412 protein-coding genes, 2 tRNA genes, 3 rRNA genes, 4 pseudogenes and 1 riboswitch (2 of these 422 cut by a window edge) are annotated in these 461373 nt (G+C 69.7%); of the genes and pseudogenes, 276 read left to right on the forward strand and 145 right to left on the reverse strand.

All coding sequences use genetic code 11. From position 1 onward, the window contains the following. Together OHT76_RS23405 and OHT76_RS23410 are read left to right on the forward strand one after the other, a co-directional pair. Positions 1–1094, forward strand: partial view of a sensor histidine kinase gene (locus OHT76_RS23405; protein ID WP_328872817.1) — the 3' portion only. It extends 169 nt beyond the left edge of the window; only the last 1094 of its 1263 coding nucleotides appear in the window; its start codon lies beyond the left edge, outside the window; its stop codon occupies positions 1092–1094. Next, positions 1091–1768, forward strand: a complete 678-nt coding sequence (locus tag OHT76_RS23410) for a response regulator transcription factor (RefSeq protein ID WP_328872818.1) — start codon at positions 1091–1093, stop codon at positions 1766–1768. The genes OHT76_RS23405 and OHT76_RS23410 overlap by 4 nt, the downstream gene beginning before the upstream one ends. Here the strand turns inward: OHT76_RS23410 and OHT76_RS23415 are convergent. Beyond that, positions 1743–2516, reverse strand: a complete 774-nt coding sequence (locus tag OHT76_RS23415; protein ID WP_328872819.1) for an SDR family oxidoreductase — start codon at positions 2514–2516, stop codon at positions 1743–1745. The genes OHT76_RS23410 and OHT76_RS23415 overlap by 26 nt on opposite strands. A 69-nt stretch (positions 2517–2585) precedes the next feature. On the opposite strand from OHT76_RS23415, the gene OHT76_RS23420 reads away from it, so the two are divergent. From OHT76_RS23420 to OHT76_RS23435, 4 genes are all read left to right on the forward strand, one after another. Beyond that, positions 2586–3449, forward strand: coding sequence for a sigma-70 family RNA polymerase sigma factor (locus OHT76_RS23420; protein ID WP_328872820.1), 864 nt, complete (start codon positions 2586–2588; stop codon positions 3447–3449). 73 nt (positions 3450–3522) lie between these two features. Then, positions 3523–3906, forward strand: a complete 384-nt coding sequence (locus tag OHT76_RS23425; protein WP_328872821.1) for a hypothetical protein — start codon at positions 3523–3525, stop codon at positions 3904–3906. Between the two features lie 16 nt (positions 3907–3922). Continuing rightward, a complete protein-coding gene (locus tag OHT76_RS23430) occupies positions 3923–7363 on the forward strand; it encodes an NACHT domain-containing protein (protein ID WP_328872822.1) in 3441 nt (1146 codons plus the stop codon). A gap of 89 nt (positions 7364–7452) precedes the next feature. Next, entirely contained in the window at positions 7453–7752 is a 300-nt protein-coding gene (locus tag OHT76_RS23435; RefSeq protein WP_328872823.1) for a DUF3303 family protein, read from the forward strand. Between the two features lie 33 nt (positions 7753–7785). On the opposite strand, the gene OHT76_RS23440 is transcribed toward OHT76_RS23435, so the two are convergent. From OHT76_RS23440 to OHT76_RS23450, 3 genes are all read right to left on the reverse strand, one after another. Continuing rightward, positions 7786–8436, reverse strand: coding sequence for a hypothetical protein (locus OHT76_RS23440; RefSeq protein WP_328872824.1), 651 nt, complete (start codon positions 8434–8436; stop codon positions 7786–7788). Positions 8437–8559: 123 nt separating this feature from the next. Next, positions 8560–9258: a GntR family transcriptional regulator gene (locus tag OHT76_RS23445; RefSeq protein ID WP_328872825.1), complete on the reverse strand. Its 699-nt coding sequence runs from the start codon at positions 9256–9258 to the stop codon at positions 8560–8562. Positions 9259–9384: 126 nt separating this feature from the next. Beyond that, complete coding sequence (locus OHT76_RS23450) at positions 9385–10740, reverse strand: aspartate aminotransferase family protein (RefSeq protein ID WP_328872826.1); 1356 nt, start codon at positions 10738–10740, stop codon at positions 9385–9387. Positions 10741–10893: 153 nt separating this feature from the next. Here OHT76_RS23450 and OHT76_RS23455 point away from each other — a divergent pair, with 153 nt between their 5' ends. The 4 genes from OHT76_RS23455 (at position 10894) to OHT76_RS23470 (ending at position 15528) form a co-directional block, all read left to right on the forward strand. Then, on the forward strand, positions 10894–11493 hold the full coding sequence (locus tag OHT76_RS23455) for a type 1 glutamine amidotransferase family protein (protein ID WP_328872827.1): 600 nt from the start codon (positions 10894–10896) through the stop codon (positions 11491–11493). Next, positions 11490–11936 (forward strand): MarR family winged helix-turn-helix transcriptional regulator, encoded by a 447-nt coding sequence (locus OHT76_RS23460; RefSeq protein ID WP_328872828.1) that lies wholly within the window; start codon positions 11490–11492, stop codon positions 11934–11936. Before OHT76_RS23455 ends, OHT76_RS23460 begins: the two co-directional genes overlap by 4 nt. Before the next feature lie 80 nt (positions 11937–12016). Beyond that, positions 12017–13837, forward strand: a complete 1821-nt coding sequence (locus OHT76_RS23465) for a serine/threonine-protein kinase (protein WP_328872829.1) — start codon at positions 12017–12019, stop codon at positions 13835–13837. Between the two features lie 140 nt (positions 13838–13977). Further along, positions 13978–15528, forward strand: coding sequence for a PstS family phosphate ABC transporter substrate-binding protein (locus OHT76_RS23470; protein ID WP_328872830.1), 1551 nt, complete (start codon positions 13978–13980; stop codon positions 15526–15528). Between the two features lies 1 nt (position 15529). Here OHT76_RS23470 and OHT76_RS23475 read toward each other — a convergent pair whose 3' ends face one another. Next, positions 15530–16288, reverse strand: a complete 759-nt coding sequence (locus tag OHT76_RS23475; RefSeq protein ID WP_328872831.1) for an SLATT domain-containing protein — start codon at positions 16286–16288, stop codon at positions 15530–15532. A 244-nt stretch (positions 16289–16532) separates the two neighbouring features. Here OHT76_RS23475 and OHT76_RS23480 point away from each other — a divergent pair, with 244 nt between their 5' ends. Genes OHT76_RS23480 through OHT76_RS23495 form a run of 4 tightly spaced genes read left to right on the forward strand, consistent with a single transcriptional unit; the run spans position 16533 to position 18647 of the window. Beyond that, positions 16533–16871 carry a YbaB/EbfC family nucleoid-associated protein gene (locus OHT76_RS23480; RefSeq protein WP_328876602.1) on the forward strand — a complete coding sequence of 113 codons (339 nt, stop codon included), beginning with the start codon at positions 16533–16535 and terminating at the stop codon, positions 16869–16871. Positions 16872–16931: 60 nt separating this feature from the next. Next, positions 16932–17531: a recombination mediator RecR gene (recR, locus tag OHT76_RS23485; protein WP_328872832.1), complete on the forward strand. Its 600-nt coding sequence runs from the start codon at positions 16932–16934 to the stop codon at positions 17529–17531. Continuing rightward, a complete protein-coding gene (locus OHT76_RS23490) occupies positions 17524–18183 on the forward strand; it encodes a DUF5063 domain-containing protein (RefSeq protein ID WP_328872833.1) in 660 nt (219 codons plus the stop codon). Before recR ends, OHT76_RS23490 begins: the two co-directional genes overlap by 8 nt. 59 nt (positions 18184–18242) lie before the next feature. Next, the gene (locus OHT76_RS23495; protein WP_328872834.1) at positions 18243–18647 is read left to right on the forward strand and encodes a hypothetical protein; all 405 of its coding nucleotides are present in this window, start codon (positions 18243–18245) and stop codon (positions 18645–18647) included. Positions 18648–18745: 98 nt separating this feature from the next. Here OHT76_RS23495 and OHT76_RS23500 read toward each other — a convergent pair whose 3' ends face one another. Beyond that, complete coding sequence (locus OHT76_RS23500) at positions 18746–19480, reverse strand: sulfite exporter TauE/SafE family protein (RefSeq protein ID WP_328872835.1); 735 nt, start codon at positions 19478–19480, stop codon at positions 18746–18748. Positions 19481–19792: 312 nt separating this feature from the next. On the opposite strand from OHT76_RS23500, the gene OHT76_RS23505 reads away from it, so the two are divergent. After that, entirely contained in the window at positions 19793–20293 is a 501-nt protein-coding gene (locus OHT76_RS23505; RefSeq protein ID WP_328872836.1) for an SgcJ/EcaC family oxidoreductase, read from the forward strand. Here OHT76_RS23505 and OHT76_RS23510 read toward each other — a convergent pair. Both OHT76_RS23510 and OHT76_RS23515 read right to left on the reverse strand, forming a co-directional pair. After that, positions 20259–21557, reverse strand: coding sequence for a HAMP domain-containing sensor histidine kinase (locus OHT76_RS23510; protein ID WP_328872837.1), 1299 nt, complete (start codon positions 21555–21557; stop codon positions 20259–20261). The two genes, OHT76_RS23505 and OHT76_RS23510, sit on opposite strands and share 35 nt — an antisense overlap. Then, positions 21557–22225, reverse strand: a complete 669-nt coding sequence (locus OHT76_RS23515) for a response regulator transcription factor (RefSeq protein ID WP_328872838.1) — start codon at positions 22223–22225, stop codon at positions 21557–21559. Before OHT76_RS23515 ends, OHT76_RS23510 begins: the two co-directional genes overlap by 1 nt. Before the next feature lie 187 nt (positions 22226–22412). On the opposite strand from OHT76_RS23515, the gene OHT76_RS23520 reads away from it, so the two are divergent. The 4 genes from OHT76_RS23520 to OHT76_RS23535 all read left to right on the forward strand — a co-directional run bounded on the left by OHT76_RS23520 (position 22413) and on the right by OHT76_RS23535 (position 27036). Beyond that, positions 22413–23690 carry an aspartate kinase gene (locus OHT76_RS23520; RefSeq protein WP_328872839.1) on the forward strand — a complete coding sequence of 426 codons (1278 nt, stop codon included), beginning with the start codon at positions 22413–22415 and terminating at the stop codon, positions 23688–23690. Then, a complete protein-coding gene (locus OHT76_RS23525; RefSeq protein ID WP_328872840.1) occupies positions 23687–24739 on the forward strand; it encodes an aspartate-semialdehyde dehydrogenase in 1053 nt (350 codons plus the stop codon). Before OHT76_RS23520 ends, OHT76_RS23525 begins: the two co-directional genes overlap by 4 nt. Positions 24740–25153: 414 nt before the next feature. After that, positions 25154–25825 carry a SigE family RNA polymerase sigma factor gene (locus OHT76_RS23530; protein ID WP_443049825.1) on the forward strand — a complete coding sequence of 224 codons (672 nt, stop codon included), beginning with the start codon at positions 25154–25156 and terminating at the stop codon, positions 25823–25825. An 86-nt stretch (positions 25826–25911) separates the two neighbouring features. Beyond that, positions 25912–27036, forward strand: a complete 1125-nt coding sequence (locus tag OHT76_RS23535; protein WP_328872841.1) for a hypothetical protein — start codon at positions 25912–25914, stop codon at positions 27034–27036. A 66-nt stretch (positions 27037–27102) separates the two neighbouring features. On the opposite strand, the gene OHT76_RS23540 is transcribed toward OHT76_RS23535, so the two are convergent. Together OHT76_RS23540 and OHT76_RS23545 are read right to left on the reverse strand one after the other, a co-directional pair. After that, positions 27103–27888 carry an SURF1 family protein gene (locus OHT76_RS23540; RefSeq protein WP_328872842.1) on the reverse strand — a complete coding sequence of 262 codons (786 nt, stop codon included), beginning with the start codon at positions 27886–27888 and terminating at the stop codon, positions 27103–27105. Between the two features lie 43 nt (positions 27889–27931). After that, positions 27932–28306, reverse strand: a complete 375-nt coding sequence (locus OHT76_RS23545) for a nuclear transport factor 2 family protein (RefSeq protein ID WP_328872843.1) — start codon at positions 28304–28306, stop codon at positions 27932–27934. Between the two features lie 120 nt (positions 28307–28426). Between OHT76_RS23545 and OHT76_RS23550 the strand changes: the two genes are divergently transcribed. Beyond that, the gene (locus tag OHT76_RS23550) at positions 28427–30253 is read left to right on the forward strand and encodes a S9 family peptidase (RefSeq protein ID WP_328872844.1); all 1827 of its coding nucleotides are present in this window, start codon (positions 28427–28429) and stop codon (positions 30251–30253) included. Positions 30254–30925: 672 nt separating this feature from the next. Here the strand turns inward: OHT76_RS23550 and OHT76_RS23555 are convergent. Next, a complete protein-coding gene (locus OHT76_RS23555; RefSeq protein ID WP_328876604.1) occupies positions 30926–32824 on the reverse strand; it encodes an NAD-binding protein in 1899 nt (632 codons plus the stop codon). Positions 32825–32997: 173 nt separating this feature from the next. Here OHT76_RS23555 and OHT76_RS23560 point away from each other — a divergent pair, with 173 nt between their 5' ends. Then, positions 32998–33990 (forward strand): permease, encoded by a 993-nt coding sequence (locus OHT76_RS23560; RefSeq protein ID WP_328872845.1) that lies wholly within the window; start codon positions 32998–33000, stop codon positions 33988–33990. After that, positions 33987–34688, forward strand: a complete 702-nt coding sequence (locus tag OHT76_RS23565) for a TIGR03943 family putative permease subunit (protein ID WP_328872846.1) — start codon at positions 33987–33989, stop codon at positions 34686–34688. The genes OHT76_RS23560 and OHT76_RS23565 overlap by 4 nt, the downstream gene beginning before the upstream one ends. On the opposite strand, the gene OHT76_RS23570 is transcribed toward OHT76_RS23565, so the two are convergent. Next, positions 34685–34891, reverse strand: a complete 207-nt coding sequence (locus OHT76_RS23570; RefSeq protein ID WP_328872847.1) for a DUF4287 domain-containing protein — start codon at positions 34889–34891, stop codon at positions 34685–34687. The genes OHT76_RS23565 and OHT76_RS23570 overlap by 4 nt on opposite strands. A gap of 161 nt (positions 34892–35052) precedes the next feature. On the opposite strand from OHT76_RS23570, the gene OHT76_RS23575 reads away from it, so the two are divergent. Together OHT76_RS23575 and OHT76_RS23580 are read left to right on the forward strand one after the other, a co-directional pair. Beyond that, entirely contained in the window at positions 35053–36195 is a 1143-nt protein-coding gene (locus OHT76_RS23575; RefSeq protein WP_328872848.1) for a hypothetical protein, read from the forward strand. Between the two features lie 70 nt (positions 36196–36265). Beyond that, positions 36266–36555 (forward strand): annotated as a pseudogene (locus OHT76_RS23580) (tyrosine-type recombinase/integrase); the annotation flags it as partial. A 70-nt stretch (positions 36556–36625) separates the two neighbouring features. On the opposite strand, the gene OHT76_RS23585 reads toward OHT76_RS23580, so the two are convergent. Together OHT76_RS23585 and OHT76_RS23590 are read right to left on the reverse strand one after the other, a co-directional pair. Continuing rightward, positions 36626–37000: a hypothetical protein gene (locus tag OHT76_RS23585; protein WP_328872849.1), complete on the reverse strand. Its 375-nt coding sequence runs from the start codon at positions 36998–37000 to the stop codon at positions 36626–36628. A gap of 509 nt (positions 37001–37509) precedes the next feature. Then, positions 37510–38409: a YDG/SRA domain-containing protein gene (locus OHT76_RS23590; protein WP_328872850.1), complete on the reverse strand. Its 900-nt coding sequence runs from the start codon at positions 38407–38409 to the stop codon at positions 37510–37512. Between the two features lie 109 nt (positions 38410–38518). On the opposite strand from OHT76_RS23590, the gene OHT76_RS23595 reads away from it, so the two are divergent. The 4 genes from OHT76_RS23595 (at position 38519) to OHT76_RS23610 (ending at position 41982) form a co-directional block, all read left to right on the forward strand. Continuing rightward, positions 38519–39493 carry a DNA cytosine methyltransferase gene (locus OHT76_RS23595; protein ID WP_328872851.1) on the forward strand — a complete coding sequence of 325 codons (975 nt, stop codon included), beginning with the start codon at positions 38519–38521 and terminating at the stop codon, positions 39491–39493. A 41-nt stretch (positions 39494–39534) separates the two neighbouring features. Continuing rightward, entirely contained in the window at positions 39535–39972 is a 438-nt protein-coding gene (locus OHT76_RS23600; protein WP_328872852.1) for a very short patch repair endonuclease, read from the forward strand. Positions 39973–40559: 587 nt separating this feature from the next. Beyond that, positions 40560–41372, forward strand: coding sequence for a ParB/RepB/Spo0J family partition protein (locus OHT76_RS23605; RefSeq protein ID WP_328872853.1), 813 nt, complete (start codon positions 40560–40562; stop codon positions 41370–41372). Between the two features lie 289 nt (positions 41373–41661). Next, positions 41662–41982 (forward strand): hypothetical protein, encoded by a 321-nt coding sequence (locus tag OHT76_RS23610; RefSeq protein WP_328872854.1) that lies wholly within the window; start codon positions 41662–41664, stop codon positions 41980–41982. A 222-nt stretch (positions 41983–42204) separates the two neighbouring features. Here the strand turns inward: OHT76_RS23610 and OHT76_RS23615 are convergent, their stop codons facing one another. Further along, positions 42205–43125: a hypothetical protein gene (locus OHT76_RS23615; protein WP_328872855.1), complete on the reverse strand. Its 921-nt coding sequence runs from the start codon at positions 43123–43125 to the stop codon at positions 42205–42207. 290 nt (positions 43126–43415) lie between these two features. Between OHT76_RS23615 and OHT76_RS23620 the strand changes: the two genes are divergently transcribed. Further along, positions 43416–44048 carry a hypothetical protein gene (locus OHT76_RS23620; RefSeq protein ID WP_274817991.1) on the forward strand — a complete coding sequence of 211 codons (633 nt, stop codon included), beginning with the start codon at positions 43416–43418 and terminating at the stop codon, positions 44046–44048. Continuing rightward, positions 44041–45189 (forward strand): helix-turn-helix domain-containing protein, encoded by a 1149-nt coding sequence (locus tag OHT76_RS23625; RefSeq protein WP_328876605.1) that lies wholly within the window; start codon positions 44041–44043, stop codon positions 45187–45189. The genes OHT76_RS23620 and OHT76_RS23625 overlap by 8 nt, the downstream gene beginning before the upstream one ends. A 62-nt stretch (positions 45190–45251) precedes the next feature. Here OHT76_RS23625 and OHT76_RS23630 read toward each other — a convergent pair whose 3' ends face one another. Beyond that, a complete protein-coding gene (locus tag OHT76_RS23630) occupies positions 45252–46499 on the reverse strand; it encodes an XRE family transcriptional regulator (RefSeq protein WP_328872856.1) in 1248 nt (415 codons plus the stop codon). A gap of 158 nt (positions 46500–46657) precedes the next feature. Next, complete coding sequence (locus tag OHT76_RS23635) at positions 46658–46993, reverse strand: winged helix-turn-helix domain-containing protein (RefSeq protein WP_328872857.1); 336 nt, start codon at positions 46991–46993, stop codon at positions 46658–46660. A gap of 540 nt (positions 46994–47533) precedes the next feature. Between OHT76_RS23635 and OHT76_RS23640 the strand changes: the two genes are divergently transcribed. The 16 genes from OHT76_RS23640 to OHT76_RS23715 all read left to right on the forward strand — a co-directional run bounded on the left by OHT76_RS23640 (position 47534) and on the right by OHT76_RS23715 (position 59486). Beyond that, positions 47534–47902 (forward strand): hypothetical protein, encoded by a 369-nt coding sequence (locus OHT76_RS23640; RefSeq protein ID WP_328872858.1) that lies wholly within the window; start codon positions 47534–47536, stop codon positions 47900–47902. 91 nt (positions 47903–47993) lie between these two features. Next, positions 47994–48284 (forward strand): hypothetical protein, encoded by a 291-nt coding sequence (locus tag OHT76_RS23645; RefSeq protein WP_328872859.1) that lies wholly within the window; start codon positions 47994–47996, stop codon positions 48282–48284. Next, positions 48281–49285, forward strand: coding sequence for a DUF2637 domain-containing protein (locus OHT76_RS23650; protein ID WP_328872860.1), 1005 nt, complete (start codon positions 48281–48283; stop codon positions 49283–49285). Before OHT76_RS23645 ends, OHT76_RS23650 begins: the two co-directional genes overlap by 4 nt. Beyond that, the gene (locus OHT76_RS23655; protein ID WP_328872861.1) at positions 49285–49665 is read left to right on the forward strand and encodes an RRQRL motif-containing zinc-binding protein; all 381 of its coding nucleotides are present in this window, start codon (positions 49285–49287) and stop codon (positions 49663–49665) included. The genes OHT76_RS23650 and OHT76_RS23655 overlap by 1 nt, the downstream gene beginning before the upstream one ends. Before the next feature lie 22 nt (positions 49666–49687). Then, positions 49688–50005, forward strand: a complete 318-nt coding sequence (locus OHT76_RS23660; RefSeq protein WP_328872862.1) for a hypothetical protein — start codon at positions 49688–49690, stop codon at positions 50003–50005. A gap of 126 nt (positions 50006–50131) precedes the next feature. After that, entirely contained in the window at positions 50132–52357 is a 2226-nt protein-coding gene (locus OHT76_RS23665) for a cell division protein FtsK (RefSeq protein WP_328872863.1), read from the forward strand. A gap of 141 nt (positions 52358–52498) precedes the next feature. Beyond that, positions 52499–52774 carry a hypothetical protein gene (locus OHT76_RS23670; RefSeq protein WP_328872864.1) on the forward strand — a complete coding sequence of 92 codons (276 nt, stop codon included), beginning with the start codon at positions 52499–52501 and terminating at the stop codon, positions 52772–52774. After that, on the forward strand, positions 52771–52962 hold the full coding sequence (locus OHT76_RS23675) for a hypothetical protein (RefSeq protein ID WP_328872865.1): 192 nt from the start codon (positions 52771–52773) through the stop codon (positions 52960–52962). The genes OHT76_RS23670 and OHT76_RS23675 overlap by 4 nt, the downstream gene beginning before the upstream one ends. Before the next feature lie 13 nt (positions 52963–52975). Beyond that, positions 52976–53569, forward strand: a complete 594-nt coding sequence (locus OHT76_RS23680; RefSeq protein WP_328872866.1) for a hypothetical protein — start codon at positions 52976–52978, stop codon at positions 53567–53569. Continuing rightward, complete coding sequence (locus tag OHT76_RS23685; RefSeq protein WP_328872867.1) at positions 53566–54360, forward strand: deazapurine DNA modification protein DpdA family protein; 795 nt, start codon at positions 53566–53568, stop codon at positions 54358–54360. The genes OHT76_RS23680 and OHT76_RS23685 overlap by 4 nt, the downstream gene beginning before the upstream one ends. Before the next feature lie 12 nt (positions 54361–54372). Continuing rightward, positions 54373–54825 carry a hypothetical protein gene (locus tag OHT76_RS23690; protein WP_328872868.1) on the forward strand — a complete coding sequence of 151 codons (453 nt, stop codon included), beginning with the start codon at positions 54373–54375 and terminating at the stop codon, positions 54823–54825. Positions 54826–54983: 158 nt separating this feature from the next. Continuing rightward, positions 54984–55874 (forward strand): bifunctional DNA primase/polymerase, encoded by an 891-nt coding sequence (locus OHT76_RS23695; RefSeq protein ID WP_328872869.1) that lies wholly within the window; start codon positions 54984–54986, stop codon positions 55872–55874. Further along, a complete protein-coding gene (locus OHT76_RS23700) occupies positions 55871–56227 on the forward strand; it encodes a hypothetical protein (protein ID WP_328872870.1) in 357 nt (118 codons plus the stop codon). The genes OHT76_RS23695 and OHT76_RS23700 overlap by 4 nt, the downstream gene beginning before the upstream one ends. Then, positions 56224–57390, forward strand: a complete 1167-nt coding sequence (locus tag OHT76_RS23705) for a DUF3631 domain-containing protein (protein WP_328872871.1) — start codon at positions 56224–56226, stop codon at positions 57388–57390. Before OHT76_RS23700 ends, OHT76_RS23705 begins: the two co-directional genes overlap by 4 nt. Before the next feature lie 190 nt (positions 57391–57580). Then, complete coding sequence (locus OHT76_RS23710; RefSeq protein WP_328872872.1) at positions 57581–57901, forward strand: helix-turn-helix domain-containing protein; 321 nt, start codon at positions 57581–57583, stop codon at positions 57899–57901. Between the two features lie 70 nt (positions 57902–57971). Next, a complete protein-coding gene (locus OHT76_RS23715) occupies positions 57972–59486 on the forward strand; it encodes a LacI family DNA-binding transcriptional regulator (protein ID WP_328872873.1) in 1515 nt (504 codons plus the stop codon). Between the two features lie 1127 nt (positions 59487–60613). Here the strand turns inward: OHT76_RS23715 and OHT76_RS23720 are convergent. The 5 genes and pseudogenes from OHT76_RS23720 to OHT76_RS23740 all read right to left on the reverse strand — a co-directional run bounded on the left by OHT76_RS23720 (position 60614) and on the right by OHT76_RS23740 (position 65351). Continuing rightward, positions 60614–61906: a hypothetical protein gene (locus OHT76_RS23720; protein ID WP_328872874.1), complete on the reverse strand. Its 1293-nt coding sequence runs from the start codon at positions 61904–61906 to the stop codon at positions 60614–60616. A gap of 392 nt (positions 61907–62298) precedes the next feature. Next, positions 62299–62931 (reverse strand): annotated as a pseudogene (gene rplD / locus OHT76_RS23725) (50S ribosomal protein L4); the annotation flags it as partial. A 502-nt stretch (positions 62932–63433) separates the two neighbouring features. Beyond that, positions 63434–63507, reverse strand: a tRNA-Pro gene (locus OHT76_RS23730). A 33-nt stretch (positions 63508–63540) separates the two neighbouring features. Then, positions 63541–64338, reverse strand: a complete 798-nt coding sequence (locus OHT76_RS23735) for a Pr6Pr family membrane protein (protein ID WP_328872875.1) — start codon at positions 64336–64338, stop codon at positions 63541–63543. An 83-nt stretch (positions 64339–64421) separates the two neighbouring features. Beyond that, positions 64422–65351: a metallophosphoesterase gene (locus OHT76_RS23740; RefSeq protein ID WP_328872876.1), complete on the reverse strand. Its 930-nt coding sequence runs from the start codon at positions 65349–65351 to the stop codon at positions 64422–64424. Between the two features lie 220 nt (positions 65352–65571). Here OHT76_RS23740 and OHT76_RS23745 point away from each other — a divergent pair, with 220 nt between their 5' ends. Next, the gene (locus tag OHT76_RS23745) at positions 65572–66036 is read left to right on the forward strand and encodes a GatB/YqeY domain-containing protein (RefSeq protein WP_328872877.1); all 465 of its coding nucleotides are present in this window, start codon (positions 65572–65574) and stop codon (positions 66034–66036) included. Positions 66037–66111: 75 nt separating this feature from the next. Here OHT76_RS23745 and OHT76_RS23750 read toward each other — a convergent pair whose 3' ends face one another. Continuing rightward, positions 66112–68406: a transglycosylase domain-containing protein gene (locus OHT76_RS23750; RefSeq protein WP_328872878.1), complete on the reverse strand. Its 2295-nt coding sequence runs from the start codon at positions 68404–68406 to the stop codon at positions 66112–66114. 407 nt (positions 68407–68813) lie between these two features. Between OHT76_RS23750 and wblA the strand changes: the two genes are divergently transcribed. After that, positions 68814–69152 (forward strand): transcriptional regulator WblA, encoded by a 339-nt coding sequence (wblA, locus tag OHT76_RS23755; RefSeq protein WP_067033339.1) that lies wholly within the window; start codon positions 68814–68816, stop codon positions 69150–69152. Positions 69153–69179: 27 nt separating this feature from the next. Here wblA and OHT76_RS23760 read toward each other — a convergent pair whose 3' ends face one another. Both OHT76_RS23760 and OHT76_RS23765 read right to left on the reverse strand, forming a co-directional pair. Next, positions 69180–70550: an ArsA family ATPase gene (locus tag OHT76_RS23760; RefSeq protein WP_328872879.1), complete on the reverse strand. Its 1371-nt coding sequence runs from the start codon at positions 70548–70550 to the stop codon at positions 69180–69182. Beyond that, on the reverse strand, positions 70547–71524 hold the full coding sequence (locus OHT76_RS23765) for an ArsA-related P-loop ATPase (protein ID WP_328872880.1): 978 nt from the start codon (positions 71522–71524) through the stop codon (positions 70547–70549). Before OHT76_RS23765 ends, OHT76_RS23760 begins: the two co-directional genes overlap by 4 nt. Positions 71525–71619: 95 nt before the next feature. Between OHT76_RS23765 and OHT76_RS23770 the strand changes: the two genes are divergently transcribed. The 4 genes from OHT76_RS23770 to OHT76_RS23785 all read left to right on the forward strand — a co-directional run bounded on the left by OHT76_RS23770 (position 71620) and on the right by OHT76_RS23785 (position 74388). Then, entirely contained in the window at positions 71620–71790 is a 171-nt protein-coding gene (locus OHT76_RS23770; RefSeq protein ID WP_328872881.1) for a DUF4177 domain-containing protein, read from the forward strand. Further along, positions 71787–72254 carry a RidA family protein gene (locus tag OHT76_RS23775; RefSeq protein ID WP_328872882.1) on the forward strand — a complete coding sequence of 156 codons (468 nt, stop codon included), beginning with the start codon at positions 71787–71789 and terminating at the stop codon, positions 72252–72254. The genes OHT76_RS23770 and OHT76_RS23775 overlap by 4 nt, the downstream gene beginning before the upstream one ends. 428 nt (positions 72255–72682) lie before the next feature. Beyond that, positions 72683–73561: an NUDIX hydrolase gene (locus OHT76_RS23780; RefSeq protein ID WP_328872883.1), complete on the forward strand. Its 879-nt coding sequence runs from the start codon at positions 72683–72685 to the stop codon at positions 73559–73561. Next, positions 73558–74388, forward strand: a complete 831-nt coding sequence (locus OHT76_RS23785; protein ID WP_328872884.1) for an MBL fold metallo-hydrolase — start codon at positions 73558–73560, stop codon at positions 74386–74388. The genes OHT76_RS23780 and OHT76_RS23785 overlap by 4 nt, the downstream gene beginning before the upstream one ends. Here OHT76_RS23785 and OHT76_RS23790 read toward each other — a convergent pair. Together OHT76_RS23790 and OHT76_RS23795 are read right to left on the reverse strand one after the other, a co-directional pair. Next, positions 74385–75203 carry a nucleotidyltransferase domain-containing protein gene (locus tag OHT76_RS23790; RefSeq protein WP_328872885.1) on the reverse strand — a complete coding sequence of 273 codons (819 nt, stop codon included), beginning with the start codon at positions 75201–75203 and terminating at the stop codon, positions 74385–74387. The genes OHT76_RS23785 and OHT76_RS23790 overlap by 4 nt on opposite strands. A gap of 125 nt (positions 75204–75328) precedes the next feature. Then, on the reverse strand, positions 75329–76003 hold the full coding sequence (locus tag OHT76_RS23795; RefSeq protein WP_015658871.1) for a Crp/Fnr family transcriptional regulator: 675 nt from the start codon (positions 76001–76003) through the stop codon (positions 75329–75331). A 276-nt stretch (positions 76004–76279) separates the two neighbouring features. Here OHT76_RS23795 and nth point away from each other — a divergent pair, with 276 nt between their 5' ends. The 3 genes from nth to OHT76_RS23810 all read left to right on the forward strand — a co-directional run bounded on the left by nth (position 76280) and on the right by OHT76_RS23810 (position 79232). Beyond that, entirely contained in the window at positions 76280–77143 is an 864-nt protein-coding gene (gene nth / locus OHT76_RS23800; protein WP_443049826.1) for an endonuclease III, read from the forward strand. A gap of 130 nt (positions 77144–77273) precedes the next feature. Beyond that, positions 77274–77969: an NUDIX hydrolase gene (locus OHT76_RS23805; protein WP_328872887.1), complete on the forward strand. Its 696-nt coding sequence runs from the start codon at positions 77274–77276 to the stop codon at positions 77967–77969. 63 nt (positions 77970–78032) lie between these two features. Next, positions 78033–79232, forward strand: coding sequence for a MarP family serine protease (locus tag OHT76_RS23810; protein ID WP_328872888.1), 1200 nt, complete (start codon positions 78033–78035; stop codon positions 79230–79232). Positions 79233–79245: 13 nt separating this feature from the next. On the opposite strand, the gene OHT76_RS23815 is transcribed toward OHT76_RS23810, so the two are convergent. The 6 genes from OHT76_RS23815 to OHT76_RS23840 form a co-directional block, all read right to left on the reverse strand. Continuing rightward, positions 79246–79428, reverse strand: coding sequence for a hypothetical protein (locus OHT76_RS23815; RefSeq protein WP_328872889.1), 183 nt, complete (start codon positions 79426–79428; stop codon positions 79246–79248). A 127-nt stretch (positions 79429–79555) separates the two neighbouring features. Further along, positions 79556–80497, reverse strand: a complete 942-nt coding sequence (locus OHT76_RS23820; RefSeq protein ID WP_328872890.1) for an alpha/beta fold hydrolase — start codon at positions 80495–80497, stop codon at positions 79556–79558. Then, the gene (locus OHT76_RS23825; protein ID WP_328872891.1) at positions 80494–80985 is read right to left on the reverse strand and encodes a phage holin family protein; all 492 of its coding nucleotides are present in this window, start codon (positions 80983–80985) and stop codon (positions 80494–80496) included. Before OHT76_RS23825 ends, OHT76_RS23820 begins: the two co-directional genes overlap by 4 nt. A 70-nt stretch (positions 80986–81055) precedes the next feature. Further along, positions 81056–82486: a Na+/H+ antiporter NhaA gene (gene nhaA / locus OHT76_RS23830; protein ID WP_328872892.1), complete on the reverse strand. Its 1431-nt coding sequence runs from the start codon at positions 82484–82486 to the stop codon at positions 81056–81058. Positions 82487–82662: 176 nt separating this feature from the next. After that, positions 82663–84618 (reverse strand): acetate--CoA ligase, encoded by a 1956-nt coding sequence (gene acs, locus OHT76_RS23835; protein WP_328872893.1) that lies wholly within the window; start codon positions 84616–84618, stop codon positions 82663–82665. Positions 84619–84828: 210 nt separating this feature from the next. Beyond that, positions 84829–87276: a bifunctional SulP family inorganic anion transporter/carbonic anhydrase gene (locus OHT76_RS23840; RefSeq protein WP_328872894.1), complete on the reverse strand. Its 2448-nt coding sequence runs from the start codon at positions 87274–87276 to the stop codon at positions 84829–84831. A 341-nt stretch (positions 87277–87617) separates the two neighbouring features. Here OHT76_RS23840 and OHT76_RS23845 point away from each other — a divergent pair, with 341 nt between their 5' ends. Next, positions 87618–88892, forward strand: a complete 1275-nt coding sequence (locus OHT76_RS23845) for a hypothetical protein (RefSeq protein ID WP_328872895.1) — start codon at positions 87618–87620, stop codon at positions 88890–88892. Positions 88893–88898: 6 nt separating this feature from the next. Here the strand turns inward: OHT76_RS23845 and OHT76_RS23850 are convergent, their stop codons facing one another. Then, positions 88899–89879 (reverse strand): ATP-binding protein, encoded by a 981-nt coding sequence (locus OHT76_RS23850; RefSeq protein WP_328872896.1) that lies wholly within the window; start codon positions 89877–89879, stop codon positions 88899–88901. A 101-nt stretch (positions 89880–89980) separates the two neighbouring features. Between OHT76_RS23850 and OHT76_RS23855 the strand changes: the two genes are divergently transcribed. Beyond that, positions 89981–90817, forward strand: a complete 837-nt coding sequence (locus OHT76_RS23855; protein WP_328872897.1) for an oxidoreductase — start codon at positions 89981–89983, stop codon at positions 90815–90817. 368 nt (positions 90818–91185) lie between these two features. Here the strand turns inward: OHT76_RS23855 and OHT76_RS23860 are convergent, their stop codons facing one another. After that, complete coding sequence (locus OHT76_RS23860; protein WP_328872898.1) at positions 91186–92019, reverse strand: HAD family hydrolase; 834 nt, start codon at positions 92017–92019, stop codon at positions 91186–91188. A 578-nt stretch (positions 92020–92597) separates the two neighbouring features. On the opposite strand from OHT76_RS23860, the gene ssd reads away from it, so the two are divergent. The 7 genes and pseudogenes from ssd (at position 92598) to OHT76_RS23895 (ending at position 97869) form a co-directional block, all read left to right on the forward strand. Further along, positions 92598–93701 (forward strand): septum site-determining protein Ssd, encoded by a 1104-nt coding sequence (gene ssd / locus OHT76_RS23865; protein ID WP_328872899.1) that lies wholly within the window; start codon positions 92598–92600, stop codon positions 93699–93701. 115 nt (positions 93702–93816) lie between these two features. After that, positions 93817–94995, forward strand: coding sequence for a TadA family conjugal transfer-associated ATPase (locus tag OHT76_RS23870; RefSeq protein ID WP_328876606.1), 1179 nt, complete (start codon positions 93817–93819; stop codon positions 94993–94995). Beyond that, positions 94988–95863 carry a type II secretion system F family protein gene (locus OHT76_RS23875; RefSeq protein ID WP_328872900.1) on the forward strand — a complete coding sequence of 292 codons (876 nt, stop codon included), beginning with the start codon at positions 94988–94990 and terminating at the stop codon, positions 95861–95863. Before OHT76_RS23870 ends, OHT76_RS23875 begins: the two co-directional genes overlap by 8 nt. An 82-nt stretch (positions 95864–95945) precedes the next feature. Continuing rightward, positions 95946–96731, forward strand: a complete 786-nt coding sequence (locus OHT76_RS23880) for a type II secretion system F family protein (RefSeq protein ID WP_328872901.1) — start codon at positions 95946–95948, stop codon at positions 96729–96731. 58 nt (positions 96732–96789) lie between these two features. Further along, positions 96790–97005 carry a DUF4244 domain-containing protein gene (locus OHT76_RS23885; RefSeq protein WP_328872902.1) on the forward strand — a complete coding sequence of 72 codons (216 nt, stop codon included), beginning with the start codon at positions 96790–96792 and terminating at the stop codon, positions 97003–97005. After that, a pseudogene (locus tag OHT76_RS23890) lies at positions 96992–97354 on the forward strand (TadE family type IV pilus minor pilin); the annotation flags it as partial. The gene OHT76_RS23885 and the pseudogene OHT76_RS23890, both read left to right, overlap by 14 nt. 131 nt (positions 97355–97485) lie before the next feature. Next, positions 97486–97869: an Rv3654c family TadE-like protein gene (locus OHT76_RS23895; RefSeq protein WP_328872903.1), complete on the forward strand. Its 384-nt coding sequence runs from the start codon at positions 97486–97488 to the stop codon at positions 97867–97869. Here OHT76_RS23895 and OHT76_RS23900 read toward each other — a convergent pair. Continuing rightward, entirely contained in the window at positions 97799–100288 is a 2490-nt protein-coding gene (locus OHT76_RS23900; RefSeq protein WP_328872904.1) for a DEAD/DEAH box helicase, read from the reverse strand. The genes OHT76_RS23895 and OHT76_RS23900 overlap by 71 nt on opposite strands. Before the next feature lie 83 nt (positions 100289–100371). On the opposite strand from OHT76_RS23900, the gene bldG reads away from it, so the two are divergent. The 11 genes from bldG to OHT76_RS23955 all read left to right on the forward strand — a co-directional run bounded on the left by bldG (position 100372) and on the right by OHT76_RS23955 (position 116383). Further along, positions 100372–100713 carry an anti-sigma factor antagonist BldG gene (bldG, locus tag OHT76_RS23905; RefSeq protein ID WP_003975386.1) on the forward strand — a complete coding sequence of 114 codons (342 nt, stop codon included), beginning with the start codon at positions 100372–100374 and terminating at the stop codon, positions 100711–100713. A gap of 120 nt (positions 100714–100833) precedes the next feature. Beyond that, entirely contained in the window at positions 100834–101271 is a 438-nt protein-coding gene (locus OHT76_RS23910) for an ATP-binding protein (protein WP_328872905.1), read from the forward strand. Between the two features lie 294 nt (positions 101272–101565). Further along, positions 101566–103977 carry a sodium-translocating pyrophosphatase gene (locus OHT76_RS23915; protein WP_328872906.1) on the forward strand — a complete coding sequence of 804 codons (2412 nt, stop codon included), beginning with the start codon at positions 101566–101568 and terminating at the stop codon, positions 103975–103977. Between the two features lie 186 nt (positions 103978–104163). Then, on the forward strand, positions 104164–104766 hold the full coding sequence (locus OHT76_RS23920) for a small secreted protein (RefSeq protein WP_328872907.1): 603 nt from the start codon (positions 104164–104166) through the stop codon (positions 104764–104766). Between the two features lie 46 nt (positions 104767–104812). Beyond that, positions 104813–106330, forward strand: a complete 1518-nt coding sequence (locus tag OHT76_RS23925; protein ID WP_328872908.1) for a class I SAM-dependent methyltransferase — start codon at positions 104813–104815, stop codon at positions 106328–106330. Positions 106331–106467: 137 nt separating this feature from the next. After that, positions 106468–106665, forward strand: a complete 198-nt coding sequence (locus OHT76_RS23930) for a hypothetical protein (RefSeq protein WP_328872909.1) — start codon at positions 106468–106470, stop codon at positions 106663–106665. Positions 106666–106924: 259 nt separating this feature from the next. Next, complete coding sequence (gene topA, locus OHT76_RS23935) at positions 106925–109747, forward strand: type I DNA topoisomerase (RefSeq protein ID WP_328872910.1); 2823 nt, start codon at positions 106925–106927, stop codon at positions 109745–109747. Positions 109748–109856: 109 nt separating this feature from the next. Further along, entirely contained in the window at positions 109857–113102 is a 3246-nt protein-coding gene (gene tmk / locus OHT76_RS23940; RefSeq protein ID WP_328872911.1) for a dTMP kinase, read from the forward strand. Between the two features lie 108 nt (positions 113103–113210). Then, the gene (locus tag OHT76_RS23945) at positions 113211–114416 is read left to right on the forward strand and encodes a DNA polymerase III subunit delta' (RefSeq protein ID WP_328872912.1); all 1206 of its coding nucleotides are present in this window, start codon (positions 113211–113213) and stop codon (positions 114414–114416) included. A 163-nt stretch (positions 114417–114579) separates the two neighbouring features. After that, positions 114580–116202, forward strand: coding sequence for an alpha/beta hydrolase (locus tag OHT76_RS23950; protein ID WP_328872913.1), 1623 nt, complete (start codon positions 114580–114582; stop codon positions 116200–116202). Positions 116203–116309: 107 nt separating this feature from the next. Beyond that, positions 116310–116383: transfer RNA gene (locus OHT76_RS23955), tRNA-Thr, on the forward strand. Between the two features lie 108 nt (positions 116384–116491). Here OHT76_RS23955 and OHT76_RS23960 read toward each other — a convergent pair. Continuing rightward, positions 116492–117163: an LmbU family transcriptional regulator gene (locus tag OHT76_RS23960; protein ID WP_328872914.1), complete on the reverse strand. Its 672-nt coding sequence runs from the start codon at positions 117161–117163 to the stop codon at positions 116492–116494. Positions 117164–117558: 395 nt separating this feature from the next. On the opposite strand from OHT76_RS23960, the gene OHT76_RS23965 reads away from it, so the two are divergent. Genes OHT76_RS23965 through OHT76_RS24005 form a run of 9 tightly spaced genes read left to right on the forward strand, consistent with a single transcriptional unit; the run spans position 117559 to position 141224 of the window. Next, a complete protein-coding gene (locus OHT76_RS23965; RefSeq protein WP_443049827.1) occupies positions 117559–120816 on the forward strand; it encodes a non-ribosomal peptide synthetase in 3258 nt (1085 codons plus the stop codon). Positions 120817–120839: 23 nt separating this feature from the next. Further along, a complete protein-coding gene (locus tag OHT76_RS23970) occupies positions 120840–122195 on the forward strand; it encodes a class I adenylate-forming enzyme family protein (protein ID WP_328872915.1) in 1356 nt (451 codons plus the stop codon). Continuing rightward, positions 122192–122938: an SDR family NAD(P)-dependent oxidoreductase gene (locus OHT76_RS23975; protein ID WP_328872916.1), complete on the forward strand. Its 747-nt coding sequence runs from the start codon at positions 122192–122194 to the stop codon at positions 122936–122938. Before OHT76_RS23970 ends, OHT76_RS23975 begins: the two co-directional genes overlap by 4 nt. 48 nt (positions 122939–122986) lie before the next feature. Further along, a complete protein-coding gene (locus OHT76_RS23980) occupies positions 122987–123274 on the forward strand; it encodes a hypothetical protein (RefSeq protein ID WP_328872917.1) in 288 nt (95 codons plus the stop codon). Beyond that, a complete protein-coding gene (locus OHT76_RS23985) occupies positions 123271–128730 on the forward strand; it encodes a type I polyketide synthase (protein WP_328872918.1) in 5460 nt (1819 codons plus the stop codon). Before OHT76_RS23980 ends, OHT76_RS23985 begins: the two co-directional genes overlap by 4 nt. After that, positions 128727–132095, forward strand: a complete 3369-nt coding sequence (locus OHT76_RS23990; protein WP_328872919.1) for a non-ribosomal peptide synthetase — start codon at positions 128727–128729, stop codon at positions 132093–132095. The genes OHT76_RS23985 and OHT76_RS23990 overlap by 4 nt, the downstream gene beginning before the upstream one ends. Then, positions 132088–136230 carry an SDR family oxidoreductase gene (locus OHT76_RS23995; protein ID WP_328872920.1) on the forward strand — a complete coding sequence of 1381 codons (4143 nt, stop codon included), beginning with the start codon at positions 132088–132090 and terminating at the stop codon, positions 136228–136230. Before OHT76_RS23990 ends, OHT76_RS23995 begins: the two co-directional genes overlap by 8 nt. Before the next feature lie 22 nt (positions 136231–136252). Further along, a complete protein-coding gene (locus tag OHT76_RS24000; RefSeq protein ID WP_328872921.1) occupies positions 136253–139483 on the forward strand; it encodes an aminotransferase class III-fold pyridoxal phosphate-dependent enzyme in 3231 nt (1076 codons plus the stop codon). Between the two features lie 28 nt (positions 139484–139511). After that, positions 139512–141224 carry a carbamoyltransferase N-terminal domain-containing protein gene (locus OHT76_RS24005; protein WP_328872922.1) on the forward strand — a complete coding sequence of 571 codons (1713 nt, stop codon included), beginning with the start codon at positions 139512–139514 and terminating at the stop codon, positions 141222–141224. Positions 141225–141342: 118 nt separating this feature from the next. Here OHT76_RS24005 and OHT76_RS24010 read toward each other — a convergent pair whose 3' ends face one another. After that, complete coding sequence (locus OHT76_RS24010; protein ID WP_328872923.1) at positions 141343–141621, reverse strand: hypothetical protein; 279 nt, start codon at positions 141619–141621, stop codon at positions 141343–141345. Here OHT76_RS24010 and OHT76_RS24015 point away from each other — a divergent pair. The 5 genes from OHT76_RS24015 (at position 141607) to OHT76_RS24035 (ending at position 157406) form a co-directional block, all read left to right on the forward strand. Then, on the forward strand, positions 141607–143220 hold the full coding sequence (locus OHT76_RS24015) for a flavin-containing monooxygenase (protein ID WP_328872924.1): 1614 nt from the start codon (positions 141607–141609) through the stop codon (positions 143218–143220). The two genes, OHT76_RS24010 and OHT76_RS24015, sit on opposite strands and share 15 nt — an antisense overlap. A gap of 40 nt (positions 143221–143260) precedes the next feature. Continuing rightward, a complete protein-coding gene (locus OHT76_RS24020) occupies positions 143261–151081 on the forward strand; it encodes a non-ribosomal peptide synthetase (RefSeq protein ID WP_328872925.1) in 7821 nt (2606 codons plus the stop codon). Positions 151082–151162: 81 nt separating this feature from the next. Then, positions 151163–152467 carry an MFS transporter gene (locus OHT76_RS24025; RefSeq protein WP_328872926.1) on the forward strand — a complete coding sequence of 435 codons (1305 nt, stop codon included), beginning with the start codon at positions 151163–151165 and terminating at the stop codon, positions 152465–152467. A gap of 19 nt (positions 152468–152486) precedes the next feature. Next, complete coding sequence (locus OHT76_RS24030; RefSeq protein ID WP_328872927.1) at positions 152487–156293, forward strand: amino acid adenylation domain-containing protein; 3807 nt, start codon at positions 152487–152489, stop codon at positions 156291–156293. A 42-nt stretch (positions 156294–156335) separates the two neighbouring features. Next, positions 156336–157406 (forward strand): TauD/TfdA family dioxygenase, encoded by a 1071-nt coding sequence (locus OHT76_RS24035; RefSeq protein ID WP_328872928.1) that lies wholly within the window; start codon positions 156336–156338, stop codon positions 157404–157406. A gap of 90 nt (positions 157407–157496) precedes the next feature. Here the strand turns inward: OHT76_RS24035 and OHT76_RS24040 are convergent, their stop codons facing one another. From OHT76_RS24040 to OHT76_RS24055, 4 genes are all read right to left on the reverse strand, one after another. Continuing rightward, positions 157497–160502, reverse strand: coding sequence for a non-ribosomal peptide synthetase (locus tag OHT76_RS24040; protein WP_328872929.1), 3006 nt, complete (start codon positions 160500–160502; stop codon positions 157497–157499). 49 nt (positions 160503–160551) lie between these two features. Next, positions 160552–161511, reverse strand: a complete 960-nt coding sequence (locus OHT76_RS24045) for a fatty acid desaturase family protein (RefSeq protein WP_328872930.1) — start codon at positions 161509–161511, stop codon at positions 160552–160554. 68 nt (positions 161512–161579) lie between these two features. Further along, entirely contained in the window at positions 161580–161837 is a 258-nt protein-coding gene (locus OHT76_RS24050; RefSeq protein ID WP_328872931.1) for a phosphopantetheine-binding protein, read from the reverse strand. Next, complete coding sequence (locus OHT76_RS24055) at positions 161821–162042, reverse strand: MbtH family protein (protein ID WP_328872932.1); 222 nt, start codon at positions 162040–162042, stop codon at positions 161821–161823. The genes OHT76_RS24050 and OHT76_RS24055 overlap by 17 nt, the downstream gene beginning before the upstream one ends. A gap of 201 nt (positions 162043–162243) precedes the next feature. Here OHT76_RS24055 and OHT76_RS24060 point away from each other — a divergent pair, with 201 nt between their 5' ends. Continuing rightward, positions 162244–163056, forward strand: a complete 813-nt coding sequence (locus OHT76_RS24060) for a thioesterase II family protein (protein ID WP_328872933.1) — start codon at positions 162244–162246, stop codon at positions 163054–163056. Here OHT76_RS24060 and OHT76_RS24065 read toward each other — a convergent pair. Then, positions 163001–163705: a 4'-phosphopantetheinyl transferase family protein gene (locus tag OHT76_RS24065; protein WP_328872934.1), complete on the reverse strand. Its 705-nt coding sequence runs from the start codon at positions 163703–163705 to the stop codon at positions 163001–163003. The genes OHT76_RS24060 and OHT76_RS24065 overlap by 56 nt on opposite strands. Before the next feature lie 391 nt (positions 163706–164096). On the opposite strand from OHT76_RS24065, the gene OHT76_RS24070 reads away from it, so the two are divergent. Further along, positions 164097–167051, forward strand: coding sequence for an AfsR/SARP family transcriptional regulator (locus OHT76_RS24070; RefSeq protein WP_328872935.1), 2955 nt, complete (start codon positions 164097–164099; stop codon positions 167049–167051). 1 nt (position 167052) lies between these two features. On the opposite strand, the gene OHT76_RS24075 is transcribed toward OHT76_RS24070, so the two are convergent. Continuing rightward, positions 167053–168738, reverse strand: a complete 1686-nt coding sequence (locus OHT76_RS24075; protein WP_328872936.1) for a bifunctional 3'-5' exonuclease/DNA polymerase — start codon at positions 168736–168738, stop codon at positions 167053–167055. Positions 168739–168874: 136 nt separating this feature from the next. Between OHT76_RS24075 and OHT76_RS24080 the strand changes: the two genes are divergently transcribed. Then, positions 168875–169978, forward strand: a complete 1104-nt coding sequence (locus OHT76_RS24080) for a DUF2786 domain-containing protein (RefSeq protein WP_328872937.1) — start codon at positions 168875–168877, stop codon at positions 169976–169978. A 7-nt stretch (positions 169979–169985) separates the two neighbouring features. On the opposite strand, the gene OHT76_RS24085 is transcribed toward OHT76_RS24080, so the two are convergent. The 4 genes from OHT76_RS24085 to rpmB form a co-directional block, all read right to left on the reverse strand. After that, positions 169986–170498: a DUF4232 domain-containing protein gene (locus OHT76_RS24085; RefSeq protein WP_328872938.1), complete on the reverse strand. Its 513-nt coding sequence runs from the start codon at positions 170496–170498 to the stop codon at positions 169986–169988. A gap of 90 nt (positions 170499–170588) precedes the next feature. Further along, complete coding sequence (locus OHT76_RS24090; RefSeq protein WP_328872939.1) at positions 170589–171086, reverse strand: hypothetical protein; 498 nt, start codon at positions 171084–171086, stop codon at positions 170589–170591. 95 nt (positions 171087–171181) lie between these two features. Beyond that, positions 171182–171487, reverse strand: a complete 306-nt coding sequence (gene rpsN / locus OHT76_RS24095; RefSeq protein WP_328872940.1) for a 30S ribosomal protein S14 — start codon at positions 171485–171487, stop codon at positions 171182–171184. Beyond that, complete coding sequence (gene rpmB, locus OHT76_RS24100; protein ID WP_328872941.1) at positions 171487–171723, reverse strand: 50S ribosomal protein L28; 237 nt, start codon at positions 171721–171723, stop codon at positions 171487–171489. The genes rpsN and rpmB overlap by 1 nt, the downstream gene beginning before the upstream one ends. 62 nt (positions 171724–171785) lie before the next feature. Here rpmB and rpmG point away from each other — a divergent pair, with 62 nt between their 5' ends. From rpmG to OHT76_RS24130, 6 genes are all read left to right on the forward strand, one after another. Further along, positions 171786–171950 (forward strand): 50S ribosomal protein L33, encoded by a 165-nt coding sequence (rpmG, locus tag OHT76_RS24105; RefSeq protein WP_046260352.1) that lies wholly within the window; start codon positions 171786–171788, stop codon positions 171948–171950. A gap of 4 nt (positions 171951–171954) precedes the next feature. Further along, the gene (locus OHT76_RS24110) at positions 171955–172203 is read left to right on the forward strand and encodes a type B 50S ribosomal protein L31 (protein WP_328872942.1); all 249 of its coding nucleotides are present in this window, start codon (positions 171955–171957) and stop codon (positions 172201–172203) included. Next, on the forward strand, positions 172203–173327 hold the full coding sequence (locus tag OHT76_RS24115) for a CobW family GTP-binding protein (RefSeq protein ID WP_328872943.1): 1125 nt from the start codon (positions 172203–172205) through the stop codon (positions 173325–173327). The genes OHT76_RS24110 and OHT76_RS24115 overlap by 1 nt, the downstream gene beginning before the upstream one ends. A 7-nt stretch (positions 173328–173334) precedes the next feature. Then, on the forward strand, positions 173335–173568 hold the full coding sequence (gene rpsR, locus OHT76_RS24120; RefSeq protein ID WP_328872944.1) for a 30S ribosomal protein S18: 234 nt from the start codon (positions 173335–173337) through the stop codon (positions 173566–173568). Positions 173569–173709: 141 nt separating this feature from the next. Further along, positions 173710–173889, forward strand: a complete 180-nt coding sequence (locus OHT76_RS24125; RefSeq protein ID WP_328872945.1) for a hypothetical protein — start codon at positions 173710–173712, stop codon at positions 173887–173889. A 375-nt stretch (positions 173890–174264) separates the two neighbouring features. Further along, entirely contained in the window at positions 174265–174483 is a 219-nt protein-coding gene (locus OHT76_RS24130) for a DUF397 domain-containing protein (RefSeq protein ID WP_229859471.1), read from the forward strand. A gap of 121 nt (positions 174484–174604) precedes the next feature. Here the strand turns inward: OHT76_RS24130 and OHT76_RS24135 are convergent, their stop codons facing one another. Continuing rightward, complete coding sequence (locus OHT76_RS24135) at positions 174605–175120, reverse strand: ATP-binding protein (RefSeq protein WP_328872946.1); 516 nt, start codon at positions 175118–175120, stop codon at positions 174605–174607. Positions 175121–175452: 332 nt separating this feature from the next. Here OHT76_RS24135 and OHT76_RS24140 point away from each other — a divergent pair, with 332 nt between their 5' ends. From OHT76_RS24140 to OHT76_RS24170, 7 genes are all read left to right on the forward strand, one after another. Beyond that, positions 175453–176277 (forward strand): helix-turn-helix domain-containing protein, encoded by an 825-nt coding sequence (locus tag OHT76_RS24140; RefSeq protein WP_328876608.1) that lies wholly within the window; start codon positions 175453–175455, stop codon positions 176275–176277. 93 nt (positions 176278–176370) lie between these two features. Further along, positions 176371–177831 (forward strand): aldehyde dehydrogenase family protein, encoded by a 1461-nt coding sequence (locus OHT76_RS24145; protein ID WP_328872947.1) that lies wholly within the window; start codon positions 176371–176373, stop codon positions 177829–177831. 125 nt (positions 177832–177956) lie between these two features. Continuing rightward, the gene (locus OHT76_RS24150; protein ID WP_328872948.1) at positions 177957–178487 is read left to right on the forward strand and encodes a DinB family protein; all 531 of its coding nucleotides are present in this window, start codon (positions 177957–177959) and stop codon (positions 178485–178487) included. Between the two features lie 24 nt (positions 178488–178511). Further along, positions 178512–179153, forward strand: coding sequence for a PadR family transcriptional regulator (locus OHT76_RS24155; protein ID WP_328872949.1), 642 nt, complete (start codon positions 178512–178514; stop codon positions 179151–179153). An 88-nt stretch (positions 179154–179241) separates the two neighbouring features. Continuing rightward, positions 179242–180240: an ATP-binding cassette domain-containing protein gene (locus tag OHT76_RS24160; RefSeq protein WP_328872950.1), complete on the forward strand. Its 999-nt coding sequence runs from the start codon at positions 179242–179244 to the stop codon at positions 180238–180240. Next, positions 180237–180998 carry an ABC transporter permease gene (locus OHT76_RS24165; protein WP_328872951.1) on the forward strand — a complete coding sequence of 254 codons (762 nt, stop codon included), beginning with the start codon at positions 180237–180239 and terminating at the stop codon, positions 180996–180998. Before OHT76_RS24160 ends, OHT76_RS24165 begins: the two co-directional genes overlap by 4 nt. 95 nt (positions 180999–181093) lie before the next feature. Then, entirely contained in the window at positions 181094–182281 is a 1188-nt protein-coding gene (locus tag OHT76_RS24170; protein WP_328872952.1) for a WD40/YVTN/BNR-like repeat-containing protein, read from the forward strand. Here OHT76_RS24170 and OHT76_RS24175 read toward each other — a convergent pair. Beyond that, a pseudogene (locus OHT76_RS24175) lies at positions 182275–183668 on the reverse strand (glutamate decarboxylase). The gene OHT76_RS24170 and the pseudogene OHT76_RS24175 overlap by 7 nt on opposite strands. A gap of 26 nt (positions 183669–183694) precedes the next feature. Next, the gene (locus tag OHT76_RS24180) at positions 183695–184969 is read right to left on the reverse strand and encodes an ion channel protein (RefSeq protein WP_328872953.1); all 1275 of its coding nucleotides are present in this window, start codon (positions 184967–184969) and stop codon (positions 183695–183697) included. A gap of 112 nt (positions 184970–185081) precedes the next feature. Here OHT76_RS24180 and OHT76_RS24185 point away from each other — a divergent pair, with 112 nt between their 5' ends. Continuing rightward, positions 185082–185852: a MerR family transcriptional regulator gene (locus OHT76_RS24185; protein ID WP_328872954.1), complete on the forward strand. Its 771-nt coding sequence runs from the start codon at positions 185082–185084 to the stop codon at positions 185850–185852. Positions 185853–185875: 23 nt separating this feature from the next. Here the strand turns inward: OHT76_RS24185 and OHT76_RS24190 are convergent, their stop codons facing one another. Further along, on the reverse strand, positions 185876–186241 hold the full coding sequence (locus OHT76_RS24190) for a YbjQ family protein (protein WP_328872955.1): 366 nt from the start codon (positions 186239–186241) through the stop codon (positions 185876–185878). A 150-nt stretch (positions 186242–186391) separates the two neighbouring features. Here OHT76_RS24190 and OHT76_RS24195 point away from each other — a divergent pair, with 150 nt between their 5' ends. Next, complete coding sequence (locus OHT76_RS24195) at positions 186392–187243, forward strand: DedA family protein (RefSeq protein WP_328872956.1); 852 nt, start codon at positions 186392–186394, stop codon at positions 187241–187243. Between the two features lie 22 nt (positions 187244–187265). Here OHT76_RS24195 and OHT76_RS24200 read toward each other — a convergent pair whose 3' ends face one another. Then, positions 187266–188933 carry a threonine/serine ThrE exporter family protein gene (locus OHT76_RS24200; RefSeq protein ID WP_328872957.1) on the reverse strand — a complete coding sequence of 556 codons (1668 nt, stop codon included), beginning with the start codon at positions 188931–188933 and terminating at the stop codon, positions 187266–187268. Positions 188934–189038: 105 nt separating this feature from the next. Beyond that, positions 189039–189530 (reverse strand): inorganic diphosphatase, encoded by a 492-nt coding sequence (locus tag OHT76_RS24205; protein ID WP_030599677.1) that lies wholly within the window; start codon positions 189528–189530, stop codon positions 189039–189041. Between the two features lie 79 nt (positions 189531–189609). Between OHT76_RS24205 and dacB the strand changes: the two genes are divergently transcribed. From dacB to folE, 6 genes are all read left to right on the forward strand, one after another. Continuing rightward, complete coding sequence (gene dacB / locus OHT76_RS24210; protein WP_328872958.1) at positions 189610–191187, forward strand: D-alanyl-D-alanine carboxypeptidase/D-alanyl-D-alanine endopeptidase; 1578 nt, start codon at positions 189610–189612, stop codon at positions 191185–191187. A 77-nt stretch (positions 191188–191264) separates the two neighbouring features. Next, on the forward strand, positions 191265–192398 hold the full coding sequence (locus OHT76_RS24215; protein ID WP_328872959.1) for a zinc-dependent metalloprotease: 1134 nt from the start codon (positions 191265–191267) through the stop codon (positions 192396–192398). Between the two features lie 193 nt (positions 192399–192591). Continuing rightward, positions 192592–193641, forward strand: coding sequence for a tRNA lysidine(34) synthetase TilS (tilS, locus tag OHT76_RS24220; RefSeq protein WP_328872960.1), 1050 nt, complete (start codon positions 192592–192594; stop codon positions 193639–193641). Positions 193642–193693: 52 nt separating this feature from the next. Next, positions 193694–194254 (forward strand): hypoxanthine phosphoribosyltransferase, encoded by a 561-nt coding sequence (hpt, locus tag OHT76_RS24225; RefSeq protein ID WP_328876609.1) that lies wholly within the window; start codon positions 193694–193696, stop codon positions 194252–194254. 208 nt (positions 194255–194462) lie between these two features. Further along, positions 194463–196496: an ATP-dependent zinc metalloprotease FtsH gene (gene ftsH / locus OHT76_RS24230; RefSeq protein ID WP_328872961.1), complete on the forward strand. Its 2034-nt coding sequence runs from the start codon at positions 194463–194465 to the stop codon at positions 196494–196496. 139 nt (positions 196497–196635) lie between these two features. Continuing rightward, a complete protein-coding gene (gene folE / locus OHT76_RS24235; RefSeq protein ID WP_328872962.1) occupies positions 196636–197241 on the forward strand; it encodes a GTP cyclohydrolase I FolE in 606 nt (201 codons plus the stop codon). 12 nt (positions 197242–197253) lie between these two features. Here the strand turns inward: folE and OHT76_RS24240 are convergent, their stop codons facing one another. The 6 genes from OHT76_RS24240 to OHT76_RS24265 all read right to left on the reverse strand — a co-directional run bounded on the left by OHT76_RS24240 (position 197254) and on the right by OHT76_RS24265 (position 202401). Beyond that, positions 197254–197742: a DUF3180 domain-containing protein gene (locus OHT76_RS24240; RefSeq protein WP_328872963.1), complete on the reverse strand. Its 489-nt coding sequence runs from the start codon at positions 197740–197742 to the stop codon at positions 197254–197256. Between the two features lie 55 nt (positions 197743–197797). Continuing rightward, positions 197798–198409, reverse strand: a complete 612-nt coding sequence (gene folK, locus OHT76_RS24245; RefSeq protein WP_328872964.1) for a 2-amino-4-hydroxy-6-hydroxymethyldihydropteridine diphosphokinase — start codon at positions 198407–198409, stop codon at positions 197798–197800. Beyond that, positions 198406–198765: a dihydroneopterin aldolase gene (gene folB, locus OHT76_RS24250; protein ID WP_186283819.1), complete on the reverse strand. Its 360-nt coding sequence runs from the start codon at positions 198763–198765 to the stop codon at positions 198406–198408. The genes folK and folB overlap by 4 nt, the downstream gene beginning before the upstream one ends. A gap of 261 nt (positions 198766–199026) precedes the next feature. Then, on the reverse strand, positions 199027–199530 hold the full coding sequence (locus OHT76_RS24255) for a nuclear transport factor 2 family protein (RefSeq protein WP_328872965.1): 504 nt from the start codon (positions 199528–199530) through the stop codon (positions 199027–199029). Next, positions 199527–200453 carry a dihydropteroate synthase gene (gene folP / locus OHT76_RS24260; RefSeq protein ID WP_328872966.1) on the reverse strand — a complete coding sequence of 309 codons (927 nt, stop codon included), beginning with the start codon at positions 200451–200453 and terminating at the stop codon, positions 199527–199529. Before folP ends, OHT76_RS24255 begins: the two co-directional genes overlap by 4 nt. A 112-nt stretch (positions 200454–200565) precedes the next feature. Then, entirely contained in the window at positions 200566–202401 is a 1836-nt protein-coding gene (locus OHT76_RS24265) for a phosphatidylglycerol lysyltransferase domain-containing protein (RefSeq protein WP_443049828.1), read from the reverse strand. 192 nt (positions 202402–202593) lie between these two features. Here OHT76_RS24265 and OHT76_RS24270 point away from each other — a divergent pair, with 192 nt between their 5' ends. Together OHT76_RS24270 and OHT76_RS24275 are read left to right on the forward strand one after the other, a co-directional pair. After that, the gene (locus OHT76_RS24270) at positions 202594–203721 is read left to right on the forward strand and encodes an alpha/beta hydrolase (protein WP_328872967.1); all 1128 of its coding nucleotides are present in this window, start codon (positions 202594–202596) and stop codon (positions 203719–203721) included. A gap of 154 nt (positions 203722–203875) precedes the next feature. Beyond that, on the forward strand, positions 203876–205240 hold the full coding sequence (locus OHT76_RS24275) for a hypothetical protein (protein ID WP_328872968.1): 1365 nt from the start codon (positions 203876–203878) through the stop codon (positions 205238–205240). A 64-nt stretch (positions 205241–205304) separates the two neighbouring features. On the opposite strand, the gene OHT76_RS24280 is transcribed toward OHT76_RS24275, so the two are convergent. Together OHT76_RS24280 and OHT76_RS24285 are read right to left on the reverse strand one after the other, a co-directional pair. Continuing rightward, positions 205305–206639, reverse strand: a complete 1335-nt coding sequence (locus tag OHT76_RS24280) for a PH domain-containing protein (RefSeq protein ID WP_328872969.1) — start codon at positions 206637–206639, stop codon at positions 205305–205307. Further along, positions 206636–207163 (reverse strand): PH domain-containing protein, encoded by a 528-nt coding sequence (locus OHT76_RS24285; protein ID WP_328872970.1) that lies wholly within the window; start codon positions 207161–207163, stop codon positions 206636–206638. The genes OHT76_RS24280 and OHT76_RS24285 overlap by 4 nt, the downstream gene beginning before the upstream one ends. Positions 207164–207194: 31 nt before the next feature. On the opposite strand from OHT76_RS24285, the gene OHT76_RS24290 reads away from it, so the two are divergent. Then, complete coding sequence (locus tag OHT76_RS24290; protein WP_328872971.1) at positions 207195–208343, forward strand: NADH-quinone oxidoreductase subunit D; 1149 nt, start codon at positions 207195–207197, stop codon at positions 208341–208343. Here OHT76_RS24290 and OHT76_RS24295 read toward each other — a convergent pair. After that, positions 208308–209402: an SAM-dependent methyltransferase gene (locus OHT76_RS24295; protein ID WP_328872972.1), complete on the reverse strand. Its 1095-nt coding sequence runs from the start codon at positions 209400–209402 to the stop codon at positions 208308–208310. The two genes, OHT76_RS24290 and OHT76_RS24295, sit on opposite strands and share 36 nt — an antisense overlap. A gap of 118 nt (positions 209403–209520) precedes the next feature. Here OHT76_RS24295 and OHT76_RS24300 point away from each other — a divergent pair, with 118 nt between their 5' ends. Together OHT76_RS24300 and OHT76_RS24305 are read left to right on the forward strand one after the other, a co-directional pair. Further along, positions 209521–210723 carry a sensor histidine kinase gene (locus tag OHT76_RS24300; protein ID WP_328872973.1) on the forward strand — a complete coding sequence of 401 codons (1203 nt, stop codon included), beginning with the start codon at positions 209521–209523 and terminating at the stop codon, positions 210721–210723. Positions 210724–210787: 64 nt separating this feature from the next. Further along, on the forward strand, positions 210788–211459 hold the full coding sequence (locus tag OHT76_RS24305) for a response regulator transcription factor (protein ID WP_328872974.1): 672 nt from the start codon (positions 210788–210790) through the stop codon (positions 211457–211459). Positions 211460–211469: 10 nt separating this feature from the next. Here OHT76_RS24305 and OHT76_RS24310 read toward each other — a convergent pair whose 3' ends face one another. Next, a complete protein-coding gene (locus OHT76_RS24310) occupies positions 211470–212576 on the reverse strand; it encodes a DUF5937 family protein (protein ID WP_328872975.1) in 1107 nt (368 codons plus the stop codon). A gap of 157 nt (positions 212577–212733) precedes the next feature. Here OHT76_RS24310 and OHT76_RS24315 point away from each other — a divergent pair, with 157 nt between their 5' ends. Further along, positions 212734–212937: a hypothetical protein gene (locus tag OHT76_RS24315; protein WP_328872976.1), complete on the forward strand. Its 204-nt coding sequence runs from the start codon at positions 212734–212736 to the stop codon at positions 212935–212937. Here OHT76_RS24315 and OHT76_RS24320 read toward each other — a convergent pair. Next, a complete protein-coding gene (locus OHT76_RS24320) occupies positions 212927–214132 on the reverse strand; it encodes a threonine aldolase family protein (protein ID WP_328872977.1) in 1206 nt (401 codons plus the stop codon). The two genes, OHT76_RS24315 and OHT76_RS24320, sit on opposite strands and share 11 nt — an antisense overlap. A gap of 186 nt (positions 214133–214318) precedes the next feature. Here OHT76_RS24320 and OHT76_RS24325 point away from each other — a divergent pair, with 186 nt between their 5' ends. The 10 genes from OHT76_RS24325 to OHT76_RS24370 all read left to right on the forward strand — a co-directional run bounded on the left by OHT76_RS24325 (position 214319) and on the right by OHT76_RS24370 (position 222729). Continuing rightward, positions 214319–215239: a Rossmann-like and DUF2520 domain-containing protein gene (locus tag OHT76_RS24325; protein WP_328872978.1), complete on the forward strand. Its 921-nt coding sequence runs from the start codon at positions 214319–214321 to the stop codon at positions 215237–215239. Next, on the forward strand, positions 215236–216237 hold the full coding sequence (gene panC, locus OHT76_RS24330; RefSeq protein ID WP_328872979.1) for a pantoate--beta-alanine ligase: 1002 nt from the start codon (positions 215236–215238) through the stop codon (positions 216235–216237). Before OHT76_RS24325 ends, panC begins: the two co-directional genes overlap by 4 nt. Further along, positions 216234–217946: an L-aspartate oxidase gene (locus OHT76_RS24335; RefSeq protein ID WP_328872980.1), complete on the forward strand. Its 1713-nt coding sequence runs from the start codon at positions 216234–216236 to the stop codon at positions 217944–217946. Before panC ends, OHT76_RS24335 begins: the two co-directional genes overlap by 4 nt. 5 nt (positions 217947–217951) lie before the next feature. Continuing rightward, positions 217952–218929: a carboxylating nicotinate-nucleotide diphosphorylase gene (nadC, locus tag OHT76_RS24340; protein WP_328872981.1), complete on the forward strand. Its 978-nt coding sequence runs from the start codon at positions 217952–217954 to the stop codon at positions 218927–218929. 16 nt (positions 218930–218945) lie between these two features. Continuing rightward, entirely contained in the window at positions 218946–219743 is a 798-nt protein-coding gene (locus tag OHT76_RS24345; RefSeq protein ID WP_328872982.1) for a type III pantothenate kinase, read from the forward strand. A gap of 359 nt (positions 219744–220102) precedes the next feature. After that, on the forward strand, positions 220103–220762 hold the full coding sequence (locus tag OHT76_RS24350) for a hypothetical protein (protein WP_328876611.1): 660 nt from the start codon (positions 220103–220105) through the stop codon (positions 220760–220762). Between the two features lie 108 nt (positions 220763–220870). Further along, positions 220871–221050, forward strand: a complete 180-nt coding sequence (locus OHT76_RS24355; protein ID WP_328872983.1) for a hypothetical protein — start codon at positions 220871–220873, stop codon at positions 221048–221050. Between the two features lie 141 nt (positions 221051–221191). Continuing rightward, positions 221192–221596: a BlaI/MecI/CopY family transcriptional regulator gene (locus OHT76_RS24360; protein ID WP_328872984.1), complete on the forward strand. Its 405-nt coding sequence runs from the start codon at positions 221192–221194 to the stop codon at positions 221594–221596. Positions 221597–221605: 9 nt separating this feature from the next. Further along, entirely contained in the window at positions 221606–222154 is a 549-nt protein-coding gene (locus OHT76_RS24365; RefSeq protein ID WP_328872985.1) for an amino-acid N-acetyltransferase, read from the forward strand. A gap of 239 nt (positions 222155–222393) precedes the next feature. Then, a complete protein-coding gene (locus OHT76_RS24370) occupies positions 222394–222729 on the forward strand; it encodes a histone-like nucleoid-structuring protein Lsr2 (protein WP_235459388.1) in 336 nt (111 codons plus the stop codon). Here the strand turns inward: OHT76_RS24370 and OHT76_RS24375 are convergent. After that, positions 222708–223304, reverse strand: coding sequence for an SCO3374 family protein (locus OHT76_RS24375; protein ID WP_328872986.1), 597 nt, complete (start codon positions 223302–223304; stop codon positions 222708–222710). The two genes, OHT76_RS24370 and OHT76_RS24375, sit on opposite strands and share 22 nt — an antisense overlap. Before the next feature lie 432 nt (positions 223305–223736). On the opposite strand from OHT76_RS24375, the gene OHT76_RS24380 reads away from it, so the two are divergent. Beyond that, a complete protein-coding gene (locus OHT76_RS24380; RefSeq protein ID WP_328872987.1) occupies positions 223737–226265 on the forward strand; it encodes an ATP-dependent Clp protease ATP-binding subunit in 2529 nt (842 codons plus the stop codon). A gap of 69 nt (positions 226266–226334) precedes the next feature. On the opposite strand, the gene OHT76_RS24385 is transcribed toward OHT76_RS24380, so the two are convergent. The 3 genes from OHT76_RS24385 to OHT76_RS24395 form a co-directional block, all read right to left on the reverse strand. Continuing rightward, the gene (locus OHT76_RS24385; RefSeq protein ID WP_328872988.1) at positions 226335–229376 is read right to left on the reverse strand and encodes an NACHT domain-containing protein; all 3042 of its coding nucleotides are present in this window, start codon (positions 229374–229376) and stop codon (positions 226335–226337) included. Between the two features lie 60 nt (positions 229377–229436). Beyond that, positions 229437–230069: an HAD family acid phosphatase gene (locus tag OHT76_RS24390; protein WP_328872989.1), complete on the reverse strand. Its 633-nt coding sequence runs from the start codon at positions 230067–230069 to the stop codon at positions 229437–229439. 112 nt (positions 230070–230181) lie between these two features. Further along, positions 230182–233319, reverse strand: coding sequence for an NACHT domain-containing protein (locus tag OHT76_RS24395; protein ID WP_328872990.1), 3138 nt, complete (start codon positions 233317–233319; stop codon positions 230182–230184). A 372-nt stretch (positions 233320–233691) separates the two neighbouring features. Between OHT76_RS24395 and OHT76_RS24400 the strand changes: the two genes are divergently transcribed. After that, on the forward strand, positions 233692–234297 hold the full coding sequence (locus tag OHT76_RS24400) for a M23 family metallopeptidase (RefSeq protein ID WP_328872991.1): 606 nt from the start codon (positions 233692–233694) through the stop codon (positions 234295–234297). Here the strand turns inward: OHT76_RS24400 and OHT76_RS24405 are convergent. Next, positions 234294–234896: a TetR/AcrR family transcriptional regulator gene (locus tag OHT76_RS24405; RefSeq protein WP_443049829.1), complete on the reverse strand. Its 603-nt coding sequence runs from the start codon at positions 234894–234896 to the stop codon at positions 234294–234296. The genes OHT76_RS24400 and OHT76_RS24405 overlap by 4 nt on opposite strands. Before the next feature lie 119 nt (positions 234897–235015). On the opposite strand from OHT76_RS24405, the gene OHT76_RS24410 reads away from it, so the two are divergent. Further along, complete coding sequence (locus OHT76_RS24410; protein WP_328872993.1) at positions 235016–236566, forward strand: MDR family MFS transporter; 1551 nt, start codon at positions 235016–235018, stop codon at positions 236564–236566. 99 nt (positions 236567–236665) lie between these two features. On the opposite strand, the gene cseC is transcribed toward OHT76_RS24410, so the two are convergent. The 5 genes from cseC to OHT76_RS24435 all read right to left on the reverse strand — a co-directional run bounded on the left by cseC (position 236666) and on the right by OHT76_RS24435 (position 241144). Then, a complete protein-coding gene (gene cseC, locus OHT76_RS24415; RefSeq protein WP_328872994.1) occupies positions 236666–238003 on the reverse strand; it encodes a two-component system sensor histidine kinase CseC in 1338 nt (445 codons plus the stop codon). A gap of 12 nt (positions 238004–238015) precedes the next feature. Next, on the reverse strand, positions 238016–238720 hold the full coding sequence (gene cseB / locus OHT76_RS24420) for a two-component system response regulator CseB (protein WP_328872995.1): 705 nt from the start codon (positions 238718–238720) through the stop codon (positions 238016–238018). Between the two features lie 83 nt (positions 238721–238803). After that, positions 238804–239478 carry a hypothetical protein gene (locus tag OHT76_RS24425; protein ID WP_443049830.1) on the reverse strand — a complete coding sequence of 225 codons (675 nt, stop codon included), beginning with the start codon at positions 239476–239478 and terminating at the stop codon, positions 238804–238806. After that, positions 239466–240005, reverse strand: coding sequence for a SigE family RNA polymerase sigma factor (locus tag OHT76_RS24430; protein WP_186283894.1), 540 nt, complete (start codon positions 240003–240005; stop codon positions 239466–239468). Before OHT76_RS24430 ends, OHT76_RS24425 begins: the two co-directional genes overlap by 13 nt. 221 nt (positions 240006–240226) lie before the next feature. Continuing rightward, positions 240227–241144 (reverse strand): A/G-specific adenine glycosylase, encoded by a 918-nt coding sequence (locus OHT76_RS24435; RefSeq protein ID WP_328872997.1) that lies wholly within the window; start codon positions 241142–241144, stop codon positions 240227–240229. A 642-nt stretch (positions 241145–241786) separates the two neighbouring features. Here OHT76_RS24435 and OHT76_RS24445 point away from each other — a divergent pair. Continuing rightward, positions 241787–242614, forward strand: coding sequence for a hypothetical protein (locus tag OHT76_RS24445; RefSeq protein WP_328872998.1), 828 nt, complete (start codon positions 241787–241789; stop codon positions 242612–242614). Positions 242615–242671: 57 nt separating this feature from the next. On the opposite strand, the gene disA is transcribed toward OHT76_RS24445, so the two are convergent. Both disA and radA read right to left on the reverse strand, forming a co-directional pair. Continuing rightward, positions 242672–243796 (reverse strand): DNA integrity scanning diadenylate cyclase DisA, encoded by a 1125-nt coding sequence (gene disA / locus OHT76_RS24450; RefSeq protein WP_328872999.1) that lies wholly within the window; start codon positions 243794–243796, stop codon positions 242672–242674. Positions 243797–243877: 81 nt separating this feature from the next. After that, positions 243878–245287 carry a DNA repair protein RadA gene (gene radA / locus OHT76_RS24455; protein ID WP_328873000.1) on the reverse strand — a complete coding sequence of 470 codons (1410 nt, stop codon included), beginning with the start codon at positions 245285–245287 and terminating at the stop codon, positions 243878–243880. A 220-nt stretch (positions 245288–245507) separates the two neighbouring features. Between radA and OHT76_RS24460 the strand changes: the two genes are divergently transcribed. Beyond that, on the forward strand, positions 245508–247250 hold the full coding sequence (locus OHT76_RS24460) for a BACON domain-containing protein (protein WP_443049831.1): 1743 nt from the start codon (positions 245508–245510) through the stop codon (positions 247248–247250). A gap of 12 nt (positions 247251–247262) precedes the next feature. Here the strand turns inward: OHT76_RS24460 and OHT76_RS24465 are convergent, their stop codons facing one another. Further along, entirely contained in the window at positions 247263–248111 is an 849-nt protein-coding gene (locus OHT76_RS24465; RefSeq protein ID WP_328873002.1) for a hypothetical protein, read from the reverse strand. 83 nt (positions 248112–248194) lie between these two features. On the opposite strand from OHT76_RS24465, the gene OHT76_RS24470 reads away from it, so the two are divergent. From OHT76_RS24470 to ilvD, 4 genes are all read left to right on the forward strand, one after another. Continuing rightward, a complete protein-coding gene (locus OHT76_RS24470; protein ID WP_328873003.1) occupies positions 248195–249127 on the forward strand; it encodes a Ppx/GppA phosphatase family protein in 933 nt (310 codons plus the stop codon). 288 nt (positions 249128–249415) lie between these two features. Continuing rightward, positions 249416–250240 carry a sugar phosphate isomerase/epimerase family protein gene (locus tag OHT76_RS24475; RefSeq protein ID WP_328873004.1) on the forward strand — a complete coding sequence of 275 codons (825 nt, stop codon included), beginning with the start codon at positions 249416–249418 and terminating at the stop codon, positions 250238–250240. Next, positions 250237–250848, forward strand: coding sequence for a TetR/AcrR family transcriptional regulator (locus OHT76_RS24480; protein ID WP_328873005.1), 612 nt, complete (start codon positions 250237–250239; stop codon positions 250846–250848). Before OHT76_RS24475 ends, OHT76_RS24480 begins: the two co-directional genes overlap by 4 nt. A gap of 116 nt (positions 250849–250964) precedes the next feature. Beyond that, positions 250965–252818, forward strand: a complete 1854-nt coding sequence (gene ilvD / locus OHT76_RS24485; protein ID WP_328873006.1) for a dihydroxy-acid dehydratase — start codon at positions 250965–250967, stop codon at positions 252816–252818. A 54-nt stretch (positions 252819–252872) separates the two neighbouring features. On the opposite strand, the gene OHT76_RS24490 is transcribed toward ilvD, so the two are convergent. Next, positions 252873–254972 (reverse strand): serine/threonine-protein kinase, encoded by a 2100-nt coding sequence (locus OHT76_RS24490; RefSeq protein WP_328873007.1) that lies wholly within the window; start codon positions 254970–254972, stop codon positions 252873–252875. Positions 254973–255154: 182 nt separating this feature from the next. Between OHT76_RS24490 and OHT76_RS24495 the strand changes: the two genes are divergently transcribed. From OHT76_RS24495 to OHT76_RS24505, 3 genes are all read left to right on the forward strand, one after another. Beyond that, positions 255155–255487 (forward strand): SH3 domain-containing protein, encoded by a 333-nt coding sequence (locus OHT76_RS24495; protein WP_328873008.1) that lies wholly within the window; start codon positions 255155–255157, stop codon positions 255485–255487. A gap of 102 nt (positions 255488–255589) precedes the next feature. Continuing rightward, positions 255590–256084, forward strand: coding sequence for an EamA/RhaT family transporter (locus tag OHT76_RS24500; protein WP_328873009.1), 495 nt, complete (start codon positions 255590–255592; stop codon positions 256082–256084). Positions 256085–256157: 73 nt separating this feature from the next. Continuing rightward, positions 256158–256922, forward strand: a complete 765-nt coding sequence (locus tag OHT76_RS24505) for a class I SAM-dependent methyltransferase (RefSeq protein ID WP_328873010.1) — start codon at positions 256158–256160, stop codon at positions 256920–256922. A 3-nt stretch (positions 256923–256925) separates the two neighbouring features. Here the strand turns inward: OHT76_RS24505 and OHT76_RS24510 are convergent, their stop codons facing one another. Continuing rightward, positions 256926–258350 carry a SulP family inorganic anion transporter gene (locus OHT76_RS24510; protein WP_328873011.1) on the reverse strand — a complete coding sequence of 475 codons (1425 nt, stop codon included), beginning with the start codon at positions 258348–258350 and terminating at the stop codon, positions 256926–256928. 284 nt (positions 258351–258634) lie between these two features. Between OHT76_RS24510 and OHT76_RS24515 the strand changes: the two genes are divergently transcribed. The 3 genes from OHT76_RS24515 (at position 258635) to proC (ending at position 261167) form a co-directional block, all read left to right on the forward strand. After that, entirely contained in the window at positions 258635–259450 is an 816-nt protein-coding gene (locus OHT76_RS24515) for an ABC transporter ATP-binding protein (RefSeq protein WP_328873012.1), read from the forward strand. Then, the gene (locus OHT76_RS24520) at positions 259447–260247 is read left to right on the forward strand and encodes an ABC transporter permease (RefSeq protein ID WP_328873013.1); all 801 of its coding nucleotides are present in this window, start codon (positions 259447–259449) and stop codon (positions 260245–260247) included. The genes OHT76_RS24515 and OHT76_RS24520 overlap by 4 nt, the downstream gene beginning before the upstream one ends. 107 nt (positions 260248–260354) lie before the next feature. Beyond that, positions 260355–261167: a pyrroline-5-carboxylate reductase gene (proC, locus tag OHT76_RS24525; protein ID WP_328873014.1), complete on the forward strand. Its 813-nt coding sequence runs from the start codon at positions 260355–260357 to the stop codon at positions 261165–261167. Between the two features lie 42 nt (positions 261168–261209). Here proC and trpS read toward each other — a convergent pair whose 3' ends face one another. Continuing rightward, positions 261210–262229, reverse strand: a complete 1020-nt coding sequence (trpS, locus tag OHT76_RS24530; RefSeq protein WP_328873015.1) for a tryptophan--tRNA ligase — start codon at positions 262227–262229, stop codon at positions 261210–261212. 825 nt (positions 262230–263054) lie between these two features. Between trpS and OHT76_RS24535 the strand changes: the two genes are divergently transcribed. The 11 genes from OHT76_RS24535 (at position 263055) to OHT76_RS24585 (ending at position 275537) form a co-directional block, all read left to right on the forward strand. After that, positions 263055–264580, forward strand: a 16S ribosomal RNA gene (locus OHT76_RS24535). 309 nt (positions 264581–264889) lie between these two features. After that, positions 264890–268012: ribosomal RNA gene (locus OHT76_RS24540) — 23S ribosomal RNA — on the forward strand. A 92-nt stretch (positions 268013–268104) separates the two neighbouring features. After that, positions 268105–268221 (forward strand): 5S ribosomal RNA (rrf, locus tag OHT76_RS24545). The 16S, 23S and 5S rRNA genes sit together here, the layout of an rRNA operon. A gap of 62 nt (positions 268222–268283) precedes the next feature. Further along, positions 268284–268928, forward strand: coding sequence for an HAD family hydrolase (locus tag OHT76_RS24550; protein WP_328873016.1), 645 nt, complete (start codon positions 268284–268286; stop codon positions 268926–268928). Positions 268929–268998: 70 nt separating this feature from the next. Continuing rightward, positions 268999–270213: an MFS transporter gene (locus OHT76_RS24555; protein WP_328873017.1), complete on the forward strand. Its 1215-nt coding sequence runs from the start codon at positions 268999–269001 to the stop codon at positions 270211–270213. After that, positions 270164–271339 (forward strand): acetoin utilization protein AcuC, encoded by a 1176-nt coding sequence (locus OHT76_RS24560; RefSeq protein ID WP_328873018.1) that lies wholly within the window; start codon positions 270164–270166, stop codon positions 271337–271339. Before OHT76_RS24555 ends, OHT76_RS24560 begins: the two co-directional genes overlap by 50 nt. Before the next feature lie 368 nt (positions 271340–271707). Further along, positions 271708–272523, forward strand: coding sequence for a phosphatase (locus tag OHT76_RS24565; protein WP_328873019.1), 816 nt, complete (start codon positions 271708–271710; stop codon positions 272521–272523). Between the two features lie 129 nt (positions 272524–272652). Beyond that, complete coding sequence (locus OHT76_RS24570) at positions 272653–272865, forward strand: helix-turn-helix domain-containing protein (RefSeq protein WP_004984898.1); 213 nt, start codon at positions 272653–272655, stop codon at positions 272863–272865. 157 nt (positions 272866–273022) lie between these two features. Further along, complete coding sequence (locus OHT76_RS24575; RefSeq protein ID WP_003948845.1) at positions 273023–273121, forward strand: 30S ribosomal protein bS22; 99 nt, start codon at positions 273023–273025, stop codon at positions 273119–273121. A gap of 287 nt (positions 273122–273408) precedes the next feature. Further along, entirely contained in the window at positions 273409–274470 is a 1062-nt protein-coding gene (locus OHT76_RS24580) for an NAD-dependent epimerase/dehydratase family protein (protein WP_328873020.1), read from the forward strand. A 14-nt stretch (positions 274471–274484) separates the two neighbouring features. Next, entirely contained in the window at positions 274485–275537 is a 1053-nt protein-coding gene (locus OHT76_RS24585; protein ID WP_328873021.1) for a lysophospholipid acyltransferase family protein, read from the forward strand. 89 nt (positions 275538–275626) lie between these two features. Here the strand turns inward: OHT76_RS24585 and OHT76_RS24590 are convergent, their stop codons facing one another. The 3 genes from OHT76_RS24590 to OHT76_RS24600 form a co-directional block, all read right to left on the reverse strand. Beyond that, on the reverse strand, positions 275627–276859 hold the full coding sequence (locus tag OHT76_RS24590) for a DUF5667 domain-containing protein (RefSeq protein WP_328873022.1): 1233 nt from the start codon (positions 276857–276859) through the stop codon (positions 275627–275629). Between the two features lie 233 nt (positions 276860–277092). Next, entirely contained in the window at positions 277093–277866 is a 774-nt protein-coding gene (locus OHT76_RS24595) for an ECF subfamily RNA polymerase sigma factor, BldN family (RefSeq protein WP_315886350.1), read from the reverse strand. Between the two features lie 483 nt (positions 277867–278349). Next, positions 278350–279276, reverse strand: coding sequence for an HAD family hydrolase (locus tag OHT76_RS24600; protein ID WP_328873023.1), 927 nt, complete (start codon positions 279274–279276; stop codon positions 278350–278352). Positions 279277–279392: 116 nt separating this feature from the next. On the opposite strand from OHT76_RS24600, the gene OHT76_RS24605 reads away from it, so the two are divergent. The 5 genes from OHT76_RS24605 (at position 279393) to OHT76_RS24625 (ending at position 285027) form a co-directional block, all read left to right on the forward strand. Further along, positions 279393–279680, forward strand: a complete 288-nt coding sequence (locus tag OHT76_RS24605; RefSeq protein ID WP_443049832.1) for a glutaredoxin family protein — start codon at positions 279393–279395, stop codon at positions 279678–279680. Between the two features lie 235 nt (positions 279681–279915). Beyond that, positions 279916–280680 (forward strand): redox-sensing transcriptional repressor Rex, encoded by a 765-nt coding sequence (locus OHT76_RS24610; RefSeq protein WP_328873025.1) that lies wholly within the window; start codon positions 279916–279918, stop codon positions 280678–280680. After that, positions 280677–282374, forward strand: coding sequence for a glutamyl-tRNA reductase (locus OHT76_RS24615; protein WP_328873026.1), 1698 nt, complete (start codon positions 280677–280679; stop codon positions 282372–282374). The genes OHT76_RS24610 and OHT76_RS24615 overlap by 4 nt, the downstream gene beginning before the upstream one ends. Then, the gene (hemC, locus tag OHT76_RS24620) at positions 282371–283330 is read left to right on the forward strand and encodes a hydroxymethylbilane synthase (protein ID WP_328873027.1); all 960 of its coding nucleotides are present in this window, start codon (positions 282371–282373) and stop codon (positions 283328–283330) included. The genes OHT76_RS24615 and hemC overlap by 4 nt, the downstream gene beginning before the upstream one ends. Continuing rightward, complete coding sequence (locus tag OHT76_RS24625; RefSeq protein WP_328873028.1) at positions 283327–285027, forward strand: uroporphyrinogen-III synthase; 1701 nt, start codon at positions 283327–283329, stop codon at positions 285025–285027. Before hemC ends, OHT76_RS24625 begins: the two co-directional genes overlap by 4 nt. 63 nt (positions 285028–285090) lie before the next feature. Here the strand turns inward: OHT76_RS24625 and OHT76_RS24630 are convergent, their stop codons facing one another. Next, positions 285091–286470 (reverse strand): FAD-binding oxidoreductase, encoded by a 1380-nt coding sequence (locus tag OHT76_RS24630; protein ID WP_328873029.1) that lies wholly within the window; start codon positions 286468–286470, stop codon positions 285091–285093. A gap of 542 nt (positions 286471–287012) precedes the next feature. Here OHT76_RS24630 and hemB point away from each other — a divergent pair. Continuing rightward, on the forward strand, positions 287013–288005 hold the full coding sequence (gene hemB / locus OHT76_RS24635; protein WP_328873030.1) for a porphobilinogen synthase: 993 nt from the start codon (positions 287013–287015) through the stop codon (positions 288003–288005). A gap of 2 nt (positions 288006–288007) precedes the next feature. On the opposite strand, the gene OHT76_RS24640 is transcribed toward hemB, so the two are convergent. Beyond that, positions 288008–288679 (reverse strand): DUF4232 domain-containing protein, encoded by a 672-nt coding sequence (locus OHT76_RS24640; protein ID WP_328873031.1) that lies wholly within the window; start codon positions 288677–288679, stop codon positions 288008–288010. 182 nt (positions 288680–288861) lie between these two features. Between OHT76_RS24640 and OHT76_RS24645 the strand changes: the two genes are divergently transcribed. Then, positions 288862–290118, forward strand: a complete 1257-nt coding sequence (locus OHT76_RS24645) for a helix-turn-helix domain-containing protein (protein ID WP_328873032.1) — start codon at positions 288862–288864, stop codon at positions 290116–290118. On the opposite strand, the gene OHT76_RS24650 is transcribed toward OHT76_RS24645, so the two are convergent. Further along, positions 290115–290258: a hypothetical protein gene (locus OHT76_RS24650; RefSeq protein WP_328873033.1), complete on the reverse strand. Its 144-nt coding sequence runs from the start codon at positions 290256–290258 to the stop codon at positions 290115–290117. The genes OHT76_RS24645 and OHT76_RS24650 overlap by 4 nt on opposite strands. Positions 290259–290531: 273 nt before the next feature. On the opposite strand from OHT76_RS24650, the gene OHT76_RS24655 reads away from it, so the two are divergent. Together OHT76_RS24655 and OHT76_RS24660 are read left to right on the forward strand one after the other, a co-directional pair. After that, positions 290532–291743: an aminotransferase-like domain-containing protein gene (locus OHT76_RS24655; protein ID WP_328873034.1), complete on the forward strand. Its 1212-nt coding sequence runs from the start codon at positions 290532–290534 to the stop codon at positions 291741–291743. A 71-nt stretch (positions 291744–291814) separates the two neighbouring features. Further along, complete coding sequence (locus OHT76_RS24660) at positions 291815–292615, forward strand: arylamine N-acetyltransferase family protein (RefSeq protein WP_328873035.1); 801 nt, start codon at positions 291815–291817, stop codon at positions 292613–292615. Here OHT76_RS24660 and OHT76_RS24665 read toward each other — a convergent pair. Both OHT76_RS24665 and OHT76_RS24670 read right to left on the reverse strand, forming a co-directional pair. Then, complete coding sequence (locus OHT76_RS24665; RefSeq protein ID WP_328873036.1) at positions 292612–293349, reverse strand: helix-turn-helix domain-containing protein; 738 nt, start codon at positions 293347–293349, stop codon at positions 292612–292614. The two genes, OHT76_RS24660 and OHT76_RS24665, sit on opposite strands and share 4 nt — an antisense overlap. Next, positions 293346–294062 carry a peptidoglycan-binding protein gene (locus OHT76_RS24670; RefSeq protein ID WP_328873037.1) on the reverse strand — a complete coding sequence of 239 codons (717 nt, stop codon included), beginning with the start codon at positions 294060–294062 and terminating at the stop codon, positions 293346–293348. Before OHT76_RS24670 ends, OHT76_RS24665 begins: the two co-directional genes overlap by 4 nt. A gap of 220 nt (positions 294063–294282) precedes the next feature. On the opposite strand from OHT76_RS24670, the gene OHT76_RS24675 reads away from it, so the two are divergent. Next, positions 294283–294732 carry a peptidoglycan-binding domain-containing protein gene (locus OHT76_RS24675; RefSeq protein ID WP_328873038.1) on the forward strand — a complete coding sequence of 150 codons (450 nt, stop codon included), beginning with the start codon at positions 294283–294285 and terminating at the stop codon, positions 294730–294732. 73 nt (positions 294733–294805) lie between these two features. Here OHT76_RS24675 and argS read toward each other — a convergent pair whose 3' ends face one another. Beyond that, on the reverse strand, positions 294806–296563 hold the full coding sequence (argS, locus tag OHT76_RS24680) for an arginine--tRNA ligase (RefSeq protein ID WP_328873039.1): 1758 nt from the start codon (positions 296561–296563) through the stop codon (positions 294806–294808). A 127-nt stretch (positions 296564–296690) separates the two neighbouring features. Here argS and lysS point away from each other — a divergent pair, with 127 nt between their 5' ends. Next, complete coding sequence (lysS, locus tag OHT76_RS24685) at positions 296691–298436, forward strand: lysine--tRNA ligase (RefSeq protein ID WP_328873040.1); 1746 nt, start codon at positions 296691–296693, stop codon at positions 298434–298436. Positions 298437–298473: 37 nt separating this feature from the next. Here the strand turns inward: lysS and OHT76_RS24690 are convergent, their stop codons facing one another. From OHT76_RS24690 to OHT76_RS24700, 3 genes are all read right to left on the reverse strand, one after another. Continuing rightward, positions 298474–299808, reverse strand: a complete 1335-nt coding sequence (locus tag OHT76_RS24690) for a DUF2637 domain-containing protein (RefSeq protein ID WP_328873041.1) — start codon at positions 299806–299808, stop codon at positions 298474–298476. An 87-nt stretch (positions 299809–299895) separates the two neighbouring features. Then, positions 299896–300747, reverse strand: a complete 852-nt coding sequence (locus OHT76_RS24695; RefSeq protein ID WP_328873042.1) for a DUF3558 family protein — start codon at positions 300745–300747, stop codon at positions 299896–299898. Between the two features lie 107 nt (positions 300748–300854). Continuing rightward, positions 300855–301691, reverse strand: coding sequence for a DUF3558 domain-containing protein (locus OHT76_RS24700; RefSeq protein WP_328873043.1), 837 nt, complete (start codon positions 301689–301691; stop codon positions 300855–300857). Positions 301692–301861: 170 nt separating this feature from the next. Here OHT76_RS24700 and OHT76_RS24705 point away from each other — a divergent pair, with 170 nt between their 5' ends. After that, positions 301862–303055, forward strand: a complete 1194-nt coding sequence (locus OHT76_RS24705; RefSeq protein ID WP_328873044.1) for an RtcB family protein — start codon at positions 301862–301864, stop codon at positions 303053–303055. Positions 303056–303096: 41 nt separating this feature from the next. On the opposite strand, the gene OHT76_RS24710 is transcribed toward OHT76_RS24705, so the two are convergent. From OHT76_RS24710 to OHT76_RS24725, 4 genes are all read right to left on the reverse strand, one after another. Then, a complete protein-coding gene (locus OHT76_RS24710) occupies positions 303097–304365 on the reverse strand; it encodes a GNAT family N-acetyltransferase (protein WP_328873045.1) in 1269 nt (422 codons plus the stop codon). Between the two features lie 41 nt (positions 304366–304406). Next, positions 304407–305342, reverse strand: coding sequence for an alpha/beta fold hydrolase (locus tag OHT76_RS24715; RefSeq protein WP_328873046.1), 936 nt, complete (start codon positions 305340–305342; stop codon positions 304407–304409). Positions 305343–305575: 233 nt separating this feature from the next. Then, a complete protein-coding gene (locus OHT76_RS24720; RefSeq protein WP_328873047.1) occupies positions 305576–305731 on the reverse strand; it encodes a hypothetical protein in 156 nt (51 codons plus the stop codon). Then, positions 305731–306507 (reverse strand): SDR family NAD(P)-dependent oxidoreductase, encoded by a 777-nt coding sequence (locus OHT76_RS24725; RefSeq protein WP_328873048.1) that lies wholly within the window; start codon positions 306505–306507, stop codon positions 305731–305733. Before OHT76_RS24725 ends, OHT76_RS24720 begins: the two co-directional genes overlap by 1 nt. A gap of 255 nt (positions 306508–306762) precedes the next feature. On the opposite strand from OHT76_RS24725, the gene OHT76_RS24730 reads away from it, so the two are divergent. Then, on the forward strand, positions 306763–307191 hold the full coding sequence (locus OHT76_RS24730) for an ester cyclase (protein WP_328873049.1): 429 nt from the start codon (positions 306763–306765) through the stop codon (positions 307189–307191). 9 nt (positions 307192–307200) lie between these two features. On the opposite strand, the gene OHT76_RS24735 is transcribed toward OHT76_RS24730, so the two are convergent. Continuing rightward, the gene (locus OHT76_RS24735; RefSeq protein ID WP_328876612.1) at positions 307201–307536 is read right to left on the reverse strand and encodes a YnfA family protein; all 336 of its coding nucleotides are present in this window, start codon (positions 307534–307536) and stop codon (positions 307201–307203) included. A 130-nt stretch (positions 307537–307666) separates the two neighbouring features. Between OHT76_RS24735 and OHT76_RS24740 the strand changes: the two genes are divergently transcribed. After that, positions 307667–308137, forward strand: coding sequence for a hypothetical protein (locus OHT76_RS24740; RefSeq protein WP_328873050.1), 471 nt, complete (start codon positions 307667–307669; stop codon positions 308135–308137). Positions 308138–308186: 49 nt separating this feature from the next. After that, positions 308187–308666 carry a MarR family winged helix-turn-helix transcriptional regulator gene (locus OHT76_RS24745; protein ID WP_328873051.1) on the forward strand — a complete coding sequence of 160 codons (480 nt, stop codon included), beginning with the start codon at positions 308187–308189 and terminating at the stop codon, positions 308664–308666. Here the strand turns inward: OHT76_RS24745 and OHT76_RS24750 are convergent. Next, on the reverse strand, positions 308663–309061 hold the full coding sequence (locus OHT76_RS24750) for a winged helix-turn-helix transcriptional regulator (protein WP_328873052.1): 399 nt from the start codon (positions 309059–309061) through the stop codon (positions 308663–308665). The genes OHT76_RS24745 and OHT76_RS24750 overlap by 4 nt on opposite strands. Before the next feature lie 125 nt (positions 309062–309186). Here OHT76_RS24750 and OHT76_RS24755 point away from each other — a divergent pair, with 125 nt between their 5' ends. Further along, positions 309187–310071 (forward strand): NADP-dependent oxidoreductase, encoded by an 885-nt coding sequence (locus OHT76_RS24755; protein WP_328873053.1) that lies wholly within the window; start codon positions 309187–309189, stop codon positions 310069–310071. Positions 310072–310130: 59 nt separating this feature from the next. Here the strand turns inward: OHT76_RS24755 and OHT76_RS24760 are convergent, their stop codons facing one another. Beyond that, positions 310131–311564, reverse strand: a complete 1434-nt coding sequence (locus tag OHT76_RS24760; RefSeq protein ID WP_328873054.1) for an MFS transporter — start codon at positions 311562–311564, stop codon at positions 310131–310133. A 127-nt stretch (positions 311565–311691) separates the two neighbouring features. Between OHT76_RS24760 and OHT76_RS24765 the strand changes: the two genes are divergently transcribed. The 5 genes from OHT76_RS24765 (at position 311692) to OHT76_RS24785 (ending at position 316934) form a co-directional block, all read left to right on the forward strand. Further along, complete coding sequence (locus OHT76_RS24765; RefSeq protein WP_328873055.1) at positions 311692–312774, forward strand: LLM class flavin-dependent oxidoreductase; 1083 nt, start codon at positions 311692–311694, stop codon at positions 312772–312774. Continuing rightward, positions 312771–313355: an FMN reductase gene (locus OHT76_RS24770; RefSeq protein WP_328873056.1), complete on the forward strand. Its 585-nt coding sequence runs from the start codon at positions 312771–312773 to the stop codon at positions 313353–313355. Before OHT76_RS24765 ends, OHT76_RS24770 begins: the two co-directional genes overlap by 4 nt. A 73-nt stretch (positions 313356–313428) precedes the next feature. After that, the gene (locus OHT76_RS24775) at positions 313429–314148 is read left to right on the forward strand and encodes a response regulator transcription factor (protein WP_328873057.1); all 720 of its coding nucleotides are present in this window, start codon (positions 313429–313431) and stop codon (positions 314146–314148) included. Beyond that, on the forward strand, positions 314149–315561 hold the full coding sequence (locus OHT76_RS24780) for a sensor histidine kinase (RefSeq protein ID WP_328873058.1): 1413 nt from the start codon (positions 314149–314151) through the stop codon (positions 315559–315561). Between the two features lie 110 nt (positions 315562–315671). Beyond that, positions 315672–316934, forward strand: coding sequence for an ArgE/DapE family deacylase (locus OHT76_RS24785; RefSeq protein WP_328873059.1), 1263 nt, complete (start codon positions 315672–315674; stop codon positions 316932–316934). 42 nt (positions 316935–316976) lie between these two features. On the opposite strand, the gene OHT76_RS24790 is transcribed toward OHT76_RS24785, so the two are convergent. Beyond that, on the reverse strand, positions 316977–318542 hold the full coding sequence (locus tag OHT76_RS24790) for a carbohydrate-binding protein (RefSeq protein WP_328873060.1): 1566 nt from the start codon (positions 318540–318542) through the stop codon (positions 316977–316979). Between the two features lie 180 nt (positions 318543–318722). On the opposite strand from OHT76_RS24790, the gene OHT76_RS24795 reads away from it, so the two are divergent. Together OHT76_RS24795 and OHT76_RS24800 are read left to right on the forward strand one after the other, a co-directional pair. Next, a complete protein-coding gene (locus tag OHT76_RS24795; RefSeq protein ID WP_328873061.1) occupies positions 318723–319346 on the forward strand; it encodes a hypothetical protein in 624 nt (207 codons plus the stop codon). A gap of 138 nt (positions 319347–319484) precedes the next feature. Beyond that, a complete protein-coding gene (locus tag OHT76_RS24800; protein WP_328873062.1) occupies positions 319485–320102 on the forward strand; it encodes a sigma-70 family RNA polymerase sigma factor in 618 nt (205 codons plus the stop codon). Between the two features lie 18 nt (positions 320103–320120). On the opposite strand, the gene OHT76_RS24805 is transcribed toward OHT76_RS24800, so the two are convergent. Both OHT76_RS24805 and OHT76_RS24810 read right to left on the reverse strand, forming a co-directional pair. Continuing rightward, a complete protein-coding gene (locus OHT76_RS24805; RefSeq protein ID WP_328873063.1) occupies positions 320121–320963 on the reverse strand; it encodes a YhjD/YihY/BrkB family envelope integrity protein in 843 nt (280 codons plus the stop codon). A gap of 35 nt (positions 320964–320998) precedes the next feature. Next, entirely contained in the window at positions 320999–321487 is a 489-nt protein-coding gene (locus tag OHT76_RS24810) for an FxLYD domain-containing protein (RefSeq protein WP_328873064.1), read from the reverse strand. A 421-nt stretch (positions 321488–321908) separates the two neighbouring features. Between OHT76_RS24810 and OHT76_RS24815 the strand changes: the two genes are divergently transcribed. Genes OHT76_RS24815 through OHT76_RS24825 form a run of 3 tightly spaced genes read left to right on the forward strand, consistent with a single transcriptional unit; the run spans position 321909 to position 324824 of the window. Then, a complete protein-coding gene (locus OHT76_RS24815; protein WP_328873065.1) occupies positions 321909–323768 on the forward strand; it encodes a glycoside hydrolase family 15 protein in 1860 nt (619 codons plus the stop codon). 28 nt (positions 323769–323796) lie between these two features. Beyond that, positions 323797–324132 (forward strand): ArsR/SmtB family transcription factor, encoded by a 336-nt coding sequence (locus OHT76_RS24820; RefSeq protein ID WP_328873066.1) that lies wholly within the window; start codon positions 323797–323799, stop codon positions 324130–324132. Then, positions 324132–324824 (forward strand): cation transporter, encoded by a 693-nt coding sequence (locus tag OHT76_RS24825; protein WP_328873067.1) that lies wholly within the window; start codon positions 324132–324134, stop codon positions 324822–324824. Before OHT76_RS24820 ends, OHT76_RS24825 begins: the two co-directional genes overlap by 1 nt. On the opposite strand, the gene OHT76_RS24830 is transcribed toward OHT76_RS24825, so the two are convergent. Beyond that, positions 324821–325429, reverse strand: a complete 609-nt coding sequence (locus OHT76_RS24830) for a hypothetical protein (RefSeq protein ID WP_315886321.1) — start codon at positions 325427–325429, stop codon at positions 324821–324823. The two genes, OHT76_RS24825 and OHT76_RS24830, sit on opposite strands and share 4 nt — an antisense overlap. A gap of 282 nt (positions 325430–325711) precedes the next feature. Between OHT76_RS24830 and hemL the strand changes: the two genes are divergently transcribed. The 10 genes from hemL (at position 325712) to OHT76_RS24880 (ending at position 335318) form a co-directional block, all read left to right on the forward strand. Next, positions 325712–327031, forward strand: a complete 1320-nt coding sequence (hemL, locus tag OHT76_RS24835; protein ID WP_328873068.1) for a glutamate-1-semialdehyde 2,1-aminomutase — start codon at positions 325712–325714, stop codon at positions 327029–327031. Next, the gene (locus tag OHT76_RS24840; protein ID WP_328873069.1) at positions 327028–327711 is read left to right on the forward strand and encodes a histidine phosphatase family protein; all 684 of its coding nucleotides are present in this window, start codon (positions 327028–327030) and stop codon (positions 327709–327711) included. The genes hemL and OHT76_RS24840 overlap by 4 nt, the downstream gene beginning before the upstream one ends. A 120-nt stretch (positions 327712–327831) precedes the next feature. Continuing rightward, positions 327832–329070, forward strand: coding sequence for a hypothetical protein (locus OHT76_RS24845; RefSeq protein ID WP_328873070.1), 1239 nt, complete (start codon positions 327832–327834; stop codon positions 329068–329070). 66 nt (positions 329071–329136) lie between these two features. Further along, entirely contained in the window at positions 329137–329727 is a 591-nt protein-coding gene (locus tag OHT76_RS24850; RefSeq protein ID WP_328873071.1) for a TlpA family protein disulfide reductase, read from the forward strand. A gap of 1 nt (position 329728) precedes the next feature. Then, a complete protein-coding gene (locus OHT76_RS24855; RefSeq protein WP_328873072.1) occupies positions 329729–330502 on the forward strand; it encodes a cytochrome c biogenesis CcdA family protein in 774 nt (257 codons plus the stop codon). A 3-nt stretch (positions 330503–330505) separates the two neighbouring features. Then, positions 330506–332194, forward strand: coding sequence for a cytochrome c biogenesis protein ResB (gene resB, locus OHT76_RS24860; protein ID WP_328873073.1), 1689 nt, complete (start codon positions 330506–330508; stop codon positions 332192–332194). After that, the gene (ccsB, locus tag OHT76_RS24865; protein WP_328873074.1) at positions 332191–333300 is read left to right on the forward strand and encodes a c-type cytochrome biogenesis protein CcsB; all 1110 of its coding nucleotides are present in this window, start codon (positions 332191–332193) and stop codon (positions 333298–333300) included. Before resB ends, ccsB begins: the two co-directional genes overlap by 4 nt. Positions 333301–333378: 78 nt before the next feature. Beyond that, positions 333379–333984 (forward strand): RNA polymerase sigma factor, encoded by a 606-nt coding sequence (locus tag OHT76_RS24870; RefSeq protein ID WP_328873075.1) that lies wholly within the window; start codon positions 333379–333381, stop codon positions 333982–333984. Further along, positions 333981–334877: a CU044_5270 family protein gene (locus tag OHT76_RS24875; RefSeq protein WP_328873076.1), complete on the forward strand. Its 897-nt coding sequence runs from the start codon at positions 333981–333983 to the stop codon at positions 334875–334877. Before OHT76_RS24870 ends, OHT76_RS24875 begins: the two co-directional genes overlap by 4 nt. A gap of 39 nt (positions 334878–334916) precedes the next feature. Further along, complete coding sequence (locus tag OHT76_RS24880; protein ID WP_328873077.1) at positions 334917–335318, forward strand: SRPBCC domain-containing protein; 402 nt, start codon at positions 334917–334919, stop codon at positions 335316–335318. Here OHT76_RS24880 and OHT76_RS24885 read toward each other — a convergent pair. Both OHT76_RS24885 and OHT76_RS24890 read right to left on the reverse strand, forming a co-directional pair. After that, positions 335315–336862, reverse strand: a complete 1548-nt coding sequence (locus OHT76_RS24885; RefSeq protein WP_328873078.1) for a hypothetical protein — start codon at positions 336860–336862, stop codon at positions 335315–335317. The two genes, OHT76_RS24880 and OHT76_RS24885, sit on opposite strands and share 4 nt — an antisense overlap. Beyond that, on the reverse strand, positions 336862–338967 hold the full coding sequence (locus OHT76_RS24890; protein WP_328873079.1) for a hypothetical protein: 2106 nt from the start codon (positions 338965–338967) through the stop codon (positions 336862–336864). Before OHT76_RS24890 ends, OHT76_RS24885 begins: the two co-directional genes overlap by 1 nt. A 183-nt stretch (positions 338968–339150) precedes the next feature. Here OHT76_RS24890 and OHT76_RS24895 point away from each other — a divergent pair, with 183 nt between their 5' ends. Beyond that, positions 339151–340146: a hypothetical protein gene (locus OHT76_RS24895; RefSeq protein WP_328873080.1), complete on the forward strand. Its 996-nt coding sequence runs from the start codon at positions 339151–339153 to the stop codon at positions 340144–340146. A gap of 4 nt (positions 340147–340150) precedes the next feature. Here the strand turns inward: OHT76_RS24895 and OHT76_RS24900 are convergent, their stop codons facing one another. Continuing rightward, a complete protein-coding gene (locus tag OHT76_RS24900; protein WP_328873081.1) occupies positions 340151–341116 on the reverse strand; it encodes an isopenicillin N synthase family dioxygenase in 966 nt (321 codons plus the stop codon). After that, the gene (locus OHT76_RS24905) at positions 341109–341558 is read right to left on the reverse strand and encodes a nucleoside deaminase (RefSeq protein ID WP_328873082.1); all 450 of its coding nucleotides are present in this window, start codon (positions 341556–341558) and stop codon (positions 341109–341111) included. The genes OHT76_RS24900 and OHT76_RS24905 overlap by 8 nt, the downstream gene beginning before the upstream one ends. 99 nt (positions 341559–341657) lie before the next feature. On the opposite strand from OHT76_RS24905, the gene OHT76_RS24910 reads away from it, so the two are divergent. Then, positions 341658–342926, forward strand: coding sequence for a PucR family transcriptional regulator (locus tag OHT76_RS24910; protein ID WP_328873083.1), 1269 nt, complete (start codon positions 341658–341660; stop codon positions 342924–342926). Here OHT76_RS24910 and OHT76_RS24915 read toward each other — a convergent pair. Continuing rightward, the gene (locus OHT76_RS24915; protein WP_328873084.1) at positions 342913–343824 is read right to left on the reverse strand and encodes a transglutaminase-like domain-containing protein; all 912 of its coding nucleotides are present in this window, start codon (positions 343822–343824) and stop codon (positions 342913–342915) included. The two genes, OHT76_RS24910 and OHT76_RS24915, sit on opposite strands and share 14 nt — an antisense overlap. A 163-nt stretch (positions 343825–343987) precedes the next feature. Here OHT76_RS24915 and OHT76_RS24920 point away from each other — a divergent pair, with 163 nt between their 5' ends. From OHT76_RS24920 to OHT76_RS24930, 3 genes are read left to right on the forward strand one after another with little or no spacing between them, the layout of a single operon-like run. Then, complete coding sequence (locus tag OHT76_RS24920) at positions 343988–344287, forward strand: SCO0607 family lipoprotein (protein ID WP_328873085.1); 300 nt, start codon at positions 343988–343990, stop codon at positions 344285–344287. 60 nt (positions 344288–344347) lie between these two features. After that, positions 344348–344740, forward strand: a complete 393-nt coding sequence (locus OHT76_RS24925) for a DUF6281 family protein (protein ID WP_328873086.1) — start codon at positions 344348–344350, stop codon at positions 344738–344740. Between the two features lie 55 nt (positions 344741–344795). Continuing rightward, positions 344796–345410 (forward strand): hypothetical protein, encoded by a 615-nt coding sequence (locus OHT76_RS24930; RefSeq protein ID WP_328873087.1) that lies wholly within the window; start codon positions 344796–344798, stop codon positions 345408–345410. Here the strand turns inward: OHT76_RS24930 and OHT76_RS24935 are convergent. Further along, positions 345373–346764 carry a purine-cytosine permease family protein gene (locus OHT76_RS24935; protein WP_328873088.1) on the reverse strand — a complete coding sequence of 464 codons (1392 nt, stop codon included), beginning with the start codon at positions 346762–346764 and terminating at the stop codon, positions 345373–345375. The genes OHT76_RS24930 and OHT76_RS24935 overlap by 38 nt on opposite strands. Positions 346765–346933: 169 nt before the next feature. On the opposite strand from OHT76_RS24935, the gene OHT76_RS24940 reads away from it, so the two are divergent. Further along, positions 346934–347881 carry a DMT family transporter gene (locus OHT76_RS24940; protein ID WP_328873089.1) on the forward strand — a complete coding sequence of 316 codons (948 nt, stop codon included), beginning with the start codon at positions 346934–346936 and terminating at the stop codon, positions 347879–347881. Here OHT76_RS24940 and OHT76_RS24945 read toward each other — a convergent pair. Continuing rightward, the gene (locus tag OHT76_RS24945; protein WP_328873090.1) at positions 347778–348650 is read right to left on the reverse strand and encodes a LysR family transcriptional regulator; all 873 of its coding nucleotides are present in this window, start codon (positions 348648–348650) and stop codon (positions 347778–347780) included. The genes OHT76_RS24940 and OHT76_RS24945 overlap by 104 nt on opposite strands. Position 348651: 1 nt before the next feature. Continuing rightward, positions 348652–348960, reverse strand: coding sequence for a PLD nuclease N-terminal domain-containing protein (locus OHT76_RS24950; protein ID WP_328873091.1), 309 nt, complete (start codon positions 348958–348960; stop codon positions 348652–348654). 87 nt (positions 348961–349047) lie between these two features. On the opposite strand from OHT76_RS24950, the gene OHT76_RS24955 reads away from it, so the two are divergent. The 9 genes from OHT76_RS24955 to OHT76_RS24995 all read left to right on the forward strand — a co-directional run bounded on the left by OHT76_RS24955 (position 349048) and on the right by OHT76_RS24995 (position 356235). Further along, positions 349048–350499, forward strand: coding sequence for a menaquinone biosynthesis decarboxylase (locus OHT76_RS24955; RefSeq protein ID WP_328873092.1), 1452 nt, complete (start codon positions 349048–349050; stop codon positions 350497–350499). Next, a complete protein-coding gene (gene mqnP, locus OHT76_RS24960; protein ID WP_328873093.1) occupies positions 350496–351398 on the forward strand; it encodes a menaquinone biosynthesis prenyltransferase MqnP in 903 nt (300 codons plus the stop codon). The genes OHT76_RS24955 and mqnP overlap by 4 nt, the downstream gene beginning before the upstream one ends. A gap of 52 nt (positions 351399–351450) precedes the next feature. Further along, entirely contained in the window at positions 351451–352098 is a 648-nt protein-coding gene (locus OHT76_RS24965; protein WP_328876613.1) for a UbiX family flavin prenyltransferase, read from the forward strand. Positions 352099–352157: 59 nt separating this feature from the next. Further along, a complete protein-coding gene (locus OHT76_RS24970; protein WP_328873094.1) occupies positions 352158–352613 on the forward strand; it encodes an Lrp/AsnC family transcriptional regulator in 456 nt (151 codons plus the stop codon). A gap of 39 nt (positions 352614–352652) precedes the next feature. Then, positions 352653–353816: an aminofutalosine synthase MqnE gene (gene mqnE, locus OHT76_RS24975; protein WP_328876614.1), complete on the forward strand. Its 1164-nt coding sequence runs from the start codon at positions 352653–352655 to the stop codon at positions 353814–353816. A gap of 184 nt (positions 353817–354000) precedes the next feature. Further along, complete coding sequence (locus tag OHT76_RS24980) at positions 354001–354639, forward strand: UdgX family uracil-DNA binding protein (RefSeq protein WP_328873095.1); 639 nt, start codon at positions 354001–354003, stop codon at positions 354637–354639. A gap of 16 nt (positions 354640–354655) precedes the next feature. Continuing rightward, positions 354656–355180 carry a GNAT family N-acetyltransferase gene (locus tag OHT76_RS24985; RefSeq protein WP_328873096.1) on the forward strand — a complete coding sequence of 175 codons (525 nt, stop codon included), beginning with the start codon at positions 354656–354658 and terminating at the stop codon, positions 355178–355180. Positions 355181–355271: 91 nt separating this feature from the next. Beyond that, positions 355272–355571 (forward strand): DUF4229 domain-containing protein, encoded by a 300-nt coding sequence (locus OHT76_RS24990; protein WP_328873097.1) that lies wholly within the window; start codon positions 355272–355274, stop codon positions 355569–355571. Between the two features lie 10 nt (positions 355572–355581). Further along, complete coding sequence (locus OHT76_RS24995; RefSeq protein ID WP_328873098.1) at positions 355582–356235, forward strand: TetR/AcrR family transcriptional regulator; 654 nt, start codon at positions 355582–355584, stop codon at positions 356233–356235. Here the strand turns inward: OHT76_RS24995 and OHT76_RS25000 are convergent. Next, complete coding sequence (locus OHT76_RS25000; protein WP_328873099.1) at positions 356209–357000, reverse strand: MaoC family dehydratase; 792 nt, start codon at positions 356998–357000, stop codon at positions 356209–356211. The genes OHT76_RS24995 and OHT76_RS25000 overlap by 27 nt on opposite strands. Before the next feature lie 243 nt (positions 357001–357243). Between OHT76_RS25000 and OHT76_RS25005 the strand changes: the two genes are divergently transcribed. From OHT76_RS25005 to OHT76_RS25015, 3 genes are all read left to right on the forward strand, one after another. Then, entirely contained in the window at positions 357244–359172 is a 1929-nt protein-coding gene (locus tag OHT76_RS25005) for an AMP-dependent synthetase/ligase (RefSeq protein ID WP_328873100.1), read from the forward strand. A gap of 82 nt (positions 359173–359254) precedes the next feature. Further along, positions 359255–360625 (forward strand): FG-GAP and VCBS repeat-containing protein, encoded by a 1371-nt coding sequence (locus tag OHT76_RS25010; protein WP_328873101.1) that lies wholly within the window; start codon positions 359255–359257, stop codon positions 360623–360625. A 107-nt stretch (positions 360626–360732) separates the two neighbouring features. Continuing rightward, the gene (locus tag OHT76_RS25015) at positions 360733–360927 is read left to right on the forward strand and encodes an antitoxin (RefSeq protein WP_328873102.1); all 195 of its coding nucleotides are present in this window, start codon (positions 360733–360735) and stop codon (positions 360925–360927) included. Here OHT76_RS25015 and OHT76_RS25020 read toward each other — a convergent pair. Then, entirely contained in the window at positions 360875–361159 is a 285-nt protein-coding gene (locus OHT76_RS25020) for a DUF397 domain-containing protein (RefSeq protein ID WP_328873103.1), read from the reverse strand. The genes OHT76_RS25015 and OHT76_RS25020 overlap by 53 nt on opposite strands. Beyond that, entirely contained in the window at positions 361156–361986 is an 831-nt protein-coding gene (locus OHT76_RS25025; RefSeq protein WP_328873104.1) for a helix-turn-helix domain-containing protein, read from the reverse strand. Before OHT76_RS25025 ends, OHT76_RS25020 begins: the two co-directional genes overlap by 4 nt. A 116-nt stretch (positions 361987–362102) precedes the next feature. On the opposite strand from OHT76_RS25025, the gene OHT76_RS25030 reads away from it, so the two are divergent. Beyond that, entirely contained in the window at positions 362103–362525 is a 423-nt protein-coding gene (locus OHT76_RS25030) for an ATP-binding protein (protein ID WP_328873105.1), read from the forward strand. On the opposite strand, the gene OHT76_RS25035 is transcribed toward OHT76_RS25030, so the two are convergent. Together OHT76_RS25035 and OHT76_RS25040 are read right to left on the reverse strand one after the other, a co-directional pair. Further along, positions 362506–363405 carry a LysR family transcriptional regulator gene (locus OHT76_RS25035; RefSeq protein ID WP_328873106.1) on the reverse strand — a complete coding sequence of 300 codons (900 nt, stop codon included), beginning with the start codon at positions 363403–363405 and terminating at the stop codon, positions 362506–362508. The genes OHT76_RS25030 and OHT76_RS25035 overlap by 20 nt on opposite strands. Before the next feature lie 10 nt (positions 363406–363415). Beyond that, positions 363416–364159 carry a helix-turn-helix domain-containing protein gene (locus OHT76_RS25040; protein ID WP_328873107.1) on the reverse strand — a complete coding sequence of 248 codons (744 nt, stop codon included), beginning with the start codon at positions 364157–364159 and terminating at the stop codon, positions 363416–363418. Between the two features lie 248 nt (positions 364160–364407). Between OHT76_RS25040 and OHT76_RS25045 the strand changes: the two genes are divergently transcribed. From OHT76_RS25045 to OHT76_RS25060, 4 genes are all read left to right on the forward strand, one after another. Beyond that, positions 364408–365073 (forward strand): DUF4097 family beta strand repeat-containing protein, encoded by a 666-nt coding sequence (locus tag OHT76_RS25045; RefSeq protein ID WP_328873108.1) that lies wholly within the window; start codon positions 364408–364410, stop codon positions 365071–365073. A gap of 11 nt (positions 365074–365084) precedes the next feature. Then, positions 365085–366044 carry an ATP-binding cassette domain-containing protein gene (locus tag OHT76_RS25050; protein ID WP_328873109.1) on the forward strand — a complete coding sequence of 320 codons (960 nt, stop codon included), beginning with the start codon at positions 365085–365087 and terminating at the stop codon, positions 366042–366044. Continuing rightward, positions 366041–366832: an ABC transporter permease gene (locus tag OHT76_RS25055; protein ID WP_328873110.1), complete on the forward strand. Its 792-nt coding sequence runs from the start codon at positions 366041–366043 to the stop codon at positions 366830–366832. Before OHT76_RS25050 ends, OHT76_RS25055 begins: the two co-directional genes overlap by 4 nt. A 188-nt stretch (positions 366833–367020) precedes the next feature. Continuing rightward, positions 367021–367575, forward strand: a complete 555-nt coding sequence (locus tag OHT76_RS25060) for a DUF6817 domain-containing protein (RefSeq protein ID WP_328873111.1) — start codon at positions 367021–367023, stop codon at positions 367573–367575. Between the two features lie 205 nt (positions 367576–367780). Here the strand turns inward: OHT76_RS25060 and OHT76_RS25065 are convergent, their stop codons facing one another. Further along, positions 367781–368095 carry an AzlD domain-containing protein gene (locus OHT76_RS25065; protein WP_328873112.1) on the reverse strand — a complete coding sequence of 105 codons (315 nt, stop codon included), beginning with the start codon at positions 368093–368095 and terminating at the stop codon, positions 367781–367783. Then, the gene (locus tag OHT76_RS25070) at positions 368092–368784 is read right to left on the reverse strand and encodes an AzlC family ABC transporter permease (protein WP_328873113.1); all 693 of its coding nucleotides are present in this window, start codon (positions 368782–368784) and stop codon (positions 368092–368094) included. Before OHT76_RS25070 ends, OHT76_RS25065 begins: the two co-directional genes overlap by 4 nt. 70 nt (positions 368785–368854) lie before the next feature. Between OHT76_RS25070 and OHT76_RS25075 the strand changes: the two genes are divergently transcribed. Further along, positions 368855–369421, forward strand: coding sequence for a helix-turn-helix domain-containing protein (locus tag OHT76_RS25075; RefSeq protein ID WP_328873114.1), 567 nt, complete (start codon positions 368855–368857; stop codon positions 369419–369421). Between the two features lie 112 nt (positions 369422–369533). Here OHT76_RS25075 and OHT76_RS25080 read toward each other — a convergent pair whose 3' ends face one another. Continuing rightward, positions 369534–369737 carry a cold-shock protein gene (locus OHT76_RS25080; protein WP_003992177.1) on the reverse strand — a complete coding sequence of 68 codons (204 nt, stop codon included), beginning with the start codon at positions 369735–369737 and terminating at the stop codon, positions 369534–369536. Between the two features lie 285 nt (positions 369738–370022). On the opposite strand from OHT76_RS25080, the gene OHT76_RS25085 reads away from it, so the two are divergent. Next, positions 370023–370871: a menaquinone biosynthetic enzyme MqnA/MqnD family protein gene (locus OHT76_RS25085; RefSeq protein WP_328873115.1), complete on the forward strand. Its 849-nt coding sequence runs from the start codon at positions 370023–370025 to the stop codon at positions 370869–370871. Positions 370872–370919: 48 nt separating this feature from the next. Further along, a complete protein-coding gene (locus OHT76_RS25090; RefSeq protein WP_328873116.1) occupies positions 370920–372581 on the forward strand; it encodes a serine/threonine-protein kinase in 1662 nt (553 codons plus the stop codon). Between the two features lie 3 nt (positions 372582–372584). On the opposite strand, the gene OHT76_RS25095 is transcribed toward OHT76_RS25090, so the two are convergent. Next, positions 372585–377249, reverse strand: a complete 4665-nt coding sequence (locus OHT76_RS25095; RefSeq protein ID WP_328873117.1) for an FtsK/SpoIIIE domain-containing protein — start codon at positions 377247–377249, stop codon at positions 372585–372587. 345 nt (positions 377250–377594) lie between these two features. On the opposite strand from OHT76_RS25095, the gene OHT76_RS25100 reads away from it, so the two are divergent. From OHT76_RS25100 to OHT76_RS25125, 6 genes are all read left to right on the forward strand, one after another. Then, complete coding sequence (locus OHT76_RS25100; protein ID WP_269660945.1) at positions 377595–377897, forward strand: WXG100 family type VII secretion target; 303 nt, start codon at positions 377595–377597, stop codon at positions 377895–377897. Positions 377898–377993: 96 nt separating this feature from the next. Beyond that, on the forward strand, positions 377994–378299 hold the full coding sequence (locus OHT76_RS25105) for a hypothetical protein (protein WP_328873118.1): 306 nt from the start codon (positions 377994–377996) through the stop codon (positions 378297–378299). A 2-nt stretch (positions 378300–378301) separates the two neighbouring features. Beyond that, positions 378302–379618, forward strand: coding sequence for a WXG100 family type VII secretion target (locus OHT76_RS25110; RefSeq protein ID WP_328873119.1), 1317 nt, complete (start codon positions 378302–378304; stop codon positions 379616–379618). Beyond that, entirely contained in the window at positions 379618–380313 is a 696-nt protein-coding gene (locus tag OHT76_RS25115; RefSeq protein ID WP_328873120.1) for a hypothetical protein, read from the forward strand. Before OHT76_RS25110 ends, OHT76_RS25115 begins: the two co-directional genes overlap by 1 nt. A gap of 5 nt (positions 380314–380318) precedes the next feature. Continuing rightward, entirely contained in the window at positions 380319–381230 is a 912-nt protein-coding gene (locus tag OHT76_RS25120; protein WP_328873121.1) for a hypothetical protein, read from the forward strand. Between the two features lie 40 nt (positions 381231–381270). Continuing rightward, entirely contained in the window at positions 381271–381759 is a 489-nt protein-coding gene (locus tag OHT76_RS25125) for a hypothetical protein (protein ID WP_328873122.1), read from the forward strand. Between the two features lie 8 nt (positions 381760–381767). Here the strand turns inward: OHT76_RS25125 and OHT76_RS25130 are convergent, their stop codons facing one another. The 3 genes from OHT76_RS25130 to OHT76_RS25140 form a co-directional block, all read right to left on the reverse strand. Continuing rightward, positions 381768–382349, reverse strand: coding sequence for a hypothetical protein (locus OHT76_RS25130; protein WP_328873123.1), 582 nt, complete (start codon positions 382347–382349; stop codon positions 381768–381770). Between the two features lie 279 nt (positions 382350–382628). Beyond that, positions 382629–383714, reverse strand: a complete 1086-nt coding sequence (locus OHT76_RS25135) for a hypothetical protein (protein WP_328873124.1) — start codon at positions 383712–383714, stop codon at positions 382629–382631. Further along, the gene (locus OHT76_RS25140) at positions 383705–384376 is read right to left on the reverse strand and encodes a hypothetical protein (protein WP_328873125.1); all 672 of its coding nucleotides are present in this window, start codon (positions 384374–384376) and stop codon (positions 383705–383707) included. The genes OHT76_RS25135 and OHT76_RS25140 overlap by 10 nt, the downstream gene beginning before the upstream one ends. Positions 384377–384653: 277 nt before the next feature. On the opposite strand from OHT76_RS25140, the gene OHT76_RS25145 reads away from it, so the two are divergent. The 3 genes from OHT76_RS25145 to OHT76_RS25155 are packed head-to-tail and all read left to right on the forward strand — an operon-like array spanning position 384654 to position 385778. Beyond that, positions 384654–385160 (forward strand): hypothetical protein, encoded by a 507-nt coding sequence (locus OHT76_RS25145; protein ID WP_328873126.1) that lies wholly within the window; start codon positions 384654–384656, stop codon positions 385158–385160. Positions 385161–385197: 37 nt separating this feature from the next. Further along, positions 385198–385389, forward strand: coding sequence for a hypothetical protein (locus OHT76_RS25150; RefSeq protein ID WP_328873127.1), 192 nt, complete (start codon positions 385198–385200; stop codon positions 385387–385389). Next, a complete protein-coding gene (locus OHT76_RS25155; protein WP_328873128.1) occupies positions 385386–385778 on the forward strand; it encodes a hypothetical protein in 393 nt (130 codons plus the stop codon). The genes OHT76_RS25150 and OHT76_RS25155 overlap by 4 nt, the downstream gene beginning before the upstream one ends. A 7-nt stretch (positions 385779–385785) precedes the next feature. Here the strand turns inward: OHT76_RS25155 and OHT76_RS25160 are convergent, their stop codons facing one another. The 5 genes from OHT76_RS25160 to OHT76_RS25180 form a co-directional block, all read right to left on the reverse strand. Continuing rightward, positions 385786–386997, reverse strand: a complete 1212-nt coding sequence (locus OHT76_RS25160) for a hypothetical protein (RefSeq protein WP_328873129.1) — start codon at positions 386995–386997, stop codon at positions 385786–385788. After that, a complete protein-coding gene (locus OHT76_RS25165; protein ID WP_328873130.1) occupies positions 386987–389059 on the reverse strand; it encodes a hypothetical protein in 2073 nt (690 codons plus the stop codon). The genes OHT76_RS25160 and OHT76_RS25165 overlap by 11 nt, the downstream gene beginning before the upstream one ends. Before the next feature lie 73 nt (positions 389060–389132). Next, positions 389133–389444, reverse strand: a complete 312-nt coding sequence (locus OHT76_RS25170; RefSeq protein WP_328873131.1) for a hypothetical protein — start codon at positions 389442–389444, stop codon at positions 389133–389135. Between the two features lie 75 nt (positions 389445–389519). After that, positions 389520–390224: a hypothetical protein gene (locus OHT76_RS25175; protein WP_328873132.1), complete on the reverse strand. Its 705-nt coding sequence runs from the start codon at positions 390222–390224 to the stop codon at positions 389520–389522. 28 nt (positions 390225–390252) lie between these two features. Beyond that, positions 390253–391101, reverse strand: coding sequence for a hypothetical protein (locus OHT76_RS25180; protein WP_328873133.1), 849 nt, complete (start codon positions 391099–391101; stop codon positions 390253–390255). A 387-nt stretch (positions 391102–391488) separates the two neighbouring features. Here OHT76_RS25180 and OHT76_RS25185 point away from each other — a divergent pair, with 387 nt between their 5' ends. Genes OHT76_RS25185 through OHT76_RS25225 form a run of 9 tightly spaced genes read left to right on the forward strand, consistent with a single transcriptional unit; the run spans position 391489 to position 397913 of the window. Continuing rightward, positions 391489–392217, forward strand: a complete 729-nt coding sequence (locus tag OHT76_RS25185) for a hypothetical protein (RefSeq protein ID WP_328873134.1) — start codon at positions 391489–391491, stop codon at positions 392215–392217. Positions 392218–392234: 17 nt separating this feature from the next. Next, on the forward strand, positions 392235–393068 hold the full coding sequence (locus tag OHT76_RS25190; protein ID WP_328873135.1) for a hypothetical protein: 834 nt from the start codon (positions 392235–392237) through the stop codon (positions 393066–393068). Further along, positions 393065–394372 (forward strand): CpaF family protein, encoded by a 1308-nt coding sequence (locus OHT76_RS25195; protein WP_328873136.1) that lies wholly within the window; start codon positions 393065–393067, stop codon positions 394370–394372. The genes OHT76_RS25190 and OHT76_RS25195 overlap by 4 nt, the downstream gene beginning before the upstream one ends. A gap of 25 nt (positions 394373–394397) precedes the next feature. Then, entirely contained in the window at positions 394398–395351 is a 954-nt protein-coding gene (locus OHT76_RS25200; protein WP_328876615.1) for a type II secretion system F family protein, read from the forward strand. A gap of 49 nt (positions 395352–395400) precedes the next feature. Further along, entirely contained in the window at positions 395401–396309 is a 909-nt protein-coding gene (locus OHT76_RS25205; RefSeq protein WP_328876616.1) for a type II secretion system F family protein, read from the forward strand. A gap of 32 nt (positions 396310–396341) precedes the next feature. Further along, a complete protein-coding gene (locus tag OHT76_RS25210) occupies positions 396342–396593 on the forward strand; it encodes a hypothetical protein (protein WP_328873137.1) in 252 nt (83 codons plus the stop codon). A gap of 26 nt (positions 396594–396619) precedes the next feature. Beyond that, positions 396620–397057: a TadE family protein gene (locus OHT76_RS25215; protein WP_328873138.1), complete on the forward strand. Its 438-nt coding sequence runs from the start codon at positions 396620–396622 to the stop codon at positions 397055–397057. After that, the gene (locus tag OHT76_RS25220) at positions 397057–397467 is read left to right on the forward strand and encodes a TadE/TadG family type IV pilus assembly protein (protein WP_328873139.1); all 411 of its coding nucleotides are present in this window, start codon (positions 397057–397059) and stop codon (positions 397465–397467) included. The genes OHT76_RS25215 and OHT76_RS25220 overlap by 1 nt, the downstream gene beginning before the upstream one ends. Continuing rightward, positions 397464–397913, forward strand: a complete 450-nt coding sequence (locus OHT76_RS25225) for a pilus assembly protein TadG-related protein (RefSeq protein ID WP_328873140.1) — start codon at positions 397464–397466, stop codon at positions 397911–397913. Before OHT76_RS25220 ends, OHT76_RS25225 begins: the two co-directional genes overlap by 4 nt. 6 nt (positions 397914–397919) lie before the next feature. On the opposite strand, the gene OHT76_RS25230 is transcribed toward OHT76_RS25225, so the two are convergent. After that, a complete protein-coding gene (locus OHT76_RS25230; protein ID WP_328873141.1) occupies positions 397920–398255 on the reverse strand; it encodes a hypothetical protein in 336 nt (111 codons plus the stop codon). Between the two features lie 72 nt (positions 398256–398327). On the opposite strand from OHT76_RS25230, the gene OHT76_RS25235 reads away from it, so the two are divergent. The 11 genes from OHT76_RS25235 to OHT76_RS25285 all read left to right on the forward strand — a co-directional run bounded on the left by OHT76_RS25235 (position 398328) and on the right by OHT76_RS25285 (position 407592). Next, complete coding sequence (locus tag OHT76_RS25235; RefSeq protein ID WP_328873142.1) at positions 398328–398975, forward strand: hypothetical protein; 648 nt, start codon at positions 398328–398330, stop codon at positions 398973–398975. A gap of 2 nt (positions 398976–398977) precedes the next feature. Continuing rightward, on the forward strand, positions 398978–399274 hold the full coding sequence (locus tag OHT76_RS25240) for a hypothetical protein (RefSeq protein WP_328873143.1): 297 nt from the start codon (positions 398978–398980) through the stop codon (positions 399272–399274). Positions 399275–399335: 61 nt separating this feature from the next. After that, the gene (locus OHT76_RS25245) at positions 399336–403916 is read left to right on the forward strand and encodes a DUF6531 domain-containing protein (protein ID WP_328873144.1); all 4581 of its coding nucleotides are present in this window, start codon (positions 399336–399338) and stop codon (positions 403914–403916) included. Then, positions 403909–404382, forward strand: coding sequence for a hypothetical protein (locus OHT76_RS25250; protein WP_328873145.1), 474 nt, complete (start codon positions 403909–403911; stop codon positions 404380–404382). The genes OHT76_RS25245 and OHT76_RS25250 overlap by 8 nt, the downstream gene beginning before the upstream one ends. A 16-nt stretch (positions 404383–404398) precedes the next feature. Then, complete coding sequence (locus OHT76_RS25255) at positions 404399–404896, forward strand: hypothetical protein (protein ID WP_328873146.1); 498 nt, start codon at positions 404399–404401, stop codon at positions 404894–404896. A gap of 46 nt (positions 404897–404942) precedes the next feature. Next, positions 404943–405386 carry an SUKH-3 domain-containing protein gene (locus OHT76_RS25260; RefSeq protein ID WP_328873147.1) on the forward strand — a complete coding sequence of 148 codons (444 nt, stop codon included), beginning with the start codon at positions 404943–404945 and terminating at the stop codon, positions 405384–405386. Between the two features lie 12 nt (positions 405387–405398). Then, complete coding sequence (locus OHT76_RS25265) at positions 405399–405866, forward strand: hypothetical protein (RefSeq protein WP_328873148.1); 468 nt, start codon at positions 405399–405401, stop codon at positions 405864–405866. Positions 405867–405895: 29 nt separating this feature from the next. After that, positions 405896–406378, forward strand: a complete 483-nt coding sequence (locus OHT76_RS25270) for a barstar family protein (RefSeq protein ID WP_328873149.1) — start codon at positions 405896–405898, stop codon at positions 406376–406378. Then, complete coding sequence (locus OHT76_RS25275) at positions 406375–406764, forward strand: contact-dependent growth inhibition system immunity protein (protein ID WP_328873150.1); 390 nt, start codon at positions 406375–406377, stop codon at positions 406762–406764. The genes OHT76_RS25270 and OHT76_RS25275 overlap by 4 nt, the downstream gene beginning before the upstream one ends. Continuing rightward, the gene (locus OHT76_RS25280; protein WP_328873151.1) at positions 406761–407102 is read left to right on the forward strand and encodes a hypothetical protein; all 342 of its coding nucleotides are present in this window, start codon (positions 406761–406763) and stop codon (positions 407100–407102) included. The genes OHT76_RS25275 and OHT76_RS25280 overlap by 4 nt, the downstream gene beginning before the upstream one ends. Before the next feature lie 4 nt (positions 407103–407106). Next, a complete protein-coding gene (locus OHT76_RS25285; protein ID WP_328873152.1) occupies positions 407107–407592 on the forward strand; it encodes a hypothetical protein in 486 nt (161 codons plus the stop codon). On the opposite strand, the gene OHT76_RS25290 is transcribed toward OHT76_RS25285, so the two are convergent. Together OHT76_RS25290 and OHT76_RS25295 are read right to left on the reverse strand one after the other, a co-directional pair. Next, positions 407564–407755, reverse strand: a complete 192-nt coding sequence (locus OHT76_RS25290) for a DUF397 domain-containing protein (protein ID WP_328873153.1) — start codon at positions 407753–407755, stop codon at positions 407564–407566. The two genes, OHT76_RS25285 and OHT76_RS25290, sit on opposite strands and share 29 nt — an antisense overlap. Positions 407756–407763: 8 nt before the next feature. After that, the gene (locus tag OHT76_RS25295; protein WP_328873154.1) at positions 407764–408615 is read right to left on the reverse strand and encodes a helix-turn-helix domain-containing protein; all 852 of its coding nucleotides are present in this window, start codon (positions 408613–408615) and stop codon (positions 407764–407766) included. A 223-nt stretch (positions 408616–408838) separates the two neighbouring features. On the opposite strand from OHT76_RS25295, the gene OHT76_RS25300 reads away from it, so the two are divergent. Both OHT76_RS25300 and OHT76_RS25305 read left to right on the forward strand, forming a co-directional pair. Continuing rightward, positions 408839–409249, forward strand: a complete 411-nt coding sequence (locus tag OHT76_RS25300) for an ATP-binding protein (protein ID WP_328873155.1) — start codon at positions 408839–408841, stop codon at positions 409247–409249. A 33-nt stretch (positions 409250–409282) separates the two neighbouring features. Next, entirely contained in the window at positions 409283–410197 is a 915-nt protein-coding gene (locus OHT76_RS25305) for a hypothetical protein (protein ID WP_328873156.1), read from the forward strand. On the opposite strand, the gene OHT76_RS25310 is transcribed toward OHT76_RS25305, so the two are convergent. Together OHT76_RS25310 and OHT76_RS25315 are read right to left on the reverse strand one after the other, a co-directional pair. Further along, on the reverse strand, positions 410187–411290 hold the full coding sequence (locus tag OHT76_RS25310) for a hypothetical protein (protein WP_328873157.1): 1104 nt from the start codon (positions 411288–411290) through the stop codon (positions 410187–410189). The genes OHT76_RS25305 and OHT76_RS25310 overlap by 11 nt on opposite strands. After that, the gene (locus tag OHT76_RS25315) at positions 411290–411940 is read right to left on the reverse strand and encodes a hypothetical protein (RefSeq protein WP_328873158.1); all 651 of its coding nucleotides are present in this window, start codon (positions 411938–411940) and stop codon (positions 411290–411292) included. Before OHT76_RS25315 ends, OHT76_RS25310 begins: the two co-directional genes overlap by 1 nt. 173 nt (positions 411941–412113) lie before the next feature. Here OHT76_RS25315 and OHT76_RS25320 point away from each other — a divergent pair, with 173 nt between their 5' ends. The 6 genes from OHT76_RS25320 to OHT76_RS25345 all read left to right on the forward strand — a co-directional run bounded on the left by OHT76_RS25320 (position 412114) and on the right by OHT76_RS25345 (position 423411). Beyond that, complete coding sequence (locus OHT76_RS25320) at positions 412114–416742, forward strand: RHS repeat-associated core domain-containing protein (protein WP_328873159.1); 4629 nt, start codon at positions 412114–412116, stop codon at positions 416740–416742. Between the two features lie 41 nt (positions 416743–416783). After that, on the forward strand, positions 416784–417515 hold the full coding sequence (locus tag OHT76_RS25325; protein WP_328873160.1) for a hypothetical protein: 732 nt from the start codon (positions 416784–416786) through the stop codon (positions 417513–417515). Between the two features lie 496 nt (positions 417516–418011). Continuing rightward, the gene (locus OHT76_RS25330; protein ID WP_328873161.1) at positions 418012–420969 is read left to right on the forward strand and encodes a BTAD domain-containing putative transcriptional regulator; all 2958 of its coding nucleotides are present in this window, start codon (positions 418012–418014) and stop codon (positions 420967–420969) included. Further along, positions 420966–421691, forward strand: a complete 726-nt coding sequence (locus OHT76_RS25335; protein ID WP_328873162.1) for a prepilin peptidase — start codon at positions 420966–420968, stop codon at positions 421689–421691. The genes OHT76_RS25330 and OHT76_RS25335 overlap by 4 nt, the downstream gene beginning before the upstream one ends. A gap of 73 nt (positions 421692–421764) precedes the next feature. Then, positions 421765–422964, forward strand: coding sequence for a cyclic dehypoxanthinyl futalosine synthase (gene mqnC, locus OHT76_RS25340; protein WP_328873163.1), 1200 nt, complete (start codon positions 421765–421767; stop codon positions 422962–422964). Beyond that, positions 422965–423411, forward strand: coding sequence for an imidazolonepropionase-like domain-containing protein (locus OHT76_RS25345; protein ID WP_328873164.1), 447 nt, complete (start codon positions 422965–422967; stop codon positions 423409–423411). A gap of 9 nt (positions 423412–423420) precedes the next feature. Here OHT76_RS25345 and OHT76_RS25350 read toward each other — a convergent pair whose 3' ends face one another. Beyond that, positions 423421–424389, reverse strand: coding sequence for a chitinase (locus tag OHT76_RS25350; protein WP_328873165.1), 969 nt, complete (start codon positions 424387–424389; stop codon positions 423421–423423). 152 nt (positions 424390–424541) lie between these two features. On the opposite strand from OHT76_RS25350, the gene OHT76_RS25355 reads away from it, so the two are divergent. From OHT76_RS25355 to OHT76_RS25370, 4 genes are read left to right on the forward strand one after another with little or no spacing between them, the layout of a single operon-like run. Continuing rightward, positions 424542–424952 (forward strand): hypothetical protein, encoded by a 411-nt coding sequence (locus OHT76_RS25355; RefSeq protein WP_328873166.1) that lies wholly within the window; start codon positions 424542–424544, stop codon positions 424950–424952. Positions 424953–424973: 21 nt separating this feature from the next. After that, the gene (locus OHT76_RS25360) at positions 424974–427190 is read left to right on the forward strand and encodes a bifunctional polysaccharide deacetylase/glycosyltransferase family 2 protein (RefSeq protein ID WP_328873167.1); all 2217 of its coding nucleotides are present in this window, start codon (positions 424974–424976) and stop codon (positions 427188–427190) included. After that, the gene (locus OHT76_RS25365) at positions 427191–428270 is read left to right on the forward strand and encodes an acyltransferase family protein (RefSeq protein ID WP_328873168.1); all 1080 of its coding nucleotides are present in this window, start codon (positions 427191–427193) and stop codon (positions 428268–428270) included. Positions 428271–428306: 36 nt separating this feature from the next. Further along, the gene (locus OHT76_RS25370; RefSeq protein ID WP_328873169.1) at positions 428307–429002 is read left to right on the forward strand and encodes a demethylmenaquinone methyltransferase; all 696 of its coding nucleotides are present in this window, start codon (positions 428307–428309) and stop codon (positions 429000–429002) included. A 12-nt stretch (positions 429003–429014) separates the two neighbouring features. Here OHT76_RS25370 and OHT76_RS25375 read toward each other — a convergent pair whose 3' ends face one another. Further along, on the reverse strand, positions 429015–429344 hold the full coding sequence (locus OHT76_RS25375) for a PASTA domain-containing protein (protein ID WP_328873170.1): 330 nt from the start codon (positions 429342–429344) through the stop codon (positions 429015–429017). Between the two features lie 133 nt (positions 429345–429477). Next, positions 429478–429999, reverse strand: a complete 522-nt coding sequence (locus OHT76_RS25380) for a GNAT family N-acetyltransferase (protein WP_328873171.1) — start codon at positions 429997–429999, stop codon at positions 429478–429480. Positions 430000–430097: 98 nt separating this feature from the next. Here OHT76_RS25380 and OHT76_RS25385 point away from each other — a divergent pair, with 98 nt between their 5' ends. Then, entirely contained in the window at positions 430098–431387 is a 1290-nt protein-coding gene (locus OHT76_RS25385) for a geranylgeranyl reductase family protein (RefSeq protein WP_328873172.1), read from the forward strand. Here OHT76_RS25385 and def read toward each other — a convergent pair whose 3' ends face one another. Continuing rightward, positions 431388–432014: a peptide deformylase gene (gene def, locus OHT76_RS25390; protein ID WP_328873173.1), complete on the reverse strand. Its 627-nt coding sequence runs from the start codon at positions 432012–432014 to the stop codon at positions 431388–431390. Between the two features lie 99 nt (positions 432015–432113). Between def and OHT76_RS25395 the strand changes: the two genes are divergently transcribed. Next, entirely contained in the window at positions 432114–433934 is a 1821-nt protein-coding gene (locus OHT76_RS25395) for a hydroxysqualene dehydroxylase (RefSeq protein WP_328873174.1), read from the forward strand. Between the two features lie 104 nt (positions 433935–434038). Here OHT76_RS25395 and OHT76_RS25400 read toward each other — a convergent pair whose 3' ends face one another. After that, positions 434039–434875: a C40 family peptidase gene (locus OHT76_RS25400; protein ID WP_328873175.1), complete on the reverse strand. Its 837-nt coding sequence runs from the start codon at positions 434873–434875 to the stop codon at positions 434039–434041. A gap of 717 nt (positions 434876–435592) precedes the next feature. On the opposite strand from OHT76_RS25400, the gene OHT76_RS25405 reads away from it, so the two are divergent. From OHT76_RS25405 to nuoN, 14 genes are read left to right on the forward strand one after another with little or no spacing between them, the layout of a single operon-like run. Next, on the forward strand, positions 435593–435952 hold the full coding sequence (locus OHT76_RS25405) for an NADH-quinone oxidoreductase subunit A (protein WP_033319564.1): 360 nt from the start codon (positions 435593–435595) through the stop codon (positions 435950–435952). Positions 435953–435966: 14 nt separating this feature from the next. Then, on the forward strand, positions 435967–436521 hold the full coding sequence (locus tag OHT76_RS25410) for a NuoB/complex I 20 kDa subunit family protein (protein WP_010041554.1): 555 nt from the start codon (positions 435967–435969) through the stop codon (positions 436519–436521). Then, positions 436518–437255, forward strand: coding sequence for an NADH-quinone oxidoreductase subunit C (locus tag OHT76_RS25415; protein WP_328873176.1), 738 nt, complete (start codon positions 436518–436520; stop codon positions 437253–437255). The genes OHT76_RS25410 and OHT76_RS25415 overlap by 4 nt, the downstream gene beginning before the upstream one ends. Continuing rightward, positions 437252–438574 (forward strand): NADH-quinone oxidoreductase subunit D, encoded by a 1323-nt coding sequence (locus tag OHT76_RS25420; RefSeq protein WP_328873177.1) that lies wholly within the window; start codon positions 437252–437254, stop codon positions 438572–438574. Before OHT76_RS25415 ends, OHT76_RS25420 begins: the two co-directional genes overlap by 4 nt. After that, positions 438571–439443 carry an NADH-quinone oxidoreductase subunit NuoE gene (nuoE, locus tag OHT76_RS25425; protein ID WP_328873178.1) on the forward strand — a complete coding sequence of 291 codons (873 nt, stop codon included), beginning with the start codon at positions 438571–438573 and terminating at the stop codon, positions 439441–439443. Before OHT76_RS25420 ends, nuoE begins: the two co-directional genes overlap by 4 nt. Continuing rightward, complete coding sequence (gene nuoF / locus OHT76_RS25430; RefSeq protein ID WP_328873179.1) at positions 439443–440792, forward strand: NADH-quinone oxidoreductase subunit NuoF; 1350 nt, start codon at positions 439443–439445, stop codon at positions 440790–440792. The genes nuoE and nuoF overlap by 1 nt, the downstream gene beginning before the upstream one ends. Then, a complete protein-coding gene (locus OHT76_RS25435) occupies positions 440789–443293 on the forward strand; it encodes an NADH-quinone oxidoreductase subunit G (RefSeq protein ID WP_328873180.1) in 2505 nt (834 codons plus the stop codon). Before nuoF ends, OHT76_RS25435 begins: the two co-directional genes overlap by 4 nt. After that, positions 443290–444651: an NADH-quinone oxidoreductase subunit NuoH gene (gene nuoH / locus OHT76_RS25440; RefSeq protein WP_328873181.1), complete on the forward strand. Its 1362-nt coding sequence runs from the start codon at positions 443290–443292 to the stop codon at positions 444649–444651. Before OHT76_RS25435 ends, nuoH begins: the two co-directional genes overlap by 4 nt. Then, the gene (nuoI, locus tag OHT76_RS25445) at positions 444644–445246 is read left to right on the forward strand and encodes an NADH-quinone oxidoreductase subunit NuoI (RefSeq protein ID WP_328873182.1); all 603 of its coding nucleotides are present in this window, start codon (positions 444644–444646) and stop codon (positions 445244–445246) included. Before nuoH ends, nuoI begins: the two co-directional genes overlap by 8 nt. Next, positions 445243–446061, forward strand: coding sequence for an NADH-quinone oxidoreductase subunit J (locus tag OHT76_RS25450; protein ID WP_328873183.1), 819 nt, complete (start codon positions 445243–445245; stop codon positions 446059–446061). Before nuoI ends, OHT76_RS25450 begins: the two co-directional genes overlap by 4 nt. Continuing rightward, complete coding sequence (nuoK, locus tag OHT76_RS25455; protein WP_328873184.1) at positions 446058–446357, forward strand: NADH-quinone oxidoreductase subunit NuoK; 300 nt, start codon at positions 446058–446060, stop codon at positions 446355–446357. Before OHT76_RS25450 ends, nuoK begins: the two co-directional genes overlap by 4 nt. A gap of 14 nt (positions 446358–446371) precedes the next feature. Continuing rightward, complete coding sequence (gene nuoL, locus OHT76_RS25460; RefSeq protein ID WP_328873185.1) at positions 446372–448285, forward strand: NADH-quinone oxidoreductase subunit L; 1914 nt, start codon at positions 446372–446374, stop codon at positions 448283–448285. A gap of 5 nt (positions 448286–448290) precedes the next feature. Beyond that, entirely contained in the window at positions 448291–449862 is a 1572-nt protein-coding gene (locus tag OHT76_RS25465; RefSeq protein WP_328873186.1) for an NADH-quinone oxidoreductase subunit M, read from the forward strand. Further along, complete coding sequence (gene nuoN / locus OHT76_RS25470; RefSeq protein ID WP_328873187.1) at positions 449859–451508, forward strand: NADH-quinone oxidoreductase subunit NuoN; 1650 nt, start codon at positions 449859–449861, stop codon at positions 451506–451508. The genes OHT76_RS25465 and nuoN overlap by 4 nt, the downstream gene beginning before the upstream one ends. A gap of 65 nt (positions 451509–451573) precedes the next feature. Here nuoN and OHT76_RS25475 read toward each other — a convergent pair whose 3' ends face one another. Next, on the reverse strand, positions 451574–451753 hold the full coding sequence (locus OHT76_RS25475; protein WP_328873188.1) for a hypothetical protein: 180 nt from the start codon (positions 451751–451753) through the stop codon (positions 451574–451576). Between the two features lie 111 nt (positions 451754–451864). On the opposite strand from OHT76_RS25475, the gene recQ reads away from it, so the two are divergent. Continuing rightward, positions 451865–453835, forward strand: coding sequence for a DNA helicase RecQ (recQ, locus tag OHT76_RS25480; RefSeq protein WP_328873189.1), 1971 nt, complete (start codon positions 451865–451867; stop codon positions 453833–453835). Between the two features lie 77 nt (positions 453836–453912). Here recQ and OHT76_RS25485 read toward each other — a convergent pair whose 3' ends face one another. Further along, positions 453913–454851 carry a M56 family metallopeptidase gene (locus tag OHT76_RS25485; protein ID WP_328873190.1) on the reverse strand — a complete coding sequence of 313 codons (939 nt, stop codon included), beginning with the start codon at positions 454849–454851 and terminating at the stop codon, positions 453913–453915. A gap of 259 nt (positions 454852–455110) precedes the next feature. Then, positions 455111–456325, reverse strand: coding sequence for a fumarylacetoacetase (gene fahA / locus OHT76_RS25490; protein WP_328873191.1), 1215 nt, complete (start codon positions 456323–456325; stop codon positions 455111–455113). Between the two features lie 318 nt (positions 456326–456643). On the opposite strand from fahA, the gene OHT76_RS25495 reads away from it, so the two are divergent. Further along, positions 456644–457450: an HAD family hydrolase gene (locus OHT76_RS25495; RefSeq protein WP_328873192.1), complete on the forward strand. Its 807-nt coding sequence runs from the start codon at positions 456644–456646 to the stop codon at positions 457448–457450. Positions 457451–457462: 12 nt separating this feature from the next. On the opposite strand, the gene OHT76_RS25500 is transcribed toward OHT76_RS25495, so the two are convergent. From OHT76_RS25500 to OHT76_RS25510, 3 genes are all read right to left on the reverse strand, one after another. Continuing rightward, complete coding sequence (locus OHT76_RS25500) at positions 457463–457936, reverse strand: transglycosylase SLT domain-containing protein (RefSeq protein ID WP_328873193.1); 474 nt, start codon at positions 457934–457936, stop codon at positions 457463–457465. 3 nt (positions 457937–457939) lie between these two features. After that, positions 457940–458122: riboswitch (cyclic di-AMP (ydaO/yuaA leader) on the reverse strand. A gap of 270 nt (positions 458123–458392) precedes the next feature. Then, entirely contained in the window at positions 458393–460435 is a 2043-nt protein-coding gene (locus tag OHT76_RS25505; protein WP_328876617.1) for a CocE/NonD family hydrolase, read from the reverse strand. A gap of 16 nt (positions 460436–460451) precedes the next feature. Continuing rightward, positions 460452–461373, reverse strand: partial view of a peptide MFS transporter gene (locus tag OHT76_RS25510; RefSeq protein ID WP_328873194.1) — the 3' portion only. The gene runs 311 nt beyond the window's last position; the window shows 922 of its 1233 coding nt (coding positions 312–1233); its start codon lies off the right edge, out of view; it ends in the stop codon at positions 460452–460454.

Below are 461373 nucleotides of genomic sequence, written 5' to 3' on the forward strand. Positions count from 1 at the left end.
CGCCGGTTCCGCGTTTCGGTGAGCCGCCGCCGCCCCTGCCCGTGCACCCGGACCCCGCGCTGGACTCGGGGGAGCTGATCCTGGCCGCGCTGACCGCGCTGCCGCTGATCGTGCGACGGCGGTATCCGCTGGCCGCGTTCTGGGCGGTGCTCGTCATGACGCTGCTGTTCGGTCAGCGCGTCGGCGAGAGCGGGACCACCGTCTACCCGTTCCTGTCCTGCGTGGTCGCCGCGTACAGCGCCGCCGTGCACAGTCCGCACCGGCTGTACGCGCTCGGCAGCGTGCTGGTCGGCGCGGTACTGATGACGGCGCTGCACGAGGAGTACTTCCCGTACTTCACCACCGGGTTCGTGCCGTTCCTGGCCCTGGTCGGCGTGGGGCTCGGGGCGAACGCGATCCACGTCTGGCAGCAGCGCGTCCGCGACCTCCAGGAACGGCAGGAGGTAGCCACCCGTCTCGCCGTCGAGCACGAACGGGCCCGGATCGCCCGGGAGTTGCACGACATCGTCACCCACAATGTGAGCGTGATGGTGATCCAGGCCGGCGCGGCCCGCAAAGTGATGGACGCCGCGCCCGACCGGGCCCGCGAGGCGCTGCTGGCGGTGGAGGCGGGCGGACGCACGGCGATGGCCGAACTGCGCCATGTCATGGGCCTGTTGACGATGGACGGCCGGTCGGATGCCGACGCGGACCTGTCCCCACAGCCCGGCCTCGCCCAACTGGCCCCCCTCATCGACCGCGTCCGCGCAACCGGCGTCCACGTCGACCTGGCCGTTACGGGAACTCCGGCCCCCCTCCCACCCGGCGCCGACCTGGCCGCGTACCGCGTGGTCCAGGAGGCGCTGACGAACGTCGTCCGGCATGCGGCGGGGGCGCGGGTACGGGTGACGGTCGAACACACCGGGGAGGAGGTGCGCGTGGAGGTGTCCGACAGTGGCGGTACTGCCCTGCCCGGCCCCGACACCACCGGCGGCCGAGGCCTGATCGGCCTCCGTGAACGACTTGCCGTCTACGGCGGCACTCTGGAAGCAAACACCCGCCCCACCGGGGGATTCCGCGTCCGTGCGGTGATTCCGGCGGAGGCGTCCCGATGACCGCGCCGCGGGTGGTGATCGCCGACGACCAGGCCCTGGTCCGCACCGGCTTCTCCATGATCCTGACCGCCGACGGCATCGACGTGGTGGCGGAGGCGGCCGACGGCGAGCAGGCGCTGGAGGCGGTCCGGCGCACCCGCCCCGACCTCGTGCTGATGGACGTACGGATGCCGGGCCTCGACGGCCTGGAGGCCACCCGCCGCATCCTCTCCGGAACCGTCGTCCCCGACCCGCCCCGAGTCCTGATCCTCACCACGTACGACCTGGACCGCTATGTCTACGCGGCCCTCACCGCCGGCGCCAGCGGCTTCCTGCTCAAGGACGTCACCCCCGAACACCTGGTCGCCGCCGTCCACATGGCCCGCTCCGGTGACGCGCTGCTCGCCCCCGCGATCACCCGGCGCCTGGTCGAGCGCTTCGTCTCGCAGGACACCCGGACCGCCGCCCTGCACCGGGACCTGTCCGTCCTCACCCCGCGCGAGGTGGAGGTCCTCCAGGCCCTCGGCACCGGGCTGAGCAACGCCGAACTCGCCGAGCGCTTCGTCCTGAGCGAGGCCACCGTGAAGACCCACGTGGCCCGGATCCTCGCCAAACTCCGCCTGCGGGACCGCGCCCAGGCCGTGGTGGTGGCCTACGAGACGGGCCTGATCACTCCGGGAGCGGCCGGCCGCTGAGAAAGTCCTCCCAGGTCCGCTTTCCCGTATCGGCTCCTACGAGGGCCAGGTTGGCCCCCGCCCGGTAGGCGCGGCCCGCCTTGCCGGGGATGCGGACGGGGAGGGTGGGCCGACGCCTGCCCCGCGCCGCCAGATGGCCGCGCAGGAGGTCGCCGATGCCGTAGACCTTCGGGCCCGCGAGATCGGGGACGCGGCCGGCCGGTGCCCCGAGGGCCAGTTCGACGAGCCGGGCCGCCACCTCGCCCGCGTCGACCGGCTGCATCCGCAGGCCGCCGGGGACGGGGACGACGGGCAGCTTGGTCATCTTCTCGACCATCGTCAGGACCAGGTCGTTGAACTGGGCCGCCCGGAGCGTGGTCCAGCCGATGCCCGACCCGGCGATGATCCGCTCCGACTCCAGCTTGGTGCGCAGCCAGGCCAGCGGGACGGTGTCGGCGCCGATCACCGAGATGTACACCAGATGCCGTACGCCCGCCGCCTGTGCGGCCCGGACCAGGTTGCCGGTGGCGATGTCGTCGCCCTTCTGTCCGCCGGCCAGGTGCAGCACGGTGTGCACGCCGGTCAGGGCCGCCTCGGGGGTCTCCTTCAGCAGGTCGCAGGCGACGTACTCGACGCCGTCCGCGCTCTCCTGCGGGTGCCGGCTGAGGACCCGCACCTCGTGTCCCGCGGCCCGCAGCAGCGGGACGACGAGACGGCCGAGGGTGCCGGTGCCGCCGGTGACGAGGACGGGGGTGTGCTGCGTGTTCATGGTCCGCTCCGTGGGGTCGTATCGGGTGATCTACTGAGGTGACCCGCCGACCGGAAGGAATGTGACACGGTGCCCGAACCCGATTTCATGGCGCGCCAGTTCGAGGAGCATCGGCCCAGGCTGCGGGCGGTGGCGTACCGGATGCTCGGCTCGGTGAGCGAGGCCGACGACGCGGTGCAGGACGCCTGGCTGCGGGTGGACCGCGCGGACACCTCGGCGGTGGAGAACCCCGGGGGCTGGCTCACGACGGTCGTGGCCCGCGTCTGCCTCAACCTGCTCCGGGCCCGGGAGACCCGCCGCGAGGAGGCGCTGGACGCCGTCGGACAGGCCCCCGTTTCCGAGGTGGACCCCGAGGAGGAGGCACTCCTCGCCGATTCCGTCGGCCTCGCTCTGCTGATCGTCCTCGACACGCTCGCGCCCGCCGAGCGGCTGGCCTTCGTGCTGCACGACATGTTCCAGGTGCCGTTCGACGAGATCGGACTGCTGCTGGAGAAGTCCCCGGCGGCCACCCGCCAGCTCGCCAGCCGGGCCCGCCGCCGCATCAAGGGCGCCCCGGCCCCCGACGCCGACCTTCCGCGCCGCCGGGAGGCGGTCGGCGCCTATCTGGCCGCCACCCGCACCGGCGACTTCGACGCGCTGCTCGCCCTGCTGCACCCCGAGGTCGTCCTGCACGCGGACCCGGCGGTCGTCCCCACTCCGGAACCGGTCTTCCTCGGCGGTGCCCGTACGGTCGCCCGGGCCGCGCTGGCCTCGGCGGACCGTGCCACGACCTCGGCGCTCGTCCTGGTCGACGGCCGCTTCGGCGTCGCGTTCACGCAGGCGGGCCGGGTGCGGGTGGTGCTCCGCTTCACCTTCGACGGTGACCTGATCACCGGCATCGACATCGTCGGGGAGCGGAAGCGGCTCGCGGAGCTGGAGTTGGCCGTTCCGTAGTGGTGGAAGTCTGCCCGAACCGGGCCCTGTTGCCCTACCCTCGACCCACGACGCACTGGGGGGAGTGGTGTTCGTGGAGATCGCACCCGAACTGTTGATGGCTCTGGCCTCGGGGACCGCGGGGGCCGCGGGGCAGCAGATCTGGGAGAAGTTGCGGAGTCTGGTCAGGCGTCGGCCGGACCCGGAAGCGCCCAGTGGCGAAGGGGAGTTGGTCGCGCTCGGTGAGGCGGCCGATGACTCGGAGCGGGCCCATGAGCTGGCCAATGTGCTCGCGCTCAGGGCCGCGCAGGATCCAGCCTTCGCCCAGGCCCTGGAGAGCTGGCGGCAGGAGGCCGAGGCCTGGGACCGGGCGCCGACCGGCTCCGGGGACGTCCACAACGAGATCACGGGCGGCGACTTCAAGGGCCCGGTCTTCCAGGGGCGGGACTTCAACGGTCCCATGAACTTCGGCCGTTAGGGCTCGGGCAGCGGCCATGCACGGGGAGCGCGACGACGGCTTCCGGACGAAGCACGAGATCGGTGGCGGCGAGTTCAGGGCGCCGGTCATCCTGGCGCGGGACTTCACCGGGCCAGTGCACTTCGACAGTCCCCGTCCCGAGGAGCAGCCGGCCGACGCCCGGTCGGCGCCACGGCGTACGGCCGGGACGGTCGTGCTGCTGGGCCTGCTCATCTTCGCCATGGCCTCGCAGGCGGGCGAGGAGATGCTGTCGCCGGATGCCCGGCGCATCCTCGCGCTGGCCGGAGTCGCGCTGGTCCTCGCCGGGGCGCTGTGGTGGACGACCGTACTGCTGGGCCTTCCGGAGTGGTTACGGGAGCGCCGGGCACCGCGCCGGAAACTGACGCCCGCCCAACTCGACGCCGCAGCCAATGCCTTGACCTCGGTCCTCGCCGACGAGTACGCCCGCGACGAGAAACAGCTGCATGTGAACGACCCGGCGCCGATCCCGGTGCGATGGTCGGCGGCGAGCCCGCAGCTCAGCGACCACGAGGCGAACATCCGCCGCGAGCCGATCACCGCACCGAGCTCCGAACCCCTCGATCTGGACGGCGACTTCGACGCGATCGGCACCTTCTTCGGCTCGGTCCCCAGCCGCCGCCTGGTGGTGCTCGGCGCCCCCGGCGCGGGCAAGTCGGCGCTGGTCCTGCGCCTGGCGCGGGCGTTGCTGAAGGACCGCACCCCCGGCGCACCCGTCCCCGTCCTCCTCCCCATCGCCTCCTGGAACTCCGCCGAGGAGGACCCCTGGCACTGGGCCGCCCGCCGTCTGTCCGCCCTGCACCCCGCGGTCCTGCGCACCCCCCAGCTCGCCCACGACCTGATCACCACCGGCCGTATCCTCCCGATCCTGGACGGCCTCGACGAACTCCCCGAACCGTCCCGCCCCAAGGCCCTGGCCCGCCTGCGCCGCAGCCTGAACGAACCCGCCCGCCTGGTCCTGACCTGCCGAATCGAGGAGTACGAGGCCGCAGTCGAGGACGCCGACACTGTGCTGCCCGCCGCCGCGGTCGTCCAGCTCGCCCCCCTCACCGTGGCCGACCTGGAGCGCTACCTCCCGCGCACCGCCCGCCTCAAGGGCCCCGCGGACACCAAGTGGGCTCCCGTACTGGCGCGTCTGGCCGACGCCGAGGACCGGGCACCGGAAGTCGTCACCCTCCGCACGGTCCTGAGCACCCCCCTCATGGTCAGCCTCGCCCGCTTCGTCTACAGCAGTAGCCGGGCGGACCCGAGCGAGCTGATCGAGGACGAGCGGTTCCGTGAACAGACGGTGGTGGAACGGCACTTGTACGACGCCTTCCTCTCCGCCGCCTACGAGGACACCGGGCGGGCCGGGTGGACGGGCGAGCAGGCGAGGGGGTGGGCGGGCTATCTCGCCGCGCATCTGCGCCGTACCGGGGAGCAGGACATCGCGTGGTGGCGGCTGGGGGAGGTGGTGCCGTGGCCGGTGCGCTGGCTGGGCACCGGCCTGTCCATGGCGGTCGCCGCGCTCGCGATCGGTGTGACGGACTACGACCATCCGTGGTGGCAGGAGTGGTTCCCGGTGCCGCCGTGGGCGGCGGTGCTGCTGCTGGGGTCGGTGGCGGCGATGGTGGACTGGGCGCTCGCCGCGCCCACGGACGCACCGCAACGCCTGTACTGGCCCGGCCTCGCGGATCTGCGGTCGCTGCGCGCGGAGGTGCGCCCGCTGCTGCTCTCCATGGTCTTCGTGGCGCTGGGGATCGGCGTTCTGGCGGTGCTGAGGTTGTTCGACTGGGTGATCAGCACGGTCGTCTTCATCGGGATCGTGCTGGTGCTCGTCGTCTTCACCCGGCTGATCGACCTGCTCGGCAGGCTCGCCGACCCGGCCGACGCTCCGGAACCCGCGGAGCTGCTGCGCGCGGACCGCCGTACCCAACTGGTGCTCGGCCTCTTCGCCCCCTTCCGGCTGCCCCCGCGCCGCAGGTTCACCGAGGGCATGCTGGTCCTCTTCTCCGTCATGGTGGTCATCTGGCAGGGCGTCGCGGACCACGGCACGGTGACCGCCGTCGACTGGGTGCTCACCGTGGGGTTGATGTTCCTGGCCTGGATGGTGCGCCGGTGGTCGGTGTCCGCTTCGGGACGGCTGTCCGTCGCCCGGCTCTATCTGTCCTGCACCGGTGCGCTGCCCTGGCGGGTGATGACCTTTCTGCGCGACGCGCACCGCAGGGGAGTCCTGCGGCAGTCGGGTGGCCTCTACCGCTTCCGCCATATCGAGCTGCGCAATCGGCTCGCCGAGGCGGCCGGGGTCATGGAGGACGGCATCAGCAGCCCCGACCGCGGTCGGCGGGAGGACGTACAACCCTCGCTCGCCACCCTGGCGATCACCGGGCCGTCCGTGATCGGCCTGGCGTTCGGCCTGTCGGCGGCCGTGCTCGTCCCCGATGCCCACTATCCCTACCGGGATCTTCCCCCGGCCTGTGCGCTGGTCAGCGAGGCCCAGGTCGGGGAGGTGATGGTGGAGCCCGTCGGGAGCGAGGTCGATGACGGGGTGTGCGTCTTCGACGAGCGCTCACCGTTCCGCCCCGATCGCCGGCTCCAGGTCATGGCGTTCGTGTGGAGCTCCTACTGGGGGAGCGGCAGTGGCACCGACGAGGCCCGTCGGGTGATGCGTGATTTCACCGTGCTCGGTGACCAGCCGCTGCCGGGATTCGGTGACGAGGCCACGCTGCTGATCGACCGTTCGGGCCCGCACGGCGAAGTGGAGGCCACGGTCAGCGTCCGGATCGGAAATCTGACGATGTGGGTCGATTACAGCGAGGAGTACGCGTCCCCCCAGCGGGTGTCCGAGGTGGCCCGCATCGTCGCCCGGGAGTCCCTGCGCAGGGCCGGTATCCCGGTCGACGCGTCCGCCGGCCGGCGCCTCGCCGACGTACCGCCCGCGAAGGCGCCGGACCGGCTGCGCATCGCCGAGTACCGGAGGGTGCCGGAGCGGTCGGTGCTCGGTCCGGTCTGGCGGGGGGACGAACACTCGGACATCCAGACCTTCGAGAAGCTGCGCGTGCCGGTACGGGTGAGGTACGACTTCACCTGTGCCGAGTCGGGGAAGCCGCTGAAACACGGAGAGTGGACCGCCCGTTGCGCAAGCGACGCCGATGAACCGCCCTGGCTGGACATGGCGGACCTGCCGTGCGGGGCGGACGGCTGCCCGGCGTCGGTGACGGACGCGTTCCGTGAACGGTGGTTCGGCGCCCCGCCGCGGGACTGGAAGCGGACGCGGGAGGGGAACGGGCGGTACCTGGAGCGGCACACGAAGAACGGCGAGTACGAACTGATCCTCTTCGTGACGGACCACCGAGACGCCGGGCACGAGTTGTGGTTCCGCGCGCTGGTCGACGACAAGGATGCCGAGCTGGCCCAGAAGATGGTCAACGCGGCGTATACGCAGGTGGTGGCGCCGTAAGCGGTGCCCTCCTGCCTCACCGCACCCCTTCTGCGAACCCCGACATAACGGGCATATCCTGAAGTAGGGCGAAGGCTAAGGAGACCGCGATGCGAGTGATGCTCAAGGCGACCCTGGACACGGAGAAGGGGAACGAGGCCATCCGCAGCGGCAGGATGCCCGAGGTGATGAAGACGGCGCTGGAGAAGCTCCGCCCGGAGGCCGCGTACTTCGGTCCGGAAGGCGGCCGCCGCACCTGCTGGCTGGTCCTGGACCTCCAGGACAGCTCCCAACTGCCGCCGACGGCCGAGCCGTTCTTCACCGAGCTCAACGCCGAGGTGACATTCACCCCGATCATGAACGCCGAGGACCTCCAGAAGGGACTCTCCCAACTGGGCGGCGGCGGCTGACCCCGCGTCGCCCTCAGCTGAAGACAATCATCCTCAGCTGAAGATGATCATCGAGCCCTGCGCCAGGCTCCGTGTCGCCGCCGCGTGCAGGCCCAGCCAGACGTGGCGTTCACGGGCGAAGGGGCTGGGATCGTACGGCGCCGGGATGGCCGGTTCCTCCAACTCCGTCGGTCCCAGGGGCGGTTGGGGCGCCGCCGGAGGGTTCGCCGGGTCGATGCCGATCGACGGGGCCACGAACTCCAGCTCCCGCAGGAGGGTCTGGGACGAGCCCAAGGGGCCGCCCCCGGCGAGGAGTTCATCGCTCGACAGGGGATGCGGGAAGTCCACCGGGACATACGCCCCGGCGTGGTCGTAGTGCCAGACCAGGTGCGACTGCTGGGCCGTGGCCTCGAACATCTCCAGGAGCTGCTCGTAATCGCCGCCGAGTTCGTCGACCGGCGTCACCGGCAGCCCGCACACCTGGAGCAGATACGCCCGGCGCAGGAAGTGCAGGGCGTCGTAGTCGAATCCGGCCACCGGAGCGACCTCGCCGGACAGGCCCGGCATGTACTGGTACACCGGCACCGGCGGCAACCCGGCCTCGGCGAGCACCTTGTTGTATTGCGCGAGTTCCTCGGCGAACGGGTTGTCGGGGGTGTGGCACAACACATCGACGAGCGGTACCAGCCACAGGTCACAGGCCAAAAGAGGACTCCTCGCGTAGCGCGGCGTAGTGCGGTGGTCAGGGAAGAGTAATCGGTACGGCCGGGGGTGAAACCCCCTAGTACCGCTCGGGGGCGTGGGCCGTGCAGGACCCATACCCATCCCTCAGGTCGCGAGTCGTTCGATCACCGAGAGGGAGTGGGTGTTGTACGCCGCGATGATCGAGCGGGCCGCCGAGGTGTCGCGCCGCGACAGGGCGTCCACGAGCTCTGTGTGGCCCGACCACAGCTCGCCCCGCAGATCGGTCAACAGGCGTAGATGCTGGACCGCGCACACCCAGGACTGGACGCGCAGCCGGTGCAGGAAGTCGGCGAGGTAGGGGTTGCCGAAGAGGGCGGCGAGCTCGCGCCAGAAGCGCAGGTCATAGCCTATGAGAACGGTGAGGTCACCGGCGCCGGCGGCCCGCTGGGCCTCTTCGCCACGGCGGCGCACACCGGCGAGGGCGGCGGCGATGCGGGGGTCACCGGGCTCCCGGTATCCCTTGCGGCCGTCGTCGAGGGCCTGGAACATCCCGTCGATGACGAGGGCACGGGCCTCGATGATCCCCCGGTAGTCCGCGAAGGAGTACTCGTGGACGCGGAAGCCGCGGTGCTGGTCGGCTTCGAGGAGCCCCTGCGCGGACAGATCGACCAGCGCCTCGCGCACGGGGGTGGCGGAGACGCCGTACTGGTCGGCTATCTCCTTGACCGTGAACTCCTGCCCCGGCTGCAGCCGCCCGGCCAGCACCTCGTCCCGCAACGCATCCGCGATCTGCTGCCGCAGGGTGCTACGAGTCACGGCAGCGTTGCCGCTGGGGCCGGGCATGGTCGGGGCGTCTCCTCGTTCGCGCGGGGTGGCATGCACGCATATGTCTACGAGCACGCCACCTTACGCGTTCGAGCTACGGGGTCGCTCGCGAGTGTCCCCGGCCACTACAGCGGCTCTTGACGGCTACTCCGTGTACTCGTCCGCCACCGACAGGGCCGCGTCCAGCGCCGCGAGACCCGCCTTCAGCTCCGCCTCGGAGACATTGCACGGCGGTACGACATGGGTCCGGTTCATGTTCACGAAGGGCCAGATGCCGTGCTTCTTCGCGGCCGCCCCGAAGGCCGCCATCGGCGCGTTCGCCTCACCCGCGGCGTTGTACGGCACCAACGGCTCCCGCGTCTCCCGGTTCTTCACCAGGTCCAGCGCCCAGAACATACCGACACCGCGCACCTCGCCCACCGAGGGATGCCGCTCGGCCAGCTCCCGAAGCGCCGGCTCCACGACGGAGGCGCCCAGCTTCGCCGCGTTCTCGACGACCCCCTCCTCCGCCATGACGTTGATCGTCGCGACGGCGGCGGCACAGGCCAGCGGGTGCCCGGAGTAGGTCAGACCGCCGGGGTACGGCCGCTTCCCGAAGGTCTCGGCGATCGCCCCCGAGATCGCGACCCCGCCCAGCGGCACATACCCGGAGTTCACGCCCTTGGCGAAGGTCATCAGGTCCGGTACGACCTCGAACAGATCCGCCGCGAACCACTCACCGGTCCGCCCGAACCCGGCCATGACCTCGTCCAGGACGAAGACGATGCCGTACTTGTCGCATATCTCACGCACCCCGGCGAGATAGCCCGGCGGCGGCACCATGATCCCCGCCGTGCCCGGAATCGTCTCCAGGATGATCGCGGCGATCGTCGACGGCCCCTCGAAGGCGATCGTCGTCTCCAGGTGCTCCAGCGCCCGCGCGCACTCCTGCTCCTCGGTCTCGGCGTAGAAGCGCGACCGGTAGAGGTAGGGCGCCCAGAAGTGCACGACTCCGGCGGTCGCGCTGTCGGACGCCCAGCGGCGCGGGTCACCGGTGATGTTCACGGCCTGCTGAGTGCCACCGTGGTACGAGCGGTACGCCGCCAGCACCTTCGCCCGCCCCGTGTGCAGCCGTGCCATCCGCACCGCGTGCTCGACGGCGTCGGCGCCACCGTTGGTGAAGAAGATCTTGTCGAGGTCACCGGGCGTCCGCTCGGCGATCAGCCGGGCCGCCTCGGAGCGGGCCTCGATGGCGAAGGCGGGCGCGAAGGTGGACAGGGTTGCGGCCTGTTCCTGGATCGCGGCGACGACCTTCGGGTGCTGGTAGCCGATGTTCGTGTAGACGAGCCCGCTGGTGAAGTCGAGGTAGCGGTTGCCGTCGTAGTCCCAGAAGTACGACCCCTCCGCGCCGGCGACGGCGAGCGGGTCGATGAGCTCCTGCGCGGACCAGGAGTGGAAGACATGCGCACGGTCCGCGGCCTTCACGGCGGCGCCGACCTCGGGGTTTGGCTGAGGGGTCATGCGGCCGAGGGTAAATGTCCGCGATGCGGAAGCGGTATCGGCGTCCTGTCTGTGGGACGGGGGTTTCCGCGACAGGTTGTCCAGGGTCATCGCTTGACAGCATTCTGTCTAAGTGACAGCATTCTGTCATAAGGAGCCCCCGAGGAGGCAGTCATGACCCGCAAGCCCGTACACCTCGCCGTCTACGACACCTACGCCGACTGGGAGACGGGGCACGCCACCGCCTACCTGGCCCGCGCCGGGTACGACATCCGCACTCTCGGCCCCACCACCGCCCCCGTCCGCAGCATCGGCGGACTGCGCGTCCAGCCCGACCTCGCCCTGGACGCCGTACGCCCCGAGGACAGCGCGCTGCTGATCCTCCCGGGCGCGGACCTCTGGGACACCAGCGACGACCTCGCACCCTTCGCCCGCAAGGCGCGCGAGTTCCTGGCCGCGGGCGTGCCCGTCGCCGCGATCTGCGGAGCCACGGCCGGGCTCGCCCGCGAGGGTCTGCTCGATGACCGGGCGCACACCAGCGCGATCTCCTTCTATCTCGCGGCGACGGGATACGGCGGCGGCGAGCGCTATGTCGACACCGATGCCGTTACCGACGACGGGCTGATCACTGCCGGTCCCACCGAGCCCGTCGCCTTCGCCCGCGAGATCTTCGGGCTCCTCGGGGTCTACGAGGGCGAGGTGCTGGACGCCTGGTACCGGCTGTTCCATGACTCCGACGCCTCGGCGTACGAGGTCCTGGAGAAGGCCCAGTGAGCCGCGAGCGGCAGGATCTGCTCAGCCGAAGCGCGCTGGGGGCCTTCCGGCTGAACGGTCAATTCCTCGCTGTGGCAGAGGAGTTGGCGAAGCCCGCCGGGCTGACGGCCGCCTGGTGGCAGGTCCTCGGCGCGGTGCTGCGGGAGCCGTTGCCCGTCGCCGGGATCGCCCGCGCGATGGGCATCACCCGGCAGAGCGTGCAGCGGATCGCCGATCTGCTGGTGGAGCGGGGGCTCGCGGAGTACCGGCCCAACCCCGCCCACCGGCGCGCCAAACTGCTCGCGCCGACCGAGGAGGGCCTCGCGGCGGTCCGCCGGATCGACCCCGGGCACGCGGCCTTCGCCGACCGGCTCGCGGAGGCCTTCGGCGAGGCCGAACTCGCGGACGCGGTACGGCTGCTGGAACGGCTGTCGAGGGTCCTGGAGGATGTTACGGAACCGTAGACGCCGGGCCGCTCACCTCCCCGTATGCCCGCACTATCGTGGGTCCGTCGGTACGGGGGCGTTTCGGGGGAGGGGCCTGGATGGACCAGCTGGGGCCGGGGGATCCGCAGAGGATCGGCGCGTATCGGCTGATCGCGCGGCTCGGGGCCGGGGGGATGGGGCGGGTGTATCTCGCCCGGTCGGAGCGCGGGCGGACGGTCGCGGTCAAGCTGGTGCGCGAGGAGCTCGCCGCGCAGGAGGAGTTTCGGGCGCGGTTCCGGCAGGAGGTGCAGGCCGCGCGGCGGGTCGGCGGGTCCTGGACGGCGCCCGTCCTCGACGCCGACACCGAGGCCGCGGTGCCGTGGGTGGCCACCGGGTATGTCGCCGGGCCCAGCCTCCAGCAGGTCGTCGGGCATGACCACGGCGCGCTGCCCGAGCGTTCGGTACGGATCCTGGGGGCGGGTCTCGCGCATGCGCTGACCGACATCCACGCGGCGGGCATCGTCCACCGGGACCTCAAGCCCTCCAACGTCCTCGTCACCATCGACGGACCCCGCGTCATCGACTTCGGTATCGCGCGGGCCCTGGAGACGGTCGCCGAGTCCGGCCTCACCCGCACCGGCGCGCTCGTCGGCTCGCCGGGCTTCATGGCCCCCGAGCAGGTGCGCGGCGACCGCATCACGCCCGCGTGCGACGTCTTCTGCCTGGGGTCGGTCCTGGCCTACGCCGCCACCGGCCGCCTTCCCTTCGGCGCGGGCGGAAGCGGCGTCCACGCGCTGATGTTCCGCATCGCGCAGGAGGAGCCCGATCTGGAGGGGGTGCCGGAGGGCATCGCCGACCTGGTCCGGGAATGCCTGCGCAAGGATCCGGGGGCGCGGCCCTCGCTGGCGCGGATTCTGGAGCGTACGGGGGTGGAGGACACCGTCTCCGACGGCCGCTCCCGGGACCCCTGGCTGCCGAGTGCGCTGGTGGCTCAACTCGGGCGGCATGCCGTGGGGTTGCTGGAGGCGGAGGAACCCGCGTCCCCGGAACACGCGCCGGCTGCCGACGAGTCGGGGAGCGCGGCTCCGGGTCCGGCCGCCGACCAGAGTCCCCCCGCGCCGGGGCAGCCGGGGGCGGGTGGGCCGATGGGCCATCTTCCTACGCTGATCGCGGCGCCCATGCCTCCCGGCGCCCCGCCCACGCCTCCGGGCGCTCCGCCGTCCCCGGGTGCCTTCGGGGCGGCCCCGATCCACCCGGCGGGCCCCCAGCCCGCCCAGGGTCACCCCGCGTACGGCTATCCCCAGCCCGGCTACCAGCCCCCGCCCCCCGGCTACTCCACCCCGCCGTACGGCCCGGTCGTACCCCCGCCCGCACCGCCCCGCCGCAGCGGCCGTTCCACCGCCCTCCTCCTCGCGGTCGCGCTGGTGGTGGCGGTGGCCGCGGGCGGCTCGGTGTACGCCCTGATGAACGGCGCCGAGGACGACGGAACGGAAGGCGCCGACGGCAAGCCGACGACTCAGGCGAGCGCGCCCGTGACACCCGGCCCGACGACCGAAGACACGTCCCCGACGCCCTCGGAGACCTCGGAGACCTCGGACGGACCGATCCCGGCCGACTACCTCGGCACCTGGTCCGCCGCCCTCGACAACGACGCCGGGCACCACACCCGCCGACTCACCCTCCAGCAGGGCGAGGTGGGCGACACAGTGCTCTCGCTCGTTGCGGACGGCGCGGACTACCACTGCGTGTTCCTGGCAGATCTGGCCGAAGAGCCCACAGGGGACGGCCCGTTGGCGATCGGCCCGTCCGCCGTCTCCGTCGGTGAACCGGCCTCCTCCTGCACCCCGGGGGCCGCCTCGGAGCTCACCCTCCTCGGGGACGGCACTCTGGAGCGCGTGAACACGACCACCGGCGAGAAGCTGACGTACACGAGGGAGTAGGCAACTCGTAGGCAACTCGTGCTGTCTCGGCGCTAGTTGAATGCTGAGCGAACATCCGCCGACGAGCCCGGAATACCCCACCTGCCGAACATAAAGTGTCCGCACACTTGTCCGGCTCCAGGGAGTTGCGGGGGCACCCGATGGAGTTGCTGAGCGCAGAGAACGTCGTAGCCGTGGCGACGGCCGTGGCCGGCATCGTGGCCTCGGCCGTCATGGTGTGGTACGAGCGCCGGGTACCGCGCCGTAAGCGGATCGGTTACCGCGTCCAGATGGACAACCCCATCGGCGACGACGTGGCTTCCGGCCGTGCCAACGTCCGCGTGGGCCTCTTCGACGAGGCGCCGGGCATGCACCAGGCGACCCTGGTGCTGCTGCGCATCGAGAACGACGGCTCGCAGGGCATCGGCCACGACGACTACACGAGCCGTGAACTCCACGGTCTGACCGCGGTGTTCACCGACCGCAGCATCCGCGGTGTCTCGGTCACCCAGCCGCCCGGCACCGACCACCTGATGAGCCACTTCACCCCGCACGCGGGCTTCGGCTACGACAACGGCGGCAACACCCTGCGCATCCCGCGCGTCCCGCTCAACCGGGGCGAGCACTTCAAGGTGCTCGTGCTGCTGTCGGGCGGCGACGTGGGCTGCGACATCCGCCTCATCGGCGGCATCCGGGACGGCGAGGTCCACCCCAACCGCAGTGCCACCCCGGACGACAAGCCGCCGCTGTTCAGCAGGGCCGCCCGGCTGATCACCATCATGCTCACGGTCTCGGTCCTCACCCTCTCGACCATCGTCGTGTTCCGCGACGACAGCCCACCCCCGCTCGGCTGTGAACAGGGCACCTTGACGGTCACGGGCTCCACGGCCTTCGCGCCCGTCGTACGGGACCTGGCGAAGGAGTACGAGAAGGACTGCGAGGGGTCGGACATCACGGTCGAGGCGCGGGGCAGTTCGGCGGGCGTGGGCGAACTGGCGGCACTGGAAGGCGAGTCGAGGAGCAAGCAGGCGTCGATGATCGCGTTCCACGACGGGGCGAGCAAACGGGCAGGCACGTCGTTGACCCCCCACTCCATAGCGCTGTCGGTCTTCGCGCTGGTGGTGAACGACAGCCTGAAGCTCCCGCAGGGCCTGTCCCTGGCGGATGTGCGACGCATCTACGCCGGTGACGTGAAGTACTGGGACGAACTGAACCCGGACCTGCCGCACTGGCGGGTGGTCCTGGTCAGCCGCGACGCCGACTCCGGCACCCGCCAGGTCTTCCAGGACCAGGTACTCGACGGTGCCTGGGAGGGCGTCCCCAGCACCTCCCTGGACTGCGACATCCAGACGGACCGCTCGGCGCCGGTGCGCTGCGAGCTGGACTCGACGGAGGAGGTGTTGGAGAAGGTGGCGGAGATCAGGGGCGCGATCGGCTACAGCGAACTGAACCTCGCGACAGCCCAGAAGAACCTCACGAGGGTCCCCCTGGACGGTGCCACGGCCTCAGTGGCGGCGATAGAGAAGGAGCCGGACCCGTACCCCTACTTCGGTGTGGAGTACGCCTACACCTACGGCGACCCACGCGGCGGCTCCCTGGCAGGCAGCTTCCTCGACTACATCGGGGACAGCGGCGAAACAGTGATCCGCAGCCACGACCACGTCCCCTGCACAGCTCCCGAGGGCGACCGCCTCTGCAGGGACACAACCTGAGTCACCGCGGCTCCGGCGGCCGCTGCCGAGGCATGTTGGGCCGCGCAGAACCCCCCGGCGGTGAAGGAAACCGCCCCTGGAGCACCGTCCCCTCCTGCCGCCCACCCCCCGCCCCGGAACCCTGAATCCCCATCGGCGCAGACCCGGTCCGGAACTCCACCATCCAGTCCGCTGTCTCGGTCCGCACCAGCTCCGTCACATCCTCCGAGAACCGCCGAAGCACCCCAAGACACCGCTCGGCCGCCTCACTGGCCGTCCCCTCCGCAGGCCCCAATACCTCCCGCACACTCTCCGACGCCCAGTCGAACTGCAGCACCTGAAGCCGCCGCTGCACCGCCTGCGCCGTAGCCACGTCCCTTATCCACCCGGACGTCACCCCGAAGAACCGGTCCACGCCCACACACGCGACGGCGAGCAGCAGCGCCAGATACCCCCACGGCGCCACCCCGCTCATCACCCCCGTCAGATCCAGCAACGGCAGCGCGGCCCCCGACACCGCCCCCACCGCAGCACCCCCACGCAGCACCCGCGCCCCCCGCCGCTTCCACACCCGGTCCGCGAGATACCAGGCCGCCGTGTCCAGCGCCCCGCGCTCCACCCACTGGTACAGCTCGTCCAGCCGCACCGCGGGCTCGCCCCAGTCGCCGACCGGAAACACCCGCCCCGTCAGATCGCCCGGCCGCAGCCCGGCGGCGCCCTCGCGGCCCTCGCCCCGCCCGTCGTGCGGCGGACCCTCGGGCTGCATCTCCGGCTGACCCACCCGGCACTCCCTACTGATCGCGGCTGCTCACGATGCGTGACACCTGATGCTGATGTGTCCCACTCTTCCTACCTCCCAATGGGTGGCGAAGAGGAGTCTTTCGCCTCTTTTCCGCCCGGAAGTGGGCCTTGATCAGGTATAGGACTCCCCTTCGACTCACTCGAAAGAGTGCTGGGGCGAGGCCCCCGTGGACCACGTAGGCTCGGCATGAACGGGAAAACCTGTGCAGACCAAGGAGCTGATCGTGATCCCCGGTGGTGGCCAGCCCAATATGCAGCAGCTGCTCCAGCAGGCCCAGAAGATGCAACAGGACCTGGCGAACGCCCAGGAGGAACTGGCGAGGACCGAGGTCGACGGCCAGGCGGGCGGTGGCCTGGTCAAGGCCACTGTCACCGGCGCCGGCGAACTCCGCGCGCTGAAGATCGACCCGAAGGCGGTGGACCCGGAGGACACCGAGACCCTCGCCGACCTGATCGTGGCGGCCGTACACGCGGCCAACGAGAACGCCCAGACGCTTCAGCAGCAGAAGCTCGGCCCGCTGGCACAGGGCCTGGGCGGCGGCATCCCCGGCCTGCCTTTCTAAGACGGCCGTAGGCCCTCTACCGTACGTAGTGAAGGAACCCCCAGGAAGGGCGGCAGTCCGTTGTACGAAGGCGTGGTCCAGGACCTGATCGACGAGCTGGGTCGGCTGCCCGGCGTCGGTCCCAAGAGCGCGCAACGGATCGCCTTCCACATCCTGCAGGCGGAACCGACGGACGTACGGCGCCTCGCGCAGGCCCTCATGGAGGTCAAGGCGAAGGTCCGCTTCTGCGCGGCCTGCGGAAACATCGCGCAGGAAGAGCTCTGCAACATCTGCCGCGACGCCCGCCGCGACCCCGCGGTCATCTGCGTGGTGGAGGAGCCCAAGGACGTGGTCGCCATCGAGCGCACCCGCGAGTTCCGCGGCCGCTACCACGTCCTGGGCGGAGCGATCAGCCCCATCGAAGGTGTGGGCCCCGACGACCTGCGTATACGAGAACTTCTCGCGCGGTTGGCCGACGGTACGGTCACGGAGCTGATCCTGGCCACGGACCCGAATCTGGAAGGCGAGGCCACGGCCACGTACCTCGCCCGCATGATCAAGCCCATGGGCCTCAAGGTCACCCGCCTGGCCAGCGGCCTCCCGGTGGGTGGCGACCTGGAATACGCGGACGAGGTGACCCTCGGCCGCGCCTTCGAGGGGAGACGACTCCTAGATGTCTGACGCCACGCTGCACGCGACGAACCAGGACCCGGACGACTTCGTGGTCCAGATCGCGGACCAGGTAGAGAGCTTCCTCGTTGCGGTCTCCGAGGTGGCGAAGGGCGACGAGCCGGAGTCGGCGATCCCCTTCCTGCTGCTGGAGGTCTCCCAGCTCCTCCTGGCCGGCGGCCGCCTGGGCGCCCACGAGGACATCGTCCCCGACGAGCGCTACGAGCCCGACCTGGGCCCGGAGCCGGACGTGGATTCACTGCGCGAGAACCTGGCCCGTCTGCTCGACCCGGTGGACGTCTACTCGGAGGTCTTCGACCCGTACGAGCCTCGCAAGGCGCCCGTCCCCGCCCGGATCTCCGACGACCTGGCGGACGTCATCACCGACCTCCGCCATGGCATGGCCCACTACCGCGCGGGCCGCACCACGGAGGCCCTGTGGTGGTGGCAGTTCTCCTACTTCTCCAACTGGGGCTCGACGGCGTCCGCGACGCTCCGCGCCCTGCAGTCGGTCCTGGCCCACGTCCGCCTGAACCAGCCCCTGGAGGAACTGGACGGCCTGGACACCGACCAGTCCGTGGGCGACGACACCCTGGAGTTCGAGGCGGGCCGGGTGATGGCGGAGGAGATCGCGGCGCCGCTGGGCCTGCGGAAGGTGAAGTAGCCGTAAGGCGTCGGCGCACTGCTCTCCACCGGCTGACCGGCATGCCCCATCATGGCCGTATGACTGGGCGGCAGAAGGCGTTGCTGTGGGCGGGGATCGTGCTGTGCGTCGCAGGGGCGGCGGGGCTGATCGTGGGGGCTGTGCTCGATGTCGAGCAGGCTGATCCGTGGGCGAGCGTGGCCGGGGGAGTGGCGGCACTGGTCGGGCTGGCGCTGATGCTCTACGCGTCCCTCCGCCCGGCACCCACGGAACCCTCCTCGACGGTGACCGCGAGCGGTACGCGCTCGGTGGCGGCGGGCGGCAGCATCGGGTCGGTCGCGACGGGCGACCGCGCAACGCCTGCGGCACCACCCACAATGCCCACCTCGACCCCCCGCCCGACCAACGGCCCCGTCACCGCCTCCGGGGAGCGCTCGGTCGCGGCCGGGGGTGACATCGGTTCGGCGTCGACGGGCGACGCGTGAGCGGCGGGTCGGCGGAGGCGCCGGGCGAGCGGTCGGTCTTCGAACTGCCGGAGGCGCCCGGGCAGTTGGTCAGCCTGCCTGAGCGAGCGACGGACTGATCACAGGCCCCAGAGCCCCTTTCCCACGGCTGTGACCCCGCCCGTCAGGGCCAGTGACAGCACGAGCAGCCGGGCCCGCTTCTCAGGTATCCGGGAGGCGAGCCCCCTGCCGATCAGCCCGCCCGCTCCCATCGCCCCGACCACCAGAACCCACTGCACCCCGCCCAGCTCCGGCATCCCGTTCGACAGCACAGAGAATGCGTTGACGACGACGCCGTAGAACATCGCGTTCGGCACGAACTCCCGTACCGTCCACCCCGCGTTGAGGGCGTACAGGGACACCGGCGGTCCGCCCACCCCCGCCGCCGAGTTCATGAACCCGCCCGCCGCGCCGGCGACCACAGCGCCGCGCCGTCCGCGCAACGCCGGTACCCGGGTGCCGCGCATGACGAGCAGTACGGCCGCCGTGACGAGTCCGCCCATCACCAACAGGAGCCAGGACTCGGGGAGTTGGCGGGTCAGCCAGGTCCCCGCCGGTACCGTGCAGACCGCTGCGGCGCAGAGAGGGAGCATCGCGGACGGACGTACCCGTCGCCAGCCGCCCGCCAAGCCGACGACGCAGATCACCCCGGCCGCGCAGTTGGCCAGGACCACCCCCTGGGCCGGGCCCAGCAACAGAACCAGAGCCGGTACCGCGACCAGCGCGAAGCCCATCCCGGTGAGCCACTGGACGGACGAGCCGAGCAGCACGATTCCCGCCAACAGCGCGTCGCCCGCCCATTCGCCCGCCGTCATGCTTCGGCATCCTCCCCGGAATCCCCGCCTCCCGGCCACCGGCGGCGCGATGATGACCGTATGACAAGCGGGGCGAAGGCATTCCGACTGGGAGCGCCTGGTAGGCGCCGAGGCCCCCCAAGTCATCAAGCTCCGCCAGGACTTCGCCCCGTTACTGGAGCCGCAGCCCGAGAACGAAGGGTGATCGAAGGCGCGCTCTGCGTGAGTTGGCCGTAGCTTGGATCAGCGCTGTATCCCGCTTGCACGCGCCCTAACCGGCACATCGCGACTCTGGAGTCACTTCCAGTACCCCACACCCACCAGGGAGTTGCGATGTCCCGTCGTTCCATATCGAAGCGCACAGCCGTCGTCACCGCGGTCGCGCTCGTCACCGTCGGCACAGTCACCGCCGGTGTCAGCATGGCCGGTGCCGAGGGCGAGAAGAAGGCGAGCAAGAAGCAGATCGCCGCCCTCTTCGACGGCTGGAACGACGCGCTGCAGACCGGTGACCCCGAGAAGGTCGCCGACCTGTACGCCAAGGACGCCGTCCTGCTCCCCACCGTCTCCAACAAGGTCCGTACCGACCGCGCCGGAATCGTCGACTACTTCGAGCACTTCCTGGCGAACAAGCCGGTCGGCACGAAGGTTCAGACGATCGTCAATGTGCTGGACGGGAACTCGGCCATCGACACCGGCGTTTACCGGTTCGCGCTCACCGACCACGACACCGGCGAGAAGCGCACCGTCACGGCCCGCTACACCTACGAGTACGAGAAGCGCGACGGCGAGTGGAAGATCGTCAACCACCACTCCTCTGCGATGCCCGAAGGCTGATCACCACCTTCAGACCGCCGCCCGGCGCGTCCGCCAGGGTCACCGTCCCGCCGTCGTCCGTCACCAGTTGTCTGACGACGGCGAGGCCTAGGCCGGAACCGGAGGGCCCGGTCAGGCCCTGGCCGCGCCAGAAGCGGTCGAAGGCGCGGGACTTCTCCGCGTCGGACATGCCGGGGCCCTCGTCCAGGACGGCGAGCGTCACGGTGTCGCCGCGGGCCTCGATCCGTACGGTGATCGTGGCGCCGTCGGGGGACACCTCCAGCGCGTTGGAGAGGACGTTGTCCAGCACCTGGTCCAGATGACCGGGGCTGGCCAGCACCGACGGCCGTTCGTCGGCGTCGAGTCGGAGGCTGATGGTGACTCCGCGTTCCTCGGCGGCGGGCCGCCATACGGCGAGGCGCTCCGCCACCACCTCCGGCAACGGCATCGGCTCCGCCCCCGCCACCTTCGCCTCCGCACGCGCCAGCACCAGCAGGTCGTTCACCAGCCGACTCATCCGTACGACCTCGGCGGTCGCCTGCTCCACGTCCTCCCGTACGAACTCGTCGTCCACCCCGTCCGCGATGTTGTCCAGCGACAGCCGCAACGCCGTGAGAGGCGTGCGGAGTTGGTGCGAGGCGTCCGCCACGAAGATGCGCTGCGAGGCGACCAGCGTGTCCAGACGCTCGCCGGCCTGGTTCAGGGTGTGGGCCAGGGTCTGCGTCTCCTGCGGGCCGGTGACAGGCGCGCGGGCGGTCAGATCGCCGTCGCTGAGCTTGCTCGCCATGTCGTTGAGCTGGCGCAGAGGGCGGGTCAGTCTGCGGGCCACCAGGGCGCCGATGCCGACGGCCACCGCGAGCACGGTGACGGCGAGGATCGCCCGGAAGCCCCAGATCGTCCACAGACGGTCGGTGAGTTCCTTCGTCGGATAGGTGATGCGCACGGCGCCGACGACATCGCCGTCGCTCTCCTTCGCGGGGACCGTGACCTGGAGGGTGTCGTCACCCCAGTGCTCCTCCTTGCCCGCCGGTGCCTGTGCGGCGGGGAGCACCTCGATCCGGCCGAGCCCCTGGTCGGCGTACGCCTCGACGTTACGGTTCAGCAGATCGCGTGCCGCGGGGTCGCCGTCGGCCAGCAGGACCGCCATGGTCTGCGCCTCGCGCCGTACCGTCTGCTCGGTGTCGCCGCGCAGTTGCGCGGTGAGTGTGAAGGCGACCGGCACGGTGAACGCGGCCAGCGCGATGCCGACCAGCAGGACGTAGCTGACAATGAGCTGGCGGATCATCAGGAGTCGATCTCCAGCCGGAAGCCCACGCCCCGTACCGCCTCAATGGTGATCGCCCCGGCCAGCTTCCGCCGCAGCGCCGCCACATGGACGTCCAGCGTCTTCGTCGGCCCGAACCAGTTCGCGTCCCACACCGCTTCCATGATCTGCTCGCGCGTCATCAGCGCGCCCGGCTCCTCGGTGAGGAAGGCCAGCAGGTCGTACTCCTTGGGGGCGAGGGCCACCTCCTCGCCGTCCAGGCGGACCCGGGCCGCCTTGCGGTCGATGGTCAGGCGCGGGCCGTAGCGGTCGGGGCCGGCGGCCGCGGCCTCGCGGGGCTGCACGCGCCGCATCACCGCTCGTATCCGCGCGATGACCTCACGCACCCCGAACGGCTTGGAGACATAGTCGTCCGCGCCCAGCTCCAGGCCGACCACCCGGTCCGTCTCGTCGCTGCGGGCGCTGATCACGATGATCGGCACCTCGCCGCGCTCGCGCAGCGCCCTGCAGACGTCGAGGCCGTCGGTGTCGGGCAGGCCGAGGTCGAGGAGTACGACGTCGTAGGGGCCGTCGTGCCGCAGCGCCGCGCCGCCGGTGGCGACCCACTCGACCTCGAAGCCGTAGCGGATCAGGCCGCGTCTGAGGGACTGGGCGACCGGCTCATCGTCTTCCACCAGGAGTACGCGCACAGCCCGCACCCTAGTGCTTGAAACTTAATTCACACGGGTCACTTGTGATGCTTGGCACTTTTCCCGGAGTGGTTCTCGGGGCATGCGCTGACCTGGGCGCCGGAATCTCACCATGCGATACCGCGAAGGCGATATTCGGGCGCTCGTTAAACTGAGCCGACACACACGGACTGAGCGAGGAGCGCACGTGGGCCTTGTCGTGCAGAAGTACGGAGGCTCCTCCGTAGCCGATGCCGAGGGCATCAAGCGCGTCGCCAAGCGGATCGTGGAAGCGAAGAAGAACGGCCACCAAGTGGTCGTCGTCGTTTCCGCGATGGGCGACACGACGGACGAGCTGATCGATCTCGCCGAGCAGGTATCGCCGATGCCTGCCGGGCGTGAGTTCGACATGCTGCTGACCGCCGGAGAGCGGATCTCCATGGCCCTGCTGGCGATGGCGATCAAAAACCTGGGCCACGAGGCCCAGTCGTTCACCGGCAGCCAGGCGGGTGTCATCACCGACTCGGTCCACAACAAAGCCCGGATCATCGATGTCACGCCCGGCCGTATCCGGACCGCGCTGGACGAGGGCAATATCGCCATCGTCGCCGGCTTCCAGGGTGTCTCCCAGGACAAGAAGGACATCACCACGCTCGGGCGCGGTGGTTCCGACACCACGGCCGTCGCCCTCGCCGCCGCCCTCGACGCCGAGGTCTGTGAGATCTACACCGACGTCGACGGCGTGTTCACCGCCGACCCGCGTGTGGTGAAGAAGGCGAAGAAGATCGACTGGATCTCCTTCGAGGACATGCTGGAGCTGGCCAGCTCCGGGTCGAAGGTGCTGCTCCACCGCTGTGTGGAGTACGCCCGCCGCTACAACATCCCGATTCACGTCCGGTCCAGCTTCAGCGGACTGCAGGGCACGTGGGTCAGCAGTGAGCCGATCAAGACAGGGGACAAGCCGGTGGAGCAGGCGATCATCTCCGGTGTCGCGCACGACACCTCCGAGGCCAAGATCACGGTCGTCGGTGTGCCGGACAAGCCGGGCGAGGCCGCCGCGATCTTCCGTACGATCTCGGACTCCGAGATCAACATCGACATGATCGTGCAGAACGTGTCCGCCGCGTCCACCGGTCTGACGGACATCTCCTTCACCCTCCCCAAGGCCGAGGGCCGCAAGGCCATCGACGCCCTGGAGAAGAACAAGCACGGCATCGGCTTCGACTCGCTGCGCTACGACGACCAGATCGGCAAGATCTCCCTGGTCGGCGCGGGCATGAAGACCAACCCCGGTGTCACCGCGGACTTCTTCACCGCCCTGTCCGACGCGGGCGTGAACATCGAGCTGATCTCGACCTCCGAGATCCGTATCTCGGTGGTCACCCGAGCCGACGACGTCAACGAGGCCGTACGCGCCGTACACACCGCCTTCGGGCTCGACTCCGACAGCGACGAGGCCGTTGTGTACGGAGGCACCGGGCGATGACCCGTCGACCGACGCTCGCGGTCGTGGGAGCGACCGGGGCCGTCGGCACGGTCATGCTCCAGATCCTGTCCCAGCACGCAGACATCTGGGGCGAGATCCGTCTGATCGCCTCGCCGCGCTCGGCCGGCCGCAAGCTGGCCGTGCGCGGTGAGGAGGTCGAGGTGGTGGCCCTGTCGGAGGAGGCCTTCGACGGGGTCGACGTCGCCATGTTCGACGTACCGGATGAGGTCGCGGAACGGTGGGCGCCGATCGCCGCCGCTCGTGGCGCGGTGGTCGTCGACAACTCGGGCGCCTTCCGGATGGACCCGGACGTGCCGCTGGTCGTCCCCGAGGTCAACGCGCACGCGGCCCGGATGCGGCCGCGCGGCATCATCGCCAACCCCAACTGCACGACTCTCTCGATGATCGTGGCCCTCGGCGCGCTGCACGCCGAGTTCGGGCTGCGCGAGCTGGTGGTGTCGTCGTACCAGGCGGTGAGCGGGGCGGGCCGGGCGGGCGTGGAGACGCTACGGCAGCAACTGTCCCTGGTTGCCGGTACGGAACTCGGCACCAGCCCCGGTGACGTACGGCGGGCCGTGGGCGACAACACCGGGCCGTTCCCGGAGCCGGTCGCGCTGAATGTCGTTCCCTGGGCCGGGTCGCTGCGCGAGGACGGCTGGTCGTCGGAGGAGATGAAGGTACGGGACGAGTCCCGCAAGATCCTTGGACTCCCCCAGCTTCCCGTGGCGGTCACCTGCGTCCGCGTCCCCGTGATCACCACGCACTCCCTGACCGTGCACGCCCGTTTCGAGGGCGAGGTCACGGTCGCCCGGGCCCGCGAGATCCTCGCCACGGCACCCGGGGTCGTCCTCTTCGACAACCCGGAGGCGGGGGAGTTCCCCACGCCCGCCGATGTGGTCGGCACCGACCCCACCTGGGTCGGCCGGGTGCGCCGGGCCCTGGACGACCCGACGGCGCTCGAACTCTTTGTGTGCGGGGACAATCTGCGCAAGGGGGCGGCGCTGAACACCGCGCAGATCGCCGAGCTGGTGGCGGCGGAGTTCTCCTGACGGCGGCGGCCTTGTTGCTTGGGCGGCGGCGGAGTTGTTGCTGCGGCGGCCGGGCGCCGGAAATCTCCGGGACCTGCCGTGAATCATTTGTAGGATCTGCATGAGAGATGTGAGCCGGATGATGGTCCGTACCACTTGAACTGGACCTCTTCGGCGTTCGAAGATTTCCTCCCCGCCCTCCGCAACCGCGCGGAGGGCGGGGAGCGTCTTTGCGGTCGCCCTTCGGCGGGTGTGTGGACGTGTTTTCAGGCGTGGGGACGCCAATGAGCAGGGCGTGGGGACGCCCGTTCATATGGGACATAAGGGAAGAACGGGACGCATGTGTGCATGTGAGGCACCGTCAGTCGTGCTGCCTGACGCAAAAGTGACGTCCGGCGCGTACAACCCTCTCGGGGGGAAGCGTGTCCAACTGGCGTGGCTGAGGTACTCGACTTCCCTGCGGCGACGCGCGGCACGGCCCTACGGCCGCCGCGCCCTTCCCGCCGAACCCGCATGCCCGGTGCGCCCGGCGGCATGCCGGTGATCGCGCCCATGCCCGCAGCGCGGCCCGCCCGCATCCCCAGCCCGCGCGAAGGTGCGGACGACGTCGTGGCGGGTACCACCGTCGACCACCTCACCGAGACCTACCGCGCCCACTACCGGTCGCTACTGGGTCTCGCCGCGCTCCTCCTCGACGACACGGCCTCCTGCGAGGACGTGGTCCAGGAGGCGTTCATCAGAGTCCACTCGGCGCGGAAGAGAGTCCGCGACCCCGAGAAGACCCTGGCGTATTTGCGCCAGACGGTGGTGAACCTCTCCCGCTCGGCCCTGCGCCGCCGCATCCTCGGCCTGAAGCTGCTCTCCAAGCCGATGCCGGACATGGCGAGCGCGGAGGAGGGCGCCTACGACCAGCTGGAGCGCGACTCCCTGATCAAGGCGATGAAGGGCCTGCAGCGCCGCCAGCGCGAGGTCCTCGTCCTGCGCTACTTCGCGGACATGACCGAGGCCCAGGTCGCCGAGACGCTCGGCATATCCCTGGGCTCGGTCAAGGCGTACGGCTCGCGCGGCATCGCGGCGCTGCGGGTCGCGATGGAGGCGCCGGCATGAGCAGGGACCACGACGAACGACGGCGTCACCCGAGCGTCCCCCGGGACGACCGGACGCCGAAGCAATCGCACGCTGGGAACGGAACTGTGAACCACGGCCCCGACGGCCAGGGCCCCAACGGGCCCGACTCGGACGACCTGAACGCGTCACGCGGGGCGCGGGGCCCTGCGGAGGGCGGCTCGGGTCTGGATGGGCTCGTCGGCTCGGACGAGTTGGATCTGCGCACGTTGCTGCACGACGCGGTTCAGGAGATCGAGCCGCGTGACGGCACGCTTGAGCATCTGCGGCGGGCGGTGCCTGCCCGGCGGGCGCGTAAGCGGCAGGCTCTCGTCGGTATGGCGGCTGCGGCTCTCTTCGTCGGTACGGCGGTCCCCGCGCTCGTGCACGTCTCGCAGACGACCGGCCCGGGCGCCAACCCCTCCGTGGCGGGGCACGGCACCGAGGCTCAGGGCGGTGCCAGTCAGGGCGTGGACCCCGACACCGACCAGGGCTCGTCCGGCGGCTCCTCGGGCACGACCGAGGACAAGGACAAGGGGAGCGAGGAGAAGGAGAACGAGGGCAAGGGCGACGGCAGCGGCACCGGCTCGGGCGGCTCCGCCGACCCGTCGGTGACCAGCGGCACGGACGCGGCCATCTGTACGGCGGAGCAGCTGGCGGTCGCCGCGGCGGGCGCGGACGCGCCGGACGGGGTGAACACCGTCTACGGCACGTTCCGCTTCACCAACTCCTCGGTGGAGGCGTGCACGGTGACGAGCCCGGGCTCGCTCTCCGCCCTGGGAGCGGGCGCGGCGGACCAGACAAAGATCGCCACGGCCCGCCACATCTCCGGCGACCCGGCGACGGCCCTCCCCGACCCGTCCCTGGAACTGACGTCCCTGCTCCTTCAGCCGGGCTCCTCGTACGAGGTGAAATTCGCCTGGGTCCCCTCGGAAACCTGCCCCACCACAGGCGACAACTCCGGCGGCACGGTCGGCGGCGGAGGCGACCCCAGCCCCGACCCGACCCCCACGGACGGCGGCACCACCTCAGAGGGCACATCAACGGGCGGCGACACAGGCACCTCCACCCAACTCCTGACGGAGGACGGCACAGCGGACGGCACCGTGACGGTGTCGAACACGGCGGAGCCGGCGGCGCCTACGGCACAGGTGACGATCTCGGGGGCTTGTGCGGGGACGGTTTATTGGACTGGGGTGTTGGCGGGGGCGTAGGGGCTTGGGGGTCGTAGAACCCGCGTAGCTGCGGGCGGTCGTCCGCTGGGGCGGCATGGCAGCCCCTCACACGGCAACCCGCTCGTCGTCCTCCCGTGGCACCAACCCCAGCTCCGCATCCCGCGCGAACTCCACCTCGCGCCGCAGCAACCGGAACCACATAAAGACCACAAACCCGGCAAAGACAAACCATTCCCCGGTATACCCAAGGTTCTGGAACGCCTTCAGATCCAACCCGGAATCCCGCGCCGCACTCACCGGCACGGCCTTCATCCCCGAGTCCCCCTCGTTCAAGGTCACCCACGCGTCATACACGTCGTAAGGAACAAGGTTCACCAAGGACGCCGCACTGATGGCCCCGGTCTGCCCAGCAGGCAAACCCCCCTGCCCAGGCACCCCGTTCTCCCCGGGCTGCTCGGACGCCTGCAAGGCACCGGTCACGGTGACCTCCCCGGCAGGCGCGGCCGGCACCTTCGAAGGATCCGCATCCCCAGGCAGCCACCCCCGAACCACCGGCAACGCCGAACCACCGTCGGTCCGCAGCAAGGTCAGGACGTAAAACCCCCGCCGCTCATCCAGCTCCCGATCCGGCACGAGCAACTGCTCCCCGTACCGCCCGCTGGCAGTGACCTGCTTCCCCACCGTCGTCTTGTCCACAGGCAACATCTCGGCAACCGGCCGAGCCGCCTCCCGCTTGTCGGACGCGGCCCGCGCCTCCGCCCCCCGGTGGTCCTCCACGCGCGCCTCGAACCGGCTCAACTGCCATGACCCCATGAAGATGCAGAAGGGGATGGCGAGCAGCACGAAGACGTTGATCCCCCACCAACGGGGCGTCAGCAGAAACCGGTACACGCCACCACGGTACGGGCACCGCCGACACCCCCCTCCCGCGGGGTCAGAACCGCTCGGTGAGATGGGCCCGGTTCGCAGGCGGCTCGTACGGGTCGGGCCAGAAGTCCGTGACGCCGGTGATCAGCCCCCGCTCGTCCCCGGTGAAGAAGGAGATCCCGATATTCACCTCGTCCCCGAGCGTGAACCGTATCCAGGACACGGCCTGCCCCGGCTCGGCGACGATCCGCTCCACCCGCACATGCCAGTCCCCGGGAAACTCCCGATTGAACCGCACATACGCTTCCCGCCCCCGCACCCGCTCCCGGCTCAGCGGCGCCTCGTACGCCACGTCCTCGACAAGCGTCCCGGCGAACGCATCCCAGTCACGGGCCTCGGCAGCGGCCCAGAACTCCTCGACGGTTTTCCGCAGATCGGTCATGCCGAGCAGTCTGCACTCCACCACTGACAACGGGCCCGCCCTCGCCCCGCCGCGGGGAAGTTATCCACAGGCTGAGGACCGGGCCAGCGCAATGTCGGCGGAGCCAGGCACTATGGGGCCATGACTGAGAGCAACGGGTCCGCCGTGCCGGATCAGCAGGAGCAGAACCGGGCCATGCCGGACTGGGAGAAGCGCTTCCGGGCGCCGCGGGTGTCACTGCCGGACTGGGCGGAGGACGCCCCGGACCGCTCCCTGTTCGTGTCGAACGCGACGGGGACGTACGAGCTGTACGCCTGGGACCGCGCCACAGGTGAGCAGCGCCAGGTGACGAACCGCCCGAACGGTACGACGGACGGCGTGCTCTCCCCGGACGGCGCCTGGATCTGGTGGTTCGACGACAAGGACGGCGACGAGTTCGGCGTCTGGCGCCGCCAGCCCTTCGCCGGCGGCGAGGACGAGCTGGCGACCCCGGGCCTCGACCCTTCCTACCCTGCGGGCCTGGCCCTCGGAAGAGACGGCCGTACGGCGATCGTGGGTCGCTCCACGGACGAGGAGGGTACGACGATCCATCTCGCCCGCATCGGCGAGCCCCCGGCGGAGCTCTACCGCCACCGCGAGTCGGCGGGCGTCGGTGATCTCTCCCACGACGGTTCGCTGATCGCCGTCGAGCACACCGAGCACGGCGACGCGATGCACTCCGCGCTGCGCGTCCTGCGCCCGGACGGCACGGCTGTCGCGGAGCTGGACGACACCAAGGGCGGCACCGTTGAGCTGGGCCTGGAGGTGCTGGGCTTCGCCCCGGTCGACGGCGACCCCCGCCTTCTCGTCGGCCACCAGCGCCGCGGCCGCTGGGAACCGCTGGTCTGGGACGTGTCGACGGGCGAGGAAACGGACCTGTCCCTGGACCTCCCTGGCGATGTGAGCGCCGAGTGGTACCCGGACGGCTCGGGCCTGCTGGTGGCGCACAGCTACGAGGCCCGCAGCGAACTCTTCCGCTACGACCTCACCACCCACGACCTGACGAAGATCCCCACCCCCCAGGGCACGGTCTCCGGCGCGACGGCCCGCCCCGACGGCACGGTCGAGTTCCTGTGGTCCTCGGCCGCCGAACCGTCGACGGTCCGTTCGACGACGGGCGAGGTGGTCCTGGACCCACCGGGCATGAGGTCGCCGGGCTCGGTCGCGGTGGAGGACGTATGGGTGGAGGGCCCGGGAGGCAGAATCCACGCCCTGATCCAGAAGCCGAAGGATGTGACCGGTCCGCTCCCCACGGTCTTCGACATCCACGGCGGCCCGACCTGGCACGACAGTGACGCCTTCGCCGCGGGCCCGGCGGCCTGGGTGGACCACGGCTACGCGGTCATCAGGGTCAACTACCGAGGCTCGACGGGCTACGGCCGAGCCTGGACGGACGCCCTGAAGCACCGAGTGGGCCTGATCGAGCTGGAGGACATCGAGGCGGTCCGGGAATGGGCCGTGTCCTCAGGTCTCGCGGACCCCACCCGCCTGATCCTGACGGGCGGCTCCTGGGGCGGCTACCTCACGCTCCTGGGCCTGGGCACCCAGCCGGACGCCTGGACCCTGGGCATCGCGGCGGTCCCGGTAGCGGACTACGTCACGGCCTACCACGACGAAATGGAAGCCCTGAAGGCCATGGACCGCACCCTCCTGGGCGGCACCCCGGAAGAGGTCCCGGAACGCTTCGAGGCGTCCTCCCCGATCACGTACGTGGATCAAGTCAAGTCCCCCGTCTACATCTCAGCGGGCGTGAACGACCCCCGCTGCCCCATCCGCCAGATCGACAACTACGTCAAGCGCCTGGAATCCCGCGCAGCAATCCACGAGGTCTACCGCTACGACGCAGGCCACGGCTCCCTGGTAGTAGACGAACGAATCAAACAACTCCGCCTGGAACTGGACTTCGCAAACCGCCACTTGAACGCCTGAGGAGGGGGCACCGACGAGACAGACCTGCACAGCCGCGGGGCGGCCGAACGCACACAACTGCGACCAGCCGCACCGCTGCACCCACGGCCACTACGGGCAGTCGTCCCGCTGCGGCGGCGTCCAACGGTCGTAACTGCGGGCTGCCGCTCCGCTGCACCCACCGCCGCTGCGGGCAGTCGTGCCGCTGGGGCGGCGCCCACCGGGCAGCGGCGCGGTCCCACTCCCGTGACTGCGGGCTGCCGCTCCGCTGCACCCACCGCCGCTGCGGGCAGCCGTCCCGCTGCGGCGGCGTCCAACGGTCGTAACTGCGGCCAGCCGCACCGCTGTACCCGTCGCCGCTGCGGGCAGTCGTGCCGCTGGGGCGGCGCCCACCGGGCAGCGGCGCGGTCCCACTCCCGTGACTGCGGGCTGCCGCTCCGCTGTACCCACCGCCGCTGCGGGCAGTCGTCCCGCTGCGGCGGCGTCCAACGGTCGTAACTGCGGGCTGCCGCTCCGCTGTACCCGCCGCCGCTGCGGGCAGTCGTGCCGCTGGGGCGGCGCCCGCTGCCAAAGAGAGCGGCACCCCGCCAGCGCGGGCGAGCGCACCTACCCGGCGGTCACCCCCACGCAGCGGCACGACTGCTGGCACGGGCAACCGAAACCCACCCCACCCAAGCCCCGGCACAGACCGCCTCACGCCCCCGCCGACTCCCGCCGCCTCCGCCCCAACAACTCCGCCAATCCCCTCCGCGTAGCAGCCAGCACAACCCGGTCCTCGCGCCGCAGGACATACGTGTCAGGCAGATCCCACACCAGCCCAGACCCCCGTACCCCCGAATCCCCGCCCCCAGCCTCGGACCCAGACCCAGACCCAGACCCAGCCACCGCATCCGCAGCCACAGCCGTATCCAACGCCAACACCCGCCACGCCCCCGCCCGAAACGCCTCCCCCACAGTCCGCCCCTCCAACTGCGGATGCCCGCCCACCTCCACAGCCGCGAACAACAACACCCGCCGCTCGACCGGAATCGCCCCGAGGATCTGCCGCCCCAACATTGCCCCGGCAAACGCAGGCGCCGCCAAATGCGTAACGCTCCGACTCCGAGTAGAGGCAGCCGGATGCGCGGCGCGCAGCGTGCGATACACGGCAGTCGCGAAGTCGTCGTCGTACAGCCGAAGCACCACCCGCAAGTCCGGCCGAACAGACCGCGCCGCCAGCACGGCCTCCAGATTCGTCGTATCCGCACTGGTCACGGCAAGCAACGCAGTCGCCCGATGAATCTTCGCGGCCTCCAGCACCCCCTCCTGAGTGACGTCCCCCAACACCACGGGCACCCGCAACCGCCGAGCCGTAGCCATCCCGCGAGCCTCAGGATCCGCCTCGACGCACACCACCGGAATATGCAGCTCCCGCAACCGGGTCAGTACCCGCGTCCCGATCTTCCCCAGCCCGAGCAGCACCACATGCCCACCCAGCCCCCGAGGCGGCTTCCGCAGAGCCGACGAACTCCGAAAGGTCCCCAAAGCCTCCAGCACAGCGGCCAGCAAGACCGGCAACAGCAGCAAACCGAGCAGTCCGGAGAGGAGTTGCAGCACTTGTCGACCCGTGGACTCATTCAGCGCCGGCTCATTGATGGCGAAGAGATCGAGAAGCGTCTCGTACGTCGCGTGCAGCGGATGATCCCCCGTAGCCACGGTCAACGCCACGGCCAGCCCGAAGACACACCCCACAAGCCCCGCCAACGACCACCGAAGCCGCCGCGAGAACAAGGACGAGAACGCCGGTACGACCCCCCGCCCGCCCGACATGGAAGGCCCCGAGTACGACACCTGCTCCAGCACGACGGCCCCCCGCCCCCGAGCCGCCCGCACCGCGGCCTCATCGGGCAGCAACTGCGGCCCCTGCTCCCCGCTCTCGGAACCCCCGGCATAGTTCAACGGCGCGGACAGCAACGCCAAGGTAGCCAGCCCAGAGGCCGCCACCCGCCCGTCCCCACCCGGCTGCCGCTCCACCGCGCGCAGCAATAACCCATCGGTCTGTACGACCTTGCTGGTACCGACCAGCGCGGTGGCAACCAGCGCGGGCGCGGCGGTGTCGGCGTCGGACAGGACGACGGTGGAGGCGTCGGAGACCCCGTCCCCCGTGGCCAACGCGGCGGCCTGATCGAGGAGTTCCTCGATGTGCTGCCCCAACCGCCGGTTGTAGAGCCGTAGGACGAGCCGCAGCCGAGGATTGAGCCGACGCGCGGTGAGGGCGGCGCGGATATTGGCCTCGTCGTCGTCATAGACGAGGGCGAGCGCGGTGGCCCGCTCGACGCCGACGTCCGCCAGCACCGTCTCGGTGACTTCGGCGGCCTCGACGACGCGCTCGCTGTCGACCGGCGCACCGTTCCTCGCGGCCCGGCTGACGGCCGCGTTGGCGTTGACCACCCGGTCGAGCAGGGCCGCCGAAGCAGCCCGCGCCCGCCCGACCACGGGCAGCCGCACCCGTCGCTCGGAGGGCGGCACGACGAGCGTGACCTGTTCGCCGTAGACACCGCGCAGCTCCGCGGCGAGCCGGTGCGCGAGCCCGTCGTCGCCGCACACCACCATGTGCGCGGGTGGCGCACCACCCGGCTGACCTTGACTCGGAACGCTCGCCACGAGGGAAAAGACTGCCTCACCGAGACGGGTGGTTCCAGCAGGCATCTGAACAATCGACGCCAACTCCCCGTATGCATGGGGAGGAAGACCGGCAAGAGCCCACCGGAGGGACGCGACCACCCGTGGCGACCACCACCCGAACCCGACCCCCCGACCAGGACGAAGGCCGCCAATCAGCCGCCCCCCTCCTCTTCATCACGGTGCTCGTGCTGGCCGTACTCCTGCAGAACCCCCTGCGCGGAGCGCTGTCCGCGCCGGTGATGCAGAGCTGGACGACGGTCTTCGTGGCGGTGGTGATCCAGGCGCTGCCCTTCCTGGTGCTGGGCGTCCTGCTCTCGGCGGCGATCGCGGTGTTCGTGCCGCCGACGTTCTTCGCTCGGGCCCTGCCCAACCGTCCGGCCCTGGCGGTCCCGGTGGCGGGCGCGGCGGGAGTGGTGCTGCCGGGCTGCGAGTGCGCGTCGGTCCCCGTGGCGGGAGCGCTGGTCCGCCGTGGAGTGACCCCGGCCGCCGCCCTGGCCTTCCTCCTCTCGGCTCCGGCGATCAACCCGATCGTGCTGACCTCGACGGCGGTGGCCTTCCCCGGCGCCCCGGAAATGGTCCTGGCCCGCCTGGTCGCGAGTCTGCTGACGGCCTGCGCGATGGGCTGGCTGTGGCTGCGCCTCGGCCGCACCGACTGGCTGCGCCCACCGACCCGCCCGTCCCACGAGGGCCAGACCAGGGGAGCCGCCTTCTGGGGCTCGGTCCGGCACGACGTGATGCACGCCGGCGGCTTCCTGGTGGTGGGCGCGATGGCCGCGGCGACCTTGAAGGCGGCGGCACCGGAGAGCTGGCTGCGGGAGCTGGCGTCCAACCCGCCGCTGGCGATCCTCTCCCTCGCCTTCTTGGCCGTACTGCTGTCGATCTGCTCGGAGGCGGACGCGTTCGTGGCGGCTTCGCTGACGCACTTCTCCCTGACGGCGCGGCTCACCTTCCTTGTCGTAGGCCCGATGATCGACCTGAAACTCTTCGCGATGCAGGCAGGCACCTTCGGCCGGGCCTTCGCCCTGCGCTTCGCACCGACGACCTTCGTCGTAGCGGTAGTGATCTCGACGGCGACCGGGGCGGTGCTGCTGTGAAGCGCCAGGCCCAGGCGGCGATCCTGTTCCTGCTGGGCGCGTCGCTGCTGCACGCGGGCACGACGGACCTGTACTTGCGCTACGTCAAGTCGGGCCTGCGCCCGCTGCTCCTGCTCTCGGCGGCGATCCTGATGGCGGCGGCCCTGGCCACGGCCTGGTACGAACGCAAGTCCCCCACCCCCTCCCACCACCCCGAACCCAGAGTCAGCTGGCTCCTGACCCTCCCCCTGCTGGCCCTGATCCTGGTGGCCCCACCGGCACTGGGCTCCTACAGCGCGCTCCGCACGGGCACAGCCCTCCAAGAGCCGCTCGGCTACCCGGAGTTGCCGCCGACCGACCCCCTCCCCATGGCCCTGACGGACTACGCGGGCAGAGCGGTCTACGACGAGGGCCGCTCCCTGAAGAACCGCCGAGTGGAGATCACAGGCTTCGTGGCCCTGTCACCCTCCGGAACCCCCTACCTGGTCCGCATGACCCTCAACTGCTGCGCGGCGGACGCCCAGCCGGTGAAGATCGCCCTGACCGGAGAGGTCCCCCCGGTCCTCCGCCCGGACACCTGGCTACGAGTGACGGGCACCTACACCCCCCGCACCACGAAGGACCCGGTGAACGGCGCCCCCATCCCGTTCCTGAAGGTGACGGAGGCGACCCCGACGAAGGCCCCCAAGGACCCGTACGACGAAACCTGGAACACCTAACAACCCTCGGCCAGTGTGTGCGCGACCAGCGCATTGGCATGCCCGTGCCCCAACCCGTGCTCAGCCTTCAGCCAGCTGACGAGCTCCATGTGCTTGGTGAGTTCCGAGCCCCGGATGAGCTCCTTCCACTCCGAGATCGGACGGCCGTACTTCTTCTCGATGGAAGGGAAGTAGCTGGCGGGACCCTTAACGGCGGCGGTCATGTCGATGCTCTCCTGTCGAGGTGGGCGATGGTGCCGAGTAGGAGACCGGGGGAGGGCGGAAAAGTCATCGGTGGCCCCTGCTGTGGAGCCGCCGAAGCACTGGCCAGGTGATGAGCGGATTCCTCCCCGTCGCCTGGCATATCCCTGCCAGGATCGGACGCGTGACATACGTAGTGACCGTGGACGTCCACATCCCGGAGGGCACTCCGGAGATGGACCCACTTCAACGCGTCGGCGCCGTGACGATCATCGAGGATGGCTTCGACTCGGTCGAAGTCATCGAGGGACCCGACGGCATGGAGGTCGATCGCCTCGACAGCATCGTGGCCGTCTACCCGGGCGGAGCGCTCCTGAAAGTCTTCGTGGATGCTCCGGCCCTGGAATTCGCCGAGGAGGCGGTGCGATCGGTCGTGGGTGAACTGCTGGAACGGTCCGATCTGTTGGCTGACTGGCAGATCGAGCGATGCGAGGTCGAACTGCACCCGGAGCTCGCTCAGGAGAGTCTCGACGCCGCCGGCGGTCCCGATGCCCCGCCCGATGATCCCGCTGACCGAAAGGCACGGCACACCGGGCGTCCCATCGCCGAGGCCGACAAGGAGAGCTACGACGCCGAGGCGCAAGCCGAGGCAGTACGCGGTCAGATGCTGGCACTGGCAGACGAGCTGCGCTCCTTCCCGCCCGTGATGTTCGGCGTTCTCGACGAGGAAGACGACGAGGAAGAAGACGGTGATCACGAGTTCGCCGTCTTGCCGGAGGAGGCCAAACTCGCTGCCGGTGCCTTGGTGTATGCCACGGACATCTTGGTGGACGAGCTGTTCCAAGACGTGCAGACCCTGACGGAGGAGGACACCACCGCTGCGGAATGCGACGGTCCCCTGTGGCACTTCGAGGACCTACCCGAGCGATACGCCCTCCAGTACGACGCCCGTTTCGCCCGCCGCTTCCTGGTGACGGTGATCGCCATGACCACCCGCTTCACGGACGGCAGCTTCCAGCAGCTGAGCTGCGTCGCCGAGGAACTCGCACTGAAGCTGCTGCTGAACGAGACAAACGTGACCCTGGAGACCTTCGGGCTGCTCGACGACGGCGTCTCGGCTGCTCTCGACGCGTTCGCCGACAACGTCTACGAGGACATGGATCACGAGTGGCTCTACGACGATTCCATGGACGGGATTGATGAGAGCGCCGTCGGGGCGGCTATCGGCGTCGCACCGATGGCGTTCAAGGCGTGGTTCACTCCGTTCAACGAGGGCAGGTACGTCCACCCGTCCGCGGCGGACGAACCCGAGGGGGCGGCGCAGTGAGATGTCTCCGATGATCTCGCGGGCTTCACCTGTAGCGGCTCTTGGGCCGTTTCTGAGACCGGCTTCGCGGCCGGCGGACGCAGCCAACGTCCGGCGAGACTTCGAGGCCATCGTGAAGAAGGCCGGACTGAAGCCTGAGTGGACGCCGCGGGAGCTCCGGCACAGCTTCGTGTCCCTGCGCTGCGCTCCGACCACGGCATCCCCCTGGAGCGAATCGCGCTCCTGGTCGGTCACAGCGGTCAGGCGACCACAGAGGCGGTCTACCGCAAGCAGCTCCGGCCCGTGATCACGCAGGGCGCCGAAGCGATGGACGTGATCTTCACCAACCAGGATGACGAACACGAGGGGCTTGGCGCCTGAGTCCGGGGCTTCGCGGTTGGGGGGGATCAGACAGATGCGAGTGGTCCCCCCATTACCGCCCACGACGAGGTCAGGGAGCAAGGCGTCTGGGGTCGATCGGATCGTCCGAGACCACGGTGTCCGGGTCCCTGACGCCGAGCTGGCGTCGCGCGGCCACGAACAATCGGTGCATCGCATCTCTCAGCCTGTCCTCCGCCGAACGGCCACCGTAGTGGTCGCTGAGTTCGTCCGGACGCCCCTCGTGCACGGCGCGCACCCACCAGGCGTGGTGCTCGACCTCCCTGGCCGCCTGCTGGAGCTCCGCCGTTCCCAGGATGCGCAGCTGCTGCACCACGGACCGTAGCCGGGCGTGCTCACTGTCGATCTTGTTGCGTTGCTCTTCCTGGTCCCGGACTCGGTCAAGGCGGCGGACCAGATGAACGAACTGCCGCGCCCGAGGCTGCACACTCCTTGCACAGGTCGTAGAGCGGCGCGTCCCAACGCACTGCCAGGGCGTGCCGCTCCTTTCTCCTCTCCGTCAGGTACGTGGGGATGAGACCTACGGCGGCACCAACTATCACCAGCAATACGCTCGTTGCTGTCGCGGAAGCATTCATGCCGGATATCCAACCGAGTGCGGGGCCCACAGATACCAACCCGGCGAATTTCGTCTGGTCGCAGCCGTAGCGGATCACGGGCCCACTCGGATCTTGATCGAAAGCCTTTGGCCCCCTGTTTGGCCCCCGAGCACGAAAGAGGGCACATACCAAATTTGGTATGTGCCCTCTGACCAGCGTCGGGGTGGCGGGATTTGAACCCACGACCTCTTCGTCCCGAATAAGGTCAGGGCAAGATGCAGACCTGACTACCAACATGTTTGCGCAGGTCAGGGCTTCGGGATGAGTTGGTCTCGCCAGGTCTCCGGCGGACGTCAGGAGAAGATCTTCTCCCAGGTTTCTCCCAAGCGCGTCGGTGTTATCGACGCCACCGTTCGCGGTGCTGCCTCACACAATCTCGGTCGATGACATGCCGGGGATGCGTCCGCAGCGTGCCGACCACCTCGCCGCCTCGGACCACCGAGAGGTCATCCCCCAAGACGATGGCGCCGGCATCGAGCATCACGTGGCAGTTCGCGCACAGGCAGAGAACGTTGCCAGTGGTGTCCGGACCGTTGTGCGGCGAACCAAGAGCCTGGATGTGCGCGCCCTCGCTGTAGCTGCCTCCAGGCACCTCGATGCGGATATCGCAGACCTGGCAGCGATTGTCGTGCCAATCCTTCACCTGGCGCTTCACGGCGCTGCTACGCACGATTCGTTGGACTGTCGAGGTAACGCGCTCGGGCGCTTCGTTTCCGCGGACGGGGGCGGCGCCCGAGTCTGCTTCAGCAGGCGTCACTCGGAGCTCCTGCTGATGGGCTACCTGCGGCATCGGGGTGCCGTCGTATGCCTCCAAGCGGAACTGCCAGATGAGGAAGCCATCGATGCCAAGTTTGCTGCCGTAGTTGGTGACGCGGTACAGGCCGTCGTAGCGGTATCCAGAGGCAGGGGCGTACGGGGAATCGTGCTTGCCCCGGATTACGCGGACGGGCAGGCCTTCGAGGTAGCTGGTGACCAGAGCTGCGTTGCCAGAGTCATCCAAAGTCTGGTCGCTCACCTGGTTCTTGGCGCCGTCCTGGCCCCCGTGGCCGGTGTAGATTATGACGCTGCCATAGTCCTCGTCGTCCTTATAGCCGCCGGACACGACGATGGACTCGGCCCCCTTCTTCTTGGTTCCGCAGATGCCGGCTTGCAACGGCCGGTGCACGCCTGCTTCATGAGCGAGACGACGCGTGGCGTACTCCTGACCTACTGGAACGTGAGGCACTTCACCGATCATGAGCGCAGCCTCCCACGACGCACCGACACTGCGCCCAGGCGGACCTTGCCTACTTGCGTCAACTACCGTCTTCGCGGGCGGCCATTGGGGAGCTCGGGAGTGAGGCACCGTGGGCAGATACGAGCTCGTCAACCTGTTTGCCGGGGCGGGTGGGCTGGATATGGCTGCTCGCGACTTGGGGGTGCCGTCGGTCGGCATCGAACGGGACGCAAATGTCTGTGCCACACGACGGGCGGCGGGACTGGCGACGGAGCAGGGTGACGTCCGTGAGTTCAACCCCAGCGACTTTCCCTCGGCCAACGTCCTGGCAGGCGGACCGCCGTGCCAGACGTTCACCACCGCCGGTACCGGAACCGGGCGTCGAGCTCTAACAGACGTGCTGCACTTCATACAGCGTATGGCGCTGCGTGAGGACGTTAGCGCGCCCCTGGCTCAACTGAACGACGAACGCACGGGCCTGGTACTGGAGCCGCTCCGATGGGCCCTAGCCGCGGCAGACAGCGGCCACCCCTACGAAGCAGTCGTGCTGGTACAGGTGCCAACCGTCCTGCCAGCCTGGCAGGCCGTGGGCGATGTGCTATCTGCTGAAGGCTATTCGGTGGCGTCCGGCCTGTTGAGGGCCGAGGAGTTTGGAGTTCCCCAGACGCGCCGCTACGCCGTGCTGATCGCGCGACGACGCCACGGGGCGGTAGCCCTCCCCAAAACGACGCACCAGCCGTACCGCAAAAATGCGTCCGAGGCTCCGAGCGACCCCACACTTCCGCCCTGCGTGACCATGGGCGAGGTGTTGGACCGACCCGAGCCATTCCACATGGTCTCCAACTACGGCACTGCTGGGGATCCGAAAGCCCGAGGCCGGCGAACCTCAGCAGAGCCAGCCTTCACCGTCACCGGCAAGGTCTACCGCAACCGGATCACGACTGAAGATGGCGCCGAACTAGAGCGACTAACGTGCGGTGAGGCAGGTCAGCTTCATAGCTTTCCGGCTGACTACCCCTGGGCGGGCAACGACAAAGCCCTACAGATTGGCAACGCCACCCCGCCGCTACTGGCTACGCACATCCTCACAGCCGCGCTGATTTGAAGCCCCTCGCCCATACAGCCCCGCGCCGGCAGAATGCTGTTGTGCCCCAAGACGACCCTTCCTCCACCGCCGTATCCGCCCGCATGAGCCGGCAGAGCTCCCGCGACGCCGCCCCGGAGGTTGCGGTCCGACGGCTCCTGCATGCGGCGGGTCTGCGCTACCGGGTGAACGTTCCGGTTCCCGGCATGCCCCGCCGCACAATCGACATCGTCTTCACCAAAGCCAAGATCGCCGTGTTCATCGACGGCTGCTTCTGGCACGGCTGTCCCGAGCACGCAACACAACCGGAGGCAAACGCGGAGTGGTGGCGAACCAAGCTGGACAAGAACATGGCCCGGGATGTCGAAATGACGGACCACCTGACGGCTGAAGGGTGGACTGTCCTGCGCTTTTGGGAGCACGAGTCCCCCGCGCATGTTGCTGACCGGGTCGCCGCTTGCGTAGCGGATCGGAGGGATGGCCAGACGCTTGAAGGCTGAGTGAAATTTCAGACCTGGGGTCCGTGGAGCGACCCTCGAGGATTCGCACCCGAGACCTGCGCATTACGAGTTGTCCGATCTTGATCCGGGAGCATCCCCTAGACGCTCCTTATCCCTGGTCAGAAGGGGTTCACAGACTCCAGCGGACAGCGATGGACGGTGCCGGATCCGGCGACAACTGAGACTGCGAGTGAGACCGGCCATTCACCTTGCGCCCGGCACCCGCGCCCTCCGCAGCGGTCGCCGGACGCGCGAGTCCTATCGCTTCCGCCGGCGAGCAGAGACGGAGCGCACGGCGGCCCCTTCACGAACGACGAGCTCATCCTCGCCTGTTACGTGGTGGCGCGCCCCATTGGGCCGCAACGCTCCTGCCCCGTAGAGGCATCAGCGCGTAGGCCGGCGTGCGCCAGGCTTACACCAACTGCGCTGCCACTGATGGTTAGTGAAGCGACTGGCCCGAACAGAGCTATTCGCGGGGGGACTTGGCGGGCCAGAGGTACCCATGATTAGATTGAAAGACGCGCTGTCTCCCAAAATCCCGGCTTAGCCGACAACTTCCCCCTAGCACAGCGCTGAAGGGCACAGCCATGCCTAAGGCACGGTACGAATTCAAGCTTCCCGAGCATCATGTGGACTACGGGGTTGAGCTGCCGATCACGAAGCTCAACATCGACCCGCAGGCACAGCGGACACTCAACGAGCGGCGAGCGCAGACCATCGCAAAGAGCATGGTGCGCGAGGCCCTCGGCTCCATCATCGTGTCAGAACGCACCGACGGTGAGCTGTACATCGTCGACGGGCAGCACCGGTGGCGCGCTTGCGCCCTGGAGGGTATCCCCACCATCAGGGCCGAAGTCCACCACGGCCTGACGCAGGCGCAGGAAGCGATCCTGTTCTTGATCAAGAACAGGGAGTCTCACAAGCCCCGCCCCATCGACGAGTACCACGTTGGCCTCACGGGCGGTGTCCCTCTGTTCGTTGACACGGACAGGATTCTGGAGAAGCACGGGCTGGCCCTCGGCTCCTCGTCCACGAACGGCGTGGGCGCCGTGTCCGGCGTACTTCAGATTGTGGATCGCTACGGTGCGCCCGTATTCGACCGCACGCTCACCGTCGCCGAGGACGCATGGGGACGCTCGGCCGAGACCTGGGACGGCATGCTCCTGGGCGGGATCGGTGCATTCCTCGGCCGGTGGGGAGATCTCGTCGACGACAAGGAACTGGCGCGGAAGATCCAGAGCATGGGCACTGCGGCCAAGTGGCGCTCCGAGATCCTCAGCCAGTCGTCACGCGGTGGCTTCAACAACAGCGGCACGGGCTCCAGGGTGACCACGGCGTACCGCCTCGTGGCGACGGCCTGGAACAAGGGTCGTAAGGCTGAGAACCGCATCGAGGCATAGCTCGACGACGAGCCGGCGCCCCTCAGAGGGGCTCAAGTCCACCGGCTTGGCCTGAGCGTGTTGCTGGTCCACGGAGGCACTCGTCCGAGAGTGGCGTCCCGTGGGCAGCAGCGCCCTGCGCGAAACAGGCGTCCTCTCGGGTCCGCGTTTTGCGGCGACTGTGCGTCCGTCTTGCCCAGGTGTCGAGCTGCCCCCCTGCAAGAAAGGCCCTCGATATAGCTCTCGTCTTGCCGACCTCCACGAAAAGGGTCAGCAGAACGTGTTCCTTCAACTCCTCGATGGCGCGCCCATGGAGACCGTCATCCCCATCGTTGCTGTATGCCTGGTGCTCGCCCTGGCCAGAGTCATCAAGAATCTGCCCAGGGATTCGATCACCAAGTTCTTCGAGCACCGCACGACCAAGTACCAGATCATCGCGGATGACGCCAAGGGACGCATCGCTGCCGTTCAGAAGCAGCGGCTCGTGTTTCTCGGCTTCGTCGTTGCCTGCGTCGCTGTAATCGGACTTGTACTCATCAACTCGACCAGCGATGAGGCCCGGGCTCCGGCTCCCGGCGGGGTGCCGACAACTGTGGAGTCTCCCCCATCGCCGGGAGGCGCTGCGCGATAGCCGAGCGCCCGCAGGGGGTGCCTCTCTCAGGAGTGGCACCCCCTCCGCCGATGTACGACTCTTTCGTCCCGAACGCGATCGGCGCCTCCGTGACCTTGCTTCGCGTGTACTGACCTCCCCGTTCGGCTCTGGCAGTGTCCATATCAGTCCGGGACGGTCCTCGTGCGGCTGCCTTGTTTGGCCCCCTATTTGGCCCCCCGGGGGGCGTTGGCCATTGAGGTGTCACTTCCACTGGATCCAGTCCGGCAGAGCATTGATGGAGAACGTGACCACCCCGCTCGGCACGTCTTCGAGTGGAGCCGCTAGAACACGTCCGTCGGGCAGGAGCACCTCCAGATCGAAGTACGTTGCATCGGCGTAGGCCCCCCGTGCGCACGCTTGTATGGCAGCCGGGTCCAGGCTCAACTCATTCGACGATCCGGGATCCCTTCGAAGCCTGAGTACCGGGGTCATGGGGTGTGCTGGCGAAGATCCGAGCATCGGCTGACCGTGATGCGCGGTGAGTTGATCAAGAACCCACTTGAGCTGATCCATACGGCGGGTTGGCGTACTTCCATGGATCACGGCTTCCGCGGCTCCAACGGCAGCCTGGCAGTAAGCCACCTGCTCGCCCTTACTGAGCGCTTTGGGAACAGCTCCGCCCTGGTTTCGAGGAGCTCCGCGCAGCTCGCTCGTGTGCGGATCGACGGTGAAACGCCGATGCGTCAGTGAGTTGCGCAGTTCCTCAGTAGAGGCGTAGATGCGGGCGAGCCGAAGCCAAAGGTCAGGGTGATGGTCGAAGGGGGGCACCGGGGGCACGCTCCCGGTGCGAGCCTGCTGCACTTTCTCCGTGATAGTGAAGCGCGTTCCCTTCTTTGGGGCTACGCCGCCTCGCTCCAGAGCGAACTCGATGAGTTGGTCGAGCACCTTCCAAGCGGCGCCGAAGAAGAGGGGACGGACATCGTCGAACTTCAGGTCAGACCCTGTGGCGCCCGACGTGCTGTCACCTGACGCCATTGCCACCTCGGGGGTGACGCGGAGGTCGTTTGCGTCCAAGTCGAGGACACTGCTCGCTTCGGATCGCGGAAGGAGTGGAGTGACCCGGTCGAGGGTGAGCCTTTCGAACGCGGTGTCGTCCTCGAAGTCTTGCAGGCTGGTAGGCATCCGGACTCCCTGAGCTAGACCATCCCTATGGCGCCTGTGCGTGCCGGCATGCACTTCCAGTATCGAGCGGGACGCTGTGCGCTGCGCTGGTAGTGCGTGTGGGCGCTTGTACCCACAAGGAAGCTCCCTGGTGGGACCGCGTCCCAACGGTCGGCCCAGGCGTCCGCGGCCCACAGGCGCCGCGTGACTGTGAAGCTGTAGGACCGCTTCAGCGCCTTTCGTCAACTTCTCCGCGCAACACCGCTCAAGGTCGTTGCAGGTGTGCGATCTGCGGTTATAAAATAACCGCCATGCTCACACCTGAAGACGCGTCATTCATCACGGCCGCAACCGAGGGCCTCTCTGAACCTCTCTATGCTGCGCTGGACGATGGCTACACCGCCGCGCACGCGCACTTCGACGAGCACGGCATGGTGGGAGACGGGTACTCGAAGGGGCGAACTGATCTCGCTCGGGATCATGCACGCCGGTACGTGGAGCGTCTCCATGGTGATCGGAAGCATCTCGGTGGGTGGGAGCCAATCAACGGTTCCAGCGGGCGGTTCCATCTACGCAACGGCATGCTCACTCTGCGCATTCTGCATGCAACGCCGTACGACCTGATCCCTGCCCCGGGTCGCAACAAGGCTCGCATCAGCTACTACTACAATCGAGCGGTTGACCTGTTCGGCGTCGAAGCGAGCAACCTCCTGGCCGTCTGGCTGTCGCCCCGCGAAGAGGGTGGGGAGATCTCTGTGCGCATCGTGCGTCCGATCGGGGAGTGGAAGCCTGGTCGGCCGCCGAAGTTCGACCTCGATTTCGAGCTGCCGCGTGAGACTGAAGCGTTCACGGACTGGGAGTTCGTGCCGGACGACAAGGGCATTGTGCTGCCCTTCGAGTTCGACGAAGACGAGCGCGAAGAGGGTGAAGGAAGTGGTGCATGATCCTGCGGAGCGGATCCGGACGCTCCGGCTCCTCATGGGGTTGACCCAGGGCGAGTTGGCTCAGGCCGCAGGCGTTTCTCAGCCGATGATCTCGCAGATCCAGAAGGGCACCAAGGGTGTCACTGACGACCTGTTGGGGCGGATCGCTGAGGCAACGGGAACACCACGTTCATTCTTTGATGTCGACCCGACCGACCTGCCGACTGACACCCTTCTGTTCCGCAAGAAGGCAAGTGCATCAGTTCGTGAGGTTGGTCGGGTCGAAGCGACTGTTCGAGAGGCTTATCGTGTTGCGGCGCGGCTCCTCACCGAGACGCGGGTGCGCCGGACAGTTCTGCCTAGGGCAGAGGGGAAAGTCTCTCCTGACACTATTGAGGACCTTGCCTCTGCAACGCGAGATGCGTTGGGTATTGCCCAGGATGGTGTTCTCGGGCACGTTATCCGATCCTGTGAGCGAGCGGGAATTCCAGTCGTGCCTCTTGTGCTTGTCGACGCTCAAGGGCACGGGGAAGATATCGTTGTCGGGCACTCTGGGGTCTCCTGTTGGCGGGGGCAGGCGGAGCCCTCGCTGATCAGCTACTTCTCGGCTGGAAGTGGTGATAGGCAGCGATTCACAGTGGCCCATGAGCTTGGGCACCTGGTATTGCATCCAGCGAGGAGAGCGGAGCTTTCCTCTAAGGACGCAGAGACAGAAGCTCATCGGTTCGCCGGGGCTTTCTTGCTTCCCCGTGTACGTGCTGACGAGGCGTTTTCAGGTCCTCTGATGCTTCGGGACTTCGCTGCGCTTAAGAAGCGTTGGGGTGTGTCCATCCAGGCGCTAATTCAACGAGCGTACGATCTCGGATATGTTGATAGCGATCGCCGAGAGAGTCTATACAAGCAGATTGGCGCCCGGGGGTGGCGCACCAGCGAACCTGTTGCTGTCCATCCTGAGCAGCCATCTTTGATGAGAGCGATGCTGGCTCGTCGCTACGGTGATCCGCCTGCTGTTCTTCAAGCATCAGAGGACTTGGGAATTCACCCTGTCCTCATGAGGTCACTTGCCCCCGAAAATGCTGCTAACCCGGCTCCGAAAAAAGCGGCCAATGTGATTAGTCTAGGTGAGCGCCGTCAGCGTGTAGCACGTCTTAAAGCCTTATAGAACGGGGGCCCGCTCGTAGAGAGCGGGCCCCCGTGGCGTCTTTGGCATTAGAAGCAAGCCAATTAGCGGGGCATGAAGCCCGGCTTTTGTTCGGCGAGCGAGTGAAGCCGCGCGAGATAGTCCTGTGCCCCTGGTTCGGAGCTGTACCGGCGCCTCATCTCGGCAGCGAGTTCGCGGCTGGTCATGATGAGCGACGGCACCGACTGCCGGTCCCCTTCGAGGGCCCGCTCCCCCATGACGAGTGCCTGTTCCAAATCGCCCTCACGTGCCGCCGTGACGCCCAGCGTGACGCGGGCTTCAGCGTTGCGCATCGGCGAGCGCTCGGTGCCGTCGAAGTCTGTTCCCGCCCTCAGCACCTCTTCGGCGAGCGTGCGTGCAAGCTTGTCCTCACCGACCAGGCGGTAGCAGTCCATCGCGTAGAAGTCGAACTTGGCTGGGTCCACCACGAAGTGGTTGTCCAGGTTCTCGGGGTACGGCATCCCTTCGAGCAACCGTCGCCCCTTGTCCAAGGCCACCTCGACCTGCCGGCGGTCCCCGATCCGCGCCCATGCCTTGGCCTCCTGGGCTGCGAGTTGCACGGCCACGCCGTGGTGCGCCGCCGTCTCGGCTCCGGCCCGCGCCGCTGCGATGACACCGCGGTAGTCGCCGGTCGTGAGAGCGAACCACGCCCGCATCTCGTGCGCCCACCCGGCGACCTCCGCATGGTCAGCCTCGGTCGCGAGCGAGAGCGCCGCCTGGCGCGTCGACTCAGCCGCGTGCCGTGCGCCCGTGTCGTACTCGACACAGCCGACCAGTAGAGCGAGCCAACCAGATAGTGCGAGAACCTCGCGGTGCTGCGCGAGCGTGAGGCTCTTCGTGTGGAGTTCGACGACACGGCGCAGCCATTGCCGCCCCTCGATGAGAAGCTGCTCGCTCGGCATGAACGGGTACTCCGAGGCGAGTCGGTCTGCCGTGATCCGCAGGGCCTCAAGCGTGGCGTTGTCAACGTCGGATCGGTTGAGACGGCTCACGATCTCCAGCGTCTCCATGCCGGACGCTGCCAGGATCTCCCTGTCTCCATCCCGCCGTGAGGGCGCCGGAAAGAGCGCGTGCGTCACGGTGCCGAAGAGGGCCGCGATGATCGGTTGGTAGAAGTCGTTCGGCATCTGGCCTGACTCCCAGCGCTTCCACTGGCGAATCATGCTGTCCTCTGCGGGCAGCTCCGTGGGAGCGTGCGCCCGCAGCGCCCTTACCGCGTCACGCTGCGACCAGTCACGGGCCGCTCGTTCGGCAGCGATGCGTCGCGCCCATGCGGGCCGGTCGTCGGTCATGTGCCCTCCTCCGAGTGCCTACTCCGAGTCTCACCCGCGAGCCATGGGGACAGGGAAGGGGACACGGGGGTGTCACTGGACATGTCCCCAGCTCCGCTTCGTCGTCCCCTGGATGTCACTTACGTCACAACTCCCGTTCCTCGCATGCTGGTTGCAGATCACGCACCACCCGGGCCGGAACGCTCTTCGAGCGCTGCGACCCGTTCAGCCAACGCCTGAATCTGGGAGCGGATTTCCTTGATGTCGTCGCGCACGTCGCTGCTGGGGGAAGCCCCGTCGCTGACGAAGTTGCCGAGGTTTCCAGCCGACACGATCAACCCTTCGGCCCGGAGTGCAGCCAAGCCGTTCTGGATGGTCTGGCTCGCGAATCCGAAGCGGTCCATCAACTCGCGCTGTGACGGGAGCTTGTCTCCCGGCTTCATCTTCTTGATGTCGTCGCGAAGTGCGTCCGCGACCTGCACCGCTTTCGGCTTCGGCCCGCCTGTGACAGTCATGCTCTGAGCGTACCCACCACAGCGAACTAGCTCGCATCACCCCACGAGGGTTGTGCACCACAGCAGACTAGTGCAAGCTAGTCAGCGAGCGCCCGCTCCGGATCTCGGGAAACAGGCGCTTGACCTGCACGAATGCACAGGGCGGGGACGCTGCAATCCCGCTAAAGGCCAGGCAGAACAGGGTTTCGGCCCGTACTGGCGAGGTGGCCCGGTGACCGCGAGCAACGGCCGGAGTGTGGGGACTCAAGTCCCCCTTGCAGTGCGTATCCCCTGTTCAGCGGTCTGAAGGAGTGGCAGTGAGTCGACGAAAGCGATGGGCGCGGCCGTGATTGACCGGCACGGCGGCGCCGTTCCATCCCCGGTCCGCGAGCACCTCGGAGTGCTGCGGACGACTGGTCACCTTCCACCGAATCGCGGCGGCTAGCGCCGCGCCGGTTGCTCGCCCTGCGCGTCCGGGCGCTCTGCGGAGCGGTCCGTACGGGCGGGGTCGAGAGGAGCCGGAGCTCCGGTGTCCACAACGACTTTCAAGGGGGAACTTCCATGCTGCTCGCCATCGGTGACGTCGTCCGTATCCGCAGTGAAAAGGCCCTGGGCACGGTGGCCGGCGTCGCCGCTCACCGCTCCGGGAACCTGGTCGACGTCCAGACGAACGGCAACGACCTGCGCCCGGTCCGCCCGGCCGACATCGAGCTGGTCGCCCGCGGCACCAAGCCCATGACCTCCGGCCGCGCGCTTGCCACCCTGCTGTTCCTCGTGCTTGGCATCGCCGCTGCCGTCGCCAACGGCCACTACGTCCGCGACCTGGGCGCGAACTGGGCCACGGTCGTCTTCGTGTCGTTCACCTCGGTCACCGCGGTGACCGGAGGACTGATCAACCTCTTCAACCGGCCCCGTCGGGTCCGGGTCTGACCTTCCCTGCGTCGACGGGGCGGGCGCCGTCTCTCCAAAGCCTGCGCCTGCCCCGGCGGTCTTCCCGTCCCTCCACTTCAGGAGTCTTGCCATGCGTACGTACATCGGCCGACAGCAGGCTGTCTCTGTCGAGGACTTCGCGGAACTCGCGCTCGGTACCCCGGTTGAGCTGTGGCTCGGGGTCGAGGGCGAGACGGACGAGGAGCGCGCGGCCCGCGAGGACGCGGCGCGCGACATCCTCGCCGACAACCCGGACCTTCCCGATGACCTGGTCCGCATGGCCGCGCAGGTCATCGAGGACAACCCCGACCTGTTCGACGTCATCCCGCTCACCCGCCCCGCCCGGCGCCGTCGCCCGGCACGCAAGGGGGTGGCGGCATGACCACCACGCCCCCCGCACCGGAGGGGTCCTCGTCCGGGGTGCCGCCGCTGACCCGCCCGGAAATGGGGCTCGCCGGAATCGGCGCACTCGCCGCGGCCGGAGTCGGCGCACTCGGTCTGATCGCCTCCTTCGACGCCGTCTCCGCTGCTGCGGCTCGCTGGGGTTTCGGTGAGCCGTGGATGCTGCCGGTCGGTATCGACGTGGCCATCCCTGTGTTCACCGTCGCCAACCTGCTGCTGATCCGCATGGATATGGCGCTTGCGTGGGTGCGGTTCGTGCCCTGGGTGCTCACCCTGGTCACCTGCGGGCTGAACGTCGCCGCCGGACATGGCGTGTGGGCGAAGGTCGCGCACGGCACGATGCCGTTGCTGTGGGTGGTGTTCTCCGAGATCGGCGCGCACATCTACGCCGTCCGGATCGGCGCGGCCACCGGCCGCCGCATGGAGAAGATCCGGTTCTCCCGCTGGCTGCTCGCCTTCCCCTCCACTTTCGCGCTGTGGCGCCGTATGACGCTGTGGGAGGTCACCTCCTACTCCGAGGCGCTGAAGCGGGAGAAAGAGCGGCAGTTGGCCCGCGCAGACCTGCGTGAGCGCTACGGCCGTAAGTGGCGCACGAAGACCCCGCGGCGCGAGCGCGTGATGCTGCGCATGGGCGAACTCGCCCCCGCCGCCACCGAGCAGGAAACGCCCGCACCGCCCCCGGCGGAGACTCCGCCGGCACCCACTGCCGACCCTAAGCCGCGCCCGCGCCGCCGCCCCGGTACCAGCAAGGGCAAGGGCAAAGCTCAGCGCACCTTCGAGGAGCTGCTGACCGAGGCACGCGCGGCCACCGTGCAGTGGCCGGACGCGGAGCTGACCGCGGACCGCATCCGCACCGCCGTGCACGTCTCGCAGGCCAACGCCCGCACGTTGCGCGACACCCTGAAGGGCGAGCGCGCTGAGGGCCGCCCGCTGCACGCTGTGGACGCTGCGGGCGAGGAGTCAGAGGCTGAGGCCGCCTGATGCCCGGGGCATTCGGCAAGTGCTTCGACCCTTCCGGAAGCCAGTTCGGCATCCCCACCTACCCGTGGCGCTACGCCCCCGACGGGCTCGCCACGCGCCGCCAACTGCGCGCCCGCGGCTTACGTCCGGGCGGTCAGCCGATCGCGGCTCAGGTACTGCGCCCGCGCTACCGGCGCGGCCCGCTGGTCGCCTACCTCTACCGCGTCGACCGCGCCAAACCCGTGCGGCCGATGACGCCCGGCAAGCGGGCCGCACTCGCCAAGGCGATGTGCGCCCGCCGCACCTGCCCGAACTGCCGCACCGACGCCGGATACGTCATCCCGACCTCACTCGGCATGTGCGTGCCCTGCGCCTTCCCCGACACCCCCACCACGACCTGAACACTCCGAGGAGGGGCTGACCATGCTCAAGCCCAACACCCGCCGCCTTGACCGCGAAATCCAGCAGACCGAGCGCAAGCTCGAAGCGGCCCGTAAGCAGGAGATGTGGCCGCTCACCGGCCGCGAACGCCGCCAGGTCGTGGCCGCCCTGGCGGGCGGCTCCTACAAGGTCGTCCGCGGCAAGAGCCCCGGCCGCGCGGAACGGAAGCTGGAGACGCTCTGGCAGTCGGTGCTGAACCGGCTCACCACGGAGCTGACCGCATTGCAGACCGAGCGGCAGCGGATCGTCAACGAAGCCGCCACCGCGAAGGCCGCCAAGAAGTCCTCCATCTGGTGGTGACCGCGCCGACCACGGGCGCCCCCACCGCCGTCTGACCTCCCCGCAATGAATCCGGCGGGGCCCGTCCGCTCACCTCCTACAGCGACGGACCGGCCCCGCCTTTCCTCCCATTGGAAGGGAATCTCAGTGAAGCACCCCGACGACGACAACGAACTGTTCAACCGACTCGAAGCCGAGATGAACGCCGACTCCGGGGGCGAGGTAGTCGACCTCGACAAGGCGCGGTCGGCCCGAGCCGAGTCGGCCGACCCGACCACCCGACCCGACTCCGACCCGTCAGCCGACTCCGGCGCGGACCGGTCGGGTACCGAGTCGGCCGACCCGACCGCAGCCGTGATGGTCGACCAACCGGCCCCGCGGGCGACCGGTCCGGGTTACCTCGGTCGGCTCGCGGGAGCGCACCGCCGTGCGGTCGTTCCCGAGTGGCTGCGCTCGCTGGCAGAGCTGCGGACCGCCGCGGCGTGGGTGGCCCGCCACTACGCCCACTCGGTCGGCTACCACGCGCTTCGGGCCCCGGTCTACGCCGCCCGCCTCACCCTCCAAGCCCCTTCCGGCGCCGCGAAGTTCGTGGGCGGCATCATGCGGTGGGTGGCCGACCGTGAGGGGGAGCCGGTCCGACTCGCCGCGGTCCGCCGTGAGGACGCCGCGGAATACCTGAAGCTGTCGCGGCAGCGCGACGGACGCGTCCGACTGCGCACCCTCGTGGCCGTGCTCGGAATGTTCGTCGGGCTCGGGGCTGCGCTTGCCATGTACGTGCTCGCCCCCGGCTGGCTTCAGGCGGTGTCGGTGAGCGCGGTCGTGATGGCGCTCGGGTTCGCCGGCCGCCGCGCGGATGCCCCGGTTATCCACCGTGCGGTGGAACTGCCCAAGGCGGTCAAGCTCACCAGTGACATTGTGCTGCGTGCCCTTGGGGCGCTCGGCATCCCCGCCATCAACCAGGCGCAGGCCAAGGGCCGCGACGGATTCGAGTTCACCGCTCCCATCACCCGCGACGGGCCCGGTTGGCGCGCGGAGGGCAACCTCCCGTACGGCGTCACGGTGACCGACGTTATCGAGCGCCGCGACCGGCTCGCTTCCGGCCTGCGCCGCCCGCTGGGGTGCGTGTGGCCCGAGGCGGTGCCGGATGAGCACACCGGTCACCTCGTGCTCTGGGTCGGGGATCAGGACATGTCCCGCGCCAAGCAGCCCAAGTGGCCGCTGCTCAAGTCGGGTTCGGTCGACCTGTTCAAGCCGGTCGCCTACGGCACTGACCAGCGCGGACGCTGGGTCGAAGCCACGCTGATGTACATCGCGGGCGTCATCGGCGCCATCCCCCGCATGGGCAAGACGTTCCTGCTCAGGCTGCTGCTGCTCATCGCCGCGCTCGATCCGCGGGCTGAGCTGCACACCTACGACATGAAGGGCACGGGCGATCTCGACCCGGTCGGCGACGCCGTCTCGCACCGGCACGCCGCGGGTGACGATGACGAGTCCATCGAGTACTGCCTGAACGACTTCCGGGCGCTGCGCGAGGAACTCAGGCGGCGCACGAAGGTGATCCGCTCGCTGCCGCGGGATGTCTGCCCGGAGTCGAAGGTGACCAGCGCTCTTGCCGACAAGCGCTCCCTGGGTCTGCACCCGATTGTGATCGGGGTGGATGAGTGCCAGGTGCTGTTCGAGCACCCCGAGCACGCCAAGGAGTTCGAGGAGATCGCAACCGACCTGGTCAAGCGCGGTCCGGCCACTGGCATCGTGCTGCTGCTCGCCACGCAGCGCCCGGACGCCAAGGCACTGCCGACGGGTATCTCCGCGAACGCGTCGGCCCGCTGGTGCCTGAAGGTCATGGGCCAGCTGGAGAACGACATGGTGCTCGGCACGTCCGCGTACAAGCGCGGGGTGCGGGCGACCATGTTCGCCTGGGGTGACAAGGGCATTCACTACTTCGTCGGTGAAGGCTCGGACGCCCGGATCGTGCGCTCCGTCTACATCGACGGCCAGGGTGCCGAAGCCATCGGCGCCCGCGCCCGCCGCCTGCGCGAGGAAGCGGGCACGCTGTCCGGGCACGCGCTCGGGGAGGCACCCGAGCCGGTCACCAGCGCGTATGACCTGCTGCGCGACATCCTCGCCGTTGTGCCGGCCGATGAGCCCAAGGTGTGGTCCGAGACCGTCGTCGCCCGCCTCGCGGAGCTGCGCGAGGAGGTCTACGACGGCTGGGACCCCGAAGGGCTCGCCGCGGCCCTGAAGCCGCACGGCGTCTCCACCATCCAGGTGGGCCGCCGGGTGAAGGGCAAGGTCGTCAACCGGCGCGGCATCGACCGCTCCCACATCACCACCGCGATTGCGGAGCGTGATGGAAAGCGGGACGCGGGCTGAGGCTCCGGGGCCGCTAGCGCTAGCGGCACACCCCGCTAACGTTAGCGGCCCCGCTAGCGCCCCAAACCCGCTCTGATCAGGCCGCTAGCGGATAGCGGCCCACCTGCGGAAACCCCTGAAAACCGCCTGGAAGGGCCCGCCATGACCCCTGCCCTGCTCGCTATCACCCTGTTTCTCGGCATAACTCTGTGTTACGTCGCTGTGTGTGCTGCCTCGCCGTTCGGTAACTGCCGCAAGTGCAACGGCTGGGGCTTCGCGATGAAGACCGACCGCAAGGGCCGCATGAAGCGCGGCAAGGACTGCCGCCGCTGCCACGCGACCGGCAAGCGCATACGCGTCGGCCGCTGGCTCTACAACCGCTGGGCCCGCATCTACCGGGCGGGCACCGACACTCCCCGCCCGGAGGCCACCCGATGACCCTCACCTTCTCCGCCGTGCCGCTGTTCGGCGCCGCCTCCGTCGTCGCCGTCAAGTCCAGGGCGAGCGGTCCGGGCGCCGCGGTGCTGCTGTTCCTGTTCGGCTTCTTCACCGCCGGGACCGGCGCGTATGAGCCCATCCACGACCTGGTGGCCTCCTTCGCCGACTTCCTGGCCTCCTTCGACTGACAGGAGAACCGCCGTGAACGACCCCACCCTTGCCCGCCACTGGCTCGCCGCCGCACTGCCCAAGGCCGCGCCCGCACTGGCCACCACGACCGTGCTCGCACTCGCCCGGATCTGGAACGCCAACGGCGCCGAACACTCCGTCGGCAACGCCGTCCTGATGACCGCCCTGTCCCTCGGGGCCGCCGCCACGGGCGTGGTCGCGGGCAACGCCACCGGAGACTCCGTGCTCACCGGGACCGCGTTCGCCGCCTCCGGCGCCCTCGCCTTCGCCGGGGTTGCCGGATACTCCGACGGACTCGCGCTGCCCCTGCTGCTGTGGTCGCTCGCCACCGCCGGCGCATACGCACTCGCCGCCCGCTACTGGCGCCACGACCGCCGCGAAACCGTGGCCTACGAGCGGCAGACCAGCGAGCGGCGCGAGGAGTACGCCCACATCGAGCGCGTCGAAACCCTGCGCGCGACGACGCAGATCGAGGTGGCCCGTACTGGCGCCGCCTACGCCGAACAGCTCGCGCAGGCACTCGTCACCCGCGCCGCGCTGCCCGGCTTCGACCCCAAGGCGCTGGAAGCCGCGGGGCTCCCGGAGCTCCCGCAGGGGGATCGGTGAGGTTCTACCTGACCACCCACAAGCGGCACTGGCTGCGCCTGACCGACGTGCCGCTGTTCCTGAAGTCCGAGCACTGGGACCGCGCCGTCAAGTGGGACGTAGCTCGTGGTCCCTACGCCGTCGACTCCGGCGGTTTCATGGAGCTGAAGGACAAGGGCACCTGGACTCGCCCGCCCCGGCAGTACGTCGATGACCTGCGCCGCATCTGGGAGCACGTCGGCCCTTACGACTGGGCCGCTCCGCAGGACTGGATGTGTGAAGAGGCCATCATTGAGGGCGGTTGGTTCGGCGGACAGTACTTCGTTGGCACCCACCTCAGCGTTGGCGAACACCAGCGCCGCACCGTAGCCAACTTCCTGGAACTGCGCTCCCTCGCCCCTGACCTGCGCATAGCCCCTGTCCTCCAGGGCCGTGAAGTCGACGACTACGAGCGCTGTGTGGAGCTCTACGAGAACGCCGGAGTAGACCTGCGCGCCGAACCGGTGGTGGGGCTCGGCTCGGTCTGCCGATTGCAATCCACCCGCAAGGGCGCCGCGATCGTCAATGCCATGGCCGCGCACGGCTTCAAGCTGCACGGCTTCGGCTTCAAGATCCTCGGACTGGAACGCGTCGGCCACCTGCTGGCATCCGCGGACTCCGCCGCCTGGAGCTCCCACGCCCGCCGCCGCGCGCCCCTGCCCGGTCACACCCACAAGAACTGCGCCAACTGCATCGACTACGCCATGCGCTGGCGTACCCGCGTCCTGGCAAGCCTGCCGCCCTGGCAACAGCCCTTCCTCAACGCAGCCTGACGAAAGGAAGCCATGTTCGAGATCCGCATCATCTGTGACCCGGCCGACACTGACCGCGTCACCGACGCCCTGTCGCAGGCCTTCACCACCGGCCCCGTACGCCAGCACCCCACCCGCGACGGCGAGCGGCTGCGCCTGTACGTCACGGCCGACCACCACAGCAACACCGGACTGTGGCCCACCTCGGAGGAGGCCTACGCGCTCGCCCCGAGCATCGTCAGCGAGATCGGATGGACCGCCCAGACGGCTGCCGACAAGCCGTTCGGCACCCGGCTGCCCCGTGACTTCTGGCTCCGCAAAGCGGCGTTGCTGGACCGCATCGCCCTGCAGGATGTCGGCGACGACGCGGCCGAGACCGCGAACGAGGCGGCAGAGCGGCTCATGAGCCTGGACGACGCGGGCGTCATCTGCGACCCGCGCCACTACGTCCGCCAGCAGTACGCCCACTGGATCAACAACCAGTAGCTACGCCCGGAGCGGGCGCCGTCTCTCCAAAGCCTGCGCCCGCCCCGGTTCTCCAGTCCCTCCAAGAGAGCAGGAGATGTCCAGCATGACCCAACGTCGTGCATTCGGCGAGGGCCGTCCGGCCCCCGCCACCCATCGAGCACGTCTGGGGTGACGACATGAACCGTCACCTCCTATACGCCGCCCTCGACGCCGCGGAGCAGGGATGGGCCGTCCTCCCGCTCCGTCCCGGCGACAAGCGCCCCGCGCTGCACGGTGAGGACGTCTGCCCGGGCATCGGGGACTGCGCGGGCGGTCACCGCAAGTGGGAAGAGCGCGCCACCATCGACCCGGACCGCATCCGCCGCGCGTGGGGCGACCTACCGTTCAACGTCGGGATCGCGACCGGCCCGTCCGGGCTGGTCGTTGTCGACCTCGACATGCCCAAGCGGAAGAGCAGTACGGACACGCCTACAGGCGTGACGACCTTCACGGCGCTCTGCGAGCGCGCCGGGCAGGCCGTGCCCACCACCCGCACGGTGCGGACCGCGAGCGGCGGGGTCCACTTGTACTTCACCGCCCCGCCCGGCGTCCGGCTCGGCAACACGGCCGGACGGCTCGGCAAGCGCATCGACACCCGTGCATGGGGCGGCTACGTCGTCGCTCCCGGCAGCATCACCCCAACAGGCGCCTACGCGATCGTCAACGACGCGCCGCCCGCATCTCTGCCGGAATGGCTGCGCGCCCGCCTGACGGCCCGTCAGGCTTCGCGGGCAGTAACGGCTGCACCGTCCTCCGCGCGGGCGTCCAGCTATGCCGCGGCAGGCTTGAACGCGGAAACGGCGTCGGTGCGGCAGGCTCCGGAGGGTGAGCGCAACGCCACCTTGCTGCGGGCGGCGCGAGCCTTGGGGCGGTTCATCGCGTGGGGCGACCTTCCCAGGGAGCAGGTTGAGGAGGCTCTTCAGTGGGCGGGGGAGCAGGCCGGTCTGTCGCCGCGGTCGTGTGAGGCGACCATTCGCAGCGGTCTGAACTGGTCGATTGCCCGCAACGGTCAGCGGAGCGCGGCATGAGCACCCTGCCGTGCCCCCCACTGAAGAGCCTTCCCGCCACCCCGTCCGGCCCGCGCGCCGCCGCACAAGCCGCGCCCGGTCCGGCCGCGGGCGAGCCGACAGGCGCCGCCCGCAAGGGCGTCCGTTCTGCTCTTCGTCCTGACCCGCACCAGACGGATGGCCGGTACCCGATTGCATGGCTGTGCATCTGCGCACCGCGCGGCGCCGTGCCTACCGCCACCTCGAAGTGCCAGTGCGGCAGGGACCGCAGCGCCGTCGGCCACACGAAGGTGCTCGCCCTGATCGACGACCACACCGCCCATCGCGACGCATGCCCGATCCGCACCAACCAGGAAGGGAGGCAGGCGGCATGAGCGCCAATCCGCCGGCATCCGCCATGGAGGGCTCCGCACTGCTCGATGAGGTGGAAGCCTTCCACCGACGCTTCAACATCTTCCCCCTCGATGCCGCGTACGTCGCCGTGACGCTGTGGGACGCACACGCGCATCTGCTCGACTGCTTCGACTCCACACCGCGGCTCGCGTTCCTGTCGCCGGAGCCGGGTTCGGGCAAGTCCCGCGCGCTGGAGATCGTGGAAACCCTCGTGCCGCAACCGATGGTCGCGGTCAACGCGTCCGCGTCCGCGCTCTTCCGTGCGGTGTCAGGGATGGAGGGACGGCCGACGATCTTGTTCGACGAGATCGATACCGTCTTCGGGCCCAAGGCCGGAGAGAACGAACAGCTCCGCGGCTTCCTGAACGCCGGACACCGCCGCTCCGGTGTCATGTGGCGCTGCGTGGGCGACGGCTCCAATCAGCAAGTGCAGGAGTTCCCGTCGTTCTGCGGGGTCGCGGTCGCCGGGCTGGGCTCGCTGCCGGACACGATCCTGACCCGGTCGATCATTGTCCGCATGCGCCGCCGCGCACCGAACGAGCAGGTCGAACCGTTCCGGCAGCGCATCCACGAGAAAGAAGGGCACGAGCTGCGCGCCCGGCTCGCCGCATGGGCACAGTCCGTGCGCCACCTGGTCGACGGAGTGTTCCCGGAGCTCCCGGAGGGAATCAGCGACCGGCCCGCGGACGTATGGGAACCCCTGCTCACCATCGCGGACGCGGCGGGTGGCGCGTGGCCGGAGCGGGCGCGCGCCGCGTGCATCGAGCTGGTGAACGCGGCCAAGACCAGCGACAAGGGCAGCATCGGCATCCGCCTGTTGACCGACCTGCGCGACTACGTGTTCAACGGCATCGACCGCCTGCCCACCGTCGCCATCCTCGACCGGCTGCACAGCCTCGAAGAGGCACCGTGGGCGGACATGAGCGGCAAGCCCCTCGATGCCCGCGGGCTGTCGCGGATGCTGCGCGAATACATGACCGCGGACAACACCCCCATCGCGGCCCGCAACATCAAGGCCGGCGGCAGCGTCATGAAGGGCTACTACGCGAGCGATCTGCACGACGCGTGGCAGCGGTACTGCCCTCCACCCCCTGAGAGTGCGCTACTTCCGCTACCTCCGCTACCGGGCAGGTCAGAGCCCTGAAATCGGTAGCGGATGTGCGTTGTGCATCCGCTACCGCGACGCCCCATCCGCTACCCGCCCCGCGGCCACGAACCCGGGCAGGTAGCGGCTCCATCCGCTACCGCTACCTCTATCCGCTACCTGGATCATGTCCCTGACCAGGGCGGTAGCGGAGGTAGCGGAAGTAGCGGACCTGAGAGGAAGAGGAGCCATGAACTCGGGTGAGACGAACTCCGCCCTTCCCAAGTCCTACTCGGCCGCGGAGGTAGCCGAGGCGCTCGACTGCTCGGAGTGGTGGGTGAAGGAGCAGGCACGGCGCCGCCGTATCCCATTTCTCCGGAGCGGGAGTGGCTACCGCTTTACACGGAGCCACGTAGAGGAGATCTTCCAGATCCTTGAGGAACGCCCCAACCCGGTGAATATGCCGGGAATCAGCGCCACTTCGACCCGTCGGCGTACGTTCGTCCCCTTCGACGTACCCGCGGTACAGCTCAAGGCGCGGCGTCCGCGGCGCGCTCGGAATGCCATCTGACAGCAGAAAAACCATGGCGGGCGGGAGTCAAACACCGGCTCTCGCCCGCCTCTTTGTGATGCGAGGAAGCATGGGGTTCGTCGAGAACCGCGACACGTACTGGCGTGGCCGCTACAAGATCTCGAAGGGCAAGTACGGCACAGTCTCGGACGAGAACGGCAACGCCATCCGTTTCCGCACCAAGCGTGAAGCCAAGAAGGCTGCTGACGCCGAAGAGGCCAAGGTGCGAGCCGGTACATGGAAGGATCCGGCGGCCGGACAGATCACCTTCGGCGAGTACGCCTCACGGTGGTATGCGGCGCAAGATCTAGCGGCATCCACGATGCAGAACTATCGCCACCACCTCGAAGAACACCTACTCCCGGAGTTCGAGGACCGTCCACTTGCGTCCATCCAACGCGCGGACGTCGAGGGGTGGGAGAAGAAAGAGAAGGCGCTGTACGCCGCTTCGAGCGTGAAGACCTGGCGCGGCACGCTTCACCTCGTTCTGGAAGACGCGGTGGACGAGGAACTTATCAGTTCCAACCCCGCCACGAAGCGTCGTGGCAGGGGTAAGCGCGCCGGACGCTCGCGTGACCGCGGGCCGGAGAAAGTCGTCACGGATCCGCTCGGCATCCTGCTGTGTGCCGAGCGGGCCTCGCTCCTCTCCGGGCGCGATGACGAGTTCGTAGCCCTGGTTACCAAGGGCTACACGGGCATGCGGTGGGGTGAAATCGTGGGCCTGGAGACGGAGTTCATCCGCCCCTCAGGCGTGCGCGTGGAATGGCAGCTTCACGAACTCGACTCCGGAGAGTTCGAGCGCTGCCCTCCCAAGGACGACAGCTATCGCACCATCGATGCTCCCACGTGGCTCACTCGACTGTGGACAGCGCATATAGCCCGTACGCAGCCGAAGCCCTGCACCTGCCATGGCAAGACGTACATGTTCCGAGGGCAGGGCGTGTCCCGCACCGGGGAGACCGGCGCGAAGGTGGTGGACGTGGCCAGACGCGCCGGTGTCTCCACCGGCACCGTGTCCAACGTCCTCAACCGACCGGACGTCGTAGCCGCAGCCACCCAAGCGCGGGTGCGGGAGGCCATTGAAGCTCTGGGGTTCACCCGCGGCGGGGGTGCCGTCGACCAGGCGGAGCACTGGCGCCGGAATGGGTTCGCCACGTGGCTCTTCACGCCGGCCGCTTCCGGCTGGTACCCGAAGAAGGCACCACAGGAAGCGCGGCCCGTGCCGGTGCTGGCTCATCCCTGGCCCGGTGTGCCGGCCCGGGGGAGGGGGGCTCAAGCACGGGCGGAGGCCTGCTGGGTGCCGACCGCGAAAGGGCTCACACCCCACGGGTTGCGGCACACACACAAGACGCGCATGGAAGGGTTCCGTACCCCACCGAAGCTCATGGATGAGCGAATGGGACACATCGACGGATCCGTGCAAGCGCGCTACTCCCACATCACCCGAGAGATGCGCGAGGAGCTGCTGAGGCACCTCACCGTCGAGTGGGAGGCGTCGCTTGATGCCCGGTTGGCCATGTGCCCTGCGTCACCGGTCGCCCTACTCAGTGACCTCTTACAGGAGCGTCTGAAAGCGTCACGGTAGGTCCGTGGTACGAAAAGCGCTCAAGGGCTCGATCCGTTCTGTGGAGCGGGCCCTTCCTGATGTCAATCTTTTCCAGTGAAACGCCAACCTGAGTCTCCCTTAAGCTCGATCCGGTCGAGCGTAGTTTACAAGCGTAAGGACAAGATGAATCGATTCTCGGTACCAGAAGTCAGAGTGGGAGCCCTCCGGTCGCGTAAACCTTCCCTTTCGGTATCGCCATCCTGCATCGACGTTCACGACGTCAGAAGACAGCTCATGCTTCTCGTAGGTTTCATCTGATGGGCGCAGCGACGTGGTTCTGATGCGGTTGCGAGGCTGCGTCGCTCCCTGGCAGCCGATGGCACAAGCGCCAGATTCCGTGAACCGATGCCAAGAACAATTTGCCCTGTCAGCTCGTGAGAATGTAAGGCATACCGGGCCTTGTAGCGGCCCGTTTTCTAGGAGGGCATTGAATTTATCGGCAAATACAGTCCGTCGCGCGGCCATCTGGAAAACGATCAAGTTGTCGATCGTGTACTCGAAGCGCTCATTCAATGGAAGCAATGGAAGGGTTGGAGGTTGTGGAGCCGGGGCCGCTGCGATTGCCTCGGCAAGGAAGCGTCCTCCGAATGAGTGGCCGATGCAGTGCAAATACTGACCGCCCGCGGCCATGAGGGTGTCCGGCCCCATCTTCGGCCGTTCCCGTTCTTCATCCAGGTACCCCAACAGGTGTGACAATGTAAACTCAGCATAGCCGTGAGTGGTCATCCGATGGGCTCGGTCCCGTATTCGAAAGTAACCTCGAGGGGAGGGGGCGCTCCTCGATGGCCAGCGTACGGCTATGAACATGGCTCGGAAGTCATGGAGATGCGGATACATCTCAAACTGTTCGTTGTAAATAGTTTCGATTGAGGAAAATAGGCGGGCGGCTGTTTTGTAGGCGCTCCTCTGGGTGTGCTGCCAGCCGTGCACCCAGACGAAAATGTCGGTCACGTTATTTGGAACGATAAGTTGTCCTCTGAGGAAGTCGCTTACCTCGTCTTCGGGTACTTGCCTCTGGGAATCCGGAAAGACGAAGTGCCCAGCCCCGTCGAGATCCAGGACTGTGAAGCGGTCGAAGCCTTCACCAGATGGCAAGCGATCGTCCATTAGCCTGTCCTGTCGCTCAAAACCAAGCGGGTGTCCAATCCGCGGTAAAGTGAAAAAATGAGTCCAAGCGGATTTTGGCAGTCTTCTGCAAAAGACCGGGTGAGGTCGCGTACTAGGTCACCGATCCGTGTGCCTGGAATCAGGAATTGTTCAAAGAACCGCTTAGTGTATTCGCAAGCGAAAGGGATTGGTAGATCCACTTGTGGTCCGATGAGACAGTTTGCGCCCTTCTCCAGCAAGACCACACTGAACGAGCGGTAGAACGTCGAACTCAGCTGGCCGCCCTGGCAGGCATCAATGAAGATGACGGTATTGGGGAGGGTGCGATCGGCCAACCAGGACTCAAAGTCACCGGTATAAATCGGAGCACCGTCGCTCAGCTCGATAGAGGGCTCACCCAAGTGGGGTCCTGTTGGAGTGCCACTTACCTTTGCGTGACAACAGAAGCACATGAGCTGGTCATTGAATCGTGGCTCACTCAGATCTGTAGCCAACTTTGGTCGCCTGTAGCGACGGGTGATTTGAGAACTAGCCGCAGCGAGCTGTCGTTCGACTGAAGTCACCAATTTCTGTTCCGGCTGTCGGCCCGTGTCGATCCTGGTATCGGCGTTCAGTCCAACATTCAGTTCCCCGTTTACTCTAATTTCCGATTCTTCGGTGTTCTCGCGAAACTGGTGCTCGATCCAGTGACGATAGCCAAGGAACTCTCTCATTGACCATGTAAATTCCTCGCTCTCCACATTCACGTTGGGGTCGAGGGGTAGGTAGAGCATCGGCCATGGGACAAAGAGGTCATTGGACTGAAAGGTGAGAACGCACGGCCCTTTGCGATGTGCAGCCTCGAGCAGTTCACGAATTTTTCGCAAACCTGTGTCATTGCGACTGAAGACCAAGTCGAATAGTATGTAGCCTCGGGAGCTCAGCCGTCTTCCCATCGTTTTCATTAGTTCGCGGTCGTCGTCCGAGCGCAGATCAAATTTATCACTGAAGGGGTAACTGGGCTTTTTTGGGTGCCCTTCTCTGAATTCTATGAGCTTGAGCCAGGTGTCGCGGACTGTGTGAATATATCCTGACATCTGGCTTTCCGTCTTCTTCAGCGTTCCGTTGATTGACCCACGCGGGGCAAATATCTCGCCAAATGCGGTTACATCATAATTGTGGTCTCTATCGTTCCATCTGAAGATCAATGACCCCGAAGGTGCGCCTCCGCGGTCGGCAGGCTCGGGAGCCCTTGTGAACCCGCTGCCATCATTGTCCTGAGTTTTCCTCAGCGGCAAAGGTCTCACATTCATGACTCTGTAGCTTCGATATTGAGACTGGCTTCCAGTTCCTGAAGGAGGGTGCCCTCGCGGTAAAGATGGATTTGGACACGCATGATCAGGACGCCTTGTTCGCGCGGAGTGATCGAGAATTCCACAGGGCGAGTTCCTCCGAAACGAGGCAAACGAAGTTGATGCCCGAGCGGCTCCACTTCTGCATTCTCGGCGAAGAGTAGGGTGTACAGGTCCAGGTGGTCCCGGCCGGGCCAATGAGGCTCAACTTGCCTAACTCTACGAAGGCCGTCCTTATGTGGCGGACGAATCTGCAACATTACGCGAAATGTTTCGTCTTTTCTTAGGATGGCGGGGGCATCGATGAGCCAGCTATTTACCACTCGCGGAGGAGCCGATACGGCGTATTTGGCAGACGCGGCTGAGCCGGACACAAATGATTCGTAGGCCTCTTGGGTGAAGACCACGTCGTCTGAGACGAGGACGTCGTAGGTGTTCAGCTGGCCCGGCTCCAAGATGTGAACCTGGGGCAGGTTGCGGGCGGACAGCCATGCGGCCTCGTCGGCGCGCTCGGCAACCAGGAGCAGGTTCTTGCGCTCGCTGATCTTGCCGAACAGGCTCTTGGCAGCCTTCGTGGAGGGGTTTTCGCCCTCGACCACGGCGGTGACGACGTGGATGCGGTTGTGACGAGCCCGGTCGGTAAGGGCGTGACGCAGAGCGGCAGCCTTCATCTTCTTGGGGGTGCGCTGCGAGTAGTTGCGCGGCACGGGACCGTGGACGACGCCACCGCCGGCGAAGTGCGGCGCGCGGGTCGAACCCTGACGGGCGCGGCCGGTGCCCTTCTGGCGGTAAGGCTTCTTGCCACCACCACGGACTTCACCGCGTGTCTTGGTCTTGTGGGTGCCCTGACGGGCAGCGGCCAGCTGCGCGACGACGACCTGGTGGATCAGCGGGACGCTGACATTCTCAAGGCCGAAGATCTCCGCGGGGAGCTCGACGGTGCCGGCCTTATCGCCCGATGGGGACAGGATGTCGACGATGCTCACCGTTCCGCCTATCCGTGCTCGGGTATCGGTCCCATGCCGCGCTCTTGCGATCGCGTGATTAGGACAGAACTATCGGCAGGGGCCTGCCTCTTGTGCATGTCCTCGTGCTTGAAGCAGGCGGCTTCTCTTCCATCGCACTCTGCAAGCCTGATGATCGCAATCTGGCAGTACGGAGCTGGCGGCTTATGGAGTTGCTCAGCGAAGTAGCCACCGACCAGACCAGACTCGCCGCGTGGCGCTTCACGCCAGCTGCCTCTGGCTGGTACCTGAAGGCCGGACTGTAGCCCCCCGCCTTGGGCGGGTGTGCCGGCACGTGGTCTGTCCACGTCGTCAGCGCCGTGCTCACCGACTCTTTTCCGGTCCGCCTCAGAGTTCCTCAGGACGTGCGTCTGGGGAGCAGGATTCCAAGATCTTCTCCCAGATTTCTCCCAGCGGACCCTGGAAACCACTCAGGGGCCTGATCCGCTCTCGCGGATCAGGCCCCTGACCTGGTACTTCACTGTCGGGGTGGCGGGATTTGAACCCACGACCTCTTCGTCCCGAACGAAGCGCGCTGCCAAGCTGCGCTACACCCCGATGTCCCCGCTCGTCGCGGTGACGTCGTTTACTTTAGCCCACCGGTGGCTGGAGACGAAATCCGGTTTTCGCGCGGTGGTGGGCCCGGTGGCGGACCGGGTTGGGGCGGGTGTGGTCCAGGGCGACCAGGAGGACGGCCAGGGCGTAGATGGCGAGGCCCAACAGCAGGGCGTTGCCCAGGACGCCCTTGTAGCCGTGCAGGTCTACGTCCAGGAAGGGGTAGAGGTAGCGGGCCGGGGTGCCGGCCGGCAGGAGTTCGGCTCGTGCCAGGGAGAACGCCAGGTAGGCCACGGGGTACAGCAGCCACGCCGCCGCCTGGCGTATGTGCAGGCTGCCGGGTGCCGTCAGCAGCAGCCAGTCCAGGGCCGCCGCGATCGGGGTGATCGTGTGCAGGACGAGATTCGTGACCGCGTGCCAGCCCGTCGGCGGTGCCGTCTCTCCCGTCATCGAGAACGGGCTCGACGCGTTCGCCAGGAGCAGGTGGTACACCAAGCCGGTCGTCGCCACGTAGAGCAGGGTCGCGCCGGTCAGACCCGAGGGGAGGGGGCGGCGGGCCGTCCATGCTCGGCGTGCCGCCAGGAGCATGACCAGCGCCAGCAGGATGTTGCTCTGGATCGTGAAGTAGCTGAGCAATCGCAGGGGGCTGCTGAGGACGAGGTCGATCGTCACCGCCCCGGCCGCCGCCAGGGCGACCAGCAGGCGGAACGCGGCGGCCAGGCGGCGGCGTACGGGCGCCACCACGGCCGTGGCGGGGACGGACGAGGGCAGCAGCGCGGGCATGCCCGGCACGGCGGGCAGATCCGGGATGTCCCTGGGTATGGGGGCGGTCATGCCCCTCACGCTAAGCAGAGGGGACAAAACGGGCTATACGGGTGGACCGTGCGGGTTACGTCCCTACCGCGCCGCCACCCACGTCACCGTGGCGCCTCCACCAACGTCAGCAACGTAACCTCCGGCGGACACGCAAACCGAAACGGCGTGTACCGGTTCGCCCCGCACCCCGCCGACACATGCAGATACGCCGTACGCCCGCCCGCCGTATGCGTCGACAGCCCCTTCACCCGCTCCGTGTCCAGGTCGCAGTTGGTGACCAGCGCGCCGTAGAAGGGGATGCACAGCTGGCCGCCGTGCGTGTGGCCGGCCAGGATCAGGGGGTAGTCGTCCGCCGTGAAGTCGTCCAGGACGCGGAGATACGGCGCGTGCACCACGCCCATCGAGAAGTCCGCCGTACCCGACGGACCGCCCGCGACCTCGGCGTACCGGTCCCGCCTGATGTGCGGGTCGTCCAGGCCCGTCAGCTCCACCGACACGCCGTCGACCTTCAGAATGCCGCGCGTGTTGGTCAGATTCAGCCAGCCCGCCGTGTCGAAGCCGTCCCGCAGGTTCTCCCACGGGTTGTGGATCGCGCCGACGGCCGGCGCGTTGCCGTTCAGACCGTGCCGGCCCTGGGCCTTCTCCAGCAGATAGCGGGCGGGGTTGCGCAGCTTGGGGCCGTAGTAGTCGTTCGAACCGAAGACGTACGCCCCCGGGAACTCCATCAGCGGGCCCAGCGCGTCCAGGACCTCGGGCACGCCCTCGGTGTCCGAGAGGTTGTCGCCCGTGTTGATCACGAAGTCGGGGCGCAGGCCCGCCAGCGAGCGCAGCCAGCGCTGTTTCTTGCGCTGCCCGCTCACCATGTGGATGTCGGAGACCTGGAGCACGCGCAGCGGACGCATCCCGGCCGGCAGCACCGGGACCGTCACCCGGCGCAGCCGGAAGGAGCGGGCCTCGAATCCCGCCGAATACAACACACCGGCGGCACCAGCCGCCGCGATCCCCAGAGGTACTCCGTATCGCGCGCGCATACCTCCATCGTGTCAGACCGCGCCCAACTCCCGTGCCCGGCCGCCCCTCCCAAGCGCCCCATGAGGAAATCAACCGTGCTCAACTCCCGTGCCGGGCCGTCCTTCAAGGGCCCTATGAGGACTCAAGCCCGCCCAACTCCCGTCTCCCCGGCCGCCCCCCAAGCGCCCCACGACGAAATCAACGGGCGTTCTGTCCCCGGTACCTGCGACAATCGACCCCATGACCACGCTCAAGTCGAAGCTGCAGGATGACCTCAACGCCGCGATCAAGGGGCGCGACGAGCTCCGCTCCTCGACGCTCCGGCTGACGCTCGCCGCGATCACCAAGGAGGAGGTCGCGGGCAAGCAGAAGCGCGAGCTCTCCGATGACGAGGTGCAGAAGGTGATCACCCGCGAGGCCAAGAAGCGCCGCGAGGCCGCGGACGCCTTCGCCCAGGGTGGTCGTGCCGAGTCGGCCGAGCGGGAGAAGGCGGAGGGCGAGGTGCTCGCCGCGTACCTGCCCAAGCAGCTCGGCGACGAGGAGCTGGAGCGGATCGTCGCCCAGGCCGTCGAGGAGGCCAAGGCGGCCGGTGCCGAGGGCCCGCGGGCCATGGGAGCGGTCATGAAGATCGTGAATCCGAAGGTCGCGGGTCAGGCGGAGGGCGGCCGGGTCGCGGCCGCGGTGAAGAAGCTCCTCGCGGGCTGACCAGCCACTTAAGACTTACGGCCCCTTCCCTTCCGTAGAGGGAAAGGGGCCGCAGTCGTCCCAGGAGGCCGTACCTCAGTCCCGGCCGCCGTTTCCGTTCCCGCTGTTCGTCTGCCCCTGGAAGAAGTCCTCCGGGATGGAGAACGACGGCGTCGGTTGGGTCGTACCGCCGTCGGACCCGGTGCTCGTACCGCCGTCGACCAGGCCGCCGATCAGACCGCCGTTGTCGTTGCCGTTGTTGCCGTTCTCGTCGCCATTGCCGTTGTCGTTGTCACCGTCGCCGCGGTCCCGGTCGCCCGTGTCGCTGCTCGGGATGTCGACGAGGCTGAACTCGGGCGCCTCATGGCCCTCCAGCGCGCCGGTCATCATGTCGCGCCAGATCGGGCCGGGCACCTGGCCACCGAAGACCTTCTCGTGCCAGACACCGCCGATGGTGATGTCCTGCATCTTCCGCTTGTGCGCGGGATCGCCGACCCAGACGGCGCCGGCCATGTTCGGGGTGTAGCCCACGAACCAGGCGGCGTACCGCTCGTCCGTCGTACCGGTCTTACCGGCGCTGGCGCGGCCGGCGCCGAGGCCCGCCTGCTGGCCCGTACCGTCCTCGACCACGCCCCGCAGCAGGGTGTTGATGGTGTCGGCGGTCTTCTCGGACATGGCGCGCGAGCAGGTCGACTTCGGGACCTCGAGGGACTTGTTCTTGCCGCCGACGCGCTGGGTGATGGACTCGATGGCGATCGGCGTGCAGTACATACCGCGCGAGGCGAAGGTGGCGTAGCCGTTCGCCATGGTCAGCGGGGACATCTCCTGGGTGCCGAGGGCGATGGAGGGGGCCTGCTGCATCTTGCCGCCGTCCGCGCGCTCGACGCCCATCTTCTCGGCCATCTCCGTCACCGGGCAGATGCCGATGTCGCTGATCATCTCGACGTAGTACGTGTTGACCGACTTCGCGGTCGCTTCCCTCATGTCGTACGGGCCGACCTCGGTCTCGTTCTCATTGGTGAGCGAGACGCCCTTCTCGTCCCAGGTCCCGCCCTCGCAGGTGGAGACCGGGGTCGGGTAGTCCATCTCGTACGGCGATCCGTACACCTTGTTCGCCGGCATGCCGCCCTCGAGCGCCGCCGCGGCCACGATCGGCTTGAAGGTCGAACCGGGCTGGTAGCCCGCGCCGCCGCCCATGGCAGCGTCGACGGAGAGGTTGATCTGCGTCTCGTTCTTGCCGAAGCCGTACGGGCGGGACTGGCCCATGGCCAGGATCTTGCCGGTGCCGGGCTCGACGATGGTCGCCGCGGTCGCCACGTCGTCGCTCTGGTTGACGTGGTCCTTGACCGACTGCTGGACCGACTCCTGGGCCTGCGCGTCGAGGGTGGTCCGGATGGTCAGACCGCCCTGGTTCCAGATCTTGGCCCGGGCCTCCTTGGACTTGCCGAAGACCGGGTCGCTCAGGAACGCCGCGCGGACGTAGTCGCAGAAGAAGCCCGCGCCCTTGACGGCGGTGATGCAGCCGTTCTTGGGCTTGCTGACCTTCAGGCCCAGCGGCTTCTTCGCGGCCTTGGCGGCCTCCGCCTGGGAGATGTCGCCGACCTCGGCCATGCGCTGCAGCACGGTGTTGCGCCGCTTGGTGGCCTCGGCCTCGTCGTTGACCGGGTCGTAGCGCGAGGGCGACTGGACGATGCCGGCGAGCAGCGCGGCCTCCTGGACCTCGAGGTCCTTCGCCGACTTGGAGAAGTAGCGCTGGGCGGCGGCCTCGACGCCGTAGGCCTGCTGGCCGAAGAACGTGATGTTCAGGTAGTTCTCGAGGATCTTCTTCTTGCCGAGCTCTTCCTCGACCTGGATCGCGTACTTCAGTTCGCGGATCTTGCGGCCGAGGGTCTGCTGGGTGGCCTGGGCGACCTTCGTCGGGTCGTCGCCGGCCTCCTCCACGAAGACGTTCTTCACATACTGCTGGGTGAGTGTGGAGGCGCCCTCGGCGACCCCGCCGCTCTGCGCGTTGCGGTTCAGCGCGCGCAGGACGCCCTTCAGGTCGACCGCGCCGTGCTGGTAGAAGCGCGCGTCCTCGATCGCGACGATCGCCTTCTGCATGTACGGCGAGATGCCCTTGAGGTCGACCACCGTACGGTCGCGCGAGTAGACCGTGGCGATCGTGCCGCCCTCGGTGTCGAGGATCGTGGTGCGCTGACTCAGCGGCGGCGTCTTGAGGTTGGCGGGCAGCTCGTCGAAACTCTCGACCGAGCCCTTGGCGGCCAGCCCCAGCGCACCGACCGCGGGCAGGGCGATTCCTGCCAGGACGGCTCCCGCGAGCACACTGACACCGAGGAACTTGGCGGCCTGCTGCGTTGGCGACAGACCACCGCCCGAGCGCTTCTTTGGCATGAGGGCAGCCTACGTTCTCATTCGCCGGACACGCGTATATGCCTTGGCCTAAGCTGCTCTCAACTGTCACAGCAGTAGGGCCACGTATCAATACGTCCGGCGACCCCGAATCGTTCCGGTCGGCCATCAACTTTTTGATGGGAGCGTGTCCGAATCCGCCTTGTGTGTCACCTGGCGCCCGTTGTGACTCAGCGGAACTGCCCCGGTTTGCCGGGATGATCACGCATGTCACCAGCTCACTCCCCCGGGTGATCTGCCGCTTACGCATAGTCCGTTCGGGCCATTCAAGATTGGGCCCGCTGGGGGTGTTGCGCTGTGCCCACCTTCCGTAACGTCCTCAACTGGCGGCGGTGAATATGCCGCTGCCGCCGTGGGGGAGCCTCGATTCGGGAGAGGACGGCGCCGGTATGGGCTGGGTAACCGACTGGAGTGCGCAGGCGGCCTGCCGCACTACCGATCCGGATGAACTGTTTGTGCAGGGAGCAGCGCAGAACAGGGCCAAGGCAGTGTGCACCGGATGTCCGGTACGCACGGAATGTCTTGCCGATGCGCTCGACAACCGCGTCGAGTTCGGCGTATGGGGAGGCATGACGGAGCGGGAGCGCCGCGCACTGCTGCGCAGGCGGCCCACCGTCACTTCCTGGCGCCGACTGCTGGAGACGGCTCGTACGGAGTACGAGCGCGGGGCGGGCATCCTGCCCCTCGATGATGACGAGGTGTACGAGAACTACGCGGCGGTGAGCTGACAGCTCAGGTCGGTCCGGCTCCGTCGGTCAGGCCCCGGGGTTGGGCAGCTCCGGCCGGCCGGCCGCCAGCCGGTTTCCGATGTCCCGCAGTCCCGCGAGGTCATGCACATCGCCGGGCAGCGCGGCCACTTCGGCCACCGCCACTTCGGGGTGGAGCGCGGTGAAGCGGTCCCGTGTGCGCTGCTCACGGGAGAGCAGTTGCATACGGTCCGCGTGCAGCCTCAACAGGCCTGCGGTGATCTGGTCGGTGGTCTGCGCCTGGGCCGTGTCCTTGGCGGCGGGGGAGCCTTCCTCGGCGGCCTCGGGTGCGGGAGATTCTGAACTGCCGTACGTGTCGGGAGAGTTACGAAGTCCAGCTTTCCCGTCCTCCTGATCGACAATGCGGGACTCCTCAAGATTTTCCGCGGCGGGATCCCCCGCAAGATCAAGATTTTCCGCGGCGGCGAGCGCCCGCTCGGCCGACAGCCGGTCGGCGCCGCTGCCGTGGACACGGTTGAGCACCAGACCCGCGAGCGGCATGTCCTCGGCGGCCAGCCGCTCCACGAAATACGCGGCCTCCCGCAGCGCGTCCCGCTCCGGCGCCGCGACCACCAGGAACGCCGTCCCGGGCGCCTGGAGCAGCTTGTACGTCGCATCCGCGCGCGTACGGAAGCCGCCGAACATCGAGTCCATCGCGGCCACGAACGTCTGTACGTCCTTCAGCAGCTGACCGCCCAGCAGCTTGCCCAGAGCGCCGGTCATCATCGACATACCGACATTCAGGAACTTCATCCCCGCGCGGCCGCCCACCTTCGCGGGGGCGAGGAGCACCCGGATCAGCTTGCCGTCGAGGAACGACCCGAGCCGCTTGGGCGCGTCCAGGAAGTCCAGCGCGGACCGGGACGGGGGCGTGTCCACGACGATGAGATCCCATGCCTCCTTCGCCCGCAGCTGGCCGAGCTTCTCCATCGCCATGTACTCCTGCGTGCCCGCGAAGCCCGCCGAGAGCGACTGGTAGAACGGGTTGCCCAGGATCGCGGCCGCCCGCTCGGGGTCCGCGTGCGCTTCGACGATCTCGTCGAAGGTGCGCTTCATGTCGAGCATCATCGCGTGCAGTTCGCCGTCCCCCTCGACGCCCTTCACGCGGCGTGGGGTGTTGTCGAGCGAATCGATGCCCATGGACTGGGCGAGCCTGCGCGCGGGGTCGATGGTGAGCACCACGACCTTCCGGCCGCGCTCGGCGGCCCGCAGCCCCAGCGCCGCCGCGGTGGTCGTCTTGCCGACTCCGCCGGAGCCGCAGCACACGATGATCCGGGTCTTCGGATCGTCCAGCAGCGGATCGACGTCGAGCCCGCGCGCGGGGGAGAGGTGATGGTGGGCGTGGGCCTGGGACTTGGCCTGGGCGGCGTCCGGACTCATGTCATCCCCTGCTCTCGCAGCTCGGTGGCCAGTTCGTACAGCCCTGCCAGGTCCATTCCCTCGGTGAGCAACGGCAGTTCGTGCATCGGGAGGTCCAGTTCACCGAGGACGGTCCGCTGTTCGTGCTCCAGCGTGTACCGCTCGGCGTACTCCTCGGCCTGCCGCAGCAGCGGATCCACCAGCCGCTCCGCGTGCCCGCCGCGCCGCGCCCCGCCGAGGCCGGCCGCCGACAGGGACTGCGCGATGGCCGTACGGGGTGTGCCGCGTACGAGTTCCAGGTCGGCCGCGTCCAACACCTGGGGCCGCACCATGTTCACGATGACCCGGCCCACCGGCAGCCGTGCCGCGCGTAGTTCGGAGATACCGTCCGCGGTCTCCTGGACCGGCATCTCCTCCAGCAGCGTCACCAGGTGCACGGCGGTCTCGGAGGACTTCAGCACCCGCATCACGGCCTGTGCCTGATTGTGTATCGGGCCGATCTTGGCCAGCCCCGCGACCTCGTCGTTGACGTTCAGGAAGCGGGTGACGCGGCCGGTGGGCGGGGCGTCCATGACGACGTAGTCGTACGCGAACCGGCCGGCCTTGTCCTTCCGCCGTACGGCCTCACAGGCCTTGCCCGTCAGCAGGACGTCCCTGAGGCCCGGGGCGACGGTGGTGGCGAAGTCGATGGCGCCGAGTTTTTTGAGCGCTCTGCCCGCGCCGCCCATCTTGTAGAACATCTGGAGGTAGTCCAGAAGGGCCAGTTCGGGGTCGATGGCGAGGGCGTACACCTCCCCGCCCCCTGGAGCGACGGCGATCTTCCGCTCCTCATAGGGCAACGCCTCCGTCTCGAAGAGCTGTGCGATGCCCTGCCTGCCCTCCACCTCGACGAGAAGCGTCCGCTTCCCCTCGGTGGCGAGGGCGAGCGCTAGCGCGGCGGCGACCGTGGTCTTTCCGGTCCCACCCTTGCCGCTGACGACCTGGAGCCTGCTCACGTCTTCGAGCCTAACCAGTCGGCCGCCGGATCACTCCGGAGGCTGTGGACAACGTGTGCGCGAGGGCTCGTACGGCAGCGGCTAAAGTCGGCCACATGACCAAGTGGGAATACGCAACCGTGCCGCTGCTCGTCCATGCCACGAAGCAGATTCTGGACACCTGGGGCGAGGACGGCTGGGAGCTCGTCCAGGTCGTGCCCGGGCCGAACAACCCCGAGCAACTGGTGGCCTACCTGAAGCGGGCCAAGCTGGAGAAGAAGGCGTGAGCGCCGTAGAGGCCCGTCTGGCCGAGCTGGGCCTGACGCTGCCGGAGGTCGTGCCGCCGCTGGCCGCGTACCAGCCGGCCGTGCAGTCGGGCGTGTACGTCTACACCTCCGGCCAGCTCCCGATGGTGCAGGGCAAGCTCCCGGTCACCGGCAAGGTGGGCGCGGAGGTCACCCCGGAGGAGGCGAAGGAACTGGCCCGCACCTGCGCGCTGAACGCCCTCGCCGCGGTCAAATCCGTCGCCGGCGACCTGGACCGCATCGCCCGCGTGGTGAAGGTCGTGGGCTTCGTGGCCTCGGCATCGGACTTCACGGGCCAGCCGGGTGTGATCAACGGCGCAAGCGAACTCCTCGGCGAGGTCCTCGGCGACAAGGGCGTCCACGCGCGGAGCGCGGTGGGCGTGGCGGTACTGCCGCTGGATGCGCCGGTCGAGGTCGAGGTGCAGGTGGAGCTCGTCGGGGCGTGACGCCGCTGCGATGCCTGCGGCGGCCTGCTCGGCTTCGGTGGGGGTGCGCGTAGCGCCTGCGGTTTCGTCGTGAGTCGGGGCCGCGCCGGGGGGTGTCCGTCCTCGGTCCGGCGGTGCTGCTCCTCAAGAGGCTGACCGCGCCGGACGCCGGCCGCTGCGGGCGGACACCCCCCGACACGTCCCCTTCCCGCCGTGGGCGGCTGCCGGTACGTCGTCCCTTTCGCCGCTTCGGGCGGTCGTACGGCGGGGGCGGCGCACCCGGACAGGTCGTACGGCTGCGCCGGCACGGGTGGGCGCAGCGGCACCCCGCCGGCGCGGGTGAGCGGGACCCACCCCAGGCCAGCCCCAGCACAGGGCACAGCAACACCCACCCCGCCCCACCCCAGGCACCTCTCGAACATCCGCGCGCCCCGAGATAGCCTCCGGACATGGCGAACGGTCAGTGGTATCCCCCGGAGTGGCCCGACCGCATCCGTGCGCTCGCGGAAGGCACCCTCGCACCGGTGCCGCCCAAGCGTGCGGCCACGGTCATGCTCCTGAAGGACGCCGAGACCGCGCCCGCCGTCCACATGCTGCGCAGACGCGCCTCCATGGCCTTCGCCGGTGGCGCGTACGCGTACCCCGGCGGCGGAGTGGACCCCCGCGACGACGATCACCACGTCCGCTGGGCGGGCCCCACGCGCGCGTGGTGGGCGGAGCGGCTCGGCGTCGATGAGAACGGCGCCCAGGCGATCGTCTGCGCCGCCGTACGCGAGACGTACGAGGAGGCAGGCGTCCTGCTCGCCGGCCCGACCCCCGATTCCGTCGTCGGCGACACCACAGGCGACGACTGGGAAGCCGACCGCGCCGCTCTCGTCGCCCGCGACCTGTCCTTCGCCGAGTTCCTGGACCGCCGCGGCCTGGTCCTGCGCTCCGACCTGCTCGGCGCCTGGACCCGCTGGATCACCCCGGAGTTCGAGTCCCGCCGCTACGACACTTGGTTCTTCGTCGCCGCCCTCCCGGAGGGCCAGCGCACCCGCAACGCCTCCACGGAAGCCGACCGCACGGTGTGGATCAGCCCCCGGGCGGCAGCGGAGTCGTACGACAAGGGCGAGCTGCTGATGATGCCGCCCACCATCGCCACCCTGCGCCAGCTGGCCCCCTACGCCACGGCCGCCGAGGCGCTCTCCGCCGCCCCCGCGCGGGACATGACGCCCGTCCTCGCGCGGGCGCGCCTGGAGGACGGCGAGATCGTGCTGTCCTGGCCGGGCCACGACGAGTTCACCAAGCACATCCCGACCGAACCGACCGGTGGAGCCCCCGCATGACGGACGCAAGCACCCTTCCCGGCCAGCCGCGGGGCGGGGTTCTCTCGGGCCCCGCCACCCCGCGCGCCGTGAACGTCCTCGCGCCCAACGCCTCCGCGATGACCCTGGACGGCACGAACACCTGGATCCTGTCCGAGCCCGACTCCGAACTCGCCGTCGTGGTCGACCCCGGCCCGCTCGACGAGGGCCATCTGCGGCACGTCGTCGACACCGCCGAGCAGGCCGGCAAGCGCGTCGCCCTCACCCTGCTGACACACGGTCACCCCGACCACGCCGAGGGCGCCGGCCGCTTCGCCGACCTCACCGGCACCAAGGTCCGCGCCCTGGACCCGGCGCTGCGGCTCGGCGACGAGGGTCTCGGCGCCGGTGACGTGGTGCGCGTCGGCGGCCTGGAGCTCAGGGTCGTACCGACGCCCGGCCACACCGCCGACTCCCTGTGCTTCCATCTCCCGGCCGACCGCGCGGTCCTGACCGGCGACACCATCCTGGGCCGCGGCACGACGGTCGTGGCGCACCCCGACGGCCGCCTCGGCGACTATCTGGACTCGCTACGACGGCTGCGCTCGCTCACGGTCGACGACGGCGTCCACACGGTCCTCCCCGGCCACGGCCCGGTCCTGGAGGATGCGCAGGGCGCGGTCGAGTTCTACCTGGCCCACCGCGCCCACCGCCTCGCCCAGGTCGAGACGGCGGTCGAGGACGGCTACCGGACGCCCGCAGAGGTCGTAGCGCATGTGTACGCGGACGTGGACCGCTCCCTGTGGCCGGCGGCGGAGCTGTCGGTGCGGGCGCAGATGGACTACCTGCGCGAGCACGGCCTGATCTAGTCGGGGCGCGGTGCCTTCACGCCGTGCACGCGCGCGTACTCGTCGGCGAGCCAGGGGCCCAGATCGTCGACGTACGACCGTAGGACGGCCGCATTGCCGGTCGGCTCGTATCCGAGGACGGCCGCGGCGCGCATCTGTTCCGCCCGCTCCGGGTAGTACGTGCCGAACGCCTCCGCCATCTCCGCCAGGTTGCTCGTCCAGCCGTTCCAGCGGGGCATGACCAGAGTGAATCCGGTGCGGACGAGATGGCGGGACATGAACCGTACGAGAGGGCGGCGGGCCTCGTCGGAGTTGGCGTCGGCGATGCGTTGGCGCCAGCGGGGCAGCAGGAGGGCGAGGTCGCCGTTGGTCTCGCGGGCGAGCCGGGAGTCGGGGCGGTAGCGCGGGAGGTACTCGGCGAGGTCCTCGCCCAGCAGCGGGGTACACAGGCAGGCCAGGAACCAGCCCATGTCGTACCGCTCAAGCTCGCTCAGCACGCGCGCCTTGCTGTACAGCAGCGTGCCGACCCCGTCGATCCGCCGGAACTCCTTGTCGAGCGCCTCACCGAGCAGCCGCGCGTCCTCCCGGTCCCCGTCGGTCGGCTCGGCGCGCAGCACGACCAGCAGATCGAGATCACTGCGCCCCAAGCGCGCGGTGCCGCGCGGAATCGACCCAAAGACGTATGCGCTGTGCATCCGCCCCCCGAACACATCGAGCAGCCGGTCACGCGCGGCGGCGACGACCGGGCGGAAGTCGTGGGCGATCCGTCCGAGGGATCCTTCGCGTTCGAGGTAGCCCTGGGAGTCGAGACCTCTGGGGGAAGCCGTTTCAGCCATGGGATCACTGTGCCAACTTCAGTGCGTCCGGCGCTTGAGGATTAGGCCCGTTCAGGGCCGAAGGGGGCCGGTCACGCAAACAGGGCCCGCCTCCTGAGGAGACGGACCCTGCGACAGTCGTACGGTCAGCGCGAGCGCTTCGCGAGGCGCTCCACGTCCAGCAGGATCACCGCGCGGGCCTCCAGGCGGAGCCACCCGCGCTGGGCGAAGTCGGCCAGGGCCTTGTTGACCGTCTCGCGGGACGCGCCGACCAGCTGGGCCAGCTCCTCCTGCGTGAGGTCGTGGACGACGTGGATGCCCTCCTCGGACTGCACGCCGAAGCGGCGGGAGAGGTCCAGCAGCGCGCGGGCCACGCGGCCGGGGACGTCCGAGAAGACCAGGTCGGACATCGCGTCGTTGGTGCGCCGCAGTCGGCGGGCGACGGCGCGCAGCAGCGCGGTGGCCACCTCGGGGCGGGCGTTCAGCCAGGGCTGGAGGTCGCCGTGGCCGAGGCCCAGCAGCTTGACCTCGGTCAGCGCGGTGGCGGTCGCCGTACGCGGGCCCGGGTCGAACAGCGACAGCTCGCCGATGAGCTCACCGGGGCCGACGACGGCGAGCATGTTCTCGCGGCCGTCGGGGGAGGTGCGGTGGAGCTTGACCTTGCCCTCGGTGACGACGTAGAGCCGGTCACCGGGGTCGCCCTCGTGGAACAGGGAGTCACCGCGCGCGAGGGTCACCTCACTCATGGAGGCGCGGAGCTCCGCGGACTGCTCGTCATCGAGCGCCGCGAAGAGCGGGTTGCGCCGCAGAACGTCGTCCACGAGTTCTCTCCTTGTCGACCTGCTCAGGGGATCTTGCTCCCCCTTGGTACCAGGGGACCGTGCTCCCCATTTTGCCGGACCGTCCAAACAGTGTGATCTGTCACAAGGATGCCGCACACGTGTCCCGAGGTAAGCGGCAGGGGTCCAATTGGGGGCTGATCTTCAGGGCTCGGGGCGGATGTCAGTGTCGGGCTTTAGGCTGGCCGGGTGTCCAAATCGCCGGTGAGAGCACAGGCCAAGGGGGCTGGGCGGGTGGTTGTACGTCGTGATTCCGCTGTGGGCGAACAGAACTCCGGTGGCGGAAAGAAACCGGCAAAAGCGGCAAAGAAGGCGGCCCCGGTGAAGAAGGCGGCCCCGGTGAAGAAGACCGAGTCCCGCACCGCCCTCGTCCGCCGGGCCCGCCGTATCAACCGCGAGCTCGCCGAGGTCTATCCGTACGCCCACCCCGAGCTGGACTTCGAGAACCCCTTCCAGCTCCTGGTCGCCACGGTCCTGTCCGCCCAGACCACCGACCTGCGCGTCAACCAGACGACTCCCGCCCTCTTCGCGAAGTACCCGACCCCGGAGGACCTGGCTGTCGCCAACCCCGAGGAAGTCGAGGAGATCCTGCGGCCGTGCGGGTTCTTCCGCGCGAAGACCAGGGCGGTCATAGGGCTCTCGAGGGCCCTGTCCGAGGACTTCGGCGGCGAGGTGCCGGGGCGGCTCGAAGACCTCGTCAAGCTGCCCGGCGTCGGCCGCAAGACCGCCTTCGTGGTGCTCGGCAACGCCTTCGGACGGCCCGGCATCACCGTGGACACGCACTTCCAGCGGCTCGTACGGCGCTGGCAGTGGACCGAGCAGACCGACGCCGACAAGATCGAGGCCGAGATCGGGGCGCTGTTCCCCAAGAGCGACTGGACGGACCTCTCGCATCATGTGATCTGGCACGGCCGCCGCATCTGCCACGCCCGCAAACCGGCCTGCGGCGCCTGCCCCATCGCCCCGCTCTGCCCCGCGTACGGCGAGGGCGAGACGGACCCCGAGAAGGCGAAGAAGCTGCTCAAGTACGAGAAGGGCGGCTTCCCGGGCCAGCGCCTGAAGCCCCCGCAGGCGTATCTCGACGCGGGCGGCAAGGCGGCGCCGCCGCTGGGGGCCGGATGAGGGGCCGTATGAAGCAGGGTCCGTCCGCGAGCTGCCCTCAGGGTCGATCTCAGGGTCGATCTCAGGGCCCCGCCCAGGAACGATCTCGACCGGGCCCGGCGTTGGAATCGGCAGAAGGACGGGGGTGGCGATGACACGCGCGAGCAATACGCAGGGCGGCCCGGTGGCGCTGCGCAAGGACGGCCTGCCCACCTGGCTGGACCCGGTGGTGCATGCCGTGGAGACCGTCGAACCGATACAGCTCAGCCGCTTCCTGCCCCCGGAGAACGGCGCCGGCAGGCAATCCGCGGTGCTCGTCCTGTTCGGCGAGGGCGAGCGCGGCCCCGAGCTGCTGCTGATGGAGCGGGCGAGTTCGCTGCGCTCCCATGCGGGCCAGCCCTCCTTCCCCGGCGGTGCCCTCGACCCCGAGGACGGCGACCCGAAGGCCGACGGGCCACTGCGGGCCGCTCTCCGCGAGGCCGAGGAGGAGACCGGGCTCGATCCGGCAGGCGTGCAGCTCTTCGGCGTCCTGCCCCGGCTGTACATCCCGGTCAGCGGCTTTGTCGTCACCCCGGTCCTTGGCTGGTGGCGCGAGCCGACCCCGGTCGGCGTCGTCGATCCGAACGAGACGGCCCGGGTCTTCACCGTGCCCGTGGCGGATCTCACGGACCCCGCCAACCGCAGAACCACCGTCCACCCCAGCGGCCACCGAGGTCCGGCATTTCTGGTCGAATCGGCGCTGGTGTGGGGGTTCACCGCGGGGATCATCGACCGGCTGCTGCACTTCGCGGGCTGGGAGCTGCCCTGGGACCGGGAGAACCAGGTCCCGCTGGACTGGCGGTCATGACAGGGTGGGCGCCGTGTTCTGTAATCCGAGGGGCCGTGAAGTGACGAGGCGAGGCTTGAAGCGGTGAACGTGCTGGACATCCTGCTGCTGGTCGCCGCGGTGTGGTTCGCCATCGTCGGCTACCGCCAGGGCTTCGTCGTCGGCATCCTGTCGGTGATCGGTTTCCTCGGTGGCGGTCTCGTCGCCGTCTATCTGCTCCCGGTGCTCTGGGATGCCCTGACGGACAACTCCGAGGTGAGCACGACCGCTGCCGTCGTCGCCGTGGTCGTCGTCATCGTCTGCGCCTCCGTCGGCCAGGCCCTGACCACTCACCTCGGCAACAAGCTGCGCCGCTACATCACCTGGTCCCCGGCCCGCGCCCTGGACGCCACCGGCGGCGCCCTGGTCAACGTCGTCGCGATGCTCCTGGTCGCCTGGCTGATCGGTTCCGCGCTGGCCGGCACCACCCTGCCGACGCTCGGCAAGGAGGTCCGCAACTCCAAGGTGCTGCTCGGGGTCTCCCGGGCGCTGCCCGCGCAGGCCGACACGTGGTTCGCGGACTTCTCCTCGGTCCTCGCGCAGAACGGCTTCCCGCAGGTCTTCAGCCCGTTCTCCAACGAGCCCATCACCGATGTCCAGCCCCCCGACCCGGCCCTCGCGAACAGTGCGGTCGCCACCCGTGCGAAGCGATCCATCGTCAAGGTCGTGGGCACCGCCGAGAGTTGCGGCAAGGTCCTGGAGGGCACCGGCTTCGTCTTCTCCGACCGCCGCGTGATGACCAACGCCCATGTCGTGGGCGGCGTCGACGAACCCACCGTCCAGATAGGCGGAGAGGGCCGTAAGTACGACGCGCAGGTCGTCCTGTACGACTGGAAGCGCGACATCGCCGTACTCGACGTACCGGATCTGGACGCGCCCGCGCTGCAGTTCACCTCCACCGACGCACGCAGCGGCGACGGCGCGATCATCGCCGGCTTCCCGGAGAACGGCGCCTACGACGTCCGCGCCGCCCGCGTCCGCGGCCGTATCCCGGCCAACGGCCCGGACATCTATCACCGCGGCACCGTGCACCGCGATGTCTACTCGCTGTACGCGACCGTCCGCCAGGGCAACTCCGGCGGCCCGCTGCTCACGCCCGAGGGCAAGGTGTACGGCGTGGTCTTCGCGAAGTCCCTCGACGACGCCGACACCGGCTACGCGCTCACGGCGGACGAGATCCAGGAGGACATCGCCACCGGCCGTACCGCGAACCAGCAGGTGGACAGCGACAGCTGCGCGCTGTGACCCCTGGCGGGGTTCAGCCGCGGGGGTGGCGCAGGCGTACCGAGACCCAGCGGGCCCGGCGGCGCAGAATGCGCGGGATTCCCACCCTTAGGTCGGTGCCCGCCATCTGCGGGGATGCGCCGCCTTGGTGAGAGCTCAGGGCGTTGCCCGAGCGGCGGTTGCGTGCTGCGTCACTGTAGTCGTGCGTCCAGCCCATACCCCGACGTGTGCCCCTGCCCCAAGGTCGATAACCGCCCCCAGGGCCCCCAATTGGCCTATGCGCCGGGCAATTGGCTGTTCGTAGTACAGGCGTTCAGATCCGGATACCGGCCGCGTCGGAACGGTCACCGATCGGGTTCGGGATCCTTGAGCCAATTGACCAGTTCGGCCGAGAACGCGACCGGATCCTCTTCATGCGGGAAGTGCCCCAAGCCGTCGAACAGGCGCCAGCGGTACGGGGCTTCGACGTACTCTCCGGAGCCGGCCGCGCTGCGGGTGCGCATCACCGGGTCGAGCGAGCCGTGCAGATGCAGGGTCGGCACCCGGACCGGGCGCTTCATACGGCGGTTGAACTGGATGCCGTCGGGACGGGCCATCGAGCGCACCATCCAGCGGTACGGCTCGATCGAGCAGTGCGCGGCGGAGGGGATGCACATCGCGCGGCGGTACGTGTCCACCGCGTCGTCCTCCGGCAGCCGCGGCCCGGACCAGTCCCGCACGAGCCGGCCGACCAGCGCCCCGTCGTCGGCGGTGAGCTGACGCTCCGGGATCCAGGGTCGCTGGAACCCCCAGATGTAGGAACCCGCGGTCGTCTGCTTGACGTCGGAGAGCATCGCCGAGCGCCACCGGCGCGGATGCGGCATGGACGCGACCGCGAGCCGCCGCACCAGCTTCGGGCGCATCACGGCCGCCGTCCAAGCCAGATAGCCGCCCAGGTCATGGCCGACGAGGGCGGCGTCCGGCTCACCGAGGGAGCGGATCACGCCGGTGATGTCGAGCGCCAGATTGGCGGGGTCGTAACCGCGCGGGGTGCGGTCGCTGCCGCCGACGCCCCGCAGGTCCATGGCGACCGCCCGGAACCCGGCGTCGGCGAGCGCCGGCAGCTGGTGCCGCCAGGTCCACCAGAACTGCGGGAAGCCGTGCAGGAGCAGGACCAGCGGCCCGTCACCCATCTCGGCGATATGGAAGCGCGCACCATTGGCCGCGACGTCCCGATGGGTCCAGGGACCATCGAGTCGTACGGCCGAGGCGGGTTGCGCCGTAGGGGTGGGGGCCGGGTCCGTCATGACGACGAGCGTGCCACAGCCTCGATGGCGGCGGGCGACCGGTCCTCCAGGGCCGGCGCCGGACGCGGGTGCGGCTTGGCCTTCTGCAGGACGCTCGCCGACTCCTTCACCGAGGCGGCGACCTTCTGCGGGCCCTTGCTCTTCGTGGCCTTCTTCGCGTAGACCCAGCCGATGAGCGCGAGGCCGATCGCGATGAGGACGTTCGCGGCGAAGGAGAGCAGGAAGCAGAGCGCGAGGTTCCAGTCGCTCCAGGTCCGAATGCCGTACGCCAGCGCGAAGTTGAGCATCGGCAGGGAGAACACCAGCACCGCGCCCGCCACCGTGAACGCGCCGCCACTGGTCGCGCCGCGCTTCACGTCCTGCTTGAGCTGCGCCTTGGCCAGCGCGATCTCGTCGTGCACCAGCGCCGACATTTCGGTCGTCGCGGAGGCGAACAGCTGGCCGATGCTGCGTTCGGCGCCGACCGGGCTGCCGTCGGGTGCGCTCATCGCGTTCTCCCTCTTCCGACCTCTTCAGACCATGTGGGTGAGGTCTCGACTTTTGTACCGTCCCGTCAGATCATGCCCGACGGTCGTCCTCCTCGCCTGCCCCGCCCGTCACTTCGGCAAGCCGCTCGCGTTCGGCGGCCTTCAGTTCGGCGAGCCGGCGGTGCTCGGCGGCCTTGCGGTCGTGGATCGCGGCCATCCGCAGGTGGTACGCCGGATCGTCCTCCTCGTAGATGTCCGGGATGCCGGAGAGGTCTTCGTCGCGCTCCTCGGCCTCGATCATCCGGCGGTACTGGCCGTTCCTTATCTTCAGCAGCACCGATGCCAGGGTCGCCGCGATGAGGGACCCCATGAGGACCGCGGCCTTGATCTCGCTCGTCATCGCCTCGTCGCCCTCGAAGGCGAGCTCGCCGATGAGCAGCGAGACCGTGAAGCCGATCCCGGCCAAGGTCGCCACGGCGAACACATCGGCCCAGGCCAGGTCGTCGCTGAGCGAGGCCCTGGTGAAGCGGGCCGTCAGCCATGTACCGCCGAAGATGCCGATCGCCTTGCCGACGACGAGTCCGAGGACGACGCCCAGCGTCTCGGGCTGGGTGAACACCTCGCCGAGCGCCCCGCCGGAGACGACGACACCGGCGCTGAACAGCGCGAACAGCGGCACGGCCAGACCCGCCGAGAGCGGCCGGACCAGATGCTCGATGTGCTCGCCGGGGGAGTGCTCCTCGCCCTCGCGCCGGCTGCAGCGCAGCATCAGGCCCATGGCGACACCGGCGATGGTGGCGTGGACGCCGCTGTTGTACATCAGCGCCCAGATGACGAGCGCGAGCGGGACGTACACGTACCAGCCGCGTACGCCCTTGCGCAGCAGCAGCCAGAAGACGGCGAGGCCGAGGAAGGCGCCGCCGAGCGCGGCGAAGTTCAGGCTCTCGGTGAAGAAGACCGCGATGATCAGGATCGCGAAGAGGTCGTCGACGACGGCGAGGGTGAGCAGGAAGGCGCGCAGCGCACTCGGCAGGGAGGTGCCGATGACGGCGAGCACGGCGAGCGCGAAGGCGATGTCGGTGGCGGTGGGCACGGCCCAGCCGTCCAAGGCTCCGCCACCGGAGACGGCGGTGAGGGTGTAGACGAGCGCCGGTACGGCCATTCCGCACAGCGCGGCCACCACCGGCAGCGCGGCGGCCTTGGGGTCCTTGAGATCACCGGCGACCAGCTCGCGCTTGAGCTCGATTCCGGCGACGAAGAAGAAGATCGCGAGGAGTCCGTCGGCGGCCCAGTGCGCGATCGACAGATCGAGGCCGAGGGCCTCGGGCCCGATGTGGTAGTGGCTGACGCTGTCGTAACTGTCCTGCAGTGAGGGGACGTTCGCCCAGATCAGCGCGGCGACGGCGGCGAGGAGGAGCAGCACACCGCCGACGGTCTCGGTGCGTAGCGCATCCGCGACGAAGGTCCGCTCGGGCAGGGACAGCCGGCCGAGGACCTTGCGGGGAGTGCGGGGCGCGGACACGGGGACCTCCGGAATATGGGCAGCACAAACACTTGCCGACCAGACTTCCCGGCGCACCTTGAGGGTCTTGCTTTTTGTTTAGCGTACCTAACATATGGCGCGGTGGCATACGGGGATCCCGCCGCGCACGCAAAAGGAGCGCCCGGCGCCGGGCGCTCCTTTCACGAGGGGGACCCTCAGTCCTCGCTCGGCGCAGCCGGGAGCTTGGCCTGGATCAGGTCCATGACCGTGGAGTCGGTCAGCGTCGTGACGTCTCCCAGCTCACGGTTCTCCGCGATGTCCCGCAGCAGACGGCGCATGATCTTGCCGGAGCGGGTCTTCGGCAGCTCGGCCACCGGCAGGATCCGCTTCGGCTTGGCGATCGGCCCGAGCGTGGCGCCGACGTGGTTGCGGAGCTCCGCCACCAGGTCCTCGGTCTCCGCCGCCGTACCGCGAAGGATCACAAAGGCGACGATGGCCTGCCCGGTCGTCTCGTCCGCCGCGCCGACGACGGCCGCCTCGGCGACCGACGGATGCGACACGAGCGCCGACTCGACCTCGGTGGTGGAGATGTTGTGCCCGGACACCAGCATCACGTCGTCCACCCGGCCCAGCAGCCAGATGTCGCCGTCGTCGTCCTTCTTCGCACCGTCACCGGCGAAGTACTTGCCCTCGAAACGCGACCAGTACGTGTCGAGGAACCGCTGGTCGTCACCCCAGATGGTGCGCAGCATCGACGGCCACGGCTCGGTCAGCACCAGGTAGCCGCCACCGCCGTTGGGTACCTCGTTCGCCTCGTCGTCGACGACGGTCGCGGCGATACCGGGCAGCGGCGTCTGCGCCGAACCGGGCTTGGTCTCGGTGACGCCGGGCAGCGGCGAGATCATCATCGCGCCGGTCTCGGTCTGCCACCAGGTGTCCACGATCGGGGTCCGGTCGCCGCCGATGTGCTTGCGGTACCAGATCCACGCCTCGGGGTTGATCGGCTCGCCCACCGAGCCGAGCACCCGCAGGCTGCTGAGGTCGAACTTCGCGGGGATGTCGTCGCCCCACTTCATGAACGTACGAATGGCGGTGGGCGCCGTGTACAGGATCGTCACCCCGTACTTCTGCACGATCTCCCAGAACCGGCCCTGGTGCGGGGTGTCCGGCGTGCCCTCGTACATGACCTGCGTGGCGCCGTTGGCGAGCGGCCCGTAGACGATGTACGAGTGTCCGGTGACCCAGCCGACGTCGGCGGTGCACCAGTACACGTCGGTCTCGGGCTTGAGGTCGAAGACGGCGTGGTGGGTGTACGACGTCTGGGTGAGGTAGCCGCCGGAGGTGTGCAGGATGCCCTTCGGCTTACCCGTGGTCCCCGAGGTGTAGAGGATGAAGAGCGGGTGCTCGGCCTCGAAGGCCTCCGGCGTGTGCTCCGCGCTCTGCCGCCCGACGATCTCGTGCCACCACACGTCCCGGCTCGCGTCCCAGGCGACCTCCTGGCCGGTGCGCTGGACCACGAGCACATGCGCGACGTTGTCGACCTTGGAGACCGCCTCGTCCACGGCCGGCTTCAGCGCGGACGGCTTGCCCCGCCGGTAGCCGCCGTCGGAGGTGATCACGACCTTGGCGTCGGCGTCCTGGATCCGGGTGGCGAGCGCGTCGGCCGAGAAGCCGCCGAAGACCACCGAGTGCGCGGCGCCGATCCGGGCGCAGGCGAGCATCGCCACGGCCGTCTCGGGGATCATCGGCATATAGACGGCGACCCGGTCGCCCTTCTGCACACCCAGCTCCAGCAGCGCGTTCGCCGCCTTGGAGACCTCGTCCTTGAGCTCGGCGTAGGTGATCGCGCGGCTGTCGCCGGGCTCGCCCTCGAAGTGGATGGCGACCCGTTCCCCGAGCCCGGCCTCCACATGCCGGTCCACGCAGTTGTACGCGACATTGAGCTCGCCGTCCTTGAACCACTTCGCGAACGGCGGGTTCGACCAGTCCAGAGTCTCCGTCGGCTCCTTGGCCCAGGTCAGCCGACGGGCCTGCTCGGCCCAGAAGCCGAGCCGGTCAGCCTTGGCCTGTTCGTACGCCTCCGCCGTGACATTGGCGTTCGCGGCCAGGTCAGCGGGCGGCGCGAAGCGGCGCTCCTCTTTCAAGAGGTTGGCCAGGCTTTCGTTGCTCACGACATCTCCCTTTCCCAGGGTGTCCGTTGTGTCCCAGGCCACAGCTCATCAGACCCGAGGGCCCGATGACAAGGGCCGACGAGAAATTGGTTTAGACCTGTGTACGGCTATGTCCACGGCCGTGGTGCGGCAGTCGGCGTCATCCGTACCCACGGACGCTGACCAGGCAGAGTTCAGGCTCTGTAACGCCTTTCACACTCCGGGCCCCTCCTAGGCCGACAGGTCCGCCGCCCGCACATGCTCGAACACCTGGTCCTCGTCCGCCCCGGTGAGCAGATATGCCTGCGCCTCGCCCACGTGGAAGTACATGCCGTGCAGCTCCACCGCCCCTTCCCGCAGGGCCCGGGACACCGACTCATGGGCCCGCAGATGCTCCAACTGCTGGACCACATTGGTCAGGCAGAGCTGCTCGACCGCATCGGCCGGCGCCCGCCCCGCCAGCCGTGGCCACGGCCGGCTGTGGTCGGCCATGTGCTCCAGGCTCGGCAGCCCATGCCGCAGCCACCGCCTGAGCGGGGTCCGCGCGCCGTCCGGTTCGGAGTTGAGCAGCGCCTGCATGGCCCCGCACCCGGAGTGCCCGCACACCGTGATGGAGCGCACCTTCAGTACCTCCACCGCGTACTCGATCGCGGCCGCGACCGAGTCGTCCCCGCTCTCCTCCCCGGGCTGGGCGCACTTGCCGGCGTCAGCTGGGGGAGGGACGAGGTTGCCGACATTGCGCACCACGAACAGATCACCGGGACCACTGGAGGTGATCATCGAGGTGACCAGACGCGAGTCGGCACAGGTGAGGAACAGCTGCGAGGGCCGCTGTCCCTCCCGCGCCAGCCGGGCCAGCTCCCCCCGCACCAGCGGTGCGGTGTTGCGCTGGAACGCGCTGATGCCACGCGCCAGTTCATGCCTGCTGGGACCGTGAGCGTGCCTGGGCGCACCGGCTCCGACCTCGTCGCCGGGGCCGTCCGGCCGCGCGCCGGGGGCGGACGCGAGGTGCGGCTGCTCGCACTGGTGGTTGCGCCAGGGCGTCCAGGGGCTGCAGCGGCAACCGGTCGGAGCGGCCGGTTCGGCGGACCCGGGCTCGCTGTGCACGGTGGTGGGAACCCCGGGCTCGGCGATCCGGAGCCCCGCGCGCCGGCCGGTCAGCTCGACGGAGCCGCCCCGCGCGGTGTGCGCGTTCTGCCAGTCCTGGAGCGTCTCGTACGCCGCGTGGTCCATGAAGGACCCGTCCAACTCCACGACGGCATGGGCCCCTTGGGGTACGAGATGCAGGGCGCGGCTGAGCCGCGGGACCGCGAGGAACGTCAACTGGCCTCGGACGTGTACGTGATGGACTCCCTCCTTCTCGTCATGGGTGATGCGGGTGCGGGCGAGGCGGTGCAGGGAGACGGCGACGGCCACGGCGATCCCCAGCGTCACGCCCTCCAGGACGCCGAGGAAGACCACGCCGGCGGTGGTGACGGCGTAGACCAGCACTTCTCGGTGGCGGGTCACCGTGCGGATGTGGTGCAGGGACACCATCTGGATGCCGACGGCCATCACCAGGGCGGCGAGCGAGGCGAGCGGGATGAGCTCCAGGATCGGGACCATCAGCAGCGCGGCGACTACTACGAGAACGCCGTGCAGCATCGTGGAGTTCCGGCTCACGGCACCCGCGTGCACATTCGCCGAAGTTCTTACCGCCACCCCCGCCACGGGCAGTCCGCCGAGGCCGCCGGAGACGATGTTGGCGGCGCCCTGTCCGAGCAGTTCGCGGTCCAGGTCGGAGCGGCCGACGCGGGCGGACAGGCCGGGGCACCCGGCCACCAGCTTGTCGGCGGCGACCGCGCCGAGCAGCGACTGCACGCTGCACACCAGGGTGGTGGTCAGCACGGCCGCCACGATGCCGAGCACCGGCCCCTCGGGGAGTCCGGCGAGGGCATGACTGCGCCACGACGGCAGATCCACCTTGGGCAGATGGAGCCCGGCGAGCGAGGCGGTCGCGGTGGCCCCCGCGACGGCGACGAGCGCGGCCGGGACCTTGCGCAGCAGCTGTCCGGCCCGGCCCGGGATGCGCGGCCAGAGCAGCAGCAGGGTCAGGGTGAGTGCGCTCACCGAGAGGGCGGCCGGGTGCAGGTCCGCCAACTGGGCGGGAAGTGCGCGCAGATTGGCGGGGACGGAGCTCTGCGGGGTGCCGCCGAGGACGATGTGCAGCTGGGCCACGGCGATGGTGACGCCGATGCCGGCGAGCATGCCGTGCACGATGGCGGGGCTGACCGCGAGCGCGGTGCGCGCCACGCGCAGGCAGCCGAGGCCGAGTTGGGCGAGCCCGGCGAGGACGGTGATGGCGCACGTCGTACGCCAGCCGTAGCGCTGGATGAGGTCGGCGGTGACCACCGTGAGACCGGCGGCGGGGCCGCTGACCTGGAGCGGGGAGCCACCGAGCCGGCCGGCGACGAGCCCGCCGACGGCGGCGGCGACGAGCCCGGCCTGGAGGGGCGCGCCGGTGGCGAGTGCGATGCCGAGGGACAGCGGCAGGGCGATCAGGAAGACCGCGATCGACGCGGACACATCGGCACCGGCGAGCCAAAAGCGGCGGGGACGAGTGGGTGGCGGACTGTGGGACTGGTGGCTGCGCTCGGTCCGAGTGGGGTCGGTGGCGCGGGTGGGGACGCAGGCTGACATGAGGTTCCCGTCTCCTCCGGGGCGGCGCGGTCGCGGATCTGGTGGCCCCCGTCCGGATGGCGGGGGTCGGGTCGCGGCCGTGGGTCACGGCGTGCAGCGGCGGGATGAATCAACGCTCGGTAAACGGATCGTAATGCAGAGTAAAGGCCGGGCATAGAATTTCCGGGCAAATGGGCGAATAGCTCACTCGGATGAGTGAAGTGGCCCTTTGGTCGGCTTGTCGTATTAATTCCTTCTCGGTCCCGTGCGACCTTGGCGGCGCTGTCGGCGCTTTTCCGGCAGATCACCAGAAAACGCCCCAATAAGCGTTGGCCTGAGAGAAGGAAGTAGGTGGGCGGAACATGGCCGCCACCCAGAGGATCGCCGCGGGCGCCGTGATCGGCGCGGTCTGTGCCGCAGCACTCGCCGGCTGCACGATCGGCAGCGACGGTTCGAAGGCAGGAGCCCCGGGCCCGCAGAAGGCGAAGCCGGCCCAGGGACCGCCCAAGAGCGCGGTCCGACTGATCGGCGACGGCTCGACCTCGTACACCGGAGCCCAGCCGCATCTGCCCAGACCCGAGCGTCTGAAGCCCGGTCAGAAACCGCCGCAGTTCGTGGTGTTCTCCTGGGACGGCGCGGGCGAGGACGGGCAGAAGCTGTTCTCCCACTTCCGCGAGGTCGCCAAGGCCAACAACGCGACGATGACGTACTTCCTCAGCGGCGTGTACATGCTCCCCGAGCACAAACGCGATCTGTACCGGCCGCCGCAGCACTCGCCGGGCCGCTCCGACATCGGCTTCAACGACGAGCAGGGCATCGCCGACACCGTGAAGCAGCTGCGCGGCGCGTGGCTGGAGGGCAATGAGATCGGCACGCACTTCAACGGCCACTTCTGCGGCAAGGGTGGCGGCGTCGGCGAATGGTCCGTCGAGGAATGGAAGGACGAGATCGCCCAGGCGAAGCAGTTCGTGAAGTCCTGGAAGACCAACACCGGCCTGAAGAACGCCTCATCGCTGCCCTTCGACTACGACAAGGAGCTCATCGGCGCCCGCACGCCTTGTCTGGAGGGCCAGAAGAACTTCATGCAGGCCGCCCGCGAACTGGGCTTCCGCTACGACACCAGCGGCGTCAACAACCAGGTCTGGCCGAAGAAGAAGGAAGGCCTGTGGGATCTGTCGATGCAGCTCGTGCCGTTCCCCGGGCACACCTTCGAGCAGCTGACCATGGACTACAACTTCATGGTCAACCAGTCCGGCACCACCAGCCAGGGTGACCCCGACAAGTACGACCTCTGGGGCAACCAGATGCGCGACGGCCTGCTCCAGGGCTTCCAGCGAGCCTACGACGGCAACCGCGCACCCCTGATCATCGGCAACCACTTCGAGTCCTGGAACGGCGGCACCTATATGCGGGCCGTCGAGGAGGTCATCGAGAGCGTGTGCACCAAGGCCGAGGTGCGCTGTGTCTCCTTCCGGCAGCTCGCGGACTGGCTGGACGCCCAGGACCCGAAGGTGCTTGCCAAGCTCACCGACCTGAAGGTCGGCGAGGCCCCGAAGCAGGGCTGGGCGTCCTTCCTGTCGGGCCGCCCCGCCCCCGCCCCCAAGGGCGTGCCCGGGGCACCGGCGGCCAGGCAGTAGCGCCGCTCACGCGGGAGCGGCGACGCTCTCGCCGAGCACGAACGAGGGGTCGACCTGCGCGGCCAGGTCGGCCCCGGTCCGCTCGTTCCCCCAGGACTGCGCGTTCTTCAGATGGAAGTGCACCATCTGACGTGTGTAGCGCTCCCAGTCCCGGCCTGCGTACGTGGCGTCCACGGCCTCCCGCAACCGGTGCAGGGCGCTGCGGTTGGCGTCCTCCAGGAGCTCGAACCGGGGCGGGCGGCCCTTCTCCATGGAGCGCACCCAGTCCGAGTGCCCGACCGTGACGAGCAGGTCGTCCCCGGCTTCTGCGCGCAGGAAGTCGAGGTCCTCCTCGCCGTGCACCTTGTTGCCGACGACCTTCAGCTCGACGCCGAAGTCACGCGCGTACTCCTTGTACTGGCGATAGACGGAGACCCCCTTCCGGGTCGGCTCGGCGACGAGGAACGTCATGTCGAAGCGGGTGAACATGCCGGAGGCGAAGGAGTCCGAGCCGGCGGTCATATCGACCACGACGTACTCGTCAGGCCCGTCCACCAGGTGGTTCAGGCACAGCTCAACCGCTCCGGTCTTGGAGTGGTAGCAGGCGACCCCCAGGTCGGCGTCGGTGAAGGGGCCGGTGACCATCAAACGGACGGCGCCGCCGTCGAGTTCCACCGGCCGGGCGCAGGCGTCGTAGACGGGATTGCTCTCGCGCACCCGCAGCAGCCGGGAGCCCTCGCCGGGCGGGGTGGTCTTGATCATCGTCTCGGTGGACGCGATCCGCGGGTTCGAGCCGCGCAGATAGTCCTTGATCAACGGGAGCCGGTCGCCCATCGCGGGCAGGGCGGCTGACTCGGAGTCGTCGAGGCCGAGCGCGGCCCCCAGATGCTGGTTGATGTCGGCGTCGATCGCGACCACTGGTGCCCCGGCCGCCGCGAGATGCCGGATGAACAGGGAGGACAGGGTCGTCTTGCCGCTGCCGCCCTTCCCGACGAAAGCAATTTTCATGTTCATCAAGCGTAGTCGTGCCACACCCGCGCGGGGCCGATAGACGTGAAGAAGGCCACTCGATCGTGGGGCGGGCGCCGAGGATGCGTAATGTCGTACTCATGAGTACGACAGGCGCGACCGCCGATCCGCTTGCGGCCCTGGGTGCGCTGCCCGGTGTGGCCGAGTCCGTGGAGTCCGTGCGCAAGGCCGTGGACCGGGTCTACGGACACCGGGTCATGCGCCGCCGCAGCAACGAGATCACCTCCGAGGCGGCGCTGCGCGGCGCCCGTGGTTCGGCGGCGCTGTCCGGCGCCGACTGGGCCCTGGAAGAGGTGCGCCGGCGCACCGACTTCAGCGGTGACGACGAGGCACGCATCATGGGTGCCGCCCTGCGGCTGACCGCGGAGGCGGGCCAACTGCTGTCCATCTGGCGGCAGTCGCCGCTGCGGGTGCTGGCCCGGCTGCACCTGGTCGCGGCGGCGACCAACGGCCCGGAGGTCGGGCGCCCGCGCCAGGCCGGCGAGCCGGTCGACGAGCCGATCGTCGAGCTGCCGCTGCCGCTGCCGCTGCCGAGCGCCGCGGAGGTCCACGGTCGGCTGGACGGTCTGTCCGAGCTGATCATCGCGGGCGGTTCGGCCCCGGCGCTGGTGACCGCCGCAGTGGTGCACGGCGAGCTGCTGGCGCTGCGCCCGTTCACCTCCCACAACGGTCTGGTCGCACGCGCGGCCGAGCGCATCGTGCTGGTGGGCAGCGGCCTCGACCCGAAGTCGGTCTGTCCGTCGGAAGTCGGCTACGGCGAACTCGGCCGCGCCGCCTATCTCGAGGCGCTGGACGGGTATGTCTCCGGCACGCCCGAGGGCATGGCCGCCTGGATCGCCCACTGCGGCAAGGCGGTCGAGCTGGGGGCACGTGAATCCACGGCGGTGTGTGAGGCGCTGCAGCGCGGCGCGGCGTAGAAACCCGCGCAAAAGGGTTGCGGCGGTACGAGAATTCGTACCGCCGCTGGCATGTTCACCGGGTTACCAAGCGTCCTCGATATGTTGCCCATCAGGTCGGGGGCTTTGCCCGTTACCTGGTGCGGCTGGCCCGTAATCGACGGGTCGACGTCGCGTGGGTGCTCGGTGTTCATGCTCGGTCCGTGGGGCCAATTGCGTTTTAAAGGTGATCCTCTCGGATGTCCTTGGTCTCGCGGGCCGTTGACTCCTTTCTACTCCAGCTTCGGAGCAAGCGGAAGCCCTGGCTGCGGTTCTTTACTTTTGGGTTCAAACGTGAGCTAAACGGGCGCCGATATGCCGAACGGTCTCAAGGGGTGGCTTCGCGCAGGTCAGACGAGCGCGGTGCGGCGTCGGCTGGCGTACCAGACGAGGCCCGCGGTGGCGGCGGCCGCCCCTATGGCGGCCGCCGCGACAAGCGCCGGACGGGTCGGGACGGAGAGTGTGGGCAGCCGCTGCTTGAGCCGCACCGGGCGGTGGAAGTCGAGAATCGGCCACCCGCGCGCGAGTGCCTCGCGGCGCAGCGCGCGGTCCGGGTTCACGGCGTGCGGATGGCCGACGGACTGCAGCATCGGTACGTCGGTCGCCGAGTCGCTGTAGGCGTAGCAGCGGGAGAGGTCGTACCCCTCGGACGCGGCGAGCTCCTTGATGGCCTCGGCCTTCGTCGGGCCGTACGCGTAGTACTCCACCTCTCCGGTGAAGCAGCCGTCGTCGCCTACGACCATTCGGGTGGCCACCACGCGGTCGGCGCCGAGCAGTTCACCGATGGGCTCCACCACCTCCGCGCCCGACGTGGACACGATCACGACATCGCGGCCGGCGGTGTGGTGCTCCTCGATGAGGGAGGCGGCCTCGTCGTAGATGATCGGGTCGATCAGGTCGTGCAGGGTCTCGGCGACGATCTCCTTGACCTGCTGGACGTTCCAGCCACGGCACAGCGCGGAGAGGTACTGGCGCATGCGCTCCATCTGGTCGTGGTCGGCGCCGCCCGCGAGGAAGACGAACTGGGCATACGCGGTCCGCAAGACGGCGCGACGGTTGATCAGTCCGCCTTGGTAGAAGGACTTGCTGAAGGTGAGCGTGCTCGACTTCGCAATGACCGTCTTGTCCAGGTCAAAGAAGGCCGCTGTGCGGGGCAAGGAGTGGTTTTCCACGACCCCGAGCATAGGGGCAGCCCATTCGGCGTAAGGTGGGCGCGTGGGTTTGCCTGAGAGGGCTCTCGGGTACACCATGGAAGTCACGGATCGTTCGCGACCGTGCTAACCCGGTCCGGCTCCTCCCCCCCCGAGTCGGCCGTGGAGACGACCCCCGCTCTCCCCCCCGGCGGGGGTCGTCGCATGTCCGGACGGGTTTTCTCTCTTCTCCAGCGGCCGTGAGGCCCTAGCGAGGCGGCTGAGGCCGCCTTTTCGGCATGCCCATGATTCGTCACTGTATGTAGCTGGCGCGCTGCGCTGCGGAACTCGTACGCGGACCAGTACAGGGGTCACCGGTATGGGTGACAGCGATATTCACAACCGCCGAGTTGTCCACAGTTATCGACCAAGATCCACACGATTTCCGGCATCGCTGCACCGTGATTCCAACGCGTCCCGCCGGCGCCGACTTCATGGCCGGTTCCGGTTAGTCGGGCGCGTTTGGCCGGTTCGTATCGGCCGCTCATTGGAGACCGGTCGCCGGTTCTTCGCACGTTTGGGAATCGCGGGGCCGCAGGGGCTGCGCGAGAGATGCAGCGATGGGGGAAGTCATGGCCGCAGCCGCCACACAGGAACCGCCGCCCGCCGCCTCGGGCCGGCCGGGCGCACCACTGATCGTCACCGAGGACGCCGACCTGCTGGACGACCTGCTGCGCCTGTGCGCGGCAGCGGGCGCCACGCCCGAGGTCCATCACGGCATCCCGGAGCCGCGCGGCAGCTGGGAGGCCGCACCGCTGGTCCTGGTCGGCGACGATGCCGCACGCCGGGTGCGCGGCGCCGCCCGCAGACGCGGAGTGGTGCTGGTCGGCCGGGACCAGGACGACTCCGGGGTCTGGCGCCGGGCCGTCGAGATCGGCGCCGACCATGTCCTGATGCTCCCCGACGGGGAGCAGTGGCTGGTCGACCGCATCGCCGACGTGGCCGAGGGCGTGGGCCGCCCCGCCCTCACCGTGGGCGTCATCGGCGGGCGGGGCGGCGCGGGGGCCTCCACGCTCGCGTGCGCCCTTGCCGTCACCTCCGCGCGGGAGGGGCTGCGCACCCTGCTCGTGGACGCCGATCCACTCGGCGGCGGACTCGACGTACTCCTCGGCGGCGAAACGGCCGAGGGCCTGCGCTGGCCGGCTTTCGCCGCGTCACGCGGGCGGGTCGGCGGCGGCGCCCTGGAGGAGTCACTGCCCCGGCTGCACTCCCTGCGGGTGCTCAGCTGGGATCGCGGGGACTGCGTCGCCGTTCCGCCGCAGGCCGTACGGGCGGTGCTGGCCGCCGCGCGACGCCGGGGCGGCACGGTCGTCGTCGACCTGCCGCGCCGGATCGACGACGGCGTCGCCGAGGTGCTCGCCCAACTCGACCTCGGCATCCTCGTGGTCCCCGCCGAACTGCGCGCCGTCGCGGCCGCCGGGCGGGTGGCCTCCGCGGTCGGGATGGTGCTGGGGGATCTGCGGGTGGCGGTACGCGGGCCGTACGCGCCCGGCCTCGACGACCGCGAGGTGGCCCGGCTCCTCGGACTGCCGCTGGCCGGAGAGGTACCTCTCGAGTCCGGCCTTCGCCGCCCGCACGAGAGCAAGGCGCCGCCCGCCGCGGCCGGACGCGGACCGCTGGCGCGCTTCTGCCGGGAGTTCTGGGAGCGGACGCTGCTGGAGGTGGGGGCGGCGTGAGTACGTTCCTTGGACTGGAGGGGTTCGAACTGCCCCGCGCCTCCGAGCTGGAGGTGGGAGCGGCGTGAGTACGTTTCTCGGACTGGAGGCGTTCGACGGGCCCCGCGCCTCCGACATGACGCCGGCGCTCCTTGACGGCGTGCGACGCAGGCTCGCTGAGAGCGGGGGCGAGCCGACGCCCGCGCGCGTGGCGCAGGCGCTGCGCGAACAGGGGCGGGTCCTCGGGGACGCCGAAGTCCTCGGCGCCGCCGAGCAGTTGCGGTCCGAACTCATCGGCAGTGGACCACTGGAACCGCTGCTCGCCGACCCCTCGGTGACCGATGTGCTGGTCTCGGCCCCGGACCGGGTCTGGGTGGACCGCGGCGGCGGCCTTGAGCTGACCGGCGTCCGCTTCCCCGACGCGGCGGCCGTACGACGGCTCGCGCAGCGTCTGGCGGCGGTGGCCGGACGGCGCCTCGACGACGCGCGGCCCTGGGCCGACGCCCGGCTGCCCGACGGAACCCGGCTGCACGCGGTGCTGCCCCCGGTGGCCGTCGGCTGCACTTGCCTGTCCCTTCGGGTCGTACGGCCTCGCGCGTTCACGCTCGAGGAACTGGTGGCCGCGGGCACGGTGCCGCCGGGCGGGGACCGGGTGCTGCGGGCGCTGGTCGAAGCGCGGCTGTCCTTCCTCATCAGCGGCGGTACCGGCAGCGGCAAGACCACGCTGCTGAGCGCGCTGCTCGGGCTGGTCGGGCCGGGCGAGCGGATCGTGCTCGCCGAGGACTCGGCCGAACTGCGGCCCGACCATCCGCACGTCGTGCGGCTGGAGAGCAGACCCGCCAACCAGGAGGGCGCGGGGCTCGTGACGCTCCAGGACCTCGTGCGCCAGGCGCTGCGGATGCGGCCGGACCGGCTGGTCGTGGGCGAGGTGCGCGGGCCTGAGGTCGTCCATCTGCTGGCCGCGCTCAACACGGGCCACGAGGGCGGCTGCGGCACCGTGCACGCCAACGCGGCCGCCGATGTACCGGCCCGGCTGGAGGCCCTCGGTACGGCGGCAGGGCTCGATCGGGCGGCGCTGCACAGCCAGTTGGCGGCCGCGCTGTCGGTGGTCCTGCATCTGGTGCGGGGGCGCGACGGTCGGCGGCGGATCGCCGAGGTGCAGGTGCTGGAGCGGGATCCGTCGGGGCTGGTGCGGACGGTTCCGGCGCTGCGGTGGGGAGCGGGGGCGTTTGTGGCCGAGCGGGGGTGGGGGCGGCTGAAGGGGCTGCTCCGGGATGAGGACTTCGCGTTGGGGAGTGGGGATCGCGATGGGTGAAACGGCTGTGGGAGGGCCGTCGATGGGGGCGGCCGTGGTGTGTGCCGGGGCGGCTCTGTGGCTGCTGGGCGGGCGGAACGCCGGAGCTCGGCGGGCCCGGTTGTTGCTCGCCGGTGGCGGGGTCGTGGGAGCCGGGCCGCCCGCTTGGCGGCAGGCGGTCGGCGAACTGCGGCGGATCCGGGGGCGATTGCGGGCCGAGTGGTGGGCGCTGGTCGTCGGGATCGTGCTGGCGGTGCTCGGGGCCTCGGTGCTGCCGCTCGTCGCCGGGGCGGCCGGGGTGCCGTTGCTGCGGCGGGTGCGGCTGGCCGGTCGGGCCCGGCGGGCCCGGGAACACCGAGGGGACGCGGTGATCGCGCTGTGCGCGGCGCTCGCCGGGGAGGTACGCGCGGGACGCCAGCCGGGCGAGGCGTTGCTGCGCGCGGCGCGGGACTCCGGCGGGCTCGGTGACGCGCAGGCGGCGGTGCTGGCGGCCGCGCGGTTCGGCGGTGATGTCCCCGGCGCCCTCGCGGCTGCGGCGCGGCGACCGGGCGCCGAGGGGCTGCTGGGGCTCGCGGCGTGCTGGCGGGTGGCCGTGGACCAGGGTGCCGGCCTCGCGGCCGGCCTTGACCGGCTCGAAGCGGCCCTGCGTGCCGAGCGGGACCAACGGGCCGATCTGCGAGCTCAGTTGGCGGGCGCCAAGTCGACGGCGGTGATGCTCGCCGGGCTTCCGGTTCTGGGGCTGCTCCTCGGGGCGGTCATGGGCGCCGATCCACTGCGGGTGCTGCTGCACACCGGGGCTGGGCTGGGGTGTCTGCTCGCGGGTGGGCTGCTGGAGGGGGTGGGGATGTGGTGGGCGCTGCGGGTCGTGCGGGGGGCGGAGGCGGTGTGAGGGACGGGAGTTGGGCAGCGGGGCGGAGGCGGTGTGTACGGAGACGGCAGGTTGGTCGATCGGCTTGGCGAAGGGAGGCGTCGTGAGTGCGGAAGTTGTCCACAGGCTGGGGGTTGTCGTGGGGATTGTGCTGGGCCTGGCGTGGCTGGTGCGGTGGGTGGGGGCGGTGCGGTGTGAGCGGAGGGTCCGACGGCGGCTGGTCGAGCTGGTGGCCGCCGTAGAAGCGGCGCCGGGCGCGCCGAGGTTCGACGTGCGGGGCCCGGTGCGGCGGTGGCTGCCCGTCGTGGCGGTGGGGTGTGCCGGGTGGGTGCTGGTCGGTGGCGTCGCCGGGGTCGGGGTGGGGCTGGTCGGTGCCGTCGCCATGGACCGGTGGCAGAGGCGGCGCGTCGCTTCCGTGGGAGCGGAGTACGACTCCGCCGAGGCGGCCCGGCAACTTCCGCTCGCCGCCGATCTGTTGGCGGCCTGTATCGCCGCCGGTGCCGGGCCGGTGATCGCGGCGCAGGCCGTGGGCGAGGCGTTGGGCGGCCCGGTGGGGGACGGGCTGGCGCGGGGCGCGGCCGAGGTACGGCTGGGCGGCGAACCGGGTGAGGCCTGGGGGAAGTTGGCCGCGCTGCCGGGTGCGGAGGCGCTTGCGCGACTGCTGGAGCGGGCCGATGTGTCGGGGCTCCCGGCGGCGGGACCCGTCGCCCGCCTGGCCGCGGACGCCCGCGCCACCTGGGCGCGCGCCGCGACGGCCCGGGCGCGCCGGGCGGCGGTCATGGTCACCGCGCCGGTGGGGCTGTGCTTCCTGCCCGCGTTCATCGCGGTGGGGGTTCTGCCGGTGGTGATCGGGCTGGCGGACGGGGTGCTGGGAGGGGGTGGTGGATGACCGGCCATCGGCACTGACCAGTCGTAGTCAACGGATCTGATCCTTACGGGGGTTTGCAATGAGCAAGGCAGTGAAGAAGGCAGCAACGGCAGTACGGGCGCGCGTGCGGGCCTTCGTCGGACGGCGGGACTCGGGGATGGTCACCTCCGAGTACGCGATGGGGATCATCGCGGCGGTGGCGTTCGCCGTGGTGCTGTACAAGGTGGTCACCAGCGGGCAGGTCAGCGCGGAGCTGCAGGCCATCGTGAAGAAGGCCCTCGATGCGCGGATGTGAGCGGCGCGGGGCCGACCGGGGGTTTGTGACGGCGGAGTCGGCCGTGGTGCTGCCCGTGCTGGTCATGTTCGCGATGGCACTGGTGTGGGGGCTCCTCGTGATCGCCGCCCAGATCCAGTGCGTGGACGCGGCCCGCACGGGCGCCCGCGCCGCGGCTCGCCAGGACCCGGACGGGGCGGTCGTCGCGGTCACCCGCGAGGCCGCCCCGGCCGGCGCGAAGGTCACCGTCACCCGGACCGGGGACCAGGTCCGGGTGGCGGTCGTGGCCAAGCCGCCGGCGCTCGGGGGGCTGCCCTTCGAGGTACGGGAGGAGGCCGTGGCGTCGGCGGAGGAGGCCGTGGCGGGGCCGGGGCCGGAGACGGGCGCGGAGCTGGCGACGGGCTCGGGGTCGGAGACCGGGGCGGTGCCGGAGACGGTGCCGGATACCGCGACGGTGCCCGAGACCGGATCGGGGTCGGAGACCGGATCAGGGGTGAGCCCATGAAGCCCCGCCCCGCGGCCGACCGCGGCTCCGCCACCGTATGGACCGTCGCCGTCGTAGCCGTCCTCTGCGTGGTGTTCGGAGTAGTGCTCGCGCTCGGCCAGGCCGTGGTCACCCGGCATCGGGCGGCGGGCGGCGCCGATCTCGCCGCCCTCGCGGCGGCGGACCACTGGGCGGAGGGCCCCGCGGTGGCCTGCGAACGCGCCCAGAAGGTGGCCAGAGCCCAGGGCACCCGGCTCGTGCGCTGCGCCCTCGTGGGTGACGTCTCGGACGTGTCCGCTGCGGCGGGGAGAGGACCGTTCGCCGCGGAGGTCAGGGCGCGGGCGGGGCCCCCGTCTCCGTCGGGGTCTCCTTCTCCGGCGCCCCGCGCAGCAGTTCCGTGAGCAGCCGTACCGCGCCCCTCTTGTGCAGCGGGTCGTTGCCGTTGCCGCACTTGGGGGACTGGATGCAGGACGGGCAGCCGGCCTCGCACTCGCAGGAGGCGATGGCCTCGCGGGTGGCGCTGAGCCAGGCGCGGGCGGTGTGGAAGGCGCGCTCCGCGAAGCCCGCGCCGCCCGGGTGGCCGTCGTAGACGAAGACCGTCGGGAGGAGGGTGTCGGGGTGCAGCGGGATCGAGACGCCGCCGATGTCCCAGCGGTCGCAGGTCGCGAAGAGGGGCAGCAGGCCGATCGAGGCGTGCTCGGCGGCGTGCAGGGCGCCGCCGAGGATCTCCGGGTTGATCCGGGCCGCATCGAGCTGGTCCTCGGTGACCGTCCACCACACCGCGCGCGTGCGCAGCGTACGAGGAGGGAGGTCGAGCTTTGTCTCGCCCAGGACCTCGCCGGTGATCAGGCGCCGGCGGAGGAAGGAGACGACCTGGTTGGTGACCTCGACGGAGCCGTAGCAAAGGCGGCCGTCGCCCCAGGGGATCTCGACGTCCGTCTCCAGGACGGAGATCGACGTCGCGTCGCGGGCGACCGTCGAATACGAGGGGCTGGCCTCCTGGACCAGGGCGACGGAGTCCTCCAGGTCCAGGGAGCGCACCAGATAGGTGCGGCCCTGGTGCAGATGGACCGCGCCCTCGTGCACCGTGCCGTGGGCGGCGCCCGCGTCGACCGTGCCGAGGAGGCGGCCCGTGCCGGACTCGACGACCTGGACCGGGCGCCCGCCTCCGCCGCGGATGTCGGTGAGGTCGGCGGCCCGTTCTCGGCGGGTCCAGTGCCAGGCCTTGGTCCGGCGGCGGAGCAGTTTCGCGGCCTCCAGCTGCGGGAGCAGCTCCTCGCAGGCGGGGCCGAAGAGCGCCAAGTCCTCGTCGACCAGCGGCAGTTCCGCAGCCGCCGCGCACAGGTGCGGCGCGAGGACGTACGGGTTGTCGGGGTCCAGAACCGTGGACTCGACGGGCTGGTCGAACAGGGCCTCGGGGTGGTGGACGAGGAAGGTGTCCAGGGGGTCGTCCCGCGCGACCAGGACGGCCAGCGCGCCCTGTCCTGAGCGGCCCGCCCGGCCCGCCTGCTGCCACAGGGACGCGCGCGTGCCCGGGTATCCGGCGATCACCACCGCGTCCAGACCGGAGACGTCGATGCCGAGTTCGAGGGCGGTCGTCGCGGCGAGGCCGAGGAGTTCGCCGGAGTGGAGCGCCTGTTCGAGGGCGCGGCGCTCCTCGGGGAGATAGCCCCCGCGGTACGCCGCCACGCGCCGGGCGAGCGAGCGGTCGACCTCGGCGAGGCGCTCCTGGGCGATCACCGAGATCAGCTCCGCGCCACGCCGGGAGCGGACGAAGGCAACCGTACGCACGCCCTGGACGGCGAGGTCGGTCAGCAGATCGGCCGTCTCGGCGGTGGCGGTACGGCGGACGGGGGCGCCCTTCTCGCCCTGCAGCTCAGTGAGCGGGGGCTCCCAGAGGGCGAACACCAGTTCCCCGCGCGGTGAGGCGTCGTCGGCCACCTCGACCACAGGGAGGCCGGTCAGGCGGCGGGCGGCCACCGACGGCTCAGCGGCGGTCGCGGAGGCCAGCAGGAAGACGGGAGACGCGCCGTAGCGGGCGCACAGACGGCGAAGGCGCCGCAGTACCTGGGCGACATGCGAGCCGAAGACGCCCCGGTAGGTGTGGCACTCGTCGATGACGACGTACTTCAGCGACTTCAGGAAGGAGGACCAGCGGGGGTGGGAGGGGAGGATGCCGCGGTGCAGCATGTCCGGGTTGGTGAGGACGTAGTTGGCGTACTGACGGATCCACTCGCGTTCCTCGAACGGCGTGTCACCGTCGTACACCGCCGGCCGGACGGAATTGCCCAGCGATTGTGAAAGTTCCTTCACCGAACGGCACTGATCCGCCGCGAGGGCCTTGGTCGGAGCCAGGTAGAGCGCGGTGGTGCCGCGGCCGTTCGGGGCCTCGGAGCCGTCCAGGAGGGCGGAGAACACGGGCACCAGATAGGCCAGCGACTTGCCCGAGGCGGTGCCGGTGGCGACGACCACCGAGTCGCCGTCCAGGGCGTGTTCGGCGGCACGTGCCTGGTGGGCCCAGGGGTGCTCGACACCGGCCGCCTGTACGGCCGCGATGACCTCGGCGCGGATCCGATCAGGCCAGACGGCATGCCGACCCTCGCGCGGGGGCACATGCTCCGTATGAGTGATGCGCGAAGCCCGGTTCGGCCCGGAGGCGAGCCGGCCCAGGACCGTACCCGGGTCCACCCGGGAAACGGGGCCCGTCGGGGATCGATCGGATCGGTGATTCTTGGCCATCGGCACCGAGTGTGTCACTGGCGTGACGGACAATGGGACCAAGGCGTCGTGCACGCCTGCCGGTAAGTGATTGAATGCCATCGCGGCTGGCGAACCGTCCTGGGGGCTTCAAGCCGAGGTGTCCCGCGGGACGACCGCTCGATTAGCAAGGTGCTGGAGGATCCGTGGACCTGTCCCTGTCGACCCGTACCGTCGGCGATCGCACGGTCGTCGAGGTCGGTGGCGAAATCGACGTATATACCGCGCCCAAGCTGCGCGAGCAGCTGGTCGAGCTGGTGAACGACGGGAGTTTCCACCTCGTCGTCGACATGGAGGGCGTGGACTTCCTCGACTCCACCGGTCTCGGCGTGCTGGTCGGCGGCCTGAAGCGGGTGCGTGCCCATGAGGGCTCGCTGCGCCTGGTCTGCAACCAGGAGCGCATTCTGAAGATCTTCCGCATCACCGGCCTCACCAAGGTGTTCCCGATCCACACCTCGGTCGAGGAAGCGGTGGCGGCCACCGACTGATCGCCGCCTCCGGGGCCGGCCCAGGCCCAGGCCCCGGGACGGAAGAGGTTCAAGAAGGAGGACCGGGCTTTCGGCGGCCCGGCCCTCCGGACAGCACGCCCGTAGTTCCGAGGGGGATGCATGGCCACCGTTGAACTCCGCTTCAGCGCGCTGCCCGAGCACGTCAGGACCGCCCGACTGGTGGCGGCAGCGGTGGCGCGCAGGGCCGGAGTGGACGAGGCCGTACTGGACGAGGTGCGTCTCGCGGTCGGCGAGGCCTGCACCCGTGCCGTCGGACTGCATCAGCTCAGTGGCGTCACGGCACCGGTGAAGGTGGTGCTGATCGAGGAGGAGAAGCAGTTCTCCATCGAGGTCGGCGACGAGGCGCCGCGCTCCGCCCCGGGTGACCGGGCGCCGGGCGCCGCGGGCGGAGACGCCGACGTGGAGGCCGAGGAGGACGAGATGGGCCTCGCGGTCATCAGCGGACTCGTCGACGACGTCGAGGTCACCGCGGGGCAACACGGCGGGCTGATCCGTATGACCTGGCCGACCACCCCGGCCGTCGCCGAGCTTCCCTGACGCCGCGCTCGGCGCGCATCCGAACCGAAGGGCCCTACCCAGGTAGGGCCCTTCGGTATTTCGTGAATTCCTTCACGATCATTCGCCCGATAATTCGATCAAGTTCCTGCCATGGTCAATCCCGGCGTCAATGCCTTTGAGGCATTACCCCTTTCGGGTTCCGTGCTCGGGCGTCGATCATTTGCTGAAGAGCATGTGAAGACCAATTCCGTTAACCGCGCACTGTTTTGATCAGGTTCCGGTACCTACAATCCGTCCACATCTTGAGCTCAGCCCAAGCGTCAAGGAGGACGAATGGCGGGGCTTTCTACCCCTCATCAGTTGGATCAGCCCACAACCTTCGCAGCCGCAGTCCTGACCGATGGCAACCGCGCCATGGTGATGGTCATCGGCGTCGTCGCACTGGCGGCGCTGGTCGTCGCCGGCATCCTGGTGCGCCAGGTGCTCGCGGCGGGCGAGGGCACCGACAGCATGAAGAAGATCGCGACGGCCATCCAGGAAGGCGCGAACGCCTATCTGGCCCGGCAGATGCGCACCCTCGGCGTATTCGCCGTCGTGGTGTTCTTCCTGCTCATGCTGCTGCCCGCGGACGACTGGAATCAGCGCATCGGCCGATCGGTGTTCTTCTTGATCGGCGCCGCGTTCTCGGCGGCCACCGGATATATCGGCATGTGGCTCGCCGTACGCAGCAATGTGCGCGTCGCCGCCGCGGCCAGGGAAGCGACCCCGGCGGAGGGTGAGCCGGAAAAGGATCTCACCGCCGTCTCGCACAAAGCCATGAAGATCGCTTTCCGTACGGGCGGCGTCGTCGGCATGTTCACGGTGGGGCTCGGTCTGCTGGGCGCCTCCTGTGTGGTGCTGGTGTACGCGGCCGACGCGCCGAAGGTGCTGGAGGGTTTCGGCCTCGGGGCCGCCCTCATCGCCATGTTCATGCGTGTCGGCGGCGGCATCTTCACCAAGGCCGCCGACGTCGGCGCCGACCTGGTCGGCAAGGTCGAGAAAGGCATTCCGGAGGACGACCCGCGCAATGCCGCGACCATCGCCGACAACGTGGGCGACAACGTCGGCGACTGCGCGGGTATGGCGGCCGACCTCTTCGAGTCCTACGCGGTGACCCTGGTCGCCGCGCTCATCCTCGGCAAGGCGGCCTTCGGCGACGCGGGCCTCGCCTTCCCGCTGCTGGTGCCCGCGATCGGTGTGGTCACGGCCATGATCGGCATCTTCGCCGTGGCCCCGCGCCGCAGCGACCGCAGTGGCATGACGGCGATCAACCGCGGGTTCTTCATCTCCGCGGTGATCTCGCTGGTCCTGGTGGCCATCGCGGTCTTCGTCTATCTGCCGTCGTCCTACGCCGACCTCGACGGCGTCACCGACGCGGCGATCCAGGGCAAGAGCGGGGATCCGCGGATCCTCGCGCTCATCGCCGTGGCGATCGGCATCCTGCTCGCCGCCGTGATCCAGCAGCTGACCGGCTACTTCACCGAGACCAACCGCCGGCCGGTCATGGACATCGGCAAGAGCTCCCTGACCGGTCCCGCGACGGTCGTCCTCGCCGGTGTCTCCGTCGGCCTCGAATCGGCCGTCTACACCGCCCTGTTGATCGGCCTCGGCGTCTACGGGGCCTTCCTGCTCGGCGGTACGTCGATCATGCTGGCGCTGTTCGCGGTGGCGCTGGCCGGCACCGGTCTGCTCACCACGGTCGGTGTGATCGTCGCGATGGACACCTTCGGGCCGGTCTCCGACAACGCGCAGGGCATCGCGGAGATGTCCGGCGACGTCGAGGGAGCGGGCGCCCAGGTGCTCACCAACCTGGACGCGGTCGGCAACACCACCAAGGCCATCACCAAGGGGATCGCCATCGCCACCGCGGTCCTCGCGGCCTCGGCGCTCTTCGGCTCGTACCGCGACGCCATCACCACCGGCGCGCGGGACGTGGGCGAGAAGCTGTCGGGGGACGATGCGCCACTGAGTCTGATGATGGACATCTCGCAGCCCAACAACCTCGTCGGCCTCATCGCCGGCGCGGCGGTCGTCTTCCTCTTCTCCGGACTCGCCGTCAACGCCGTGTCGCGCTCGGCCGGTTCGGTGGTCTACGAGGTGCGGCGGCAGTTCCGCGAGAAGCCCGGGATCATGGACTACACCGAGACTCCGGAGTACGGCAAGGTCGTCGACATCTGTACGAAGGACGCGCTCAGGGAACTCGCGACGCCGGGTCTCCTGGCCGTGATGGCGCCCATCTTCATCGGGTTCACGCTCGGTGTCGGCGCCCTCGGCTCGTTCCTGGCGGGAGCGATCGGCGCGGGCACGCTGATGGCGGTGTTCCTCGCCAACTCCGGCGGCGCCTGGGACAACGCCAAGAAACTCGTCGAGGACGGCCACCACGGCGGCAAGGGAAGCGAGGCCCACGCCGCCACGGTGATCGGCGACACCGTCGGTGACCCCTTCAAGGACACCGCCGGTCCCGCGATCAACCCGCTGCTGAAGGTGATGAACCTGGTGGCACTGCTGATCGCGCCCGCGGTGATCGATTTCTCGTACGGCGACGACAAGAACGTCGGCGCACGGGTGCTGATCGCTGTGCTGTCGTTCGTGGTGATCGCCGGTGCCGTGTACATCTCCAAGCGGCGCGGCATCGCGATGGGCGACGAGGACAACGCCGAGCGGACGGCCAACTCGGCCGATCCGGCGGTGGTTTCGGGAGCCTAGTCGCGAGACCCGGCTCATCAGGGCGGGCGAGGGGCGCGTACGGACGCGCTTCCCGCCCGCTCTGTGTGTTCACGCCCTCTTCGTGAGCCTTCTCTCACATGGTGCAAATAGCTCAATGGTGAACTTAACGGACAGTCGACGTAGGGATCTCGCCCGTCTGCCGTGTATGTTCCGGGGCCGAGAGCCATGGAAGGGACCAATCCGGTGAACAAGAAGCTCACGGCCGCGCTGTCCGGCGGTGCGGTACTGGTAATGGCGCTGTCGGGGTGCAGCAGCAGCGATGACGGCAGCGAGAAGCTGGACGCCTGGGCCAAGCAGGTCTGTGACGCCGTACAGCCGCAGGCCAAGAAGATCGAGGCCGCCAATATCGCCATCCAGAAGGAGACCTCGGACAACAGCTCGCCGGAGGACGTCCAGAAGACCGACGCCAAGGCCTTCCAGGACATGTCCGACGCCTACAAGGCGATCGGGGCCGCTGTGGACAAGGCCGGAGCGCCGGACGCCGGCGACGCCAAGAACAGCGAGCAGAAGCAGCAGGACGCGGTCAAGGAGCTCAACAGCATCTCCGCGTCGTACGCCTCCCTGAAGAAGCAGGTCGACAAGCTCGACACCAAGGACCAGGCGAAGTTCGCGGACGGCCTCAAGGACATCGCCGGCGAACTCGACAAGCTGAGCACCAGCGGCAGCAACGCCCTCAAGGAGCTGGAGGAGGGCGAGGTCGGCCAGGCGATGGCGAAGCAGTCCAGCTGCAAGTCGGCTTCCGGCGCGGCCTCGGCGGCGGCGAGCTGACGCTGAGCGGCCGCGGTGAGCGGGTAGCGCGGGTCACAATGGGGGCGTGAGTACCTCCAGGCTGCCCGCTCTGCCCGCTTCCGAACGTTCCGATGTCGCCGCCCGGCTGCGCCAGGCCCTGCTGGGGGCCTCTTTCACCGCTGACGGGCTGCTCGAACTGCTCGGTGCGCCCGCGTACGCGGCGCTCGCCCGCAGCGAGACCGTGCCCGCGCTGCGGGCGACCCGCGGGGACACGCCGCTGGAGACACTCGTACGGCTGTTCCTTCTGCAACAGCCCGTGCCGCACGCACGCGTGGCGGACGTTCTGCCCGTCGACGCGTGCCTGGAGACCGGGTGGCTGGTGCCGGTCGGCGACGACGAGCTCGCCGCGACCGTGGATGTACGGCCGTACGGAGGACCTGCGGGCGAGGACTGGTTCATCGTGTCGGACCTGGGCTGCGCGGTCGGCGGCGCCTCAGGTATCGGCAGCAAGGACGAGGGGGTCGTCCTCGGCGTCGGCGGTGCATCCACGACTCTCGCGGGCATCACCGTCCGTACGCCCGTCTCGGCCGCCCTCGATCTCGGTACCGGCTCGGGGATCCAGGCCCTGCACGCCGCCCGGCACGCCACGCGCGTGACGGCGACCGATCTCAACCCGCGCGCGCTGCACATCACCGCGCTGACGCTCGCCCTCTCCGGCGCGCCGGACGCGGATCTGCGCGAGGGCTCGCTGTTCGAGCCGGTCCGGGACGAGGAGACCTACGACCTGATCGTCTCCAACCCGCCCTTCGTGATCTCGCCGGGCGCGCGGCTGACGTACCGGGACGGCGGGATGGGCGGGGACGATCTGTGCCGCTCGCTCGTTCAGGGTGCGGGGGAACGGCTGAACGAGGGCGGGTTCGCGCAGTTCCTCGCCAACTGGCAGCACGTGGCAGGGGAGGACTGGCAGGACAGGCTGAGGTCATGGGTGCCGCGCGGGTGTGACGCGTGGATCGTCCAGCGCGAGGTGCAGGACGTCACGCAGTACGCCGAGCTGTGGCTGCGGGACGCCGGCGACCACCGCGGTGACCCCGCCGAGTACCAGGCGCGGTACGACGCCTGGCTGGACGAGTTCGAGGCGCGCAAGGTGAAGGCCGTGGGCTTCGGCTGGATCACGCTGCGCAGAACGGGGGCCGCCGTGCCCTCCGTCACCGTGGAGGAGTGGCCGCACCCCGTCGAGCAGCCGCTCGGCGACACGGTACGGGCGCATTTCGGCCGCCTCGACTATCTGCGGGCGCACGATGACGCCGCGCTGCTGGAGGGGCACTTCCGGCTGGCCGCCGAGGTCGTCCAGGAGCAGGTCGGGCTGCCCGGAGCCGAGGACCCCGAGCATGTCGTGCTGCGCCAGAACCGCGGGATGCGCCGGGCCACCAAGGTGGACACGGTCGGCGCCGGGTTCGCGGGCGTGTGCGACGGTTCGCTCAGCGCCGGCCGCATTCTGGACGCGATCGCCCAATTGGTGGGCGAGGACCCGGTGTTGCTGCGCGACCGGACGCCCGCGCAGATTCGGCTGCTGGTGGAGCAGGGGTTCCTGGATCCGGCGTGAGCTCGGGGGCGGCGCCCCTGGGAGTCCACAGCCGCGTCGGCCGCGCGTTCACCTCGGGTTCGCCTGGGCGCCGCCCGCGCGTGTCAGCCTCGCGGGGCTGGGGCATGCGCGGAGTGGAGAAAAGGGGCAGGGGCGCCATGGAGAGCGGACCGGCGATCTTCGCAGGACTGGTGTTCGCCCTGTTCGGAGCCGGACTCCTGGTGTGGACGGCGACCCGGATGCGACACCGGGAACCGGTCGCCCACGGTGTGAACCCCGTCGCATCGGCGACCCTCGCGAGCCTCACCGCAGTGATCGCGCTCGCCCTCGCCGCGTGGTGCTTCACCCGCCTGTGAGAACCGCTGTTGGAACCTGGCCCAAGCTGGGACTCCGATAATTGGGAGGCACTCCTCCGGAAACGCTCGAAAAGGCCGGTGGGCACTCCGGGCGGCAGGAATGGCGGTAGTCGGGTTACCGTTCGAGTGGCCGTTGTGGGCTTTTCCCGTTTGACACGGGGGCGGGATGTACCGTCACACTCCGCAGCGTCACCAGTACCCGACCCCGGGAGCAAGGCCTGGGGAGGCCACCCAGCGTCGACCGGAGAGAAGAGCGAAGTTGTCCCCGACCAGCGAGACCGCGAAGGGCGGCCGCCGACTCGTCATCGTCGAGTCGCCTGCCAAGGCGAAGACGATCAAGGGCTATCTCGGCCCCGGATACGTTGTCGAGGCGAGCGTCGGGCACATCCGCGACCTCCCCAACGGCGCCGCGGAGGTGCCCGAGAAGTACACCGGCGAGGTCCGCCGCCTCGGTGTGGACGTAGAACATGACTTCGAGCCGATCTATGTGGTCAACGCCGATAAGAAGGCCCAGGTCAAGAAGCTCAAGGATCTGCTGAAGGATTCGGACGAGCTCTACCTCGCCACCGATGAGGACCGCGAGGGCGAGGCCATCGCCTGGCACCTCCAGGAGGTGCTCAAGCCCAAGGTCCCGGTCAAGCGGATGGTCTTCCACGAGATCACCAAGGCCGCGATCCAGGCCGCCGTGGCCAACCCGCGTCAGCTCAACCAGAAGCTGGTCGACGCCCAGGAGACCCGCCGCATCCTCGACCGTCTCTACGGCTACGAGGTCTCGCCGGTCCTGTGGAAGAAGGTCATGCCCCGGCTGTCGGCCGGCCGTGTCCAGTCCGTCGCCACCCGACTTGTCGTGGAGCGGGAACGCGACCGCATCGCGTTTCGTTCTGCTGAGTACTGGGACCTGACGGGCACCTTCGCGACCGGCCGCGCGGGGGACTCGTCGGACCCGTCGTCGCTGGTCGCCCGCCTCCAGACCGTCGACGGCAGGCGGGTCGCGCAGGGCCGCGACTTCGACTCCCTGGGACAACTCAAGAGCGCGAACATCCTCCACCTCGACGAGGCCAACGCCCGCGCCCTGGCCGCCGCCCTGGACGAGACGCGGTTCGCCGTCCGGTCCGTCGAGTCCAAGCCGTACCGCCGCTCGCCGTACGCCCCCTTCCGTACGACGACGCTGCAGCAGGAAGCCTCGCGCAAGCTCGGCTTCGGTGCGAAGGCGACCATGCAGGTCGCCCAGAAGCTGTACGAGAACGGCTTCATCACCTATATGCGTACGGACTCCACCACCCTGAGCGACACGGCCGTCTCCGCGGCCCGCGCCCAGGTGACGCAGCTGTACGGCGCCGACTACCTGCCGTCCGCCCCGCGCACCTACGCCGGGAAGGTCAAGAACGCGCAGGAGGCGCACGAGGCGATCCGTCCCTCGGGTGATCGTTTCCGCACGCCCGCCGAGACCGGTCTGACCGGCGACCAGTTCAGGCTCTACGAGCTGATCTGGAAGCGGACCGTCGCCTCCCAGATGAAGGACGCGACCGGGAACAGCGTGACCGTGAAGATCGGCGGCACCGCCGCCGACGGCCGGGACGTCGAGTTCAGCGCCTCCGGCAAGACGATCACCTTCCACGGCTTCCTCAAGGCCTACGTCGAGGGCGCCGACGACCCGAACGCGGAGCTGGACGACCGCGAGCGCCGGCTGCCCCAGGTCAGCGAGGGCGACGCGCTCAGCGCCGAGGAGATCACGGTCGACGGGCACGCCACCAAGCCCCCGGCCCGCTACACCGAGGCCAGCCTGGTCAAGGAGCTCGAAGAGCGCGAGATCGGCCGCCCGTCGACGTACGCCTCGATCATCGGCACGATCCTCGACCGCGGCTATGTCTTCAAGAAGGGCACGGCCCTCGTGCCGTCCTTCCTGTCCTTCGCCGTGGTCAACCTCCTGGAGAAGCACTTCGGGCGACTCGTCGACTACGACTTCACCGCCAAGATGGAGGACGACCTCGACCGCATCGCGCGCGGTGAGGCCCAGTCCGTGCCGTGGCTCAAGCGGTTCTACTTCGGCGAGGGCACGGGCCACGGCGGCGCGGCCGACGCCGGAAACGGCGACGGGGACCACCTCGGCGGCCTCAAGGAGCTGGTGACCGACCTGGGCGCGATCGACGCGCGCGAGGTGTCGTCGTTCCCGGTGGGCAACGACATCGTGCTGCGGGTCGGCCGCTACGGCCCCTACATCGAGCGCGGCGAGAAGGACTCCGAGAACCACCAGCGCGCGGACATCCCGACGGACCTGGCGCCCGACGAGCTCTCCGTGGAGCTGGCCGAGGAGCTGCTGGCCAAGCCGAGCGGCGACTTCGAGCTGGGCACCGACCCGGCGACCGGCCACCAGATCGTGGCCAAGGACGGCCGCTACGGCCCGTACGTCACCGAGATCCTGCCCGAGGGCACCCCGAAGACCGGCAAGAACGCCGTGAAGCCGCGGACGGCCTCGCTGTTCAAGTCGATGTCGCTGGACACGGTGACGCTCGACGACGCCCTGAAGCTGATGTCGCTCCCGCGCGTGGTCGGCACCGACGCCGAGGGCCAGGAGATCACCGCGCAGAACGGCCGCTACGGGCCGTATCTGAAGAAGGGCACGGACTCGCGTTCGCTCCAGACCGAGGACCAGCTCTTCACGATCACCCTGGAAGAGGCGCTGGAGATCTACTCCCAGCCCAAGCAGCGTGGCCGGGCCGCCGCCAAGCCGCCGCTGAAGGAGCTGGGCACCGACCCGGTCAGCGAGAAGCCGGTCGTGGTGAAGGACGGCCGCTTCGGTCCGTACGTCACCGACGGGGAGACCAACGCGACCCTGCGCTCCGGCGACAGCGTCGAGGAGATCACCCCGGAGCGCGGTTTCGAGCTGCTCGCCGAGAAGCGTGCCAAGGCGCCCGCGAAGAAGACGGCGAAGAAGGCTCCGGCGAAGAAGACCGCCGCCAAGAAGGCCCCGGCCAAGAAGGCGACGGCCGCAAAGAAGACCGCGGCGAAGAAGACGACGGCGACGGCCAAGAAGACCGCCGCGAAGAAGGCGACGACCTCCAAGCCGGCCGCGGAGGACTGAGCCCTCGGCTTCGCGAAACGAACGCCCCGGCATCACTCTTTGGTGTCGGGGCGGGCGTACGTTCGGACGGCCGCCGCGGGCTGTCGGTGGCTGCCGATAGGCTGAAAGCATGACGCGTGCCGAGCAGCCAACGGCCCACCATCCGGCCCCCGACGACGCCCTGGCGGCGGACTCCCGCGAACGCGCCGTCCGCGCCCTGCTGCGCCGACCGCAGCTCAAGCGGCTGTGGAGCGCACAGCTCGTGGGCGGCGTCGGTGATGTCCTCGCCCTTTTGGTGCTGGTCCTCCTCGCGCTCCAGGCGGCCATCGCCGAGGGCTCGTTCGGGGGTGGGTACCGGGGTGTGGCGTTCGCAGTGGCGACCGTCTTCGGGGCGCGGATCCTCGCGACCCTCCTCTTCGGCGCCGTCCTGCTCGGCCCGCTCACCTCGCTGACCTCCCAGGACGGCCCGCTCGACCGCCGCTGGACGATGGTCGGCGCGGACGGCGTGCGGGCCGCCCTGCTCATCGTCGCGCCGCTGTGGATCGACTGGACGCCGGACAACGCCCTGGCCGTCCTGCTGGTGACCGTCTTCGTGACCGGAGTCGCCGAGCGCTTCTGGGCCGTGTGCCGGGAGAGCGCGGCGCCCGCCCTGCTGCCCGCCCCGCCCCTGGAGGGCGCGACGGTACGCCCGCTGCCGGACCACATGGACGCGCTGCGCCGCCTGTCGCTGCGTACCGGCTTCCTGGCGGTGCCGCTCGCGGCCGCCGCGCTCGTCACCGCGGCCCTGTTCAACAACCTGCTGGGCACCGGAATCGACTGGTTCGGCGAGCACCAGGCGGCGCTGCCGTCGTATGTCGCGGCCGGCCTGTTCGCCGCGTCCCTGTCCGTGGTGACCTTCCTGGAACTGCCCGACACGCGCACCCCACGCGCGCGTTCCCCGCTGGAGGGACTGCGCCGGCCCAAGACGGGCACCGGCGTCGACAAGGGCCGTACCGGCGCGATCCCGCTGCTGGTGCCGGCCTGCGCGGCCGTCGCGGGCGCGGTGTCGGCCGCCGTCGCCGTGTCGGTGCTGCACGCCAAGGACCTGGGCGGCGGCCCGGCGCTGTACGGCTTGCTGGTGCTCGCGCTGACCGGCGGAGTCGTCGTCGGCATCCGTACGGCGCCCAAGGTGCTGGTGTCGCTGTCGCGGCGCCGTCTGCTGGCGCTGGCCATCGCGCTCACCGGGGTCGCGCTGCTGGTCGCCGGGCTCGTCCCGGACGTCACCACCGTCCTGTTGGTCGTCGCCCTCGCTGGGGTCGCCGCGGGCGTGGCCGCCAATACCGGTCACACGCTGCTCGACCAGGAGACCGAGGACTTCCGGCGCCCGCGCACGACCGAGCATCTGCACGCGGTCGTACGGGTGTTCGTGGCGCTCGGTGCGGTGGTCGCGCCCCTGGTGGCCGCGGCGATCGGCCCGCACCGGCTGGAGAGCGGGCGGTTCGTGTTCGCGCACGGCGGTGCCGCGTTCACGCTGATGCTGGTCGGCGCGCTGCTGCTGCCGGTGGCCGCGCTGGTGCTGGCCAAGGTCGACGACCGGTCCGGGGTGCCGCTGCGGCACGATCTGCGCGACGCGCTGCTCGGCGGCGACGACCCCGAGCAGGCGCCCACCGCGTCCGGCTTCTTCATCGCCCTGGAGGGCGGCGACGGCGCCGGAAAGTCCACCCAGGCCGAGGCGCTCGCCGAGTGGATCAGGGCCAAGGGCCACGAGGTCGTCGTCACGCGCGAGCCGGGGGCCACGCCGGTGGGCAAGCGGCTGCGGTCGATCCTGCTGGACGTCTCCAGCGCCGGGCTCTCGCACCGCGCGGAGGCGCTGCTGTACGCCGCGGACCGCGCGGAGCACGTCGACACGGTGGTCCGGCCCGCGCTGGAGCGGGGCGCCGTGGTCATCTCCGACCGGTACATCGACTCGTCCGTGGCGTACCAGGGGGCGGGCCGGGACCTCTCGCCCACCGAGATCGCCCGGATCAACCGCTGGGCCACCAACGGCCTGGTGCCGCATCTGACCGTGCTGCTGGACGTCGACCCGGAGACCGCGCGCGAGCGGTTCACCGAGGCGCCGGACCGGCTGGAGTCGGAGCCCGCCGAGTTCCACGCACGCGTGCGGTCCGGTTTCCTCACGCTGGCCGCCGCCGACCCCGGGCGCTACCTCGTCGTGGACGCGGGCCAGGAGCCCGAGGCCGTCACGACCGTCATCCGGCACCGGCTCGACCAGACGCTGCCGCTGTCCGAGGCCGAGATCGAGGCCCAGGAGGAGGCGCGGCGCAAGGCCGAGGAGGAGGCCCGCCGGAAGGCCGAGGAAGAGGCCGCCCGCAAGGCCGAGGAGGAGCGGCTGGAGCGCGAGCGCCAGGAGCAGCTCGCCCGGCTGCGCGCCGAGGAGGAGGAGCGCAAGCGCCGCGAGCTGGAGGAGGCGCAGCGCCGCGAGGCCGAACGGCAGGCGGAGGAGGCCCGGCTGCGCGCCGAGGAAGCGGCTCGCCGTGCCGAGGAGGAGCGGCAGCGGCTGCTCGCCGAGGAGAAGGCCCGCGCGGAGGAAGAGGCCCGGCGCAGGGCGGAGGAGGAGCGGCGCCGCAAGCAGGCCGAGGAAGAGGCCCGGCTGCGCGCCGAGGCCGAGGAGCGGCGCCTGGAGAAGCAGCGCAAGGCGGAAGAGGCGCTGCTGCGGGCCGAAGAGGCACGGCGACTGGCCGAGCAGGCAGCCGCGGCGGCGGAGGCGGGCCCGAAGCCGGCGGCTCCGGCGGCACCTGCGGCCACCCAGGACGCGGCCACTGTGCCGACGCCGGTGGTGACTCCGACGAATGCCTCGGGCGGTCCGGTGGACGAGACGGCGGTGCTGCCGCGCGCGGGTCGGCCGACTTCGGACTCCGAGGTGACGGCGGAGCTGCCGCAGCCGGGGGAGCCTTCGGGGGCTTCGGACGAGACGGCCGTACTGCCTCCCGTAGGGGCTGCGGATGAGACGGCGGTGCTGCCTCCGGTGACGCCGTCCGGGGCCTCGGACGAGACGACGGTGCTGCCGCAGGTGGACCCGGGGGCCGGGGACGAGACCGCGGTGCTGCCTCCCGTACAGGGTGGCGATCCCGCGGATCGTGTTCCGCCGGGGTTCTTCCGGGACGAGGCGCGCGGCGACGAGGCGGAGGACCGTACGCGGGAGCTGCCGCAGGTCGACCCGCAGGGCGGTCCCTCGCGGGATCGGCAGGGCGGCGAGGCGGAGACGCGCCGGCGCAGGCGGCCGCGGTCGGACTGGGCCGAGGAGACGCCGCTGGACGATCTGCCGTCGCTGGCGGACGAGCTGCTGGGGCCGCGGGACGACGAGTACGGCGATGAGCGGGGGCGGGGGCGGCGCTGAGCCGTCGGTCGGAGTCGGCGTTGCTGCGGCGGCCGGACCGCGTTGTCAGTGGCGCCCCCCACAATGGATGCCGTACCGCGACATGTGGACGGAAAGGCGGTGTGCGGCATGACCGTGTGGGATGACCTGGTCGGGCAGGAGAAGGTGAGCGAGCAGCTCACCGCCGCTGCCCGGGATGCCGACGCCCTGGTCACCGCGGCCGCTACCGGCACCCCGCCCCCCGAGGCGTCGAAGATGACGCACGCCTGGCTCTTCACGGGACCCCCGGGCGCCGGCCGGACCCAGACGGCCCGCGCCTTCGCCGCCGCGCTCCAGTGCGTCAGCCCCGACCGCGCCCTCGGCGGAGCCCCCGGCTGCGGCTTCTGCGACGGCTGTCATACGGCGCTGGTCGGCACCCACGCCGACGTCAGCACCGTCGTCGCCGTCGGCGCTCAGATCCTCGTCGACGACATGCGGGACACCGTCCGCAAGTCGTTCACCTCACCGGCCAACGGCCGCTGGCAGGTCATCCTCGTCGAGGACGCCGAGCGGCTGAACGAGAAGTCGGCCAACGCCGTCCTGAAGGCGGTGGAGGAGCCGGCGCCCCGCACGGTCTGGCTGCTGTGCGCCCCCTCCATCGAGGACGTCCTGCCCACGATCCGCTCCCGCTGCCGCCACCTGAACCTGCGCACGCCCTCGGTCGACGCCGTCGCCGACATGCTCGTACGGCGGGAAGGCATCGAGCCCGCTGTCGCCGCCGCGGCGGCCCGCGCCACGCAGGGTCACGTGGACCGGGCGCGCAGGCTGGCCACGGATCCGGCCGCCCGCGAGCGCCGGGCCGCCGTCCTCAAGCTGCCGCTGCGGGTCGAGGACATCGGAGGCTGCCTCAAGGCCGCGCAGGAACTCGTCGACGCGGCGGCCGAGGACGCCAAGCAGCTCGCCGAGGAGATGGACGGCAAGGAGACCGAGGAGCTGAAGGCGGCCCTCGGTGCGGTCCAGGGCGGTCGGCTCCCGCGCGGCACGGCGGGTGTGATGAAGGACCTGGAGGACAAGCAGAAGCGCCGCCGCACCCGTACGCAGCGCGACAGCCTCGATCTCGCCCTGACCGACCTCACCGCGTTCTACCGCGATGTCCTCGCCCTCCAGCTCGGCTCCCGCGTGGCCATCGCCAACGCCGACGCCGGGGACACCCTGGACCGGCTGGCCCGGGGCGGCTCCCCGGAGTCCACCCTGCGCCGCATCGAGGCCATTGCCGCCTGCCGGGATGCGCTCGACCGCAATGTCGCTCCGCTGCTGGCGGTGGAGGCGATGACGATGGCGTTGAGAGCGGGCTGAGCGGCTCGCCGCGCTGCTGGCGGGAAGGCGATGACGATGGCGCTCAGAGCCGGCTGGCAGCACCGTCCGGCCGACGATCAACGAAAGGTTGACCATGTAATCCGTACGAGCCGTCACCTGCACGGAGGGCATTCGAGTGGCTGCGCAGAGTTACGCTCGGTTGATGCACCTCAGGCGCCCCCACCCGGCCCCCACGCCCAGTAGCCGGTCCCACCGGCACGCCCGTCCCCACCCCCACGGAGCCCGCGCGGCGGGAGTTCTCCTCGCCGTCGCCGCGCTGGTGGTCTCCGCGTGTTCGACGGGCGGGTCGACGAGTTCCGCGAGCCCGGCGGCCGCGGCCTCGCTGGCCGCGTTGCCGCAGGCGACACCGGACGCGCTCGCGCCGTACTACGGCCAGAAGTTGCAGTGGCGCAGCTGCGGGGTCCCCGGCTTCCAGTGCGCGACGCTGAAGGCGCCGCTCGACTACGCGAAGCCGCAGGAGGGCGACGACGTCCGGCTGGCCGTCGCCCGCAAGAAGGCCACGGGACCGGGCAAGCGGATCGGATCGCTGCTGGTCAACCCGGGTGGGCCGGGGGGTTCGGCGGTCGGCTACCTCGAGGCGTACGCCGGGATCGGCTACCCGGCCGAGGTCCGCGCCCGCTACGACATGGTGGCCGTCGACCCGCGCGGAGTCGCCCGCAGCGAACCCGTCGAATGCCTCGACGGGCCGGACATGGACACGTACACCCAGACCGACCTCACGCCCGACGACGGGACCGAGCAGACCGCGCTGGTCGACGCGTACAAGAAGTTCGCGGAGGGCTGCGGGGCGCATTCGCCGGAGCTGCTGCGCCATGTGTCCACCGTCGAGGCGGCCCGGGACATGGACCTCCTGCGCGCGGTGCTGGGGGACGAGCGGCTGAACTACGTGGGGGCGTCGTACGGCACCTTCCTCGGGGCGACGTACGCAGGGCTCTTCCCCAAGCGCGTCGGCCGGCTGGTCCTGGACGGCGCGATGGACCCCTCACTGCCCGCTCGCCGGATGACCCTCGATCAGACGGCGGGCTTCGAGACGGCGTTCCGGGCATTCGCCAGGGACTGCGTCCAGCAGCCGGACTGCCCGCTGGGCGCGAAGGCTGACGAGGTGGGGAAGAACCTCAGCGCGTTCTTCGAGAAGCTCGACGCCCGCCCGATCCCGACCGGCGATCCGGACGGCCGCAAGCTGGGTGAGTCCCTCGCGACCATCGGCGTGATCGCGGCGATGTACGACGAGGCGGCCTGGGCGCAGCTGCGCGAGGCGCTGACCTCGGCGATGAAGGACAACGACGGCGCCGGTCTGCTGATCCTCGCCGACAGTTACTACGAGCGGGACGCGGAAGGGCGTTACGCGAACCTGATGTTCGCCAACGCCGCCGTGAACTGCCTGGACCTCCCCGCCGCCTTCGACACCCCCGAGCAGGTACGGGACGCCCTGCCGGCCTTCGACAAGGCGTCCCCCGTCTTCGGCGAGGGCCTCGCCTGGGCCTCCCTGAACTGCGCGTACTGGCCGGTGGCCGCCACGGGTGCGCCGCACCGCATCGAGGCGAAGGGCGCGGCCCCGATCGTCGTGGTCGGCACCACCCGCGACCCGGCGACCCCGTACCGCTGGGCCCGCGCCCTGGCCGCCCAGCTCTCCTCGGCCCGCCTCCTGACCTACGAGGGCGACGGCCACACCGCGTACGGCCGGGGCAGCGACTGCATCGACCGCACGATCAACGCGTACCTCTTGCGAGGGACCCCGCCGACGGACCGGAAGCGCTGCTCATAGCGCCCCGTACCGGCCCCGGATCCACCCCTCCGGGGCCGGTACGGAGCACCCCCGGAAACTGTGTAGACTTACCGACGTTGCTGATCGCACCATAGTGCGGACAGCGCGCCGCCTTAGCTCAGATGGCCAGAGCAACGCACTCGTAATGCGTAGGTCTCGGGTTCGAATCCCGAAGGCGGCTCTGCTCAAACCCCAGGTCGGATCCATTCCAACCTGGGGTTTTGTCGTTCGGCCTCCAGGGGCGGGCCCGGTCACCGCGCGCCGGGCTTTCGGCGCGCGGTGGGTGTCGTCAGGAGCCGGCGGCGGCGCGGCGGAGTATTTCTGCCGCCCAGGTCTCTACCGGCGCGCCCTGCTTCTCGGCGGCTGTCTGGATCGTTGCCAGGACCTCGGCCGGGAGTTCGAGGAGCAGGTGCGCTTCGGGGGACGGGTCGGCGTCCGCGGGGTTCGGCGCCGAGCCGGGATCGGCTGCGGGGGATCCGGTACTGCTCACCTCGGCGCGCCTTTCGGTCTCGGCCAAAGCCGCCTCACCTTGCCGCGTGCGCAGGCTGCTGCGGACCTCTCCGCGCAGCTTGTTCCTGCTCCAGCCCAGCTCCTCCGCTTTCCGCAGCCAGTAGTCCTGCTCCGGCTGGTCGAGCGATACCACTTCAAGGTGATGGCTGAAGCTCAGATTGTGGCGCCTGCGGGGCATCGGGAAGTTGCGTGCGACCCAGGTGTAGTTACGAAGGGTCTGATAGCTGAGCGACGTCTGCTTAATGGCTTCGTAGTAACGGTCATGAAACTGGGATTCACCGTAGACGAGCCAGTCGGCTATCCACCAGGTGGATGAGTCGGCGAAGGAAAAGAGCTTGGTGCCGACTTGTTCCCACGCATTGAGGCTCTGCTTGGAAGTGAACAACAAGCCGGACTTGTGGAACTGAACACCAATGTTCAGCGGTTTCCCGGCAGCGCTCGCCGCTGCCATGTTACGTGTCAGTGTCCCATTTGGTCGCGTCTCGACGGAGCTAGTACGCATGGGTCCCCCGTATGTGCTTTTGTGCTATGCGTGTGGTCTGCCGTGATCGTAAGCGTGGGTGACGGGCTGCGGGGCAGCCTTTGTTGGGCCTTTTGCTAATCAAAACATTTCGCTATTGGCTTTGCCCATCTATGTCCGATCTGTTGCGGATAGTCCCCGTAAGGTCGTGGGCTTGCCTTTGTGCAGCGTGCACATCTCCCAGCATGCGTGTTCCCGGTCGATCGACGCGATAGCGCGGTTCGGACTTGTCTCGCCGGCGAGACAACCGGCGACTCCGGTCTGCGATGCGAACGGCCCCTGCTAAAACTGGTGGCGACCCCGGAAAAGGGTTTGTTTTCGTTGGAATGGCCGATCGGTTGGGGAGGGCTTTCGTGCCCGGAATGCGTCACGCGGATGGTTCTCGGGTCGTTCCCGTTACATCCGCGCAGCGGAGGATGTACTTCGCGTCGACCATGCGGCCGGATAATGCGGCTGATGTCTGGGGCGCCGTCCTCGTCGTCGACGGTGATCTTTCAATGGAGAGACTCGAGCACGCGCTCAAGGTGCTGCGCGGCAGGCACGACGCCTTGCGCAGTGCATTTCTGGAGAGTGACGGCGATGTTCTCCAGGTGGTGAAGGGCGAGGATGAGGATGCTGCACAGCCCCTGATCGACGTCGTCGAGGCCGAGGGGGATTCGCCGGAGGCGCGCCGTGTGTGGGCGGATGCCGAGGCCAGAAGGCTGCTCGATATCCCCTTCGACATTTCAGCGGGGCCGCTTTGGCGGGCGAGTGTGATACGGATATCGCCCACGCTGCACCTGCTGATCTTCGTGTTTCATCACCTCATCACCGACGATATTTCAGCGCAGATATTCGCCGGGGAGCTTCGCCTCGCCTATGCCGACCCGAAAGCGCCTGCTTTCGATACACAGGCTGCGCAGTACGCCGATTTTTTTCCCGCAGGGAACAAGGCGGAGGTGGACAGTGAAGGTCTGGACTATTGGCGGAGCCGGCTGTCGGGTGCTGAGCTGACGCGGTTGCCCGAGGACGGCTCGGAGTGTCCGGACGGGATCGTCGGTTCCCGGCTGCCCGTCGCTCTCCCGCAGAACGCGGTGGCGGAGTTCGAAGCCTTCTGCAGGGATCGCTCGGTCACTCTGTTCACGGGCATGCTCGCGGTGTACTTCGTTCTGCTGCAGCGTTGGTCGGGAGCGAGCGACATCACGGTCGGCACGCAGGTGGTCAACCGGCCGCACTCGGGCCTTTTCGAGACGATCGGATTCTTCTCCAATACGGTGGCGCTGCGCTGCCAGGTGCTGCCGACATCGACCTTCGATCAGTTCCTCGGCATGGCGAGCGAAACGGTTCAGGACGCACTCGACTACCAAGACGTGCCGTTCGAGGCCGTGGTTGCGGCACTTGCCCCGCAGCGGGAAGCCGACCGCAACCCCCTGTTTCAGGCCGCCATGAGCTACGGCACGGTCGACCCGAGCGACGTATGGGCACTTGACGGTCTCCAGGTGACGCCCATGCCGGACCCCACGGAAGTGTCGGGGCTCCAGTTCGACCTTTCCCTGGACGTGCAACGGCTGGCCGGCGACGTCACCGTCACCGTCGAATACGACCGCAGGCGGTTTTCCGAGGCGGCCATGCAGCAGTTCGCCGAGGCCTACGGAAACCTGCTGCACTCACTGAGCCGGGCCTCCGATGTCCCGCTCGGGAACATTCCGGTGCTCGACCAAGACGCACGGGCCCAAACGCTGATGCTCGGCGCGGGTGGCGCAGCACAGGACAGCCGTATCGCCGTGGCAGGCACATCGGCGTGGGACCTCTTTGAACGGACCTGCGCGACCGCACCCGAAAGGGAGGCAGTCGTCGCGCCCGGGGAGCGGCTCACCTTCGCCGAACTGGCCGGCCGGGCCGGGACCATGGCCGCGGGGCTGCAGGCCCGCGGCGTGCGGACCGGCACCATGGTGGGAATCTGCCTGGCCAGGCGGAGCGACCTGATCGTCGCGATGCTCGCCACCTGGCGCGCGGGTGGTGCCTTTGTGCTGCTGGACCCGCGACACCCCGAAGCCCGCCGCCGCCTGCTCCTCGAGGAGGCGGGCATCGGCCTGGTCATCGCGGACGAGGTCTTCGCCGAGGTGGAGACCGTTTCGCCGGCCGTACTCCTGGCGGACGCGGCAGGGGATGCGGCTGCAGCGGGCAGTGGCTTCGCCCGGCGCCCGGCCGCCGCTCCGGCCTACATGGTCTTCACTTCGGGTGCCGCAGGACGACCGAAGGGCGTGGTCGTCGATCAGGAGAGCCTGGTCGCGTTCGTCACCACCCAACTGGCGCCGATGTACGCGAGCCTGCCCGAAGGCCGTCCGGTGAACGTCGGCGCGCTGACGTCCCTGACCGGTGACGGGTTCATCAACCACTGTCTCGGCATGATCGCCTTCGGGCATCGGCTGCTGCTGATCGATGACGAAGAGCGAATCGATCCGACCCGGCTCCTTGCGCGTGGATCGAATCCTGAGACGGCGATCGACGTACTCGACTGCAGCAGCAGCCAGCTGGAGGTCCTGGTCGACGACGGGATCCTGACGCTGCCGCATCCGCCGAAGATCGTGGTGATCGGCGGCGAGAGCGCCTCCGACCGGCTGTGGCAGCGTCTGCACGAGCAGCCCGGGCTGCTCGCGTTCACCACGTACGGCCTCACCGAGTGCACGGTCGCGTCCACCATGGCGGAGATCCACGCACACCGACAGCAGGTGGCCGGGCGCGCGGCCGGCATGTCTCGGATCTACATCGTCGACGACCAGTTCCAGTTGCTGCCCCCCATGTTCGTCGGCGAGGTCTGCATCGGCGGGATCGGGGTGGGCCAGGGATACGCGGGACAGCCCGCGGGCACCAGCGAGCGATTCGTCGCCGACCCGTTCAGCCAGGTCCCTGGACAGCGCATGTACCGCACCGGTGACAAGGGGCGGTTGCGTCCTGACGGGCAGTTGGAACTCCGGGGCCGCCTCGACGACCAGGTCAAGGTCCGCGGTCTGCGCATGGAGCCGGGCGAGGTGGAGGCCGCGCTGCTCGCTCACCCCGCCGTCGCCCACGCCGCTGTCCTCGCGACCGACTCCGGCACGCGCATGGCTCAACTGGTGGCGTACATCGCGCCTGGCGGCGACGTCGGCCAGGGCGGGCTGTCACCCGCGGCCGTGCGGGAATTCCTGTGCGACCGGCTCCCCTCCGCGATGCTGCCCGACCGGGTGGTCGTTCTCGACAGCCTCCCGCTCACACCCGGCGGCAGGCCGGACCGCAAGGCACTGCTGGGCATCAAGTCGTCGGGCACCGTCGCGGCCGAAGGCCGGAGCACCTCGACGGCCGTCGGCTCACGTGAAGAGAAGTTGTGCCGGATCGTCGCCGAGGTCATCGGCGTTCCGCAGGCGGGCCTTGACGACAACTTCTTCGACCTCGGCGGAGATTCGCTGCTCGCCATGGTCGTCATCGGCCGGGTGCGCACGGTCCTCGGCTGTGAACTGAAACTTCGGGCGATCTTCGAAGCGCACTCGATCGGGGACATCGCCGCCCAGCTCACTGCCGACGACAGCAGGCCCCGGCCCGTGCTGGGCAAGCGAGCGAACTCATGACAAACGGGGATGGAGAAGGCTCTATGGACTGGCTGCTGTCACAACTCCAGCGGCACGCCGACGCCGAGGCGATGGTCGGATACGGCGGCAGGGCCACGTATGCCGAACTCGGCAAGCGGACCACCGACTGGCTGGACCTGCTGGACCGACGCGGCACGGCCGCCGGCGAGATCGTGGCGGTCGTCGGGAACGCCTCGCCGGCCGTGGTCGCGCTCTTCACGGCGCTCGCCGTCCGCGGCTGCGTCGTGGTTCCGTTCGCTCCTGCCGATCCGCCGAAGGAGCAGCGGGCGCGCAGGATCGCCACCGCACACGCGACCACGGTCATCGAGTTCGACGGCCCTGACGAGTGGAGCATCCGGACGGTCGCGGCACCGGACGAGCCGCGGCCCGACCTGCTGACAAAGCTCGCCGCATCGGGCGGGGCCGGCCTGGTGCTGTTCTCCTCGGGCTCGACGGGCGAGAGCAAGGCGGCGCTGCTCTCGCTGCCGCGGCTGCTCGGCGGCTTCCGCGCCTCCTCCCGCCCGCGCAGAACGCTGCAGTTCATGGCGCTCGACCACATCGGCGGAGTCAATACGCTGTTTCGCACCCTCGTCGGCGGCGGCACGGTCGTCACCGAGCCGCGGCGCACCCCGAAGCACGCGTGCGAGGCCATGGAGCGGCACCACGTCCAGGTCCTGCCCACCACGCCGACCTTCCTCAACATGCTGCTGCTCTCCGGTGCCTACCGGGTTCACGACCTGTCCTCGCTCGAGCTGGTCACCTACGGCACCGAGCCGATGCGCGAGGTCACCCTCGCGCACGCGGCCGAGGTCTTCCCCCAGGTGCAGTTCAAGCAGACCTACGGCCTGACCGAGACCGGCATCCTGCCCACGCGGTCCGTCGCCTCGGACTCGCTGCAGATGGACGTCGGCGGGCACGGGTTCGGCACGCAGGTGCGCGACGGAGTGCTCTGGATCAAGTCGCCGAGCAGCATGCTCGGGTATCTCAACGCGGCCAGCCCGTTCGACGAGGACGGGTGGCTCAACACCGGAGACGCGGTCGAGGTGGCCGAGGACGGTTCGCTGCGCGTCCTCGGGCGGCTCTCGGCGCTGATCAACATCGGCGGCGAGAAGGTCTCCCCGGCCGAGGTCGAGAACGTGCTGCTCCGGGCGGACAACATCAGGGACGTCGTCGTCACCGGACGCCCCAATGCCGTCACCGGAGAGATCGTCGCGGCCGCGGTCGAGCTGGTCGAGCCGGAGGAGCGGCGGGAGCTGAGCAGGCGGCTGCGTCAGCTCTGCGCGGAGCATCTTCCGCCCCACAAAGTCCCGGCTGTCATCACGGTCTCGGACGGACCGTTGCACGGCCAGCGATTCAAGCGAATGGGAAGTGTGCGATGAACGGCCCCGTTGAACAGCGTCCGGTGGCGGTCATCAGCGGTGGCAGCCGTGGTCTGGGGCTGGCGCTCGTGACGGACTTCCTGGAGCGCGGCTACCGGGTGGAGACCTTCAGCCGCACCGAGTCCGCCGAACTGGCCGCGCTGCGCGAGTCGCACGGCCCCGACGCACTGTCCTGGTCCGCGGTCGACGGCACGGACGCCGCGGGCGTCGAGGAGTTCGTCCGTACGGCCGTACGCCGCCGTCGCCGTATCGACGTGCTGGTGAACAACGCCGCGGTCGGGCTCGAGGGCCTGCTGACGCTGACCCCGCCGGCGGCGATCGACGCCGCGCTGCGGACCAACCTGACGCTTCCGGTCCTGCTCACTCGGGCCTGTCTGAAGCCGATGCTCGCCCGCCGGGACGGCGTGGTGATCAACCTGTCGTCGATCAACGCGCTGCGCGGGCAGACCGGCGTCGCGGTGTACGGCGCGGCGAAGGCCGCGCTCGACGGGCTGACCCGAGGTCTGGCGCGGGAGGTCGGCCCGGCCGGCGTCCGCGTGGTCAGCGTCGCCCCCGGCTATTTCGACAGCGAGATGACCGCGGGCATCAGCCCGGACCAACGCCGCCGCATCGTGCGGCGCACCCCGCTTGGCCGGCTCGGCTCGGTGGAGGACGTGCTCGGCACCGTCCGGTTCCTCACCTCGCCCGCGGCGAGCTTCATCACCGGCCAGACCATCGCCATCGACGGCGGCTACACCTGCTGAGTCCCGATCGCGGGGACCGGGGCAAACGTGAACGGAAGTGAGATACGCATGAACAGGCGGGAGACGGTCAAGGCCGTGCTGCTGGAGATCGTGAACGAGGTGGCCGAGCCAGTCGAGAACCGGGTCGAGGAGCTGGACGAGGACCACCTGCTCGTCGACCAGCTCGGTCTGACGTCACTGCACCTCGCCCGGCTGGTCGCCGTCCTGGAACTGGAGCTGGACACCGACCCGTTCTCCGACGAGGTGCCCATCACCAGCGTGCGCACGGTCGGTGATCTGCTGGAGGCGTACGACCCGGTCGTGCTGCCCCGGCTCGGGGCCGGCGAGCTGTCATGACCCAACAGGAGCTGGGCGGCGGCCCGATCGCCATCGTCGGCATCGCCGCACGCTTTCCCGGAGCCTCGGACGTGGACGAGTTCTGGGACGCGATCCTCGCCGGACGTGAGGCGATCCGCGACCTCGACGACGAGGAACTGCTGCGCGACGGTGTGGACCCCAAGTGGCTGGGGGACCCCGACTACGTCAAGGCGACCGCCTCGATCGACGGCGTCGACCGCTTCGACGCGGCCTTCTTCGACATCTCGGGCCGCGAGGCCGCCGCCATGGACCCGCAGCACCGCATCTTCCTGGAGACGTGCTGGCACGCCCTCGAGAACGCGGGCCTCGGCACATCGGCCGGCACCGGCGCTTCGGTCGGTGTCTTCGCCGGCAGCGGCGGGGTCCTCACCAGCTATCTCCCCGAGGTGCTGGACAACGCCGGGCCGCTGGCCGACCCGACGGCCTCGCTCGAACAGCTCGGCTCCGACAAGGACTTTCTCGCCACCCGGGTGTCGTACAAGCTCAATCTGACCGGACCCAGTCTGACGGTGCAGACGGCCTGCTCCACCTCGCTGGTCGCGGTGCACCTCGCGTGCCAGAGCCTGCTGCGCGGCGAGTGCGAGGCGGCGCTGGCCGGCGGCGTGAACATCCGGCTCCCCGCCGCCGCCGGATACTGGCATCGCCGGGGCGGCATCCTGTCACCGGACGGCCGCTGCCGTCCGTTCGACGCCGACGCGCAGGGGACGATCTTCGGCAGCGGTGTGGGGGCCGTCGTACTCAAGCCGCTCGCCGCCGCGCTGCGCGACGGCGACACCGTCTACGCCACGATCCTCGGTACCGCGATCAACAACGACGGCGGCGGCAAGGCGAGTTACGGTGCCGCCAGCCTGCCGGGCCAGCTGGGCGCCATGCGTCAGGCGCTCGCCGTCTCCGGCGTCGACCCCGCCACGATCGGCTACCTCGAGGCACACGGCACCGGCGTGCCGCTGGGCGACCCCACCGAGATCGGGGCCCTGAAGAAGGTCTTCGGCCACGACGGGCCCTGCGCCATCGGCTCGGTGAAGGCGCTGATCGGGCACATGGAGGCCGCGTCCGGCATCGCCGGCCTGATCAAGGCCGCCCTTGCGCTGCACCACGGGGTCATCCCGCCGAGCCCGTACTTCACGGCGCCGAACCCCCGGCTGCGCCTCGACGCGTCAGGCCTCTTCGTCAACCCGGACCCGCTGCCCCTGCCCGGATCCCCACGCCGCGCCGCGGTCAACTCCCTGGGGATCGGCGGCACCAACGCGTTCGCCGTGCTCGAGCAGGCGCCGCAGCGCGTACCGGCGGCCGGGCGTCCCGGACCCGAACTCGTCACGATCACCGCGAAGTCGGCGGACGCGCTGCGCACCCTGGCAGGCACCTGGGCGAGCCGGCTGCGCGAGCCCGGCGCCGCCCTGACGGACCTGGCACACACCAGCCACGTCGGGCGCAGGCCGCTGCGGCACCGGCTCAGCGTGCTCGCCGACTCCGGGGAAGCGGCGGCCGAGCGGATCGAGTCCTGGCTGCACAAGGGGACCGGGCAGGTCGACGCGGGCGAATCCGCGCGAGCCAGGCCGCGGGTCGGGTTCCAGTTCCCCGGGCAGAGCTCCGAGTACCCCGGGATGGCCGTGGAGCTCTACCGGGAGCACCCGGTGTTCCGCGCGGCACTGGACCGGCACGCGGCGCTCTTCCGTCGTCTCACCGGCGTCGATCCGCTCGACGTGTTCACCGACCCGGCGGCACAGACGCGGGCCGAGCTGCTCCAGCCCGCGGTCTTCCTGCTGCAGGTCGCGCTCGCGGAGTTCTGGACGTCGTGCGGGGTGCGGCCGGACGCGGTGGTCGGGCACAGCCTGGGCGAGTACGCGGCCGCCTGCGTGGGCGGGGTGTTCACCGTCGAGGAAGGGCTCGAGCTGGTCTGCGAGCGTGGCCGCGCCTTCGCGGCCGTGCCCGGTGGCGGCCGGATGCTCGCCGTGGGCTGCACCGACCTCGCCGAACTGGAGCGCCTGGTCGCGGCCCAGGGCGGCACCGCGTCGGTCGCCGCGTACAACGCGCCGGAGCGGGTGACCGTGTCCGGCTCGGACGCCGAAGTGAGCGCGCTCAGCAGCGCGTTCGAGCAGCGGGGCTGGCAGACGATCGCGCTCGAGACGACCCACGCCTTCCACTCGCCCCTCGTCGCCCCGGCCGTTCCGGCCCTGGTCGCCGCGGCGGGCCGGATCACCCACCGGCCGCACACCGTGCCGATGATCCTGAACCTCACGGGGAAACCGGCGGCCGCCGAGGAGCTCGGCGCACCGTACTGGGGACGCCAGCTGACCTCGCCGGTCAGGTTCGCCGCCGGTGTGGGCGAGCTGCTGGCCGCGGGATTCAACACCTTCGTCGAGGTGGGACCCGGCCGGACGCTCACCACCGCGGGCCGCGCCCAGTCCGGCGACGACACCGTGTGGCTGCCCGGCCTGTCCGCCAGGAACCCGGACCGGGCCACGGTTCTCGCGCACCTGGCCCGGCTGGAGCGGGCCGGAGTACCCATCGACTGGGCGGCCTACTACGCGCCGTTCCGTGCGGGCAAGGCGCCCGCACCCCTGTATCCCTTCGCCCGGACCCGGCACTGGATCGCACCGGCGCCGACCCGTGCCGACGCCGCATCGTCCCCGCAACCGGCCGGTGACCTGCCCGAACTGAGCCGCCTCGCGCTGCCGCAGTCCGCGCAGCGGCGCTATGAGACCACGGTGGCCGAGCAGGCCCCTCGGGTGCTTGCCGATCACGAGATCTCCGGCCGCCTCGTCGTGCCCGGGGCGTACCACACGGCATGCCTGGTGGAGGCGGTGGCCGCCGAGTCCGCGACCGTCGTCGAGGACCTGGTCTTCCCGCGCGCCCTGGAAGCCGCAGCGGACGAACGCCGGATCCAGCTGGTGCTCACCCCGGCCGGGGACGGCAGATTCGTCGCCCAGTCGCTCAGCCTGGCGCCTGCGGGCGACCCCCTCACCGATGAGTCCTGGTACGTCCACGCGGAGGGCCGCATACGCCAGGCCGACGACGCCGACACGCGACCGCGTCCGTGGGCGGACCCGTCGGGCTACCGGGCCGGCCTTCCGGTCCCGGCGGCCGAGCTCTACCCGCTGTTCGAGTCGACCGGCTTCCGGTTCGGCCCGGCCTTCCAGTGGATCAAGGAGCTGCGTCTGGTCGGCGACGACAGCACGGGCGATCTCGGCTTCCCGGCCGCCTCGCCGCGCGAGCGGACGATGGCGCTGCTCGACTCCTGCGTCCAGCTGGCGATCGCGGCACGGATCGTCCGCAAGACCCCCGAGGACGGTGTGCTGCTGCCGTTCAGGATCGAGCGGGCCGTCTTCCACCCCGCGCCGAACGCGGCGGAATCCGGTGTCGCGCTCATCCGGCACCGGGTGGCCGAGGCCTCGCGGGCCGTGGCCGACGTCTCGCTGACCGACCACGAGGGCAACCCGCTGCTGGAGCTCTACGGCCTGGAGCTGAGGGCGGTGTCCTTCCGCTCGTCCTCACGCGGCGCCTCGACCCGACCGGATGCCGAAGCGCAGATCTACGCCGAGCAATGGCAGCCGAGTGAGACGGCCGACGGCGCGTCGTCCGTAGCCGGACAGTGGATCGTGTTCGCCGACGGCCAGGGGCACTGGCGGAAGGCGGTCACTGCACTGGAGGCGAGCGGCAGCCGGTGCGTGATCGTCGAGGTGGGCGAGACCTTCGTACGCCACGATGATCGTCGCTACGCGCTGGATCCCGCCGACGCGGACAGCCTGGTGCGGCTCCTGCGCGACACCGGGCCCGCGAGCATCCTGCACTGCCTGGGACTGGACGGGCTCGGCCCGGCCGGCCAGGAGACGCGCGCCGCCTGCGGAAGCCTGCCCGCCCTCGTGCGGGCCGCTGAGCGCACGGACTGGACACCGGGCGCTGTAGTCCTGCTCACCCGCGGGGCGGTGGCCGTGCACGACTCCGCCGAGGCCTGCGATCCGTACGGCTCGATGCTGTGGGGGCTCGGCCGCAGCGCGATGCTGGAAGCGCCTCAGCTGAACGTACGGCTGCTCGACGCGGACCCGCGGGACCTCTCCCGTGCGCTGCGCATGCTTCCCGAGGTGCTTGCCCCGGCCGGTGCGCCGACGGAGGCCGCGATCCGGGACGGCCGCGTCCATCAGCCCACGCTGCGCCGCGTATCGGCACCGGCGGCACGTCCGGGCCGGCTCGCCGCGGACGGCTGCTATCTGATCACCGGCGGGACCGGGGCGCTCGGTCTGCGCACCGCGGCGTGGCTGGCCCGCAGCGGGGTGCGCCATGTCGTGCTCGCCTCGCGCCGCGCACCCGAGGCGCGGATCGCGGAACAGGTCCGCGAGCTGGAGCAGTCGGGACTTCGGGTCACCCTGGCCGGCCTGGACGTGACCGACGAGGCCGCGGTCAACCGGCTGGTGGAGCGCGCGCAACAGGAGTGGGGCGGCCTGAGGGGTGTCGTCCACGCGGCGGGCTCGCTCGATGACGCGGTGCTGCCGCAGCTGAGCTGGGACCGCTTCCAGGCGGTGCTCGACCCGAAGGTGACCGGCGGCCTGAACCTGCACCGCGCCACCCTGGGCATCGACCTCGAGCACTTCATCCTCTTCTCCTCCACGGCCGCTCTGCTCGGTGCGCCCGGGCAGGCCCATTACGCGGCGGCCAACGCGTTCCTCGACGGGCTCGCGCACTACCGGCGGGGACTGGGACTGCCTGCCCTCAGCGTCAACTGGGGACCGTGGGAGGCGGGCATGGTGGCGCGGCTGAGCCGGCGCCTGCAGGACCGCATCCTGGACGGCGGGTTCACCCCGCTGGAGTCCGATCCGGCCTTCGCCGCACTCGACCGGCTCCTGGCCGGGCCCGGCGGCCAGTACGGCGTCTTCTCCGTGGACTGGGGCCGCTACCTGACCCGGTTCCCCGGCGGAAGGGCCGTCGCGGCAGACCAGGAGCCGGGGACAGCGCCCGGGGACGGCGCGGAGTCGGTCAGACGACTGCGCCGGGACTGGCTCGGCGCCACGCCCGAACGCCGCCGCGAGCTGGTCCTGGAGTACCTGCGCATCATGCTGGCCACGCGGCTCGGCATGCCCGAGGCCGCGGTCGACGAGGACCTCTCCCTCCAGGAGGCCGGGCTCGATTCGCTGGTGGCCGTCGAGGTCCGTGGCCAGATCTTCCGCGACCTGGACATCGACCTGCCGCTCACGGGCCTCCTCGAAGGCAAGGCCCTACGGCTCCTCGTCGACGAGTTGGCCGACCGATTGGAGACGGCAGCGCCGTCCGCGCCGGCCGTCACCGACGCGATGCCGCCCCGCCCGGCCGACCCGGAGCCCTTCTCCCCCCAAGAGGCGGAACGGCTCCTCGCCTCACTTGACTCGCTCACTGAGGACCAGATTCAGGCGCTGCTGCCCTGGCTGGCCGATCAGGACGCCGCCGGATCCACCGAGGAGTGAATCCCATTACTGACTACGACATCCGGAAGAGACTCGAGGCGGCCCTGCGGTCGCGGGCCCGTCAGGCGCGTACCGACCACCCGCTCTCGTACGCCCAGCGCTCGCTGCTGATGCTGCACCGGCTGAACCCGGGCAGCGCGTCCTACAACGTCGCCTTCACCGCGCGGTTCACCGGCGGGTTCGACTCCGGGACGCTCTCCCGCGCCCTCCAGTCGCTCGTCGGACGGCACGAGGCCCTGCGCACCACGTTCCCCCGCCAGGGCACGGACAGCCAGACGGTGCACGGGTGGCTCGAGCCCGACTTCGCCGAAGTGGACGCCCGCCAGTGGAGCCAGGAGCAGGTCGAGGAGGCGGTGCGCAGTGCCTACCGCGAGCCGTTCGACCTCGTCAACGGGCCGCCGATGCGGGTACGGGCGTACCGGGTGGCGCAGGGAGAGTCCGTCGTTCTGGTGGCAGCCCATCACGTGGTGTGCGATTTCTGGTCGCTCGGCGTCATCGTGGCGGAGCTCGAGGAGCTCTACCGCGCGGAGGCCGAACGGCGCCCTTCGCAGCTGCCCGGACGCAATGTCCCGTACCACGAATTCGTCACGTATCAGGGCGAGTTGATCGACGGTGAGCGAGGCGGACGGGCGCGCTCCTACTGGCATGCCCAGCTGTCCGGTCGGCTGGAGATGGCCGAGTGGCCGCAATTCGACCTCGATCCGGCGGACGTCGACGAGGGCGGGGCGATCGTCTTCCCCTTCCCCGCCGAGCTCGCCGACGGTGTGATCGCGCTGGCCACGGAGGAGAGGGTCACGCCCTACACCGTGATGCTGACGGCTTTCCAGACCCTGGTCAGCCGCTACACCGGACAGCGGGACGTCCTGGTGGGGACTCCGGTCGCCGGGCGGACCGACCCGACGATGGCGGAGTGCGTCGGAAACTTCGTCAATCCTGTCGTGCTGCGCGCCGATCTGAGCGGCGCGGTGCCGTTCCGGGAGCAGCTCGGCCGCACGCGCCGTACGGTCGCCGAGGCGCTGGAGCACCAGGACTATCCGTTCGAGCTGCTCGTCAGCGAGCTGGCACCGCCCCGGGTGGACGACCGCAACCCGGTCTTCCAGACGATGTTCAGCTATCAGAAGCCCAGCAGGTACCCGGCGCTCGCGGGCCTGTACGTGGCCGACGAGGGCGCGACCTCGGTCCCCTGGGCCGGGCTGACCGCTCGGCCGTTCCGGCTGGCCCAGCAGGATGACCAGCTCGAGTTCGTGCTGGAGGTCGTGCACGACGGCGACCGGCTCGTCGGGATGCTCAAGTACCGCAAGTCCGTCTTCTCCGCCGCGGCGGCCCGTCGCGCGAGCGAGCACTACCTGTCGCTGCTGCAGGCAGCGACCGCGGACCCCGACCGCAGCGTGGCGGATCTGCCGATGCTGACCGCGGCCGACCACGGCATCAACCGGCAGCACTCCGCTCCGGTGGCCGTCGCGCCGGCCGACAGCCTGGCGGTCCGTTTCCGGGAAGTCGCCGAGCGGCATGGCGCTCGTACGGCGGTGAGCTTCGCCGGAAACCGGCTCACCTATGCCGAACTCGACGAACTCGCGGGGCGTTGGGCGGCCAAGCTGCGTGCCGAGGGGGTGGGGCCCGGCAGTCGCGTCGCGCTGCTGCTCGAACCCTCGCTCGACACGGTCGTCGCCATCGTCGCGGTCCAGCGGGCACAAGCGGCCTACGTGGTCCTCGACCCCTCGTACCCCCCGGCCCGGTGCCAGGCCGTGCTCGAGGACAGCGAAGCGCGCGTGGTGCTCACCCAGCCCTCGCTGGTCGGCATGGTGGACGGTACGGCGGCACGGACTCTGGTCATGCCGGACACCGAGTTGCCCGCGGACGACGGCCCGGGCGAACTGCCGGGCGCCGCGGACGTGGCATACACCGTCTACACCTCCGGCTCCACGGGCACGCCCAAGGGGATCGACGTCGAGCACGGCAATGTGCTGAGTCTGCTGGAGGCCATGCGCGCGTACGTCGCCATGGACGAGACCGGGGTCGGGGCGCTCTTCCACTCGACCGGCTTCGACCTGTCGGTCTGGGAGCTGTGGGGCACCCTGCTGGCCGGGGGACGTCTGGTCGTCGTACCGTCGACCACGTCCCGGTCGCCCGACCTCCTGCACGCGCTGCTCGCGCAGGAACGGGTCACCCACCTGGTCCAGACACCCTCCGCCCTGCACGGCCTGTCGGCCGTGGTGCGGCAGAGCGGGGCCCAGGAACTGGCGCTGCAGCACATCCTCTCGTGCGGTGAGCCGCTGCCCGCGCCGCTCGCCCGGAGGGCCCTGGAGTGGTGCGGGACGCTGTGGAACATGTACGGCCCGGCCGAGACCACGGTCTGGGTCACCGCGCAGGCGGTCCGGCCCGAGGACTGCGCAGGCACCGGAGTGCCGGTCGGGCTTCCCCTGGCGAACACCCAGGTCTACGTACTCGACGAGCACGGCAACCCCGTGCCGCCGGAGTTCACCGGCGAGCTGCACATCGGTGGGCAGTGCGTCGCCCGCGGCTACGTCAACAGGCCGCAGCTGACCAAGGAACGCTTCCTGGACAACTCGTTCGAGCCCGGGGGCAGGCTGTACCGCACCGGCGATCTGGCGCGGGTCAACTCCCAGGGACTGCTGGAGATCCTCGGGCGCGTGGACAACCAGGTCAAGATCAGCGGGTTCCGGGTCGAGCTGGAAGAGGTGGAAGCGCGGCTGGACGAGGTGCCCGGGGTCAGAAGGTCGACCGCGCTGGCCCTCGGCACGGGGGCGGGCGACAGCCGTCTCGTCGCCTGCGTGATGGTGGAGCCGGGCCACCAGGTGACGGAGAGCGGCCTGAAAGCGGAGCTGCGCTCCACGCTGCCGCCCTACATGGTGCCCACGTCGGTGGGGTTCTTCGACTCGTTCCCGCTCAACGCCAGCCAGAAGGTCGACCGCGCCCGACTGGCCCAGCAGTTCGCGAGCGCGATGGCCCGTACCGAGCCCGGCAACGTCGTGGCGCTGAGCGCTCACGAGCGGCGGGTGGCGGCCGTCTGGCGGCAGGTGCTGCACCGCGAAGGCATCGGACGCGACGACAACTTCTTTGATCTGGGCGGCAATTCGATGCTGCTGATGCAGGTCCACCAGCTGCTGGCCGACGAGGCGGCGGACGGTTCGCTGAAGGCGTCCGAACTGTTCCGCTACCCGACCGTGGCGAGCCTTGCCGCCCGCCTCGGCCAGGTCCCCTCCGCGCCTGCCGCGGGCAGCGGCCCCGGCCCCGGCCGGGCTGCGGGCCGGCGGACACAGCTGGCGGACGGCACCGTCCGCGGCGCGCGTCTGCGCGCACGAGAGCGACACCGCCGGAACGCGGAAGGAGAAAAGGATGCCTGACGCTGGTACGGCCGCCCCGGCGCCCCGGCCCAATGACGTGGCCGTGATCGGGATGTGCGGCCGGTTCCCCGGTGCACCCGATCTGGCGAGCTTCTGGAGTCGGCTGCGCGCCGGAGACGATCTGCTGACCTCGTTCACCGACGCCGAACTCGCCGCGGCCGGGGTGCCGGAGCAACTGCTCGGCGATCCCCGCTATGTCAGGCGGGCCGCTGCCCTGCCGGACGCGTTCAGTTTTGATCACGAGTTCTTCGGAGTCACCCGACGTGAGGCCAAACTGCTCGATCCCCAGCAGCGGATCCTGCTCGAGGTCGCCTGGGAACTGCTGGAGACCATCGGCTACTCCGCAGGGGCGGACGACGAGTCCGTCGGCGTCTTCGCCGGCGCGTCGGTCAACACGTACCTGACCAATGTCGTGGCGCGTGTCTGCGATCCCCTGACGCATGAGGGCACCGAGCTCATGCTCGCCAACGACAAGGACTATCTGACCACCAGGATCTCGTACAAGCTGGGCCTCAAGGGGCCGAGCGTCAATGTGCAGACCGCCTGCTCGACGTCGTTGGTCGCGGTGCACATGGCCGTGCAGAGCCTGCTCACCGGTGACTGCGACATCGCCCTGGCCGGCGGCGTCTCGGTGATCGCCAATCCGTACCCGGGCTATGTCTTCAGCGAAGGGATGATGTTCTCCCCGGACGGCCGGTGCCGCCCGTTCGACGCCGCCGCCGCGGGCACGACCTTCGGTGACGGGGTGGGCCTGGTCGCCCTGAAGCGCCTGGCCGAGGCGATCGAGGACGGCGACCGGATCCTCGCCGTGGTGAAGGGCTCGGCGATCAACAACGACGGCTCCGCCAAGGTCGGTTACTCGGCGCCGAGCATCGACGGACAGCGGGCCGTGATCACCGAGGCGCAGGCGGTCGCCGAAGTGGACAGCGACACCATCTCGTACGTCGAGGCCCACGGAACCGCGACGGCCCTGGGCGACCCCATCGAATTCGCCGCGCTGAGCGAGGCGTTCGCCGAAAGCGGCAGCGGCCGGGTCGGCCACTGCGCGCTCGGCTCGGTCAAGGCGAATGTCGGGCACCTCGCCGCCGCGGCGGGAATCACGGGCTTCATCAAGACGGTGCTGGCGTTGCAGCATCGGGAGATCCCGGGCCATCCGACCTTCACGAGGCCGAACCCCGGTATCGACCTGGCCGACAGCCCCTTCTACATCAACACCCTGGCTACGGCCTGGCCGTCGGGCGACACTCCCCGGCGAGCAGGCGTCAGCTCGTTCGGCATCGGTGGCACCAACGCCCATGTCGTCCTTGAAGAGGCGCCCGCCCTGGCCTCCCGGCCAACGCCGGCCGGAGGAACGCAGTTGCTCGCGCTCAGCGCCAGGACGGACCGGGCGCTGCGGGAGCTGGCCGGACGGCTGGCCGACACGCTGGAGCAGGCGGACGCGCCGGACCTCGCCGACGTGGCTCATACGTTGCGGGCCGGCCGGCGCGGCTTCGGGCACCGCTACGCCGTCGTCGCACCCGACCGTGCCACGGCCGCGGCCCAACTGCGCGCGCTCGCCGACGGAAGAGCCGCGGCCCGGCCGGCGGTGCACGGCGCCCCGGCCGTCTCCTTCCTGTTCGGCGAGGTCACGGCCGCCGACTTCCAGGCCCTGGCCGGGGAGTTGGCCGCCGTCGCCGAAAGAGCTCAGCGGTCCATCGACAGCGCCGACATCTGCGCCGAGGACCCGCTGGCGGGCCGGTTGACCGCAAGTCAGGTGCTCGCGAGCCTGTGGACGGAGTCCGGCGTACGGCCCGAGGCGGTCGCGGGAGCGGGGACCGGCGAGGTCCTCGCGGCCTGCTTCGGCGGGGTCCTCACCCCGGCCGACACGCTGGCGCTGCTGAACTGGCGGGCCGGACTGCTCGACACCGCGCCCACGATCACGCCGCGGCCCGCGCGGATTCCCCTCCTGTCGGCCGTCGTCGGCGGCGAGTTGCCGCAGTCGCGGCTGCTCGACCCGTCGCACTGGAGCCGGGACGTGTGGGAGGGACACCGGCTGGCCGAGGCCTTCGCGGGCCGGACGGGGGACGGTGCGACGGTGCTCGCCATCGGAGACCTGCCCGACGGGCTGCCGGGCGAGCTCGGACCCGACACCGAGCCGGCGCTGCCGCCGGTTGCCCGGTTGCTCTCCGACGCGGCACGTCTGTGGACCGCGGGCGTGCCGGTGGACTGGTCGGCCTGGTCCGGCGGGGAACACCGCCGCGTGCCGCTGCCGGTGCAGCCGCTGAACCGCAACCATCTGCGCCTTGAGCCGCCCTCTGCCTCTGTCTCTGCCTCTGTCTCTGCCGTGGGCCGGGAATCCGCCGCGGGCCGGGAACCTGCTTCGGGCCGGGAACCGGTCCGTGACCGGACCCCGGCCGAGTGGCTCTACACACCGTCCTGGCGGCGGCTCGGTCCCGTGGCCGGCGCGCACGCGGCGAGCACTTCGCCCGGCGGCCCATGGCTGCTGTTCGCGGACTCCGGCGGGACCGGTGACGCGCTCGCCGGTGTGCTGCGGGAACGGAACGCCACCCCGGTACTGGTGCGCCACGGCAGTGCGTTCGCCCGGACCGCGGCCGACTCCTTCACCGTGGACCCCGCGGACCCCGGCGACTACGAGAAGCTGTTCGCCGCGCTCGCCGCGGACGGGCTGACCCCGGAGCGGGTCGTGCACCTGTGGTCCCTGGACATCGCGCCAGGGGGCAACGCGTCCGACGACCTGGACCGTGACTGCGACCTCGGGCTGTTCTCCGTGCTCGACATCGCCGGGCGGCTCGTCCGGGACGGAGGCGGCGCGGGCGCGCACCTCGCGGTGGTCGCCCGCGACGTGCACGCCATCACGGGCGATGAAGCCGTCGCGCCGGCCGCCGCGATGACCGATGCCGCGCTGCACGCTCTGCCGCCGGAATGCGCGGGGCTCCGCACCCGTGGCATCGACATCGGTACGGCCGTCCTGGCGCCGGAAGCGCTTCTCGCGGAGGTCGCCGCCCCGACCGCGGCTCCGGTCGCGTTCCGGCACGGTCACCGCTGGGCGCAGCATGTCGTCCCGGTCGCCGCCGACTCCGGCCTGCCGGAGCCGACCGGCCGACTCCGGCCCGGCGGCGTGTACCTCATCACCGACGGTCTCGGGCAGCTGGGCCTGGCCCTCGCCGGTCACCTGGCCCGCGTCGCCGGAGCCACGCTGATCCTCACCGGCCGGACTCCCCTGCCGTCCCCGGACGCGTTCGACCGATGGATAGCCGAGCACGGGGTTGCCGATCCGGTCAGCCGGAAGATCGAGGCCGTCCGCGCCGTCGAACGGCTCGGTGGCACCGTCATGGCGGCCTCCGTCGACGTCACCGACGCGCGGGCGATGCGGGAGCTGGTCAGCGCCGCACGGCAGCGCTTCGGCCGGATCGACGGCTGGTTCCACTGCGCCGGTGTGCCGCGCCGGCGGGTGGACCACCGTACCGACCGGGCCGCCTGGCGGGAGACCCTCGCCCCGACGGTCCGCGGAGCGCTCGTGCTGGCCGAGGTCTTCGCCGACGCGCCCGCCGAGTTCGGCGTCATGATGTCCTCCCTGGCCCCGGTGCTCGCCGGCAGCGGCTGCGCGGGACACGCGGCCGCCGACCGCTTCCTCGACGCCCAGGCATCGGCTGTGGGCGGCCTGGTCAGCATCGGCTGGGAGGACCGGGCCCGCCCCGGCACCGGACCGGTCGAGCCGAGCGGCGACGTCCTCGAACTCGTCCTGCGCGCCGACCTGCCGTCCCGGCTCGCGGTCTGCACCACCGACCTGGAGCGTCGTATCCAGCGGCAGCGGACCCGCCCGGAGCCGGCGCGGCCCGCCGACCCAGCCCTCCAACTGCCGCTGCGTGGCGACGAACTGAAGAGCGCCCTGGCGAAACTCTGGTCCCAGGCGCTGCGGACCGAGGTCGACCGCTACGACCGGAGCATTTTCGACCTGGGCGGCGACGAAATGCTGGCGGTCAGGCTCGCCCGGCGCATCGCGGAGGAACTCGGCGTACCGCTGACGGCGAGGGAACTCCTTGCGCACCCGACGATCGACCGGCTGGCGGCGCGCCTTGACCCGGAACCGGTTGCCGCACGAGCGGCTGTGTCGGCGCCCCCTCATCACGGCTGACATCAACCACGAGGAGAACACCGTGGAGCCCCTGCTCCAAGAGATCGTCACCATCGTCGGTGACTATTTCGACGTCCCGCCCAGCCAGTTGGACCCCGACGTCCCGCTCCCGGATCTCGGCGCGGACTCGATGGCGCTGCTCGGCATGCTGCGGCTGCTGGAGGACCGGTACGGCTGCAAAATATCGCTCCGTCAGCTCTTCGACGACGTCCAGACCCCGTCCGACCTGGCCGCGTACCTGGCCGCGCATGCCGGGGCCGCCAAGCAGCCGACGGAGCGGACGGCACCGACCCCTTCGTCCGACCCGGTGACGCCGGCGCCGACCGTGGATGTTGCCCCGGTCGCGGCACCGGCACTCGGATGGCCGACGGCCGATGCCTCACCGGCCGTACAGAGCCTGATCAAGGATCAACTCCTGGTCATGCAGCGTCAGTTGGAGCTGCTCGCGGGCGGCGGGGTCACCGTGCCCGGGGGCGGCGCCTCGACGCCCGTACCGCCGTCGGCGCCGGCCAGGTCGGCGGTGCCACTGGGCCCCGGCGCGCGCGGCACCGCGGTCACTCCCACGGAGACGGCGCAGCGGACCCGCTATCTGAAGGCCCTGGCCGACCGGTTCGGTGCCCGGACCAAGGGCTCGAAGGAATCCGCCCAGCGGTTCCGGCCGATCGTGGCCGACAGCCGCTCCAGCATCGGCTTCCGGCCCTCGACCAAGGAGATGGTGTACCCGCTCGTCGCCGAGCGCGGGCAGGGCGCGCGGGTGTGGGACATCGACGGCAATGAGTACGTCGACCTCACCATGGGTTACGGCGTCCACCTCCTCGGGCACAACCCGCCGTCCGTCATGTCGGCCCTGCGCGAGCGGATGGAGCTCGGCTTCGGCCTCGGACCGCGTACCCGGTTGGTCGAGGACGTCGCCGGTGGGCTGCTCGAACTCACCGGCATGGAGCGCGTCGCCTTCCTCAACACCGGCACCGAAGCGGTCATGACGGCGGTGCGCATTGCACGGGCGGCCACCGGCCGCGACAAGATCGTGATCTTCTCCACCGGGTACCACGGCCACTTCGACGGCGCGCTCGCCGTGCCGTCCCATGAGAACGGCGTGTTCGGCACCAGGCCGCTCGCGGCGGGTGTCTCACCGCGTGCGGTGGAGAACGTGTATGTGCTCGAGTTCGGCACGGACGCCGCACTCGACTTCATCAACAAGCACGGCTCCGAGCTCGCGGCGGTCATGACCGAGCCGGTGACGCTGCGCACTCCCGGCGTGCAGAACCCCGACTTCCTGCGCAAGCTGCGGGAGATCACCCGGGCGCACGGCGCGAAGCTCATCTTCGACGAGATGGTCACGGGCTTCCGCTGCCATCCGGCCGGTGTCCAGGGCCTGTACGGCATCGAGGCGGACCTGGTCACCTACGGCAAGGTGATCGGAGGCGGCATGCCGCTCGGCGTGATCGCCGGACGCGGCGGAGTCATGGACGTCATCGACGGCGGCGTCTGGAACTTCGGCGACGACTCCCGCCCGACGGTGGAATCCACCTTCTTCGCCGGTACGTTCAACCAGCATCCGCTCTCCATGGTGGCGGCGAAGGCGGTCCTCGACCACCTCCGCGAGGAGGGACCCGGTCTGCAGCGTGACCTCGACCGGAAGACCGAGACGTTCGTGGACCAGCTGAACGCCGACTTCCGCGAGCTCGAGGTACCGATCGCGGTCCGCCGCTTCTCCTCGCTCTTCCGCTTCGAGCACGACGTGAACATGGACCCGTTCTACGTCAACCTGCTCGACCGCGGCGTGTTCGTCTGGGAGCTGCGCAACTTCTTCCTGTCCACCGCGCACGAGCAGGCCGATCTCGACCACATCCGCGCCGCGGTACGCGAGTCCGTCGCCGAGCTGCGCACCAACGGCATGCTCGACGACCACCGCACCGGCCCGGTCGGCACCCGGCCGGGACCGGCGCCGCTGCGCAGCACCCTCGCGCAGCGGCAGCTGGTCGCCCTCGACGAGGGCGGCGTGCCCGCCTATCAGACGTCTCTCGGGTACTGGCTCGACGGCCCGCTCGACCGCCCCGCGCTGCGCGCCGCCGTGCAGCAACTGGTCGCTCGCCACGAGTCCCTGCGGACCACACTCGCTGCGGACGGTGACACGCTCGTCGTCCATGCCCCGGCACAGACGGCGCCGACCGATCTGCTGACCGAGCACACCTGCGAGAACGAGGACGACCTCGCAGACCTGTTGCGGACCTGGGCCGCCCGACCGCTGGACCTGGTCGACGGGCCGGTATTCCGCGCGCTCGTGGCGCAGGTCGAGCCGAGGCGGCATCTGCTGCAGATAGCCGTGCACCACGCGGCAGTTGACGGCTGGTCCCTCAGCGTCCTGCTCGAGGACCTCGTCGCGCTGTACAACGCCGGCTGCCGGGGGACGAGCCCCCAACTGCCGCCGGCCGCGCAGTTCCGCGACTACCTCGCCTGGCACGAGCGGGTCGCCTCTGGTGCCTCGGCCGCCGACCACCGCGCGTACTGGCGCTCCCTCCTCAAGGAGGCGCCCACGCCGGCCCTGCCGGTATCGGGACAGCCGGAGAGTTTTCCCCACCCCGCGGTACGGCACAGCATCCTCCTCGACCCCGAGTTCTGCGGCCGGATGCGCGAGGCCGCCCGTACCGAGGGCGTCACGGTGTTCGCCTATCTGGTCGCGGCCTGGGGGGCGTTGCTGCACCGGCTCACGGGGCAGGACGATGTCGTCGTACCGGTCGCCTCCGCCCGGCGCCCCCAGGAGCTGGACCAGGTGGTCGGGTACTGCTCGAACCTGCTGCCGCTGCGTCTGCGCCTGCCGGCGGACATCCTGGCCGTGGACTATGTGGCCGAGGTCCTGACGCATCTGGTGACCGGGCTCGAAAGCCAGGACTACCCGTTCGCGGACCTGCTCACGGAGTGCGCCCCGCCCGGAGCGGGCCTGCGCAGCGACCTGTTCAGCACGTCGATCTCGTTCTACCGCCAGGTGGCGGTGCCCCCCATGGACGGCCTCACGGTGTCGGAAGCCGGCCCGTTGCCCATCACGCACACCGGCCACCCCCTGGCGCTGTACGTCATGGACGGCACCGAGGGATTCCGGTGCGACTTCGAGCTCGCGACCGACGTCCTCGACCCCGGTCTCATCGAGCGCATCCCGCAGTACTACCGGAACCTGCTCGGCGCCATGGTCGCCGACGGCGAGCGGCCGCTGGCCGAACTGGACCACGAAGTCCGCACGAACAACCCCCTTTGAGTCCTCGGACATATGGAGACATGAACCCATGATCACGGCTGGCCTGAAGCTCACCCAGAGCGGCGGTATCGCGCTGCTCAACGACGACCGCCTCGAGTTCAACATCGAGATGCAGAAGCTCGCCAACGGTTCTCGCTACAGCAACGTGGACGAACTCGACGACCTGATCACGATCACGTCCAAGTTCGGATACCAGCTCGGAGACATCGACAAGTGGGCGTTGGACGGCTGGGACGGCGCCACGGAAGGGCGGGTCTCGCTGCTCAGCGGCGGTAAACCGACCGAACTCGTCGTGGCCTCCTATCGAGAGACGGCAAAGGTGCCCGACCCGGGGCTGCCCGGGTACAGCGGCAATCTGGTCATCGGCGGCCGGGCCATGGACTACGTGAGTTACGTCCACGTCGCCGGCCACCTCGCATCGGCCTACTGCACGAGCCCGTTCGCCCGGCGCGGCGAGCCGTCGATGGTCCTGGTCTGGGACGGCGGCTGTTTCCCCCGTCTCTACTGCGTCGACGCCGACGGCCGTATAGAGCCGGGTGGCGAGGCGTTTCCGCTCATCGGCCACACGTACTCGATGGCCTCTCAGTACTGGGGGCCGTTCAAGCGCCCGAACAAGTCGACCCATGTCGACGACCTCTCCGTCGCCGGGAAGATGATGGCGTACATCGCTCTCGGCACGCCGCGGGACGACATCAAGAAGGTCTTCCGGGAGAGTTTCCACGAGCACTTCGAAGCGGACTCGCCCCGAGTGCGGGCGTACCGCCAGAAGATCATCGGGTGTGGCAGCACCGGAGAGAACTCGCACGCCTACGTTCATGAGTTCCTTACGGCGGTGCAGAAGCTCACCAGCGGACTCGGCGCGGCCGATGAGGACGTGCTGGCGACGGTCCATGTGTTCCTCGAGGAACTGCTGATCGAAGGTGTCACCTCGAAGATCCGGGCGTGGAAGGGTGCCACCCCGTGGAACCTCTGCTTCGCCGGCGGATGCGCGCTGAACATCAAGTGGAACAGCGCGCTGCGCGCCCACCCGATGATCAAGGCCATGTGGGTTCCCCCGTTCCCCGACGACTCGGGCGTCGCCATCGGTACGGCCTGCCTTGCCGCGGCCGACGGCCAGGGCCTGCGGCCGATCGAATGGGACACCCGGCTCGGGCCCGGTCTCGAGCCGACGCGGGATGTGCCGCAGGGGTGGACCGTGGAACCGTGCGCGCCGGAGGAACTCGCCCGGATTCTGCACACCACGGGCACGGCCGCGGTCGTGCTCAACGGCCGTGCGGAGCTGGGGCCGCGGGCGCTCGGCTCGCGGAGCATCATCGCTCCCGCCACGGATGCGACGATGAAGAAGCTCCTGAACGACGCGAAGGACAGGGAGCACTACCGGCCGGTCGCGCCGATCTGCCTGGAAGAGCACGCTCCCACCGTCTTCGATCCCGGTACCCCCGACCCTTACATGCTTTTCGAGCACTGGGTCCGCCCGGAATGGATCGACCGCGTTCCGGCGATCATGCACCTGGACGGCACCGCTCGGCTGCAGACGGTCAATGAAGGCGATGACCCGAACCTGCACACCATTCTCCGCGAGTACTACCGAATCAGCGGAATTCCGGTCCTGTGCAACACGAGCGCGAACTACAACGGCCGCAGCTTCTTCCCGGACGCCGCATCGGCGATGGAGTGGGGCCGTCTCGACCTGGTGTGGAGCGAAGGCGTCCTCTACCGTAGGGAAGATTTCGCTCGATAGGCCTGGCCGTATTTCTGGGTGCGATCGCCGCCTGATGCCCGCGTCAGGCGGCGGCAGCCATGGTTCCTCTGTCTCGCCGGCGAGACAAATGACGTGCTAGCCTCGCAAATCAAATTGATCATTGGGAATTCATAAAGTGCAGTCCGGGGAAATGCAGTTGGAGGAGAGGACTTTCATGTCCAGGCCCGATGTGTCGATGCTTCTCGCGAAAAACGCCGCAGAGCGGGCCAAGCGACTCCGGCCGGATGGCAACGATCAGTATGTGCAGCTCAGCGGTGAGCACGCGCATATGAACGAGGACCCATTCACTGATCGCATAGAACGCGAACCGCACCGTGACCACGTCACGTTCGCGTTTATCGGCGGGGGTTTCGCCGGCCTGATGACAGGTGCTCACCTGAAGACGGCAGGGGTCACCGATATCAGGATCGTCGAGAGCGGCGGTGACTTCGGCGGAACCTGGTACTGGAACCGGTACCCGGGCGTCCAGTGCGATGTCGCTTCCCTGGTCTACCTGCCGTTGCTGGAGGAGACCGGGTATGTGCCCTCGGAGTGGTACGCACACGGCCCGGAGATATTCGAGCACTGCCAGCGCATCGGCAAGCAGTACGGGCTGTACGAGAACGCGCTCTTCCACACCCGGGTGACCGGCCTGGAGTGGGACGACACCACTCGGCTGTGGACGGTGCGGACCGATCGCGGCGACGAGTTCACCGCGCAGTTCGTGAGCTGGGGGCTCGGCCACCTCTCCGTGCCGAAGCTGCCCGGCATCCCCGGCATCGAGACCTTCGCGGGCCACGCCTTCCACGCCAGCAGGTGGGACTACGCGTACACCGGCGATCCGGACGGCGGACCGCTGGACCAGCTCCGTGACAAGCGCGTGGCGATCATCGGCACGGGTGCCACCGCGGTGCAGTCCGTTCCCCACCTGGCGAGGGCCTGCCAGGAACTGTTCGTCTTTCAGCGCACCCCTTCCGTGGTCGACGTCCGGGACAACCGGCCGATCGACCCTGAGTGGTTCGCCGAGATGGCCACACCGGGCTGGCAGCAGCGCTGGCTGGACAACTACGCGGCCAACATGGCCTCGGCCGAGCAGCCGGCCGAGGATTTGATCAACGACGGCTGGACCGCCCTGGCCAGGATGTGGCGCGAGGCGGAAGGCACGCCGAGCGCGGAATCGGACGGGTCCGAGGAGATCAGCGCCGAGGAGATCAGCGCCGAGGAGATCAGCGCCGAGGTGTACGCCGACCTCGAGAAGATGAAGGTGATCCACGCCCGGGTGGACGACACGGTCCAGGACCCACGGACCGCCGCGCTTCTCAAGCCCTGGTATCACCTGCCCTGCAAGCGCATCACCTTTCACGACGAATACCTGGATGCCTTCAACGTGCCGACGGTTCATCTGGTCGACACGGACGGAAAGGGAGTCGAGCGGATCACCCCGCGAGGTGTCGTGGTCGACGGCACCGAGTACGAGGTGGACTGCATCATCTACGCGTCGGGCTTCGAGGTCGGCAGCGCACCTACCCGGCGTGCCGGATTCGACCCCGTCGGCAAGGGCGGCAGACGGCTGTCGGAGCACTGGTCCGATGGCATGCGCACAATGCACGGAATTCATGTGCACGGATTTCCGAACGCATTCCTCGTTCAGCAATTCACGGGCGGGGTGCGTTTCTCAAACCTGTCGCACAATTTGTCCGAGGCGGCCAAGACCGTTGCGGCCGTCGTGGCGCACGCGGTCGGCGAAGGCGTCGACGTCGTCGAAGTGACCCGGCAGGCGGAGGATGCCTGGATGGACCAGGTGGGCGTCGACCCGGAATGGCGCGACTTCCTGGCCACCGGATGCACGCCCGGCTATCTCAACAACGAAGGAACGGATCTCGGCGCGCATCACCTTTTCGACGAGTTCGAGGGCGCCGACGGACCGGGGTTCTTCCGGCTCCTTCAGCAGTGGCGTACGGCCCAGGATTTCGACGGCCTGAAATTCGACCGTTAATTCGTGAACCAGTTCTGTCTTTGCTGCGAGGGAGCCCCGCATGATTCCGTTGTCGTTTGCGCAGCAGCGGTTGTGGATCGTTGGCCAGTTGGAGGGGCCGAGCGCGACCTACAACATGCCGTTGGCCCTGCGTCTGTCGGGGACGCTGGACCCGGACGCGCTGACGGCGGCACTGGGCGATGTCGTGGGGCGGCACGAGAGTCTGCGGACGGTCTTCCCGGTGGTGGAGGGCGAGCCGGTTCAGCGGGTAGTGCCTGCCGACGAGGTGGTGCTGCCGCTGGTGTGGGCCGACGCGGGTGGCCGCCAGGTGGCGGAGGTGGTGACTGAGGCCGCGGAGTATGTGTTCGACCTCGCGGTCGAGGTTCCGGTGCGGGTGTGGGTCTTCTCGCTGGGGCCCGATGAGCATGTCCTGGTGCTGGTGATGCATCACATCGCCTGTGATGGCTGGTCGGTGGGGCCGCTGGGCCGGGACTTGGGGCTTGCTTACGCGGCGCGGGTGCATGGGGTGGCGCCGGAGTGGGACGAGTTGCCGGTTCAGTACGCGGATTACACGCTCTGGCAACGGGAGTTGCTGGGGGCGGTGAGCGATCCGGGCAGTGTGATGGCCCGGCAGTCGGATTTCTGGCGTGCGGCATTGGCGGAGCTGCCCGAGGAGCTGGGGCTGGCGTTCGACCGGCCGCGTCCTGTGGTGGCCAGCCACCGTGGTGGCCAGGTGCCGGTGGTGGTCGGTGCGGGTGTGCACGCGCGGGTCGAGGAAGTGGCCCGCCAGGCGGGTGTGACGCCGTTCATGGTGGTGCAGGCGGCGTTGGCGGTGCTGTTGTCGCGGCTGGGGGCCGGGACCGATGTTCCGCTCGGCACGCCGGTGGCGGGGCGTGCCGATGAGGCGCTGCACGACCTGGTCGGGTTCTTCGTGAACACGCTGGTGCTGCGCACCGACGTCTCGGGGGATCCGACGTTCCGGGGGCTGCTGGCGCGGGTTCGGGAGACGGATCTGGCGGCGCTCGAGCACCAGGATCTGCCCTTCGAGCGCCTGGTGGAGATCCTCGCCCCGTCCCGCGCGGTGGCCCGTCACCCGCTGTTCCAGGTGATGCTGGCCTTCGAGACCGATGCCGGGAGTTCCTTCGATCTGCCGGGGCTGCGGGTCGGCGAGCTGGAGGTGTCGGGGGGAAGGACGGCCAAGTTCGACCTGAACTTCGAGCTGCGAGGACAGTACGGGGCGGACGGGCGGCCGGCGGGGATCGAGGGCGTCGTCGAGTACGCCACCGACCTGTTCGACCACGACACGGTCCAGGAGCTGGCCGGGCGCTTCGACCGGCTGCTCGAGCAGCTGATCACCGACCCCGACCAGCCCGTCGGACGCGCGGACATCCTGACCGATCGGGAACGCCGGTTGCTGCTCGAGGAGTGGAACGACACCGCGCATGAGGTGCCGCAGGACCCTCTGCCCGCGCTCTTCCAGGCCCAAGTCGCCAGGACGCCCGACGCGGTCGCGGTGGTCTGCGGTGACACGAGCCTGACCTACACCGAACTCAACCAGCGGGCCAACCGGCTGGCGCACCGGCTGACAGCGCTGGGGGTGGGCGCCGAGGTGCCGGTGGCGTTGCTGCTGCGGCGGTCGGCGGATGTGATCGTGGCGGTGCTGGCCGTACTCAAGGCCGGTGGGTTCTATGTGCCGATCCACTCCGGTTTTCCGCCGGAGCGTGCGGCCTGGGCCCTGGATGACTGCGGCGCTCGGGTCGTACTGACCGATGATGCCGCGCTGTTGGCGGGGACAGAGTGCGGTGCGCAGGTGCTGGTGCTGGGGGACTTGGACGTCTCCGGCGAACCGGCCGGTGACCCGGAACAGGTCGTGAGCGCCGATCAGTTGGCGTACGTCATGTTCACTTCCGGCTCCACCGGGGTGCCCAAGGGAGTGGCGGCCCGGCACCGGGATGTCGCGGCGCTGGCCTTCGACCGGCGTTGGCGGGGCGAGGGGCACAGGCGGGTGCTGGTGCACTCGCCGCACGCCTTCGACGCTTCGACGTACGAGATGTGGGTGCCGCTGCTTTCCGGCGGCCGCCTGGTGATCGCGCCGCCCGGGGACCTGGATGCCCCTGTTCTGCGCCGGCTGATCGCCGAGGAGCGGATCACGGCGCTGTGGCTCACCGCGGGTGTGTTCGCGCTCATGGCGGAACAGGACCCGGAGTGTTTCGCGGACGTGCGCGAGGTATGGGCCGGAGGCGATGTCCTCTCGCCGGTCGCCGTACGTCGCGTGCTGCGGGCATGCCCCGGTGTCGACGTGGTCAACGGGTACGGCCCGACCGAGACCACCACGTTCGCGGCGAGCTGTCGGCTGCGTTCGGCGGATGACGTCACCGATCAGGTGCCGATCGGCAGGCCGTTGGACAACATGCGGGTGTACGTCCTCGACGGCAGCCTGCGGCCGGTACCGGTGGGCGTGGCCGGTGAGTTGTATGTGTCCGGTGCGGGGCTGGCCCGGGGGTATCTCCACCGCCCGGCACTGACCGCGGAGCGGTTCGTGGCCTGTCCGTTCGGTGCGCCCGGGGAGCGGATGTACCGGACCGGGGACCTGGTGCGGTGGCGGGCGGAGGGGAATCTCGAGTACCTCGGCCGGGCCGACGACCAGGTGAAGATCCGGGGGTTCCGGATCGAACTGGGTGAGATCGAGGCGGTGCTGAGCCGGCATCCGCAGGTCGGACAGGCCGCGGTCGTCGCCCGGGAGGACCGGCCCGGGGACAAGCGTCTGGTGGCCTATGTGGTTCCGGCCGGCTCGGGCGCGCCGGACGCGGCGCAGGTACGGCGGTTCGCCGGGGAAGGTCTGCCGCAGTTCATGGTGCCGGCCGCGGTCGTGGTGCTGGACCGGCTGCCGCTGACGGCCAACGGAAAGCTGGACCGCAAGGCCCTGCCCGCCCCGGACTACGCGTCGGCCTCGGCGCACCGAGCCCCGACCACGGCTCGGGAAGAGCAGCTGTGTGCGGCGTTCGCCGAGGTGCTGGGCCTGCCCGGCGTGGGCGTCGACGACAACTTCTTCGAACTCGGTGGCCACTCCCTGCTCGCGATCAGACTGGTCGCCCGCATCCGGGCCCTGCTCGGCATCGAACTCACCCTCCGCGCCCTGTTCGAAGCCCCCACTGTCGCCGCTCTGGCCGGTGCGCCGGCCGGCGCCGAGTCCTCACGTCCCGCGCTGGTGGCCACGGCTCGTCCTGAGCCGCTGCCGCTGTCGTTCGCCCAGCAACGACTCTGGTTCCTGGGCGAGTTGGAGGGGCCGAGCGCGACGTACAACATTCCGGCGGTCATCAGGCTGTCCGGCGTGCTCGACAGACGGGCGCTGGCCGCGGCGCTGCGGGATGTGCTCGGGCGCCACGAGGTGTTGCGTACACGCTTCCCGGCGTTCGACGGACGGCCGTATCAACAGGTGGTGCCGGTCGAGGAGCTCGGCGAGGTGCTCACGGTGGTGCCGGCCGATCAGACCGGGCCGTCCGGTGTGCCCGCGCGAGTGATCGAGGCCGTGGGGTACGGCTTCGACCTGTCGGCCGAAGTGCCGTTCCGGGCCTGGCTGTTCGAGGCCGGTGCGGAAGAGCAGGTGCTGGTGCTGCTCATGCACCACATCGCCGGCGACGGCTGGTCGATGGCGCCCCTGGCGCGGGATCTGTCGGTGGCGTACACAGCGCGCTGTGCCGGCCGGGCACCGGACTGGGTGCCGCTGCCGGTGCAGTACGCGGACTACACGCTCTGGCAGCGCGAGCTGCTCGGCTCGGCGCAGGACCCGGAGAGCCTGCTGAGCGGGCAGCTGGCCCATTGGCGCCAGGCGCTGGCCGGGCTGCCGGAGGAGCTGTCGCTGCCGGTCGACCGCGCCCGCCCGGCGGTGGCCACGCACCGGGGTGCGAGCGTGCCGCTGGACCTTCCCGCCGCGCTCCACGCGCAGGCCGCCGAGCTGGCCCGGGCCGAGGGCGTGACGGTGTTCATGGTGCTTCAGGCCGCGCTGGGCGTGCTGCTCTCCCGGCTCGGCGCCGGCCCGGACATCCCGATCGGGACCCCGACGGCCGGACGCACCGACACCGCGCTCGACGACCTCGTCGGGTTCTTCGTCAACACTCTGGTGCTGCGCACGGACCTCTCCGGCCGGCCGTCCTTCCGTGAGCTGCTGGTCCGCGTGCGCGAGCAGGCCCTCGACGCGTTCGCGCACCAGGACATGCCCTTCGAGCGCCTGGTCGAGGAGCTGGCCCCGGCCCGCTCGATGGCCCGCCATCCGCTGTTCCAGGTGATGCTCTCCCTGCAGAACACCACCGATCCCGTGCTCGACCTGCCGGGCCTGCGCACGAGCATCCTGCCCGACGGCGACACCCCGGCGAAGTTCGACCTGAACGTCGACCTGAGCGAGCGCTTCGACGACCGCGGCCGACCCGCCGGGATGACCGGCGAACTCACCTACGCCGTCGACCTGTTCGACCACGCGACCGTCGAGCTGATCGCCGAGCGCTTCGGCCGCGTCCTCGACACCCTGACCGCCGACCCCGCCCAGCGGGTGGACCAGGTCTCGCTGCTGTCGGCCGCGGAGCGGGAGCAGGCGCTGCACGTCTGGAACGACACCGCCCACCCGGTCCCGCCCACGACGCTGCCCGCGCTCTTCCAGGCCCAGGCGGCCCGTACCCCCGAGGGCACCGCGGTCGTCTTCGACGACACCGCCCTGACCTACCGCGAGCTCAATGCCCGTGCCAACCGGCTCGCCCACCACCTGATCGACGACGGAGTCGGTCCGGAGGACGTGGTGGCCCTGGCGCTGCCGCGGTCGGTCGAACTCATCGTGGCGATGCTCGGCGTGGTCAAGGCGGGCGCGGCCTATCTGCCGATCGACGCCGACTACCCGGTGGAACGGGTGCGGTTCATGATCGAGGACGCGAAGCCGTCGTACGTGGTGACGCTTCAGGGCATCGCGGAACGCCTGCCGGCCGACGCGCCCCTTCTGGTCCTCGACGACCCGGCCACTTCGCGGAGGCTGACCGCGGACCCGGCGTCGGACCACGACCCGACCGACGCGGACCGCACCACCCCGCTGACCCCCGCGCACCCCGCCTACGTCATCTACACCTCCGGATCCACCGGAACCCCCAAGGGCGTGGTGATGCCGCACCGCGGCATCACCAACTTCATCACCGTCCACCGCGAGTCGGTCTTCGCCGCCGCCGCGGTGTCCCCGCCCGGTCGGCCCCTGCGCGTCGCCCTGACCAACTCCATATCCTTCGACGCCTGCTGGGACCAGCTCTCGGGCCTGATGGAGGGTCATGAGCTGCATGTCGTCAGCACGGAGGTGCTCTCCGACAACGGCCTGCTCGCGGCGTGGCTGGACGAACACGACGTCGACTTCCTCGAACTGACCCCCTCCCACATGGCCTCCGCCGTGGCGGGCGGTCTGTTCGACGGCCGACGCCGGCCGGCGCTGCTCGTGGTCGGCGGCGAGGCCGTCCCCGACGCGCTCTGGGAATGGCTCGGGGCACTGGGCGACGGCACCCGCAGCTTCAGCTTCTACGGGCCAACGGAGTGCACGGTCTACCAGGTCTTCGCCGAGCCCCGTGCCACACCGAGGCCGGTCCTCGGCCGGACCACGTTCAACATGCGGACCTTCGTCCTCGACGACGCTCTGCAGCCGGTCCCGCCCGGAGTGACGGGGGAGCTGTACGTGGCGGGTGCCGGCCTGGCGCGCGGGTACCTCGGCCGTGCGGCGCTGACCGCGGAACGGTTCGTGGCCTGCCCGTTCGGCGCGCCGGGGGAACGGATGTACCGGACCGGCGACCTGGCCCGCCGGCGCGCCGACGGCACCCTCGAGTTCGCCGGCCGGGCCGACGACCAGGTGAAGATCCGGGGCTTCCGGATCGAGATCGGCGAGGTCGAGGCGGCGCTGGGCGGGCATCCCGGCGTCGCCCGGGCCGCGGTCGTGGTCCATGAGGGCGCCCCTGGCGACAAGCGTCTGGTCGGCTATGTGGTGCCTGGGCCGGGCCAGGACCCGGAACAGCGCGCCCAGTTGCCCGCCCTGCTCAGACGGCACGTCGCCGGGATCCTGCCGGAGTACCTGGTACCGGCGGCGGTCATGGTGCTGGACCGGCTGCCGTCGACGCCCAACGGCAAGCTGGATCGCAGGGCCCTGCCGGCCCCGGACTACGCGGCCGTCTCCACCCACCGCGCCCCGACCACGGCGCGGGAGGAGATCCTGTGCACCGCGTTCGCCGAGGTACTGGACCTGCCCGCGGTCGGTGTCGACGACAACTTCTTCGACCTCGGTGGTCACTCCCTGCTGGCGACCCGGCTGGTCGCCCGCGTCCGGTCCCTGCTCGGAGCCGAGCTCGCCATCCGCACCCTCTTCGAGAACCCCACCGTCGCCGCCCTGGCCGCTGCGCTGACCGGGGCCGGTGCCGGGCCTTCGCGTCCGGCGGTGCAGGCCGCGGTGCGCCCGGACCCGATGCCGCTCTCGTTCGCGCAGCAACGGCTGTGGATCGTCAACCAGTTGGAGGGGCCGAGCGCGACGTACAACATGCCGTTGGTGCTGAGCCTGTCCGGAACGCTGGACCGGGGCGCACTGGAGGCGGGACTCCGTGACGTGGTGGGGCGGCACGAGAGTCTGCGGACGGTCTTTCCGGCACCCGAGGGCGAGCCGTTCCAGCGGATCGTGCCCGCCGACGAGGTCGTACTGCCCATCGTGTGGTCCGACGCCGAAGCCGACCGGGTTGCGGAACTGGTGGCCGAGGCGGAGGGGTACGTATTCGATCTGGCCGCCGAGATTCCCGTGCACGCCCGGGGGTTCTCGGTGGGCCCGGACGAGCATGTGCTGGCCCTCGTGCTGCACCACATCGCCTGTGACGGCTGGTCGGCGGGCCCGCTGGGCCGGGATCTCGCGGCCGCCTACGCCGCGCGCGTCGGCGGCACGGCGCCGAAGTGGGACGAACTGCCCGTCCAGTACGCCGACTACGCCCTGTGGCAGCGCGAACTGCTCGGCTCCGTAAGCGATTCCGGCAGCCCGGCGGCCCGGCAGGCGATGTTCTGGCGCGGCGCGCTGGCGGGGCTGCCGGACGTATTGCCCCTGCCCCTCGACCGGCCGCGCCCTGCGGTGGCCAGCCACCGGGGTGCCGAAGTGCCCGTGGCGATCGGCGCGGACGCGCACGGACGGGGCGACGAGCTGGCCCGCCAGGCCGGGGTGACGCCGTTCATGGTGATGCAGGCGGCGCTGTCGGTGCTGCTGTCGCGGTGGGGCGCCGGGACGGACATCCCGCTCGGCACGCCCTTGGCCGGGCGCGGTGACGAGGCGCTGCACGACTTGGTCGGGTTCTTCATCAACACCGTGGTCCTGCGCACCGATCTCTCGGGAGATCCGACCTTCCGTGAGGTGTTGACCCGGGTCCGGGAGACGGACCTGGCGGTGTTCGAGCACCAGGATCTGCCCTTCGAGCGGTTGGTGGAGATCCTGGACCCGCCCCGGTCCCTGGCCCGCCACCCCTTGTTCCAGGTGAACCTTTCCTTCGACAGCGCGGCCGGCGTCTCCTTCGGCCTGCCGGGGCTGCAGGTCGACGAACTGGTGGTCCCGGGCAGGGAGTCGGCCAAGTTCGACCTGAACTTCCTGCTGCGAGGCGTGTACGGAGCGGACGGGCGGCCGGAGGGGATCGAGGGTGTCATCGAGTACGCCACCGACCTGTTCGACCACGCCACGATCCAGACGCTGGCCGGGCGCTTCGCCCAGCTGTTCCAGGACCTGGTCACCGACCCCGACCAGTCCGTCGGCCCGGCCGAAGCCCAGCAACCGCCGCCGCCCCTGAGAGGGCCCGGTCCCGGAAAGCGGCGGGTGCTGATCGGTTCGCGTCCGCCGCGGGACTGAGGTTGTCGCACATGGTCTTCGACGGCCGCCGATGGAACGTACTTCGAAGCTTTCCGCATCTCCGAAAAGTTGGGCGAACGCATGCCGAAAATCCCTAGTACCGAGGCGAAGCCGCCCTCACTGTTGCGCCACCGCAACTTCGCCCTGCTGTGGGCCGGCCAGTCGGCCTCGCTCTTCGGTACCCAGATCACCTATGTCGCGATGCCGCTGACCGCCGTCCTGCTGCTCAACGCGACGCCGCTGGAAGCGGGGGCGCTCGTCGCCCTCGAAACGCTGCCGTTCCTGCTGTTCGGCCTCTTCGTCGGCGTGCTGCTGGACCGTCGGGCACGCCGTTCCGTGATGATCGTCGCCGACGTCGTACGTGCGGCGGCCCTGGCCTGGATCCCTGTCGGGCACGCGCTCGATGTGCTGAACATCGGTCAGCTGCTCGTCGTGGTCTTCGTCGTCGGCGTGATGACCGTGTTCCACGACCTCGCGTACCAGTCCTATGTGCCCGGTCTGGTCGGCCGGGACCGGCTCCCCGAGGCGAACGGGAAGCTTGAGCTCTCGGGCTCGATGGCGCAGGTCGCCGGGCCGGGCGCGGCGGGGCTGCTGGTCTCCGCACTCGGCGCACCGGCGGCGATCGCGGTGGACGCGGTGAGCTATCTCCTGTCCTTCTTCACGGCGGCGGGACTTCCGGCCGACGAAGCCCCGAAGCCGCAGCCCGGTGCGTCGGCGCTCTCGGTCCGCGCCGCGATCCGTGAGGGCTTCGCCGTGATCTGGAGGCAGCCGCTGCTGCGCTGGTTCACCACCGCCGCGGTGATCATCAACCTGTTCTCCGGCGCGCTGATGTCGGTGTTCTTCCTCTACTTGATCCGGGTGCTCGAGATGGGCTCGACGCAGGTCGGCCTGATCGTCGCGATCGGCAGCGTGGGTGCGCTGATCGGCGCCCTCCTGGTCGGCCGACTGACCGAACGGTTCGGGGTCGGGCCGACGCTGATCCTGACGATGGCGTTGCCCGGCCTCGGCTACCTCGTCCTCGCGGCCGTGCACGGCAACTCGGTGGCGGTGATCGCCGTCGTGGCGGCCGCCTCCTTCGTCGTCCAGTTCAGCGTGCCCGTCTTCAACGTGACGGTGATCAGTTTCCGGCAGGTCACCACCCCGGACGAGCTGCTCGGGCGGGTGAACGCCACGGCGCGTACCTGTGCCCTGGGCGCGTTCTCGCTCGGCTCGCTGCTCGGCGGTGCGTTCGCGTCCGGGGTCGGGCTGCGGACGGCCGTCGTGGTGGGTGCCAGTGGGACGTTCATGGCCGCCCTGGCTCTGCTGTTCTCGCCCGTGCGCGCGGTACGCCGCCTCGACGCGCTGCCCGCCGACACCGCTTCGCCCTCCGCGCCGGTGTCCGCATGACCACTCAGGAGTACACATCATGACTACGACATCGACGTCCCTGGACGTCCCGATGCAGGAGGAGGGCTACCAGCTCTCTCCGCAGCAGCTCGCCCGCTCGAACGAGGCCGGGAGCACGGCGGTCCGCACGGTCCGCACCGCCGCACGGATCCCGGTGCCGGTCCTGCAGACGCGGATCGCGGCGGCGGTCGCCGCGCACGAGATCCTGCGCACGCGGTACACCGAGCTTGCGGGGCTTCGCACCCTCGTCCAGGTCGTCGATCCGGTGGGTCCGGTCGCGATCGAGCAGGCGGGGCCGGAACGCACCGTGCTCCGGGCCGGCGCGCTGACCGTCGAGCACGAACTCGGTCCGGATGGCACGCTGCTGGTGCTCACCCTGCCGCGGCTGAGCGTCGACGACGCTTCCTGGCAGCAGCTCGTCGGCCTGCTGCTCGAAGACCTCGAAGACCTCGATGACCTTGCGGACCTCGAGGACCTTGAGCAGCAGGCCGAAGAGGCGCTGCAGTACGCCGATGTCGCTGCCTGGCTCGGCGAAGTCCTGGAGCAGCCGGCGCGGCCGGAGGCGACCGACGACACGGGGCGGCAGCCGTCGACACCGTCCAGCGCGCTGCCCTTCCTTCTGTCCGCCGACCTCCGGGACGAGGCCGCCGAGCCGGTGACGGTCTCGGCCGTCGTCGAGGGGCCGGCGCTGGAACGGCTGGACGAGCTCGCCGGACGGTGCGGTGTGAGCGAGCCGGCGGTGCTGCTGGCTCTGTGGCGCTCGCTGTACGGCCGATACTGCCGCGATGCCGACGACCACATGGTCGTGCTGGCCGACGGCCGGTCCACGGAAGGCCTGGAGAGCGTGCTCGGCCTGCTGGAGCGCCCGGTACCGGCGCGGTTGGAGATCGCCGCGGACACCCCGGTCGCCGACGCACTGCGGACCGCTCAGGACGCGCTCCGTTCCGTCGCGGCGATCGAGAACCAGGCCGACCCCGGGACCGCACCGGGCGGCGGCGCGCTCTCGTACCGCCACCGCCGGGACCGGTGGGCCGAGGAGATTTCGGCCGGGACATCCGCGTACGACGTGCCCGGTCCGCTCCACCTCGACTGCGTCCGCGGACCCAGCAGCCTGCGCCTGACCTTCGTCGGTACCGGCGGCCGCATCGCACAGGCCGATCTGGATCTCGTGGCGGAGGCCTTTCGGCACCAGCTCGCCGATGCGCTGTCCGGCGGCACGGACCGCGCCGTCGGCGGCCTTCGGCTCACCGCGCCGAACGGGCCGACCGCGGGCGCCGAGCCGCACGCGCCGTACGCCGCCGTGCTCGACCGCTTCCTGACGCAGGCGGACCGCACGCCCACGCGGCCGGCGCTGCGCTGCGGCGACACCGTCGTGTCCTACCGGGACGCGGCGCTGCGCGCGGATGCGGTGGCACACCTCCTGCGCCGGCACGGCGTGCGGGCCGGGGACCGGGTCGCGCTGTTCGCGCCGGCCTCGGCGGAGACGGTCGTCGCGATGCTCGGTGTCTGGCTCGCGGGCGCGGCGTTCGTCCCTCTCGACCCTTCGTGGCCGCGACAGCGGATCGAGATGATCCTGCGGGAGGCCGACCCCGCGCTGCTGCTCACCCAGGTTCCGAACGCCGATCACCCGGCCTCCGTCCGCACCGTGTGCACCGCCGACGCGACCGTGGACCCACAGCGCGCGGTGCCGTCCGGCGTACCGGCCGCGGGCGCCGCCTACGTGATCTTCACGTCCGGCACCTCCGGCCTTCCCAAGGGCGTCGTCATCGGGCACGAGCAGCTGGCGCACTACGCCGCGACCATCGGTGAGACGCTCGCGCTGTCCGAGGGCGCCGAATGCGCGGCGGTCTCCACGCTCGCCGCGGACCTCGCCTATACGGTGGTCTTCCCGACCCTGGCGAGCGGCGGATGCGTCCAGCTCGTCCCCAGCGAGACCGCCACGAGCCCCGCCGCGCTCATCGAGTGGTTCCGGGCGAACCCCGCGGCCGCGCTGAAGCTGGTCCCCTCGCATCTCTCGGCGCTGCTGGCCGAGGCCGCCGACCCGGCGGCGCTGCTGCCGAGCGAGGCGCTCGTGCTCGGCGGCGAGCTGCTGCCGCGCCCGCTGTACGAGAGGCTGCGGGAGCTCGCGCCGTCGCTGCGGGTGTACAACCACTACGGCCCGACAGAGACGACGGTGGGCGCCTCGTGCCGCGCGCTGGACGAGGCGGTCGACGCACGCTGCTCTTCGATCCCGGTGGGCTCGGGCCTGGGCGCGAACACCCTGACGGTGGTCGACGAGGCGGGCGTCCCGCTGCCGCCCTGGTGCCCGGGCGAGGTGGTGATCAGCGGTCCCGGAGTGGGCCTCGGCTATCTCGCGCGGTTGCGCGAAGGGCTGCCGGGCTTCGGCACCGCCGATGCCGCCGACGGCTACCGGACCGGCGACCTCGGCCGCCTCGTGCCCGGTGCGGGTGTCGAGATCCTCGGCCGGATCGACGACCAGGTGAAACTGCGCGGATACCGCCTCCAGGTCGGTGAGATCGAGGCACTGCTCACCGGGCGGTGCGGCGTCGGCGCCGCGGCCGTCGTGGCACGTGCCGACGACAGCGGCCTGGTGACGCACCTTGACGCCTACCTCGTAGCCGCCGACGGCCCTGCCCCGTCGATCGAGCAGGTGCGGACAGCTGTCGGCGACTGGCTGCCGGCCGCCCTGGTGCCGACCGGCTGGCAGATGCTGGACCGGCTTCCGCTGACCCGCAACGGCAAGCTGGACCGCCGCGCCCTCGCTCCGGTCGGGCCGCCGAAAGCCAGGGCCGGCCGACCGCGCGACTCGGTGGAACAGCGCCTGCTGGCCATCTGGTCCTCGACCCTCGACCAGGACATCTCGTCCCCGGACGCCGACTTCTTCGAGTTCGGCGGGCAGTCGCTGCGGGCGATCAAGCTCATGGCCCAGATCAACAGCGCCTTCGGCTGCCGGCTGCCGATGTCCGCGGTGTTCGGCGCGCCGACCGTCGAGGCGATGGCAGCCCTGGTGCGCGGGAGCGAGGCCCAGGACTCGAATCTGGTCCCGCTGCGCGCCGCTTCCGGAGCGGACGTCAAGGCACCGATCTTCTGCGTCCACCCGGGCGGTGGCAACACGCTGAGTTACTGGGAGCTGGCCCGTGCGCTGCCGGCGGACCGGTCGGTCTTCGGCATCGAAGCCTGGGGTCTGCACGGCAGGCCGCCGCAGGAGGACTTCGCCGCCATGGCCGAGGAGTACGCGGCGACCATCGCGGCCGCCGGTGACGCCCCGCCGGTGATCATCGGCTGGTGCTTCGGCGGCCTGATGGCCTACGCCACGGCCCAGGCCCTGCGCCGCTCCGGGCACAAGCCGGCCCAGCTGATCATCGTCAACTGCGGTGTCCCCGCCGCCGACGACGGCGCCCTGGCGCAGAAGCCCGCCGACTACCTCATCCGCCGCTTCGCCTTCCACTACCAGCTGGACCTGCCGGCGGGGGAGTTCGGTGAGCGGGAACTGCTCGCGGCCATGCAGGACGTCGGGCGGCTGCCTCCCGACGCGGGTGAGGCGGAGCTGCGCAGCCTGCTGGACGTCTACACGACCAACATGACTGCCCTGGACCGCTACTTCATGCAGCAGCGCAACAGCTTCGACCGCCCCGACTTCCCGGTGCTGCTGGTGCGCGCGGAGCCGGCCGGCGAGCCGCACGACGCGGACCGCACCTGGGGCTGGGGATCGGTGGTCGGCACGGATCTCGGCTTCGCCTCGGTGGCCACCACCCACCACGGCATCATGCGACAGCCCCAGGTCGCCCAACTCGCCGAACTGATCGGACGGGAGCTCGAGTCATGACCCGCGTATGGGTTCACCGCAGAGGAATTGAGGGCGCAGGACATGAATGAAGCAACTCCCAAGGCGCCGGGACCCCGCTCCCTTCAGCGCGCGACGCGCCGGCCGGTGCGCGTCCCGGGTGCGGACGCGGTCACCATCGGTTTCCTGCCGGAAGCACCGTCGACGCCCGCCCTCGTCACACCGGACGGTCCCGGTGTCGACCTGCCCGGCTGGCTGCGCTCGAACCGGGACGCCGTCGAAGCGCGGCTGCTGCGGCACGGCGCGATCCTGCTGCGTGGGTTCCACAGGGGTTCGGTGGAGAAGTTCGAACAGGCCGCCTCGGCCGTGTGCGGCACCCTCTTCCGCGAGTACGGGGACCTCCCGAGGGAGGGCGAATCGGAACGCGTGTACAAGTCGACGCCGTATCCCGAGGACCTCTCGATCCTCTTCCACAACGAGAGTTCGCATCTGCCGCAGTGGCCGATGCGCCAGTTCTTCTCCTGCATCGTGGCCCCGCACACCGGAGGCCAGACGCCGATCGTCGACTGCCGGACGGTTCTCGACCGGATGCGTCCGGAGCTGGCCGAGCTCTTCGCCACCAAGAAGCTCCGCTACGTCCGCAACTTCATCGACGGCGTCGACGTCAGCTGGTCGCGCTTCTTCGGCACCGACGATCCGGCCGAGGTCGAGCGCAAGTGCGCCGAGGAGGGGACCAGCTTCGAGTGGACGCCGGACGGCGGCCTGCGGACCTCACGTCAGGCCGAGGCGGTGCTGCGCCACCCGGTGACCGGCGAGGCCGTGTTCTTCAACCAGTTGGCCCTGCACCACCCGTCGTCGCTCGACCCGGAAACGCGCTCCTCGCTGCTCGCGATCTGCGGCGATCAGGGCATGCCGCGCAACGTCTTCTGGGGAGACGGCTCGGTCATCGACGACGCCGTGGTGACCGAGGTCCGCGACCTGATGGACCGTGAGTCGGTCGCCTTCACCTGGCAGGAGGGCGATGTCCTCGTCATCGACAACATGCTGGTCGCGCACTCGCGCAGCCCCTTCACCGGGCCGCGGAAGATCGTGGTGGCGCTCGGCGACATGACCGGCGGATCCGTGCCGACCCTGAGTTCTGTGAGTTCTGTCTGACGGGTCACGGGACAAACCACTGGGGGCGCCCCACCGATCAAGACATCGGTGGGGCGCCCCCAGTGGTGAAGCCGACGGGCCGCTGCGGATCTAGACCGCGTTCGCCACGGCGACCGGAGCGGGCAGCGCCTTGCGGTCGTGCTTGCCGTTGGCGTTCAGCGGCATCCGCTCGAGCAGGGTGATGGTGGACGGCACCATGTAGTACGGCAGTTGGGTGCGCAGGTACTTCCGCAGCGCGACCGGGTCGGGGCTGAGCCCCGGCCGCGGCTCGACGTAGCCGGCCAGCCGCCGATCACCCGGGGTGTCCTCCCGGACGGTCACGGCGGCGTCCTGGACGTCCGGGTGCTGGCCGAGCACCGACTCGACCTCCTCCAGCTCGATCCGGAACCCGCGCAGCTTGACCTGCCGGTCGACCCGGCCCAGCACCTCCACATCACCTGTGGGCAGCATCCGCGCCAGATCCCCGGTGTTGTACAGGCGGGCACCCGGCCGGTCCGAGAAGGGGTGGGCGACAAACCGCTCGGCGGTGAGCTCGGGGCGCCCCACGTAACCGCGGGCCAGGGCCAGGCCGCCGATGTAGAGGGTGCCGTTCACACCGACGGGTACGGGCTGGAGCCTGCTGTCGAGGACGTAGAACTCGGTGTTGGGCAGCGGGCGGCCGATCGGGACCGGTTCCTCGTCGCCGCGCTCGGGCATCGGAGTCTCGAACAGCCCGCTGTCCACGGTCGATTCGGTGATGCCGTACGAGTTGACCAGTCGGGTGCCGGGGGGACACAGCTTCGCCAGGTTCCAGTAGTCCCGCATGAACCAGATGTCCGCGCCGACGGCCAGCACCTTGAAGTTGTCCAGCAGCCGCCCCTGCTCGGCCACATAGGCGCTGAGCCGGCGGATGACGACCGGGACGAGGTCGGCGAAGTCGATCCGCTCCCGCTGGAGCAGCGCGTACAGCCGTGCCGGATCGAGCAGCGTCTCCCGGTCGCACAGCACCAGCGTGCCCCCGGAGCACAGTGCGCGGACCATGTCGCCGGTGAACACGTCGAAGCCGATGTTCGCGGCCTGGAGGTGCCGGTGCACCACCGTGCCCAGGTCGTAGACCCGCTCCCAGGAGCGGAAGGCGCTCATCAGGGCGCCGTGGGTGAGCATCGCACCCTTGGCGCGGCCGGTCGATCCCGAGGTGTACACGAGAAACGCCAGGTTGTCCGCGTTCGGTTCGGCGTACGGGGTCGGCGTGGCGGCGGACAGCTCGGCCTCCGCCGTATCGACGCCCTCGGCGAGCCAGTCGTCGAAGTGGCCGACACTCAGCCCGTCGGTGAGCCCCGGTATCGCGGCCGCCACGTCGTGGCGGGTCAGGAGCAGGCGTACGGAGGCATCCGAGAGTACGTACCGCAGGCGGTCCACCGGGTGGTCCGGATCGAGTGGCACATACGCGCCGCCCGCTCGGAGAATGCCGAGCAGAGCCGCCACCGAGTCGGGGCAGCGCGGCGCGCACAGCCCCACCCGGGACTCCGGGCCGACGCCGAGCGCGCGCAGCCGGGCGGCGATGATCCCGGCCCGCCGGTCGAGCTCGCGGTAACTGACCCGCTCGTTTCCGTCCACCACCGCCACGGCGTCGGGAGTGGCGCGGGCGTGCTCCTCGAACAGGCGATGCACACACGCGTCGGGGGAGACCTCGACGGAGATCACGTTGTCCCGGGTCAGCACCTCGGCCCGCTCCGGCTCCGAGAGCAGCGGCAGCCGGGACAGCGGCAGATCGGGGTCGGTCACGGCGCCGGCCAGCAGCCGCTCGAAGTGGCCGGCCATCCGCTCGACGGTGTCGTCGACGAACAGGTCGGTGTTGAACTCCCAGTCACAGTTCAGCAGTTGGCCATCATCGACGATGTGCAGGCTGAGGTCGTACAGCGCCGTGGTCCGATTGTCGCTGCTGAACGGACCGATGTGCGGCCCCGATGCGGCCCGCGCGGCGGTGTGCAGCGACATCATCGTCTGGAACAGCGGGGCGCGACTGAGATCGCGGTCCTGCCGCACCTCCTCGACCACGCGCTCGAACGGAACCTCCTGGTGGGCGAAGTCCGCACGGCACGTCTGCCGGGTGCGCGAGACCAGCTCGCGGAACGTCGGGTCGCCGGTCAGGTCCATGCGCAGGGCCAGGGCGTTCGCCAGGCGGCCGATGAGCGATGCGGTCTCCGGCCGGTCACGGCCGGCCACCGACGTGCCCACCACGATGTCGTCCTGGCCCGAGTAGCGGTGCAGCAGGGCCGAGTATCCGGCAAGCAGCGTGACGAACAGGTCCGCGGAGCCGCTCAACTCCCGCAGTCCGGCGGCCAGCTCGGCGGAGAGGGAGAAGGAGCGGGTCCGCCCCGCGTACGTCTGGACGGGCGGCCGCGAGCGGTCGGTCGGCACCCGCAGTGTGGGCAGCTCGCCGCTGAGCCGCTCGCGCCAGTGCGCCAGCCCCTGCCGTGCCTCCGGGGCCGCCGCGCCGTCCGTGAACCGCGCACGCTGCCAGTGGGCGTAGTCGGCGTACTGGACGGCGAGCGGCGGCAGTGGATCGGCGCTGCCTGCGAGGAGTGCCATGTACAGGCGGCCGAACTCGTCCGTCAGTACCGTCATCGACCGGTCGTCGGTGAGAGTCGGGTGCAGGTTGATCAACGCGACGGTCTCCTGCTCGGTGAGCGCCACCAGCGTCACCCGTAGCAGCGGACCCCGCGTGAGATCGAACGGCGCCTGCGCCTGTTCCGTCGCGAGCCGCCGTATCTGCTCCTCGGCGTCGTCCGCGGCGCGCAGGTCGACGGTCCGGGGCTCCCAGGCGCAGGTGTCCGCCGAGGCGATCGTCTGCACCGGCTCGCCGTCGACCGAGGTGAAGGTGGTCCGCAAGGTCTCGTGCCGTCGCACCAGGGCCTGGAAGGCCCGGCCCGCCGCATCGAGGTCCACCGGGCCCGACAGGCGCAGTGCGTACGGCGTGTGGTGAGCGGTGTCGCCGAGACCGAGCTGGTCCAGGAACCACAGGCGCTGCTGTGCGAAGGACAAAGGGGCGCCCGCGTCCGCCGGGCGCCTGGTGATCCCGGTCGACGCCGCCGCGGGCTCAGAGGTGTCGTACATGCCGTCCTGCCTTCTTGAGTGCGTCCCGGATCGGTGGTGGGGGTGGGTGCTATTCGGCACGGGCGCCGGCCTGCGCACGGGCCGCTCGGCGGTTGGCGGCGGCCTCCCGGGCGATGGCGCGGAAGAACTGCGGATAGCTGGGGGAGGTGTGCTTCGCGTACGCCAGCGTCAGATCGTGGCGCCGGCGCAGCTGGTTGATCGGGACGACCATGGCCGCGTGGTGCTCGATGTGCAGGTTGTTGCCGTTGGTGTACCAGGTGCTGAACCAACTGCCGGTGATGGAACGGGTGTTGCGCAACACATCGGTACTGGTGTTGTCGCACAGGATGTGTTCGGGCAGCTCGACGAGGAAGTGCAGGGGCACCGCGACCAGCAGCGGAAGCAGCCATACCCACAGCACCAGCGCGCCCTGGCCGAACGCGACGAGCACGGCGGCCGCGAGGATCGGCAGCGCGAACAGCCGGTATTCGGTGACGACTTCACGCTTGCGGGCCGGTGCGATCTGACCGGTCTCGTACGTCCAGGAGCCGGTCCAGGCGCGCACGATGTCCGCCACCGCACTGCCCAGCCTGCCGAAGGCCAGGGCCTCGCGGACCAGGGCTGCCCAGGTGACGGGCTGACGCGAGTCGAAGCCGAAGAACTCCGAGTCCTGGTCGGTGCCCAGGTAGCGGTGGTGCTGCAGATGCCGGACGCGGTAGTGGCTGTAGGAGACCAGCATCGGGATGCCCAGCGGGAAGCCGGCGATCCGGTGCCGGCGGGCACGACGGAAGGCCGAGTGGTGCAGACACTGGTGTTGCAGTTCCAGCCAGTGTGCGTACATCGCGCCGATCAATATGACGCCCAGCACCCGCAGCGGCCACAGCCCGGGCAGCAGTACGAGCGCCACACCGAGCGCCCAAATGAGGTAGGCGACAAGGAGTTTGAAGAAGAACGTCCGCTCGTCGGCAGCATTGACCTTGGTCCGTCTGAACAGGTCTTGTGGTGACGCTGTGCTTGCGTCGGTGGTCATGTGACACCCTCCCCTGTGGCAGTCGCCGCGCTCCGGGTGCTGCCCGAAGCGCGGCGACCAGGGTGCGGTCAGGCCGCGTCGTCGACCAGGGCGCTGAGCTTGTCGCTGAGGTCCCTGAGTACTGGATTCTTGAAAATGGTCCGGGCAGTGCGGGAAATTCCGAGTTCCTCGCTCAGGATCTGCCCGAGGCGGACGGCGATGATGGAATTGCCGCCGATATCCATGAAGTTGTCGTCGATACCGATGCTTTTATTGCCCAGGAGGCTCCGCACGCTGTCGACGACCAACGCGTCCATAGGGTTGCGGAACTCACTGACGCGGTTCATCGCCCATCTCTCTGATCAGGCTGGCCGGCCTCATGTCCGTCCAGTTCCTGGACACATAGTCAAGACAGTTCTTGCGTGTGTCCTCGCCGTGCGCCACCGTCCAGCCAGCCGGTACGTCACTGAACGAAGGCCACAGCGAATGCTGATTCTCGTCGTTGACCAGGACCAGGCACAGGCCTTCTTCATCGTCGAACGGATTTGCCACGGATTCTCCTGAGGAATCAATCAAACGGCGCTTGTCTCGCTGGCGAGACACGTGGATTGAAACCTAGTGCACATCCCCATCCAGGTCAGCGAGTTGAACGCCTGCCCGGTGCCGACTCGATGAGAGGCTGTATATCGGGGCGGCCTGCGTTATCTTCTACGCTGAATTCCATTCCTCCGGCGAACGAAAGGGCAGGCGGCTGTGAGCACACAGGCTGTGCGGGCCGATGTATGGCTCCGCCGCTACAGCGAGGCCCGGCCCGGGGCGGTCAGGCTGCTGTGCTTTCCGCATGCGGGTGGCGCGGCCAACTTCTACCTCCCGTTCTCCCGGCAGCTCTCGCCCATGGTCGAGACGCTTGCCGTCCAGTACCCGGGCCGCCACGACAGGCTGGCCGAACCGCCGGCCCGCTCGATCACGGAACTGGCCGACGGGGTGGTCGCGGCGCTGGCCGACCGGGAGGAAGACCGGGCCGCTCCGCTGGTGCTGTTCGGGCACAGTCTGGGTGCCCTGGTCGCCTTCGAGGTAGCCCGGCGCCTGGAGCGCGGGCCGCTCACCGGGCCGGCCGCGCTGATCGTCTCCGCGTGCCGCGCACCGTCCCGACTGCGTCCCGGCTCCGTCCATCTGCGCGACGACGCGGGGGTGCTGGCGGAGCTGCAGCGACTGGGCGGCACCGCGGGAGACCTGCTGGGCAACGAGGAACTGGTGCGGATGTTCCTGCCCACGGTGCGTGCGGACTACGCGGCCCTGGCCGCGTACACGCGGCTGCGACCGGTGGCCGAGCCCCTCGCCTGCCCGGTCATGGTGATGGCAGGCGACAACGATCCCGTAGTGCCGGTCGACGACGCCTTGGCCTGGGCACAGTTCACCACCAGCGGCTTTGCGTCCGAACTGTTCCCCGGCGGCCATTTCTATCTGACCTCATGCGCGGACCAGGTCACCGAGTCCCTACTGCGGACGGTCACTTCATCGGGAGATCCCGATGCACCCGGATCTCGCAGGGCGCCGGGGAGTTGACCGCGACGGCGGCCGCCTGGCCGGGGCCCGCCGAGAGGTCGGTGAGCTGCCATCCCGCGACCGCACCGCGGACGTCGTCTGCCGCAAGGTCACGGCCGAAGCCGGTCCCCAGGCCCTTGAGGTAGGCCTCCTTGCGCACCCACAGTCGGGCGAAGACCGCCGACCGGTGCTCCGGAAGTGCCGTCTCCACCTCCTCGCGCTCCGCCGGGTGCAGCGCCTTCGCGAGCAGCTCCGCGGTCCCGGGCTTCGGCACGGGCTCCGTGTCCACGCCGATCGGGGTCGGCGCGACGCCGATCAGGACCAGATCCCGACTGTGGGACAGCGAGAACTCCAGCCGCGCAGAAGTGAGTACGGGCCGTCCGTGCGGCTCGTCGCAGCACGGGCAGGCGGCTCGGGCGAACCGAAGGGCGGCGGGTGTCTCGCCGGTCAGCGCGGACAGGATCGTGCGGAGCGCGGCGTGGGCGAAGCCGTAGAGGACGCGGTCGCTGTCCCGGACGAAGGCGTCCATGCGCTGCCGCTCCCGCTCGTCCAGCGCTGACAGGTCCAGTGTGGTGGGCGAGGCCGCCGTCGGGGCCGGCAGTGCCCATACCTGCACCTCGCCCCGGTCCTGAGCTGTGGTGTCACTGCGGAAAGCCGCTGCCGTCCCCATGACGATGATGTTCCCAACGGTGGCAGCAAGAGGTGGACGCGGGTCCCGGTCGTTCACCTCCGCCGACCGGGACCCGTGTGCGTCCCCGGACCGGCCGCGGCGGCAACACTCCCCCGAGCAACGCGTCTTACGCGCGCACCGTCGGGCCAGATCCGATGCAGTGATCAAAACAGGCCCCACCAACGGATCGCTAACATGTGGCCAACGGTTCTCCGTGCTGCCGTCGTCCGACTGGCGTGAACTCGTCGGGGCGATCTTGCCGGACGGCCGGAACGGTAGCGGATCCCGGCGGGTGGCCCGTCGGGGACAGGGTGGCGGAATACCGCCGTCGACCGGCGGAAATCCGCCACGGCGGCCGGACCGCCGTGGTGCACGGAAAGGCAGTGGCGGCGTGAAGCGGTACGAGCTGCGGTTCGGACTGCTGGGGCCCCCGATCCTGTACGACCATGGCGGCGACGGCGCCGTGGTCCGTCCCCTCGGCAGCCCCAAGGTGCGGGCGCTCCTGGCCGCCCTCCTCCTCGAAGCCGGCCGTACCGTCTCCGTCGACGCGCTCAAGGACGCCCTGTGGGGCGGCGCGCCGCCCGCCTCGGCGCACGCCTCCCTGCACAACCACGTCACCCGGCTGCGCCGACTCCTCGACGACCCCTCGCGACTGCGCGCCGTGTCCCCCGGGTATCTGCTGCGCGTCGACGACGGCGAGCTGGACGTCCATGTCTTCGAGGCGCATCTCGCCGCAGCCCGCGCCGCCCACACCGCCCTGGACTGGCGCAGCACCCTGCGCGAGTGCACGGCCGCGCTCGCCCTGTGGCGCGGCACACCGCTGAGCGGACTCGCCGCCGAACTGGGCGGCTACGCGTTCGTCCAGCGCCTGAAGGAGGCCCGGCTGCTCCTCCTGGAGTGGTGCTACGACGCCGAGTTGGCCCTCTCCGACGGCCGCCTCGACGCCCTGCTCCCGGAGTTGGCCGCCCTCGCCGCCGAACATCCGCTGCGCGAGTCCTACCACCGCCAGCTGATGCTCGCCCTGCATCGCAGCGGGCGACAGGCGGAGGCCCTCGCCGTCCACCGCGATCTGCGGGAGCGGCTCGTGGAGGAGCTCGGCGTGGAGCCGGGGCCCGCTGTACGCGGGGCGCACATGGAGGTACTGCGGGAGGTCGCGGAGGAGAGCGATGAGCACTCGGAAACCGCCGTCAAGGCCCCGCCGCTCACCCTCCGTCCCGCCCAACTCCCTCCACCACCCGCCCACTTCACCGGCCGAACCCCCCTCACCGACGACCTCCGCCGCACCCTCACCGACCCCGGCCCCACCATCACCGTCCTCACCGGCATGGCCGGCATCGGCAAGAGCGCCCTGGCCCTCCACATCGCCCACGCCCTGACCGACCGCTTCCCCGACGGCCAGCTCTACGTCAACCTCCACGGCGCCACCCCGGGCATGCTCCCGCTCAGCTCCGCCCAGGCCCTGGCCGCGCTCCTGCGCGACGTCGGCGCCGACCCCCGCTCCATCCCCGAACACCCGGACGCGGCCGCCGCGTTGCTCCGCTCGATGCTCGCGCCCACCCGCACCCTCCTGGTCCTGGACGACGCCGCCAACGCCGCACAGGTACGGCCCCTGCTGCCCGCGGGCCCGGGCTGCGCCGTGATCATCACCAGCCGTTCCTCCCTCGCCGCCCTCGACGGCGCCCACCGCTTCCCGCTCACCCCCCTGTCCGCCGAGGACAGCGCCGCGCTGCTGCGGGCGGTGTCCGGACGCAAGGACGACGGGATCGACGCGGGCCACCCCCTCGTCGAACTCACCGGCCGCCTCCCGCTCGCCCTGCGCGTGGTCGCCGCCCGCCTCGCCGCCCGCCGCGCTCTCACCCCGGAGGTGCTGGCCGGGCAACTGACCGCCACCGAGGGACGGTTGCACCACCTGGAGTACGACGACCTCAGCGTCCGCCGCTCCCTGGCCGTCGCGCACGACGCGCTCGCCGCCTCCGACCGCGAGGCCGACCGGGACGCGGCCCTCGTACTGCGCCGCATCGGCGCCCTCGACCTGCCCGAGTACGGCGCCCCCCTGCTGGCCCGCCTCAGCGGTATCGGCACCCGGCGCGCCGAGGACGCCCTCGACCGCCTCGTCGACGTGGCCCTCCTGGAGGAGACGGCGCTCGGCCGCTACGTCCCCCACGACCTGGTCCGCGACTTCGCCCGCGAACTCGCCGGCACGGAAGGCGGCACCGCCGTCGCCGAGGCCGCCCTGAGCTGGTACGCCGCCCTCGCCGAACGCAGCCTCACCGCGATCGTCGAACCCGGCCTCGACCAGGACGACCGGCGCCGCCCCACCTCCTGCCAGCCGTCCGAGCACGAGGCCTACCTCATCGGCACGCACCCCTTCGACAGTCCCGAGGCCGCCTTCGCCTGGGGCGAGACGGAGCTGGAGAACGTCGTCGCGCTGGCCGAGCGGTACGCCGACGCGCGTGACCTCCGTATCGCCTCCCGCGTCTGCACCCTGCTGCGCCTGATCTTCCCCTACGTCCACCGCAGCGGCCGGGTCGCCGAGATGGAGATCCTCGGCCGGGCCGCCCTGCGGGTGGCGCGGCGCGTCGGGGACGAGGCCGCCGAGGCGTACGCGCTCGGCGATCTGGCCGGTGTGCACTTCATGAGCGGCCGGGGGAGCGAGGCCCTCGCCCTCAACGACCAGGCCCTGGCGATCTGGCAGCGCCTCGGCCACCTCTCCTGGATGCGCCGCTCCCTCAACAACCGGGGCCTGCTGCTCGAAGGACTCGGCCGCTACGAGGAGTCCGAGCGGGCGCTGCGCCAGAGCCTCGCCTACTCACGGCGGCTGAACGACCCCTACGGCGAGGCAGTCACCCACCAGCACCTCGGGAACCTCTACGAGCACACCGACCCCCGCGCCGCCATCGAGCAGCACCGCCTCTCCCTGGCGATCGGGGAGACGATCGGCAACGTCCTCCTTCAGCTCTACGCGCGGTGCAACATCGGCTACGCCCACCTCACCCTCGGCGAACCGGCCGCGGCCGCCCGGCACTTCGAGGAGAGCCTGCGGGTCCTGGTCGCCCACGGCGACTGGCACGGCGAGTCGCAGACCCGGCTGGGCCTGATCCGCTCCCTGCGGCTGCTGGGCCGTACCGAGCGGGCCGCGCGGGAGTGTGCCGAACTGCTGCGCCGGGCCGACGCCCGCGCCGACCGCTACACCGCCGGACTCGCCCGCCATCAGCACGGACTCCTGCTGCGCGAGGAGGGGCGGACCGAGGAGGCGTACGCGGCCTGGCGGGCGGCGCTCGACGCGCTGGAGGGCACGGACGCGACGGCGGTCCGCGCCGAACTCAGCTCCCTGCTCACCGCCTGATTCACTTCGCGTCCGCATAGCACTCCACCACCGCCGTGGTGAACGGAAACCGCACCGGCGTCTGCCCGAACGTCAGCCGCCCCGCCAGCTCCGCCGCCTCCCGGATCGCCGCGACGACCGCCTCCGTCTCCTCCTCGGGGCAGTGCACGATGACCTCGTCGTGCTGGAAGAAGACCAGCTCGGCCGCCATGTCCGCACAGGCCTGACGCAACGCGGCGAGCAGCAGCAGCGCCCAGTCGGCGGCGCTGCCCTGGACGACGAAGTTACGGGCGAAGCGCCCACGCGCGCGTGCGTCGGTGGAGGCGTACCCCGGGATCCACTGCCGGCCTTCGTCGGAGTCATCCGTGACGGGGATGCCCGCCTCCTCCGCCGCGTCCTCGCCCGCTCCGGCAGCGGGCGGGCAGGTGCGGCCCAGCCAGGTGCGCACCAGCCGCCCCTCCTCGCCGGCCCGCGCCGCGTCGTCGACGTAGGCCACCGCGAGCGGGAAGCGGCGGCGGAGCGCGGCGAGGTTCTTCAGGCCGTCGCCGGAGGTCTGGCCGTAGACCGCGCCGAGCACCGCGAGCTTGGCCTGGGCGCGGTCGCCGGAGAAGGCCCGGTCGGAGACCGACTGGTACAGGTCGCTCTCCCGGCCCGCCACCTCCATCAGACCGGGGTCGCGCGAGATGGCGGCCAGGACGCGCGGCTCCATCTGGTCGGCGTCGGCGACGACGAGCCGCCAGCCGGGGTCGGCGACGACCGCCCGCCGGATCACCTTGGGGATCTGCAGCCCGCCCCCGCCATTGGTCACCCACCGTCCGGTGACGGTGCCGCCCGCGAGGAACTCCGGCCGGAACCGCCCCTCGCGCACCCAGTCCTGGAGCCAGGACCAGCCGTGGGCCACCCAGATCCGGTAGAGCTTCTTGTACTCGATCAGCGGCGCCACGGCCGGGTGGTCGAGGGACTCGATCTCCCAGCGCCGGGTCGAGCGGATCTTGATACCGGCCTGCGCGAAGGCCTTGACGACATCGGCGGGCAGATCGGGCCGGACCCGGCGCCCGAAGGCGGCGGACACCTCGTCGGCCAGTTCGGCCAGGCGTCGGGGCTCGCCGCCGCCCGCGTACCGCTCGCCGAGCAGTTCGTGCAGCACCCGGCGGTGGACGTCGGCGCTCCACGGCAGCCCGGCGCGGTTCATCTCGGCGGCGACCAGCATCCCCGCCGACTCGGCGGCCGTCAGCAGCCGCATCCGCTCCGGGTGCGCGGCCTTCTCGTGCCGCCGCTGCTGCTCGGCGTAGACCTCCAGCAGGTCGGCCAGCGGCACATGGACGGCCCGCGGCTCGAACAGCGAGGACTGCGCGCCCGGTTCGGCCGACCGCTGGGGCGGGTCGGGCGGTACGGGGCCGCCGCGCAGCCGCCCCAGGGCGGCCGCCGCAGAACGGGGTTCGCCGTACCGCCCCTCATGGCCGAGCAGGAGGGTCTCGGTGTCCTCGATGTCGTAGCACCGCTCCACTCGCACCCCCGTGGCGAGCAGGCGCGGGTAGACCTCGGCGGTGGAACGCCAGACCCAGCGCGCGACCTCCGGCCTGCCGCGCACCGCAGCGGCGAGATCCGGCTCCCGCACGACCGGCCCGGCGGGCAGCCCGTCCGGGCCGAGGGGGGCGAGCTCCACGCCACCGTCCTCGGCCGGTGCGAGAGCCCACCGGTCGGTCATGCTCGTGAGTGTGGCAGGAGGGTCTGACAACGGCCCCCGGCTACTTCGGCGAGCGCCGTGCCCCGAGCTCCCACGCGCGCGGGCGACCGAATTCCGGGGAGTGAGACGGACCGGGGGCCCATGACACCATCCTCCCGTGACCAGCACGCCCCGCACCGTCGACCTCGCCTTCCGGGCCGCCCTCCACACCGACTCCGACACCGCCCTGGACACCGGCGCCTCCCTCCTCGCCGCCGACACCGGCGCGGACGCCGAACTGGAGCGCCGGGGCTGGGAGTTCGTCGCGGCGGCCTGGCGGCGCGGCTGGCAGCCCGCCGATGTCGTACGGATCGTCCGGCGCGACCTGGACGACGTACATGTGCGCCTGCTGGCGACCCTGATCCACGCGCAGGCGCCGGACGACATTCCGCGCGGCCCCCGCTGGCGCGCGCAGCTCGACGAGCTGGACGCGACGCCCACGCGCGCGGGCGACCGCTTCTCGCACGCGACCACCGTCCTGGAGCTGTACCGCGTGCTGCTGCGTCTGCCGCCCCTCGAACCCCTCGACGATCCGCAGCAGTCCCGCAGGCCCGAGTCCCGCATGCTGACCCGGATCCGTGCGCTGCTCGCGAAGGCCGAGGCGACGGGCTTCCCGGAGGAGGCGGAGGCGCTGACCGCCAAGGCGCAGGAGCTGATGGCCCGGCACAGCGTGGACGAGGCCCTGCTGTCGGCCCAGGCACCCGCGCCCGACACCCCCGGAGCCTGCCGGATCGGCGTCGAGCCGCCGTACGAGCAGGCCAAGGCGGTGCTGCTGGACGCGGTGGCCGCCGCGAACCACTGCCGCGCGGTGTGGAACGAAGCCGTCGGCTTCTCCACCGTCGTCGGCTTCGAGGCCGATCTGGAGGTGGTCGAGCTGCTCTACACCTCGCTCCTCGTCCAGGCGCAGACCGCGATGGCCAAGGCGGAGGCGGCCCAGCGCGCCGGCGGACGCAAGCGGACCAAGACCTTCCGGCAGTCCTTCCTCGCCGCCTACGCCCACCGCATCGGCACCCGCCTCGCGCGGGTCGCCGAGACCCAGGTGAGCGACGACCTGCTGCCCGTCCTGGCCTCCCGGGAGGTCGCGGTCACCGCCCGGCTCGATCACATGTTCCCGGAGACCACCACGACCCGGCTGCGGGGCGTGAGCGACGCGGCGGGCTGGACCCAGGGCGCCGAGGCGGCCGACCGGGCTCAGATGAAGGCCCGCCGCCCGCTGGACTGAGCCCGGCTCAGTCGCCCTGCTGGAACCCGCTCACCGAGGCGTCCGGCTCCTCGCCCTTCAGCGCGACTTCTCCGTACGACCATTGGAAACTCCGCGTCGCCTCATCGCCCGGCAGACCGAACTCGGCCGTCTTCACCGCGAGGCCGCTGCCCGCCTCCCCGCGCACATAGGTGACGGTGAAGGACACCGTCCCGCCCTTCGCAAGCGTCCGCTTCTGCTTCGTCGCCGCCGCGTCGGGGGCCACCTCCGCCGAGGTGCCGTCCGCCTTCAGGGTCACGGAGGGCAGGCCCTCCAGCGTGCACTCGGCGCCGCTGTTGGTGAGCGTGACGGGCACATTGCCGGTGTCCCCGGCGGCCGGGGCGGCGTTGGCCGGACCGACCTGCACCTCCAGGTCACCGATCGCGCAGGCGGCCGTAGCGCCCTCGCTCTGCTTCTCCTCCCCGCCGCCGTCACTGTCATCGCAGGAGGTCAGCAGCAGTGCCGCGGCGAGGGCGGCGAGGGGGAGGGCGGTGGCGCGCATGTGGGGTCCTCTGGGGCGGGTGTGACGGGTCGAGTGCCTGGATCATCCCGCATACGGATGTGAGCCATCAGCCCTGTGGGCCCTGTGGAGCTAAGACCCGAGACCGGCCGTCGGCAGCCCGGTCGGCAGCGTCGCGCCCTCGGCCTTCCGGTACGTCTCGCCGCCGAGGCCGCCCTCCCAGATGATCTTGAGGGTGTCCTCGTCGACGGAGTAGACGGTCCCGGTCGCCCGGTCCTTGCTGCCGTCGGAGCACTTCAGTCGGATCGTGTCGCCCGCGCTGCCGCTGCACACGGTCCCGCCGGTCGCGAAAAGACCCGCCTGGCTGCCGGTGACGACCAGCGCCACGGCCTTGCCGTCGGTCGTGGCGAGCCAGCTGCCCTCCAACTCCCCGGCGGGGGACGCCGTACCGCCGCCGCCCCCGCCCGTGTCGGCGGACTCGGCGGCGGACGGCGTGGCGCTCGCGCTGGGCGAGCCGTCGTCCGAGGAGTCGTCGTCACTGCACCCGCTCAGCACGAGCGCACCGGCAAGACCCGCGGCCGCGATCCGCATCCGCCTGCGCGCCACGCGCGCGTACGTCGCCGAAGTCACTGCAAGCCCCCAGGGTGAGCCGGTCAAGGACGCCAAGTCCGCAGCAAGCTACCAGCACGTAACCACGACGAGAACGACGACCGTCACAAGGACGGCTACCAGGACGACTTGCGGACCCCCGGCAGGAACCCCGCGTGCGCCTGCTCCCGCAGCGTCACCCGGGACAGCCCGAACGCCCGGAAGTACCCGCGCGGACGCCCGTCCACCTGGTCCCGGTTACGCACGCGCGTGTGGCTCGCGTCGCGCGGCTGGCGGCGCAACTCGCGCTGAGCGGCGAGCCGTTCGTCCTCCGTCGAGGACGGCCTGCGGATGATTTCCTTCAGCTCGGCCCGCCTCTTGGCGTACCGCGCGACGATCTCCTGCCGCTGCTCGTTCTTCGCGATCTTGCTCTTCTTGGCCATCAGACACGCACCCCCCGCGCGCGGATGCGCGCCACAGCCGCTTCGACGCCGATCGCGTCGACGGTCTTGATCCCCTTCGCGCTCAGCTTCAGCCGCACATGGCGGCCCTCGCTGGGCAGCCAGTAGCGCTTGCTCTGGATGTTGGGGTCGAAGCGGCGGGAGGTCCGCCGGTGGGAGAAGGAGATGTTGTTGCCGAAGCCGGGCCGGGCGCCGGTCAGCATGCAGTGGGCGGACACAGGTGACGCACCTCTCTCGAACGCGATGTGTAAATGGAATTCATTTTCAGTAAGATACCAGCATGGCTCGCAACGAACTCCGTCCGGTCATCAAGCTCCGGTCCACGGCCGGGACCGGCTTCACCTACGTGACCCGCAAGAACCGCCGCAACGACCCGGACCGTATGACCCTGCGCAAGTACGACCCGGTCGCCCGCCGCCATGTCGACTTCCGAGAGGAGCGCTGAGGTCATGCGCAAGGGAATCCACCCGGACTACGGCCCCGTCGTCTTCCGTGACCGCGCCGCGAACTACGCCTTCCTCACCCGCTCGACGATGACGAGCGAGAAGGCGATCGAGTGGGAGGACGGCCACACCTACCCGGTCGTGGACGTCGAGATCTCGAACGTCAGCCACCCGTTCTACACCGGCACCGCGCGCGTGCTGGACACCGCCGGACGCGTGGAGCGCTTCGAGCGCCGGTACGGAAAGCAGGGCTGATGCTCCCCGTCGTGATCGTCGGCGGACTGCACGCCGACGCCCGTAAGGCCGCCGTGGACCGGCTGCTCGCCGAGGTGCCCGGCAGCGTCGTACTCCACCACGACCTCGCCACGGCCACGGCGGGCACCGTCGTACGGACGATCCGCGACGCGGGCGGCATCCGGGATGCCGGCGAGGCACCGCTCGTCAACGACTGCGCCTGCTGCGCCCTGCGCGAGGACCTGGTGCCGGAGCTGGACCGGCTCCGGGACGCCGGCGACACCCGGCTCGCGGTCGTCGAGCTGTGGGACTCGGTCGAGCCCAAGGCCATGGCCGAGGTCGTCACCTCCGGCGGCCACACCGTCACCGGCGTGGTCACCGCCGTCGACCCGGCGCTGCTGCTGCCCTACCTCGGCAACGGCGACGACCTGGCCGAGCGGGGCCTGGCCGCCGCCACCACCGACCAGCGCACCGTCGCCGACACCTTCGCGCGCCAGCTGGAGTACGCCCCCGTCCTCGCCCTCGTCGAGTCCGCCGACGCCGACGACGAGGACCGCGAACTGCTAGCGCAGCTGCATCCGACGGCCCGCCAGGTCCTGATCGGCCACGGTGACCTGGCGGGCGCCGTACGCGCCGGCTTCGACGTGGAGGCGGCCGCGGCCGCCCAGCACCCCGCGTGCGCGCTGCTGCCCGCCGAGGCGGACGCCCACGGGGTCTCCACGCTGGTCTGGCACCGGCGCCGCCCCTTCCACCCGGAGCGCCTCTACGAGGCCCTGGAGGACATCACCTGCGCCGCCGCCCGCAGCCGGGGCCGGTTCTGGCTCGCCGACAAGCCGGACACCTTGCTGCACTGGGACGCGGCGGGCGGTGCCCTGTGCGTGGAGAGCGTGGGCCCCTGGCTCGCCTCCCTCCCCGACGCCGCCTGGGAGATGGTCCCGCCGGTGCGCCGGGCCGCCGCCGCAATGGACTGGCACCCCGAGCACGGCGACTGCTGCCAGCACCTCGTCTTCACCTCGCCCGGCCTGGACCGGGACGGCCTCGAACAGCTGCTGGAGTCCTGCCTGCTGACCGACGCCGAGTACGCCGCGGGGCGCGCCGCCTGGAAGCGGCTGCCGCCCGCCTTCGACACCCTCCTGGAGGTCTGACCCCACCATGCCCCGCAAGATCGAACGCAAGCCCGCCAAGAACCGCCCCAACCGGCTCGACCGGGCCGGCATCGAGTACATCGACTACAAGGACACCGACCTGCTGCGGAAGTTCATCTCCGACCGCGGCAAGATCCGCAGCCGCCGCGTGACCCGCATCTCCGCACAACAGCAGCGCCGGCTGGCCAAGGCCATCAAGAACGCCCGGGAGATGGCCCTGCTGCCGTACGCGACCCGCTGACGGCCGACACCGCACCTACCGCCTGCCACCGGCTCCGTTCACCGGCGTACGGGACCACCCCCATCCGTACGAGCCGTTCTGGCGCAGGCGTCCGACGCGGCTCGGCGAACTGCCCGGCCGTATGCCCGACAAAGACCCGACATGGGCACCGCACCCGAGAGCGACCCCAGGGTCGTGCGTGTCGACCACCGCACGACCCCGATGTCGCATCCACGCATCGACTTCCGTGGCGTCGTCGAGGTCGCGGCCCTCTCCTACGTCGTCCCAGCGGATGCCGAGCGTCCGCTGGGACGACGTCATTCCGGACACTCCGCTGATTGAACGGTCACCTATGCGGGGGAACAGGAAGCGCGTTCCACGCGTCTCTTCCTAGGACACGAGCGATTCGATCCGGACGATCCGGCTCGGTCGATGGCACGGAAGATCATGGACGGGGGGACGGCGTTCGCATGTTCTGCGGGCTCTGGGGGAGACGCTGGAACGGCTTCGCTGAAGCGCACGTCACAGCTGTCAGCACAGCGACAGCAGCTGTAACCGCAGGAACACCCCGCGTGCACGTGCATCTGCCCGTGCATCCTCCCATGCATCTGCACATGAACAGGGTTATGATCCGGGTCAGTTGACCAATGCATCAATGGCCTCACCAGCCAGTGCACCACCGGGGAGCGACCTGTGGACCACGACGTGTACAACGGCATGGCCGCCACGCAGCTCAGCGGTGTGGCCTGGCAGAAGAGCCGGCACAGCAACTCGCAGGGCTCCTGCGTGGAGTTCGCCCGATTGCCCGGCGGGGAGGTCGCCGTGCGCAACTCGCGTTTCCCGGACGGTCCGGCGCTCGTCTACACACGCGCCGAGATCGAGGCGATGCTCCTGGGCATCAAGGACGGCGAGTTCGACCACTTGATAGCGGGCTGACGCCTCACCGGGCAACTCAGGGAACTTTTCCGGCAATCAGTGCTCATCGGATGTCTGTGAGCGCACTGTGAACGTACTGTGACGCGCGTAGAACCGCGGCGCCGCGAAGCGCCGCGGCTCATCAGTCGGCGACGCTCGGTTGCGGCTTGTGCGGCAGCCGGAACAGCGCCCAGACCACCTTGCCGTTGAGCGTGCCGGCCATCGGGTGCCAGCCCCAGCTGTCGGCGAAGGAGTCCACCAGGAACAGCCCGCGGCCGGACTCCGCCGAGAAGTCGTCCGAGTCGCGTGCGACGGGGCTGTCGTGACTGGGGTCGCGCACCGCGCACACCAACCGCTCGGTCCAGCGCATCAGATGCAGCCGTACCGGAGGCACCTGGTCGGGCACGCGCGCGTGGTTGCCCGGAAGGGCGTGCCGGAGTGCGTTGGTGACGAGTTCGGACACCACCAGACAGACATCGTCGAAGCGTTCGCCTATGTCCCACTGGTCGAGCGTTCTGCGGGTGAACTGCCGGGCCTCGCGCACCGCTTCGTAGCGGGCGGGCAGTGCGCAGGAGGCTGCGTTGGACACGGCCGCGGGATCAAGCGGCGGAAGGCCCTGCCGTAACGGCTCGAGCATGGTCGATCCATTCGTCCCCATGCGAGGCACTCCCGGGTATTCGCGGTCGTTGCGATGCAGCGGTTGCGCGGGACCATGGTTTCGGATGCGTACAGCAGATGCAAGGGCAGATGCACGTGCACGTGACCGAATTGGACCCTCCCGTACCGCTTGTTGGCCATTTTTTCCGCCATCTTCTCGCTCCCCGCTTGCCTTCCTCTTCCCCCTTCCTGAAGGAAATCTTTGGCTTCTTTCCGTCTCTGTAATCAGGCGAGTACAGCTCGGAGTGTTTTAGTGGCAGACTTCGGGCCCTGAAGAGGTTGGGGAGGCTGGCGAACGTGAGCGCGGGAGAGCCCGGATCGGTGGTGCGGCGGATGCTGCTCGGCTCGCAACTCAGGCGACTGCGTGAAGCGCGCGGGATCACGCGTGAGGCCGCGGGGTACTCGATTCGCGCGTCCGAGTCGAAGATCAGCCGGATGGAGTTGGGCCGGGTGAGCTTCAAGACCAGGGACGTGGAAGACCTGTTGACGCTGTACGGCATCAACGACGAGGCCGAGCGCACCTCGCTGCTCTCCCTCGCCAAGGAGGCCAACGTCGCGGGCTGGTGGCACAGTTACTCCGACGTGCTGCCCAGCTGGTTCCCCACCTACGTCGGCCTGGAGGGCGCCGCAGCGCTGATCCGGGCGTACGAGGTGCAGTTCGTGCACGGCCTGCTGCAGACCGAGGCCTACGCCCGCGCGGTCGTCCGGCGCGGTATGAAGGGCGCGAGCGCGGCCGACGTCGAGCGGCGGGTGGCGCTGCGTCTCGAGCGGCAGAAGTACCTCCTCGACGACGGCGCCCCCGAGTTCCACATCGTCCTCGACGAGGCCGCCCTGCGCCGTCCGTACGGCGACCGCGAGGTGATGCGCGGTCAGCTCCAGCATCTGATCGAGATCTCCGAACGCCCCAATGTGCGGCTGCAGATCATGCCGTTCAGCTTCGGCGGTCACTCCGGCGAGTCCGGCGCCTTCACCATCCTCAGCTTCCCGGAGTCCGACCTGTCGGACGTCGTCTATCTGGAGCAGCTGACCAGTGCGCTGTACCTGGACAAGCACGAGGACGTCGCCCAGTACGAGAAGGCGCTCAAGGAGCTCCAGCAGGACAGTCCGGGCCCGCACGAGAGCCGGGACCTTCTCCGGGGACTCCTTCAACTGTCTTGAAACACAAGTACGATGACGTGTGATCAGACCGTGGAGACGATCAGAAGCTGATCAGGTGTCCGCACGGATGCCCGCTAGGGATTGAGGGATCACATGTCGTCCTACTTCACCGACCTGGCCCAGCAGTACATCGACGGCGAGTGGCGCCCGGGCACCGGCTCCTGGGACATCATCGACTTCAACCCGTACGACGGTGAGAAGCTCGCCTCGGTCACCATAGCCACGGTCGACGAGGTGGATCAGGCCTATCAGGCCGCCGCCCGCGCCCAGAAGGAGTGGGCCGCGACGAACGCGTACGCGCGTCGCGGTGTCTTCGAGAAGGCCCTGCGTCTGATCGAGGACCGTGAGGCCGAGATCAGCGAGATGATCATCGCCGAGCTCGGCGGTACGCGCCTGAAGGCGGCCTTCGAACTCCACCTCGCCAAGGAGTTCCTGCGCGAGGCGGTCCATCTGGCGCTGCGCCCCGAGGGCCGGATCATCCCCTCGCCGGTGGACGGCAAGGAGAACCGCGTCTACCGCGTCCCGGTCGGCGTCGTCGGTGTGATCAGCCCCTTCAACTTCCCCTTCCTGCTGTCACTGAAGTCGGTCGCCCCGGCCCTCGCGCTCGGCAACGCCGTAGTGCTCAAGCCGCACCAGAACACCCCGATCGTGGGCGGCACCCTGGTCGCGAAGCTCTTCGAGGACGCGGGCCTGCCCGGCGGTCTGCTCAATGTCGTGGTCACCGACATAGCGGAGATAGGCGACGCCTTCATCGAGCACCCGGTCCCGAAGGTCATCTCCTTCACCGGCTCCGACAAGGTCGGCCGCCATGTCGCCACCGTCTGTGCCTCCCACTTCAAGCGCTCGGTCCTCGAACTCGGCGGCAACAGCGCGCTGGTGGTCCTCGACGACGCCGACCTCGACTACGCCGTCGACGCCGCGGTCTTCAGCCGCTACGTCCACCAGGGCCAGGTCTGCATGGCCGCCAACCGCGTCCTGGTCGACCGTACGATCGCCGACGAGTTCACCGAGAAGTTCGTCGCCAAGGTGAAGACGCTCAAGGCGGGCGACCCGCGCGACCCGGAGACCGTCATCGGCCCGGTCATCAACTCCTCGCAGGCGGACGCCCTCGCGGGCGTCGTCGAGCAGGCCGTCGCCGAGGGCGCGACCGCGCTGGTTCGGGGTGCGACCACCGACAACCTGGTCGAGCCGTCCGTACTGACCGGTGTGCCGGCCGACTCCCCGCTGCTTCAGCAGGAGGTCTTCGGGCCGGTCGTCTTCCTCGTCCCGTTCGACGGCGAGGAGGAGGCCGTACGCCTCGTCAACGACACTCCCTACGGCCTGAGCGGCGCCGTTCACACCGGTGACATCGAGCGGGGCGTGGCCTTCGCCAAGCGGATCGACACGGGCATGTTCCATGTGAACGACGGCACCGTCCACGACGAGCCGATCGTCCCCTTCGGCGGCGAGAAGCACTCCGGCCTCGGCCGCCTGAACGGCGAGACGATGCTGGACGCGTTCACCACGCTGAAGTGGATCTCGGTGCAGCACGGGCGCAGCGGGTTCCCGTTCTAGAACTTTCGCGCCAAATCTTTCGCGAGGGCGGGCCATTGAGGACAGAAACTGACCTCAATGGCCCGTAGCTTCGTCGGTGTCAGGCAAGGAACCCTCCGAGCCACTCCGACGAAAGGCGGCCGACCATGGTCACTCACGTTCCCGCAGAGGCGCACGGCGACGAGCGCGGCGCGCTGCTCAACTTCCTGGCCGAGCAGCGCGGCGGCATCCGCCGGGCGGTGCTCGCGCTGACGGACGAGCAGGCCTCCTCCAAGCCCAGCGCCAGCGAGCTCTCCCTGGCCGGCCTGGTCAAGCATGTGGCCGAGGTCGAGCAGTACTGGATCTCGCTGGCCAAGGGCGAGCCGCCCGCCGTCAAGCGGGACCAGTCGAACTGGCACGAGTGCTTCGTGCTGGTCGACGGGGAGACGGTCGCCTCGCAGCTCGACTACTGGGAGAAGGTCGCCGCCGAGACCGAGGCCTTCATCCGCTCGGCGCCGAACCTCGACGACACCTTCGCGCTGCCCGACATGCCCTGGTTCCCGCCGGAGGGGCGGGTGTCCCTGCGCTGGCTGGTCCTGCACCTGATCCGCGAGACCGCCCGGCACGCCGGTCACGCCGACATCATCCGGGAGTCGCTGGACGGAAAGACGGCGTTCGAGCTGGTGGACCTCGCCTAAGCCTGAGGCCATAACCTGGACCGCATGTCAGCGATCCGTCTCCTGGTGCTCGGCGCGGTCCGCCAGCACGGGCGGGCCCACGGCTACCAGGTGCGCAACGACCTGGAGTACTGGGGCGCGCACGAGTGGTCCAACGCCAAGCCCGGCTCGATCTACCACGCCCTGAAGCAGATGGCGAAACAGGGACTGCTCCTCGCGCACGAGATCGCGCCGTCCACGGCAGGGGGCCCGCCCCGCACCGAGTACGAGATCACGGAGCGGGGCATCGAGGAGTACCTGCGTCTGGTCCGCGAGGCGCTGACCTCCTACGACCAGAAGATGGACATGAAGTCGGCGGCCATCGGATTCATGGTCGACCTGCCGCGCGGCGAGACGACGGCCCTGCTGAAGGAGCGGATCCGGCGGATCGAGGAGTGGCGCGGATCCGTCACCGAGCACTACGTCCCCGAGGACGGCCCCGAACGGCTCGGTCATATCGGCGAGATCATGAACCTCTGGATCCACACGGCCGACGCCGAGGCCCAGTGGACCAGAGGCCTGATCGAGCGGATCGAGGGCGGCGCGTACACGTTCGCGGGGGAGGGCGAGCCGTTCGTCGGCGTCCTCGCCGAGGATCAGGAGAATCCGTACGCCACGGGTGAGACGCATTCTGGGGATGCGCGCTAATCAAGTTTGACGACTATCGGTCGGGGTATTAGCCTCGTGGTTGTAGTCAAGTTTGACTACCGAGTCCGACCAGCGAAGGAGAGGGTCCGTGGCCGACACGGCGATCACCGTCGAAGGCGCACACAAGAAGTACGGCGAGAAGAAGGCACTGGACGGGCTCGACCTCAGGGTCGCGCGGGGCACGGTGCACGGGGTCCTCGGTCCGAACGGCGCGGGCAAGACCACCTTGGTCCGCATCCTCTCCACCCTCCTGCGACCCGACGGCGGCCGGATCGAGGTGGCCGGGCACGACGTGGTGACCGAGGCCCGCGCGGTCCGCTTCCGCATCGGCCTGCTCGGCCAGCACGCGGCGCTCGACGAGGAACTCGGCGGGAGGCAGAACCTGGAGCTGTTCGGCCGCCTGTACCACCTGGGCGCCCGCCACGCGCGCGTGCGTGCCGACGAACTCCTGGAGCGCTTCGGTCTCGCCGACACCGGCCGCAAGGCGGTACGGCAGTACAGCGGCGGTATGCGGCGCCGCCTGGACCTCGCCGCGTCGCTGATCACCGACCCGGAGGTGCTCTTCCTGGACGAACCCACGACCGGTCTCGACCCCCGCGGCCGCGCCGAGGTGTGGAGCGCGGTCCGCTCCCTGGTCGGCGGCGGTACGACGGTCCTGCTCACCACGCAGTACCTGGAGGAGGCCGACCAGCTCGCCGACCGGATCTCGGTCGTCGACGCCGGGCGCGTCATCGCCGACGGCACGGCCGACGAACTGAAGGCCGCGATCGGGGGTGACCGCATCGATGTGGTGCTGCGCGACGCGGGCCAACTGGGCGCGGCGGTAGCCCTGTTGCCGGTTCCCGCGTCCGGCGTATCGGTCGACGTCGACCGCCGGCTGCTGAGCGCCCCGGTCACCGACCGGATGGCGGCGCTCTCCGGAGTCGTACGGGCTCTTCAGGAGGCCGGGATCGAGGCGGAGGACATCGCTCTGCGCCGCCCGACCCTGGACGAAGTGTTCCTGCACCTCACCGGCGACGACCGAGCCGGCGACGACCGAGCCGACGACGACCGATCCGGCGACCACCGGGTGAAGGAGGCCGTATGACCACCTACGCACTGACCGACTCCTGGACCATGACCCGCCGCGAACTCGCCCACTGGGCACGGCAACCGGTCCAATTGGCCGTCGGACTGGCCTTCCCGGTGATGCTGCTGCTGATGTTCGGCTATCTGATCGGCGGCGGCCGGGAGGTCGGCGGCGCGTACCTGGACTACCTCGTGCCCGGCATGCTCGCGCTCACCATGGCCTTCGGCCTGGAGGGCACGATGCTCGCCGTCACCCCGGACCTCAACAAAGGGGTGATCGACCGCTTCCGCTCGATGCCGATGGCCAACGGCGCGGTCCTGGTGGGCCGTTCGGCCGCCGACGTGATCCAATCGGCGCTCGCGCTGACGCTGATGATCGCGATCGGGTACGCGCTGGGCTGGCGCGCGCAGGGCGGCCCGGGGGCCTTCCTCGGCGCGGTCGGGCTGCTGCTGCTCTTCCGGTTCGCGATGCTGTGGATCGGCATCCATCTGGCGCTGGTCGCCGGGAAGCCGGAGATGCTGCAGGCCGTGCAGATCCTGGTCTGGCCGATCGGGTTCCTGTCCAACGCCATCGCGGACCCCGACTCGATGCCGGGCTGGCTGGGGACGGTGGTCGAGTGGAACCCCATGTCCCATACGGCGACGGCGGTACGGGATCTGTTCGGCGGGCCGGGCGGCGAGGCGGGGCATGTGTGGCCTGCGGTGGGGTGGTCGCTGGGGCTGCTCGCGGTGTTCTTTCCGCTGGCGGTGCGGCGGTTCGGGGCGCTCAGCAAGTAGCGCCGGAAAGTTCGGTGAGGAGTGGAACCCGAGTCCGGTCTGCGGTGTATCAGAAGTAGCAATCGGCTGCTGATCACCGCAGATCGGGGGATTCCATGAGGTTTCACGGGTCGAGGGCGCTGCTGCTCGGGGCGGTGCTGCTTCTGCTGCCGGCCGCGTGCGGCACAGGGTCGACGGGCGGGCGCGCGGGAAGCTCTGCCGCGCCGTCCGCCACCACAGTGGCTGGAGTACCGCCGCCGCGCATACCGTCCGCTGTCGACCTCCCCGGCTGGTCCCACAGCCTCGGCTTCGCCGCCGACGGCTCCGGCTTCGCGCTGCTCGCGCAGTGCACCGGCGTGCGGTGCGAGCAGCATGTGGCCGTCCTCGACAAGGGCGCCCGGCGCTGGCGCCTGGGCACATCACCGCTGCCGGACGTCACCGGCGACCGGGGCATCACCGCCGGTCTCACCGTCCTCGGGCCGGGCCGCGCCGTCATCATCGACCAGAGCGAGGACTGGCGGCGGCCCGCGCCGACCTGGTTCACCGGGGACAACGGCCTTACCTGGAAGCGGGGTTCGACCGAGCCGAAGGGCCGCACGGCCACCGTCCCCGAGGGCGCCCTCATGACCGGGGAGTGTCTGGAGCTGGAGTCCGACCTCAGCTACTGCACCCGCAACCGGCTGCTCGTCGTCCTGCCCGACACCGGCGAACATCGCGTCCTGGAGCGGCAACCACCCCTGAAGGGCATCCTCGCCCCGTCCGGTGACGTATCCCGTGACGCGCTCTTCGTCTCCGGCTGGGACGACTCCGGCCGTCCGGCCCTGGCCAAGAGCGAGGACCGCGGCCGCACTTGGGAGGTGACCCGCCTGACCGAGCCCGGGAAGGACAGCTGGGGCTTCCGCGTGGTCGCCGGAGGCGGCCGCCTGTACGCCGCCCAGCCGGGCCAGCTCATGGACGAGGAGGTGAAGAACGGCCTGCACGCGATCCACACCAGCACCGACGGCGGCAGCACCTGGACCCGCGTCTGGTCCTACCGCAAGGGCGTCGAGCCCCTGTCGATCCTCGGCGACCTCGTCGTGGCCACCGACGGCAGCGTCACGGTGTACGGCGAGACCGGCATCTGGCGCAGCACCGACGGCGCCCGAACCTTCCGCTCGGCCGGCGGCGCCCGCGCCCCGGCGGGCTCGACGACCCACACCCCGCTCGGCTGGCTGTGGAACGACAGCTACGGCAACGGGGAGTACCGCATATCGGCGGACGGGGCGCGGTGGCACGACTTCACCCTGGGAGGGTCCGCTCAGTGATGGAAGGCGGTGGCCTGCCCGGCGTCGCGCCCCAAGGGGCGTGGCTGGCGCCGGAGTTCCGGCAGCAGGCGTTGCAGATCGTCCATGAGCAGCGCCGCGAGGTCCGTCGAGAAGCCGTTGCGGCACACCACCCGCAGCACGGACAGGTCCTCCCGGTTCGGCGGGAAGGTGTACGCGGGCACCAGCCAGCCGTGCTCACGCAGCCTGCGGGAGACGTCGAAGACGTCGTACGCCTTCACGTCGGGCGCCGTGGTGAAGCGAAGACGGGCAACTGGTCGCCCCGGGTGAGCAGTTCGAAGTCACCGAGGGACTCGATCTGCCCGGCGAGACGGCTCGCGACATCCCGGGAGGCCTGCTGCACGGCCCGGTAGCCCTCGCGGCCCAGCCTGAGGAAGGTGTAGTACTGCGCGACGACCTGGGCGCCGGGCCGGGAGAAGTTCAGCGCGAAGGTCGGCATGTCCCCGCCCAGGTAGTTCACGCGGAACACGAGTTCCTCGGGCAGCGCCGCCTTGTCGCGCCACAGCGCCCAGCCGACACCCGGGTAGACCAGCCCGTACTTGTGCCCGGAGGTGTTGATCGACGCCACGCGCGGGAGACGGAAGTCCCACACCAGGTCCTCGTCGAGGAAGGGCGCGACCATGGCCCCGGAGGCGCCGTCCACATGGACCGGGATGTCGAGTCCGGTGCGTTCCTGGAGGGCGTCCAGGGCGGCGCACAGGTCGGCGATGGGTTCGTAGGACCCGTCGAAGGTGGAGCCGAGGATGCCCACGACCCCGATGGTGTTCTCGTCGCACAGCTCGGCCGCCGCCTGGGGGTCGAGGTGATACCGGCCGCCCTCCATGGGGACCAGTCGGGCCTCCACCTCCCAGAAGGTGCAGAACTTGTCCCAGCAGACCTGCACATTGACGCCCATGACCAGATTGGGGCGACCGCCCGTGTTCCGCTTGCTCCACCGGCGCTTGAGCGCCATCCCGGCGAGCATGCACGCCTCGCTGGAGCCGGTCGTCGAACAGCCCACGGCGGCCGCCGGATCGGGGGCGTTCCACAGATCGGCGAGCATCGCCACACAGCGCCGCTCCAGCTCGGCGGTGCGTGGGTACTCGTCCTTGTCGATCATGTTCTTGTCCCGGCACTCCGCCATCAGCACCCCGGCCTGCGGCTCCATCCAGGTGGTGACGAAGGTGGCCAGATTCAGCCGGGCGTTGCCGTCCAGCATCAGTTCGTCGTGGACGAGCTGGTAGGCGGTCATCGGCGGCACCGGGCTGTCCGGGAGCCGGTGCTGGGGTGGGGCCTCGGTCATGCCGCCGACCGGATTGGCCTGCCCGTGGAAGGGGTTGACGGACACGGGGCGGTCGTCGAGCCGGGCGGGTCCTTTGTGCAGTGCCATCGAAGTCTCCTAGCGGATCGGGGGGTTCAGCGGACCGGGGTGCCGTCTGCGCGCAGCTGCATCTGGGGGCGGCCGGTCACCAGCAGCCAGGCGGGCAGGGACGCGATGCACAGCAGCGCGATGACGTCGGGGGAGGACACGAGGATCGCGGCGACGAACAGGCTCACCCAGCCCTGCCGGGTGACGGCGAGCAGCACTCCGAGGACGGCCGCCGCGACCCCGACCGCCGGATGCACCTCCGGCACCAGGGCGTGGGCACACAGACCGAGGGCCGTCCCGACGAACACGGCCGGGAAGATCCGCCCGCCGCGGAAGCCGCAGCAGGCGGCGACGAGCAGCGCGGCCAGTTTCACCACCGCCATCCCCGCGAACTCGCCCGCCGACCAGCCCTCGGGATCGGCCGCCAGCTCCCCGACCTCCTCCAGCCCCTTGAAGAGCGTCAGATGGCCTCCCAGGGCCCCCAACAGCCCCAGAACGAGCCCGCCCAGCGGAAGCATCAGCATCGGGTGCCGCAGCCGGGCGAAGGCGGCGTGGACGTACGGGAAGGCGTACACGGCGGCCATGGCGAGCAGCGCGCCCGCCGAGGCGATCACCAGCGCTGCCAGGAGATCGCCCCAGCCGGGGCGCCCGAAGGCCGGCAGATCGAGGTCGAAGGTGGGATGTGCCAGCAGCGTGGTGGTGATCGCCCCGGCGGCGGCCGCGATGAGCGGCGCGAAGACGTTGTCCCACAGCGCCCCCTTCACCTGCCGCCCGGCCAACGCCTCCGAGATCACCAGCGCCGCCGCCACCGGCGTACCGAACAGCGCGCCGATCGTCGCGGCCTCCGCCAGCACCGTCCACAACCCGCCCGGCGCCCGGGGCAGGAACCGGTGCCCGAGCCAGAAGGCGAGGCTCACATTGACGGCGATGATCGGGTTCTCCGGGCCCAGGCTCGGCCCGCCCGCGAGCATCAGAGCGGTCGCCACCAGCAGCCCCGGCAGGACGACAGGCGGCAGTACGGGCGCGTCCAGACCCGTGGTGGCCGGATCGGGCCCCGCGTGCCCGGGCGCCTTCCACACCACCAGACCGACGGCCACCCCGGTCGCGGTCAGCATGACCAGCATCCACAGCACGGAGTAGCGGCCCACGCCCAGCGCGTCGGGCAGGTCCTGCCAGAGCACGTCCTGGAAGGCCTCGGCCGCCTCGCTCACCCCGAGGAAGAGCAGGGCGGCACCCACGCCCACCACCAGGGCGGGGAGGATCAGCGGCAGCAGGGCGCGCGCCGGAGCGGCGGGCGCCTGCGGCGCGGTGTCCTGGGGCACGGGGGCCACGATAAGCGGGCAAACCGGTCAATACGGCCGTATTGAAAGGGCTTGCACCTCACGTGGCGTGAGGATTCACCGTGGAGTGCGTACCGAGAAGGGAGCGGACGAAGTGAGCTACTCCGTGGGACAGGTCGCGGGCTTCGCCGGAGTGACGGTGCGCACGCTGCACCACTACGACGACATAGGCCTGCTCGTCCCCAGCGAGCGCAGCCACGCGGGCCACCGGCGCTACAGCGACGGCGACCTCGACCGGCTGCAGCAGATCCTGTTCTACCGGGAGCTCGGCTTCCCGCTCGACGAGGTCGCCGCCCTGCTCGACGATCAGGCCGCCGGAAAAGCAGACCCGCGCGCGCATCTGCGCCGCCAGCACGAGCTGCTGACCGCCCGGATCGAGAAGCTGCAGAAGATGGCGGAGGCCGTGGAGCAGGCCATGGAGGCACGCAAGATGGGCATCAACCTCACCCCCGAAGAGCGCTTCGAGGTCTTCGGCGACAACGACCCCGAGCAGTACGCCGAAGAGGCGGAGGCACGCTGGGGCAACACGGAGGCGTATGCCGAGTCACAGCGCCGCGCGGCGAACTACACCAAGGACGACTGGAAGCGCATGCAGGCCGAGGGGGCCGAGTGGGGCGAGCGCTACAAGGCCCTGATGACCGCAGGTGAGCGGCCGGCCGGCGAGGTGGCCATGGACATGGCCGAGGAGCACCGCCGGTACCTCGGCAATTGGTTCTACGACTGCCCGTACGAGATGCACCAGTGCCTGGGGGACATGTACGTCGCCGACGAACGCTTCACGGCGTTCTACGACGCCATGCACCCGGGCATGGCGGAACACCTGCGGGACGCGATCAAGGCGAACGCCGCCCGCCACACGGCGTGATCCCCCGGTCCGGGGAGTGCCCCCTACTCCCGGACCAGGACCACGGCCGTGCCGTACGCACACACCTCGGTGCCCACGTCCGCGGCATCGGTCACATCGAACCGGAAGGCCAGTACGCCATTGGCCCCACGCGCGCGTGCCTGCTCCACCAGGCGCTCCATGGCCTGGTTGCGGGTCTGCACGAGCGTCTTGGTGAGCCCCTTGAGCTCACCGCCGACCATCGACTTCAGCCCCGCTCCGATCTGACTGCCCAGATGCCGGGAGCGCACCGTCAACCCGAAGACCTCACCGATGACCTCCTGGACCCGGTGGCCGGGTACGTCGTTCGTGGTGACCACCAGGACGTCGGGCTGAGGGCCCTGTCCGCCGCCGTACTCATCGATACCCATGGTTCACAGCTTGGTCCGGGCAGCCGCAAAGGGCATCCTGTGTGCGCCCATGGAACCTGGGCCTCCAGCGGTGCGTTGGTACTGGTGCCGCGTTGGTACTTTTGAGCAACCAGGCCCCACCCGACCCCACCCCGCAGGAGCCACGAACCCGTGACCACGCTTGCGCTCGGCCCCGAGTGGCTCGATCCGAACTACCTGATCGAGACCTTCAGCCTCCCCGGCATCCTGCTGATCGTCTTCGCCGAGTCCGGCCTCTTCGCGTTCCTGCCCGGTGACTCGCTGCTGTTCACGGCGGGCCTGTTCGTGGCCGAGGGGAACTACATCACCCAGCCCCTGTGGCTGGTCTGCACCCTGATCGTGCTGGCCGCCGTCATCGGCGACCAGGTCGGCTACATGATCGGCAAGTTCTTCGGCCCGAAGCTCTTCAGCCGTCCCAACTCCAAGATCTTCAAACAGGAGAACCTGGAGAAGGCCCACGAGTTCATGGAGAAGTACGGCCCGAAGGCGATCGTGCTGGCCCGCTTCGTGCCCATCGTGCGCACCTTCGCCCCCATCGTGGCCGGCGCCGGCCGTATGAAGTACCGCACCTTCCTGACGTACAACATCATCGGTGGCATCGCCTGGGGCTCCGGCGTCACCCTCGCCGGCTACTGGCTCGGCCAGATCGACTTCATCAAGACCAACGTCGAGGCGATCCTCATCCTGATCGTCTTCGTCTCGGTCGTCCCGATCCTCATCGAGTACCTGCGCGAGCGTTCGAAGAAGAAGCGAGCGGCGGCCCAGACCCCGGTGGCCCAGCAGCCCCACCAGCAGCACCCTCAGATGATGGACGACGCGACGACCCAGCTCCGCCGCATCGAGCCCACCGACGAGCCCCCGCAGCAGCAGTACTACGGCCAGCAGCAGCCCTACGCCCAGCAGTACCCGCAGGGTTACGGCAACCAGCAGCAGTACGGCGGTCAGCAGAACGACCAGTACCCGTACAACAACCAGGGGTACTGAGACGCCGACAGGGGGCGCGGGCTCAGAACCCCCGAGTCCGCTTCGCGGCCTTGCGCCCCTCCCCGGCCCCACCCGGAATCCGCAGGAACAGCCGCGAGATCTCCGACCCCAGATTCACCCCGATGGCGATGGCCATGGCCAAAGACGCCGCCGTCGCCAACGACACCAACCCCTCGTCCACCTCGTTCTGAGCGATGGACAACAACCCGAAGTACGTGGCCGATCCCGGCAGCAGGGGCCCGATCGCCGCGGTCGTGTACGGCAGCGCCGAAGCGAACCGGTACCGCGACAGCAACTGCCCGAACAGCCCCACCAGTCCCGCCGCCACGGCCGTAGAGGCAACCGGCGACAGGCCACCCGCGTAGTGCATGGCGCCGTACACCACCCACGCGACCCCGCCGTTCAGCGTCACCGCCAGCACGGTGGATCGTTCCTGCTGCAACAGCACCGCGAAGGTCAGCGACAGCAGCATCGACGCGCCGATCTGCCACAGCGGCCGCTCGGAGATGCTGAGCGCCGCGTCCGGGTTCAGCTCGGCGCCGAGGTTCACGCCGAAGTACAGGATGATCAGCACCCCGACAACGATCCCCACGAAGAAGTACATGACCTCCAGCAGGCGCGCGGCCGCGGTGATGTAGAAGCCGGTCAGACCGTCCTGCACACCCGCCACCAGCGCCCGTCCGGGCAGCAGCGCGAACAGCCCACCGGTGATCACGGCGGACGCCTTCGCGTCCACGTGCGCGAGGTTCAGCGCGACGCCTATCGCGGCGGGCGGCATCGCGGCGACCGTGAACTGGTAGAACTCCGGCAGCCCCCGCCCCGCGCACAGCCACGCCAGCCGGTCCCCGAGCATCGCGCCGATCGCGGCGGCGATGAACACGATCACATCACCACCGACCAGCACCGAGGCTGCACCGGCCAGCAGCCCGCTCGCCGAGGTCAGCACCCAGGTCGGATAGGGATGCCGGTTACGGCGGATCTCCGCGAGCCGCCGGTAGGCGTCCTCAAGGGAGATATGGCTCTCCGGGTCGCTGAGGTCGTCCACCAGCCGGAACACGGCCGCGAGCCGCGTGTAGTCGGTCCCGCGCCGCCGTACCGTCCGCGAAGCCGTCACCGGATCGTCCACCAGCGACGGCTGGTAGGAGATCGACAGCAGCGTGAAGGTGACATTCGGCTCGCAGCGGTCCAGGCCGTACGACCGGCAGACCGCGAACATCGCCGCTTCGACGTCCTCCGCGCCCTCCCCGCCCGCCAGCAGCAGCTCGCCGATTCGCAGGGTCAGGTCGAGCACGCGCGGGACGGCCGGACCCTCCTCCTCGGTCTTGTGGACCCGCTCCGGCGCGGGCCGCTCGGCCACCGGCATGCGCAGCATCGTGCGCATCCGGTCCTGCCAGGGCACGTTCTTGGTGAGGCTGACCACGGGCACCCCGGTCGCCGGAGTGAACGCGGGCGGCGCGTCCTTGGCGTGGTAGGTCCTCGGCAGACTGAACGCCGACCCGTCCGGTTCTGCGGCAGGCCCCGGCGGTGCGTCAAAGCCGTCGGGGACGGCGAACTCGGAGGACGTCTCCGACTCGCTCCCGCCCTTGGGGACGGCGAGCCCTTGGGGAATGGCGAACTCGGATGTGATCTCGGGGTCGAACGTGCCGGTCGCCTCGTCCGACTGCGGCTTGCGGTCCTCCGCGTCCGTCACTTGCGCAGCGCTCCCTGTACGACGCATTCCGTAGGCCTCAGTATGCGCACACGAAAGAAAACGGGCCGCACGCGTACGCGTGCGGCCCGTTAGCGGACTCGGGGCTCAGTGGCCGCCCTGGTCCTTGAAGCGCTTGTAGGACCGCTCGATCTCGGCCTCGGCCTCGGTACGGCCCACCCAGTCGGCACCCTCGACGGACTTGCCGGGCTCCAGGTCCTTGTAGACCTCGAAGAAGTGCTGGATCTCCAGGCGGTCGAACTCCGACACGTGGTGAATGTCGCGCAGGTGCTCCACGCGCGGGTCGTGCGCGGGCACGCACAGCAGCTTGTCGTCGCCGCCGGCCTCGTCCGTCATCCGGAACATGCCGATCGCACGGCACTGGATGAGGCAGCCGGGGAAAGTCGGCTCGTCCAGGATGACCAGGGCGTCCAGCGGGTCGCCGTCCTCGCCGAGGGTGTTCTCGACGAAGCCGTAGTCGGCCGGGTAACTGGTCGAGGTGAAGAGGCGACGGTCCAAGCGGATCCGACCGGTCTCGTGGTCCACCTCGTACTTGTTCCGCGAACCCTTCGGAATCTCGATCGTGACGTCGAACTCCACCGGTGGCTCCTCCATGATCAGCACATAGTTCTGGTGATTAAGTGTCCCTCACGCAGGTGTGTGATCGCGAAAGGGGCTGGTGGTCGTGCCAGAGCTGAGGCCTTGGCGGGCCGCGAGACCGCGTGTGGCGCGGATCGCGGGCGCCGTACGACCGCGTCTGGCACGGGCCGTCACAGCTGCGCGACCGCGTCTGTCGCGGCTCGGCCGAGCCGCCTCGGCGCAGGTCACAAGGCCGAAGACCTGGCAGTACACCGCCGGCGCCGCCACCGCAGGCCTTGCACTGGCCGTCGGTGTGGTGACCGCCGCCGGTCCCTGGGACTCCTCCGGTCAGCGTACGGCCGAGCGGGACCGGGCAGCCGCCCAGGGGGGCACGGGTGGCGCAGATCACGGTCGTAATTCCGCTACGACGGCCAAGGCGCCCCATCCCGCCCCCAGCGCCGGGTCCGTCCTCGGCGGTCTCGGTGGCTCGGCCGGCCGGGTGAAGTCGGTGCCGGGCGCAAAGGCGCTGGCCGGCGTCCTGGACCCGCTCCTGGATGTCCCCGCGCTCGGCGCTCGCCGTTCCGCTGTCGTCGTGGACATCACCACGGGCAAGCGCCTGTACGGCGTCGGCGCCGACACCGCGCTCACCCCGGCCTCCACCACGAAGATCGCCACGGCGGCCGCGGCCCTGTCGGCCCTCGGCCCCGACCACCGCCTCACCACCCGCACTGCCCTGGAACCCGACACCAAGGAACTCGTCCTGGTCGGCGGCGGCGACCCCACGCTCACCGCCCGCAAGGACGCCGAGGGCAACGCGAGCCTGCGCACCCTCGCCGAGGACACCACCGCCGCCCTGAAAAAGGACGGCGTGCGCGAGGTGACGCTGTCGTACGACGTCACGCTCTACGCGGGCGACGAGGTCCACCCGATCGGGGTCAACGACAACCTCGCCAAGGTCAGCGCCCTCATGGCCGACGAGGCCCGCACCGACGACTCCACCAGCGGCCCCGCCCCGCGCGTGGGCGACCCGGCGGCGGAAGCGGCCCGCACCTTCGCGGACCTGCTCGCCGACCACGGCATCAAGACCACCTCTCCGGGCCCGTCCAAGGCGACCGGCCGCGCGGAGAGCCTCGCCGAGGTCTCCTCGCCGCCGCTCTCGGCCCTCGTCGAACGCATGCTCACCAACAGCGACAACGACCTCGCCGAGGCCCTCGCCCGGCAGACCGCCATCGCCACCGGCGAACGCCCCGACTTCGACGGCGCGGGCCGCGCGATCCGCGCCGAACTCAAGAAGCTCGGACTCCCCGTCACCGGCGCCGACTTCAAGGACGGCAGCGGCCTGAACCGCGACGACCGGCTCACGGCGGACACGTTGACGGCACTGCTGGCGGCGGCGGGCGACCCGGCCCACCCCGAACTCCGCCCGATCCTCACGGGCCTGCCCGTGGCGGGCTTCACCGGCACCCTCACCAGCCGCTACACGGACGGCGCGGCCGGCATCGTACGAGCGAAGACAGGCACCCTGACCGGTGTGAACGCCCTGGCAGGGACGGTCGTGGACCAGGACGGGCACCTGCTGGCCTTCGCGTTCCTGGCCACGGACACCACGGACCCGGGAGCGGCCCAGTCGGCCCTGGACGCGGCAGCGACGGCACTCTCGGCCTGCGGATGCGACTGATCCGGCCCGAACACGCCCCCGCCGCAGCCGACCCCGACGCCCTGCCCCCAGCGGCAGCGCTCACGTACGGTTGACGCATGACGAGCATCGGTGGTGCCGCAACTCCTGGGATGGTCGACTGGAATCTCGCGGTGGCGACCGCGACCCGGCTGATGCGGCCGGGCCCCGAGATCAGCCGCGAAGAGGCCCGCGCCGTCGTCGCCGAGCTGCGCCGGCACGCCAAAGCCTCGGAGGAACACGTCCGGGGCTTCACTCGTCTGGGCACCGAGGAGACCCACGACACCCCCGTCCTGGTCGTCGACCGCCCCGGCTGGGTCCGCGCCAATGTCGCCGGCTTCCGGGAACTGCTCAAACCGCTGCTGGACAAGATGCAGGAGCGCCGCACCAGCACCCCCGGCGGCGCGGTCCTCGGCGCCGTCGGCGGCAAGGTGACCGGTGTGGAACTGGGCATGCTGCTGTCGTTCCTGGCCTCCCGCGTACTCGGCCAGTACGAGACCTTCGCCCCCGCCACCCGCGAACTGCCCGCAGGGATGAACGGCGGCGGCCGACTGCTGCTCGTCGCGCCGAACATCGTCCACGTCGAGCGCGAACTCGACGTCCAGCCCCACGACTTCCGCCTGTGGGTGTGCCTGCACGAGGAGACCCACCGCACCCAGTTCACCGCCGTGCCCTGGCTGCGGGACCACTTGGAGGGCGAAATCCAGTCTTTCTTGGGGGAGACCGACGTCGACCCCATGACCGTGCTGGAGCGCATCCGCGAGGCCGCGCAGTCCCTTGCCGGGGGCCGCCCCGAGGCCGAGGAGGACGACGGCGGACGCTCCTTCGTCGAGATCGTGCAGACCCCGGCCCAGCGCGAGATCCTCGGCCGCCTCACCGCCGTGATGTCCCTCCTGGAGGGCCACGCCGACTTCGTCATGGACGGCGTGGGCCCGGCGGTCGTGCCGTCCGTCGCGGAGATCCGCGAGAAGTTCCAGCAGCGCCGCGCCAAGGGCGCCTCCCGCCTGGACATGGCCCTGCGCAAGCTGCTCGGTCTGGACGCCAAACTCCGGCAGTACCGCGACGGCGAACGCTTTGTGCGGGCCGTCGTCGACCAGGTCGGCATGGACGGCTTCAACCGCGTGTGGACCTCCCCGAACACCCTCCCGACCAAGGCGGAGATCGCCAAACCGGCGGACTGGGTCGCGCGGGTGCACCGCAAGGCCGAGTCGTGAGCCCCAGGGGAGGGTCGTGAAACGAATCCGGCCGACGGCAGGCGAACGCCCCTTCAATCACCCGTCCGAGGGACCGTGAGCCATGGACAGGCGTGCAATGCTCGGGGAACCGCCCGGTTCTGTCACCATCTACACACTCTGAGTGACCGAACCTCGGGCTCACCCCCCGAAAACTTCATGAAGGGAACCGGACATGGGTCCCCATCCTGCGGTCGCGGCGATACGCCTGGCGGTCCGCCGCGTCCTCCACGACATCCTCAACGACCAACAGACCTCTACCGCGAACGACCCCCAGACCCCCACCGAGCAGACCCCGCACGAGCGACCGCCGTCGCCGCTCGTGCTCGTGGCGTGCTCCGGCGGCGCCGACTCCATGGCCCTCGCCTCCGCCCTCGCCTTCGAGGCCCCCAAACTCGGCATCCGCGCGGGCGGCGTCACCGTCGACCACGGCCTGCAGCCCGGCTCCGACCTGCGCGCCGAGGAAGTCGTCCTGCGCCTGCGTGAACTCGGCCTCGACCCGGTCGAGTCCACCGCCGTCACCGTCGGCCGCGAAGGCGGACCCGAGGCCGCCGCCAGGGACGCCCGCTACGCCGCCCTAGACGCCGCCGCCCAGCGCCACGGCGCCTGCGCGATCCTGCTCGGCCACACCCGCGACGACCAGGCCGAAACCGTCCTGCTCGGCCTCGCCCGCGGCTCCGGCATCCGCTCCCTGTCCGGAATGGCCGCGGTCTCGGGGGCCGACGGCCGTTACCGACGCCCCTTCCTCGAACTCGACCGGCAGACCGCCCGCAGGGCCTGCATGGTCCAGTCCCTCCCCGTCTGGGACGACCCCCACAACGCCGACCCCGCCTACACCCGCTCCCGCCTGCGCCACGAAGGCCTGCCCGCCCTGGAGAAGGCCCTCGGCAAAGGCGTCGTGGAGGCCCTCGCCCGTACGGCCCAACTGTCCCGAGACGACGCCGATGCCCTCGACGCCTGGGCCGGCCAGGCCGAGGCCTCCGTCCGCGACGCCGCCGGTCTGCTGGAGTGCGCCAAGCTCTACGCCCTTCCGCCCGCCGTACGCCGCCGGATCCTGCGCCGCGCCGCCATCGAGGCGGGTGCTCCGGCCGGTTCGCTGTTCGCCCGGCACATCGAGGAAGTCGACCGTCTGATCACCGGATGGCGGGGTCAGGGGGCCATCAATCTCCCCGGCAAAGTCGTGGCCCAGCGCCAGGGTGGCAGACTGGTGATTCGGCAAGGCTGAATCCTGACCCCCTCCGGGGGCGGACGGACGGCCGGTGGGACGACCGAAAGTGATGCGGGTGGACGCGAACGACATGGGTGCCGACCTTCAGCAGGTGCTCATCACCAAGGAAGAGATCGACGCGAAGCTGGCCGAGCTGGCCGCGAAGATCGACGCGGAGTACGCGGGCAAGGACCTGCTCATCGTCGGTGTCCTCAAGGGCGCGGTGATGGTGATGGCGGACCTCGCCCGGGCGCTGTCCACCCCCGTCACCATGGACTGGATGGCCGTGTCCTCCTACGGCGCGGGCACCCAGTCCTCCGGCGTGGTGCGGATCCTCAAGGACCTCGACACCGATATCAAGGGCAAGCACGTCCTGATCGTCGAGGACATCATCGACTCCGGACTGACCCTGTCCTGGCTGCTGTCCAACCTCGGCTCGCGCGAGCCCGAGTCGCTCAAGGTGTGCACCCTGCTGCGCAAGCCCGACGCCGCGAAGGTCGCCATCGACGTCGAGTGGGTCGGCTTCGACATCCCCAACGAGTTCGTCGTCGGCTACGGCCTCGACTACGCCGAGAAGTACCGCAACCTCCCGTTCGTCGGTACGCTCGCGCCCCACGTCTACGGCGGCTGACCCGGTGGCTCGGCGAAGCGCTGAGCCACAAGGGCGACGCTTGTAGGACGATCGGGAACCCCAGCGCGGTTCGCGCCGTTGGAGCATGCAGAGACGGATAGCCAGCCGTCCCGTGCGGCTTCGGGCCACAATGCTGGGGTACCGTCAGAAGAACTGTCTTATCAAACTCACTATGGCAGGAGGGACGGGGCGACACCGCTCCGTATGGATGGACGTGAAGCGATACTTCCGTGGGCCGGTCATGTGGATCGTGCTGGCCGTCCTTGCCGTGGTCGTGTTGATGCAGGTCGTCGGCTCGTCCGGCGGCTACAAGACGGTGGACACCGGCCAGGTCGTCCAGGCGATCAATGACAACAAGGTCGAGTCGGCCAAGCTGACCACCGGCGACGAGCAGACCATCAAGGTCCAGCTCAAGGACGGCGAAAAGATCGAGGACAGCTCGAAGATCCAGGCGAGCTACATCGGCGACCAGGGCGTGAACCTGGCCAACACCCTGCAGACCAAGTACGCGGACAAGCAGATCCCGGACGGCTACACGGTCTCGCCGACGAAGCAGAACGCCTTCGTGAGCATCCTGCTCTCGCTGCTCCCCTTCGTTCTCATCGTGGTCGTGTTCCTGTTCCTGATGAATCAGATGCAGGGCGGCGGCTCCCGAGTCATGAACTTCGGGAAGTCCAAGGCCAAGCTCATCACCAAGGACACCCCGAAGACGACGTTCGCGGACGTCGCCGGCTCGGACGAGGCGGTCGAGGAACTCCACGAGATCAAGGAATTCCTCCAGGAGCCCGCCAAGTTCCAGGCCGTCGGCGCAAAGATTCCCAAGGGCGTACTGCTGTACGGCCCTCCCGGCACCGGCAAGACCCTGCTCGCGCGCGCCGTCGCGGGCGAGGCCGGCGTGCCGTTCTACTCGATCTCCGGTTCCGACTTCGTCGAGATGTTCGTCGGTGTCGGTGCCTCCCGAGTCCGTGACCTGTTCGAGCAGGCCAAGGCGAACGCCCCGGCGATCGTCTTCGTCGACGAGATCGACGCGGTCGGCCGCCACCGCGGCGCCGGCCTCGGCGGCGGTCACGACGAGCGCGAGCAGACCCTGAACCAGCTGCTCGTCGAGATGGACGGCTTCGACGTGAAGGGCGGCGTCATCCTGATCGCCGCCACGAACCGGCCCGACATCCTCGACCCGGCCCTGCTGCGCCCCGGCCGCTTCGACCGCCAGATCGCGGTCGACCGCCCGGACATGCAGGGCCGTCTGGAGATCCTCAAGGTTCACCAGAAGGGCAAGCCGGTCGCCCCGGACGTCGACCTGTCCGCAGTGGCGCGTCGCACGCCGGGCTTCACCGGCGCCGACCTGTCGAACGTGCTGAACGAGGCTGCGCTGCTCACCGCGCGCAGCAACCAGAAGCTGATCGACAACCACATGCTGGACGAGGCGATCGACCGTGTGGTCGCGGGCCCGCAGAAGCGGACCCGGATCATGTCGGACAAGGAAAAGAAGATCACCGCGTACCACGAGGGCGGACACGCCCTGGTCGCGGCGGCCTCCCCGAACTCCGACCCGGTCCACAAGATCACGATCCTGAGCCGCGGCCGCGCCCTCGGCTACACGATGGTCCTGCCGGACGAGGACAAGTACTCCACCACCCGCAACGAAATGCTGGACCAGCTCGCATACATGCTGGGCGGCCGCGCGGCGGAGGAACTGGTCTTCCACGACCCGACGACGGGCGCTGCGAACGACATCGAGAAGGCCACCACAACGGCCCGCGCGATGGTCACGCAGTACGGCATGACCGAGCGTCTCGGTGCGATCAAGTTCGGTGGCGACAACACCGAGCCCTTCCTCGGCCGTGAGATGGCTCACCAGCGTGACTACTCGGAAGAGGTCGCCGCGCTGGTCGACGAAGAGGTCAAGAAGCTCATCGAGAACGCGCACAACGAGGCCTGGGAGATCCTGGTCGAGAACCGCGATGTCCTCGACAACCTCGTCCTCGCGCTGCTGGAGAAGGAGACGCTGGGCAAGGAGGAGATCGCCGAGATCTTCGCCCCCATCGTCAAGCGCCCGCCCCGGCCCGCCTGGACCGGCTCCTCCCGCCGTACGCCGTCCACCCGTCCGCCGGTGCTCTCCCCCAAGGAGCTCGCACTGACGAACGGCGCCAACGGCGCGACTCCGGCGATCACCACCGCCAAGTCGACGGTGGCGGAGCCCACCCCGGAGCCCGCTCCCGAGGAGCGCCCGGAGAGCTGACCCGGCCCCGGTGACCTCACCGGGCCCGGAATGGATGCCGCGTCCCCCTGGTTTTAGCCTGGGGGGCGCGGCATCGTCGTATGTCCGCAGTTCAGACGCGTGACCCACACGCGCCACCCGCACAGGAACGAGGCACCACATGACCGACCCCGTGACGCTCGACGGCGAGGGCCGCATCGGCGAGTTCGACGAGAAGCGCGCCGAGAACGCCGTACGCGAACTGCTGATCGCGGTCGGCGAGGACCCGGACCGCGAGGGCTTGAGGGAGACGCCGGGGCGGGTGGCCAGGGCGTACAAGGAGATATTCGCGGGGCTGTGGCAGCAGCCCGAGGATGTGCTGACCACGACGTTCGACATCGGGCACGACGAGATGGTGCTCGTGAAGGACATCGAGGTGTACAGCACGTGCGAGCACCATCTGGTGCCCTTCCGGGGTGTGGCGCACGTCGGGTACATTCCGGCCACCACCGGCAAGATCACCGGGCTGTCCAAGCTGGCCCGGCTCGTCGATGTCTACGCCCGCCGTCCTCAGGTGCAGGAACGACTCACCACCCAGATCGCGGACTCCCTGATGGAGATCCTGGAGCCGCGGGGCGTGATCGTCGTCGTGGAGTGCGAACACATGTGCATGTCGATGCGGGGCATCCGCAAGCCCGGCGCGAAGACCATCACCTCGGCGGTGCGTGGTCAGCTGCGGGACGCGGCCACGCGCAACGAGGCGATGAGCCTGATCATGGCGCGCTGACGCCGTACGGCCCTATGCCGCCGGTGCCGCTCCCGCGCCGTTGTGTTCGTCGTCCTCCGGGAGTTTGCAGACGCGCTCCAGGAAGATGGCCGCCGCTATGACGGCGATGCCCGCGACGACCGAGAAGCCGGCGTAGATGGCCTGGTCGCGTCGGGCCGGGGTGTCCAGGACTTCCAGGAGGAAGGCGCCTGTGCCGCCGTACATGCCGGAGACCAGGGCCGCGACCAGGGCGCTGGCCTGGCCGAAGACGACCGCTCGGGCAGCCATCAGGGGGTCGACGCCCTTGGCGCCGGGGCGACGCTCGCGCTGCGCCTTGAGGCGGGAGCGGATCGACAGCGCCGTGGCCAGCAGGACCGCGGCGATCAGGGCGAGGACGATGGGGGCGGCCAGGGGGACGCTCGGCAGGGTCCCGATCGAGTTCCAGAGGCGGGCGCCCGCCCAGGACAGGATGCCGGCCACGACGAACACGCCTGCCAGCACCCTGATACGCAGCTCTCTCACGGTGTCCCTTCAGCTCCCCCGGCTCCACGGACTGTGGCCGTCTTGACCTTAACGACTACTCGGGCAGTCGGAGTTCCAGGTCCTGGCGGGGCGTCACACCCTCCTGGGGGACGATGCCGAGAAGGTCGGCGACCGCGCCGCGGCCGGGCAGCTGGGCGCCCGGCTCCACGTCGTGCCAGGGGGCGAGGACGAAGGCGCGCTCGTGGGCCCGCGGGTGGGGGAGGGTGAGGGCCGGGTCGTCGGATACGACATCGGCGTAGGCGACGATGTCGACGTCGAGGGTGCGCGGGCCCCAGCGTTCGTCCCGGACGCGGTGGAAGGCCTCCTCGACCGCCTGCGCCCGCTCCAGGAGGGACGACGGGGGAAGCGTGGTCTTCAGGACGACGACCGCGTTGAAGTAGGACGGCTGGCTTCCGGGCTCCACGCCCCAGGGCTCCGTCTCGTAGACGGGGGAGACGGCCTTGATGCGCAGGCCGGGGGTGTCCTCCAGCGCGTCGATGGCGCCCTGGAGGGTCTCCAGGCGGTTGCCGAGGTTGGAGCCGAGGGAGATCACGGCTCGCTGCGGGTTGTGCAGGGTGGTGTCGGCGGCGTCGACCTTCTCGACGACGGAGGCGGGTACCGGCTGTACGGTCGGGTCGCTCTGACCCTCGGTGAAGAACGCGGTCATACTCGGCTCCGGGTGATGGTGACGGTCACGTCGTCGAAGGGGACCGTGATCGGCGCGTCGGGTTTGTGGACGCGGACCTCGACCTCCTGGACCCCTTCGTGCTTGAGACAGGCCTGGGCGATGCGCTCGGCGAGGGTTTCGATGAGGTTGACGGGCTCGCCCTCGACCACGGCCACGACCTCCTCGGCCACGATGCCGTAGTGCACGGTCTTCGCCAGGTCGTCGTCGGCGGCGGCCGGGCGGGTGTCCAGGCCCAGCACGAGGTCCACGATGAAGGTCTGGCCCTCCTCGCGCTCCTTGGGGAACACACCGTGGTGCCCGCGGGCCTTCAGGCCGCTCAGCGCGACACGATCCACGCGAATCACTCCTGCAATCGTCGGTAGCGGCCGGTCCGTACCGTGTGCGGGCGGCACACCGGCCTCGAACGAATCTACCTGCGGGCACTGACAGGGCCGTTCCACGGGGGCGTGGGCCCGCGCCGGGGTCAGGAGGTTTCATCGCGTGTTTCCCCTGGGGAACCCGGCGCCTCATGGGTTGGTAGCCGCCCCTACCCGGAGCGACGTGATTCCAACCACTTGTTGGTCCCTGCGAGCGGTTCCTGCGGGGCGCCTACCCATTCAGGTGGGTGTGTCGTCGCTTTCTTCCTCGTCGGTTTCGGCCAGAACCGGTGAGGCGTGGTGGGACCAGACTTTCCAGCCGCCCGGGGTACGGCGGAAGACGTTGGTGGCGACGACGAGCTGGCCGACCAGCGGGCCGAGCTCCTCGCTGCCCTCGGGGGCGGGGCCGCCGCTGAGGATGTTCTCGGTGCAGGTGACGAGCGCGGTGTCGCCGGTGACGGAGACATGCACGTCGGTGAGGAAGAACTGGATGTAGTCGGTGTTCGCCATGATCAGCGCGTACGACCTGAGGACCTCGCCGCGGCCGGTCAGTACCGGCCAGCCGGGGTGCACGCAGGAGACCACGCCGACGTCGGCCGGGTCGTGGTACGTCTCGTCGACGCCGAGGTCGGCCGGGGTGAGCCACAGGGAGGACAGTTCCTCGAAGTCGCCGCGCTCCATCGCCTCGTAGAAGGCGGTGTTCGCGGCTTCCACCTGCTCGACGTCGGTGTGTGGGGCGCTCACCAGGCTCCTTCGGGGGAGTGCGCACCCCGCTCGGGGGTGTGCGCGCCCGGTGTGCGCGCGATGTCGCGCACTACCTCGACGGCGCGCGCGACCCGTACCGCGTCCGCCGTGGCGCGCACCTCGTGCACGCGCACCGCCCATGCGCCGGCGTGCGCCGCGAGCGCGGAGACGGCGGCCGTGGCCGCGTCGCGCTCGCGCGCGGGCGGCGGCGCGCCCTCGGGGCCGGCCAGGACCCGGCCGAGGAAGCGCTTGCGGGAGGCGGCGACGAGCAGCGGGTGGCCGAGGCCGAGCAGCCGGTCGAGGTGGGCGAGGAGCACGAGATCGTGCTCGGCGTCCTTGGAGAAGCCGAGGCCGGGGTCGACGACGACGCGGTCGGGGGCGATGCCGCCGGCCAGAACGGCCTCCACGCGTGCGTGCAGTTCGTCGACGACCTCGGTGACGACATCGTCGTAGACGCCCTTGACGTTGCCGCCCTCCAGGAAGCCGCGCCAGTGCATGACGACGAAGGGGGCGCCGGCGTCCGCGACGACCGGGATCATCTGGGGGTCGGCGAGGCCGCCGCTGACGTCGTTGACGAGGGCGGCGCCCGCCGCGAGGGCCTGTGCGGCGACGGACGCGCGCATGGTGTCGACGGAGACCGTGACGCCCTCGGAGGCGAGGCCGCGGACGACGGGGATGACGCGCTTGAGTTCTTCGGCCTCGTCGACGCGGGTGGCGCCGGGGCGGGTGGACTCGCCGCCGACGTCGACCAGGTCGGCGCCCTCGTCGACCAGGGCGAGGCCGTGCTTGACGGCTGCGGTCGTGTCGAACCAGCGGCCTCCGTCGGAGAAGGAGTCGGGGGTCACGTTCACGACTCCCATGACCGCGCAGCGGTCCCATTCAGGAAGGCCTGCCACGCGCCCGCGTCCGCTCTGCTTGCTCATACGTTCAGCGTAGGCCCCGGGCGGGCCCGGGTGGCCGCGGGACCGCGCAGTGCGGCCCGGGCGGAAGCCCCGGGGGCGGGGGGTAGGGGGCTTCCGCCCGGACCTGTCCGGGTTACGCCGTGCGGATGGTGGTGTCCGTCGTCGCGTGGGCGCAGGGGCGTGCGGGTGTGGTGCGGCGGCGCAGGGGGCGCGGAAGGGGGAGTGCGAAGTTGACGAAGCCCTCCGCCTGCATGGCGGCGAGGCCGATGCGGGGCAGGTCGGCGGAGGCGCGGTAGACGACGAAGCGCGGCTCCCAGCGTGGCCGGAACTTGGCGTTGAACTTGTACAGGGACTCGATCTGGAACCAGCGGGAGAGGAAGACCAGCAACCCGCGCCAGGCGCGCAGTACCGGGCCCGCGCCGATCTTCTCGCCGCGCGCCAGCGCCGAGCGGAACATCGCGAAGTTGAGCGACACGCGCGCGATGCCGAGCTTCGGGGCCGCCTGGAGCGCGGCGACGATGAGGAGTTCGTTCATGCCGCGGTCGGCCGAGCGGTCGCGGCGCATCAGGTCCAGGGAGGCGCCGTCGATTCCCCACGGCACGAAGTGGAGAACCGCCTTCAGGTCGCTGTAGGGGCCCGGCCGGTCGTCCTGTTTGTGGGCGGTGGCGATGAGGCAGTCGCCGTCGGACGGGTCGCCGATGCGGCCGAGCGCCATGGAGAAGCCGCGTTCGGTGTCGGTGCCGCGCCAGTCCTCGGCGGCGCGGCGGATGCGGTCCAGCTCGGCGTCGCCGAGGTCACGGACGCGTCGTACCCGGGTTTCGTAACCGGCTCGCTCGATGCGCTTGACCATCTGGCGCACATTGCGCATCGCGCGGCCGGCGAGGGAGAAATCCACGACGTCCACCACCGCCTCGTCGCCCAGTTCGAGGGCGTCCAGGCCGGTCTCGCGGGTCCAGACCTCGCCGCCGGTCTCGGAGCAGCCCATGACGGCGGGGGTCCAGGAGTGGGCCTTGGCGACGTCCATGAAGCGTTCGATGGCGCCGGGCCAGGCCTCCACGTCGCCGATCGGGTCGCCGCTGGCGAGCATCACGCCGGAGACGACGCGGTAGGTCACCGCGGCCTTGCCGCTGGGCGAGAAGACGACGGCCTTGTCGCGGCGGAGCGCGAAGTGGCCGAGGGAGTCGCGGCCGCCGTGCTTGTCCAGCAGGGCCCTCAGGCGGGCCTCGTCCTCCTCCGTGAGGCGGGCGGCGGGGTGTTCGGGGCGGAGGGCGAGGTAGATCGTCGTGATGGCCGTGAGCAGGCCGAGGGCGCCCAGGGAGCAGGCGACCGTCCAGGAGGTGGTGCCCCGGTAGTCGACGGGGCCCTCGAAGCCGAACAGGCCGTACAGGACGTGGGTGATGCGCTCGGCCAGGCTCGGGTTGCCGACCAGGGTCCTCGGGTGGGCGCTGACGATGACGAGGCCGAGGGCGAGTGAACCGGCGCCCATGAGGACGAAGTTGGCGAGCGCCCGCCAGCGGCTGCGCGGATCGGGCAGCGCCGCGAACTGGTCGCGATGGCGCAGCAGGGCGGTCAGCAGGAGCAGCGAGATGACCGCGCCGAGCAGGGAGTGGTGGTAGGCGAACTGGGCCACGGCACCGGCCGGGAGCAGGGTCACGGCGGCCCGCCACGCCCGGCGCTTGCCGCGCTTGAGGCCGTGGGCGAGCAGCAGCAACAGCACTCCGGCGCTGAGCGAGAGGGCGGCCGCGAACGGCCCGAGCGCGCCCGGCAGCACTTCGGCGAGGGTGTGCATACGGCTGTGCCGGAAGCGCGGGAAGACACCCGCGGCGATGTCCAGGAGGCCCACGAGGGCACAGGCTCTGCCGACGAGAAGGGGCACGGCCTCGGGGCGCGGGCCGCGCAGCAGCCGGCGTGGCCGGCTCGGTCGCCGCGGAACCCCGCCCGACACTTCCTCATCTGTCCTGACAGACATCGCATCCCGTGGTTCTGCGAGAGAGCTTGGATCCGGTACCGATTCGGGCATCCGGCGACATTGCGCCCTCTAGGACGGTGTCTTGGGGGTCGGGGTTCACTCACCTCGCCAAAGCCGGTTTCAAGGCCGCGGAAAGACCCGGGCAAGGCCTTCGTGGCCCGGCGCCGGGCGGCGGCTCACAGGAAGTAGTTCATGGGTCTCACGAGCAACAACGTGCTGGTGCTGGCGGTCGCGTCCGCCGTGCTCCTGTTCATCGGCACGGTCTGGCTGTGGCCACGGCTGGCCCGGCGCACCTGGCGGTCCGTCGCGGGGCGCGTAGGCCTGCTGTTCGCCACCCAGTTGGCACTCTTCGCGGCGGTGGGCCTGGCCGCCAACCAGGCGTTCGGCTTCTATGCGAGCTGGGCCGACCTGTTCGGACAGGAGGACGAGCAGGGCGTCGTCGTCGACCACACGCCCTACGGCGCCAAGGGCGGGCCGCTCCAAGTGGTCGGCACGGAGCCGGTACCGGGGACGGGCGGTGCGGGGCCGCGGACCGGCGGGCAGGTGCAGCAGATCGACCTCGTGGGCCGTGCGTCGCACATCGCCACGCGCGCGTACGTGTATCTGCCGCCGGAGTACTTCCAGCCGCGTTTCCGCACGCGCGCGTTCCCCGCGGCCGTCGTGCTGACCGGCTATCCCGGCACGGCCAAGGCCCTGGTGGACAAGCTGGATTACCCCCGGACCGCGCTGCGGCTCGCCAAGGACGGCAAGGCGCAGCCGATGATCCTGGTGATGATGCGCCCCACGGTCGCGCCGCCGAGGGACACGGAGTGCGTGGACGTCCCCGGCGGGCCGCAGACCGAGACCTTCTTCGCCGAGGACCTGCCCGAGGCGGTGAGCGCTCATTACCGGGTCGGCCGCGAGCCGGGCGGCTGGGGCGTGGTCGGCGACTCCACGGGCGGCTACTGCGCCCTGAAGCTGGCCATGCACCACCCCGAGGTGTACGCCGCGGGGGCGGGCCTGTCCGCGTACTACGACGCGCCCCTGGACCCCACGACGGGCGACCTCTTCCACGGCGACGAGGAACTGCGCGACCGCGCGAACCTGTGGTGGTGCCTCAAGCACCTGCCCGCGCCCGACACTTCACTGCTCGTCAGCAGCAGCAGGATCGGTGAGTCGAACTACAAGGACACGCTGAAGTTCATCACGCGCGTGAAGGCCACGAAGCTGACGCGGATCTCCTCGATCATCCTGGAAAGCGGCGGGCACAACTTCAATACCTGGCGGCGGGAGATTCCGGCGACCTTGCAGTGGATGAGCGGGCGGCTGGGGAGCGGTTGAGCTCGCGGCTGGGGGCGCTTGAGGGCAGAGCCCGCCTGTGCGGCCGTAATAAATGATCTTGGTTTCGGCCCGGAATTCCGTGAACGCTTCGGGATGGCTGTGTTTTTACGGGGCGGGGCTCCAAGATTCGCCTACGCGCGGTAAGTTTCTGGCCATGCCACGTGGACGTCATCGCCATTCCCCGCCCTTGCACAGGCTGCTGCCCCCGTCGGCCATCGCGGGCGTCTCAGCCGTCTGCGCGCTCGGCCCCTGGGTGTTCTCGGAGCCGTTGGTGCTCCGGGGCCTGGCCGCGGCCGCTGCGGCGACGGCGGTCATCGGCGCGGTCGTCATGCGCCGCTGGGACACCCAGGCCGGCAAGCGGGTCGCCGATCTGACACGCGCGCGTGCGAGCGACGAGTGGCGCTTCGAGGAGCGGGTCGCCGAACTCGAGACCGACCTCGACGAGTCGCGCGAGCTGCGCGGCAAGCTGGAACAGCGGCTGCGGGCCAAGCGGGCGGAGCTCGCGGGGCTGCGCAACGAACACGCGGCGCTGCTGCGGCGGTACGCCACCGCCGAGACCGAGCGCGCGAGCGCTCTGGAGGGGCGTCGGCTGCTGGAGATAGAGGCGGTGGCGCCCGCGCGCGCGTTGCCGCCGGCGCCGGTGGCCGCCGAGGCGGCTCCCGAGGAGGAGGCAGGGGCCGTGGCAGCCCCGGTCGCCGAGAACGAGACGGAGTCGGCCGAGCCGACGGCTCCCGCGGTCTTCTCGCCGCAGGGGTCGAGCCTGTTCCTGCGGGCGCGGGCGGCGCTGTCGAAGCTGGATGCGGAGGAGGCGCCGGAGGCGGACGGCGGGCCGGAGGGCGACGATCCGGAGCAGGGCGACGGTCCGGTTAAGGGCGACGCCTTGGCCGAGGCCGACGGTTCGGCGCCGGCGCACGTTGACGCTTCGGCCAAGTCCGGTGGTCCCGCGAAGGCTGACGCCGAGGCTTCGGCGAATTCCGGTGGCCCCGCGAAGCCGCCCGCCGGCACCCCGGCGAAGGAGTCCGGCGACGCGCAGGCCGATGTGCCCGCGCAGCACGGCCGCTCCTCGAACGACGAGGCCGTGAAGAGCGGTTCCGTCGTGCAGGAGGACGAGGCGCAGGGGAAGCCCGAGGCGGTCGACGGGCAGGAGCATGCGCACGCGGCCGCCGCCTCCACGGGCAGGCCGGCCCTGCCCGCCCAGCAGCCCGCCGGACACTTCGTCGCGCCGACCGCGGTGGCCGTCGTACCGTCGGCGCCCGTGCGGCGCCCCATGGTCGAGGGCGGCTTCGACTTCTTCGGCACGCACAAGGACGCCGGGACGTCCGCCCTGGAGGACATGCAGAACGAGGACCTCGCCGACGTCGTCGGCCAGGAGGCGCTCGCCCTGCACAAGGCCGAGTCGGAAGCGGAGTTCAAGCCGGCGGACGAGGGGTCCCGGGGCGTCGGTCAGGTCATCGACCTGACGGCGCACGACGAGACGGAACAGATCGACGTACAAGGGCTGCGCAGCGCGGTGTCGTGACTGCGGGAACGCTCAACCGAGGGGTCGGCCTCAGGGTCGGCCCCTTATGGCATCCGCCGGCCCCTTATGCCATCCACCGGTCCGGCCGTGCGTCCCGCCGTCCCGTCCGCGAACGCTCGGCCTGGGCCCTGAGCAGCTCCGCCGCCTCCTCGGCGTCCCGCAGACGGGCGGTCACCGTCTTGTTCGCCCCGGTGTCCACATGGACGTCGGCGAGGCCCAGCGCGCGCTTCCAGGGGCCCTGCGCCAGCCGTACGCTCTGCACCTTCGCGTGCGGCACCAGTGCCAGGCTCCGCCGCAGCAGCCCCTCGTGCGCGGCGAACACCGCGTCGGTCACGACCAGGCCGTAGCCCCGCCACCACACCGGCACGCACCATCGCGCGCGCCGCGGCGGCCGGGACAGCGCCGACTCCGGCGGCACGGTCACCCCGGGCAGCACGCGCGCGATGACGGCCTCGGCGACCTCACGCGGGGCGACCGGCACCAGCACGGAGTTCGACGACCCCGCCACGTCCAGCTCCACCCGCACCCACCCGCGCCGCCGCCACAGCAGCGGCCGTACGACCCGCACCGTCTGCACGCGACCCGGTGGCACCGTCTCGTGGACGCGGTCCAACAGCCCCCGGTCGATGCGCAGTCCGTCGGGGGAGTCGGCCACCGTCCAGTCGTACTCGGCGACGAACCGGCCCACGCTGCTCGCGCCCGCCGCACCGAGCAGGGGGAGCGCGGTGGCGAGGACTGTCCACACGCTGTGGGTGGCCAACCAGAGCACCGGCGGTACGACGAGGGCGGCGGCGAGGGTGCCCCAAGTGGCGCCCGTCAGCACGAGGGAGAGCGCGAGCTCGCGTGGGGGCGTACGCAGCAGCTCGCGCGCCGGAGCTTCGCCGACTTCGTGCGCTGTCTCGGGCGCGAATCCGGCGGCGCGCGCCAGGAGTTCCGCACGGAGCGCACGCGCCTCCTCCGCACCCAGGAACGCGAGCTCGTCCTTCTTGTCCGTCCCGACGACGTCGAGTTTGAGCTTGGCGACGCCCGCCACGCGCGCGAGGAGCGGCTGACTGACGTCGATGGCCTGGATGCGCTCGAGCCGGATGTGCGCGGTGCGCCGGAACACCAGACCGGTACGGATGCGCAGTTCGCTGTCGGTCACCGCGAAGTGCGTGAACCACCAGGTGAGGAAGCCGTACAGGGCGGCCGCGGGAAGGGCGACGGCTATCACGAGCAGCAGCGTGGTCGTGGTCAGCCGGGTCAGCTGGCGCTGCGTCTGGTCGGGATCGTGCACCGCCCACCCGATCACCACGGCCACCGGCGCCCACGCCCGCCTGAGCGGCGTCACGGGATGCAGCCGCCGCTCGGTGACGGGAGGCCTCTCCCGTACGGCGTCGTCGACGCCCGAGGCCGTCACAGCCCCGCCGATCGGGCCTCGCCGAGCTCGGTGAGCCGGTCGCGCAGCCGTTCCGCCTCGGCCGGGTCGAGGCCGGGGATGGTCGCGTCGGTCGCCGCGGCCGCGGTGTGCAGCTGCACGCTGGCCAGACCGAAGTGCCGCTCGACGGGCCCGGAGGTGACCTCCACCAGCTGCATGCGCCCGTACGGCACGACGGTCTCCTCGCGCCACAGCACGCCCCGGCTGATCAGCAGGTCGTCGGCGCGCTCGGCGTAGCGCCAGGAGCGCCAGTTGCGGCCGAGCATCACCCAGCCCCAGACCGCCACCGCCAGGGGCAACAACGCGAACGTGGCCCAGACGGGGCCGGCGAGCAGGCCCAGCAGCACGGCGAGGCCCACCGTCAGCAGCCCCAGCCACACCACCAGCAACAGCCGCCGCATCCGCAGCAGCCCCGGCGGCAGCCCGGTCCACACCGGCTCGTGTTCCGCTGCAGCGGCCCCCGTTTGCCCGCTATGCGCCGCGTTTTCCCGGCTCCCCGTCTCCATATGGTCAGCCTACGTAGGAGAGACTGTGTCCATGCCTACGACGGAGACCACGGTCGGTATCGGCGGAGCCGCGGAGAGCACCGACATGGTGCTCAACATCGGGCCCCAGCACCCGTCCACGCACGGCGTGCTGCGCCTGCGGCTCGTCCTGGACGGCGAACGCATCACCAGCGCCGAGCCGGTGATCGGCTATATGCACCGCGGCGCGGAGAAGCTCTTCGAGGCGCGCGACTACCGCCAGATCATCATGCTCGCCAACCGCCACGACTGGCTGTCGGCCTTCTCCAACGAGCTCGGCGTCGTCCTCGCCGTCGAGCGCATGCTCGGCATGGAGGTGCCCGAGCGCGCGGTGTGGACCCGGACCCTGCTCGCGGAGCTCAACCGGGTGCTCAACCACCTGATGTTCCTGGGCTCGTACCCGCTGGAGCTGGGCGGGATCACGCCGATCTTCTACGCCTTCACGGAGCGCGAGGAGCTCCAGCATGTGATGGAGGAGGTCTCCGGCGGGCGTATGCACTACATGTTCAACCGGGTGGGAGGTCTGAAGGAGGACCTGCCCGCCGGATGGACCACGCGCGCGCGTGCCGTCGTCGCCGATGTGCGCTCCCGTATGGACCGGTTCGACGACCTGGTCCTCGGCAACGAGATCTTCCGCGGGCGCACGCGGGGCGTGGGCGCCCTCGCGCCGGAGACCGTGCATGCGTACGGCGTGAGCGGTCCGATCGCGCGCGCCTCGGGTGTGGACTTCGACCTGCGCCGCGACGAGCCCTACCTCGCCTACGGGGAGCTCCAGGACACGCTCAAGGTCGTCACCCGCCAGGAGGGCGACTGCCTGGCCCGGTTCGAGTGCTTGCTGGAGCAGACCCACAACTCCCTCGACCTCGCCGACGCCTGCCTCGACCGGCTCACGGCACTGGCGCCAGGACCGATCAACCAGCGGCTGCCCAAGGTCCTGAAGGCGCCCGAGGGGCACACGTACGCGTGGACCGAGAACCCGCTCGGCATCAACGGCTACTACCTGGTCAGCAAGGGCGAGAAGACCCCGTACCGGCTCAAGCTCCGCTCGGCCTCGTACAACAACATCCAGGCGCTGGTGGAGCTGCTGCCGGGCACGCTGGTTGCGGACATGGTGGCGATCTTGGGGTCACTGTTCTTCGTGGTCGGGGACATCGACAAGTAGGCCGCCGAGCGCCGGGGCCGCGTTCGGAATTCCAACCGGCTGGAGCAGCCAGCCGAAGTCGCCGAGGCCGCCGGGGGCGGTGAGCTCGGCGGCCTCGCCGGCGGTCGCGAGGGCGCGAACGTAGGCGGCGGGTTGTGTGGTCGCGAGCGCGAGCGGGGGGCGTGCGCCTGCGATGCCCAAGGCGCGCAGGGCGTCGCGCTGCAGAAGCAGGCGCGCGCTGGGAAGCTCGCGCGCCGATGCGTACGCCCGCGCGTTCTCGTTCACGCCCGCGCGCTCACCCGCCCACGCACACGCATCCAGCGCCACATGGGCCGTCACATCGCACGACCCGTCCGGCACCGGTGCCGTCTCGCGCCCGTCCCGGAAGCCGGTCAGCGTTCCGAACAGGGGGCGCGCGTCCGCCGTGTGCGCGTAGTCGACGGCGACCGCGAGCCCTCGTTCGACGGCCCCGACCGCCGCCGCCCAGGCCTCGTCCCGGGGCAGCCCGATCTCGGCGCGCAGCCCCTCCTCAGGGGGCAGTGGCCACCACCGCGCGAGCCACTCGGCGTCCGCTCCGGCGACGGGATCGCCGAGACGCTCGGTCCCGTCGCCCCGTACGAGCACCACGCGCGGGACGCCCTCGGCGTCGACCTCCGCGACCTCGACGGGCACGTTGTCCAGCCATTCGTTGGCGAAGAGCAGCCCCGTGATGCCCTGCGGCGGCTGAGGCAGCCACTCGATCCGGTGATCGAGGCCGGGTGGGCGGTCGGCGACCTCGACGGCGTACCCGCGCGCGCGGGCCGCCACGTCGGAGGGGAGCGCGGCGAGGACCGCGGTGACCAGTTCGCCGCGGCCGGCGGCCATGTCGACGAAATAGAGCGTCGCGGGCCTGTCCAGCGCCTCGTCGACCCGGCACAGCAGCCGGGCCACCGCCTCGGCGAACAGCGGCGAGGCGTGTACGGACGTACGGAAGTGCCCGGCCGGGCCCTCGGGCCTGCGGTAGAAGCCGTCCGGTCCGTACAGCGCCTCCTGAGCCGCCGCCCGCCACCCCAGCCATTCCTCGCCAGCGTCTCGCGTCACCGGCCCAGGCTAAGCGCACAGCGGAGCGAGGCCTCCACCTTGCGGAGTACGCGCGCCCGTCGCGGATCGGTCCTCCGGTTGACCCCTACACACGTCACGCTTCCCTACGCTGGGTTACGTGCAGCGCCTCTATGACTTTCTCCGCAGGTACCCGACATGGGTCGACAGCGCCTGGGCCGTCTTCCTGTTCGGGATCTCGGTGGTGTCCGGGGTCGTGCAGCAGGAGGGGGAACGCGTCGACTACCCGGTCGCCGCCGTGCCGATCGCCCTGCTGCTGTCCCTGGTGATCGCGCTGCGCCGGCGCATGCCGGAGAAGATGCTGGTGCTGGCCATCGCGCTCGGCGTGGCGCAGCTGGCGCTGGACGTCGAGACGATGCCCGCCAACTTCGCGATGCTGGTGATCACCTACACGGTGGCCGCGAACGGCGCCCGCTGGGCCTCCCGGCTGGCACTGGCCGTCGGTCTGTGCGCGGCGCCCCTGGCGCAGTTGCGCTGGCCGGAGAACGAGTCGAGCGCCCTCGGCACCGTCGCGATCATGATCTTCACCTCGGTGCCCTTCGCGCTCGCCTGGGTGCTCGGCGACTCGATACGCACCCGGCGCGCGTACTTCGCGCAGCTCGAGGAGCGCGCGAGCCGGCTCGAGAAGGAGCGCGAGGCGCAGGCCAAGGTCGCGGTCGCCGCCGAGCGCGCCCGGATCGCGCGCGAGCTGCACGACGTGGTCGCGCACAACGTGTCCGTGATGGTGGTGCAGGCGGACGGTGCCGCCTACGTCCTGGACGCCGCGCCCGACCAGGCGAAGAAAGCCCTGGAGACCATCTCCTCCACCGGCCGTCAGGCCCTCGCCGAGATGCGCCGCCTGCTGGGCGTGCTGCGCACCGGTGAGCACCAGGAGGGCGGGGAGTACGTCCCGCAGCCCGACGTCGAGCAGATCGACGAGCTGATTCAGCAGTGCCGTACCTCGGGACTGCCCGTCGACTTCAAGGTCGAGGGCACCCCGCGTCCGCTGCCGAGCGGGGTCGAGCTGACCGCGTACCGCATCGTGCAGGAGGCGCTTACCAACACCCGCAAGCACGGCGGCCCGAACGCGGGTGCGAGCGTGCGGCTGGTCTACTTCGACGACGGTCTCGGCCTGCTCGTCGAGGACGACGGCAAGGGCGCCCCGCACGAGTTGTACGAGGAGGGCGGCGTCGACGGCCAGGGCCACGGTTTGATCGGTATGCGAGAGCGGGTCGGCATGGTGGGGGGCACCCTGGACGCGGGCCCCCGCCCGGGCGGAGGATTCCGCATCAGTGCCCTGCTGCCGCTCAAACCCGCGCACTGAGGGCGGCCATGTACTGCGTTGACACCTGTAACGACCCCGTAGACGGACACGGAAGAGGACCCCGATGACGATCCGCGTAATGCTCGTCGACGACCAGGTGCTGCTGCGCACCGGGTTCCGGATGGTGCTCGCCGCCCAGCCGGACATGGAGGTCGTCGCGGAGGCGGGCGACGGCGTCGAGGCCCTCCAGGTGCTGCGGGAGACCGCCGTCGACGTGGTGCTGATGGACGTCCGTATGCCGAAGCTGGACGGCGTGGAGACCACCCGCCGTATCTGCTCGGACCCGAATCCGCCGAAGGTGCTGATCCTGACCACCTTCGACCTCGACGAGTACGCCTTCTCCGGGCTGAAGGCGGGCGCCTCCGGTTTCATGCTCAAGGACGTGCCGCCCGGCGAGCTGCTCGCCGCCATCCGTGCCGTGCACAGCGGCGACGCGGTGGTGGCCCCCTCGACCACGCGCCGGCTGCTGGACCGCTTCGCGCCGATGCTGCCCAGCACCGGTAAGGAGCCGCAGCACAAGGAGTTGGAGCGGCTCACCGACCGCGAGCGCGAGGTCATGGTGCTGGTCGCCCAGGGGCTGTCCAACGGCGAGATCGCGGCCCGGCTCGTCCTGTCGGAGGCGACCGTCAAGACGCATGTGGGCCGCATCCTGACCAAGCTCGGGCTGCGGGACCGGGTGCAGGTGGTGGTTCTGGCCTACGAGACGGGACTGGTGCGGGCCGGCGGGCAGGGCTGAGCGGAGCCGGTCAGCGCAGCAGCGCCTCCAGGAAGTCGCTGCCCAGCCGGGCCACCGCCGGTACGTCCAGCTGGTGCAGGACGTACCGCCCGCGCCGCCGGGTGGTGATCAGGCCCGCCTTCTTCAGCACGCCCAGGTGCCGGGATATCTCGGGCGCGGTCATGCCGTGGATCCGCACGAGCTCGCTCGTGGTGTACGTGCTGCGGGCGAGATTGCGGCACAGCTGCATGCGCACCGGGTGGGACAACGCGGTCATCCGCAGGGTCAGTTGATCGACCGAGGGCGGCGCGGTGAGCTCGGGGGAGCCGACCGGGTAGTGCAGGACCGGCTGCCAGTCGTGCCGATGCAGCACCATCAGATGCGGCCAGCCCAGGCTCGTCGGCACGAGCAGCAGACTGCGGTCGCGGATGACGGTGTGGCCCTGGCGCAGCTTGTCGATGGTGATCCGGCCGCCGGACTCGTCGAGCGTGACCGCGCGGGACACCGAGGTCAGCGCCTCGGCAAGCCCCTTGTGCCGCAGCAGGTCGGTCTTGTGCCGCGCGTCGGCGGCGAGTTGGTGGCGCAGCCGGTGCCAGACGTCCGCGAAGAACGCCTCCTCGCAGTCCTCCAGGAACTGCCGCAGCCAGGCCCGGATTCGCGGCGGGTCGTCCAGCAGCCGCTTGCTGAAGCGCAGTTGCTGCGGCCCGCGCGCGGCGGCGAGTTCCAGGGCGCGGCTGCGCAGTTCGGCGTCGGCGAGCACGGCGGGGCCCTGGCTGGCGTACGGCAGCGCGCAGGTGAACTCCAGGGCGGCGTCCACGAACTGCTCGTCCGTCAGCTTGTCCAGCAGGTCCAGTTCCTCGGCGAGGGTCGCGCCCGGGAGGGTGGGCCCGCCGGGGATGCCCGCGCACGGCAGGAACAGGTCCGAGAAGGTCGTACGCCACAGGAAGTCGGCCTCGCACATCCGGTCGGCCAGATGCGGGTCGAGCCCCGCGGTCACGGTCGTGACCCAGCCCTGCAGGCCCGGATGGTGGCCCGGCTCGGACAGCGCGTGCAGCGCCATGCCGAGCTCGGCCAGGGGTGAGGGCACGACGGCGACCCTCTCCGGCCGCAGCCCCGCGATGTCGATGCTCACGCTCATGCCCTCATGGTGCACCCCGCCACTGACAACGCCGCCTTGGATTGACGTCCGCCGTCAATCGACGCGACGTCGGCGCGCGACCGGCGCAGGCTGGGAGGACCGGGGCAGCCGCGGAGCCTTCCGGATCCATCACCCCGTCCCGAAGAGGCGAACCGCCATGAGCATCACCCAGCAGTACCTCCTCGACACCTACCGCGCCCAGCAGCACGGCGAGCCCGCCCCGCCCGCGCCCGGCACGCACGACCGGCAGGTCGTACGGGCCTGGCCCGACGACCGCTGCTTCAGGGCCGTTCTCGCCGGGCGCCCGGTCGGAGGCAGGCTGCGCCGGGCCCTTGCCCGACGGCTGCGGCCTAGCCGCTGACCTCTTTGTTCAGCCGGTCGACGAACTCCGCCACCGCCGCGCGTACGTCCTCGGCCGTCCACGTCAGGCCCGCCGCCCGTACGTCGATCTCCGTGACCGCGAGCCCCGGGCCGGGGGCCGCCCAGGGGCGGGCGAACAGCAGGGTCCTGGTCTCCTCGGCGTGCCGGACCGCCGCCTCGGCGACGAGATCGGCGTCGTACGGCAGCCAGAGCTGGAACTCGTTGGTGTGCGGCTCCTCGGGGTGGACGCGGGCCCAGTGCACGCCGGCCGCCGCGAACCCTTCGCGCAGCGCGCCGGCCACCACGCGCGCGTGCCGCACGTAGTCGGGCAGCCGGGGCAGCTCCCGCTCCAGCCCGACGAGTGCCGACAGCGCGGTCGGGAACTGCTGGAAGACGGTGCCGCCGTACCGGTGCCGCCAGGCCTTCAGCTCGTCGACGAGCGTCCTGGGGCCCGCGACCGCGGCGCCGCCGTAGCCGTCGAGGGACTTGTAGAACGAGACGTAGACGCTGTCCGCGAGGTCCGCGATCTCGTCCAGGGGGCGCTCGAAGTGCACTGTGGACTCCCACAGGCGCGCGCCGTCGAAGTGCACCACCGCCTCGCGCTCCCGCGCCACCTCCACGACCTCGGTGAGCTCCTCCCAGGACGGCAGCACGAAACCGGCGTCCCGGAGCGGCAGTTCCAGCATCAGCGCCCCGAAGGGCTCGTCGACGCCGCGCACCTCGTCGGCCGTCGGCAGTCGCGGCTCGCTGGTCACCCGGACCGGGCGCAACCCGCTGACCTGGCTGAACGCGTTCCGTTCGTGCACTTCGGGATGGGCCAGCGCGTGCAGGGCGACGGCCGGGTTCCCGGTCCGGCCCGCCCAGCAGCGCAGGGCCACCTGCTGGGCCATGGTGCCGGTGGGGAAGAACGCGGCGGCCTCCTTGCCGAGCAGCCCGGCGACCTTGTCCTCCAGGGCCTCGACGACGCCGTCGCCGTACATGTCGGCCGCTTCGTCCAGGTCGTACACGTCCGCCGCCTGCTCCAGCAGCGCGAGCCGCTCGCGGAGCGTGCGCTGTCCGCCCGCGCGCCCCAGCGTGCGCTCCGCGCTCTTGGACGCCCTGATGCGCCGCTCTCTGAGGCGCTTGCGCCGTTCGGTGTCCGGGATCCCCTCCGATGGCCGTGCGCCCTGGTCTGTCGTCTGCGCCGCTTCACTCATGCGCGGATGATGTCGCGCCCCGCCTCACGCGGGCACTCGCTTTTCCGTACGCGTTTCTCCGTTCGCCCTTGGCTCACAAAAACCCACAGCCTGTGGACAACCGAACGCCCCTCGAACCGATCGCGTTAACATGACGAGAAATCGTCCGGTACCCGGAGCGGACTGGAACGGGAAGGCCGCCGTCGAGTGAGTACAAGCCAACAGCCAGATCCGAAAGACCGCCCAGCGCGGCTCACCGTCGGCGTCGTCGGCGCCGGCCGTGTGGGCCCCGCGCTCGCCGCGTCCCTCCAACTCGCCGGGCACCGTCCCGTGGCCGTCTCCGGAGTCTCGGACGCCTCCCGGCGCCGCGCCGCGCAACTGCTCCCCGATGTACCCCTCATGACGCCCGCCGACGTCCTGGGGAGCGCGGAACTGGTCCTGCTGACCGTCCCCGACGACACCCTGCCCGACCTCGTCGCCGGACTCGCCGAGACCGGGGCCGTACGGCCGGGCCAGCTGCTGGTGCACACCTCCGGACGCTACGGCGCGAAGGTCCTCGACCCCGCCCTGCGCGCGGGCGCGCTGCCGCTGGCCCTGCACCCGGCGATGACCTTCACCGGCACCCCCGTGGACGTCCAGCGCCTGGCCGGCTGCTCCTTCGGCGTCACCGCCCCCGACGAACTGCGCCTGGCCGCCGAGGCCCTCGTCATCGAGATGGGCGGCGAGCCGGAGTGGATCGCCGAGGACATGCGGCCGCTCTACCACGCGGCCCTGGCGCTCGGCGCCAACCACCTGGTGACGCTGGTCGCGCAGTCCATGGAGCTGCTGCGCGCGGCCGGAGTCGAGGCCCCCGACCGGATGCTCGGCCCGCTGCTCGGCGCCGCCCTCGACAACGCCCTGCGCTCCGGCGACACCGCCCTGACCGGACCCGTCGCGCGCGGGGACGCGGGCACCGTCGCCGCGCACATCAACGAGCTGCGCAAGCACGCCCCGGCGACCGTCGCCGGCTACCTGGCGATGGCCCGCGCGACCGCCGACCGCGCGCTCGCCCACGGGCTGCTCAAGCCGGAACTCGCCGAAGACCTGCTCGGAGTGCTCGCCGACAGCACCAAGGGAGACGCGGGATGACCACCACCCTGCTGCGCACCGCCGCCGAACTGTCCGCACGCGCGCGTACCGGTCACCGAGCCGTCGTCATGACCATGGGCGCCCTGCACGAGGGCCACGCCACCCTGATCCGCTCCGCGCGCGAGATCGCGGGACCGGCCGGCGAGGTCGTGGTGACGGTCTTCGTCAACCCGCTGCAGTTCGGCGCCGGTGAGGACCTCGACCGCTACCCACGCACCCTCGAGGCCGACGTCAAGATCGCCGAAGAGGCCGGTGCGGACGTCGTGTTCGCGCCCTCGGTCGATGAGGTCTACCCGGGCGGCGAACCCCAGGTGCGGATCAGCGCGGGCCCCATGGGGGAGCGCCTGGAGGGCGCCGCGCGCCCCGGACACTTCGACGGCATGCTCACCGTCGTTGCCAAGCTGCTCCACCTGACCCGCCCCGACGTGGCGCTCTACGGCCAGAAGGACGCCCAGCAGCTCGCCCTGATCCGCCGTATGGTCCGCGATCTGAACTTCGGTATCGAGATCGTCGGGGTGCCGACCGTGCGCGAGGACGACGGCCTGGCCCTGTCCAGCCGCAATCGCTTTCTCTCGCCCGCCGACCGGCGCACGGCGCTCGCGCTGTCCCGCGCGCTGTTCGCGGGCCAGGACCGCCACGCGGCCCAGGAGGCACTGCGCGCGCGTGCCCGCGAAGTGCCCGCCACGCACGCGCGTGCCGAAGCGCTGAGCGCCCTCGGGGAGTCCCGCGCCGCGGCCGACGCGCACGCCGTCGCCAAGGCGGCCCCGGGCGGCCCGGCGGCCGTCCGCGCAGCCGCCCGCCTGGTCCTGGACGAGGCCGCCCGCCTCACCCCGCCGCTCGCGCTGGACTACCTCGCCCTCGTCGACCCCTCCGACTTCACCGAGATCGACGACGACTTCACCGGCGAGGCCGTTCTCGCGGTCGCCGCCCGGGTCGGTTCGACCCGGCTGATCGACAACATCCCCCTCACATTCGGAACCCTCGGAGCCGCCTCGTGACCAGCACAGGCATACGACTGCACGCGCCCGCGCCCGGGTGGTCCATCGACGCGGACGTGGTCGTCGTCGGCTCCGGCGTCGCCGGTCTGACCGCGGCCCTGCGCTGCGAGGCCGCAGGGCTGACGACGGTCGTCGTCACCAAGGCCCGCCTCGATGACGGCTCCACCCGCTGGGCGCAGGGCGGCATCGCCGCGGCCCTCGGCGAGGGCGACACCCCCGAGCAGCACCAGGCCGACACCCTGGTCGCGGGCGCCGGGCTGTGCGACGAGGACGCGGTCCGGATCCTCGTCAACGAGGGCCCGGACGCGGTGCGCCGGCTCATCGAGACGGGCGCCCACTTCGACGAGTCGGAGGAGGGCGGCCTGGAACTCACCCGCGAGGGCGGCCACCACCGGCGCCGGATCGCGCATGCGGGCGGGGACGCGACCGGCGCGGAGATCTCGCGTGCGCTGGTCGAGGCGGCTCGCGCGCGGGGCGTACGCACCATCGAGAACGCGCTCGTCCTGGACCTGCTCACGGACGCCGACGGACGTACGGCGGGCGTAACCCTGCATGTGATGGGCGAGGGCCAGCACGACGGCGTGGGCGCCGTGCACGCCCCCGCGGTCGTCCTCGCGACCGGCGGCATGGGCCAGGTCTTCTCCGCGACCACCAACCCGTCGGTGTCCACCGGCGACGGCGTGGCGCTCGCCCTACGCGCGGGCGCGGAGATCTCCGACCTGGAGTTCGTGCAGTTCCACCCCACCGTGCTGTTCCTCGGCGCGGACGCCGAGGGCCAACAGCCGCTCGTCTCCGAGGCCGTGCGCGGCGAGGGCGCCCACCTGGTCGACGCCGGCGGCGTGCGCTTCATGGTCGGCCAGCACGAACTGGCCGAGCTCGCGCCCCGGGACATCGTCGCCAAGGGCATCATGCGCCGGATGCAGGAGCAGGACGCCGAGCACATGTTCCTCGACGCCCGGCACTTCGGCGCCCACATGTGGGAGCACCGCTTCCCGACGATCCTCGCCGCCTGCCGCGCCAACGGCATCGACCCGGTCCACGAGCCCATCCCGATCGCCCCGGCCGCCCACTACGCCTCCGGGGGCGTGCGCACCGACTCCCGCGGCCGTACGACCGTCCCCGGCCTGTACGCCTGCGGGGAGGTCGCGTGCACCGGCGTGCACGGCGCGAACCGGCTCGCGTCCAACTCCCTGCTGGAGGGCCTGGTCTACGCCGAGCGCATCGCCGCCGACATCGCGGCGAGCCACGCGGAGAACGGCCTCCACGCGCGTGTGCCGCATCCGGTGCCGTATCCGGAGGTGCCCGAGCATCCGCTGCTCGCGCCCGAGGACCGTTTCGCCATCCAGCGGACCATGACGGAGGGCGCGGGCGTGCTGCGCTCCGCCGACTCCCTCGCGCGAGCGGCCGAGCAGCTCCAGAAACTGCATGCCGACGCGCGCGAGGCCCTCGTCGAGAACGGCAAGACCGCCGAGCCCGGCGTCGACACCTGGGAGGCCACCAACCTCCTGTGCGTGGCCCGCGTCCTGGTCGCCGCCGCCCGGCTGCGCGAGGAGACGCGCGGCTGCCACTGGCGCGAGGACCGGCCCGAGCGCGACGACACCGGATGGCGCCGCCACATCGTCGTACGGCTGAATCCGGACCGCACACTCGCCGTGGACCCCACCGATACCGCAGACTTCCCCCCGACCCGGCAGCCCCAGGAGCAGTGACAGACGTGAGCACCCCCGACCTCCCCCTCGCCCAGGACGACGGCTGCGGCGACGGCTGCGCCTGCGGGGCGGACACCGACGAGACGTATCTGGAGTGCGGGCTCGACCCCGCGCTCGCGCAGCTTCTGACCGACGCGGGCCTCGATCCGCTGGAGGTCGAGGACATCGCGAACGTCGCCATCCAGGAGGACCTCGACAACGGCGTGGACGTGACGACGGTCGCGACCATCCCCGAGGACGCGGTCGCCACCGCCGACTTCACCGCGCGTGAGGCGGGCGTCGTGGCCGGTCTGCGGGTCGCCGAAGCGGTGATCTCCGTGGTCTGCACCGACGAGTTCGAGGTCGAGCGGCATGTCGAGGACGGCGACCGGGTGGCGGCCGGGCAGAAGCTGCTGTCGGTCACCACGCGCACGCGTGACCTGCTGACCGCCGAGCGCAGCGCGCTGAACCTGCTGTGCCGGCTGTCGGGCATCGCGACCGCCACGCGCGCGTGGGCGGACGTGCTGGAGGGCACCAAGGCACGCGTGCGTGACACCCGCAAGACGACGCCCGGGCTGCGGGCGATGGAGAAGTTCGCGGTCCGCTGCGGCGGGGGTGTGAACCACCGGATGTCGCTCTCGGACGCGGCCCTGGTCAAGGACAACCACGTCGTCGCCGCCGGTGGTGTGGCGCAGGCCTTCAAGGCCGTACGGGAGACCTTCCCCGAGGTGCCGATCGAGGTCGAGGTGGACACCCTGCACCAGCTGCGCGACGCGGTGGACGCGGGTGCCGATCTCATCCTGCTGGACAACTTCACGCCGGTGGAGTGCGAGGAGGCGGTGGCGCTGGTGCGCGGCCGTGCGGCGCTGGAGGCGTCCGGGCGACTGACCCTGGACAACGCCAAGGCGTACGCGGACACGGGCGTCGACTACCTGGCCGTAGGGGCGCTGACGCACTCCTCGCCGATCCTGGACATCGGGCTGGACCTGCGAGCGGCGGAGTAGGGAGCGGGAACCGGCCATGCTGCTGACGATCGACGTAGGAAACACCCACACCGTCCTGGGCCTGTTCGACGGCGAGGACATCGTCGAGCACTGGCGCATCTCCACGGACGCGCGCCGTACGGCGGATGAGCTGGCGGTGCTGTTGCAGGGGCTGATGGGGATGCATCCGCTCCTCGGGGAGGAACTCGGCGACGGGATCGACGGGATCGCGATCTGCGCGACCGTGCCCTCCGTGCTGCATGAGCTGCGGGAGGTGACGCGGCGGTACTACGGCGATGTGCCGGCGGTGCTGGTGGAGCCCGGGGTGAAGACCGGGGTGCCGATCCTCACGGACAACCCCAAGGAGGTCGGCGCGGACCGGATCATCAACGCGGTCGCGGCGGTCGAGCTGTACGGCGGTCCGGCGATCGTCGTGGACTTCGGTACGGCGACGACGTTCGACGCGGTCAGCGCGCGCGGGGAGTACGTCGGTGGGGTCATCGCGCCGGGTATCGAGATCTCGGTCGAGGCGCTCGGGGTGAAGGGCGCGCAGCTTCGGAAGATCGAGGTGGCTCGGCCGCGGAGTGTGATCGGCAAGAACACGGTCGAGGCGATGCAGGCCGGGATCGTGTACGGGTTCGCCGGGCAGGTGGACGGTGTGGTGAGCCGGATGGTGCGGGAGCTGGCGGATGATCCGGATGATGTGACGGTGATCGCGACGGGTGGGTTGGCGCCGATGGTGCTGGGCGAGTCGTCGGTGATCGATGAGCATGAGCCGTGGTTGACGCTGATCGGGTTGCGGTTGGTGTACGAGCGGAACGTGTCGCGGATGTGACGGTCCGCGGGGGCGGGCCTTGCGGTTTCTCGCCCCCGCCGCCCCTACCCGTCCCTCCCCCAGAGGGGGGACCCCCACTGGGGGCTGCGCCCCCAGACCCCCGCTTCGGCCTGAACGGCCTCGTCCTCGAACGCCGGACGGGCTGGAGGGGGTGGCTGGGCTGTCTCGCCTCCAGCGGGACGGATATCTGCTCGTCCTCGAATGCTGAAAGGCGCGGCCCCCGGGCCTCGGCCCGCCCTCCCGTTTCGGGTCGGACCAACCGGGTGGCTCCTCCGCGCCACGCCCTATCCCTATGTCGAGTTTGTCTGATTAGCGCGTATCGTCGGCGCATGCCCACGCCATACGGATCCCGCGGCGGCATGGCGTTCGGCGTGGAGGAGCTGCGTGTGCTCCGACGCGCGCTCGCTCTCGCCCTGAACCCCGCCCCCGCCCCGGCCGAGGATGTCCAGGAGTGTCTCCGTCTCGCCGAGTCGCTGGACGAAGCGATGCGCGAGGGTGCACGGCTGCGTGCCTTCCTGGTGGCCGACCTCGCCCGGTACCGCGCCGCCCTGCCCGGCACCGCCGCCGGCTATCTCGCCCTCCTGGAGGAAGCCCTGGGCGCCGGATACCGGCCGGAGCCGGACGATCTCGCAGCTCTGCGCGCCCTGCGCGGCAACCCCGTCGCCGCCGCCCTGCTGAGCCGTTGCCAGGTGCTCGCCGAACAGGACGTACGGGCCCGTCTCGCGCGCGGTACGGGTCGGCGGGCTGTCACGGTCACCCCGAGCGTCCCCGCCTCTCGTACGCGCCTTCTGGCCCTTCCTGGGGGTCTCGTGGACGCACCCGTCGCACACGCGGAGCAGGATCCCGCCCAGAAGCCCGCGAAGAAGCCCTCGACCAGGCCCGCCGAGAAGCCGGCCACCCCCGAGCCCACCGCTCCGGAGCCACCCCGCCGCCCCGTCCCGACTCCCGGCGAGGTCTTCCCCCGCCGCAAACCGACCCCACCCCCCGCCCAACCACCCCAGCAATTGGCCGCGGGCTGAGCCACGCCCCCACCAGAAAGGCCAATCCAAAAGCCGGCGTCCGCTCAAGTCGGAATCCCTCGGCCACCCCGACCCCCGCCCGTCCACCCCCCTCGCTACCCTGAACCCATGGACTACGTCTCCGCGCTTCTGCCCCCCGTCGTCATGGCCGTGTTCTTCGTCGGGGTGATTCGGGTGATCGTGAAGACTCAGGGCGGGGCCAACAAGGCCAAGGAGGATGCTGTCGTGGATGCGGCGCTTGCGCGGGTCGAGGGGGCCCGGCAGGCCTCCGCGCGGGGCGACGGCTGACCCTCACGGGCAGTGCTCGGCGTACGACTCGCTTGATTTTCGAGTCGTACGCCCTTTTTGTGCCCCTTTGCACTTGAAAGCGCACGTCTGGCAGGCCAATCCCGGCATCTCCCACTATTGTGCTGAGCTGTGCCTCGCCCATTGGGAGAACTCGAAGACGCGGTCATGACGCGGGTGTGGAAGTGGAACCGCCCGGTGACCGTTCGAGAAGTCCTCGAAGATCTTCAGCAGGAACGGTCCATCGCCTACACCACGGTGATGACCGTTTTGGACAATCTCCATCAGAAGGGCTGGGTGCGCCGTGAGGCGGAAGGCCGGGCCTATCGATATGAGGCGGTCTCCACACGTGCCGCCTACGCCGCCGCCCTCATGAACGACGCATGGTCGCAGAGTGACAACCCCGCCGCCGCCCTCGTCGCCTTCTTCGGGATGATGAGCGACGAACAGCGACAAGCCCTCAGCGACGCGGTACGCATGGTCCAAGGGCCGGAACAAACGGAGCCCGGGGATAACCCCGGCTCGGCGTCGGAGGCAGGCGAGCGATAGCGTCCGCTCATGTCCGCACAGAGCTCACCGGCAGAGAGCCCCGAAGTCACCGCAAAAGCCCTCACCGTCCGACGGGCCCGCACCAGCGATGTCCCGGCGGTGCGTCGCCTCCTTGACGCCTACGTCCGCGGTGGCATCCTGCTCGACAAAGCCACGGTGACGCTTTACGAGGACATCCAGGAGTTCTGGGTCGCGGAACGTGACGACAACGCGGAGGTCGTCGGCTGCGGCGCCCTGCACGTGATGTGGGAAGACCTCGCGGAAGTCCGCACTCTCGCCGTGAAGCCGGGACTCAAGGGCGCCGGCGTCGGTCATCAGTTGCTGGAGAAGTTGCTGCAGACCGCGCGTTGGCTGGGTGTTCGCCGGGTATTCTGCCTGACCTTCGAAGTGGACTTCTTCGGCAAGCACGGCTTCGTCGAGATCGGTGAGACACCCGTCGACACCGATGTCTACGCCGAGCTGATGCGTTCCTATGACGAGGGCGTCGCGGAGTTCCTCGGTCTCGAACGAGTGAAACCGAACACCTTGGGCAACAGCCGGATGCTTCTGCATCTGTGATCGCCGGGTAAGCCGAAGCAGAGGCCGAACCAGAGACCGAACCAGAGCCAGTGCCCTATGTCCGAAACGCGCATGTTTCCGGGCGGGGGCCGGGCTGTGGGTCTCTCCCAGGGGTTTGTGTTTTCCCAGCAAAAGCGGTTTGCTTTCCGACGTACTGCAGTACTGCATATAACAAGGGGACGGCGAAACGGCGGACGCCGCAGGCCCCAGCCCTCAAGTTATCGATGAAAGGAAATCCGGTGGCACAGAAGGTTCAGGTCCTTCTTGTCGACGACCTCGACGGCGGCGAGGCGGACGAGACCGTGACGTTCGCGCTGGACGGCAAGACGTACGAGATCGATCTCACGACCTCCAATGCGGACAAGCTCCGTGGCCTTCTCGATCCTTACGTGAAGGGTGGTCGTCGTACCGGAGGCCGTGCTTCGGGTGGGCGTGGAAAGGCGCGTGCCGCTTCCGGCGGCAGCCAGGACACCGCCCAGATCCGTGCGTGGGCGAAGGAGAACGGTTACGAGGTCAACGACCGCGGCCGTGTTCCCGCGTCCATTCGCGAGGCTTACGAGAAGGCCAACGGCTGAACGGACAGGCGGCGCAGCCGCAGCCGGTGGCAGTGGGTTGCCACCGTGTCCACGAGTCGTACGAGATCGGGGGCGCCCCCACCGCCCCCCAAGGCCGACAGCGTCGGCAGCGAGGCCTCGACCTCGCACCCCGGCTCGGGGGGCCGCAGCCAGACGGCGGCCCCCTGCGGCGCGCCCGGAAGGCCCGGGGGGAGCCGTCGCGCGCCGGGAGGTTCGGGCGCGTCCATGAGACCGCCCTCGCCGGTCGCCGTGAGATCGAGGGCCAATGCGCCCCACTCCAGCCAGGCCAGCACCCCGGGCAGTTCCTCCGCGCTGCCCGCGGCCACCAGCAGCCGCATCCGGTCGCCCTGCAACGCCACCGGAGAGCCCGGCGCCAGGTGGCGCAGCGCCGCCCGGCCCGCCTCGGCCGGCATGTCCAGGACGTCGAAGTGCACGCCCAGCCGCAATCCCGGCGGGCTTCCGGGCACCGTCGGCCACCCCAGTTCGTTCTCGTACCAATGGCGGGCGTGATCACTCGGATCGCGCGGCCGGCGGGGGAGCGGGACCGTAGTAACCGGGGGGAGGGTGCCAACCATGACAAGTGCAACCGTCAGAAGAGCGTGCGAGTTACGCTGGGTGTTCTTGCGAATGCGCAGAGTGGTGATCGAGGGGGCGCACGGGGGTGCGGGGAGGTTCGAGGTTGTTCGCCCGTAGCGGAGGGAACCGGTGTGCGCGGCATGGACTGTCAGTGTCGGCGGGTAAGACATCCCTAGTGGGAGGGGGCGACACGCAGGACAGGCCGTCTCACGTTCGCCATCGGCGTACTGGTGAAGCGGATAACTGCCTGGCCTGCGGGAACATCGTCTCGCACCATCAGGTTGGAGCAGATGTCGGCGTTAGCGGGGTCAGGAGGCCATCGACGGTGTCGGCAGTTGGAATGAGCGGTCCCCGCTTGCGGGACTAAGCTGCGGAAGGACAGGGAGGGGAAGTTCCCCCCACTGCCTGACCGCTCTGAGGAGCGATTAACGATGTTCGAGAGGTTCACCGACCGCGCGCGGCGGGTTGTCGTCCTGGCTCAGGAAGAAGCCCGGATGCTCAACCACAACTACATCGGCACCGAGCACATCCTCCTGGGCCTGATCCACGAGGGTGAAGGTGTCGCCGCCAAGGCCCTTGAGAGCCTCGGGATTTCGCTCGAGGCGGTCCGCCAGCAGGTGGAGGAGATCATCGGCCAGGGCCAGCAGGCCCCGTCCGGGCACATCCCCTTCACCCCCCGTGCCAAGAAGGTCCTGGAGCTGTCGCTCCGCGAGGCCCTTCAGCTGGGCCACAACTACATCGGCACGGAGCACATCCTGCTCGGCCTGATCCGCGAGGGCGAGGGCGTCGCCGCCCAGGTCCTCGTCAAGCTGGGCGCAGATCTCAACCGGGTGCGGCAGCAGGTCATCCAGCTGCTCTCCGGTTACTCCGGGGGCAAGGAGGCCGCCACGGCGGGCGGCCCGGCCGAGGGCACGCCCTCGACCTCCCTCGTCCTCGACCAGTTCGGCCGGAACCTCACCCAGGCCGCTCGTGAGTCCAAGCTCGACCCGGTCATCGGGCGCGAGAAGGAGATCGAGCGGGTCATGCAGGTGCTGTCCCGCCGTACCAAGAACAACCCGGTCCTGATCGGTGAGCCCGGCGTCGGCAAGACCGCCGTCGTGGAGGGTCTCGCCCAGGCCATCGTCAAGGGCGAGGTGCCCGAGACCCTCAAGGACAAGCACCTCTACACCCTGGACCTCGGCGCCCTGGTCGCCGGCTCCCGCTACCGCGGTGACTTCGAGGAGCGCCTGAAGAAGGTCCTCAAGGAGATCCGCACCCGCGGCGACATCATCCTGTTCATCGACGAGCTCCACACCCTGGTGGGTGCGGGTGCCGCCGAGGGCGCCATCGACGCGGCTTCCATCCTGAAGCCGATGCTGGCCCGCGGTGAGCTGCAGACCATCGGTGCCACCACGCTGGACGAGTACCGCAAGCACCTGGAGAAGGACGCGGCCCTGGAGCGCCGTTTCCAGCCCATCCAGGTCGCCGAGCCCTCGCTCCCGCACACGATCGAGATCCTCAAGGGTCTGCGTGACCGGTACGAGGCGCACCACCGCGTCTCCATCACCGACGAGGCGCTGGTCCAGGCCGCCACTCTGGCCGACCGGTACATCTCGGACCGCTTCCTCCCCGACAAGGCGATCGACCTGATCGACGAGGCGGGCTCCCGGATGCGTATCCGCCGGATGACCGCGCCGCCGGACCTGCGCGAGTTCGACGAGAAGATCGCCGGTGTCCGCCGGGACAAGGAGTCCGCGATCGACTCGCAGGACTTCGAGAAGGCCGCCTCCCTGCGCGACAAGGAGAAGCAGCTTCTCGCCGCGAAGGCCAAGCGGGAGAAGGAGTGGAAGGCCGGCGACATGGACGTCGTCGCCGAGGTCGACGGCGAGCTGATCGCCGAGGTCCTCGCGACCGCCACCGGCATCCCGGTCTTCAAGCTGACCGAGGAGGAGTCGAGCCGCCTGCTCCGCATGGAGGACGAGCTCCACAAGCGGGTCATCGGCCAGGTCGACGCCGTCAAGGCGCTGTCGAAGGCGATCCGTCGTACGCGTGCCGGTCTGAAGGACCCCAAGCGTCCCGGTGGTTCGTTCATCTTCGCCGGCCCCTCCGGTGTCGGTAAGACCGAGCTGTCCAAGGCGCTCGCCGAGTTCCTCTTCGGTGACGAGGACGCGCTGATCTCCCTCGACATGTCGGAGTTCAGCGAGAAGCACACGGTCTCCCGGCTCTTCGGTTCGCCCCCCGGCTACGTGGGCTACGAAGAGGGCGGCCAGCTGACCGAGAAGGTCCGCCGCAAGCCGTTCTCCGTGGTCCTCTTCGACGAGGTCGAGAAGGCGCACCCGGACATCTTCAACTCGCTGCTGCAGATCCTGGAGGACGGTCGACTGACCGACTCCCAGGGCCGGGTCGTGGACTTCAAGAACACGGTCATCATCATGACGACCAACCTCGGCACCCGGGACATCTCCAAGGGCTTCAACCTGGGCTTCGCCGCCTCGGGCGACAAGAAGACCAACTACGAGCGCATGAAGAACAAGGTCTCGGACGAGCTCAAGCAGCACTTCCGGCCCGAGTTCCTCAACCGCGTCGACGACGTGGTCGTCTTCCCGCAGCTGACCCAGGACGACATCCTCGCGATCGTCGACCTGATGATCGGCAAGGTGGACGAGCGCCTGAAGGACCGGGACATGGGCATCGAGCTCTCCCAGTCCGCCAAGGAGCTGCTGTCCACCAAGGGTTACGACCCAGTGCTGGGTGCGCGTCCGCTGCGTCGCACCATCCAGCGCGAGATCGAGGACTCCCTCTCCGAGAAGATCCTCTTCGGCGAGCTGCGCCCCGGTCACATCGTGGTCGTGGACACCGAGGGCGAGGGCGAGGCCAAGACCTTCACCTTCCGTGGTGAGGAGAAGGCGGCGCTCCCCGACGTCCCGCCGATCGAGCAGGCGGCCGGCGGTGCCGGTCCGAACCTGAGCAAGGAGGCGTAAGCCTCACGGCGACGCCGTAAAAGGGCCGGTGCCTTCGGGTACCGGCCCTTTCCATGTTCAGAAGTGGGTTCAGAAGAAATAGGGCCGGGCGCTCGGAGCGGTGACCTCGGCGTCCGGGAAGACCGCCGCCCAGGGGGCCGCGTTCAAGGCTGCGGACAGTTGCTCCGGGTACAGCCGGACGGTGCGGACCTGCGGGCACACGTGGGCCAGCGCGGTGAGGTCCGAGCCCTCCCGGACGTCCGTCACGGTCAATTCCTCGATGGTGGACAGCCGGGGGGCTCCTGCGAGGCCGGGGACCAGGCTTGCGGACATTCTCAGGCGGGTGAGGCGAGGGAGCAGGGAGACCTCGGCCCAGTCCTGGGAGCCGAGGACGCCGAGTCCGTCCCTGAGGTCGAGGAAGTCCAGCCCCTGCCAATGGCTCAGGCCACGCAGGCCCGTCTCCGCGACGGCGCCCGAGCCCAGGCTGATCCACGTCAGCGGCGCGTCCTGTGGCAGGGCGGCCAGTCCGCCGCCCGGCAGGCGCGTGATGAGGGTGACGTTCTCAAGTGTGGTCAGGCGGGCCAGCCCGTTCAGCTCGTGGAGCTCGTGCAGATAGAGAGAGCGCAGACGCAGATCGGCCAGGGGCGAGAGGTCGCCCACCCCGGGGCACCGCACCAGGGTCAAGTGACGGAGCGAACGCAGAGGCAGCGAGCCCAGCGACCTCAGATCGCTCAGCACGGGGTTCTCGTAGAAGCCGAGATACTCCACCCCGTCAGGCAGTACCTCCAGTACGTCCGCGGGGGCGTAGTTGCCCGTCAATCCCAGTCGAGCCCGATGACCGAGCAGCGGCAGGGCCGCCATCTGCTCGGGCGAGTCGGCGAAGATGTACAGGTCATCGGTGTCGACGTGGGCCAGCACCTCGGTGGCGTACATCTCCGTGTCGAACCGCCCCCAGGCGCGGGTGAGATTGACCCGTACCCGGTCCGACCGGCACCCCTGGAACCGCGCCAGTACGCTCACCGCGGCATCCGTCCCGACCAGCGCCGCCGTCGCCGTGACCGCCTCGGCCTCGTCGTCGGTCAGTCCCTCCGGTCCTGGCAGCAGCTCCAGCACGAGAGGGCCCGCCTCCGCCAGGGTCCTGGCCTCCTGCGGCGTCCGCGGCGGGATCAGCGCGGCCGCCCGTGCCTCGACCATTGCCCGCACCCCCGGGTCCAGGGCCGGGGCGTGTTCCAGGCAGGCCAGCGCCAGCAGGCTCAGCCGGGGAGTGTTCCGGGACAGCAACTGCTCCAGGAGGTAGGCCCGTTCCCGTGGCCGGGCGTGTGCCACCGCCAGCCGGATCACGTCCTCCCACTGCGTGTTGTCCGCATGGCTGACCAGGACGTCGAGGTGCCCCTCCTCCACCGCGTACCGCGCCCCCAGATAGTCCTGGAACGTGCGGTGGACGAAGTCGACGACCCCCTCCGCGGGTTGGCGGAGCAGACCGCTGCGCAGCAGCAGCGCCCGCAGCACCGTCGCGGCGGCCCCCTGTACCGCGATCGACGGCAGGCATCGCTCGACTATCCCCTCGGCCGTCTCGACGTCCATCTCCGTACGGCCGCTCAGCACCAGCGCGTACGCCAACCGCTGGACCACCTCCAGCTGGGCCTCCTCGCTCAGGTCCACGCCGTCCACCGCGCCCATGCCCCGCTCCCGGTCCCGGCGCGTGAGCAGCATCGTGAGGGCGGCGTCGTACAACTCCTTGCGGCCCGTGGGCAGATAGCCGCGCCGTTCCCGGTGCAGGGCGCAGATCAGGCCGCACATCAGGGGGTTGGTGGCGAGCCGGGCCAGGTCGCGTTTGGTGCGTAGGGCGTCCAGCAGGGGAGGCAGGTACTCAGGGGCCTGCGCCGCTTCGTGCCAGCGGCGGACGAAGGTCGTCACCTCGGGGCGGCGCATCGGGGCGAGGAGCAGTTCGCGGAAGCCCTCCGCGGTGAGCCAGTCGGGGCGTACGGCGGTGGGACGTGAGGTCAGCAGCCACTGATTGCCGGGGAAGGCGTGGATCAGGCCGAGGAGCCATGCGCGGGTGTGGTGCCGGTCAGCGGCGGGGATCTCGTCCAGGCCGTCGACGAGGATGAGTGCGCGCTTGGCGGTCAGTACCCGCTCCGTCCAGGCCTCCGGCGGGGACAGCGGACAGCTCACCGCCGTCAGGAAGCCAGCGGGCGGCGGGAGGGCGCCCGCGCGGATCAAGGTGCGCAGAGGGAGGACGAACGGGACGCGATCGCCGGTGCGGGCGGCTGTCACAGCGAGCCACTGCACCAGGGTCGTCTTGCCTGAGCCCGCGTCCCCGCGCAGCAGCACGCAGTCGTGGGCCAAGAGGGCTTCCTCGGCGGGCAGATGAACGCTGAAGGTGCCCTCGGAGCCGATGCCCGGGCCGCCCGTGCGCTCCTCGTCTCCCGTCGCCTCCAGGCTCAGGTAGGCGACTTCGAGGGGCCAGCGGTCGGGGGAGTCCCGTAGGTCGATGCCGTAGATGGTGATGTGGTTGTGCTGCTGTGCGACGTACGACAGATAGCGGTGTTCGAAGGCGGTGTCCCGGGCGTCGGGTCGGGGCGTGCGGGCGATCAACTCATTGACCAGGGCGATGAGTTCGGACTGCGTGCGGCTCTGCTCGACCAGGGTGCGGGCGACGAAGGTGGACCGGCGGGTGAAGAACTCCAGGATGTGCAGGCAGGCCCACTGTGTCGTGGAGTCGAGGAAGACGCAGGCGTCCCCGGACAGGCCGTCGGGGGGTGCGGCCCTGCGGTGCAGCTTCTGGGCGAGTTCGTGGCTGCCCATCCGTACGGCCTGGACGTCGTCCATGTCCAGGTCGCCCAGGGCGAGCAGCCGGCGGGCCAGCGTGTCGGTGACGGCCTCTTCCTCGTCGGGCGGGAACGGCCGCTCGCCGGGTGAGGCCACCGCCTCCGACACCAGCCTGCCGGCGAGCTTGCGGACCTCCGCCTCCCCGATCGTGCGCTTCTCGCCCCGGAACGACACCAGGTCGCAGAGGCGTACGGGCTTGTCGACCAGCCCGGCGCCGGGGGTGCCCTGCACGAACAGCTTGCGCACCAGCGGGCCGACCAGGCTCGACACCAGTCGGCCACCCAGTACCGCGGGCTCCATCCGACTCACCCCCGTGATCGCGCGAACGGGGGTGAGACTACCGGGAGTTGGAGGATGAGGTCAGGAGAGCTGGCCGTCGTAGTCCGGCAGCTTGTACGTCTTCTCGGCGTGGCCGCCCGACAGGTCGGTGGCGCTGTTGCCGATGTTCGCGATGATCGTGTAGCCCTTGTTCTCGATGTCGACGCGCTGGGCCGTCTTGTAGTCGCCGACGTTCTTGAACAGGTCGAGGAAGCCGCGGACGTAGAGCCCGGCGACCTTGTAGCCGCGGTACTTGAGGTTGTAGTCGGTGACCGAGTAGATGATGCCCGGGCGGGCGGTCACGAAGAACAGGGCGACGCCGTGCTCCTGGGCGTACTTGGCGACCTCCAGGACCGGCTTGTTGGCCGGCTGGGGGTAGCTGAAGCCGAAGTCGGTCTCCAGGGTGGTGTTGTCGATGTCGAACACGATCGCCTGCTTCTCGCCCGGCTCGGTGTTCGCGATGCGCTGCTTGATCTGGGGCAGCGCCTGGTTCATCACCAGTTGGCAGTCCTTCTGCCAGGTGTCGTAGTCGACGTCCGCGGTGGCGGCGGCGGTCGCGACGGTCGTCGTGCCGGTGCTCGGAGCGGCCTGAGCGGGTCCGGCGAAAGCCACGAGGGCGGCGGCGGTGGCGGCGGTTGCACCTATGCGGAGCGCCCAGGGGCGTCGGGTGGTCATGTGCGTGGGGGTCCCTTCGCGAACGGCCAGCGTGTCGTGTGCATGTTCGTGTGGCTGGGTGGCGCGTGGGGAACCGTAGGGTTACTGGACGGTAGGTGGCTAGAGGTGTGCGTCACACGACGCCGCGGACCTGCTTGAAGACGGGGGGCACCGGGAGGGGGGCGAGGATCTCCTCGGGGACCCAGGCGACCTCTGGGGCGTGGACGATGGTGACCGAGCGGAGAGCAGGGAACAGGGTCGGGACGGCCGAGAGGTCCTCGGTGCCCTGGAAGTTGTTCAGGCGCAGATGGGTGATGCCGGGCAGGGGTGGGCCCTGCCAGCCGCCCAGGTGCCGCCAGTCGATGCGCAGGTCGTCCAGCTCAGGGAGCCGGGCGACCTCCGCGCAGTCCTCGGGGGAGAGCGGTTCGTACAGCTTGGCCAGGCTCAGCTGCTTCAGTGAGGGAAAGCGGTGCAGTCCGCGCAGGCCGGTATGCATGAGCGCCGACTTGGTGAAGCGTAGATAGCGCAGGTCCAGGTCCCTGGGAAGCGCCTCGTCCAGGGAGTCGGCCTCCAGGATGATGCCGAGGTCGAGCTGGGTCAGGGCCGGCATACCGGAGAGGGCGGACAGATCCAGGTCGGGCTGCAGGTCCAGGGACAGCCAGGACAGGGGGAGGCCGGCCAGGGGGGCCAGGTCTTCCAGGGAGAAGCACCCGCGGAGGTCCAGATAGACGAGCTGGTGCAGGGACGACAGACAGCTCAGGTCCCGCAGCTCGTCGTTGTCCCGGATGACCAGCTCCGCCGTCGTCCCGGGGTTGAGCCCGGCGCTGATCTCATCCGGCGCGATGTCACCGGCCAGCTGCACGGAGCGCCTCCCGCCCAGCTCCCGCAGAAACCGCAACTGCTCCACCGACTGCGCACTGAAGAACAGTTCGTCCTCCGGCAGATGCGCGATGACTTCCTCGCCGTACCGCCGGGTCGCGAACCGATGCCAGGTCCAGGTCAGTTGAGCCCGCACGGCGAGCGCCGGATGGGTCCGGAACCGCGCCAGCACCGGCAGCGCCGCCTCCGTGCCGATGAGCGAGGCCGTTACGACGACCGCCCGCGCCTCCTCCTCGTCCAGCCCCTCCGGGCCGGGCAGCAGCTCCAGGGCGAGCGGTCCTACGGAGGCCAGGGCGCGGGCCTCCTCCGTGGTGCGGGGCGGGATGAGCGAGGCCGCGTTCGCCTCGACCTCTGCGCGGACCCGGGGATCGAGCTCCGTCGCGTGCTCCAGCGAGGCCAGCGCCAGCAGCCGCAGCCGGGCGCTGACGGCACCCTCGGCCCGATCAGCTGCCGTACTCAAGTCCCGTAGCAGATCCGCCCGTTCGCGCGGCCGCGCATGCGCCACCGCCATCCGCACCACATCCGCCCACTGCTCGTCCGCCGCGCCCCGCACCAGCAGTCCGAAGTCGCCGTCCTCCACGGCCGCCTTCGCGCCCAGGTAGTCCTGGAAGGTGCGGTGGACGAACTCCACGGTCCCGGCGGCCGGTTCGCGCAGCAGGCCGCTGCGGACCAGGAGATAGCGCAGGATCTGCCCGGCGTCACCCTGGTCGCCCGCGACCGGCAGGGACGGCAGGACGTCGGCGATGATCCGTTCGGCGCGGTCGCGGTCCAGCTCGGACTGGTTGTTACGGATCAGCCAGTACGCCAGGCGCTGGAGGAGCTGGATCTGCGGCGGCTCCGTGAGGAACACGCCCCCGAACGCGCCCCCGGACATGCCACCGGGGTCCCCCTGCGGGAACATGTCCCGCTCCTCGTCCCGCCGCGCCAGCAGCATCGACAGGGCCGCGTCGTACAACTCCTTGCGTCCGTGCGGGAGATAGCCGCGCCGGTCCCGGTGCAGGGCGCAGATCAGGCCGCACATCAGGGGGTTGGTGGCGAGCCGCCCGAGGTCCGGCTTGGTGCGGACGGCGTCGAGGAGGGAGCGCCGGTAGTCGTCCAGGCGCTCCGGATCGGGCGCGTCGATCCGGGCCGCGGTGTGCCAGCGGTCGATGAACGCGGCCACGTCGTCCTGGCTCATCGGGGTGAGCGCCAGCTCGGTGAAGCCGTCCGCGGCGAGCCAGTCCTCGCGTACGGCGGAGGGGCGGGAGGTGACCAGCCACTGGTTGCCGGGGTAGACGTCGAGGAGGTCGCGCAGCCAGTGGCGGGTGCGTTCCCGCTCGCGTTCGGGGATCTCGTCGATACCGTCGATCAACAGCAGGCCGCGCCCGGCGGCCAGGACCCGGTCCGTCCAGCCGTCCGGCTGGTTCGCGTGGAACGGGACGTGCGCGGCGGACAGGAAGGCGTCCGGCGCCGGAAGGCCTCGGCGGACCAGGGTGCGCAGCGGCAGCACGAACGGGATCCGGTCGCCGCGCTCCCCACGGGCCGCGGTCACCGCGAGCCACTGCACGAGCGTGGTCTTGCCGGACCCCGCGACCCCGCGCAGCAGCACCCGGTCGTGCTCCGAGAGGGCCTGTTCGGCGGGGAGCGCGCTGACGGCGGCGGCGATGTGCAGCCCGCCGGGGCCGGTGGCGCGGTCGTCCTCGGCGGGGCCGAGGGCCTGGAGGCTGAGGTAGGCGGCGTCCAGGGGCCAGCGGTCGGGAGAGTTGGCCAGGTCGATGCCGTAGATCGTGAGCCGGCCGTGCTTGGTGGTGACGTAGGGCAGATAGCGCCGTTCGAAGGTGGTGTCGGTGCCGCCGGCGGGTGGGGTGCGGGCGATCAGTTCGTCGACCTTGGCGATGAGTTCCCGCTGCCGCCGGGACTGTTCGACGAGGGTGCGGGCGACAAAGGCGGACCGCTGGGTGAAGAAGTGCACGATGTGCAGACAGGCCGTGGTGAGCAGACGGCTGTAGAACTGCCCGGCGTCGTAGGAGAGTTCGCGGTCCGGGTGGCCGCTCGCGTTGCGCAGGCTCGCGGCCAGGAACTCGTGCCCGAGGTCCACCGCCTGTACGTCGGTCATGGTGAGGTCGCCCAGGGCGTACAGGGTGTCGGCGAGGGCGTGTACGACGGCCTGCTCCTCGTCGGCGTAGATCGGCCGCTCGTCGCCCTTGAGGGACTGGCGGACCAGCTCGGCGGAGAGTTTGTGCAGGGCGGGGCGGTCCAGGGTGCGCTGCTCGCCCCGGAAGGACACCAGCGCCGAGAGCCTGACCGGCCGGTCCACCAGGGCGGCGCCCGGGCCCTCCCTGACGAACAGCTTCTTGACCAGCGGAGCGACCAGGCCGGACGCGAGCCTGGCGCCGAGTACTGCCGGGTCCAACCCGCCCTCCCCCGTCGTCGAGTAAACGCAGGTCAGCGTAGCGCCGGTCACATTCCGGCGTCCTTGGATCTTGGCGGCCGGTGACATGCCGCACAGGCGATTTGTCCGTTACTAGGCTGAGTAGTGGAAAGGTCCGTTCGGGCAAATGGGACTTATAACCCTGAACTCCCTGGCCGCTTTTGCAGTCATGGGTGGATTCGTCCCTGATGGGAGCTCTGTCAAGAAGAGGTCAGTTTTCTGGTGAAGTACTAGCTTCCGTCGTAGATCAGGGGTTTGGGGGTGGATGGGGGTCGGGGGTACCAAGGACTGGCCCATCCGGCAGCCGTCCGAGTGCCGGGTGGTTTTCATGTCCCCGATCCCCCCGAGGTTTCGATGTCCCAGCGCGTCTCCGTCCGTTCTTCCCGTACGTCCACGCTCCGCACCCGCGTCGCCGCCGTGGCCGCCGCCCTGGGGGCGTCGGTCGTGCTGGGGGCCGGAGTCGCCCAGGCCGCGCAGCCCGCCGCCGCCCAGACCGCCGTGACCGCGAAGGCCACCAAGGCCACCAAGGCCGCCAAGGCCGTCTCCTGGGTCAAGCCGGTGAAGAAGTACACGAAGTCCGCGAGCTACGCCGCGAACGGCGCCATGTGGCAGTCCACCCACAGCGGTCAGGACTTCGCCGTCGCCTCCGGCACCCAGGTCTACGCGGCGCACGGCGGCACGGTCGTCAAGGCCGGCGGCAACGGCGCCGGTGACGGTCCCGCCTACGGCAACGCCGTCGTCATCAAGCACGGCAACGGCACGTACTCCCAGTACGCCCACCTGTCGAAGATCCAGGTGAAGGCCGGCCAGATCGTCAAGACCGGCCAGCGCATCGCCCTGTCCGGCAACACCGGCAACTCCAGCGGCCCGCACCTGCACTTCGAGATCCGTACGACGGCGAACTACGGCACGGCCGTCGACCCGGTCGCCTTCCTGCGCGCCAAGGGCCTGTCGCTCTAACGCTTTTCGCCACCGCGGTGGGCCTGAGTCACCAGGTCCATCGCGACCTCCAGCACCGCCTCGCGCTTGTCCTCGGGATCGGCGTCGAGGTCCTGGAGGAAGAACATCCCCGCGTGCAGGGTGAAGATCGCGCTGACGTAGCGGACCTGGTCGACGAGTTCCGCGCCCGGGTCGATGATGATCTCGCGCAGGCCCTGCATGCGTTCCTTGAACGTCTCGCCGACGCGCAGCTCCCGTACCGTCGCCTGGTTCTCCTGCATGAAGCGGAAGAGGGGGGCGGCGTCGGTCAGGGCGTCGTTGTAGCGCCGTACGATCTCCTGCTTCGTCTCCAGGGTGTGCGGCTGGCCCTTGCCCCACTCGATCAGGTCGAGGATCGGCTGCGTCAGATCGTCGTAGATGCTGACCAGGATCTCTTCCTTGGTCTTGAAGTGGTAGTAGAGCGCCGCCTTGGTGACGTCCAGGCGCTCGGCGATCTCCCGCAGTGAGGTCTTCTCGTACCCCTGCTCGGCGAAGAGTTCGAGCGCCACGTCCTGGATGCGCTGACGGGTGTTACCGCGGCGCCGCTGCTTGGTGCCGTCCGTGTCGCCCATGCCGCCCATCCTCGTACTCCTCGACGCTTGCCAAAAACTTACTTGACGCCCGGCTAGTTACGCCTCTACTTTCCTGAAGTGTAGACAACTAGCCGGGCGGCAAGTAAGTAGCTGGGGGAGTGGGAGTCATGGCGCACACACAGGCCGTGGACGCGGTGGCCGTGGACGCGGTACCGGAGAAACAGCCCAGGAGCGTGCGGGTGGTCCTGCTCGCTCTCATGATCACGATGATGCTGGCGATGCTCGACAACATGATCATCGGTACGGCGATGCCGACGATCGTGGGTGAACTGGGAGGGCTGGAACACCTCTCCTGGGTCGTCACCGCGTACACCCTCGCCACTGCCGCCTCCACCCCGCTGTGGGGCAAGCTCGGCGACATGTACGGGCGCAAGGGCGTCTTCATGAGCTCGATCGTGCTCTTCCTGATCGGCTCCGCGCTCAGCGGCATGGCCCAGGACATGGGCCAGCTGATCGGATTCCGGGCCGTGCAGGGCCTTGGCGCCGGCGGACTCATGGTCGGCGTGATGGCGATCATCGGTGACCTGATTCCGCCCCGTGAGCGCGGCAAGTACCAGGGCATGATGGCCGGCGTCATGGCGCTCGCGATGATCGGCGGTCCGCTGGTCGGCGGCACCATCACCGACCACTGGGGCTGGCGCTGGTCCTTCTACATCAACCTGCCGCTCGGCATCGTCGCCCTGCTCGCCATCAGCGCGGTCCTGCAGCTGCCGAAGAAGCGGGCTCAGGCGCGGATCGACTATCCGGGCGCCGCGCTGCTGACCGTCGGCATCACCGCGATCGTGCTGGTCACCACCTGGGGCGGCACGGAGTACGCCTGGACGTCCGCGCGGATCATGGAGCTGATCGGCATCGGGGTCGCCGCGCTCGTCGGGTTCGTGTTCTGGCAGACCAAGGCCGCCGAGCCGGTGCTGCCGCTGCACATCTTCCGCAGCCGCAACTTCACGCTGATGTCGATCATCGGTTTCATCGCCGGATTCGTGATGTTCGGCGCCACGCTCTTCCTGCCGCTCTACCAGCAGTCCGTGCAGGGCGCGTCCGCCACCAACTCCGGGCTGCTGCTCCTGCCGATGCTCGGCGCGATGCTGGTGACCTCGATGGTCGCTGGCCGGGTGACCACCAACTCCGGCCGGTACTACGTCTTCCCGGTCGCCGGCAGTGCCCTGATGGTCGTCGGCCTGTATCTGCTGTCCACGATGGACACCGGGACCTCCCGGTTCACCTCCGGGGTGTTCATGGCCGTGGTCGGACTCGGCATGGGCTGTCTGATGCAGATCACCATGCTGGTCGCGCAGAACAGCGTGGAGATGAAGGACATGGGCGTCGCGTCCTCCTCCACCACCCTCTTCCGTACGCTCGGCTCCTCGTTCGGTGTCGCGATCATGGGCGCGCTGTTCAACAACCGGGTCCAGGACGTCATGGCCGAGCGGGCCGGGGCGCTCGGCTCCAAGGTGACCGAGCAGTCCGCGCAACTGGACGCGGCGAGCCTGGCGAAGCTGCCGGAGGCGGCGCGGGAGGCGTACCAGCACGCGGTGTCCTCGGGCACGCACTCGGCGTTCCTGCTCGGGGCCGTGGTCGCGGTGGTCTCGCTGATCGCGGCGGTCTTCGTGAAGGAGGTCCCGCTGAAGGGGGCGGGCCCCAAGGAGGAGACCGTCTGACTCGGGGGAGGGGAACGCCCTCAGGGGCGCGGGAAACTGCGCGATCAGCCACGACGGGCGCCGCAGCCGCAAGACGACACAGCGCGGCACCCCGGAGCGTTAGGGCAGCATCGGATAGCTGCCCGTGTTCGTCGGCGCGTGCTCCGGCAGCCACAGCACCGCCACCGCCCCCTCCGCCGGTACGCCCTCCGGGGCACCGGCCGGGCGGATGTTGCGGAATGTCAGCCGTGCGCCCAGCACCCGGGCCTGGCCGGCCGCGATGGTCAGGCCCAGGCCGTGCCCGCGTCCGGCCCGGTCGCTGCTCCCGGTGCGGAAGCGGCTCGGACCGTCGGCGAGGAGGGCCTCGGGGAACCCGGGACCGTGGTCGCGGACCCGGATGACCCGCCCCTCGACGGTGACCTCGATCGGCGGCTTGCCGTGCCGGGAGGCATTGGCGAGCAGGTTGAACAGCACGCGCTCCAGGCGCCGGGGGTCGGTGGTGACCTCCGACTCGTGCACGACCCGGACCTCGACGTCCGGATCCTTCGCCGCGACCCGCCGGGTGATGAACTCGCCCAGCAGGATGTCCTGCAACTCCGCCCGCTCCGAGGCCCCGTCGAGCCGGGCCACCTCCAGGACGTCCTCCACCAGCGTGCGCATGGCCTTCGCCCGGTCCAGGACCAGCTCGGTCGGCCGCCCCGGCGGCAGCAGTTCCGCCGCGGTCAGCAGCCCCGTCACCGGCGTACGCAGCTCGTGCGCGATGTCGGCCGTGACCCGCCGCTCCGCCTCGAGCCGCTGCTGAAGCGCGTCCGCCATGGCGTCCACGGCCCGCGCGAGGTCATCGGTCTCGTCCCGTACGACCCCGCCGATCGCGTCCCGCACCCGTACGTCCGGCTCGCCCTTGGCGACCTGCCCCGCCGCGACCGCCGCCTTGCGCAGCCGGCGTGACATCTGCCCGCCGATCAGCACACCGATCGCGCTGCCGCCGAGGACGACCGCGATGGAGCCGATCACCAGGGCCTGGTCGAGGTCTTTCAGGATGTCGGTGCTGCGGTCGGTGAACCCGGTGTGTAGCGACAGCACGGTCCCGTCCTGCACCGGCACGGCCGCCCAGATGTCAGGACCGCCGCCGGGCGAGTCGGTGACATAGGTCGCCCGCCGCCCCTGCCGTACCTTCTCCCGCAGCGGAGCGGGCAGCTCCGGGTCGTCGACCTTGACACCCGGGAAGTTCGGGCGCGACGACAGCTCGTAGTTGCGGGCGGCGATCTGGATGCGCTCGTCGGCGAGATCGCGCGCGTTGTCCAGCATCGACACGCGCGCGGCGTTGTGCACGACCAGGCTGAGCGCGACCGCCACCAGCGCGCCGACCAGCGCGATGGCCGCGCTGAGCTTCCACTTCAGCCCGGTACGGATATCGGCCGCGCGCAGATCCGCACGGCGCCAGGTGATCCCCCGCATTCCCCGCCCCGCTCAGGCCTTGAGCTTGTAGCCGAAGCCGCGGACCGTCTCGATCCGGTCCTGGCCGATCTTTGTACGCAGCCGCTGCACATGGACGTCGACGACCCGGGTGTCCCCGCCCCAGCCGTAGTCCCACACCCGCTCCAGGAGCTTGTCCCGGGAGAGCACCGTGCCCGGCGCGGAGGAGAACTCCAGCAGCAGCCGCATCTCGGTGGGCGTGAGCGCGACCGGCTGACCGGCCCGGCGCACCTCCATGCCCTCGGTGTCGATCTCCAGTTCACCGAAGGTCAGCACCCCACCGGTCGCCGTCGCCCCCGGCTCCTCGGCCTGGACGCCGCCGCTCGCATGCCCGAAGCGGCGCAGCACCGCGCGGATACGCGCGACGAGCACGGCACCGTCGAACGGCTTGGTGACGTAGTCGTCCGCGCCGGCCTCCAGGCCCAGCACGACGTCGATGGAGTCGGCCCGCGCCGACAGCATGATCACCGGCACGGTCGACTCGTCCCGGATCCGCCGGCACAGGCTGACACCGTCCAACCCGGGGACCATGACGTCCAGCAGGGCGATGTCGGGGCGATCCGCCCGGAACGCCTCCAGGCCCGACAGCCCGTCGGGCATGGCGGTCACCGCGAAGCCGTCCCGCTCCAGGGCGAGCTGGGTGGCCTCGCGGATGACGTCGTCGTCCTCGACGAACAGAACGTGGGTCTGGTCTGCCATCCCGGGTGCTCTCAGTCCTCGTGGTCGTGGGTGTCCAACTGATGATCGGACGGAAGGGCCCGATCGGTTCACACCGGCGGTGGTCAGGTTTCCGGCACCGGCGAGGGCTCGTCGCCGACGACCGTGCCGTAGTCGTTGTGCCAGAAGTACTCCTGGGTGAAGCGGCCCTCGCTCCAGCGGTACGTGATCACGTTCTCGCCGGACGGACTCGACACCGGGTCGCCCTTCTCGTACACCTGCTTGCTCACCACCAGATCGCCGCGGTCGATCTGCGCGTAGACCGGCGGCTCCTCGGCCTTGAACACATTCTCGTACGTGCCGTTCTGCTCGCGATACACATACGAGCCGACGCCCACGCCGTCTCCGCAGGTCAGGACGTTGACGACGACGTCGTCGGAGGATCCGCCGGTCAGGTCGCCGTAGGAGGTGTCGATGGGGTAGTCGTCGGCCGTGCAGGGCTGGAGATCGCGTTTGACCTCGGTCGAGACCAGCGGGTCCGCCTTGATGATCCGCACGACCTCCGCCTGACCGGGGCGGCCGGTAGACATGGGCGAGGGGGCCGACGACGGGGCGACGGCGGCGCCGGCCGCCGACTCGTCCTGCGCCGGGCCCTCGTCCCGGGCGCCGGTGCCGCCGGTGGCGCAGGCGGACACGAAAAGGGCGAGGGCGGCGAACACGGCGAGCGCCGTGATCACCGCCTGATGGGACCCCCGGGCGGGTACCGGCCCCGCACTGGCCTTGTCGGCTAGGCCGCGCAACGCTCCCGCTCCTCACGCTCCAGCGCGCGTGCGTCCAGATCGCGGCTCTCCAGCTCCTCGCGGAGCCGGGCGAGCGCCCGGTGCAGCGTGCTCTTGACCGTTCCGGCCGACATGCCGAGGGCGGCGGCCGTCTCCTCCGTGGACATCTGCTCCCAGTGTCGCAGCACGACCACACTGCGCTGCTTGGGGGCGAGCACCTTCATGACGTCCATCAACAGGGCGCGGTCCGCGTGCTGCTCGGTGGAGTCGTCGACCGAGGCGTCCGGGAGCTGCTCGGTCGGCACCTCCTCCAGCTTGCGGGCCCGCCACCACTCGGTCCGCGTGTTGATCATCACCCGGCGCAGATAGGCGTCCGCGAGCCGCTTGTCCTCGATGGTCTCCCAGCGGCCGTACGTCCGTACCAGCGCCGTCTGGAGGAGGTCCTGGGCGTCCACGGGGTCCGGGACCAGCCGGCGGGCACTGCGCAGCAGCGCGTCCTGCCGGGTGCGGACGTACTCCTCGAACTCGAGCACCTCGCCCTGCGCCATATTGACCGCCTCCACATCCCCGTTTACTGCCCCGTTGACTTCTCTCGCGCTCGTGTCGAGCACGGAAATGAAGCTACGGAGCCGTTGTCACGGGGCTGTGCGAAGCAGCCTGCGGCTGGCACTCGGCTGTCCGTCGGTTGTGTAACGGAAGTAGGAAAGGGGTAAAGCGGTGCATTGATTGGCGCTGCTATGGGGCGATTTGGCGTTACGGCGATGTCGGCTCAGGTCAACGGGAGCCGATACAAACCACCCGGCAGTGGCTCCACCAGTCCGTCCGCGACCAGTCCGTCCAGCGCCCGGGCGCGCTGTACCGGTTCGTGCCATACGCGGTCCAGGGCCGTCTGCGGCACGGGCGCGTGGGCCTCGCGCAGGACGGCGAGCAGCTTGCCGCGCACCTGGCGGTCGGTGCCGGCGTAGGTCTGGCCGCGGCGCGGCGGTCCCTCGTGCTCCGGCTTGCCCGCGAGCCGCCAGGCGCACTGCGCGGCGATCGGGCAGCGGTGGCACGACTCGTTCTTCGCCGTGCACACCAGCGCGCCCAGCTCCATGGAGGCGGCGGCCCAGCGCGCGGCGGTCGGCTCGTCCTCGGGCAGCAGCGCGCGGGCCAGCTTGCGCTCGGCGGCGGTGGTGGCGTTCGGCGGGTACTGCACGCCGGTCACCGCCCGGGCGAAGACCCGGCGGACGTTGGTGTCGAGCACCGGGTGCCGCTGCCCGTACGCGAAGGAGGCGACCGCGGCCGCCGTGTACTCCCCGATGCCGGGCAGCGCCAGGAGCTGGGCGTGATCGGTCGGTACGTCGCCGCCGTGCCGTTCCGTTATCGCGACCGCGGCGCCGTGCAGTCTGAGCGCGCGGCGCGGATAGCCGAGCCGGCCCCAGGCGCGGACGGCCTCGCCCGGAGCCTCGGCGGCCAGGTCGGCGGGGCGCGGCCAGCGGGCCAGCCACTGCTCGTAGACGGGCTGGACCCGGTTCACCGGCGTCTGCTGGAGCATGAACTCACTGACCATCACCCCCCACGGCCCGGCCTCGGACCGCCGCCAGGGCAGATCACGGGCGTGGTCGTCGAACCAGTCGATGACGGGGGAGTGCAGCGGGGACGCTCCGCTGAGGGACTCGGGGGCGTCGGACTTCGTGGGCGCAGTCATGGCCTTACCGATCCTGCCATGCGGGGGAGGGGGCACGGGGGGACCGCCACCCGCTGGGGGGACGGGACCTTGGCTGGGGGCTCGGCATCTGCAGGGCTCGGCACGTGATGATCGGCAGCAGTGCGTGCGTGCCGGTCGCTTGCGGCGTCGGCCGGATGGAACGTCCTGGCATATGGCGGGCCTGTCCACTGTGGCGGCAGAGCCGGGAGCTGGCCACCGCCGAGGAGTGGGCGCGGCTGCGTGAACGCGCCCGGATCGCCCAGGACAGGCACGACTCCCTCGGCCACGGGCTCAGCCTCATCGCCCTACGTGGTCGAGGAGGCGGGCGGCACGACCGTCACCGTCACCAACGGACGGCCCGCGCAGGAGAGTTCCCGGAGCAGTCCGGCCTCCGTCCATGTCTCGGCGGTGTGCTGGACCCACGTAGGAGTGTCCTGTGCCGTCCTCGAAGTTCATGGTCACGGACGGTGGGCGGCGGGTCGATACCGTCACATCCTGCGATCGTCGCGCGCTCGACCTGACGAAAGACAGGGGTGACGGCGCCCGTTGGGGCGGCTGTCCGGGATGATGATCCGGAAAAGTTGTGGCCCGGGGCGGCGGGTGGGGGAAGCGAACGCGCCGATCTCTCGTACAGTTTGCGCCGTGGGATCTCTGCGCAATCCGGTCGGGCCGCTTCCCTCCACCATCTATTGGCGACGGAGGGCCGTACTGCTGTCTGTGGTCGCCCTGTTGGCGCTGCTGATCACCTGGGTGCTCACCTCGGGCGGCGGAGGCGACAAGAACGGCGCGGACGGCGGCAACGGCAAGAATCCCGCACCGTCGACGATCACGCCGGGACCGTCCGGCTCCGGGCCCGCGATCAGCCAAGCGCCGGGCGGACGGGACGAGTCGGAGGACGAGGGCACTGGCGGGTCGGACTCCGGCTCCGGCTCCGGCTCCGGCGACACGTCGGGTTCGGATGGGGGCGACGGGTCGGGCTCCGGTTCCGACGGGAGCGCGGGCGGCGGCTCGACCGGCAGCGGTACGGGAGTGGGAGCGGGCGATGCGCTTCCCGCGGGCTCCTCACTGCCCAACTGCACTGCGGGCGCGGTGAAGTTGACGGTACGGAGTGCCCGTAACACCTACGGACCCGGTGAGACGCCCACCCTGGAACTCACCGCGACGAACTCCTCCGGCGGCGACTGCAAGGTCGATCTCGGCCCGAAGAACGCGGTCCTGACGATCACTCAGGCAGGCAGCGACGACGCCTACTGGTCCTCCGCGGACTGCCCGAAGACCTCCGCCAACTTGCCCTTCCGAGTCGCCGCCGACAGCAGCGTCACGTACACGGTCAAGTGGGACCGCAAGCCGAGCGCAGCCGAGTGCGCAACGCCTCCGGCGGGCTCGGCGGCGGCCGGTACCTACCTGGTGGAAGCAACGACTCCGGGCTTTGCGAAGGCGCAGACGTCGTTCGTCCTGGAGAAGGACTGAGGGTTCGCCGGGGCGCAGCCCGAGCGCCGGGTGGCGCTCACGGCTGCGCGCCGCGGGCTAGACGTACCTCTCGAGAATCGAAGACTCCGCCAACCGCGACAGCCCCTCGCGCACGCTCCGCGCCCGCGCCTCGCCGACGCCGTCCACGGTCTGCAGATCGTCCACGCTCGCGGCGAGCAGCTTCTGCAGCCCGCCGAAGTGCTCCACCAGCCGGTCGATGATCGCCCCGGGCAGCCGAGGCACCTTCGCCAGCAGCCGGAACCCACGCGGCGACACCGCGGAGTCCAGCGCTTCGGGCGACCCTGTGTACCCCAACGCCCGAGCCACCGTGGGCAGTTCCAACAGCTCCGCATGGCTCAGCGCGTCCAGCTCGTACAGCGCCTCCTCGACCGTACGGGACCGCTTGGCCGTCGGCTCGGGCACATAGTCCCGGACCACGAGCTCCCGCTCGGGCTCCACACCCGCGATCAACTCGTCCAGCTGAAGCGCGAGAAGCCGCCCGTCGGTACCCAGCTCCACCACATACTCGGCGATTTCGGTAGCGATCCGCCGCACCATCTCCAGCCGCTGCGCCACCGCCGAGACATCCCGGACCGTCACAAGGTCCTCGATCTCCAGCGCTGACAACGTTCCCGCGACCTCGTCAAGGCGCAGCTTGTACCGCTCAAGGGTCGCCAGCGCCTGATTCGCCCGGGACAGAATCGCCGCGGAGTCCTCCAGCACCCGCCGCTGCCCGTCGACGTACAGGGCGATCAGCCGCATGGACTGGGAGACGGAGACGACGGGGAACCCGACCTGCTTGCTGACCCGGTCCGCCGTACGGTGCCGTGTGCCCGTCTCTTCCGTGGGGATCGTCGGATCCGGCACCAGCTGCACACCGGCACGAAGGATCTTCGACAGGTCGGAGGAGAGCACGATGCCGCCGTCCAGCTTGCACAGCTCCCGCAGCCGGGTCGCCGTGAACTCGACATCCAGCACGAATCCACCCGTGCACATGGCCTCGACGGTCTTGTCGGAGCCCAGCACGATAAGCCCTCCGGTGTTGCCGCGGAGGATCCGCTCAAGGCCGTCGCGCAGGGCCGTGCCGGGTGCCACGGCGCTCAGTGAGGCGCGCATCAGGCCATCGGCACCGGAGCTCCCACCGGACTTTCCGGGAGCTGCTGCCCGGTCGTTGGCTGCCACTGCACTCCTCCGGTCGCAGGATCTGGGGCGCTCCCGTTTCGCACACTTCATTCGTACGGACGGGCGAGACCAGGGCAAAGTCTACCGGCGGTCCTCGTCGTCCCGTGGGGCCTCTCGTCGACGCGAGCGCGGAAGGACCCGGAGGGCGTCCCCTATGTCCGCGACTTCCAGCACCTTCATACCGGGAGGGATCTTCCCGGGATCGCCCGGCACGAGCGCGTGCGTGAAGCCGAGGCGGTGCGCTTCCGAGAGCCGGCGCTGGACGCCCGTAACCCGTCTGACCTCGCCCGCAAGGCCCACCTCGCCGATCGCGACGAGGTTCTTCGGCAGCGGGGTGTCGCTCGCGGCGCTGGCCAGCGCGAGGGCGATGGCGAGGTCAGCGGCGGGCTCGGAGAGCTTCACTCCGCCGACCGTCGCGGAGTAGATGTCCCGCTTGCCCAGGGCGCTGATTCTGCCGCGCTGTTCCAGTACGGCGAGCATCATCGAGACCCGGGAGGTCTCCAGACCGGAGGTGGTGCGGCGCGGGGAGGGGATCTGCGAGTCGACGGTGAGCGCCTGTACTTCGGCGACCAGCGGGCGGCGGCCCTCCAGGGTGACCGTCAGACAGGTACCGGGGACCGGTTCGTCACGACGAGTCAGGAAAAGTCCGCTTGGGTCGGTAAGGCCAGTAATGCCCTCGTCGTGCAGTTCGAAGCAGCCGACCTCGTCCGTCGCGCCGTACCGGTTCTTGACGCCGCGCACCAGACGCAGGCGCGCGTGCCGGTCGCCCTCGAAGTGCAGGACGACGTCCACGAGGTGCTCCAGCAGGCGGGGGCCCGCGATGGCGCCGTCCTTGGTGACATGGCCCACAAGCAGCGTGGACATCCCGCGCTCCTTGGAGGCCCGGATCAGCGCCCCGGCCACCTCCCGCACCTGCGCCATGCCGCCCGGGGCGCCGTCGATCTCCGGGGAGGCCACCGTCTGGACGGAGTCGAGGATCAGCAGGGACGGCTTGACGGCGTCCAAGTGACCGAGCACGGCCGCCAGGTCGGTCTCGGCGGCGAGATACAGATGGTCGTGGAGGGCCTTGATGCGATCGGCGCGCAGCCGGACCTGGCTCGCCGACTCCTCGCCGGTGACATAGAGGGTGCGGTGCTCGTCACTGGCCGCCTTGGCCGCGACGTCGAGCAGCAGCGTGGACTTGCCGACACCGGGCTCACCGGCGAGCAGTACGACGGCCCCGGGCACGAGCCCGCCGCCGAGCACCCGGTCCAGTTCGGGCACCCCGGTGGACCGCGCGGTCGCCTGCCGCCCGTCGACCTGCCCGATGGGCACGGCCGAGTTGGTCACGCGCCCGGGCGCCGTCGTACGGACCGCGGGCGCGCCGTACTCCTCGATCGTCCCCCAGGCCTGACACTCGGGGCACCGACCGAGCCACTTCGCCGTCTGCCACCCACACTCGGTGCAGCGGTAGGACGGGCGCTCTTTGGCGGACTTCGTACGGGCAGCCATGAGCGGAACGGTATCCGGCCCCACTGACAACGCCCTCGACGGCGGCGGGCACGGAACGGTCACCGGCGCTGCGGCTGAGGGAAATCAGCCACGACCATCACGAACCAGCCACGGAATCCAGGGCTCCTGTCCCCTTATGAGGGATCGTTTCACCCGTACGGATTAAATGTGCTCAAGGTGGAAGAAGCCACCACCCCGACCCGCCTACGGTCCACGGGTGATGAGCAGCCGTCCGGAGACCACCACCCGCACCACCGGCGCACACCGAGCGCACCGGGAGGCGCGCGACCGAGGTGCGGCGCGCACCCTGGCGCAGCGTCCGCCCGCGCGCTACGAGCCGTACCTGGACGGCCTGTTCACCTACTGCCTCTCCGTACTGTGCGACCACGACACCGCGACCGCCGCCCTGGGCGACGTCCTCGCGCTGGCCGAGCGCCGTGGGCAGCGCGTCCCGGAGTCCGCCGGCGACCGCCGCGCCTGGCTGTACGCCCTGGCCCGCTGGGCATGCCTGCGCAAGCTGGCCGAGGCCAAGCAGAAACGTCAGGCCACCCACGCGGCGGGCCGCCACGGCACTCATCGGCAGCCCACGACCGCGCCCGTCTCCGAGCAGGTCCAGGAGGACCGCAGACGCCAACTCTCCCTGCTCGCCTGGCCGGAGGCGGCCGGCACCACCCCCGAACAGCGCGAGGCGCTCGAACTCGCCGTACGCCACCACCTCGCCGCCCACGAGGTCGCCGCCGTCCTCGGCATGGACCACGCCGTCGCCCGCGAACTGCTCGCCTCGGCCGCCTGCGAGGTGGAGCGCACGCGCGCGGCGCTCGCCGTGGTGGAGACCGGCACCTGCCCGAGCGTCGCCCGCCTCACCGGCGACAACCAGCTCGTCCTCAGCACGGCCCTGCGCCGCGAGCTGGTGCGCCACGTCGACGACTGCCCGCGCTGCCGCCGTACCGCCGAGCGCGCGGTCCCCGGCCGCTGGCCCGGCGCCACCGTCACCCCGGCGGAACTGCCCGTCCTGGAGGCACCCCGCGCGGCGCTGCACGTCGCCATGGCGCACGTCCCACGCGCGCGGGGCACCGCCCCCCGCTTCGACCGCCGCGGCTTCCCGATGGACCCCAAGGACACGGCCGCCCGCCGGGACCGCCTGCGCGCGCGTGCCGTCACGACGACCGTCGTCGCCACCGTCGTAGCCGCGCCCGTGCTGGCCCTGTGGGCCGCCTACCGGGGCGCGCCCGCCGGCGAGGCGACCGAGGGCCGCTCGGCCAGCGCGAGCGAGGCGCACGGCCCGGACGCCCTCGACGGCGAGACTCCGGAGGGCGGCTACGAGAACGCGGGCAACGCCAGCAGCCATCCCGGCGGCCGCCACGCCAAGGGCGCCAAGCCCGATGTCACGGTCGAGGTCATCAGCGTCACCGGCGCCGGCCAGAAGGGCGCGGCACAGCTCGACGTGACGGCGGGCAACCGCGGCGACACCACGCTCATCACCCTGACCGCGAGCGGCGAAGCCCCCGTGCGCTGGTCCGCGACCACCGGCGCCTCCTGGCTCTACCTGAGCCGCGCCTCGGGAACCCTCGCCCCCGGCGAATCGTTGACGATCAAGGTGTACGTCGACCCGCTCCGCGAGCCGTCCGGGTACTGGAGCGCACAGGTCGCCGTCTCACCCGCCGGAGCCGTCGTGCGCATCGAGGGCTACGGCACCGCGCCGAGCCCCTCCGATCCCGGACCGGGAAGCCCCGACCCGGAGCCCACGGATCCGACTCCGAGCGACCCGCCCCCGTCGTCCCCGGACCCGACGCCCACCGACCCCGAGCCGACGCCGACCGACCCGACACCCACGGACCCCACGCCGAGCGACCCGCCGCCCTCGTCGTCCGACCCGGATCCGCCGCCGTCCGGCCCGGAAGACCCCGGAGACCCGACAGGCTCGACGTCACCGACCGGCGACCCGAGCCCGTCCACGTCGTAGCCCTTGGGGCCGTCAGTCCACCGGATCCGCGGGATGCGGTGCCAGCAGGGGCAGCTGCGAGGCCAGCCGCTCCTCGCACAGCTCGACCAGGCGGTCGTAGCCCGCCTTGCCCATCAGCTCGATCAGCTCCGGCCGGTAGGAGACATACACCGGGTCACCGGCGCCGTGTGCCGAGGTCGCCGAGGTGCACCACCAGTGCAGATCATGGCCGCCCGGGCCCCAGCCGCGGCGGTCGTACTCCCCGATCGACACCTGGAGCACGCGCGTGTCGTCGGGCCGGTCGATCCAGTCGTAGGTCCGCCGGACCGGAAGCTGCCAGCAGACGTCCGGCTTGGTCTCCAGCGGCTCGCGGCCCTCCTTGAGGGCGAGGATGTGCAGCGAGCAGCCCGCGCCGCCCGCGAAGCCGGGCCGGTTCTGGAAGATGCACGAGCCCTGGTACGGGCGGGTCTGCCGGTCGCCGTCCTCGTCCTCCGAGATCCAGCCGGTCTCCGTGCCCACGTCATGGTGCTGCCAGATCTCCGGCGTGAGCCTCGCCACGTTCTCCGCGACCCGCTTCTCGTCGTCCTCGTCGGAGAAGTGGGCGCCCAGGGTGCAGCACCCGTCGTCCGCCCGGCCTGCTTGGATTCCCTGGCAGCCGCTGCCGAAGATGCAGTTCCAACGAGAGGTCAGCCATGTCAGATCGCACCGGAAGATCTGCTCATCGTCTGCCGGATCGGGGAACTCCACCCACGCGCGTGCGAAGTCGAGGCCCTTCTCGTCCGCAGCCAGGGCCTTCTTCGCCTTCTTCGACGGCTTCACCTGCGAAGAACCGCCGGTTGATTTGGCCGTCTTCTGATCCTTCGCCTTTTTCGTCTTTGGCACTCGTCCAGGGTAAGTCGCCCGAGACCCCGGCCGGGACCGCACCGGGGGCGGTGCCCGGCTCGGCGGGCAGTAGCGTTCCGTACATGAGACTCGGTGTCCTCGACGTGGGATCGAACACGGTGCATCTGCTGGTGGTGGATGCGCACCCAGGCGCGCGCCCGCTGCCCGCGCACTCGCACAAGGCGGAGTTGCGCCTTGCCCAACTGCTCGACGAGAGCGGGGCCATCGGGCCCGACGGGGTCGACAAACTCATCTCGGTCGTCAAGGAAGCGCTCCAGGCCGCCGAGGACAAGGGCGTGGAGGACCTGCTGCCGTTCGCGACCTCCGCGGTGCGCGAGGCCAGCAACGCCGATGACGTCCTCGCGCGCGTGAAGGCCGAGACCGGGGTGGAGCTCCAGGTCCTCACCGGCGCGGAGGAGGCCCGGCTCACCTTCCTCGCCGTCCGCCGCTGGTTCGGCTGGTCGGCCGGAAAACTGCTGGTCCTGGACATCGGCGGCGGCTCCCTGGAGATCGCCTACGGCATCGACGAGGAGCCGGACGCCGCGGTGTCGCTGCCGCTCGGCGCCGGGCGCCTCACCGCCGCCTGGCTGCCCGGCGATCCGCCCGACCCCGAGGACATCCGGGCCCTGCGCCGACATGTCCGCGCCCAGATCGCGCGTACGGTCGGTGAGTTCAGCCGCTTCGGACGTCCCGACCATGTCGTCGCCACGTCCAAGACCTTCAAGCAGCTCGCCCGCATCGCCGGCGCCGCCCGCTCCGCGGAGGGCCTGTATGTCCAGCGCGACCTGAAGCGAGAGTCCCTGGAGGCCTGGGTCCCGCAACTGGCCGGCATGACGACCGAGGAACGCGCCGACCTCCCCGGCGTCTCCGAGGGCCGCGCGGGCCAGCTGCTGGCGGGCGCCCTGGTCGCCGAGGGGGCGATGGACCTGTTCGGCGTGGAGACCCTGGAAATCTGCCCGTGGGCGCTGCGGGAGGGCGTGATCCTGCGCAGGATGGACCACCTTCCGGCTGTGTGACACGGGGAGGGTGGCTGGCTGGGGGTGCGCGGGGGCTCGCGCGCCGGGCATGTGCGCGAGGGTTTTGCTCCTACGGCGTGCGCACAGATTTGCACTCGTACGGCGTGCGCTCCCGGCGCATCACCTGGCCCGCGCGCCCCGCGCATCCGAACACACCCCGCCCACCCCGAGTGAAGTGCGCCACCCCCTCCCCACCCCAGCCCCCCGCCTGGCCGATTGCCGTACCCCCACAGCCCGCCCACGGCCGTCGGCTCCCCCGTGCCGAGCGAGGCCCCGTACCCTGTCTCCGTGGCAGAACCAGTGGTGCGCATCCCGGATGCGAAGGTCGCGCTGTCTACGGCCTCGGTCTATCCGGAGTCGACGGCGACGGCCTTCGAGATCGCGGCGCGCCTCGGGTACGACGGCGTCGAGGTCATGGTGTGGACCGATCCGGTCAGCCAGGACATCGAGGCACTGCGCCGGCTCAGCGACTACCACCAGATCCCGATCCTCGCCGTGCACGCCCCCTGTCTGCTCATCACCCAGCGCGTGTGGTCCACCGACCCCTGGACCAAGCTCCAGCGCGCCCAGGCGGCGGCCGAGAAGCTGGGCGCGAGCACGGTCGTCGTGCACCCCCCGTTCCGCTGGCAGCGCCAGTACGCGCGCGACTTCGTCGCCGGAATCTGGCGCATGGCGAACGAGACAGATGTGCGGTTCGCCGTAGAGAACATGTACCCCTGGCGCTACCGCGACCGCGAGATGCTCGCGTACGCCCCCGACTGGGACGTCACCAAGGACGACTACCGCCACTTCACGATCGATCTCAGCCACACCGCGACCGCCCGCACCGACGCCATCCATATGATCGACCGCATGGGTGACCGACTGGGGCATGTGCACCTCGCGGACGGCCGAGGTTCGGCGAAGGACGAGCACCTCGTCCCCGGCCGCGGCACCCAGCCCTGCGCCGAGGTGCTGGAACGTCTCGCCCTGACCGGTTTCGACGGCCATGTCGTCATCGAGGTCAACACCCGCCGGGCGATGTCCAGCGCCGAGCGGGAGGCCGACCTCGCCGAGGCGCTGGCCTACACCCGCCTCCATCTGGCCTCCGCGGTGAAGGTGCCCCGGCCGTGACCGACACCGCAGCACCCCGCCGGGGCCGGGGCCGCCGTACCCGCAGCGAATCCGCCGACACCAGGGCCCGGATCCTGGCCGTGGCCCGCGAGGAGTTCTCCGAGCGGGGTTACGAGAAGACGTCCGTGCGCGGGATCGCCAAGGCGGCCGGTGTGGACTCCGCGCTGGTGCACCACTACTTCGGCACCAAGGAACAGGTCTTCGAGGCGGCCGTGGAAGTCGCCTTCGCGCCCGCGTTCAGGGGCCGCGACATCGTCCTCGACGGCCCCCTCGACAGCGTCGGCGAACGGCTGACCCGGATGATCATCGGTCTCTGGGAGAACCCGGTGACAAGGGCCCCGCTGCTCGCGATCGTCCGCTCGGCCGTCAACAACGAGAGCGCGGCCGCCGTCTTCCGCAAACTGGTCGCCGCCCAGTTGCTGCGCCGTATCGCCGAACAGCTCGACCTCCCGGACGCGGAACTGCGCGCCGAGCTCGCGGCGGCCCAGCTCGTCGGTATCGCGATGATGCGTTACGTCATCAAGATCGAGCCGATCGCCTCGGCGGACCCGGAGCAGATCATCACGAGGGTGGCACCGGTCGTACAGGGCCACCTGACCAGACCCTGAGCAGCACACGGCCGCCGACCGAGACGTACATCCCGCATTCCGGACACCGTGTCCGGACCCTGGATGACCGGCGTACGCTCAATAGCAGCCCTATCTGTCTGAAGGAGCGAGCGACGATGCCCGAGCTGAGGTCCCGCACAGTCACCCACGGTCGCAATATGGCGGGCGCCCGCGCCCTTATGCGCGCCTCCGGTGTACCCGGTGCGGACATCGGCCGTAAGCCGATCATCGCGGTCGCCAACAGCTTCACCGAGTTCGTGCCGGGCCACACCCACCTCCAGCCGGTCGGCCGGATCGTCAGCGAGGCGATCCGTGAGGCGGGCGGCATCCCGCGCGAGTTCAACACGATCGCCGTCGACGACGGCATCGCGATGGGCCACGGCGGCATGCTGTACAGCCTCCCGTCCCGCGACCTCATCGCCGACTCGGTCGAGTACATGGTCGAGGCGCACTGCGCCGACGCCCTGATCTGCATCTCCAACTGCGACAAGATCACCCCGGGCATGCTGAACGCGGCTCTCCGCCTCAACATCCCGACGGTCTTCGTCTCCGGCGGCCCGATGGAGTCCGGCCGCGCCACGCTGGTCGACGGCACGGTCCGTACGCTCGACCTGGTCGACGCGATGTCCGAGGCCGTGAACGAGAAGATCTCGGACGAGGACATCCTCCGTATCGAGGAGAACGCCTGTCCGACCTGCGGCAGCTGTTCCGGCATGTTCACGGCCAACTCGATGAACTGCCTGACGGAGGCCATCGGCCTCTCGCTCCCGGGCAACGGCTCGGTCCTCGCCACGCACACGGCCCGCAAGGGTCTGTACGAGGACGCGGCCCGCACGGTGATGGACATCACCCGCCGCTACTACGAGCAGGACGACGAGACGGTCCTGCCGCGCAACGTCGCCACCTTCCAGGCCTTCGAGAACGCCATGGCCCTGGACATCGCGATGGGCGGCTCCACCAACACGATCCTGCACCTGCTCGCCGCCGCCCAGGAGGCGGGCGTCCCCTTCGGTCTGGAGCAGATCGACGCGGTCAGCCGCCGGGTCCCGTGCCTGGCGAAGGTCGCGCCGAACGTCGCCAAGGACCGCACGTACTACATGGAGGACGTGCACCGCGCCGGCGGCATCCCCGCCCTGCTCGGCGAACTGCACCGCGCGGGCCTGCTGAACGAGGACGTGCACGCGGTCCACAGCCCGTCCCTCGCGGACTGGCTGAAGACCTGGGACGTCCGAGGCGGCTCCCCGTCCCCCGAGGCGCTCGAACTGTGGCACGCGGCCCCTGGCTGCGTCCGCTCCGCCGAGGCCTTCTCCCAGTCCGAGCGCTGGGAGGCGCTGGACGAGGACGCCGAGGGCGGCTGCATCCGCAGTGCCGAGCACGCGTACTCCAAGGACGGCGGCCTGGCGGTGCTGCGCGGCAACCTCGCCGTCGACGGCTGTGTGGTGAAGACGGCCGGTGTCGACGAGTCGATCTGGACCTTCGAGGGCCCGGCGGTCGTCTGCGAGTCGCAGGAAGAGGCCGTCGAGAAGATCCTCAACAAGCAGGTCACACACGGCGATGTGGTGGTCATCCGCTACGAGGGCCCCAAGGGCGGCCCCGGTATGCAGGAGATGCTCTACCCGACGTCCTTCCTCAAGGGCCGCGGCCTCGGCAAGACCTGCGCCCTGATCACCGACGGCCGCTTCTCCGGCGGCACTTCGGGCCTGTCCATCGGCCACGCCTCCCCGGAGGCGGCCTCCGGCGGCACGATCGCCCTCGTCGAGGACGGCGACCGCATCCGCATCGACATCCCGAACCGCACGATCGAGTTGCTGGTCGAGGAGACGGAACTTTCGCGCCGTGAGCAGGCGTTGAACGGTGCGTACGCTCCCAAGAACCGCGAGCGCAAGGTCTCCGCCGCCCTGCGCGCCTACGCGGCGATGGCGACGAGCGCCGACAAGGGCGCGGTGCGCGACGTCACAATGCTCGGCTGACACACAGCAGCACTTGGGGTCGCCTCCCGCTACGGCAGGGGGCGGCCCTGCGCGTCACCAGCGGGCGGGGTTCCGCGCGTCGACGGCGAAGACGGAACCGTCGGGGGCGCCGGCGTAGATCCGGTGACCGACCATCACCGGATCGGGCAGTCCGGCCGCGATCCGGTCCGCGCTCGAACCGAGCCGAGGTGACGTCTGCCCGACGAGCTCGCCTCCCTGAGCATCCACGGCGAGCAGCCGTCCGTCCAGGGCGGTGAAGTACACATGCCGGTCGTCGGCCACCGGAGTCGACCCCCGGGTCACCGCGGTCTCAGAGCTCCACCGCTGTCGGCGGGCGTCCATGTCGACGGCCACCAGCGACCCGCCGGTGCCCAGGAGGTAGACGACGTTCTTGCGAACGGTGCCTTCCGCCTGTTCCACCGGAACCGGCAGCGCCACGCGCCGGGACGCCTTGGTGGCGGGCGTGTAGCGGACCACGCTCGTCGCGTCCTCGTAGACACTGCCGAGCGAGACGAAGTAGACGGACCCGTCGGCCGATCCGATGGGCTTCAGCGCACCCTTCAGCCGTGCGTCCCACCGCACCTCACCGGTACCGGGATCCATCGCTGTGACGCGCGTGGCCGTCCCGTCGTCGGACCTGGTCGCCGCGTAGGCCAGCGGGTCCCCGGCGTAGGAGACGAAGCTGGGCAACTGGTGGCCGGTTATTCGGTGGCTCCACAATCTGTCGCCCGACGCACCGTCAACACCTGTGATCGTGCCGTCGACACCGGTGAGCAGAAGGCTGCCGCCTGCGTATGCGAGCCCGCTGTACGGAGGCATGTCCTGCTGCCACCTGGGCTTGCCCGTAGCCGGGTCGAGAGCTTTCAGACCGCGGCTCAGGTCCAGCCAGGGCTGCACCAGGCCACCGGCGAGGACAGGCGGACCAATTCGTGCACCAGGAACGGTCTGCCGCCACAGGAGCCGCCCGTCGAAGGGGTCGAGGGCGAACACCGTGCCGGACTGCGCGCACAGCAACTTGCCCGCCCCGTACGAACACTGGGGCACGGTCGCCGTTCCCGACACCGATTCGGCCTCCCATGGACTGAACATGGCCGCGGTCTTCCGGACGTCGTCCCCGGTCGGTGCCGGGTCGCCGTCGCCCGCCAGACGAACCGCGGTGAACGCCCCGCCCACGACGAGCGCCAGCGCCGCGGCCGCCAGGGCCACCCACCGGCCCTTGACCCTCCTGGAGCGCCGCGCCTCGGGCTTCCCGTCGGGAAGGAGACCGAGTGATCGGGATTCATCGCTCGTCCGCTGGGCCGGTATGAACGCCTGCGTGTCGTACGAGGCCGCCACCGACCGAAGCTCGCGCATCAACTCGTCGGGAGTGGGCCGGTCCTCGGGCTCCTTGGCGAGGCACCGGAGGATCAGCGGCGCGAGGTTCTCCGGTACGCCCGTCAGGTCCGGCTCGTCATGGACGACCTGGTAGGCGACGACATACGGGCTGTCGGAGTCGAACGGTCCACGCCCTGTGGCCGCGTGCACCATCACCGACCCCAGCGCGAAGATGTCCGCGGCGGGCCCGACCTCGCGCGGCCGCCGGAACTGCTCGGGCGCCATGAACGGCGGCGTGCCGATCAACTTCCCGGTCTCGGTACGCAGTTCACTGTCCTTCGGCCGAGAAATACCGAAGTCGATGACCTTCGGCCCGTCCTCGGCGAGCAGCACGTTGCTCGGCTTCAGATCCCGGTGCACCACACCGACCCGATGGATGTCGCGCAGCGCCTCCGCCAGCCCGGCCATGAGTCGGCGCAACTGCTCCGGGGACATGGCGCCATTCCGTTTGACGTGGTCGGACAGCGTCGGCCCCGGAATGAACAAGGTGGCCATCCAGGGCCGTTCGGCATCCGGATCGGCATCGACCACGGAAGCGGTGAAGGCACCGCTCACCCGTCGGGCCGCGGCGATCTCCTGCCGGAACCGCCCCCTGAACTCGCGGTCCCTGGCGAACTCCGCATGGATGACCTTCACCGCGAGCTTCATCCCCGAGGTGCTGCGCGCCAGGTGTACGACACCCATCCCGCCGGAGCCCAGGCAGGACTCCAACCGGTAGTGACCGGCGTACTCGGGAAGTTCCGCTTCCGCGCCCGCTCCGGCGTTCCGCTGTGGCGCCATGGGACCACCCCCGTGCTGTTCGTCCGCGCGCGCGACGCACGGAGCCTAGTCGATGACTCGTACGAGACAGAGGCGGCTTGCTAGCCTTTCTGTGCGAGTTGCGCACGTATGTTTCTTGGCGTGCTTCGGGGGTATCAACGGGGCCCCATGGCTGTCATGGGGTTCAACGGGGGAGGTCTTTCATGTCTGTTGACCGTGTCGACGAAGTGCACGAGGCGGGGAGTGGGGACGCGACGGAGGCCGTCGCCATGGCGGCAACGTCGGTGCGCTACTACTCGATTGCGCCGGGTGTCCGCCTGAACGTCCGCAGCGGGCCCGGCACCAATTACCCCATCACCCGCGTTCTGGCCGAGGGCGTCAAGGTGCCGATCTACTGCCAGACGCCGGGCACCACGGTGACCGGCCCGTACGGCACGTCGAACATCTGGGACAACATCGCCAACGCCGAGTTCGTCTCGGACGCGTATGTGAACACGGGCAGCGACGGCTACGTCCGACCGCGCTGCTCGCTCTGAAGGTCGGACGCGTACGTGAACACCGGCAGCGACGGTTACGTCGCCTCGCGCTGCGGCTGAGCCCCTGCAGGGCCCGCTGCCGGCCGGAGCCATAATCGACGCGTGAGCGACGACAACGGCACCCCCGACCCGGCCGCGGGCCCCCGCCCCGAGCCCATCCGCTTCTTCGGCACGACCTGGGTCGAGCACACCGACGGCTACCGGGCCCGCCGGATCGGCGTCGCCGTGGGCTCGCTCGCGGCCGCGGTCGTCGCCTGCCTGGTCCTGCGCTTCGCCTACGAGGGCCTCCAGATCGCCGACGTCGGCAGCCTGGTCAGCGTCCTTATGACCGTGATGTTCGCGATCTGCAGCGCCCTCGCCTTCCGCAACACCTGGGACGGCTTCGCCAAGCGCCCCGACCCCGCCCGCCAGGCCTCCCTCCGAGGCCTGCTGGCCATCGGCTTCGTCGGCTCCCTCCTCGCCTACTTCTTCCGCTCCCTCACCGAGGCCCCCGGCGAGAAGCTCCACCGCGAGGAGTACGAGAGCGCCCAGCAGCTCTACGAGAAGCGCACCAAGCGCCGCTCGGGCAACCCCTCGAAGAAGCGCCGCCGCTCCTGAGGACCGGCCGGCAGGGAGCACCTCTCACCGAAATCGAACCCCCGCCGCCCCTCGCCCCCGCCACCATGGCCGTATGACGGCAGCCTCTTCCCACTCCACCCGCGCCCACTCCTTCAACGCCGCCGCGGCCCAGTACGCCGCCAACCGCCCCTCCTACCCGCCCGCCCTCTTCGACGTCATCGAGGAACTGGCCGGCCGACCCCTCGCCGGAGCGCGTGTCGTGGACGTCGGGGCCGGTACGGGAATCGCCACCGCCCTTCTGCACGCCCGCGGCGCCGAAGTGATCGCCGTGGAACCCGGCGACGGCATGGCGACCCAGTTCCGCCGGGCGCACCCCGCCATCCCGATCGTCCGCGGCACCGGCGACGCCCTCCCCCTGGCCGACTCCTCGGCCGACCTCCTCACCTACGCCCAGGCCTGGCACTGGACCGACCCGGCCCACTCGATACCGGAGGCCCTGCGCGTACTGCGTCCGGGCGGCGCGCTCGCCCTGTGGTGGAACACCTACGCCCTCGACGTCCCGTGGATAGCCGCCCAGGCGGAGCGCATCCAGGACTTCTTCGGCATCGACCCCGTCGTGGAGAAGAACGGCGCCAGCGCCCGCGCCGCCGACCCCGAGGACCGCGTCGACTTCACCCGGCGAGTGGTCCGCTGGAGCCGCCGCATCCCGATCGACACCCACCTCGCCAACCTCGGCAGCCACTCGATCTTCCTGGTCCACGGCGAGGCAAGCACGACCTTCCTCGCCGAGGAGGGCGCCCACCTGCTGAAGGCCTTCCCCGACGGAACCGTCGAGGAGACCTACGACGTCGACCTCCTGGTCGCGACCCACACCTGACGGCTACGGCCGCCCCGGCACCAACCCCGCCCCGCGCGCCGCGGCCCACCCTTCCAGGGCCGCGGCACAGGCATGGTCCAGATGCCGCAGCCCGCCCAGCTCCAGCCGCACCGCACGGTCCCGCGGCAGCGCCTCCAGCGCGTCCAACAGCTTCGGCAGCCGCAGGAACGTCGCATGCCCCAGCACCCGTACGACGATCCCGGCGTCCCCCCGGTCCTCGGTCTCCACCTGCACATGGCTCGCGTCCCACGCCGTCTTCGCCACGGCAAGCGCAAGCCCCACCAGCACCCCCTCGAACAGATTCCCCAGCACGATCGCCCCGGCGGTCACCACCAGGACGACGACCTCCCCGCGGTGCCCCCGCCACAGCGCCCCCACCTCCCGTACCGGCACGAGCTTGCAGCCGGCGTGCACCAGCAGCCCGGCCAGCGCGGCCACCGGAATCACCCCGAGCACCCCCGGCACCACGGCCGTGAACACCAACAGCCACACCCCGTGCAGCACCCGCGAGGCCTTGGTCCGCGCCCCCGCCTGAAGGTTCGCCGCACTCCGCACGATCACCGCCGTCATCGGCAGCGCCCCCAGCACCCCGCACACGGTGTTCCCGGCGCCCTGCGCGATCAGCTCCCGGTCGTAGTCCGTCCGTCGCCCCCGATGCAGCCGGTCCACCGCCGCCGCGCTGAACAGCGACTCCGCCGACGCGATCAGCGTGAACGCCACGACGGTCCCCACCACCCCCACTTCCGTCAGCCGCCCGAGATCCGCCCACTCCGGCAACCGCACCGACTCCAACAACCCCCGCACTTCGACCCGCCGCACCTCCAGGTCGAACACCCCGGTCACCACCGCCGCCGAGGCCACCGCCACCAACGGCGCCGGAACCAGCCGAGCCCCCCGCCGCCACCGCGGCCACAGCAGCAGTACGACCAGGGTGGCACCGCCCACTGACAACGCCACCGGATCCACCCGCCCGGGCAGCGACACCAGCCCGGCGAGCTTTCCGAGCCCATCGGCGGGGGCGGCCGCGTCCCCGAGCGCATAGACCTGCCCGGCGACCAGCACCAGACCGATCCCGGCGAGCATCCCCTGCACCACAGCGACGGACACCGCCCGGAACCACCGCCCGAGCCGCAGCACCCCGAGCCCGAGCTGCACCAGCCCGGCGCCGAGCACCAGCACCCCGAGCGCCTCGATCCCGTAGGCCCGCACAGCCTCGTACACCAGCACGGTCAGTCCCGCCGCAGGCCCACTGACCTGCAGGCTGCTCCCGGGCAGCGCCCCGGCGACCAGCCCGCCGACGATCCCGGTCACCAGCCCCAGCTCGGCGGGCACGCCGGAGGCCATGGCCACGCCCACGCATAGCGGCAGGGCCACGAGGAACACGACAAAAGAAGCGAACAGATCGGCCTTGCCTACGCCACGGCGCATCAGAGCAGCACCTCCGGTTGGGAGCGGGGTGCGCGGGCGCCGCACCGGGGAGAGCACGGCTAACTGAAACCCATTGTCAGGAACACAGGGCCCCTCGCGCAGCGAGTTCCAACGGCACTCCGACAGCGACGGAGGCATACAAAGCGGACCTTCCGCCTCCGATCACTTCTGCACGCCCCTGCGCCGGCGCGCGCTTCCACTTGACGGCACCCCTCAATCGGAGAGTTAATCAGCACATGATGAATATCCGATCCGAGTCGCCAGCCACAGGAACACCTCCAAACATGAACAAATCACCCTTCGAAGCCGCCAGCACCCCCCGACCCGCCGACGACACCCCGGCAGTACGCGCCGAAGACCTCACCGTCGTCCGCGGCCCCCGCACCGTCCTGCGCGGCATCGACTTCACCGTCCCGCGCGGCCAGATCACCGGCCTCCTCGGCCCCTCCGGCTGCGGCAAATCGACCCTCATGCGCTCGATCGTCGGCACCCAGGCCAAGGTCACCGGCACCCTCGACGTCCTGGGCCACCCCGCCGGCCACCCCAAACTGCGCACCCTCATCGGCTACGTCACCCAAGCCCCCTCCGTCTACGACGACCTGACGGTCCGCCAGAACCTCGAGTACTTCGCGGCGATCCTCGCCCCCGGCCACACCGCCGCCGACCGGCGCCACGAGAACGTCACCCGGGCCATCGAGGACGTCGACCTCACCAGCCACGCCGACGCCCTCGCCGGAAACCTCTCCGGCGGTCAGCGCAGCCGCGTCTCCCTCGCGGTCGCGCTCCTCGGCACCCCCGAACTCCTGGTCCTCGACGAACCCACCGTCGGCCTCGACCCCGTCCTCCGCCGCGACCTGTGGAACCTCTTCCACGACATCGCCGCCCAGCGCGGCGCCACCCTCCTCATCTCCTCCCACGTCATGGACGAGGCCGAGCGCTGCCACCGCCTCCTCCTCATGCGCGAGGGCCAGATCCTCGCCGACGACACCCCCGACGCCCTGCGCACCCGCACCGACTCCGAGACCGTCGAAGCGGCGTTCCTGCACCTGGTGGACGAGGCCGTCGCGGCCGCCGCCCGCGAGAAAGAGACCACCCGATGAGCACCACCACCCACACACCCGGCACGACCGGCGCGATCACGCCCGCCCCGACCAGCGCACTGAACCTCTCCCGCACCACCGCCACCGCGGCCCGGGTCCTGCGCCAACTCCGCCACGACCCCCGCACCATCGCGCTGATGATCCTCGTCCCCTGCGTGATGCTCTTCCTGCTGCGCTACGTCTTCGACGGCGACCCGCGCACCTTCGACAACATCGGGGCATCACTCCTCGGGATCTTCCCGCTGATCACGATGTTCCTGGTCACCTCCATCGCCACCCTGCGCGAACGCACCTCCGGCACCCTCGAACGCCTCCTCGCCATGCCCCTCGGCAAGGGCGACCTGATCGCCGGCTACGCCCTCGCCTTCGGCACCGTCGCGATCGTCCAGTCCATCCTCGCCACGGCCCTCGCCCTGTGGGGCCTCGGTCTGGACGTCACCGGCAGCCCCTGGCTGCTCCTGCTGGTCGCACTCCTCGACGCTCTCCTGGGCACCGCCCTCGGCCTCTTCGTCTCGGCCTTCGCCGCCTCCGAATTCCAGGCCGTCCAGTTCATGCCGGCCGTGATCTTCCCCCAGCTCCTCCTCTGCGGCCTTTTCACCCCGCGCGACAACATGCACCCCGTCCTGGAAGCCATCTCCAACGTCCTCCCCATGTCCTACGCCGTCGACGGCATGAACGAAGTCCTCAAGCACACCGACATGACGGCCGCCTTCGTACGCGACGCCCTGGTTGTCGCAGGCTGCGCCCTCCTCGTCCTCACCCTCGGAGCCGCCACCCTGCGCCGCCGCACGGCCTAGCCGACCGCCCACCGCAGACGTCCCGCCCACCGGACACCCCACCCGCACTCAAGCCCCTGATGGGAGGATGAACACCGGACGACGCAACCCCGGAGGGCACCCCAGCCATGACGCAGAAAGTCGCAGTCCTCGGCACCGGCAAGATCGGCGAAGCCCTGCTCAGCGGAATGATCCGAGCAGGCTGGGGCCCGACCGACCTCCTGGTCACCGCCCGCCGCCAGGAACGGGCCGAGGAACTCCGCAGCCGCTACGGAGTCACCCCGGTCAGCAACCCGGAGGCCGCCAAGTCCGCCGACACCCTGATCCTCACGGTCAAGCCGCAGGACATGGGCACCCTCCTCGACGAGCTCGCCCCCCACGTCCCCGCCGACCGCCTGGTCATCAGCGGAGCCGCAGGCATCCCCACCTCCTACTTCGAGGAGCGCCTCACCGCGGGCACCCCGGTCGTCCGCGTCATGACGAACACCCCCGCCCTCGTCGACGAGGCCATGTCCGTCATCTCCGCCGGCAGCCACGCCACCGAGGAGCACCTCGCCCACACCGAGGAGATCTTCGGCGCCGTCGGCAAGACGCTCCGCGTCCCCGAGTCCCAGCAGGACGCCTGCACCGCCCTCTCCGGCTCGGGACCGGCGTACTTCTTCTATCTGGTCGAAGCCATGACCGACGCGGGCATCCTGCTCGGCCTGCCCCGCGACAAGGCCCACGACCTGATCGTCCAGTCCGCGATCGGCGCCGCCACGATGCTCCGCGACAGCGGCGAGCACCCCGTCAAGCTCCGCGAGAACGTCACCTCGCCGGCCGGCACCACGATCAACGCCATCCGCGAACTGGAGAACCACGGCGTACGAGCCGCCCTCATCGCCGCCCTCGAAGCCGCCCGCGACCGCAGCCGCGAACTGGCCTCCGGCAACAACGGCTGACGCCCGGCCGCCCCTGCACCAGGGGCGGCCCAGCACGGGGCGCTAAGCGGTCATCTCGATATCCGCAGCCGCCGGCAGCAACCCGATCGCCCTATACGCGGCATCCACGGTCGGCCGCGCCATCGCCCGAGCCCTCTCCGCACCATCCCGCAGCACCCCTTCCACATAGCCAGGATCAGCACACAGCTCCCTGTGCCGCTCCTGCACCGGCCTGAGAACCTCCACCACGGCCTCCGCGGTGTCCTTCTTCAAAGAGCCATACGACTCATATACACCGCTCAAGGCCTCGGGGTTCCCGCCCGTGCACGCAGCGAGGATCTCCAGCAGATTCGCAAGCCCCGGCCGCCCCTCACGGTCGTAGACGACCTCCCGCCCGCTGTCGGTGACGGCCCGCATCACCTTCTTCCGCACCACGTCCGGCTCATCCAGCAGATAGACGATCCCCGGCCCGACGTCATCGCTCTTGCCCATCTTCGACGTCGGCTGCTGCAGGTTCATCACCCGAGCCGCCACCGCCGGATGCGTGGCCCGCGGCACCACGAAGGTGTTCCCGTACCGCTGGTTGAACCGCACCGCCAGGTCCCGCGTCAGCTCCACATGCTGCGCCTGGTCGTCCCCGACCGGCACCTCGTCACTGCCGTACGCCAGGATGTCCGCCGCCATCAGCACGGGATAGGTGAGCAGCGACAGCCGCACACTCCCGCCGCGCTCCCGCTCCCGCCCGGCCTTCTCCTTGTACTGGATCATCCGCCGCATCTCGCCGTCCGTGGCCACGCACTCCAGCAGATACGACAGCCGTGCGTGCTCGTCCACATGGCTCTGTACGAATACGGTGCACAGCGCCGGATCAAGCCCCGCCGCGAGCAACAGCGTCGCCGCCTGCCGACTCAGCCTGCGCACCCGCGCCGGATCGTGCTCCACGGTGAGCGCATGCAGATCGACGATGCAGAACAGTGCGTCGGCCCGGTGCTGATCGACGTTCGCCCACCGCCGCATGGCTCCCAGATAGTTCCCCAGCGTCAGATGCCCGGTCGGCTTGACCCCGCTGAAGACCCGCGTCATCTCTCCACCTCCTGGTCGAGACCGCCGCACCCGGCCGGCCGACCCCCTGGAGGGAGAAACAAGAACGGCCGCCGAGGCGGCGGCCGTTGAGTGCATACGTGACTGCGGCCGCCGTCAGGCGGCCCACCACAGCTGGGTGCACGTACGCGTTGTCATGCGGGCCACAGTACGCCTCCAGGGGCCTGTGCGGACCTGAGTTGACACGCCTCGACGCGGTCCGTACTGTTCTCCGAGTTGTCCGACGTGAGCGCCGACTCCGGTCGGTCCCCGGACAGCCATTCCGCAAGACCTAACCAACACTCGACAACAGTCGATCAGTCTGTCGTCGTGTCATTGGCATGTGTATTTGCGAAATGAGGAATCCACGTTCGAAAGGACGCGGCCCCCGATTAGCTCGGGAGCCGGGAATCCGCTAAAGTCTCACTCGTCGGAACGGCCCGCAACGGCCGCGAGGACAACCCCTCTGACTGGGAGTCAGGCCCGAAAGGATCTGATAGAGTCGGAACCGCCGGAAAGGGAAACGCGAAAGCGAGAACCTGGAAAGCACCGAGGAAATCTGATCGGAAAGATCTGATAGAGTCGGAAAAGCAAGAACGAAGGGAAGCCCGGAGGAAAGCCCGCGAGGGTGAGTACAAAGGAAGCGACCGTTCCTTGAGAACTCAACAGCGTGCCAAAAGTCAACGCCAGATATGTTGATACCCCGTCCGTCGGAATACTCCGATGGTCGAGGTTCCTTTGAAATAACACAGCGAGGACGCTGTGTGCGAGGGGATTATTCCTCCTCTCGCACCGCTCTCGTGGTGTCAACCGGATTACCGGTAAACATTCACGGAGAGTTTGATCCTGGCTCAGGACGAACGCTGGCGGCGTGCTTAACACATGCAAGTCGAACGATGAACCACTTCGGTGGGGATTAGTGGCGAACGGGTGAGTAACACGTGGGCAATCTGCCCTTCACTCTGGGACAAGCCCTGGAAACGGGGTCTAATACCGGATAACACTCCTGCCTGCATGGGCGGGGGTTAAAAGCTCCGGCGGTGAAGGATGAGCCCGCGGCCTATCAGCTTGTTGGTGAGGTAATGGCTCACCAAGGCGACGACGGGTAGCCGGCCTGAGAGGGCGACCGGCCACACTGGGACTGAGACACGGCCCAGACTCCTACGGGAGGCAGCAGTGGGGAATATTGCACAATGGGCGAAAGCCTGATGCAGCGACGCCGCGTGAGGGATGACGGCCTTCGGGTTGTAAACCTCTTTCAGCAGGGAAGAAGCGAAAGTGACGGTACCTGCAGAAGAAGCGCCGGCTAACTACGTGCCAGCAGCCGCGGTAATACGTAGGGCGCAAGCGTTGTCCGGAATTATTGGGCGTAAAGAGCTCGTAGGCGGCTTGTCACGTCGATTGTGAAAGCCCGGGGCTTAACCCCGGGTCTGCAGTCGATACGGGCTAGCTAGAGTGTGGTAGGGGAGATCGGAATTCCTGGTGTAGCGGTGAAATGCGCAGATATCAGGAGGAACACCGGTGGCGAAGGCGGATCTCTGGGCCATTACTGACGCTGAGGAGCGAAAGCGTGGGGAGCGAACAGGATTAGATACCCTGGTAGTCCACGCCGTAAACGGTGGGAACTAGGTGTTGGCGACATTCCACGTCGTCGGTGCCGCAGCTAACGCATTAAGTTCCCCGCCTGGGGAGTACGGCCGCAAGGCTAAAACTCAAAGGAATTGACGGGGGCCCGCACAAGCAGCGGAGCATGTGGCTTAATTCGACGCAACGCGAAGAACCTTACCAAGGCTTGACATACACCGGAAAGCATTAGAGATAGTGCCCCCCTTGTGGTCGGTGTACAGGTGGTGCATGGCTGTCGTCAGCTCGTGTCGTGAGATGTTGGGTTAAGTCCCGCAACGAGCGCAACCCTTGTCCTGTGTTGCCAGCATGCCCTTCGGGGTGATGGGGACTCACAGGAGACCGCCGGGGTCAACTCGGAGGAAGGTGGGGACGACGTCAAGTCATCATGCCCCTTATGTCTTGGGCTGCACACGTGCTACAATGGCCGGTACAATGAGCTGCGAAACCGTGAGGTGGAGCGAATCTCAAAAAGCCGGTCTCAGTTCGGATTGGGGTCTGCAACTCGACCCCATGAAGTCGGAGTTGCTAGTAATCGCAGATCAGCATTGCTGCGGTGAATACGTTCCCGGGCCTTGTACACACCGCCCGTCACGTCACGAAAGTCGGTAACACCCGAAGCCGGTGGCCCAACCCCTTGTGGGAGGGAGCTGTCGAAGGTGGGACTGGCGATTGGGACGAAGTCGTAACAAGGTAGCCGTACCGGAAGGTGCGGCTGGATCACCTCCTTTCTAAGGAGCATCTAGGCCGCCAAGCTTGCTTGGTGGTCCAGAGCCACTACGTCGGCGAATGATCGACGGTGGTTAGCTCATGGGTGGAACGTTGACTATTCGGCACACTTGATCGTCTTCTCCTTCCAGTACTGCTCGCAAGAGTGTGGAACGTCGAGGGGAGCGGGGAGTGTGCCGGGCACGTTGTTGGGTGTCTGAGGGAATGGTTTTTCCTCAGTCGCCGGCCCCAGTGCACTCGGACTGTATGGGTTCGGGGTGATGGGTGGCTGGTCGTTGTTTGAGAACTGCACAGTGGACGCGAGCATCTGTGGCCAAGTTTTTAAGGGCGCACGGTGGATGCCTTGGCACCAGGAACCGATGAAGGACGTGGGAGGCCACGATAGTCCCCGGGGAGTCGTCAACCAGGCTTTGATCCGGGGGTTTCCGAATGGGGAAACCCGGCAGTCGTCATGGGCTGTCACCCATACCTGAACACATAGGGTATGTGGAGGGAACGCGGGGAAGTGAAACATCTCAGTACCCGCAGGAAGAGAAAACAACCGTGATTCCGGGAGTAGTGGCGAGCGAAACCGGATGAGGCCAAACCGTATGCGTGTGAGACCCGGCAGGGGTTGCGCATACGGGGTTGTGGGATCTCTCTTTCACAGTCTGCCGGCTGTGAGGCGAGTCAGAAACCGTTGATGTAGGCGAAGGGCATGCGAAAGGCCCGGCGTAGAGGGTAAGACCCCCGTAGTCGAAACATCAGCGGCTTGCTTGAGAGACACCCAAGTAGCACGGGGCCCGAGAAATCCCGTGTGAATCTGGCGGGACCACCCGCTAAGCCTAAATATTCCCTGGTGACCGATAGCGGATAGTACCGTGAGGGAATGGTGAAAAGTACCGCGGGAGCGGAGTGAAATAGTACCTGAAACCGTGTGCCTACAAGCCGTGGGAGCGTCGCTCATTGGGTTTACCCAATGGGTCGTGACTGCGTGCCTTTTGAAGAATGAGCCTGCGAGTTTGCGGTGTGTTGCGAGGTTAACCCGTGTGGGGAAGCCGTAGCGAAAGCGAGTCCGAATAGGGCGGTATAGTAGCGCGCTCAAGACCCGAAGCGGAGTGATCTAGCCATGGGCAGGTTGAAGCGGAGGTAAGACTTCGTGGAGGACCGAACCCACCAGGGTTGAAAACCTGGGGGATGACCTGTGGTTAGGGGTGAAAGGCCAATCAAACTCCGTGATAGCTGGTTCTCCCCGAAATGCATTTAGGTGCAGCGTCGTGTGTTTCTTGCCGGAGGTAGAGCACTGGATAGGCGATGGGCCCTACCGGGTTACTGACCTTAGCCAAACTCCGAATGCCGGTAAGTGAGAGCGCGGCAGTGAGACTGTGGGGGATAAGCTCCATGGTCGAGAGGGAAACAGCCCAGAGCATCGACTAAGGCCCCTAAGCGTACGCTAAGTGGGAAAGGATGTGGAGTCGCACAGACAACCAGGAGGTTGGCTTAGAAGCAGCCACCCTTGAAAGAGTGCGTAATAGCTCACTGGTCTAGTGATTCCGCGCCGACAATGTAGCGGGGCTCAAGCGTACCGCCGAAGTCGTGTCATTGCAGCAATAGGGCCAACGCCCGCTGTGATGGGTAGGGGAGCGTCGTGTGCCGGGTGAAGCCGCGCCGGAAGGCAGTGGTGGACGGTTCACGAGTGAGAATGCAGGCATGAGTAGCGATACACACGTGAGAAACGTGTGCGCCGATTGACTAAGGGTTCCTGGGTCAAGCTGATCTGCCCAGGGTAAGTCGGGACCTAAGGCGAGGCCGACAGGCGTAGTCGATGGATAACCGGTTGATATTCCGGTACCCGCTGTGAAGCGTCAAACACTGAACCAGGCGATGCTAAGTCCGTGAAGCCGCCCCGGAGCCTTCGGGCAAAGGGGAGTGGTGGAGCCGACGGACCAGACTTGCAGTAGGTGAGTGATGGGGTGACGCAGGAAGGTAGTCCAGCCCGGGCGGTGGTTGTCCCGGGGTAAGGGTGTAGGCCGTGCGATAGGCAAATCCGTCGCACATCAAGGCTGAGACCTGATGCCGAGCCGATTGTGGTGAAGTGGATGATCCTATGCTGTCGAGAAAAGCCTCTAGCGAGTTTCATGGCGGCCCGTACCCTAAACCGACTCAGGTGGTCAGGTAGAGAATACCGAGGCGTTCGGGTGAACTATGGTTAAGGAACTCGGCAAAATGCCCCCGTAACTTCGGGAGAAGGGGGGCCACGCTTGGTGAGAGGACTTGCTCCTCGAGCTGGGGGTGGCCGCAGAGACCAGCGAGAAGCGACTGTTTACTAAAAACACAGGTCCGTGCGAAGCCGTAAGGCGATGTATACGGACTGACGCCTGCCCGGTGCTGGAACGTTAAGGGGACCGGTTAGTCACTCTTCGGGGTGGCGAAGCTGAGAACTTAAGCGCCAGTAAACGGCGGTGGTAACTATAACCATCCTAAGGTAGCGAAATTCCTTGTCGGGTAAGTTCCGACCTGCACGAATGGCGTAACGACTTCTCGACTGTCTCAACCATAGGCCCGGTGAAATTGCACTACGAGTAAAGATGCTCGTTTCGCGCAGCAGGACGGAAAGACCCCGGGACCTTTACTACAGTTTGATATTGGTGTTCGGTTCGGCTTGTGTAGGATAGCTGGGAGACTGTGAACTCTGGACGCCAGTTCAGGGGGAGTCGTCGTTGAAATACCAGTCTGGTCGTGCTGGATGTCTAACCTGGGTCCGTGATCCGGATCAGGGACAGTGTCTGATGGGTAGTTTAACTGGGGCGGTTGCCTCCTAAAGAGTAACGGAGGCGCCCAAAGGTTCCCTCAGCCTGGTTGGCAATCAGGTGTTGAGTGTAAGTGCACAAGGGAGCTTGACTGTGAGACCGACGGGTCGAGCAGGGACGAAAGTCGGGACTAGTGATCCGGCGGTGGCTTGTGGAAGCGCCGTCGCTCAACGGATAAAAGGTACCCCGGGGATAACAGGCTGATCTTCCCCAAGAGTCCATATCGACGGGATGGTTTGGCACCTCGATGTCGGCTCGTCGCATCCTGGGGCTGGAGTCGGTCCCAAGGGTTGGGCTGTTCGCCCATTAAAGCGGTACGCGAGCTGGGTTTAGAACGTCGTGAGACAGTTCGGTCCCTATCCGCTGTGCGCGTAGGAATATTGAGAAGGGCTGTCCCTAGTACGAGAGGACCGGGACGGACGAACCTCTGGTGTGCCAGTTGTCCTGCCAAGGGCATGGCTGGTTGGCTACGTTCGGGAGGGATAACCGCTGAAAGCATCTAAGCGGGAAGCCTGCTTCGAGATGAGTATTCCCACCTCCTTGAGAGGGTAAGGCTCCCAGTAGACGACTGGGTTGATAGGCCGGATATGGAAGCACGGTAACGTGTGGAGTTGACCGGTACTAATAGGCCGAGGGCTTGTCCTCAGTTGCTCGCGTCCACTGTGTTGGTTCTGAAACCACGAACAGCCCCATGCCATGGTCACGGTGTGGTGCGGCAGTTCACAGTTTCATAGTGTTTCGGTGGTCATAGCGTGAGGGAAACGCCCGGTTACATTCCGAACCCGGAAGCTAAGCCTTACAGCGCCGATGGTACTGCAGGGGGGACCCTGTGGGAGAGTAGGACGCCGCCGAACAAATTTTAGGGAAAACCCCGCACCTTTCCGGTGCGGGGTTTTCTGCGTTTAGGCTCTTTGTCATGCGCTATGACCTCGTCATCTTCGACAACGACGGTGTGCTCGTCGACAGTGAGCCCATCTCCAACCGGCTTCTCGCCGCCTATCTCACCGAGCTGGGGCACCCGACCTCCTACGAGGAGTCCCTGCGCGACTACATGGGTGCCGCCATGCACCGCGTACACGATCTTGTCGAGGAGCGGACCGGGGAGCGGTTGCCGGCGGAGTTCGATGATGTCTTTCATGCGCGGGTGTTCGCGGCCTTCGAGCGGGAGTTGAAGCCTGTCGGTGGGGCCATGGGGGTGCTGGAGAAGCTTGCCGCGGATGGAGTGTCGTACTGCGTGGCCTCGTCCGGGAGCCACGAGCGGATTCGGGTGGGGCATCGGACGACCGGGCTGACTCGGTGGTTCGAGGACGGGCGGATCTTCAGTTCGCAGGATGTCGGGCGGGGGAAGCCGGCGCCGGATCTGTTTCTGTACGCGGCCGAGCGGATGGGGGTCGCGCCGGAGCGGTGTGTCGTCGTGGAGGACAGTCCGCTGGGGGTGCAGGCGGCGGTCGCGGCCGGGATGGATGTGTACGGGTTCGCGGCCATGACGCCGGCCTCGCGGCTGGAGGGTGCCACTGGACTCTTCGGTGACATGGGCGAGTTGGTCGATCTGCTGGTCTGACCAAAGCTGAGGGAAATTCATCTTTGGCTGGATCTACCCACGAGTACGCCGGGGCCCTACGCTCGCCGCCATGACTGATGTGCTGCGGCGCGGCAGGGCCTCGCTGGCGTTCGGCTTCTTCGCCCAGGGCGTCGCCTTCGCTCTGCTGGTGACCCGGATCCCGGCCATTCAGGACCGGTACGGGGTCTCCGACGCGCTGCTGCCGGCCTTTCTCGCCGCTGTACCGATCCTGGCCGGGGTCGGGAGTGTGGCGACCGAGCGGCTGGTGAAGCGGGTGCCGCCGAGCCGGGTGCTGCGGTGGTCCCAGCCGGTGGTGTTCCTGGCGCTGCTGGGCGTTGCGGCAGGGGACCGGATGGTCGAGCTGGGGGTGGCGCTCGGGGCGTTCGGGCTGGCCGTGGGGGCGTTGGACGCCTCGATGAACATGCTCGGGGTGAGTCTGCAGCGGTCGTACGGGCGCAGCATCATGCTCAGTTTTCACGCCGCGTACAGCCTGGGCGGGATCCTGGGGGCCTCGCTGGCTTGGGCGGGGGCGCACTGGGATCTCGCGCTGGTGGTGTCGTATCTGCCGGTTGTTGTGCTGTTGCTGCCTGCCGCGCTGGTGGGGAGTCGGTGGTACGTCGACGGGGTGGCGGCGCCGGAGCTTGTGGGGGATCAGGGCTCGGCGGGAGGCGTCGGGTTCAAGGTGCTGTTGCCGTTGTGTCTGGTGATGACCTTCGCCTACATCGGGGATTCCACGGTCTCCAACTGGAGTGCGAAGTATCTGCAGGATGTGCTGGGAAGCAGTGAGCAGCTGGCGACTGTGCCGTACGCCGTCTACATGGTGACCACGCTGTTGGGGCGGACCATCGGGGACTTCGGGGTGCGGCGGTTCGGGGCCGTGGCTGTGGTGCGGGTGGGGACGGTGGTTGCCGCGGGTGGGTTTGCCGTCGTGGCCGGGGCGCCTGGGGCCTGGGTGGGGATGCTCGGGTTCACCTTGCTCGGGCTGGGGCTGTCTGTGCTGGTGCCGCAGACCTTCGCCGCGGCGGGGCGGTTGTTTCCGGGGGCGTCCGATGCGGCCGTTGCTCGGCTGAATGTGTTCAACTATGTGGGCTTTTTGATCGGTTCGCCGTTGGTGGGGGCCTTGGGCGATGCGTGGAGTTATCGCGGGGCGATGCTTGTGCCGATGGTGTTGGTGCTGGTGACGCTGGTGTATGCCCGATCGTTCGACGCTCAACCGGACCGATACGGTGGCGGGCATGAGCGGCCGCGCACAGTTGATGTGGGACGAGGCAGTAACGGGGTATGACTTCGGTCCGGACCATCCGATGGATCCGGTCCGGCTCGCCCTGACCCGGCGACTGATCGAGGCCTTCGGGCTCGATCGGGACGTGGATGTGGTCGCGGCGAAGGCGGCGGGGGATTCGACCTTGCGGCTTGTGCATCGGGAGGACTACATCGAGGCCGTGAAGGCGGCGTCGGTGGATCCTGGGGCGGCGGATGGGTCGTACGGTCTTGGGACGCTCGATGATCCTGCGTTCGCGGGGATGCATGAGGTTTCCGCGCTGATTGCGGGGCAGTCGGTGGGGGCTGCGGAGGCTGTGTGGCGGGGGGAGGCGCTGCATGCGGTGAACTTCGCGGGTGGGCTGCATCATGCGATGCCTGGAGGTGCGGCGGGGTTCTGCATCTACAACGATGCGTCGCTCGCTATTGCGCGGTTGTTGGAGCTGGGGGCCGAGCGGGTCGCGTATGTCGATGTGGATGTGCATCACGGGGACGGTGTGCAGGCTGCCTTCTGGGAGGATCCGCGGGTTCTGACGATCTCGCTGCATGAGCATCCGCGGACTCTGTTTCCGGGGACCGGGTGGCCCGAGGAGACCGGGGCTGCGGGGTCGGCGGAAGGGTCGGCGGTGAATGTGGCGTTGCCGGCGGGGACCGGGGACGCGGGGTGGTTGCGGGCGTTTCATGCTGTGGTGCCGGAGCTGATTGCTGAGTTTCGGCCGCAGGTGTTGGTGACGCAGCACGGGGCGGATACGCACTTCGAGGATCCGTTGGCGCATTTGGCCGTGTCTTTGGATGCGCAGCGGGCTGTGCAGGTTGCCTGTCATTCGTTGGCGCATGAGTACGCCGATGGGCGGTGGGTGGCGCTCGGGGGTGGGGGCTACGCCGTGGTGGATGTGGTGCCGCGGTCGTGGACGCATCTGGTGGGGATTGCTGCGGGGCGGGAGATTGCTCCGGAGGCTTCGATTCCCGAGGGGTGGCGGCAGGAAGTGTTTGCTCGTACGCGGCAGTTGGCGCCGGTGCGGATGACTGATGGGCGGTGGCCTGTGGGGTGGGGGGCGTGGGAGGCGGGGTACGACCCTGCGGATCGGTTGGATCAGGCGGTGTTGGCGGCTCGGCGGGCGGCGTTTCCGCTGCGAGGGTTGCTGCCGTAGGGGTTTTTCGCCCCCGCCGCCCCTACCCGTCCCTCCCCCAGAGGGGGGACCCCCACCAGGGGCTCTGCCCCTTCGACCCCGCCAGGGGGCTCCGCCCCCTGGACCCCCGTCGGCCCTGAAGGGGCCTCGTCCTCAAACGCCGGACGGGCTGAAAGGCGCCGACCGGCGCCGAGAGGTGCGGGCACCTGAGGGCGCAGCACCCTGCGGGTGGGTGGGGGCTAGGGATGGCAATCCCCGCCTCACATGCCGGACCAGCTGAGAACCGTCGGCCTGCGTTGAGAAATGCGGGTACCAACCCGTTACGCCAACCGTGCGCACTTCCCCCATTCCCCCCGCCCCCTCACCCCCCATCCGTCAGCATCGCTCCCGTGTTGTCCATCGGTGCTCTGCGTGCTCATCTTGTTGCCGCTCGGTTGGCTGGGGTTGTGGCGACCTCTCGGGAGGAGAGTTTGCGGAGTTATCGGCTCTTTGCTGCTCGGGATCCTCGGGTGCTCCTCGGGATTGATCCTCAGGCTGCTTGGGGGCAGCGGGAGTTGGTGGCGCTGATGGCCGACAAGTGTGGGGTTTCCGGTGATCCGTTGCGCGTTGACGGGCATGATGTGATCGATCCTGGGCGGACCCTGGCCGGACTTGAGGCGTTCGCCGCGCGGATCGGGGATGTCGCGCAGCGCAATGGGACCGTGTTGATCGGTACCGGACATCCGCATCGACTGCTCGGTTTCTACGTCGCCCTGGCGGACGCTCTCTCGGCGGCTGGATGTGCCGTACTCACACCGGCGCAGGGTCGCTGTGTCGACATAACGACCCGGTTCGGTCTACGCACGTACAACCTTGACTACGTACGAGGAGTCGCGCTCGTGCGAGAAACCGACGCTCTGAGCTCCGGTTGTGAGCCCGGCGCACACACGCATTCGCCGCTCCCGGTTCGTACCGCGCTGGCCGCGGCCGCCGAGGCCGGCGGGCCGCTGCCGGAGCTTGTCATCGGGGATCACGGGTGGGTCTGCGGAGCAGGTCAGCTGGGGTTTGAGGCCATTGGGCTCGCCGATACCGATGACCCCGCGCTCTTCGTGGGGGAGGCCGAGGGGGTCGTGTCCGTCGTCGTTCCACTTGATGACGCTGTGCGGTCTGATTACTACCGGCCGCTTACCCGCTACGTACTCAATCGAGCGTGTCTGTCACAGTAGGTCGCCGATGGCTGCACCTCTTCCCCACTCGCATCACCCGCCCCTACATTGGGGAGTGAGCACGCAGCGACGAAGAGTCACCGGAAGGGGAAGCCGGTGGCCGTCGAGTGCGGAAGGTTCAGGTGTGTCATGGCTGCAGCTGGCGAGAGGCCTCTGAACGAGGTTCAGTTCCTTACCGTGGCGGAAGTCGCCTCGGTGATGCGAGTGTCGAAGATGACCGTGTACCGGCTGGTGCACAGCGGTCATCTGCCCGCGATCCGGGTGGGGCGGTCCTTCCGCGTCCCCGAGCAAGCGGTACACGAGTACCTCCGCGAGAGTTATGTGGGGGTGGAAACCGCCTGACGGCACAAGGGTGCGGGGGGATCCTCAGGGCACCAACGGATCTCCCCGGACACCTCGATTACGACCTCAGCGCTCGGGCGGGTAGGCTAGCCCCTCGTAGGTCGTGTGGGCCCATGGCGCCCAAACACCGAGTGATGAGAAGTGAGCGAGGGTAGTCGTGGGCTCTGTTATCAAGAAGCGGCGCAAGCGGATGGCCAAGAAGAAGCACCGCAAGCTGCTCAAGCGCACGCGCGTTCAGCGTCGCAACAAGAAGTAAGTTCGCGACGCGAGCCGCGAGAGCGTATGTGTGGCCCCCCACCGGATCAGGTGGGGGGCCGCGCGCGTTTTTCGGGGCGATGTGCGGCGGGCCGGACTCCGTGCGTAGGTCTGGACGCCGACATGGCTTGGTCTGTTCGTACGTCTGTGGATGTCGTCACTTCGTGCATTGGGTGGTCATCACAGCGCAACATCAACACGCTAAGTTGGCCGCACACGGGGAACCCGGCAGGGTAACGAGCAGCGGTATATCGGGTCTGGACGATTCCTGGAAGGAAGGCGCTGATCTTGGGCAAGGTCGTGCTCGTGACCGGAGTGGCCCGTCAGCTTGGGGGCCGGTTCGTACGACGGATCCAGCGTGACCCACAGGTGGACCGGGTCGTCGCCGTGGACGCGGTTCCGCCCGAGCACCATCTGGGTGGCGCGGACTTCATCCAGGCCGACATCCGGCAGCCCACCATCGCGCGGGTACTGGCCGAGACGGCCGCCGACACGGTCGTACACATGGATGTGACGGGCACGGCGCTCGGCAGCGGCAGCCGGACCATGGTCAAGGAGACCAACGTCATCGGCACCATGCAGCTGCTCGGGGCCTGCCAGAAGTCCCCGACCGTGAAGCGGCTCGTGGTGAAGTCCAGTACGAATGTGTACGGCTCCGCGCCTCGGGATCCGGCCGTGTTCACCGAGACCACTCCGCCGAAGTCCCTGCCCAGCGGCGGGTTCGCCAAGGACACTGTCGAGGTCGAGGGGTATGTGCGGGGGTTCGCCCGGCGGCGGCCGGACGTCGCCGTGTGTGTGCTGCGGTTCGCCAATATCCTCGGGCCGACGGCGGACTCGCCGCTCGCCGCGTACTTCTCGCTGCCCGTGCTGCCGACCGTCTTCGGCTACGACCCGCGGCTGCAGTTCGTGCACGAGGACGATGTGATCGAGGTGCTGCGCATCGCCTCCCACGAACCCGGGCGCGGCACCCTCAACAGCGGCACCTTCAATATCGCCGGCGATGGAGTCCTGCTGCTGTCGCAGTGTTCGCGACGGCTCGGCCGGCCCACCGTGCCCCTGCTGCTGCCCGCCGTCACCTGGGCCGGCTCGCTGGTGCGTACGCTCGGTATGACGGACTTCTCGCCCGAACAGATCCGGCTGCTGACCCATGGCCGGGTCGTGGCCACGGACCAGATGCGTGAGACCCTCGGCTTCCAGCCGAAGTACACGACCGCGGAGACCTTCGCGGACTTCGCGCGCAGCCGCGGACCCGGACTGCTCCCGCCGGAGGCCCTCGCGGGGGCCGTTGACCGGATCGCCGCGCTGTCCCTGCCGGGCAGCGGTCACCCCCAGACGCAGAGCGCCAACTGAGGAGCGCATCAACGATGGCGGATGCCAAGGTCATTCCGTTCGACGACGACCGGTCCCGTGCGGGCGCCGTGCAGCGGCCGCCGCGGCGCCGGAGCGCGGGGAGCCGACGCAAGAGCGCGGAGCCCGCGCTGGTACGTGAGGTCCGTGAGGTCCAGCCCCTGCCCGACCGGGCGGCCTCGCAGGATGATGTTCCGGTGACTCAAGAGAAGCGGGAGCCGCAGGACGGCGGCGGCCTGGAGCGGCGGATCGCCGGCGGCCTGTCCTTTCTGCGCCGCCGCCTCACCGGGGACTACGAGGTCGACGACTTCGGCTACGACGAGGAGCTGACCGACCAGGTCCTGATGTCGCTGCTGCGCCCGGTGTACGAGAAGTACTTCCGGGTCGAGGTGAAGGGCGTGGAGAACATCCCGTCCGAGGGCGGTGCGCTGATCGTCTCCAACCACTCCGGCACCCTGCCGCTGGACGGCCTGATGATGCAGGTCGGCGTCCACGACAACCACCCCGCGGGCCGTCATCTACGGCTGCTCGCGGCGGACCTGGTCTTCATGCTGCCGGTGGTCAATGAGCTCGCGCGCAAGCTGGGCCACACCCTGGCCTGCGCGGAGGACGCCGAACGCCTTCTCGGCCAGGGCGAGCTGGTCGGGGTGATGCCGGAGGGCTTCAAGGGCATCGGCAAGCCCTTCAGTGAGCGCTACAAGCTTCAGCGCTTCGGCCGCGGCGGCTTTGTCTCCACGGCACTGCGCCAGGGCGCGCCGATCATCCCGTGCTCGATCGTGGGCGCGGAGGAGATCTACCCGATGATCGGCAACGCCAAGACCCTGGCCCGGGTCCTGGGTTTCCCGTATTTCCCCCTGACCCCGACCTTCCCGTGGCTGGGCCCGCTGGGCGCGATCCCGCTCCCCACCAAGTGGACGATCCAGTTCGGCGAGCCGATCCCCACGGACGGCTATCCGCCGGAGGCCGCCGAGGACCCGATGCTGATGTTCAACCTGACGGACCAGGTCAGAGAACAGATCCAGCACACGCTGTACAAGCTGTTGGTGCAGCGCAGGTCGGTCTTCTTCTAGGACCGCTCAGGTCTCTTCGGACAGAAGAAACGTTTATACGGCAACGGGGGCGCCCTTCCTGAGAAGGGCGCCCCCGATCCGCGTACCGCCTAGTCCGCGTCCTCGCCGTCGATGCCGAGCCCGGGGAGCAGCCCCGGGAGCAGTGGCGGGAGTGTCACATCCGGCTCCGGGACCGGCGGATAGCTGGTCGACGGAGTCGTACTGCCCGTGCTGTCCTTCGGCGGGTCGAGCAGGCCGCCGGTGCTGCCGCCGAGCAGGCCGTCGTCCTCGGCGCCGGAGCCCGCGGACTTGCTGGGGCTGCCGCTGCCGGTCTGGCGGCCGTCGGAGGCGCTGTTGCCGCTGCTGGGGGCGGTCGAGCGGTCCGTACCGGACGAGCCGGTGGAGGCCGCGCCGGAACCGCCCTGGCGCTGTCCGGAACCGCCGCCCTGGGCGGGAGGCTCGGGCAGCAGGGATTGCAGCGGGGCCACTTCTTCGTCTATGGCGTCGAAGATCGACGATACCTGCTCGCCGACGTCGCCGAGCTGGACGGGGAGCCGGTCGCGCAGGGCGCCCCAGGCGTCTCGGTGCGAGCGGGAGAAGGTGTCCAGCGCCTGGATGGGGCCGAGGGAGTCCGGGTCGGCCTCGTACGCCGCGGAGAGCAGACGGTGGCCCTCGGAGGCGTCGTGGTGCATCCCGGACAGGGCGCGGCGGATCTCGCCGAGGGACTCGTGGTCGAGTTGGCCGCCGCGGTCGCGCTCCATCAGCCGACGGGCCTCGCTCAGCCGGGTGGAGGCCTGGTCGAGGAAGGCCTGGCCGCGCTCGCTGTCGCCGTCGGCGAGACCGCGCTTGAAGTCCTCGATGCCCCGCTTGAGGCCGTAGAGCGAGTCACCGGGCAGGGCGTCACCGCTGGCAGCGGCGACCCCGCCGAAGGCTCCGGCGGCCACGCCGACGCTGAGGCCGCCCGCGGCAAGGCCCTTGGTGAGCCGGGAACGCGGTCGCAGCTTGCCCAGTGGGCTCGCCCGGTGCGCACCCCGGCCCCGATGAGAACGCTGCTCCGGTACCGAAGGATCCGCCCCGCTGCCCGCGCCCTCCAGCAGCATGGCCTCCATCGCGGCCACGAGCTGGGCCCGCTGGACGACTTTGACCGCGGGATCCATCTCCGGTTTGGGTAGCTCGCCGAGACCGGATGCGAGGGCCAACAGGCGGCCCTGCTCGGTCTGTTCCGCAGCAGCCGGGGCCGGTGCCGGTCCTTCGGACTGCTCGGCCGCCGTGCCCCGGTCGGATTCCTCCAGGGCCTGGGCGAAGGCGTTCGCCCGCCGGTGCGCCGATACGTTCGCGATCACTGGCGGCACCTCCTCTCGTCATGACGGTCGACTCCCCAGGGGGTCCTGAGGGTTGCACGACCCGACCACATCCACACGATCGAGTGATCGGAGGCGGCCGGGTAGTGACCACAGGGAGCCTGCATCCCGCACAACGAGCGTCGCGGCACTTGGGTTACGGACGACGGATGATCGGATCGGGGAGTCAACGGACCATCACCGAAAGCGAGTTGAGTACTACCGAGCGTATGTGATCAACGGGCGTCGTCCGGCAGGAGCCGGGCGAGGGTGCGTACGGCGCGGTACTGGAGGGTCTTGATGGCGCCCTCGTTCTTGCCCATGACACGGGCGGTCTCGGCGACGGAGAGCCCCTGGAGGAAGCGGAGCGTGACGCACTCCTGCTGCTGGGGATTGAGCCGTCGAACGGCGTCCAGCAGGGCGGCGTTGGACAACGACTCGAGGACGGAGTCCTCCGGGGAGCGCTCGACCTCGTTGGCGTCGAGCATCTCGCCGGTCGTGACCTCCAAGCGGAACCGGCTGGACTTGAAGTGGTCGGCGACGAGGTTGCGGGCGATGGTGACCAGCCACGCCCCGAAGTCCCTTCCCTGCCAGGTGAAGGTGCCGATGCGCCGGAGCGCCCGCAGAAAGGTCTCACTGGTGAGGTCCTCGGCGGTGGCCTTCCCTCCCACCCGGTAATAGATGTACCGATAGACGGTGTCGCTGTACTGGTCGTAGAGCCGCCCGAACGCGTCGGCCTCGCCGGCCTGTGCGCGTTCGACGAGATCCATCATTCGCGCGCTGTCGCTGTCTGCGGCAGGCCGCCGGGCGGTGGTGGCGCCGGTGGAGCGACCCCGTCTGCCGACGGCGGCGCTGCCGTCGGCGAGCGCGTAGCACGGGCCGACGGGGGCGGCGGCTACGGCAAGGGTGGGGACGGCGTACGCGGTGGGGACGAAGCCGCGCAACAGGTCTTGGACCGTTGCGCGCAGCGTAGCCAGGCCCGAGGCGTCAACCCCGACGTGTGGGTACACGGGACTCCCAGAGGCAGAGCTTCCATCACGTGCAGTGCGGGACCGTTCACCCGTCGTAGCGACGGAGGGGTACCGGTTTGCGTCTGAGGAGAATAACGCTTCGTGCAGGCGCTGCTACACCCAGTTGCTCAAATCATCGATTACGTCGCTTCTGTAACCGAATGACGGTCGATCAAGTGCCGCACAGTGACCGGTTGTTGATCAGAGTGGGTCGTATTCCGGTCGGGTCCGGGGCGTGTTGTGGCCGTGTGCAGCCAAGGGGACTGGACAGGGCGTTGTGGGGGTACCGGCTGGGGATTGGCCGGGTTCGGTGCGCGCGGCTTGCTGGTGATCAGAGGTGGGCGCGGGTGGGCGCGGTCCGGTCGGCGGGGCTGACGTGGGGGTGGGTGTCGCTCACCCGCGCCGGGTTGTAGTGCGGGCATAAGCCATGGACCTGCAGCTACGCGTACCCCCGCCGGGCCGCGCGGGCCGCCGCAGGCATCGTCAACGTCGGCGGCGGGAGATCGCGATCGCGGCTGCCGTGCCGCCGGCTACCGCGCCGACGCCTGCCGCGGCCGGGATGCCGACCTTTGCCGCTTTGCGGCCCGTTCGGTAGTCGCGCAGGCGCCAGTCCAGGTCGCGGGCGTGTTTGCGGAGCTTGGTGTCCGGGTTGATCGCGTAGGGGTGGCCCACCAGGGAGAGCATCGGGATGTCGTTGTGGCTGTCGCTGTAGGCCGCGCAGCGGGTCAGGTCCAGGCCCTCCGCTGTCGCCAGCGCGCGGACCGCCTCCGCCTTCGCCGGGCCGTGCAGCGGCTCGCCCACCAGCTTGCCGGTGTAGACGCCGTCCACCGACTCCGCGACCGTGCCCAGGGCGCCGGTCAGGCCCAGGCGGCGCGCGATCACCTGCGCGATCTCCACCGGCGCCGCCGTCACCAGCCACACCTTCTGACCCGCGTCCAAGTGCGCCTGCGCCAGCGCCCGCGTCCCGGGCCAGATCCGCTCCGCCATGTACTCGTCGTAGATCTCCTCGCCGATCGACATCAGCTCGGAGACCCGGTGACCCTTCACGATCGACAGCGCCGAGTCCCGCGCCTCCTGCATGTGCTCGGGGTCCTCGACCCCCGCCAGCCGGAACCACGCCTGCTGCCAGGCGAACCGGGCCAGATCGCGGGTCTCGAAGAACTTCCGCTTGTACAGGCCCCGCCCGAAGTGGAACAGCGCGGCACCCTGCATCACGGTGTTGTCCAGGTCGAAGAACGCCGCCGCCTTGTCGTCCCCGAGCACCGGGAACTCCGGTTCCTCCTCGGACACCGGCTCCGGCACGGCTTCGGGGACCGACTTGCGCGCAGCCTCCGCCGAGGCCTCGCCTGCCAACACGCTCCGCGCCGTGGCGGAGCGCCTACGGGGAGTGAGCCATCCGAGAGCGGCCATGGCGTGAGCATAGCCATTCCGTTCGGTGCTTCCGGAGTCGAGAGGTTGGGACGCTGTGAACTCTGCACGACCGTGGCGTTAAACAAGCGATCCCGCGCGATGCCGACCGCGCGAGAATGGCCGACATGAGTCCCATCTTTCGCCGAAAGCAGGTCAACGCTCCTGCGGAGCGGCTCGTCACCCTGATCCGTAAGCCGGGATGTCACTTGTGTGATGACGCACAGATCGTCATCGAGAAGGTCTGCGGGGAACTCGGTGTTCCCTGGGAGCAGAAGGACATCACCCAGGATCCCCAACTCCACGACCAGTACTGGGAACAGATCCCCGTCGTACTCGTCGACGGTGAACAGCACACCTTCTGGCGGGTGAACGAAGATCGCCTCCGCAAGGCACTGACTGACTAGTCCAACTGTCCCGGCCGGTCGCTTAGGATCGATGGTGACTTGGTCTTGGGGGCGGGATTGATGAGGGAAGTGTGCGGTTTTGCCTCTGAGAGCGACGCGCGTGACCCCGGTCACGTTGGCCGGGCAAATCGGACACCATCTTTGTGCACGCGTTCACAAAGACATAGCCTGCTGTCGACGGGGCGGTCTGGGTACGTGTGACCGCCTGCAGCCCCGCTCTACCCGCAGGAGCACCGTGGCAACTGGCCGAACTCACCGACCGGCGACCCGTAGCCGAGGGATTCCCGAGGCCACCGTCGCCCGGCTTCCGCTGTACCTCCGCGCGCTGACCGCACTGTCGGAGCGCTCGGTACCCACGGTCTCCTCCGAGGAGCTCGCGGCCGCGGCGGGGGTCAACTCCGCCAAGCTGCGCAAGGACTTCTCCTACCTGGGCTCCTACGGGACGCGTGGTGTGGGTTACGACGTCGAGTATCTCGTGTACCAGATCTCCCGCGAACTGGGGCTGACCCAGGACTGGCCGGTTGTGATCGTAGGTATCGGTAACCTCGGCGCCGCGCTGGCCAACTACGGCGGGTTCGCCTCGCGTGGATTCAGGGTCGCGGCGCTGATCGACGCCGATCCCGCAATGGCCGGAAAGCCCGTGGCCGGGATCCCCGTCCAGCACACCGATGACCTGGAAAAGATCATCGAGGACAACGGCGTGTCGATCGGTGTCATCGCCACGCCCGCCGGTGCCGCCCAGCAGGTGTGCGAGCGGCTCGTCGCCGCCGGCGTCACCTCCATCCTGAACTTCGCGCCCACCGTGCTGTCCGTCCCGGACGGCGTCGACGTGCGCAAGGTCGACCTCTCCATCGAGCTTCAGATCCTCGCCTTCCACGAGCAGCGCAAGGCCGGCGAGGAAGCCGCGGCGGCCGACGCCACCGCTCCGGTCGCCGCCGTCCGCGGCGAGTCCGGCGACAAAGGGCCAGACGGGGACGTACCCGCCGTGATGCCGGCATGAGTCTTCTCGTCGTAGGACTGAGTCACCGCAGCGCTCCGGTCAGCGTGCTGGAGCGGGCCGCGCTGAGCGCGGACGCCCAGATCAAGCTGCTCCAGGACACGGTCGCCGCGGAGCCGGCCACCGAGGCCGCGGTGCTCGCCACCTGCAACCGGATCGAGCTGTACGCCGACGTCGACAAGTTCCACGCCGGTGTCGCCGAACTGTCCACGCTGCTCGCCCAGCACAGCGGCGTGGGGCTGGATGAGCTCACGCCCTATCTGTACGTGCACTACGAGGACCGGGCCGTCCACCATCTGTTCTCGGTGGCCTGTGGACTCGACTCGATGGTCGTGGGCGAGGGGCAGATCCTCGGACAGATCAAGGACTCCCTGGCCCGAGCGCAGGACCTGCACACCGCGGGGCGGCTGCTGAACGACCTGTTCCAGCAGTCCCTGCGGGTCGGCAAGCGCGCGCACTCCGAGACCGGCATCGACCGGGCCGGACAGTCGCTGGTCACCTTCGGCCTTGAGCAGCTTTCCGGTGGTACGGCTGTGCAGGACTGGGCGCGTGGGAAGAAGGCGCTCGTCATCGGTGCCGGGTCGATGTCGTCGCTGGCGGCGGCGACGCTGGCGCGGGCCGGGGTTGCCGAGGTCGTGATCGCGAACCGTACGGCTGATCGGGCCGAGCGGCTTGCGGAGATCTTGAACGACGGTACGGCCGGGTTGGCGCGCGCGGTTTCCATGGACGCGGTGCCGGATGAACTGACACGTGCCGATGTCGCCGTTTCCTGTACCGGAGCTACCGGGCTGGTGCTGGCGGCCGAGACCATCGCGGCGGCGCTGCACGTCCGCGGGGTGGTCGCGCAGCCCGGCGCTGACGGGGTGCCGGCTTCTCCGGCAGCGGGCGCCGCCCAAGCGGCACGACTGCCCGCAGGCCAGGCCAGTGAGGTCGAGGACAGCTGTCCCCTCGATCTGCCCTCCCTCCAAGCCACCGCCGGATTCTCCGTGTTCGGGGAGGCCGCCGTGGCCGGGATGGGTGCTGCCGAGTTGGAGCAGCACGCGGCGTGGGTGGACAACGGCGCCCCGCGTCCCCAGAGCGCTTCCGACGAGGCCGAGGCCATTGCCGCGCTCGCTGCCGCCGCTGCCGCCATCGGCCGGATCCCCGAGCGGCGTAAGCCTGAGGCGGTCGTCGTGGCCCCGCGGCCCGAGCCCGTGCTGTATCTCCTCGATCTCGCCATGCCGCGGGACATCGACGCGGCCGTGCACCGGCTCGGTGGAGTGCGGCTTGTCGATATCGAGTCGCTCGCCGAAGCCTCCGCCGACGTTCCCATGGCGGCCGACGTCGACCAGGTCCGTCGTATCGTCTCCGACGAGGTCGCCGCATTCGGGGCGGCGCTCAGGGCCGCGCACATCACGCCGACCGTGGTCGCGCTGCGGACCATGGCCGCGGATGTCGTCGCCGGGGAGATCGCCCGTCTCGAAGGGCGGCTGCCGGGGCTCGACGACAAGCACCGCAGTGAGATCACCCAGACCGTGAAGCGCGTCGTGGACAAGCTCCTGCACGCGCCGACCGTACGGGTCAAGCAGCTCGCGGCCGAACCCGGCGGCGCCGGGTACGCGGACGCGCTGCGGACCCTGTTCGACCTCGACCCCGAGACGGTGGCCGCCGTCTCCCGGGCCGAGGACAGCACCGAGAAAGACCGAGGGCCGGCATGAAAGACAAGGCACTGAGGCTCGGGACCCGGCGGAGCAGACTCGCCATGGCCCAGTCCGGGCAGGTGGCGGACGCCGTGAGCCAGGTGACCGGACGGCCCGTGGAGCTCGTCGAGATCACCACGTACGGCGATGTCTCCCGGGAGGCGCTCGCCCAGATCGGCGGCACCGGCGTCTTCGTCACCGCGCTGCGCGAGGCGCTGCTCAAGGGTGAGGTCGACTTCGCGGTGCACTCCCTGAAGGACCTGCCCACCGGGCAGCCCGACGAACTGACGCTCGCCGCCATCCCCGAGCGCGAGGACCCGCGCGACGTGATCGTCGCCCGGGACGCGCTGAAGTTCACCGACCTGCCGCGCGGGGCGCGCATCGGTACGGGTTCGCCGCGCCGTATGGCACAGCTGAACGCGTACGCGCGCAGCCACGGTCTGGACATCGAGACGGTCCCGATCCGGGGCAACGTCGACACCCGGATCGGATACGTGCGGGACGGTGAGCTGGACGCCGTCGTGCTCGCCGCCGCCGGACTGAACCGCATCGGCCGGATCGACGAGGTGACCGACTTCCTGTCGGTCGACACGGTTTTGCCCGCCCCCGGCCAGGGGGCCCTGGCGATCGAGTGCACCGCGGACAACGCGGACCTCATCGCCGCGCTCGGTGAGCTCGACGACCCGTTCACGCGGGCCGCCGTCACCGCCGAGCGGTCACTGCTCGCCGCCCTGGAGGCCGGCTGCTCCGCCCCTGTGGGCGCGCTGGCCGACCTGCTGGCCGACGGGCAGATTGTCAAGGAAATGCGCCTGCGGGGCGTCGTCGGCACGACCGACGGCACTCGTACGGTGCAGCTGTCCACCACCGGTCCCGTGCCCGAGACGCACGACCAGGCGCTGGCGCTCGGTCGCGAACTCGCTGCCGAGATGCTTGCCCAGGGCGCGGCCGGTCTGATGGGGGAGCGAGCACAGTGAGCCCCACCACCCTTCCCGTCGGCCTGGAACACGGTCACGTCACCTTCCTCGGTGCCGGACCCGGGGATCCGGGACTGCTGACTCTGCGCGCTGTCGAGGCGCTGGCGAACGCGGACGTTCTTGTCGCCGAGCACGAGGTGCTCGACGTCGTCCGGGTGCACGCCAGGCCGGGCGTGGCCGTAGTGAACGCGGATCCGTCCTCGGACCCTGTTCCGGGCACAGGCACGCCTCAACTAGCGGTAGTTGACGGCGCGTCAACAACCGCTGGGGCACCCGCTGTGCGGGATGCCGCACATCTTGTCATGGAGGCCGCGCGGGGCGGCAGGCGGGTCGTGCGTGCGGTGTCCGGGGACCCCGGGCTCGACGCGTACGCCGCCGAGGAGATGCTGGCGTGCGCCGCGGCGGGGGTGCCCTTCGAGGTCGTCCCCGGTATCGCGGCCGCGGTCGGTGTACCCGCGTACGCCGGTGTTCCGCTGCGGGACGCGCAGGGCGCGGACGTGCGGTTCGTGGACGCGCGGACGGCGTCCGACCGGTGCTGGACGGAGGTGGGGGCCTCGGACGGGACGGTGGTCGTGTCGACGTCCCTCGACTCCGTCGCTGCCGCCGCCGGTGAGCTGGTCGCCGCCGGGCGCAAGCCCGATACGCCCATGACGGTCACCGTCGCCGGTACGACCACGCGCCAGCGGACCTGGACCGCCACCCTCGGCACCATCGCGCAGACGCTGAAGCAGGCCAAGGTGCTGCCCTCGCCGGAGGGCGGGCGGCCGGTGATAGCCGTGGTCGGTGAGCGCTCCGCCGCGGCTCAGCGTGAGCAGTTGTCGTGGTTCGAGTCCAAGCCGCTCTTCGGGTGGCGGGTGCTCGTGCCGCGCACGAAGGAGCAGGCGGCTTCGCTCTCCGACCAGCTTCGGTCGTACGGGGCCGTGCCGCACGAGGTGCCGACCATCGCCGTCGAGCCGCCGCGGACGCCTCAGCAGATGGAGCGCGCGGTCAAGGGGCTCGTGACGGGCCGCTACGAGTGGATCGCCTTCACCTCGGTGAACGCGGTCAAGGCCGTGCGGGAGAAGTTCGAGGAGTACGGGCTCGATGCCCGCGCCTTCGCCGGGATCAAGGTCGCGGCGGTGGGCGAGCAGACGGCCAAGGCGCTGATCGCCTTCGGCGTGAAGCCGGATCTCGTGCCGTCGGGGGAGCAGTCGGCCGCGGGTCTCTTGGAGGACTGGCCGCCGTACGACCCCGTCTTCGACCCGATCGACCGGGTGTTCCTGCCGCGGGCCGATATCGCCACGGAGACGCTGGTCGCCGGGCTGATCGAGCTCGGGTGGGAGGTGGACGACGTCACGGCCTATCGGACCGTGCGGGCGTCGCCGCCGCCGGCGGAGACTCGGGAGGCGATCAAGGGGGGTGGCTTCGACGCCGTTCTCTTCACGTCGTCGTCCACCGTGCGGAACCTGGTGGGTATCGCCGGTAAGCCGCACAACGTGACCGTGATCGCGTGTATCGGTCCGGCTACCGCGAAGACCGCCGAGGAGCATGGGCTGCGGGTGGATGTGATGGCTCCGGAGCCGTCCGTGCACAAGCTGGCCGAGGCGCTGGCGGACTTCGGCGCGAAGCGGAGGGACGCGGCTGTGGAGGCCGGGGATGCGGTTACTCGGCCGAGTGAGCGGCGGCCGGGGGCGCGGCGTCGGCGTACGACGACCTGAAGGTGACGGTCGGCTGGGGCGGCAGGGTGTTGGGTGCCGCCCCAGTGGCATGTCTGCTTCCGGTTACGCGACTGTGTGGCCGTAGCGCAGCAGGTTGTTCGGGTCGTACGTCTTCTTCGCCTGGCGCAGGCGGGTGAGGACCTCCGGGGTCCAGGCTCGGGCTCTGTCCTCGGCGTTGCCCGGGGTGCCGTGGATGTTGACCATGGTGTGGCCTGTGCCGTAGGGGGACATCGCGTGGTGCAGGGAGGTTGTTGCCTGCTCTATCGCTTCCGCTGCTGGTGGGGCTGCCAGGACTCCTACCGCTTCCATCAGGTAGTTCGCGTCCCTCGCGCAGATCGCGTCCTCTGCGCGCGGTGGGCGGGACAGGGCACCGCCCATGTGGCGCAGGCCGACCATCAGCAGGGGGAAGTCGGTTACTTGCGGGCCTGCATGGCTGAGGAAGGCGCGGACCGCTTCCGGGGGGAGTTCGCGTATCAGGGAGCAGGATTCTCGGGCGGGGAGGGGGTCCTGGGGCTCCATGTAGATGCGGTCCATTGCCGCGTACGGCATTTCCTCGACCGTGTCGACCACTACGGGGGCGGCGTCGCGGATCGTCGCGAGCAGCGCCTCGCCTTCCGCCGGGTCCGCTGTCCAGGCCACCGCCACTCGGGCCCAGAAGCCGCCGCGCAGGGGTTCGGGGATCTGGGGGATCGGGGGGAGGCGTAGCAGCGTGAAGGCGCTGCACATTTCTTCCGGAACGTGCCTCGTCCATTCCGCCCAGGTGGTCAGGAGGGGTTCCGCGTCTTCGCCCGCGCAGTAGATGCCGCCGCCGAGGATCGTGGGGAGGGGGAGCAGGTCGCAGGTCAGGGAGGTGACTATGCCTACGTTTCCCTTGCCGCCTTTCAGCGCCCAGAACAGGTCCGGTTCCTGGGTGGCGTCCGTTTCGTGCAGGATGCCGTCCGGGGTGACCACCTGGAAGCTGTGGACCAGGTCGCTTGCGTAGCCGTAGGTGCGGCCGAGGACGGGGAGGCCGCCGCCGAGGGTGTAGCCGATGACCCCCGCGTCCGTGGAGGAGCCGGTGAGGGCGGCGAGGCCGTGGGGGGCGGCTGCGTCCAGGACGTGCCGCCACTTGGCCCCTGCGGAGATTTTCGCGGTGCGGGTTTCCGGGGTGATCGTCACGTCTGTCATGCGGGTGGTGTTGATGAGCAGACCGTGGTCGATCGGGTAGTTGGCGCCGTGGCCTGTGGCCTGGACGGCTACGGGGGTGTGGGTGGCCGAGGCCCAGCGCAGGGCGGTGACTATGTCGTGGGGGCTGGTGGCGCCTATGACTACGTCCGGGGTGTGGAGGGCGGCGAGGTTGAAGCCGGTGACTTCGTCGGCGTAGCCGGGGGCGCCGGGGCGTAGGACCGGGCCCTGGATCTCTGAGAGGGCGAAGAGGTCGGGGGTGGGGTGGGGGGCGGTCATGGGGTCCTCCGTCGGGGGCGTACGGAGGGACGGCGGCGGTCGGGGGTGGCCGTCGGGGTCCTGGGTCGCTTGTCCTTCCAGGATGGCTTGTGGGGGTGGGGTGTGCAGGTTGTGGGGGCGGGATGCGGTGCCCTGCGGGTGCGGGTGCGGGTGCGGGTGCGGGTGCGGGTGTGCGCGCGTGCGGGTGTGCGCGCGTGCGGGTGCGTGGGGGCTTGGGTGGGGTGGGTTTCGCTTGCCCGCGCTTGCGGGGTGCCGCTTTCTTTGGCAGCGGGCGCCGCCCCAGCGGCACGACTGCCCGCAGCTGCGCGGGTTGGGTGGGGCTGGCCGCTTCGGTGGCCGCCGTTGCGGCGGGTCTTCGGCAGCTGCTGGGTGGGCGCCGCCCTAGCGGCACGACTGCCAGCAGCTACGCGGGTTCGGCTGCCTCGCAGTTGCGCGGGGTGTTCCGTGCTGTACGACTGCCCGCAGCTACGCCGGTTAGGTGGGCGTTTGCGCCGACATTGCGTCGGCATCGGGGGCCCCGAGGCGGGCGTAGCGTTGGTTTTATGACGACGTATGGATCATTTCCCGGGAGTCGGCCTCGGCGGTTGCGGGGGTCTGCTGTCATGCGGCGGATGGTTGCTGAGACTCGGTTGCATCCGGCCGATCTCATTCTTCCCGCCTTTGTGCGGGAGGGGGTCAGTGAGCCTGTTCCTATTGCCGCCATGCCCGGCGTTGTGCAGCACACTCGGGACAGTTTGAAGAAAGCCGCTGCTGAGGCTGTTGCCGCTGGGGTTTCCGGGATCATGTTGTTCGGGGTGCCGGAAGAGGGCAAGAAGGACGCCCTTGGGACTCCTGGGACCGATCCTGATGGGATTCTTCAAGTCGCCCTGCGGGATGTTCGTGCCGAGGTCGGTGACGAGCTTCTTGTGATGTCTGACCTCTGTCTCGACGAGACCACCGATCATGGGCACTGCGGGGTGCTTGACGACCAGGGGCGGGTCGACAATGACGCCACCCTTGAGCGGTACGCCGAGATGGCTCAGGTCCAGGCCGACGCCGGCGCCCATGTCGTCGGGCCCAGCGGGATGATGGACGGGCAGGTCGGGGTCATCCGCGACGCACTGGACCAGATCGGGCGGGATGATGTCGCCATCCTCGCCTACACCGCCAAGTACGCCTCCGCCTTCTACGGGCCCTTCCGGGAAGCCGTTGCCTCGTCCCTCCAAGGGGATCGGAAGACTTATCAGCAGGACCCCGCCAACGTACGGGAGTCCATGCGGGAGTTGGCCCTCGATCTGGAGGAAGGGGCCGACATGGTGATGGTCAAGCCCGCCGGGCCCTATCTCGACATCCTCGCGCGCGTCGCGGATGCCGTGGATGTGCCGGTCGCCGCCTACCAGATCTCCGGTGAGTACTCCATGATCGAGGCCGCCGCCGAGAAGGGGTGGATCGATCGGGATCGCGCCATTCTGGAGACGCTCACCGGGATCAAGCGGGCGGGTGCGCGGAACATCCTCACCTACTGGGCCACCGAGGCCGCCCAGAAGATTCAGTAGGTTCAGTAGCCCAGGGCGTCCTCCGCCTCCGTCTGCCAGTACGTCACCGACAGAGTGCTGTCGTAGTACAGCCCCTTTGTCGGCAGCGATGGAGTCGCGGAGGCGCCTCCCGAGCTGTTCGGGGTCTTGCCCTGGAACGCGACCGTCAGCTTCTTGCCGGTCATACCGCCCTCACCGCTGCCGTCCGCCGCGCTGAGCAGAACGCCCGCGTAGCCGGAGTCGCCCGGGTCGAGGGTCGGTACGGCCTGCGGCTTGCTGTCCGCCATCGCCTGCGGTACCCACTGCATCTCGTCGAAGCGAAGCACCGGGTAGTACAACAGCGCGCACGGCTTCGAGCCGGTGTTGGTCACCGTCAGCAGCATGTGGTTCAGGGGGCGGGACACCGCCTGGGCGGTGACCTTCGTGTTCGAGCCGTTGCAGATGGCCGGCTCCGACGTGGAGGGCTCGTCGGCCTGGTTCGACTCCGTTCCGGATGACTGCTCCGCTGCGGATGACTGCTCCGCTGCGGGCGGCTGCTCGGTCTGCGTCGGCTGCTGCGTGGCCGTCGTCGAGGCCGTCGGCTTCGACGCACCCTCGTCCTGGGTGCCCGTGCCGTCCTCACATGCGGTGAGGGCGAGCGTCGCGAGGGTGGCGCCTGCGGCGGCGAGAAGGCGGGCGTGGCGGAAGGTGCGCATGTCTGGATTCCTTGTCCGTGTCAGCGGGTTGGCTGTGGATGAGGAGAGCTTGTGCGATCTTTTGTCCCAGGCGCAGCACCCGGCGGGGGATCCGGGACACTGGAACGCCCGCAACGGGTCTGACGTGGGGAAACGTCCTTCCCCTGGAACGGGGGAAGGGAATGACGGGGGATGGAGGAAGGGTGTCCGAGGGAACTGCCGGGGATGGATTCGCCGCACTTCTACGGGAGTTGAAGGACCGATCCGGGCTCAGCTACGGGGTGCTCGCCAAGCGGCTGCACATGAGTACGTCGACGCTGCACAGGTACTGCAACGGGGACGCCGTACCGACGGACTACGCGCCCGTGGAGCGGCTCGCCCGCCTCTGCAAGGCGTCGCCCGGGGAGCTCGTGGAGCTGCATCGGCGGTGGGTGCTGGCGGATGCGGGACGGGGGCAGCGTAAGGGGACGGAGGAAGCGTCGGCCCCGGCGGCCGAAGTTCCGGCGGAGGAACTCCCGCCCCTCAACGCCGAGTCAGCCGACCCGGGCCCCTCCGACGACGGCCCCGCCCAGCCTTCCCGCCCCCGCCGTACCGCCGTCCTCGCCGCAACCGCAGCCGCCGCCGTCCTCGCCGGCGTCGCCTTCGCCGTGAACCCCCTCTCCGACGACGGCAGTCGGCACAGCGACGACGCCGGCCGCACCCCCGTCGGCGCCGCGACCTCCAGCGGCGCCCCGCCCACCAAGGCCGCGCCCTCCACATCCCCCACGAAGGACGCGAAGGAGACCACCCCGCCCGCCTCCCCCTCCGCGAACCGCACGAGTAGCGGCGCCGTGGGCAGCGAACAGGACGCCACCGAGCCGCTCCTGACCGTCAACACCCGGCCGTACACCTGGGAAGGCCCCTGCTCCCAGCACTACTTGATCGACGAGGAGCCGGGGAAGGTCACCCCGCCGCCGTTCCAGCAGGACGCGCCCGCCTGGGTGGCCGCGCTCGGGGCCGTGTCGGCGAAGGAGCAGTTGGTGACGGTGACCGTGCAGGGCACCGGTGAGGAGACCGTCGTTCTCGACAGTCTGACCGTGAAGGTGGTCTCCAAGGACACACCGCTGGCCTGGAACGACTACACGATGGGCGTCGGCTGCGGCGGCGACGTGCCGGTCCGCCCCTTCACCGTCGCCCTCGACGCGGCCCGTCCGGTCGTCGTGGCGGCGGCCGGACAGCGGAACCTCCCGTTCAAGGTCAGCGAATCCGAGCCGGAGGTCTTCCGGATCACGGCCGACGCCTCGGCGTACGACGTGCGCTGGTATCTGGAGCTGGCCTGGTCCAGCGGGACCCGGCACGACAAGGTCGTCATCGACGACGGCGGCAAGCCGTTCCGGACGAGCGGCAACAACGGCCGTCCCCGGTACGAGTTCCCGCTCGGCGGCGAGAAGTGGATCCCGTCCAGCGGAGAAGGGTCCTAGCGGTTCTGCTGGACGTTCGTCGACGGGCCCTCGTCGCGCAGGCCCTCGCCGTCCTCGCATCCGGTGAGCGCGCCCAGCAGCGCGCCCATGAGCACGAGGGCGGCGAGCAGCCGGGCGGCGGCGGGGCGGCGTACGGACATGGGCGGGCCCTTTCGATGACGGCTTCGGTGACGGGTTCCGGGGAGGGCTTCAGCCTGCGCGGTGATCGGCCCCGGTCGCCAGCCCCAGCCGCGGATTCGGGACGCGGGACGCCTGGAATCGCCGTTGACCTGCGACGATTCCGGGTCCCATGGCCCCGGGACGGGACGTCCACAGCGGATCCCAGCCGTCCGTATCGCGGAAAGCTGCTTGTAGGCGCCACTTAGTTCCCTAGGGTGCGGACAGCAGCCGTATCGCCATCGAGGAGCCGCCCCGTGACCGTCGTCGAGCCCGCGCCGTTCCGTTCCGCGCCCGTTCCGCCGCTCGCCTCGCGGGCCCGGTCCATCGGCGGTTCGCCGGTACGGGACATCCTGGCCGTCACCGCGCGACCCGAGGTGATCAACTTCGCGGGCGGGCTGCCGGCGCCGGAGCTGTTCGACGTGGAGGGGATCGCGGCGGCCTACCGGGCGGTGCTCGCCGAGCGGCCCGCGCAGGCGCTCCAGTACTCCACGACCGAGGGCGAGCCGGAGTTGCGGGCCGCGCTCGCCGCGCGGATGTCCGTACGGGGGCTCGCCACCGACGCCGACGACATCCTCGTCACCACCGGCTCGCAGCAGGCGCTGTCCCTGCTCGCCACCGCGCTGCTGGAACCCGGCGACACCGTGCTGGTCGAAAGCCCCTGCTATCTGGCGGCACTTCAGGCCTTCGGCTTCACGGGCGCGCGGGTCGTGGCCGTGCCGGGCGACGGGGACGGCGTCGACCCCGCCGCGCTGGAGGAGCTGGTGGTCCGGGAGCGCCCGAAGCTCCTCTACACCGTCCCCGCCTTCCAGAACCCCACCGGCCGCACCATGCCCGCCGCCCGCAGGGCCGCCGTCGCCTCCGTCGCCGCCCGGCACGGGCTGTGGATCGTCGAGGACGACCCGTACGGCGAACTGCGCTTCGAGGGCGAGCGCGTGCCGTGGATCGCCGCCCACCCGGGCGCCGAGGACCGTACCGTCCTGCTCGGCTCCTTCTCCAAGGTCATGGCACCCGGCCTGCGCCTCGGCTGGCTGCGCGCCCCGGCCGAGCTGCGCCGCGCCTGCACCGTCGCCAAGCAGGCCGCCGACCTGCACACCCCGACCGTCAACCAGCTCGCCGCCGCCCGCTACCTCGCGGACCGGGACCTGGACGCCCATGTGGCCCGCGTCGCCCGCGTCTACGGCGAGCGGCGCGACGCCATGCTCGCGGGGCTCGCCGAGGCCCTCCCGCCCGGCTCGACCTGGAACCGTCCCGAGGGCGGCATGTTCCTCTGGGCCCGGTTGCCCGAGTCGTACGACACGACAGCGCTGCTGCCGAAGGTCGTGCGGCACGATGTCGCCTATGTCCCCGGCGCGCCCTTCTACGCCGACGAGCCCGACCGCGCCACGCTGCGGCTCTGCTTCGTGACGGAGACGCCGGAGCAGATCGGGGAGGGGCTGCGGCGACTGGGCCGAGGGCTGCGGGCCTAGGTCCGAAGTCCGGGGGCCGATGCGGCTGTGGACGGCCGACGGGGGCACGGGCGTCTGCCTAGGCTTATGGCATGTCCGACACAGTGGAGTTCGACCTCGACGCGTATCTCGGCCGCATCGGATGGGACGGGGAGCGCAGGGCCGACCTGGCCACCCTGCGGGGTGTGCACCTGGCGCACTCCTGGTCCATCCCCTTCGAGAACCTGGACCCCGTCAGCGGCAGGGCGCCCTCGCTCGACCTCGGCGATCTGACGGCCAAGCTGATCCACGGCCGCCGAGGCGGGTACTGCTACGAGCACAACACCCTGTTCCGGAACGCCCTGGAGGCCCTCGGCTTCAAGGTGACCGGGCTCGCCGCACGCGTCGTCCTCGGCGCGGACCGCCCGGAGAGCCGCCCCCGCACCCACATGACGCTCCTCGTGCACGCCCCCGGCGACCCGCAGCCCTACCTCGCCGACGTGGGCTTCGGAGCCATCGGCGCGCTGCTGGAGCCGGTGCCGCTGAAGACGGGCGAGGAGTTCCGGGGCGCGGGGCGCCGGCACCGGCTGGTCCACGCGCCGCACTCCGGGCCACTGGAGCTGTGGGTGCTGGAGACCTACGACGGGGCGGCCTGGGAGCAGCAGTACGCCTTCACGCTGGACCCCTTCGAAAAGCCCGACTACGAGGTGTTCAACTGGTACGTCGGGACGAACCCTCGCTCCCCGTTCACCCACAGCCGCTACGTCCAGCGCGTCAGCGCCGACCGCCATGTCCTGCTCCACGGCGACCTCCTCACCGAGACCCTCGCCGACGGCACGGTCAGCGAACGCAAGGTCGCCGACGAGGACGTCGAGCGGCTGCTGAAGGAGGAGTTCGGGATCGAGGCCGCCTAGCGGGCGCGGGCGTCGACGCACTCCGGCCTGCCGTCCGCGGGCCGGAAACATGCCCGGACCGTCGCTCCGGGGCTCGTCGCGGTCATCGGCGTGTAGACGTACGACTCCGCGTCGATGCCGTCCTCGATCCGCCTGCCCCGGGTCGGACCGCCCGCGTCCACCTCCAGACGGTCCCCGACGCGCGTGCTCCACATCCGGCCCCAACTGGCCCCGCACGCCTTGCTGTAGCGCAGCGCCACCCAGGCCCCGGACGCCGTCCGGTGCTCGGCGAGGGTGGCGGGGCCCTTGCCGCAGCCCATGTGCATGGGGTCCTGGCCTTCGCAGGCGGTTCCCCGGCAGCGGGGGCTCGTGGGGGAGGGGGAGGCGGTCGATTCGCTGCCGTCGTCGCCGGGCAGCAGGACGAGCGTCGCTGTCACGGCTCCGGCCAGCAGTACGGCGCCCAGGACCGCGAACGGAGCACGCCGCCGGCGCTTTGTGACGGGCGTACCCGCGTCCGCCGCCCGCCCGCTCCACTCCGCCTCCGCGATCTCCCACAGCGCCAGATACCGGCCCTCCGGCTCATGGGCGATCCGGCACAGATCCTGTACGGCCTGCCGGGGCGGCAGCGTCTTGCCGTTGAGGTAACGCTCCCAGGACGACTTGCTGTACGTCGTCCGGCCCGCCAGCGCCGCCATGCTCAGCCCCGTGCGCGCCCTCAACTCCCGTAACTCGGCCGCAAGTCGGGTACCGGTCATCCGCGCAGGGCTTTCCAGGTGTGCGGGCCGATGATGCCGTCCACGACCAGGCCGTCCCGCTGCTGGAGCCGCTTGACCGCGCCCTGCGTCAACGGGCCGTAGATCCCGTCGATCTCGCCCGTCGGGAACCCCGCCCGCCGCAGCAGACACTGCGCCTCCGCGACCTCCGGGCCTGCCTGGCCGTACGCCAGAATCGCGTCCCGCGTGCGGCTGTTGCCCGCGTACCAGCGGCCGTCCGCGCTCCGCTCGACCCGGCAGTCGTACGTCCGCTTCGACCGTGACGCCGATGGGGGCTTCGGGGGCGGCGCGGCTCGCTCCTCCCCGGAGCTGCCGTCCGTGAAGCGCACGATCAGCACGACCGACGTGGCGATGGCCACCACCAGGGCCACCGCACCCGCCACCATGGCGAGGCGCAGGCGCTGCGGCCGCTCGGGTGTCGCGCGGCGCGCACCCCATGCCTCCGCGGCGACCTCGTGCAGCGCGAGCAGTCTCGTCGGGTCGTCGCCACCGATCCGGGCCATCGCCTCCACGGCCTCCCGGGGCGGCAGTGAGCGGCCGCCCAGATACCGCTCCCAGGACTTCGCGCTGTACCCGGTCTTCGCGGCCAACTGCCGCACGCTCAGCCCGCTGTGATCCTTCAGCCGGCGCAGGCGTACCACCAACTGGCGCACCTGTGGGCTCAGTTCGGCGGGCAGCTCTTTCCAACGCGACATGTCAAGAAACTACGGCTGTCAACGGCACGCGGTTCCGGTGGCCGTACGGAACCGGCCATCGGGCGTCCCGCCGCACCGTCCCGGCGGACCCGGTCCCCGCAGGTCAGCGCGCGGGACGTCCCGGGACGCCGTCACTTCCCCGGCGGCTGTGGCGATCCCCGCCGCCCGCCCCGCAGTCTCGATGTGCAACCGAACGCCGCCCACTCGAAGGGGGAAGAGAATGCGAGCAATGACGAGGACCCTCGTCGGCGCAGGCACCGCCGTGGGGATCGCCGTCGGAAGCCTGGCGGCAGCGGGCACCGGCTTCGCGGCGACCCCGCAGGAGACCAAGCCGGTGATCAGCGCCGAGGCCGTGGCTCCGCTCGCGGTCAACAACCTCGGCCTGAGCAAGGAGCAGGCCAAGAACCTCCAGCGCGTGCTCCACCGGGACTGGGGCTACCCCGGCCCGATCGACGGGCTGCTCGGCACCGACAGCTGGAAGGCGATGCAGCGCTACCTCAAGAAGCACTGGGAGTACGGCGGCCCGATCGACGGCATCGTCGGCAGCGGCACCGTGAAGGGCCTGCAGCGCATGCTCAAGCAGCACTACAACTACAACGGCGCGATCGACGGCATCGCCGGGCCGCAGACCAAGGCGGCGTTCAAGCGGTTCGCCGACGACTACGGCTGAGCCGGCGCCGCCCGGTGGAACGCCGCGGCCCGTCCTCCCGCGGGGGAGAGGACGGGCCGCGGTTCTGCGCTGCTTACAGCCGCTCGGGGGTGCGGATGCCCAGCAGGGCCATGCCCTGGTGGAGGGTGCGGGCGGTGAGGTCGCACAGGAGCAGACGGTTCTCAGCGATGTCCTTCGGCGGCTCCGGCTTGATCACCGGGCACTTGTCGTAGAACGACGTGAAGAGAGACGCCAACTGGTACAGGTACGCGGCCAGCTTGTGCGGGGCGTACTCGGCCGCCGCCTCGAAGACCGTGTCGCCGAACGCGTCCAGGTGCAGGCCCAGCGCCCGCTCCGCCGGGGCGAGTTCGAGCTCCGGATGGGCCTTGGGCCCGGTCTCGCCGGCCTTGCGCAGGATCGACTGGATCCGGGCGTACGCGTACTGGAGGTACACGCTCGTGTCGCCGTTCAGCGACACCATCTGGTCCAGGTCGAACTTGTAGTCCCGGTTCGGCGACGTCGACAGGTCGGCGTACTTCACGGCACCGATGCCGACCTGCGCGGCCCGCTCCTGGATCTCGTCCTCGGTGAGGTCCTGCGCCTTCTCCCGTACGACCTCGGCGGCGCGCTGTACGGCCTCGTCGAGGAGGTCCTCCAGCTTCACCGTCTCGCCCTCACGCGTCTTGAACGGCTTGCCGTCCGCGCCGAGCACCGTGCCGTAGCCCATGTTGTGCGCGGTGACGTGTTCGGTGAGCCAGCCCGCCCGGCGGGCCGTCTCGAAGACCATCTTGAAGTGCAGGGACTGGCGTACGTCCACGACGTAGAGCAGCGTCGTCGCGTGCAGGTCGAAGACGCGGTTCCGGATGGCGGAGAGGTCGCTCGCCGCGTAGCCGAAGCCGCCGTCCGCCTTCTGCACGATCAGCGGGACCGGCTGGTCGTCCTTGCCGCGGATCTCGTCGAAGAAGACCACGAGCGCGCCCTCGGAGCGCACGGCGACGCCGGTCTCCTCCAGCAGCCGCGCCGTCTCCGGCATCAGGTCGTTGTACGCCGACTCGCCGACGATCTCGTCGTCCCTGACCTCCATGTCCAGCTTCTCGAAGACCGAGTTGAAGTAGACCTTCGACTCGTCCACGAACTGCTGCCACAGCTCCAGGGTCTCCTTGTCGCCGGACTGGAGGGCGACGACCCGCTTCCGGGCCCGCTCCTTGAACTCCTCGTCCGAGTCGAAGACCGCGCGCGAGGCCTTGTACACCCGGTTCAGGTTGCTCATCGCCTGCTCGCCGTCGACCTCGGACGGCGGGGGCAGCTCGCCCGGGTTCTCGATCAGGTGCTGGATGAGCATGCCGAACTGGGTGCCCCAGTCGCCGATGTGGTGCCGGCCGATCGTCTGCTCGCCGGTGAAGTCGAGCATGCCACGGAGGGCGTCGCCGATCACCGCGGAGCGGAGGTGGCCGACGTGCATTTCCTTGGCGACGTTGGGCTGGGCGTAGTCGATGACGGTGACGCCGGGGTTGTCCTTCGGCGCCACGCCGAGGCGGTCGGTGTCGGCGTACCGCTCCGCGAGGTTCTCGATGATCGCCTTGTCGGTGATCGTGATGTTGAGGAAGCCGGGGCCCGAGACCTCGACGTCCTTGATCACATCACCGGTGACGATGTTGCCGACGACCTGCGTCGCCAGCTCCCGGGGGTTCGCCTTCGCCTGCTTGGCCAGCGCGAGGACACCGTTCGCCTGGAAGTCGGCCCGGTCACTGCGTCGCAGCAGGGGGTCCGCGGAAGTCTCCGGCAGAGCGGCGGAGAGGGCGGCGGTGAGCTGCTGTTCGACGGAGTCGCTGAGGGACGTGACCGGAGCCATAGGAGTGGGTGCCGTTCTCCTCGTGGGGATCGATAGACACGGTCAGTATCCCATGGGGGGTAAAGCCGTTTTTCCGGCCGCACGTGGGTCTGTGACAATGGAGCCTCACCGGTTCAGAAAGAAGGACGTGCCGATCGTGGCTCAGAGCACCGAGACCACCGACTGGGTCTCCCGTTTCGCGGATGAGGTCATCGAGGAGTCGGAGCGTCGGGCCCCGGGCAAACCGGTCGTCGTCGCGTCCGGACTCTCCCCTTCCGGGCCTATTCACCTGGGCAATCTCCGTGAGGTCATGACGCCCCACCTCGTCGCCGACGAGATCCGGCGGCGTGGGTACCAGGTCCGGCACCTGATCTCCTGGGACGACTACGACCGCTACCGCAAGGTGCCCAAGGGCATCGCCGGGGTCGACGAGGAGACCTGGACCGAACACATCGGCAAGCCGCTCACCTCGGTGCCGGCGCCGAAGGGGTCGTCGTACCCGAACTGGGCCGAGCACTTCAAGGCCGCGATGATCGACTCGCTCGCCGAGCTGGGCGTGGAGTTCGACGGGATCAGCCAGACCGCGCAGTACACCTCCGGGGTGTACCGCGAGCAGATCCTGCACGCCATGAAGCACCGCGGGGACATCGACGCGATCCTCGACCAGTACCGGACCAAGAAGGCCCCGGCCAAGAAGCAGCAGCAGAAGCCCCTCGACGAGGCCGAGCTGGAGGCCGCCGAGGGATCGGGGGCGGCGGCCGAGGACGACGGGTCCTTCGGCTCCGCCGGGTACTTCCCGTACAAGCCGTACTGCGGCAACTGCGAGAAGGACCTGACCACGGTCACCTCCTACGAGGACGAGACCACCGAGCTGTCGTACACCTGCACCGTGTGCGGCTTCGCCGAGACCGTGCGGCTGAGCGAGTTCAACCGCGGCAAGCTGGTGTGGAAGGTCGACTGGCCCATGCGCTGGGCGTATGAGGGGGTTGTGTTCGAGCCCTCCGGTGTCGACCACTCGTCTCCCGGCTCCTCGTTCCAGGTCGGCGGGCAGATCGTCGGGATCTTCGGCGGCAAGCAGCCCATCGGGCCGATGTACGCCTTCGTCGGCATCTCGGGGATGGCGAAGATGTCGTCCTCGCGCGGTGGCGTGCCCACGCCCGCGGACGCCCTCCAGATCATGGAGCCGCAGCTGCTGCGCTGGCTGTACGCCCGCCGTCGGCCCAACCAGTCCTTCAAGATCGCCTTCGACCAGGAGATCCAGCGGCTGTACGACGAGTGGGACAAGCTCGACGCCAAGGTCGCCGACGGGTCGGCCCTGCCGGCGGACGTCGCCGCGCACTCGCGTGCGGTGCGCACCGCGGGCGGGGAGCTGGCTCGTACGGCCCGGCCGATGCCGTACCGGACGCTCGCGTCCGTCGCCGACATCACCGCCGGGCACGAGGACCAGGCGCTGCGGATCCTCTCCGAGCTGGACCCCTCGAACCCGCTCGGGTCGCTCGACGAGGCCCGGCCCCGGTACGACAAGGCCGAGGCCTGGATCAACACGCATGTGCCCGCCGACCAGCGGACCATCGTGCGGTCCGAGCCCGACGCCGAGCTGCTGAAGTCCCTCGACGAGGCGTCCCAGCAGTCGCTGCGGCTGCTGCTCGACGGGCTGGCCTCGCACTGGTCGCTCGACGGGCTGACGCATCTCGTCTACGGCGTGCCCAAGGTGCAGGCCGGGTTCTCGGCCGACGCCACGCCCAAGGAGCTGCCGCCGGAGATCAAGACGGCCCAGCGGACGTTCTTCGCGCTGCTGTACCACCTGCTCGTCGGGCGGGACACGGGGCCTCGGCTGCCTACGCTGCTGCTGGCGGTGGGGCAGCCGCGGGTACGTCAGCTGCTCGGGGAGTAGGACTGCGAAGGGGCCCTCGATCGAGGGCCCCTTTCCGTTACGCGATGTGCTCCTCTTCCAGTTCCGCGTTGAAGCGGTTCTGGAAGCGCTCCGTGAGGTTTTTCAGCTCCGGGGTGGTCAGGGTCGTGCCGTACGTGGCCTGGATGTTGTCGCCCAGGACTCGGGGTGTGGGGAAGCTGCCGTCTATCGACTGGCGGAACACCTGGTAGTACGACTCCTCGTCCGGCTCTGCGGGGGCGGTGCCGCCGCCCTCGCCCAGCTCGCGGGTGCGGCCCGGGGCGACGGGGATGGGGAAGCTGCCGGTCTCCTCCGGAGAGGGTTCCGGGGTGGGGGGTTCTTGCTGGTACTGCTGCTCGGCGTACTGCTGCTCGGCGTACTGCTGCTCGGCATACTCCTGATCGGCGTACCACTGCTCGTACGGCGGCTCGAAGGCCGGGTCGTAGCCGCCGTTGTACTCGATCTGCTCCGGGTGCCGGGCGTGCAGCCAGGGGCTGTCTTCCGGCTCGGGGTCGTAACCGAGTTGTTCGGGGTTGTGGTTGCTGAGCAGTTCGGGGCGCTGCTCGCTGGGAGGTGCCGCTTTCTGTGGGACGGGCGCCGCCCCAGCGGCACGACTGCCCGCAGCCACGGCGGCGTTGCTGCCCGCTGCTACCTCAGGCTGCGGCGCCGGAGGCAGCAGGGCCGGCTCAATGCCCGCCGCTGCCAGCCCCGCCGGGGCCGTCTCCGCCAGCGGCACGCCGTACCTCGCCAGTCTCAGTGGCATCAGGCTCTCCACCGGGGCCTTGCGGCGCCACGATCGGCCGAAGCGGGAGCGGAGGCGGGCCTGGTAGACCAGGCGCTCCTGCTCCAGCTTGATCACCTGTTCGTAGGAGCGCAGCTCCCACAGCTTCATGCGGCGCCACAGGAGGAACGTCGGGACCGGGCTCAGGAGCCAGCGGGTCAGCCGTACGCCCTCCATGTGCTTGTCGGCCGTGATGTCCGCGATCCGGCCGATCGCATGCCGGGCCGCCTCCACGGCGACCACGAACAGGACCGGGATCACCGAGTGCATGCCCACGCCCAGCGGGTCCGGCCAGGCCGCCGCGCCGTTGAAGGCGATCGTGGCCGCCGTCAGCAGCCAGGCCGTCTGGCGCAGCAGCGGGAACGGGATGCGGATCCACGTCAGAAGCAGGTCCAGGGCCAGCAGCACGCAGATACCTGCGTCGATGCCGATCGGGAAGACGTACGAGAAGTTCCCGAAGCCCTTCTTGAGGGCCAGTTCGCGGACGGCGGCGTACGACCCCGCGAAGCCGATGCCGGCGATGATCACGGCGCCGAACACGACCACGCCGATGAGAACGCGGTGCATCCGGGTCAGCTGTATTGGCGCGGCCACCCGTACTCCCCTCCCCTTACCTGTCGTTGCGCGCAACAGGGTGGCACATGTGTGCGGCGCACGGGTTGCCGGTCCGGAACGAGGGCGTCAGCTTTTCTTCGTCGGCGACTTGGACGAGGACTTGGACGGCGACTTCGAGGCGGACGAAGTCGCCTTGCCGGAGGGCGACTTGGAGGCAGACGTGCCGCTGCCGTTCGCCTTCGTCACCGCGGCCACCGCCTCCTTGGTGGCCTTCTTCGCCAGCGTGGTGAGGGTGTCCGCGCTCGGCGTCTTCTCACCGGCGAGACCGGCGCCGTTGTAGTCGAGGGTGATGACGACGTTCTCGACGCGCGCCACGATCGTCTGCTGCTTGAAGGAGCCTTCCTTCTTCTTCAGGTCGTAGCGCACGGCCGTCGCCTCGTCGCCCGTCCCGGTGACCGGCTCGGACTTGACGTTCTTCGCGCCGTCCACCGCCTGGACGTCCTTGACCTGCTTCGCGTAGTACTCCTTGGCCAGCTTGTCGCCCTCGCCACGGGTGACATCGGAGTCGAAGCGCAGCAGTGAGACATTCAGCCAGCGGAACTGCGAGCCCTTCACACCGTTGTTGTCCAGGCTGTCCCAGGAACAGCTGGCGCGCGACGAGGTGTCGTTGGACGCGCCCTCCTTGCCCGACTTACCGGCCTTCGGTACGAGATCGGACAGTGTGTCCTTCGCGAGCACGTCGCACGCCTCGGGCAACTTGCTGTACGCGGCCGCCTGCACGGTCGGCGACGGGCTCGCCGACGCCGAGGCGCTCGCCGAGTTCTTGCTCGCGTCGTCCGAGCCGGAGTCCGAGGAGCAGCTGGCGGCGATCAGCATCACGGGGACGGCCGCCGCACCGACAACAGCGCGGGAAAGGCGCCTGGCTCGCTGGTGGCTCGGGTCACGCTGGGCTGCTCGCTGCATGGTTCCTTCACTCATGAGACTCGTGGTTCCTGCCGTCGGATCGGGTCCGAGGGGCCACGGTACGCGGTGAGCAAGCCGTGCGTTTCTGTTTCGCCGTCTTCACAAACGCCCGTCGGCGAGCCTCAGCCGGACAGCGCGTCGGCCAGCTCGGCCGCCAGTTTCTGGGCCCTGTCCTGCATTTCCTTGCTGTCCGGGACGGTGCCGACGGTGGCCGGCTGCTCCTCGTACTGGATGGTCACGATGACGTTGGACGTGCGGAACGCCACAGTCACCGTGCGCTGCTGGGCCGTGGAACCGGCGCTGCTCAACACGTCGTTCAGGAACGCCTCGTCGCCCAGGTCGTCGAGGACGCGGGGCTGGAGATCGGTGGGCGTGGTGGACGGGGAGGGGGAGGTGGAGGAAGAGGAGGACGCGGAGTCCGAGGGAGTCACGGAGGCGGACGCGGCGTCGCTCGGGGTGGCGCCGGGCGTCTCGCCGGCGGACTCCGTTGCGGACTCCGTGGCAGTCGGCTCCGGGAGGTCCGCCGCGGTCTGCCGGGTCGCGAAGACCTGCTCGGCCTGACTGTCGTCGCTGACGGTGTTGTCGTAGGACACCACGCGCTCGAAGTCGACGAAGAGGTGGTCGGTGGCGTCCGCCGACTCCACCTTCCAGCGGCAGCCGACCTTGCGGTCGGTGTCGTACGTGAGGGTCGCGGTGCCCTCGTAGGCCTTCTCGCGCTGGTTCTCGTCCGCGATCTGCAGGATGCCGGGGAGGAGGGCGTCGAGGGTGTCGGGGTCGACGGCGCCGCAGGGTTCGGGGAGTGTGCGGTAGCGACCGGGCTCGGCCGCCGCGGTCGCCGTACCGGAGTCGCCCGGGTTGGAGCCGTCCGTCGGGCCGCCGTCCGTGGAGCTGCCGGTGCAGCCGGCCAGCAGCGCCGCGAGGAGCGCGGCGGCGCCGGATACGTACGCCTTCCGCTGCACGGTCGGCTCCTCTCGCTGCGGGTTAATGATTTGCGGGGTGGGGGCGGCCCCTGGAGACAATGTCTATCGCACGCACTGCCGTGAACGCCGGTCCGTTGTCCCTTTCGTTGACCTTGGCGCCGGTTTTGCGATTTGAGACTTGTGTGGGACTTCGGGGGAATGAGGACGATATGTCGTACGTGGAAATGCCCGGCGCGAAGGTTCCGATCCGTATGTGGACCGACCCCGCGACGGTGGAGGACGTAGCCCTCCAGCAGCTGCGGAACGTGGCGACCCTGCCGTGGATCAAGGGCCTGGCGGTCATGCCGGACGTTCACTATGGCAAGGGCGCGACGGTGGGCTCCGTCATCGCGATGCAGGGGGCGGTGTGTCCTGCGGCGGTGGGGGTGGACATCGGGTGTGGGATGTCGGCGGTGAAGACGTCTCTGACGGTGAACGATCTTCCGGGGGATCTGTCGCGGCTGCGGTCGAAGATCGAGCAGGCTATTCCGGTGGGGCGGGGGATGCATGACGACGCCGTCGACCCGAGCCGGATGCACGGCTTCGGTACGTCCGGGTGGGACGACTTCTGGGGTCGCTTCGACGGGATCGCGGAGGCGGTCAAATTCCGTCAGGAACGTGCCACTAAGCAGATGGGAACGCTCGGCAGCGGAAACCACTTTGTCGAGGTCTGCACGGATATGACCGGTTCTGTCTGGCTGATGCTCCACTCCGGTTCCCGGAACATCGGCAAGGAGCTGGCGGAGTTCCATATCGGCGTGGCCCAGAAGCTCCCGCACAACCAGGGCCTGGTCGACCGTGACCTCGCTGTCTTCATCGCGGACACCCCGCAGATGGCGGCATACCGAAACGACCTGTTCTGGGCGCAGGAGTACGCCAAGTACAACCGCACGATCATGATGGCGCTCCTGAAGGACGTGGTCCGCAAGGAGTTCAAGAAGGCGAAGCCCACCTTCGAGCCGGAGATCAGCGCGCACCACAACTACGTGGCCGAGGAGCGCTACGAGGGCATGGACCTGCTCGTGACCCGTAAGGGCGCGATCCGGGCCGGCTCCGGCGAGTACGGGATCATCCCGGGCTCCATGGGCACGGGTTCGTACATCGTGAAGGGCCTCGGAAATCCGCGGTCCTTCAACTCGGCCTCGCACGGCGCGGGTCGGCGTATGAGCCGTAACGCCGCGAAGAAGCGTTTCTCGACGAAGGATCTGGAAGAGCAGACGCGGGGCGTGGAGTGCCGTAAGGACTCCGGCGTCGTGGACGAGATCCCGGGCGCCTACAAGCCGATCGAGCAGGTCATCGATCAGCAGCGGGACCTGGTGGAAGTCGTGGCGAAGCTGAAGCAGGTCGTCTGCGTGAAGGGCTGACCGTGGGGCCCGGGCCGGGTACGGCTCGGGCCCTTCGCAGGTCAGGCCAGCTTCTTCTCCAGCAGTGTCACCGCGTACGGGCTTCCCGTGCCGCCGTCCTTGGCGCGCTGTTCGCCGACCACCTTGTAGCCCGCGGACTCGTAGTACGCGCGGAGGCGGGGGTTGGAGGAGAGGCAGTCCAGGCGGGCGTAGGGGCGGCCGGCCTCGGCGATGCGGGACTCCGCCTCCGCCAGCATGTGGCGGCCGGTGTTCGGCGGGGCCGTGTGGGGAGTCGTCATCAGGCGGTGGATGTAGCCCGCGTCCTCGGGGCGGGGGCCCCAGGCTGCCGGGTCGGTCCACCAGAGTTCCCAGGCGCCGACAAGGTGGTCGTCCATGTATGCCAGCCAGACCTCGCCGTCCTGCATGCGCTCGCGGAAGTGGGTCTCGTTCTTCGCGCCCGGCTTCCATTGGTCGATTCCTCGGGCCAGTTGCCACAGGGCCGCTGAGTCGTGGAGGTGGACCAGGGTGGGGGCGTCGGCGGGCGTTGCCTTGCGGTAGGTCAACGCCGGGTAAATGGTGGGGGGTTGTTCCAGTAGGGCGGTTCGGAGGGTGTGGGCCAGTGCCTTCGCGTCCACGGACAGGGCCTTTGTTACGTAGCCCTCTACCGAGCCGTAGCGGTCCTTCAGGGCCGCCAGGAACAGGCGCATTACCGCCTCCGGCGCCCTGGCGAAGTCCGGCCACTGCGGGGAGCGGCCGTCGTTTTTCGCTCGCCAGTCTGCCAGCAGGGACTCCGTGGCCAGTTCCGTGAGACTGAAGTCTTCGATGATCGTCTGGTCGTCGACGCCGAGCAGGGACAGGACCAGGGCCGCCATTTCGCCCGTGCGGTCCTTGCCCGAGGCGCAGTGGAAGACCAGGGGGCCTTCGTTCGACTCCGCTGATTTCGCTATCAGTTCGAGGGCTTCGCGGATTTCCTCCCTGCCGTCCTCGGCCACCTCCAGGAAGCGTTCCGCGAGGTAGGGGCCGGCGTGGACGTCAGCGGTCAGAGCCGCCTGGTTGTACGGGCGGTGCTCGATGCTCAGGTTGTGGTACGTGAGGCTCGGATGGTCCGGGACCCTGCCGCGGGACTCGATCTCCCAGGGGTAGCGCAGGTCGATCACCGTGCGGACACCCAGGGCCAGGAAGCGGGACCAGTCCTCGGTGCCTTCGGTGAGCTTGCCGAGGGAGTCGGCGCGGTAGAGGCGGCCGGGGCGGATGCGGCGGCCGTCCGGCGTCCGGTAGCCGCCCAGGTCGCGGAAGTTGTGCAGGGTGTCGAAGCGTATGTGTCTGTCCACAGTGACGGTTCTACTTCGGAGCGTGCGTCACTGCATCATCATTACTTGAGGAAGTCCCGAAGGACGGTGACCACTTCCTCGGGGGCCTCGAAGGGCCAGAAGTGGCCGGAATCGAAGAGGTGCACACCGCTTCCCTCCGGGAGTTCCGCGAGCACCTGGGGGTCGGTGTAGAACTCGCGGGGCTGGAGAGGGTCGTCCGCTCCCTGGAGTAGCAGGACAGGGCACTTCCACTGCGGGATGAGCCGGGTACGTCGTTCGATCCATTCCTGGCGGAACGACGAGGAGTTGAAGTAACGGGGAACGGCGGTGCTGATTCCGTCGTAGCTGAACTCCTGCACGGTTCGGACGAGGTCCGACACCTTCACCTCGCGTTCGGCGAGCAGGGAGTAGGCGGTGACGACGAGCCGGCGGGCGTCGGCCAGCGTGGACGGGGCGTCGGGCGAGGTGAACACCGCCTGCTGGGGATGCAGGTCGGGATGGAGATGCCAGAGGTGCTGCTGTCCCCGGCCGTAGCGGATGACGCGGCTCCCCATCCGGGCCACGAGATGGTCTCCGACCGGAGTGCCCCTGTCGTGCGTGATCAGGGTGAAGCGCTCTACCCGAAGCTGGTCCAGTAGGGCTTCGAGCTGGATGGCGACTCCCTCCTGGCGGAAGTCACCGGTGCCCTTCTCCGACTGGCCGTAGCCCTTCAGGTCGATGGCCAGGCAGCGGTGGTCGGAGCCGAGGGCCTCGATCGCGTAGTGCCACTGCCACCAGGAGTCGGGTACGCCGTGGAGGAAGACGACGACAGGGGCGTCGGAAGGCCCGCCCTCGACGTAGTGCCAGCGCACGGTTTCGCCGTCACCAGGGGCGTCGACGAAGCGGTGGGTGACGGTGACTTCGCCCAGACGCTCCTCGGCACCGTCCCCTTCCGGTGCGCGGGGTGGCGTCTCGGGCAGTTCGGCCACGAGCTGATCGACCCTGGACAGTCTCTGCACCGCCTCTTCCATCACCGCGCGGACGCGTGGCGGAGGCGTGGTGTATGCGTGCGGAGTTGCGGCATGCGTCATTGCGAAGCCCTCCAGAATGTCCCGTTTCGGACGGCGGCTCAGGCAGTCGAAGTGTCAATTTCTTCAAGATTGATGAAATCATCAGAGTTAGGGCCCGTCAAGGCATCGGCACCGATGGGGGGCGGTGCCGAGTCGGCTGAGCGTGGCTGGAGGCTGCGCGGCTACTTCGGAGCGTGCGTGAACGCGTAGATCATGACGAACGCCACGATGTGGATGCCGAAGAGGAAGTAGGCGAGCCACCACCACATCTGGCGTTCGTTGTGGTGCTCACCGGGGTCCGCGGGGTTCCCGGCGTCCTTGGGGCTCTCGTCCGTCATCACAGCTCCCTGTGGACCTTCGTGTTCGACGCCTGTGCGCGCGGGCGGACGACCAGCAGGTCGATGTTGACGTGGCTGGGGCGGGTCACCGCCCAAGTGATCGTGTCGGCCACGTCGTCCGCGGTCAGGGGCTCGGCCACACCCTGGTAGACCTTCGCCGCCTTCTCCTCGTCGCCGCCGAAGCGGGTGAGCGCGAACTCGTCCGTCCGCACCATGCCGGGCGCGATCTCGATGACGCGGACCGGGCGGCCGACGATCTCCAGGCGGAGGGTTTCCGCCAGGACGTGCGCGCCGTGCTTGGCGGCGACGTAGCCCGCGCCGCCCTCGTAGGTGGAGTGGCCCGCGGTGGAGGAGACGACGACCACCGTTCCGTCGCCGCTCGCCTCCAGCTTCGGGAGCAGGGCCTGGGTGAGGTTGAGGGTGCCGATGACGTTCGTCTCGTACATCGTGCGCCAGTCGGCCGGGTCGCCGGTGGCCACGGGGTCGGCGCCGAGGGCTCCGCCGGCGTTGTTCACGAGGACGCCGATCGCCTTGAAGGCCGTCGCGAACTCGTCCACCGCGGCGCGGTCGGTGACGTCGAGCTGGTACGCCGCCGCCGAGTGGCCGGCCGCGTTGATCTCCTCCGCCAGCGCCTCGATACGGTCCTTGCGGCGGGCCGTCAGGACGACCCGGTACCCCGCCGCCGCGAGCTGCCGTGCGGTGGCGGCGCCGATCCCGCTGCTCGCACCGGTGACGACGGCGATGCGGGTGGCGGCGGAGGGTGCGGCGCTGGCCATGGGACTGCTCCTCGGGACGGACCGGTCGAAGGTCGAGGTTTTGGAGGTTGGAGGTTGGAGTCGAAAGGCTGTCCGGCCAGGATAGGCGGGCGGTCTGCGGGGCGGTTCGGGATCTCATCCTGCGGGCGGTTGGTGGGGGCGGCTGGGGAGCTCGGCCCGCCGGGAGGCTGCGCTCCGGCTCCCGCCCGCGAGCGGTGCGTGGTCCGATCCGGTGGGAAAATGAGGTGGGTGATCCTCCACAACGGGAGGTGGATCATGGGACAGGCGCGTGAGGTCATGGACCGGCTCACGGAAGCCATCACCACGGCGGACCAGAAGACGATCGGCGAGCTCTACGCGCAGGACGCGGTCGCCGTCACGCCCGACGGCGGTGAGCTCCACGGCCGGGACGACATCGCCGCGTACTGGCGCCAGATGACGGAAGCGGTCCCCGAGGGCAAGTACGAGTCCGTGCACTCGTACGAGGTCGGCAACACGGCCATCGACGAGGGGTTCTTCAGCGGCCGGAACACGGGCCCGATCCAGTTGCCGACAGGCGAGACGCTGCCCCCGACGCAGAAGGAGATCAGGATCCGCGGGGTGGACTTCGCCACCGTCGACGACAGCGGACACATCGTCGACTACCGGCTCTACTTCGACGAGATGGAGTTCCTCGACCAGCTGGGGCTGCTGCCACCGGCCTGACCCCGGAGTTCAGCTGCCTCGCGGGGCGTACATGATCACGGCCATGCCCGCGAGGCAGATCAGCGCGCCCGCCACGTCCCACCGGTCGGGCCGGTAGCCGTCCGCGACCATGCCCCAGGCGAGCGAGCCGGCCACGAAGACCCCGCCGTACGCGGCGAGGATGCGGCCGAAGTGGGCGTCCGGCTGGAGGGTGGCCACAAAGCCGTAGGCGCCGAGCGCGAGGACACCACCGCCGATCCACAGCCAGCCGCGGTGCTCCCGTACGCCCTGCCAGACCAGCCAGGCTCCACCGATCTCGAACAGGGCGGCGACGACGAAGAGGGTGGCGGAGCGGAGGACGAGCATGCGGTGCAGCTTCGCATACGGCCGTTTGCGGTCCGTCACCTGATGGACGGCGCCTGTGACTCGCTCCACGTGGGATACATCCGTACGACGAGCTGACTGACGTTGTGTGGCCACGGATGGAGTGGGCGGTATGCGGAGTGTGCGGGTGCTCGGGGCCGGGGTTGCGGCGGTGCTGCTGGTGGGGGGTGGGGCGGCGGGGGCCGACGCGGCCCAGGAACCGGAGGCTGATCTCGCCTATCACGGGGCCGCGTCCCTGACCTCCGGTGAGGTCGATCTGCGGTTCACCCCGCGTAACCACGGGCCGTCGGCGGTGCCGGACGCGACGGTACGGCTGCGCTGGTCCGAGCCGCTCGCCGACCGGCAGGAGCTGCCGTACGGGTGTGCCCGGTCGGGTGCGCGGGCGGTGCTGTGCCGGGTGGGGGCCTTGGCGGCGGACGAGGCGGGGGAGAGGATCGCGCTGCGCGTCCAGCTGCGGAAGGCGCCGACCGAGGTGCAGCTGGAGATCGACACGGTGTGGAGCAGCGGGGCGGTGGACCGCAATCCGGACAACGACCGCCAGCGGGTGCTGATCCTGGACACGGGGGACGCGTACTACTTCTAGAAGTCCCGCGTCGTACGATCTCTGCACGGCGCAGATGACGGGGAGTGGCATGGCGGAGAGCGGAAGCGCACGGGAGCGGTTGCTCGGGGAGCTGTCCGCGGTGTCCCGGCGTTACATGGCCTCGTACGCGCTGTTCAACCAGGCCGTCGCCGACCGTATCGGCCTGCACCCGACCGATCTGCAGTGTCTGAACCTGCTCACGCTGGAGGGTGGCCCGGTGACCACGGGCCGGGTCGCGGAGCTGACGGGGCTGACCACGGGCTCTGCGACGCGGCTGGTCGACCGGCTGGAGCGGGCGGGGTACGTGGTCCGGGAGCGGGACGCCGAGGACCGGCGGCGGGTGCTGGTGGCGACCGTGCCGGAGAAGGTCGCCGAGTTCGGGCGGATGTGGGAGCGCCTCGGCGGCGGCTGGTCGGCGCTCTTCGACGATCTGGACGAGTCCGAACTCGCCCTGATCATCGGGCACATGAGGCGCACGGTGGAGTTCAGCGGTGAGCAGGTGGCCCGACTGCGCGCCGAGAAGCCCTAGTTGTCCGCGTCGTAGCGCTCCCGCGCCTCGTGGACCTGCTCGATGTTGGTTTCCGCCCAGTCCTTCACCGCGGTCAGCAGCAGGGCCAGGCTGTGGCCGAGCGGGGTGAGTTCGTAGTCGACGCGGACCGGTACGGACGGGGTGACCGTGCGGCTGAGGATGCCGTCGCGCTCCAGTGAACGCAGCGTCTGCGTCAGCATCTTGGGGCTGACCCCCGCGATCCTGCGGCCGAGGTCGCTGTAGCGCATCGGTCCTGCGGCGAGGGCGGAGACGACCAGGCTGACCCACTTGTCGCTGATGCGGTCGAGGAGCTGGTTGGTCGGGCAGCCGCGCAGGAACGCGTCGTACTCGATGCGTGCCTGTTCGCGCCGCTGGGCCGCGGTCTGCGTCGCCATCGCTCACCTCCGGGTGATGTACGCACCTTCAGGTAACTACTTACGAATAGATAGTAGCTCTTCCTAGGGTTGCTGGGGCCGAGGAGATACCGAGGCTTTCACCAGCAATTGAGGAGCTGTCAGTCATGCGTGCTGTGGTGGTGACGACGTTCGGCGGGCCCGAGGCCGTGGAGGTCGTGGAGAACGAGGTGCCGGAGCCGGGGGCGCGGCAGATACGGATCAGGGTGGCGGCGGCCACGCTGAACCCGGTGGACGCCGGGGTGCGGGAGGGCGTCTTCGGGGGCGCGGGCGAGCGGATCGGTCTTGGCTGGGATGTCGCCGGGACGGTGGACGCGACCGGAGAGGCGTCCGGCTGGAGCGTCGGTGACGAGGTGGTGGCGCTCGTCTACGGCGTGCTGAAGCCGCTGGGCACGCACGCCGAGTACGTCGTCGTGGACGCGGACGCGGTGGCCAAGGCGCCGTTGAGCGTCGACGCCGTCCACGCGGCCACGATTCCGCTGAACGCCCTGGCCGCCGTACAGGCCCTGGATCTGCTGAAGGTGACGCCGGGGCAGTCGCTGCTGGTCACCGGGGCCGCGGGGGCGGTCGGTGGGTACGCCGTCCAGCTCGCCGCCCACCGCGGTATCTCGGTGACCGCGCTGGCCCGGGAGGCGGACGAGGAGCTCGTACGGTCCCTGGGGGCGGACCGCCTTGTGAGCGGCGCCGAGGGCGGCTTCGACGCCGTGCTCGACGCGGCGGTGCTCGGCGAGCCGGCCCTGGCGCGGGTGCGCGACGGGGGCACCTACGTCGGCGTCATCCCGCATGCCGAACCGGCATCCGTGCGCGGGGTGCGGGTCGACGCGGTCGAGGTGAACGCCGACGGCTCACAACTCGCTGAGCTGGTCCGACTGGCCGACGAGGGCCTGCTGACGCTCCGGGTCGCCGATACGTACGCCCTGGACGATGCGGCGAAGGCCCATGCGCGGCTGGCGGAGGGTGGGGTGCGCGGTCGGCTGGTGCTCGTACCGTGACCCGCTGTCGGCCGGCGCCCTGAAACCGACGGCATGACGCGGCACTTCCAGCGGAGCGCTCAGTGGCCCTCCTCCGGCGCCCTGCGCGGCAGCAACCCCACCAGCGGCAGGCATACGGCGATGGCGACCGCGACCGTCGTGAGGCTCAGGGTCGTGGCGTGGGCCTCGCCGCTCTCGACCGCGTTGATGTAGACCGTCGTCACCGCCGCCGCCCCGATCGCGTTCGCCACCTGCTGCACGGCGCCGAGGGAGCCGCTCGCGCTGCCCGACTCCTCCGGGGAGATGTCGCCGACGGTGATGTCGTAGACCGTGCCGAAGCACGTGCCCATGCCGAGGCCCATGACGAGGAGCGGTGGGACCAGGGCCCAGCCGTCGGCGTCGGGCAGTAGGGCCAGCCAGACGCAGCCCGCGAGGATGATCAGCAGTCCGGCCAGGACCAGACGGCGGCCGAGGGTGTGGATCAGCTGGTAACACGCGATCGAGGCGATGACGATCCCCAGGGACAGCGGGATCAGGCCCACCGCGGTGCCCGCGGGGGAGCGGTGCAGTCCCTCCTGGAGGTGGAGGGAGATGACGTAGAGGAGGCCGGCCGTCGCGGCGAAGACCACGATGCCGAGCGTCAGGCCGGAGGTGAAGCCGCGGTCGCGGAGGAGGGAGGGTTTCAGCAGGGGGTTGGGTGCGGTGCGCTGGCGGTGGCAGAAGCCGACGAAGAGGACCGCGCCCAGGACGAGGGCGGTGAACGCTCGGGGCGTCCAGCCTCCCCCAGAGGGGGGACCCCCAGCCGAGCCGTCGATCAGGCCGCCGAGCAGGCCGAGCAGCGCGCCGCCGAGCAGGGCCGAGCCGGGGCCGTCGACGCGGACGGTCCGGTCGCCGGTGTCCCGAGGGAGCAGGCGTACGGCGGCGAACAGGGCGGCGCCGCCGAGCAGCAGGTTGATCAGGAACATGGGGCGCCAGCCGAGGCCCGCGATATCGGCGTCGACGAGGAACCCGGCGAGGATCGGACCGCCCACCGCGGACAGGCCCATCACCGGCCCGAACAGGCTGAACGCCTTGCCGATCTGCTCCCGGGGCCAGGTCGCGCCGATGATCCCGAAGCCCTGCGGGATGACGAGCGCGCCGAACGCGCCCTGGGCGAGCCGGGCGATCACCAGGAACTCCGGGCCCGGGGCGAGGCCGCAGGCCAGGGACGCGATCAAGAACCCGGTGAGGCCGATGAGGAACAGCCGCCGGCGGCCGTACTTGTCGCCGAGCCGTCCGCCGGGGACGAGCAGGACGCCCAGCGCGAGTGCGTAGGAGGCGCCGAGCCACTGGATCAGACCGGCGCCGCCGCCGAGGTCGGCCGTGATGGTCGGGGCGGCGATGTTGGTGATCGTGGCGTCGAGGAGGTCGAGGACGTCGGCGGCCAGGATGACCGCGAGGATCGCCCAGCGGGTGCGGGCCGGGAGCGGGGCGTCCCGCCGAGCATCGTCTGTGTCATGCAATATCTGTGTCACGCAGATGAATATCCCGGAGGGTCGCGCGGGCGTCAAATGGATTAGGGGAGGTCCTGCGGAATAGGGGAGGCCCGCCTGCCGTTCAGCGGTATAGTTGAACGGTCAACAACCTGGAGGGTGAGCGACCATGCAGTTCGGGATCTTCAGCGTCGGCGACGTCACGCCGGACCCCACCACGGGCCGGACGCCGACCGAGCGGGAGCGCATCAAGGCCATGGTCGCCATCGCGCTGAAGGCCGAGGAGGTCGGCCTGGACGTCTTCGCGACCGGTGAGCACCACAACCCGCCGTTCGTGCCGTCGTCGCCGACCACGATGCTCGGCTACATCGCGGCGCGGACGGAGCGGCTGATCCTCTCCACCTCCACCACGCTGATCACCACCAACGACCCGGTGAAGATCGCCGAGGACTTCGCGATGCTCCAGCACCTGGCCGACGGCCGGGTGGACCTGATGATGGGCCGCGGCAACACCGGCCCGGTCTACCCCTGGTTCGGGCAGGACATCCGGCAGGGCATCAACCTCGCCGTCGAGAACTACGCCCTGGTCCACCGGCTGTGGCGCGAGGACGTCGTGAACTGGGAGGGGAAGTTCCGCACCCCGCTGCAGGGCTTCACCTCCACGCCGCGGCCCCTGGACGGCGTACCGCCGTTCGTCTGGCACGGCTCCATCCGCTCGCCGGAGATCGCCGAGCAGGCGGCCTACTACGGCGACGGGTTCTTCCACAACAACATCTTCTGGCCGGCCGACCACACCAAGCGGATGGTCGAGCTGTACCGGGCCCGGTACGCCCACTACGGGCACGGCACGCCCGAGCAGGCGATCGTCGGGCTCGGCGGCCAGGTGTTCATGCGCCGCAACTCGCAGGACGCGGTGCGGGAGTTCCGGCCGTACTTCGACAACGCGCCGGTCTACGGGCACGGGCCCTCCCTGGAGGACTTCACGGAGCAGACCCCGCTGACCGTCGGCTCGCCGCAGCAGGTGATCGAGAAGACCCTGTCCTTCCGCGAGTACGCCGGTGACTACCAGCGCCAGCTGTTCCTGATGGACCACGCCGGGCTGCCGCTGAAGACCGTGTTGGAACAGCTCGATCTGCTCGGCGAGGAGGTCGTGCCGGTGCTGCGCAAGGAGTTCGCCAAGGGCCGTCCGGCCGATGTTCCGGAGGCTCCCACCCACGCTTCCCTGCTGTCTCGGAAGGAGACCCTCGTATGAAGCTCGTCGTCGTCTCTGCGGGGCTGAGTGTCCCGTCCTCCACCCGGCTGCTCGGCGACCGGCTGGCCGCCGCGGCCGCCGGGCGGACCGGGGCCGAGATCGAGGTCGTGGAGCTGCGCGACCTCGCGGTGGAGATCGCGCACAACTTCACCAACGGTTTCGCGGGCCGGAAGCTGGCCGCCGCGCAGGATGCGGTCACGGGGGCCGACGGGCTGATCGTGGTCACGCCGGTGTTCTCGGCGTCGTACAGCGGACTGTTCAAGTCGTTCTTCGACGTCCTGGAGCCGGAGGCGCTCGCCGGGAAGCCGGTGCTCATCGCCGCGACCGGCGGCACGGCCCGGCACTCCCTGGTCCTGGAACACGCCCTGCGCCCGCTCTTCGCGTATCTGAAGGCGGTGGTCGTCCCGACCGGGGTGTATGCGGCTTCGGAGGACTGGGGGGCCGAGGGTCTGGACGGGCGTATCGGGCGGGCGGCGGGGGAGCTGGCCGCGCTGATGAGTGGGCTGGGTGCAGCCAAGGCCGAGGAGGAGCGCTTCGTGCCCTTCGAGGAACAGCTCGCCGCGCTGCGGCCCACCGGGTGAGAGGCCAGTAAGAAGGACCCGGGGTGAGCTGCTCGTCACGTCGTACGACCGGCCGCCTTGGCACACTGGCGACGTGCCTCACACCGTTCTCCTCGCCGAAGACGACCGCGCCATCCGGCATGCCCTGGAGCGTGCCCTGACCCTGGAGGGCTACCGGGTCACCGCGGTCGCCGACGGCGTGGAGGCGCTGGCGCAGGCCCACACGGCACCGCCGGACGTGCTCGTCCTCGACGTGATGATGCCCGGCATCGACGGCCTCCAGGTCTGCCGGGTGCTGCGCGCCGAGGGTGACCGCACCCCCATCCTGATGCTGACGGCGCTCGTGGAGACCCAGGACCGCATCGCGGGTCTGGACGCGGGCGCCGACGACTATGTCGTGAAGCCCTTCGACGTGGAGGAGGTCTTCGCCCGGCTGCGGGCTCTGCTGCGCCGCACAGGGCAGGGCGAGATCGTCGACGTACCGAAGCAGGCGCCCTTGGAGCCCGAGCCCGAGCGGTCCCTGGAGGCGGCCGGGCTGCGGATGGACCCGCAGGCGCGCCGGGCCTGGCGCGGCGGGCGCGAACTGGAGCTGACGCGCACCGAGTTCGAGCTGCTGGAACTGCTGGTGCGCAACGCCGGGATCGTCCTCGACCACGCCACCATCTACGACCGCATCTGGGGCTACGACTTCGGCCCCGGCTCCAAGAACCTCGCCGTCTACGTCGGTTATCTGCGCCGCAAGCTCGACCAGCCCGGCGCCCCTCCGCTGATCCACACGGTGCGCGGCGTGGGTTACGTGCTCCGGGAGGACTGAGTGGGCCGCGTCGGGCGGCTGCTACGGCGCCCACGGCCGCGACTGGTCTCCCTGCGCACCACGTTCGCGGTGTCCTTCGCCGCGGTGACCGCCGCCGTCACCGTGCTCGTCGGCATCCTGTCCTACAGCGCCGCCGCCCGGCTGGTACGGGTGGACCAGCAGTCCGTGTTCGACGAGGTCGTCCAGGACGTGCGGGACGAGGTCAGCAACCGGCGGATGGAGCCGGTGGACTTCTCCTCCACCGCGCCCGGCCACGACCTGGTGCGCCCTGCCCGTACGGACGTACAGGTGCTGGGCCCGGACGGCTCGATCTACGACCCCGGCCGCCCCGGCCTTCCCGTCACCGGCTCCGACCGGCGGATCGCCGCGCAGCAGGTCTCCGGGCGCACGGTCGTGCACGCGGACGTCGATGTCGGCGACGACGTCTACCGCGTCGCCACCGTCTCGTTCGGCGGCGGGCGGGGAGCGGTGCAGATCGCGCAGGAGTTCAGCAACACCGAGGATCTGCTGCGGGCGCTTCAGCAGCGGACGTTGATCCTCATGTCCGCGGTGGTGGTCGGGGCCGGTCTGTTCGGCTGGTGGCTGGCCCGGCGCATCACCCGGCGGCTGATCGTCCTCACCTCCGCCGCGGAGGATGTCGCGCGGACGCGGCGGCTCGGCATCCAGGTGCCGGTGACCGGCTACGACGAGGTGGGGCGCCTCGGCCGCGCCTTCGACCGCATGCTGGGGCGACTCGCCCAGTCCGAGGAGGACCAGCGGCGCCTGGTGCAGGACGCGGGGCATGAACTGCGTACGCCGTTGACATCCCTGCGGACCAACATCTCCCTGCTGCGCCGTATCGACGAGTTCCCGCCGGAGACCCGCGCCGAGCTGGTCGCCGACCTCTCCCAGGAGGCACGTGAACTGACCGATCTCGTCAACGAGTTGGTGGATCTCGCGGCGGGACAGTCCGACTCGGAGCCACCGCAGCGGGTCGATCTCGCCGACATCGCGGAGGACGTGGCGGGGCTGGCCCAGCGGCGTACCGGGCGGCGGATCGTGGTGCGGGCCAGCGGGGACACGGCGACGGACGGGCGGCCGGGGATGCTTCAGCGGGCGATGTCGAATCTTGTGGAGAACGCGGCGAAGTTCGACCGGGGCGGGTCGGCGCCGATTGAGATCAATGTGGCGGGGCCTGCGGTGCACGGGACTGTTCGGGTGGAGGTGCTGGACCGGGGGCCGGGGATTACGGACGACGACCTTACGCATGTGTTCGATCGGTTCTATCGGGCAGCCGATGCGCGGTCCCTGCCGGGGTCGGGGCTGGGTTTGTCGATTGTGCGGGAGGTTGCGTTGGCGCATGGGGGTGCGACGTTCGCTGCGCGGCGGGCGGGGGGTGGGTCTGTTATCGGGTTCACGGTGGGGGGTGGCTGAGTGGCGTTGCCGGGTGCGGGTGTCTGTGGGTTGCTCGCGCCCACGCGGCGGTAGCCGCAGAGTCAACACAGCCCCGCGCCCCTGAAGGGGCGCTATTAGGCTCCGGCGTTATGTTGAGCCGTGAAGAGGGTGCCGCGCTTGCCGCGATCGATGACGCCGCCGTCGGCCGTACTTTGCTTGAGCTGATTGCGATACCCAGCGTCACCGGGAGCGCGGCCGAAGCTGAGATTCAGCATCATCTTGCTCGGCGGCTTGAACTTCTCGGTCTCGACGTCGACTTGTGGTCCATGGATCTGAATGATCTGCGCGCCGACCCCGACTTTCCCGGCTCCGAAGCCCCTCGGGACGAGGCCTGGGGGCTGGTCGGTGTGACCGCCGGCGAGGACGGGCCGACCCTCATCCTCCAGGGCCACGTCGATGTCGTACCCCCCGGAGACCTCGCCACCTGGGACGGCGATCCCTTTGTCCCCCGGGTCACCGGAGATCTCGTGCACGGCCGAGGCGCCTGTGACATGAAGGGTGGGCTGGTCGCGCACCTCGCCGCGCTTGCCGCGATACGGGCGGCCGGGGTTCGGTTGCGTGGGCGGGTCGCCGTGCACTTCGTCGTGGGGGAGGAGGACGGCGGGATCGGCGCCTTCGGGACCCTGCGGCGCGGGTACCGCGGTGACGCCTGTGTCATCACCGAGCCGACCGGCGGGAGTGTCATCACCGCCAACGCCGGTGCGTTGACCTTCCGAATCGCGGTGCCGGGGAAGTCGGCGCACGGCAGTTCGCGGGAGCAGGGCGTGAGCGCGATCGATGCGTACATGCCGTTGCATCGGGCGCTGGCCCGCCTCGAGACCGAGCGGAACAGGGACCCCGTACCGCTGATGGCCGAGTACCCGATCCCGTACGGCCTCTCCGTCGGCACCCTGCGCGCCGGTGACTGGGCGAGCAGCGTGCCCGATCTGCTGGTGGCCGAGGGGCGCCTCGGGGTGCGGCTGGGGGAGGAACCGGCCAGTGCACGAGAAGAGTTCGAGCGGTGCGTGGCGCAGGCGTGTGCGGAGGATCCGTGGTTGCGCGAGCATCCGGCTCAAGTGACCTGGCCCGGTGGGCAGTTCGCGAGCGGGGCGCTGCCGGACGGGCATCCGCTGGCGGACGTGGTGCGGGACGCGCGGGCCGACGCGGTCGGCGGCGCCCGCCCGAGGGTGCGGGGTGCGACGTATGGGAGTGATCTGCGGCTGTATGCCGGTGCCGGGATTCCTGCCTTGCAGTTCGGGCCCGGGGACATCGGGGTCGCGCACAGCGCTCGCGAGCAGGTGTCGGTGCGCGAAGTCGTCGACGCGGCGCGGACGTTGGTGCCCGTGATTCTGCGGACCGTCGGGGTGAGGTGAGCACCGGCGCCCGTGAGCGGGTCGGGCGCCGGTGCCGTCGGGTTACGGCGTGACCACCGTGCCGCCGAACGTCACCACCAGGCGGCCGTCCGAGGCGAAGGACCAGCCGAGGGCGCCGTCGTAGGAGGAGCAGCGGGAGCCGTTCGTGCCGGACCAGAACTGGTTGGAGGTGTCGGAGTTGCCGATGATCCGGTCGTTCGTGCCGCTGCTGCTGCGGCAGGAGGTGTTGTCGCGGAACACCGAGGTGCCCGCATCGAAGTTGAAGTTGCGCTCGGTGTTGTCGACGCTGACGTTGTTGGAGATCGTCATCGTGCCGGGATTGCTGTTGTAGGTGAACCCGTGCTTGCCGTTGTCGAAGGCGATGCTGCGCCGCACGATGTGGTTGATCGGCACGTCCTCGCCGCCCAACTTGTAGCCGTTGCGGTCGCCGTTGCCGGCCTGGGAGCCGTCGCTGAGGGTGCCGTTCTCGTAGGAGAGGGAGTCCTCGATGGTCACCGGGCCGATGGGGTCCTCGTCGGCGTAGGTGTAGAGGTCCCAGCCGTCGTCGATGTTGTTGTGGGCGACGGCGTAGCGGAAGACGTTGCCGGTGCCGCTGGTGAGTTTCGCGGCGAAGCCGTCCGCGTCCTCGCCGTCGGAGTCGGCGTTGTCGTGCGACTCGGCGCTCAGGATCAGGTTGTTGGACGGCCACTGGGCGGTCGGCGTGGTGGAGGTCATCCGGCCGAGCTGGAGCCCGGTGTCACGGTTGAAGCGGGTCACCGTGCGCTCGATGACGTTGTTGCTGCCGCCGACGAAGATGCCGTTGTCCCCGGCCCGTTCGACGATCAGACCCTTGATGTGCCAGTACGAGGCATTGAGCTGGAGCCCGCGGTTCGATGAACTCTCGGTCTGGGAAGAGAAGTTGAGCACCGGGGTCTCGCCCGGGTAGGCGGCCAGCGTGGTGCGGGCACTCGCGGTGCCGTTGTTGCCGGCCGGGATCGTGACCGTCGAGGCCTGGTTGTACGTCCCACCGCGCAGGTAGATGGTTCCGCCGGCGCTGATCCGGCTGATCGCCGAGGTGAGCGTGGTCGGCGCGGACTGGGTGCCGGCGGCGCTGTCGGTGCCGTTCGGGGCGACGTAGAGCGCGCTGCCGGTCGGCGGCGGGGTGTCGCCGGTGACGACGTCCACGTAGTCGAGGTTGGGCAGGCCGGCCGCGGTGGTCGGGCTGAGGCGGATGGTGTTGCTGCCCGCGTTCAGCGTCACGGTCAGCGTCTTGGTGACCCAGGTCGACCAGGCGCCGGTGCCCTCGAAGGACGGGGTCTGCACGGTGGTGCCGTTGACGATCAGGCTCGCCGGACGGGCCGTGGTGGTGCCGTTGGCGAAGCGGAGGTTCAGGGTCGCGGTGCCTGCGGTGGCCGCGTTCACGGTGAACTGGGCGTAGGCGCCAATGGCGTTGGTGCCGTTGCAGAAGCCGCTGCCGGAGTACCCGGCCCAGTCGGAGTCGATGGTGCCGGTGCAGACGGCGGCCTCGGCCTCGTACCGGGTGGTCGCGGCCTGCGCCGGGTTGCCGGACAGCGAGACCAGCGCACCGGCCAGCAGTGCGGCGCACGCGAGGGCGGGTCTCAGGTGCATCGGGTGCCTCCAGAGCCTTGGGGGTAAGCGCTTTCTCCCGGAAGCTTGTGTGTGGTGTTGTGTGCGCGTCAATATCCGTGTACTTGATTTTTATTCATGGACATGAACGCGTGAACCGATCGGAGGCGAAAGTCGTACCCACGCCTGACGGACCATGCCCGGATGCGAGGATGAGGCGCCATGACAGCAGGGTGGTGGACTCGCACGATCAGGGCCGCGGTGTTCGCGGCCGTCTGTGTGCTGCTCGCCGCCCTGGGCCACGTCCTGATGTCCGGCAGCCATGTGCCCGCGTGGGCGCTGGCCGCCGGGGTGGTCGCGACGAGTGCTGTCGGCTGGATGCTGGCCGGCCGTGAGCGGGGGCTGCCCCTGATCGTGACGGTCGTGGTGGCCGCGCAGACAGGTCTGCACTCGGCGTTCTCCCGGGCGCAGTCGACGCCCGCGACGGATATGGGCGCCGGGCACATGCACTCCATGGACGCCATGGATATGAGCCACATGGATCATGGCGCCTCGATGACGGCGGCGGCCGATTCCTCGTCCTCCTTCGGCATGCTCGCCGCCCACCTGCTCGCCGCCCTGCTGTGCGGCCTGTGGCTGGCATACGGCGAGAAGGCCGCGTTCCGCATCCTGCGGGCGGTGGCCGGATGGCTGGCCGCACCGCTGCGGCTCCTGCTCGACCTGCCCGTACCCCAGGAACGTCCGCGCCTACGTCCGGACCGAAGCCGTCCGCACCGGGTGCCGCGTCTCCTTCTCGTCCATGCGATCACCTCTCGGGGTCCGCCGGTGGGGCTCGCTGTCGCCTGACGACAGCCGGCGCTGACGGCCGTACTGGCCGTATCCCCACTTCACTCACCGGGTCGCGGACCGCCGCGCCTGTCTGTGCCGTGTCCTCGCGTGCCGCACGTCTGCGGTCCGGACTCCGGACGACCCGAAGGACATCAGGTGATCGCTCCTGCCCTGCCGAAACCGGCGGCGTCCCACAGATCCACCTCCCCCTCCCTGGATGAGTCGATAACCGCGTGGGCGCTCGCCGCCCGGGCCGGTGACACGGTCGCGGTCGAGCACTTCGTGCGCGCGCTGCACCGCGATGTGCTGCGCTTCGTCGCCCACCTGTGCGCCGATCCCCAGGCTGTGGACGACCTCGCGCAGGACACGTTCCTGCGTGCGCTCGGCAGCCTGCACCGGTTCGAGGGCCGTTCCTCAGCCCGCTCCTGGCTGCTCGCCATCGCCCGCCGCGCGGTGATCGACAGCTACCGGTGCGCGTCCGCGCGGCCGCGCCTGTCCGACGTACCCGACTGGCAAGTGGCCGTGGAGAACGCCCAGCCGCGAGGCCTGCCCGGGTTCGACGACGGTGTCGTCCTGCTCGATCTGCTGGCCTCACTGCCCGACGAGCGCCGGGAGGCCTTCGTGCTCACCCAACTGCTCGGACTGCCGTACGCCGAGGCCGCCGAGGTGAGCGACTGTCCGGTCGGCACCGTGCGTTCGCGCGTGGCGCGGGCGCGGGCGACGCTGCTGGATCTGCTGGACGAGACGGAGGAGGGTGCGCTGCAGGCGGCGTGAAGCCGGAGTAACGGCACCCTACTCACCGGTGGCGCGGTCCCTCGTCAGGAGCCGGTTCAGCGGCGGCTCCTCCGCCAGGACCGCGCCGATGGTCACCGAGAAGGTGGCCGCGGCGCACACCACGATCAGCCAGGACAGCACGGTCAGGACCAGGCCGAAGGAGCCGTACTCCTCCAGGGCGCGGTTGAGCGCGTTGGGGACGTAGAGCCGGGCGGTCAGGGCGAGGGCGGTCGTGGAGGCAGCGGTCAGGATCGCGCCGGGCAGCAGCGGCAGCCAGCCGACGCGGCCCGCCAGCAGCAGGCGCTGCGTCCACAGCCAGACCCCCGTGCTCACCACGAAGAGCACGGGGATGCCCAGCCACAGGCCGACGCCGAAGCCGCTGCGGATGGGGCCCTGGAACAGCACGAACAGCATCAGCACGAGGAGCCACGCGAACCACCGCCAGACCGCGATCCGGGTGCTCGCCCTCGGCAGCCGCCAGGCCCGTTCGCAGACCCGGGCCATGACCCGGCTGAAGCTGGTGGCGGAGACCAGCGCCACCACCACGCCGACGGCGCCGCTGGTCTCGCGCACGGTGTCGTCGGCGGAGCCCCCCAGGACCTGCTGCAACTCCGTATTGGCCTGTCCGCTCAGCCCGAACATCGCCTGCAGCGACTCCCTCAGCTGCTCGCGGACGCCGTGCGGGGTGAAGGCGGCGACGGCGAACAGCAGCGGTACGGCGGCCAGGAACGCCTGGGCGGCGAGTCTGGTCCCCGCGTCCAGGAGGTTCGCGGACAGCAGTCGGCTCGTCAGCTCGCTCAGGACGGGCAGGCGCTCCTCGGCGCGGGCGCGCAGACGCTGGATCCGCGCCGTCCACGCCATGCCGCCTCCCGCGCTGGTGCGTCGCCGCCGTCGGTTCAGTACCGCAGTGCCGTGCCGACCTCCGCCTTCACGCTGCCGGCGAGCTTGTGCGTGCTGCGTGCCGTCCCCGTGCCCTCGGAGTTGGCGGCCACGTCGGAGATGGTCACCACGACCATGTCGATGAGGTTCCCGTCCTCGTCCCGGAACTCGACCTGTACGGCGAAGGACTTCGGGTCGCCCGCCGTGTTCCGCGCCGTCACGGTGACCGTGGTCCGTCCGTCGTCGTCCGTCCCCGGTTCGCCCAGCTTCACCTCGTCCTTGGCGTCGACGCCCCCCTTGATCGACTCCAGTGCCTCCCCGGCCTTCGCGGCGGCCGAGGCGACGGCCTCGGAGCCCTGGGAGGCCAGGGAGGAGGCCGCGGAGGCCGCCCTGCTCGCGGCGTCCGAACCGGCGCCGTTGTCGTCGTCCGTACAGCCGCTCGCGCCCGCGGCGAGCACCGTCGCCAGCAGGGCCGTCGCAGCGGCTCGCGTCACCTGTCCAGCCATGCCGTCTCCTGCGTGTTCCGGGTCGACCGTCAACTCAGTGAAGCGCCGCCGGGCAGCGGCCGCACGCCCAGGCGACCGGGGGTGCCGGTGATTCACGCCAACAGCCCCCGCGGCGCCCATCACCCGAACGGCTCGGCCCCCATGGCCGGGCGTCGGCGGGGCGCGGAGGGTCGAGACGTACGGAGCCGTCCGCCGGACGCGGACCGGAAGGTCGAGGCGTACGAAGCCGTCCGCCGGACGCGGACCGGAAGGTCGGGGCGTACGAAGCCGTCCGCCGGACGCGGACCGGAAGGTCGGGGCGTACGGAGCCGTACGCCGGACACGGACCGGAGGGTCGAGACGTAAGGGGCCGACCGCCGGCCAAGAACCGGAGTCGCGACGTACGAAGCCGTCCGCCGGACAAGGACCCGAGGGGATCACCATGCGGCGCTACCCGCCCATCGCGGACCACGGAATGATCGGCGACCTCCAGACCGCCGCCCTCGTCTCCTCCGACGGCGTCATCAACTGGTTCTGCGCACCGCGCTTCGACTCGCCCAGTCTCTTCGCGGCCCTGCTCGATCACGACCGCGCCGGACACTTCGCGATCACCGTGGAAGGCGAGCACGTGACGACCCGCCAGCTCTACCTGGCCGACACCGCCGTACTCGTCACCCGCTTCCTCACCCCCGACGGAGTCGGCGAAGTGGTCGACTTCATGCCCGTCGACCGCCCGGAGACGGCAACCGACCGTCACCAGCTGGTCAGGGTGATGCGGGTGACGCGGGGCCGGGTCCGCTTCTCGCTCACCTGCCGCCCCCGCTTCGACTACGCCCGCGCCGACCACCGCCTCACCCTGCACGAGGACATGGCCCACTTCTCCGGCCCCGGCACCGAGGCCTTCCTCCAGGCGGCGGGACCGGTGTCCCTGCAACCGGACGGCCAGGACGTACGCGCCTTCGTGGAGCTGGACCAGGGACAGCTGGCGGCGACGGTCCTGACGGTGTGCGCGGCGGGCGGCGAACCGCCACCGTCGCCGACGCCCGACAGCGTCCGTACGCAGTTCGAGAACACGTACTCCTTCTGGCACCGCTGGGTCCGCGGCAGCCGCTACCGGGGCCGCTGGCTGGAGACGGTCAACCGGTCCGCGATCACGCTGAAGCTGCTCACCTACGCCCCCACCGGCGCCCCCATCGCCGCCGCGACGGCGGGCCTGCCCGAGCAGCTCGGCGGCGAGCGGAACTGGGACTACCGCTACACCTGGGTCCGGGACGCCTCCCTGTCCCTGCACGCCCTGTTCGGCCTCGGCTTCAGCGAGGAGGCCCACGCCTTCCGGAGCTGGATCGGCGACCGGCTGCGCGAGGGCCGTACGGTCACCGGTGAGCCGCTGCAGATCATGTACCGCATCGACGGCGACCCCCATCTCGCCGAGGAGACACTCGGCCACCTGGAGGGCTACCGCGGCTCCGCGCCCGTCCGGATCGGCAACGGCGCCGCCGACCAGCTCCAACTCGACATCTACGGCGAGGCGGTGCACGCCCTCACCCACACCGAGGATCTCGCCCACCACATGGGGTACGACGGCTGGCGGGGCCTCGCCGAGGTGCTCGACTGGCTGGTGGAGAACTGGGACCGCCCCGACGAGGGCATCTGGGAGACCCGGGGCGGCCGACAGGACTTCACCTACAGCCGGCTGATGTGCTGGGCGGCCTTCGACCGCGGCATCCGCGTCGCCCGCGAGCTGGCCCGCCCCGCCGACCTGGCGAGCTGGATCACCGCCCGCGACGCCGTCTTCGGGCAGATCATGGACCGCGGCTGGAGCGAGCGGCGCCAGGCGTTCGTCCAGCACTACGGCGGCGAAGTGCTGGACGCCTCACTGCTGTTGATGCCATCGGTCGGCTTCATCACGCCCCGCGATCCGCGCTGGCTGTCCACCCTCGACGCCATGGACACGGAACTGGTCTCCGACAGCCTGGTCTACCGCTACGACCCCGCCGCGTCCCCCGACGGTCTGCGCGGCAGCGAGGGCACCTTCTCGCTGTGCAGCTTCCTCTACGTCGACGCCCTCGCCCGCTCCGGCCGCCTCGACCAGGGCCGCTATGCCTTCGACAAGATGCTGACCTACGCCAACCATGTCGGCCTGTTCGGTGAGGAGGTCGGCCCCACCGGCGAACAACTGGGCAACTTCCCCCAGGCGTTCACCCACCTCGCCCTGATCACGGCGGCCCTGGCCCTGGACGAGGAGCTCGACCGCACCGGGCCCGCGGAGAGGATCAGGAATCCTGAGTACAGGATTTCCTGAATTCAGGATTCCCTGTACTGTCAATGATGTGCTGACCGTTGCCCCCGACATCGACGTGCTGGCCCGTTTTGGACGCGCGCTCGCCGATCCGATCCGCTGCCGCATCCTCCTCGCCCTGCGCAAGGCGCCCGCCTACCCGGCCGACCTGGCGGACGAGCTCGACGTCTCCCGGACCCGCCTCTCGAACCACCTCGCCTGCCTGCGCGACTGCGGACTGGTGGTCACCGCCCCGGACGGCCGCCGCACCCGGTACGAACTGGCCGACCCGCGACTCGGCCACGCCTTGGAGGACCTCCTCGCCGCGGTGGTCGCCGTCGAGTCGGACAAGCAGTGCCCCGGCGCCGAGACCGAGGACTGCTGCTGATGACGGCGATATCCCTGGGGCCGTCCCCGGCCCGCCGCGATGCGCTGGCCCGTCGGATACGGCTGCTGGTGGCCGCGACGATCACCTACAACGTCATCGAGGCCGCCGTAGCCCTCACCGCCGGCACTCTGGCCGCCTCGACCGCGCTGATCGGCTTCGGCCTGGACTCGGTCGTCGAGGTCTCCTCCGCCGCCGCGGTCGCCTGGCAGTTCTCCGCCCGCGACCACGCGGTCCGCGAGGCACGTGAGCGGACCACCCTGCGGATCATCGCGGTCTCGTTCTTCGCACTGGCCGCCTACGTCACCGCCGACGCCCTCCGCGCCCTGACCGGCACCACCGAGGCCGACCGCTCGATCCCCGGCATAGCGCTCGCCGCCCTCTCCCTGGCGGTCATGCCATTCCTGTCCGCGGCGCAACGCCGCACAGGCCGCGAACTGGGCTCCGCCTCAGCGGTAGCGGACTCCAAGCAGACCCTGCTCTGCACCTACCTGTCCGCGGTCCTCCTGCTCGGCCTACTCCTCAACGCCACCCTCGGCTGGTCCTGGGCCGACCCGATCGCCGCGCTGCTCATAGCCGCAATAGCCGCCAAGGAAGGCCGAGACGCCTGGCAGGGCAAGGGCTGCTGCGCCCCCATCACCGCGTCCGCCTCCACCGGAGAGCACGGCTGCGGCCCGGGCTGCTCCTGCTGCTAGGGCCACACCAGGCAGTACGGCTGATGCCCCGCCTCATGCAGCCGATGGCTGAAGTCCTGCCACTCATGCAGCAGTTGGTACACATTGAACGCGTCCCGTGGGCCCCCGCGGTCCGGGACCGTCGACCAGATGAAGGCTGCCGCGCCGACCGCTTCCTCGCCGATGCCGCGGAGGGGGTCGACGACCGTCATGGGGAGTTTGACGACCGCGTAGTCGGGGTGCAGGACGACCAGCTCGAGTGGGGGCACCTTGTGCAGGGGGACGCCCTCGATGCCCGTCAGTACCATCGCGGCCATCGTCTCCGGCTTGATCTTGGTGAACATGCCGTTCATGCCGAGCTCGTCGCCGCCGAGTTCCTCGGGGCGCATCGAGATCGGGACGCGGGCCGCGGTCGCGCCGTCCGGCGCGCCGAAGTACTTGTACGTCACCCCCACCCGACCACCATTCCTGCTCGCCGCCCGGATCCGCTCGGGATCCGTCTGTCCGCCGCTCTGTGCCTGCCGTGCTTCTGCCGTTTCCTCCGCGTCGCGCCGGTGCCTTCCCCGCCGGGCACGTCGAGGACCAAGGTCATCAGTCCCCTCGCCCAGTCCGCCACCGCGATGCATATCTCCACCCGACTGCTTTTCTAGGATGTGCGGCCCCCGCCGCGCAACCCGATCATCGTGTCAGTGACCTCCCCCACGGCCGCTCGCCGAAACGTGCGCTGAAACACCTGTCCGCAGGATCTTGTACCAGCCCCCAGTTTCGCAGATGACGGGGGAGAGGGGACTGGTTGTCGGGTCAGTAGAGAGCGGGCTCACGGGCCCGAGGGCCCCCTGGCCTACCCTGAGGAGGTCACTGACAAGCGGAGTCCGAGCAGTCGGAGAAGGTCGGAGAAGTCGCAGGACATGAGCTCACTGCCTTATTCATACGATGCGCCTGAGTCGCAGGCTCTGTTCGACCGTGCGGCGGCCGTCACGCCCGGCGGCGTGAACTCCCCGGTGCGCGCCTTCCGCGCCGTGGGCGGAACGCCCCGGTTCATGGTGTCCGGCAAGGGCGCGTATCTGACCGACGCCGACGGACGCGAGTACGTCGACCTCGTCTGCTCCTGGGGTCCCATGATCCTCGGGCACTCCCACCCGGAGGTCATCGCCGCCGTCCAGGACGCCGTCTCGCGCGGCACCTCCTTCGGTACGCCCGGGGAGGGGGAGGTGGCCCTCGCCGAGGAGATGGTCGCCCGGATCGACCCCCTCGAGCAGGTGCGGCTCGTCTCCAGCGGCACCGAGGCCACCATGTCGGCCATCCGGCTCGCCCGCGGCTTCACCCGGCGCACCAAGGTGATCAAGTTCGCCGGCTGCTACCACGGCCATGTCGACTCGCTGCTGGCCGCCGCCGGCTCCGGTGTCGCCACCTTCGCGCTGCCCGACACCCCGGGCGTCACTGGCGCCCAGGCCGGCGACACCATCGTGCTGCCGTACAACGACCTCGAAGCCGTGCACGAGGCCTTCCACCGGCACCCCGGGGAGATCGCCTGCGTGATCACCGAGGCCTCGCCGGGCAACATGGGCGTCGTACCGCCGCAGCCCGGCTTCAACCAGGGTCTGAAGGACGCCTGCCAGGCCAATGGCGCCCTCTACATCTCCGACGAGGTCATGACCGGCTTCCGCACCAGCCGCGCCGGCTGGTTCGGCATCGACGGGGTCGTCCCGGACCTGATGACCTTCGGCAAGGTCATGGGCGGCGGTTTCCCGGCCGCGGCCTTCGGCGGACGGGCGGACGTCATGGCGCACCTGGCGCCCGCCGGGCCCGTCTACCAGGCCGGCACCCTCTCCGGGAACCCGGTCGCCACGGCCGCTGGTCTCGCCCAGCTCCGGCTCCTCGACGACACCGCCTACGACAAGATCAACGCGGTCTCGGAGCAGATCCAGACCCTGGTCACCGAGGCGCTCACCAAGGAAGGCGTCGCGCACCGGCTGCAGACCGCCTCCAACATGTTCTCGGTGTTCTTCACGGACCGGCCCGTGCGCAACTACGAGGACGCCAAGGCGCAGGACTCCTTCCGCTTCACCGCCTTCTTCCACTCGCTGCTGGCGAACGGCGTCTATCTGCCGCCCTCCTCCTTCGAGTCCTGGTTCGTCTCCACCGCCCACGACGAGCGGGCCGTGCAGAAGATCGCCGACGCCCTTCCGGCGGCGGCCCGTGCGGCGGCGGAGGCGACGGCGGCATGAGCACCGACCTGGACTTCACCGTCGTCCACCTGATGCGGCACGGCGAGGTCGCCAACCCGGACGGCGTCCTCTACGGCCGTCTGCCCGGCTACCACCTCTCCGAACTCGGGCGCCGGATGGCCGACCGGGTCGCCGAGCACCTCGCGCCCCGCGATGTCACGTACGTCGTCTCCTCCCCGCTGGAGCGCGCGCAGGAGACCGCCACGCCGATCGCCAAGGCGCACGGCCTCGACCTCGCCACCGACGAGCGGCTCATCGAGGCCGACAACGTCTTCCAGGGCAAGACCTTCGGCGTCGGCGACGGGGCGCTGCGCCAGCCCGCCAACTGGAAGCACCTCATCAACCCCTTCAAGCCGTCCTGGGGTGAGCCGTACTTCGAGCAGGTCGTACGGATGATGGGGGCGCTGGATGCCGCGAAGGACCGCGCGCGCGGTCACGAGGCCGTGCTGGTCAGCCATCAGCTGCCGATCTGGATCGTGCGGTCCTACGTCGAGAAGCGCCGCCTGTGGCACGATCCGCGTCGCCGCGAGTGCACGCTGGCGTCCCTGACGTCGTTCACGTATCAGGGCGACAGGATCGTGTCGGTGGGCTACAGCGAGCCGGCGATCGATCTGGTCCCGGCTCATCTCCGCGCGGGGGCGAAGCCCGTCAAGGGCAAGGATAAGGCATTCGGGGCATAAGCCAACCCCCGTACCGTTTCATGACATTTGTTGCGAAACACATGTGATCCACAGGAACCTCCCCCTCCGTCACGTCCTCTGACTGGGTGACCACCAGAGAACGTGACGAACGGGGATGCAATGCGCACTCTCACCCGAAGAGGAGCACTCGGACTCGGCGTCGCCGGGGCCGCCGCGGTCGGACTCGCCGGCTGCGGCAACCTCGACCCGTCAGACGGGTCGACCCCCTCCGGAGGTTCCGCGGATCACCGCCCGGCCGGCTCCAAGCCGAAGCCGCGGGCCCGTGTCATCGGCGACGGCTCCACCTCGTACACCGGCAAGCAGCCGAAGCAGCCCGAGAAGCCCGTGCCGCTGGAACCCGGCCAGACCCCGCCCCAGTTCGTCGTCTTCTCCTGGGACGGCGCAGCGGAGGTCGGCAACGGCCTCTTCCCGCGCTTCCTCGACCTCGCCGAGGAACACGGCGCGCACATGACCTTCTTCCTCTCCGGGCTCTATCTGCTCCCGGAGAGCAAGAAGCGGCTCTACGACCCCCCGAACAACCTGCGCGGCGCCTCCGACATCGGCTACCTCACCGACGCGCACATCAAGGACACGCTGAAGAACGTCCACCGCGCCTGGCTCGACGGGCATGAGATCGGCACCCACTTCAACGGCCACTTCTGCGCCGGTTCCGGCTCGGTCGGCAACTGGACCCTCCAGCAGTGGCGCAGCGAGATCGACCAGGCGAAGTCGTTCGTGAAGGAGTGGCGGACGAATACCGGGTGGACCGAGCTGCCCTCGCTGCCCTTCGACTACGACAAGGAACTCGTCGGCGGTCGTACGCCCTGTCTGCTCGGCCAGGAGAACCTGCTGCCCGTCGCCCGTGACCTCGGCTGGCGCTACGACGCCTCCTCGCCCGGCGGCCGCCAGGTCTGGCCCACGAAGAAGGGCGGCCTGTGGGATCTGCCGCTCCAGCAGATACCTTTCCCCGGCCGCAGCTTCGAGGTCCTGTCGATGGACTACAACATGCTCGCCAACCAGTCCATCAACTCCACGAACGCCCCCGCCCACAACTACCCGGCCTGGCGCGAGCAGTCGGCCCAGGCGTACATATCTGGCTTCAAGCGGGCATACGAGACAAATCGCGCACCCTTCTTCGTCGGCAACCACTTCGAGCAGTGGAACGGCGGTATCTACATGGACGCCGTCGAGGAGGCCCTGAAGCACATCGCGCGGGAGAAGGAGAAGGGCGAGGACGTACGTCTGGTCTCCTTCCGGCAGTTCGTGGACTGGCTGGATGTGCAGTCGCCGGAGGTGCTGGACAAGTTGCGCACGCTGGAGGTCGGACAGGCGCCCGCAGAAGGCTGGAAGCGCTTCTGAAATGCGGGTTCTCACCTGCGAGGGGGGTGCGCAAGATCCTCGGAACGGACATGCGAAACTTTTCACATGAGTGCCGCCAGTCGCGCCCCCCTGACCCTCGCCGGTGCCGTCGTCACCGCGCTGCTGCTGTCCGCGTGCACCTCGGGCGGTAAGTCCGGGGGTTCGGGCGACACCGGTTTCGTCATGGGCGAGGACGGCATCGCGACCGTCAAGCTGGGGGAGCGGGACGCGGCCCCCGACCTGTCCGGCGACACCGTCGACGGCAAGCAGCTCGATGTCTCCAGCTACGGCGGCAAGGTCGTCGTACTGAACGTCTGGGGCTCCTGGTGTGCCCCCTGCCGCGCCGAGGCGCCGAGCTTCGAGAAGGTCTACCAGGACCTCAAGCCGGACGGTGTGCAGTTCGTCGGCATCAACACCCGCGACCCCAAGGCCGCGAGCGCCCTCGCTTTCGAGAAGGAGCAGGGCGTCACCTATCCGAGCCTGTACGACCCGACCGGCAAGCTGATGCTCCGCTTCGAGAAGGGCACGCTCAACCCGCAGGCGATCCCCTCCACCCTCGTCATCGACCGGGAGGGAAACATCGCGGCCCGCTCGCTGGCCCCGCTCAGCGAGGAGAAGCTGCGCAAGATGATCGCCCCGGTCCTCGCGGAGAAGTGACGTGAGCGCCCTCGCGACACTCGCCGCGGCCACGGATCCCAATCAGACGGTGCTCAACGGCGCCCTGCTGATCGCCCTGCCCATCGCGCTGCTCGGTGGTCTGGTCTCGTTCTTCTCTCCTTGCGTGCTGCCGCTGGTCCCCGGCTATCTGTCCTACGTCACCGGCGTCACCGGCACCGATCTCGCCGAGGCCCGGCGCGGCCGGATGGTCGCGGGCGCCTCCCTCTTCGTACTCGGCTTCACCGCGGTGTTCGTCTCCAGCGGGGCCCTGTTCGGGTACTTCGGCTACAACCTCCAGGAGCACAAGGACATCCTGTCCAAGGTGCTCGGCGTCCTCATGATCGCCATGGGTGTCTTCTTCATGGGCCTGATGCCCTGGATGACCCAGCGGGAGTTCCGCCTGCACAAGCGGCCCGTCAGCGGTCTGGTCGGCGCCCCCTTCCTCGGCGCGCTGTTCGGCATCGGCTGGACGCCCTGCATCGGCCCGACCCTCGCCTCCGTGCTCGCCCTGTCCTCGCAGCAGTCGAGCGCGGGCCGGGGCGCCATACTGACCGTCGCCTACTGCCTCGGCCTCGGTCTGCCCTTCGTGCTCGCCGCCGTCGCCTTCCGCAAGGCGCTCGGTGCCTTCGGCTGGGTCAAGCGCCACTATGTCTGGGTGATGCGGATCGGCGGCACGATGATGATCGCGACCGGTCTGCTGCTGCTGACCGGCGCCTGGGACAGCCTGGTGTCGGAGATGCAGACCTGGTCCAACGGCTTCACTGTGGGGATCTGACCGATGAGCAACACGACCACCGACCGCGCCGACGAGCAGGACCTCGGCGCCGCCGGCTCCCAGCTCTCCACCGCCCCCAAGGAGGAGCTGTCCGGCCTCCCCACGATGGGCGTTGTCGGCTGGGCCCGCTGGTTCTGGCGGCAGCTGACCTCGATGCGGGTCGCCCTGCTGCTTCTGCTGCTCCTCGCGCTCGGCGCGATCCCCGGCTCGCTGATCCCGCAGACCGGCAGCGACGAGACGAAGGTCGCCGACTTCCGCGACCGGCACGAGATCCTCGCGCCGATCTACGACAAGCTCGGCCTCTTCCATGTCTACAGCTCGGTGTGGTTCTCCGCGATCTACATCCTGCTGTTCGTCTCCCTCATCGGCTGCATCGTGCCCCGCACCTGGCAGTTCGTGGGCCAGCTGCGCGGCCGCCCGCCGGGTGCGCCGAGGCGGCTGACCCGGCTGCCCGCGTACACGACCTGGCGTACGTCGGCGGAGCCCGAGCAGGTCCGCGAGGCCGCGCTCGCCCTGCTGAGGAAGAACCGCTTCCGTGCCCATGTCTCCGGTGACGCGGTCGCCGCCGAGAAGGGCTACTTCCGCGAGGTCGGCAACCTCCTCTTCCATATCGCGCTGATCGTCATGCTGATCGCCTTCGCCTGGGGCCAGCTGTTCAAGATGGAGGGCAACAAGCTGATCGTCGAAGGCGACGGCTTCTCCAACACCCTCACCCAGTACGACGACTTCAAGTCCGGCACCCTCTTCAGCACCGACGACCTGGCGCCGTTCTCCTTCAACCTGAAGGACTTCAAGGGCACCTATGAGGCCTCCGGGCCCAACAAGGGCACCCCGCGCACCTACCAGGCGTCCATCACCTACGCCGAAGGCGCCTACGGCAAGGACAAGTCGACGGTCGTCAAGGTCAACGAGCCGCTGGAGATCGGCGACTCGAAGGTCTACCTCACCGCCCACGGCTACGCCCCCGTCGTCACCGTCCGGGACGGCAAGGGCAAGGTCGTCTACAGCGACGCCGTACCGCTGCTGCCGCTCGACTCCAATGTCACCTCCTCCGGTGTCGTCAAGGTCTACGACGGCTACAAGAACGCCAAGGGCGTCAGCGAACAGCTCGCCTTCCAGGCCTTCTTCCTGCCCACCTACACCGCGGGCAACGAGGTCTCCTCCAGCTTCCCCGCCCTGATCAACCCGGTGCTCAACCTGGAGCCCTACCACGGCGATCTGGGCGTCAACTCGGGCATCCCGCAGAGCGTGTACCAGCTCGACAAGACGCATATGAAGGGGTTCAAGGACTCCAAGGGCAAGCAGATGCGGGAGAACCTGCGGCCCGGGGAGACCGTGAAGCTGCCGAACGGTGCCGGCTCGATCACCTACGAGGGCACCCAGGAGTGGGCGAACTTCCAGATCACCCAGCAGCCCGCGAGCGGCTGGGCGCTGGCCGGTTCCCTCGCCGCGATCTTCGGCCTCGCCGCCTCCCTGTTCATCCAGCGCCGCCGGGTGTGGGTACGGGCGGCCAAGGGCGCCGACGGGGTGACCGTCGTGGAGATGGCCGGGCTCGGCCGCAGCGAGTCCGCCAAGGTGCCCGAGGAACTCGGCGACCTCGCCGGGATCCTGTACGAACAGGCGGCGCCCAGTGCGCCCGACCCCGACCCCGAACCCGACCCTGCTGTACCTGCCGAAGGGCCTGAGAAGTGACTCTCGCCGCCGCAACCAACGAAAGCCTCGCGAATCTCAGCAACACGCTGATCTACTCCGCGATGGCCGTCTACACCCTGGCCTTCTTCGCGTACATCGCCGAATGGCTCTTCGGCAGCCGCAGCAAGGTCGGCCGTACCGCGGCCGCGCTCACCGCGACGAAGAAGGCAGCCGGGGCTCCCGCGGTCATGGTGAAGAAGGCCGGCGGCACCGCCGTACTGGAGCGGCCGAAGGTCGTCGTCCGGGCCGCTACCGGCACCCGCGATGTGCCCGACGGTCCCGGCGCGCACGGCGGGGACGAGCAGGGCGACCTCTACGGCCGTATCGCCGTGTCCCTCACGGTGCTTGCCTTCCTCATCGAGTTCGGCGGAGTGCTCACCCGGGCCCTGTCGGTGCAGCGGGCGCCGTGGGGCAACATGTACGAGTTCAACATCACCTTCTCCACGGTCGCCGTCGGTGTGTATCTCACGCTGCTCGCGCTGAAGAAGAACGTGCGCTGGCTCGGGCTGTTCCTCATCACCACGGTCCTCCTCGATCTCGGTCTTGCTGTCACTGTCTTGTACACCGCCAGTGACCAGTTGGTTCCCGCCCTTCACTCGTACTGGCTGTACATCCACGTCTCCACGGCGATCCTGTGCGGCGCGGTCTTCTACGTCGGCGCGGTCTCCACGCTGCTGTACCTCTTCAAGGACTCCTACGAGAACAAGCTGGTGAGCGGCGGCACCCCCGGCCGCTTCGCCAACTCCGTCCTGGACCGGCTGCCCGCCGCGTCCTCCCTGGACAAGTTCTCCTACCGCGTCAATGCCGCCGTCTTCCCGCTGTGGACGTTCACGATCATCGCGGGCGCGATCTGGGCGGGCGACGCCTGGGGCCGCTACTGGGGCTGGGACCCCAAGGAGACCTGGTCGTTCATCACCTGGGTCGCCTACGCCTGCTACCTGCACGCCCGCGCCACGGCCGGCTGGAAGGGCCGCAAGGCCGCCTACCTGGCCCTGGTCGCCTTCGGCTGCTGGCTGTTCAACTACTACGGCGTCAACATCTTCGTCTCCGGCAAGCACTCCTACGCCGATGTGGGCCTGGGCGCCCTCCAGTCCGTGGGGTTCTGACCGCCGTACCGCCACAAGGCCGGTTCCTGTGACGTGAGTCATGGAACCGGCCTTCGTCGTCCGGACAGGTAGAGAGACGTGGATACGAATCTGCGGAAACGGATTCGCGCGGGGGACCACGACGCCTTCGGTGATCTCTTCGACGGGTACGCGCGCTCCGTCTACAACCACGGCTACCGGCTCACCGGCGACTGGGCCACGGCCGAGGACGTCGTCTCGCTGACCTTCCTGGACGCCTGGCGGCTGCGCGAGCGGCTCGACGAGGAGGGCGGTTCCCTGCGTCCCTGGCTGCTCGGCATCGCCACCAACGTCACCCGCAACACCCGCCGCGCCGCCCGAAGACATGCCGCCGCCGTCGCCCGCCTCCCGCGCGAGGAGGCGGTACGGGACTTCGCCGACGAGGTCGCCGGGCGTATCGACGACTCGGCGCAACTGGCCGTCGTACAGACCGCGTTGGCCAAGCTGCGGCGGGCCGAGCGGGAAGTACTGGCGCTGTGCGTGTGGTCGGGGCTCGGTTACGAGGCGGCGGCGGAGGCGCTGGGGGTGCCGGTCGGGACCGTCCGATCGCGGCTTTCGCGGGCGCGGACAAAACTCGCGAAATATATGGAACTCCCGCACGGCCACGGACAGATGAGAGGTGACCGCACCACCGCGGTCAGGCCCATAGAGGAGGGAAACCGATGAACCAGCTTCCCGAACGCGACCTTCCGCCGGGCAGTCACCGACTCCTCAAGGAGCGTCTGATGACCGAGATCCGGCAGGAACCGCAGTCCAAGCGCAGCCCCTGGTTGCGCCCCGCCCTCGTCGCGGGGGCCGTCGCGGCCGTGGCCGCCGTGACGTTGACCCTCGCCGCGCCCTCCGGCGAGCAGACACCACGCCCCTCCTCCGAGGCGGCAGCCCTGCTGGAGGACATCGCGCTGGCGGCCGGGGACGCGAAGGCGCCGCAGGTCCGCGACGACCAGTTCGTGTACATCAAGAGCAAGGTCGCCTGGACCTCCCAGGAGGGCGACAAGCCCGCGAAGCTGGATCCGATCCGTCAGCGCGAGATCTGGCTCTCGGTGGACGGCAGTCAGCAGGGCATGCTGCACGACCCGGCGGTCCGCTCCGACCACGAACTGCTGGAGAAGGAGACCCCTGGCACCCCGTCCAACACCAACTACCGGCACCTCCAGACCCTGCCGACCGACCCCGACAAGATGTACGACTGGCTGAACAGCGTCAGCCACGGCAGCAGCAGCAAGGACGAGGCCAACTTCGTCCTCGTCGGCGACCTCTCCCGTGAGTCGCTGATGCCCCCGGAGCAGGCCGCCGCGCTCTACCGGGCCGCCGCGAAGATCCCCGGCGTCTTCGTGATCGACGATGCCGTGGACGCGGCGGGGCGGCACGGGGTGGCGGTGGCCCGGATCGACGACGGCGAGCGCCATGAGCTGATCTTCGACAAGGAGACCAAGGAGTTCCTCGGCGAGCGGGGGGTCGCCGTCGAGGATCTTCCGTGGGGCTTCGAGAAGGGCGAGGTGACCGCCCGTACCGCCGTCCTGGAACGCACGGTCGTCGACGACCGGGGCGAGCGTCCGTAACCGCGTGCGGAAGCTCCCCCCAAGGGTCACGCTGGTGTCATGACCGGATCCATCGAACAGGGCACCAGTCAGACCCATGGGACCACGCACATCCTGCACTTTCTGGTGCGGCTCCCGAGGCCCATGGAGACGGTCTGGCCGGCGCTCGCCACCCCGGAGGGGCTGGCCGGCTGGTTCACCGCCGCCGATGTTCTCGAACCCCGGCTCGGTGGCGCCGTCACCCTGCGTGAGCTGGGGTCCGGGCAGGTCACCGCCTGGGATGTGGACCGGGTCGCCGAGTACACGGTCGAGCGCGGCGGCCGGATCCGCTTCCATCTGGAGCGCGACGGCGACGAGGCCAGCGTCCTCCGCTTCACCCATGAGTTCCAGGGCGAGGAGGACTCGGAGGAGCGGTGGAGGGCTCGATTCGAACGACTGATCGAGCTCCTGGGGAAGGCCTAGGACGGCGGCAGACACTCCTTCCCCGGCGGCTTCCCCTCCGGCCAGGCGATCTTCACGAACCGGGCCCGGCCCTCCGGTGTGAGCTCCACGATCGGTACGGCCTTGTCGTACGGGTTGCCGTGTACGTCCAGGCAGATCCAGCCGCTCGCCCCGTTCACCCGCAGCGAGCCCTTGACCTGCGGCCACTGGAGGCCGACGTCGGCGAGCGGCGGGACCGTCTTGCCGTCGGTCGTGGCCTCGCGGATGCCGTTGACGGCCAGCCGCATGGCGTCGTACGCGATGATCGTCTGGCCGTCCTCCAGGGAGACCTCGCCGATGGGGCCGACGGGTTTGCGGGCGGCCGAGGACAGCAGCTCGTCCAGGTCCTCGGCGTCCGCCGCCGAGCCGCCCGTCTTCGCGCTGGCCTTCGCCCAGGCGTCCGGGTGGGCCAGCGCGGTGTAGCGCACCGAGAGATTGTGGGTGAGCGCGCTGCGGTCGAGGTCCTTGTCGCCCGTGAGGTAGGAGGCCTCGTCGCCGGTCAGCAGTGTGAACTCGCGGTCCTGGCAGCCGCGTCCGCCGAGCGCGTTGATGAACTGCCGCAGCTGGGTGTGGCGTCCGGCGAACAGGATGGTGTCGGTCTCCGGGGCCGTGTCGCACACCAGGTGGGTGATCTGCCGGAAGGTGTTGGCGGTCGTGCCCTCCTTGCTGCGGTCGGCGGGCGGGGTGAAGGGCTGCGGCTCGTAGGGCGAGCCCTTGATGAGCTTGGCGAAGGACTCCTGGAGCGTGCGGGTGTACGGATCGCCGGGCTTGTCGTACACCAGCAGCGCCTTGCCGGCCATCACCTGGGCGAAGGAGGCGAGGGCGCGGGCCTCGTCGGTGTTGGTGGGGGAGACGCGGGCGAGGCCGGGGAAGGGGTCCTTGCCGTTCTGGCCGTTGGCGAGGTCGTCGGCGGTGATGGAGGTGCCGATGACCGGGATGCCGCGCCGGGTCAGCTCCTGGACCGCCCGCTTGTTGTTCTCGGTGCTCAGGCCCACCCCGGTGACCGCCCGCAGCCGGTCCGGGCCCTTCGCCATCCGCTCCAGTTCGTCGACCGTGTGCTGCCAATGCGCGCCCGTGGCCCCGGGGTTGGCGAGCACCAGACGGATCGCCGGGGACTGTCCGTTGGACTCGTGGTTGGCCCGGTACTGGGCGAGATAGGCGCCCTGCATCTCGTGCAGTACGTCGCCCAGGTTGTCGGGGTCGGACGCGGTGAACGGCTCCAGCAGCGCGACCGTGACATAGCTGCCCGCCTTCAGCGAGCGGTTCTCCCGGTCGATCGCCTCGACGACGTCCCGCAGTTGGGGCCGGTCGAAGGCGTAGTCGGAGGTCGACACCCCCACGCACTCGTCGCTGCCCTCGGGCCGTACGACCCCGGGAGCACAGGAGCGGTCGTCCTGCGCGAGCGCGCTGACCCCGAACCAGCCGCCGGTCACCAGCGCGGCCGTGACCAGCAGGGCGAGATAGCGGCGCAGCGGGATCTCCCAGACGTCCTCGCGCAGCCACACCCACACGCCTCTGCGCGCCATCACGCCTCCCCGTCCCCGTCTTCGTCGTGGTCGCCGTCCTCGTCGTCCGGAATGCGCAGGGGCCGCCCAGCGAGCGCGTCCTCGGGCCAGTCCCGCGAGGCCTGCCACAGCAGGGCGTTCCCGGCGGGCAGCAGATTGGACAGCTGCTCCAGCTCGAACCGCAGGCGCCGGGCCACCGGTTCGTCGGGCAGTGTCAGCGGGTCGGTCAACTGCCATACGGCGTGCAGGAGTCGGCGGATCCGCAGGTGCAGGGTGGTGTCGACGCCCTCGGGTGGTTCGTGGTCGGCGTCGGTGAGGCCGAGCGCGACCGCGGCCCGCCGGTCGTCGCGCCCGGTGAAGTCGCGGCCGTCGGTGTCGTGCGCGTGGAAGTAGGGCGCGGAGGCGATGAACCGCAGCGCCTTCAGCCAGCCGCGGGTCGGCAGCGTGGTGAAGGTGTCGCGCAGATAGGCCACCGCCGACTCCGTGGTGCCCAGGGCGAGTTCATGGTGCAGCCGGTAGCGGACCTGCTCGTCGGCGGGGTCGGCGTAGTGGTCGACGAGCGTCTCGTGCGCCTTGCGCCACTGCCCGTGGTCGGCGTCGCGGTGGTGCAGCCGGAGCAGCAGCAGCGTCCGTACGAAGGGGTCGCCGACGAACCGTCCGGGCACCGCGGGCAGCCCCTCTTGCAGCAGACGGGTCTGCAGCGCCCGTACGTCCGCGGGCCCGAAGTCCTCCGGCAGCAGCGCGTCGGAGAGCGCGCACGCCGAGTCGTGGTCGTGGGCGGCGGCCAGCACGGTCAGTTCGTCGAGCCGGTCCGGGGGTACGAGCCGGTCCAGCAGCTCCAGGTAGGCGGGCCGGCCGTCGTGTTCCGGGTGCAGGCGTAAGTCGGCGGTGAGCAGCTCGCCGAGCGAGGCGGCGGCGGGGAGGTTCTGCGCGGCGGATTCGGCGACGAGGGCGATACCGAGCGGATTCCCTCCCGTCAACCGGTGAGTGGCGTGCGGGAGTTGGGGCGGGACCTGGGTGTCCGAGCAGACGGCTCCGACGATGTGCAGGGTGTCGTCGGGGCTCAGCGGCGGCAGCGAGACCAGCAGCGCCCGCGAGGAGGCCGAGCCCGGATCCGGCGCCCAGTCGCTGGCCCGGGCCACCTCGGGCAGCGCCCGCCGTACCGCATTGCGCAGGGCGGGGCGCCCCTCTCCGCGCACGGCGGCGACGAAGGCGACCTGGTCGGCGACGCCGTCGGAACGGTCCCGCAGTACGGCCTCGACGAGCCCGGGACCGGGCGCGGTCTGTGCGTTGTCGAGGAGCACGAGCGGCCGTCCCAGCCGCTTCATCCGCGGGAGTACGCCCGTGTAGGCGTCGGTCAGATCGGCCAGCAGCGCCCGCACCAGATGCCGTTCGGCGTGCTCGCGGGAGGTGCCGCCGGCCCGGAAGTGCCCGGAGAGCAGGATCAGTCCGCGCTGGGCGTTGTCGCCCGCGTTGGGGTAGTCCCGGTACCAGGCGGAGGCGCGCTGATGGCGACGGCCCGCGAACCCGTCCGAGATCGACTCCAGGGTCGCCTCCACAGCCGCCGACAGCAGCGGCCCGGTACCGGTGGCGGCCGCGACGACCTTGGCGGCGACCCGGCCCGCCCAGCGCCCGGCGAAGCCGGTGACCCAGGACCCGCTCTCGTTCAGCAGCAGGATCCGCTGCACCTCACGCCGGATCCGCTCGGAGTCGGCGTCCCCCCAGCCCCCGGCCGCGACCGCGACCAGCCCCGACATCAGCCGCGGGAACTGGATCCGCCCGGCGCCGATCACCGGCACGGCGAGCTGCTCGGCGACCACCAGCAACGCCTGCGACACCGGCGACCAGGCCTCGGCGGGCCGCCCGGACGGCGGCGCGGCGAACTCGGGGTGCTCGCAGTCGATCAGGGCAACGGGGGTGTGCCCCTTGTAGGCGTCCCGCAACTCGGCCAGCACGGCACTCTTACCGAGCCCACGCGCACCGGACAGCACGACGAGGGGCGGCTCCCGGGGATCCTCGTACGGCGTGGCCCGGTGCGCATGCGGCCGCAGGCCGACGAGCCGAGGAGCAAGCCCGGCCGGATCGGTATCGAACAACGCCCCGCGCCCATGCAACCGTCTGCCCACCGCATCTCCCCCTGGCGCGGTCGCCGTCGATCCGCCCGTGCTGCTGCCGCCGCTGCTGTACACGCGTGAGATCTATCAACACCAGGGTAAAGAGGGGGAGTTGGTTCGGACTAGATCGCGTGATGTCCGTTGGGTTACGAAAGTGTCGGCTCGCGACCTGAAGTGCGAGGTTAACCTCGCGCCATGACCCGTACGACACCTCCCCGTCCGGTCGACATAGCCGCCGTCTTCCCGGAGTTGGCGCCGCTCGCCCGCACCTCCGTCCGACTGCACCCGCGTCCCGCCGAACCCACGGCCGCGGACAACTCGGTCGGCGGACCCCTGCTGTGGCCGGCCGACGAACCCTGGCCCACCTGCCCCGAGCACACCGGCCCCTGGCTGCTCGGGTACGACCCCGGCGACCTGCGCAAACAGCGCCGGATCCTGACCGAGGGCTGGGCCCGCCCGCAGATCAAGGGGAAGGACTTCCTCACCCCCGAGGAGCGCGCCTTCGTCAGCGGCCTCGGCTACGCCGGAGTACGCAAGCCCCTGGACGGCCAGGTCCCCCTGCTCCCCGTCCTCCAGCTCTACGCCCGTGACGTCCCGTCGCTGCCCCGCCCCGAGGGCACCGATCTGCTCCAGGTGCTGTGGTGCTCCTTCGAGCACGGCGAGGACTGCATGCCGGGCGTGCGGTTGCGCTGGCGGACGACCGCCGAGGTGGGGGCGGTGCTCGAGGAGCAGTGGCCGCCCGTGGTGAGCGAGGGCGGGTATCTGCCCGAGCCGTGTCTGCTGCATCCGGAGCAGGTGGTCGAGTACCCGGCCAGGCACGAGCTGGACGAGGACCTCCACCGGCGCATCCTCGCCTGGGAGGAGGAGAGGCCGTACAACTACCAGTCGGACCTGGCCGTGGCCCCCGGCTGGAAGCTCGGCGGATACGGCAACTGGAGCTTCTGCGATCCCTGGCCGATGAACTGCGAGGAGTGCGGCAGTACGATGCGCCCCTTCCTGACGGTCGACAGCTCGGAGTGGGACGGCGGCACGGGAAGCTGGTGTCCGGAGGAGGAGGCGCCGGAGGACCGGCGGCCGCGCTATCCGCGGTCCCACGAACCGACGTTGGTCAACATCGGCCGTGGCTACACGATGCAGATCTACCTCTGCCCCGAGTCCTTCGACCACCCGCTCCTTCAGGTGATGCAGTAGGCACTCAGTCGACGGTGATCGAGTCCAGCTTCTCCCGCAGATACACATGCGAGTCGACGGGCTCGTACGCCACCCGTCCGACCGGTGCGGGCACGGACTCGACGAGGGTCCCGGGGGTGCACTCGCCGAAGTAGACGAGGGACATCAGCTCCTCGGCGGGCGCGTCCGCGGGCGGCGGGAGCACCCGGTGCCGCCCCGAGCGCCAGCGGTCGCCGGTCCAACGGGCCATCAAGTCACCGATGTTGATGGTGAAGGCGTCCGGGTCGTACGGCGCGTCCTCCCAGCCGCCCTCGTCCGTCCAGACCTGGAGCCCGCCCTTGCCGGCCTGCCGGTCAAGGATCGTCACCGTGCCGAAGTCGGTGTGCGGCCCGATGCGGAACTGGCCCGGCGCGGGCTCTCCGACGACCTCGACGCCCGGGTACCAGTTGATGTTGAAGCCGTACGTCGGATGGTCCATGTGCCGGGAGAAGAAGTCGGGTTCGAGGCCGAGGGCGTCGCCGAGGAGGGAGAGGAGCTCCTTCTCCAGCGCGGCCATGCGGTCGAGGTACTCCTCGCACAGGATCCGGAGTTCGGGCGCTTCGCTCGGCCACACATTGGGCGCGTACCACTCGGCGTTGACGACCGGGTCCTCGAAGGGCTCGTGGGTGGCGAAGGTCAGCGACTCCTTGAGGTCGGGCGGGGTCTCGGTGCCCTCCGAGTACCCATTGGCCTCCGCGCCGGGCCCGAGCCAGCCCCGTCCGCCGACCTTGGCGGCGTAGGGCTGCTTGACGTCGACGGGCAGCCGGAAGAAGGAGCGCGCGGCCTCCCGGATGCGGGACCGCAGCGAGGGGTCCACCTCGTGCCCGGTGACCAGCAGGAACCCTGCGGTCCGGAGGGCCTCGTCGACGGTACGGGCGATCTCGGCGCGGGCGGCCGGGTCACCGTCCAGCCACGGCTTCAGGTCGATCGTGGGGATGCGGGGGTTACTCACCGATGTCCTCGTTCCACAGGTCGGGGTGGTGCTTGATGAAGTCGCGCATCAGCTCGGCGCACTCGGGATCGTCGAGCAGCACGACCTCCACGCCGTGCTCGGCCAGCCAGTCGTGTCCGCCGTGAAAGGTGACGGCCTCCCCGATTACGACCCGCGAGATCCCGAACTGCCGGACCAGCCCGGAGCAGTACCAGCAGGGCGAGAGGGTGGTGACCATCGTCGTACCGCGATACGACCGCTGCCGTCCCGCATTGCGGAACGCGGCCGTCTCCGCGTGCATCGAGGGGTCGTCGTCCTGGACGCGCCGGTTGTGGCCGCGCCCGAGCAGGGTGCCGTCGGCGCCGTAGAGCGCCGCGCCGATCGGGATACCGCCCTCGGCGAGCCCGGCGCGGGCCTCCGCCACGGCGGTGGTGAGCCAGGTGCGTGCCTGTGCCTGATCCATACGTCCACTCTGCTGGCCCGGAAACACCGGGGCAACGTGCGGAAAGTACTCTCCGGGCAGCTTGCCGCCGGACGAACTGTCAGCGCCCTGGAGGTTCCCGTGCCCGCACTCACCCTCCGCGAAGTCCTGGCCCTCGACCCCGTCCGCGCCGCCGAGCCCGAACTGCTCGCCGGGGAGGCCGCGCTGGACCGGCCGGTGCGCTGGGTCCACTCCAGCGAGGTCTACGAGGGCGCGAACTTCCTGGACGGCGGCGAGCTGCTGCTGACCAACGGTTTCGGGCTGACGGACGCGGCCGAGGAGGTCCGCCGCCGGTACGTCCGCGAACTCGCCGCCCGGGACGCCGCAGGGCTCGCGGTCGAGGTGGGCCGCTCCCTCCCGGCGATGCCGCCGGAGGTGACGGACGAGGCCCGCCGCGTGGAGCTGCCGCTCCTGGCCCTGCACCGGGTGGTGCCCTTCGTACGCATCACGGAGGCCGCGAACCGGGCGATCGTCGCGCGCGGCCTGTCGGGCCGCTCGGCCGTCCGCCCCGGCACCGACGACCACACCGCCGCCCTGCTCGCCGACCTCGCCGACCGGGCGGCCCTGAACCAGCCGGAGGTCGAGGCACGCTCGGCGCTGGCCGGCTTCCACCCCGGCCCGGGCGGCCGCCTGATCGGCGTCTCCCTGCACGGCACCCGCGACCCGGGCACGGTGGACCGGGCGGTACGGCTGCTCGGCGGGGCCGGGGTACTGCGGGCGGCGTTCCCGGGCGACGTACTGGCGCTGCTGGCGGTGCCCGGCACGAGGACCGGCGACCTGGTCAGGGCGGTCCAGGAGGCCTTCCGCACGGCGGCGGCCCCATCCCTCACCATCGCCGTGGGCCACGCGGTGACCGCCGGCGGCGGCTGGCTGCGCTGGAGCGACACGCTGCGCGCGGCCCGTACGACACTGGAGCTGGCGCTGACCGTCCCGGCGGCGGAACCGGGCGCGGCCGACGGCCCCCTGGTGACGTCCTCGCGGGCGCTCGCCCTGGAACGCGAGCTGACGAGAGGCGGCGTCGACGCCAACCGGGAGCGGCTCACGGGCATGGTCCAGCACGCGCTGGGCCCGCTGCTGGCATGGGAGGCGGCCCACGCCAGCGACCTGGTCCGCACCCTGGAGGTCCACCTACGGCACGGCTGCTCACCGACGCGCACGGCGGCCCTCCTGCACATCGGCCGCCAGTCCCTCTACCAGCGCCTGGAGCGCATCGAGTCACTCCTGGGCCTGGAGATCGACGACCCGGACCTGCTGGGCGAACTCCTCGCGGCGGCGTGCGCGCACCGCGTGGTACGCGGGATGCGAGCCGCGGACCGGGGGCGGACGGTGCGGGTGCTCAGCGCAGGGTGACGCGGCTGGGCCCGTTGAAGGGCGCCAGGCACAGCACGGTCCGCGGGGTGCGCAGGGCATCGTCCTCGGCGAAGAGCTGACGCACGGCGCTGAGGGAGACGTCACCGCAGGTCACCTCGGCGGCCCGGTCGTACGTCGGACGGCTCGCCGCGGGGAGTGAGGGCCCCGGCCACTCGTCGCCGTCTCCTTCCTCCTCGCCCCAGATGTCCCACAGCAGCGTCTCGACCTTGTTGAGCGCGGCGAGATCGAGCCGGACGTTCCCGGCGACGAACCGCTCGCCGTGGAGGGGCCCTTCGGCGGGCGGCTGAAGCCCGAACGACAGCGGGTCCGCGGCCCCGGCCCGGATGGCCCGCCACGCCTCACCGGCGACGAGGAACCGCCCACGCGGCACGTCCATCGGGTCGAAGTCCACGTTCCAGGCGCCGACGACCGAGGGATCGGCGAGCTGGGCGTCGGCGAGGAGCCATCCGCGGTTCTCGTCCCAGTACTCGGTGACCACGTGGTCGACATGGAAGTCGTCGGCACGGAAGTAGTCGGCGAAGCCGGAACGGATGCGGGCGGGGACTCCGAAGTGCCGGAGAAAGGAGCAGAGCAGGAGCGAGAAGTCCCGGCAGGTGCCGACGAACCGGTGCTCGGGCGGGCGGCGACGGGTGAGCGGGGAGTCGTCCCGGGCCAGGAGGATGCGCAGGGTGTCGTCGGTATAGCGGGTCTCGGCGTCGTTGTGGAGGCGGTCGGCGGGGTGGGTGTGGCCGAACAGTTCTCCCTCGCCGCGATGGATCACCAAGTCCCGCACTATTCGCGCGAGTTCAGTAGGACTGCCAGGCAGCTCGGCGTAGTGGGCGACAAGCTCGCCGGGGTCGGAGAAGGGGCTGTGGGTGGCGTAGAAAGTGGCGGGCATGACGCTTCACTATGCCAAATTCCGGGGCGAATTACCGTACTTGAGCATCCGAGCGTGCGCTTCTGAGTACGCGTGCTCAGGGCGCGGCAGCGGCGCGCGGCGAGAGTTGGGGCCAGGCCGAACCACCAAGCCAGACCGAACCACCGACCACCAGGAGACGACCGTGCCCAAGCCCCGCAGCCTCCAGGCCCTCGGTATCGCCCTCGCCGGCGCGACCGCGGCCCTCGCGCTCACCGGATGCTCCGGCTGGGAGTACCAGGAAGACATCTGTGCCGGCGGCGAGTACCCAGTCCTCCAGGTGAGCGGCACCGGCTCGGCCTGCGAGAAGAGTGGCGATGAGCCCTCCCAGGGCTACACCCGCTACCCCGAGGGCAAGGTCCCGAAGCAGGTCGACGACAAGTGGGACGTGTACTGGCGGACCCACACCGTCGACAAGAAGGGCAACATCATCGACGCCCCCTGACCGAACGAATCCGGTGACCGCCACGTCTGAGTCATCGGAATCGTCACAGGAGGGGGAGCGATGAGATCGGTAGTGCTGCTGGCCGGGATGACGGTGGTCGCGTTGGGCGCCGTCGGCTGCACCGCGTCGGACGGGGGCGGGGAACCGGAGTCCGGGGGAGCGGCGGCATCCTGCGCCTACGTCATCGACTACGACAACCGCCAGTACACGGACGTGGCCAACGTCGACTACCAGCGGGGAGAGAAGCTGGGTACGGCGACCCAGCCCCCGTGCGACGACACCCCGGGCGACGGTGACGACGGCGACCCCGCGCACAAAACCACGGCGTACAAGATCGAGGGCGTGGACCCCGACGTGGCCATCGCGGTGGGAGACGCCCCGGACGACCTCATCTTCGTCGCCACCCGCGCCGACGGTGAACTGCCCCCCGAGGTGGAGGCACTGAGGAAGTGAACGTCCTTGCCCCCTCCGGCGTCACAGTGCAAACGCGCACGACAAGGAGGGGGCCATGAAGAACCGTATCCGGATCGCCACCGCCGCCGTCGCCACCGCCGTCATCGGCACCGGCGCCGGGTTGTGGATCGACGCCCTGGAGACCGGGCCCACCGACGACGGGCGCAACGCGGCGGCCCTGCCCAAGACTTCCCAGTGCGTCGGCACCCGCCCGGCCCCCACCCGCACCGACCCCGACTCCCCGGACGACACCCCCCTCTACCGTCTGCTCACCCACATCGACAGCCTCGGCGCCGAGCGTCACGCCGGTGTCTTCACCGGCCTCTCCGTCGACGAGGAGGACAACGCGGCCGACCTCTACCGCATCCCCTCCGCCGCCCTCGACGACGCCGTGTGCGATGCCGCCGAGAAGGGCGTCACCGTGCGGATGCACGACACCGACGTCAACCGGAAGGACCTCGACGCCCTCGCCGACCGGATCAGCGAGGACATGAACCGGTGGGACGGCACCTTCCAGCTCCGTGAGGTCGGAGTGGACGAGCAGGGCTGGGTCAACGTCGGTGTCGACGACCCCGACACCGCCGAGCCGATCATTCACGACACCTTCGGCTCCTCCGGCGAGGAGCACCACATCAGGGTCGTCCACGTCGAGCAGGCACACCTCGAGTGACCGCGTACACCCCCGCGCTCACCGCGAACCCGACGAGACACGTCACGTCCCCGAACTCCGGCCACCGCTCCGGCACCCACCCGATGTACTTCTCCTGGTTGGAGAAGAGGGGGACGGAGACCGCGATGCCGGTCAAGAGCGCTGCCAAGCCGGGCCAGTTGGCATAAGTGCGGTCCGTCAAGCGCCCCGCGACCTGATCCACCGGCGTCCGCGACCGTATCCACCGCTCCACCAGCACCACCCCCAGCCACGGCCCCACCCAATACGCGATCACCAGCAGAAACGCCTCATACGCATGCCCCGCGTCCTCCAGCGACGCCCACGCCGCCGCCGTACCGGCCAGCCCGCACAGCACCACGATCGCGCTCCGGCCCAGCCATCGCGGCAGCCTCAGCCCCAGCGAGGTGATCGACATCGCCGACGAGTACACGTTCAGCGCGTTCGCCGACACCGCGCCCAGGATGATCGCCAGCAACACCAAGTCGGCCAGCGAGGAAGGGAGATGGCCCGTGAAGGCCTCCGTCGGTGTCGCTCCCTCCGGCGCCACGATCGTCGCCGACGCCGCGCCGATCACGGACACCACCGCCACCGACACGAACAGGCCCACCGCCGGATACAGCGCCGTACGGAAGCGGCTTGCCGATCGGGGCAGGTAGCGGGAGTAGTCCGAGGCCCCCGGGTTCCAGCCCGCCGCGTATCCCCACGCCGCGCTGAACGCCAGCAGGAAGCCGCCCACACCCCCGCCTCCGCTCGGCGCGCTCAGGTCCGCCTCCCCGAAGGTCCACACGCCCGCCAGCAGAAAGATCACCGCGAGCGCCGGGAAGGCGTACTTCTCAAAGGCGTGCACGAAGTTGTGGCCGATGAAGCCGATCACCACCTCCGCCGCCACCACCAGCAACAGCGACGGAAGAGGACGCAACCCCGTCAACGTGTTCAGCGCGAAAGCCGCGCTCACACTGTTCACCGCGAACCAGCCGACACCCGCCACCAGCGCGTTCACACCCGACGGCAGCAGATTCCCGCGATACCCGAAGGAGAACCGGCCGATCACCATCTGCGGAACCCCGAACCGCGGTCCGTCCAGCGACAGAATCCCGTGCGTCACCGCCCCCAGCGCCGTGCCCAGCAGCAGCGCCGCACACGCCTGCCAGAAGCTCAGCCCGAAGAAGAGCACCGAGATCACACCGATGTACACCGTCGCGAACTCGATGTTCGGCGACGCCCATGTCCACAGCAACTGATGTGGACTGCCGTGCCGTTCGGCATCCGGGATCGGTTCCGAGCCCGCCGTCTCGACGGCGATGACCTTGTCGCCGTACACAGCATCGGGGGCCTTGGCGGGAGCAGTCGTCATACGACGTAAGTGTCCGGCCGCCACCCCACCCCGCCCAGGGGCGCATTGTCCGCATCGGAAGCCTCGGCGGCGTACAACCTGCACGCATCGACACCGCCGATGGGCCCATCGGCACAACACCCCAGCAGCCCGTGGACCTGCGACAACACCCGCCCGTAGCGTCATCGCCATGACCTCCGAGAACAAGGGCACAGCCCAGCTGACGACCGCGATGGTGCTCTCCGGCACCCTCGGTGTCTTCGTCGTCGAGTCGGGCGCCTCGCCCTTCAACGTCGTCTTCTTCCGCGTCCTGTTCGGCGCCCTGGCGCTGGGCGGGTACATCGTCGCCCGCGGTTGGCTCCGCGACCACGGCTTCACGCCCCGCACCCTCGGACTGGCGCTCCTCGGCGGCGTGTTCATCGTCTTCAACTGGGTCTTCCTCTTCCAGTCGTACGAGAACACGTCCATCTCCGTCGCGACGGTCGTCTACCACACCCAGCCGTTCTACGTCGTGCTGCTCGGCGCGCTCCTCTTCCGCGAGCGGCTCACCGTCGCCAAGGTCGGCTGGATCGCTCTCGCCTTCGCCGGGCTGATCCTCGTCTCCGGCGTCACACCCGCCGACCTCACCGGCGGAGGCACGTACCTGACCGGCATCGGCCAAGCCCTCCTCGCCGCGCTCCTCTACGGCCTGTCCACCGTCGTCACCAAGCGCATCACCGGAGTCCGCCCCCACCTCATCGCCCTCGTCCAGGTCCTCGTCGGCATCCCCCTCCTCCTCCCCTTCGCCGATTTCGGCGCGATGGGCGGCACGGGCGCCGACTGGGGGTGGCTGGTGGGCCTCGGGATCATCCACACCGGGCTGATGTACGTCCTGATGTACGCCGCGTACGCCCAGCTCCCCACCGCGAAGATCGCCGTACTCGCCTTCGTCTACCCGGCGGTCGCGATGGTCGTCGACTGGGCGGTGTACGGCCACCACATCGGCCTCGTCCAGGCGCTCGGCGTCCCGCTGATCGTGACGGCGAGCCTCAAGGTCACCCTTGCTCGGCGACCAGCTTCCGCGCCTGCTCCAGAAACAGCCGCGCATGGGAAGGAAGCCGCTTCCCGGCCCGCCACGCCAGTTGCGTCCGAAGCGTGAACGGCGGTTCCCACGGCAGTCGTACGAGAGTCCCCTCCGCGAGTTCGGCGGCGACCGTCACCTCGGGCAGCAAGGCGATCCCGAGCCCGGCCGCCGCCGCGCGCTTGGTCGCCTCGATGGTGCCGAACTCCATGAACTGCACATCCGGGAACACCGACTTGAGCTCCCGCTCGAACAAGTCCCGGTACGCGCAGCCGGGTTCGGTGGCCAGCAGCGGGTGCCGTACGAGATCGGACGTGGCCGAGACCTCCAGCGCATGCGCCCCCACCAGCGCCAGCGGTTCGATCGCCAGCACCTCGCTCTCCAGGCCCGGATGCTCGGTCTCTTCCTCCATCAGGAAGCCCAGGTCGTACGTCCCCTGCCGCAGCGCCTGCCGGGTCTCGTCGCCGATCGTCGTGCGCAGCGCGAGCCGTACCTTCGGATAGCGGTGGTGGAAGAGCTCGAGGAGCGGCGGCAGACGGTACGAGGTCAGCGACTCCATGGTGCCGACCACCAGCGAACCCGTCGGCTCCTCCGCTCCGGTCACCGCCGCCCGCGCCTCCTCGGCGAGCTCGATGATCTGCCGGGCGTACGGCAGCAGCCGCTCACCCGCCTCCGTCAGCCGGATCCGGCCGCCGAGCCGGTCGAACAGCTCGGTGCCGAGGGAGGATTCAAGGGCCCGGATCTGACTGGTCACACTGGACTGCGCGTACGCCAGCTCGGCCGCCGCCCGGGTGAAGCTCAGGACGGTCGCGACCTTCTCGAAGGTGACGAGCAGCCGCAGCTCCATGTCAGGGCTCGTCCCGCTTGTTCTTGTCCTCGTCGTCGTCCAGGGACTTCAGGAACTCGGGGTTGTCGTCGGGAGCGACCCACTGCCGGGAGCGACCTGAACGCACCCCCGACCAGCCCTCAGCCGCCGGTGACCGCTTCTTGCCCGCGATCATCCAGGAGATCGAGCCGACGATCGGGAACAGCAGCACGAGGATCGCCCACAGCGGCTTGGGGATGTGACGGATGTCCTCGTCCTTGGTGCTGATGCAGTCGATGAAGGCGTAGATGCTCAGCGCCAGAGGTACGAGAATCATCAGCACCCGGAGCATGGTCCCTCCCGCGGGATGGTGGGTCGGGGCCGCGATCACAGCCCCCAGGTACAGGGCCAGGGTAGCCGCTCGGGGATACTTGACCCCATGGCTTACGACGATCTTCGTTCCCTGCTCAGGGCACTGGAACGCGAAGGCGACCTCAAGCGCGTCAAGGCTGAGGTCGATCCGTATCTGGAGGTCGGGGAGATCGTCGACCGGGTGCAGAAGGCAGGTGGCCCGGCACTGCTCTTCGAGAACGTGAAGGGCTCCTCGATGCCCCTCGCGATGAACGTCTTCGGCACCGACCGCCGGCTCCTCAAAGCCCTCGGCCTGAAGTCGTACGGCGAGATCAGCGAGAAGATCGGCGGGCTGCTGAAGCCCGAGCTGCCGCACGGGTTCGTCGGGGTGCGGGAAGCCTTCGGCAAGCTCGGCGCGATGACCCACGTACCGCCGAAGAAGGTCAAGGACGCACCGGTGCAGGAGGTCGTCCTGCAAGGGGACGACGTGGACCTGGACGCCCTGCCCGCCCTGTTCACCTGGCCCAAGGACGGCGGCTCCTTCTTCAACCTGGGCCTCACCCACACCAAGGACCCGGAGTCCGGGGTCCGCAACCTCGGTCTGTACCGGCTCCAGCGCCACGACAAGCGCACCATCGGGATGCACTGGCAGATCCACAAGGACAGCCGGAACCACTACCAGGTCGCGGCCCGGCGCGGGGAACGCCTGCCCGTCGCCATCGCCTTCGGCTGCCCCCCGGCCGTCAGCTACGCCTCCACCGCCCCGCTCCCCGGTGACATCGACGAGTACCTGTTCGCCGGGTTCCTCGCGGGCAAGCGGATCGAGATGGTCGACTGCAAGACCGTCCCGCTCCAGGTCCCGGCGCAGGCGGAGGTCGTGATCGAGGGCTGGCTGGAGCCGGGCGAGATGCTGCCGGAGGGTCCCTTCGGCGACCACACCGGGTTCTACACCCCGCAGGAGCCCTTCCCCGCCCTGACGATCGACTGCGTGACCATGCGGAAGCGACCGCTGCTCCAGTCGATCGTCGTAGGCCGCCCTCCGACGGAGGACGGACCCCTGGGCCGGGCGACGGAGCGCTTCTTCCTCCCCCTGCTGAAGATCATCGTCCCGGACATCGTGGACTACCACCTGCCCGAGGCCGGCGGCTTCCACAACTGCGCGATCGTCTCGATCGACAAGAAGTACCCCAAGCACGCGCAGAAGGTGATGCACGCGATCTGGGGGGCGCACATGATGTCGCTGACCAAGCTGATCGTGGTCGTCGACTCCGACTGTGACGTCCACGATCTGCACGAGGTGGCCTGGCGGGCGCTCGGGAACACCGACTACGCCCGTGACCTGTCGATCGTCGAAGGCCCGGTCGACCATCTCGACCACGCCTCCTACCAGCAGTTCTGGGGCGGCAAGGCGGGCATCGACGCGACGAAGAAGTGGCCCGAGGAGGGCTATACGCGCGACGGGGGCTGGCCGGACATGGTGGAGTCGGACCCGGAGACGGCGGCCATGGTCGACCGCCGCTGGAAGGAGTACGGCCTGTGAGTTCCGCGTCCGCCGCACTGCCGCAACCGGGCCGTACGAAGGCGTTTCTGCGCCTCGTCATGATCGAGCACTCGATCTTCGCCCTGCCCTTCGCCTACATCGCGGCGCTCACCGCGATGTTCCAGTGGGACAAGAACATCCACTGGGGCCGGCTGCTGCTGGTCACCATCTGCATGGTCGGCCTGCGCACCTTCGCCATGGCCGTGAACCGGATCATCGACCGCGAGATCGACGCCCGAAATCCCCGGACGGCCCACCGCGAGCTGGTGACCGGCGCGATGTCGGTGAAGCACGCCTGGACGGGCGCGCTGATCGCGGTGGTGGTCTTCCTGGGCTCGGCGGCGCTGCTCAACCCGTTGTGCCTGGCCCTGGCCCCCGTAGCGGTGATCCCGATGGTGATCTACCCCTACGGCAAGCGGTTCACCAACTACCCGCAGGCCATCCTCGGTCTGGCCCAGGCGATGGGCCCGGTCGGCGGCTGGCTGGCGATCACCGGCGAGTGGTCCTGGGACGCGGTGATCCTGGGCCTGGCGGTCGGCATCTGGATCGGCGGCTTCGACCTCATCTACGCCTGCCAGGACATCGAGACGGACCGCGAGATCGGCGTCATGTCGGTCCCGGCCCGCTTCGGCATCCCGGCGTCGATCTGGGCGGCGCGGGTCTGCCATGCCCTCGTCATGGGCCTCTTCATCTGGTACGCCGTCGTCACCGAGGCCGGTTTCTTCTTCTGGCTCGGCCTGATGATCGTCGCGGGCGCCTTCGTCTACGAGCACAACATCGTCCGCCCGCATGACCTGTCCCGCCTGAACAGGGCCTTCTTCAGCGTCAACGGCTTTATCGGCATCGCCCTGTTCGGGTGCGCGCTGCTGGACCTCCTGGTGCGGGGGCTGACCGTCTGACCGTCCCGTCCACCGGTACGCTCAAGATGTGAACGCAGGAGAATCGCAGCGCGTGCCTTGGATCGTGGGGGTGTCCGGAGCATCCGGGACGCCGTACGCGGCTGCTGTGCTGCGTGCGCTTCTGGCGGCCGGGGAGAGCGTCGATCTGGTGGTGAGCAGGGCCTCGCGGCTCACCCTGCTCGACGAGACCGGGATCTCCTTCCGGGACGCGCACTGGGCGGACGACCTGCGGGAATGGCTGTCCCGGGGGGCGGACGGAAAGCCGGGCACCTTCGATGCGGACATCGAGGGCGTACGGCACTGGAGTGCCGGGGATCTCGCGGCCGGACCGTCCTCCGGCTCGTACCCCACGAAGGGCATGCTCATCGTGCCGGCGTCCACCGCCGCGGTCGCGGGCGTCGCGCTCGGGCTGTCCAAGGACCTGTTGCAGCGGGTGGCGAGCGTGACCCTCAAGGAGCGCCGCAAGCTGGTCGTCGCCGTTCGGGAGACCCCCTTGAACGGGCAGACGCTGCGGCATCTGGTCACCCTCGACGACGCGGGCGCCACCGTCGTACCCGCCTCGCCCGCCTTCTACGCCGGGGCCACCCACATCCAGGACCTGGTGGACTTCGTCGCCGGACGTGTCCTCGACGCGGCGGGTGTGGAGCACCGGCTCTACCGCCGCTGGAAGGGCGACCTCGGCGGCGCACGCACCGACTGAGCACCAAATCAGGACTCATCGACCTTTTTTAGATCTTTCAGCGGAAGGCTTCGAATCGCATGGACGCGGTGGACAGGCAGCTCATCCAGGCCCTGAGGGAGAACGGCCGGGCCTCGTACGCGGAGCTGGGGCGCCTCGTCGGACTGTCGGGACCCAGTGTCACCGACCGCATCAACCGGCTGGAGGCGGCCGGGGTCATCACCGGCTACCGCGCCACCGTCGACGCCGCCTCCCTCGGCCTCGGAGTCACCGCCCTGATCGGCATCTCGCTCTCCGACGCGGCCGACCACGAGGACGTGGCGCAGCGGATGAAGGAGCTCACCGAGATCGAGGACTGCTGGTTCATCGCCGGCGACGACTCGTACATGCTCAAGGTGCGGGCGAACGACGTCGACGGCCTGGAGAGGATCATCAGGCGGCTCAGCGGGACGAAGGGTGTGTCCCGGACCCGTACGACCATCGTGCTCTCCACGAAGTGGGAGAACCGGGTGGGTGAGCTTCCGGAAGAGGCGTAGGCGTACGGTTTACGAAGTCTGTCGAGGAGAGGGATGACCATGGACGTCGGGCTCAAGCGCGAGCTGGAGCAGAAGGTCTCGGCCGGTGAGCGGCTGACCCGCGAGGACGGCATCGCGCTGTACGAGTCGGACGACCTGGCGTGGCTCGGCGGGCTCGCGCACGAGGTGCGGACCCGTAAGAACGGCGACGTGGTCCACTTCAACGTCAACCGTCACCTCAACATGACCAACGTGTGCACGGCGTCCTGCGCCTACTGCTCCTTCCAGCGCAAGCCGGGGGAGAAGGACGCGTACACGATGCGGATCGAGGAGGCGGTGAAGCTCGCGAAGTCGATGGAGTCGGAGAACCTCACCGAGCTGCACATCGTCAACGGGCTGCACCCGAACCTGCCGTGGCGCTACTACCCGCGGTCGCTGCGCGAGCTGAAGGCGGCGCTCCCTCATGTGTCCCTGAAGGCCTTCACGGCGACGGAGATCCACCACTTCGAGACGATCTCCGGTCTGTCGGCGTCCGAGATCCTCGACGAGCTGATCGACGCGGGTCTGGAGTCGTTGACCGGCGGTGGCGCGGAGATCTTCGACTGGGAGGTCCGTCAGCACATCGTGGACCACCGCACGCACTGGGAGGACTGGTCGCGCATTCACCGCCTGGCGCACGAGAAGGGTCTGAAGACCCCGTGCACCATGCTGTACGGCCACATCGAGGAGCCGCGGCACAGGGTGGACCACGTGTTGCGCCTGCGCGAGCTCCAGGACGAGACCGGCGGCTTCCAGGTCTTCATCCCCCTGCGCTACCAGCACGACTTCGTGGACATGAAGGACGGCAAGGTCCGCAACCGGCTCCAGGCGCGGACGCAGATGGCGACGGGTGCGGAGGCCCTGAAGACCTTCGCGGTGTCGCGGCTGCTGTTCGACAACGTCCCCCACGTCAAGGTCTTCTGGGTCATGCACGGCGTCCAGACGGCCCAGCTGGCCCTTCAGCACGGCGCCGATGACATGGACGGCTCGGTGGTCGAGTACAAGATCACCCACGACGCGGACAACTACGGCACGCCGAACAAGCTGACCCGCGAGGACCTCCTGGACCTGATCCGGGACGCGGGCTTCCGCCCGGTGGAGCGGAACACCCGGTACGAGATCATTCGGGAGTACGAGGGTCCGGACCCGGAGCGCCGGGAGTCGCCTCAGCCGATGCGGGTGTGAGGTCGGGTCGTACTTCGGCTGCGGGTCGTGGGGGGCTGGTCGCGCAGTTCCCCGCGCCCCTGCCTGGGTACAGCCAGGCGTGCTTCGACTGTTCCCACCTAGGGGCGCGGGGAACTGCGCGACCAGCCCCCACTCACCCGCACCCGGCATGAGTCCGATCGCCCCCCACGGGTACCCGCCCCCCATGGCGCCCGAGGACGATTACACCGCTGAGCCCTTCCTCCCCGAGAAAGCGACTCTCACCGCCCTGCGCCGGGCGGCAGTCGAATGCCGGGGCTGTCCCCTCCACCGCGACGCCACTCAGACCGTCTTCGGCGCAGGGAACGCGCACGCTCGGGTCATGCTCGTCGGGGAGCAGCCCGGGGATCAGGAGGACCGGCAGGGCAAGCCCTTCGTGGGCCCCGCCGGGAAGCTGCTCGACCGGGCTCTCGCCGAGGCGGGGATCGATCCGTCCGACGCCTACGTGACCAACGCGGTGAAGCACTTCAAGTTCACGCAGGCCGAGCCCCGCAAGCGCCGTATCCACAAGGCCCCCAGCCTCCGCGAGATGACGGCGTGCGGCCCCTGGCTGGCCGCCGAGCTCGCTGCCGTAGAGCCCGAGTTGATCGTCGTGCTCGGGGCGACCGCCGGGAAGGCGCTGCTCGGGTCGTCGTTCCGGGTTTCGCAGGTGCGGGGGACGGTGCTGGAGGAGAAGATCCACGGGCGAGCGGAGCGCCTGGTTCCGACCGTTCACCCATCGTCCGTGCTGCGTGCGGACGATCGTGAGGCGGCGTACCGAGGGCTGGTCTCGGATCTGAAAGTGGCGGCGCGAGCCATGAAGTAATGGTTACCATGCATCCGTGGCCCTTACTTTCACTCTCGACCCCGCCATCGACCCCACCCTCCGCGACGGCGTACTCGACCTGTGGACGGACGTGACGAACACCGGCGGCTCCGTCGGTTTCGTGCCCCCGGTGACACCGGAGGTGATCCGCCCGGAGCTGGTCAGGCACTTCGTGGGGATGGCCGAGGGACGGACCCGGCTGCTCGTCGGGCACGACGAGGACGGACAGGTCGCCGCCACCGCGTTCTTCAGCTTCAACACGCACCGGCTGATGACCCACTGGGTATGGCTGTACACGGTGATGGTGCATCCACGGCACCAGGGCAAGGGGTACGGCCGGGACCTGCTCGCCGCCGCCGAGCGGGAGGCCCGCCGCTTCGACGGCATCCAGGCGATACGGCTCACCTGCCGCGGCGGCCAGGGCCTGGAGCGCTTCTACGGCTCCTGCGGCTACAAGGAGGTCGGCCGCATACCGGACGCCATCCGTGTCGCCCCGGACGACCACCGCGACGACATCATCATGCTGCTGCCGCTCGTCTGAGCCCAGCCCCGCCCCCAAGATCGTGCAGCGGACATGCTTCACTGGATGTCGCACCTTTGGGACTTTGTCGGAATCGGAAGAGTGGATTGAGATGCTCCGCTACACGCTGATGCGCCTCGGGATCTTCGTGGGCTGCCTCGTGGTCGTCTGGGGCCTCGTCTACTCCGGTCTCGCCCCGCGTGGCCTCGGCGACTCCAACGGCATGTGGGTCGTCCTGCTCGCCCTGCTGCTCTCCGCGCCGATCAGCTTCGTCGTCCTGCGCAAGGAGCGCGACCGCGCCTCCGTGCAGATCGTCGAGAAGGTCGACAAGGTGAAGGCCAACCTGGAGGCGAACCGCGCCCAGGAGGACGGTGTCGACGACGCGGCCCGAGCCCAGGGGCAGACGTCTTAGTCTTGCCCCCATGGGTGTCGTGAAGACCAAACGGATGCCGCGTGCCGTCCGTGAACAGCAGATGCTGGACGCCGCCGTACGGACCTTCGGGCGCCGTGGGTACATGGCCGCCTCGATGGACGAGATCGCCGAACTCGCCGGTGTCTCCAAGCCGTTGGTCTATCTGTACCTGAACTCCAAGGAAGACCTCTTCACCGCCTGCATCCGCCGCGAGGCGCGTGCGCTCACCGCGGCCGTCCGCGCCGGCGTCCGGACCGACGCGCCCGCCGATCGCCAACTCTGGGACGGTCTGGGGGCGTTCTTCACGCACACCGCCGAGAACCCGGACGGCTGGGCCGTGCTGCATCTCCAAGCCCGCACCCACGGCCCCGCGTTCGCCGCCGAGGTGACCGCGATGCGCGAGGAGATCGTCGCGTTCGTCACCCAGCTGATCCTCGCCTCCGCCCGCGCCGCCCACCGCGACCCGCACCTCCCCGAGCACGAGGTCGCCGGACTCGCCGAGGCCCTCGTCGGCGCCGCCGAGTCGCTCGCCGACTGGGCCAACGCCACGCCGGGCGTCACCGCCCGCCAGGCCGCCGCGACGATGATGAACTTCGCCTGGGCAGGGCTCGGCAGCCTCATGGAGGGCCGGACCTGGTCAGTCGACGGTCCCCGCCAGGTGTAGGCGCCCGTCCCCACCGCGCAGCTCGAACCGCCCCCGCTCCGCCCCGTACGTCACCGTCCCCGGCAACAGCACCGGCGCCCGGAACTCCGCCCGCACCCGTGCCGCGTCCGGCGCCCCGTGCGCCGCGAGACACCGTGCCACCGTCCACATCCCGTGCGCGATGGCGCGAGGGAAGCCGAACAGCCGGGCGGTGAGGGGGTGGAGATGGATCGGGTTGCGGTCCCCGGAGACGGCCGCGTACCGCCGCCCGACATCCGCACCGAGCCGCCACTCGGCGACGGCGGGAAGAGCCGTAGGCGGTCCCTTCCGAGCGGCACCCTCGCCCGCCGACCCGTGCCGCGCGAGATACGTGCTCCGCGACTCCCATACGACGTCCCCGCCGGCCCTCAGCTCCGTCACGACCCCCGCCTCCGTACCGCGCCGATGCGGCGCCAACCCGTCGACGTGCACGGTGAGTTCGTACTCCGAGGTCGCCGCGAGCCGCTGTCGCCGGTCGATCTCGATCGACGTGTGCACAAGCCCCAGCAGCGGCAGCGGAAAGTCCCGCCCGCTCATCAGCCGCATGGCGAGCGGGAAGCCCAGTACATGCGGATAGGTGATCGGCAGCGCGTCCTCGCCGGTCGGGAAGCCGCACACCCGCTCATAGGCCGCGAGCCGGGCCAGGTCCACGCGCAGGCCGGACAGGGCCAGGGGTGTGCGGGGGAAGTCCGCGTCGGGGCGGGGCCGTTTGAAGGGTGACAGCAGGGCGCCGAGGGCGACGGTCATGGCAGCCTCCACCTCGTGACAGTTGCTTACTCCGGAGTAAGGTTACCGGAGGTAAGCGCATCTGTACGCCATGAACCTGAGTGACCCTCACGTAACCCCCGAGGTTGCACAGGCCCGCCCCCCAGCCCTCCCCGAAACCGCACAGCCCCCACACGTCAGCCACGTACGATCCCCTACCTAACCGGCGGTAACCCCTGTCCGCACGCGGGGACCCGTCCGTGAACGCCGTGCCAGGAGCCGCCCGTGTCCACGCCACTCCCTTCCTTCGCCGCGTCCGCCGCGTTCGACGACGCTCCCGCGCCCACCCTCGTGGAGCCCGAGACCCGGCGGCTGGACGGTGTCGTCCGGGAGGCGTACGTCCCGCCCTTCGCGCCGCCCGTCTCGCACGGCTCGCTGGGTGATCTGCCGTTCGACAACGCCCTCGCGGTGCCGGACAAGGTGCTGCTCAGCCGTAAGGCGGGGGACGGGAGTTGGGCCGACGTCACGGCCACGCGGTTCGCCGCGCAAGTGCTCGCCGTGGCCAAGGGGCTGATCGCCGAGGGGCTGATGCCGGGCGACCGGATCGCGGTCATGGCGCGGACGACGTACGAGTGGACGCTGCTCGACTTCGGCGCCTGGGCCGCGGGACTGGTGACCGTCCCGGTCTATCCGACCTCCTCCGTCTTCCAGACCCGCTGGATCCTCCAGGACTCCGGCGCCGTCGCCCTGGTCACCGAGACCGTCGCACAGGCCGCCGCCCTCGGCCCCGAGCTCGAACGCATCCCCGATCTGCGGCACATGTGGGTCATGGAAAAGGGCCATGTGGATCGGCTCGCGGAGGCCGGGGCGCCGATACCGGACCAGGAGGTCGACGTCCGCCGGGGCATGCTCGGCCCGAGCACCCTGGCCACGCTGATCTACACCTCGGGCACCACCGGACGCCCCAAGGGCTGCGCGCTCACCCACGGCAACTTCTTCGCCGAGGTCGACAACGCCATCGAACTCCTCTACCCCGTCTTCAAGTCGAGGACGAACGAGGAGCCCTCGGTCCTGCTCTTCCTGCCGATGTCCCATGTCTTCGGCCGCATGGTGGCGGTGGCCTGCGTCCGCGCCCGGGTCCGGCTCGGCCACGCGCCCAGCCTCCAGTCCGAGGACCTCCTCGCCGACCTCGCCGCCTTCCGTCCGACCTGTCTGCTGGCCATCCCCTACATGCTGGAGAAGGTCTACAACTCCGCCCGCGCCAAGGCGGAGGAGGGCGGCCGGCTGACCAGTTTCGACCGGGCCGCCGCCGTAGCGGGCCGCTACGGCGAGGCCATGGAGGCCAAGCAGCACGGCACCGGCTCCGGGCCCGGCCGCGCCCTGAGCATGGCCCGCGCCTTCTACGACCCGCTCGTCTACCGCCGTATCCGCAACGCCATGGGCGGCCGCGTCCGCTACGCGATCTGCGGCGGATCGCCGCTCGGGCGGCGCCTTGCGGCCTTCTACGCCGGTGCGGGCATCGAGATCTACGAGGGGTACGGCCTGACCGAGACGACCGCCGCCGCCACCGTCACCCCGCCCCTCAAACCCCGTCTGGGCACCGTGGGTTGGCCGCTGCCCGGCACCCGGGTCCGGATCGCCGCCGACGGCGAGATCCTGATCGCCGGGGAGCAAGTCCTGCGGGGCTACTGGGACCCGGTGGCCGGGGGAGTGGTCCCGGCGGCGGTGGACGGCTGGCTCGCCACCGGGGACATCGGCGAGCTGGACGACGAGGGGTATCTGACCATCACCGGCCGCAAGAAGGAGCTGCTGATCACCGCGGGCGGCAAGAGCGTGGCCCCGGCGCCGCTGGAGAACTGGCTCCGCTCCCACCCGCTGATCTCCCAGGCCATGGTCCTCGGCGACCGCCGCCCCTACGTCACCGCGCTGATCACCCTCGACATGGACGGCATCACCCACTGGCGCCGCATGAACGGCCGCCACCCCGTACCCGCCGAACTCCTGGTGGACGACGAGGAGTTGCGGGCGATCATCCAGCGCGCGGTGGACGACGCGAACAAGCTCGTCTCCCGTCCCGAGTCCATCCGCCGCTTCGCGATCCTGCCGACCGACTTCACGGAGATGGCCGGGCATCTGACCCCGTCGATGAAGCTGCGGCGGGCGGCGGTCATGAAGGACTTCGCCGGGGAGATCGAGGGGTTGTACGAGCGCTGAAAGTCGTACAACCTTCACCGGTCGATGTGAGTCTCCTCCTCGCCAGCCCTTGATCATTGATCATTGCAGGAGACTCATGTCCATGCGCAGCACCGTTCGCCTGGCGCTCGCCACGGCCACGGCCGTGTCCCTCACCGGCGGACTGCTCACCCTCTCCGTGGGCGCCGCGCACGCGGCCACCCCGGCGAAGTACGCCGACGACTTCAACGGGGACGGCTACCGCGACTTCGCCGCCGCCTCCATCGGCGGCGGCGCGTTCGTCGTCACCTACGGGACCGCCAACGGCCCCGGCACCGTCACCAAGACCTTCAGCCAGTCCACCGCGGGCGTCCCGGGCACGGCCGGGGAGACCAACGGCTACGGCGACGCGTTCGGCGAGGACCTCGCCCCCGCCGACTTCAATCGCGACGGCTACGCCGACCTCGCCGTCGCCGACTTCACCGAGAAGGTCGACGGCAAGGTCAGCTCCGGTGCCGTCACCATCCTGTGGGGCTCGTCGTCCGGGCTCACCGGTACGAGCGCCGTCCGTCTGAAGATCACCGCCAGTTCCCACCGCGGCTTCGGCAAGCAGATCGAGGCCGGCGACTTCAACGGCGACGGCAAGGCCGACCTCGCGGTCGCGGACGGCATCGAGGCGGTACGCATCTACCGCGGCGGCTTCTCCAAGACCGGTACGACGGGCACGGTCACCAAGCACGTCCCGAACGATCTGCTCGAACCCACCGGCATGGTCGCGGGCAAGGTCACCAAGGACGGCGCCACCGACCTCTTCCTGCTCGGCCAGGGCTATCACAACGACAAGATGACCCAGGACGCCTGGTTCATCCGCGGTGGCGCCACGATCCAGCCCGGCAAGATCACGGTCTACAACAGCACCGACCCCGACTACGACCCGGTCGGCGTCGTCGCCGACTTCAACAAGGACGGCTACGGCGACCTCGCCGTCAGTGACACCCAGTCCAACGGCAAGGCCGGTTCGGTCGTCGTCTGGCGCGGTGGCAGCACCGGCCCCGGCACGAAGTACCGGATCTCGCAGGCGACTTCGGGCGTGGCTACGGCCGCCTCGCCGAGGGAGTATTTCGGTACGAGCCTGTCCGCCGGTGACACCAACGGCGACGGTTACCCCGACCTGGCGGTCGGCGTCCCCAACGAGACGGTCAGCTCGCAGGACGACGCGGGCGGCGTCCATGTCCTGCGCGGCGGCAATTCGGGCCTCACCGGCACGAACTCGCAGTGGTTCACGCTGGCGACGGCCGGGGTCCCCGGGAGCCCGAGCCAGTACGGCAACTTCGGGCAGCTGGTCCGCATCCGCGACATCGACCGGGACGGCGACAAGGACGTGCTGGTGTCGAGCGACTACTACAGCCCGGCCGTGCTGCTGCCGGGCACGGGGTCCGCGATCACCGGGACGGGCGCCAAGGAAGTGAACCTGGTGGCTTCGTTCCCGCAGTAACCGCAGGTCCGGGGGTCGCGGGCCTGCTCAGAGCCGTACGAGATGCGCTCTGCTCGCAGGACCGCGACCCTGGATGGGTCGGGAAAACGCGACCAAGGAGTCCTGTCATGTCTGTGATGGACAAGCTCAAGAGCATGCTGAAGGGCCACGAGGACCAGGCCGGCAAGGGTGTCGACAAGGCCGGCGACTTCGCCGACGAGAAGACTCAGGGCAAGTACCAGAGCCAGGTCGACACCGGCCAGGAGCAGCTCAAGCGGCAGATGGGCGGAGACCGCCCGCAGGACCAGCCGCCTCAGTCGTAGCCCCGCCTAGGAAGGCGGCCCAGGTGGCAGGGGCCACAGTGACGTGCGGGGCGTCGGGTGTCTTGGAGTCGCGGAGGTGGACGGTGGAGGGGGTCAGGGCGAGCTCCAGGCAGTCGCCGCCTTCACCGTCGCTGTAGCTGGACTTGCGCCAGGCGTACGCGACTTCGAGGCAGTCGCCGCCCTCGCCGCCGCTGTAGCTGGACTTGAACCAAGTGAGCTGCCCGTTGTTCATAGCTCCTCCAGCTTGCTCTCGATCAACTTGCGCGTCTCCGACGGGGAAAGTGCCATCGCCCGCATGATCCCATAGCGATCTGCGATCTTCCGGACCTCTTCCGGATCGGTGATCAGCCGGGGATATCCCTGGACCTCTGTGTACGCCACCTGCCCGTGCCCCTTGGGCGTCAGCAGGTTGAACGCGCCGTCCATGTTGGGGTGTTCCTCAAGTGCGGTCGGCATTACCTGGATTTCAATGTTCTGCATGTGGCCGACCTGCAGCAGGCGCCGAAGCTGGTCCGCGTGCACGCGTCGACCGCCGATCGGCCGGTCCAGCACGACCTCTTCGAGGATGTAGCTGACGATCGGAGCCGGCCGACGCTCGAAGACCAGTTGCCGAGACAGCCGGTCCGCTACCCGCCTTTCGATCGTCTCCTCGTCGAGGAACGGCCGCCTTCGCGCGAATACGGCCTGTGCGTGATCCTCGGTCTGGAGCAGCCCGTGCACCGCGTGGTTGGAGTAATGGTGCAGCTCGACGGCCTCCGCCTCCATCCCCGCGTAGTTCCGGTACCACTCCGGATGCCGAGTCCGAGCCGTCGACATCGCCTCCCTCACCTCAGGGACGACGTCCTTCAACAGGCCCCCGGCGTCGAGGAGTTCGTCCGCCTTCTCCAGCAGCTCGGGCTGTGGCGTCCGGACGCCTCGCTCCATCGCGGAGATGGCGTCGGGGCCGTACCCCACCAGCCCCCCGAACTCCTTCTGCGTCAGCCCCTTCCGCTCCCGTAGGAGCTTCAGTTGCTTGCCGAGTGCGATGAACAACCCCGTCGTGCCCTCGTTCCCGTTCACGCCCGCACCCTCCCGTTCCGACGTTCCGCACGTCGAACTCAGCGTCGCCGTACAGATACCCAGCGTCGACCTGTCACTCCTGGTCAGGGTAGAGAGAACCCGCCACTCTCGGTGACGTGAACGCCGAAATCACCACCCCCACTGCTGAATTGGTCCAGCACATCAGAGCCACCCCACGTGGAGCGCGCGTGGCCCGTCACCTGGCCGCCGAACAGCTGGCCGACTGGGGCTATCCCCAGGACGGCGAGGTCAGCGAGACGGCGCAGCACCTGGTGGCGGAGCTGGCAGCCAACGCCGTCACGCACGGCCGCGTACCGGGACGAGCCTTCGAGCTGCGCCTTCTCCTGCTCCCGGAGGACACTCTCCGTATCGAGGTGAGCGATGCGCGAGGCGACCGAAAACTGCGGTATGTGACGGAGCCGGACAGCGAGAGCGGCCGGGGCCTGATCTTGGTGACGCTGCTGGCGAGAACATGGGGCGTGGCGGAACGGGACGTCGGAAAAACGGTGTGGGCGGAGATCAGCCTGATCCTGAAGTGACTCGGCAGGTCTGGGAGACGGTCTCTGCGAAGGCCCGGGCCTGGGGACTGAGCGCGTCCCAACGCCGTACGGCCCACCCCACCGAGAGCGGCCGCAGCGCGGGAAGCTCTACGAGGGCCAGCCCCCGCCCGGAGTCCCCGATCCCCGGGAAGGCCGGTACGACGGCCCGCCCGAGCCCCAACTCGGCGAGCAGCAGGGCCGTATCCCAGTCGGCGACGCTCGTATCGGCGGCGAACCGTATGCCCAACTCGGCGCAGGCGGCGTCGAGATGGGCGGCGGAGGTGGAGTGCGGGGGCAGCCGGATGACCCGGAGTCCGTGCAGCGCGGAGGGTTCGAGGGCGGGGCGGGAGGCGAGCGGGTCGTCGGCCGGTACGGCCAGCACCCAGGGCAGCTCGACGACGCCCCGCTGCTCTATGCCCCGCACGGGAGGGCCGAGGGTGACCCAGGCGAGGTCGAGATCGCTGCCGACGAGCGCGTCGAAACAGCCCCGGCTGGAACTCTCGGTACGGAATTCGAGGCTGACGCGGGGATGCAGCCGCCGGAACGACACGACGGCGTCGGCCATGAAGTGGCGCACGGTGGTACCGCCGGTGGCCACCCGCACGGCCCCCGTCTCCCCGTCGACGAGATCCCGGAGCTGTCGCAGGGCGAGGTCGATCCCGCCGAGCCCCTCGGCGGCGGCGGCCTCCAGCACGCGCCCGGCCTGAGTGGGCACGACCCCGCGGGACTGCCGCTCCAGCAGGGCGACCCCGGTCTCCCGCTCGAGCCGCTTCACATGCTGACTGACGGCGGACTGGGTGCAGGACAGATCCCGGGCCACGGCGCTGAGGCTGCCGGCCCGGCACACGGCCACGAACACCCGTAGATCATCAAGAGTCACAACACCCAAGCTAACGCTGAGAGTTGTCGTCCTCCGAGGCCGGTGCGGGCTTGGTGTGAAGGATCTCGCGGGCCTGCTCGGCGGCGCGGACGATGCTCTCGGAGACGTAGTCGACGAAGCGCGCGATGTTCTCCAGACGGACGGCGGCCGGGGTGCCGGTGCCGAGGACGGGGACACCCTGCCGGGCGATATCGGCGAGCTGGGCGGTGCTGCGGGCGCTGGCCATCATCGACTCGTACATGACGTCGTCGTCGACCACATAGCGCTCGCGGCGGCGCTCGTCGCGTTCTCGGCGGACCAGGCCCTGGGCTTCCAGGAACGTGACCGACTTGGAGATGGACGCCGGGCTGACCTGGAGCCGCTGCGCGAGTTCGGACGCGTTGAGGCTGCCCGAGTCGGTGGTGAAGAGGCAGCCCAGCACCCGGGACACCATCTTGGGCGCGCCCGACTGCATGAACACGGTGGTGAGCGCCTCCTCGTACTCGCGCACCGCCTCGGCGTCGCGTCCGTGGGCCTGCGGGGGCGCCCCCGGGGTCCGGGGCGCGGGCTGCCTGCGGCGGTGGGCGCGCTGTTCGGTGGCGCGGTGGGCGAGGTCGGCGCGGTAGGCGGTGGGGCCGCCGTTGCGCATGACCTCGCGGGTGATGGTCGAGGTGGGGCGGTCGAGGCGGCGGGCGATCTCCGCGTAGGCGAGGCCGTCGGCCAGTCCCAGCGCGATCTGCTGACGTTCCTGCTGGGTGAGTCTGCCTCCGGGCATCGCGGTCTCCTTCGTGGTTCGGGGCGACGTCTTCAGCATAGCGTTCATCGCCGTTCCATTGCAACGGATGGGGGTGTGGTTGTTGCGTTACTTTTCAGGCCGTTGCAATGATTTAGCGGCTGTGAGCTGCTGTGACGGTGATTTAGCGCAACGAGTGTGTTGCCAGTTTCTTGAACGCAACGTAGCTTTTCCATCGTCAGAAACGGCCGGGCCGACAGGGCGCCCGCCGGAAGACGAAGGAGAGCACGATGCAGACGTTCAAGACCCCCGCCCCGATCTCCGCCGTCCTGGACATCCCCGCCGGACGCATCCAGTTCATCGCCGCCGACCGGCCCGACACCGTCGTCGAGGTCCGGCCCGCCAACGCCGCCAAGTCCCGTGACATCAAGGCGGCGGAGCAGCTGGAGGTCGGCTACGACGACGGCGTCCTGCGGATCCAGGCCCCGGAAGGAGGCAACCGGCTCCTCGGTCCTTCCGGGTCCGTCGAGGTCACCGTCAAGCTGCCCGCCGGCTCCCGCGTCGAGGCGAAGACGGCCGCCGGCGAACTGCGCGTCGTCGGCCGCCTCGGGGACGTCGAGTTCGACGGCGCCTACCACCGCATCAAGATCGACGAGGCCGCGAGCCTGCGCCTCACCGCCACCGACGGCGACGTCGAGGTCGGCCGGCTGGGCGGCCCCGCGAAGATCAGCACCCAGCGGGGCGACATCCGCATCGCCGAGGCCGTACGCGGCGAGGTCGTCCTCAGCACCCAGTCCGGCGACATCTCGGTCACCGCCGCCGCCGGAGTCTCGGCCGCCCTGGACGCCGGCACCGGCTACGGCCGGATCAGCAACGCCCTCAAGAACGACGGCACCGCCGAACTCGACATCCGCGCCACCACCACCCACGGCGACATCACCGCCCGCAGCCTCTAAGGAGCTCCCTCATGACGAACCCGGCCATCGCGGCGAACGGGCTGCGCAAGTCCTACGGCGACAAGACCGTCCTCGACGGCATCGACCTGACCGTGCCGGAAGGGACGATCTTCTCCCTGCTCGGCCCGAACGGGGCGGGCAAGACCACCGCCGTGAAGATCCTCTCCACGCTCATCACCGCCGACGCGGGTTCGATCCGCGTCGGCGGGCACGACCTCGCCGTCGATCCACAGGCTGTGCGTGCGGCGATCGGTGTCACCGGCCAGTTCTCGGCGGTGGACGGCCTGATCACCGGCGAGGAGAACATGCTCCTCATGGCGGACCTGCACCACCTGTCCCGGAGTGAAGGGCGACGGGTCGCCGCCGAACTGCTGGAGCGGTTCGACCTGGTGGAGGCCGCGAAGAAGCCCGCGTCCACCTACTCCGGCGGTATGAAGCGGCGCCTGGACATCGCCATGACCCTGGTCGGCAGCCCGCGCATCATCTTCCTCGACGAGCCCACCACCGGTCTCGACCCACGCTCCCGGCACAACATGTGGCAGATCATCCGCGAGCTGGTCTCCGACGGCGTCACCGTCTTCCTCACCACCCAGTACCTGGAGGAGGCCGACGAACTCGCCGACCGTATCGCGGTGTTGAACGACGGCAAGATCGCCGCCGAGGGCACCGCGAGCGAGCTGAAGCGGATGATCCCCGGCGGGCACATCCGGCTCCGCTTCACCGACCCCGCCACCTACCGGTCCGCCGCCTCCGCACTGAGCGAGTCCACCCGCGACGACGAGGCGCTGGCGCTCCAGCTCCCGAGCGGCGGCAGCCAGCGCGAGCTGCGCTCCATCCTCGACTGGCTGGACGCCGCCGGCGTCGAGGCGGACGAACTGACCGTGCACACCCCCGACCTCGACGACGTCTTCTTCGCCCTCACCGGCGGCGCGGCCGTCGTCCCCAACCAGTCCAAGGAGAACGCCCGATGAGCTCCCTCTCCCTCGCCGTACGCGACTCGACGACGATGCTGCGCCGCAACCTGCTGCACGCCAGGCGCTACCCGTCCCTCACCCTGAACCTGCTCCTGACGCCGATCATGCTGTTGCTGCTCTTCGTCTACATCTTCGGCGACACGATGAGCGCGGGCATCGGCGGCGGAGGCCCGGACCGCTCCGAGTACATCGCCTTCATCGTCCCGGGCCTGCTGCTGATGACCATCGGCAGCACGACGATCGGCACGGCGGTCTCCGTCTCGAACGACATGACCGAGGGCATCATCGCCCGCTTCCGCACGATGGCGATCCACCGCGGCTCGGTGATCATCGGGCATGTCATCGGAAGCGTGCTCCAGGCGATCATCAGCGTGGTCCTGGTGGGAGCCGTAGGTGTCGCCATCGGCTTCCGGTCCACGGACGCGACCGTCCTGGAGTGGCTGGCGGCCTTCGGACTGCTCGTACTCTTCGCCCTGGCGCTCACCTGGATCGCGGTCGGTATGGGCCTGATCAGCCCGAACGCCGAGGCGGCCAGCAACAACGCGCTGCCCCTGATCCTGCTGCCGCTCCTGTCCACCGCCTTCGTCCCCCTGGACTCCATGCCGGGCTGGTTCCAGCCGATCGCCGAGTACCAGCCCTTCACGCCGGCCATCGAGACCCTGCGCGGACTGCTCCTCGGCACCGAGATCGGGAACAACGGGTGGCTCGCCATTGCTTGGTGCGTGGGGCTCGCGGTGCTCGGGTACCGCTGGTCGACGGCGAAGTTCAACGCCGACCCGAAGTAATGGCAATGAGAGGTGGATTCCCTGGATTCCCCAAGCTCCGCCTAAGACCTGGCGAGAATTCCCAAGGATTGACTGCACAGTTCGCCCGTACGACGATCGACCAGGGCCCACCAGGGCGGCAACCCGCTCCACCCGGGAGGAGCGGGTGCCGACCCGATTAACCCCCCACAGCCGAAGGGACAGGTGCCGTGTCCAGCTCCAGTGACGAAGCCCTTGTGTTTCTGAGGGAGTTGGGAGCCGACCGGATCCCGCACCCCGGCGGCACCCTCCTCGCCCACCTCGAACGCGTCCACGACCGCCTCGCCCTGTGGGGCGCCCGCCCCACCCTCCAGCTCGCCGGCCTCTGCCACGCCAGCTACGGCACGGACGGCTTCCCCGGCGCCCTCCTCTCGCTCGACGGTCGCGAGGAACTGGCCGAGGTGATCGGCCCGGACGCCGAGTCGATCGTGTACTTCTACGCAAGCTGCGACCGCCAGGCCTCGTACCCCTCTTTCGCCGATACGGCCCCCACCTTCCGCGACCGCTTCACCGGCCGCACCTACGCCCCCGACCTGCATCTGCGCCGCGACTTCGCCGAACTGACCGTCGCCAACGAACTCGACCTCGCCCGCCGGGACCCGCACTTCCGTGCCCAGTGGGGCCCGGACCTACTGACCCTGTTCACCCGGCTGCGCCCCCTGCTGCTCACCTCCGCCTGGCAGGACTGCCTCGACGTACTGGGAGCGGGCCGCCGCGGCGCTTGACTTCGCATTTTGCCTCGCCCCCGCCCAGGGGGCTCTGCCCCCTGGACCCCCGCTCCTCAAACGCCGGAGGGGCTGAAATTTGCGGCACCGGCATTTTCAGCCCGTCCGGCGTTTGAGGACGAGGCCCGTTCAGGGCCGAAGCGGGGGTCTGGGGGCGGCAGCCCCCAGGGATGGGACGGGTAGGGGCGGCGGGGGCGAGGAAACCTCACGGCACCCCCACCCACCGCAACACGCCCGCAACCCCCGCCGCCCCCAACACCACCACCACGAACGGCGCCCGCCGCCAAGCCAGCACACCCCCGACCAGCACCCCCACCGGCCGAGCCCACCCGGCGAAGGACCCGCCCTCCGTCAGCGAACCCGTAGCCATCAGCGCCACCAGCAACACCACCGCCCCAGCCGACAACAGCTCCTGAACACGGCCCGACAGCTCCACCCGACCGTGCAGCACAGGCCCCACCAGCCGGAACGCATACGTCCCCACCGCCAGCACCAGGATCAAGGCCACCGTCGCACTCATGCCGCACCCGCCTTGCGCCGCCCGTACAGCAAGAGCCCAACCAGCGCCAACAACACCGGCACCCCCGCAGGCACCACCGAAGACACCGCCAGGGCAACCCCCGCCCCCAGCACCGCACACCGCCGCACCGCGGCATCCGCCCGCAACGTCGGCAACACCAGAGCCACCAACACCGCAGGAAACGCCGCATCCAGCCCGTACACCGCCGTATCCCCAAGCGCCGTACCGGCCACGGCCCCCGCCAACACCCCGACATTCCACACGACGAACAACCCGACCCCGGAAACCCAGAAGGCCACCCGCCGCCGCCCCGGATCCGCCTGCGCCAGCGCAAACGCCACCGTCTCGTCCGTCACGAGATGGGCCCCGAGAAAGCGAGACAGACGGCCACCGGAACCCAGGACATCCGCGACCGCGACGCTGAACGCCGCCGTACGCGTATTCAGCAACAACCCCGTCGCCGCCGCCGCAAGCGGCCCACCCCCCGCCAGCAACACCCCCACCGCGCTGAATTGCGCCGACCCCGCATACACGAGCACCGACATCACCACCGGCACCCACACCGGAAGCCCACCCGCCACAGCGATCGCCCCGAAGGAAACCCCGACCACCCCACTGGCCACCCACACCAACGAGGCATCCCGAACCAGCTCCCGGGACGCACCCACCGTTCGCTCTACCGTACGCATGTTCTCTACAATGGACAGAAGACTCATCGTTCGTCAAGCCGAACGATCGTATCGATGGAGCGAACAGAGCATGGCCGAGACCTCACCCCCACGGCTCCCCCTGGACTGGATCGCCGCCTCCCTGCGCAGGGAACGCACAAGAGCCGGCCTCTCCCTCTCCGAACTGGCCAAACGCGCCGGAATCGCGAAATCCACGCTGTCCCAACTGGAGGCGGCAAGCGGAAACCCGAGCGTGGAGACGCTCTGGGCGCTGGGCGTGGCGCTGGGCGTGCCGTTCAGCGCGCTGGTGGAGCCCCCGGTGCCGTCCGTGCAGGTCATCCGCGCAGGGCAGGGCCCGACCGTAGCCTCGGAGAAGACCGAGTACGCCGCCACCCTGCTCTCGGCCAGCCCACCCGGCGCCCAGCGCGACATCTACCACCTACGCGCCGAGCCGGGCCCGCCCCGAGAGTCGGAGCCGCACATTCCGGGCTCGGTGGAGCATCTGATCGTGAGCACGGGGAGGGTGAAGGCCGGCCCCGCGGGGGAGGAGGTCGAACTCGACCCCGGGGACTACATGTCGTACCGAGGCGACGTACCGCACTCGTACGAGGCCCTGGCGCCCGGGACGACGTTCGTCCTGGTCATGCAGCACGTATAGGGGACGAACGTACGGGAAAAGGCAGGAGCCCCGATGCCTGACGGCACGGGGCTCCTTGGGTACTGCTCTCAGGTCCGGCTCAGAGACGAGGCTCGCCTCGGATGAGGATCGCTCAGACGGGGGTGACGTTCTCCGCCTGCGGGCCCTTCGGGCCCTGGGTCACGTCGAAGGAGACCTGCTGGTTCTCCTCCAGCGAACGGAAGCCGCTCGCATTGATCGCGGAGTAGTGGACGAAGACGTCGGGGCCGCCGCCCTCCTGGGCGATGAAGCCAAAGCCCTTTTCGGCGTTGAACCACTTAACGGTTCCGGTAGCCATAAGCCCTCCTTGGGCCCAAAGGGTTGCCCTGCTCCAGAACCTGCAAGTGTGAGAGCAAATGCCTGCACTGCATACGTCTGAAAACGACTAGAGCCCGCGGTTACATGCTCCGCAGGCTCTGTACTGCAAGGGAAACCAAACTGCAACTTGCGGCGAGCCTAGCACGCAGGCAGCCGAAAGCAATAGAGGTCAAGATCACGTCACTCGGATGTTTGAAGATCCGAAAAAGGGGTTGACGTCGGGGCCGGAGTCTGGAGCGTATCCCACAGGGTCTAGCCTCACGATGTGGACAATTCTCGCACCCGGCCGCGCGTCGGCCACATCCAGTTCCTGAACTGCCTGCCCCTGTACTGGGGGCTCGCGAGAACGGGCACGCTCCTCGACTTCGAGCTCACCAAGGACACCCCGGAGAAGCTCAGCGAGCAACTGGTGCGGGGAGACCTCGACATCGGGCCCATCACCCTGGTCGAGTTCCTCAGGAACGCCGACGATCTGGTCGCCTTCCCCGACATCGCTGTCGGCTGCGACGGACCGGTGATGTCGTGCGTGATCGTCTCGCAGGTCCCGCTGGAGAAGCTGGGCGGCGCCCGGGTCGCCCTGGGCTCGACCTCGCGTACGTCGGTACGCCTCGCCCAACTGCTGCTGGCCGAGCGGTACGGCGTACAGCCCGACTACTACACCTGTCCGCCCGACCTCAGCCTGATGATGCAGGAGGCGGAGGCGGCCGTACTCATCGGCGACGCGGCCCTGCGCGCCAACCTGCTCGACGGGCCGCGATTCGGTCTTGAGGTGCACGACCTCGGGTCGCTCTGGAAGGAGTGGACCGGGCTGCCGTTCGTCTTCGCCGTCTGGGCCGCCCGCCGTGACTACCTGGAGCGCGAGCCGGTCATCACCCGCCGCGTCCACGAGGCCTTCCTCGCCTCCCGCAACCTCTCCCTGGAGGAGGTCGGCAAGGTCGCCGAACAGGCCGCCCGCTGGGAGGCCTTCGACCAGCGGATCCTGGAGCGCTACTTCACCACCCTCGACTTCCGCTTCGGTGAGCCCCAGCTCGCGGCGGTCGCGGAGTTCGCCCGCCGGGTCGGCCCGACCACCGGTTTCCCCGCGGACGTGAAGGTGGATCTCCTTCAGCCGTAACCTGCTGGGGAGTCTTACGGGGACCACAGGGCCTAGGGGGAGGGCGCCATGCAGCCGCTCGGAGTCGACGAGCCGACCACCGTGGGGCCCTACCGGCTGCTCGGCCGGCTCGGCTCCGGCGGAATGGGCCGGGTCTACCTGGGCCGCAGCGCCGGCGGCCGCACGGTCGCGGTCAAGATCGTGCATCCGCACTTCGCGCTCGACGAGGAGTTCCGCGCCCGCTTCCGGCGCGAGGTCGACGCCGCCCGCCGGGTCGGCGGCGCCTGGACGGCATCCGTGCTCGACGCGGACCCGGAGGCCTCGGTGCCGTGGGTCGCGACGGCCTACGCGGCGGGGCCGTCCCTGGCGACGGCGGTCGCGGACAGCGGCGCGCTGCCCGCCCATACGGTACGAGTGCTGGGGGCCGGTCTCGCGGAGGCGCTGGCGGCGGTGCACGCGCTGGGTCTTGTGCACCGGGACGTCAAGCCGTCCAACGTGCTGCTGACCCTCGACGGCCCGCTCCTGATCGACTTCGGCATCGCCCGGGCCACGGACGGCACCGCGTCCCTCACCTCGACCGGCGTCTCGATCGGCTCGCCCGGCTATATGTCGCCCGAGCAGATCCTCGGCAAGGGTGTCACGGGAGCGGCGGACGTCTTCTCGCTGGGCGCGGTGCTGGCGTACGCGGCGACGGGGGAACAGCCCTTCCCGGGCGACTCCTCGGCGGCGCTGCTGTACAAGGTCGTACACGAGGAGCCCGAACTCGGATCGTTGGACGGTGAGTTGCGGGACGTGGTGGAGGCGTGCCTGAACAAGACACCGTCCGCGCGCCCCACGCCCGCTGAACTGGCCCGGCGACTGGCTCCGAACGGTGCGGCGGGCCTGGTCGCGGCGGGGTGGCTGCCGGGGGCACTGGTGGAGCGGGTGAGCCGTAGCGCCGTACAGGTGCTGAACTTGGAGGCTACGGACGGGGAGCAGGCTTCGGGGCCGGTGGGGTTCAGTAGTCCGTCGGTGGGGGTGGTGGAGTCGGCGGGGTCGGTCGGGTCTGTGGGCTCCCTGGGCGCCTTCGGGCCGCCGCCGGTGATGACGCCTGCGATTCCCGAGCCGCGTGACGCCGAACCGGAGGCGACCCGGGCGCCCGGCAAGGTGTCGGTGTCGGTCGCGGCGACCTCGGTGCCGGGCGCCGACGGCCGGGGCCGCCGGATGAGCTGCACCGTGGCGCTGGCGGTGGCGGGCGCGCTGGCAGCGGTGACGGTGGGGTCGGTCTTCGTCCTCGACCTGCTGCCGGGCAACTCCCCGGACGACGATCAGGCCGGTTCGAACGCCGACTCGTCGTACTCCGAGGCTCCCAGCACCACCCCCTCCGCGTCCCCGGGAACGGACGCCCTCGAGGCCTACCTCGGCACCTGGCAGGGCCAGGGCGTGGCCCTGGACGGCAAGCTCCCCCTCGGCACCTTCCGCCTCACCGTCCACGACGCGAAGGCGGGCGAGAAGCTCGGCACCCTCCGCCAGACGGACGTGCTCGGCGGCGTGTGCAATGACGTACTGACCCTGAAGACCGTGTCCGCCGACCAGCTGGTGGCCACGTCCGTGGGCGCCGAGTCCAACCACAAGGGCTGCAACCCGGCGGCCACGACGGTCACCCTCACCCCGGTGGGCGACGATCTCGACTACGCCTCGGACAGCGAGGAGTCGGGGAACCCGACCTCCCGGCTGTCGAGGATCGAGTAGACGTCACCCGGGGACGACGACCGTCCGCAGCTCCCCGTCGCCCAGGTGCAGCATGCCCTTGCCGGGGACGGCCTGGCCGCCGACCATGCTGCGGTTGAGGCGGACGCCGATGAGGTCGCCGCTGGAGGACTCCTGCGGGGAGAGCAGGATGCCCCGGCGGGCCTTCTTGGCATCGACCTGCCAGCCGGAGAAGCCGCTGCACACGTCCTCCTCGTCACCGGCGATGACGAGTGCGAGCCCGCGTTCGGCGCCACGAGAGACGATCTTCTTCATCTGACTCTCGGCGTCGCAGTCCTCCAGGATCTCGCCGTCGTCGATGAGGACGACGACCGGGTTCTCGACCGACGGCTCGGCGCCGTCGATGAGCTCCTCGAACTCGTCCTCGTCGATGTCGTCGCCCGTGTAGACCTTCAGCACGCCTTCCACACCGTCCAGTTGGCGCACCGGCGACTGGCGGGGCGCGGCGACGATCAGCCGTACGCCCTGATTGAGGAAGGACTGCGCGAAGTTCATCAGCACGGTCGAGCGACCGGACTTCGCCGGGCCCGCGATCACGAACGACGGCACGCCCAGCGCGAGATCGGGCCCGAAGCCGACGATCTCGTCGCCGCCGATGCCGGCCAGCGCGTACAGCTTGGAGCGGGAGACGTCCGGGTCGCGCAGCTCCCAGGCCTCCGTGAAGGAGATCCGGCTGGGCAGGCTGTCCACGCGGAACGGCCGCTTGGCGCGCGGCACTTCGGCGTCCCGTACGGCCGCCGCCTCGCCGATCGCCGCCAGCGCAGCGGCCTGGCCCTGACCGGTGGTGTCCTCGGCGAGCAGCGCGAACTGCGTCTCCGTACCGGCCTCGTTCTTGAAGGCACGGCCCGGCGGTATCTCCTCCGGCACCTTGCGCGCCGGGATGCCGAGCGTGGAGAAGTCGCTGCGGTCGGAGAGCCGTAGCCCGTACTTCTCCTCGGTGAGCGTGGCGATACGGCCCACCAGCAGCGTCCGGTCACCGGTCAGCACGAGGTGGATGCCGACGCTCGCGCCCTCGCGCATCATCGTCTGCAACTCGTCGGTCAGCGCCCCGTGATCGACCTCGCCGAGGGTGGGCACCCAGCCCTCCCACCGGTCCAGCAGGATCACGATGTGCGGCAGCCGCTCGTCCTCGGCGACCGCGGCCCGCTGCTCCCCGATGTCGGCGAAGCCCTTGTCGGCCAGGAGGTTCTGGCGGCGGTCCATCTCGCCCTTGAGCCGGTTGACGAGCCGGACCACGCGCTCGGTCTGGTTACGGCTGACGACCGCGCCGACGTGCGGCAGCCGGGTGAGCGCGTTGAGCGCGCCGTTGCCGCAGTCGATGCCGTACATGTGCACATCGGCTGTGGAGTGCGTACGGGCCAGGGAACCGGCGATCGTCCGCAGCAACTGCGAACGGCCGCTGCGCGGGGCGCCGCCGATCATCAGATGGCCGAAGCTCGCGAAGTCGATGGCGACCGGGCGGCGGGCCTGCATCGCCGGCAGATCCTCGACACCGAAGGCCGCGGGCGCCAGCTTGCCGGGCGCGGGTGTGAACTCCGGGACGGGGATCTCGTCGAGCAGCAACTGCTCGTCGAGCGCCGGCAGCCAGGGGCTGTGCTGCGGCGGGATACCGAGCGACCGGTTGGCGTCGCGGATGGTGTCCACGAGCACCTTGAGGTCGGTGATCTCCTCGTCCTCGCGGGACTCGGCCTTGGGCTTGGTGAGGGCGGAGCGGCCGAGGTCTTCCCAGGTCAGCGGTCCTACCCAGGGCATGAGGACGGCGGGGTCCGCGGCACCGGGCCGGCGTCCACCCACGCGTCCCGACTGGAACGGCACGAGCGAGGCATGCCCGAGACGGACGTACGCCCGACCCGGCGTGTTCTTCGAAATGTGCCCGGCCTCGGGGGAGTCGATGACGTCCGACGACTCACCGCCGTCGGTCACACGCAGCGCGATCCGGAGGTTGGTGTTGGCGCGGATCTCGGGGGAGACGACACCGGAGGGCCGCTGGGTGGCGAGGAGGAGGTGGATACCGAGGGAACGTCCTCGCTGGGCGATGTTGACGAGACCGGTGACGAAGTCGGGCAGGTCACGGACCATCGACGCGAACTCGTCGATGACGATGAGGAGTCGGGGGACGGGCTTGTGGGACGGGTCCCTGCGCACCAGATCCTGATAGTCCTCGATGTCCTTGGCGTCGGCGGCGGCGAGGATGTGCTCACGCCGGTGCAACTCGGCGCCCAGCGATTCCAGCGCGCGCTCGACCAGGTGCGCGTCGAGGTCGGTCACCATGCCGACGGTGTGCGGCAGATGGACACAGTCCTTGAACGCCGCGCCACCCTTGTAGTCGACGAGGACGAAGGTCATGTTCTCGGGCGTATTGGCCACGGCGAGCGCCGCGACGATGGTCTGCAGCAGCTCGGACTTACCGGAACCGGTGGTACCGGCGATGAGACCGTGCGGCCCGTCCTTGCGGATGTCGATCCCGAAGGCCCCGTCGTACGACTCACCGATGACGGCCATGGTCGACTGCCCGCCCATCCGCCAACGCGCCACGATGGCATCGCTGGTGGGCGGTTCGAGCTGGAGCACATCGAGCAACCGGCTCGATCCGGGCAGCGCCGAGTCCTCGGTCTCCCCGCTGATGTCACGGAGGGAGGACACGGACCGGGCGAGCCGCAGACACCAGGACGGCGAGACGAAGTCGGGCCGTACGTCCCCCCGCCGCTCGGCACCGGCTTCCTCGACGCGGAGGCGGAGCTTGTCGGGCGCGTGGGTGTGGGCGGGCTCGGGGGCGGCCTGGTGCCAGGCCTGGAAGGAGGGGAAACCGCCGGGGGCCTGCGCGTTGTGCGTCTGCTGCGGCTGCCCGCTTTCCTCAGGCTTCGGCTCCGCTACGACGAAGGCCTGACACTCACCGGGCAGGAACCGCTCCTCGGCGTCGAGGCAGATGGCGTACATGGAGACGGACGGCCCCTCGCGCAACAGCCGTACGACACCAGGCAGCGAGCGCAACCGCCGGGACCCGTCCCATACGACGACGATGTCCGGGTCGCTGAAGGAGGTGCCCTGGCTGCGGTTCTGCTCGGCGGCCTTCTTGCGGGCGTCGAGGATCTGCGTCAGCTCGCCGATACGGGCGCCGACGGTCTCGGCGTCGGTGCCTATGAGGACGTTGATGTCCTGGCCGCCGGAGGGCTTCGCGTGCGGGAGCCAGCGGACCCAGTCCCAACTCTCCTGCGCGGTCTGCTCGCTGAGGACGTAGAACTGGACGTCCATGGGGCTGTGCAGCGCGGCTGTTTGTGCCACGGCCCAACGCCCCATGGCTCGGGCGGAGTCCCCGGGCCCGGCCATGCCGATGACCCCGAGACCACGGAGATTGAGCGCCACCGGGGCGTCCTCGATCTTCCAGGTGACCTCACGCTTGTGGTCGTCCTGCTCGGGGTCGTCGAGGACGACCTCGGAGGGAAGCTGACCGGTGCCGACGCGCAGCAGTAGATGATCGCGATCGGTACGGCGCCGCTCCCAGAGCCTGGTTCGGGGCCCGGTACCGAGGCTGAGCACAGTCGCCGGATCCGGAATGGCCTGCCGCCGATCGTTCCGCTCCGCGACCAGCGCATCCTGGGCGTCCTGCTCGATGCGGGCCTTCTGCTCCTCGTACTCCTTGACCTGCTTCGCGTGCGACTTACGGCCGTGCTTCTTGTCGTTGTAGTAGTTCGCGAAGAGCAGGATCGGGCTGAGGCCCGCCATGATCAGGTAGTACCAGCGCTGGAAGATCATCACGGCCACGACGGCACCGACGAGCGGGGTGAACGCCATCAGCCAGGGCAGCGGCCGGGCCTCGTACTCGCGGGGCGGGGACGGCAGCCGGAAACGGGTCTGCCGCTCGGGGGGCCGCAGGCGCGGGGGCCGGTTGTAGTCGAGGCCTATGCCGTCGTCGGACCACTTGAGGGCGGCGTTCGGGGGGTTGTAGCGGGCGAGCTCGATGAGGGTGTTACCGAGGGCGATTTGGCTGCCGAGGGGCCAGGTGTCTTTGTCGACGGGTGGGGTGGAAGGGGAATTCTCGGAGTTCTCGTCGACGCTCTGGCGCTTCTTCCCCTTCTTGCCCTTCTTCTTCTCCTCTTTGTCGTCCTTGGGGTTGAGGATGTCGTCGATGGAGGTGCCGTCGAGGGTGGCGTCCTTTTCCTTGTCTCCGCGGATTTTGAAACGGCAGGTGCCGTCGGTGGAGACAGAGAGGGTGAGGGCGCGGGCGTCGAGTTCGGGGTCGTCGATACGGATGTGACTGGCGGGCCCGCTGCCGATGTCGTACCGCCCGACGCCGAGCCGATGCACATAACCGGCGACGGGCCCGCCGACGATCCGCAGCTCGACGAGCCCGGTGGGCTCACCGGGAAGACACCCGGCGGGATCCTGAAGGCTGACGACGGCGCCTTCGCGGAGGGGCGAGTTGAGGACGGTGGCGGAGGGATCGACGGCGTATCCGTCGACGTAGAGGAGGGGAGCGCTGCCGCTGATGGGGTGCTGCTGCCCGATGGGAATGATCTGAGCCCCACTGTGCCCGACCTGTTTGGCCAGCTCCTGGGCGATGTCCCCCATCGTGGACTCAGGATCGGCATCGAGTACGACGTCGGCGGTGCCGCCGCCGAACGGATCGACGACGGTCAGAGTCAGGCGCACGTCTCTTGTCCTCCCCGCTGCCCCTGCGACCGCTTCCGCAACGCTGGTCACAGTTGGGAGCGACGATATCGGCTGGGCGTGGGGTGGGGACAGCGGGGCGGGGTTGTGGGGTTCCCGATGGCAACGACGTATGCACGGCTCGGTGACGTCTTCACGACGCCATGTTCACAAAGCCGGGACACGGCCGGGATGTGACACCTCAGGCCTCCCCCGTAAGCTGCTGCCTCAAGAGCGGACGATCACACCGGCTGTCACACGCGAGTTGGGGCCGGCCGGTGACTGTCGGTCCGCAAACAGGGAGCCACGGGGGTTGGCCCTGCGGCGTTTTGGATAGGGAGCGGCTTCATGGCCAAGGACCTTGACATCACATATCAGGACATGCGGGACGCTGCCAAGCATGTCGTGAAGGAGAAGGAACGGCTCCAGGAGAAGCTCGACGGCCTCCGCAAGTACATCGGCAACCTGGTCGAGTCGGGCTACGTCACCAAGAGCTCGTCCAAGGCCTTCGACGAGAACTTCGAGGAGTTCGTCAAGGGCTCCAAGGACACGCTGGACGGCCTGGACGGCATGGGTGACTACCTGACCATGGCGGCGGACAAGTTCGAGCAGATCGACGACGAGCTGGCGAAGCAGGCTCGGAGCAAGTGACGTTCGTCGGGTGACGAATGCCAGTGTGGCGCGGCGGCCCAGGTTGGGCCGCCGCGTCGCTGTAACAAGCTGGAACCAGCGCAAAACGGGGGCGTTATGAGCGACTTGTCGGCCGACTACGCGGTGCTGAATCGAGTGAGACACAACCTCGATCACATAGCCGAGCTGATGAAGAAACCGGGCCGCGAGATGGAACACGTCACCGGCGACGCCATGGGGGTACCGGAACTCGCCAAGCGCATGGACGACTTCGGTGACGAGTGGTCGTACGGCATCAAGCAGCTGACGAAGTTCTCGGAGAAGGCGTCCAAGGCGTTGCTCAAGGTCAAGGAGTCCTTCGAGGAGCTGGACCACGAACTGGCCGAGGCCAACAAGAACCAGGGCAAGGGGGGCGGCAAGTAGCCATGGCCGAGGTGAAACTGGAGAGCTTCCCGGCCCTGGGCTTCGTGCCCTGTCCCGGTGATCACACGGTGGCCGACGAGGTGGCCAAGACGGTCCGCCGGACGGCGAAGGCACTGGTCGAGATCTGCCACGTGCTGCACGGCACCGGGGTCGGCGACTGGAAGGGAAAGGCGGCGGAAGCCTTCCGGGAGAAGTTCGACGACGAGTTCCGCCCGCGCATGGACGAGGCCCGCGATTCGTTCAACGCCGCCGCCACCGCCCTGGAAGACTGGGCGGCGTACATGGAGAACAAGCAGGCCGACGCCGTGCGGCTGGAGGCTCGTGCGGCCGAGATCGACGAGCAGCTGGGCAAGGCGCAGGACAACGCCGACAAGCTCAAGAAGGCGGACGACGACAAGAAGGACACCGAGGGCCACAAGGGCAAGGTCCAGGACGCCAACCGTGCGGTGAACGCCAAGGAGGAGGAGCTGGAGGAGCTCCGCCGCAAGGGCCGCCGTATGGCCGGCAACTACCGGGAGTACGGCAAGGAGATAGCCGAGCGCCTGAAGAAGGCCATGGACATCGCCCCGAACGAGCCCGGCATGTGGGACAAGCTCGGGGACGCCATCGCGGATCTGGGCAAGGCCATCGCCGATCTGCCGGGGCAGGTGGGGGAGGTCCTCTCCGCCATCGGTGACTGGATCAAGAGCCACGCGGACTGGATCACCGTCGCGGCCTCCGTCATCGGTGTGATCGCCATCTTCTGCCCGGTGCTGGCCCCACTGGCCATCGGGCTGAGCGCCGTCGCGCTCTTCGCCCACGCGGCGTCCTACGGCATGAGCGGGCTGTTCCCGCCCACCGGGGCGAACATCGGCAACTGGCTCACCCTGGGCGGCGACGCACTCGGCATGATCCCCGGCGTCGGTGCCGCCAAGGCGGGCATCATGGCCGGACTCAAGGCCGGCCGGGGCGCCGGCGGCGTCGTCGCGGGCACCAAGGTCGGCATCAAGACCGGCTCCGCGGTGGCGAAGAACGCCATGAAGGCCGCCGACCCGGTGGCAGCCGTGATCGACAAGCCGATCATGGCCGCCGCCGCCAAGCTGGGCGTCTCGCGCGGCGCCGCCCTGACAACCACGGAGGGTGTGCAGGCCGCGGCGCAGCTCGCGTGGACGGCGCCCACCGCCATCAACGCCTACGAAACGAGCACCGGCCGCTACGACGCCGCCACCTGGGGTACCGGTGTGGGCAACATCGCCACCGGCGCAGGCGGCGGCAAGTTCGGCGGCCTGGTGGCCGTGGGCAGCGCCGTCGGCCTCGGAGCCTGGGAGCTGACGGACTGATGGCCTCCACCGCAACGCCGATCGCCCCCACCGACGTACCCGACCTCTGGTTCGAGCTGCCGCCGGGCTTCATGGAGTTCGACCTCGCCGAGGACCCCGAGGCGCGCGTGCTGCGCATGGCGGACGTGGCCGACGGGCTCTTCGCCGACGCCACGCCGGAGCAGAAGCTCAGCCTCGTGGTGTCGAGCGAGTACATCCTGCAGACGATGATCGCGGCAGGCGCCGAACACGTGTCGAGCTGCCTGCTGCGCATGCCCGGGGACCAGCTGTCCCAGGGCACCTTCTACGTGCTGATCGAACGGCCGGACGCCGGCCCGCAGAGCCAGGACAGGCAGGGGTCCGCGAAACGCACGGCCGTCCAGTGGCGTGAGCTGTACCCGGACGCCGAGGTCGGGCTGGTCATGTTGCCGTACGGCATCTCGGCCCTCTGCATCCGCGATCAGGAGCTGCAGATCCCCGGCGTAATCTTCGGTCTGGACGAACCCGTACCCGCCACCGTCCGGCAGGTGCAGTTCTGCGTGCCGCTGAAGACCGGACCGGGGTCGGCCCTGTTCGTCTTCATGACCCAGGACATCGAGCACTGGACCGAGTACCTCGATGTGCTCAGCGGCATCATGAAGTCGGTCTCGGCGGACGAACCGGGAGGGGAGAACCCTCCGGAGGTCGACGGCCCGCGGGTTGGAGGAACGGAGTGACGAGCATGAGCGGCGGCGTGGCGCAGGCAGCGGACGAGGCGCGCGGGAGGCGTGCCCGGTATCCGGTTCTGTTGGCGGTCGGCATTGCCTGCTACGTGCTCGCCGTGATCGTGGGGATGTTCGTCCTGGCGGACGACGTCGGGCTGGTCGTCCAGATTCCGCTGTGGATTGTGCACGGAGCAGTGCTCATCACGCTGATCCGGAAGCTCGGGGCGAGGGAGTCGAGCTCGTACGCGGCGCTGTTCATCGTGGTTACGTCGGCCATGTCCGTTTACGTCGCCGACATGGCCCGTGACAACCTCACGCTGCAACAGCGGGGCGAGGAGATCAGCGCCACGGTGGTGAAGGAGTGGCGCGACCCGGCCCAGGGGCGCAAGGCTCGCGACTACAACTACGAACTGCAGCATCAGGACGGCACCAGGGTCCCGGGTCCCGCCATGAAGACGCAGACCGACCTCTACGACGTCGGCCAGACGGTGACGGTGATCGAGGACCCGGACGGCGACCTCCGCCCGCAGACGCCGGGCCAGGCGGACGCCACCGGCGAAGCCCTCGGTTCCAGCGCCCTCGCCCTCGCCGCCCTCGGCTCCGTCGCCTGGATGACCTGGCGCGGCTCGGACGCCGCGCGGCGCCGGGACGGGCATAAGGGGCCGGGCGCCGCACAGAAGGCGTACAAGGCCGCCACCGGCGTGGAGCAGTCGCCGGCAGAGCAGGAGGAGAAACTGCGCGAGGTCCTGCGCGCCTATCCTGCCGACAGGCGCGGCTACATCAAGGTGCTGCCCGAGGAGTACCCCGACCTGACACACGGCCGGGCCGCCCGCATTGCCTGGGAGATGGGCCTGAAGGCGGAGGCAGTGGGGAACCGCGGCTCGTGGCGCTTCAAGGAGACGGTGATCGAGGAAGTGCCGCACGACTGAGTCGGCGGTATGGGGCCCTCGGCTGCGAGAGGAACCGTTCATGGTTGAACGGCATTTGCCGCGAGACCTGGAGAAGGCCGTCTCCGAGGGTGCGGCGGAGTTCACCACCAGCCCGAATTTCCCGGGATCGGAGAGGCTCGCATCGTTCGCGCAGATTGCGGAGCGGTCCGGCTACCGCTACATGGGGCATGCGCCCGGGACGGCTTCCCTGAACAACCCGGTCCATCTCTTCCAGCGTGCGCAGCCTGCTCAAGCGGACATTGCCCTGCTGCGGTCCCGGATGATCGTCGATGCGTGTGACAGATACACACCCCGAGTACTGAGCAATGTCCTGCTCTTCCCGGTGGCGGCCGCGATCTTCTTGATCTTCCCCGGCTATACGGTCGAGCGTGTGCTGGTTGCGGGGGGAGTTTGGGGGGTGCTCATCTTCTATCTCGTGGGCCTGGCCATCACCCGGCGCAGACGGACGAAGCATCTGGCTCGGCCGGCTGCGGCAGGGGTGGCGTGGCCGGCGACGGCGGGCGCGTGAGCGGGCTGCTACTGAATGCCCGCCTTCTCAAGTACTCGGCCGTACTTGGCGAGACGGTGGCGTGCGAGAGCGATGCCCAGGACCCACAGGCCCGCCGTGAACAGCCACAAGCCGCAGCAGATCAATATGGGGACTGGGGTGAACCCGGCTTGCCACAGCGGGATGAGCAGGACGAACGGCATGATCAGCAGTTGGATGAGACCGCGCTTCTCGTGGGTCCCGCTGTAGTCGACTTCGATACGCGCGTGCAGCAGGCTGACGGCCGCCTGTGTCTCGGGCAGGGGAGCCAGACGGCTACCGCCCGGACGCATACCGGGCAGCTGACCGCCTCGGATGGCGTCCGGGTGCTGAGCCGAAGTACGTGCTGCGCGCTCCGCCGCGTCCGGGGTGCGGCGGAAGGCGAAGTAGGGATTCGGGCTGCCGCTAGGTGACAGGGTGGACAGGCCGGCGTATTCGTAGCCGTACTGCTCGGCGATGTACGCGAATGAGGCGAATTGCTTTCGCGACCTGAGGAGATTGCGCGCATCGTGCTGCTGCGCGCCCGTTGCTCCGTCGCGCATCAGAGCCTTCAGTTGCTGCTGCAAGAACATGGGTGCCTCGTCTTCATCCGGCCTGTCGAAGGCTGTCAGGCGTCGGCGTTTTGCCGGCGGTGTCGGTGATAGAGGACCGAGGCCCAGGCGAACACTGCGATGGCCGCGAGGGTCGAGAGCAGCCCGACGACCCAGAGCCACGGGTAGTTGCTGAACACCCAACTAGGGGGCCTGTCACGGCCCTTGCCCCACTTTCCGGTGTCCTGGGCGTTTCCAGGAAGCGCTGGCAGGTCTCTCCGTGGGGACCGGGCTGCTCTCGTCCGGTCCCTTCGCTGTGGCTCAGCGGTTGACGGACTGGATTTCCTGGACGGTGACGGCCTGCTCGTTGCCGAAGGTGCCGTTCGGGAGGTCGCCGCCGGCTCCGCCGGTGCCTGTCCAGGCGATTTCCCAGGTGATCGTGGCCTGGAGCTTGAACGTGCCGTCGCCGGAGGAGCGGAGGTACTTCAGGCCGCAGGGTGGGGTCTCGTCGGCCTTGCCCTTGGCGTAGGGCTCGCCGATGGAGCCGTTCGCGTTGATGGCGCATTCGCCGGAGGCCGGGTAGGTCTCGGCGTCCTCGGTGCCTGGCTCCAGTTTCAGGGCTACCGGCTTGGCCGTGGTCGTGGCCTGGACGTTGAAGCCGGGGACGTTGAGGGCTGCCGTGGCCTGGACCTCGTCGAAGACGGCCTTGTCCAGCCACGCCCACGTCGGCAGGTTCACCTTGGTCGTGGCCTCGGGGGCCAGGGTGACCTCGGTGTCCGGGAGCTCCATGTGCTGGTAGGCGAGGGCCGCGAGGATCTCCGGGGTGATGGCCTCCTCGTACTGGGGTGGCGGCGCTTCGCCGTTGTCGACCCAGAACGGGAGGTCGTTGCACGAACTCCGTTTGAGGAGATCGGGCTCGTTGGGGTTTTCTACGGCGGCCCAGAACATGCCCTTGCCGTCGTTCTCGACGTTGTAGTCCTTGTAGCCGGGGGTGTCGGTCCAGCCGTAGTCGTCCTCGTAGTGGCGCTGCAGCTCGCTCAGCGCCGCGCCCGCGTGGCCGCCCATGCCGGGCGTGTTCATCTGGCCCTCGATGTCCTTGGACATCTTCTCTTTGAAGTCCTTGGCGCCGAGGTAGGGGGCGTACCAGCAGGGGGGTGGCGTCCAGTTGACGTCGGCGGACGTTACGTTGCCGGTGCCGCCGTTCTTGGCGACGGATCCGGAGTACGAAATCCGTGCTGCGGCGTAGATGCCGGTTTCGTCGCCTCCGCCACTCTGCTCCGGGGTGGCTCCCTCACCGGACCCCACCGGCTTTGCCGCGTACGCGGATTCCGTAAGGACGAGGCTGCTGAGGGCAAGCGTCAGGGCTGCGGTGCCGAGGATGAGGCGCCGTGATCCGTTCACTGGCACTTCTCCGCCTTCGTCTCGACGTACACCTTGGATGCCTGCCACAGGTCCTCGCCCGTGGGGTACTTGACCATGATGATCTTGTAGTAGTCGAAGTCCTCGATGCTGGGCTCGGTCTTGAGGACCTTCTTGGTCTTGATTTCCTTGCCGTAGAACTTGCCCGCGTCCGCGCAGAACGCCACCTCTACGGAGGTGCCGTTGGAAGCGGACCGAGTGGTGGCGTCGTAGTGGCGCAGTGTGCCCGTGGCGGTCCAGCCGCCTTCGATCCAGGCGTTGATCTGCGTGTTCGCGTAGTGCAGTCCATCGGCGGTGGCGTACGCGGCGACGGCTGCGTCCTTCGTCGTCTGCTTGTCGACGCCCCGGTAAATGGCACGGAAGAAGTTCGCCGCATCCTCCATCGCCGCCGCCTCGTTCTCATCCCCCGGCTTCTCCCAGTCGAACACCAGGTTCATGTCCTTGGGCAGAGACACATCCACACCGTCCGGCTTGTCCTCCGCCGGTGCTGCCGACGGTTCCGTCGACTCCTTCGGCGTCTCGGCTCCCTGGTCGGCGCCGGCGATCTTGTCGTTGTCGCTGGACTTGTCGTCCTCGCTGCCACACGCTGTCAGCAGCAGAGCCGCTGTCGCGGCGAGCGCGGCAGCAACGGGCAAAGAGCGGCGCTTCACAGTGGACTCCCCGTGAGATACAGATGCAGTTGAGAGCACTGACGGTATCTGTGGGGCGAGTGGGTTCGCCAGGCTGAACCTGCCCCCGCCAGTGGGCATTTGGGGAGCTACCCGTGCAAATCGTGCGGCGTCTGTGTCCTGATCGTATCCGCTGATGAGTGATGTCTGTCTCGGCGGTCTGAGGGGCGTTTCGGGTCGAGTCCGACCGGCCCGCTTCGCGGAAGCTATCGGCCGTTGGGGTCGCCGACCTCCGCAGCGATTGCCTACGCTGCCGCACATGGTCTACGTCTCTCCTCGCGCCCTCCAAGGAAGCCGCGGTAACCGCCTCGCCGTCGGCGTCATGTTGTTCCTTATCTGGCTCCTCCTTGGGGTGGTCATGACCTGTATGGCCGTCGGCCTGCGGGGCGTTGACGTCCTTGGGAGGGTCGGGTTCGCGGCGGGAGCCGTCAGTTCGTATCTGCTTGTGTGGTGGTCCGGGCGATTCTGGTACGCCGCCTATTGCGAGGGCCGGCGGGACGGGGCCGTCGAGGAGCCCGATTTTTGGCCCTGGTGTCTGCTCGGGGTGGTCATCGGTGTGGTGCTCGCTGTCGCTGGGGTGCGTGCTCTCAATCAGGGGGACGGGAGTGGGTGGTTCAGCCTCGGGTTTGCCGGACTGTTCGGCCTGCCTTCCCTCTTGGGCCTCGTCGTCGAGGTGGGGGTGCGGCGCGTCGCGCAGGCGCCTGTTCCGCAGGCTGTCGAGCCGCCGCCTCGGCCCCGTCGTGACTGGGGGCCCATCGGGAGGTGACGGCGCCTCCTCGGCCCACTGCCGTCTCCGGGCCCTCATGCAGGAGATCGCCGCGCAGACGCTCACTCCCGAGCAGATCAAGGCGCGGGCCGAGCGCACTCGTGTGCTGTTGGCCGAGCGGTTCGGGCATTACGTGACGGATGAGGAGTCCGCCGAGGTGCGGCGGAAGATGCGTGACGCCACGGCTGCCCATCGGGCTGCTCTCGCGGAGGGGGAGCGACCCCGTTGAGCCCCATCGAACACTTCGTCCTCGATGCGCCGACGCTCCTGGCGATGGGGGGTAACAAGCAGGTCTCCGGGCTCATCCACGCCGCGGCGGACAGCGACGACGTCCGGCTGTGGGTGCCCGTGCTGTGTCTGCTGGAGGCCGAGCGCGACCGCGCGGGGATCGTGGAGAACGTCGGTGTGCTGGTCGACGTGCTCCGCGTCGTCGATGATGACTATGCGATGGCCGTGACCATCGCCGAACTGCGCCGGGGCGGTATCGCCTTGGGTATCGCAGCCGCCGTGCACGCCGCGCGGCCGAACCTCAGAGTGCCCGAAGGGGCGTTGGTGGCCACGGTCGTGCCCGAGGAGTATCGCGGGCTCGGAGTCGCGGTGATGGACCTCAACCGCTGACTCGCAGCTACCCGTTCTCGCCGCGCACGCCGCGCGTGAAGTCCCCGCGAGCCACCCTCGCCGCCAAGCTGTCCCCACCCCGCAGCAGCGACCCGTACCCCGTAGCCGCCCAGAAGCTCCCCGGTACCTCGAAGTACGGGACCGCGTCGCCGTCCGTCAGGACCTCGGGCGAGCGGCGGGTGCGCGCGGCTGCCACACATGGCGTGCAGGCGGCCACCCGCACTCGGTCTCGGCGGCCCAGCGGGCGCCACGTCACAAGGCGCGTTCCCCGGCCGTGCAGGGGGTTGAAGAAGCAGAGCGGAAGCGGGTCGGGGGTGTTCGCCAGGGCGTCCCGGCCCTCCGTCACCAGGGCCAGAACGCCCGCCAGGTCCGGGAGACCCCGGGCCGCGTCCAGGACCGTGCCTGCCGCGGCGTATGCGTCCAGGGCGCGTCGCAGGCCCGGAGCCGTCGAGTCCGTCGTACGCGCCGACTCGCCCAGCGCGACGACCTCCGCCTCCGCCCGGCGGCGCAGCGCGTCTTCGTCCGCGGCGCGTGCGGCCGTGAACAGGGCGGACGCAGGGGTCCTACGGCGGTGGCGGGCGAGGAGCAGCAGGGCAGTCAGCGCCAATGCCGCTACGGCCGCCACCGCCGGCCATGTCGGCCATGAGCTCTCGGCTTCCGTCCGCTCCTCCGGGTCGGGGCTCGCCTCCAGGTCCCCCATCGCCTCCTCGTACACCTCCGTCCCGTTCCCCTCCGCCACCAGCTCCACCGCCTTCGACGTCAGCTCCGCCAGGCCGGCGTCCCGCATCTCGTCCAGGAAGCCGGCCGCGGCGACCGCGTCGCGTGTCTGGTGGGTGTCGGCAGGCCACTCGTAGCCGTTGAGGGAGTCCGTGAAGGTGCCGTCCGTCGTGATGAGGATCAGTTCGCGCTGGGGGAGACGGTCGCGGACGACGTCGGCCAGGACGTCGGCCTCTCCGTCGAAGTCGTCGCCCTTGGTGAGAGGCGTGAGCACCACCTTGATGGGCAGGCCCGTCCGGTCGATCTCCCTAGCCAACTGCCGCTGCCGGGACGGCGGTACGGCGGTGGCGTACGACGCGTCCACGTAGACCCAGGACGCGCGCAACGCGTTCGCGATGCGTTCTCCCGCGCTCGGGCTGTCGGAGGCCCTGGCCGTGGTGGCCGGGAGCAGAGCCAGCAGGGCCACCGCCAAGGCCGTGATCGCCGCTCGGCTACGGGACACGGACCGTCTCCTTCACCTTCTCGACCAGTCGGCGGATGCCGTCCGGTACGGCACTCAGCAGCTCGCCGGCCTCCTCGTATGGCACGCGCGAGCCGGACGAGTCGGGGAGGGTCAGCACCAGCGTGTGGAGGGTTCCCGGCGCCGCGATCGCCGTGTCGCGGCAACGCCCGCAGACGTGCAGCAGGCGCCGCTGGCTGCCCTCCGCGGACACCCGCACGTGGTGGCGGTTGACCGCCGGTCCGTGCAGCGGGTTGACCGCGCAGCAGCGGTTGTACGACTTGCCCGCGAGCGCGGCGCGGCCGGCACGGGCGAGCACGATGACCGCGACGAGGGTGGCGGCATCCGTCGCGGGGTCCTGGACACGGCTGGTGTCGCCGTCGATGAGCAGCATCGCCGCGTCGAATCGGTCCCCTGGCCGGGCGTCGTTCGGGTCGGCGGCCTGCCCCGACTCGAAGTCGGCTGTCAGTGCCCGGAGTTCGACTCGCGCCATACCGCGCAGATACGACATCGAAGGCTCCGTCGGCGACACCTCCGGCAGCGCCTCCGTCGCGGGCGGCTCCGGCCTGCGGCGCCGCAGCACCTTGCCGATGATGCCCATCACGCCCTCCAGCAGCCCGTACAGCAGCCCCGCGGCGAGGACGCCCATGAACAGCCCCGGCCAGAAGTCGGTGCCGAAGAGGGGCGGCAGGTCGTCCTCGGTGACAGGGTTCGAGACTGGGTACGGGTCGCCCGCCGACTCCGGTTCGTCCGTGCGGGGAGCCTTGTCGAGGAAGGTCATCAGGGCGTCGAGACGCTCGCCGAGGAGGTGGTCCTCGGCCTCGTCCGCCTTGTCGTCGCCGTACTCGATGGACTCCGGAAGGCTGAGGAGGAGGTCCAGACTGTCCAGCCGTAGGCCGTGGTTGAAGACCTCGATGTCGCCGTAGAGCGGGTCGGCGACGACGTACACCCCGTCCTCGCCGAGCTTGTCGTGGACCGCGGCCGCGAACGCCTCCTCGTCGCCCTCGGACTCGTCCTCCATCAACTGCGGTACGACGGACACGAACACCGGTCCGCCGCCCTCGGACTTCCCGAACTTCTCGATACGGCTGTGCAGTTGGGTCAGCTGGGCCGCGTCCAGGACTCGGGGGCTCTCCGGGTCCGCGTACACCGGGTCCCCGGCCAGGCCCTGCGCGACCCGGTCGACGCGGGCGTTGAGGTCGATCGCCCTGGGGCGGGGGGACGCGCTGGACGTGGTCTGGTCGAAGGTGACGCTCGCGGCCACGGGAACGGCGACGGCGGCGGCCAGGGCCAGGGCGGGCGCGATCCAACGCGGGGCCCGGTGGGGGGCTTTCCGGCCGGTGAACTTCTGCCGCCACCGGCGTACACCGGGGAACAGCAGGAGGATGAGCGCCGGTACGCCCGTGAGGAACATCCCGGTCAGGAACGACTGGTTCTCGCGGTCCGACGGCCCGATGTACATCTCCGCGGGCTCGTCCATGCCGCGCGCCGCCTCCGCCCGAGCCGCCGCCTTCTCCCCACCCTCGGCGATGACCTCAGCGAACAGCTCGAACTCGCGCAACGGGCCCGCATCGTAGGGGAGTTCGTACAGACAGACAGTGAGGGCATCGTCGGCCGGCGCGCTGATCCCGAAAGCCATGGCGTACGAGACCGAGGACTCGTCGATGATGACGTACAGCCCGTCCCGGCCCAGCCGGTCGTGCACCGCGCCGAGCAGCCCCTCGCCGTCCGCCATGCTCGGCAGGACGAGGACGTACGTAGGAACCCCGGTGCTCTTCGCCACCCTGGCGAAGTCGCGGGCCATGGACTTCGGTACCTCGCGCGGAAGTTGGTCGGTCACATAGACCGGGTTCTCGCGAAGACGGTCGGCGAGGTAGGCCGCTTGGGTATCGGAGGAGGCGGAGGCCGGTGCAGCTGCGGCAAATACGGCGAACAGGACTGCGCAGAGTGCCAGAAGCGCGCGTACGACGAGCCTGCTCGGCGAGCGCCGGATCCCTTGTGAGCCATATGCCTTGAGCGCGCGCAACTCCGTCATCCCCCGTACCCCGTCGACTGCTGCTGTCACCCGCGGCACTCTACTGAGGGCTTCGCTGGTGCGAAACTGCGTCGGTTATCGGGGAACGGGGGAAGGACGACGATCAGGCTGTGGGCTCCGTGAACAGGTCGTCGGCGGTGTCGACCGTCACGGCCCGGGTGAGCCAGGTGCGGAGTGCGTCCAGGTCGGTGCAGGAGGTGATCCGCTCGCGCGCCGCCTCTGTGACCTCGATGCCGCGCGTGTCGAGGATCAGGAGGACGTCCTCGGCACGACCTTCGGCGCGGCCCTCGGCCCGCAAGCGCTGGGAGGTCTCGGAGCGGAAGAAGGAGAGGTCCACAGGCATCAGTTGCCTCCAGGTCTCGGCGGCCATGGCTGTGCCGAGGCCGAGTTCGACCTCGTGGGATGGGCTGGCCATGCGACCGAAGTTAGGTCGGCGCCGCAAAGGGGGTCCGGCATATGCCGCCCATTCACTCCATGGCGTGAAGCGGGCTCAGCCAAGCTTTCCGTTCTGCGTCCCCACCACCGGCTTCGCCAACTGCGCCTCGCTGGGCTGTGCGTTCGCGATGGCCGAGCCGTTCACGGCGAAGTAGACGGCGATGACGTCACCGCTGCGGACGGCCTGGGTGCGCAGGACATGCGAGGCGCCCTGGAAGGTCATCGTGGACTTGAACGCCAGCGTCTCGTCACCGGCCGTCGAGGCCTTCTCGGCGGCGACCGAGTCGTACGGGCTGGTGTTGCCGTTCGCCTTGGCCGTGAAGCCGTCGCCGCAGGAGTCGATCGCCTTCGACAGCCCGGCCATGGCGGACTCCGCGTCGCCGTCCGTCCCGTACGCCGCCAGCGCGATGTACGTGGCCGTCGTGCCGGTCGACGTGTAGCGGGCGAGGTCCGCCTCCGCCTCGCCGAGCGGAAGCTGGTTCATCGCGTACGCCAACGGCGCGCAGACCGGCTTGTCGGCGGTCACCTCGTCCGGAGACTTGGCGAAGAGGAACTGGGGGTCGAGCTCCTGCACCGTCTCGCCGTCGAGGTCGGCGTCGGTGACCATCAGCTTCGCCAGCCGTTCCGCCGGGCTCCCCTGCTTCGCCTGCGCGGACGAGGGCGAGCTCTCCGGCTTCGCGTTCTCGTCCGTGCCGCTCTCGGCCGAGCAGGCGGTCAGGGACAGGGCGCAGGCAGCGGCGGCCAGGGCGGCTCGCTTCATGGGGGCTCCTCGGAAGGTTGGGGTCTGTTTACTCGTCCAGCAGTTTCTTCAGCACCGGCGAAAGCTCCGGCCCCCGCGCCCCCGCCGCCCGAGCCGCCTCCACCGCCCTGACGTACGCCTCCGCCTCCGCCCGCAACGCCTGCTTCTCGTTGCCCTGGCGGCTGCCCGCCACCCACACCACGACCGCGAGGGGAATCAGGGCGAGGAGGCCGTAGCCGAGGGGGACGTCCTGGGACCAGGCCCAGCCCGCGCCGATCAGGGCCGCGATCAGCAGGAGGCAGCCGGTCTCGTCGTGCCAGCCGCCCGCGTCGGCCGTCTCCTCGTAGCGAAGGACCGCGGCGGGCTTCGCGGGGAACTCCATGGGCTGCCAGGACGAGGGCGCGGGCTCCACCTTCGGATACGTCGGTATCGGCGCCCACCCCTTCCCACTCCCGCCCGACGTCCGGCCCTCCAGCCACGCCGGTACGTGCGTCAGCGGCAGACCGTGGGCCCGGGCCACGCCCAGCAGCTCCCGGTAGCCGTTCAGCGCGGGGTGCGTGAGTTCGCGCTTCCAGCGCATGCACAGGGCGGTCAGCGCCGCCACCGCCACCACGAGGAGTACGCCGGTCCCGAGCAGGGCCAGTTTCGCCGTACGCTTCGGCAGTTCCGCCGCCGTCACCGGCAGAACCACACCCGCCGTCAGCGTCAGACCGCCGATCCAGGCGAGCCAACCCCGTTGGGCCGCCCGCATCGCCCTTTGCCGCTCCGCGAACAGTGCCGTCACAGCCGCGTCGTTCGTGTAGTCCACTCCGTGCCGGGCACCGATCGCCTGGGCCGCCGCCAGTACCCGGGTGTCCGTCGCGAGCATGGCTCCGCTGATGGGTGTCCTGTTCGTCACGATCGACGATCATGACACGGCCGTTCCCCGCTCTCGTGAGTGAATCGTGCAGGCCTCATGGCCACCGCGTGACGAAAGGACCGCGCGGACTGCGAACCCCTTCGCTCCCGCACAGGAAAACGCAGCTCACAGCCGCGTACACAACTGGGCCACCTGGGCTTCCAGTTGCGGATGGGTAACAGTCCAGCCACCGATCCCTACGGGAACGGACGCGCCTTGAGGGGCTTATGAGCGGCTGATACGGTGCGATGGCTTGACACTCACCCCAGCTGCTGACTATCCGCGCAGGACGCGACGATCAGGCAGGGAGACGGGTGAAGTGTCCGGAATTGCAGAGAATTTGACAGTCGTGGCAGACAATTTCTTGGGTGTACGGGGAGCGGTTGCGTGAAGATCCAAGAGCGTACGGGGGCGGGCGCGGGACGTTCCGCCGCTCCGGCTCAGCCTTCGGTCGGTGACCGGCTTCCCACCCCTCCTCGCGAGCGCAAACCCGCGCTGGCCGCGCTGGCGGTGCTGCTCATCCTGGTCGGTGCGCTGGGCGCGACGATGCTGGTGCTGCAGGCCGGTGACCGGGTCGAGGTCGTCCAGGTGACGGACGAGATCCAGGCCGGTGAGTCGGTGGGTGACAACGTCACTTCCGTGCTGGTCGCCGAGGACGACAGCATCAAGTACGTCAGGTGGAACCAGCTGGCCACGCTCAAGACCCTCAAGGCCAAGTCCACCATCTATGCGGGCACCGTCGTCATCGGTGACATGTTCGCCGAAGAGGTGGGCGTGACCCAGGGCAAGGCCACCGTCGGCCTCTCCCTCAAGGCGGGCCAGTACCCGACCGGCCTCAAGGCCGGCGACACCGTCGCCGCCTACCGCGTCGGCACCACCGCCGGCTCCAGCTCCAACGACGAGGACAGCGGCGGCTCCACCTCCACCGGTGGCAGCGGCGCCGCCATCGTCGACCAGGCCGTCGTCGCCTCGGTGCCGGAGGGCAGCAGCGACGACCTCGTCGGCAGCACCAACCTCGCGCTCACCCTGACCGTCGACGCCGACGACGCCGCGGCGCTCGCCCAGGCCGCGTCCAACGGCGAAGTGGCCCTCGTGCGCGTCCCGAGCAGCAACTAGAAGGCGGCCCAAACCCCATGGCGCTCATCGCTCTCGCCGCCGACAAGGGTTCCCCCGGCGTCACCACCGCGGCCGTCGCCCTCTCGGCGGTCTGGCCGCGCCGCGTCCTGCTCGCCGAGACCGACCCGGCGGGCGGCGACCTGGTGTACCGCAGTGCCGCCGCGCACGGCGGGCCGCTCAACCCGAACACCGGCATGCTCTCCATAGCCGCCACCGCGCGACGCGGGCTCGTCCCCGATCAACTCTGGGACCACGTCCAGCCGTTGAGCGGCGGACTCGAGGTCCTCGTCGGACTCGGCATCGCCGAGCAGGCCGCCGGTCTCGCCGGGCTCTGGCCCACCCTCGGGCACGCCTTCTCCACCCTCGCCGACTCCCCGAACGCGCCCGCCGACGTCATCGCCGACTGCGGAAGGATCAGTGGGGACACCCCGGCCGTGGAGCTGTTCCCGCACGCCGCCCTCGTCCTGCTGATCAGCCGTACCGAACCCGAGGCCATCGCCCGGGTCCGGGACCGTGCCGCCGCCCTCTCCACCAAGCTGCACGGCGGCCCGCGCGGCGCCGCGAGCCTCGCCACCCCGCTGATCGGTGTCGTCCTCATCGCCGACCCGAACAACGCCGGCAAGCTCGCGGGCCAGGTCAACGACATGCTCGTACACGCCCAGACCGGCGCTCGGGTCGTCGGCACCATCGCCGAGGACCCCACCGGCGCCGACCAGCTGGCCGGCCGTAAGCGCGGACGCCTCGACAAGTCGCTGCTGATCCGCTCGGCCCGCAAGGTCGCCGCCGACATCTACCAGCAGTACGGCGCCGCCTGGGCCCACCAGGCCCAGATGAACGGTCAGCCGCGGTGAGCGCTGTCGACCATCAGCTGGTCAAGCGGTTCCGGCAGGAGGCCGGTGACCGGATCGCCGAGCAGCGCCGCCTGGACCAGGTCAGCGGTGTCACTCCGATGTCCAGCGAGGACGAGCGGCAGTACGCCCGTGCCGTCATCGCGCAGATATTGGAGGAGTACGCCCGCACCGAGATCAACGCCGGGCGTACCCCGCTGGACGCGGAGACGGAGGAGCAGTACGCGGCGGCCGTGCATGCCGCACTGTTCGGCGTCGGGCGCCTTCAGCCGCTGCTCGACAATCCCGAGGTCGAGAACATCGACATCAACGGGTGCGATCAGGTCTTCGTCGGCTACAGCGACGGCCGTGAGGCCAAGGGCGACCCGGTAGCGGAGTCCGACGAGGAGCTCATCGAGCTCATCCAGGTGCTCGGCGCCTACTCCGGTCTGTCGTCCCGGCCCTTCGACTCCGCCAACCCCCAACTCGACCTGCGGCTGCCGGACGGTTCCCGACTGTCGGCCGTCATGGACGTGGCCCGGCGGCCCGCGCTGTCCATCCGTCGCGCGCGCATGGGCAAGGTGTTCATCTCGGATCTGGTCGGGAACGGCACGGTGACCCCCGAGGTCGGCCACTTCCTCGCCTGCGCGGTCCGCGCCCGCAAGAACATCATGATCGCGGGTGCCACCAACGCCGGTAAGACGACGCTGCTACGGGCCCTCGCCAACGAGATCCCGGGCCATGAACGTCTCATCACCGTCGAGCGCGCCCTGGAGCTCGGGCTCGACACCTTCCCCGAACTCCACCCGAACGTCGTGGCGTTCGAGGAGCGGCTGCCCAACTCCGAGGGGCAGGGCTCCATCACGATGGCGGAACTGGTCCGCCGTAGCCTCCGTATGAACCCCTCCCGCGTCATCGTCGGTGAGGTGCTCGGCGACGAGATCGTGACCATGCTCAACGCGATGTCGCAGGGCAACGACGGCTCGCTGTCCACGATCCACGCCAACAGCTCCAGCGAGGTCTTCAACCGTATTTCCACCTACGCGCTGCAGGCGAACGAGCGACTGCCCATCGAGGCCAGCCAGATGCTGATCGCGGGCGCGGTGAACTTCGTCGTCTTCATCCAGCGGCGCAACAACTACCAGAGCGGCGGCCGCCTCCAGCGCATGGTCACCTCCATCCGCGAGGTCAACGGCGTCGACGGCCGGGTGCTGTCCAGCGAGGTCTTCGCCGAGGCGCCGGACGGCCGCGTCGTTCCGCACGCCCCGCTCGCCTGCCTGGAGGACCTGATGGCGCACGGTTACCGCCCTGCCGGAACGTGGGGGTGAGCACATGACCGGACAGCTCGGCTCCATGGGCGGCCTTTTCTCTACGACCGTCCTGTACGCGCTCGCCTGCGGTGTCGCCGTCGGCGGCGGCCTCGCGCTGCTGCTGATCGCCGTACGCGGACTGCCCGCCAAGCCCGAGCACGAGAAGCAGAAGGCCAGCGAGCGGGCCAATGAGCTGATCCGGTTCGCCGGTCAGCGCGGATCGCTCGCCGCGGGCGTAGGCCTGGTGGTGCTGCTGCTCACGCGGTGGGCCGTGCTCGGTATCGCGGCCGGCATCCTCGTCTTCTTCTGGGACCGGCTGTTCGGCGGAGCCGCCGAGGAGCGGGCCGCCATGAAGCGCGTGGAGGCCCTCGCCTCCTGGACGGAGTCGCTGCGCGACACCATCGCCGGCGCGGTCGGCCTGGAGCAGGCCATCCCGGCGTCCGCGCGGGCCGCGGCCCCGGTGCTGCGGCCGCACCTCGACGCTCTCGTCGACCGGCTGCGCTCCCGCACCCCGCTGCCCGACGCGCTCCAGCAGCTCGCCGACGAGATCGACGACGCCTCCGCCGACATCATCGTCGCCGCCCTCATCCTCAACGCTCGTCTGCGCGGCCCCGGTCTGCGGCAGGTGCTCGGCGCGCTCGCCAAGTCGGCCCGTGAAGAGGTCGACATGCGTCAGCGCGTGATGGCTCAACGGGCCTCCACGCGGCGGTCGGTGCAGATCGTCGTCGCGGTGTCGGTGGCCTTCGTGCTCGGACTGTCCATCTTCAACCGGGAGTTCGTCGAGCCTTACGGCGACCCGATCGGCCAGCTCGTCCTGGCCTGCGTCTGCGGTCTGTTCGCGCTCGGGTTCCTGTGGCTGCGGAAGCTGTCGACGATCGAGACGCCCGAGCGCTTCCTGGTGCGGGACGAGGCGTCGGTGCAGTTCGTGCGTCCGCGTACGCCTTCCAGTGGTCCCCAGCAGTCGCCGTTCCAGTCGGAAGAGGGGGCACGACAGTGAGCGAAGTGTTCCGGTCGGAGGAGGTGGCGCGACGGTGAGCGACGTGACGATGCCGATCGTCGTCGGCGCGGTCTTCGGACTTGGCATCTACGCCCTCGTCCGCGCCCTGATGCCGACCAAGCGCAGCGCGATCGCGCAGGTCGCGCGGATTGACGCGATGCGGGCGCGGGGAGCGGCGTACGAGTCGGCGCGCACCACGCAGGATTCGGGCCGGTTCTCCTCGACGCGGGCCGAAGTCGGCCGCCGTGTCGCCGAGTTCTATCTGCAGCAGGGCTGGGAGCAGCGCTCGCTGCGGGCGGACCTCGCGGTGCTGGAGCGCAGCTGGGAGAAGTTCCTGGCGACGAAGGTGCTGCTGGGCGTGGCGGGCCTGTTCTTCGGCCCCTTCCTGTTCGCGGTCGTATGGACCCTTGGTTTCGGCAGCAGCCCGATCATCCCGGTGTGGCTGGCCCTGCTGTTCGCGGTGCTCTTCTTCTTCCTCCCCGATGTGGAGGTACGGCGGGACGCGGCCGAGAAGCGGCGTGACCTGCGGCGCGTGATCGGCGCCTACCTGGACCTGGTGTCGATGAGCCTGGCGGGCGGACGAGGTCTTCCCGAGGCGCTGATGGCGGCGGCGGAGATCTCCGACGGCTGGGCCAACCAGCGCATCCGCAGCGCCCTCGCCGACGCCCGGATCACCGGCATCAGCCAGTGGCAGGCACTGGGCTCGCTGGGCGAGGAGCTCGGGGTCGAGGAGCTGAAGGACCTCTCCGCCTCCCTGGCCCTGGTCGCCGACGACGGTGCGAAGGTCCGTGAGTCCCTCGCCTCCCGCGCCGAGACCATGCGGCACCGCGAACTCGCCGAGATCGAGGGCAGCGCGGGCGAGAAGTCCCAGTCGATGCTCGTGGCGCAGCTGCTGCTGTGCGCCGGCTTCCTGGTGTTCCTGATCTATCCGGCCGCCATGCGCGTGTTCCAGGTCTGACGCCGACCAACCCTCTGAAAGGACAACTGACCATGACCGAACGGAACTTCCGCACCGGGATCCCGGCGATGGACTTCCTCGTCACCTTCCTCCAGGGCCGCGTGCAGCGCGCCCGCTCCGGCGAACTGGACCGCGGTGCCTCCGCGGTCGAGTGGGTCATCATCTCCGCGGTCGTCGTGGCGATCGTCGGCGTGGTCGCCGCGATCATCAACCGCGCGCTGGAGGGCGGCGCCGAGAAGGTCGAGAACTGCATCAACGGGGCCAACCAGAGCGGCACCTGCTGAGAACGGGTAGGGGGGTGCGGCAACGTATGCGGACATGGGTACGCCGTCGACGGGAGGAAGTCTCGGCGCGCGGCGACTCCGGCATGACCGCGATCGAGTTCGTGCTGCTGACCCCCGTCCTGTTCTTCATGATCTTCGCGACCGTACAGTTCGCGCTGTACTTCTTCGCCGACCATGTGGCCCAGGCGGCGGCTCAGGCGGGCGCCCGCAAGGCACGTGCCACGGCGGACGCGCAGCCGGGTGGCTGGCGCGGTGAGGCCCGTACGGTCGTCAACAGCTACATCGACCAGCTGGGCCCGGCGCTGGTGCTGTCGCCGGATGTGAAGATGCTCCAGCCGGAGCAGAACACGGTGGGCGTGGAGATCACCGCGAAGGTGCCGTCGGTGTTCCCGGGGCTGGACTTCACGGTGCATGCGCAGTCGGCGGGGCCGGTGGAGCGGTTCGTGCCGGAGGGGGAGAACTGATGCGGTCCCTTCGGGAGGACCGGGGCTTGTCCACCATCGAGGTGGTGATCCTTGCCCCGGTGATGATGCTGTTCATCCTGGTGCTGGTGGCGTTCGGCCAACTGGTCGACGGCCGGGGCGCATTGGACGGCGCCGCGCGCGACGCGGCCCGCGCCGGCTCCATCCAGAAGGACCACGGCACGGCGATGAACGAGGCGCGCAAGGCGGCCGCCGCGAACCTGGCGGACGTCTGCTCGGGCCCGGTGACGGTGACACAGACGAGCACGGGCTTCGACCCGGAGGTCGACCCCCTCTTCTCTGTCCAGGTCAGCTGCAAGGTCAGGGGCCTGGCGATGCTGGGCCTGGACATCGACCCGACCATGGACGCAACCTTCAGCTCACCGCTGGACCCGTTCAGGAGGTCGGCGTGAGAGCGTGGTTCTCGCGGGTCCGCGCGGGGCTGGACGACCGGGGTTCGGGCGCGGGCGCGGTGATCATCTTCGCGCTGGTGTTCCTGTCCCTCTCGGCCTTCGTCATCGACGGAGGCATGTCCATCTCGAAGCGCGAACGAGCGGCCGACATCGCGGAACAGGCGGCCCGCTACGCCGCCCAGGACATCGACCGCGAGGCCCTCTACGACAACGAGGGCGGCCCCGCCCCGATCAACTACCAGAACTGCGACGCCCGAGTGAAGGCCTTCGCCCGCGAGATGGACATGTCGGGCGCGGACATCGCGGCGACGCGGTGTGTGGCGGCGGACGTGGACCAGGTACAGGTCGAGGTCCAGCTGACGTACTCCCCGGTCTTCACCGGGATGTTCTACGGCGGCGACGTGATCGTCCGCGGCGAGGCCGTGGCCGAGAACGAGGTGGGCTGACCGGGCTCAGTCCTTGTCCTTCTTGGGCCGCTTGTCCTCGGTCTTCATGGCGTCGTTGACCTGCTTGGTCAGCTCGTCGTCGAGCTTCTTGAACTCGCGGACCACGGCGTCGGACATGCTCGCGAGGGCGTCGAGCTGCTGGCCGATGTCCTCGCGGCCGTCCTCCCAGTTGGACTCGAAGTCGCCGAGGGCGTTGTTGACGGTGCCGTCGCCGATGTCGTCCTCGTAGGCCTCGAACATCTTCTTGGTGTGGTTCATCCGGGTCTTGATGGACCGCAGCCGCCGGCCGTAGTCCTCAAGTTCCGTCAGCGGAAGCGAGAGATCGCTCTTGCCCTTGCCCATGTGTTCGTCCCCCGACTGGTACTCGTAGGCTGAACGGCACCGTACATCGGACGAAGGGGGAAGGTCGACGTCATGGCCCGCTACATGGAGGCGCTCACGATCGAGCGCGGCGGTTTCCGGATCAAGGTGCCGGAGTCGTGGTGGGAGTTCGACGTCCGCCCGGAGTCCCGCGACGACTCGATCCGCCGCATGGTGAATGAACGGGTGGCGGGGAGTCCGGAGCTGTCCAAGTACCGGGACGTGTACACGGAGTTCCTCCGCAAAGCCGCCGCCGACGCCTGGAAATCGGGCGCCCTGTACTGCGGCTGCATGGCGGAGAGCTTCGGCGGCGACACTCCGATCACGGGCTCGGTGACGGTATCGCTGGTAGGCGGCCGCTCTGCCTCCGGCGAGCCGCTGTCGACAGACCCGACCGTCATGGCGAGCCAACTCGCCGTCAAGGAGGCCAAGAAGGAGGGCGACTCCTGGCGCAAGGTGACGACGGTCGACATCCCGGGCGTGGGCCCGGCGGCCCGGACGTACGGCATCGAGGACATCGCGGTCCCCGACGACGCCCTGAAGCGCACGATCCGCGCGGTACTGATGCAGACGTTCATCCCGGTGCCCGGCCAGGAGGGCAAGGTCGCGCTGGTGGCGGGGAGCAGCCAGGTACTGGACCTGGCGGACTCTTTCTTCGACATCTTCGACGCGATTACGTCGACGTTCCGCTTCGCGGATTAGGCATGGATGCGCTGGCGGAACTGTGGTCGTGGTACGAGCGGCTGCGGCTGGAGCCGGGGCTCACGGTCACCTGGCGCGGCCCGGAGCCCGATCGAGCGAAGTCCAGCGCGAGCCTTTGCGCTGAAGGCGCCGCACGCGTGGCCGAGTTGATCGCCTGGGAGTCCGGCGAGGCGCAGCTCCTGCTGGGGGACGTGGCGAGCGGAGAGGTCACCGACGAGGCATTGCAACTCACCGACCCTGACGCGCTCGCGCAGGTGGTCGGACGGCTGCGGAAATGGATGTTCGCGTCGAACGTCTGACCCTTGTATGTTCACGTGTGCATACGGTTGTTGGTGATGCGTACGTGACGGGGGTTGCGGTATGGCGGGGCATCGGCCCACGGATTGGCATGTCCTGGACCTGGACAAGGATCCGGTGCCGGGGGATCCGCAGCAGGTGCGGCAACTGGCCAAGAAGCTGCATGACTTCGCGGACGATGTCTCGGATGCGTTGCGTCTGGTCAAGGGCATGGCGGGGGAGGGCGCTCTCGCTGAGTGGGCGGGCAAGTCGGCGGATGTGTTCAAGGAGGACTTCGCCGATGTCCCGAAGAATCTGAAGAAGCTGAAGAAGTCGTACGAGTTGTGCGGCGATGCGCTGGCGGATTACTGGCCGAAGTTGGAGCGGGCGCAGGCGTTGGCGGACCGTGCGCTGGCCAGGGGCCGTGAGGCGCAGTCGGATCTGTCGTCGGCCAAGTCCCGTCTGTCTACGGCTGATTCGTGGGTGGGGCGGGCTGGTAAGGAAGCCGACAAGTACAAGGACGACCCGACCGGCAGCAAGTCGGCTGACAAGCCGGACGAGGCGAAGGTCCGTGCCGCGACCCGGGATGTGCAGCAGGCGGAGACCGCGCAGGCCAACGCCCGCGGCGATGTCGCTGATGCGCAGGGCGCGTTGGACGCGGCGAAGAAGATGGCCGAAGACGCGCGCAAGATGCGCGAGGAGGCGGCTCGGACCGCGAAGACGAAGATCGACGAGGCCTCCGACGCGGGGATCCAGAACCGGTCGTGGTGGGAGGACATCGGGGACTGGTTCGTCGACAACTGGGACACGATCGTCGCCGTATGCAAGGTCGTCGTGGCCGTCGTGGGCGTGATCGCAATGATCATCGGCGGGCCGATCCTCGCCGCAATCGTGATCGTCGCCGGCCTCATCGTCCTCGCGGACACGCTCTATAAATACTCAAAAGGCCAAGCAGGTCTATTGGACGTCGCTTTCGCCGCGCTGGACTGCGTACCCGGCATGAAGGGCCTCACCAGCCTCGGCAAGCTCGCCATGGGTATGAAGGCGCTCGGCAAGGGCGGCCTCAAGGCCATGGCCAAGGGTCTGGGGAAGAAGGGCCTGCGCAAGGAGGCCGACGACGCCGTCGCGCACAGCAAGCCCACCAAGGGCCGCTGCAAGAACGGCGACCCCATCGACATGATCTCCGGCGACATGCTGATGGAGGAGAGGGACGTCGACCTGCCGGGCCTGCTCCCACTGGTCCTGCGCCGTACGCACCTCTCCTCCTACCCGTACGGCCGCTTCTTCGGCCCGTCCTGGGCCTCCACCCTGGACGAACGCCTGGAACTGGACGACGAGGGCGCCGTCTTCGCCACCGAGGACGGCATGCTGCTCTTCTACCCGGTGCCGACGCCGGGCACCTCGGTCCTCCCCCTGGAAGGCCCACGCCTGCTGCTCGACTGGGACGGCGCCCCCGGCGCCCCCGTGAGGATCACCGACCCGCTCAGCGGCATCACACGCCACTTCGCCCCGCGCAGAAGGCCGACGGCACCGGACGAGGCGTTCACCCTCCCCCTCGCCGCGATCACCGACCGCAACGGCCTCCGTATCGACTTCGACCGCGACGACGACGGCTCGCCGGTCGCCGTACGGGATTCGGCGGGACGCCACCTCTACGTCGACACCGACAACGGCCGCGTCACCGCACTCCGGCTCCACACCCCGGACGACGGCCCCGACGGCACGCTCCTCAGGCGCTTCGGCTACGACGCCGAGGGCAACCTCAGCGACATCCACAACTCCAGCGGCCTGCCCCGGAAACTGACGTACGACGCCCGCACCCGCATCACCTCCTGGACCGACCGCAACGGCTACTCCTACCGCTTCACCTACGACGCCCTGGACCGCTGCACCGCGGGCGAGGGCGACGACGGCAGCCTCTCCTGCACGGTCGAGTACGACAGCGAGAACCACGAGACGCGCTACACGGACGCACTCGGGAACACGACGACGTACCGCTACAACGAGCTCCACCAACTGGTCGCCGAGACCGATCCGCTCGGCCACACGACGTGCTCCGAGTGGGACCGCTACGGCCGGATGCTCTCCCGCACCGACGAACTCGGCCGCACCACCCGCTTCACCCTCGGCGAGCACGGCGAACCGGTGCGCATGGACCGCCCCGACGGCACCAGCATCCATGTCGAGTACGACGCCGAGGTCCAGCCCGTCGCCATCGTCGAGCCCGGCGGGGCGCGTTGGGAGTGCGCCTACGACGACCGCGGCAACCTCCTCAGCAGCACCGACCCGCTGGGCGCGGTGAGTTCGTACACCTACGACGACCGCGGCCACCGCATCACCGAGACCGACGCGCTCGGCAACACGTTCCGCTTCGACACCGACGGGACCGGACTCCCGGTCCGGGTCGTCGACCCGCGCGGCAGCGTCGCCGTCGTGCACAGGGACGCGTACGGCCGTGTCATGCGGATCGACGACCCCGTCGGCGGCAGCGTCCGGCAGGGCTGGAACCCCGAGGGCCTGCTTCTGTGGCGAGAGCGTGCCGACGGCAGCCGCGAGTCCTGGTCGTACGACGCCGAGGGCAACCTCACCGAACACCAGGAACCGGGCGGTTTCACCACGGCCTTCGAGTACGGCGCCTTCGACCTGCCCAGCGCCCGGACCGACCCGGACGGCACCCGCTACGTCTTCACGCACGACGCCGAGCTGCGCCTCACCGCGGTGACCAACCCGCAGGGCGGCGAATGGCGTTACCGCTACGACGCCGCAGGCCACCTCATCGGCGAGACAGACTTCAACGGCCGCACGGTCACCTACGCCTACGACCCCGCCGGCTACCAGATCGAGCGCACGAACGGCGTCGGCCAGACCGTGCGCGTCACCCGCGACGCCGCCGGCCGCGCCGTGTCAACGCAGACCGACACGGGCGCGGTCACTTCCCTGCGCTACGACTCGTCCGGCCGGATGGTCGAGGCCGTGAACGCCGACAGCAGGGTCGCGTACGCCTACGACGCGGTGGGCCGGATCATCGCCGAGACGGTGGACGGCCGTACCGTCACGAGCGAGTTCGACGCGCTCGGCCGACGCGTACGGCGGACCACCCCGTCCGGCGCCGTATCGCAATGGTCGTACGACTCCGCGGGCCTGCCCGTCTCGCTCGTCACCGCCGCCGGTGAACTGACCTTCACGCACGACGCGGCCGGCCGCGAGACCGCCCGCGGCCTGGGCGGCGCGGCGACGCTGACGCAGTCCTGGGACGCCGGTCACCGCCTGGTCGAGCAGATCATCCGGTCCGGAACCACGTCGGACCAGACGGGGCCCGGCAGCCCGACCGTCCGCCAGTCCCGCGCCTACGCCTACCGCGCAGACGGCCACCTGACCGCGATCACCGACCGCCTGTCCGGCACCCGCCGCTTCGACCTCGACCGCGCGGGCCGGGTCACCCGGGTCACGGCCGACACCTGGACCGAGTCCTACGCCTACGACGAACTCGGCAACCTTACGACCGCCGGCCACCCCGCCCCCGACGGGCAGGACGCCCAGGGCCCGGCGCAGCACGCCGGCACGAAGGTCACCTCGGCGGGCCGCACGTCGTACGAGCACGACGCCCAGGGACGCGTGTCCCGGGTGATCCGACGGACGCTGTCGGGCCTGCGCCGCGTGTGCACGTACGTCTGGGACGCGGAGGACCGCCTCACCGAGGCCGTGACCCCCGACAACGGAGTATGGCGCTACCGCTACGACGTGCTGGGCCGGCGTACGGCCAAGGCGCGGCTGCGGGAGGACGGTTCGGTCGCCGAGGAGATCCTCTTCACCTGGGATGCCGCCAACCTCGCGGAGCAGCAGTCGGTCCGGGACGGTGTGACGGAGACGGACACCTGGGACTGGGAGCCCGGGACCCACCGGGCGGCGGCCCAGGTGCGGAGCCGGTGGCACACCCCGGACAAGGTCGACCGGCGGTTCTACGCGATCGTCACCGACCTGGTGGGTACGCCCACCGAACTGGTCGGCGAGGACGGGGAGATCGCCTGGCGGTCGGCGGCGAGCCTGTGGGGACGCCCGCTGCCGGACTCAGGCGAGGCCTTGTGCCCCCTGGCGTTCCCCGGCCAGTACCGGGACGCGGAGACGGGCCTGCACTACAACCTGTCCCGCTACTACGACCCGGACACGGCGAGCTACCTCTCGCCGGACCCCTTGGGTCTCGCCCCGGCGCCGAACCATCACGGGTACGTCGACAACCCGTTCCGCTGGAGCGACCCCCTCGGTCTGGAGGAGGACGCCAAGGAACCGACCCGGGTCTACGACGACTCGGAATACAGCAAGCACGGTTCGGGGTCCAGTTCGTCGGCCAAGGGCGAGGTCAGCCGGGCGCCGTCCAACGGCCAGGCCGCGCTGGACCGCTCGATCGACATGGACCCGAACAACCCCAACGTCACCCGGCGACTCGGCGTGGACCACGCCAACAACGAGATCGTGGTCCTGGACCGGCACCGGGAGATCCTCGACAAGGACGGCAACGTGGTCAAGGAGATCTACCATGGCCACGTCCAGTCCTCGTACCCCTCGAAGAGCGTCACACAAGGCGACCTGACCAAGCTGAAGAAGGCGGGAATGATCGACAACGTCAAGAAGCAGCGGGTCCTCCCGCCGCCGCCCTGCGATGACTGACGGCCGAAGCTGGAACTGGGAGACCGGCGAGGGCCTGCTGGGCATGGACGACCCTGCCGAGGTGGACGCGGCGTTCGAGCGGGGCGAGAGGAGTCTCGGTACGGCGGCCATCGGGCTTGCCTTTAATTGCGCGCTGGCCGAGGCATCGCCCCGCATCATCAGGGCGATGCAGTTGACGGACCCGCATCAGCGAGGGTTCGCGTTCACGGCGGCGGGCACTGCGGCGCGGCTCAACAGTGAACTGACCCCGGAGCTGTACGCGGCGCTGCGCGCCGAGGGCCGCGGCGGTTTCGCCGAGAATGCCATCAGGGACACGCTGACATTTGTGCCGTTCCGCAAGCTGACGCCGTGGTTCAGGTGGCAGATGGTGCGCACAACCGTGGTGGACAAGCTGGACGCCTGGCGGCTGACCGCCACGGACGCAGTCGAGGACGCCTGGAAAGCGCTGCGTCGGCGTCGTTCATGAGCAGCAGAGGAATGATGTGCGCCTAGTCATTACCTCCCAGAAGACCGACACGCTCGATCGGTGGCAGCGGGTCTTCGAAGGCTGCGCCGAGGTGACCTGCCGTTGCGGACTGCGCGCCGAAATACCGGTCGACGCGGTCCTCATGGCCGGCGTGTTCGCCCACGAACGCTATGGCGGCCGACCGAGCTTCTCCGAGGCGGAGATCCTGGAGAACCGGCGGGGCGACGGCTGGCCCGATCTGGTCATCGTGCCGCCGACCAGGCCTATGGCGAGGGACTCAGACGGAAACTGCAAAGTCCACGCGGACTACGCGGAAATGCAGCCCGCCTATTTCGCGGCTTCGCGCTCCTTCCGGGCGATCGTGGAATGGAACAGCACGCACGACGTACCGATCTCGGCGGTCGAGCTCAACCTTGGGCTGATGAACATGGACAACCCCGTGGACGACTCCAGCGCGCGTTCGTTCAGGGACGCCTTCGAGGAGTACCGCGAACACCTGCTGTCCCGCGCGTAAGGTCGGCGGTTCGCGCCGGCAGGCTGGGAGCAACGGTGGCTTGGGGATGAGTGAGGAACGCGAGCGGCGATGGTCCGCGGAGACCGATCGGGTGTTGCGGCAAGTTGGCTGGTACCCGGGGCGCTCGGTGTCCACTGCGGAGTGGGAGAACACACTCCGCGAGCACGGCGGCTTCGAGATCCACGAGGCGGCCCGGCGTTTCCTCGCCGAGTTCGGCGGGCTGGAGAGCACTGAGCGAGGTCCTGGGCAGACGATGGCGCGTATGGGATTCACGCTCGATCCGACCGTGGCCGAGTGGGAGGAGGAGATCTTCGACGTGTTGAGCGAGGAGGCCGGAACCAACCTGTATCCGATCGGGGAGGCTGACCGCCGCAACTTGTACTTGGGCATCGCTCCCAATGGCGAGGTGTACGTCGGCATGGACAGCGTCACGCAGCTGGCGGAAACGGCTGACGAAGCCCTGGAGAAGTTGGTCGAGGGCATCAGATAGATGGGAATTGGCATGGCGGCCGAGTGGGACTGGCAGACCGGCAAGGGCCTGTTGGGCATGGACGACCCCAGCGAGGTGGACGCGGCGTTCGAGCGCGGCGAGGCTTCCCTCGGCGCGGCGGTGATCGGGCTGGCGTTCAACTGCCCCCCGGAGGTGGCCTCGCCGCGAATCCTCCGCGCCATCGAGGTACTGGACCGCTCCCGACGGGACTTCCCGTTTACGGCGGCGGCCCATGTGGCCCGGCTCAACGGCCGCCTGACCCCGGAGCTCTACGCCGCGCTGCGAGCGGAGGGCATGGGCGGTTTCGCCGACCACGCGATCAGGGACACGCTGACGTACGTTCCGTTCCGGGACCTCCCACCGTGGTTCAAGTGGCAGCTGGTGCGCACAACGGTGGCCGACAAACTGGAGTCGTGGCGCCTGACGGCCGCGGACGCGGCGGAGGAGGCCTGCAAGGTCGTACGCCGGCGTCGCTCATGAACGGTTGGGTCGTCTTCGTCCCTGAAGGGATGTCCGAGGTGCACCGAGTGCTGCGGGAGCTGGAGGCAAGAGGAGGCCGGGTCCACCACGTCGACTCCCGCCACCTGATGACCGAGCGGGGGATCTACGACACGTTCGCCGAAGTCCTCCAGTTCCCTGGCTACTTCGGCAGGAACTGGGACGCGTTGGTGGACTGCTTGGATGACCTGTGTGGTGCGGTGACGGGTGGAGTAGGGGTCGCCGTCGTCATCGACGAAGCGGATCGACTGTTGGCGACGGAACACTTCCCCCTGTTCGTATCGGTCCTCTGTCAGGGAACGGACCGTGCGAATTCGACGGTGGATCTGGATGGCTTCCCATTGGACCGGCCCGCTATTGCCGAGTACTTCGTCTTCGAGTTTGGAGAGTTCGACGGGGAGAGGATCGCCCGCAGGGTGGGACAACCGGACCTTACGATCACGGCAGGGGACGGATATGTGGCAGCCGCTCTGAACCCGGAGGTGTGGCATTGAAGCGTGAACGATCGAGCGTCCACAGCCGCTCCCTTGAACAGCTTGAGGGGCAACGATGGCCGGACCCACCGGAAGACACGACCCACCTGGTCAAGAATGTGCACGAGCTACGCCGACGCCCGATCGGCACGCTGGAAACGCACGAACTCGCCCGCTTGATCGGCCAGGACGTCGGCGTGCCCTGGCTGCTTCCGCTCGCCGTGAAGATCCTCCGTGACGCCGCGCCCAACCACGTTGCAGGTGGCCTCTACGACGGCGACCTCCTGTACGCGGTTGTCTCCGTAAGGCCGGAAGTATGGGCGGACGCCCCGGACTTGGCGCGGAAGTTGGAGGAGACAGTGGCGATGCTGGACGATCTTTCAGGGGAACAGGGAGATACGCCGTGAAGCTCGACCTCGACGAGATCGAAGCGCTGTGCTCGGCAGCCACACCAGGGCCGTGGTACGTCAGACACCTGGATGACGACCAGGCCATGAACTTGGTCGCGGTCAGCACCACGGAGGACACAGGCCGGGGGGAGAGGTGGCCCGAGTTCGATCACGCGGAGCTGATCGCGGCGACGCTTGTCCAACACCCCCGCTATGTGGACTGCGCGGACGAACGCTGGGACGTGAACGCCGCGTTCATCGCCATGGCGAGAGAGACGGTGCCGCAACTCGTCAGTGAAGTCAGACGACTTCGAGGCATGCTGTCCGCGGCCGGGCTGAACCCAGACGCTGTCTGAGCCCATGGAGTTCAAGTTCGCCGTAGCCGAGGACGAACAGCCGCCGCCCAGTGGCTTCGACCTGGGCCATGTGGATGTGCGGGGCAGTGAGGGACAGGCAACCTCGCGGGACCGGCGTCCGGACCAGGCAATGATGATCTGCCTCTCGCTGACTCTCCTCCTTGACGGCCTGCGGCACTTCCTCAGGGACGGGAGTCGCACCAGCTATGAATCCGCCGCGGTTGACTCGTCCTTCTCGCTCAAGTTCACGCGGGGAAGGGATAACGACGGTTCGATCGAGACGACCCACGAGGGCGTACTCGTCGACCGTTCGACGTCGGAGGAACTCGCCACCGCCGTACACCAGGCCGCCAAGCAATTCGCCCGGGCCACCTTTCCGGACCTCGCGCCCGATGACGCCGGCCGGGAAGACCTGGAGAAGTCGCTGGCCGAATTCGAGGACTTCCTGGCGGGACTCGGGGTTACCGGGTGCTGGCCTTCAGGCTCGTGATGAATGTGGTGAAGGCGTCGGTGGGGAAAGAGAGGGGCGTGCGGGTGCGGTCCTTTGAGTCGCGTACGGCGACTCGGGTGGGGAGGCTGGCTATCTCTACGCAGGCGTTGCCATCGCCGCTGCCGGAGAAGGAGGACTTCTGCCAGTTGACGGGAGTGGTCAAGGTGCGCCTCACAGTTCCTTCGTCAGTCTGTGGATGAAGTCGCGCGATCGCTCGGGGGCGAGCGATACGGCCTCCATTCTACGGAAGAGTGTTCGAAATGCGCCGAGTTGGGCTTCGGAGTCGATGAAGCCCGCCCCCTGGGGAGCGTCGCGCACAACGGTGTCCAGTTTGGGTACCGTGCCGCCCGCGTAGACCATGGCGCTGTCGGCGCCGGCGAAACCGTCGAGGTCGAACGGAATGACGCGGACGGTGATGTGATCCGCTTCCGAGAACTCCAGGATGTGCTTGAGCTGAAGCCGGGACGCGCCGCGGTCGCCGACCCGGATGCGCAGAGCCGACTCGTGGATCACCGCCTCGTACGGGATGGGCCGAGGGCCTTCGAGGATGACGCGCCGTTCCAGCCGATGCCGGATGCGCACGTCGAGTTCGTCCTCGGGGAGTTCGGGCACTCTGTACCCGAGAATCCCGCGGGCGTAGTCCGCCGTCTGGAGCAGGCCGGGGACGTGCAAGAAGTCCACGTCCCAGCGGTAGGTGGCGTGATGCTCCAATTCGGAGAGGTCCAGAAATGACGTAGGCAACAGCTTCCGATACTCCTCCCACCAGCCGCACGTCCGGTCGGTGGCCATCGCGACCAGCGCACCGATCAACTCCTCGTCCGTGCAGGAGTAGTGCGTTGCGAGGCGTCGGACGCGTGTCTCGCTCACGCCCGCGATGCCGGACTCGATCTGGCTCATCTGGACGGAGTCGGCGCCAAGCAGTGCTGCCGCCTCCCGCGCTTTGAGGCCTGCGGCCTCACGCAGTTTGCGCAGTTCGGCGCCCAGACGTGCCTGGCGTGCGGTGGGCTGCGGCCGACGCGGCATGGCTTACTCCTTGCCTCCAACTGCCCGGAGGCAGCGACTCGTTCGGGCGCAAGATTACGGGAACGGCTTGCATGGACCTAAATTTAGGTCCTACCGTCAGTGACGCAACGCACACGTTGCGAAACCCCGGGCCCCCGGAAGCGCACCGCTCCGTCCTGCCACGACGGCTGCGGCACTGCCACCGCCCGCCCGCCCACTCCCTCTCTCCGACAGGAGTTCACTCATGCCAGAAAGCGAGCCCTGGGAGTACACCCTCTACATCCCCCACGACCCCCGAGCAGTCACCGTCTGCCGCCGCACCCTCCGCCTGATCCTCACCATGCACGGCCTGATCCGCCTAGTCGACACGGCGGAGCTCATCGGGGCGGAGCTGGTCTCCAACTCCGTACGCCACACGACGGGACCCGCCGCACTACGCGTCCGCTGGTCGGCCGGGGTCCTGCGGATCGGGGCGTGGGACGCCGACCCCGCCCCTCCCGTTCCGCCGGAGAGGTGGGAGCGGCTGGGTGGCGAGTTGGAGGAGGGGAGAGGGCTGGCTCTCGTGCGGGCCTGTGCCGACGTATGGGGGTGGCAGCCGCTGTCCCGGAACGGCAGTCGCGGCAAGTACGTGTGGTGTGACCTGGTCGCGGCATAGCTCGTTGATCTCGTCGTACGGAAAGGAGAAGTGATGGTCGGCTCACCGCATGAGGGTCTGCACCAGATGTGCCAGAAGGATCCGGCGGGTTTCACGCGCACCCTTCAGCATGTGCTGCACATCCCGATCCCCGAGCCTCGCGACTTCGCGGTCCTCAACGCGGATCTGACGGAGATCGAACCGGTCGAACGGCGGGTGGACACGTTGTTACGGGCCGAGACGGATGAGGGGACGTACCTGCTGGTCGTGGAGTCCCAGGGGCAGAGGGACGACGACAAGCGAAGCAGTTGGGCCTACTACCTCAGCTATTTGTACGCGAAGTACCGCTGGGAGCCGGTGCTGATCGTCCTGACGCAGAGCAGGGCCACGGCCCGGTGGGCGACGCAGCCGATCCGTCTGGGCCTGCCCGGCTGGCACTCGCTCACCGTACGGCCGCTCGTGTTGAGCCCCGAGAATGTGCCGCTCATCACGAGTGAAGCCGAGGCCAAGCGGGACGTATTCCTCGCAGCGTTCTCCGCGATGACGCATGGAAAAGGCCGGGGCGCCGCTGCCATACTGAAACCGCTGGCGGCGGCGCTGGAGACCACTGATACCGATAGCGCGGGAATGCTCGCGCAGTTCGTCGAGTCATGCCTGGTCGATGTCGAGGCCAAGCAGACATGGAAGGAGCTGATGATGACAGTGCACTACTTCTTCCGGCACGAGGTCGCCGAGAAGGTCCGGGAAGAGGGCCGGGAAGAAGGCCGCGAAGAAGGCCGGGCCCAGGCCAAGGCGGAGATGGTCCTGCAGATTCTGGACTGGCGGGGCGTCGTGGTGCCCGGCGCCGTGCGGGAGCGGGTGCAGGCCTGTACCGACTTGGACCAGCTGGAGGCCTGGGCGCAGCGGGCTGTACAAGCGGCGGCCGCCGAGGATCTCTTCGTCGACGGCCCCCAACCTCTCAGCGATTGATCGCCTGAATCTCCTGCACAGCCATGTCCTGCGTCGTCTCGAACGTCCCGTCCGGCAGGTCGCCGTTCGTGCCGCCTGTGCCCTCCCAGGAGATTTCCCAGGTGATCGAGGCCTTCAGCTGGTACGGCTGGCCGTTCGTCGCGCGCAGGTAGCGGATGCCGCAGGGTGGGGTCTTGTCAGCGTTGCCTGCCTTGTACGGCGTACCGATCGAGCCGTCGTCGTTGATCTCGCAGTCGCCGGAGGCGGGGTACACCTCGGCGTCCTCCGTGCCCGGCTCCAGGTGCAGGGCTACCGGCTTGGCCGTGGTTTCCGCCCACAGGCCCGTGTTGGGGAGTTCGGCGCGGACCGAGACCTCCTTGAACGTGCCCTTGTCCAGCCAGACCCACGTCGGCAGGTTGACCGTCGACTTCGCCTCCGGCTTCAACTCCACGTCGGTCTTCGGTACTTGGATCTTGTCGTACGCGTACGCCGCCAGCGTCTCCGGCGTCGGCGCGTTCTCGTCGTCCGGGATCGTGCCGGCGTCCTGCCAGAACATGATGCGGCCGCAGTCCCACGCCTTGATGTCGCTCTCGTGGCCCTTGCGGACCACGCTGCGCCAGAACATGCCGTCCTTGCCGATGTTGTAGTTCTTGTAGCCCTCGGCGGTGCTGTTCGTCGGCGAGTTGAGGTCGAAGTTGTCCTGTGCCTCGCCCTTGTCGTAGTGGTCGACGAAGATGCCGGACGTCCACCACTCATGGGCGTTCACGGCGCCGAGGCCGCCGTTCTTCTCCAGGTCCTCGACCGCGGACTTGAGCGCCTGAGGCGTGAACACCGGCTCGTACCAGCACACCGGCGGCTCCCAGTTGGGGTCGACCGAGGTCAGCTCGTCCATCGAGCCCTGCTCGGTTCCACCGCCGGAATGGGTGATCTGGATACGGGACTGGGAGACAGAGGCGAGAAGGGTACGGCCGTCTGCACCGCCGGACGGCTTCTCGGAGGGCTGAGCCGGGGTCGTCGCTCCGGGCACGTCATCGGCAAAGGCCACGCCCGCGGAGCAGAGGAGTGCGGCAGCGGTCAGCGCCGCGGTCCACGGTCCCGTGCGTCGAAGACTCATCACTGCTGGCACTCCTTGGCCTTGCCCGCGACCTCGATCTGGCGGGCCTGCCAGACCTGGGGGGAGTCGACGGACGGCTGCATGAGGACGCGGTACTTCAGGTAGCTGTCGAGGCTTTCCTTTGTGTAAGTGATCTTTCCGGTTTCGATGTTCTTGCTGTACGACTTGGCCTGGTTTCGGCAGAAGGTGACGAGCACGGCCTTCGCGTCGTCGGACTTGCTGGTGACGGCGTCGTAATAGCGGTCCTCACCGGTGGCGGTCCAGCCGCCGTCGACCCACGCATCGATCTGAGTCTTCGCGTACTTCGCCGCGCCGCCCCGGGAGTAGAACTGGTACGCCGCATCGTTTGGATCCTGGGCGACGATTCCGTGCTTCAGCGCCCGGATGTAGTTCGCCGCGTCATCCAGCGCCGCCGCCTCGTCCGCGTCCGACGGCTTGTCGAAGTCGAAGACCAGCTTCAGGTCACCCGGCAGACTCACATCCGGCCGCTCGACATCCGCCGCAGCCGACGCCGATGCCGACGGACTGCTCGACCCCTTGTCCGCCCCCTCGATGTCATCCGACGAGTCATCGCCGCCCCCGCCGCAGGCGGAGAGCAATAGCGTCGCGGCGAGCGTCGCGGCGGTGGTGGTCAGAGTGCGGCGGGCCACGGAGTTCCCCCTGGTGTCGACTGCAAGCGGCAACGACGCTATCAAGCGCGAGTAGAGAGCCCCTGAGCGGCCGTAGGGGATTGTGTGGTGAAACTTCGCCTCGAACTGCTGTGCCTTGTATGTTCACGTGTGCATACGGTTGTTGGTGATGCGTACGTGACGGGGGTTGCGGTATGGCGGGGCATCGGCCCACGGATTGGCATGTCCTGGACCTGGACAAGGATCCGGTGCCGGGGGATCCGCAGCAGGTGCGGCAACTGGCCAAGAAGCTGCATGACTTCGCGGACGATGTCTCGGATGCGTTGCGTCTGGTCAAGGGCATGGCGGGGGAGGGCGCTCTCGCTGAGTGGGCGGGCAAGTCGGCGGATGTGTTCAAGGAGGACTTCGCCGATGTCCCGAAGAATCTGAAGAAGCTGAAGAAGTCGTACGAGTTGTGCGGCGATGCGCTGGCGGATTACTGGCCGAAGTTGGAGCGGGCGCAGGCGTTGGCGGACCGTGCGCTGGCCAGGGGCCGTGAGGCGCAGTCGGATCTGTCGTCGGCCAAGTCCCGTCTGTCTACGGCTGATTCGTGGGTGGGGCGGGCTGGTAAGGAAGCCGACAAGTACAAGGACGACCCGACCGGCAGCAAGTCGGCTGACAAGCCGGACGAGGCGAAGGTCCGTGCCGCGACCCGGGATGTGCAGCAGGCGGAGACCGCGCAGGCCAACGCCCGCGGCGATGTCGCTGATGCGCAGGGCGCGTTGGACGCGGCGAAGAAGATGGCCGAAGACGCGCGCAAGATGCGCGAGGAGGCGGCTCGGACCGCGAAGACGAAGATCGACGAGGCCTCCGACGCGGGGATCCAGAACCGGTCGTGGTGGGAGGACATCGGGGACTGGTTCGTCGACAACTGGGACACGATCGTCGCCGTATGCAAGGTCGTCGTGGCCGTCGTCGGTGTCATCGCGATGATCATCGGTGGGCCCATCCTCGCCGCCATCGTGATCGTCGCCGGCCTCATCGTTCTCGCCGACTCGCTCTATAAGTATTCCAAGGGCCAAGCCGGGCTATTGGACGTCGCGTTCGCCGCGCTGGACTGCATACCCGGCATGAAGGGCCTCACCACCCTCGGCAAGCTCGCCATGGGCGCGAAGGCGCTCGGCAAGGCAGGCCTCAAGGGAATGGCCAGGGGGCTGGGCAAAGGGCTGCGCAGGGGTGCAGACGACGCTGTCGGGAAGAGCAAGCCGACGAAGGGGCGTTGCAAGAATGGCGACCCGATCGACATGGTTTCCGGCGAGATGCTCATCGAGCAGACCGACGTTGGACTGCCGGGTGTGCTCCCCGTGATTCTTCGCCGTACGCACCTTTCCACGTACCACTGGGGCAACTGGTTCGGCGAGTCATGGGCCTCCACCTTCGACGAGCGACTGGAACTCGACGAGGACGGAGTGCTGTTCGCCACCGAGGACGGAATGATCCTCTGCTATCCCGTTCCGGGCGCGGACGGCCCCGTACTGCCTCTGGTAGGACCCCGGTGGCTGCTGACCTGGGACGAGGAGCAGCCGGGCGCGCTACGGGTCACGGACCCCAGGACGGGAGTGACCCGTCACTTCGCGCCGCTGGCACCGCAGAACGGCCGGGATACCGCGTTCACTCTGCCGCTGACCGCGATATCCGACCGCAACGGCAACCGCGTCCACTTCGACCGGGCCCACGACGGCAGCCCCGTGGCTGTACGCCACTCCGGCGGGTACCAGGTCCATGTCGACACGGCCAACGGCCGCGTCGTAGGGCTCAGATTGCGCAGCGGCGAGGCCGACGCGGGAACCACCATTCTCCGGTACGGCTACGACGAGGCCGGGGACCTCACGGAGATACGCGACTCCACCGGACTGCCGTACAGATTCGGCTACGACTTGGCAGGCCGGGTGGAGTCGTGGACCGACCGGATCGGCTCCTGGTACCGGTACACATACGACGACCAAGACCGTGTCGTCCGGGGCGAGGGCGCCGACGGCTTCCTCAATTGCACCATCGAATACGACACAGAGAGCCGCGCCACCCGCTACACCGACTCCCTTGGCCGTACCACGGTCTACCGCCACAATGACCGACTCCAGCTGGTGTCGACCACGGACCCGCTGGGCGCCACAGTCCAAAACGAGTGGGACGACCGTGACCGGCTCGTCGCCCGGACTGACGCGCTTGACCACACGTTCCGCTATGTCTACGACGAGGTCGGCAACGTCACGCGCGTCACACGTCCCGACGGATCCGCCACGTCCGCGGAGTACAACGAATTCCACCTGCCCATCTCGGTGACGGAGCAGGAAGGAGCCGTATGGCAGCACTCCTATGACGAACGCGGCAACCGGATCGCCACCCGTGACCCGCTTGGCGCCGAGACCTACTACACCTACGACACGTCCGGGTTCCTCACCGGCGTTACGGACGCCCTGGGCCACCGGCACACGGCTGCCGGTAACAGTGTCGGCCTCCCGGTCGCCCTCACGAATCCGCGTCGGAACACATCGACGGCCGAGTACGACGCGTTCGGTCGGCCGGTCGCCGTGACCGACGCGTTGGGTCGTGCCACGCGACTCGGCTGGACCACCGAGGGCAGGATCTCCTGGCGCCAGGCTGGAGACGGGGCCGTCGAGCGGTTCGAGTGGGACGCTGCGGGCAACCTCGTGCGGTACACGGACGAGGCCGGGCAGACCAGCGCCTACAAACCCACGCACTTCCACCTCGCCTCCGCCCGAACTCGCCCGGACGGCTCGCGCTTCACCTTCACCTACGACACCGAGCTGAACCTCGTCCAAGTGACCAACCCGCAGGGCGCGACCTGGAACTACGTCTACGACGGAGCGAACCGTGTTATCGCGGAAACGGACTTCAACGGCCGCACACTCACCTACGACGTGAATGCGATGGGTGGGCTGACATCGTTCACCAACGGCGCCGGCGAGACTGTCTCGTTCGGCAGGGACGCGCTGGGCCGCACGACCTCCTTCCGACACGACGGCCGAACCACTCTGCTCGGCTACGACTCACAGGGGAACCCCGTTGAGGAAGAGGGACCGGACGTCAAGGTGAAGCGCACCTTCGACGCCGTGGGCCGTGTTCTTTCCGAGACCATCAACGGACGGACCACGACGTACCGGTACGACGCCCTTGGGCGTCGCATCGAACGCCGGACCCCTTCCGGGATTGTCTCGACCTGGTCGTACGACGCGTCGGGGCACCCCGAGGTCCTGGAGGCCGCCGGCCGCCGCCTTGCGTTCCAGTTCGACGCCGCGGGCAGGGAGACGGGCCGCAGCCTGACTCACGGTGTCACCCTTGGGCAGTCCTGGGACGACGCCAATCGCCTCACCGCCCAGACCTTGGCACGCCATCCGGAGGGGGCCGAAACGCTCCTCCAGCACCGCACCTACGCGTACCGGGCTGATGGTTGCCTGGCCGAACTGGCCGAACTCACCACCGGTACCCGCCGTTTCGACCTGGACCCGGGTGGTCGGGTCACTGCCGTTCACGCGCCGGAGTGGACGGAGACCTATGCCTACGACGCAGTCGGCAACTTGTCCCAGGCCTCGACCCCGGTCACCGGCAGCGACGACGTGGACCGTGAGTTCACCGGGACTCTGCTGCGTCGATGCGGCCGGACCCGCTATGAGCGGGACGCCGAGGGGCGCATCGTCCGATCGGTGCGGCGGCTGCTCAATGGCCAGAAGCGAATCAGGACGTACCACTGGAACAGTCAGAGTCAGCTGACCGGCGCCGTTACGCCGGAAGGGACGCGCTGGCGGTACCTATACGACCCGGCGGGCCGCAGGGTGGCCAAGCAACGCCTTGCCGAGGATGGCGCCGTCGCCGAGGAGACCCACTTCACTTGGGACGGTCCGCGGCTGGCTGAACAGATCACCTCCGGCGGGCACACCACCACCTGGGACTATGCGCCCGGTACCCACCTGCCCTTGACGCAGGTCGACCGAAGCCCCGATGGCCCGATTGCAGACACTCGCTTCCATGCTGTGGTCACCGACCTGTCCGGGGCCCCGGCCGAGCTCATCTCCGAGGACGGCGAGCTGGTCTGGCAGCACCGCACCACTCTGTGGGGCCTCCCACTGCGGACGACTCCGACCGGCGTAGCCGGGACCGGCGACCGGGTCGACTGCCCCCTGCGCTTCCCGGGCCAGTACGCCGACCCTGAGACCGGCTGGCACTACAACCACCACCGGTACTACGACCCCGAGACCGGCCACTACACGACGGCAGACCCCCTGGGCCTCGGACCGGCTTCCAACGACACCGCGTACGTACCCAACCCGTACCGGTGGATCGACCCGCTCGGCCTCTATCGCGATCCGGAGAACGGCCAGTACTCGCGCGATCCCGACGCCCCCGACACGGCGCACAACAGGAAGAGCGAGTACCCCTCCGGCTACCGGGAGTCCACGCATGACGAAATGGCCAAGAAGTGGACGCTCGAAGGGGTCGCGCAGGACAAACGACCGGTCGACAAGCATGGCAACAACATCCCCAGGGAGAAGCTGACCTGGTTCGACTCAAAGGGTGACATCATCTGGGATCCGAAGAACCCCGGCTCCAAGCCGTTCCACGAGACGGTCACGTACGAACACAGGCAGCCCGTTGTGGATCACTGGAACACCACGGGCTACGACAGCAACCGTGCGACGCGCAACGACTTCTACAACGACGCGAACAAGATGGAAGCCATGGACAAGAGCCAGAACTCTCGTGGAGGGGCACTGATGGACGCGAGGTACAGACAGGACACCGGTGACAACTACCGTTGCTCTTGACGGACCCAGTCGCACAGCCCGCACCGACCTCGGAAGGCACCATGGATCTGCAGTCCACCATCACGGGTTTCCCCCACGCTGCCCCGCTCGAAGGTCTGGACCGGGCCTGGAAGTGGAGCCTCAATCCCGTACTGAATTTCGCCGGAGCCCTGACCGGCGACGGCAGCAGGCTCCTCCAGATCAATCAGGTGCGTAGGCATGATGAGGCTCTCGCCCGTGCGGTCCTCGCTTTCGCCCGCGAGCATGAGTCGGAGCTGATCTCGGAGGGACGCTGTCTGACGTCCGTGGACGGCTTCAGCGCGCCTGGGTACACCTTCGATTCCGTTGCGGCCACGGCTCCCGAGGTGCACGGCCATCACCGGGTGCAGAATCCCGAGCTCACGCCGTTCGTCCACATCGTCTTTCCTGCGTACGCGTGTGAGTTTTCCGGGCACGAGACCTTGCCGGAGGCGGAGGCTCGGTACCACAAGATGTTGCCCACTGCGGAGATCGACCGCGAGTCTGTGCCCTTCCTGAAGATGCGTTTCGACAACCCACGTACTGGTGGCGGCAGCACCAACCCGGAGCGTGCTCTTACTTACCCGCACGTCCTGTTGAACGAGCTCCCTCAACTGGAAAACACACCTGAGGCGTTCGTGGAATACGAGAATCGGCACGGCAAGGCGTGGCGGGTGAAGTGGACCGACGGCTCCTGGTCCGTGACCGAAGGCTCGGACCGCCGCACCATGAACCTTGACGAACTCCGCCGATTCGTGGAGGAAAGCCTTCGCTGAGGCTGCGGTGGATTCGACTCCTCCGAGGTGGAGAATGTCATTCCGGTATTGGTGGACGAGTCACGCGACTTGATCGCCGACGTGATCGAAGTCGGCATCGACGGAGAACAGACGACTTGGGTGTGCGTAAGGGTGGGGCGCCGTGCCCGCGGGAAGGGCTGGCTCGGGTGCTGGTCCAGGGAGGGCGCCGGCTCACGTGAGGTCGATGTGCGGGGCTTCCTGTGTGCGCTCAAGGACTTTCTCGTCGGCAAGGTGGAAACCGGCGACGCGGGCGTGACCCTACGGGATCACACGGATTGTGTGGGGAATGTGGGGGCTCCGGTCCAGTCGCCGCACTCCGGCAGGGCAACTCGGGCTTTTCGGACGGGTCGTGGCTCCCGCGCCGTTCTCTTCCGCTCCGCCCTTCGACGGCCCCCGGAGCAGTCCATAAGATCTCTGTAGGCTCAGCAGACCCATCACACCCCACCCCACTGAACACAACCCCAGGACACCTCCCATGCCGCGACGCTCAAGTTCGACGGGAAGCCCGACGGGAAGCCCGAACACCCCGCGGAACCGGACCCCGCAGCCCGTGCGGGTGCACCGGCGTTCGTTCGGGGACTTCGTCAAGGCGTTCCTCGCGTTCGTCGCGCTGCTGGTGCTGGTCGTCGGGGTGCCGGGCGCGCTGGCCACGCAGCTGGGGTGGCCGGTGCCCAGTACGTGGGACCCGCAGGAGTGGCTCACCAACGAGCTCAGCGTCGGAACCTTCCTCGGCATCCTCACCTTCTTCGTCTGGCTCGCCTGGGCCCAGTTCACCGCCTGTGTGATCGTCGAGATGAAGGCCGCTCTGTCGGGCGTCGGGGTTCCTGGTCGCGTACCCGGCGCCGGGCCCAGCCAGCTTCTCGCCCGGCAGCTCGTCGCCGCGCTGCTGCTCGTCGGCGCCACCGCCGCCAGCCTCACCCCGGGGCTTTCGCAGCTCGGCCAGAGCCTGGACACCAACCAGCGCGGTACCGTCGCCGCCGCCCAGCAGACCCCCGGCGGTGGACTCTTCGCCCAGCAGCAGGAGCAGGCCGCCTCCACCGCCGCCGCCCTCGCCGAGCAGGCCTCCCACGCGGAAGCGGCCCCGAGTACCGCCAAGGACGGCGACACGAAGTACTACCGGATCCAGCCGCCCGAGGGTCGCCACCACGACTCCCTCTGGGAGATCGCCGAACGGCACCTCGGCGACGGCCGCCGGTACAAGGAGATCTACCAGCTCAACAAGGACCGAGTGCAGCCCGACGGCAGCAAGCTGTCCGAGGCCAGCCTCATCCGGCCCGGCTGGATCATGGAGATGCCGGGCGATGCGCGCGGTGGGGAGCTCGTTGAAATGCCGGACGAGGCTCCCAACGTGTCGCCTGAGGTCCAGCAGCAGATCCACGACTACGCCAAGACCGGTGGCGATCACGCGCAGGGGAGCGGCGGAGGAGCATCCCAGGTCTCCCTCCCCGAGCAGCGCCCCGCCCCCGACCAGAACACCGGCCATCAGCAGCAGACCCCCCACAACACCCCTGCCGCCACCCCCTCCACCGAGGCGCAGTCCGAAAGCAGCTTCGGCCTCCCCGAAGCCCTCCTCACCGCCCCCCTCCTCGCCGCCGGTCTCCTCGGCGCCCTCGGCCGTCGGCGCCGTCAGGCCATGTGGCAGTCGGCCCTCGGTTCCGTCGGTGGGCGGCGCGGTATGGAGCCGCCCACGCCCACCGGTGACGCCGCCGACGCCCAGGACGCGCTGCTCGTCGGCGCCGACCCCGAAGGCGTACGACTGCTGGACCGTTCCCTGCGTGGGCTCGCCGCCTCGCTCGCCGAGGAGTCGCGCGCACTGCCGACCGTCTACGCCGCCTGGCTCAGCAACGGCGATCTGCATCTGCAGCTCGCCCAGCCCGCCGGGAAGCCGCCCGCTCCATGGCAGCTCGGGCAGGACCAGACCTTCTGGATGCTGGCCCGCAGCGATGCCGAACGGTACGAGGACGGAGACACCGCCGCGCCCTACCCCGGCCTCGTCAGCCTCGGCACCATGGACGACTCCCGGCTGCTGCTGAACCTGGAGTCCGTGCCGGGGATCGTGTCGCTGAGCGGTCGTGAGGCCGATCGAGCCGCCGTGTTCGCCTCGGTCGCCGCCGAACTCGCCACCAATGGGTGGTCCGACCGCATGACCATCACGCTCGTCGGATTCGGGCAGGACCTCACCCCCCTCGCCCCCAACCGCCTCCGCCACCTCGACGGCATCGACGACCTCATCGAGACCATGGAGGCCGAGACCCGGCAGCGGCGCGGCGCGCTCGGGGCCGCCGGGCACGACTCCGTGCTCACCGGGCGTACCGGGCCCGCCCAGCACACCCGTTGGGCCCCGCATCTCGTCCTGCTCGCCGCGCAGCCCTCCGCCGAGGACGCCGTCAAGCTCGCCGAACTCGCCTCCGACGCCAGCCGGCTCGGCATCGGCTACCTCGTCGGCACCGAGACCGGCGATCTGCCCGGCGCCTCCTGGGAGATGGAGATCACCGGCGAGGGCAAGCTGCTCGCCCCGCTGCTCGGGCTGGAGTTGGAGGCGCAGCTTCTGCCGACCGCCCAACAGCAGGCCGTCGTCGAGCTGTTCGTGCAGGCCGACCCCGACCAGAACCCCGACGGTCCCGCCAACACCCCGCCGTTCCTCGTCGACATCAGCGAGCAGGGGCGGCCTGCGGTCTACGCCCGGCTCGTCGGCCCGTACGAGATCATCGGCCTCGACACCCCGGACGGCGAGCGCAGCGCCCTGCTCCACGAGGCGCTCGCGCTGCTCCTGTTGCACCGTGAGGGCGTGCACCCGCGCGTGCTGTCCTCTGCGCTGTGGCCGCGCGGGGTCACCGAGGACGTACGCGACGCGCTGCTGGAGCGGCTCAACGCCTGGCTCGGCACCGACCCGGACGGCAGCGCCCGGCTGCGCACCGACTCCACCGGCCGGCTCACGCTCGCCAAGTCCGTCGTATCCGATCTCGATGTACTGCGGTCGCTGTACCACGAGGCCACCCAGGGGCGGGGCATCAACAGCCGTCAGGTCCGGGGGCGGCTGCTCACCGACGCGCTGGTGCTGGTGCGCGGGCCGCTGCTCGCCGACCGGCCCGAAGGCCGTTACCGCTGGCTCACCCACGAGATCATCGACGCCCAACTCCCGCTGCTGGTCGCGGACATCGGGCTCGCGCTGTCCGCGTTCCACCTGGAGAAGGACCGCGCGGAGAAGGCCATCGAGGCGCTCACCGCGGCCCTGAACTCCGCGCCCGCCGACGAGCGCCTGTGGCACGAGCTGCTGCGCGCCACCCACGCCACCGGCGACACCGCCCGGCTCCAGGCGCTCGCCGCCGACCTCATCACCCGCAGCGGGGCGCGCGGTCTGCCGCCGCGCACGGAGGCGCTGCTCGACGAGCTGCTGCCCAACTGGCGCTCCGGTGCCGTCGCGGCCGGATGACCGACCTGCTCCTGGTGATCGCCGCCGCACTCTGGGGTGCGGCGGCGGGCGCGTTCCTGCCCCGCGCCGTCTACCGCTTCTCCGCCCCGTCCGGCGAGCCCTGGCGCGACAGCTGCCCGCAGGGGCATTTGGTACGCGGCTGGCTGGGGCGCGCGCGGTGCGCGACCTGCAGGAAGCCGTACGGCTCCGGCGTCGCCCCTCTCTCCCTCGCCACCGCCCTCGTCTGCGCCGCCCTCGCCGCGGCCACCGGCACCCGCCCCGAACTGGGCGTATGGCTCCTGCTCGGCCCCCTCGGCGTGCTGCTCGCGGTCGTCGACTTCCGGGTGCAGCGGCTGCCGGACGCCCTGACCCTGCCGCTCGCGGCCGCCGCGCTCGCGCTGCTCGGTGTGGTCGCCCTGGTCCCCGAGCACACGGGGGAGTGGCCGACCGCCCTGTACGGCGCCCTCGCCCTCGGCGGCGGTTATCTCGTCCTCTTCCTGATCAACCCCTCCGGCATGGGCTTCGGCGACGTCAAGCTGGCCCTCGGCATGGGCGCCGTCCTCGGCTGGTACGGCTGGTCCACCGTCATGCTCGGCACCTTCGCCGGCTTCCTGCTCGGGGCGCTGTACGGCGGCGCCCTGGTCGTCGTACGGCAGGCGGGGCGCAAGACGGCGATCCCGTTCGGGCCGTTCCTGATCGCAGGGGCCTTCCTCGGGCTGCTGATCGGGGCGTACGCGGCCTGACGTCGGGCCCTCGCAAGGGCTGGCGTACGCTGGATCAGTCCGTCCACAACCCTTGACGAAAGGGACACCGCCGGTGACCGAGAAGGCCGACCTTCAGTCCGTCCTCGACCGTGCCGCCGCGGGCGGACGCATCACGCCCGACGAGGCGCTCGACCTGTACCGCGACGCCCCGCTGCACGCGCTGGGCGCCGCCGCCGACGCCGTAAGGCGCCGCAGGTACGCGGGTACCGAGCACATCGCGACGTACATCATCGAGCGGAACATCAACTACACGAACGTCTGCGTGACGGCGTGCAAGTTCTGTGCGTTCTACGCCCCGCCGAAGGCCACGGACAAGGGCTGGACGCGCGATCTCGACGACATCCTGCGCCGCTGCGCGGAGACGGTCGAGCTGGGCGGAACGCAGATCATGTTCCAGGGCGGGCACCACCCGGACTACGGCGTGGAGTACTACGAGAAGCACTTCGCGGCCATCAAGAAGGAGTACCCGCAGCTCGTCATCCACTCGCTGGGCGCTTCCGAGGTCGAGCACATGGCGCGGATCTCCAAGGTGTCGGTCGAGGAGGCGATCCAGCGCATCCACGCCGCAGGGCTCGACTCCTTCGCGGGCGCCGGCGCGGAGCTGCTCCCCGAGCGCCCCCGCAAGGCCATCGCGCCGCTGAAGGAGTCCGGCGAGCGCTGGCTGGAGATCATGGAGACCGCCCACAAGATGGGCGTCGAATCCACCTCCACCATGCTGATGGGCACCGGCGAGACCAACGCCGAGCGCATCGAGCACCTGCGGATGATCCGCGACGTACAGGACCGCACGGGCGGCTTCCGCGCCTTCATCCCGTACACCTACCAGCCCGAGAACAACCACCTGAAGGGCCGCACGCAGGCCACGCTCTTCGAGTACCTGCGGATGATCGCCATCGCCCGGCTCTTCATGGACAACATCGCCCACATCCAGGGCTCCTGGCTGACCACCGGCAAGGAGATCGGCCAACTCTCCCTGCACTACGGCGCGGACGACCTCGGCTCGATCATGCTGGAGGAGAACGTCGTCTCCAGCGCGGGCGCCAAGCACCGCTCCAACCGTCTCGAGATCATCGACCTGATCCGCAAGTCGGGGCGTGTTCCGGCCCAGCGGACGACGACGTACGAGCACATCGTGGTCCACGACGACCCGGCGAACGACCCCGTCGACGAGCGAGTCATGTCCCACATCTCCTCGACCGCGATCGAGGGCGGCACGGCGCACCCCGAGCTGAAGCTGCTCGCGTCCAACTAGATGCTCACGATCCACGCGGCGGACGAGCTCCGGTACACCTGGGACTCCGAGCCGATCAAGGGCGGCGCGGTGGCCGTCGAGGGCACGCGCGTCGCCGCGGTCGGTGTGCTGGCCGAGCTGGAGGAACGGTTCCCGGGCGCGCGGGTACGGCGGTGGCCGGGGGTGCTGGGGCCGGGGCTGGAGCACGAGGGCGCGCTCCCGGAGGCCCCGAGCCCGCGCGAGCGCATTCACGCGGTGCTGAAGCTGGGGGCGGTGGCGGTCCTTTCGGCGTACGTCGATACACCCGAACTCCGCGAGGCCGCCCAGCGCAACGACGTGGCCGTCCTCCCGCACAGCCGGCCGACGGCGATCAGGGAGTCGGGCAGGGCGGACTTGGCGGTGTTCGCGGAGAACGGCGAGTGCATGGCGACGGTGTGCGCGGGCCGCCTGGTGCACAGACGGCGCTAGAACGCCGACTCAGCCCGAGAACGCCTCCCCGAACGCTCCCGCACTCTGTTCCACGCCACTGCAAGTGGTCAGCGAGTCGTCATCATCCGCACATTCCTGATCCCGAAACGTCGACCACATCGACACCCACCCGATCTCCTTCTCCTCCGCGAACGCCCGCACCTGCGCCGCATCCTGAAGCGTGAAGGTCTCCCCGTCGACGTCGTTCGCCCCGATCATCGAGGTCAGCGCCATCCCCCGCCAGGCCGCCGCCGAGGACGTCCCGAACACCTCCCGAAGCTGCGTATGCGCCGCCTTCGCCGAGGTGAGGGCGTAGTCGCCCATGTCACCGTCGTACGACTCCCCGTAGTTCATCGTCATGAGGTTGACCGTGGAGACCTGGACGCCGTGATTGTTGGCGGAGTCCAGCAGCGCGATGCTGTCGTCGTCGAGACCGGACGGCATCACCGGAAGGGTGAACGTGACCGCCAAGTCACTCCACTCCTCCTGGAGTTGGGCTATCGCCTCCGAGCGCAGGTCCACCGAGTCGGAGTCGGACAGCTCGTCACCCTCGATGTCGAAGTCGGCCTGGGTGGCGCCGGCCACGTCCAGTGCCTCCCCATAGGCCTGCGCGAGCGCGTCCGCACTGTCACACTGCGCCGCCAGCTCATCCCCGGACGCCCCGCCGAAGGAGACGCGAATCGTGGCGCCGGACGCCTGAAGCTCGGCGATCCGGGACGCGACCTTTGAGTCGTCGAGACCGTACACACCGCTCCAACTCGGTGTGCAGTCGCTGCCGTCCGCGATCACGAAGGCCAGGTTGTACGTCGTGGGGGAGCCGGCCGTGTCGTTGTCGGAGGCGGTGAGGGCGCTGACGTAGGGGGCGTAGGAGGTAAGGCTTTCGGTGCGCTTGGCGTTTCCGGAATCTGCCGTACATCCACTCGTTGCCAGGGCAAACAGAATGACGAGCCCGGCCGTCGCCTTCGAAAAACTCCGCATTGCGTGAATGTCTCACACCGAACCGGGTCCACCCCGGGAAGTCGCCGAAAGGGCCGAATCTCTCAGCAAAAGGACAGGTTAAGGCGTTTCTCATGGGCGCCTCACATGACTCCGGCGCCTTCGGCACATAAAGCCACCCTAATGTCCAGGGAATGCATTCCGACCCCGCCATCGAAAGCAGCGCCGCGACGCGCGGTCGCCGCCGCAAACGCGGCAACGGGTCCGCCGAAGGGCCCGTTTTCGTTGACAACTCCGGGCGCCGCTCGAAGGCGCTGCGCCGTATCGGCATCGCCGTCGGCGTCGGCTGCGTCGGGTACGCGGTCGTCCTGGGGATGGCCTTCATGGGCATCGGCATCTCGGCCGACCCGGCCACGCTGCTGCCGTTCGGCAACAGCGCCCAGGGCGGCGGCCCGGGCGGCGCACCCGGCGAGCAGCCGCAGGGCGGCGTCGGCGGCCAGGTCCCGCCCAGCGGCGCGCCCTCCGCCCCGCCTTCCGGCACACCCGCCCCCACCGCGTCCGCCCCCACCGCTTCCGCGTCCGCCGTGGCGGACACCGCCAACTGAACCTGGACCGCAGCCACTTCCATGACTACGACGACGCCCCCACGCGGCCGTCGCCGCGCCCCCACCCGGATGGAACGGGTGGCGGGCAAGGCCGCGGCGCTGCAGAAACCGCGAGTCATCCTCGCCCTGCTGCTCCTGCTCGCACTGACCAGCATCATGCTGCTGGACGGCTATCTGCGCGCCGAGGTCGGCGGCGACCAGCGGGTGCGCAGCGGGGCCAGCTCCAGCGACGTACCCGACAAGGTCCTCGACGGCGGCCCGATCCTCACCTTCCGGGGCGGCCAGGCCACCACGGTCTCGGTGCCGGACAAGACCATCGCCCTCACCTTCGACGACGGCCCCAACCCGACCTGGACGCCCCAAGTCCTCGCGATCCTCGAGGAGTACGACATCCCGGCCACCTTCTTCGTGGTCGGCTCGATGGTCTCCCGCTACCCCGGGATCGTGAAGGACCTGGTCGCACAGGGCAACGAGGTCGGCATCCACACCTTCACCCACGTCGACCTGTCGTACCAGAGCGACGCCCGTGTCACCCGCGAGATGACGCAGACCCAGCTCGCGCTGGCGGGCGCGGCCGGCATCACGACCACGCTGTTCAGGGCGCCGTACTCCTCGGAGACGGACGCCATCGACAACTACAGCTGGCCCGTCTACCAGGAGCTCGGTGAGGACGGCTACACCAGCGTCTTCATCGACACCGACAGCGACGACTGGAAGCGGCCGGGCGTCTCGAAGATCGTCAAGTGGGCGACGCCGGCGAAGAACAAGGGCGCGTCGGTGCTCTTCCACGACGCCGGTGGTGAGCGTTCGCAGACGATCAAGGCGCTGCCGAAGTACATCGAGAAGATGAAGGCGAAGGGGTACACCTTCACGACGATCAGCGGGGTCATGCAGGAGCAGGGGCCCGCGGCGGGGCCCGGCGGCTCGGGCCTCCAGGGCGCTCACCGCGAGGCCACCGGCGCGACCCTCTACGAGGGCAAGGCCCTCATCGCGGCCGTCGCCGTCGCCGAGTGGACCGTACCGGCGCTGTCGGTCGGCCTGCTGGTCGTGGGCGTGGCCGTGCTGGGCCGGTTCGGGATGATGCTGATCCTCGCCCGCCGCCACTACCGGCTGCGCAACAGACGCCGGTTCAGCTGGGGTCCGCCGGTCACCGGACCGGTCACGGTCGTCGTCCCGGCGTACAACGAGAAGGAGTGCATCGCCAACACCCTTCAGTCACTGGCGAAGAGCACCCATCCGATCGAGATCATCGTCGTCGACGACGGCTCGACCGACGGCACGTCCGAGATCGCGCGGGCCGCTGCCGACTCGCTGGGTATGCGGAACGTCCGCGTCATCCGCCAGGAGAACGCCGGCAAACCCGCGGCGCTGAACAACGGCGTGCGCAGCGCCAGTCACGACATCGTCGTGATGATGGACGGCGACACCGTCTTCGAGCCGGACACCGTACGGCAGCTGGTGCAGCCCTTCGCCGATCCGCAGGTGGGCGCGGTCGCGGGCAACGCCAAGGTCGGCAACCGCAACACCGTCATCGGCGCCTGGCAGCACATCGAGTACGTGATGGGCTTCAACCTCGACCGGCGCATGTACGACCTGCTGCGCTGCATGCCCACGATCCCGGGCGCGATCGGCGCGTTCCGCCGGGACGCGGTGCTCGAGGTCGGCGGGATGAGCGAGGACACCCTTGCCGAGGACACCGACATCACCATCGCCATGCACCGCGCGGGCTGGCGGGTCGTCTACCAGGAGCACGCGCGCGCGTGGACCGAGGCCCCGGGGTCTTTGAAACAGCTCTGGTCTCAGCGCTACCGCTGGTCCTACGGCACCATGCAGGCCCTGTGGAAGCACCGGAAGTCCCTGACGGACAAGGGGCCGTCGGGTCGCTTCGGGCGGGTCGGGATGCCGCTCGTGGTCATCTTCCAGATCGTCACGCCGGTCTTCGCGCCGCTCATCGACGTCTTCACCGTCTACTCGATGATCTTCGTCGACTTCAGGGCGGCCCTGCTGGCCTGGCTCGCGGTGCTGGCCGTCCAGCTCGTCTGCGCGGCGTACGCCTTCCGCCTCGACCGCGAGAAGTACCGCTACCTGCTGATGATGCCGCTCCAGCAACTGGCCTACCGGCAGATGATGTACCTCGTCCTCATCCACTCCTGCATCACGGCCCTGACCGGCGGCCGCCTGCGCTGGCAGAAGCTCAAGCGGACCGGCGAGGTCGGGACACCGGCGGGGGTGGGCTGAGTGGGCTCGCACCGGCGCGGAGGGACTGTCACCGCCGTAGCGACCCTGCCCGTTCGGGACCGCTACTTCGACACCCTCCGCGCGGTCGCCCTGATCAGGGTCGTGACCTACCACACCTTCGGCTGGGCCTGGGCCGGCCTGGTCTTCCCCTCCATGGGCATCATGTTCGGCCTGGCCGGCACCTTGATGGCCAAGTCCCTGGAGCGGCCCGCGCTGAACGTGCTTCGCGGCAGGCTGCGCCGTCTGCTGCCGCCCTTCTGGTTCTGGGGCTTCTTCGTGGTCGTCGCGATGCTGATCCACGGCTGGATGCCGGACTGGCAGATCGTCTACTGGGTCGTCCCGCTCGGCGACCCGCCCGGCAACGAGTGGGGCGTCCAGGCATACGAGATCCTCTGGTACCTGCGGACGTACCTCTGGTTCGTCCTCCTGTCCCCCCTCCTCCTGAAAGTGTTCCGGCTCGCGCCGATCCCCGTCCTGCTGGGCTCCCTCGCCCCGATCGTGGTCCTGCAGTTCGCCTGGGCCGGGCCGGACAACCGGCTCGGCAGCGCCCTGTGGGACCTGTCGACGTACCTCTTCTGCTGGCTCCTCGGCTTCGCGCACCGCGACGGCGTGCTCCAGCGGATGAAACCGGCGGCGGTGGTGTTCCTGTCGCTCGTCGCACTCGGTTACGGCGGCTGGTACGCCCTCACGCACCAAGGCGAGTACGGCACCTACGACCTCGACGAGATCCCGCTGGCGCAGGCCTTCTGGTCGGCCGGGTTCGTGATGCTGCTGATGTGGGCCAAGGCGCGCTTCCGGATCGACTTCGCGGGGCTGACGCGGTTGAGGCGGCTCGACCGGCTGGTGACGGTCTTCAACGCGCGTGCCGTGACGATCTACCTCTGGCACGAGATCGCGCTGATCCTCGCCGTCCCGCTGATCGACCAGTTCTGGAAGGTGCCCGCCTTCGAGGCGTATCTGCCGCTGGAGAGCCAGTGGTTCATGTTCGGAGTCGGTTGGGTGCTGATTGCCGGGTTCGTCCTGGTGTGCGGGTGGGTGGAGGATGTGGCGGCAAAGAAGAAGCCGCGGCTCCTCCCCTGAGCGGGGTGCTGGGGGTCGTACTGCAAGAATGGCCGGGTGACCCGCGCTTCCCTGAACAAGCAGCCGCACGAAGTCGCCTCGATGTTCGACGACGTCGCGGAACGGTACGACCTCACGAACGACGTGCTCTCGCTCGGCCAGGACCGGGTGTGGCGCAAGGAGGTCGCCAAGGCGGTCGACGCCCGCCCCGCGCAGAAGATCCTGGACCTGGCCGCCGGTACGGCGACCTCCTCCCTGCCCTTCGCCCGCACCGGCGCCTACGTCGTCCCCTGCGACTTCTCCCTCGGCATGCTCCAGGTCGGGAAGAAGAAGCACCCCTGGCTGCCGCTGACCGCCGGTGACGCGACGAGGCTGCCCTTCAAGGACGACACCTTCGACGCCGTCACGATCTCCTTCGGCCTGCGCAATGTGCAGGACTTCGACGCCGGTCTGCGCGAGATGTACCGGGTGACCAAGCCCGGCGGCCGGGTCGTCATCTGCGAGTTCTCGCACCCGACCTGGGCGCCCTTCCGGACCGTGTACACCGAGTACCTGATGCGCGCCCTGCCGCCGGTCGCCCGCGCGGTGTCCTCCAACCCCGACGCGTACGTCTACCTCGCCGAGTCCATCCGTGCCTGGCCCGACCAGCCCGCGCTGGCCGAGCGGCTCCAGAAGGCCGGCTGGTCGAAGGTGGCGTGGCGGAATCTGACCGGCGGGGTCGTGGCTCTGCACCGGGGGTTCAAGGAGAGCTGAGGCGGGGTTTCGTCAAGGGGAGCCGAAGCTCGCGCATGCCGCGTAGGAGTGGCCTCCCGGCTCGTCGAGTTCCCGTTGCATCCCGCCGCGCGGTTGGCGCGGTGGCCGCGGTTCCCGAACGCCGGCGCCTCCGCCGCCCTCTCCCTCCCCGAAGTCGAACCACACGGTGACGACGGCCCCGCGCGGGACCTCGACGCCGGGCGGGGGGTACTGCCGTACGACATAGTCGACGACGGCGAGATGGAAGTCGGGCCGGTCGGGAGAGGCCAGCAGCACGCCGCGTGCCTCGGCCGACGTACGCGCGTCCACGGCCATCAGCCCCACGAGGCGCGGTACTCGCACTTCGGGTGTCTTGGGCGGTTTGTACACAGACGTCACCCCCAGCGGTACCGGCAGGGTAACCCCCGCCGGGTACCGCTCGGAAGCGGTAAGTGTCTTTCTGTGACAGTCGGTTACCGTGGGTAGCTGAAGTGCTTCACGCGGCTCCGCTTGTGAGGTCCAGCCGGTAGCAGTGCCCCTGCCGTTCGCTGGTCGGCGTCATGAAAACCTCGGCCAGTTGCATGCCCAGGCGCCGGGTCACCGCGATCGACCGTTCGTTACGGGCGTCGACCATGGCCACCACGCTCGGCACGCCCGCCGACCGCACCCGCTCCAGCGTCAGCCGCGCGGCCGTGGTGACATACCCCTTGCCCCAGTGCGCCCGCGCAAGCCGCCAGCCGATCTCGATCTCGCCCGTGGGACCCCAGTCCCGCTCCCAGGGCTGGGCGCCCGTGAAGCCGATGACCTGGTCGGAATCGTCCAGCACGGTCCACAGACAGAACCCGCGCTCGGCGTCGTGCCGGCGCTGCCGGGCGGTGAGCTCCTCGTACACGGACAGACCCGCGGACTTGCCGCCGTGGAACTCCATGACATCCGGGTCGTCGAAGATCCGGTGCCAGGCGACCGCGTCCTCGTCGGTGGGAACACGCAGCCGTACTACGGGGAGAGCTCGGTTCACGGGGGCAACCCTTCAGCCGGGTGATCACTGCTGCTGAATAGACTGCCCCTGTCCTGTGCCGGTCGGCACGCAGATTTCGAACTTGGGGAGATCCCGCCGTGACCGAGCCCCTCCTCTCCGACAACACCGCCGATGTGATCGTCGTGGGCGCGGGGCCAGCCGGCTCCACGACCGCGTACCACCTGGCCAAGGCCGGGCTCGATGTGCTCCTGCTGGAGAAGACCGAGTTCCCGCGGGAGAAGGTCTGTGGCGACGGCCTCACGCCGCGCGCGGTCAAGCAGCTCGTGGCGATGGGCATCGACATCTCCGAGGAGGCCGGCTGGCTGCGCAACCAGGGCCTGAGGATCATCGGCGGCGGAGTCCGGCTCCAGCTGGACTGGCCCGACCTCGCCTCCTTCCCGGACTACGGCCTGGTCCGCAAGCGCGACGACTTCGACGAGCAGCTCGCCCGTCAGGCGCAGAAAGCGGGCGCCCGACTGTACGAGCGCTGCAATGTCGGCGCCCCGATCATCGACGACCGCACCGGCCGTATCACCGGCGTCCACGCCAAGTTGGGGGAGGAGAAGCGCGAGGTCGCCTTCCACGCGCCCCTGGTGGTCGCCGCCGACGGCAACTCGACGAGGCTTTCGCTGGCCATGGGCCTGCACCGCCGCGAGGACCGGCCGATGGGCGTCGCCGTACGGACGTACTTCGAGTCCCCGCGCCACGACGACGACTACCTGGAGTCCTGGCTGGAGCTGTGGGACCGCCGCGGCCCGGGCGAGGACCGGCTGCTGCCCGGCTACGGCTGGATCTTCGGCATGGGCGACGGCACGTCCAATGTCGGCCTGGGTGTGCTCAACACCTCCGACTCCTTCAAGGAACTGGACTGGCGCGAGGTGCTCAAGGCCTGGTGCGCGTCGATGCCGGAGGAGTGGGGCTACACCCCGGACAACATGACCGGCCCCATCCGCGGCGCCGCCCTCCCCATGGCCTTCAACCGCCAGCCTCACTACACGCGCGGGCTGCTCCTGGTTGGCGACGCCGGCGGCCTGGTGAACCCCTTCAACGGCGAGGGCATCGCCTACGCCATGGAATCCGGCCAGATCGCCGCCGACGTCATCGTCCAGGCCCACGCCCGGCAGACCCCCGCGGGGCGGGAGATGGCCCTGCAGCGCTACCCGCGCGTGCTCAAGGACACCTACGGCGGCTACTACACGATGGGCCGCGCCTTCGTGAAGCTCATCGGCAACCCGAAGGTCATGAAGATCGCGACCCAACGCGGCCTGACGCACCCCTTGCTGATGAAGTTCACCCTCAAGCTCCTCGCCAACCTGACGGACCCGACGGGCGGCGACGCGATGGACCGAATCATCAACGGCCTGAGCAAGGTGGCGCCGAAGGCCTGATCAGCCTTTGAGGGCTTCCGTATTGGCGACCCGGCGGGCGAACACCTCGTCCCGCCGGTCCGCCACATGCCGCAGCGCGTCCTTGCGGTCCCGCTTGGAGAGCCGGTCCAGATAAACCTGCCCGTTGCAGTGATCGGTCTCGTGCGCCAGGCAGCGCGCGAAGTACCCGGCGCCCTCGATGACGAGCGTCCCGCCGTCCTTGTCGAGCCCGCGCACTACGGCCCGGTCCGGACGCGGTACGTCCATCAGGGCGCCCGGCACCGACAGGCACCCCTCGCTCTCGTCGAGCAGCCGCCTGTGGGGTGCGTCAAGCTGCTCCAGCACCGGGTTGACGATGTGCCCGATGTGCCGGGCCCCGTCGTCGTCCGGGCAGTCGTAGACGAACAGCCGCAGATCGACGCCGACCTGGTTCGCCGCGAGTCCGCAGCCGTCGGCGATGTACATCGTGAGGAACATGTCGTCGATCAGCGCCGCGAGATCGGGCCCGAACTCGGTCACGTCCCGGCAGGGCTTGTGCAGCACCTCTTCGCCGACCTCGGTGATCCGCCGCACCGAACCGCGCCGGGCTTCGGGCGCGAGCGACGGATACGAGTCGACGGGCCTGCCTTGCAGGAAAACGCTGGGCATCGTGAACTCCCCTTTTTCTGCTGATGGTTGTGTGGATGCTGTGGCTGGCCGGGAATCGGGCTTCCACCCTTCGGAGCCCCTCCCTACCCTCCGGTATTCATGACAACAGAACACACCCTGGACTCTCAGGAGAAGACCGGTCACAGCCGTAGACGCTTCCTCACGGCCACCGGGGGCGCGGCGCTCGCCTTAGGCGCCGCGGGCACCGTCGGCCCCGCCTTCGCCGCCGGGCCGTCCGGGAAGCGCGTCGCCGTCCTCGGTGGCGGGGTCGCCGGGCTCAGCGCGGCGCATGAACTCGCCGAACGCGGCTACGCCGTCACCGTCTACGAGTACTACGACGCCCTCGGCGGCAAGGCCCGCTCGATGCCCGTCCCCGGCACGGCGGCCGGCGGCCGTGCCGACCTCCCCGGTGAGCACGGCTTCCGCTTCTTCCCCGGCTTCTACCGGAACCTGCCGGACACCATGCGCCGCATCCCCGTTCCCGGCAACGCGAACGGCGTCCACGACAACCTCGTCAGCGGCACCGAGGCCCTGTTCGCCCGCGCCGGCGGTCGCCCCGACCTGCACTTCCCGCTCCGCCGTGCCACCACCACGCCCGCCCCCGGCACCCTCACCCCGTCCTGGATCCGCGACCAGCTCCTGTCGGTCCTGGACCTCGGCACCCGGCTGCCCGCCCACGAGATCGCCTACTTCGTCGACCGCATCCTGGTCCACCTCACGAGCTGCGACGCCCGCCGCGAGGACGAGTGGGAGAAGACCTCCTGGTGGGACTTCCTGCGCGCGGAGGAGATGAGCGAGGAGTACCGGTCGCTCCTCGCCATCGGCCAGACCCGCAACCTGGTGGCCACCCGCGCGGAGGTGGCGTCCACCCGCACCGTCGGCCGCGTCATCATCGAGGCCCTGCTGCTGTGGGGCCTGCTCGGCCGGGGCATGGACGGCGACGCCGATATCGACCGGGTCCTCAACGCCCCCACCAGCGAGGCCTGGATCGACCCCTGGGAACGGCACCTGCGCTCGCTCGGCGTCGAGTTCGTCCTCGGCACCCGGGTCCGCGAGGTGCTCTACGAGGGCGGCAAGGTGACCGGCGTCCACGTCTCGGCCCGCGACGGTGGCCAGGACCGTACCGTCACCGCCGAACACTACGTCAGCGCACTGCCGGTGGAGCACGCGCGCGTGACGTGGGGCCGGGCCCTGCGCGCGGCGGACCCGCAGCTGGCCCGCTGCGACGCGCTGCAGACGGACTGGATGACCGGCGTGATGTTCTACCTGCGCACACCCACCCCGGTCGTGCACGGCCACGTCAACTGCCTGGACTCACCCTGGGCGGTGACGGCGGTCGGCCAGGCCCAGTTCTGGGACGGACGGGACTTCTCCCGCGACTACGGCGACGGAAGCGCCCAGGACTGCCTCTCCGCGATCATCTCCGAGTGGGAGAAGCCGGGCATCCTGTACGGCAAGCCGGCCCGCGAGTGCACCCGCGAGGAGGTCGTCGCCGAACTGTGGGCGCAACTGAAGGACGCGCTGAACGACTCCGGCAAGACGACCCTCACCGACAGCGACCGCCTTGGCTGGTTCATGGACCCGGCGGTGACGGGCCTCGGCGGCCCCGACCCGCAGAACCGCGAGCAGCTGATGATCCACCCCACGGGCACGTTCTACAACCGCCCCACGGCCCGCACGAGGGTGCCCAACTTCTTCCTCGCCGGCGACTACGTCCGCACCGACATCGACCTCGCCTCCATGGAGGGCGCCAACGAGGCGGCCCGCGCGGCCGTCAACGCCCTGCTGGAGGCGGACAATTCGGACGCGGAGCGCTGCGCGATCGTAGGCTTGTACCGCCCGCCCGAGCTGGAGCCCCTGAAGCGGATCGACGAAGTCCGCTACCGCCTCGGCCTGCCCAACACCTTCGACCTCGGCTAGGTCCTGAACCGCCGGACCGATCCCGGCGGATGTGCCGGATGGGGCCGCTGCCCCCGAGCGGCTGCGGCCCCATCCGTACTGCTGTGCCCCTTATGGGCTGTGTGTCAGAGTACGCGCACCGCACCAGAGGCGGGGTAGCCGGAAAGATCCTGAATGACTACACCCTTGGCCGAGTTGGCGGCGTCCAGGTACTGACCATTACCGATGTACACACCCACGTGGTACGCCGAGCCCTTGCCACCCCAGTACAGGATGTCGCCGACCTGGAGGTTGGACAGGGAGACGTCCGTGCCCGCCATCGACTGGTCCTGGGAGACCCGGGGGAGGTCCACGCCGACCTGCTTGAAGGCGGCCTGTACCAGGGAAGAGCAGTCCCAGGCGTTGGGTCCGGTGGCGCCCATGACGTAGGCGTCGCCCAGCTGCGCCTTCAGGAAGGCGATGACGGTCCCGACGCTGCCGCTCGCCGGGGCGGTGGCCGTGGCGGTGTCGGTCGTGCTGGTGGCGGCGAGCGTGGTCCGCTCGGCGCTGCGGGCGGCGCGCTCGGCGGCGGCCTTGCGGGCAGCCTCCGCGGCCTCCTTCTTGGCCTCCGCCTTCTTCTTGGCCTCCGCGAGGTCGGCCTTGGCCTCCTTCGCGGCTGCCGCGGCGGCGGCGTCACGCTCGGCCTGCAGCTCATAGCTGGCCGCGGCCTGCTGCGTGGCGTCCGCGGACTCGGCGACCTGAGCGGCCAGGTCGGCCGTCAGGGTGGGCAGTTCGAGGGTCTGCGTGACCGGCTCGGCGGCGCTCGCCGAGGCCGACGCGCCCGCCGCTGCCATGCTGAGGACGCCACCGGCAACTCCGGCGCGCATCGCGAGGGTCGTCGACCCGGAGCGGCGGGGTTTCCGGTGGCTGCGTATGTGAGCGGTGTGGGACATGAGAACAACCGGTATCAGGGGCTCCTCCATACCTTCAAGAAACGTGTGCTGCGCCACAGTTGTTCAATCGACCCCGTGAATCCCTCGTCTGTCGCCCTTTATTGACGCCGTAACGGACATTGCGGGCGCCACCCATCCCACCCGTGATCACGGCCTTTCATCGGTTCGCCCGAATTGCCCCGCGCTTACCACTTGTTGATGCAGGTGGCCAAGCCCGGTTCTCATGGGCCTCTCATGGATGTGGTGGAGGTCACGCAACGGTTACAGCGAGGGGCGCGTCCCGCGCGCACGGCCCGACCCGAGCTGCTCGTGAATGCGCGCACGCGTCCACACCCTGCCGTGCACCTCCCCCTGATGTGTGAACGCGGTCCTCTATCAGGACGCCAGGTCCATCTCCAATTTGCATGCAAGGGAAGTCTCTTGATATTGAGACGCCCCTCCCGAGCTGCACCGACGAGCGGAAATGTCACCTCAGGTGATCACTTGGCTGCCTCGCGTACGAAGATCACCACTCATCCGACTTCATGATCCTTCGTCAGGTGGTGGAGATCACAAAGCTTGTGTAATACCCCGTGTCGCAGATCACAGAGCGTCGGGCATAAGATGCGAGGCAGTTGGGCTTGTGACCTGCTTCACATGTTCTCGATCTTCGCCGGGACGAGCGAGGTTCGAGGGACTGGTGGGACGCAAGTGGTGAGTCCGACGCAACCGCCAGCAGTCAGTGCCGACTGAGAGGAGCGAGGAGCGGTGAACGCGTATGCGCCCATCCTCGTACTGGGAGCCCTCGGGGCAGGCTTTGCGATCTTCTCCGTGGTCATGGCCACGCTGATCGGTCCGAAGCGGTACAACCGCGCCAAGCTCGAGGCCTACGAGTGCGGTATCGAGCCGACCCCCACGCCGGCCGGCGGCGGGCGCTTCCCGATCAAGTACTACCTGACGGCGATGCTCTTCATCATCTTCGATATCGAGATCGTCTTCCTCTACCCCTGGGCCGTCACCTTCGACGCCCTGGGTGTTTTCGGGCTCGTGGAGATGCTGCTCTTCGTGCTCACCGTCTTCGTCGCGTACGCGTACGTATGGCGGCGCGGCGGCCTGGAATGGGACTGAGGGGCCTTTAACTCATGGGACTCGAAGAAAAGCTGCCGAGCGGCTTCCTGCTGACCACCGTCGAGCAGGCCGCGGGCTGGGTGCGCAAGTCGTCCGTCTTCCCGGCCACCTTCGGCCTCGCCTGCTGTGCCATCGAGATGATGACCACCGGCGCCGGCCGCTACGACCTGGCGCGCTTCGGCATGGAGGTCTTCCGCGGCTCACCGCGGCAGGCGGACCTCATGATCGTCGCCGGCCGGGTCAGCCAGAAGATGGCACCGGTGCTCAGGCAGGTCTATGACCAGATGCCGAACCCCAAGTGGGTGATCTCCATGGGGGTCTGCGCCTCCTCGGGCGGCATGTTCAACAACTACGCCATCGTGCAGGGCGTCGACCACATCGTCCCGGTCGACATCTATCTGCCCGGCTGCCCGCCCCGGCCCGAGATGCTGATGGACGCGATCCTCAAGCTCCACCAGAAGATCCAGACCTCCAAGCTCGGCGTGAACGCCGAGGAGGCGGCCCGCGAGGCCGAGGAAGCCGCGCTCAAGGCGCTCCCCACCATCGAGATGAAGGGGCTGCTGCGATGAGCGACACGAACAACGGCGTCAACCCCGAGAAGGACCTCGGCGCCTCCAACCTCCCCGGCCAGCGCGGCGAGGGCGGTGAGGAGATCCGCGTCCAGCGAGGCATGTTCGGCGCCAACAACGGCGGCGACACCTCCGGTTACGACGGCCTCGTCCGCTCGGTCCGGCTCCCGGGACCGGCGGCCCGCCCCTACGGCGGCTGGTTCGACGAGGTCGCCGACGAACTCGAGGGCGCCCTGGAGGAACAGGGCCTCCTGCCCGAGAACGTGATCGAGAAGACGGTCGTCGACCGCGGTGAGCTCACCTTCCACATCGAGCGCGAGCACCTGCTCCGCGTCGCCCGCACCCTGCGCGACGACCCGGCCCTGCGCTTCGAGCTGTGCACCGGCGTGAGCGGCGTCCACTACCCGCACGACAAGGGCCGCGAGCTGCACGCCGTCTACCACCTGCGCTCGATCACCCACAACCGGCTGATCCGCCTCGAAGTCAGCGCTCCCGACAGCGACCGCCGCATCCCGTCGCTGGTCTCCGTCTATCCGACCAACGACTGGCACGAGCGCGAGACCTACGACTTCTTCGGCATCGTCTTCGACGGTCACCCGGCCCTGACCCGGATCATGATGCCGGACGACTGGCAGGGCCATCCGCAGCGCAAGGACTACCCCCTCGGCGGCATCCCCGTCGAATACAAGGGCGCCCAGATCCCGGCTCCGGACCAGCGGAGGTCGTACTCATGAGCACGCAGCACGCAACTCCGCGCGAGACCACCGAGGGCACCGTATATACGGTCACCGGCGGCGACTGGGACGAGGTCGTCCAGGCCGCGGCCCGCGCCGACGACGAGCGCATCGTCCTCAATATGGGCCCGCAGCACCCCTCCACCCACGGAGTGCTCCGCCTGATCCTGGAGATCGACGGCGAGACGGTCACCGAGGCCCGCTGCGGCATCGGCTATCTGCACACCGGCATCGAGAAGAATCTCGAGTTCCGCACGTGGACGCAGGGCACCACGTTCGTGACGCGCATGGACTACCTGACGTCTTTCTTCAACGAGACCGGCTACTGCCTCGCCGTCGAGAAGCTCCTCGGCATCGAGGAGCAGATCCCCGACCGCGCCACCCTCATCCGGGTGCTCCTGATGGAGCTCAACCGCCTCTCCTCGCACCTGGTGTGCATCGCCACCGGCGGTATGGAGCTGGGCGCCACCACGATCATGATCTACGGATTCCGTGATCGTGAAATGATTCTCGACATCTACGAGCTCATCACGGGCCTCAGGATGAACCACGCGTACATCCGCCCCGGCGGACTCGCCCAGGACCTGCCGCCCGGCGCGGTGGACCAGATCCGCGAGTTCGTGAAGAAGATGAAGAAGAACCTCCCGGAGTACGACAAGCTCGCCACCGGGAACCCCATCTTCAAGGCCCGTATGCAGGACGTCGGCTATCTCGACCTGGCCGGCTGCATGGCCCTCGGCGCCACCGGCCCGATCCTGCGCTCCGCCGGTCTGCCGCACGACCTGCGCAAGGCCCAGCCGTACTGCGGCTACGAGACCTTCGACTTCGACATCCCGACCGCCGACACCTGCGACTCCTACGGCCGCTTCCTGATCCGCCTCGAGGAGATGCGCCAGTCGCTCAGGGTCGTCGAGCAGTGCCTGGACCGGCTGCAGCCCGGACCGGTCATGGTCGCCGACAAGAAGATCGCCTGGCCCGCCCAGCTCGCGCTCGGCCCGGACGGACTCGGCAACTCCCTCGACCACATCAAGAAGATCATGGGCACCTCCATGGAGGCCCTGATCCACCACTTCAAGCTGGTCACCGAGGGCTTCCGCGTCCCGCCGGGACAGGCGTACGCGGCCGTCGAGTCACCCAAGGGCGAACTCGGAGTGCATGCCGTCTCCGACGGCGGCACCCGCCCCTACCGGGTCCACTTCCGCGACCCGTCCTTCACCAACCTGCAGGCCATGGCGGCGATGTGCGAGGGCGGCCAGGTCGCCGACGTCATCGTCGCCGTCGCGTCCATCGACCCCGTGATGGGAGGCGTCGACCGGTGACCACCAGTTCTTCGGAGCAGGGCGTCAGCCTGGGCATGCCCGAACTGCCCGCGCCCGGCTACCCGGACGACGTTCGAGCCCGACTGGAGCGGGACGCGCGCGAGATCATCGCCCGCTACCCGGACTCCCGGTCCGCGCTCCTTCCGCTGCTGCACCTGGTGCAGTCGGAGGAGGGCCATGTCACGCGCACCGGGATGCAGTTCTGCGCGGACATGCTGCACCTGACCACGGCCGAGGTCACCGCGGTCGCCACCTTCTACACCATGTACCGGCGCCGCCCGAGCGGTGACTACCAGGTCGGCGTGTGCACCAACACGCTGTGCGCGGTGATGGGCGGCGACGCGATCTTCGAGGCCCTCCAGGAGCATCTCGGCGTCGGCAACGGCGAGACCACCGACGACGGCAAGGTCACGCTGGAGCACATCGAGTGCAACGCGGCCTGCGATTTCGCGCCGGTCGTGATGGTCAACTGGGAGTTCTTCGACAACCAGACCGTGCAGAGCGCCAAGCGCATGGTGGACGACCTGCGCGCGGGAGCACCGGTTTCTCCCACGCGCGGGGCGCCGCTGTGCACCTTCAAGGAGACCGCCCGGATCCTGGCGGGCTTTCCCGACGAGCGGGAAGGGGCAGTCGAGGCCGGTGGAAGCGCGGGACCCGCTTCGCTGATCGGCCTCAGGCTGGCCAAGGGGGAGACCGCCCCCGCGCGCGTGGTTCATCCGCGCGACGGCGGACCTCATGAGGAGCCGCAGGACAGGGCAGTGCACGAGCCGTCACCGACGGAGCACTTGAGCTCACACGACGCGCCGCAGGACACATCGGCCTCCGACCCGGCCCACCCGGCCGGGCCTACCGCCGAGGAGGGGGAGTGATGACCTTGGCACCCGAGCTGAAAGACACCAGCCCCGAGAAGCTGCTCGCACCCGTGCTGTCGGCCTTCTGGGACGAGGACAGGTCCTGGACGCTGGACGTCTACCGAAGGCACGAAGGATACGAGGGACTTCGCAAGGCGCTCGCCATGTCGCCGGACGATCTCATCGCCTATGTGAAGGACTCCGGTCTGCGCGGGCGCGGCGGCGCGGGATTCCCCACCGGAATGAAATGGCAGTTCATTCCCCAGGGAGATGGAAAGCCGCACTATCTAGTTGTCAACGCCGACGAATCGGAGCCCGGAACCTGCAAGGACATCCCGCTCCTCTTCGCGAACCCGCATAGCCTCATCGAGGGCATTGTCATCGCGTGTTATGCCATCAGGTCGTCGCATGCCTTCATCTATCTGCGCGGTGAAGTCGTCCCAGTCCTGCGGCGGTTGCACTCGGCCGTGAGCGAGGCCTATGCGGCCGGCTACCTCGGAAAGAACATCCTCGGCAGCGGCCTCGATCTCGAACTCACCGTGCACGCGGGCGCCGGGGCGTACATCTGTGGTGAAGAGACCGCACTGCTCGACTCGCTCGAAGGCCGCCGTGGGCAACCGCGGCTCCGTCCTCCTTTCCCTGCGGTGGCCGGCCTCTATGCCTGCCCGACTGTTGTGAACAACGTCGAGTCGATCGCGTCGGTTCCCGCGATTCTGCAAAAAGGAAAAGACTGGTTCAGGTCGATGGGCAGCGAGAAGTCCCCGGGCTTCACGCTCTACTCGCTCAGCGGCCATGTCGCGAGCCCCGGCCAGTACGAGGCCCCGCTCGGCATCACCCTGCGCCAACTGCTGGAGATGAGCGGCGGGATGCGGCCGGGACACCGGCTGAAGTTCTGGACACCGGGCGGCTCCTCGACACCGATGTTCACCGACGAGCACCTCGACGTCCCCCTCGACTACGAGGGCGTGGGCGCCGCCGGTTCCATGCTCGGCACCAAAGCGCTCCAGTGCTTCGACGAGACGACCTGCGTCGTACGCGCCGTCACCCGCTGGACCGAGTTCTACGCCCACGAGTCCTGCGGCAAGTGCACACCCTGCCGCGAAGGCACGTACTGGCTCGTGCAGTTGCTGCGCGACATCGAGGCCGGCAAGGGCGTCATGAGCGACCTCGACAAGCTGAACGACATCGCCGACAACATCAACGGCAAGTCCTTCTGCGCCCTCGGCGACGGTGCCGCCTCGCCGATCTTCTCCTCGCTCAAGTACTTCCGCGAGGAGTACGAGCAGCACATCACGGGCCGCGGCTGCCCCTTCGACCCGGCCAAGTCGACGGTCTGGGCGGACAAGCACACGGAGGTGAACGCATGACAGTGACCACCAGCGCTCCCTCCGGAGGCGGTGAGGCGGCGGTCCCGCCGGAAGATCTCGTCTCGCTGACGATCGACGGCGTGGAGCTCAGCGTGCCCAAGGGCACCCTGGTCATCCGCGCCGCCGAACAACTCGGCATCGAGATCCCCCGCTTCTGCGACCACCCGCTCCTCGACCCGGCCGGCGCCTGCCGCCAGTGCATCGTCGAGGTCGAGGGCCAGCGCAAGCCGATGGCGTCCTGCACCATCACCTGCACCGACGGAATGGTGGTCAAGACCCACCTGACCTCGCCGGTCGCCGAGAAGGCCCAGCACGGTGTGATGGAGCTGCTCCTCATCAACCACCCGCTGGACTGCCCGGTCTGCGACAAGGGCGGCGAGTGCCCGCTCCAGAACCAGGCCATGTCGCACGGCCAGGCCGAGTCCCGCTTCGAGGGCCGCAAGCGGACCTACGAGAAGCCCGTGCCGATCTCCACGCAGGTGCTGCTCGACCGCGAGCGGTGCGTGCTGTGCGCCCGCTGCACCCGCTTCTCCAACCAGATCGCGGGCGACCCGATGATCGAGCTGCTCGAGCGGGGCGCGCTCCAGCAGGTCGGCACCGGTGAGGGCGACCCCTTCGAGTCGTACTTCTCCGGCAACACGATCCAGATCTGCCCGGTCGGAGCGCTCACCTCGGCGGCGTACCGCTTCCGCTCCCGCCCCTTCGACCTGGTGTCCTCGCCGAGTGTCTGCGAGCACTGCTCGGGCGGCTGCGCCACGCGCACCGACCACCGGCGCGGCAAGATCATGCGCAAGCTCGCGGCCAACGACCCCGAGGTCAACGAGGAGTGGATCTGCGACAAGGGGCGGTTCGCCTTCCGGTACGCGCAACAGCGGGACCGTCTCGAGACCCCCCTGGTGCGCAACCCCGAGGGCGACCTCGTGCCGGCGTCCTGGCCGGAGGCCCTGCAGATCGCGGCCCAGGGGCTGCTCGCCTCGCGCGGCCGGGCCGGCGTTCTGACCGGCGGCCGCCTCACCATCGAGGACGCCTACGCGTACAGCAAGTTCGCGCGCGTGGCGCTCGACACCAATGACATCGACTTCCGCGCGCGCGTGCACAGCGGCGAGGAGGCCGACTTCCTGGCGGCCCGGGTCGCCGGACGCGGACGCGACCTCGACGGTACGGGCGTCACGTACTCCCTCCTGGAGAAGGCGCCCGCGGTCCTGCTGGCCGGGTTCGAGGCCGAGGAGGAGGCGCCCGGCATCTTCCTGCGGCTGCGCAAGGCCTGGCGGAAGCACGGCCAGAAGGTCTTCTCGCTCGCCACGCATGAGACACGCGGCCTGGAGAAGGCCGGCGGCACCCTGCTGCCCGCCGCTCCCGGCACCGAGACCGAGTGGCTGGACGCGCTCGCGAGCGGAGTCGGTCTGGAGGACGACGGCGCTCGGGCCTCCGAGGCGCTGCGCACCGAGGGCGCCGTGATCGTCGTAGGGGAGCGGCTGGCCGGTGTGGCGGGCGGGCTCACCGCCGCCGTACGGGCCGCGTCCGCGACCGGCGCGCACCTGGTGTGGATCCCGCGCCGGGCCGGGGAGCGCGGCGCGGTCGAGGCCGGAGCGCTGCCGTCGCTGCTGCCGGGCGGCCGTCCGGCCACCGACCCGCGCGCGCGTGAGGAGGTCGCCACGGCCTGGGGCGTGGCCGAACTCCCGCACCGCTACGGACGCGACACCGGCCAGATCGTGGAGGCCGCCGCCACCGGCGAACTCCAGGCCCTGGTGGTCGCCGGAGTCGAGGTCGCCGATCTGCCCGACCCGGCACGCGCGCGTGAGGCGCTCGCCGAGGCCGGCTTCCTCGTCTCGCTGGAACTGCGGCCGAGCGAGGTCACCGAGCTCGCCGACGTGGTCCTGCCCGTCGCCGCGGTCGCCGAGAAGGCGGGCACCTTCCTCAACTGGGAAGGCAGGGTGCGCTTCTTCGAGGCCGCGCTCAAGCCCGACCACATGACCCGGCGCCTCCCCCCGACCGACGCCCGCGTCCTGCAGATGCTGGCCGACGCCATGGACGTACACCTGGGTCTGCCGGATCTGCGTACCGCGCGTGCGGAGCTGGACCGGCTGGGGGCCTGGGACGGGCCCAGGGCCACCGAACCTCTGGAGTCCGCGGCCCAGTTGCCGCGGCCTGCCGCCGGAGAGGCCGTGCTGGCCGGACATCGGCTGCTGCTCGACCAGGGCAGGCTCCAGGACGGCGACGAGGCGCTCGCCGGGACGCGGCACGCCGCCCACGCGCGCGTGTCGGCCGCCACGGCCGCCGAAGCGGGCGTGAAGAACGGCGACGTCCTCGCGGTGACCGGCAGCGCAGGGACGGTCGAACTCCCCGTCCTGATCACCGCGATGCCCGACCGGGTGGTCTGGCTGCCGCTGAACTCCACCGGTGGCGGCGTCGCCTCCGACACCGGGGCGCGGCCCGGCTCCCTCGTCCGCATCGGCCCGGCGACGCTCGCGACCGAGGCCCCCAAGGAGGTGGAGGCATGAGCCCGTACCTCGCCGCAGAAGACCTCTCGATGTTCGGCACCGACCCCTGGTGGCTGGTCGTCATCAAGGCGGTGTTCTGCTTCGCCTTCCTGATGCTGACCGTGCTGTTCTCCATCGTGTGGGAGCGCAAGGTCGTCGCCTGGATGCAGCTGCGCATCGGCCCCAACCGGCACGGCCCCTGGGGCATGCTCCAGTCGCTCGCCGACGGCATCAAGCTGATGCTGAAGGAAGACGTCATCGTCAAACGCGCGGACAAGGTCGTCTACGTCCTCGCGCCGATCGTCGCGGCCATCCCGGCCTTCATGGCGATCGCGGTGATCCCCTTCGGCCCGGCGGGCAACGAGATCTCGATCTTCGGCGAGCGCACCACGATGCAGCTCACCGACCTGCCGATCGCGATGCTCTACATCCTCGCGGTCGCCTCGGTCGGCATCTACGGCATCGTCCTCGCGGGTTGGAGTTCCGGATCCACCTACCCGCTCCTCGGTGGCCTGCGTTCCTGCGCGCAGATGATCTCGTACGAGATCGCCATGGGCGCCGCCTTCGCCTCGGTGTTCCTCTACTCCGGGTCGATGTCGACGTCGGCGATCGTGGAGGCGCAGCAGGACCGCTGGTACATCATCCTGCTGCCGGTCTCCTTCATCATCTACATCATCACGATGGTCGGCGAGACCAACCGGGCCCCCTTCGACATGCCGGAGTCCGAGGGCGACCTGGTCGGCGGCTTCAACACCGAGTACTCGTCGATCAAGTTCGCGCTGTTCATGCTCGCCGAGTACGTGAACATGGTGACGGTCTCGGCCGTGTCGGTGACGCTCTTCCTCGGCGGCTGGCGGGCTCCTTGGCCGGTCTCCACCTTCTGGGAGGGCGCGAACCACGGCTGGTGGCCGCTGCTCTGGTTCGTGGTCAAGGTGCAGTTGCTGCTCTTCTTCTTCATCTGGCTGCGCGGCACACTGCCCCGCGTCCGCTACGACCAGCTGATGAAGCTCGGCTGGAAGGTCCTGATCCCGGTCTCCGTGGTCTGGCTGATGCTCGTCGCGACCGTACGGACACTGCGCAACGAGAACTACGACTTCGCCGACATCGCCCTCTACGTCGGAGGCGGCGTCCTGGTGCTTCTGCTGCTCTCCTTCGTCGCGGACATGTTCCGCGGCAAACCGAAGGAGGAAGGACCCGCCCCGGCCCCCGGATTCGACGCGATGGCGGGCGGATTCCCCGTGCCGCCGCTGCCCGGACAAGAGCTGCCGCCGGTCCCGCGACGCCGTTCGCGCCGGGAGCGGGAGCTGATTGTCAGTGGCGGGGTCAATACTCAGAGTGACGACGGATCTCTGGATGGAAAGGAGGCGTCCGATGGCTGAGGAGCCCAAGGAGACCAAGCCCGGTTTCCAGAACCCAGTGGCCGGCTTCGGCGTGACCTTCAAGGCCATGTTCAAGAAGCGGCTGACCGAGCAGTACCCGGAACAGCAGAAGACCACCGCTCCGCGGTTCCATGGACGGCACCAGCTCAACCGCCATCCGGACGGCCTGGAGAAATGCGTCGGCTGCGAGCTGTGCGCCTGGGCCTGCCCCGCCGACGCGATCTATGTCGAGGGCGCGGACAACACCGAAGAGGAGCGCTACTCGCCGGGCGAGCGGTACGGCCGCGTCTACCAGATCAACTACGCCCGCTGCATCCTGTGCGGCCTGTGCATCGAGGCGTGCCCCACGCGCGCGTTGACGATGACGAACGAGTTCGAGCTGGCCGACTCCAGCCGCGCCAACCTCATCTACACCAAGGAGCAGCTGCTCGCCGGTCTTGAGGACGGCATGGTGGACACCCCGCACGCGATCTACCCCGGGACGGACGAACAGGACTACTACCGGGGCCTGGTGACCGAGGCCGCTCCCGGCACCGTCCAGCAAGTCGCCGTTTCCAAAGGCGAGAAGCCAGAGGAAGAGGGGGCGGACGCATGAGCGCACAGCTCGCCGCCTACTCCACCTCCACCGGCGAGGCCTTCCAGTTCTGGGTCCTCGGCACGGTCGCGGTGATCGGCGCCCTGTGCACCGTCTTCATGAAGAAGGCCGTGCACAGCGCGCTGTGTCTGGCCGGCACCATGATCATCCTGGCGGTGTTCTACCTCGCCAACGGCGCCTACTTCCTGGGCGTCGTGCAGATCATCGTCTACACCGGCGCGATCATGATGCTGTTCCTGTTCGTGGTGATGCTGGTCGGCGTGACCGCGGCGGACTCCCTGAAGGAGACCATCAAGGGCCAGCGCTGGCTGGCCCTTCTCTGTGGCCTCGGCTTCGGCATCCTGCTGTTCGCCGGGATCGGCAACGCCTCCCTGACGGAGTTCAACGGCCTCGCCCAGGCGAACGCCAACGGCAATGTGGAGGGCCTCGCCGCCCTCCTGTTCACCAAGTACGTCTTCGCCTTCGAGATCACCGGCGCCCTGCTCATCACGGCCGCCGTCGGCGCCATGGTGCTCACCCACCGGGAGCGCACCGAGCGGGCCAAGACACAGCGCGAGCTGTCCGAGCAGCGGGTGCGCGAGGGCAAGAACGTGCCGCCGCTGCCGGCGCCCGGCGTGTACGCGCGGCACAACGCCGTGGACATCGCGGGCCTGCTGCCCGACGGCACCCCGTCGGAGCTCACCGTCAGCAAGACGCTGCGCGAACGCGGCCAGATCCGCGATGTGTCCACTGAGGCGCTCAACGACCTCAAGGCCCTGGAACAGCGCGCCGAGGAGCGCCTGGAGCGCACGAACAGCGGGGAGGCGTCGAAGTGAATCCGATCAACTACCTCTACCTCGCCGCCCTGTTGTTCACGATCGGCGCCACCGGCGTACTGATCCGGCGCAACGCGATCGTGGTGTTCATGTGCGTCGAGCTCATGCTCAACGCCTGCAACCTCGCGCTCGTCGCCTTCTCCCGGATGCACGGCAATCTCGACGGCCAGATCATCGCCTTCTTCACGATGGTCGTCGCCGCCGCGGAGGTCGTGGTCGGGCTCGCGATCATCGTGTCGCTGTTCCGTTCCCGCCACTCGGCCTCGGTCGACGACGCCAGCCTGATGAAGCTGTAAGGGGTCGCTGAATCGTGGAGAACCTGATTGCGCTGCTCATCGCGGCGCCCCTGCTCGGAGCGGCGGTCCTGCTGTGCGGCGGCCGGCGCCTGGACGCCGTCGGCCACTGGATCGGCACGGTGCTCGCGTTCGTGTCCTTCGTGCTCGGCGCGATCCTCTTCGTCGACCTGCTGGGCAAGGACGCCGAACACCGGACGCTGACCCAGCACCTGTTCAGCTGGATCCCGGTTGAGGGCTTCCAGGCCGACGTCGCCTTCCAGCTCGACCAGCTGTCGATGACGTTCGTCCTGCTGATCACCGGCGTCGGCTCGCTGATCCACCTGTACTCGGTCGGGTACATGGAGCACGACGAGCGGCGCCGCCGCTTCTTCGGCTATCTGAACCTGTTCCTCGCGGCGATGCTGCTGCTCGTCCTCGCCGACAACTACCTCCTGCTGTACGTCGGCTGGGAGGGCGTCGGTCTCGCCTCCTACCTGCTGATCGGCTTCTGGCAGCACAAGCCCAGTGCCGCGACGGCTGCGAAGAAGGCGTTCCTGGTCAACCGCGTCGGCGACATGGGTCTGTCGATCGCGATCATGATCATGTTCACCACCTTCGGTACCTTCGCCTTCGGCCCGCTCCTCGGCAGCCACGAGGAGCCCGGTCTCGTCGGTGAGACCTCCGAGGGCACGCTCACCGCCATCGGCCTGATGCTGCTGCTCGCCGCCTGCGGCAAGTCCGCCCAGGTGCCGCTGCAGTCCTGGCTCGGGGACGCGATGGAGGGCCCGACCCCGGTCTCGGCCCTCATCCACGCCGCGACGATGGTGACCGCGGGCGTCTACCTGATCGTCCGCTCCGGAGCGATCTTCAACGCCGCCCCGGACGCGCAACTGGTCGTCACCATCGTCGGTGCCGTCACGCTCCTGTTCGGTGCGATCGTCGGTTGCGCGAAGGACGACATCAAGAAGGCGCTGGCCGGCTCGACCATGTCGCAGATCGGCTACATGGTCCTTGCGGCGGGCCTCGGCCCCATCGGCTATGTCTTCGCGATCATGCACCTGGTGACCCACGGCTTCTTCAAGGCCGGGCTGTTCCTCGGCGCCGGTTCGGTCATGCACGGCATGAACGACGAGGTCGACATGAGGAAGTACGGCGGCCTGAGGAAGTACATGCCGGTCACCTTCATCACCTTCGGCCTCGGCTACCTCGCCATCATCGGCTTCCCGGGCCTGTCCGGCTTCTTCTCCAAGGACAAGATCATCGAGGCGGCGTTCGCCAAGGGCGGCACCGAGGGCTGGATCCTCGGCGGCTGCGCCCTGCTGGGCGCGGCGATCACGGCGTACTACATGACGCGCGTGATGCTGCTGACGTTCTTCGGCGAGAAGCGCTGGCAGCCCGACGAGCACGGGCATGAGCCGCACCCGCACGAGTCGCCCAGTTCCATGACGATCCCGATGATCCTGCTGGCCTTCGGATCGGTCTTCGCGGGCGGTCTGTTCAGCGTCGGCGACCGCTTCCTGCACTGGCTGGAGCCGATCACCGGACACAGCCACGGCGACTCGCCGCTCAGCGCGGCCACGGTCACGACGGCCACGGTGGCCGTCATGGTCATCGGCGTCACCACCGCCTATCTCCAGTACGGTCGCCGCCCGGTCCCGGTCGTCGCCCCGCGCGGGTCGCTGCTCACCCGGGCCGCCCGGCGCGATCTGCTCCAGGACGACTTCAACCACGTCGTCCTCGTCCGCGGCGGCGAGCACCTGACGCGGTCCCTGGTGTACGTCGACCACACCCTGGTCGACGGCGTCGTCAACGGCACGGCGGCCTCGGTCGGCGGCCTCTCCGGACGGCTGCGCAAGCTGCAGAACGGCTTCGCACGGTCGTACGCGGTCTCGATGTTCGGCGGTGCGGCACTCCTCGTCGCCGCGACCCTGCTGATGAGGGCGGTCTGATACCGATGTCCTTTCCCCTGCTGACAGCGACGGCGGCGCTCCCCGCGATCGGGGCGGTCGTCACGGCCGCCGTACCGGCCGCGCGGCGGACGACCGCCAAGTGGCTGGCGCTGCTCTTCTCGCTCGCCACCCTCGCGTTCGCCGTCACGATCCTGGTCCGCTTCGACCCGGACGGCGACCGCTACCAGCTCACCGAATCCCACTCCTGGATCAAGGAGTTCGGGGTCCGCTACGACCTGGGCGTGGACGGCATCGCGGTGGCCCTGATCGCGCTGACCGCCGTACTGATCCCGTTCATCATCCTCGCGGGCTGGCACGACGCCGACCCGTTGGAGACCGGCAGCAAGCGCTGGCGGCCCACCCAGGGTTTCTTCGCCCTGATCCTGGCCGTCGAGGCGATGGTGATCATCTCCTTCGAGGCCACCGACGTCTTCCTCTTCTACATCTTCTTCGAGGCCATGCTCATCCCGATGTACTTCCTCATCGGAGGCTTCGGGGACCGTGCCCACGAGCACGGCGAGGAGGCGGCGTCCACCCAACGCTCGTACGCCGCGGTGAAGTTCCTCCTCTACAACCTGGCCGGCGGACTGATCATGCTGGCCGCGGTGATCGGCCTCTACGTGGTCGCCGGGAACTTCTCGCTCCCCGAGATCGCCGAGGCGCGTGCCAACGGCTCGCTGGACATGGCGACCGACACCGAGCGCTGGCTGTTCCTGGGCTTCTTCTTCGCTTTCGCGGTGAAGGCCCCACTGTGGCCGCTGCACACCTGGCTGCCCAACGCCATGGGTGAGGCCACCGCCCCGGTCGCCGTGCTGATCACGGCAGTTGTCGACAAGGTCGGCACCTTCGCGATGCTCCGCTTCTGCCTCGGCCTGTTCCCCGAGGCCTCGAAGTGGGCGACGCCCGCCATCCTCGTCCTGGCGCTGATCAGCATCATCTACGGCGCGCTGCTCGCCGTCGGCCAGCGGGACATCAAGCGTCTGGTGGCCTACGCGTCGATCTCGCACTTCGGCTTCATCATCATGGGCATCTTCGCGATGACCAGCCAGGGCCAGTCGGGCGCGACGCTGTACATGGTCAACCACGGGATCTCGACGGCCGCGTTGATGCTGGTGGCCGGCTTCCTGATCTCGCGGCGCGGCTCGCGGCTCATCGCCGACTACGGCGGAGTGCAGAAGGTCGCCCCGGTCCTCGCGGGCACCTTCCTGATCGGCGGTCTGGCGACGCTGTCGCTGCCCGGACTCGCGCCGTTCGTCAGTGAGTTCCTGGTCCTCGTGGGCACGTACACGAGATACCCGGCGGTCGGCATCATCGCCACCTTCGGCATCGTGCTCGCCGCGCTCTACACCCTCGTCCTGTACCAGCGGACGATGACGGGCCCGGTGAAGCCCGAGGTCTCCGCGATGCCCGACCTGAGGGTGCGGGAACTTGCGGTCGTCGCCCCGCTGGTCGTACTGCTGATCTTCCTGGGCGTCTACCCGAAGCCCGTCACGGACATCGTCAACCCGGCGGTCGAGCAGACCATGTCCGACGTTCAGAAGAAGGACCCCCAGCCCGAGGTGGAGGCGGCCAAGTGAGCGCATCAGCCGTCCACAGCCTGTGGACAACCGCGGCCGATCCGATCTCGAAGATCGACGCGCCGAAGATCGAATACGGACAATTGTCGCCCACGCTGATCGTCGTCGGCGCGGCGATCGTGGGGGTGCTGATCGAGGCGGTCGTCCCGCGCAAGTCCCGCTACTACGCCCAGGTGTTCGTCTCCGCCGTCGCGCTCACCGCCGCATTCGCCGCGGTGGTCGCGCTCGCGGCCGACGGATACGGCACCACGAAGGCGGGCATCGTGGCGATGGGCGCCATCGCCGTCGACGGCCCGGCCCTCTTCCTCCAGGGCACGATCCTGCTGGCCGGCCTGGTCGGCCTGTTCACCTTCGCCGAACGGCGGCTGGATCCGGAGATGCACGGCAACCGGGTCGACTCCTTCGCCGCGCAGGCCGCGTCCGTGCCGGGCAGCGACAGCGAAAAGGCCGCGGTGAAGGCCGGGTTCACCACCACCGAGGTGTTCCCGCTGCTGCTCTTCGCGGTCGCCGGCATGCTGATCTTCCCGGCGGCCAACGACCTGCTGACCCTGTTCATCGCGCTGGAGGTCTTCTCCCTCCCGCTGTACCTGATGTGCGCCCTCGCCCGCCGCAAGCGGCTGATGTCGCAGGAAGCGGCGGTGAAGTACTTCCTGCTCGGTGCCTTCGCCTCCGCGTTCACCCTGTTCGGCATCGCGCTGCTGTACGGCTACGCGGGCTCGGTGTCGTACGCGACGATCGCGCAGGTCGTCGACGGCACCCTCACCACCGTCGACCCGGCCCTCGCGGACACCATGGGCAATGACGCGCTGCTGCTGATCGGCATGGCGATGCTCGTCATGGGCCTGCTGTTCAAGGTCGGCGCCGTGCCCTTCCACATGTGGACGCCGGATGTGTACCAGGGCGCGCCGACTCCGGTGACCGGCTTCATGGCGGCGGCGACCAAGGTGGCGGCGTTCGGTGCGCTGCTGCGTGTGCTGTACGTGGTGCTGCCCGGCCTGCGCTGGGACTGGCGGCCGGTCATGTGGGCCGTCGCGATCATCACCATGCTGGGCGGCGCCATCGTCGCGATCACGCAGACCGACATCAAGCGGCTGCTGGCGTACTCGTCGATCGCGCACGCGGGCTTCATCCTCGCCGGTGTCATCGCGACCACGCCGGACGGTGTGTCGTCCGTCCTCTTCTACCTGGCTGCCTACTCCTTCGTGACGATCGGCGCCTTCGCGGTCGTCACGCTGGTGCGGGACGCCGGGGGCGAGGCGACGCATCTGTCCAAGTGGGCGGGGCTCGGCCGGCGTTCACCCCTGGTGGCGGCCGTGTTCGCGGTGTTCCTGCTGGCCTTCGCGGGCATCCCGCTGACCTCCGGGTTCGCCGGGAAGTTCGCCGTGTTCAAGGCGGCGGCGGAGGGCGGGGCGGCTCCGCTGGTCGTGGTCGGTGTGATCTCGTCGGCCATCGCGGCGTTCTTCTACATCCGCGTCATCGTGCTGATGTTCTTCAGCGAGCCGCGGCCCGAGGGCCCGACGGTCGCCGTGCCGTCGCCGCTGACGATGACGGCGATCGGGGTCGGCGTGGCGGTCACCCTGGTGCTCGGTGTGGCGCCGCAGTACTTCCTGGAGCTCGCGAGCGACGCCGGGGTGTTCGTGCGCTGACCTGCGGTGCTGGTACGCAGGCCCCGGATCCCGTGGCGGGAGCCGGGGCTTTCGTCTGTGTCCGGTCAGGCCTTCGGGCACTTCACCTCGGGGTTGAAGCCCTCGAGGAGACCCTTGGGGTTGGTCTTGTAGACACGCTCGTACGGCGCTCCGTCCGTCGAGGTCGAGAGGTGGGTGGGCCTCCCCTTGTCCCGCCCGAAGAGCATGTTCCGGCCGCCGAGGGCATGCCATGTGACGGCAGTCATACGAATGACTACCGAACGTCATCGAAGCGGCCTGTGGATAACTCCGGCGCTGTCGGTGCGGACGCCTATCGTGGACGCAGTGGTCGAGGAGCGACGTACGGGGGCACGGCGATGGGCGGGACGGGCGGGATCGGTGCAATGACAGCGGTAGCCGAGAGCGAGGCGCTGGCCACGCTCCACAGGGTCTTCGGGTACGAGGCCTTCCGGGACGAGCAGGAAGCGGTCATCGAGCATGTGGTGGCCGGCGGCGACGCCGTCGTCCTCATGCCGACCGGCGGCGGCAAGTCGCTGTGCTACCAGATCCCGTCCCTGGTCAGACCAGGTACGGGCATCGTCGTCTCGCCGCTGATCGCGCTGATGCAGGACCAGGTGGACGCGCTGCGGGCGCTGGGTGTGCGCGCCGGGTTCATGAACTCCACTCAGGACTTCGACGAGCGCCGGGTGGTGGAGGCCGAGTTCCTGGCGGGCGAGCTGGATCTGCTGTACCTCGCGCCGGAGCGGCTACGGCTCGACTCCACGCTGGATCTGCTCTCCCGGGGCAAGATCGCGGTGTTCGCGATCGACGAGGCGCACTGTGTGTCCCAGTGGGGCCATGACTTCCGCCCCGACTATCTGATGCTGTCCCTGCTCGGGGAGCGCTGGCCGGACGTTCCGCGGATCGCGCTCACGGCGACCGCCACCGCGGCGACGCACCAGGAGATCACCGAGCGGCTGAACATGCCGACGGCCCGGCACTTCGTGGCCAGCTTCGACCGGCCCAACATCCAGTACCGGATCGTGCCGAAGGCCGACCCCAAGAAGCAGTTGCTGAGCTTCCTGCGCGAGGAGCATGCCGGGGACGCGGGCATCGTGTACTGCCTCTCGCGCAACTCCGTGGACAAGACGGCGGAGTTCCTCAGCCGCAACGGCATCGAGGCGGTGCCGTATCACGCGGGTCTCGACTCGGGGACGCGTGCGGCGCACCAGTCCCGGTTCCTGCGTGAGGACGGGCTTGTCGTGGTGGCGACGATCGCTTTCGGCATGGGGATCGACAAGCCGGACGTGCGGTTCGTCGCGCACCTGGATCTGCCCAAGTCGGTCGAGGGCTACTACCAGGAGACGGGCCGTGCGGGGCGGGACCGGCTGCCGTCCACGGCGTGGATGGCGTACGGGCTCAATGACGTCATACAGCAGCGCAAGCTGATCCAGTCGGGCGAGGGTGACGAGGCGTTCCGACGGCGGGCGGCCGCCCATCTGGACGCGATGCTGGCGCTGTGCGAGACGGCTCAGTGCCGGCGGGGGCAGCTGCTCGCCTACTTCGGCCAGGATCCGGATCCGTCCGGTTGCGGCAACTGCGACACCTGCCTCACGCCGCCCGAGACCTGGGACGGGACCGTCGCGGCGCAGAAGGTGTTGTCGACGGTGGTGCGGCTGCAGCGGGAGCGGGGGCAGAAGTTCGGGGCGGTGCAGATCGTCGACATTCTGCTGGGGAAGCGCACCGGGAAGGTGATCCAGTTCGACCATGACCAGCTGTCCGTCTTCGGTATCGGGGAGGAGCTGAGCGAGGGCGAATGGCGGGGCGTCATCCGGCAGTTGCTGGCGCAGGGGCTGCTGGCCGTCGAGGGGGAGTACGGGACGCTTGTGCTGACCGAGGGCAGTGGGGCGGTGCTGCGGCGGGAGCGGGAGGTGCCGCTGCGGAAGGAGCCGAAGAAGCCGGTGACCTCGCGGTCGGCTTCTGGTTCGTCCGGGAAGGGCGAGCGGAAGGCGAAGGCTGCCGTGGTCGAGTTGCCGGAGCGTCTGGTGCCCGCGTTTGAGGCGTTGCGGGCCTGGCGGGCGGAGCAGGCCCGGGAGCAGGGGGTTCCGGCTTATGTGATCTTCCATGATGCGACGCTTCGGGAGATCGTGACCGTTTGGCCCTCGTCGGTACGGGAGTTGGGGAGCGTCAGCGGGGTGGGGGAGAAGAAGCTGGCGACCTATGGGGAGGGCGTGATCGGGGTTCTCGCCGGGCTGGATTCGGGGGCTGGGAGCGGGGCCGCGCCCGAGGCCGAGGGGGATCACTGGCCCGAGATGGACGCGGAGCCGGAGCCGGACGACTGGGTGTGAGGGTGCGGCCGGTGTGGGGGTCGGCGTAGCTACGGCAGCCCTGAGAGCTACGCCGACTTCAAGAGCTAGGCCGACTTCTAGCCCAGCGCGGTCAAGCCCGGTGCGAACGTGATCAGGAGTGGTACCAGGGGGACCAGTGCTGCCACCGCCGTCGTCAGGGCTCGGTCGCGGCGGCCCAGGCGGGGTGGGGGTTCCAGGAGGCGGTCTACTCGTTCGCCGAGGAGGCGGTGGCTGGAGGCGCAGGAGAGGACGCCTCGGTGTTGGTTGAGCTCGATCAGGGCCAGCGCCGTCGTCAGGTGGCCGCAGCGGCGGGAGGCCGTGTCGTCGGCGGCCAGTTCGACCAGGCGGTGGGTCTGGTCGCAGAAGTGGGCGAACAGGGGAATGCGGGGGAAGCCGGTGGCAAGGGCGGTGGAGAGGTGCAGTAGCCAGTCGTGGCGGGCTCGGGCGTGGCCGCGTTCGTGGGTGAGGACGGCGTCCAGCTGGTGGTCGGTCAGACGGTGCAGGGCACCTGTGGTGACGATCAGCTGGGGCGGGTTGCCGGGCATCCACCAGGCGTCCGGGTATTCGTCCTCCAGCACCAGGAGAGGGCCGCGTGCGGCCGGCAGACCTGCGGGCAGGTCCGGAGCGCGTTCGCTCAGGTGGGCCCTGGCCTGGCCGCGGCTGCGGCGCGCCTCGACCAGCTCGCGGGCCAGCATCGCCGTCGTCCAGGCCGCGCCGCAGGCCAGGAGCAGCGTGAGGGCCGCCGCCCAGACCGGCGCCGCGGAGAGGTCGTACGCCGCGGTCACCGCCGGCGGCGCGGGTGCGAAGACATGGTCGCGGACCGTTTGGAAGACGGTGGCGGCGCCCAGGACCAGGGCCGTCAGACAGCACAGCAGGACGGTGGCGACCAGGCACTGCCACACCCACAGCCCGACCACCGGCTCCCGTTCCGGCCACGCGGCCCGGGTCAGGGAACGCGGTACCGGCACGGCGGCCGTCAGAGCGACGGCGCTCAGCAGGAGCAGGCAGACAGTCATGCCACGGGCTCCGGATCCTGGTCGGGACAAGGGCGGCTGCGGGCGGGCTGTGCGCGGGCGGTGCGGAACGTGTGCCGCGCGCACCGTCCGCCGCCAAGTATGACGGCGACGGACGGCACACGGCAGACGTCGGAGACCAACTAAACGTCCCACTAAACGTCCAACGGGACGGGAAAGGGGATGATCCGAGAGGAGTCGGCCACGAGCGTCAACTCCCGTACGGGCGCGGGCTATTCGGCAAGGGACAGGTCAGGACCCCTCAACCCGCCACCACTCGCCCGGTGACCTCACCCAGCCCCACACGCGCCCCGTCCGCCCCCGGAGCCCACGCCGACAGTGTCACCACGTCGCCGTTCTCAAGGAAGGTCCGCTTGCCGTCGGGGAGTTCGAGGACGTCGCGGCCGTTCCAGGTGAGCTCCAGCAAGGAGCCGCGTTCGTGTTCCGTCGGGCCGCTGACCGTGCCGGAGCCGTAGAGGTCGCCGGTGCGCAGGGAGGCGCCGTTGACCGTCATGTGGGCCAACTGCTGGGCGGCCGTCCAGTACATCGTCGAGAAGGGAGGTTCGGAGATCACATGGCCGTTGAGCGACACCGAGATGCGCAGGTCGTAGCCGCCGGGTTCCTCGGCCGCGTCGTCCAGGTAGGGGAGCAGATCGTGGGTGCGCTCCGGAGGGGCCACGCGCGCCTCGTCCAGCGCGTCCAGCGGGGTGATCCACGCCGACACCGACGTGGCGAAGGACTTGCCGAGGAAGGGGCCGAGAGGGACGTACTCCCAGGCCTGGACGTCGCGCGCGGACCAGTCGTTGAGCAGGCACAGGCCGAAGACGTGCTCCCGGAAGTCGGAGAGGCCGACCGGGCTGCCCATCGCCGAGGGCACCCCCACCACGAAACCGACCTCCGCCTCGATGTCCAGGCGGACGGACGGGCCGAAGACGGGTGCCGCGTCGGTCGGCGCCTTGCGCTGGCCCGACGGCCGTACGACATCCGTGCCCGAGACCACGACCGTGCCCGAGCGGCCGTGGTAGCCGATCGGGAGGTGCTTCCAGTTCGGGGTGAGGGAGTCCGCCGCGTCCGGGCGGAACATCTGGCCGACGTTCCGTGCGTGGTTCTCGGAGGCGTAGAAGTCGACGTAGTCCGCGACCTCGAAGGGGAGGTGCAGGGTCACCGAGGAGAGCGGGTGGAACAGGGGCTCGATGGTCTCCCGGTGGGACGGCACCGTGACCCAGGCCGTCAGCGCGCGGCGCACGTCCGACCAGGCGGTGCGGCCCGCGGCCAGCAGCGGGTTGAGCGTGGGCCGGGCGAGCAGGGAGGCGTACGGGGAACCCAGCGCCAGCGCAGCCGCGCCCGCGTCGAGGACATGGTCACCGAGCCTTACCCCGACCCGGCGCGCGCTGTCCCCGCCGGGGATGGAGAAGACACCGTACGGAAGGTTGTGCGGGCCGAAGGGGTCGCCCTCGGGGACATCAAAGGGGGGCATGGGTGCTGCCTCACTCTCGTGCGTGCCACGGGTCCGTGTCGTCGTCGCACACGTTACGGGTGGGGCACCCGTCTTGGGCAGTGCCGAAAGCGGAGGTGGCGCCGCCGACAGGATCCTCGGGCGCGCTGCCCGGCGTCTCGAAGCCGTCCAGGACCTTGCCGGTCGCACCACTCGCCCCCAGCCGTCACCGCAGTGCCCCTTTTTCACCAGAAGCTGACGATGACAAGGGAGTTGGAGGGGGCGCGCGGGGTGGTGGTGACGCCGGGGTCGTCCGGTTCGCGCTGAGTCGGCGGGGCGTCCTGTCCGTATTCTCTGATCATGGCCGCACCCATCGCATATTCACTCATCGCCACCGACCTGGACGGAACCCTCCTCCGAGGCGACGACACGCTCTCCGACCGGTCGCTGGCCGCGCTCGCGAGGGTGGCGGAGTCCGGCGCCCGGCACCTGGTGGTGACCGGCCGTCCGGCGCCCAGAGTGCGGCCGCTCCTGGACGACCTGGGCAGCAAGGGGCTCGCGGTGTGCGGGCAGGGCGCGCAGGTGTACGACGCCGGGGCGGACCGCCTGCTGTGGTCCGTCACCCTGGACCGGGAGTTGGCGGAGACCGCGCTCGGCAAGATCGAGGCCGAGGTGGGGCAGGTGTACGCGGCGGTCGACCAGGACGGCGTCGACGGGCTCACGCTGATCGAGCCCGGCTACCTGATGCCGCACCCCACCCTGCCCGCGGTGCGGGTCGGGCGGCGCGACGACCTGTGGTGCGAGCCGATCAGCAAGGTGCTGCTGCGCCATCCCGAGCTGTCCGACGACCAGTTGGCGGCGACGGCGCGCTCGGTGGTGGGTTCGCTGGCGACGGTCACCATGTCGGGCCCCGGGACCGTCGAACTTCAGCCATGCGGCATCACCAAGGCGACGGGTCTGGCGCTGGCGGCCCGGCATCTGGGGCTCGGCCCGCGGGAGACCATCGCCTTCGGCGACATGCCCAACGACATCCCGATGTTCGACTGGGCGGCCCACGGTGTCGCGATGGCCAATGCCCACCCCGAACTCAAGGCGGTGGCCGACGAGATCACCCTGTCGAACGAGGACGACGGCATCGCCGTCGTCCTCGAAAGACTCTTCCGGTAGCCATGGAAAGGCTCAGTACGCCCCGAAGACGTTGTCGATCGAGCCGTACCGCTGAGACGCGTAGTTGCAGGCGGCGGTGATGTTCGCGACCGGGTCGTAGGGGTCGTACGAGGTGCCGGAGACGTGGTACGCCTGGAAGGTCGGGTCGATCACCTGGAGCAGGCCCTTGGACGGGGTGCCGGCGGCGGCGTTGGAGTCCCAGTTGTTGATCGCGTACTGGTTGCCCGAGGACTCCCGCATGATGTTGCGGTAGATGCCGTCGTACGAGCCGGGGATGCCGTTCTGCGCCATGACCTGGAGGGACGCGCGGATCCAGCCGTCCAGGTTGTTGGCGTACCCGAGCGAGGCGGCGGTGGTGACGGTCGGGGTGGCCGCCGAGGCGCTGGTCGCGCCGATGAGCGGGAGCGCCAGTACGGCGGCGCCGGTGCCGAGGACGGCGAGCTTGCGGGCGAGGCGGGTACGACGGTGCTGAGCGGCAGCAGGCATGGCGAAGTTCCTCTCCGGCGCCTGCGAGGTGAGCTGTCGGGTTCGGGCGGGAGCTGCCCGGCCGCGCACCGTGAAGGGCACGCGACTTCACCCCGAGCCGTACCGACGCGTCCGAAGACGTCCGGCACGGCGACTTACCTGGGTCCCCCGCTCCTGCCGTACGAAGAATCTCGGTGGAGCCGGACGGCGGCAGGATTAGGCGTCCGCCCGACAGGCCGGGAACGTATGCGAGAGCACATGTCCGAAACAAGTAGCGGATTCACATATCCAGCACTTTGATCTTCGTTCGAGTGGCAGACGGGGCTGGGGTCTTTGCGGTCGCCAAGGCTCAACTGGCGGCCTTCAAGCGGGTGTCGAGGGAAGCCTGTGGGGTGCCTGTGGGTATACGCGCGTGAGCCAAGTCACGCGCAAGTGCAAGATAGCTTAAATCGGTCAATCGACCCCAATGGGCCCGTATCAACCCGCCGTTCGCGGAATCCGCTTCTCCCATGTCCGATGGAAGACCACTTCGCCACCATCCGTGCAAATCACCTCATTCGAGGCGATGAAGTCCTTCGCATCGCACGTGATCTCGGAGCGGGTCCGCACACTCGTGTCCCAGGCCAGCTCCGGACGGTGCAGCCGGATCGTCCAGTCCGAGCGGGCGCGGGCCGACAAGGGGTCGGTGGACCGGATCGTGTACGTCTCCAGCGCGTCCTCGGTGAACTCCAGGCCGTCGGGGTACACGCGCGTGCCGCCGTACCGCGGATCGACCTCAAGCCGCCACTCGTCCTTGGCCACGTCACGGGTGACCAGCCGCTCGGGGCGCGGCTCGTCCAGCGTCACCGGGTAGCTCACGCCGAGGGGCTCGGCCTGTTCCGGCTCCTCGAAGGCGATGTCGAAGGCGATGTCGAAGGCGATGTCGAAGGCAGTGTCGAAGGCGACGTCCGTCCCGGAAGACGCCCCACGCGCGCGTACCGGCAGTTCCAGAAAGCTCCCCGCCGGATCCAGCGTGAACCCCGCCCCCGACTCCGCCTGCGGCCAGACCCACGGCCAGTACGCCGACGACACCGCGAGCCGGATGCGATGCCCGGCCGGGAGGGCGTGCCCGATGCCGTTCAGCTCGAACTCGACGTCCTGCGTGGCGCCCGGCTCCCACGGCACCACCCGGTCGCGGCCGTGGCGCGCGGAGAGGTTCAGCACGCCCCGCGCGACCAGGGTCGAGGAGCCGTCGGGGGCGACATCGCAGACCCGCGCGATCACCTGCCCGCGCGGCACCTCCGAGGTGAGCCGCAGCCGCACCTTCGGCCGCCCCAGCACCCAGGTCTCCTCGCCCACCGCGAACTCGAAGCAGGCCGAGCGCCCGTCCTCCTCCCGCTGGTCCGGCGGCAGATCGGCGTCGTTCCCGAACGGGAAGAAGCGGCCGGCGTCCACGCCGGTGTGCATGGGGGACCGTACGAGCACGGGGGCGCCCTGGAGGGCGTACGTCACGTTCGTGATGTGAGGGGAGGGCCAGGCCGGCTCGCCGACCCAGCGGCCGGGCAGGGTGTCGTAGACCGTGGCGGGCGGGTGGGAGTCACTGACGTAGGCCCGTAGGAGGGGCTCGGGGAGGGTGCCCTTGCCCTTCAGCCAGTGGTCCCACCAGCGCAGGGTCTCCTGGAGGAAGCCGATCGCCGGTCCTGGCGGCAGGCCGCGGTCGGGGTACTGGTGGGACCAGGGGCCGATCAGCCCCCGGACGCGGTCGGCGGGCAGGTGTTCGACGAGTCGGAGCACGGTGTCGCGGTACGGGTCGTGCCAGCCGCCCACCGCCAGCACGGCGGCCTCGATCGCGCCGTAGTCCTCGCACACGCTGCCGTGGCGCCAGTAGTCGTCCCGGGTCTGGTGGGTCAGCCAGGTGTGCAGGAACGGTTCCACGGCCTCCAGGCGCTTGAGCCAAAGGTCCCGCCAGGCGTCCCCGGCGTAGAGCGGATCGGGCGGCCGGGAGACGAAGGCGAGCATCGTGGCCGCCCAGGCGTGCATGTCCACCGCGAGGACGGAACCTCCCGTGTAGTGCACGTCGTTGTCATAGCGATCGTCGGTGGAGCAGACCGTGACGATCGCCTTGAGCGGCTCGGGCGCGAGGGCCGCGATCTGGAGGGAGTTGAAGCCGCCCCAGGAGATGCCGAACATACCGACCTTGCCGTCGCACCAGGGCTGGGCCGCCAGCCAGTTGACCACCTCGACCCCGTCGGCCAGCTCCGTCGCCGAGTACTCGTCCGTGGGCAGCCCCTCGCTGTTGCCGTGCCCGCGGACATCCACCCGGACGGAGGCGTAGCCGTGACCGGCGTACCAGGGGTGGCGCTGGAAGTCGCGCGGGGCCGTCCAGTCGGTCAGGCGGTACGGGAGGTATTCGAGGAGCGCCGGTACGGGCTCGTCGGTCAGCGGGCGCCACACGCGCGCGTAGAGCAGAGTTCCGTCCGCGAGCGGGATGCGGAGGTCCTCGTGGGTCGTCTCGTAGGGGAAGGACGTACGAATGTGCAGGCTCATCGCGATGACCTCAGTGGACGGGGTGCATGGTGCGGCGCAGCCAGGGTGCGGCGGCCATCACGGCGAGCCCGGCGGCCACCGCGAGGGCGCCGTTGACGCCGAAGTAGGCGGGCTTGGAGACGTCGTCGTAGAGCTTTACCGTCTGGGCCTGGATGCCGTTGGCGAGGGCCAGCGACAGGAACCACAGGGACATGGTCTGGCTGGAGAAGGCGGCGGGGGCGGAGGCGTACCAGCTCGCGGGGAAGTCGTAGCCGAGGAGGGTGGTCTCGGCGTTCGAGGCGGCCAGCAGCATCATCGTCGAGTAGGCCTGGAAGAGGATGAAGTTGAAGACCGTCGAGGCGAGGAAGAGCACGATGTACGGCCGCAGCCGGCCGCGTTCCTCGGCGGTCACGCGCGGGCTCGCGAACATCACCGCGAAGTAGAGCACCGGCGCGATCACCGAGATCAGGGTGAGCAGATCGACGAAGTCCATGGTGAGCCGGTCGGCGGCCGCCAGGAGAGTCGCGAGCAGTGCGACTGCCGCCGTGCCCGCCACGATCAGCCGTACCGCGCGGCACATGGCGTCGGGCGCGAGGGCGAATTCGGCGGCGTGCTTGCGCCCGGCCAGGTGGCGGCGCCCGGCGACGTACTGGATCAGGCCGAAGGTCATGCCGATCGCGGCGGCCGAGAAACCCCACTGCCAGCCCCGGTGGTCCCCCAGCCAGCCGGTGATCAGCGGGCCCGCGAAGGCGCCGATGTTGATCGCCATGTAGTAGAGGGCGAAGCCGGCGTCCCGGCGCTCGTCGTCGGTGCGGTAGAGCTTGCCGACCATGGTGGCGACATTGGGCTTGAGCAGTCCGGTGCCCGCGCTGATCAGCCCGAGGCCGGCCCAGGTCATGGCGGCGGTGGGCACCGCCATGGCGTAGTGGCCGCAGGCGATCACGATGCCGCCC

This window comes from Streptomyces sp. NBC_00287 (assembly GCF_036173105.1).
GTDB lineage: Bacteria > Actinomycetota > Actinomycetes > Streptomycetales > Streptomycetaceae > Streptomyces.

Bases quoted from the DNA above. Each gene is read 5' to 3' on its own strand.
- OHT76_RS23410 (WP_328872818.1), top strand. From the start codon at position 1,091: ATGACCGCGCCGCGGGTGGTGATCGCCGACGACCAGGCCCTGGTCCGC.
- OHT76_RS23415 (WP_328872819.1), bottom strand. From the start codon at position 2,516: ATGAACACGCAGCACACCCCCGTCCTCGTCACCGGCGGCACCGGCACC.
- OHT76_RS23430 (WP_328872822.1), top strand. From the start codon at position 3,923: ATGCACGGGGAGCGCGACGACGGCTTCCGGACGAAGCACGAGATCGGT.
- OHT76_RS23435 (WP_328872823.1), top strand. From the start codon at position 7,453: ATGCGAGTGATGCTCAAGGCGACCCTGGACACGGAGAAGGGGAACGAG.
- OHT76_RS23445 (WP_328872825.1), bottom strand. From the start codon at position 9,258: ATGCCCGGCCCCAGCGGCAACGCTGCCGTGACTCGTAGCACCCTGCGG.
- OHT76_RS23450 (WP_328872826.1), bottom strand. From the start codon at position 10,740: ATGACCCCTCAGCCAAACCCCGAGGTCGGCGCCGCCGTGAAGGCCGCG.
- OHT76_RS23455 (WP_328872827.1), top strand. From the start codon at position 10,894: ATGACCCGCAAGCCCGTACACCTCGCCGTCTACGACACCTACGCCGAC.
- OHT76_RS23465 (WP_328872829.1), top strand. From the start codon at position 12,017: ATGGACCAGCTGGGGCCGGGGGATCCGCAGAGGATCGGCGCGTATCGG.
- OHT76_RS23470 (WP_328872830.1), top strand. From the start codon at position 13,978: ATGGAGTTGCTGAGCGCAGAGAACGTCGTAGCCGTGGCGACGGCCGTG.
- OHT76_RS23490 (WP_328872833.1), top strand. From the start codon at position 17,524: ATGTCTGACGCCACGCTGCACGCGACGAACCAGGACCCGGACGACTTC.
- OHT76_RS23495 (WP_328872834.1), top strand. From the start codon at position 18,243: ATGACTGGGCGGCAGAAGGCGTTGCTGTGGGCGGGGATCGTGCTGTGC.
- OHT76_RS23500 (WP_328872835.1), bottom strand. From the start codon at position 19,480: ATGACGGCGGGCGAATGGGCGGGCGACGCGCTGTTGGCGGGAATCGTG.
- OHT76_RS23505 (WP_328872836.1), top strand. From the start codon at position 19,793: ATGTCCCGTCGTTCCATATCGAAGCGCACAGCCGTCGTCACCGCGGTC.
- OHT76_RS23510 (WP_328872837.1), bottom strand. From the start codon at position 21,557: ATGATCCGCCAGCTCATTGTCAGCTACGTCCTGCTGGTCGGCATCGCG.
- OHT76_RS23525 (WP_328872840.1), top strand. From the start codon at position 23,687: ATGACCCGTCGACCGACGCTCGCGGTCGTGGGAGCGACCGGGGCCGTC.
- OHT76_RS23545 (WP_328872843.1), bottom strand. From the start codon at position 28,306: ATGACCGATCTGCGGAAAACCGTCGAGGAGTTCTGGGCCGCTGCCGAG.
- OHT76_RS23550 (WP_328872844.1), top strand. From the start codon at position 28,427: ATGACTGAGAGCAACGGGTCCGCCGTGCCGGATCAGCAGGAGCAGAAC.
- OHT76_RS23555 (WP_328876604.1), bottom strand. From the start codon at position 32,824: ATGGTGGTGTGCGGCGACGACGGGCTCGCGCACCGGCTCGCCGCGGAG.
- OHT76_RS23570 (WP_328872847.1), bottom strand. From the start codon at position 34,891: ATGACCGCCGCCGTTAAGGGTCCCGCCAGCTACTTCCCTTCCATCGAG.
- OHT76_RS23590 (WP_328872850.1), bottom strand. From the start codon at position 38,409: ATGATCGGTGAAGTGCCTCACGTTCCAGTAGGTCAGGAGTACGCCACG.
- OHT76_RS23605 (WP_328872853.1), top strand. From the start codon at position 40,560: ATGCCTAAGGCACGGTACGAATTCAAGCTTCCCGAGCATCATGTGGAC.
- OHT76_RS23610 (WP_328872854.1), top strand. From the start codon at position 41,662: ATGGAGACCGTCATCCCCATCGTTGCTGTATGCCTGGTGCTCGCCCTG.
- OHT76_RS23615 (WP_328872855.1), bottom strand. From the start codon at position 43,125: ATGCCTACCAGCCTGCAAGACTTCGAGGACGACACCGCGTTCGAAAGG.
- OHT76_RS23620 (WP_274817991.1), top strand. From the start codon at position 43,416: ATGCTCACACCTGAAGACGCGTCATTCATCACGGCCGCAACCGAGGGC.
- OHT76_RS23630 (WP_328872856.1), bottom strand. From the start codon at position 46,499: ATGACCGACGACCGGCCCGCATGGGCGCGACGCATCGCTGCCGAACGA.
- OHT76_RS23635 (WP_328872857.1), bottom strand. From the start codon at position 46,993: ATGACTGTCACAGGCGGGCCGAAGCCGAAAGCGGTGCAGGTCGCGGAC.
- OHT76_RS23640 (WP_328872858.1), top strand. From the start codon at position 47,534: ATGCTGCTCGCCATCGGTGACGTCGTCCGTATCCGCAGTGAAAAGGCC.
- OHT76_RS23645 (WP_328872859.1), top strand. From the start codon at position 47,994: ATGCGTACGTACATCGGCCGACAGCAGGCTGTCTCTGTCGAGGACTTC.
- OHT76_RS23650 (WP_328872860.1), top strand. From the start codon at position 48,281: ATGACCACCACGCCCCCCGCACCGGAGGGGTCCTCGTCCGGGGTGCCG.
- OHT76_RS23655 (WP_328872861.1), top strand. From the start codon at position 49,285: ATGCCCGGGGCATTCGGCAAGTGCTTCGACCCTTCCGGAAGCCAGTTC.
- OHT76_RS23660 (WP_328872862.1), top strand. From the start codon at position 49,688: ATGCTCAAGCCCAACACCCGCCGCCTTGACCGCGAAATCCAGCAGACC.
- OHT76_RS23670 (WP_328872864.1), top strand. From the start codon at position 52,499: ATGACCCCTGCCCTGCTCGCTATCACCCTGTTTCTCGGCATAACTCTG.
- OHT76_RS23675 (WP_328872865.1), top strand. From the start codon at position 52,771: ATGACCCTCACCTTCTCCGCCGTGCCGCTGTTCGGCGCCGCCTCCGTC.
- OHT76_RS23690 (WP_328872868.1), top strand. From the start codon at position 54,373: ATGTTCGAGATCCGCATCATCTGTGACCCGGCCGACACTGACCGCGTC.
- OHT76_RS23695 (WP_328872869.1), top strand. From the start codon at position 54,984: ATGAACCGTCACCTCCTATACGCCGCCCTCGACGCCGCGGAGCAGGGA.
- OHT76_RS23700 (WP_328872870.1), top strand. From the start codon at position 55,871: ATGAGCACCCTGCCGTGCCCCCCACTGAAGAGCCTTCCCGCCACCCCG.
- OHT76_RS23705 (WP_328872871.1), top strand. From the start codon at position 56,224: ATGAGCGCCAATCCGCCGGCATCCGCCATGGAGGGCTCCGCACTGCTC.
- OHT76_RS23710 (WP_328872872.1), top strand. From the start codon at position 57,581: ATGAACTCGGGTGAGACGAACTCCGCCCTTCCCAAGTCCTACTCGGCC.
- OHT76_RS23715 (WP_328872873.1), top strand. From the start codon at position 57,972: ATGGGGTTCGTCGAGAACCGCGACACGTACTGGCGTGGCCGCTACAAG.
- OHT76_RS23720 (WP_328872874.1), bottom strand. From the start codon at position 61,906: ATGAATGTGAGACCTTTGCCGCTGAGGAAAACTCAGGACAATGATGGC.
- OHT76_RS23735 (WP_328872875.1), bottom strand. From the start codon at position 64,338: ATGACCGCCCCCATACCCAGGGACATCCCGGATCTGCCCGCCGTGCCG.
- OHT76_RS23740 (WP_328872876.1), bottom strand. From the start codon at position 65,351: ATGCGCGCGCGATACGGAGTACCTCTGGGGATCGCGGCGGCTGGTGCC.
- OHT76_RS23745 (WP_328872877.1), top strand. From the start codon at position 65,572: ATGACCACGCTCAAGTCGAAGCTGCAGGATGACCTCAACGCCGCGATC.
- OHT76_RS23750 (WP_328872878.1), bottom strand. From the start codon at position 68,406: ATGCCAAAGAAGCGCTCGGGCGGTGGTCTGTCGCCAACGCAGCAGGCC.
- wblA (WP_067033339.1), top strand. From the start codon at position 68,814: ATGGGCTGGGTAACCGACTGGAGTGCGCAGGCGGCCTGCCGCACTACC.
- OHT76_RS23760 (WP_328872879.1), bottom strand. From the start codon at position 70,550: ATGAGTCCGGACGCCGCCCAGGCCAAGTCCCAGGCCCACGCCCACCAT.
- OHT76_RS23770 (WP_328872881.1), top strand. From the start codon at position 71,620: ATGACCAAGTGGGAATACGCAACCGTGCCGCTGCTCGTCCATGCCACG.
- OHT76_RS23780 (WP_328872883.1), top strand. From the start codon at position 72,683: ATGGCGAACGGTCAGTGGTATCCCCCGGAGTGGCCCGACCGCATCCGT.
- OHT76_RS23785 (WP_328872884.1), top strand. From the start codon at position 73,558: ATGACGGACGCAAGCACCCTTCCCGGCCAGCCGCGGGGCGGGGTTCTC.
- OHT76_RS23790 (WP_328872885.1), bottom strand. From the start codon at position 75,203: ATGGCTGAAACGGCTTCCCCCAGAGGTCTCGACTCCCAGGGCTACCTC.
- OHT76_RS23805 (WP_328872887.1), top strand. From the start codon at position 77,274: ATGACACGCGCGAGCAATACGCAGGGCGGCCCGGTGGCGCTGCGCAAG.
- OHT76_RS23815 (WP_328872889.1), bottom strand. From the start codon at position 79,428: ATGGGCTGGACGCACGACTACAGTGACGCAGCACGCAACCGCCGCTCG.
- OHT76_RS23820 (WP_328872890.1), bottom strand. From the start codon at position 80,497: ATGACGGACCCGGCCCCCACCCCTACGGCGCAACCCGCCTCGGCCGTA.
- OHT76_RS23825 (WP_328872891.1), bottom strand. From the start codon at position 80,985: ATGAGCGCACCCGACGGCAGCCCGGTCGGCGCCGAACGCAGCATCGGC.
- OHT76_RS23840 (WP_328872894.1), bottom strand. From the start codon at position 87,276: ATGTCAGCCTGCGTCCCCACCCGCGCCACCGACCCCACTCGGACCGAG.
- OHT76_RS23845 (WP_328872895.1), top strand. From the start codon at position 87,618: ATGGCCGCCACCCAGAGGATCGCCGCGGGCGCCGTGATCGGCGCGGTC.
- OHT76_RS23850 (WP_328872896.1), bottom strand. From the start codon at position 89,879: ATGAAAATTGCTTTCGTCGGGAAGGGCGGCAGCGGCAAGACGACCCTG.
- OHT76_RS23855 (WP_328872897.1), top strand. From the start codon at position 89,981: ATGAGTACGACAGGCGCGACCGCCGATCCGCTTGCGGCCCTGGGTGCG.
- OHT76_RS23860 (WP_328872898.1), bottom strand. From the start codon at position 92,019: ATGCTCGGGGTCGTGGAAAACCACTCCTTGCCCCGCACAGCGGCCTTC.
- ssd (WP_328872899.1), top strand. From the start codon at position 92,598: ATGGCCGCAGCCGCCACACAGGAACCGCCGCCCGCCGCCTCGGGCCGG.
- OHT76_RS23870 (WP_328876606.1), top strand. From the start codon at position 93,817: ATGACGCCGGCGCTCCTTGACGGCGTGCGACGCAGGCTCGCTGAGAGC.
- OHT76_RS23875 (WP_328872900.1), top strand. From the start codon at position 94,988: ATGGGTGAAACGGCTGTGGGAGGGCCGTCGATGGGGGCGGCCGTGGTG.
- OHT76_RS23885 (WP_328872902.1), top strand. From the start codon at position 96,790: ATGAGCAAGGCAGTGAAGAAGGCAGCAACGGCAGTACGGGCGCGCGTG.
- OHT76_RS23895 (WP_328872903.1), top strand. From the start codon at position 97,486: ATGAAGCCCCGCCCCGCGGCCGACCGCGGCTCCGCCACCGTATGGACC.
- OHT76_RS23900 (WP_328872904.1), bottom strand. From the start codon at position 100,288: ATGGCATTCAATCACTTACCGGCAGGCGTGCACGACGCCTTGGTCCCA.
- OHT76_RS23910 (WP_328872905.1), top strand. From the start codon at position 100,834: ATGGCCACCGTTGAACTCCGCTTCAGCGCGCTGCCCGAGCACGTCAGG.
- OHT76_RS23915 (WP_328872906.1), top strand. From the start codon at position 101,566: ATGGCGGGGCTTTCTACCCCTCATCAGTTGGATCAGCCCACAACCTTC.
- OHT76_RS23920 (WP_328872907.1), top strand. From the start codon at position 104,164: ATGGAAGGGACCAATCCGGTGAACAAGAAGCTCACGGCCGCGCTGTCC.
- OHT76_RS23930 (WP_328872909.1), top strand. From the start codon at position 106,468: ATGGAGAGCGGACCGGCGATCTTCGCAGGACTGGTGTTCGCCCTGTTC.
- tmk (WP_328872911.1), top strand. From the start codon at position 109,857: ATGACGCGTGCCGAGCAGCCAACGGCCCACCATCCGGCCCCCGACGAC.
- OHT76_RS23945 (WP_328872912.1), top strand. From the start codon at position 113,211: ATGACCGTGTGGGATGACCTGGTCGGGCAGGAGAAGGTGAGCGAGCAG.
- OHT76_RS23950 (WP_328872913.1), top strand. From the start codon at position 114,580: ATGCACCTCAGGCGCCCCCACCCGGCCCCCACGCCCAGTAGCCGGTCC.
- OHT76_RS23960 (WP_328872914.1), bottom strand. From the start codon at position 117,163: ATGGCAGCGGCGAGCGCTGCCGGGAAACCGCTGAACATTGGTGTTCAG.
- OHT76_RS23965 (WP_443049827.1), top strand. From the start codon at position 117,559: ATGGCCGATCGGTTGGGGAGGGCTTTCGTGCCCGGAATGCGTCACGCG.
- OHT76_RS23970 (WP_328872915.1), top strand. From the start codon at position 120,840: ATGGACTGGCTGCTGTCACAACTCCAGCGGCACGCCGACGCCGAGGCG.
- OHT76_RS23975 (WP_328872916.1), top strand. From the start codon at position 122,192: ATGAACGGCCCCGTTGAACAGCGTCCGGTGGCGGTCATCAGCGGTGGC.
- OHT76_RS23980 (WP_328872917.1), top strand. From the start codon at position 122,987: ATGAACAGGCGGGAGACGGTCAAGGCCGTGCTGCTGGAGATCGTGAAC.
- OHT76_RS23985 (WP_328872918.1), top strand. From the start codon at position 123,271: ATGACCCAACAGGAGCTGGGCGGCGGCCCGATCGCCATCGTCGGCATC.
- OHT76_RS23995 (WP_328872920.1), top strand. From the start codon at position 132,088: ATGCCTGACGCTGGTACGGCCGCCCCGGCGCCCCGGCCCAATGACGTG.
- OHT76_RS24005 (WP_328872922.1), top strand. From the start codon at position 139,512: ATGATCACGGCTGGCCTGAAGCTCACCCAGAGCGGCGGTATCGCGCTG.
- OHT76_RS24015 (WP_328872924.1), top strand. From the start codon at position 141,607: ATGACAGGTGCTCACCTGAAGACGGCAGGGGTCACCGATATCAGGATC.
- OHT76_RS24020 (WP_328872925.1), top strand. From the start codon at position 143,261: ATGATTCCGTTGTCGTTTGCGCAGCAGCGGTTGTGGATCGTTGGCCAG.
- OHT76_RS24025 (WP_328872926.1), top strand. From the start codon at position 151,163: ATGCCGAAAATCCCTAGTACCGAGGCGAAGCCGCCCTCACTGTTGCGC.
- OHT76_RS24030 (WP_328872927.1), top strand. From the start codon at position 152,487: ATGACTACGACATCGACGTCCCTGGACGTCCCGATGCAGGAGGAGGGC.
- OHT76_RS24035 (WP_328872928.1), top strand. From the start codon at position 156,336: ATGAATGAAGCAACTCCCAAGGCGCCGGGACCCCGCTCCCTTCAGCGC.
- OHT76_RS24040 (WP_328872929.1), bottom strand. From the start codon at position 160,502: ATGTACGACACCTCTGAGCCCGCGGCGGCGTCGACCGGGATCACCAGG.
- OHT76_RS24045 (WP_328872930.1), bottom strand. From the start codon at position 161,511: ATGACCACCGACGCAAGCACAGCGTCACCACAAGACCTGTTCAGACGG.
- OHT76_RS24050 (WP_328872931.1), bottom strand. From the start codon at position 161,837: ATGAACCGCGTCAGTGAGTTCCGCAACCCTATGGACGCGTTGGTCGTC.
- OHT76_RS24065 (WP_328872934.1), bottom strand. From the start codon at position 163,705: ATGGGGACGGCAGCGGCTTTCCGCAGTGACACCACAGCTCAGGACCGG.
- OHT76_RS24075 (WP_328872936.1), bottom strand. From the start codon at position 168,738: ATGACCGACCGGTGGGCTCTCGCACCGGCCGAGGACGGTGGCGTGGAG.
- OHT76_RS24085 (WP_328872938.1), bottom strand. From the start codon at position 170,498: ATGCGCGCCACCGCCCTCCCCCTCGCCGCCCTCGCCGCGGCACTGCTG.
- rpsN (WP_328872940.1), bottom strand. From the start codon at position 171,487: ATGGCCAAGAAGAGCAAGATCGCGAAGAACGAGCAGCGGCAGGAGATC.
- rpmG (WP_046260352.1), top strand. From the start codon at position 171,786: ATGGCTCGCAACGAACTCCGTCCGGTCATCAAGCTCCGGTCCACGGCC.
- OHT76_RS24110 (WP_328872942.1), top strand. From the start codon at position 171,955: ATGCGCAAGGGAATCCACCCGGACTACGGCCCCGTCGTCTTCCGTGAC.
- OHT76_RS24115 (WP_328872943.1), top strand. From the start codon at position 172,203: ATGCTCCCCGTCGTGATCGTCGGCGGACTGCACGCCGACGCCCGTAAG.
- rpsR (WP_328872944.1), top strand. From the start codon at position 173,335: ATGCCCCGCAAGATCGAACGCAAGCCCGCCAAGAACCGCCCCAACCGG.
- OHT76_RS24125 (WP_328872945.1), top strand. From the start codon at position 173,710: ATGGGCACCGCACCCGAGAGCGACCCCAGGGTCGTGCGTGTCGACCAC.
- OHT76_RS24130 (WP_229859471.1), top strand. From the start codon at position 174,265: ATGGCCGCCACGCAGCTCAGCGGTGTGGCCTGGCAGAAGAGCCGGCAC.
- OHT76_RS24135 (WP_328872946.1), bottom strand. From the start codon at position 175,120: ATGGGGACGAATGGATCGACCATGCTCGAGCCGTTACGGCAGGGCCTT.
- OHT76_RS24140 (WP_328876608.1), top strand. From the start codon at position 175,453: ATGCTGCTCGGCTCGCAACTCAGGCGACTGCGTGAAGCGCGCGGGATC.
- OHT76_RS24145 (WP_328872947.1), top strand. From the start codon at position 176,371: ATGTCGTCCTACTTCACCGACCTGGCCCAGCAGTACATCGACGGCGAG.
- OHT76_RS24150 (WP_328872948.1), top strand. From the start codon at position 177,957: ATGGTCACTCACGTTCCCGCAGAGGCGCACGGCGACGAGCGCGGCGCG.
- OHT76_RS24155 (WP_328872949.1), top strand. From the start codon at position 178,512: ATGTCAGCGATCCGTCTCCTGGTGCTCGGCGCGGTCCGCCAGCACGGG.
- OHT76_RS24165 (WP_328872951.1), top strand. From the start codon at position 180,237: ATGACCACCTACGCACTGACCGACTCCTGGACCATGACCCGCCGCGAA.
- OHT76_RS24170 (WP_328872952.1), top strand. From the start codon at position 181,094: ATGAGGTTTCACGGGTCGAGGGCGCTGCTGCTCGGGGCGGTGCTGCTT.
- OHT76_RS24190 (WP_328872955.1), bottom strand. From the start codon at position 186,241: ATGGGTATCGATGAGTACGGCGGCGGACAGGGCCCTCAGCCCGACGTC.
- OHT76_RS24215 (WP_328872959.1), top strand. From the start codon at position 191,265: ATGACGAGCATCGGTGGTGCCGCAACTCCTGGGATGGTCGACTGGAAT.
- tilS (WP_328872960.1), top strand. From the start codon at position 192,592: ATGGGTCCCCATCCTGCGGTCGCGGCGATACGCCTGGCGGTCCGCCGC.
- hpt (WP_328876609.1), top strand. From the start codon at position 193,694: ATGCGGGTGGACGCGAACGACATGGGTGCCGACCTTCAGCAGGTGCTC.
- ftsH (WP_328872961.1), top strand. From the start codon at position 194,463: ATGGACGTGAAGCGATACTTCCGTGGGCCGGTCATGTGGATCGTGCTG.
- folE (WP_328872962.1), top strand. From the start codon at position 196,636: ATGACCGACCCCGTGACGCTCGACGGCGAGGGCCGCATCGGCGAGTTC.
- folK (WP_328872964.1), bottom strand. From the start codon at position 198,409: ATGACCGCGTTCTTCACCGAGGGTCAGAGCGACCCGACCGTACAGCCG.
- folP (WP_328872966.1), bottom strand. From the start codon at position 200,453: ATGAGCAAGCAGAGCGGACGCGGGCGCGTGGCAGGCCTTCCTGAATGG.
- OHT76_RS24265 (WP_443049828.1), bottom strand. From the start codon at position 202,401: ATGTCTGTCAGGACAGATGAGGAAGTGTCGGGCGGGGTTCCGCGGCGA.
- OHT76_RS24270 (WP_328872967.1), top strand. From the start codon at position 202,594: ATGGGTCTCACGAGCAACAACGTGCTGGTGCTGGCGGTCGCGTCCGCC.
- OHT76_RS24275 (WP_328872968.1), top strand. From the start codon at position 203,876: ATGCCACGTGGACGTCATCGCCATTCCCCGCCCTTGCACAGGCTGCTG.
- OHT76_RS24285 (WP_328872970.1), bottom strand. From the start codon at position 207,163: ATGGAGACGGGGAGCCGGGAAAACGCGGCGCATAGCGGGCAAACGGGG.
- OHT76_RS24290 (WP_328872971.1), top strand. From the start codon at position 207,195: ATGCCTACGACGGAGACCACGGTCGGTATCGGCGGAGCCGCGGAGAGC.
- OHT76_RS24305 (WP_328872974.1), top strand. From the start codon at position 210,788: ATGACGATCCGCGTAATGCTCGTCGACGACCAGGTGCTGCTGCGCACC.
- OHT76_RS24310 (WP_328872975.1), bottom strand. From the start codon at position 212,576: ATGAGCGTGAGCATCGACATCGCGGGGCTGCGGCCGGAGAGGGTCGCC.
- OHT76_RS24315 (WP_328872976.1), top strand. From the start codon at position 212,734: ATGAGCATCACCCAGCAGTACCTCCTCGACACCTACCGCGCCCAGCAG.
- OHT76_RS24320 (WP_328872977.1), bottom strand. From the start codon at position 214,132: ATGAGTGAAGCGGCGCAGACGACAGACCAGGGCGCACGGCCATCGGAG.
- panC (WP_328872979.1), top strand. From the start codon at position 215,236: ATGACCACCACCCTGCTGCGCACCGCCGCCGAACTGTCCGCACGCGCG.
- OHT76_RS24345 (WP_328872982.1), top strand. From the start codon at position 218,946: ATGCTGCTGACGATCGACGTAGGAAACACCCACACCGTCCTGGGCCTG.
- OHT76_RS24350 (WP_328876611.1), top strand. From the start codon at position 220,103: ATGGCGTTCGGCGTGGAGGAGCTGCGTGTGCTCCGACGCGCGCTCGCT.
- OHT76_RS24355 (WP_328872983.1), top strand. From the start codon at position 220,871: ATGGACTACGTCTCCGCGCTTCTGCCCCCCGTCGTCATGGCCGTGTTC.
- OHT76_RS24365 (WP_328872985.1), top strand. From the start codon at position 221,606: ATGTCCGCACAGAGCTCACCGGCAGAGAGCCCCGAAGTCACCGCAAAA.
- OHT76_RS24375 (WP_328872986.1), bottom strand. From the start codon at position 223,304: ATGGTTGGCACCCTCCCCCCGGTTACTACGGTCCCGCTCCCCCGCCGG.
- OHT76_RS24380 (WP_328872987.1), top strand. From the start codon at position 223,737: ATGTTCGAGAGGTTCACCGACCGCGCGCGGCGGGTTGTCGTCCTGGCT.
- OHT76_RS24385 (WP_328872988.1), bottom strand. From the start codon at position 229,376: ATGGAGCCCGCGGTACTGGGTGGCCGACTGGTGTCGAGCCTGGTCGGC.
- OHT76_RS24390 (WP_328872989.1), bottom strand. From the start codon at position 230,069: ATGACCACCCGACGCCCCTGGGCGCTCCGCATAGGTGCAACCGCCGCC.
- OHT76_RS24400 (WP_328872991.1), top strand. From the start codon at position 233,692: ATGTCCCAGCGCGTCTCCGTCCGTTCTTCCCGTACGTCCACGCTCCGC.
- OHT76_RS24405 (WP_443049829.1), bottom strand. From the start codon at position 234,896: ATGGGCGGCATGGGCGACACGGACGGCACCAAGCAGCGGCGCCGCGGT.
- OHT76_RS24410 (WP_328872993.1), top strand. From the start codon at position 235,016: ATGGCGCACACACAGGCCGTGGACGCGGTGGCCGTGGACGCGGTACCG.
- cseC (WP_328872994.1), bottom strand. From the start codon at position 238,003: ATGCGGGGGATCACCTGGCGCCGTGCGGATCTGCGCGCGGCCGATATC.
- cseB (WP_328872995.1), bottom strand. From the start codon at position 238,720: ATGGCAGACCAGACCCACGTTCTGTTCGTCGAGGACGACGACGTCATC.
- OHT76_RS24430 (WP_186283894.1), bottom strand. From the start codon at position 240,005: ATGGCGCAGGGCGAGGTGCTCGAGTTCGAGGAGTACGTCCGCACCCGG.
- OHT76_RS24435 (WP_328872997.1), bottom strand. From the start codon at position 241,144: ATGACTGCGCCCACGAAGTCCGACGCCCCCGAGTCCCTCAGCGGAGCG.
- radA (WP_328873000.1), bottom strand. From the start codon at position 245,287: ATGGCTGCCCGTACGAAGTCCGCCAAAGAGCGCCCGTCCTACCGCTGC.
- OHT76_RS24460 (WP_443049831.1), top strand. From the start codon at position 245,508: ATGAGCAGCCGTCCGGAGACCACCACCCGCACCACCGGCGCACACCGA.
- OHT76_RS24470 (WP_328873003.1), top strand. From the start codon at position 248,195: ATGAGACTCGGTGTCCTCGACGTGGGATCGAACACGGTGCATCTGCTG.
- ilvD (WP_328873006.1), top strand. From the start codon at position 250,965: ATGCCCGAGCTGAGGTCCCGCACAGTCACCCACGGTCGCAATATGGCG.
- OHT76_RS24490 (WP_328873007.1), bottom strand. From the start codon at position 254,972: ATGGCGCCACAGCGGAACGCCGGAGCGGGCGCGGAAGCGGAACTTCCC.
- OHT76_RS24495 (WP_328873008.1), top strand. From the start codon at position 255,155: ATGTCTGTTGACCGTGTCGACGAAGTGCACGAGGCGGGGAGTGGGGAC.
- OHT76_RS24505 (WP_328873010.1), top strand. From the start codon at position 256,158: ATGACGGCAGCCTCTTCCCACTCCACCCGCGCCCACTCCTTCAACGCC.
- OHT76_RS24510 (WP_328873011.1), bottom strand. From the start codon at position 258,350: ATGCGCCGTGGCGTAGGCAAGGCCGATCTGTTCGCTTCTTTTGTCGTG.
- OHT76_RS24515 (WP_328873012.1), top strand. From the start codon at position 258,635: ATGAACAAATCACCCTTCGAAGCCGCCAGCACCCCCCGACCCGCCGAC.
- OHT76_RS24520 (WP_328873013.1), top strand. From the start codon at position 259,447: ATGAGCACCACCACCCACACACCCGGCACGACCGGCGCGATCACGCCC.
- proC (WP_328873014.1), top strand. From the start codon at position 260,355: ATGACGCAGAAAGTCGCAGTCCTCGGCACCGGCAAGATCGGCGAAGCC.
- trpS (WP_328873015.1), bottom strand. From the start codon at position 262,229: ATGACGCGGGTCTTCAGCGGGGTCAAGCCGACCGGGCATCTGACGCTG.
- OHT76_RS24550 (WP_328873016.1), top strand. From the start codon at position 268,284: ATGCGCTATGACCTCGTCATCTTCGACAACGACGGTGTGCTCGTCGAC.
- OHT76_RS24555 (WP_328873017.1), top strand. From the start codon at position 268,999: ATGACTGATGTGCTGCGGCGCGGCAGGGCCTCGCTGGCGTTCGGCTTC.
- OHT76_RS24560 (WP_328873018.1), top strand. From the start codon at position 270,164: ATGAGCGGCCGCGCACAGTTGATGTGGGACGAGGCAGTAACGGGGTAT.
- OHT76_RS24570 (WP_004984898.1), top strand. From the start codon at position 272,653: ATGGCTGCAGCTGGCGAGAGGCCTCTGAACGAGGTTCAGTTCCTTACC.
- OHT76_RS24585 (WP_328873021.1), top strand. From the start codon at position 274,485: ATGGCGGATGCCAAGGTCATTCCGTTCGACGACGACCGGTCCCGTGCG.
- OHT76_RS24600 (WP_328873023.1), bottom strand. From the start codon at position 279,276: ATGGCCGCTCTCGGATGGCTCACTCCCCGTAGGCGCTCCGCCACGGCG.
- OHT76_RS24605 (WP_443049832.1), top strand. From the start codon at position 279,393: ATGGCCGACATGAGTCCCATCTTTCGCCGAAAGCAGGTCAACGCTCCT.
- OHT76_RS24615 (WP_328873026.1), top strand. From the start codon at position 280,677: ATGAGTCTTCTCGTCGTAGGACTGAGTCACCGCAGCGCTCCGGTCAGC.
- hemC (WP_328873027.1), top strand. From the start codon at position 282,371: ATGAAAGACAAGGCACTGAGGCTCGGGACCCGGCGGAGCAGACTCGCC.
- OHT76_RS24630 (WP_328873029.1), bottom strand. From the start codon at position 286,470: ATGACCGCCCCCCACCCCACCCCCGACCTCTTCGCCCTCTCAGAGATC.
- hemB (WP_328873030.1), top strand. From the start codon at position 287,013: ATGACGACGTATGGATCATTTCCCGGGAGTCGGCCTCGGCGGTTGCGG.
- OHT76_RS24640 (WP_328873031.1), bottom strand. From the start codon at position 288,679: ATGCGCACCTTCCGCCACGCCCGCCTTCTCGCCGCCGCAGGCGCCACC.
- OHT76_RS24650 (WP_328873033.1), bottom strand. From the start codon at position 290,258: ATGTCCGTACGCCGCCCCGCCGCCGCCCGGCTGCTCGCCGCCCTCGTG.
- OHT76_RS24660 (WP_328873035.1), top strand. From the start codon at position 291,815: ATGTCCGACACAGTGGAGTTCGACCTCGACGCGTATCTCGGCCGCATC.
- OHT76_RS24665 (WP_328873036.1), bottom strand. From the start codon at position 293,349: ATGACCGGTACCCGACTTGCGGCCGAGTTACGGGAGTTGAGGGCGCGC.
- OHT76_RS24670 (WP_328873037.1), bottom strand. From the start codon at position 294,062: ATGTCGCGTTGGAAAGAGCTGCCCGCCGAACTGAGCCCACAGGTGCGC.
- OHT76_RS24675 (WP_328873038.1), top strand. From the start codon at position 294,283: ATGCGAGCAATGACGAGGACCCTCGTCGGCGCAGGCACCGCCGTGGGG.
- argS (WP_328873039.1), bottom strand. From the start codon at position 296,563: ATGGCTCCGGTCACGTCCCTCAGCGACTCCGTCGAACAGCAGCTCACC.
- OHT76_RS24695 (WP_328873042.1), bottom strand. From the start codon at position 300,747: ATGAGTGAAGGAACCATGCAGCGAGCAGCCCAGCGTGACCCGAGCCAC.
- OHT76_RS24705 (WP_328873044.1), top strand. From the start codon at position 301,862: ATGTCGTACGTGGAAATGCCCGGCGCGAAGGTTCCGATCCGTATGTGG.
- OHT76_RS24720 (WP_328873047.1), bottom strand. From the start codon at position 305,731: ATGACGGACGAGAGCCCCAAGGACGCCGGGAACCCCGCGGACCCCGGT.
- OHT76_RS24725 (WP_328873048.1), bottom strand. From the start codon at position 306,507: ATGGCCAGCGCCGCACCCTCCGCCGCCACCCGCATCGCCGTCGTCACC.
- OHT76_RS24730 (WP_328873049.1), top strand. From the start codon at position 306,763: ATGGGACAGGCGCGTGAGGTCATGGACCGGCTCACGGAAGCCATCACC.
- OHT76_RS24735 (WP_328876612.1), bottom strand. From the start codon at position 307,536: ATGCTCGTCCTCCGCTCCGCCACCCTCTTCGTCGTCGCCGCCCTGTTC.
- OHT76_RS24740 (WP_328873050.1), top strand. From the start codon at position 307,667: ATGCGGAGTGTGCGGGTGCTCGGGGCCGGGGTTGCGGCGGTGCTGCTG.
- OHT76_RS24745 (WP_328873051.1), top strand. From the start codon at position 308,187: ATGGCGGAGAGCGGAAGCGCACGGGAGCGGTTGCTCGGGGAGCTGTCC.
- OHT76_RS24750 (WP_328873052.1), bottom strand. From the start codon at position 309,061: ATGGCGACGCAGACCGCGGCCCAGCGGCGCGAACAGGCACGCATCGAG.
- OHT76_RS24755 (WP_328873053.1), top strand. From the start codon at position 309,187: ATGCGTGCTGTGGTGGTGACGACGTTCGGCGGGCCCGAGGCCGTGGAG.
- OHT76_RS24765 (WP_328873055.1), top strand. From the start codon at position 311,692: ATGCAGTTCGGGATCTTCAGCGTCGGCGACGTCACGCCGGACCCCACC.
- OHT76_RS24770 (WP_328873056.1), top strand. From the start codon at position 312,771: ATGAAGCTCGTCGTCGTCTCTGCGGGGCTGAGTGTCCCGTCCTCCACC.
- OHT76_RS24785 (WP_328873059.1), top strand. From the start codon at position 315,672: ATGTTGAGCCGTGAAGAGGGTGCCGCGCTTGCCGCGATCGATGACGCC.
- OHT76_RS24790 (WP_328873060.1), bottom strand. From the start codon at position 318,542: ATGCACCTGAGACCCGCCCTCGCGTGCGCCGCACTGCTGGCCGGTGCG.
- OHT76_RS24795 (WP_328873061.1), top strand. From the start codon at position 318,723: ATGACAGCAGGGTGGTGGACTCGCACGATCAGGGCCGCGGTGTTCGCG.
- OHT76_RS24805 (WP_328873063.1), bottom strand. From the start codon at position 320,963: ATGGCGTGGACGGCGCGGATCCAGCGTCTGCGCGCCCGCGCCGAGGAG.
- OHT76_RS24810 (WP_328873064.1), bottom strand. From the start codon at position 321,487: ATGGCTGGACAGGTGACGCGAGCCGCTGCGACGGCCCTGCTGGCGACG.
- OHT76_RS24815 (WP_328873065.1), top strand. From the start codon at position 321,909: ATGCGGCGCTACCCGCCCATCGCGGACCACGGAATGATCGGCGACCTC.
- OHT76_RS24825 (WP_328873067.1), top strand. From the start codon at position 324,132: ATGACGGCGATATCCCTGGGGCCGTCCCCGGCCCGCCGCGATGCGCTG.
- OHT76_RS24830 (WP_315886321.1), bottom strand. From the start codon at position 325,429: ATGCATCGCGGTGGCGGACTGGGCGAGGGGACTGATGACCTTGGTCCT.
- hemL (WP_328873068.1), top strand. From the start codon at position 325,712: ATGAGCTCACTGCCTTATTCATACGATGCGCCTGAGTCGCAGGCTCTG.
- OHT76_RS24840 (WP_328873069.1), top strand. From the start codon at position 327,028: ATGAGCACCGACCTGGACTTCACCGTCGTCCACCTGATGCGGCACGGC.
- OHT76_RS24845 (WP_328873070.1), top strand. From the start codon at position 327,832: ATGCGCACTCTCACCCGAAGAGGAGCACTCGGACTCGGCGTCGCCGGG.
- OHT76_RS24850 (WP_328873071.1), top strand. From the start codon at position 329,137: ATGAGTGCCGCCAGTCGCGCCCCCCTGACCCTCGCCGGTGCCGTCGTC.
- resB (WP_328873073.1), top strand. From the start codon at position 330,506: ATGAGCAACACGACCACCGACCGCGCCGACGAGCAGGACCTCGGCGCC.
- OHT76_RS24875 (WP_328873076.1), top strand. From the start codon at position 333,981: ATGAACCAGCTTCCCGAACGCGACCTTCCGCCGGGCAGTCACCGACTC.
- OHT76_RS24880 (WP_328873077.1), top strand. From the start codon at position 334,917: ATGACCGGATCCATCGAACAGGGCACCAGTCAGACCCATGGGACCACG.
- OHT76_RS24885 (WP_328873078.1), bottom strand. From the start codon at position 336,862: ATGGCGCGCAGAGGCGTGTGGGTGTGGCTGCGCGAGGACGTCTGGGAG.
- OHT76_RS24895 (WP_328873080.1), top strand. From the start codon at position 339,151: ATGACCCGTACGACACCTCCCCGTCCGGTCGACATAGCCGCCGTCTTC.
- OHT76_RS24905 (WP_328873082.1), bottom strand. From the start codon at position 341,558: ATGGATCAGGCACAGGCACGCACCTGGCTCACCACCGCCGTGGCGGAG.
- OHT76_RS24915 (WP_328873084.1), bottom strand. From the start codon at position 343,824: ATGCCCGCCACTTTCTACGCCACCCACAGCCCCTTCTCCGACCCCGGC.
- OHT76_RS24925 (WP_328873086.1), top strand. From the start codon at position 344,348: ATGAGATCGGTAGTGCTGCTGGCCGGGATGACGGTGGTCGCGTTGGGC.
- OHT76_RS24930 (WP_328873087.1), top strand. From the start codon at position 344,796: ATGAAGAACCGTATCCGGATCGCCACCGCCGCCGTCGCCACCGCCGTC.
- OHT76_RS24935 (WP_328873088.1), bottom strand. From the start codon at position 346,764: ATGACGACTGCTCCCGCCAAGGCCCCCGATGCTGTGTACGGCGACAAG.
- OHT76_RS24940 (WP_328873089.1), top strand. From the start codon at position 346,934: ATGACCTCCGAGAACAAGGGCACAGCCCAGCTGACGACCGCGATGGTG.
- OHT76_RS24945 (WP_328873090.1), bottom strand. From the start codon at position 348,650: ATGGAGCTGCGGCTGCTCGTCACCTTCGAGAAGGTCGCGACCGTCCTG.
- OHT76_RS24950 (WP_328873091.1), bottom strand. From the start codon at position 348,960: ATGCTCCGGGTGCTGATGATTCTCGTACCTCTGGCGCTGAGCATCTAC.
- OHT76_RS24955 (WP_328873092.1), top strand. From the start codon at position 349,048: ATGGCTTACGACGATCTTCGTTCCCTGCTCAGGGCACTGGAACGCGAA.
- OHT76_RS24970 (WP_328873094.1), top strand. From the start codon at position 352,158: ATGGACGCGGTGGACAGGCAGCTCATCCAGGCCCTGAGGGAGAACGGC.
- mqnE (WP_328876614.1), top strand. From the start codon at position 352,653: ATGGACGTCGGGCTCAAGCGCGAGCTGGAGCAGAAGGTCTCGGCCGGT.
- OHT76_RS24980 (WP_328873095.1), top strand. From the start codon at position 354,001: ATGGCGCCCGAGGACGATTACACCGCTGAGCCCTTCCTCCCCGAGAAA.
- OHT76_RS24990 (WP_328873097.1), top strand. From the start codon at position 355,272: ATGCTCCGCTACACGCTGATGCGCCTCGGGATCTTCGTGGGCTGCCTC.
- OHT76_RS24995 (WP_328873098.1), top strand. From the start codon at position 355,582: ATGGGTGTCGTGAAGACCAAACGGATGCCGCGTGCCGTCCGTGAACAG.
- OHT76_RS25000 (WP_328873099.1), bottom strand. From the start codon at position 357,000: ATGACCGTCGCCCTCGGCGCCCTGCTGTCACCCTTCAAACGGCCCCGC.
- OHT76_RS25010 (WP_328873101.1), top strand. From the start codon at position 359,255: ATGCGCAGCACCGTTCGCCTGGCGCTCGCCACGGCCACGGCCGTGTCC.
- OHT76_RS25015 (WP_328873102.1), top strand. From the start codon at position 360,733: ATGTCTGTGATGGACAAGCTCAAGAGCATGCTGAAGGGCCACGAGGAC.
- OHT76_RS25020 (WP_328873103.1), bottom strand. From the start codon at position 361,159: ATGAACAACGGGCAGCTCACTTGGTTCAAGTCCAGCTACAGCGGCGGC.
- OHT76_RS25040 (WP_328873107.1), bottom strand. From the start codon at position 364,159: ATGCCCGGAGGCAGACTCACCCAGCAGGAACGTCAGCAGATCGCGCTG.
- OHT76_RS25045 (WP_328873108.1), top strand. From the start codon at position 364,408: ATGCAGACGTTCAAGACCCCCGCCCCGATCTCCGCCGTCCTGGACATC.
- OHT76_RS25050 (WP_328873109.1), top strand. From the start codon at position 365,085: ATGACGAACCCGGCCATCGCGGCGAACGGGCTGCGCAAGTCCTACGGC.
- OHT76_RS25055 (WP_328873110.1), top strand. From the start codon at position 366,041: ATGAGCTCCCTCTCCCTCGCCGTACGCGACTCGACGACGATGCTGCGC.
- OHT76_RS25065 (WP_328873112.1), bottom strand. From the start codon at position 368,095: ATGAGTGCGACGGTGGCCTTGATCCTGGTGCTGGCGGTGGGGACGTAT.
- OHT76_RS25070 (WP_328873113.1), bottom strand. From the start codon at position 368,784: ATGCGTACGGTAGAGCGAACGGTGGGTGCGTCCCGGGAGCTGGTTCGG.
- OHT76_RS25075 (WP_328873114.1), top strand. From the start codon at position 368,855: ATGGCCGAGACCTCACCCCCACGGCTCCCCCTGGACTGGATCGCCGCC.
- OHT76_RS25080 (WP_003992177.1), bottom strand. From the start codon at position 369,737: ATGGCTACCGGAACCGTTAAGTGGTTCAACGCCGAAAAGGGCTTTGGC.
- OHT76_RS25090 (WP_328873116.1), top strand. From the start codon at position 370,920: ATGCAGCCGCTCGGAGTCGACGAGCCGACCACCGTGGGGCCCTACCGG.
- OHT76_RS25100 (WP_269660945.1), top strand. From the start codon at position 377,595: ATGGCCAAGGACCTTGACATCACATATCAGGACATGCGGGACGCTGCC.
- OHT76_RS25105 (WP_328873118.1), top strand. From the start codon at position 377,994: ATGAGCGACTTGTCGGCCGACTACGCGGTGCTGAATCGAGTGAGACAC.
- OHT76_RS25110 (WP_328873119.1), top strand. From the start codon at position 378,302: ATGGCCGAGGTGAAACTGGAGAGCTTCCCGGCCCTGGGCTTCGTGCCC.
- OHT76_RS25115 (WP_328873120.1), top strand. From the start codon at position 379,618: ATGGCCTCCACCGCAACGCCGATCGCCCCCACCGACGTACCCGACCTC.
- OHT76_RS25120 (WP_328873121.1), top strand. From the start codon at position 380,319: ATGAGCGGCGGCGTGGCGCAGGCAGCGGACGAGGCGCGCGGGAGGCGT.
- OHT76_RS25125 (WP_328873122.1), top strand. From the start codon at position 381,271: ATGGTTGAACGGCATTTGCCGCGAGACCTGGAGAAGGCCGTCTCCGAG.
- OHT76_RS25130 (WP_328873123.1), bottom strand. From the start codon at position 382,349: ATGTTCTTGCAGCAGCAACTGAAGGCTCTGATGCGCGACGGAGCAACG.
- OHT76_RS25145 (WP_328873126.1), top strand. From the start codon at position 384,654: ATGGTCTACGTCTCTCCTCGCGCCCTCCAAGGAAGCCGCGGTAACCGC.
- OHT76_RS25150 (WP_328873127.1), top strand. From the start codon at position 385,198: ATGCAGGAGATCGCCGCGCAGACGCTCACTCCCGAGCAGATCAAGGCG.
- OHT76_RS25170 (WP_328873131.1), bottom strand. From the start codon at position 389,444: ATGGCCAGCCCATCCCACGAGGTCGAACTCGGCCTCGGCACAGCCATG.
- OHT76_RS25175 (WP_328873132.1), bottom strand. From the start codon at position 390,224: ATGAAGCGAGCCGCCCTGGCCGCCGCTGCCTGCGCCCTGTCCCTGACC.
- OHT76_RS25190 (WP_328873135.1), top strand. From the start codon at position 392,235: ATGGCGCTCATCGCTCTCGCCGCCGACAAGGGTTCCCCCGGCGTCACC.
- OHT76_RS25200 (WP_328876615.1), top strand. From the start codon at position 394,398: ATGGGCGGCCTTTTCTCTACGACCGTCCTGTACGCGCTCGCCTGCGGT.
- OHT76_RS25205 (WP_328876616.1), top strand. From the start codon at position 395,401: ATGCCGATCGTCGTCGGCGCGGTCTTCGGACTTGGCATCTACGCCCTC.
- OHT76_RS25210 (WP_328873137.1), top strand. From the start codon at position 396,342: ATGACCGAACGGAACTTCCGCACCGGGATCCCGGCGATGGACTTCCTC.
- OHT76_RS25215 (WP_328873138.1), top strand. From the start codon at position 396,620: ATGCGGACATGGGTACGCCGTCGACGGGAGGAAGTCTCGGCGCGCGGC.
- OHT76_RS25220 (WP_328873139.1), top strand. From the start codon at position 397,057: ATGCGGTCCCTTCGGGAGGACCGGGGCTTGTCCACCATCGAGGTGGTG.
- OHT76_RS25230 (WP_328873141.1), bottom strand. From the start codon at position 398,255: ATGGGCAAGGGCAAGAGCGATCTCTCGCTTCCGCTGACGGAACTTGAG.
- OHT76_RS25235 (WP_328873142.1), top strand. From the start codon at position 398,328: ATGGCCCGCTACATGGAGGCGCTCACGATCGAGCGCGGCGGTTTCCGG.
- OHT76_RS25240 (WP_328873143.1), top strand. From the start codon at position 398,978: ATGGATGCGCTGGCGGAACTGTGGTCGTGGTACGAGCGGCTGCGGCTG.
- OHT76_RS25245 (WP_328873144.1), top strand. From the start codon at position 399,336: ATGGCGGGGCATCGGCCCACGGATTGGCATGTCCTGGACCTGGACAAG.
- OHT76_RS25250 (WP_328873145.1), top strand. From the start codon at position 403,909: ATGACTGACGGCCGAAGCTGGAACTGGGAGACCGGCGAGGGCCTGCTG.
- OHT76_RS25260 (WP_328873147.1), top strand. From the start codon at position 404,943: ATGAGTGAGGAACGCGAGCGGCGATGGTCCGCGGAGACCGATCGGGTG.
- OHT76_RS25265 (WP_328873148.1), top strand. From the start codon at position 405,399: ATGGCGGCCGAGTGGGACTGGCAGACCGGCAAGGGCCTGTTGGGCATG.
- OHT76_RS25270 (WP_328873149.1), top strand. From the start codon at position 405,896: ATGTCCGAGGTGCACCGAGTGCTGCGGGAGCTGGAGGCAAGAGGAGGC.
- OHT76_RS25285 (WP_328873152.1), top strand. From the start codon at position 407,107: ATGGAGTTCAAGTTCGCCGTAGCCGAGGACGAACAGCCGCCGCCCAGT.
- OHT76_RS25295 (WP_328873154.1), bottom strand. From the start codon at position 408,615: ATGCCGCGTCGGCCGCAGCCCACCGCACGCCAGGCACGTCTGGGCGCC.
- OHT76_RS25300 (WP_328873155.1), top strand. From the start codon at position 408,839: ATGCCAGAAAGCGAGCCCTGGGAGTACACCCTCTACATCCCCCACGAC.
- OHT76_RS25305 (WP_328873156.1), top strand. From the start codon at position 409,283: ATGGTCGGCTCACCGCATGAGGGTCTGCACCAGATGTGCCAGAAGGAT.
- OHT76_RS25310 (WP_328873157.1), bottom strand. From the start codon at position 411,290: ATGAGTCTTCGACGCACGGGACCGTGGACCGCGGCGCTGACCGCTGCC.
- OHT76_RS25320 (WP_328873159.1), top strand. From the start codon at position 412,114: ATGGCGGGGCATCGGCCCACGGATTGGCATGTCCTGGACCTGGACAAG.
- OHT76_RS25325 (WP_328873160.1), top strand. From the start codon at position 416,784: ATGGATCTGCAGTCCACCATCACGGGTTTCCCCCACGCTGCCCCGCTC.
- OHT76_RS25330 (WP_328873161.1), top strand. From the start codon at position 418,012: ATGCCGCGACGCTCAAGTTCGACGGGAAGCCCGACGGGAAGCCCGAAC.
- OHT76_RS25335 (WP_328873162.1), top strand. From the start codon at position 420,966: ATGACCGACCTGCTCCTGGTGATCGCCGCCGCACTCTGGGGTGCGGCG.
- OHT76_RS25345 (WP_328873164.1), top strand. From the start codon at position 422,965: ATGCTCACGATCCACGCGGCGGACGAGCTCCGGTACACCTGGGACTCC.
- OHT76_RS25350 (WP_328873165.1), bottom strand. From the start codon at position 424,389: ATGCGGAGTTTTTCGAAGGCGACGGCCGGGCTCGTCATTCTGTTTGCC.
- OHT76_RS25355 (WP_328873166.1), top strand. From the start codon at position 424,542: ATGCATTCCGACCCCGCCATCGAAAGCAGCGCCGCGACGCGCGGTCGC.
- OHT76_RS25360 (WP_328873167.1), top strand. From the start codon at position 424,974: ATGACTACGACGACGCCCCCACGCGGCCGTCGCCGCGCCCCCACCCGG.
- def (WP_328873173.1), bottom strand. From the start codon at position 432,014: ATGCCCAGCGTTTTCCTGCAAGGCAGGCCCGTCGACTCGTATCCGTCG.
- OHT76_RS25395 (WP_328873174.1), top strand. From the start codon at position 432,114: ATGACAACAGAACACACCCTGGACTCTCAGGAGAAGACCGGTCACAGC.
- OHT76_RS25400 (WP_328873175.1), bottom strand. From the start codon at position 434,875: ATGGAGGAGCCCCTGATACCGGTTGTTCTCATGTCCCACACCGCTCAC.
- OHT76_RS25410 (WP_010041554.1), top strand. From the start codon at position 435,967: ATGGGACTCGAAGAAAAGCTGCCGAGCGGCTTCCTGCTGACCACCGTC.
- OHT76_RS25415 (WP_328873176.1), top strand. From the start codon at position 436,518: ATGAGCGACACGAACAACGGCGTCAACCCCGAGAAGGACCTCGGCGCC.
- OHT76_RS25420 (WP_328873177.1), top strand. From the start codon at position 437,252: ATGAGCACGCAGCACGCAACTCCGCGCGAGACCACCGAGGGCACCGTA.
- nuoF (WP_328873179.1), top strand. From the start codon at position 439,443: ATGACCTTGGCACCCGAGCTGAAAGACACCAGCCCCGAGAAGCTGCTC.
- OHT76_RS25435 (WP_328873180.1), top strand. From the start codon at position 440,789: ATGACAGTGACCACCAGCGCTCCCTCCGGAGGCGGTGAGGCGGCGGTC.
- nuoH (WP_328873181.1), top strand. From the start codon at position 443,290: ATGAGCCCGTACCTCGCCGCAGAAGACCTCTCGATGTTCGGCACCGAC.
- nuoI (WP_328873182.1), top strand. From the start codon at position 444,644: ATGGCTGAGGAGCCCAAGGAGACCAAGCCCGGTTTCCAGAACCCAGTG.
- OHT76_RS25450 (WP_328873183.1), top strand. From the start codon at position 445,243: ATGAGCGCACAGCTCGCCGCCTACTCCACCTCCACCGGCGAGGCCTTC.
- OHT76_RS25465 (WP_328873186.1), top strand. From the start codon at position 448,291: ATGTCCTTTCCCCTGCTGACAGCGACGGCGGCGCTCCCCGCGATCGGG.
- OHT76_RS25475 (WP_328873188.1), bottom strand. From the start codon at position 451,753: ATGACTGCCGTCACATGGCATGCCCTCGGCGGCCGGAACATGCTCTTC.
- recQ (WP_328873189.1), top strand. From the start codon at position 451,865: ATGGGCGGGACGGGCGGGATCGGTGCAATGACAGCGGTAGCCGAGAGC.
- OHT76_RS25485 (WP_328873190.1), bottom strand. From the start codon at position 454,851: ATGACTGTCTGCCTGCTCCTGCTGAGCGCCGTCGCTCTGACGGCCGCC.
- fahA (WP_328873191.1), bottom strand. From the start codon at position 456,325: ATGCCCCCCTTTGATGTCCCCGAGGGCGACCCCTTCGGCCCGCACAAC.
- OHT76_RS25495 (WP_328873192.1), top strand. From the start codon at position 456,644: ATGGCCGCACCCATCGCATATTCACTCATCGCCACCGACCTGGACGGA.
- OHT76_RS25500 (WP_328873193.1), bottom strand. From the start codon at position 457,936: ATGCCTGCTGCCGCTCAGCACCGTCGTACCCGCCTCGCCCGCAAGCTC.